General features: G+C 49.3%; 290 protein-coding genes, 2 tRNA genes, 1 other RNA gene, 3 pseudogenes and 2 riboswitches (1 of these 298 only partly in view). Of the genes and pseudogenes, 46 read left to right on the forward strand and 250 right to left on the reverse strand.

Annotated elements, in window-relative coordinates; all coding sequences use genetic code 11:
- From H8S75_RS09065 to H8S75_RS09080, 4 genes are all read right to left on the reverse strand, one after another.
- Positions 1-584, reverse strand: partial view of an ABC transporter ATP-binding protein gene (locus H8S75_RS09065; RefSeq protein ID WP_187020916.1) — the beginning only. The gene continues 1,291 nt to the left of window position 1, outside the view; only the first 584 of its 1,875 coding nucleotides appear in the window; the start codon lies at positions 582-584; its stop codon lies off the left edge, out of view.
- Entirely contained in the window at positions 584-2,323 is a 1,740-nt protein-coding gene (locus H8S75_RS09070; protein WP_187020917.1) for an ABC transporter ATP-binding protein, read from the reverse strand. Before H8S75_RS09070 ends, H8S75_RS09065 begins: the two co-directional genes overlap by 1 nt.
- A gap of 1 nt (position 2,324) precedes the next feature.
- Positions 2,325-2,828 (reverse strand): MarR family winged helix-turn-helix transcriptional regulator, encoded by a 504-nt coding sequence (locus tag H8S75_RS09075; RefSeq protein WP_002600153.1) that lies wholly within the window; start codon positions 2,826-2,828, stop codon positions 2,325-2,327.
- Positions 2,829-3,043: 215 nt separating this feature from the next.
- A complete protein-coding gene (locus H8S75_RS09080; RefSeq protein ID WP_002600154.1) occupies positions 3,044-3,190 on the reverse strand; it encodes a hypothetical protein in 147 nt (48 codons plus the stop codon).
- Between the two features lie 164 nt (positions 3,191-3,354).
- Between H8S75_RS09080 and H8S75_RS09085 the strand changes: the two genes are divergently transcribed.
- Entirely contained in the window at positions 3,355-3,849 is a 495-nt protein-coding gene (locus tag H8S75_RS09085) for a hypothetical protein (protein WP_187020919.1), read from the forward strand.
- 107 nt (positions 3,850-3,956) lie between these two features.
- On the opposite strand, the gene codA is transcribed toward H8S75_RS09085, so the two are convergent.
- Together codA and codB are read right to left on the reverse strand one after the other, a co-directional pair.
- A complete protein-coding gene (codA, locus tag H8S75_RS09090) occupies positions 3,957-5,192 on the reverse strand; it encodes a cytosine deaminase (RefSeq protein ID WP_187020921.1) in 1,236 nt (411 codons plus the stop codon).
- 15 nt (positions 5,193-5,207) lie between these two features.
- Positions 5,208-6,461: a cytosine permease gene (gene codB / locus H8S75_RS09095; protein WP_187020922.1), complete on the reverse strand. Its 1,254-nt coding sequence runs from the start codon at positions 6,459-6,461 to the stop codon at positions 5,208-5,210.
- Positions 6,462-6,660: 199 nt separating this feature from the next.
- Between codB and H8S75_RS09100 the strand changes: the two genes are divergently transcribed.
- Together H8S75_RS09100 and H8S75_RS09105 are read left to right on the forward strand one after the other, a co-directional pair.
- Positions 6,661-7,242: a TetR/AcrR family transcriptional regulator gene (locus tag H8S75_RS09100; RefSeq protein WP_349768893.1), complete on the forward strand. Its 582-nt coding sequence runs from the start codon at positions 6,661-6,663 to the stop codon at positions 7,240-7,242.
- A 71-nt stretch (positions 7,243-7,313) separates the two neighbouring features.
- Complete coding sequence (locus H8S75_RS09105; protein WP_187020926.1) at positions 7,314-8,102, forward strand: SDR family NAD(P)-dependent oxidoreductase; 789 nt, start codon at positions 7,314-7,316, stop codon at positions 8,100-8,102.
- A gap of 110 nt (positions 8,103-8,212) precedes the next feature.
- Here the strand turns inward: H8S75_RS09105 and H8S75_RS09110 are convergent, their stop codons facing one another.
- The 14 genes from H8S75_RS09110 to H8S75_RS09175 form a co-directional block, all read right to left on the reverse strand.
- Positions 8,213-8,755 (reverse strand): GNAT family N-acetyltransferase, encoded by a 543-nt coding sequence (locus tag H8S75_RS09110; RefSeq protein ID WP_187020927.1) that lies wholly within the window; start codon positions 8,753-8,755, stop codon positions 8,213-8,215.
- An 18-nt stretch (positions 8,756-8,773) separates the two neighbouring features.
- Entirely contained in the window at positions 8,774-9,181 is a 408-nt protein-coding gene (locus tag H8S75_RS09115; RefSeq protein ID WP_002600162.1) for an ACT domain-containing protein, read from the reverse strand.
- 89 nt (positions 9,182-9,270) lie between these two features.
- A complete protein-coding gene (locus tag H8S75_RS09120) occupies positions 9,271-9,489 on the reverse strand; it encodes a YdbC family protein (RefSeq protein ID WP_055655111.1) in 219 nt (72 codons plus the stop codon).
- Positions 9,476-9,865, reverse strand: coding sequence for a hypothetical protein (locus H8S75_RS09125; protein ID WP_187020929.1), 390 nt, complete (start codon positions 9,863-9,865; stop codon positions 9,476-9,478). The genes H8S75_RS09120 and H8S75_RS09125 overlap by 14 nt, the downstream gene beginning before the upstream one ends.
- A gap of 190 nt (positions 9,866-10,055) precedes the next feature.
- Positions 10,056-10,398, reverse strand: a transfer-messenger RNA (tmRNA) gene (ssrA, locus tag H8S75_RS09130).
- A 96-nt stretch (positions 10,399-10,494) separates the two neighbouring features.
- Positions 10,495-11,886 (reverse strand): esterase/lipase family protein, encoded by a 1,392-nt coding sequence (locus H8S75_RS09135; RefSeq protein ID WP_187020931.1) that lies wholly within the window; start codon positions 11,884-11,886, stop codon positions 10,495-10,497.
- Between the two features lie 61 nt (positions 11,887-11,947).
- Positions 11,948-12,889, reverse strand: coding sequence for a tRNA dihydrouridine synthase (locus tag H8S75_RS09140; RefSeq protein ID WP_187021365.1), 942 nt, complete (start codon positions 12,887-12,889; stop codon positions 11,948-11,950).
- A 43-nt stretch (positions 12,890-12,932) separates the two neighbouring features.
- Positions 12,933-14,291 (reverse strand): MATE family efflux transporter, encoded by a 1,359-nt coding sequence (locus H8S75_RS09145; RefSeq protein WP_187020932.1) that lies wholly within the window; start codon positions 14,289-14,291, stop codon positions 12,933-12,935.
- A gap of 211 nt (positions 14,292-14,502) precedes the next feature.
- Complete coding sequence (locus H8S75_RS09150) at positions 14,503-16,065, reverse strand: N-acetylmuramoyl-L-alanine amidase (RefSeq protein WP_187020934.1); 1,563 nt, start codon at positions 16,063-16,065, stop codon at positions 14,503-14,505.
- A gap of 234 nt (positions 16,066-16,299) precedes the next feature.
- The gene (locus H8S75_RS09155) at positions 16,300-17,130 is read right to left on the reverse strand and encodes a hypothetical protein (protein WP_187020935.1); all 831 of its coding nucleotides are present in this window, start codon (positions 17,128-17,130) and stop codon (positions 16,300-16,302) included.
- Positions 17,127-18,575: a sensor histidine kinase gene (locus H8S75_RS09160; RefSeq protein WP_025529371.1), complete on the reverse strand. Its 1,449-nt coding sequence runs from the start codon at positions 18,573-18,575 to the stop codon at positions 17,127-17,129. Before H8S75_RS09160 ends, H8S75_RS09155 begins: the two co-directional genes overlap by 4 nt.
- Complete coding sequence (locus H8S75_RS09165) at positions 18,572-19,243, reverse strand: response regulator transcription factor (RefSeq protein ID WP_002600171.1); 672 nt, start codon at positions 19,241-19,243, stop codon at positions 18,572-18,574. Before H8S75_RS09165 ends, H8S75_RS09160 begins: the two co-directional genes overlap by 4 nt.
- A complete protein-coding gene (locus tag H8S75_RS09170; protein ID WP_349768894.1) occupies positions 19,240-20,349 on the reverse strand; it encodes an FG-GAP repeat domain-containing protein in 1,110 nt (369 codons plus the stop codon). Before H8S75_RS09170 ends, H8S75_RS09165 begins: the two co-directional genes overlap by 4 nt.
- Positions 20,350-20,398: 49 nt before the next feature.
- On the reverse strand, positions 20,399-20,890 hold the full coding sequence (locus H8S75_RS09175) for a sialate O-acetylesterase (protein ID WP_187020938.1): 492 nt from the start codon (positions 20,888-20,890) through the stop codon (positions 20,399-20,401).
- Between the two features lie 208 nt (positions 20,891-21,098).
- Here H8S75_RS09175 and H8S75_RS09180 point away from each other — a divergent pair, with 208 nt between their 5' ends.
- Positions 21,099-21,893: a YdcF family protein gene (locus tag H8S75_RS09180; protein ID WP_187020940.1), complete on the forward strand. Its 795-nt coding sequence runs from the start codon at positions 21,099-21,101 to the stop codon at positions 21,891-21,893.
- Positions 21,894-22,053: 160 nt separating this feature from the next.
- Here the strand turns inward: H8S75_RS09180 and H8S75_RS09185 are convergent, their stop codons facing one another.
- The 7 genes from H8S75_RS09185 to arfA form a co-directional block, all read right to left on the reverse strand.
- Positions 22,054-23,052 (reverse strand): PD-(D/E)XK nuclease family transposase, encoded by a 999-nt coding sequence (locus H8S75_RS09185; protein ID WP_187020942.1) that lies wholly within the window; start codon positions 23,050-23,052, stop codon positions 22,054-22,056.
- A gap of 246 nt (positions 23,053-23,298) precedes the next feature.
- On the reverse strand, positions 23,299-24,408 hold the full coding sequence (locus H8S75_RS09190; RefSeq protein WP_187020943.1) for an anaerobic sulfatase maturase: 1,110 nt from the start codon (positions 24,406-24,408) through the stop codon (positions 23,299-23,301).
- Between the two features lie 305 nt (positions 24,409-24,713).
- A complete protein-coding gene (locus tag H8S75_RS09195; protein ID WP_187020945.1) occupies positions 24,714-26,066 on the reverse strand; it encodes an MFS transporter in 1,353 nt (450 codons plus the stop codon).
- A gap of 14 nt (positions 26,067-26,080) precedes the next feature.
- Positions 26,081-27,568 (reverse strand): sulfatase family protein, encoded by a 1,488-nt coding sequence (locus tag H8S75_RS09200; protein WP_187020947.1) that lies wholly within the window; start codon positions 27,566-27,568, stop codon positions 26,081-26,083.
- Complete coding sequence (locus H8S75_RS09205; protein ID WP_187020948.1) at positions 27,565-29,079, reverse strand: sulfatase; 1,515 nt, start codon at positions 29,077-29,079, stop codon at positions 27,565-27,567. Before H8S75_RS09205 ends, H8S75_RS09200 begins: the two co-directional genes overlap by 4 nt.
- Positions 29,080-29,293: 214 nt before the next feature.
- The gene (locus H8S75_RS09210) at positions 29,294-30,322 is read right to left on the reverse strand and encodes a LacI family DNA-binding transcriptional regulator (protein WP_187020950.1); all 1,029 of its coding nucleotides are present in this window, start codon (positions 30,320-30,322) and stop codon (positions 29,294-29,296) included.
- Between the two features lie 273 nt (positions 30,323-30,595).
- Complete coding sequence (gene arfA / locus H8S75_RS09215; protein ID WP_187020951.1) at positions 30,596-32,113, reverse strand: arabinosylfuranosidase ArfA; 1,518 nt, start codon at positions 32,111-32,113, stop codon at positions 30,596-30,598.
- Between the two features lie 350 nt (positions 32,114-32,463).
- Between arfA and H8S75_RS09220 the strand changes: the two genes are divergently transcribed.
- Complete coding sequence (locus H8S75_RS09220; RefSeq protein ID WP_187020953.1) at positions 32,464-33,261, forward strand: AraC family transcriptional regulator; 798 nt, start codon at positions 32,464-32,466, stop codon at positions 33,259-33,261.
- A 35-nt stretch (positions 33,262-33,296) separates the two neighbouring features.
- Here H8S75_RS09220 and H8S75_RS09225 read toward each other — a convergent pair whose 3' ends face one another.
- Positions 33,297-34,781 (reverse strand): zinc ribbon domain-containing protein, encoded by a 1,485-nt coding sequence (locus tag H8S75_RS09225; protein ID WP_187020955.1) that lies wholly within the window; start codon positions 34,779-34,781, stop codon positions 33,297-33,299.
- Positions 34,782-35,113: 332 nt separating this feature from the next.
- Between H8S75_RS09225 and H8S75_RS09230 the strand changes: the two genes are divergently transcribed.
- The gene (locus H8S75_RS09230; RefSeq protein ID WP_025529366.1) at positions 35,114-35,956 is read left to right on the forward strand and encodes a DegV family protein; all 843 of its coding nucleotides are present in this window, start codon (positions 35,114-35,116) and stop codon (positions 35,954-35,956) included.
- A 93-nt stretch (positions 35,957-36,049) separates the two neighbouring features.
- Here the strand turns inward: H8S75_RS09230 and H8S75_RS09235 are convergent, their stop codons facing one another.
- From H8S75_RS09235 to H8S75_RS09300, 14 genes are all read right to left on the reverse strand, one after another.
- On the reverse strand, positions 36,050-36,589 hold the full coding sequence (locus H8S75_RS09235; RefSeq protein WP_187020956.1) for an FmdE family protein: 540 nt from the start codon (positions 36,587-36,589) through the stop codon (positions 36,050-36,052).
- Positions 36,590-38,233, reverse strand: a complete 1,644-nt coding sequence (locus H8S75_RS09240) for an ABC transporter ATP-binding protein (protein ID WP_187020958.1) — start codon at positions 38,231-38,233, stop codon at positions 36,590-36,592. It abuts the gene before it with no gap.
- An 18-nt stretch (positions 38,234-38,251) separates the two neighbouring features.
- A complete protein-coding gene (locus H8S75_RS09245) occupies positions 38,252-39,055 on the reverse strand; it encodes an ABC transporter permease (protein ID WP_187020959.1) in 804 nt (267 codons plus the stop codon).
- Positions 39,052-40,017 carry an ABC transporter permease gene (locus tag H8S75_RS09250; RefSeq protein WP_187020961.1) on the reverse strand — a complete coding sequence of 322 codons (966 nt, stop codon included), beginning with the start codon at positions 40,015-40,017 and terminating at the stop codon, positions 39,052-39,054. The genes H8S75_RS09245 and H8S75_RS09250 overlap by 4 nt, the downstream gene beginning before the upstream one ends.
- A 6-nt stretch (positions 40,018-40,023) precedes the next feature.
- A complete protein-coding gene (locus H8S75_RS09255) occupies positions 40,024-41,673 on the reverse strand; it encodes an ABC transporter substrate-binding protein (RefSeq protein WP_243270213.1) in 1,650 nt (549 codons plus the stop codon).
- Between the two features lie 273 nt (positions 41,674-41,946).
- Positions 41,947-43,164 (reverse strand): sensor histidine kinase, encoded by a 1,218-nt coding sequence (locus tag H8S75_RS09260; RefSeq protein WP_187020964.1) that lies wholly within the window; start codon positions 43,162-43,164, stop codon positions 41,947-41,949.
- Positions 43,161-43,850, reverse strand: a complete 690-nt coding sequence (locus H8S75_RS09265; RefSeq protein WP_187020966.1) for a response regulator transcription factor — start codon at positions 43,848-43,850, stop codon at positions 43,161-43,163. The genes H8S75_RS09260 and H8S75_RS09265 overlap by 4 nt, the downstream gene beginning before the upstream one ends.
- Before the next feature lie 115 nt (positions 43,851-43,965).
- On the reverse strand, positions 43,966-45,042 hold the full coding sequence (locus H8S75_RS09270) for an ABC transporter permease (RefSeq protein ID WP_187020967.1): 1,077 nt from the start codon (positions 45,040-45,042) through the stop codon (positions 43,966-43,968).
- Positions 44,969-46,006: an ABC transporter ATP-binding protein gene (locus H8S75_RS09275; protein WP_187020969.1), complete on the reverse strand. Its 1,038-nt coding sequence runs from the start codon at positions 46,004-46,006 to the stop codon at positions 44,969-44,971. Before H8S75_RS09275 ends, H8S75_RS09270 begins: the two co-directional genes overlap by 74 nt.
- Before the next feature lie 36 nt (positions 46,007-46,042).
- The gene (locus H8S75_RS09280; protein WP_187020971.1) at positions 46,043-47,251 is read right to left on the reverse strand and encodes a COG1470 family protein; all 1,209 of its coding nucleotides are present in this window, start codon (positions 47,249-47,251) and stop codon (positions 46,043-46,045) included.
- 198 nt (positions 47,252-47,449) lie between these two features.
- Positions 47,450-47,728, reverse strand: a complete 279-nt coding sequence (locus tag H8S75_RS09285; protein WP_187020972.1) for a type II toxin-antitoxin system HicB family antitoxin — start codon at positions 47,726-47,728, stop codon at positions 47,450-47,452.
- A gap of 121 nt (positions 47,729-47,849) precedes the next feature.
- On the reverse strand, positions 47,850-49,517 hold the full coding sequence (locus tag H8S75_RS09290; RefSeq protein ID WP_187020974.1) for a two-component system response regulator: 1,668 nt from the start codon (positions 49,515-49,517) through the stop codon (positions 47,850-47,852).
- 156 nt (positions 49,518-49,673) lie between these two features.
- On the reverse strand, positions 49,674-52,100 hold the full coding sequence (locus H8S75_RS09295; RefSeq protein ID WP_187020975.1) for a hybrid sensor histidine kinase/response regulator: 2,427 nt from the start codon (positions 52,098-52,100) through the stop codon (positions 49,674-49,676).
- Positions 52,101-52,427: 327 nt separating this feature from the next.
- A complete protein-coding gene (locus H8S75_RS09300) occupies positions 52,428-53,090 on the reverse strand; it encodes a cyclic nucleotide-binding domain-containing protein (RefSeq protein ID WP_243270214.1) in 663 nt (220 codons plus the stop codon).
- A 191-nt stretch (positions 53,091-53,281) separates the two neighbouring features.
- On the opposite strand from H8S75_RS09300, the gene H8S75_RS09305 reads away from it, so the two are divergent.
- The gene (locus tag H8S75_RS09305) at positions 53,282-54,187 is read left to right on the forward strand and encodes a DMT family transporter (protein ID WP_187020979.1); all 906 of its coding nucleotides are present in this window, start codon (positions 53,282-53,284) and stop codon (positions 54,185-54,187) included.
- A gap of 61 nt (positions 54,188-54,248) precedes the next feature.
- Here H8S75_RS09305 and H8S75_RS09310 read toward each other — a convergent pair whose 3' ends face one another.
- Together H8S75_RS09310 and H8S75_RS09315 are read right to left on the reverse strand one after the other, a co-directional pair.
- Positions 54,249-54,701, reverse strand: coding sequence for a YaiI/YqxD family protein (locus H8S75_RS09310; protein WP_187020980.1), 453 nt, complete (start codon positions 54,699-54,701; stop codon positions 54,249-54,251).
- 55 nt (positions 54,702-54,756) lie between these two features.
- Entirely contained in the window at positions 54,757-55,167 is a 411-nt protein-coding gene (locus H8S75_RS09315) for a peptide deformylase (RefSeq protein ID WP_187020982.1), read from the reverse strand.
- A gap of 338 nt (positions 55,168-55,505) precedes the next feature.
- On the opposite strand from H8S75_RS09315, the gene H8S75_RS09320 reads away from it, so the two are divergent.
- Positions 55,506-56,234, forward strand: a complete 729-nt coding sequence (locus H8S75_RS09320) for an ABC transporter ATP-binding protein (RefSeq protein WP_187020984.1) — start codon at positions 55,506-55,508, stop codon at positions 56,232-56,234.
- Positions 56,227-56,970, forward strand: a complete 744-nt coding sequence (locus H8S75_RS09325; RefSeq protein WP_187020985.1) for an ABC transporter permease — start codon at positions 56,227-56,229, stop codon at positions 56,968-56,970. The genes H8S75_RS09320 and H8S75_RS09325 overlap by 8 nt, the downstream gene beginning before the upstream one ends.
- Positions 56,971-57,073: 103 nt before the next feature.
- On the opposite strand, the gene H8S75_RS09330 is transcribed toward H8S75_RS09325, so the two are convergent.
- The 15 genes from H8S75_RS09330 to H8S75_RS09400 all read right to left on the reverse strand — a co-directional run bounded on the left by H8S75_RS09330 (position 57,074) and on the right by H8S75_RS09400 (position 75,271).
- On the reverse strand, positions 57,074-59,032 hold the full coding sequence (locus H8S75_RS09330; protein WP_187020987.1) for a beta-N-acetylhexosaminidase: 1,959 nt from the start codon (positions 59,030-59,032) through the stop codon (positions 57,074-57,076).
- Between the two features lie 3 nt (positions 59,033-59,035).
- Positions 59,036-60,553 carry a response regulator transcription factor gene (locus tag H8S75_RS09335; protein WP_187020989.1) on the reverse strand — a complete coding sequence of 506 codons (1,518 nt, stop codon included), beginning with the start codon at positions 60,551-60,553 and terminating at the stop codon, positions 59,036-59,038.
- Positions 60,550-62,364 (reverse strand): sensor histidine kinase, encoded by a 1,815-nt coding sequence (locus H8S75_RS09340; RefSeq protein WP_187020990.1) that lies wholly within the window; start codon positions 62,362-62,364, stop codon positions 60,550-60,552. Before H8S75_RS09340 ends, H8S75_RS09335 begins: the two co-directional genes overlap by 4 nt.
- Positions 62,365-62,388: 24 nt before the next feature.
- Positions 62,389-63,219, reverse strand: coding sequence for a carbohydrate ABC transporter permease (locus tag H8S75_RS09345; RefSeq protein WP_002600217.1), 831 nt, complete (start codon positions 63,217-63,219; stop codon positions 62,389-62,391).
- On the reverse strand, positions 63,219-64,100 hold the full coding sequence (locus H8S75_RS09350) for a carbohydrate ABC transporter permease (protein WP_187020992.1): 882 nt from the start codon (positions 64,098-64,100) through the stop codon (positions 63,219-63,221). Before H8S75_RS09350 ends, H8S75_RS09345 begins: the two co-directional genes overlap by 1 nt.
- Positions 64,101-64,182: 82 nt before the next feature.
- Positions 64,183-65,559 (reverse strand): ABC transporter substrate-binding protein, encoded by a 1,377-nt coding sequence (locus tag H8S75_RS09355; RefSeq protein ID WP_187020994.1) that lies wholly within the window; start codon positions 65,557-65,559, stop codon positions 64,183-64,185.
- 208 nt (positions 65,560-65,767) lie between these two features.
- The gene (locus tag H8S75_RS09360) at positions 65,768-67,483 is read right to left on the reverse strand and encodes a M56 family metallopeptidase (protein ID WP_243270215.1); all 1,716 of its coding nucleotides are present in this window, start codon (positions 67,481-67,483) and stop codon (positions 65,768-65,770) included.
- 5 nt (positions 67,484-67,488) lie between these two features.
- Entirely contained in the window at positions 67,489-67,866 is a 378-nt protein-coding gene (locus tag H8S75_RS09365; protein ID WP_002600221.1) for a BlaI/MecI/CopY family transcriptional regulator, read from the reverse strand.
- A 175-nt stretch (positions 67,867-68,041) separates the two neighbouring features.
- Entirely contained in the window at positions 68,042-68,887 is an 846-nt protein-coding gene (gene aroE, locus H8S75_RS09370; RefSeq protein ID WP_187020998.1) for a shikimate dehydrogenase, read from the reverse strand.
- Positions 68,884-70,263 carry a glycoside hydrolase family 32 protein gene (locus H8S75_RS09375; RefSeq protein ID WP_187020999.1) on the reverse strand — a complete coding sequence of 460 codons (1,380 nt, stop codon included), beginning with the start codon at positions 70,261-70,263 and terminating at the stop codon, positions 68,884-68,886. The genes aroE and H8S75_RS09375 overlap by 4 nt, the downstream gene beginning before the upstream one ends.
- Positions 70,264-70,299: 36 nt before the next feature.
- Positions 70,300-71,148 (reverse strand): carbohydrate ABC transporter permease, encoded by an 849-nt coding sequence (locus tag H8S75_RS09380; RefSeq protein WP_187021002.1) that lies wholly within the window; start codon positions 71,146-71,148, stop codon positions 70,300-70,302.
- A gap of 6 nt (positions 71,149-71,154) precedes the next feature.
- Complete coding sequence (locus H8S75_RS09385; protein ID WP_187021003.1) at positions 71,155-72,033, reverse strand: carbohydrate ABC transporter permease; 879 nt, start codon at positions 72,031-72,033, stop codon at positions 71,155-71,157.
- Between the two features lie 58 nt (positions 72,034-72,091).
- Positions 72,092-73,498, reverse strand: a complete 1,407-nt coding sequence (locus tag H8S75_RS09390; protein ID WP_187021010.1) for an ABC transporter substrate-binding protein — start codon at positions 73,496-73,498, stop codon at positions 72,092-72,094.
- 31 nt (positions 73,499-73,529) lie between these two features.
- Positions 73,530-74,525, reverse strand: a complete 996-nt coding sequence (locus H8S75_RS09395; RefSeq protein ID WP_187021012.1) for a LacI family DNA-binding transcriptional regulator — start codon at positions 74,523-74,525, stop codon at positions 73,530-73,532.
- A 434-nt stretch (positions 74,526-74,959) separates the two neighbouring features.
- Positions 74,960-75,271: a hypothetical protein gene (locus H8S75_RS09400; RefSeq protein ID WP_187021013.1), complete on the reverse strand. Its 312-nt coding sequence runs from the start codon at positions 75,269-75,271 to the stop codon at positions 74,960-74,962.
- 212 nt (positions 75,272-75,483) lie between these two features.
- On the opposite strand from H8S75_RS09400, the gene H8S75_RS09405 reads away from it, so the two are divergent.
- A complete protein-coding gene (locus H8S75_RS09405; protein WP_187021015.1) occupies positions 75,484-76,848 on the forward strand; it encodes an FAD-binding oxidoreductase in 1,365 nt (454 codons plus the stop codon).
- Positions 76,849-76,890: 42 nt separating this feature from the next.
- Here H8S75_RS09405 and H8S75_RS09410 read toward each other — a convergent pair whose 3' ends face one another.
- Entirely contained in the window at positions 76,891-77,556 is a 666-nt protein-coding gene (locus H8S75_RS09410) for a DUF3592 domain-containing protein (RefSeq protein WP_187021016.1), read from the reverse strand.
- A gap of 494 nt (positions 77,557-78,050) precedes the next feature.
- Here H8S75_RS09410 and H8S75_RS09415 point away from each other — a divergent pair, with 494 nt between their 5' ends.
- Complete coding sequence (locus H8S75_RS09415) at positions 78,051-78,302, forward strand: hypothetical protein (RefSeq protein ID WP_187021018.1); 252 nt, start codon at positions 78,051-78,053, stop codon at positions 78,300-78,302.
- On the opposite strand, the gene H8S75_RS09420 is transcribed toward H8S75_RS09415, so the two are convergent.
- Both H8S75_RS09420 and H8S75_RS09425 read right to left on the reverse strand, forming a co-directional pair.
- Entirely contained in the window at positions 78,293-78,499 is a 207-nt protein-coding gene (locus tag H8S75_RS09420; protein ID WP_187021020.1) for a hypothetical protein, read from the reverse strand. The two genes, H8S75_RS09415 and H8S75_RS09420, sit on opposite strands and share 10 nt — an antisense overlap.
- Before the next feature lie 22 nt (positions 78,500-78,521).
- Positions 78,522-78,869 carry a helix-turn-helix domain-containing protein gene (locus H8S75_RS09425; RefSeq protein WP_349768895.1) on the reverse strand — a complete coding sequence of 116 codons (348 nt, stop codon included), beginning with the start codon at positions 78,867-78,869 and terminating at the stop codon, positions 78,522-78,524.
- A 233-nt stretch (positions 78,870-79,102) separates the two neighbouring features.
- Here H8S75_RS09425 and H8S75_RS09430 point away from each other — a divergent pair, with 233 nt between their 5' ends.
- Positions 79,103-79,687 (forward strand): DUF305 domain-containing protein, encoded by a 585-nt coding sequence (locus tag H8S75_RS09430; RefSeq protein ID WP_187021021.1) that lies wholly within the window; start codon positions 79,103-79,105, stop codon positions 79,685-79,687.
- 67 nt (positions 79,688-79,754) lie between these two features.
- Here H8S75_RS09430 and H8S75_RS09435 read toward each other — a convergent pair whose 3' ends face one another.
- From H8S75_RS09435 to H8S75_RS09450, 4 genes are all read right to left on the reverse strand, one after another.
- Positions 79,755-80,804 carry an ABC transporter permease subunit gene (locus tag H8S75_RS09435; RefSeq protein ID WP_187021023.1) on the reverse strand — a complete coding sequence of 350 codons (1,050 nt, stop codon included), beginning with the start codon at positions 80,802-80,804 and terminating at the stop codon, positions 79,755-79,757.
- A 1-nt stretch (position 80,805) separates the two neighbouring features.
- Complete coding sequence (locus tag H8S75_RS09440; protein ID WP_187021025.1) at positions 80,806-81,888, reverse strand: ABC transporter permease; 1,083 nt, start codon at positions 81,886-81,888, stop codon at positions 80,806-80,808.
- Positions 81,885-83,405 carry a sugar ABC transporter ATP-binding protein gene (locus H8S75_RS09445; protein WP_187021026.1) on the reverse strand — a complete coding sequence of 507 codons (1,521 nt, stop codon included), beginning with the start codon at positions 83,403-83,405 and terminating at the stop codon, positions 81,885-81,887. Before H8S75_RS09445 ends, H8S75_RS09440 begins: the two co-directional genes overlap by 4 nt.
- A 108-nt stretch (positions 83,406-83,513) precedes the next feature.
- A complete protein-coding gene (locus tag H8S75_RS09450; protein WP_187021028.1) occupies positions 83,514-84,596 on the reverse strand; it encodes an ABC transporter substrate-binding protein in 1,083 nt (360 codons plus the stop codon).
- A 383-nt stretch (positions 84,597-84,979) separates the two neighbouring features.
- Here H8S75_RS09450 and H8S75_RS09455 point away from each other — a divergent pair, with 383 nt between their 5' ends.
- Complete coding sequence (locus H8S75_RS09455) at positions 84,980-86,062, forward strand: GntR family transcriptional regulator (protein WP_187021030.1); 1,083 nt, start codon at positions 84,980-84,982, stop codon at positions 86,060-86,062.
- Positions 86,063-86,070: 8 nt separating this feature from the next.
- On the opposite strand, the gene H8S75_RS09460 is transcribed toward H8S75_RS09455, so the two are convergent.
- The 19 genes from H8S75_RS09460 to H8S75_RS09550 form a co-directional block, all read right to left on the reverse strand.
- Positions 86,071-87,687, reverse strand: a complete 1,617-nt coding sequence (locus tag H8S75_RS09460) for a response regulator (RefSeq protein ID WP_187021031.1) — start codon at positions 87,685-87,687, stop codon at positions 86,071-86,073.
- A 36-nt stretch (positions 87,688-87,723) separates the two neighbouring features.
- Positions 87,724-88,740: an ABC transporter substrate-binding protein gene (locus tag H8S75_RS09465; protein ID WP_187021033.1), complete on the reverse strand. Its 1,017-nt coding sequence runs from the start codon at positions 88,738-88,740 to the stop codon at positions 87,724-87,726.
- A 15-nt stretch (positions 88,741-88,755) separates the two neighbouring features.
- Positions 88,756-90,264 (reverse strand): sensor histidine kinase, encoded by a 1,509-nt coding sequence (locus H8S75_RS09470; RefSeq protein WP_187021034.1) that lies wholly within the window; start codon positions 90,262-90,264, stop codon positions 88,756-88,758.
- Between the two features lie 43 nt (positions 90,265-90,307).
- The gene (locus H8S75_RS09475; RefSeq protein ID WP_187021036.1) at positions 90,308-91,672 is read right to left on the reverse strand and encodes an ATP-binding protein; all 1,365 of its coding nucleotides are present in this window, start codon (positions 91,670-91,672) and stop codon (positions 90,308-90,310) included.
- Positions 91,673-91,703: 31 nt separating this feature from the next.
- On the reverse strand, positions 91,704-92,414 hold the full coding sequence (locus tag H8S75_RS09480) for a LytR/AlgR family response regulator transcription factor (RefSeq protein ID WP_187021038.1): 711 nt from the start codon (positions 92,412-92,414) through the stop codon (positions 91,704-91,706).
- A 129-nt stretch (positions 92,415-92,543) separates the two neighbouring features.
- Positions 92,544-92,876: a nitroreductase family protein gene (locus H8S75_RS32650; RefSeq protein WP_243270216.1), complete on the reverse strand. Its 333-nt coding sequence runs from the start codon at positions 92,874-92,876 to the stop codon at positions 92,544-92,546.
- Positions 92,877-92,961: 85 nt separating this feature from the next.
- Positions 92,962-93,774, reverse strand: a complete 813-nt coding sequence (locus H8S75_RS09490) for a prepilin-type N-terminal cleavage/methylation domain-containing protein (protein WP_187021039.1) — start codon at positions 93,772-93,774, stop codon at positions 92,962-92,964.
- A gap of 27 nt (positions 93,775-93,801) precedes the next feature.
- On the reverse strand, positions 93,802-94,335 hold the full coding sequence (locus H8S75_RS09495) for a PulJ/GspJ family protein (RefSeq protein WP_187021041.1): 534 nt from the start codon (positions 94,333-94,335) through the stop codon (positions 93,802-93,804).
- The gene (locus H8S75_RS09500; RefSeq protein WP_187021043.1) at positions 94,332-94,709 is read right to left on the reverse strand and encodes a hypothetical protein; all 378 of its coding nucleotides are present in this window, start codon (positions 94,707-94,709) and stop codon (positions 94,332-94,334) included. Before H8S75_RS09500 ends, H8S75_RS09495 begins: the two co-directional genes overlap by 4 nt.
- Positions 94,706-95,491 (reverse strand): hypothetical protein, encoded by a 786-nt coding sequence (locus H8S75_RS09505; protein ID WP_187021044.1) that lies wholly within the window; start codon positions 95,489-95,491, stop codon positions 94,706-94,708. Before H8S75_RS09505 ends, H8S75_RS09500 begins: the two co-directional genes overlap by 4 nt.
- A gap of 21 nt (positions 95,492-95,512) precedes the next feature.
- Positions 95,513-103,498, reverse strand: a complete 7,986-nt coding sequence (locus H8S75_RS09510) for a type II secretion system protein (protein ID WP_187021046.1) — start codon at positions 103,496-103,498, stop codon at positions 95,513-95,515.
- Positions 103,499-103,523: 25 nt separating this feature from the next.
- Positions 103,524-104,153, reverse strand: a complete 630-nt coding sequence (locus H8S75_RS09515) for a hypothetical protein (RefSeq protein WP_187021047.1) — start codon at positions 104,151-104,153, stop codon at positions 103,524-103,526.
- Positions 104,154-104,741 (reverse strand): hypothetical protein, encoded by a 588-nt coding sequence (locus H8S75_RS09520; RefSeq protein ID WP_187021049.1) that lies wholly within the window; start codon positions 104,739-104,741, stop codon positions 104,154-104,156. It abuts the gene before it with no gap.
- 28 nt (positions 104,742-104,769) lie between these two features.
- Complete coding sequence (gene pilM / locus H8S75_RS09525; protein WP_187021051.1) at positions 104,770-105,783, reverse strand: pilus assembly protein PilM; 1,014 nt, start codon at positions 105,781-105,783, stop codon at positions 104,770-104,772.
- A 24-nt stretch (positions 105,784-105,807) separates the two neighbouring features.
- Complete coding sequence (locus tag H8S75_RS09530; protein WP_187021052.1) at positions 105,808-106,656, reverse strand: prepilin peptidase; 849 nt, start codon at positions 106,654-106,656, stop codon at positions 105,808-105,810.
- 187 nt (positions 106,657-106,843) lie between these two features.
- On the reverse strand, positions 106,844-107,302 hold the full coding sequence (locus H8S75_RS09535) for a type II secretion system protein (protein ID WP_187021054.1): 459 nt from the start codon (positions 107,300-107,302) through the stop codon (positions 106,844-106,846).
- Positions 107,303-107,372: 70 nt separating this feature from the next.
- A complete protein-coding gene (locus tag H8S75_RS09540) occupies positions 107,373-108,584 on the reverse strand; it encodes a type II secretion system F family protein (RefSeq protein WP_187021056.1) in 1,212 nt (403 codons plus the stop codon).
- Between the two features lie 29 nt (positions 108,585-108,613).
- Entirely contained in the window at positions 108,614-109,666 is a 1,053-nt protein-coding gene (locus tag H8S75_RS09545) for a type IV pilus twitching motility protein PilT (RefSeq protein WP_187021057.1), read from the reverse strand.
- A 9-nt stretch (positions 109,667-109,675) separates the two neighbouring features.
- On the reverse strand, positions 109,676-111,370 hold the full coding sequence (locus tag H8S75_RS09550; protein ID WP_187021059.1) for a GspE/PulE family protein: 1,695 nt from the start codon (positions 111,368-111,370) through the stop codon (positions 109,676-109,678).
- 518 nt (positions 111,371-111,888) lie between these two features.
- On the opposite strand from H8S75_RS09550, the gene H8S75_RS09555 reads away from it, so the two are divergent.
- Complete coding sequence (locus H8S75_RS09555; protein ID WP_187021060.1) at positions 111,889-112,263, forward strand: hypothetical protein; 375 nt, start codon at positions 111,889-111,891, stop codon at positions 112,261-112,263.
- Here the strand turns inward: H8S75_RS09555 and H8S75_RS09560 are convergent.
- From H8S75_RS09560 to H8S75_RS09640, 17 genes are all read right to left on the reverse strand, one after another.
- A complete protein-coding gene (locus H8S75_RS09560; protein ID WP_187021062.1) occupies positions 112,260-112,592 on the reverse strand; it encodes a sporulation initiation factor Spo0A C-terminal domain-containing protein in 333 nt (110 codons plus the stop codon). The genes H8S75_RS09555 and H8S75_RS09560 overlap by 4 nt on opposite strands.
- 232 nt (positions 112,593-112,824) lie before the next feature.
- Positions 112,825-115,479 carry an ABC transporter permease gene (locus tag H8S75_RS09565; RefSeq protein ID WP_187021064.1) on the reverse strand — a complete coding sequence of 885 codons (2,655 nt, stop codon included), beginning with the start codon at positions 115,477-115,479 and terminating at the stop codon, positions 112,825-112,827.
- Complete coding sequence (locus H8S75_RS09570; protein ID WP_187021065.1) at positions 115,476-116,159, reverse strand: ABC transporter ATP-binding protein; 684 nt, start codon at positions 116,157-116,159, stop codon at positions 115,476-115,478. The genes H8S75_RS09565 and H8S75_RS09570 overlap by 4 nt, the downstream gene beginning before the upstream one ends.
- Positions 116,160-116,201: 42 nt before the next feature.
- On the reverse strand, positions 116,202-117,434 hold the full coding sequence (locus tag H8S75_RS09575) for a sensor histidine kinase (RefSeq protein WP_187021067.1): 1,233 nt from the start codon (positions 117,432-117,434) through the stop codon (positions 116,202-116,204).
- The gene (locus H8S75_RS09580; protein ID WP_243270217.1) at positions 117,424-118,146 is read right to left on the reverse strand and encodes a response regulator transcription factor; all 723 of its coding nucleotides are present in this window, start codon (positions 118,144-118,146) and stop codon (positions 117,424-117,426) included. The genes H8S75_RS09575 and H8S75_RS09580 overlap by 11 nt, the downstream gene beginning before the upstream one ends.
- A gap of 34 nt (positions 118,147-118,180) precedes the next feature.
- Positions 118,181-120,958 carry a hybrid sensor histidine kinase/response regulator gene (locus H8S75_RS09585; RefSeq protein ID WP_187021068.1) on the reverse strand — a complete coding sequence of 926 codons (2,778 nt, stop codon included), beginning with the start codon at positions 120,956-120,958 and terminating at the stop codon, positions 118,181-118,183.
- A 197-nt stretch (positions 120,959-121,155) separates the two neighbouring features.
- Positions 121,156-121,488 carry a helix-turn-helix domain-containing protein gene (locus H8S75_RS09590; RefSeq protein WP_187021070.1) on the reverse strand — a complete coding sequence of 111 codons (333 nt, stop codon included), beginning with the start codon at positions 121,486-121,488 and terminating at the stop codon, positions 121,156-121,158.
- 4 nt (positions 121,489-121,492) lie between these two features.
- On the reverse strand, positions 121,493-122,146 hold the full coding sequence (locus H8S75_RS09595) for a PAS domain S-box protein (protein ID WP_187021071.1): 654 nt from the start codon (positions 122,144-122,146) through the stop codon (positions 121,493-121,495).
- A gap of 8 nt (positions 122,147-122,154) precedes the next feature.
- Entirely contained in the window at positions 122,155-122,322 is a 168-nt protein-coding gene (locus tag H8S75_RS09600; RefSeq protein ID WP_187021073.1) for a hypothetical protein, read from the reverse strand.
- A complete protein-coding gene (locus tag H8S75_RS09605) occupies positions 122,319-122,963 on the reverse strand; it encodes a tungsten formylmethanofuran dehydrogenase (RefSeq protein ID WP_187021075.1) in 645 nt (214 codons plus the stop codon). Before H8S75_RS09605 ends, H8S75_RS09600 begins: the two co-directional genes overlap by 4 nt.
- 52 nt (positions 122,964-123,015) lie before the next feature.
- Entirely contained in the window at positions 123,016-124,230 is a 1,215-nt protein-coding gene (locus H8S75_RS09610) for a hypothetical protein (RefSeq protein ID WP_187021076.1), read from the reverse strand.
- Between the two features lie 48 nt (positions 124,231-124,278).
- On the reverse strand, positions 124,279-128,667 hold the full coding sequence (locus H8S75_RS09615; RefSeq protein ID WP_187021078.1) for an N-acetylmuramoyl-L-alanine amidase family protein: 4,389 nt from the start codon (positions 128,665-128,667) through the stop codon (positions 124,279-124,281).
- A gap of 10 nt (positions 128,668-128,677) precedes the next feature.
- Positions 128,678-134,980 carry an N-acetylmuramoyl-L-alanine amidase family protein gene (locus H8S75_RS09620; protein WP_187021079.1) on the reverse strand — a complete coding sequence of 2,101 codons (6,303 nt, stop codon included), beginning with the start codon at positions 134,978-134,980 and terminating at the stop codon, positions 128,678-128,680.
- A 16-nt stretch (positions 134,981-134,996) separates the two neighbouring features.
- The gene (locus H8S75_RS09625; RefSeq protein ID WP_187021081.1) at positions 134,997-136,637 is read right to left on the reverse strand and encodes a cell surface protein; all 1,641 of its coding nucleotides are present in this window, start codon (positions 136,635-136,637) and stop codon (positions 134,997-134,999) included.
- Between the two features lie 48 nt (positions 136,638-136,685).
- Positions 136,686-137,195, reverse strand: a complete 510-nt coding sequence (locus H8S75_RS09630; protein WP_243270218.1) for a 3D domain-containing protein — start codon at positions 137,193-137,195, stop codon at positions 136,686-136,688.
- Between the two features lie 137 nt (positions 137,196-137,332).
- A complete protein-coding gene (locus tag H8S75_RS09635; RefSeq protein WP_187021083.1) occupies positions 137,333-138,124 on the reverse strand; it encodes a transglutaminase domain-containing protein in 792 nt (263 codons plus the stop codon).
- A gap of 253 nt (positions 138,125-138,377) precedes the next feature.
- Positions 138,378-139,268 carry a tyrosine-type recombinase/integrase gene (locus tag H8S75_RS09640; RefSeq protein WP_187021085.1) on the reverse strand — a complete coding sequence of 297 codons (891 nt, stop codon included), beginning with the start codon at positions 139,266-139,268 and terminating at the stop codon, positions 138,378-138,380.
- A gap of 311 nt (positions 139,269-139,579) precedes the next feature.
- On the opposite strand from H8S75_RS09640, the gene H8S75_RS09645 reads away from it, so the two are divergent.
- The gene (locus H8S75_RS09645) at positions 139,580-141,064 is read left to right on the forward strand and encodes a GntR family transcriptional regulator (protein ID WP_187021086.1); all 1,485 of its coding nucleotides are present in this window, start codon (positions 139,580-139,582) and stop codon (positions 141,062-141,064) included.
- Positions 141,065-141,103: 39 nt separating this feature from the next.
- Here the strand turns inward: H8S75_RS09645 and H8S75_RS09650 are convergent, their stop codons facing one another.
- The 3 genes from H8S75_RS09650 to H8S75_RS09660 form a co-directional block, all read right to left on the reverse strand.
- Positions 141,104-142,309, reverse strand: coding sequence for a diguanylate cyclase domain-containing protein (locus tag H8S75_RS09650; RefSeq protein ID WP_349768896.1), 1,206 nt, complete (start codon positions 142,307-142,309; stop codon positions 141,104-141,106).
- A gap of 168 nt (positions 142,310-142,477) precedes the next feature.
- On the reverse strand, positions 142,478-145,624 hold the full coding sequence (locus H8S75_RS09655) for a PAS domain-containing hybrid sensor histidine kinase/response regulator (RefSeq protein WP_187021094.1): 3,147 nt from the start codon (positions 145,622-145,624) through the stop codon (positions 142,478-142,480).
- A 3-nt stretch (positions 145,625-145,627) separates the two neighbouring features.
- On the reverse strand, positions 145,628-150,940 hold the full coding sequence (locus H8S75_RS09660) for a response regulator (protein WP_243270219.1): 5,313 nt from the start codon (positions 150,938-150,940) through the stop codon (positions 145,628-145,630).
- A 250-nt stretch (positions 150,941-151,190) separates the two neighbouring features.
- Here H8S75_RS09660 and H8S75_RS09670 point away from each other — a divergent pair, with 250 nt between their 5' ends.
- Together H8S75_RS09670 and H8S75_RS09675 are read left to right on the forward strand one after the other, a co-directional pair.
- A complete protein-coding gene (locus H8S75_RS09670) occupies positions 151,191-152,687 on the forward strand; it encodes a hypothetical protein (protein WP_187021096.1) in 1,497 nt (498 codons plus the stop codon).
- A gap of 112 nt (positions 152,688-152,799) precedes the next feature.
- Positions 152,800-154,041, forward strand: coding sequence for a DUF1266 domain-containing protein (locus H8S75_RS09675; RefSeq protein ID WP_187021098.1), 1,242 nt, complete (start codon positions 152,800-152,802; stop codon positions 154,039-154,041).
- A 175-nt stretch (positions 154,042-154,216) separates the two neighbouring features.
- Here the strand turns inward: H8S75_RS09675 and H8S75_RS09680 are convergent, their stop codons facing one another.
- A complete protein-coding gene (locus tag H8S75_RS09680; protein ID WP_187021099.1) occupies positions 154,217-154,849 on the reverse strand; it encodes a fibronectin type III-like domain-contianing protein in 633 nt (210 codons plus the stop codon).
- A 166-nt stretch (positions 154,850-155,015) separates the two neighbouring features.
- Entirely contained in the window at positions 155,016-156,518 is a 1,503-nt protein-coding gene (locus H8S75_RS09685; RefSeq protein WP_349768897.1) for a hypothetical protein, read from the reverse strand.
- Positions 156,519-156,798: 280 nt separating this feature from the next.
- On the opposite strand from H8S75_RS09685, the gene H8S75_RS09690 reads away from it, so the two are divergent.
- From H8S75_RS09690 to H8S75_RS09700, 3 genes and pseudogenes are all read left to right on the forward strand, one after another.
- Positions 156,799-159,375 carry a bifunctional diguanylate cyclase/phosphodiesterase gene (locus H8S75_RS09690; RefSeq protein ID WP_187021102.1) on the forward strand — a complete coding sequence of 859 codons (2,577 nt, stop codon included), beginning with the start codon at positions 156,799-156,801 and terminating at the stop codon, positions 159,373-159,375.
- 7 nt (positions 159,376-159,382) lie between these two features.
- A complete protein-coding gene (locus tag H8S75_RS09695) occupies positions 159,383-164,380 on the forward strand; it encodes a diguanylate cyclase domain-containing protein (RefSeq protein ID WP_243270235.1) in 4,998 nt (1,665 codons plus the stop codon).
- Positions 164,381-164,587: 207 nt separating this feature from the next.
- Positions 164,588-164,782, forward strand: a pseudogene (locus H8S75_RS09700) (response regulator); the annotation flags it as partial.
- Between the two features lie 279 nt (positions 164,783-165,061).
- On the opposite strand, the gene H8S75_RS09705 reads toward H8S75_RS09700, so the two are convergent.
- The 15 genes and pseudogenes from H8S75_RS09705 to H8S75_RS09770 form a co-directional block, all read right to left on the reverse strand.
- On the reverse strand, positions 165,062-165,700 hold the full coding sequence (locus H8S75_RS09705) for an ABC transporter ATP-binding protein (protein ID WP_187021110.1): 639 nt from the start codon (positions 165,698-165,700) through the stop codon (positions 165,062-165,064).
- 40 nt (positions 165,701-165,740) lie between these two features.
- Complete coding sequence (locus tag H8S75_RS09710; RefSeq protein ID WP_187021111.1) at positions 165,741-167,237, reverse strand: hypothetical protein; 1,497 nt, start codon at positions 167,235-167,237, stop codon at positions 165,741-165,743.
- A gap of 12 nt (positions 167,238-167,249) precedes the next feature.
- Positions 167,250-168,008, reverse strand: a complete 759-nt coding sequence (locus H8S75_RS09715; RefSeq protein WP_187021113.1) for a hypothetical protein — start codon at positions 168,006-168,008, stop codon at positions 167,250-167,252.
- Positions 168,009-168,169: 161 nt separating this feature from the next.
- On the reverse strand, positions 168,170-169,495 hold the full coding sequence (locus tag H8S75_RS09720) for a sensor histidine kinase (protein ID WP_243270220.1): 1,326 nt from the start codon (positions 169,493-169,495) through the stop codon (positions 168,170-168,172).
- 5 nt (positions 169,496-169,500) lie between these two features.
- Positions 169,501-170,211: a LytR/AlgR family response regulator transcription factor gene (locus tag H8S75_RS09725; RefSeq protein ID WP_187021116.1), complete on the reverse strand. Its 711-nt coding sequence runs from the start codon at positions 170,209-170,211 to the stop codon at positions 169,501-169,503.
- Positions 170,212-170,271: 60 nt separating this feature from the next.
- A complete protein-coding gene (locus H8S75_RS33070; protein WP_279288654.1) occupies positions 170,272-170,403 on the reverse strand; it encodes a hypothetical protein in 132 nt (43 codons plus the stop codon).
- Positions 170,404-170,959: 556 nt separating this feature from the next.
- The gene (locus H8S75_RS09730) at positions 170,960-171,706 is read right to left on the reverse strand and encodes a hypothetical protein (protein WP_187021118.1); all 747 of its coding nucleotides are present in this window, start codon (positions 171,704-171,706) and stop codon (positions 170,960-170,962) included.
- A 27-nt stretch (positions 171,707-171,733) separates the two neighbouring features.
- A complete protein-coding gene (locus tag H8S75_RS09735; protein WP_187021119.1) occupies positions 171,734-172,000 on the reverse strand; it encodes an immunity 17 family protein in 267 nt (88 codons plus the stop codon).
- Between the two features lie 83 nt (positions 172,001-172,083).
- The gene (locus H8S75_RS09740; RefSeq protein WP_187021121.1) at positions 172,084-173,265 is read right to left on the reverse strand and encodes a DUF1266 domain-containing protein; all 1,182 of its coding nucleotides are present in this window, start codon (positions 173,263-173,265) and stop codon (positions 172,084-172,086) included.
- Complete coding sequence (locus H8S75_RS09745) at positions 173,252-173,443, reverse strand: hypothetical protein (RefSeq protein ID WP_187021122.1); 192 nt, start codon at positions 173,441-173,443, stop codon at positions 173,252-173,254. Before H8S75_RS09745 ends, H8S75_RS09740 begins: the two co-directional genes overlap by 14 nt.
- Before the next feature lie 12 nt (positions 173,444-173,455).
- The gene (locus H8S75_RS09750; RefSeq protein ID WP_187021124.1) at positions 173,456-173,941 is read right to left on the reverse strand and encodes a hypothetical protein; all 486 of its coding nucleotides are present in this window, start codon (positions 173,939-173,941) and stop codon (positions 173,456-173,458) included.
- Positions 173,942-174,186: 245 nt separating this feature from the next.
- Positions 174,187-174,807, reverse strand: a complete 621-nt coding sequence (locus H8S75_RS09755) for a TetR/AcrR family transcriptional regulator (RefSeq protein ID WP_187021125.1) — start codon at positions 174,805-174,807, stop codon at positions 174,187-174,189.
- A gap of 498 nt (positions 174,808-175,305) precedes the next feature.
- Positions 175,306-175,773, reverse strand: a pseudogene (locus H8S75_RS09760) (Fic family protein); the annotation flags it as partial.
- A gap of 435 nt (positions 175,774-176,208) precedes the next feature.
- Positions 176,209-176,439 (reverse strand): hypothetical protein, encoded by a 231-nt coding sequence (locus H8S75_RS09765; protein WP_187021127.1) that lies wholly within the window; start codon positions 176,437-176,439, stop codon positions 176,209-176,211.
- Positions 176,440-176,737: 298 nt separating this feature from the next.
- Positions 176,738-177,301, reverse strand: coding sequence for a TetR/AcrR family transcriptional regulator (locus H8S75_RS09770; RefSeq protein WP_243270221.1), 564 nt, complete (start codon positions 177,299-177,301; stop codon positions 176,738-176,740).
- Between the two features lie 258 nt (positions 177,302-177,559).
- Between H8S75_RS09770 and H8S75_RS09775 the strand changes: the two genes are divergently transcribed.
- Entirely contained in the window at positions 177,560-177,790 is a 231-nt protein-coding gene (locus H8S75_RS09775; protein ID WP_187021129.1) for a Rossmann-fold NAD(P)-binding domain-containing protein, read from the forward strand.
- A 47-nt stretch (positions 177,791-177,837) separates the two neighbouring features.
- Positions 177,838-178,692, forward strand: a complete 855-nt coding sequence (locus H8S75_RS09780) for a sialate O-acetylesterase (RefSeq protein WP_187021130.1) — start codon at positions 177,838-177,840, stop codon at positions 178,690-178,692.
- Positions 178,693-178,914: 222 nt separating this feature from the next.
- Here the strand turns inward: H8S75_RS09780 and purD are convergent, their stop codons facing one another.
- From purD to purE, 4 genes are all read right to left on the reverse strand, one after another.
- Entirely contained in the window at positions 178,915-180,201 is a 1,287-nt protein-coding gene (purD, locus tag H8S75_RS09785) for a phosphoribosylamine--glycine ligase (protein WP_187021375.1), read from the reverse strand.
- A gap of 173 nt (positions 180,202-180,374) precedes the next feature.
- Complete coding sequence (purN, locus tag H8S75_RS09790; RefSeq protein ID WP_187021132.1) at positions 180,375-180,974, reverse strand: phosphoribosylglycinamide formyltransferase; 600 nt, start codon at positions 180,972-180,974, stop codon at positions 180,375-180,377.
- Complete coding sequence (purM, locus tag H8S75_RS09795; protein ID WP_187021133.1) at positions 180,968-181,993, reverse strand: phosphoribosylformylglycinamidine cyclo-ligase; 1,026 nt, start codon at positions 181,991-181,993, stop codon at positions 180,968-180,970. The genes purN and purM overlap by 7 nt, the downstream gene beginning before the upstream one ends.
- 134 nt (positions 181,994-182,127) lie before the next feature.
- Complete coding sequence (purE, locus tag H8S75_RS09800) at positions 182,128-182,646, reverse strand: 5-(carboxyamino)imidazole ribonucleotide mutase (protein WP_110324771.1); 519 nt, start codon at positions 182,644-182,646, stop codon at positions 182,128-182,130.
- Between the two features lie 273 nt (positions 182,647-182,919).
- On the opposite strand from purE, the gene H8S75_RS09805 reads away from it, so the two are divergent.
- On the forward strand, positions 182,920-183,117 hold the full coding sequence (locus tag H8S75_RS09805; RefSeq protein WP_002600271.1) for a helix-turn-helix transcriptional regulator: 198 nt from the start codon (positions 182,920-182,922) through the stop codon (positions 183,115-183,117).
- 3 nt (positions 183,118-183,120) lie between these two features.
- Positions 183,121-183,609, forward strand: a complete 489-nt coding sequence (locus H8S75_RS09810) for a hypothetical protein (RefSeq protein ID WP_002600272.1) — start codon at positions 183,121-183,123, stop codon at positions 183,607-183,609.
- A gap of 140 nt (positions 183,610-183,749) precedes the next feature.
- Here the strand turns inward: H8S75_RS09810 and H8S75_RS09815 are convergent, their stop codons facing one another.
- The 8 genes from H8S75_RS09815 to pyrF are packed head-to-tail and all read right to left on the reverse strand — an operon-like array spanning position 183,750 to position 190,120.
- Complete coding sequence (locus H8S75_RS09815) at positions 183,750-185,858, reverse strand: aminopeptidase (protein WP_187021139.1); 2,109 nt, start codon at positions 185,856-185,858, stop codon at positions 183,750-183,752.
- Positions 185,859-185,860: 2 nt separating this feature from the next.
- Complete coding sequence (locus tag H8S75_RS09820) at positions 185,861-186,181, reverse strand: DUF6142 family protein (RefSeq protein WP_002600274.1); 321 nt, start codon at positions 186,179-186,181, stop codon at positions 185,861-185,863.
- Entirely contained in the window at positions 186,150-186,641 is a 492-nt protein-coding gene (locus H8S75_RS09825) for a VanZ family protein (RefSeq protein WP_002600275.1), read from the reverse strand. The genes H8S75_RS09820 and H8S75_RS09825 overlap by 32 nt, the downstream gene beginning before the upstream one ends.
- A gap of 10 nt (positions 186,642-186,651) precedes the next feature.
- Positions 186,652-186,801, reverse strand: a complete 150-nt coding sequence (locus H8S75_RS09830) for a hypothetical protein (RefSeq protein ID WP_002600276.1) — start codon at positions 186,799-186,801, stop codon at positions 186,652-186,654.
- A 12-nt stretch (positions 186,802-186,813) separates the two neighbouring features.
- Positions 186,814-187,488: an orotate phosphoribosyltransferase gene (pyrE, locus tag H8S75_RS09835; protein WP_025529316.1), complete on the reverse strand. Its 675-nt coding sequence runs from the start codon at positions 187,486-187,488 to the stop codon at positions 186,814-186,816.
- Positions 187,489-187,515: 27 nt separating this feature from the next.
- Positions 187,516-188,418 carry a dihydroorotate dehydrogenase gene (locus H8S75_RS09840; RefSeq protein WP_055655297.1) on the reverse strand — a complete coding sequence of 301 codons (903 nt, stop codon included), beginning with the start codon at positions 188,416-188,418 and terminating at the stop codon, positions 187,516-187,518.
- The gene (locus H8S75_RS09845) at positions 188,418-189,194 is read right to left on the reverse strand and encodes a dihydroorotate dehydrogenase electron transfer subunit (protein ID WP_187021141.1); all 777 of its coding nucleotides are present in this window, start codon (positions 189,192-189,194) and stop codon (positions 188,418-188,420) included. Before H8S75_RS09845 ends, H8S75_RS09840 begins: the two co-directional genes overlap by 1 nt.
- 8 nt (positions 189,195-189,202) lie before the next feature.
- On the reverse strand, positions 189,203-190,120 hold the full coding sequence (gene pyrF / locus H8S75_RS09850; RefSeq protein ID WP_187021143.1) for an orotidine-5'-phosphate decarboxylase: 918 nt from the start codon (positions 190,118-190,120) through the stop codon (positions 189,203-189,205).
- Positions 190,121-190,360: 240 nt separating this feature from the next.
- Here pyrF and H8S75_RS09855 point away from each other — a divergent pair, with 240 nt between their 5' ends.
- Positions 190,361-190,774, forward strand: coding sequence for an Hsp20/alpha crystallin family protein (locus H8S75_RS09855; protein WP_187021145.1), 414 nt, complete (start codon positions 190,361-190,363; stop codon positions 190,772-190,774).
- 132 nt (positions 190,775-190,906) lie between these two features.
- Here the strand turns inward: H8S75_RS09855 and H8S75_RS09860 are convergent, their stop codons facing one another.
- A complete protein-coding gene (locus H8S75_RS09860) occupies positions 190,907-191,671 on the reverse strand; it encodes a nitroreductase family protein (protein ID WP_002600282.1) in 765 nt (254 codons plus the stop codon).
- A 38-nt stretch (positions 191,672-191,709) separates the two neighbouring features.
- Positions 191,710-193,491 (reverse strand): oligoendopeptidase F, encoded by a 1,782-nt coding sequence (gene pepF, locus H8S75_RS09865; protein ID WP_187021147.1) that lies wholly within the window; start codon positions 193,489-193,491, stop codon positions 191,710-191,712.
- Between the two features lie 176 nt (positions 193,492-193,667).
- On the opposite strand from pepF, the gene H8S75_RS09870 reads away from it, so the two are divergent.
- Positions 193,668-194,429 (forward strand): GNAT family N-acetyltransferase, encoded by a 762-nt coding sequence (locus tag H8S75_RS09870; RefSeq protein WP_187021149.1) that lies wholly within the window; start codon positions 193,668-193,670, stop codon positions 194,427-194,429.
- Between the two features lie 74 nt (positions 194,430-194,503).
- On the opposite strand, the gene H8S75_RS09875 is transcribed toward H8S75_RS09870, so the two are convergent.
- The 8 genes from H8S75_RS09875 to H8S75_RS09910 form a co-directional block, all read right to left on the reverse strand.
- Positions 194,504-195,136 carry a GNAT family N-acetyltransferase gene (locus H8S75_RS09875; protein WP_187021150.1) on the reverse strand — a complete coding sequence of 211 codons (633 nt, stop codon included), beginning with the start codon at positions 195,134-195,136 and terminating at the stop codon, positions 194,504-194,506.
- A complete protein-coding gene (locus H8S75_RS09880) occupies positions 195,109-197,151 on the reverse strand; it encodes a M28 family peptidase (RefSeq protein ID WP_243270222.1) in 2,043 nt (680 codons plus the stop codon). The genes H8S75_RS09875 and H8S75_RS09880 overlap by 28 nt, the downstream gene beginning before the upstream one ends.
- A 78-nt stretch (positions 197,152-197,229) precedes the next feature.
- Positions 197,230-197,958 (reverse strand): YebC/PmpR family DNA-binding transcriptional regulator, encoded by a 729-nt coding sequence (locus H8S75_RS09885; RefSeq protein ID WP_029466057.1) that lies wholly within the window; start codon positions 197,956-197,958, stop codon positions 197,230-197,232.
- Positions 197,959-198,042: 84 nt separating this feature from the next.
- Positions 198,043-199,449: a hemolysin family protein gene (locus H8S75_RS09890; RefSeq protein ID WP_187021154.1), complete on the reverse strand. Its 1,407-nt coding sequence runs from the start codon at positions 199,447-199,449 to the stop codon at positions 198,043-198,045.
- A 306-nt stretch (positions 199,450-199,755) separates the two neighbouring features.
- Positions 199,756-200,103: a type II toxin-antitoxin system PemK/MazF family toxin gene (locus tag H8S75_RS09895; protein WP_002600289.1), complete on the reverse strand. Its 348-nt coding sequence runs from the start codon at positions 200,101-200,103 to the stop codon at positions 199,756-199,758.
- A 303-nt stretch (positions 200,104-200,406) separates the two neighbouring features.
- The gene (gene alr, locus H8S75_RS09900) at positions 200,407-201,591 is read right to left on the reverse strand and encodes an alanine racemase (RefSeq protein ID WP_187021156.1); all 1,185 of its coding nucleotides are present in this window, start codon (positions 201,589-201,591) and stop codon (positions 200,407-200,409) included.
- 30 nt (positions 201,592-201,621) lie between these two features.
- Positions 201,622-203,136, reverse strand: a complete 1,515-nt coding sequence (locus tag H8S75_RS09905; protein ID WP_187021158.1) for an NAD(P)H-hydrate dehydratase — start codon at positions 203,134-203,136, stop codon at positions 201,622-201,624.
- A gap of 151 nt (positions 203,137-203,287) precedes the next feature.
- A complete protein-coding gene (locus H8S75_RS09910; protein ID WP_055655681.1) occupies positions 203,288-203,962 on the reverse strand; it encodes a redox-sensing transcriptional repressor Rex in 675 nt (224 codons plus the stop codon).
- 247 nt (positions 203,963-204,209) lie between these two features.
- On the opposite strand from H8S75_RS09910, the gene H8S75_RS09915 reads away from it, so the two are divergent.
- Positions 204,210-206,147: an ABC-F family ATP-binding cassette domain-containing protein gene (locus H8S75_RS09915; protein ID WP_187021160.1), complete on the forward strand. Its 1,938-nt coding sequence runs from the start codon at positions 204,210-204,212 to the stop codon at positions 206,145-206,147.
- An 82-nt stretch (positions 206,148-206,229) separates the two neighbouring features.
- Here the strand turns inward: H8S75_RS09915 and H8S75_RS09920 are convergent, their stop codons facing one another.
- Both H8S75_RS09920 and H8S75_RS09925 read right to left on the reverse strand, forming a co-directional pair.
- A complete protein-coding gene (locus H8S75_RS09920; RefSeq protein ID WP_055655319.1) occupies positions 206,230-206,991 on the reverse strand; it encodes an SDR family NAD(P)-dependent oxidoreductase in 762 nt (253 codons plus the stop codon).
- Between the two features lie 470 nt (positions 206,992-207,461).
- Positions 207,462-208,658, reverse strand: a complete 1,197-nt coding sequence (locus H8S75_RS09925) for a cell wall-binding protein (protein WP_187021161.1) — start codon at positions 208,656-208,658, stop codon at positions 207,462-207,464.
- A gap of 185 nt (positions 208,659-208,843) precedes the next feature.
- On the opposite strand from H8S75_RS09925, the gene H8S75_RS09930 reads away from it, so the two are divergent.
- Positions 208,844-209,059, forward strand: a complete 216-nt coding sequence (locus tag H8S75_RS09930; protein WP_002600296.1) for a hypothetical protein — start codon at positions 208,844-208,846, stop codon at positions 209,057-209,059.
- Positions 209,060-209,137: 78 nt separating this feature from the next.
- On the opposite strand, the gene H8S75_RS09935 is transcribed toward H8S75_RS09930, so the two are convergent.
- The 20 genes from H8S75_RS09935 to H8S75_RS10035 form a co-directional block, all read right to left on the reverse strand.
- The gene (locus H8S75_RS09935) at positions 209,138-210,412 is read right to left on the reverse strand and encodes an adenylosuccinate synthase (protein WP_187021163.1); all 1,275 of its coding nucleotides are present in this window, start codon (positions 210,410-210,412) and stop codon (positions 209,138-209,140) included.
- A 302-nt stretch (positions 210,413-210,714) separates the two neighbouring features.
- Positions 210,715-211,620, reverse strand: a complete 906-nt coding sequence (locus tag H8S75_RS09940; protein WP_187021165.1) for a LysR family transcriptional regulator — start codon at positions 211,618-211,620, stop codon at positions 210,715-210,717.
- 62 nt (positions 211,621-211,682) lie between these two features.
- Positions 211,683-213,113, reverse strand: a complete 1,431-nt coding sequence (gene purB / locus H8S75_RS09945) for an adenylosuccinate lyase (protein ID WP_207729101.1) — start codon at positions 213,111-213,113, stop codon at positions 211,683-211,685.
- Between the two features lie 529 nt (positions 213,114-213,642).
- Positions 213,643-215,085, reverse strand: a complete 1,443-nt coding sequence (gene purF / locus H8S75_RS09950) for an amidophosphoribosyltransferase (RefSeq protein ID WP_187021167.1) — start codon at positions 215,083-215,085, stop codon at positions 213,643-213,645.
- A gap of 23 nt (positions 215,086-215,108) precedes the next feature.
- Positions 215,109-215,816, reverse strand: coding sequence for a phosphoribosylaminoimidazolesuccinocarboxamide synthase (gene purC, locus H8S75_RS09955; protein WP_002600301.1), 708 nt, complete (start codon positions 215,814-215,816; stop codon positions 215,109-215,111).
- Positions 215,817-215,983: 167 nt separating this feature from the next.
- Complete coding sequence (locus tag H8S75_RS09960) at positions 215,984-216,370, reverse strand: hypothetical protein (protein ID WP_187021169.1); 387 nt, start codon at positions 216,368-216,370, stop codon at positions 215,984-215,986.
- Positions 216,371-216,394: 24 nt separating this feature from the next.
- Entirely contained in the window at positions 216,395-217,063 is a 669-nt protein-coding gene (locus H8S75_RS09965) for a SanA/YdcF family protein (RefSeq protein WP_187021170.1), read from the reverse strand.
- A 109-nt stretch (positions 217,064-217,172) separates the two neighbouring features.
- Complete coding sequence (locus H8S75_RS09970; RefSeq protein ID WP_187021172.1) at positions 217,173-217,505, reverse strand: hypothetical protein; 333 nt, start codon at positions 217,503-217,505, stop codon at positions 217,173-217,175.
- Positions 217,506-217,789: 284 nt separating this feature from the next.
- Positions 217,790-218,572, reverse strand: a complete 783-nt coding sequence (locus tag H8S75_RS09975; protein WP_187021174.1) for a sugar phosphate isomerase/epimerase family protein — start codon at positions 218,570-218,572, stop codon at positions 217,790-217,792.
- A gap of 558 nt (positions 218,573-219,130) precedes the next feature.
- The gene (locus tag H8S75_RS09980; RefSeq protein WP_187021177.1) at positions 219,131-219,859 is read right to left on the reverse strand and encodes a hypothetical protein; all 729 of its coding nucleotides are present in this window, start codon (positions 219,857-219,859) and stop codon (positions 219,131-219,133) included.
- Between the two features lie 43 nt (positions 219,860-219,902).
- On the reverse strand, positions 219,903-220,295 hold the full coding sequence (locus H8S75_RS09985; protein ID WP_187021179.1) for a GNAT family N-acetyltransferase: 393 nt from the start codon (positions 220,293-220,295) through the stop codon (positions 219,903-219,905).
- 38 nt (positions 220,296-220,333) lie between these two features.
- Positions 220,334-221,089, reverse strand: a complete 756-nt coding sequence (dapB, locus tag H8S75_RS09990) for a 4-hydroxy-tetrahydrodipicolinate reductase (RefSeq protein ID WP_187021181.1) — start codon at positions 221,087-221,089, stop codon at positions 220,334-220,336.
- A 112-nt stretch (positions 221,090-221,201) separates the two neighbouring features.
- The gene (gene dapA, locus H8S75_RS09995; RefSeq protein ID WP_187021182.1) at positions 221,202-222,086 is read right to left on the reverse strand and encodes a 4-hydroxy-tetrahydrodipicolinate synthase; all 885 of its coding nucleotides are present in this window, start codon (positions 222,084-222,086) and stop codon (positions 221,202-221,204) included.
- Positions 222,087-222,270: 184 nt separating this feature from the next.
- Positions 222,271-222,448, reverse strand: a riboswitch (Lysine riboswitch).
- A gap of 20 nt (positions 222,449-222,468) precedes the next feature.
- Positions 222,469-222,975: a cob(I)yrinic acid a,c-diamide adenosyltransferase gene (locus tag H8S75_RS10005; RefSeq protein ID WP_002600311.1), complete on the reverse strand. Its 507-nt coding sequence runs from the start codon at positions 222,973-222,975 to the stop codon at positions 222,469-222,471.
- A gap of 129 nt (positions 222,976-223,104) precedes the next feature.
- Positions 223,105-223,731: a single-stranded DNA-binding protein gene (locus H8S75_RS10010; protein WP_002600312.1), complete on the reverse strand. Its 627-nt coding sequence runs from the start codon at positions 223,729-223,731 to the stop codon at positions 223,105-223,107.
- 408 nt (positions 223,732-224,139) lie between these two features.
- Positions 224,140-225,981, reverse strand: coding sequence for a translational GTPase TypA (gene typA / locus H8S75_RS10015; RefSeq protein WP_187021184.1), 1,842 nt, complete (start codon positions 225,979-225,981; stop codon positions 224,140-224,142).
- A gap of 226 nt (positions 225,982-226,207) precedes the next feature.
- Positions 226,208-227,467: a glycosyltransferase gene (locus H8S75_RS10020; protein WP_187021186.1), complete on the reverse strand. Its 1,260-nt coding sequence runs from the start codon at positions 227,465-227,467 to the stop codon at positions 226,208-226,210.
- A 13-nt stretch (positions 227,468-227,480) separates the two neighbouring features.
- Positions 227,481-227,990: a DedA family protein gene (locus H8S75_RS10025; RefSeq protein ID WP_110324804.1), complete on the reverse strand. Its 510-nt coding sequence runs from the start codon at positions 227,988-227,990 to the stop codon at positions 227,481-227,483.
- A 160-nt stretch (positions 227,991-228,150) separates the two neighbouring features.
- On the reverse strand, positions 228,151-233,769 hold the full coding sequence (locus H8S75_RS10030; protein WP_349768900.1) for a polysaccharide lyase family 8 super-sandwich domain-containing protein: 5,619 nt from the start codon (positions 233,767-233,769) through the stop codon (positions 228,151-228,153).
- Positions 233,770-234,016: 247 nt separating this feature from the next.
- Positions 234,017-234,676, reverse strand: a complete 660-nt coding sequence (locus H8S75_RS10035) for a YigZ family protein (RefSeq protein WP_187021188.1) — start codon at positions 234,674-234,676, stop codon at positions 234,017-234,019.
- Between the two features lie 197 nt (positions 234,677-234,873).
- Here H8S75_RS10035 and H8S75_RS10040 point away from each other — a divergent pair, with 197 nt between their 5' ends.
- On the forward strand, positions 234,874-237,561 hold the full coding sequence (locus tag H8S75_RS10040) for a transglycosylase domain-containing protein (protein ID WP_187021190.1): 2,688 nt from the start codon (positions 234,874-234,876) through the stop codon (positions 237,559-237,561).
- A gap of 90 nt (positions 237,562-237,651) precedes the next feature.
- On the opposite strand, the gene H8S75_RS10045 is transcribed toward H8S75_RS10040, so the two are convergent.
- The 11 genes from H8S75_RS10045 to H8S75_RS10095 all read right to left on the reverse strand — a co-directional run bounded on the left by H8S75_RS10045 (position 237,652) and on the right by H8S75_RS10095 (position 249,661).
- A complete protein-coding gene (locus H8S75_RS10045; protein WP_187021192.1) occupies positions 237,652-238,758 on the reverse strand; it encodes an autoinducer 2 ABC transporter substrate-binding protein in 1,107 nt (368 codons plus the stop codon).
- A 64-nt stretch (positions 238,759-238,822) separates the two neighbouring features.
- On the reverse strand, positions 238,823-239,782 hold the full coding sequence (locus H8S75_RS10050) for an ABC transporter permease (protein ID WP_187021194.1): 960 nt from the start codon (positions 239,780-239,782) through the stop codon (positions 238,823-238,825).
- Between the two features lie 2 nt (positions 239,783-239,784).
- Positions 239,785-240,789: an ABC transporter permease gene (locus H8S75_RS10055; protein ID WP_187021196.1), complete on the reverse strand. Its 1,005-nt coding sequence runs from the start codon at positions 240,787-240,789 to the stop codon at positions 239,785-239,787.
- Positions 240,786-242,309 (reverse strand): sugar ABC transporter ATP-binding protein, encoded by a 1,524-nt coding sequence (locus H8S75_RS10060; protein ID WP_243270223.1) that lies wholly within the window; start codon positions 242,307-242,309, stop codon positions 240,786-240,788. The genes H8S75_RS10055 and H8S75_RS10060 overlap by 4 nt, the downstream gene beginning before the upstream one ends.
- A 15-nt stretch (positions 242,310-242,324) precedes the next feature.
- A complete protein-coding gene (locus H8S75_RS10065; protein ID WP_187021198.1) occupies positions 242,325-243,053 on the reverse strand; it encodes a class II aldolase/adducin family protein in 729 nt (242 codons plus the stop codon).
- On the reverse strand, positions 243,016-244,560 hold the full coding sequence (locus H8S75_RS10070; RefSeq protein ID WP_187021200.1) for a rhamnulokinase: 1,545 nt from the start codon (positions 244,558-244,560) through the stop codon (positions 243,016-243,018). Before H8S75_RS10070 ends, H8S75_RS10065 begins: the two co-directional genes overlap by 38 nt.
- 17 nt (positions 244,561-244,577) lie before the next feature.
- On the reverse strand, positions 244,578-245,405 hold the full coding sequence (locus H8S75_RS10075) for an aldo/keto reductase (protein WP_187021202.1): 828 nt from the start codon (positions 245,403-245,405) through the stop codon (positions 244,578-244,580).
- Between the two features lie 15 nt (positions 245,406-245,420).
- A complete protein-coding gene (locus tag H8S75_RS10080; RefSeq protein ID WP_187021204.1) occupies positions 245,421-246,152 on the reverse strand; it encodes a class II aldolase/adducin family protein in 732 nt (243 codons plus the stop codon).
- 255 nt (positions 246,153-246,407) lie between these two features.
- On the reverse strand, positions 246,408-247,166 hold the full coding sequence (locus tag H8S75_RS10085) for a DeoR/GlpR family DNA-binding transcription regulator (protein ID WP_172683619.1): 759 nt from the start codon (positions 247,164-247,166) through the stop codon (positions 246,408-246,410).
- A gap of 58 nt (positions 247,167-247,224) precedes the next feature.
- The gene (locus tag H8S75_RS10090) at positions 247,225-248,775 is read right to left on the reverse strand and encodes an FGGY-family carbohydrate kinase (protein ID WP_187021206.1); all 1,551 of its coding nucleotides are present in this window, start codon (positions 248,773-248,775) and stop codon (positions 247,225-247,227) included.
- 16 nt (positions 248,776-248,791) lie between these two features.
- Positions 248,792-249,661 (reverse strand): D-psicose 3-epimerase, encoded by an 870-nt coding sequence (locus tag H8S75_RS10095; RefSeq protein ID WP_187021208.1) that lies wholly within the window; start codon positions 249,659-249,661, stop codon positions 248,792-248,794.
- A gap of 167 nt (positions 249,662-249,828) precedes the next feature.
- On the opposite strand from H8S75_RS10095, the gene H8S75_RS10100 reads away from it, so the two are divergent.
- Both H8S75_RS10100 and H8S75_RS10105 read left to right on the forward strand, forming a co-directional pair.
- Positions 249,829-250,494: a class II aldolase/adducin family protein gene (locus H8S75_RS10100; protein ID WP_187021210.1), complete on the forward strand. Its 666-nt coding sequence runs from the start codon at positions 249,829-249,831 to the stop codon at positions 250,492-250,494.
- Positions 250,491-250,841: a hypothetical protein gene (locus H8S75_RS10105; protein ID WP_187021212.1), complete on the forward strand. Its 351-nt coding sequence runs from the start codon at positions 250,491-250,493 to the stop codon at positions 250,839-250,841. The genes H8S75_RS10100 and H8S75_RS10105 overlap by 4 nt, the downstream gene beginning before the upstream one ends.
- Before the next feature lie 252 nt (positions 250,842-251,093).
- Here the strand turns inward: H8S75_RS10105 and spoVAE are convergent, their stop codons facing one another.
- From spoVAE to H8S75_RS10170, 13 genes are all read right to left on the reverse strand, one after another.
- Positions 251,094-251,447, reverse strand: coding sequence for a stage V sporulation protein AE (spoVAE, locus tag H8S75_RS10110; protein ID WP_002600319.1), 354 nt, complete (start codon positions 251,445-251,447; stop codon positions 251,094-251,096).
- 29 nt (positions 251,448-251,476) lie between these two features.
- Positions 251,477-252,490 (reverse strand): stage V sporulation protein AD, encoded by a 1,014-nt coding sequence (gene spoVAD, locus H8S75_RS10115; protein ID WP_055655688.1) that lies wholly within the window; start codon positions 252,488-252,490, stop codon positions 251,477-251,479.
- A gap of 244 nt (positions 252,491-252,734) precedes the next feature.
- On the reverse strand, positions 252,735-253,187 hold the full coding sequence (locus H8S75_RS10120; protein WP_187021214.1) for a SpoVA/SpoVAEb family sporulation membrane protein: 453 nt from the start codon (positions 253,185-253,187) through the stop codon (positions 252,735-252,737).
- Positions 253,188-253,210: 23 nt separating this feature from the next.
- The gene (locus H8S75_RS10125) at positions 253,211-253,636 is read right to left on the reverse strand and encodes a stage V sporulation protein AB (protein WP_002600322.1); all 426 of its coding nucleotides are present in this window, start codon (positions 253,634-253,636) and stop codon (positions 253,211-253,213) included.
- The gene (locus H8S75_RS10130; RefSeq protein ID WP_187021216.1) at positions 253,626-254,252 is read right to left on the reverse strand and encodes a stage V sporulation protein AA; all 627 of its coding nucleotides are present in this window, start codon (positions 254,250-254,252) and stop codon (positions 253,626-253,628) included. Before H8S75_RS10130 ends, H8S75_RS10125 begins: the two co-directional genes overlap by 11 nt.
- Complete coding sequence (locus H8S75_RS10135; protein ID WP_002600324.1) at positions 254,249-254,410, reverse strand: hypothetical protein; 162 nt, start codon at positions 254,408-254,410, stop codon at positions 254,249-254,251. The genes H8S75_RS10130 and H8S75_RS10135 overlap by 4 nt, the downstream gene beginning before the upstream one ends.
- A 63-nt stretch (positions 254,411-254,473) precedes the next feature.
- Positions 254,474-255,187 carry an RNA polymerase sporulation sigma factor SigF gene (gene sigF, locus H8S75_RS10140; RefSeq protein ID WP_025530535.1) on the reverse strand — a complete coding sequence of 238 codons (714 nt, stop codon included), beginning with the start codon at positions 255,185-255,187 and terminating at the stop codon, positions 254,474-254,476.
- Positions 255,188-255,192: 5 nt separating this feature from the next.
- Positions 255,193-255,627, reverse strand: coding sequence for an anti-sigma F factor (spoIIAB, locus tag H8S75_RS10145; protein ID WP_117623357.1), 435 nt, complete (start codon positions 255,625-255,627; stop codon positions 255,193-255,195).
- 10 nt (positions 255,628-255,637) lie between these two features.
- Positions 255,638-255,979, reverse strand: coding sequence for an STAS domain-containing protein (locus tag H8S75_RS10150; protein ID WP_002600327.1), 342 nt, complete (start codon positions 255,977-255,979; stop codon positions 255,638-255,640).
- A 261-nt stretch (positions 255,980-256,240) separates the two neighbouring features.
- A complete protein-coding gene (locus tag H8S75_RS10155; protein WP_187021219.1) occupies positions 256,241-257,554 on the reverse strand; it encodes a tetratricopeptide repeat protein in 1,314 nt (437 codons plus the stop codon).
- 11 nt (positions 257,555-257,565) lie between these two features.
- Positions 257,566-257,706 (reverse strand): hypothetical protein, encoded by a 141-nt coding sequence (locus H8S75_RS10160; protein WP_002600329.1) that lies wholly within the window; start codon positions 257,704-257,706, stop codon positions 257,566-257,568.
- The gene (locus H8S75_RS10165) at positions 257,699-259,021 is read right to left on the reverse strand and encodes a bifunctional folylpolyglutamate synthase/dihydrofolate synthase (RefSeq protein WP_187021221.1); all 1,323 of its coding nucleotides are present in this window, start codon (positions 259,019-259,021) and stop codon (positions 257,699-257,701) included. Before H8S75_RS10165 ends, H8S75_RS10160 begins: the two co-directional genes overlap by 8 nt.
- A gap of 409 nt (positions 259,022-259,430) precedes the next feature.
- Entirely contained in the window at positions 259,431-259,811 is a 381-nt protein-coding gene (locus H8S75_RS10170; RefSeq protein WP_110324823.1) for a RidA family protein, read from the reverse strand.
- Between the two features lie 177 nt (positions 259,812-259,988).
- On the opposite strand from H8S75_RS10170, the gene H8S75_RS10175 reads away from it, so the two are divergent.
- Complete coding sequence (locus H8S75_RS10175) at positions 259,989-260,603, forward strand: DUF1836 domain-containing protein (RefSeq protein WP_187021223.1); 615 nt, start codon at positions 259,989-259,991, stop codon at positions 260,601-260,603.
- Between the two features lie 121 nt (positions 260,604-260,724).
- Here the strand turns inward: H8S75_RS10175 and H8S75_RS10180 are convergent, their stop codons facing one another.
- Together H8S75_RS10180 and H8S75_RS10185 are read right to left on the reverse strand one after the other, a co-directional pair.
- Positions 260,725-261,021 (reverse strand): YerC/YecD family TrpR-related protein, encoded by a 297-nt coding sequence (locus H8S75_RS10180; protein WP_187021225.1) that lies wholly within the window; start codon positions 261,019-261,021, stop codon positions 260,725-260,727.
- Between the two features lie 88 nt (positions 261,022-261,109).
- The gene (locus tag H8S75_RS10185) at positions 261,110-261,919 is read right to left on the reverse strand and encodes a Cof-type HAD-IIB family hydrolase (RefSeq protein ID WP_187021227.1); all 810 of its coding nucleotides are present in this window, start codon (positions 261,917-261,919) and stop codon (positions 261,110-261,112) included.
- 156 nt (positions 261,920-262,075) lie between these two features.
- On the opposite strand from H8S75_RS10185, the gene H8S75_RS10190 reads away from it, so the two are divergent.
- Positions 262,076-263,071: an ABC transporter substrate-binding protein gene (locus tag H8S75_RS10190; protein ID WP_055655409.1), complete on the forward strand. Its 996-nt coding sequence runs from the start codon at positions 262,076-262,078 to the stop codon at positions 263,069-263,071.
- Positions 263,072-263,158: 87 nt separating this feature from the next.
- Here H8S75_RS10190 and H8S75_RS10195 read toward each other — a convergent pair whose 3' ends face one another.
- From H8S75_RS10195 to H8S75_RS10270, 16 genes are all read right to left on the reverse strand, one after another.
- Positions 263,159-263,638, reverse strand: coding sequence for a chemotaxis protein CheW (locus H8S75_RS10195; protein ID WP_187021229.1), 480 nt, complete (start codon positions 263,636-263,638; stop codon positions 263,159-263,161).
- Positions 263,631-265,583, reverse strand: coding sequence for a chemotaxis protein CheA (locus H8S75_RS10200; protein WP_243270224.1), 1,953 nt, complete (start codon positions 265,581-265,583; stop codon positions 263,631-263,633). Before H8S75_RS10200 ends, H8S75_RS10195 begins: the two co-directional genes overlap by 8 nt.
- Positions 265,583-266,521, reverse strand: coding sequence for a GGDEF domain-containing response regulator (locus H8S75_RS10205; RefSeq protein ID WP_187021239.1), 939 nt, complete (start codon positions 266,519-266,521; stop codon positions 265,583-265,585). The genes H8S75_RS10200 and H8S75_RS10205 overlap by 1 nt, the downstream gene beginning before the upstream one ends.
- Positions 266,522-266,553: 32 nt before the next feature.
- Complete coding sequence (locus tag H8S75_RS10210; protein ID WP_187021241.1) at positions 266,554-267,036, reverse strand: chemotaxis protein CheD; 483 nt, start codon at positions 267,034-267,036, stop codon at positions 266,554-266,556.
- Positions 267,026-267,649, reverse strand: coding sequence for a chemotaxis protein CheC (locus H8S75_RS10215; RefSeq protein WP_187021243.1), 624 nt, complete (start codon positions 267,647-267,649; stop codon positions 267,026-267,028). Before H8S75_RS10215 ends, H8S75_RS10210 begins: the two co-directional genes overlap by 11 nt.
- Before the next feature lies 1 nt (position 267,650).
- On the reverse strand, positions 267,651-268,031 hold the full coding sequence (locus H8S75_RS10220) for a response regulator (RefSeq protein ID WP_187021245.1): 381 nt from the start codon (positions 268,029-268,031) through the stop codon (positions 267,651-267,653).
- Positions 268,028-269,701, reverse strand: a complete 1,674-nt coding sequence (locus tag H8S75_RS10225) for a methyl-accepting chemotaxis protein (RefSeq protein WP_187021247.1) — start codon at positions 269,699-269,701, stop codon at positions 268,028-268,030. The genes H8S75_RS10220 and H8S75_RS10225 overlap by 4 nt, the downstream gene beginning before the upstream one ends.
- 26 nt (positions 269,702-269,727) lie before the next feature.
- Positions 269,728-270,210, reverse strand: coding sequence for a chemotaxis protein CheD (locus H8S75_RS10230; protein ID WP_187021249.1), 483 nt, complete (start codon positions 270,208-270,210; stop codon positions 269,728-269,730).
- Positions 270,207-270,824 (reverse strand): chemotaxis protein CheC, encoded by a 618-nt coding sequence (locus H8S75_RS10235; RefSeq protein WP_187021251.1) that lies wholly within the window; start codon positions 270,822-270,824, stop codon positions 270,207-270,209. Before H8S75_RS10235 ends, H8S75_RS10230 begins: the two co-directional genes overlap by 4 nt.
- Before the next feature lie 9 nt (positions 270,825-270,833).
- Positions 270,834-271,196, reverse strand: coding sequence for a response regulator (locus H8S75_RS10240; RefSeq protein WP_002600345.1), 363 nt, complete (start codon positions 271,194-271,196; stop codon positions 270,834-270,836).
- A gap of 3 nt (positions 271,197-271,199) precedes the next feature.
- Positions 271,200-271,796 carry a CheB methylesterase domain-containing protein gene (locus H8S75_RS10245; protein WP_187021253.1) on the reverse strand — a complete coding sequence of 199 codons (597 nt, stop codon included), beginning with the start codon at positions 271,794-271,796 and terminating at the stop codon, positions 271,200-271,202.
- Between the two features lie 53 nt (positions 271,797-271,849).
- Positions 271,850-272,659 carry a CheR family methyltransferase gene (locus tag H8S75_RS10250; RefSeq protein ID WP_243270225.1) on the reverse strand — a complete coding sequence of 270 codons (810 nt, stop codon included), beginning with the start codon at positions 272,657-272,659 and terminating at the stop codon, positions 271,850-271,852.
- The gene (locus H8S75_RS10255; protein WP_187021258.1) at positions 272,640-272,978 is read right to left on the reverse strand and encodes a chemotaxis protein CheW; all 339 of its coding nucleotides are present in this window, start codon (positions 272,976-272,978) and stop codon (positions 272,640-272,642) included. The genes H8S75_RS10250 and H8S75_RS10255 overlap by 20 nt, the downstream gene beginning before the upstream one ends.
- Before the next feature lie 18 nt (positions 272,979-272,996).
- Complete coding sequence (locus H8S75_RS10260; protein WP_187021260.1) at positions 272,997-275,327, reverse strand: bifunctional diguanylate cyclase/phosphodiesterase; 2,331 nt, start codon at positions 275,325-275,327, stop codon at positions 272,997-272,999.
- A gap of 7 nt (positions 275,328-275,334) precedes the next feature.
- Positions 275,335-275,730, reverse strand: coding sequence for a chemotaxis protein CheW (locus H8S75_RS10265; RefSeq protein ID WP_187021262.1), 396 nt, complete (start codon positions 275,728-275,730; stop codon positions 275,335-275,337).
- A gap of 79 nt (positions 275,731-275,809) precedes the next feature.
- Positions 275,810-276,223 (reverse strand): hypothetical protein, encoded by a 414-nt coding sequence (locus H8S75_RS10270; RefSeq protein WP_187021264.1) that lies wholly within the window; start codon positions 276,221-276,223, stop codon positions 275,810-275,812.
- A gap of 155 nt (positions 276,224-276,378) precedes the next feature.
- Between H8S75_RS10270 and H8S75_RS10275 the strand changes: the two genes are divergently transcribed.
- From H8S75_RS10275 to H8S75_RS10285, 3 genes are all read left to right on the forward strand, one after another.
- Positions 276,379-277,029: a DUF3298 and DUF4163 domain-containing protein gene (locus H8S75_RS10275; protein ID WP_187021266.1), complete on the forward strand. Its 651-nt coding sequence runs from the start codon at positions 276,379-276,381 to the stop codon at positions 277,027-277,029.
- Between the two features lie 147 nt (positions 277,030-277,176).
- Positions 277,177-277,250 (forward strand) — tRNA-Pro (locus H8S75_RS10280).
- Positions 277,251-277,439: 189 nt separating this feature from the next.
- Positions 277,440-277,512: transfer RNA gene (locus H8S75_RS10285), tRNA-Ala, on the forward strand.
- Positions 277,513-277,751: 239 nt separating this feature from the next.
- Here H8S75_RS10285 and H8S75_RS10290 read toward each other — a convergent pair.
- From H8S75_RS10290 to H8S75_RS10320, 7 genes are all read right to left on the reverse strand, one after another.
- Positions 277,752-278,348, reverse strand: a complete 597-nt coding sequence (locus H8S75_RS10290) for a pyroglutamyl-peptidase I family protein (protein WP_187021268.1) — start codon at positions 278,346-278,348, stop codon at positions 277,752-277,754.
- Positions 278,349-278,354: 6 nt separating this feature from the next.
- On the reverse strand, positions 278,355-278,903 hold the full coding sequence (locus tag H8S75_RS10295; RefSeq protein WP_187021270.1) for a hypothetical protein: 549 nt from the start codon (positions 278,901-278,903) through the stop codon (positions 278,355-278,357).
- An 86-nt stretch (positions 278,904-278,989) separates the two neighbouring features.
- Positions 278,990-279,796 carry a protein-ADP-ribose hydrolase gene (locus tag H8S75_RS10300; RefSeq protein WP_187021272.1) on the reverse strand — a complete coding sequence of 269 codons (807 nt, stop codon included), beginning with the start codon at positions 279,794-279,796 and terminating at the stop codon, positions 278,990-278,992.
- A gap of 1 nt (position 279,797) precedes the next feature.
- Positions 279,798-280,637: an SIR2 family NAD-dependent protein deacylase gene (locus H8S75_RS10305; protein ID WP_187021275.1), complete on the reverse strand. Its 840-nt coding sequence runs from the start codon at positions 280,635-280,637 to the stop codon at positions 279,798-279,800.
- Positions 280,638-280,841: 204 nt separating this feature from the next.
- Positions 280,842-285,107 (reverse strand): DEAD/DEAH box helicase, encoded by a 4,266-nt coding sequence (locus tag H8S75_RS10310; RefSeq protein ID WP_187021277.1) that lies wholly within the window; start codon positions 285,105-285,107, stop codon positions 280,842-280,844.
- 242 nt (positions 285,108-285,349) lie between these two features.
- Complete coding sequence (locus H8S75_RS10315) at positions 285,350-286,033, reverse strand: DUF2461 domain-containing protein (RefSeq protein WP_187021279.1); 684 nt, start codon at positions 286,031-286,033, stop codon at positions 285,350-285,352.
- A gap of 11 nt (positions 286,034-286,044) precedes the next feature.
- Positions 286,045-286,893, reverse strand: coding sequence for an RNA polymerase sigma factor (locus tag H8S75_RS10320; protein WP_187021281.1), 849 nt, complete (start codon positions 286,891-286,893; stop codon positions 286,045-286,047).
- A gap of 257 nt (positions 286,894-287,150) precedes the next feature.
- Positions 287,151-287,271: riboswitch (FMN riboswitch) on the forward strand.
- Between the two features lie 186 nt (positions 287,272-287,457).
- Here H8S75_RS10320 and H8S75_RS10325 point away from each other — a divergent pair.
- A complete protein-coding gene (locus tag H8S75_RS10325) occupies positions 287,458-288,090 on the forward strand; it encodes an ECF transporter S component (protein ID WP_187021282.1) in 633 nt (210 codons plus the stop codon).
- Positions 288,091-288,184: 94 nt separating this feature from the next.
- Here H8S75_RS10325 and H8S75_RS10330 read toward each other — a convergent pair whose 3' ends face one another.
- The 14 genes from H8S75_RS10330 to H8S75_RS10395 all read right to left on the reverse strand — a co-directional run bounded on the left by H8S75_RS10330 (position 288,185) and on the right by H8S75_RS10395 (position 305,599).
- Positions 288,185-289,585 (reverse strand): immunoglobulin-like domain-containing protein, encoded by a 1,401-nt coding sequence (locus tag H8S75_RS10330; RefSeq protein ID WP_187021285.1) that lies wholly within the window; start codon positions 289,583-289,585, stop codon positions 288,185-288,187.
- Positions 289,586-289,682: 97 nt separating this feature from the next.
- Positions 289,683-290,654 (reverse strand): DUF4846 domain-containing protein, encoded by a 972-nt coding sequence (locus H8S75_RS10335; protein ID WP_187021287.1) that lies wholly within the window; start codon positions 290,652-290,654, stop codon positions 289,683-289,685.
- 118 nt (positions 290,655-290,772) lie between these two features.
- Positions 290,773-291,681, reverse strand: a complete 909-nt coding sequence (locus H8S75_RS10340) for an aldose 1-epimerase (RefSeq protein WP_187021289.1) — start codon at positions 291,679-291,681, stop codon at positions 290,773-290,775.
- A gap of 635 nt (positions 291,682-292,316) precedes the next feature.
- A complete protein-coding gene (locus H8S75_RS10345; RefSeq protein WP_025530515.1) occupies positions 292,317-293,795 on the reverse strand; it encodes an L-fucose/L-arabinose isomerase family protein in 1,479 nt (492 codons plus the stop codon).
- A gap of 47 nt (positions 293,796-293,842) precedes the next feature.
- Positions 293,843-294,478 (reverse strand): DUF4867 family protein, encoded by a 636-nt coding sequence (locus tag H8S75_RS10350; RefSeq protein WP_187021291.1) that lies wholly within the window; start codon positions 294,476-294,478, stop codon positions 293,843-293,845.
- A gap of 21 nt (positions 294,479-294,499) precedes the next feature.
- Entirely contained in the window at positions 294,500-296,023 is a 1,524-nt protein-coding gene (gene xylB / locus H8S75_RS10355; protein WP_187021293.1) for a xylulokinase, read from the reverse strand.
- An 87-nt stretch (positions 296,024-296,110) separates the two neighbouring features.
- Positions 296,111-296,959: an AraC family transcriptional regulator gene (locus H8S75_RS10360; RefSeq protein WP_243270226.1), complete on the reverse strand. Its 849-nt coding sequence runs from the start codon at positions 296,957-296,959 to the stop codon at positions 296,111-296,113.
- Between the two features lie 89 nt (positions 296,960-297,048).
- Positions 297,049-298,233: a PD-(D/E)XK nuclease family transposase gene (locus H8S75_RS10365; RefSeq protein ID WP_207729102.1), complete on the reverse strand. Its 1,185-nt coding sequence runs from the start codon at positions 298,231-298,233 to the stop codon at positions 297,049-297,051.
- Between the two features lie 454 nt (positions 298,234-298,687).
- Entirely contained in the window at positions 298,688-299,791 is a 1,104-nt protein-coding gene (gene rpsA / locus H8S75_RS10370) for a 30S ribosomal protein S1 (RefSeq protein WP_187021298.1), read from the reverse strand.
- On the reverse strand, positions 299,772-300,623 hold the full coding sequence (gene ispH, locus H8S75_RS10375; RefSeq protein ID WP_002600373.1) for a 4-hydroxy-3-methylbut-2-enyl diphosphate reductase: 852 nt from the start codon (positions 300,621-300,623) through the stop codon (positions 299,772-299,774). Before ispH ends, rpsA begins: the two co-directional genes overlap by 20 nt.
- 33 nt (positions 300,624-300,656) lie before the next feature.
- Positions 300,657-301,334 carry a (d)CMP kinase gene (gene cmk, locus H8S75_RS10380; RefSeq protein ID WP_187021300.1) on the reverse strand — a complete coding sequence of 226 codons (678 nt, stop codon included), beginning with the start codon at positions 301,332-301,334 and terminating at the stop codon, positions 300,657-300,659.
- A gap of 277 nt (positions 301,335-301,611) precedes the next feature.
- On the reverse strand, positions 301,612-302,865 hold the full coding sequence (locus H8S75_RS10385; protein ID WP_187021302.1) for a BaiN/RdsA family NAD(P)/FAD-dependent oxidoreductase: 1,254 nt from the start codon (positions 302,863-302,865) through the stop codon (positions 301,612-301,614).
- A 64-nt stretch (positions 302,866-302,929) separates the two neighbouring features.
- Positions 302,930-304,426 carry a polyphosphate:AMP phosphotransferase gene (gene pap, locus H8S75_RS10390; RefSeq protein WP_187021304.1) on the reverse strand — a complete coding sequence of 499 codons (1,497 nt, stop codon included), beginning with the start codon at positions 304,424-304,426 and terminating at the stop codon, positions 302,930-302,932.
- Positions 304,427-304,477: 51 nt separating this feature from the next.
- Positions 304,478-305,599 carry an aldo/keto reductase gene (locus H8S75_RS10395; protein WP_187021306.1) on the reverse strand — a complete coding sequence of 374 codons (1,122 nt, stop codon included), beginning with the start codon at positions 305,597-305,599 and terminating at the stop codon, positions 304,478-304,480.
- Between the two features lie 153 nt (positions 305,600-305,752).
- On the opposite strand from H8S75_RS10395, the gene rd reads away from it, so the two are divergent.
- Positions 305,753-305,914 (forward strand): rubredoxin, encoded by a 162-nt coding sequence (rd, locus tag H8S75_RS10400; RefSeq protein WP_055655477.1) that lies wholly within the window; start codon positions 305,753-305,755, stop codon positions 305,912-305,914.
- 87 nt (positions 305,915-306,001) lie between these two features.
- Here the strand turns inward: rd and H8S75_RS10405 are convergent, their stop codons facing one another.
- The 6 genes from H8S75_RS10405 to H8S75_RS10430 form a co-directional block, all read right to left on the reverse strand.
- On the reverse strand, positions 306,002-307,321 hold the full coding sequence (locus tag H8S75_RS10405) for an aspartate kinase (RefSeq protein ID WP_187021308.1): 1,320 nt from the start codon (positions 307,319-307,321) through the stop codon (positions 306,002-306,004).
- 68 nt (positions 307,322-307,389) lie between these two features.
- A complete protein-coding gene (locus H8S75_RS10410; RefSeq protein WP_187021310.1) occupies positions 307,390-308,775 on the reverse strand; it encodes an MATE family efflux transporter in 1,386 nt (461 codons plus the stop codon).
- Between the two features lie 10 nt (positions 308,776-308,785).
- On the reverse strand, positions 308,786-309,556 hold the full coding sequence (locus tag H8S75_RS10415; protein ID WP_187021312.1) for an arginase family protein: 771 nt from the start codon (positions 309,554-309,556) through the stop codon (positions 308,786-308,788).
- 39 nt (positions 309,557-309,595) lie between these two features.
- Positions 309,596-310,186, reverse strand: a complete 591-nt coding sequence (locus tag H8S75_RS10420) for a hydrolase (protein ID WP_117623330.1) — start codon at positions 310,184-310,186, stop codon at positions 309,596-309,598.
- 176 nt (positions 310,187-310,362) lie between these two features.
- Positions 310,363-310,863: a 2-thiouracil desulfurase family protein gene (locus H8S75_RS10425; protein WP_187021314.1), complete on the reverse strand. Its 501-nt coding sequence runs from the start codon at positions 310,861-310,863 to the stop codon at positions 310,363-310,365.
- A gap of 33 nt (positions 310,864-310,896) precedes the next feature.
- Complete coding sequence (locus H8S75_RS10430; protein ID WP_187021316.1) at positions 310,897-312,186, reverse strand: metallophosphoesterase; 1,290 nt, start codon at positions 312,184-312,186, stop codon at positions 310,897-310,899.
- A 217-nt stretch (positions 312,187-312,403) separates the two neighbouring features.
- Between H8S75_RS10430 and H8S75_RS10435 the strand changes: the two genes are divergently transcribed.
- Entirely contained in the window at positions 312,404-312,877 is a 474-nt protein-coding gene (locus tag H8S75_RS10435) for a DUF2752 domain-containing protein (RefSeq protein WP_187021318.1), read from the forward strand.
- An 85-nt stretch (positions 312,878-312,962) separates the two neighbouring features.
- Positions 312,963-313,223 (forward strand): hypothetical protein, encoded by a 261-nt coding sequence (locus H8S75_RS10440; protein WP_187021320.1) that lies wholly within the window; start codon positions 312,963-312,965, stop codon positions 313,221-313,223.
- 94 nt (positions 313,224-313,317) lie between these two features.
- On the opposite strand, the gene H8S75_RS10445 is transcribed toward H8S75_RS10440, so the two are convergent.
- Positions 313,318-313,914: an ATP-dependent Clp protease proteolytic subunit gene (locus H8S75_RS10445; RefSeq protein WP_187021322.1), complete on the reverse strand. Its 597-nt coding sequence runs from the start codon at positions 313,912-313,914 to the stop codon at positions 313,318-313,320.
- Complete coding sequence (locus H8S75_RS10450; RefSeq protein WP_187021324.1) at positions 313,911-314,333, reverse strand: helix-turn-helix domain-containing protein; 423 nt, start codon at positions 314,331-314,333, stop codon at positions 313,911-313,913. The genes H8S75_RS10445 and H8S75_RS10450 overlap by 4 nt, the downstream gene beginning before the upstream one ends.
- Before the next feature lie 274 nt (positions 314,334-314,607).
- Between H8S75_RS10450 and H8S75_RS10455 the strand changes: the two genes are divergently transcribed.
- On the forward strand, positions 314,608-315,810 hold the full coding sequence (locus H8S75_RS10455) for an FprA family A-type flavoprotein (RefSeq protein WP_002600390.1): 1,203 nt from the start codon (positions 314,608-314,610) through the stop codon (positions 315,808-315,810).
- Between the two features lie 151 nt (positions 315,811-315,961).
- Here H8S75_RS10455 and H8S75_RS10460 read toward each other — a convergent pair whose 3' ends face one another.
- The 5 genes from H8S75_RS10460 to H8S75_RS33075 form a co-directional block, all read right to left on the reverse strand.
- Positions 315,962-316,297: a DUF3221 domain-containing protein gene (locus H8S75_RS10460; RefSeq protein ID WP_187021326.1), complete on the reverse strand. Its 336-nt coding sequence runs from the start codon at positions 316,295-316,297 to the stop codon at positions 315,962-315,964.
- Positions 316,298-317,233 (reverse strand): hypothetical protein, encoded by a 936-nt coding sequence (locus H8S75_RS10465; RefSeq protein ID WP_187021328.1) that lies wholly within the window; start codon positions 317,231-317,233, stop codon positions 316,298-316,300. It abuts the gene before it with no gap.
- 33 nt (positions 317,234-317,266) lie between these two features.
- Entirely contained in the window at positions 317,267-317,632 is a 366-nt protein-coding gene (locus H8S75_RS10470) for a DUF6054 family protein (protein WP_187021330.1), read from the reverse strand.
- A complete protein-coding gene (locus H8S75_RS10475; RefSeq protein ID WP_187021332.1) occupies positions 317,619-318,305 on the reverse strand; it encodes a hypothetical protein in 687 nt (228 codons plus the stop codon). Before H8S75_RS10475 ends, H8S75_RS10470 begins: the two co-directional genes overlap by 14 nt.
- A gap of 284 nt (positions 318,306-318,589) precedes the next feature.
- Positions 318,590-318,712, reverse strand: a complete 123-nt coding sequence (locus H8S75_RS33075) for a hypothetical protein (RefSeq protein ID WP_279288655.1) — start codon at positions 318,710-318,712, stop codon at positions 318,590-318,592.
- A 581-nt stretch (positions 318,713-319,293) separates the two neighbouring features.
- Between H8S75_RS33075 and H8S75_RS10480 the strand changes: the two genes are divergently transcribed.
- The 3 genes from H8S75_RS10480 (at position 319,294) to H8S75_RS10490 (ending at position 322,548) form a co-directional block, all read left to right on the forward strand.
- Positions 319,294-319,557, forward strand: a complete 264-nt coding sequence (locus H8S75_RS10480) for a CD3324 family protein (protein WP_002600397.1) — start codon at positions 319,294-319,296, stop codon at positions 319,555-319,557.
- A gap of 185 nt (positions 319,558-319,742) precedes the next feature.
- Positions 319,743-321,059 carry a hypothetical protein gene (locus H8S75_RS10485; RefSeq protein ID WP_187021334.1) on the forward strand — a complete coding sequence of 439 codons (1,317 nt, stop codon included), beginning with the start codon at positions 319,743-319,745 and terminating at the stop codon, positions 321,057-321,059.
- Positions 321,060-321,198: 139 nt separating this feature from the next.
- Positions 321,199-322,548 (forward strand): MATE family efflux transporter, encoded by a 1,350-nt coding sequence (locus tag H8S75_RS10490; RefSeq protein ID WP_187021336.1) that lies wholly within the window; start codon positions 321,199-321,201, stop codon positions 322,546-322,548.
- A gap of 28 nt (positions 322,549-322,576) precedes the next feature.
- On the opposite strand, the gene H8S75_RS10495 is transcribed toward H8S75_RS10490, so the two are convergent.
- Both H8S75_RS10495 and H8S75_RS10500 read right to left on the reverse strand, forming a co-directional pair.
- Positions 322,577-323,125 (reverse strand): CDP-alcohol phosphatidyltransferase family protein, encoded by a 549-nt coding sequence (locus H8S75_RS10495; RefSeq protein WP_002600400.1) that lies wholly within the window; start codon positions 323,123-323,125, stop codon positions 322,577-322,579.
- Complete coding sequence (locus tag H8S75_RS10500) at positions 323,122-323,709, reverse strand: TetR/AcrR family transcriptional regulator (RefSeq protein ID WP_187021338.1); 588 nt, start codon at positions 323,707-323,709, stop codon at positions 323,122-323,124. The genes H8S75_RS10495 and H8S75_RS10500 overlap by 4 nt, the downstream gene beginning before the upstream one ends.
- Positions 323,710-323,868: 159 nt before the next feature.
- On the opposite strand from H8S75_RS10500, the gene H8S75_RS10505 reads away from it, so the two are divergent.
- On the forward strand, positions 323,869-324,843 hold the full coding sequence (locus H8S75_RS10505; RefSeq protein WP_187021340.1) for a pentapeptide repeat-containing protein: 975 nt from the start codon (positions 323,869-323,871) through the stop codon (positions 324,841-324,843).
- 26 nt (positions 324,844-324,869) lie between these two features.
- Here H8S75_RS10505 and H8S75_RS10510 read toward each other — a convergent pair.
- The 5 genes and pseudogenes from H8S75_RS10510 to H8S75_RS10530 form a co-directional block, all read right to left on the reverse strand.
- A pseudogene (locus H8S75_RS10510) lies at positions 324,870-325,346 on the reverse strand (LURP-one-related/scramblase family protein).
- Between the two features lie 57 nt (positions 325,347-325,403).
- Positions 325,404-325,664, reverse strand: a complete 261-nt coding sequence (locus tag H8S75_RS33340) for a GNAT family N-acetyltransferase (protein ID WP_349768901.1) — start codon at positions 325,662-325,664, stop codon at positions 325,404-325,406.
- 332 nt (positions 325,665-325,996) lie between these two features.
- Positions 325,997-326,446, reverse strand: a complete 450-nt coding sequence (gene def / locus H8S75_RS10520; RefSeq protein WP_022030196.1) for a peptide deformylase — start codon at positions 326,444-326,446, stop codon at positions 325,997-325,999.
- Between the two features lie 18 nt (positions 326,447-326,464).
- Complete coding sequence (locus H8S75_RS10525; protein ID WP_025531709.1) at positions 326,465-327,064, reverse strand: AAA family ATPase; 600 nt, start codon at positions 327,062-327,064, stop codon at positions 326,465-326,467.
- A 13-nt stretch (positions 327,065-327,077) separates the two neighbouring features.
- Positions 327,078-327,488 carry a hypothetical protein gene (locus H8S75_RS10530; RefSeq protein WP_187021342.1) on the reverse strand — a complete coding sequence of 137 codons (411 nt, stop codon included), beginning with the start codon at positions 327,486-327,488 and terminating at the stop codon, positions 327,078-327,080.
- Between the two features lie 84 nt (positions 327,489-327,572).
- Here H8S75_RS10530 and H8S75_RS10535 point away from each other — a divergent pair, with 84 nt between their 5' ends.
- Entirely contained in the window at positions 327,573-327,710 is a 138-nt protein-coding gene (locus H8S75_RS10535) for a hypothetical protein (protein ID WP_187021344.1), read from the forward strand.
- Positions 327,711-327,867: 157 nt separating this feature from the next.
- On the opposite strand, the gene H8S75_RS10540 is transcribed toward H8S75_RS10535, so the two are convergent.
- Positions 327,868-328,374 (reverse strand): ECF transporter S component, encoded by a 507-nt coding sequence (locus tag H8S75_RS10540; RefSeq protein WP_117630190.1) that lies wholly within the window; start codon positions 328,372-328,374, stop codon positions 327,868-327,870.
- Positions 328,375-328,713 lie beyond the last annotated feature (339 nt).

Genomic DNA, 328,713 nt, shown 5'->3' on the forward strand with positions numbered 1-328,713 from the left:
ACTATGCTTAAAGCACCTGAGAACAGCTGCACAAGCGTACTGCTCAGCATCTGTCCCACGGTATCCACGTCGTTGGTAAAACGGCTCATTAAGTCACCGTTGTTGTTCGTATCATAAAAACGTACCGGAAGCTTCTGCATCTTTGTAAAGAGCTCATCCCTGATCTTCTGCAGCGCATTCTGTGCCACCGTCAGCATGACTCTCGACTGCGCATAGTTGGCGACTACGCCGATGAAGTAGATGGCCGCCATGAATACCAGGGAAGCGGCCAGACCGCCAACGCTTCCGCGGCTTCCATCCATGGGAGCGATATATTTATTGATAATTGGTCTCAGCATATAGGAACCGGTTAAGGTCGCCACCGTATTGACGATGACACAGAAAAATGCCAGCCCCATGTGGAGCTTATATCCATTTAAGTAGGACAGCAGTCGTTTGATGGTCTCCCTGCTGTTTTTCGGCATTCCGCCCTTACCGTGCTGTCTTCCGTGGCCCGGACCGCCCATGGGGCCGCGCCTTTTTGCCGGGGCTACATTTCTGCCGTAGCGCCTTTTTAAACTCTCTACCCGTTTCTGATTATCCATTACGCGCTCGCCTCCTTCTCCCGGTCTCTCTGTGAATAATAAATCTCCTGGTAAGCTTCGCAGGATTTAATCAGTTCTTCGTGGGTTCCCATTCCCACGATCTTTCCGTCATCCATAACAATAATCTTATCCGCACTCTCTACGGAACCGATTCTCTGGGCGATAATGAACTTTGTCGTATCTTTTAATGTGGTCTGGAAGCACTCGCGGATCTTTGCCTCCGTAGCTGTATCGACAGCCGATGTGCTGTCATCCAGAATCAGGATCTTCGGCTTCTTTAACAGGGCGCGCGCAATACAGAGCCTCTGCTTCTGGCCGCCGGAGACGTTGACGCCGCCCTGGCCCAAATCCATCTCGTATCCATCCTTGAAGGATGTGACGAATCCGTCTGCCTGAGCACTCTCGGCCACTGCACGGATTTCTTCCATGGTCGCGTCCTCACTGCCCCACTGCAGGTTTTCTGCAATCGTTCCGGAGAACAGGACATTTTTCTGAAGAACCATGCCGACGCCTTCTCTTAAATTCCGGATGGAATAATCCCGGACGTCGATACCGTCCACCAGCACCTGGCCGCGATCCGCGTCATAGAGTCTGGGGATCAGCTGGACGAGGGACGTCTTTCCGCTTCCCGTGGAACCGATGATACCGATGGTCTCTCCCGGATTGGCGGTAAAATTAATATGATCCAGCACCATCTCGTCGGTGTCCTTCGCATACTGGAAACAGACATCTCTAAATTCAATCCGGCCTTCCGTCACGACGGCGTCCTTTCTTGCCGCGTGCTCATCCGTTAAGTCAATCTCCGTATCCAGGACTTCCCGGACACGCTTTAACGAAGCCATGGCACGGGAGGCCTGTAAGAACACCATGGATACCATCATGAGGGACATCAGGATCTGAACGATATATGTGGTAAATGCGGTCAAATCACCGACCGGCATGGAGCCGCCGATAATTAAATTTCCGCCGTACCAGACGACGGCCAGCGTCGTCACGTTCATAGCCAGCATCATGACAGGCATGGTCGCGATTACGATCTTCATGGCCCGCAGGCTGCCTTCCTTCAAGTCCGCGTTGGTCCGGCGGAATTTTTCTTCCTCATAGTCTTCCCGGACAAAGGATTTGATGACGCGCACATTGGTAAGCGCTTCCTGAACACCTGAATTTAACCGGTCAATCTTCTTCTGCATCACTTCGAACCGCGGAAACGCCGTCTTCAAAATGATGGCAATCGCGATCAGAAGAAGAGGAATCACGACCAGAAGAATCGTCACAAGCCTGCGGTTCATTAAGTACGCCATGATCAGGCCGCCGATCAGCATGCCGGGCGCGCGGAACATCAAACGCAAACTCATCATCAGCACGTTCTGAATCTGCTGAATGTCGTTGGTCAGCCTGGTTACAAGGGAACCGCTGCTGAAATCGTCTATGTTTTTAAAGGAAAACTGCTGTACCTTGTCAAATACGTCTTTTCTCAAATCGGAGCTGAAACAGATGGAGGCCTTTGATGAGAAATAGGCCGCTCCGATTCCGCCCGCGGCCATAACAAAGGCCGTAACCACCATCACGCCGCCCACGGCTATGATATAGCTGGTGTCCCTGTTTGCCACACCATTGTTAATAATCAGTGACATCAGCTTTGGCAGCATGATCTCACCAAATACCTCTGTCAGCATCAAAAGCGGTGCCAGCAGAAATGAGCCCCAATAGGGCTTTATATATTTCCAGTATCGCTTCACGTTATGAATCCTCCTTTTTTGTCGTTGTCTTAGTCGTTATGTCGGACAAATTCGCATAAATGCGCTCCAGATACCCTTCCATGGCCTGAAACTCTTCCTCCGTGAATCCCAGAAACATCTGATTTTCCACGTTTTTAAAAAACTGCCGGCTGTGTTCCACGACATCGAGCCCTTCCTCCGTCAGACAGAGCTTGTTGTACCGGTTGTCTTCCTGGTCCACAATTCTCGTGATATAACCGCCCTTTTCCAGTTTTTTCACCGACACCGCTATGGTTGCCGCGGTGACGTTTAAATATTCCGCGATTTCCTTCTGGGACGCGTTGGAATGTTCCGCCAGGGTTGTTAAAATCTGATGCTGGCTCCTGTAGACTCCAGTCTTATTCAGCCGCTGCTCCAGAATGCTCCGGTGCAGCTTCATAATTCTGATGTACTGCGTCAGCACGTGATGAGCCGAAGAATCCAGCCACTTGCTGTCATGGCATGGCCCGCTGCCACAAGATTTCATGTTTTTCCGCCTCCCTTCCTCATCATATGGGGAATAATTAGTTATGTGATAGTTAGCTAATTAATAATTAGGTATTATACTCTTACTCAATAAGGATTACAATAGAGTAATTATGAAATTTCTGTGAAATATAGAAAAAAGAGGCCAAAAGGCCCCTTCCTGTCACGCTCCATGCATGATTGTAAATATAAATATGTAGGATTATAAAGCTGCTGTTACATTTCCAGCGTAACCACGGTCCACCTGCTGTTCTGCATTATGAGGAAGCAGGGCCGCTTCATTTTATAGCGATAGTAGCGTTCCATACAGTTTACAAACAAACGGTATCTCATCAGGCTTGTACAAACAGGATAAATTGTCATGGTTTTCCCTCCCATATCATTCTGTTATAGTTTATGCGAAAAATGCGCCTGTTATGACCATTTTTTCGGCGTATCCATTTTATTCTGCCGATTTACACTGTATTATTGACTTTTCAGACATATGCTTTATAATTACTTTATATGCTCATTTGGGAGGAAAAAAGTTGAATAAAATATGTCCTTATTGCGGAAGAGTCGGGAAATTAGGCACATCCTGCGAAGGCTGCGGCTATGTCCTTCAGGAAAGTGATAAATCGGTAAATGCCCCCTCCGTGCAGCCCCAGGCAAGTCCACCGCCGGTTTCGCCTATACGGCCTGATACTGACAAGCTGACGAACCGTAAATCTGAACCTGTATCTGCCGGACGTCCCGTAAATTCTATTATAAGAAAAATTGTTATAATTATCGGGTGGATCATATCAGCCCCTATCTTTTTATTTGGCCTGATTGGAGCAATGACTTTGCCGGATGCATTTAAAAACAGCGCTTCCTATGGATTCCTGACTATCTTAATGGTTTATTTCATCCTTAACACCGCGCTGCTGATTTTCCATATTACACACTTTAAAACACTGAAAGGTAATCACGGGAAATATTTTAAATATTCTTACATTGCAAACGTGCTCCTGTTTCTCATTGTGGGGTTTGTATTTTTATAAATCGTAATACAATACATATGATACCTGTTGTTTATATCAATAGTGCAGTTCTAAAGTGTTCTAAAAAGGACGATCCCATACCGGGTATCGTCCTTTTCCTTTTGCATCTAAAATAACACATTTTTCTCAGCCGGCTTCGTACTGGCGATCAGCCTGCCTTCCCGGTAGCTTAAGAGTACCTCGCTCTGTTTGTTCAGCGCCTGATAGAAATCCGTCTGGTTCAGCACAATAAAGTCAGCCGGATTTCCCACCTTGATTCCATAGGTATCTCCCAGATTCAGCGTCCGCGCCGCGTTATGGGTGATTAGCTTATAGCTGTTTAAAATCTCCTCGTATCCCATCATCTGGCACACGTGAAGACCCATGTGGACCACGCTCATCATATTGCCGTCGCCCAGTGGATACCAGGGATCGAAGATATCGTCGTGGCCCATGGAAACGTTATTGCCGTTGGCCAGCAGTTCCTTCACCCGGGTTATGCCGCGGCGGCGTGGGTAATTGTCAAATCTTCCCTGTAAATGGGTGTTTACCAGAGGATTGCTGACAAAGTTAATGTCGCTCATCTTAAGCAGGCGGAACAGCTTGCTGCAGTAGGCGTTGTTATAGCTGTGCATGGCCGTGGTGTGGCTGGCGGTTACCCGGTCTTTTAATCCGCTTTCCAGAGCACGGCAGGCCAGAACCTCCAGTCCCTTGGACTGCTCATCATCGATCTCATCGCAGTGTACATCCACCAGGCGGTCGTAGCGCTCCGCCAGTTCCATACAGTAATTGACACTCTCCACGGCGTATTCCCTGGTAAATTCAAAATGGGGGATCGCACCCACACAGTCTGCTCCCATCTTTACCGCATTTTCCAGCAGCTCTTTGCCATTCGGGTAGCTTAAGATTCCCTCCTGAGGAAATGCGACGATCTGAATGGTCACATAGTCTCTCAATTCCTCCTTCAGTTCCAGCATGGCTTCCATGGCTGTCAGCGATGGGTCTGTCACATCCACATGGGTTCTTACGTACTGAACGCCACCCGCCGCCTGCATCTGCACCGCCCTCCGGGCGCGCTCCTTGACGTCCTGCCTGCTCAGCTTTTCCTTCCGCTTCGACCAGCACTCAATCCCCTCGAACAGGGTGCCCGACATATTCCACACCGGGTCCCCGGCCGTTAAGCAGGTATCTAAGTGAACGTGGCTTTCGATAAACGGTGGAAATGCAGACTTCCCGGTACCGTCGATCACTTCCTCACCCGGAAGCGGTTCCAATGCAGGCGCTATCGCTTCAAATACTCCGTTAGACACGCGGATATCAGAAGCCTCTTTTCCATTTTCAATCAAGATCTGTTTTATAAGCATAACGGTTCTCCTCTCCTATTTAGTACTGGATGAACGTTTTCCAAAAATACGGTCGATAATCACAAAAATCACAGCCGCGACCAGCAAAGAATTCAACGGCTTAATCCCCCACTGGACAAAGATTCCTACAAGCGCCCCGCCAGCCACCGCTAAAATCCCGCCCGGATTCACTGCTGTATGCGGATAGGACTCGTCCATATAATCCTTTTTGTGGAAGAAGTAATGGAGAATGATCACCGCGCCGACAGGAGGGATCATCCCGCTCAGCAGATTTAAAAAACCGACGAAATTATAGTAAAGCCAGACAGCCGTCGCCGTTCCAACCAGACCTCCCGCTAAAACCATGGGCTTCATGGGAACCTTGGTAATATTGGATACTCCGAGGCCGGCTGTGTAAAGCGCGTTATTGTTGGTCGTCCAGATGTTGAGTCCCAGCGTAATAATCGCCGGAACCGCCAGTCCCTGTAAAATCAGAATATTAAAGATATCCGCAACTCCCGTAACAGCGCCGCCAACGGCTCCAAATATCATCATGATGGAATTTCCTACGAAGAAAGCTACCACCGTCGCCGTGACCGCAGTCTTCGGCGTCCTGGAAAATCTGGTGAAGTTTGGCGTCGCCGTTCCTCCCGAGATAAAAGATCCAACCACGATGGCAATGCCAGCCGCCAGCGAAATCGGATTCTCCGGGTTCTGTGCGAAGACATTCGCAAAACCGTGAACCTCCCTGACACCCCAGCTGACAGAATAAATACCCAGAATGGCAATGAGCGGAACCGCAATGGATCCAAGAACCGCCAGCGCCTTGATACCGAAATAGGCGGTAAGCGTCATCACGATGCCCGTAATGATAATCAGAATCGCAACCGGCACATGAGTCAGCTCCGATACCGGGATCGCAAACATGGCGACACCCACGCCAAACCATCCGATCTGTGTGAAGCTGATTAAGGCTGATGGGAGAAAGGAACCGACCTCACCGAAAGATCGGTGCGCCAGTAAATCCAGTGTCAGACCCGTCTTCTGCCCGATATACCCCAATATACCACAGTAAATCCCTAAAAAGATGTTGCCGATCAGCATTGCCGCCGCAAATCCGGCTGCATTCATGCCGATTCCTAAATTTCCTCCCGCAGTCATGCTGGGCGTGAAAAATGTGAACCCCACCAGCACAACCATTGCAGCCCACAGCCCCTGACGCTTCAGCTGGGGCGGTACGGCGGTTAGTGAAAATTCGGTATCCTTTGCCGTTGCCTTTTCCTTTGTCATTGCGCACCTCGTCTTCTTATTTATTATATTGTCTCCAGAGCGCATCTGATCATTCAATCGGAATGCGTTCTTTTCCGTAGACTACTATACAAATCTTTTTATGGAATGTCAATCGAATCTATTTTTATCCAGTGAATATTATTCATTGACCTTCGTTCACTCAAGTGCTACAATGATTTCAGAGAAGAGAGGTGATACCGTGAAGGAAGAAAAAATAAGGATTTCCAAGCCGCCGGAGGAGCGAAAACAGGAAATTATGGACGCCGCCATGCGGGCATTTACAGAAAAGGGGTATGAACAAACGACTATGCGAGATATTGCCGCAGTGATCGGCGTCGTTCCCGGCCTCTGTTACCGGTATTTTAATTCGAAGCAGGAATTATTTGACAGCGCCGTCTCCCAGTACGTTCTGGACTACTGCGCCCCCATCGTTCAGGCTTTAAAGAGATACCGCGGGGACATCGACGGATTACTGGACTACATTGCGGACTTATTCCTGGACCGCGACGGCAAAGAGAAATACCATGAATTTTTCCATCAGGCTGAAAACAAAACCTTCCACAGCCTGCTGTTTCTGTCCAACTGTGATTATTTATTTCCTTATGTAAAGTCTTTTTTCGACAGCCTGAATGAAAATGGAACCGCGGCGGTCGCCGATACCGCATCCTTTTCCAAATTTGTACTTTATGGCCTGTTTCCGATTCTGAATGATGACGAACTGACTCCGGTAAGGAAAACAGAATTGGCCAGAGGCTATATTACCGGACTGCTGAAGCTGTAATAGCAAAGATATTGACAGGGGAGGCATTTCGGGCAGCGAGTGAACATTGTTCAATGAGAGGAGTCTTATCAATGAGTAAAACAGCATTAATCACCGGCGCAACCAGCGGTCTTGGGCTCAGCTATGCCAGATACTTTGCTTCCAAAGGATGCAATTTAATCATAACCGGACGGCGGGAAAACATGATCAGGGAAAATGCGGAAAGCCTGCAAAATCAATTCCATGTGAACGTGGAGGTCATAATCGCAGAGCTGTCCAGCTTAGACGGGATCAATCGGTTCCTCTCCCAAATCGGAGATCGAACCATCGATATTTTGGTGAACAACGCGGGCTTCGGGCTAAAACCGGCCTTTGTCGATACCCCGGAAACGGATGTGGAAAAGATGCTTTATCTGCAGGTCTGGTGTGTGACGAAGCTGACCCAGTTTGTACTAAAGGGCATGGTACGAAGGAATTCCGGGGCCATCATTAACATTTCATCGGACGGCGCCTTTGCCGTTCTCCCGCACAATGTTCTTTATTCGTCCACGAAGCTCTATATTATAAATTTTACCGAAGGCTTATATATGGAGCTCTCCGGTACGGACATAAGGGTACAGGCCGTCTGCCCCGGATTTATTGATTCACATTTTCATGAAAGCGCTGAAATGCATATGGATAAGAGCAGGAAGGGATTATTCGGTTTTCGCGATCCCGACGCCATCGTCGCTGACGCCATGAAAGATTTCGCTAAGAAAAAAGTCATCTCCGTACCTGACACCGGTGCAAAGATGATACGGACTCTCGTCAGGTTCTTACCCAGGAACCTGTTTTACCGGATGGCGGCCAGGTTTTCCAGCAGTCTCTCCGGCAAGAAATAAACGGCCACGGTAAACGGACACGGTCAGTTGCGTGTTCTGAAACAGAATAGAGAGTCCGGCAAGCCAGACTCTCTATTCTGCTGCATTTTTAAACAGCTCAAACCTGTCTGTTATAATCGTTTCATCATCCAATATGCGTCTGCATAAGTCCCATCCTTATACTTCATATTGTTCGGAAATGTCCCGAAGATTTCAAAACCCATCTTCTTATAGAGAGCTATCGCTCTTTGATTATCAGCTACGACTTCCAGCTCGATCTGTTCATATTGATGCTCTTTCGCAATTTCAATCAGCTTCCCGATCATCGCCTTTCCAATGCCGCGGCTGGTATACTTTTGATACAGCGCGATCCCCAGGCTGACGCGATGGTGATATCTGCCCTGTTCCATCCCCATCAGGGAACAGTTTCCGACATACTCTCCATCGACAAATCCAAGAAGCATGATATTTTGTTTCGACTCATTCTGATTATGTATGAATTTTCGCTCGTCATCCAGCGTTAAATCGATCTCTTCCGGTTCTTTCACAAGAAACCTGGTCTCGCCGCACGTTGTTTTTAAGCATTCCAGCAGCATTTCGGCCTCCTCTTCTCCGGCATTTCTAAGAAGCAGCTGATGATCGCCCAGATCGATGATTGCGTCCTCTATTCTCATAGTAATCCTCCCATATTCCTAAGAGACTACCGTAAACCCTTTTCCCGCCAGACACGCCTCGACCGCCCGGATATCATCTGCATGAAAAATCAGGATCGGCTTGTTGGAATCACGGTTAAATGACAGGTAAACGTAATCCACATTGATGTTGCTCTCCGAGAGAGCCATCAAAAGGTGATGAAGGTTTCCCACTTCATCCGCCATCTCAACGCCCACCACGTCAGTCAGTTTGCATAAATAGTCCGCCTTCTCAAGTGCCGTTACCGCCTTGTCCGGAGCAGATACAACCATACGGATAATTCCATACTCTGCACTGTCATTGGTTACGGAACCAAGAATATTGATGTTCTCCTCCTCAAGAATTCCGGTGACGTGCTTAAATGTGCCCTTTCTATTTTCTGCGTAAATCGATAATTGCTTCAGCATAACTTATCCTCCTGATTGTTTACTTTCGCCTCATGGCTCGCTGATTAACAGATTATACCATAAACCTGTCCATTCTGAAACCACCTCTGTTATAGAAGCTCTCCCAGAATCTCTTTCAGATTTTTCATCTCCTCTTCGGACAGCGTCGTTCCCTTTCCCATCTTTTCGTGATCCGGCGCCCAGTCACGGATGTCATACTTGGGGGCACCGCCGTTCCAGCTGATCAGATTCACTTCTTTTCTCCAGCCCTTGGCATTCTCGGACAGCACGCCAAACTCTTTTACAATATCATACTTAATATCCGCCATTCTCTGCTCCTCTTTCCCGTTTCTTTATTTCCTCCGCAGTCGGAAGTTCCAGATCCTCTTTTATATCGGCATCTGCCTCCATGACCGCTTTATAGTACTGATGGACCGTTTTATTGACAGAAATAATCCTGCTTTTGGGATTAATCCGTTTTACTGCCTCATCAAAATCCTGTGTCCCGCCCTTTTCCATGGCGTCTTTGATCTGCAGGTAATACATAATCAGGTGTTCCCGCTTCTCGCCCGGAATCAGTTCTTCCAGGAGCCTTCCCACCTTGTTTCTGTGCTTCGCACCGTAACGGAAATAATGGTGCAGGGCTTCCTCTTCCCGCTTTCTCTGTTCTTCCCTGCTTTCTATGGTAAATCCCATAAATTTCATATTAATCACCTCCGTATGCTGTCCGGTCATCCTGAGTATCAGCCGCGTGCTTTCAGAATATCAGCCTTTTTATGATCTGTCAATCACCGGATCAGCCGTTCATCGCTTATCCGGAGCTGTGAACCGCAGCATATTGTAACACGATATACCCATACAAAAAAGAAAAGGCCCAGTAAATACTGAGCCTTTTGAGTGGAGTAGACGGGATTTGAACCCGTGTCCAAAAACCAATTCCCTGTTCTTCTACTATCATAGTCAGTTATTTTACATTCCCTCTGTCACCCGAAAACTGACACCCTGGTGAGTTCAGTAGCTTCATCATACGCCCATATGCTCAAAGCTTTGCATAAGTCGTTTCTCACATCGTCGATGCCGGATTCTTAAGGTGTGAGTGCCCTAAGGCCGACAAGCAGCATTAAGCTGCCAGTGCTAATTCGTTATTGTTAGCGTTTATATTTAAGTTTGCCATTTAACGCATCGCATGCGGATAGCTTCACCAGCTGCATGACCCCTGTCGAAACCAGTACTACCCCGGACTGGTGCCTCTTTTGAGGTATCCTTATACTAGCACGAAACGGGAACGCTGTCAAGAGTGCTGCCCAAGATTCCGGATTTTGGATCTTCTAATTCTAAAATCCTTTTTTTACCAGTTCTGACACAATCTGGACGTAGCATTCCACCACATCGAAGCCCTTATAATCTTCCCGTTTCAAGTCGATCATATCCCCGTGGGATATCCCGCGGTGGCTGCTGCTGGCAAACACGGTACGGAACTCTCCCCAGCGGGCGGACTCTGTGCTCACCAGGCCGTCATTGTCCCCTTCCAGAGGCTTTATAAGGCAGTAGGGAATCCACAGCAGCGGATCGCTGAAACAGTCGCGCATCTTCGAAGCATAGCTCTGATAGTAAACACCGGACGCATCGGGAACCGTTTCATTAAATGCCCTGCTGGACGCTGTGGAAAACTGATGAGTCGCGGTATAGAAATCCGGGTTCTTATCCCCAAATCGGGAAAATGTCCGGTCAAAGCACTTGGCAACCAGACGGTATAAGCCTTCCGGTAAGCGGACTGCATAGTCGACAAACCGGCATCCGTGATGCGGGGTGCTGACCATGGTAAGTGATGCCGTATATGGAGCCATCCCCAGCTTGCTGATGGCGTAGCGCGCATCCAGACCACCCTTAGAGTGTGCAATAATGTTGACCTTTTCACAGCCCGTCTCCTTCACCACCTCCAGGATCTTCTTTCGAATGTCCTCTGCGTTATAGGTGATGGTCCCCAGCGCCTCCTGATTGCCATAATAGACAGTAGCCCCTAAACGAGACAGTTCCCGGGGAATTCTTCCCCAGTAGTTAAAATAACGCAGGTCGCGGAAGCCGACTCCGTGCACCATGATGAGCGGATACTTCGTCCGGCAGAGATCAGACTCCACGCGGGTCGACCGGACGGACTCCTTGTAGCAGGCAAAATCATACTCCGCCCGCACCAGTCTCATAGCGTGGAGCAGCACAGCCAGATTGACAATCGGAATCCACATGGCCAGCAGCATCAGGAGCCGCATTCTCACGCGGAGACGCGCCGACGTAAGATACATCCTCAGAATTCCATTCCACAGAAGAACCAGAAGGGCCGCTGCCGCAAATACCATATTGCCGATCAGGACTCCCATCGGCCATTCCGCTGCCTCTGCGCTGCCGCGGAGCAGACGGGGATATAGGACAAATGCAATCAGGCACTGTACCAGGATTCCGTAAATCGCCGCAAATCCAAGAGTCCGCCCGCCGCGCATGATAACGAGATGCAGCTTTGCATGGTTCTTGTCATGGTACGGTCTTATATTAAAATAGAGCCAGCAAATGCTTAAGAGAATGGCCCCAACAACTGCCGCTGCGGGCTGCGGCCGAATCGTCCCTTCCATGAGGCGTCCGGTAAATAAGCCGTACACAAGCAGCGGAAGATTCGATACCGCCGCAATCATAAGCGCCAGATACAGCTTCCTTAATAATCTTTTTGCCTTCATGAGTTTACTCCCCTCTGTCTTCTTCTGTTATCCGCCGATGATGCCCCCTGACACCTGCTCTTTAACGTTCTGCTCCGTATCCGCGTCCCTCTTGAATATCCAGATCCCGGAACAGCGAGGCGACGGCAGCTTCATACTCCGCGGCCCGCTCCGCCTTACGAATCTTCTTTCCGTATTTTTCCGATCCCGGAAACAGAAACAGCAGGTAAAACCAGAGTTCCTTCATCTTAAACAGGACGTTCCGGTCGCCGGATATGGTTTCCCGGTAGCCCTGGTAAATCATATCGTGAAATTCCTTAATCCGGCCTTTGTCCGGGAATCCGAATCCCTTGATCTCACCGGCCAGTCCGGGATTTGCGATCAGGCCCCGGCCCAGCATGATGCAGTCCACCTCCGGAAATCCGGCGTGGAACTCCTCCCAGTCCCCGGGAGTGAAGATGTCTCCATTGTACCATACCTCATTTCTGCTGGCTTTCAGAGCCTTTTGAAATGCGGCGCGGTCAGGCGTATTCTTATAGAAATCACTTCTCACCCGCGGATGGATTATCAATTCTTTTAAGGGATATTTATTGTAAATTTCAAGGAGTTCCTCAAATTCATCCGGCGATGCCATTCCCAGCCTTGTTTTTACGGAAAGACGGATATGGATACCCGCACATACCTCATCAAGAAACGCATCCAGCTCTTCCTTTTTCGCCAGAAAACCGGCTCCCTTATATTTCGTAACCACCGTTCCGGACGGACATCCCAGATTCAAATTCACCTCGTCATACCCCAGCGCCTCAAGCTCGCCCGCCATCCAGATAAAGTCCTCCGCACGGTTTGTAAGAATCTGAGGAATCAGGGTAATTCCTTTGTTATGTTCCGGAAGCACATCATTTCGCTCTCTCGAAGCGAAGCGGTGGTTCTGGTTCGGCTGTAAAAATGGAGTAAAATACCGGTCCACATGGGGAAACAGCGCATGGTGGGCGCTCCGGTATACATAGCCTGTAATCCCCTCCATCGGGGCAAAACAGCAGCATGGCTCCTTATGATCTTCTCTCTTTTCAATCACCAGACTCGTCTCCGCCTTTCAATCCTTTTATTCTCACAAAATAGCTGACGACCAGCACCACATCCGCGCCGATCCAGGCCAGGATCTCTGCATAAAAAATGCCCTCCTGCCCGAAGGCCCGCGGAAGAAGCAGCGCGGCTCCCGTTCTCATTAAAAATTCCACCACGCCGGACAGCATGGGCAGAACCGTATCTCCCATCCCCTGGATGGATGAGCGAACCACGTGAAGCAGGTAAAGGATAGGGAGACAGACGCTCATGATCGCCAGATAATGGTAGGCGATTTCCATAGTCCTGGCCGCCTCTTCCGGTGTTCCCGTAATGAAGCATCCGAGAATCGCCTGCCCGAAGACCAGCATCACGGCCGCGATCACAGCCGAGGTGAGCATGGCTAAAAGAAGCCCTGATTTCATCCCCTGCCTGATACGCCTGATCTTTCCGGCGCCCAGATTCTGGCCCACATAAGTAGTCATGGCATAGCCATAGGAGGTCGCGGCGATCTCCAGCAGTCCATACAGCTTGTTGGTCGCCGTAAATCCAGCAATGAAGAGAACTCCGAATCCATTGACTACCGACTGCACAATCATACCGCCCACAGCGATGATTCCATTCTGGAATGCCATGGGAATTCCCAGGGTCATCAGCTTTCTGCAAAGATACGGTTCCAGGTGAAAATCCTTCTTTTCAAATGAAAGAATCGATACCTTTAACAGGCTCTTTAAACAGTATAAACTGGAGCAGGCCTGCGCGATCAGCGTGGCCGCGGCCGCTCCGCCAATCCCCCAGTGAAAGACGAGTACAAACAGCAGGTCCAGGCCAATGTTGACCGCGGAGGCCACCACCATAGCGTGGAGCGGTGTTTTCCCGTCTCCCATGGCCCGAAGGATAGAGGCCAGAACATTATATGCCATCACAATGGGAATTCCCCAGAACATGATCCTTAAATACAAAAGACTCCGCCCGATGATTTCATCCGGCGTATTCAAAAGCAGCAGGACCGGCCGCGCAGCCGCCTGCATGAGAGCTAACATGACCACGGATCCAAGACAGGCCAGAATCGCCGAATTTGCGATTACCTGCCGAAGCTTTCTGTAATCTCCAGCCCCGAATTCGTAAGCCATCAGTATGGCAAATCCCTGGGATATGCCCTGAATCATCCCCAACACCATCCAGTTCAGCCAGTCCGCGGCCCCGAGCGCAGCTAACGCGCCGACGCCCAGCGCCTGACCAACCACCATGGTGTCCACCACGGTATAAAACTGCTGAAATACATTGCCAAACATCAGAGGCAGTGAAAATGCGAAAATAAGCTTCAGCGGATGCCCCTCCGTCATTGTCCTAATTTTGGCCATTTTAATTTTCTCCTGATTTCTTTTTCTTTTTATCAATACCGTATATTTCCAGAATGATTATAACCTGTCAAGGCAAAAAGTGCAATCCGATTCCGGAAAGTGTCCGGCCGGGCAGGGAGTGAATTGTAACAAGCGGACGCAAAAATACCGCCGCTCATGATGGCTGCATGGGCGGCGGTATTTAACAGAATGCAGTGGATTTCAAACACCATTATGGGTGAAACTGTACCGGAGTCACCTCCGGTGTCAGGGGTTCCATCCGGTATTCCGGAAACTGGTCGATCAGATCGTTCAAACAGAGTGCTGTGCTGTGAACAATGTCATGAGCCAGCATCACCACATGTTTTCTTCCCATCGTCGTCTCCCGGGCGTTCGCTATCAGTTCTTCCGGCTCGGATTTCTTTAATGCATCCTCCAGGCTGGCATTCCAGTCGAAATAAATGAAGCCTCTGGCTGTCATCTCTTTGATAATATCCTGATATACCGTTTTATTGTATGCATTAATGCTTCCGCCCGGAAAACGAAAGAGCGTTACTCTCACTCCGGTTACTTCAAGCACAGTTTTGTAGGCCTCGTTGAAATCTTCAAGATAGCTGGCTGTGCTTTGATAAATCTGCTCGTAATCATGGCGGTTGCAGTGGATTCCAATGGTGTGGCCTTCTGCAGCGATCCGCTTTGCCACCTCCGGATTTTTCCTCACGTTTTCGCCTACCAGGAAAAATGTCGCCTTTATGTTCCGGGCTTTCAGCACATCCAGAACGGCGGCGGTATTTTCCGCAGAAGGCCCGTCATCAAAGGTTAAATACATGGTTTTTGGGTGGAAGAAGGCGTCGATCCCTCCCGCGATTCCCTCCGCCAGCTTCTCCTGATATTCCGCCTGGGTAAGCTTTCCGCGTTCCTCCGGGCTGGACAGGAAGCCGGTCTCGATCAGGCACGCAGGCATCTTCGTCCAGCCTGTTACCACAAAATCCGCGTCACCGCGCAGTTCCCTCTCCTTGGCTCCAGTACGCTTCACCGCTTCTTCATGAATCAGGAGAGCCAGCCGTCTGCTGTCACGGGAGGGGTCCGTTCCGTCGTACCATGTCTCGATTCCGGTTGGCACTTCCTCTTCATATGTATTCTGATGAATGCTCACAAAGGCATCGGCGCTATAGCGGTTCGCCGCCTCCGCCCGCTGCTCCTTCGTCATATAGGTATCGGTTTCCCGGGTCAGAATCACCCTGTAGCCCGATTCTACCAGCTCCTCCCGAAGCTTCTTTGCAATTTCCAGATTGATGTCCTTTTCCAGTACCCCGTCTGCATAACATCCCTCATCGGTCCCTCCGTGGCCCGGATCTACTATAATAAGCGGATGTTCCGGGTCACTTTCTGTGGTTTGGAAAACTGTTTGTTTCTCCGTCCGGCTCTGTAAGCCAGTTTCCTGCCATGTGCCGCTTCTATCATGCTTGCCTGCTGCCTCCAACTGGTACTCTGCCAATTTTCTGATTCCCGACGCCGGCAGAGTCTGTAATGCTGCCGGATTCGTGGCTGCCGCCTGGCTCTCAGTTACTGCCGGATTCACCGCTGCCGCCTGGCTCCCGGTCGCCGCCTGCGCCTCAGCCGCCGCCGGGCTTACCGCCGCATTGCCTCCCGGAAACATCCCCATCGTCTCCATTGCCGTAAACAGAAACACTGCTGCAATTCCGCCAGCCGCTGCCGCAGCACAATCCTCCAGCCATCTTCTTCTCGTATTTCTCCCGTTTTTCCTGTAACGGGTTTCTCGTTCGTATCTCATTGTACAGCTCCTCCCTTGCCAGGGCATGTTTGAAAAATCATTTCTGCCGTCTGCACGCCCTGCGAAACCGATCCGGAGGGCTTTATGCAGTCAAACACCTGCCGCAGGCAGCGGCACATTAAAATGTCCCTTTCTGCTGCACAAAAGCTCCTGTGTCATCCGTCTCAATATTCATTGATTCCAGATTACACAGGAGCTGCATCAAAAGACCATCATTTTTGCATCATAGTTGCATCATCTCGATATTTTTACAAATAATTCCTGGATACCGTCGTAATAACCGACCGTCGCAGTCGTATTTCCTTTTCCGGTTCCGGGAAACACGTACTTCTTAAAATACGGCGTCATTTCCATCAGCGGATTGTTTCCCTCATAGGGCTGCGGAGCTTCCAGTCCCAAATATCCGCTCCACTTCCCGGCGATCTCATCCGGATCCATGTCAGCCCAGGTGCGTTCCGTCCGGACATAAAACTCATATAGTTTTCCATCGTCCGCGTCGATATAGGCATCGATCAGGCGGTTTCCCCGGTCGTTGTTTTTCTGAATGTTGGAAAGGCTGACCTTCCACACTGCCACGTTATTCCGAGGCTCCAGCACGTCGATTGCAGAATAGAGGACAGCGTCGTAGGCGGAGCGATCGGCTTCTCTCACGGAATCAGGAAGAATTCCCAGTTCTTTCAGCGTTTCAAGGCCCTCGTTTACGACCCGAAACAGCTCCTCCTCTTTGATCTCACGGTCGGACGGTCCTCTGTGATTGACGATAAACGCATACGTTCCCGCCGCCTCTCCATAGGCTTCACCGGAAGCCTCCTGCCTCTCCCCGGCATACGGTTCGCTCTCGGGAAGCGTCTGGCTGTTTAAAGCCTCCGCCAGGATAAACAGCTTATCACTGCGGCTTAAGGAGTATCGGTATCCCTCGCCTTCTCCCTCCCCATCTTTTACGTGGATCTCATTCAAAACCGATTTGTCGCGGTATCCGGATATGGCTTCCGGCCCCCAGATGGCCAGAGCCATAACCAGGGCGGCAAACAGAAGCAGCAAGAAATTTACAGCTGTTTTTTTCATACTTCACCACCTCCTTCACCGTCACTCCGCCAGGCGGCAGGAGCGCCGTCTTCCCACGGAAGGACAAAGCTGAAGCAGGAGCCTTTTCCCGGCTCGCTCTCGATTTCCAGCCTGCTGTGATGAAGAAGCAGTATCTCCTCACAGAGAGCCAGTCCCAGGCCGGCTCCGTTTCTGCTCCTGGAACGGGATTTATCCACCATGTAAAATGCCTTCGTTATCTTGTAAACTTCCTCCTCCGGAATCCCGACACCGTGATCCTTAACGGAGAAGCGGTACCCCTCCGAAACGGCATACCCATCCACATCGATGCGGCTGCCTGGCTCTGAGGCCTTGCAGGCGTTGTCCAGAAGATTGATGAGCACGGATTTTATCAGGCTTGCGTCACACCGGATCATCCCTTCATCGTATGTAAAATGAAAATCCATATTTTTCTTCGCCGCGTACATATCATACAGGTAGAAAAACAGCGATTCCGCAGAGACCATCTGAAGCTCGATCTCCTGGCGTTTCGTCACAATGATGTCTAACAGCCGAAGCGACATCGTCTCCAGACGCCGTCCTTCCGTGTAAATGTAATTGGCGCACATAAAACTCTTCTCCTCATCCAGCCGGTGAGACCGCAGCATATCCGCATAACCAATGATCGCGGTGAGCGGCGTCTTAAGCTCATGGGCAAAGGCACCCACGAAATCTTCCCTCGCCCGGATCTCTTCTTCCAGCTTGATGATATTATCTTCCAGCGCGTTGGCCATACGGTTGAAGTCCGCCGTCAGCTGCCCCAGCTCGTCGTCGCTTACGAGCCTGGCGCGATAGTCGTAGTCGCCCGCCGCCATCCGTTTTGTGGCCCGCGTCAGCAGCCGGATCGGCCTTGTCAGCCAGGAAGAAATGAAATGCATGAGAACCGTTCCCAGAAGCAGAATAACAACTGTCACCCTCCGGTAAACCACAAAGCCCGTAGCCCGGTCATGAAACACCTCGGTGACGTCTCTCATTGTCTCTAAATAAAGCCTCTTATCCAGCGCCTCCACCCGGGCGGCCGTCTGAATATAATAGCTGTCGTCCAGCCGGATCACCCGGTAGGTCTTCGTATTTTCGTCAAGTGCGAGAAGCAGCCCGTCATCGGCCGTGAAGCCGTCGGCTGCGTAAAGCACCTGTTTCTGATCATCGGAAATCCGCAGCATACGTCCCGTGTCCTGCCCGCCTGCCTCTAAGTTGGAGGCGATCTGACGCGTTGTGTCTTCCTGCAGCACATCATATTTGGCCGGGACATTGAGCGCGGCCGTCTCAAATGCAAACTTCAGAATGCTGCTCTCATCAAGCGCCTGCCCGGCTTCCCGGTCCAGGGCACGTTCAAACACGTAATTAACGAAATAAAACCCGCTGAATCCAAATGCAGCCGCCATGACAATCATGGTCCATAAAAGCAGTTTCAGTGAAAATTTCATCGCCCTACCTCAAGCCGGTACCCCACCTTATATACGGCCACCAGCCGTGGAAATTCGCCGTTTTCCCAGTTAAGCTTCTTCCGCAGACGCTGTACATGCAAATCCAGCGTACGGCTGTCGCCGGAGTATTCGCCCTCCCACACCTTCTCGTACAGCGTTTCCCGAAACAGCGCCACATTCCGGTTCCGCAAAAAGAGGACCAGGAGCAAAAATTCCTTATTGGTCAGCTCCACCGGCATTCCGCCCTTCATAACGGTCCTCGCCTCCACATCGACCACCACGTCGCCCGCAGACAGACGCCTCTCCGTCTTATTGTATCTGCGCAGAACCGCTTCCACTCTGGCCACCAGCTCGACCACATCAAAGGGCTTCACCAGATAATCATCGGCCCCCAGCTTAAGCCCCTTCACCCGGTCTCTCACCTCATATTTTGCGGTAATGAAAATAACGGGTATCTCCATGGGGCGTATGTATTCCATGATGTCGAAGCCGTCAATCCCCGGCAGCATGATATCCAGTAAAATGAGGTCAAATTTCTCATTTTCTATGATTCTGAGCGCCTCCGCCCCATCCTGAACCGCCGTGCAGTGGTATCCGGCCTCCGACAGGTTCAAATCGATCAGATCGCAAATCGGTTTCTCGTCGTCCACTATCAGTATTTTTATCATGATTCCTGTCGCCACCCCCAATAAGCCCTGGCCTTTTCCACCAGTTCCTCCATCGTGCTGTCGTCTTTACTCTGGTACTGTTTCTTAAATTCTGTTTCCGGATAGAATCCGCCCGTCTTCTGGTAATAGATGGAATAATCATTTTCCAGGATCGTCTCACCATCTTTTCCCTCATAGCTGTACCGCGCCAGAACCGCCAGATCCTTCATCCCGTCGCCGTCAATGTCTCGGCAGGCGACGCCCTTCAGCGCATACAGATTTTCATAGTCGCCCATAGGCTGGAAGCTCCATACGATGTAGCCCTGCTCATTGACGAGATAGACCATAAATACGGTATATTCCGCCATCCGGTACGTTCCCGGAACCACCAGTAAGTTCCCCAGCTTCTCGAACTTGCGCCAGTAACTCTGCTCGGATACCACCTTGAATCCATGTTCCTTTAATTCATCCAGCGTAGCGGCTGTATACAGGAATTCCGTTGAATATCCATCCTCTAAGAAAGAGGCGATAAACCGGATACTCTTGTTCATTCCAAACCGGTTAATCTTGTCGGAGAGGCGCCAGTCGCGGTAAAAACCAGTTTCATTCTGAAACAGCACATCTCCAACCTTATATGCCCTGCCTGCGGCGGAGTCTTCCTTTTCACAGGAAGTGATCAGCAGAATGTCTGTCTTTCCGTCTCCGTTTAAATCCTGAAAAGAGACGGCGGAAATCCCCTGATTGAGCTGATTAAGCTCCCCTCTGACCTGATTGTTTGTCTCCAGCTGATCCGTCTGATAGACCGTGTTTCCGTTTTCATCTGCAAAAAACAGGACGAGGCGGCGATACGTCCTGTCAATGGCAGGAATCATGGAGACATCCCCAAATGCTTTTACCGTCATGGTAAATACCTGGTTCTCAATAATATCGAAACCGCTTGCGGCGATATCCGCCTCTCTCTTCACACCGTCAAGGCGTTTCTGATAGGCATTGTAGGCGTAAAGCGCACTTTGCTCCTCCTCCGCCTGCACGGGAAAGCGGCCGGAACAAGCCGCAGAAAACAGGGACAAGCACAGAAGGCCTGCCGCGGTGCGGACAAATAATTTTCTGTATTTCAAAGGGATCACCTGCCTTTTTCTTCGGACTCAGACGCAATTCGTGTACATTGATATTTTATCAGACATAGCGGGAAAATGGAATGGCGAAAACCTTCTTAAACTCTTCGTATGATATTTTCCCCGAAATAAACCCTTCAAGTGCCAGATATCTCTTTTCCGCCGTTGTATTATCCCGGTTGTGACACCGGTCCACGAGCCTGTCTTCCTCAGCCAGCGGCTGTTCGATATGCTTCCGCTCACTATAAGCCTCAAAGTACCGCAAGCCAAACTTTCTCTGTGAAACGGCATTGATATGGATTCCCGCCAGTTCACTGTTCTCCACCGCAAATTTTGCTTCGCTGACCGCGTGGCGGAACAGTACTCCCTCCGTCTCCCATTCATCGATGGAGCTTACGCCTGCAACCGGCCGGTCATAGTTTATCGGCTCAGTCATCATCTGCCATCTTCCGTTGCGCAGCATCTCGATTCTTTCATTATAGATTGAGGGCACATCATGAACGAAGCCGCGCCCTGCCATGTTTGACTGTCCGATTAACAGAAATGATTTCATGGATTCCTACCTCCGTTACAACAAATTATTTTTTCCTATAAGCATCCTTCGCATTGTGAGCGAAAAAAATCAGGGCGGTAACCGGTCCTGTTGTATCCAGTATACCATGACCAGAATAAAATTTCAGCAGTTTTTGGCTTTACCGTAGTTCACAACGCTGTCTTTCTGTTTTATAATGAACCTGTAAGTACACATACGGAGGATGTCTATGAACGAACGAATCGTGGAATACATTAACATTTTAGGAGGATTTTGCGGAAAAAGAGACGTTTCCCAACTGTCTCCGGAAGAATTAAAGAAGACTTACGGAATCGATCAGGCAGACGTTATGGTGCTGTTTGGCGGCAGCATTCTGTGCGGCGGCGATGTGCTGGCCCAGGCGATACAGAACCATGCCGCGAAAAAGTACGTCATTGCAGGCGGAGCCGGCCATACCACGGAAGCGCTGCGAATCCGGGTCCATCAGGAATTCCCTGATATTGAGACGGCAGGACTGCCGGAAGCCAGGGTCTTTGCTTCCTATCTGAAGGCACGTTATGGGCTGGAGGCCGATCTTCTGGAATGCTGCTCCACCAACTGCGGCAACAATATTACGTATCTTCTGGATCTGCTGCGGGAAAATCAGATTTCCTTCCGCTCCATCATCCTGGCACAGGATGCCACCATGCAGCACCGTATGGAAGCCGGACTGCGCAAGTACGTCTCGGATGACGTCATCATCATAAATTATGCCGTCTACCAGGCAAACGTCATCATGAAGGACGGGAAGCCTGCCTATGATACAGAAATCTTCGGCATGTGGGACATCGACCGTTATCTCACGCTCCTCATGGGGGAAATCCCGCGTCTCACCGATGGTCCGGAGGGATACGGACCCCTGGGCAAAAATTATATTGCGCACGTCGACATTCCCGACAGCGTCGCCGCCGCTTTTGATGAGCTTCAGTACACCTGCCGCGGCATGGTGCGGCAGGCCAATCCGCTGTATGCCTCCCGGGATTAGTACAGCGTTGCCCTGTTTCAGGCTTTGCCAGTCCCCGCACCCGGGTCTCCGTTACGGGCCTCATAATGAAAAGCAGGATAGGATTACCGGCTTGTGATGATTCTGCCGGTCATTCTACCCTGCTTTTTTCTATCTGGATTAATCCCAAAATGAATCGTACTTACGTATTCTCCGTCCGTTTAGCAAGTTCCCGCCGAAGAAGTTCCAACTCATCGTCTTTTGCTCTCAGTTCTTCTTCCCTCTTCTGCGCCTCCTCTTCCAGCCTCCTGATCTCTTCCTGCTGCTCTTCAATCATCAGTTCCACCGTGTTCTTATCATATAATGCCAGCGTCTCATTATACATCGCTATCAACTCCTCCGGTTTTCTCTGAAACTCTGCGATCTCCCTGTATAGTTCCCGAAAAGCCGGATACGCCTCTGTCACCCGGATCATATCTTCCGGTTTGTCTGAACTCAAAAAATACAGCCAGGCATCCAACTCTTTATCTATATTGTGAGTGATTTCCTGAAAAATGTCAAGTGCTATAAAGATATACTCCTGCAGTAATTCCAACTCCAGTCCGGTGTCAAATTTCTGGCTGGAACGGTGAATATACTGGTCAGGAATCTGATGGAACTCTCTGGAACTGTGCTCTACCAGCACGATGGTATAGACCTTCTGAAGATCACGGTAGGAAAACTTTTTCTTCTTCAGACTCTTCTGCCGGTCATATTGCCGGATGATCAGATCTGAGGAGTAACAGGCACTTCGTTGTCCCGGAAAATGGTAGCCAACCTTCTGGATTTCCACATTAGCCAACGCTCCCGATTCCAGCTCCACAACAATATCCATAATGATCAGCGACGCTTCCGCCGCCAGTCGTTTGGACTGTGACGGCAAAACCTGTTTTACCGTTACTTTCTGACCGATTATTACAGTTAAAAGCCGCGACAGCCTCTCCCCGTGAATCACCGTATCAAATATGTGCTTAAAAAACGGGTCGTACGTTATCTTAAGCCCTCTCGTTCCTTTGACAAAGTCGAGGAGTTCTCTCTGCATATCCTCTGTCAGTGATAAATACTGTCCATAAGCAGGCGACTGTTCTAAAATTCCTAATGCCTCTTTTTCGGACAGCACAAGCCCGCCCATGCAATTTGATGGTTGCTTTGTGTTCCTCATACGCTTTTTCTCCTTATTCAGATATGATTGGTTGAAATAAATGGCGAAATGCCAGACAACGGCGGACTGCACGTCTTGCATACAGCATACCGTGATGATCAGACTGTACGGTCCGAATGTCCCGTTCAGAAAATGATTAGGTCTATTATATCAGATCCATCTGAAAAAAGAAACCTCTGCACCAAAAAGCCCCGTATTTTCATCATCTGAAAATACGGGGCTTCTGATTTAAATCCTCTGTATTCTTTATCCGCGTCCAATCCTCTCTGCGATCTCCACAAGACTTGGCAGACAGGCATCAAAGAACATCTTATACGACTGACAGAAGTACTGATGATTCCCGTGATCCTCCTGTCTGGTTCTCCGGCAGCCGCCGCGGCAGAGCATTGCGTATCGGCAGTCTGCACACGCCTCCTCCTTCTGAAGGGATTTCTCGATAAATTTTATCTCTTCCCGCTTCTTATCTATCATCTCCACCGTATCCGTCCGGAAATTTCCCAGACGGTACTCGTCCAGCACATAGAAATCGCATGGATACACGGTTCCATCCGCCTCTACCACGTACTGCATTCCGCAGGTCCCGCGCATGTCACAGGATTCCGGCATCTGGCCCAGCAGAATCGCGATATAATTCTCAAACTGCCGGATATACGGCTGTTTTCCCTCCTTCAGATCACGGAACCACAGCTCGAACAAATCGATCAGAAACATTCCGTACGCCTCCGGTGTCAGCGAATAATCCCGGCCACCCGGTTCTTCCATGAGCGGATCGAGACAGGCGATAAACTGCAGGTAATTTAACTGGTTTTTCCGGTAGAACTCATACGTTTTTTTAATATGAGGCGCGGTTCTCGCATGCACCACGGAAAGTATGTTGAAGTCCACTCCAGTCTTCTTAAGCATTTCAATATTTTCCATGATCCGGGTAAAACTGCCTTTTCCAGCGGGAGTTTTCCGGTAATAATCATGCTGCTTCGGTCCTCCATCCAGAGATACGCCCACAAGGAAATGATTTCTCACAAAGAATTCCGCCCACTGCTTATCCAAAAGCGAACCATTCGTCTGGATTGCATTGAAAATCTTCACGTTATTGACATTGTATTTTTCCTGAAATTCGATGGATTTTTCAAAGAACGGAAGCCCGCTGAGCGTCGGCTCGCCTCCCTGATACGCGATCGTGCAGCTTCCCTCCGAATAAGCCAGAACCTGGCGGATCACCTCCTCTAATGTCTCAACCGACATAAACCCGTAGGCCCCCTGTTCCCGTTTGGACATCGTATCATAATAAAAACAGTATTCACACCGCAGGTTGCAATTTCCTGACGATGGTTTAATCAGTACACTGATTGGCGGCATAAGCACCCTCCCTCTTTCGTACCGGCAATCATGCCGGCGGCCATTTTCATAAACACACTGATAAATATTATAATGGTTTCTTACCGTAAGTACAAGAGTAAACTTAAGCCACGCCCGGTAATTGGGGGAAGTGTTCCAGTCTCCCCGGCGGGACGGAACGGGAAGCAGGACCGCCGGGGAGAAGCAGTTCAGTTACCCTCTCTCAATCCAGAAATTCTTTCCGGAGCACAGAAGCGCCTTTTCTTCCAGAGTCATGGATTTTACCAGAGCTTTTATATGATCTTTGATTCCATTTGTCATAGTTTTCACCCCTTCTTTCTCTCGTCCAGTTCCGTGCGGATCTGGGAGTATTTCTCATTGGTAATCTCATAGAATGCCATGGAAATCAGGGAGGCTATATAACCGAGTACCGGCATTCCGAAACGCAGGAACACGATCATATTTAATACCTGCGGAGACTGCTCCTGGTTTGCCACAAAGCCGACCAGTCCCAGGAAGAAGCTGGCGATAAATCCGCCGATCGCCATGCCGAACTTGTTGATAAATGTCAGGGAGGAGGACATCAGGCCATCTGCTCTCTGACCGAATTTCCACTCGCCGTAATCAGAGCACTCCGGAAGCATCGCCCATCCAAGGTTGCTTGGAATACGGGAAATGAATCCGAATACAGCCATCATGCTCATAAGAATCGTAACCGATGCCGTAGGCTTCAGCCACATGACCACCAGCGGTACAATCGAGAACAGGCTTCCGAACCAGTACAGGCGTTTTTTCCCAAACACTTTGGAGAGTGCAGGAAGCAGCGGAAGGAGAATGATCCCGGCAAACAGAATGGCGGAGGCAACCTTGGGAACCAGATCTACCCGGTTTAACACATACTTAAAGTAATACATATTTACGGCGCTGTAGGTCGCGTTGGCCAGTACGTCCGTACCGAAAGCGATCATGAGCATCAGCATGGGTTTATTTTTCACCAGCAGCTTTAAGTCTTTTGCCATGTTCATCGGAACGCGTTCTTTTTCCATATCACAGACATCGTACTTCTTTCCGCCCCATGCGCAGATCCAGAATGCGGCAGTCGTCAAAATACCAATGAGCGCTCCATAGATGGCCCAGCCCTGTTTTCCGCCGCCAAATGCTTCTACCAGCGGAAGTGCCATGATGGTGATAATAAACTGGGATACGGTTCCCATGCCCTGCTTCCATGAAACGATAACCGTTCTCTGATACGGATCCTGAGACATAACCGGCGTCAGGGAATGATACGGGATATTTACTACGGTTGAGGCCAGTGAATATGCGATGTAGACCACATAGACGTAGACCACTTTCATATTCGGTGATAAGTCCGGCGCGGTGAAAAGAAGGAAGATGAGGAATCCAAGGACCGGAGCTCCCCAGATAATCCATGGCCTGTATTTTCCCATTTTCGAGCGGGTGTGGTCGCCCATCATTCCCATAATCGGATCGGTAAACGCATCGATAAATCTGGATATCAGCATGAGGCCGGATACCACCATGGAGCTGATTCCGAAGATATCGGTATAAAAGAATGTAAGATAAGACATTACAAGAAAGAATGCGAGGTTTGACCCCAGTCCCCCAAATGAATATTTGAACACATCCAAAAACTTTGCTTTTGCATACTTTGTTTCCATACGTTTCTTCTCCTTTATAAACAAATGTTTCGTGTAAAGTCCTTTTCCATTCTGGTGTCTTTTTGAAATGGGACGACGTCACACGTATCCTGATAAAATTCCAGAAGCTTTTCCTTCATCTCCGCGATTATAGACGCATATTCAGGGCATCCGATGCGGTTTTGGGTTTCCTTCGGGTCCAGCCTCAAATCGTAGAACTCATCTTCCTCATAGAGTCTTCTGATATATTTGTAATCCCCTGTACGGCACATCGTGGCTTTTCCGTTGTACATCTCATCGGAGGCTTGTAAAAACTGTCTCGGATAGTACTGGCCGCTTGGATCCGGTACAGCCTGGCCCCCGGTCTCCTTGCAATGCTCTTCTCCCTTTCGGAAACCGCCCTCACAGAACACCGCCTGGCGAAGCGCCTCTTCCCGCTGTTCCATATAAGGAATCAGGGATTTTCCAAAATGTGTATGCTCGGGGGGCAGCTCTGCCACCGCCTCCGCAGTTGCGTAGAAATCAACCAGCTCCGTCATTTCCTGCCTGACGCCATGGCGTTTCTGCATCGCAGCGGGCAGCTTCACAAGAAACGGGACATTGGTCAGGCAGTCCTCAAAACAGTTCTGAACCTTCTCCACCAGACCGTAATCTCCGGTATAATCTCCGTGATCACTGAAAAAGAAGACGGCAGTATCATCGTAGATGCCTTTTTCCTTCAATGCACAGACGATCTGACCCGTCAAGTCATCCACCTTGCTGCACATGCCTAAGTAAACCGCCCGCAGCTCATCGTACTCCTCTTCGCTCCAGTCCTTCATATTCTGCAGTACCGCCAGTTCTCTCTGCATTCTGGATTTTCCCCTATATCCCTCCGGAGGCAGAATCCGTTCCGGCAGCTTCTTCCGGTCAATACGGCTGAAATACGGCTCGCTGATCTGATAGGTCGGATGGGGAAGCATCAGGGGCAGAAAGATGCAGAATGGCCGTTCCTCCTCATAGTCCCGGATAAATTCCGCCGCGCCCTCCGTCCAGACCTGATCCAGGTCTTTATGCTCAGGCAGCCTGCCCCGGTAAAAGGAATAGAAATTCTTTCCTCCCGGTTCTCCCCGGAATGACTCCCTGGGCAGTGCATCCGGCTTCCGATCATTTCCGACAGTAAAATAAGTATCACAATAGCTTTTATAATACTCTGGATTCTGTGCCGGCAGCAAGTCATTTCGCTGGTTCATCCAGACATGGTACCCGTGCTCCTTCAGACGCTTTAATAGTACCGGCTCATGCTCATGCATCATGTGATTCATGGTACGGTGTCCTGCGACATGGGGATACCAGCCGCTCATAAAGCTGCACCGCGAGGGGGTGCACACCGGATTCTGGCAGAATGCATGTGCGAAGGATACCCCCTCTTTTGCCAATTCATCCAGATTTGGCGTAACCGCCGCCGGATTTCCCAGATGGAACATGGAATCCGCCCGCATCTGATCCGGATTGATAATCACTATGTTCGGGCGTTTTTTCATACCGGCCTCTCTTCCTCGAAACCCAGACGGCAAAAGAGCTCTTTCGGAGCGTCATTTTTCTCCATATATTCCCGGATATAAGCCTTCATCTGTGCGCGCACGGCCTCGTCCTCCAGGGAATGTTCCTGATCCGGATCCTCTTTTAAGTCGAACAGCAGAGAACCGAATGACGTCGTGTCTCCCATATGGTCCTTACTCTCGATCTTCATTACCCTGCAGCCCTTCGTGAAGGAAAATGGCTCCGCCAGTTCCATCCCCGTCAGTTCCTCCGGGCGGAACATATACCGCATATGGGTAGGCATCAGCGTGTACTCACAGGCAGGAATCTCGGGATGCTCCGCCGCATGCATGTACACATACCGGCCGTCTGTCACATCCACCTGACTTCCATGGTATCCAAATACCGCATATTTCCGGATAGGTTCATCCGAATCCATTACGCCGGCAAGCGGCTTTCCTTCCATGTCCTCCGGTATCTCCATTCCGAAAAATTCTAACAGCGTCGGCGCCAGATCGATGGTCTGAACAATCGCATTTCTGCGGATTCCGGCGCACTCCTTTCTGCGGGGATCGTAAATATACAGTGGTGTATGGGAAATCTCTTCGTAGATCGGCATGCTGGTCTTTCCCCACCATCCGTGCTCTCCCAGCAGAAAGCCGTGATCCGTATTGACGATAAGCATGGTATCGTCCCACAGGCGGTATTGGTCCATCATATCCAGAACCTTTCCCAGGTACCGGTCGCACTTGGAAAGCAGCGCCGCGTATTCGTAACGAACGTGCTGAACCGTATTCTCATCTTCCGCCACTGCCGCGTAAGGCGGCCAGTCGGCTTCCTCTGCCGCATCTCCCAGAAAGGTATGGGGATAGAGCGCTTTGTCCTCCTTCAGTGAATAGAACGGTTCATGGGGATCGAAGGTCTCGATCTGCAGGAACCAGTTGTCCTCCCCGTGGTTCTTCTCGATGAATTCCAGCCCCTGGTGAAATGTAACCGCCTGGGAGGTCTTCTCTTCCGTATCCATATAGCTGCGGTTGACCGCGTCCTGAGCCATCATTCGTCTGTAAGGCGGATAACTCAGCATGACCTCCTTGTTCTTAAATACGGTGCCGCGGTCATAGCGGTATGACAAATCCGCTTTCCACAGATCGCCCTCCTGCCCCCTGGAAATCTCCCAGGATGAATACCGGTTGTGGTAGGTACAGCCCCCATCCTCCCAGTAGTGCTGATGGTCGCTGACGAGATGGGTGTAGACACCTCCCTTTTTCAGAATCTCCGGCATCGAGTCGTCGAACGGCTCCATCGGCCCCCAGCTTCTGTGGAAAAAATTGATTCTGCCCGTGTGCAGTTCCCTTCTCGCCGGCATACATGGCATGCTTCCCACATAACAATTTTCAAATTGAACGCTTAAATCCGCCAGCCTTTTGAAATTCGGCGTCTTCGTCCAGTCACAACCGTATGATTCCAGTAAATCGCGTCTCAGGGAATCATACATCACCATAATTGCCTTCATGATACTCCTCCTGTCTTATCTTATTTTTCTGTAACTGCTGTACTCTTTTATCCGCTCTCTTTTTGATGAAGATTTTCAATTCGCCTTGCGAATTGGTGCGAGCACCCGTCATGCCGCATAACCAAATACCTTTGTGGCGCGCTGTACATCCATCATAGTTTTGAAAACGCTTTCAGAAAACGCTTTCAAAAAAGAGCGATCAAAAGGCTGCTCTTTAAAGCTGCCTTATTGATTCTCTGTCAAAAAACTTGGTCTCATATTCCCTGGAGGTCTCCTCCAGCGGGCAGTCTTCTATCATGTCCAGCAGCAGCTCTGCCGCTCCGCTGCCCATATCCTTCGCAGGTACAAAGAACGCTGAAATCTGGGGAAACAACCGCCGCCCTTCGCCACTCTTATGTTCAACGGACAGGATCGACACTGTCTCCGGCACAGAAAGCCGCAGTTCTCCGCATACACTCAATATAATCTGGGTCGTCTCAATGCCCGGCGAACAGATAGCGGTACAGCCGCCGCCTATTACATACTTTCTGAAATCTGCAATAAGGTCCGGCCGGATATCCGTTATATGTGAGAGTGCGATCGGAATCAGTTCCAGTTCTTCCAGTTCTTCTTCTGCCTTCTTTACAATACCAGCCAGATAATTCTCATGAGTCGTGTAAAAATAGAGGACGATCTTCCGGTGCCCGTCTGCATACAGAGTTTCAATCATCTGATGCATATAGCTTTCGTACTGGGCATAAACATTAATTCCCTTCTTGTGAAACTTTTTCCCTATGTATACCACAGGATACTCTTCATCCAGGATTTGTTTCAGTGCCTCTTCATCCATGGATTTGCCGTTTAGTCCGCTTAAGAGAAGACCGTCAATCCTTCTCTGCCTGACATACTCCATGAAACGCGGACTCCCCTTCACCCGGTTCGAATATTCCTCCGACTCACTGATCAATACCATACTGTAATTATGTCTTGTCAGAACCCTCTCGATTCCTTTTAACAATTCCAGAGTGTAGGAGGATTCAAACACCGATCCGGAGTGAAATGGAGTATAGACTCCTATCATATTGGACCTCTGCTTCACCAGTCCTCTCCCGAACTGATTCGGTTCATACTGGTAATATTCCATCGCCTCTTTTACGGCCTGTACCTTCTTATCACTTACATTGGCGCTGTTATTCAAAATCCTGGAAACGGTTGAGATCGAAACTCCCGCCCGCTTTGCTACGTCGTAAATCGATGCTGTCATGTTTTACCTCAATGCTGTCACGTTTTGCATTCATTTTTGAAAGCGTTTTCAAAGTTCCTGGACTTATAATAACAAAAAGAGAAATTGTACACAATATGATTTTTCTACAAAAAAGTATTTTTTATTTGTGCACATTCCATAATTTTTTCGACTCACTTCTCTCGACTTTCACCCTTGTTTTTCTCTTCCATGCATGCAGAAAGGAACCGGCAAATAGTTTCCGGCTCCTTCTGTTCGTGCTGTTATATCTTATTATTTCATAATTCTGTTACATTATTTCACTGTTTCATGCTTCTTTACCAGTCGTACTACGTTCCAGCTGTGCTTGCCGAAAACAGTAGAGAAAATACCGTTCTCCAGTTTAGAAGCCTCTGAATGGATCGGACTCACCGTATCCGGCGCTGCTTCTGTGTTGACTGCCTTCATGTCGTCATGGGTCAGAACGATATGCTCCTCCACCTGATACCCTTCAAACTGACGGAAATCACAGGAAACTTCTGCATCGTCCTCCAGATCTTTATTAACCGCGAAAATCGTTACGGCCTCCGCCTCTTCATCCCAGATGCATACACAGTCCAGGGTAGATACGGTACCATATGTCCGGCTCTCATATACCGGGGCCTTGATCTGAGTCATCAGTACGGTGCCTTTCCCATAGACGCTGGCGTGCATGTATGGATAGAATATAGTCTGACGCCAGGCTCCTGTATCCGATGTCATGATCGGTGCGATTACATTGACCAGCTGGGCCAGGCAGGCGACCTTCACTCTGTCCGCATGTCTCAGCATGGTGATCAGCATGCTTCCTACCAGAAGCGCGTCTTCAAAATTATAGACATCCTCCAGCTGGTGAGGCGCCTGATCCCACGCCTTGATTTCCTTATCCTGCTCGTTGCTGTGATACCACACGTTCCACTCGTCAAAGGATAAATTGATGTTCTTTCCGCCGTGTTTTTTAGCCTTTACCGCGTCACAGATTGATACGACTCCTGAGATAAAATCATCCATACCCTTGGAGCAGGCAAGAAAATCTGCCGTGTCGTCACTGCGGTTACCGTAATACTGATGCAGGGATAAATAGTCCACTTCGTCATAGCATTCGTCTAAAACCTGGTACTCCCAGTCTCCAAACGTAGGCATGGTCAGGCCGGAACTGCCGCAGGCCACTGTCTCAATCTCCGGATCGAGCCACTTCATCATACGGGCCGTCTCTGAAGCGATTCTTCCGTACTCTCCCGCTGTCTTATGACCCATCTGCCATTTTCCGTCCATCTCGTTGCCCAGGCACCACAGCTTGATATCATGAGGTTTTGCGTAGCCGTGAGATTTTCTCAAATCACTGTAATAGGTGCCGCCCTCAAAATTACAGTATTCCAGCAGATTTTTCGCGTCCTCCGGACCTCTCGTTCCGAGGTTGACTGCCATCATCATCTCACTCCCGGCCTTCTTGGACCAGTCTGCGAATTCATTCAGTCCGAACTGATTTGTCTCAATCACTCTCCATGCCAGATCGGTTCTCGCAGGTCTTAGCGCTTTCGGTCCCACGCTGTCTTCCCAGTGAAAGCCCGATACGAAATTGCCGCCCGGATAGCGCACAATCGGCACCTCCAGCTCTTTTACCAGTTCCAGTGTATCTTTCCTGAAGCCCTGTTCGTCGGAGGAGGCAAGCCCTTCCTGATAGATACCACCGTAAACGGCACGTCCCAGATGTTCGATGAAGGAACCATATATTCTCTTATCAACACTGCCTGTCAGGAAATACTTATCAATGATAATTTCTGCTTTTTTCATTCTGTCATTCTCCTTTTTTAACTGTATATTCGTAACAGTTCAGACGGCTCATCTTCTTGACCAAAAAGCCGGTCAAGAAGCAGCGGATATCCATCCGATGTAAAAATCAGTTCAAAAACGGTCTTATAAGCAAGCTTAACGCCCGCCTTTGCACTGATTTTTCCGCCGTCTGAACTGTTACGTATATTCTTTACTCATATCTTATCAGGTACAGGAGAAAAAACCAGTGACTTTTCTCCGAAGCATTTGATTTTTTCTCCGATTATGTTTATACTGTTATCATCCTATAAAGAATGAAACGAAACAACCTGACGGCAAAGGTAAGAGAATCAGAATCAGGAGGAAGGGCCATGCTCAATTTTGAAATACATTTCTGTGAATACAACCGGCAGAATCCGCCAAAAGACAGGATTTACCGACCGGGAGGCAGTGGTGACTACTTATTCCTGCTGCTGAAAACTCCGATGAAATTCTACTTGAATAAAGAACTCACACTGGCCCGGGAAAATGCCTGCATCCTGTATACGCCTCAGACTATGCAGCACTATGAGGCTGTTCAAAAATTCCGGAACAGTTATATCCATTTTTCGTGCTCCGATACGCTCATTGAGCGCTTTAAAATTCCGTTAAACTCCATTTTTTATCCTGGAAATCCGGATGAAATCGACGAGTACATCAGAGAGCTTCAGGAAGAACGGATCGCATCCCGCCCATTTGCGGACGAGAAAGAATATTTTCTGCTGAATGAGATGTTTATTGCCATAGCCCGGGCCATGGCTGGGGAGAATACTGACATTGTTGAGAACCGGGAGCTGTATGAAATCTTCTTAAGTCTCCGTCTCGATATGCTCCGTAACTATGAAAAGCCCTGGACGACAGAAGATCTGTGCCGCAGGGCAAACCTGGAGAAGAGTCAGTTTTTTGCCTGTTACCAGAAATTTTTCCAGAGTACCCCTCATGCAGACCTTCTCTCCGTCCGCCTGGAAAAAGCCAAGAATCTGCTCACAAATGAGGCGCTTCCGATTAATCTGGCGGCCCGGCAATGCGGATTTTCCGATATCACCCACTTTTCCCGGTATTTTAAAAAAGAATGCGGGTGTTCTCCTAAGGAGTACGCCCGCAGATGGAAAGAAAATTGTTTGCCATAGAATTCGTATATTTAAGAGTGCTGCGGCGAAACGGCTCAGACCCGGAGCAGCTTTCTCACCAGAGAAAGAACCGCTCCGGCAGTGCTGCCAAGAAATAGAATATCACGATGGGAATTCACGGCCTCCATGGCCGCGGCTGCGCCTTTTGCCATCCCTTTCCACGCCTCGGCTTCAGCCGGTATCTCCGGCTGGACTACTGCCGCTGCCACGACTGCCGCCATGCAGAGAAGAAACGGCACAAAGCCTCTTCCCGTATCGTATTTTTTCATGCGCACACCGCCTCCCGCTCCCGTTTTTGAGGGAATCCAGAGACACCAGATTAGCCCCATAAACAGTGTGATTCCTGCAAAGCCGGCGTAGAGAGCCATTCCGTAGTTGGACTCCGCCGCCATGAACCGGATATCGCCCAGTGCCTGGCCGTGTTCCCAGAATGACTGTGCCATAAGGAACACCATACCCGCCATCAGTAGAAAGGAGGCCAGCTGCATCACTCTGGAGATGATTACAGTGGCTGTCACCATGCTTTTTACCACCACATCGCCAAAACTGACGCCGTCCTTGTCTGTCTTTTCGATTATACGGGTTTCTGAATCCGGTATGTCGAAATCGCGGCTTACCCTGGAGTCTGTATTACCGCGCAAAGATCGGCTGCTCTGGTTCTTTCCCCGGGGCAGCCCGCTGTATGCCGAACCACTGGGTTCCCCGCCGTCCCAGTCCCAGCTCTCTTCTCTCTGTGCTTTTCGCCCCGCCATTCCGCGTGAAACCGGCCGTACCTTTTCCCGACTGTCATTCTCTTGCCTGCCGTTCTCCTGACTGCTGCGCAGGCGCTCTACCTCACCCTCCAGCTTTTTCATTCGGGTTTCCTTTTTCTGCTGCTCTTTTCGCTCACCTTTCGATTCTGCTTTTCGCCCTTCAGAGCCTTCTTTGGACTTTTTAGGCTTTGGTGTTTTCTCTTTGGGCTTCTGTTTTTCCGACTTTCTGCTCCTCGGCTGATAGCTTTCGCTATCGTCTGCCTCTGTATCGTCAAGAGAATTACGCCTGCCACGGTTGTTTAAGAGGTTGGTATCATCAGTCTGGTTCTCATAGGACTGCTGATCTTCTGCATTTAAAGAGGCTTCTGTAAAATGACGACTCTTTAGGAGGGCCAGTGCTCCGATGATTGATTTCGCCGGATTAAAAGACTGGTTGTCCGCATTCGTTCCATCGTCCACATACGCCTCGCCATCACTCTCCATTCGTTCTTTTATACATGGCGGTTCCTCTGTGTTTAACCATTCTTCCGCTAAAAGCTTTTCCTCTGATCGCTCGCTCTTAACCGTCCAATCCCCCCGGCTCTTTTGTCCTTCCATAACCGGCGGTGTGCTTGCGGCCTGTTCTTCCAGGCCCGCCAACTCCTCTGACAGCCGTTTTCTTATCTCATATTCCTCAGCCGATTCCATTAAATAACCGGTACTCAGTGGTTCTCCGCAGTTATTGCAGTAGTTTCCTGATGTTTCATGTCCACATTTCGGGCAGATCATACAATCAATCCTTTCGTATTATTCCATGTGTAATCTGAATGCTTCTATCATAATAAAGTCCTGTCTTACCGTAAGTAATAAAATCATATTTCATCATAAGCGGCGGAATATTCGCCGCCGCGGCAGCCGCCAAAAGAATGAACAGGCATGTCTGCCCGGCATTGATATTAAGTATACTATATTCGCTGGCGGGGAAGTATTAAGTTTCTCTTGCAAATTAGAGAATTATATGGACAGAAATGCAGAAAAACAGGAAGATTTTATTGACACAGCGGCATTTTTATGAGATACTAGATTATATAGTTTTGATTACTACATATGGAGGTTCCAATATGAAAACTGCTATTTTGATTGATTCCGGCTGTGACGTTTCTGACGAGCTGGTTCAAAAATATCATATGAAGGTTATGCCCCTTCACATTATTTACCCGGAGAAGGATTACGTTGACGGAGTTGATATTTTTCCGGAAACGATTTATCAGAGATTTCCAAAGGAGATCCCCTCTACCTCCACGCCAAGTCCACAGGACGTTAAAAATATGGTGGAGGAAATGAAAGCGGAGGGATATACTCATGTGCTGGCATTTTCCATTTCCAGCGGCCTTAGCGGCACGTATAATACGGTCAGCCACGTGCTCGGTGAAGAACAGGAACTGACTTCCTTTGTTCTGGATACCAGAAGTGTCTCCTTCGGCGCGGGAATTCTGGCGCTCTGGGCGGCTATGAAGCTGGAGGAAGGCATGAGTTATGATGAGCTGACCGAGGCACTGCCAAAGAAAGTGAAGGAATGCAAGATATTTTATTACATGGATACGCTGACCTATCTGCGCAAGGGTGGCCGGATCGGACTTGTCACCTCAGTCGTAGGCAGCATGCTGAATTTAAAGCCGATTATCTCCTGTAATGAAGAAGGTGTCTACTATACAGTCGCCAAAATCCGGGGTTCCAGACAGGGACTTTCCAGACTTCTGGCGGAAGTAAAGGCCTTCGCAGGCGACGGTCCCTGCCTCACAGCCCTCTTAAACGGTGACGGAAAAGAAGCCGCCGAAGAGTTGCGGCCGAAACTGCTCGCCGGTATTCCCCAGGGAACGCTGATCATGGAAAAGGCCATAACTGCCTCTCTGGCCGTGCATACCGGTCCCGGATTGGTTGGGATTGGAGCGCTTAAATTATAAAACACGCATAAGAGTAACGTCATAAAAAATGCCATGACAGCAGGCGCCGGATTATCGGTATGGCCTGTTTTCATGGCATTGTATTTTTCTGTTCTAGACCCGGAACCTGTCATACTCTTTCCAGCAGTCCAGACAAAGCTTCTTTCCGTCCTGAAGCCGCATCATATGTTCCGCGGTGGTCTCTTTGCAGCAGTCGCAGGGACAGGACCGGAACAGCCTGGCTCTTTCCGGAATATGGCATACAGCCTCTTTCACGTCAAATAATTCTTCCGGTTCCCTCTTCTGAAGATACGCAAAAGACTCTTCCTTCGACGCAAAATCCGGACGTTCTCTTAACACCAGACGGACAGACTTCCCCGTTTTCCGGTTATAAAAGGAAAACGCCTGCTTACCCCTCATATGAAACAGCAGATTCCCCTTTCCAATGCTGCATCCCAGCACAACCTGAATAGCGTCCACGCCGCAGGCGTCATTCTCGGAAATACATACCACTTCCTCGTCCTCGGAAAAGCCCAGTTCCAAAAGCTCCATTGCGTATAAGGCCGCTTTATATCCGATTGTCAGTCCACCGCACACGTGACCATGAAATTTTGCACACTGATCCCATAATTCTTGCTTCTCTTCTGCTCTCATTTAAAATTCCTCCATTTGATAAATACTGCACTCAATCCGGTCCGCAACAGGGGCAAACGGCTGCAGTCTTCCATTCTTTAACAGATAAATGCGGTCTGATACCTTCGCCGCGCAGGTTAAATCGTGAGTCACCATCAGTATGCTGAATCCTCTGCTGTTCTGAAGCCCCTTCAAAAAACGCAGCACATTAGCCTTGCTCGACGGATCCAGCATGGAAGTGGGCTCGTCCGCTATCATCAGCGCCGGTTCCATGGTCAGCGCCCTTGCGATACAGATTCTCTGTTTCTGCCCTCCGGACAGTTTCTTCACTCTGGTATTCAGGAAACGCGCATCAGCCGGCAGTCCCACATCACGAAGCGCCTGTCCGATCCGGTCCTTCACCGTGTCTGCGTCAGCCTGGCCGGACAGAGTTAAAGGCTCGCTTACCGCTTCCCGGACAGTCATGGAGGGATTCACGGATTCATTGCTGTCCTGAAATACCATCTGGACACCATGACTGCTCTTATGAAGCTGTTTATAGTCGGCGGTTTTACCGTCATACAACACATTACCTTCAAATTCGTCCATATATCCGCCGAGTATTCTGGAAAGCGTCGTCTTCCCAACGCCTGATTTTCCTACCAGGGAGATAAACTCTCCGTGTTCTATCTCCAGACTGGCGTCCCGCAGTACGTCCTGCTTCCCATACCGCTTACCAATGTGCTGCGCTTCCAGCAGAGTTACAATCCCGCCCCGGTTGCAGGCTACCTGCCTGCCATCGCCGTTTTCCGTGAGAGAAGGCCTTTTCGTCCGGCAGATATCCAGTCTCTGACAGCATCTTCCGAAAAACGGACAGCCTCCCAGCCCCTCTTCCTCTGCCGGCCTGATCCCCCAGATATCCTTCAGGAGATTTAAATCCATGGAGGCCCTTAAAAGCCCCTGGGTGTAGGGATGCTTCGGCCGCTCCAGAACCTTTTCCGTCAGTCCCGCCTCTTCCACCACGCCTCCGTACAGGATCATAATCCTGCTGCTCAGCTCCCTGGCCAGGCGCAGATCATGGGTGATGATCAGAAATGCGGTCCCGTGTTCCCGGTTAATCCTGCGGATCAGATCGATAAACGCTTTTCTGGAATTGGCATCCATGGAACTGGTCGGCTCATCTAAAATCACCATTTCAGGTGACAGTGCCATAGCATTGGCCAGTAAGAACTTCTGCGCCATCCCTCCGGATAGCTGGTCCGGGTAGCGCTCTAAGTCCGTTTCCTCCAGCCCCACCATTACCATCAGTATTTTCATGCGCTCCCGGTGCTCTCGGGCCGGATATTTTTTAATCAGTGTTTCCCGGAGCTGCTCTCTCAGCCTCATGGAGGGATTCAGCCATTCTCCCGAATTCTGAAAGACGATGGAAAACAGTTCCATCCGAATCCGGCGCACTTCCTCCTCTTTCATCTTATACAGGGAACTGCCGGCTATCGCCACCTCACCCGCCACAGCCGCTTCCTCCTCCAGCAGACGGGACAGCGCCCGGGCCAGTGTAGTCTTGCCGCTTCCCGACTCTCCGGCTGCCGCCAGGATCTCCCCTCTCTTCATGGAAAAAGAGCATGGGCCCAGCGTAAATCCGGGATATTCCACCGTCAGACCATGTACATTCAGAATTTCACTCATAATTTCTCATTCCTCCTCTCATTCCTCCCGCAGCAGCCACTCCTCCAGAGCCTGTGACAACAGCCTTAAGCAGAGAATTGTGAGCACCAGCATTGTCACCGGCGGGATCAGCCACCACGTCCAGTAATCGGTGAAATAGATTCCCGTAAAGGAGGATGCATTCTGTATCATCAGTCCCCAGGACTTCGCAAGGGGATCGGACAGTCCCAGATACGCCAGGGAAGACTCCTGGATGATGGTCCTGCCGGTAACTGCAGCCGCATTGACTAAGAGCAGCGGAAGTATTTCACCCAGCATATGCTTTCTCACAATATACCACGGACTGGCGCCGTAGCTCTTTGCCAGCACCACGTATTTCCTGTTCTTTACGGACATCACCTTGGCGCGCACCTGTTTTGCAATGGATGCCCAGGAGAAGGCCGAGACGATCAGAATGATATTCCAGATACTCTGTCCCCAGAACGCTCCGATCACAATCATAACCGGAAGCTGCGGAACAGACAGAAACACATTGGTAATAAAGGAGAGGACCGCATCAGTCCTTTTTCCGCAGTATCCCGCGCATACGCCGAACAGTCCGCCTGCGGCAAAGGAGCAGGCGGCCGCTGTCACTCCCGTCATCATGCTCAGATAAAATCCCTTTGACAGCTGGGCAAAAATATCGATTCCCAGGTTGTCCGTTCCCAGAAAGTGGATGGCCGACGGCGCTTCGAGGGAGGCGCCGGAAGACTTAACCGGGCTGTGGGGGTACAGTGTCAGGCCATACAGGCAGACAGCCGCCAGAAGAAGCAGGAGGATGAAATACCTTCTGATTCGTTTCATCTCAATTCCTCCCGGTCAATCCCTGCGTTCAGCACGTCCGCCAGAAACAGGCTGGTGAGCACCAGAACCGTTGACAGCAGAAAAAATCCCTGTATCATCGTATAGTCCCTGTACCGCACGGCTTCCCGCATCACCAGCCCCAGCCCCGGATAAGCAAATACATTTTCGATCAGCAGCGTACCGCCAACCGCGGTTCCGACATTCAGGAAAAAACGAACCACAATCGGCGTCATACCGTTTCTGAATATGTAGCTCCAGCGGATTCTTCCCGCTTTCAGCCCCTTGGCCCTGGCATTCATGAGATACGGTTTCGACATCACCTCCAGGAAGCTGGCCCTCGCCGTGAAGTAAAATCCGGGAAACATCACAATAACGAGGGACAGCACCGGCAGAAAGCCATGGGAGATAAAATCCCACGCCTTCTCCCCGCCCGTCTCGTATCTGGCAAATGCCGTCGCCCCGCCCGACAGAGGCAGCCATGAAACCTTTGCCGCCACCAGAAATAAGAGCAGCAGCCCGACTAAATAGGCGGGCACCTCCGTAAGGGCAGATAATATCCGAAAGGCCGCCCGGTCGAACCATTTTTTCTGCATTCCAAACAGCGCCAGCGCCGTACCGGTCACCAGGCTCAGAATTAACGACACGCCCATGACAGAAAGGCTCCAGGGCAGGCGTTCCTTGAGCACAGTAGTCACCGGCTTTTTGTAATGGATGCTCAATCCAAGATCTCCGGTCAGATTTTTCCTGACTGTCTGTGCCAACTGCTCAGTGAGCGGCTGATCCAGGCCGTAATACGCCCTCATCTGGTCCAGCTGCTCTTTCGAATACTCGGTATCCATGTCCTCGCCGGAAACCGATGAGGTATACAGAAGCGGATCTCCCGGCATCAGGCGGGGAATGAAAAAGTCAAACAGGTAAATCACCAGAAAGGTACAGATAAACAGTGTGATTCGTTTTCTCATAAGCGTTTATCTTTCCATATAGGACAGACGGGTCTGTTCCGTCTGCTGATACGCGTACGTCTTCATCCAGCCGTCGTAATAATCCTTGCGGTACATGGAGTAGGAGGACTGATTTGCGATGACGATCAGCGGGACTTCCTCGCTGACCAGATACTCCAGATCCTGAAACATCTGTCTGCGGGCCTCGAAATCCACTTCCCTCATCTGGTCCTCGGCCAGCTTCGTGATCTCATCGCTGCTGTAGCCGATCGGTCCCATGCTGTGCGGATTACCTCCCTTATTCTTCGAACGGTCGGAGAAAATGGTTCTCATATATTTCGGCGGATTATTGCTCCAGCCGCCATTGCCTACCAGCGCAAATTCATAGTTTCCCGCATGGACCATCTCATCACGGGAAGCCGAATCGTAGGCTGCAACCGTCACTTTTACACCGGCCGCCTCCAAATCCTGTTTGATAAGCTCTGCTATATCCACATCGGAGCCGCTGTCGGCCGCCAGAAGGGTCACTTCATAGTTTTTACTCTCCAGTGCGGACTTCGCTTTTTCCGGATCATATGGGTAGGCCACAACGTGATCGTTGTAATAAAGGCTTCCCTGCGGAACGTATCCCGCGCTACCCACGCTTCCGGCTCCGCGGAATACCTTGTCCACGACCGCCTGACGGTCCAGGGCCGCATACACAGCCTTTCTCTGGTCCAGATCGAGAAAACCGGGACATTTTTCAAAATTAATCAGGAGCTTGTATCCCATGTCATTGGCTTTTTCCACCACGCCGATCCCCGGATCGCTTAAGTATTTATCCTTTAAATCAGCCGGCATGCCGGTGATGTCGATCTCGTGATTTTCAAATGCCAGAAGGGGATCGCTGACAGGAACAAACAGCACGCGGTCGGCTGCCGGTTTTCCGCCCTTGAAGTCATCGAACGCGGTGAATTCATAGCTTCCGGTGGCCCCGTCATAGGCGGTACAACGGTATGCTCCGCTGCCCGTCAAATATCCGTCGCCCGTGTAGGTGTTCGGATCTTCCACCTTCTCCCACACGTGTCTTGGAATAATCACAAACGAACCGATGCTGCTCAGCGTATCCGCAGCGGCCTCTTTTACCGTGATGGTAATCGTGCGGTCGTCCACAACGGTGTAATGGTCGATCAGGAAGCTGTCCCCCGCTCCCAGCGAGTTGGATACCGGCGGATGTTCCCTGAAATAGTCTATGGTAAAGGCGACATCTTCTGTCGTCAGAGGCGTACCGTCGTGGAATTTTGTATCGGGAAACAGGGTAAACGTATAGTCACTGCCGTTCATTTCCCAGGACTGGGCAAGCCATGGAATATCTCCCGTCTCATCTTCGTCGATCAGGCTTGCAAACACCAGATTCATCTTGGCGCTTCCCGGGCCGCGGGATGCGTTTAAATAAGGGCTGGGAGCTCCCCAGTCCGTCCCTCCCGCCAGCTTAAGCGTCTCCACCAGATGGCCCTGTTTCGTCCGGCCTTCCGTATCCCCGTTCTCCGCCTCAGCGGTCTGTTCTGTATGATTCACTGATTCTGACGCCTGTACCGACGTCCCTGCCGCCGGCGTCCCCTGCTTTCCGCAGCCGGTTACTGCGGCCATCGCCATCATGGCTCCAAATAGAAAGCTCACTAATTTTCTTGATCTCATTGCTTCCTCCATCTCATCTCTCCTGTATTTGTACCCTTCCCAGCTGTCTTTACTGCGGCGATTATGATGAAAGGCCCGTCTCACCGGACCGTTCCGCCTGACATAAAAAAAGCCACGAAAGCAGGCACCTGCAAAGCGGTGCGATATCCTTCATGGTATTAAGCTTCATCTTCATAATGACGTTAGGAATAGTTTATCATAGATTAGTCAAACTTTCCAGAATTTTTACACAATCGTTTGCGTATAAGGAGAGAGGCGGATTTCCCTCCTCTCTCATCTTCTTCTCACGGTCAAATAGAAACAGTTCATTCCATCCCGGTATTCCATTCCAATCTTTGCTCTGTGTTTTCCAGCCGTCTCCGCGGCGATAGCCAGTCCCAGGCCGTAGCCGCTGCAGCTGCTTCTGGCGCTGTCTTCTCTGTAGAAACGCCGGAAGATCAGGGAACGTTTCTCTTCCGGTATGGGTTCTCCCTGGCTGTTCACCCAGAGCTTTGCCCGTTTTCTGCCTGCCGCCTCCAGCTTCACCACGGTTTTCCCTTTGGGAAGGGAGTATTTCACCGCGTTGTCTAAAAGCGCCTTGACCAGCTGTCCCACCTGATCCGGATCGCCCAGCATCTGCACCTCCTCGTCCAGCTGATACTCCAGCTGCTTTTCCTCCTGATAGAAAACCGGTTCGAAGGTCAGCACCTTTTCCATCACCAGATCGCTCAGGCTGAAGAGATGGAAGGTCCCCTTCTTTGGCGTGAGGGCGTCATTTTTGGCAAGCAGGAGCAGACTCTCCACCAGGAAACGCATCTCCCTGCATTCCTGAAGGATGTGCTCCAGCCATTTATCCGCCTCGGTGGATATACCCGTATACTGTTCCTGAAGCAGCTCGGTGTTAGCCGTAATCACCGTCAGAGGCGTCTTCAGTTCATGGGAGGCGTCGGCCACAAACTGCTTCTGCATCCGTATGGACTCTTCCACCGGCTTAACAGCCCATCGGGAAAAGAAGTAGGACAGTACCAGGAAACCGATCCAGATACCGGCGCAGGCCAGGCCTCCATACTGCATGACACCGTTTCGCAGGGTGTCCTCATAGGAGGTGTCGGCAAACGCAATCATATATCCGGTGGGGCGGCTGACCCGCAGATACCGAAGATGGTAGCCCTCCAGAAGCCCCATGTCCTCCTCGCCGGCCATTCCCAAAAATGCCATCTCCTCTAAGAATTCCTGTCCCGGAAATGCTTCATAGCCGCCTTCCCACGGCGTCACCATGCCATCCTCCCCTACCATAACGGAGAAATACGGCGTCTGCGCAGGCGAACGGGTGGTGAAGATCAAGGGATGCTCCTCCTGCGACACCACCTTCGCCAGCGCCAGCCTTCCCTGCGCGCTGACCCGTTTCTCCATGATAAATGCCACCGCACAGAAGGTAATCCCGATAACCGCCGTCACGATCAGCATGTTATAGCAGATAAATTTCATCCGAAGCCTGCTTATCTCCTTCATTCCCGTCCGCCTCCTCCATTCTTCTCCATGATCCGGTATCCCAGCCTGCGGATGGTCACAATCACCACATCCGCTTTCAAGAACTCCAGCTTCTTTCTCAGAAATGAAATGTATATCTCCACATTGTTATCGACCGCCTCGCCGTCGCTGCCCCAGATCTTCGACAGGAGCGTCTCCTTGGAAACTACCATGTCGCGGTTCACGAAAAGGATCCGGAGGAGGTCATACTCCTTCTTACCCAGCCGGATGCTTTTTTCCGGCCCACTTAACGTATAGTCCGCCTGGTTCAGCGATATGTTGCCCAGGCTTAAGCATTCCGGAATGACCTCTCCCCGGCGCCGTAATATCGTCTTCATCACGGCCAGCAGCTCCTGCATGTCAAAGGGCTTTGTCAGGTAATAATCGGCTCCGCTCTCCAGCCCCAGCACCCGGTCGTCGATCTCGCTCCGGGCAGTAAGAATCAGCACGGGAACGGAACAACCGCTCTTTCGGGCCTTCTTAAGCAGCGTGATCCCGTCCATTCCCGGCAGCATCAAATCCAGCACGGCCGCGTCATAACCGCCGTCCGTGAGCAAAAAGTATCCCGTATTCCCGTCACCGCAGATATCACAGTCATACCAGTGTTTCAGGATGTCACGGATGGATTCCGCCAGCCGCCTGTTGTCTTCCACGATCAGTACACGCATTTTTTCATCTCCTTATAACAGAAAAATCCATCTGTATTCTCTCTCAATTCTACGGAGAATGCAAGAGAACACCGATGGATTTTACAGATAATTCACAAAACAGCGGTTTATCGCCCTACCGTCCCCGGATTTCCTTTCTCATAAAACTGATATAGGAGACGGCAAAGACTACGGCAGTCAATGCCAGCAAGCCCGTCAGGTGCGGCCATACCAGCAGCAGACTCTGTCCCAGGGACAGATATCCGTTTATAGCGCCTGACAGCTGCTGCGGAAGTATGATGTTGGTGGAGCGCACCTGCGGATTCATGATGGTCGATACCGCCTCACTGTACAGATAGTACGGGGAGAGACGGTTTAAATTCATCTGGCAGTTATAATTGGCCAGAATCTGCGATGCGGTTGCTGTCTGCCCCATGGGGTAAAGCACGTTGGCTGCGATACTGACAACCAGCGTCATAAACAGAGCGAAAAAAATCCACAGCGCGATTACCACCATGGCCGATGTGGCCGCATGGCGGCACAGCACGGAGAACAGGATAGAGAGCGCCAGCCAGAAACAGATATAGACGGAAGTAAAGAACAGCAGGATGAGCACCCGTCCCAGTTCCTCCCCGGATGGCGGGATTCCCGTGGCCAGCAGCCCCACCGCTCCTGCGATCAGTCCCATGGAGAAGACCATCAGGAATATGATGGTGGCTCCGGCCAGAAACTTGCCGTTAATGACCGCATCCCGGTAAATCGGCTGGGCCACAAGGCGGTTTAAGGTTCCTTCCGAGCGCTCGCTGTTGATGGCGTCAAAGCCAAGCGCCAGACCGACAAAGGGGCCTAAAAGCGCAATAAACGAGGTGAACGAAGGAATGGAATTCCCGCTCAATGTAAACAGTTTTAAAAAGATGTAGCCGGAGTCAGACGTAGTCTCCGAGGAGAGGCTGGAAAGCGCTCCGTAAATGCTGGCACAGCTGGTTAAAAGGATTAAGAGCAGCACGATCAGGAACCGTTTGCTGTGAATATGGTCCGACATCTCCTTATGATATAAGGCTCCCATGCCGCTCATTCCCGAGCGGATGCCTCCACCCGAAAAGACACTTCCGCCACGGGAGACGCCTCCGCCCGCACCGTCACTCCTCTCCCTGGCGCTGTTCCCTGCCGAAAGAAAGGAAGCCTTTACTTTTCCTTTGATTGAGACTGCCATTTCCCTTCTCTCCTTTCTCAAAATACGTACGGTAGATCTCATCCAGATCATTTCCCCTCTGCCTCAAATGGCACAGGCTGTAGCCGCCCTCCAGCGCCCTTCGGTTCAGTTCACGGCTTAAGTCCGAGCTGGAATAGATCACATAGAAATCCCCGCTTCGCTCTATCTTCTCTACATTTCCCAAGTGCTCCAGAAGCTCTTTAAAGCCCCGGTCGTCCGGGACAGCCGCGGCCTCCAGCACGTAATGTCCCTCCCGGCGCATCTGCCCGGCCAGATCGTCGATCCTTCCGCAGGCGATCAACTGCCCCTCTACAAACAGGCCCACGCGGTCGCACACCTGCTGAATCTGGTAGAGCTGATGCGACGAGATCAGAATGGTCCGGCCATCCTCCTCAGCCAGGCTCCGGATTAAAAACATGAGTTCTCTCATACCCTCAGGATCGATTCCCAGCGTCGGTTCATCCATAATGACCACCTTAGGGTCCTTCATCAGTACGTCCGCGATTCCCAGACGCTGCTTCATGCCCCGGGAATACGTTCCCGTCTTCTGGTCCGCAGCCCCGGTCATGCCGACTTTCTCCAGCAGATCTCCGATCCGTTCTTCAATCACCGCCTTCGGCAGCCCGTTTAACTGCCCCGTAAACCGGAGATTTTCCCTCCCGGTCATATCGGAATAAAAGCCCACGCTGTCCGGTAAATATCCTACCATCCTTTTCACCTCGATGGCCTGTCTGGTGCAGTCCTTTCCGTCAATCGAGGCGCTCCCGGCTGTCGGCTCCGTCAGACCTAAGAGCATCAGGGTCGTGGTCGTCTTTCCGGCCCCATTGGGCCCGAGGAGCCCGAATACCTCTCCCCTGCGAATAGACAGCGTCAGGTCGCTGACCGCCTTCTTTTCCCCGTAAGCCTTGGTTAAATGGTCCGTTTTTATCATCATATCATCTTCATAATTTGCAGCAATGTCCATAACAATGACCCCTTTCCGGCGTGACAGCCCTTTCGGCTATCTTCTGCCGTATTTACGGAATACGTAGCCCAGCCCGCCTGCTGTACACAGGATGATTACGACCGCCACGATGCCCCAGATGGTGCTGGTCTTCACGGACACACGGAAATCCGCGCTGGATTCTGCCTGATCACATTTTGCCGTAAAGGTATTCACATAGTCTCCGGTAATGGCCTCGGAGCCCGGTTTTACGTGGGCGATAACTTCCGTCGTGGAACCGGCGGGAATGGACGGGATCACGTTGTTTTCCAGGTTATAGGTTACGGTCCATCCGGATGGCAGGGAGGAATTTAAGGATACGTCCTGTAAATCCACATTGCCTGTATTCGTCACATTCAAGGTTACGTCCGCTTCTTTTCCCGCATAGGCGTCAAAGCTCAGCCGTCCATCCGGCGTTCCCACCTTCAGGCCGTAGCTGCCGGTGATCACCACCTTTAAATCCGTGCTGAGAGTCTCCTCCGCGGAAACCGCGCTGCATGAAATATCGTATTCCCCGGCGGCGATTCCCTCCGGCGGTGTGACAGACACGGTCATGCCCTTGCTGGTGCTGGATTCCACCTCGATCGCCGCTACCTTTGTGGTCTCTCCCGTTGGGGTAAAGCTAACGTTCCAGCCTGCCGGCGCGTTGGAAGAGAGGCTGTAGGACTGGCTCTTCAGTCCGTTGTTAATCAGCGTGGTGCTGAAGCTGAAGTTAGTTCCGGTGGTTCCTTCCTGCTGCGGATACTCCGAGGTAAAGCTTCCCTTTCCCGCCTTCATCTCATTGACAAGGAAGGAGATGGACAGTGTGTCGGAGAGGCCGCTCGCCGAGGAGGCGCCTACCTCGACTACGTAGGTTCCCTCTGTCAGTTCCTTTGGTACGGTTACATGAAGCGTCATTTCTGCTCCGGCCTCGCCGTTCTTTACATGGATGCGGCTTACCTGGTAATTACCGCCCTGGAGGTATCCCTCCCAGCCGTCGGGCATGGCGGACACTTTAACCTCTGCATCCAGACCGGAGCCGGTATAATTATCCAGTGTGACCGGGATATTTAAGTTATCCCCGGGCTTAACGGATATTCCGGGATAATCGGTGCTCAGCTTCAGGCCCTCGGCCGCATACGCCGTATGTACATTCAGGAACAGAAACAGCACCGCCGCCATGAATGCTGCCAAAAACGCCCATCTTCTCCTTTTTCCGCTTGGTTTGGTTACAATTGCTTCCTCCATAATATCCTCCTTTTGATGCATCGTTGGCATCCGTATTTTTCTTAAGAAGATCATACCGGAGAAACCTTTAATGAACCTTTAATAAATTTGAACATCCTGTGAAACAAACAGATGGCAGCGGAACGTTTTTATGTAGAACGTTCCGCTGCCATCTGTTTTATAGGCGGCCTGGAATACTTCCAGGCTGACCGTGTCATTTTAATCGTTATCAGGCAGAAGCCTTATGGTGACCATAATATATTTAAGGAGAGCGCCCTCCTCCAGCTTTATATCCTCCGGGTGAGTCTGGTTGGGAAACTCATAGGTTCCCTCCTCCACCTCCAGATAGAGCCAGTTATATGCTGCTTCTCTCGCATGTTCCACCGCGTCCTCCAGATCCGGTCCATCTGCCTCGCAGCACTGCAAATCCGGAAATTCCACATGATAACCTTTATCATCTTTATGGGGCGTAAAAACAGCAGGGTAAGTAAATGTCATAATTATTTCCTCCAGCATTTGTCATAAGCATTATCATTATATACTTATTCTGCCCCTTTGTACAGGTTTTTATCAGAGCCTTTCTAACCTGTCTTCCTGTTATCTGCGCCTACAGGACTTTTTACTGACTCCCCTGGTCTCTCATCAGCCTTTCAAAATCTCCCACAGGCATCGGCTTTGCAAAATAGTACCCCTGCACATAATCGCATCCGGTTTCGCTCAGCCGGTCCAGCTGTTTCTTTGTCTCCACGCCCTCTGCCACCACACGCAGATGCATGCGGCGGGCAAGTTCCATAATAAACTGCAGCACGCCCTGATCCGTAGGTTTCGCAGTCTCGCTCTGGATAAACTTCATATCCAGCTTCAGGATATCGATCGGCATCTGATTCAGCATGTTCAGGGAGGAATATCCGCTTCCGAAATCATCCATTTCGATGATGAAGCCCAGTTCACGCAGATGCCCTACTGTCTCAATGATCTGACCCGGATCTTCCGTGTAGGCGCTTTCCGTGATCTCCAGATGGAGTCTGGAAGGCGTCAGGCCGTATTTGCTGACTGTGCGCATCATAATATCCGCAATATCCGCATGATAGATATCCGCACGGGATACATTGACAGAGACCGGAACGGGAGGATAACCTTCCTCGTCCCACTTGCGCAGATAAAAACAGGTCTTATCCCAGACAAACTGATCTAATTTTGTGATAAATCCATTTTTTTCAAACAACGGAATAAATTCCGCAGGCGACTGGAAGCCCCATTCCGGATGATTCCAGCGTACCAAAGCCTCGGCTCCCGCCATGGTTTCATCACATATCCTGTATTTCGGCTGGAGCCATACTAAGAACTGACCTTCCTCCAGAGCCGTTTCCATACTGTCTATAATAGCCTGCTGCCGCAGCAGCTCATCACGGAGTTTATCATCATAGGCAGCAAAATAGACGCCATACTGCCCCTTAATGCTGCGCGCAGCTAAAAGAGCACGGTCACACATCTGCTCCACTGTCACGTTCTGGTTCCCGACGGAATAAATGCCCCATTTCACCGCGACGTTTTTTGCATTCTGCAGCTGGTTAATCTCCTCATTGGCCTGGATAAACATCTGCTCCGTAAACTCGCTGTCAAATTCCAGCAGGCATGCAAAATGATCGGCAGCCAGGTGACCACAGATCCCCCGTTCCCCAGCCTTTTTCCGGTACATGTCTGCGATTCCGCATAGAAGCCTGTCTCCGGCTGCCACACCGAATACGTCGTTAATCAGCTTGAAATTCTCGATATCCGAACAGATGATCGAATAGCGCTGTCCTGGATTCTGACGCAGAGCCTCCCTCGCGCGCTGATAAAAGAATTCCTTGCTGTATAAGCCGGTCAGCCGGTCATACTGAAACTGGTTAATCATGGCGGCTGTTTCCCGTAAATGGATGATACTTGCCACCCTGTGAAGTATAATCTGAGGCTTATATGGTTTCGCTACGTAATCCGTGGCTCCATGAGATAAGGCCGCCACCTCATCCGCTTCGCTGTCACTCTGTGTCGTGACAATCACGGGAATGGACGCCAGTGAGGGATCCTCCTTGGCAATAGAAAGGAACGTATATCCGTCCATGACAGGCATGGTAATATCCAGCAGTATCACGGAAATCTCATCCTTTTCTTTATCCAGAACATCGAGAGCCTGCTGTCCGTTTTCTGCTTCCAGAACTCTGTATTCTGACGAAAGCAGTTCGCTCAGCATCATACGATTGATTTCATTATCTTCCACAATCAGAATTGTTCGTTTTGCGGGCATATATTATTTCCTCTTTTCTTCCTGGCGGCTATAGGCAATTCATTTTATTATATCAAAAGAGCTTCCCCAGTACAAGTAATCTTCTCCAACATACAAAACTTTTGTAACCGTTCAGTTACAGTTCAGCCTCTGCACCATCCGGTCAACCGGCACTTCTTATGTGTGATCAGCCCTTATATATTCTGCTGCCTTCTCATAAAGCAGCTCCGGATCAATCGGCTTTGACAGATGGCCGTTCATCCCCGCAGCCTCTGCCTTTACGATATCTTCGTGAAACGCATCCGCCGTCATGGCAATTATCGGTATTGTTTTGGCTTTTTTATGCGCGGATTTGCGGATGGCTGCCGTTGCCTGGTATCCATCCATTACCGGCATCTGAACATCCATCAGGATCAGATCATAGGAGTCCCCTTCAGCCAGGAATTTGTCTACAGCGATCCTGCCGTTTGCCGCCCAGTCAACCGTAACCCCCATCATCTGCAGCAGCTCCACCGCGATCTCGCGGTTTAACTCATTATCCTCCGCCAGCAGCACATGATGGCCTGCCAGCTCCGGCCGATGGTTCTTCTCTGCCGGCGCACGCACCACTCTGTCAATTCCGGTTACGGAGAGGAGGGCGTTGTAAAGTGTGGAGGCAAAAACCGGCTTAGTCAGGAACATATCCACTCCTGCTTTCCTCGCATTCGTTTCTATATTCGTCCAGTCATAAGCAGTAATAATAATAATGGTCGTATCCTGGCCCACCTCTTCCCTCACTCTGCGGACCACCTCCACTCCATCCATATCCGGCATGTTTAAATCCACGAGACATACATCATAGTCCGTACCGTTCTTATGTGATTGACGGATCTGGTCTATACACTCCTGGCCGGTCAGCACCCAGTCTGATAGAATTCCCATTTTCTTCAGCAGAAGTGATGCATGGATACAGCTGTCCCGGTCGTCGTCCGTAATCAGTACCTTAAGCGACTCCAGCTCATGCTGTTTCTGCGGTAACATCCTGCTTTTATCCCGTGGTATGTCAAAATCCAGTTCTACGGTAAACACGGTTCCCTTCCCCACTTCACTTTTCACTGTAATGGTGCCGCCCATCAGCGTAACCAGATTTTTGGTAATCGGCATCCCCAGTCCGGTCCCCCCGAAAGTCTGCACTGCGCGGTTATCCTCCTGCTCAAAAGGCTCAAACAGGCGTTCCATAAATGGATCGCTCATACCAATGCCGGTATCGCTGACAGTAAAACGAAGACGCGTTTTGTCTTCCGTTCTCAGGAGCTGGCGGATTTCAAGCCTTACCGTACCGCCGGCAGGTGTAAATTTAAGCGCATTGGATAAAAGATTCAAAAGGATCTGGTTCAGCCTTAAAGAATCTCCAGTCATAACCGTAGTCGATAAGTCAATCAGTGGTACATTAAATATCAGTCCCTTTGCAGCCGCCTGGGGATAAATGATGGAAGAGATTGACTCCACCACCTGTTCAAGATCAAAATTCTCATGGGCAATCCTGATCTTGCCCTCGGAGATTTTCGACATATCCAGCACATCGTTGATCAGGGCCATCAAATGCTTGGAGGAATAGCCAATCTTTTCCAGGCAGTCCTCTACCCGTCTCTGATCGTCAATGTAGGCCGCCGCGATGGTTGTCATCCCCAGTATCGCATTCATGGGGGTGCGGATCTCATGACTCATACGGGACAGAAAATCCGTCTTTGCCTGATTCGCATGTTCCGCAACTGCCAGCGCATCCTTTAATGCTTCCGTCTGTTCAGTCAGCTTCATCTGCATTTCCCGCAGTTCCGTCACATCGGTGATATCAATAAAGATAGCGAGATAAACCGGGCAGCCGTCCTGCCATTCTATACAGGTGGCATTCACCTGAAGCCGCATATTCTGGCCATTCCGGGATTCTGCGGATAACACAAAGTAGACAGGCGCTCCTTTCAGAATCTCTTCCCGTTTTCCGGAGATAATACCCATGTTATTCTCTATGTTGCGCTGATACAGTGGATTATCCTCGCCTCCTTCGCCAAAATACTCGACAAAGCGGGAATTGGCAAAAAGGAGCGTCAGGTTCATCTCCGCGTCGATGCGGTATTTTGCAACAAAACCGGGCAGACTCTCGTACGTCACGGACTGCTCCTTCTGCATCTTTACTACATTATCAATATTGGTCATGACTGAATATGCCACCTGATATCCGTTTATGTATTCATCGGCAAACTGGGTGGTCAAATGCACCCAGACATAATCGCCGTTTTTCTTTCGCATCCGCGTAACCAGCTGATACCCGCTTTCGTGTGCGTTCAGCGCCGCCATAACGGTATCCGCGAGCTCCGCCCACAGCATCTGGTCATTCTTATAATACAGGTCGGGGCGGTTATGAAAGACTGCTTCATATTCCTCTTTGGGCCAGCCAATCAGATCGTAATAAAACTCGTTGGCCCAGACCAGCGTAAAACTTTCATCCAGCAGATGTTTGCTCACACTGACCTTCAGCAGACGCATCAGTGTGTTATACTCATAATCGGCAGTCATAGTCTCCTGACTTCCGCTCTCAGCAGCACTCACTCTTTCCTGTTCTGTCATCACCAGATTCCTCCCTAATTCTCCTCATGATTGCTCCTCAGTCAGTATGCGGAATAATCCTGATTTTTGCCGCCTGGATGCATTCCCGGCAATTCGCAGGCCGGCATCCTTGTCCATAATAGCTTCTTTCATCTTAACATAAAATATATAAAAACTCAACGGACATATGAGAATACGCTGGCATTGAATGGAAGAGCTTCGGATTTCACCTTCGATACGGCTGCTGTTGACCAATCTGGAGACATCATAACATTACAAATATACAGCTATTCTTTACACAAAAAGACGAGGCCCGCTTTGCATCCATCAAAACAGGTCCCGTTTTTCTTATACTCTCTGATAAAGCTCAGCAGCCGTATGGGAACGCCGTGCCAGCTCCTCTTGATTCATAATGTAATATCCGCTCTCCCTCTTTTCCAGTATCCCCTCATCGCAGAGCTGCCCCAGCAGCCGGAACATATGACGATAGCTCATTCCTATGGAGCAGGAGACATCCATCAGCGTATCGCGGAAGAGGCCCCTGTGCGAATTCTGAAGAATGTAGGCGCAAAGCCGCTGCTCGCCAGTGCATAACGCGGTCGATGTGAAATTGTCCGAACTGGTAGTCAGCTTTTCCGCCAGCTCCGTTCCCAGTTTATTCAAGAGCACAAGATTCGTTTTCAGTTCTGCCAGGCAGTTCTGATAGGAGACCGCAATGCACTCAAAATCCGTGACCGCCTTCACGGAACAGGTGGCACTTAGCTGTCTTGTCATCAGTTCGACCTCGCCGATCAAACCACGGGAAATGTTGTAGCACAGGATCAGGCTCTTGCCGTTCGGTGCTGTGCGGCAGACCTTCGCATTTCCGTCGACGACAATCGACAGCCAGCTGATAGGCTGCCCCTCATGCAGCACCTCTTCTCCTGCCGAAAACCGCAGACAGCAGCAAGCGTTCAGCGGAATATTCTGCAGGCCGTATTCTGCCAGACAGGCAGCATGTTCTTTTCTCAATGGAAGCCTTTTCAAATCGATTACCTCGCTTAACCTAGTACAGCATTGCATAATTCACCGGAACTTATGCAACGCTGTACTAGCTATGGTCTTATTATTTATTATAACAGAAACCGGAAAAAATACCATGACAAATGTCCTACATGGTACGACGGATATTCTGTTATCCTCATATCAGGAGGTGAACTGTCATGTATCAGCTTTTAGCCCTTATCAATGGTATTATTCTGTCCGTGATGATTTCCGTAAATGGAAATCTGTCCGTTCAGTACAGTGCGTTCACGGCTGCCGCGATTATCCATGCGGTCGGTTCTTTGTTTGCGCTGCTGCTCTGCGCTTCACAGAAAAACAGAAAGCCGGTCTGGACTCACAGGCCCAAATGGATTTATCTCGGCGGTGCAATCGGTGTTTTTACAACGGTATTTCAAAATCTGGCCTTCACCTATATCAGCATCACGAGCGTGATCGCCCTGGGACTTCTGGGACAGACAGTTACGTCCCTGGTGATCGACAGTTCCGGATTGTTCGGTATGGAAAAAAGGCCGCTTCCCCGGTATGCGTTTATCGGCCTGGGGTTATCGGTGTTCGGTATCATTGTGATGCTGGATACCTCTGTCACGACGGCGGCGCTGGGGGCTGCCATCTCCTTCGCATCCGGTATTTCCATGGTGCTGTCCCGGACCGCTAACGCGCGGCTGGCCGAGAAAACCGGGGCGCTGCAGGGATCGCTGGTGAATCATCTGGTGGGACTTCCGATTACGGTAATTCTCGCCTTTTCCGTGGCCGCAGCAAGCGGAACCTCCGCAGCCGCTTCCGCGGGAGGCAGCTTCCACCCCTGGATTTACTTCGGCGGTGCTCTCGGCGTCGTGGTGGTAATGCTCTTAAATATCACGGTTCCGAAGATACCGGGATTTCAGCTGACGCTTCTCGTCTTCGTCGGCCAGGTCTTCACCGGAATCCTGTTGGATACCGTGGCCGGCAGCTATCAGACCGGCGCCACGCTCTGGGGCGGCATGATCATCGCGGCCGGAATCGCAGTCAATATGATCCTGGAGCGGGTTTTTGCGGCTTCTAAAAAGACACCGTACAGCAGCTAATATCCGGCTGCTGCGCGGTGTCTTTTCAATTCCGGCTGCGTTTTGGCCTTTCAATCCAGTCTCAACAGTTGTGCAGCACCACTTCAATCAACTTGCAGAGCGACTCCTGAAACCGCTCGTCGTCTTCTACCGTCCTCTTTGCCGGACCCTTCAGATGGTGCTTCCCCTTTCCCATACGGGCCTTCTTGGCCAGATGGCGTTCCATCAGCATCTGGTCGATGTTTTCGTTGGTATACCACTTTCCGCTTTGATGGATTCCATGTGCTCCCTTCCCCAGAATCATGGCCGCCACTCCATAGTCCTGAGTTACCACGATATCCCCTTTGCCACACTGATTCACCAGCGCGAAATCCACGGCATCCGCACCCGCTCCGATGACCTTTATCTCGCTGTAGGAAGACTGAAGCACATGGTTGGTATCGCATAAGAGCACCACCGGAATCTCATAGCGTTCCGCCGTCTGTTCCACAATTCTCACTACCGGACATGCGTCCGCATCTACTAATATTTTCATTCTTTTATCTCGCTGACTGTTTCCTAAAACATGGTTGACCGGATGCACTGTAATGCTAGATGATTATTCCATTTAAATGGTCGCACTCATGCTGAATGATCTGCGCGATCCATCCGGAATATTTCTGGCGGTGCTTACAAAAATGAATGTCCTGATACTCCACTTCGATCTCCTGGTACCGGATAGTCCTGCGGACTCCCTCCAGCGACAGACAGCCCTCTTCCGTCTCATAGGGACCTGTCTTTTTGACAATCACCGGGTTAAGCATGGCTGCGTTCACCATTCCCATCTGAACGGCAATCACATTCTTTCTGACACCGATCATGTTGGCCGCCATGCCCACGCAGTGGTCGGTATTCGCCTGCAGTGTGTCCAGTAAATCCTGTACTGTCCCCAAGTCATCCTTTGTCGCCGGCTCCGATTTCTGTGTCAGAAAAAAAACATCTCTCACAACGGTTCTTACCATATTGATTCGCTCTCCTAAGTTTTGATTACTGACATCTCTAAAAGTGTACCGCAGAATGGCATATCCGTAAAGAGGATAATACTCTTTGTAAAGATATTTCCTCTGTAAAGGTCAGAAACCACAACGGTATCGGCCTGACCGGCCGCCTGCCTGTCAACCTCCTTATGCTGTGCTGCTTCCTCGAAGCGGAGTTGTCTTAGATGGAATAACTTAGCTGGAATAAAGATGATATTTCATAAAATCAAATAAAATGAAGTAAAAAAAGAAACCCTCCATTTACCCACCAACCTGTATCTGTGTGCTATTCTCTTCTCACAACAACGAGAGGAGAAAATGGTATGAAAACAACAATTCAGGTATCCGGTCTTTCAAAGTCATACGGTGCGCTGCATGTCATCAAGAATCTTGATTTAACGGTATCCAAAGGTGAAGTTTACGGCCTTCTCGGCGCTAACGGCGCGGGAAAAAGCACGGCGATCGAGTGCATGCTGGGCACCAAAAAAGCAGATGGCGGCAGTATTTCCATTCTGGGAATGAGTCCGCAAAAGGACCGCAGGAACTTATTTCAGCAGGTTGGCGTGCAGTTTCAGGAGGCCAATTATCCTGACAAGATCAGGGTGAGCGAGCTGTGCGAGGAAACAGCCTGCCTCTACAACTGTCCGGCCGACTACACAAAACTGTTAAAGCAGTTCGGACTCCAGGAAAAAGAAAAGAATTTCGTCAGCGAGCTGTCCGGCGGCCAGAAACAGAGGCTGTTTATCGTTCTGGCATTAATCCCCGATCCCCAGGTGGTGTTCTTAGATGAACTGACCACCGGCCTTGACACCAAGGCAAGAAGGAGTGTGTGGAAGAGCCTTCAGGAGCTGAAAGACAGAGGGCTCACAATCTTCTTAACCTCGCACTTCATGGATGAGGTGGAAGAGCTCTGCGACAGAATCGGTATCTTAAAAGACGGAGCATTCGCATTCTGCGGAACAACAGCCGAAGCGGTTGCGTTAAGCCCGGGCAATACGCTGGAAGAGGCGTATCTGTGGTTTACGGGAGAGGAGGCTGACGGAGATGAATAAATTTCTTACAATGCTGAAAACCGAGTTAAAACTCTCCTTCCGTGGAATGGACATGATCATATTCGCCGTCTGCATGCCCGTGGTCGTGGTTATACTGCTCGGGATTATTTACGGCGGAAAACCGGCTTTTGACGGCGCGGACTATACTTTTCTGGAACAATCCTTCGGCGCAGTCTCCACAATCGCAGTCTGCGCGGGCGGCGTCATGGGGCTGCCTCTGGTAATCTCCGACTACCGGCAGAAGAAAATCCTCAAACGCTTTAAAATCACACCGTCCAGCCCCGTACTTTTACTGTCGGTTCAGGTGGCCATTTACATGATCTATTCCCTGATCGCACTGGTGCTGATCTATCTGGTGTCTGTGCTGTTATTCGGCATGAAGCTGCAGGGAGCCTTCCTACCGTTTATGGGCGCCTTTTTCCTTGTCATGATCTCCATGTTCAGTATTGGAATGCTGGTAGGCGGCGTATCTCCTAATACAAAAATCGCAAGCGTTCTTGCAAGCTTACTCTATTTCCCAATGCTGATCTTTTCCGGCGCCACACTTCCGTATGAGGTGATGCCCGCCATGCTGCAAAAACTCGCGGACCTGCTGCCGCTGACTCAGGGAATTAAGCTGCTGAAGGCTGCATCCCTGGGCCTGCCGGCTGAAAATGTGATAGCTTCCCTTGCCGTCATGGCGGTGATCACGGTCGTCTGCGGCGGAATTTCTATTCGATTTTTCAAATGGGAATGACAGGCGGAGTAAAAAAATGGTTGAGCGCACAGGCTCAACCATTTTTTTACTCACGAATCATTCGTACTCATTTCTTTAACCCGTGTTTCTTCTGCATCTTCCATTATATCCCTGCAATATTCCCCGCGCTGACAATATTCTGCCAGAAATTACAGCTGCACAGCGCATGGCTGCCGTCGCTCTGATCCGGCGCATAGACAAGTCTCTTCTCATCCAGCTCCGGCAGGCAGTCGGTCTCACCGGAAAGATACCGGGCCAGCCTTTTTCCGGCGTATTCCAGGCGCGCCCTCACTCCAGCCAGTCTGATATCCAGCACCTCGTATCCGAACACCTTACACTCCTCCATCCAGATTCCCTGTCTTAAGTCTGCAAGTCTCTCCGTCAGCCTGATACAGGCCGGAATGCCGTTCTGTTCCGCTTCCGCCAGATAATCCCTGTCTCCGCTGTGGTAACTGTCATGGATCCGGATCCCCAGTTCTGCTTTCTGTTCCAGAAGCCGTGCTAAAACCTCGTAGTACTCAAACAGCACATTGGCGCCCGAATGGCGGCTCCTGTACTCAGCCAGTTCCTCCGCCAGCTTCTGATAATGTTCCGTCAGTCCCAGATCACGAATCTGTTCATCGAACAGGCCCAGCATAACGTCCTGGTAGAGCAGGAACTTGGATGGATTGTCCGCGTAACGGTTATTCTTACCGGCACCGGGAACATTGTCGAACCGATCCAGAAGCCACCATGCCTCCCTGCCGTCGCCCCAGAGAAATTCCATGTAATCGCCGTCCGTCCTTTGTTCTTCGCCCTGCAAACCACTTTCTCCGGAAAAACAGGCTTCTGCAAAGGTTGTGAGAGAAAGATTTCCGGCCGTCATCGGCGTCTCCGCCCCATTGTCCTGCCAGAATGTACAGATCACCTCTGATACACCGTTCTCCCGGCATGCTTCCAGCGCGGGCATAAGCGTCGCCGCCATCCAGGAATAATTCGGTGCAACACCGTTCCATATCCACGCACCGCCTGCAAACAGCGTCTGGTCTGACAATTTTTTATGAAGCTTGATATAATTCTCATAGTGTTTTTTCTCATCGTGATAGTAATCCCAGTAGACCATCGCTACGCCTTCCGGAATTTCCGGCAGATCGGAAAAATCGGTCTCCGGCAGCAGATCGTAGTAATCGCCGCTGGGGGACTTCAACCGAAAATACATATCGCTCCAGATCATCGGCTCCATCCCGTATTTCCGGCAGATGGACAGCACCCGCTGTAAGTGGCTGTTCATGATCTCGAAACGGTTCTGATAGCCATTTTTATTTAAATAATTCCCGAGGCCCAGTTCATGCGCCTCATCCATACCGAGGTGGACACGCCTGCTGCGGAAAGCGGAGGACACACTGCTTATCATGGCATCGATCAGCCTGTAAACCTCATCGTCGCCGGCAAGTAGAATGTCCGGCGTATCGGTCAGCCCCTGCATGGTCTTCCATCGGAGCGCCGTATGCAGATGCGCCAGCGTCTGAATGCACGGTACAATCTCGATTCCAAACAGTTCCGCATAGTCATCACAGGACTTCAGTTCCTCTCTCGTGTAACGTCCGCGGAAAGCGCCAAAATACGGATACTCCGGGACCTCATACGTCTCTTCCGTATACAGCATCATAAGATTCATGCCCAGGGAGGCCATGCGTCTGATGTACTCTTTTATTTTCCCGACCTTTAATACGCCGTTTCTGGAACAGTCAAGCATTGCCCCCGACGACTGGAAGCAGGCACTTTCCCGCAGCTCAAATTCCTGCAGCTCAAATTCCGAATCTGCCCCATGCGTCTCCAGATATTCCAGCGCCTTCATAAAACCTCTGAAAAAATGGACCTTTTCCCTGCATCTGATTGTTAAGACGCCATGTTTCAAAGAGACTGAAATCTCATGTTCTCCTTCCTGTTCCCAGCAGATGACCGGCTGTTCCCTTACAGCGGTGCTCTCCCCATCTGTCCCGAGCTCATGGCCCCGCTCCTCAAGCAGCAGCTCCAGCCCTTCCCTTACATTTGCCGCACTTTGATCCAATCGAAATTTCATTTTTTAGTCCTTCCCTTTCTCTTTTTCTTCCTGATATACCGCCCGGTATTCCGACGGGTAGATTCCCGTATTTTTCTTAAATATTTTGGAAAAATACAGGGGGTCCTGATATCCTACCATCCCCGCAATATCCTTTGAAGTAATATTCGGATATGCAGTCAGCAGCTCCTTTGCATTGTTCAGACGAATATTCTGGATGTACTGCGACGGAGTCAGGCCCTTATACGCTTTAAAAAGTCTGCTGAGATACGGTGAAACCAGACCGAATCTGGCAGCCAGCATCTTCGTCGTAATCTGTGCATCCAAATGGGCCAGAATGTATTCATCTACCTCCCGCATCAGATTCTTTCCTTCCTCCGCCGATTTTCCCATGCTCATGTCTTTCACATATAAAAGAAATTCATCAAACACCTGGTCCATATCCGCAGCAGAGGAAAGAAGTTCCCCAATATCCGGAAATGTATTATTTTCCTCCGGCTCATTTCGCTCTGCGGAATGGACTGCCGCCATCAGAAACAGCTTCTGCAAAATCCGTTCCAACTCTGTCTGCGTGACTCTGAACAGTTTCATCTGGTCTCTGACATTCATCAGAATCCCCTTCAGTTCGGCAAAATCGTCTTTCTTTACGGCAAAGGAGATGGCGGATTCCGTTGACGCAGCAAGTGTGAAAGGTCTTCGTTCCGGCAGGGCGTTGGTCACAGACGATACGCCAAACATGCATTTTTCCCTTATCTCCGCCCGGAGTGCGCCAAGCCTCTCCTGCACCTGACTGATATCTGTAATGGCATTTCCATAGCAGATGGTTATCGAAATACGGGGAGGAAGCAGCGATAAAATTGATTCCGCGATTCCGGCCATATCAGGCTCGTTTAACCCCTCCAGAAGAAGAATCTGTTCATTCATCGCCTTTCCGAAAAAACAGAATATCCCTTGCTCCTGTCTGGTCACAAGGGAAACGATCTGTTTTAAGTCATGATTCTTCCAGTAGACATTCCCCGGAGTCATCTCCTCCAGACTGTTGGAATTAAACGCGCCGGCCATCAGATAGACGGGATATACCGTCTCAAATAACGCGTTCCCCGCCTCACAGGGGGTCCCTTCATACAGTATCCCTGTCAGAATCCTGCTTTTTTCCGCCCCCGCCCTCTGCCTCAGTTCTTCCTTCATCTGAGCCAGCAGCGAAGCCAGTTCTTCTCTGTCCACGGGCTTCAGCAGATAATTTTTCGCATTGTATAAGAGGGCCTTCCGTGCATAGGAAAAATCGCGGTAACCGCTAATCACTACCGCCAGCGTAGAGGGGCACGTTTCATATATGTATTTTAAAATCTCTGTCCCATCCGCCATTGGCATATTAATATCGGTAAAAACCACCTCCACCTGCTGCTCTTCCAGATATTCCATGGCCTCTCTGCCGTTTTTCGCGCATTTCACTACCGAAAATTCAGGATCAAGTCCTTCGATCATCTTTTTTATGCCGCGAAGAAGAGGTAATTCATCTTCCGCAATCAGGACCCTAATCATTCCAATTCACCTCCAAGCAGCACAACTGCCCCCTCCTCATCGTTATATAACCGGCATTCGAAATTCCTGTCATAGCATATCATCAGCCTCATATAGATATTGGGGATGCAAAGCCCGCCGATCGATATCTGTTCCAGGCTCTCCCTCACATTTTTGAAGGTTAAATTCTCTTTCATCCTTCCAAATTCTTCTAAGTACTCTTCCGCAAATCCCGTTCCGTTGTCATGAACTTTTATAAACCATTTCCCATCCTCTGCATAAACCAGAAGCCTGATTTTCCATACCGGTTCCGTGTTTTTAAAGGAATGCTTAAAACAGTTTTCACAGACAGGCTGGATCATAAGCTTTGGTATCCGGACAGCGGACAGCGCCTGGTCCATATGAACCTCATATTCGAACAGGTCTTCGTACCGTTCCTTCATCAGTTCCATATAATTGACCGCATTTTCAACTTCCCGTTCCATCGTACAGAAGCCATCTTCCATTGATGAGGTAAAACGCAGCATTTTGCAGAGCCGTGAACAGATATTTTCCACCTTCCTATTGCCGTCTGCCTGTGATTCCATGGAGATAATCGCCAATATATTATAGAGAAAATGGGGATTCATCTGAGACTGCAATGCAAATAAATGGGATTTCAGTTCATTCGTCTCCGCGGCGTACTGCTGTTCCACAGACTCCTTCATCCGGCTCAATACCGCGTTAAAAGCATTCTTGATCTGTACCAGTTCATCGCTGCTTTCATAACCTGCAATGTCCATCCGGAAATGTTCCAGTGAGATCGTTTTGATCGAACGGTTCAACTCCGTCAACGGCTTTGACAGCTTCCTCACGATCAGAATTTCCGTTACAATTGCAGTAATAAGAATCAGCAGCATTCCCAGAATCATCAGTCGGTTAAACTGAGCCAGCGGCTCCATCAGCACATTCTCCGGTTTTTCGAAGAGAATGGTAAACGGCGCGTTCCGCAGTTTTCTGCTGCACACATACCGGCCTGGTACACTTTTATCCCCGTCGGTGAGCCGTCCCTCTGACGCCATCTGTATCATTGCTTCCAGTCTGCTCTCGGCCCTGCCGCTTTCGGAGCCGAAGCTCCGGTAAACAGCCTCCCCCTCGTCCGTTAGGATTACGGAATTAATATCTTTCCCTATCCCATAAAACATTTCATCCAGCCGTTCTGCAAATTCCTGCACTTCCACATATCCACACTTTAAGCTGTTGGAAGAGTAATCCTTAATCTGTCTGACAACGGAGAAATACATTTTTTCAGATAACCCGGTATCGTTCAGCACATCGTTTTGCGGCGGAACGAAGCATACGAAGCTGTCCTCCTGCCTGAAGAAATCGCGTATCTTTGCATACTCCACTCCCGAAAAGTAAGCCTCTGTTCCGGTCGCTGTCGTAACGGTTGTCGCCGTACAGACAAAATCCTGATCATCATTATAGAGACAGATTCTGGCATACCCGTCCTTCTTAAAATTATAAGAGTTCAGCAGCTTGATAACCTCCGAAGCAATGAGAGGCTCCCGGATAAAAAAATTGCTGTCCGGCTCCTGGTCCACCTTCTGGAATACACTCACGATATTGGGATTTGCGGCTATCTGAAGCGCCGTTTTATCCATATTATAAAGGTGGTTATCCAGTCTGTCGGCAACGCTGGTGGCGATCACCTCAAAATCATCATTTGTCCGTTCCGTTATGGCATCCACCACATACCGGTAAAAGATTCCCATGAGGGCGGCCGATACAAAGAGAACAATTACTATGTGAAAAAAAATCATTTTCGATTGGAACTTTACTTTTTTCAGCATAAAAACCTTTCTTTTCGGTTCTTTCTACCCCTTCACTGCTCCGGCTGTCATCCCCTCTATTATATATTTCTGCAGGGCCAGATACAGGATAACGATGGGCAGCACTGTAATAACAAGCGCGGCAAAGACGTAATTCCAGTTTCTGGAATACAGGCCATAAAAATTGAAGATCATCATCGGAATCGTCGTTCGTTTCGAACTGCTCATCAGATACAGGGGCACCTGGAAATTGTTCCAGATTCCGATGGCTGCAATAATCAGGTTCGTGATCATGACCGGCTTTAAGATCGGCAGCAGCACCTTAAATATCAATTGAAATGTATTGCAGCCATCTATGATCGCCGCTTCGTCGATCTCCTTAGGCACACCCGTCACAAAGCTGGAAAAGGTCATGACTGCAAATGGCAGATTCACCGCAGCGAAGACGAGAATCACACCGATATAACTTCCATACAGATTCATTTTAATCATCATAAAATAGGTTGTCACCATCTGCATGGTGGCTGTCAGCCCAAATACAAAATAGTAATACAGGGCGCCGGCTTTTTTATCGTTCCGTCTGGAAATTATAATTCCCGTCATGCAGCCAAGTATAATTACAATGGCGACAGAACACACCGTAACAATCAGGCTGTTTTTATAGCCCCTTAAAATCTCCCCCGTCTGAATCACATGCAGATAATTTTCAAACTGAAAATGTGACGGCAGGCTCAAATCCATATGCAGTGCCTCTCCCTGAGTCTTAAACGATCCCAGAATCATCATAATCAGAGGGATCAGAAACACCGGACATAGAACGAGACAGATCAGGAAAGGTATTATTTTTTTTCTGTGGCGTATCCAGAATATCTTCATTATACATCAATCTCCCTTGATTTTAATAGTCTGTTTAATAAAAATGTGATTATTACAATTCCGACAGACAACAGCAACGCGCTGGCGCTGGATTTTCCGAGAAGTCCCATTCCGAACGCGCGGTACGTATAAGTGCTTAAAACCTGAGTGTCGAACCCTGGTCCTCCGCCGGTAAGGGAGTATACGAGATCAAATACCTTTAAACCACCGGTGATATTCAGCGTTGTTACAACGGTAAAGGATGGGGCCAGGAGGGGAAGCGTAATGTGACAAAACTGCTGCCACGGACTGGCTCCGTCCAACTGGGCGCTTTCATAATACTCACCGGAGATTGCATTTAAGCCTGAGATAAAAAGAAACATGCTGAATCCCGCCCACATCCAGACTTCAATGAAGATAATCCAGAACATCGCTGTTCCATAGCTGCCCAGCCAGTCTCTGGCCAACTGCCCCATCCCCGCGGCAGCCAGCAGGTTATTGACCAGACCATCCTGCTTTAAAATCCCGGTAAATAAAAGGCCCACAATCATGCAGCTCAGCACACAGGGCAGATAGAACAAGGTTCTGAATATGCTGTTGCCGCGAAAACGCTTTACCACCACAAGCGCAATCAGCAGCCCCGTTACGGTTTTAAACAGCGTGGTCGTAAACGCAAACAGCAGTGTGTTAAATATGGAACGGGCAAATACTTCATCCTGGAACAGATTGATAAAGTTGCGAAGACCTATAAACTGCGGTGAATCCATACGATCCAAATTCCAGTTCGTAAAGGAATAGAAGAATGCAATAATAATCGGCACTACAAAAAAAACGGTAAATACAAGCGCCCCCGGAAGAGCGATCCACATCGGATATATTTTTGAACGCAGCTTTCTGTTCATACATTAAAACCTCCTGATAAATGAAAGAAAGGGCGCTGCTCTGCCTTCACAGCCCGCAGCACCCGATCCTTAAACTACTTATTTAAAATCCTTCCGCTCCCTGATCCTTCATATACTGCTCATAATCCTTCTGGAATTTCTCCATAACGGCCTTTCCATCCATAGTTCCTTTGGCAGGAGCATCCACATAGTAAACGTATAAGCTGCTCTCAAACAACGGATTTAATGTCATTACGTAATAATTGAATTCTGGGATCGCTTTTCCCTCTTTAATATAGTTTTCATTAATCTCAGCCAGGTAATCCGGAACCTTGCCGCCGTCAATACCCTGGAATGCCGGGAATGCCGGGCGGTCTGCAAAGTAGAGATTTGCATATTCCGGTGTGGACCACAGATCAAAGATCTTTTTCACGACATCGAGATTCTCGGAATTTTTATATGCCACGAATCCTGCGGAAGACATATTCTCGGTGATAACGTCCGCGCCCTCCTTCATAGAGACAGGGAACATACCGATTTGGGCTTCTGGATTTGCCTCCAGGACAGACGTCGCAAAGAAGTCTCCGTTAAAGTGCATGGCTGCTGTTCCGTCCGCCACAGCCGCGATGGCATCATCGTAGGTTGCAGATGCAAAGTTGCTGTTTACGTAGCCTTTCTGATATAATTCCAGATATTTGTCCAGTACCTCGGCGAATTCCGGAACATCGCTCCACTTTGTTTCGTTTTTCAGGATCTTGTCAGCAAAATCCTTACAGCCGTCCGCTCCCAGGATTTTTGCAAAATTATCTGTCATGAGTATCTGCGGAACCCAGGTATCTTTCGGCATAAAGATCGGTGTTGTCCCGCTCTCCTTTATTTTCTCACAGGCAGCGAGAAGCTCATCCCAGGTTGCCGGCACCTCAACACCAGCTTTGTCAAACACATCTTTATTGTAGATAAATCCATGCAGTCCCGGTACGGAAAGGAACGGAAATCCATAAATCTTTCCATCCTTGGCCGTTACGTTCCCCGGTATAATCAGACGGTCTGTCCAGGCTTCGCCCGTCATATCTGCAAAATTAGATGCCGGATCAATGATATCGTACACGGCCGGGACATTATAATCAATGATATCCGGGCACTCTCCTGAATTGAGCTTCATCTTAATCATGTTCAGAGATTCATCATCCGGCACGATCTGTGCATCGATCTTAATATTCTCTTCCTCTTCCAGCTTCTGAATCATTTTCTGGAGGCCCTCGAAGTTTCGGGACTGCTGAATCAGAGCTGTCACGACCACCTTTTCTTTGCTGCCGGCTTCCTTTGCCGGTGTCTCCTGCTGTTCCTTCGAAGCCTCAGCCTTTACTGATTCTGTCTGCGTAACCTCTGCTGCTGTGTCCTTCCCCTGGCCGCCGCAGCCTGCTAAAGCTCCCACAGTCACCATACACGCTGCTGCAATTGCAAATACACTTTTTTTCATGTAACTTCCTCCTGTCTCTTTGATAGATTTATGATACCATTCCTAATCCTCTGCCGTAAATGTACAAAAGTTAAATGCGGTATGGAAAAAAATTACATGTTTATCTTCGGACAAACGTGCTGCCGGGACTAAGAACAAGAAACAGCGGCCTTGAAATTAGTCACTTTCAAGACCGCCGCCGATTGGGCAGGACAACACGAAATTCCATCTATTCTATTTTGCCGGTAATCGTAATATCTCCGCTCTTAAAAAATCCGGTACAATTATAAGCCCATCTGCCGGCTGAAAGCGCGATCGTTTTTGTCACATCACTGTCAGTGATCGTAATACGATGTTCTTCATGATTGGGTGAAAAAAGAGTGATATCTGCGGAGCCGCCCTTAATATCAGACTGAATGGTAAGAGTTAAAACCTGATCGTCTTTCGCATCAAAGCTGCCCGAGCGGGTAATACTGTCTCGCTTACCATTACTCAGATTTATGACAGTACCTTTATTGTTCTCCACTTCTGCTGCCGTTTTGTCGGGACTATCACCATTGCCATGACTGCGGGGAACTGTGCCGCGAATGGTAATGCTGCCACTCTTAAAGAATCCGGTACAATTATAAGCCCATCTGCCGGCTGAAAGCGTAATTGTTTTCGTCTCATCAGAATCGTTCATGGTAATGCGCTGTTCTTTGTTATCAGGTGAGAAAAGAAACAAATCTACGGAACCGCCTTTGATGTCAGATTGAATCGTTATGGTTAAAATCTGATCGTCTTCTGCCTCGAAGCTGTCCGATTTGGTAATGCCGTTATGTCCATTACTCGACAGATGAAAGACGACCTCCTCTTCTGTCTCTGCGTTATCCTGTCCGGAGGCATTTCCCGGCAGCGGATTCGGGGCAGCGGCGTAAGCGCCGGTAAATGCTCCGCCAAGGCAGATCGTAAGTGTCATGATAAAGGATAGTACTTTAATCATCTTTGTTTGTTTTTTATAATTCATAATAGCATCCAGCCTTTCTTTCAATAGCTCCCTGCTTTCATTCAATGTAACAGAGGCAAGTGAATTTTTGTAGTTTCCTTTGGGTCTGACCGCACCCAGCAAGGTATTCCCATAGTCCCGCATAGCGTTCTTATTCAAATGCCGGATAATAGCTTCATCGCAGGATAGTTCACACAGACGGTTGACATCGCGCGCCATCAGGTACACGAGGGGGTTAAACCAATGCAGACATACCGCCGTCTGCATAAGCCATTTATAAAACATATCTTTCCGCTTAAAATGCGTCAGCTCGTGCCTTATGGTATATTGAAAATCTAAATCCGAACAATCCGTTCCCGGCAGCACGATACAGGGATGGAAAAAACCAAGCAGCAGAGGAGATGATATGAGGCTGTTTGTATACAGTTCCACCGGGACATTGATTTTTGCGTCTTCTGCCTCTTTTCCAAACTGCTCCAAAAGATTAATATCGTCTACCGGAGCACAACCGGCTTTTACGTATTTTATAAAGCTCTGATAGATTGTAATTTTCCGTATTAACAGGATCAGAGCGGCTACCAGACAAACCAGGCCCAAATTACGTATCAGCATCAGAAGACCATATTTCATCACATTTACCGGAGAATAGTCTTCGTCCTCGGCTTTACTGTCATCTGTGATAGTATTTGGAAAGAGATCAGTTCCCTGCAGCGACGCAAAACCAGATTCAGGAAGCATTTTCTGTTCTAATTGTGAGGCTGCGTAATCATAGTTTCTAAAGAGGCTACCTACAAGATTATGTTCCGGCGCAAAGGGGAGCAGCAGTCTGGCAATTACGGCGAGCCAAATATAATACTGCCAGGCCTTGCTCATTTTTGATTGAAATAAAGGTTTGCAAAGGAACAGAATGAGAATAAGGATAGACCCGGAAAGGGATAGCGACAAAATTAGTTTTATCATTTCGTTTATTTGTGACTGCCTCCTTTTTCCCAATGGCGTTTTAAGTCCTCATAATCCTCGCAGGAAAGCAAGTCTTTTTGTAACAGCGTGGCTACAAGCCCCTTCGCATCGCATTCATAGACTTTTTCGAGAAAATCCTGCGTCTGCACCTCCTGATACTCTGCCTCGGAAACAACAGCTGTGTATTCATTCCTGCGTCCTATCTTATTCGTCTTCAAAAAGCCTTTGCTGGCCAACCTCGAGCATAAAGTAATGATCGTATTTTTTGTCCAGGGGGTGCCTCTGTCCTCTAATGCCCTGACAATCTCTGCATACAACGCCGTTCCGCCGTTGTTCCAAATGATTTTCATAAGTATCAATTCATATTCTGATATTTGCTGCATCTTTTCTCATCTCCATTTTTGATTACATGCTGTACTCTAAATTTATGATAACATTTTGTACTCCATGTGTCAAGGGATATAATAAAATCCCTGATGCATAAAAGGTGCTGAGAAATCCCGATGATATAGAGATTTTTCAGCACCTTTTGAGTTGTATTTTTATGGTAGTTCCACTCTAAGTAAAACTTTCGATCAGCGCCTTCCTCATTGCTTCCGGATCGGGCTTCCTCCCCGTCCACAATTCAACCGCCAGGGCACCCTGATAGATGAGCATGCTCTGGCCGTCGAGTATATGGGCTCCCCGTTCGCCGGCCTTCTGCAGAAATGGCGTATATGCCGGATTTGTAATGATGTCCTGTACTACCATGTTTTGATTAATGGTATCGTAGTCAATATCCGGTAGTGATTTATCTGGGTACAAGCCGATATTTGTGGCATTTACCAGAATATCACACGCCGGAATGCTGACTTTCTCCACCCACTTTATAAATTCTGCGGTGCAGCTGGTATTCTCTGTAATCAGGGCAGCCAGTTCTCTGCCTTTCTTCTCTGTCCGGTTAATAATTGTTAAGTGAACGGCCCCTGCCAGCGCACATTCCACGCTGATCGCTCTTGCGGCGCCTCCTGCCCCCAGAATGACAAGTCGTTTGCCAGCCAAAGAAATGCCATTCTCACGAAGTCCGATAACGAAACCTTTTCCATCCGTATTTTCCCCGTACAGTTTCCCTTCTTTTACCAAAATCGTATTGATTGCCCCTATGAGAGCAGCGCTTTCCGAAAGTCCCTCCATATAAGAGACCGCAGTAATCTTATGAGGTATGGTCAGGTTCAGCCCGGAAAACCCCAAAGCCCTGATGCCGTCCAGCCCATCTTGCAGGTCACAGGCCGGCACACGAAACAGCTGGTAGCGCCAGTTCAAGCCCGTGCTTCGAAAGCCGGCTTCCATCATAGCCCCTGAAGGATTCTCATCAATCGGATCGCCAAACGCACCTGTAGTAGGTATTCTGAAACATTCTTTCATCTTTGTTCCTCCCCTTGCAACCCGATTTCATAGACATGGATCTCTGCATCTGCTATAAGCCCCTTCGTTTCAACAGACATCCTGCCGCCCTCCATCTGAGGATAGATTCTAAGCGTCATGGCAGAATTTCCATTGATAAAAATCTCTGCTACAGAATTGTCAATCAGGATATCTACATGAACACTTCCATCTTTTTTCCGTCTGAAACAGCCCAAAATCGGCCTTTTATCTACGGATTTAATCAGGCTGCTATCCTCCATCGGCGCATAATAAGTACCTTCCCGTGGGTTAATGATGACATCGGTATATTCCTGTCCATCGCTGTCCGCCAGAAAACGGAATGAAAAAACATCGTCAGACTGAATGGTTCCTTCCATCTCCGCCGTGCCGGATACTGTTTTAAATTCATATCGACCGGTAAAATTCTGAAGTTGGACCTCTTCATCCGTGCGGCGCAGAATCTCGAATTCCGGCAGACGCTCCTGAACCAGTTCATTTTCCTCATTAATGGATATCACTCTTGGAATTGCCTGGACACCGGACCATTCTCCATCCGTATAAAGTCCTCTCCTGGGATCTTCCCGAAGCCATCCCCACATCAGAGTCCGTCCTTTCTCATCGAATGAGATCTGGGATGCGAAGAAATCGCCATAGTCCACACTTCCCTGATTGTAAACTTCCAGCTTCCCGTCTTCCGTAATGGTACCCACAAACCAGTGCAGGACACGAATGTCCCATATAGAATGGATAAACAACACCTTATCTCCATAAACAATCAGGTTGGGACACTCCATAACCTCCTTCGCACACGTATTGCGAAAAAACTCATTAACATAAGTCCATGACCGAAAATCATTCGTTGTGTACAGATGTACGGCACCATATTTTTCATCTACAATCCCCGCAACAAGGCAGTATATTTTTCCTTTCCACCGAAATACGAAAGGATCACGCCACTCTGTCAGCCGTTTTCCCGGAGCCCCCGGGGTTTTCATAACCGGGTTTTCGGGAATCTGCTTCCAGGTTACGCCGTCCTCTGTCGTGGCTGCCCACTGCTGGGAGCCACTGTTTTGACATCGTACTCCCTGACCAACGCTGGTATAAAGCAGTTCTATCTGACCGTTATTGATATAACTGCATCCGGAATAACAGTGTGTCTCCCCCCTGTCCAGAGCCGGATACAGAGCAATCGGTCTATGTTCCCAATGAAGCAGATCCTTACTTACGGCATGTCCATAATGAAGATTCCCCCAATGCCAGTCCGTGGGATTATATTGGTAAAACAGATGATGCTCCCCTTTAAAATAAATTGTTGCATTCGGATCATTCATCCAGTTCTTTTCGGGCAGAAAATGATAACTTGGTCTGTGTTTCATCGTAAACTCCTTTATTGTTATAAGATTTTTTTGCATTCAGCCCTTAACCGCTCCAGCAGTCAGACCTCCCACCACGTACTTTTGGAAAAATCCGTAGAATATCAGCTGAGGTACAAGGATAAGCAGAGCTCCTGCCACAAGTCCGCCATAATCAATGCTGTATTTTCCACGGAACATGGAAACACCCATGGAAATTGTACGCATGGCAGGATTCTGGATCAGGGTAACTTCCAACGGGAATTCGTTCCATACGTATAGCACATTGAATACGGTAACTGTAGCCAGGACTGGCTTGATTAAGGGAATGGTAATATACGTACAAAGCTTCATCAGGCTGCAGCCGTCAATAATGGCCGCCTCCTCTATATCCCTGGAAAATCCTTTTAAAAAACCGACAAACAACAGCGTATTAAAAGAAACGGATGAGGCCGCCAGAGGCAGTATGACAGACAGATACGTATTAACAATTTTCAGGGCAATATTTATTCTGTAAATCGGGAACAGCAAAATATAGGTGGGAATCATAAGACCCGACAACAAGAATAAATAAATTCCGTTTTGAAGCTTCCTGCTGCGAAATTTCAGTCTGGTCAATGCGAAAGAACACATAAAAGTCACCACCAGACAGAGTATCTGGGTAAAGACCACGATAATAATCGTATTCTTATACATACTTCCAAGAGGCAGAATAGCAAGTGCGTTCTTGAAATTGCCCCAGTTCATCGACTCAGGCAGCGCAAACGGCTCATTCATAATCTGAGTATTCGTCTTAAAGGCCAGCACCACCAGCCAGAGGAATGGAATCATGAGCACCGCAGTAATTAATACAGTAACCGCAGACAATGCTGCCGCTCCAATCCTTTTTTTCTTTTTTTCGTCCAACATGGCAGTTTACTCCTCCTCTCCTACCTGTTCTCTCGTGACATAGAGATAGATAACCGCAAACAGAGCAGAAATCAGAAATGTCACCGATGCTATGCTCATACCATATCCATACCGGGAGGATGTGAATGTGGAATAATACATATAAGTCACCAGCAGATCCGACATGTGGTTCGGACCGCCGCCAGTCAACTGATAGACGATCTCGAATATTTTGAAACAGCCTGTAATCACCAGAAGCATAACTATAATAATGGTCTGCCTGATCATAGGAAATGTGATATAGATCAGCTGCTGCATCTTCCCTGCACCGTCAATTTCCGACGCCTCATATAGTTCCTGCGGCACCATTTTAATACCTGCCAGAAATATGGTGGCGTTATAGCCCAGAGTCTGCCAGAGGAAAATAGCGCCTACACAGTATGGTGTCAGAGTTTTCCCTCCAATCCATTCCGGCTGGGCAGACACGCCAATATACCGTAGAAATGCGTTGATAAGTCCAATCTTGGGATCCAGAATGAACACCCAGATCAGGCCAATTAATATGGGACTGATAATATTCGGGGAAAAACAAAAGGCTTTTACCAGCTTTCCGCCCCGCATCTTCCTGGCAAACAGCAATGATAATCCAAAGGAGCAGGGAACTATGAGAAGCAGAGACATCGCCAGGACAAGTCCCGTATTTTTCAAAGCAATATAAAATATCTTATCTGAAAACAGCGTTATGTAGTTCCGTAAACCTAAAAACTCAGGCTTTCCAATTCCCGTAAAATTAGTAAATCCATAATAAAACGCCATGAAGACCGGAATAATGATATACAGCAGAAATAGAATTACTGCCGGTGCAATCATCAGTATTTTTGTCTTTTTGGTACTGAACCAATGCATACCGTCTCTCCTTTTGAGTCAGAAATGGCGCTGCCATGACTGGCAGCGCCAGAAATTGTTACTGGATTGTGCTCTGCTGTTCGTCCATATAGCTGAGGGCCTCTTCCGGTGTATAGATTCCGTTAATTACACCGATCATGCTCTCCCTGTATTGATTGATAAGCTGACCAGGGATATACATATCAGGGCACGCCGCCGGGCTTTCCCAGTCATCATTCATCTTTTCCATAACCCTTGCAAATACTGGGTATTTCTCCTTGTCGATCTCACCGTCATATTTTGTAACCGGAATACTCTGATTATCTCTCGCAATAATCCCGGTTCCCTGCTCCCCATAATAAAACTTCAGGAAATCTACGATGACCGCGTACAATTCCGGATCCTCTTTCTGTACTTTAGCGGAAACGCAGTAAGGATGAGCAGGTGCCTTCATGGATACATTCTGATTGCCAATCCCGTCACTGAACGTTGGTCCCCACCAGTAGTAGATGGATCCGGCCAGATCACTCTGATCGAATTTCTTGGTATCCCATACACCGGAGTTGAGCATAGCCGCCTTCCCCCCCATAAAGGCTTCCACAGACTGATCATAACTCATGGTAGTCACATTATCAGGGAATACGCCCTTATCGCGCATGTCTGCAAGCCTGTTGTAAAACTTTAAGTAATCATCATTCTGCCATTTATCCGTTCCTGCGATAATGTCGTCTATATGGTCGAAAAAACCGTATCTGCAATGCATATTTTCAAACGCCCATGCAGTGAAGGTATCTTTGGCGCCCTGTGCCATTGGGATAATATCGTTTGAGCGGAACACTTCAGTACAGTGGATAAAGTCCTCATAAGTCACAGGCAGTTCCAGACCGTACTGATCAAATAAAGCTTTGTTCAGCCATATGCCATTGGACTGAAGCTCACAGGGAATGCCGTAAATCTTGCCATCAATCTTCAGAGAATCCAGCATCCCCGGAAGAAAGCCATCCATGAACGCCTGATCAGAATTAATTTCTTTCGATAAATCGGCCAGATATCCCGCATTTGCCATCTCTACCGCTCCGCCCTGCTCCATCCAGAACAGTTCAGGAAGTGAACCATTCTGTGCCGCCATCTTAATATTACGTATCTGATCGTCAGAGGCGGTCCCCTGCAGTTCGATCGTTACGTTCGGATGTTCCTTCATATATGCCTGTACCACGGCATATACCTGAGGTGCCTGTTCCTCTACATTCGCTACGTGCTCAGCAAACACAAATTTATAAGCTTTCTCTGCTGCTCCATCGTTTCCGGCACTGCCTTCCTCTGTCTTGCTTTCAGGTGACGCCTCTGCAGTCGCCTGATTTGCTGCGGAAGACTGCTCCGCTGTTGTACCTGCTGCCTCATTTCCCTTTCCGCAGCCTGCAAACAACAATGCTGATGATACAGTCAACCCCAATACCATAACTTTCTTCCAATACCTCTTTTTCATAAAATACCTCCAAATAATTTGGCAGGCATAATCACAGCAGTATTTTTACCGATTTTCTCGCTACCAGCCGCGGGTCCAGCACCAGCCTTGCAGGCTGCTCTCCAGATCCGTTTTCCCTTTTGTTGAACTGGCTGTCAATCATCTCTGCTATGAGCCTGCCGATGGACTCGTAAGAATGTGCCACTGTAGTGATGCCGTAAACCGCTGTCCAGGGCAGATCATCATAAATGATGAAGCTGATATCGTCCGGTATGGACAAATTCATCTCGGAAAGCGCCTGGATGACGTTGATGCTGGTGGATTCTCCAACCGACAGAATTGCAGTGGGCTGCACCGCATGAATCTTTTCCTTGATCATCTCTTTGGCGCAGTCCGCATAGCTCATAAGGTACAGGCATTCATTATCCATTTCCAGTCTTTCCTCTGCAAATGCCCTTGCGTATCCAACCTCCCGCTTGACAAGAGCCGGATTAGTCTTACTGATCAGCATGATCTTCTTATGGCCACTTTGAAGAAGGTGCTTCACAGCCAGGTACGTTCCCAGCTCATCATCAATCAGCAGTGTGTCCAGATCGGGGTAAACTGTCCGGAACAGCTGAAGCAATGGAAACCGCTTTGCGTTCAGCTGTTTTATCAGCTCCCCGTCCCCCTCAGGAGACGGCACGAAAATAATGCCGTCATACTTATGAGCAATGGCTGCTTCAAAGTTCTCCCGTTCCACAGATGCACTGTTGCTGTTGTACATAACAGCAAGCTGGTATCCCTTATGTTCCAGTTCCTTGGAGGTCTCCCTCACCATGGCACTGTAAAACGGGTTCACAATCTCATCTAAAAACAACGCCACTGTCCTTTTACTTTCCTTTCCCCCTGTTCTGTTTACCGTCTTAGGTACGTATCCCAGTTCTTTCGCAGCTGCATATACTTTTTCCCTGATCTCAGGGCTGGTAAAATACGTATTGCTGTAGGCTTTGTAAACAGTAGGAACAGATACTCCGGCTAATGCTGCCACATCTTTAATATTACTCATAAACGCATCCTTTCCAGCAGCAGAAGTTACTCAAGAAATAATTATTATATATTATTAAATAATTATTTTTTTATATATATAATTATATTCTCATCTGCTGTATTTGTCAATATTTATATGTTTTTCATTATATTATTTGTATATATTGTACATTTTAAAGTATGTTTTTTGTAAGTAGCGTACCATTGTTTAAAATAATTATTCTTAAAACATGCGTTAAAACCAATACCTGGGGTGTTCTATGGAAATTATTGGAATAATTATATCATATATGAGAGAATTATTCAGATGTTTTTCTTAGATAAGAAAATAGAAAAGGCTGCCCTTAATCGGACAGCTTTATCTATTTTGATCCTGAGCAGTTCCATTTTTTCTGACAGCTTCCGATGTAATAACCTGGAACTGGCAGATGGTATATATAATAAGTTAACACCTCAACTGATATTGGCTAAAAACTGCCGCACCGCCTGCTCAACATTTTTACATGGCCTTCCCTGTGTCTTTATGCCGTTTTCTCCGATACAAACCACATGAAACGAATAGTTATTAATCGGAACATAGTCCATTTCTATCATGATATTGGCATCCAGATCCTGCAGCAATACCATGGTTGTCTGTGTGCTGTTAATACAGTTCTGTACTTCTGACAGGTATTCCAGACAGTCCGCCTCCTCATGAAAAGCATCTGTCAGCCTGTTCAACTTTTCGATTCTGTCCTTTGCCGTACATTTGGTATAATTCCACATAGCCCCTCCTTTTTGTGATTTTTGCTCTGCCTCAGTGTGTCAACTGGCCTTTCAGGAAATAGATATGCTGATTCCTGTATATTACTATTTTACACAATTATGGAGGTGTTTACAATAAGTTTTGCCATCAGAACCTCCACCCCTCCCCCCGCATACTGTATTATAAAACAACGTTGTCCCGAACTGCGAACAGCAGCCGGCAAAAGGATGCTATGATGAATACAGATCTATGCAGCAGAATTATTCTGCCGTTCTGTCCGTCCTACGAATCGGCGAGGCAGATCTTTAACCGTTCCATACAAAAATATCCCTCCTCCATCATCTATTGCAGGAATGATAATGAGGCGGCACGGGCAGTTTGTTATGGCGCCAGGCAGAAGCAGGAAATCCGAGTGAGATCCGGCGGACATAATTATGAGGGATACTGCATCGGTAATGGTAAGATGACGGTTGATACCAGTCCTTTAAAAGGGATTCAGCTTGACAGCACCGGAACGCTCAAAATCGGCGGCGGTGTCTCCAACAGAGAACTTTACCATTTCTTGAAACAATACGGCTATCCATTTCCCAGCGGTACTTGCCCTGCCGTAAATGCAGTCGGCCTGACTCAGGGAGGCGGCTGGGGACATTCCTCCAGAATGTATGGACTGGCCTGTGACAGCCTTGTGGAAGCAGAACTCATCGATGCCTCCGGCAGGCTGATAACTGCCAGTGAAGCGTCTCATTCCGACCTTTTCTGGGCTCTGCGGGGCGGGGGAGGCGGGAACTTCGGCGTCGTGACATCACTGAGTTACCGTCTTACACCTGTAGTCTCTCATGTCACCTATGTGGACATAGAATATTCACGGGTTGACGATATAACCGCGCTCCGATTCTTTCAGACATGGCAGGCATGGACCACAGGCGACGAGATTCGTTTCACTCCCAACAGCCGCATTTTTAATTCTGCACGGGACGGGATGGGCATATTCCTGCGTGGCTTCTTCTATGGAACACCGGACGAAGCGGAGGCCGCGGTTCAGCCATTTCTCGATATCCAGGGTGCAGAGGTTTCGTTTCGTTATGTTACTTTTTGGGAAGCCACCGAAATTGACGCTTCAATTTACCCGGCTTCTGAAACGTTTCGGTTTGCAGGACGATTCGCGTATGCGGACTTTTCAGACAGCCAGATTATATCGCTCCTCAGTCTCATCAAGACCAGAGCGCAGGGTTCCTCCTATGCTTCCGTGGCACTCTACGCCATGGGCGGCAAAGTCAGAGCTGTAAATCCCTGCGAAACCGCATTCTACTACAGAAATTCCGACTTTATAATCGGAATCGAAACGGTATGGGAAGACTGCTTCTTCGAACCGGAGAATCAGGCATGGATGGCGGCACGCTTTCCATATTTACGTTCCTTAACCACAGGTTCGTATATTAATTTCCCGTATCTGTGTACAGATCACTACATGGACGCTTACTATGGAGAGAATAAAAAGCGGTTAATTGAAATCAAGAAACGGTATGATCCGTGCAATCTCTTCCGCTTCCCTCAAAGCATCCGGGCTGCCCCTCCGCCGGGGCAGCTGCCGGAATGACCGGCCATCAATGGAGTTTTAAAACAGTTGCGGCCGGTATTGTCACTTCATCCAGTTCCTCAGGAATGGACCTGCCAATGCAATGACAGGGAAGCCAACTCCGATAAACCTGAATATCCATACGAAAAACCAGGTTCCTCTCTGTTCTTTTGGAACATAAATCTTATCCGGACGCCCGGGAATATAGTGAAGCTCTACCTCCTCCCCAACAGAGACGGAGAGAAAGCCGCTCCCAAAGCTGCTGTTAGTGCTGGATTCCGAAGTAATTCTGTGTTTAGCGCCCTCTGCATAAAACTCATATATGGGGGCGTACGTTCTGTTCTGGCTGCTGCCCCGCGGTTCTTTGTCCACCACGACGGCAGTGGTCACGGCGGTGGCGAATCTGCGTCTCTTAGCGGCCTTACGACCCATGGCTGATCCGATCACCATAAATACAACAGGTACCAGGACAAAAAGAATATCTCCCATTTCCCGGTCTGCCATACCGCGCTCATACTGAACCATCATAATCACCCCAATGGCGCAGTAAAATAAACTCCACAGAAGAAAATATCCCCATTTCTTCCCGGTATTCTTTTCTTCCCTCGGCATCCCGGTATGATCTTCCCGACTCTTGACAAGTCTATAGTAATGGATCACAACAAATGCTGAGCCTATCAGTGAAATGGCTGATACTACGATAACAAAGATCCAAAGTGATTGATTCATGGCGGTATCCTCCTGTCGGCAGCGTTCTGTCGGCAAACATTTATGCCGCAATCGGGTGTATGCTGCTTCCTGTTTTTTCTCATCGGAGTCCTCTGTGCTGCTGTCAATCTGTAATTCTGGATCCATACACGTCATGTGATGGCCTTTCTCTGCTAGCAGCCTGGAAACTCTGGCGGTTCTGCCCGATCCGACTTCTAATATCCTACACACCTTATCCGATGGCAGTAACTGAATCACATATTCTGCCAACAGCTCCTGACGCGACGGCAGATTTTTATTGATTCTATAAAACTTATATATAGATAGTTGGAGGGGAAGGATTAAAATTATATATCATTGGTGCCTGTCTAAAATTACAACTTGATAAAATCTTGAAACGGAATATCAGCATTTGACAGAATTGTTTTGAGAACGTAGAATGAAATAAAATACAAAATAATTTAATAAAAAGGAAAAACACGATACTATTGGCAAATATACAGGGAGGTGCCTCTATGAACGATAAGATTAAAACTGCTTTGAGCTCTGAGAAATCAATGACTGTTATAAATCTGCTTTTTCTTTTGTCGCTGTTCATTCGTAACCGCGGAATCATTTTTATTGCATATATCGCATGGATCGTTTTTCTGATCTGTTTTATTAAGAAAACCTCTTCCAAGGCCGTTAGGGCTGCCAACGGAATATTTCTTATCTTTGCGGTTGCGATGATTGTGATAAATCTGTATTTCATGATTAGTTATAGATAGGAAAAAAGGGACTTAAGATGTTGGTTTTTAAACGTCGTTTGGGAATGGTTTGCCTGATCGTACCAGTCTGTAAATGCCCGGCGAAGTTTCACTCTCAGTTCCGCATTCTTCGGATTCAGCACCCAGCCAAGAACATTATCTTTTCCATTGCTGCAGCTCTCTTCTATTAATTTTATTCCCTCTTCATATCTGCTCATTGTTTAACTCCTCCTGCTAAATTTATCGTTCGTGAAACTCACAAAACCGGCAACTCATCATCTCTTCGCCGATCAAGGGCACACCTTCGTCTACCATCCTGTAATTCAGGGATAGATCAGGCTTGTCATTATTCATTAGGCCTACGGGCTTGTCCCGGTATTGCGCCGGTGTAATGCCACAGGTCTCCCTGAATGCCCGTGTTAAAGTCTCGTGTCCGCCGAAGCCGTATTCCACCGCAACGTTTAGGATGCTGTTTTCTTTGTTTCTCAGAGACTCGCATGCTGGGGCCAAACGCCGCATCTGGATTTCCTCGCCAATATGTTCCTCAATATAGTTTAAAGTCCTTTGTATGGATTCCCACGCATGCATAGCAGCACCTCGCTTCTCACTATACCATAATTTTCAGACAGATGCGTGACCGTGTCTGCCCTTTTTCTATTCGGTGTTCCTTCCGGCATACTCCATTCTTGAGGACATCTGGATATCACGCTGTTTTTACCATCATACCATATCGAACGTATGTTTGCAATCAGAATATGCTCTGATTCTATATCAACCGCCTCCCCCTCTGCATACCCTATATAGAACTGGAGGCGTAAATAATGATGAGACAAGAACAGCTAGGCATCGTAACAGACAAATACTTAACCTGCTTTAACAACATACTGGACCAAATGATACAGCAGATGAACAGTGCCCAACTGAGCAACAGTATTTCCTATAATTTTATTGTTCAGATGATTCCCCACCACAAGGCAGCAATCGAGATGTCCTGTAATCTCCTGCAGTACACTACCCTGGTACCACTGCAGGAAATTGCGTTAAATATCATTGAAGAACAGACTAAAAGCATTGAGAATATGGAGGCAATCCGGAACCGCTGTCAGATGTTCTGCAACCCGCCGCAGAAAATCGAACTTTTCCTTTGTCACTATAAGCAGATTACACAGACTATGTTCGATGATATGAGAAATGCATGTTACACAAATGATATCAATGCAAATTTTATTCGCGAAATGATCCCCCATCACAGAGGCGCCATCCAAATGTCACGGAATGCCCTGCAGTTTCCAATCTGTCAGGAGCTGAAGCCGATTATCCAGTCGATTATCGTGTCGCAGCAGAATGGGATTCGGGAAATGGAGTGTCTGCTTAAATGTATTGAGAAATGTGACAGACCGTGCTGACAAAAAACTAACACACCAATCCCCGGGTCCGAACACCCGGACCGGGGGATTGGCATCCACTTCTTCCTTATACCCTTTTCTTCTTCCGCGCCATAATCATACTCTGCACCACCAAAAACAGGCACAGCATGGCGGCCACGGTAATTCCCGTCCACCACGCCTGATCGAGGCCGATGGAGGAAACGATATTTTGAATCGTGCTGAGTGACAGCACGCCGACAAACGTACCGGCGATATTGCCGACGCCGCCCGTCAGCAGCGTTCCGCCGATGATGGAAGACGCGATTGCATTCATCTCCATGCCCATGGCGTGAGAGGCCGATCCGGAGCCTACATGCAGGAAATAGACGTAACCGCCGATCCCCGCCAGAAGGCCGCAGAGCAAATGCGCCAGAAATCTGGTCTTCTTTACATCGATTCCAAGCATCAGAGCGCTCTGCCTGCTGCCGCCCACCGCGTAAAAATTCCGCCCGGCCTTCGTCCATTTCAGGATGCAGAACAGGATAATCACCACCAGAACGGCGACGATCACGCCAATCTCCACATAGGCGTTAATGTATTTTCCCAGCTTGTTTACCGTTCCGAGTCCGGGTACATTGATCCGCGTATCTTTCAAAGCTGCAAAGCCTTCATTGACCACATTAAACGGAGCCGTATGAACAATCGTCGTCATGCCTCTGGCAAAGAACATCCCCGCCAGTGAGACGATAAACGGCTGGATATCCAGATAAGCCACGAGAAAGCCCTGTACCGCGCCGAATGCCAGACCGATTCCCAGTGCAATCAGCAGGGAGGCAAAGACACTGCCTCCGTGATAATCCAGGTATACTGCACAGCTCATGCTGACCAATGCGACGACGCCTCCCACGGAGATATCGATTCCGCCGGTGATCATAACGAGGCTCATGCCGCAGGAGGTAATGATGAGCGCTGCATTCGCATTCAGAATATTAAAAAACGTCTGGGGCTTTAAAAACCCCTTTTTCAGAAATATCATGGCTCCGATATACATGACAAGGAAAACCACGATCGTAATGAGAAGCAGCAAATTCGTGTCAGTCAGCCTTTTCGGCTTATTTGGCAGCGCCTGGCTGCCTGCTTTTTTTATATTTGACATATCAGGCGACCTCCCTCTGTTTTCTTAAACTCTTTCCGAGGCTGAAAATCTTCTCTTTTACAGCCGGGGCGCTGATGACGACCAGCACAATGACGACCATGGCCTTATAGGCCGGAAGGGCATCCGAGGAGACATTAAACTTATAAAGGGTTGTCGTGAGGAACTGAATGACATAGGCTCCCAGAATCGACGCCATAATATTAAACTTACCGCCGCTTAACACATTTCCGCCGAGGGCGACCGCCAGGATGGCATCCATCTCGATATCCTTGGCAATGACCGAATAGTTGATGGTGGAGAGACGGCTCGTTTTAATCAGGGCCACAACCGCTACACACAGTCCCAGAATAACGAAGCTCAGCCATTTGATAAACGCAGGGTTTAAACCGTTCAGCCTGGAGGAACTGGCATTAATTCCGACAGCCTGGGTATATAAGCCCAGATTCGTGAACTTTAACACCAGCATGGCGATGATGACGCATACCACTGCCAGGAAAAATGGAGTGGGGATCGGAATTCCCGGAATAAATCCGCCGAAATACGTAAAAGTCTTATCCGTTACGATAGGAAGCTCATTGTTATTGATCCACGCGGCAATGGAACGGCCGGCGGTATAGAGGATCAAAGTCGCAACCATGGGCTGGATTTTAAAGATGGCTACCAGCACGCCGTTGAACGCGCCAAATATCATGGCGACCAGGCACGCGGCCAGAAATGCCACGATGATCGGAGCCCTAAGCGTCCCGTCTCCGCCCAGTCCCACGAGGACTCGCAGAATTACGGAGCCTGCGATAGCCACAGCCGCGCCGACGCTGATATCCTGTCCACCGGAAGCCGCCGTAACCAGCGTCATGCCGATAGCCAGAATGGCCACCTCGGAGCCATAGTCGAGAATCGTCATCACATATCCGGTTAAAACAGGGTCTCCGCCGCTGTTGGTTCCCAGTGTGATTTTGAAAAACGCCGGGGCAATTACCAGGTTAAATACCGTCAGCAGCAGAAGCGCCGCAATGGGGATGAAAATCTGCTTTCTGAATAAACCGGCAAACGCATTTGATATCGTTGTACTCTTCTTCCCTGTCATTCCATCTCACCTCCGGCAATGGTTTCCATAATTTTAGCCTGATTCAGCTCCTCACCCGACAGCTCTCCGACCACTCTGCGGTCACGCATGACGATCAAACGGGAGCACGTGTGAAGCATCTCATCCGTTTCAGAAGAAATAAAGGTGACGCTCATTCCCTCCGCGGCCAGCTTTAATACCAGCTTCTGTATTTCGATTTTCGTGCCAATGTCGATGCCGCGGGTCGGTTCGTCCAGAATCAGATATTCCGGATGGGTCAGCAGCCAGCGGGCAAGAATGACCTTCTGCTGGTTTCCTCCGGAAAGCGACTTAATCGGCGTATCCGCGGACGCGGTCTTAATTTCCAGCAGTTTGATGTATTCGTCTGCAAACTTATTTGCCTCCGCTCTGGAGAACGGCCGGAAAAATCCTCTCAGCACCTGTGCCGCAAGGATAATATTGTCTCTCACGGATAGGTCTCCCACGATGCCGTCGTTCTTGCGGTCCTCCGGAAGGTAGGCAATCCCATTTTTCATGGCGTCCAGAGGCTTAGTCATCTTCACCGTTTTTCCGTTCTTTTTCATCGTTCCGGCGATCACCCTGTCTGCGCTGAACATGGCGCGTACACATTCACTCCGCCCGGAGCCCAGAAGGCCGGTAAAGCCGTTGACCTCACCTTTTTTGATGTAGAAATCAAACGGCTTGATTCCCGCATCGCTCTGAAGACCCTCGGCCTCAATGACACGCTCGTCAGCGCCTTTAAAGCCTTCTGTCTTCTCCCGGATATTTTCCATATCGTTCAGTTCCTTGCCGAGCATCTTCGCAACCAGCTTCACCCTCGGAAGCTCTTCTATGACGTATTCTCCCACCAGCTGACCGTCGCGCAGAACCGTGATTTTATCGCATACCTCATAGACCTGATCCAGGAAATGGGTAACAAAGATGATGCCGACGCCCCTCTCTCTTAAATCCCTCATAAGACCGAAGAGCTTTTCCACCTCCGATTCGTCCAGGGAAGATGTCGGCTCATCTAAAATCAATACCTTGCAGTCCATGTCAACTGCGCGGGCAATTGCTACCATCTGCTGAATCGCTATGGAGCAGTCGGACAACTGCTGGGTGGCCCCTGCCGGAATCCCCAGTTTGTCAAGAATTGCGTCCGCATCCGCATTCATCTTCTTCCAGTCCATCATCTGCGATTTTCCGCGTCCGATGTACATGTTTTCAGCCACCGTAAGATTGGGGCACAAGGTAATCTCCTGATATACCGTGCTGATTCCCAGATTCTGTGCGTCACGGGGAGACTTGATAACCGCGGCCTTCTTCATGCCCTTTAAATAAATTTCGCCTTCATCCTTTTCATATACACCCGTCAGCACCTTAATCAGTGTGGACTTTCCCGCTCCGTTTTCACCCATCAGCGCGTGTATCTCCCCTTCGCACAGGGTAAAATCCACAGCCTGCAGCGCGCGTACTCCCGGAAAGCTCTTATGTATATTTCTCATTTCCAATACAGACTTCTCTTTCACCAGCGCCATTCACTCCTTTTTGTAGGGAAAGAGCGCAAAGCGTTCATACGAATATCAGTTATGCCGCGCTGCACTCTTTCCATTTTCTATCCTGTAAACATTTTATTGTCTTGTCGCCTAAATTCCGTATTTTTCAACGTCTTCTGCCGTAATGGTTGTGGCGTCGAAGCCCTTCTCATCCATGATGATAGTCTTCTCGGTAAGCGTTTCCCCATTCTGAACCTTTTTGATGATTTCATCGATGTAGGCAGCCTGGAACGGGTTGCACTGTCCGTCGTAGTTCCAGTTCTGATCCAACAGTTCCTGAAGCGCCCATTTATTACAGTCAAATCCCATGATGATTACGTCCTTGCCGACGCCGTGGGAAATATTTGCCTTGTCCAATGCGGCTACGGCGCCTTTAGCCATATCGTCGTTCTCTGCGTAGATGACATTGAATTTAGAGCCGGAATCGATGACTGACTGAACGATCTGCTGTGCTTTCTCGGAGTTCCACTCTGCGGTCTGCTGTGTAATCAGATTCCAGGAGTCGTCGGCCGCTACCTTAGCGTCGAGAGCGCCGGTACGTCCCTGCTGTGCCGCAGAACCCATAACACCCTGAATGTGAATTACGTTGTACTCGTCTAATCCCTGGTCAGCCAGCCAGTTTACTGCTGTCTCGCCTTCCTTGTTCATATCGGAAACAATGGATGCCAGATATAAGTCCTCGCTGGCGTCGATGGTACGGTCAAACAGGATTACGCCGATTCCCGCGTCCTGTGCATCTTTTAAAACGCTGTCCCAGCCTGAAGTGTCTGCCGCGGAGAGAAGTAAGTAATCCACTTCGTCCTGGATAAACTTCTGAGCCGCCGTAATCTGCTCGTCATTCTTTAAGCTGTAGGCAAAGGAGGCGTCATATCCGTTTTCCTTCGTAAACATGGCCTTCATATCTGCGTCGTTCGCGGTTCTGTATCCGGACTCGTTGGGGTCGTTGTTGATGATGCCGACCTTGATCAGTTCCCCATCCGCTGCCGCAGGAGCCGGCGCCTCTGTCTCCGCCTTTGCAGCTTCGGTTGCCGCAGGAGCCGCTGCTTCAGTTGCCGCAGGCGCCTCGGTCGCTGCTGCCGTTCCTGCTGATGATGTCTTGGAGCTGCTGCATCCGGCCAGGCTGGCCGCCACCATGGATACTGCCAACATTGTTACGAGAGTTCTCTTTTTCATTTTCTTACCTCCGCTTTTTTATAATTGATTTCCTCCTGGGATTCGTTTCTCCCTGTACCTGTATCTTACCAGCAGCGGCACTGTGATTCAATTTGTAATCCCTTGTATTTATGCGGTTTGGAAGTTATTTACAATACAAATTTATGGTGATATAATCAAAATACAATACAAGTTGTATTCTTTGGTATGATTTCTTACAAAACAGGTGGAAATTTTAAGATTCTGCCATTTTTCAGGGATCAGATGTGGGGAATTTTTGTTGTGCATATTGACTTTCAAGAAGATAAAACGTGGATTTTTTATGATATTTATACATTTTCTTACGTTTATCCGGGGAACAAATCAGGCAAATTTTTCATAAAATCGGGAAAGGGAAGGATTCTATGACTGTAAAATACAAATGGGTCGCGGAGCGTCTGGAACTCATGATAGAGAAAAACATTCAAAATGGAATTCATAAGCTGCCGTCGGAGCAGGAGCTCTGCACGAAATATCACGTAAGCCGTCAGACCATCCGCATGGCTCTGGGGCTTCTGGAGGAAAAGGGCTTCATCGTCAGAAAGCAGGGAAGCGGTTCGTTCCTTACAGGACACTCCTCCAGACCTCAGGGGAATGTCATCGGAATTCTCATTTCCAGCGATCAGGAATACATCTATCCCGGCGTAATCCATGATATCCAAAACACGCTTTCTGAACATGGTTTCAAGGGCCAGGTCTTTACAACGGGTAATTCCATCTCCAGAGAACGGGAGATCCTGCTTCAGCTTCTGAAAAACCCTCTGCGCGGAATCATCGCGGAGGGCTGTAAAAGCGCGCTTCCCAATCCCAATCTGGACCTGTACCGCAGGCTGATCAAAAAGGGCTGTCAAATCGTGTTTCTCTATAATTATTATCCGTCCCTCACCGGCTGCATCTTTATCAAAGACGATAACTATTCGGGGAGCGCCCTCTTAGTACGCCATCTGGCCGCTCAGGGCCATACGGCCATCGGCGGTATCTTTAAATCTGATGATATGCAGGGAATCGAACGATATCAGGGTTTCACGGAGACGCTGCGCGACTTGGAGCTGCCTGTCTCCGACCACAGCATCTGCTGGTACGGCTCCCATGATTTAGACCGGCTGCTTCACTTAAAAGATACACAGTTTTTAAAGGAAATGGCGGCGGAGTCCCTTTCCTCCTGCACCGCAGTCGTCTGCTATAACGACATCATCGCCTACTATCTGGTGAATGAACTCCAGTCCGCAGGCTGCCGGCTGCCCGAGGACATGGCCGTGGCCGCATTTGATCATACGTATTTCAGCAATTCCAACATTCTGGCAGTAACCACTCTCTCCCACGAGCCCCATGAGATGGGGACAAAGGCGGCGGAGGCTGTAATAAAAAAACTGAGCGGGCTTCCCGTGTCTTCACAGGAAACCCGCTGGAAACTGAACTTAAAAGAAAGTACTCAGACTGACCGGTGATGCTCCGGTCAGTGCTTCTTTTCTGCACGGTATTCTCTCGGACTGCATCCCTGCAGCTTTTTAAAGACGAAGCTGAAGTAATGGGAGTCCTTATACCCCACCTCCTTCGCTATCTCACCGGAGTTTTTGTCCGTCTGCTTTAACAGCTTTTTCGCCTTTTCAATCCGTTTTTCCGTCACGTATTCAACAAATGTTTTCTGCATGTTCTGGCTGAAGATAGCGCTTAAATAGCTGGCGCTCATGCCGATATTCTCGGCCACCAGGTTAAGGGACAGCGTGTCGCAGTCGTAATGATCGTCTATATAATCCAGTGCCTTCTTCAACATTTTCCCGCCCTGGCAGCTGTTGATCCGGTCACGAATCCCCATCGCGGTCTCCAGCATGCCTGCAAAGTATTCGAAAATCTCGCTGTCCTCGCTGCGGATCATCTGCACCGCATGCTCGATCTCTTCTAAATACTCCGCCTGATCCGCGCCAATAGACTCCAGGAAAGCAACGACGGCAAATCGGATATTCAGGATCACATAGCTGCGGAACATCCTGGATTTTAAGGCATTCTGAATGTTGTAAAGATAGGATTCCACGAAATCATGAATCTCCTTATCTTCTCCCCGTGACAGAAAGTCGCGGATAATTTCCGGATCCATCTGCATAAAATCCACCGTGCCGATATTCTTTTCGCCCTGTCCGGCCAGACAGTCCGAAAGCGTCATTTCCGACAGCACATGGAGACCCGGCTTGATAAACCGGTAGGCAAAATAGTGGTTCGCATCTTTATAGCACTGAGGCAGCATGCTCAAACGCTCCACCTCCGTTCCCACCGCAACGTACCATTCCAGGTGATCCTCCTCCGGCGCACAGACCTTTTTTAAATGGGCCAGGCTGTTCTCTGTCAGCTCCTCCATCTGGGACTGCTCCGATTTGATCAGAACGCCATAGCAGCTGACATTGAAACGGAACAGAATATACTGGGGATGCCGCAGAAAATAGTGAAATACCTCCTCCTGTTTTCTGATCAGCCGCTCCCGGGACTCCCGGGATGATACCTCGGCTTTCTCATAGATGGAGAAAAGCAGTAGATTGTAACAGGAGGCCGTAAGCTGCAGCGACTGGGCTGCCGCCTCCTCGTAGATCTCCTTCACCGAAAGCTTCCCCTCCAGAATCTTCTCAAAGAATCTCCGAAGCGAAAACTGTTCAAATTCCTGCACCTCATCCTGGTATTGGGCCTGATAATCCTTCTGCTCCATCCCCTGCTCGATTTTTTCCTTCATCTCCAGCAGGACGCCGCGGAGAGTCGTTCTCGTAATCGGTTTCAGCAGATACTGGTCCACTCCCGCTTTGATCGCCTGGCGCGCATATTCAAAATCATCATAGCCGCTGATGATAATGATCTTTATCTTGGGAAATTCCTCTTTCACGATTTCACTCAAAGAAAGGCCGTCCATAAACGGCATCTTAATATCGGTGATCAGCAGATCCGGCTTCAGTTTCCGGATCATCGGAAGCGCCATCTCCCCATCTCCGGCCTCTCCCACCAGTTGAAACCCATACTGCTCCCACGGAATTTTATCCCGAAACCCTTCCCTTATGACGCTTTCATCTTCCACCAGAAATACTTTTAACATTTGCTTCCTCTTTTCCATTCACAAATCCGTTTCCCATCAATAAGTCCTCTTCTCCAGGGCGTCCTTCACATTTTCCTTTGTAAATACTGTCTCCGGAACAAAATACAGCTTTGCCACGGCCTCATTGTTCTCCAGTTTTCTGATGACCGTTTCAACGTATTCGCCCTGATTGGGATTGCACTCGATGTCCGCGGTAACCAGCCCTTCATCCACCAGCTGCAGTCCGCTTTTCACCGCGTCAAAGGAGATGACCATGATGTCTCCGTCCTCTCCAGCCGTAAGCCCTGCATTCTGTATGGCCGTCAGAGCACCGAAGGTCATGTCGTCGTTTTGTGAGATCACCACATCGATATCTTTGTACCGGTGCAGCAGCGTTTCCATCTCTTCCTGTCCTTTTGCCGTTGTAAACTCCCCATCTGCCTGCTCCAGGATCAGCCAGTTATCGTGGGCTTCTGCGACTTCATTGAATCCGTTCGTGCGGCCGATCGTGGCCGTCGCTCCCTCGGTTCCCTGTAAAACCACGATGCGGATGCTCTCCTCCTGCCTGTGCTGCTTCGTCAGGTACTCGTCCAGTATATTTCCGGCCATTCTCCCCTCCTTGTAAAAATCGGAGCCGATCCATGTCGTATATAATGACTGATCGCTGAGATTCACTTTACGGTCGATTAAAATGACTGGAATCCCTGCCTCCTTCGCCTCCTGCAGCACAGTCTCCCAACCGTCTTCCGTAATAGGAGAAAACACAATGTAATCCACCCGCTGGGAGATAAAGCTCCGAAGTGCCTTAATCTGATTCTCCTGCTTCTGCCTCGCGTTATTGAAGATCATAAAGTATCCATTTTCTTTGGTAAGGACATTTTGAATGGAAGCCGTATTGGCAGTTCTCCACACGGATTCACTGCCTACCTGAGACACTCCCACCACGATCAGATTTTCATCGACTGTATTTTCTGTATCTTCCGTCCCGTATTCTTTTACACAGCCGGACAGAATCAGAATCAGGAACAGCAGAGGAATGAAAAAAATATGTATTTTCTTTGCCGGTATTTCCATATGTACTTACCCTTTCTATGCTTTCCGCAGCAGACTCTCATAAATTTTAATCGCCGGTATTGTAAGTTCCACAATGGTCCCCCTTCCCTTTTCAGACTGAATCGTCATTCCGTAGCCGGCACCGAAATACATGCGGATCCGCTCATTTACATTTGCCAGGCCAAATCCTTTTTCCGTCTCACGGCAGGGGCGTTCGATTTCCCTTCGCAGCTGCTCCAAGTCTTCCGCATCCATACCGATCCCATTATCACTGACCGCCAGGTGGAGGACCTCTCCGGTTTTCTCACAGCTGATATGGATGCAGCCTCTGGAGCGCTTATATTTTATGCCGTGATATAGGGCATTTTCAACCAGTGGCTGCAGCGACAGCTTCAGAATCTGATAATCGTACAGCTCCTCGTCAATCTGGATATCATACTCCAGGATGTCCCGGTACCGTCTTTCCTGAATCTTTAAGTAACTGCTGATATGCTGCTCCTCTTCCCTGAGCGTAATAATCTCTTTCCCCTTGCTGAGCACCAGCCGGAAAAAGCTGGACAGGGACACTACCATGTTCACCGCCTCATCCGCCTTCTCATCCTCGATCAGCCAGACAATCGTATCCAGGGTATTATACAGGAAATGGGGATTGATCTGTTCCTGTAAAAGGCGCAGGTCCAGCCGCCGCATCTTCTGCTCATCCTCTTTGATCTGCCCGATCAGTGTCTGCATATTGGCCGCCATATCATTAAATCCGCTGGCCAGAATCTCGATCTCATCTTTCGAACAGACGTCGGCCCTTGCTGATAAATCGCCCTCCGAGACCTGTCTGGTCGCATCATACAGCACTTTAACCGGCCTCAGAATACCGGTTGTAATCCGCCATGTCGCTATAATCGTCAAAACCACCAGAAACAGCACCAGGAGCCCGCACACGATGATAAAGCTCTGCATCTGCTGCTTCAAATTCCCTGTGACCACCTCCATGGCCTTCGTCTGGTAATAGATATAATACTGGATATCATCCTGAATCAGTTCTGTCAGGATGTAGATGTTATTATCCAGCTCCTGGATATTTTCATCATACCGCCCGCCGATTCTGATGTTCTCGAAAATATCATCCACCCTCTTTTCCAGGGTGTCGATATTCCGTAAAAGGGTCTCCAGCCACACGCGGCTCTCCGTCTCCGTGGTGATATCCTTCAGCTTCGTAAACTCCGCCCGCAGCTCTCCGATTAAGGCATAGGGATCCTTTAACGTCTCGTCCTCAGAAATATTTCCAAAGTCTACATATCCCACCACAAGCTTATAGAGGCTCTCGTCCATCTCATCTTTAAAATTCAGATTGTAATTATTGGCAATGGTCATATCGCTGACGATCTTATCGTACACCCTGCTGTACTGAATCATGGAAACCAGCAGAACGACCACCACAATGAAAAATGGCAGGACAATCGCCGCCGCAAGCATCAATATTTTTTTGTTGATTGAAAACCGGATCGGGCTCTTATTCGAACCATTTTGCCACAAAGCGTCACGTTTCATCTGCTTATCCCCTAATCTGATTTTAATACATTTTTTCTGCGTTTCAGCCGCCCGAAGCCGTAAATGAAACCGGCAGCGCCATGGTAACAACAAATTCCTCCTCTGTATACTCCACATGACTGTATCCGCCATACCGCTTCACCACCCGCTCCATGTTCTTAAGCCCGAATCCATGCTTCGATTCATCCGGCTTTGTGGTCTGAATCCTGCCATGCTTCACCCTGACCGGATTATTTTTGGTGTTCTTTATTTCCACCCAGATCAGATTCTTCTTTCTGGATATGGTCAAAGCGATCCGGCGTGCCATACTGCTGTCTGTTATCTCGCCGCAGGCCCTGACCGCATTTTCCAGCGGATTTTCAAAGATGGTGTAGATATCAGGAAATGCCATGAAAGAAAAGTCAGAGAACAGGATATTCGTATCAAATTGGATTTGCGCGGAATCACAGCAAAGCTTTGTCTGGCACAGGATCGACCGCAGAGCCGGTGAGGGGATAAAGGCGAACCGGTAACTGTCTTCGATATGATGAAGCATTTCATCCGCATAGGACCGGATATCACGCTCCACAAACTTTCCCTTCCCGCCGCCCGCGCCCTCCTGCAGCAGGTGTTTTATGCCGTCGATCTGTTTCGTATAATCGTGAGCCAGACCCTTTAACTCTTCAATAAACGCATCCTGCTGTCCGATCACCACCCGGTCCAGCCGTTCGATGCGGGACAGTCTGTCTAATTCGTGCTGAAGCTGGCAGCGTTTCCGCCAATGGTTGTCCCCTAAAATCACCGTCAGGTTCATGAATAGAAGGGCAAGAAAAAAGATCATGCTAAGGGAATCAGCTCGGCTCCCCAGCTCTGTATTCAAACTTAGAATATAGAATACATAGTATATGATAAAAATACTGACTATGGGAACTGTGATAACCGACAGATTTTCCGTAATCGTAAGTTCCACGTCCTCCTTCCTCCGTTTTGCCCAGTGGAAATAGCGGACAATCAGAAGAAGGACACAGAACATGCCGGTACCGCTGAGGTTAAAGCCTGCATTTTTTATGGTATCATCTATGACGCTCACCATATTACTCCTGATCATGGAGGCATATATCAAAACAGGGATACTTTCACAGATTACGATCAACAGAGTTTCAAGGAAAGAACAGAGCAGCCTGGCGGCGATACTGCCCTTAAACAAAATCAGATTGATGATCAGACCGCTTAATAGGGCTGTCATAGTATTCAACTCCGGTATGTACAGCAAATTTACGAAAAACTGAATTGTAGACAGGCCTAACAGCAGTCCCCAGGAGATTCGCCGTTGTTTCTCCCATCTTAACGCGAAAAACTGCATGGTGAACCAGAAAAACAAAGCAAAATCCAGTATACATTTGCCATAGGCTAAAATCGTGTCAAGCATACTCATACCACCTTTGTATCTGCGTTGTGCTTCAGATAGCTGAATTTTTAAGCAGCGTTTTCATAAACGAATCCCGGAAATGGAGGCCCAACGGCACAGCGCTGTGGTCTGTAAGCAATATTTTGCTGTCCTTGACCGTATCCACCATATCCAGATTAACGATGTAGCTTTTGTGTGAATATGCAAATTTGTCGGACGGCAGACTGTCCATGAGTTCACGGAGACTCTGCCATGTACCAATCTGTGCTACATCCTGGCACACGATATGGCGCTTGCGGAGTTTCGAATAAATATACATGATTTTATCTGTCCGGAGCAGATTAGTATGAGAGTCATTCGTAATCTTAATATAGGATACGGAGCGGTTCAGCTTATGGGCGCAGGCGTTGAGGACGGCTATGATCTCCTCCTCCGTAAACGGTTTCACAATAAACCGAAACGGTTCCGCCCGGTATCCGTCTATGGACATGGATTTCAGGGCCGTTGTCAGAACGATGATCGACGTATTTCCCCGTTTTCGCAGTTCCTCGGCAATATCGATGCCGATGCTTCTGTTCCCAAACCGGATATCCAGAAACAGGATGTCATAAGGGTTCGTCAGGTCATACAGTTTTTCGGCGGCATCCAGTTCGATGAGATCGATCTCCACGTCATATGCGAAGGAATACCGTAATATATATTTTTTCAGTTTGTCGCGTATCGGCTGTTCGTCGTCACAGATACACACCGTATATTTCTTCATGTATCAATTCTCCCCCATTTTTGTGGTATCTTTTATTATACCTTACAAACTCCGTTATGGGTAGACGCTAATTGCTTTCTGACATAAAATTGCAGATTACAAAAATGCGGAACGGATGAACTGGTATTGCTATATAAATTCTTTTGTTATAACAGCAGGATCAAACAAGCCTACCATTACACTTCCAATTTCCAACTCTCTCGCTGCCAGCATCATGTGGTCACAGACAATACCTATATCCAGATTTCCGGAACACTGGGTCACTGTATATCTCGAATTGTATGCAGCCTCCGGCCCTCTGTCATTTCGATGTGCAATACAGAATTCATACAGCGCGATATTCAGATTCGGCGCAGCTACTGTCAACCCGGAACGGGTGCGTTCGAAATATAACAGTGCAGAGAACATCTGAGACGCCATTTCCAGGATATGCTTTCCGGTCTGTTCCCCTTTGTCACCCATGTAATACTTCCTCTCATCAAAAAAGCGACTATATAGCCGCTTTTTATTATATACCTGTATTTTCCAATAGTCACCAAGCGTTTTCTCACTTAGATTCTTTATAGCCAGTCACTTCAACCCACTGGTTTTTTCCGCTTGAGTGCTTACTATTCCTGATCGCCTCATCCAGAGAAGCCGTATCCTCGTAAGATATATTGGCGGATCCTCCCGGCGAGCCATCCCATTTGGTGGCTCCATACCATTTACCATCTACAATATTATAGACATAAGGCACACTCCAGCCCGCGTCCGCATTCCCATTCGCTCTGGCGAACAGCCATACGCACTCCTCCACCGGCTTTGTCTTGTCTTTTCCCTGATAGAACGGCTGAATGGAGTAGGACTTCTTATCCACAATCAGCGTCGGCCATTTCCCGTTGTATTTCTCAAGGAATGCCTTTCTGATCTCGTCGTTGTTTTTCGTCGGATGATCCTTCAGATATTCAATCGTGAAATCTCTGTAATCATCGATAAAATTGGAAGACACCTTGATATCCTCGTCCATTCCGCTGCTGGTCGATCCGTGTTTATCACAGGTCACCTTTATATACAGCTCATCCCATTCCAGGGAATACTTACCACCGTCCGGGCAGTATGCATCCGAGTTCTCCATAACTGCAACTGCATCCGCTTCGGAGTAATCACTATCTTCCAGCCGGTCCAGAACCATCTGCCTTACCAGTATTTTTCGATTCGCCTCACACACGGTATTCTTTGTCTGATTCATCTTACCTATAAAAACCGGTACTGACACCGCTACCAGCACAGCAATGATGGCCACTACGATCAGCAGCTCCGCCAATGTAAAGCCCTGTATATGTTTATTCTCTCTCTGCTCTGTCATTTTATCTGTCCTCATTCCTTATTTCCTGCCCTACAGACCCGCCTAATGGTTCAGCAGCCTGATTTTGATATCTTCCAGAGAAACCTTTACATTTCCCCGGGAATCGCAAATATCATAGGACAACACTATACAGGAGCCATCATCTGTCAGCTGAAACAGTGGTTTGTCCTCGTTGGTCTGAATCTGGTACCCCATATACGTCTTATCCTCGAAGGGATAAGCAGCACGCTCTGTATCGTAGAGAAAAACCAGTTTCCCCACATTTTCGCCCTGCTGCTGGATTTTCATAACGGTATCGTATCCGTACATGGCGCTGTCGTAGCATATTTCACTGCCGTCCCCGTTGATATTGAGCTCCGACGCATACCGCAGTTCATCTGTCATAGCCAGCAGAATGCTGTTAGCCAGGACCCTCGATTCCGAGTATTCTTTTTCCGCCCGGTACACCTTGACGGCAGTTCCCACTCCTGCGCTCACGGCCAGAGTGAGAAAAGACATGATCAGCACAGCAACCATCATTTCTCCCAGAGTGACACCGGCGGTGCCCTTTAACCGGCGTTTTGCCTTTTCTGTCATTTTTCTTCCTCCGGCTCCCCACCTGACCGATAAGCCATCATATCATCTCCATAGTAAACAGTGACCCCGTAATCCTGAGAGATACTTCCGTCCTCACCGATCGTCACTCTTACCGTTCCGTTCTTCTTCTGTACAACGGCCCCGTCCGCTTCCATGCACTCCAATTGTGACATGGCCTTGTAAAACGTATCGTCCGCCTTCTGGGTGTTGGCATTAATATTCTGTGACACCGTCACCATGCTGAGAAAGAGGGAGCTGGCCAACGCTACAAACAGGATTCCCACCAGAACCTCCGCGAGCGTCTCCCCGCGTGTATCCCGGCATTTCTGTTTCACATTTTTATATGCGGAGCCGGTTCTTATTCCACTTTTCATTCGCTCCCGCCTCCTGTCTGCCTTTTCCCCGATAAATAAGGTTTTTCCGGGGAGAAAATCACCTGTGACGTATAGCGGTGCACCTTTCTGGACTCTCCGGTCACCGGGTCGTTCTCTGTGATCTCCTCCTCGTTCAGTGTATAATGGATAAGCCCGCCCATGGTCAGACGGATCTGATACTGCCCAAAGGCTTCATCCGCAACAGACAGATCTGCCTCCGCCGTCACATACAGCTGCTGGGTATTATGGCCGTTTAATACCATATGATCCGGCTTCACCGTCAGCGCAACTGTTACCGGCGCCATGCCGTCCCCCTCCAGTTCAAAGGTCAGACGGCTGTGTTCACTCCTATCCCGCTCTCCGGAGACCACCAGCTTATTTTGATCCAGACAGTTCAGATACGACTGGTAAAAATCATGAAGCAGTTCCTGTTTCAGCGCCATTCCATTTTCAGAGGACATAATCAGGTTCAGCATCTCCTGTTTCAATTCCATCTTCCTGTCAAGATCCGCGGCTTCGCTCTGCTCATACGTATCCGATTCCCATTCTCCGGTGCATTCCTTTAACTGGGCTTTTAACAGCTCAGCCGCAGACATAACCGCCAGATAATTGCCCTCGTTCTGTTTCTCCATCTTTACATGGCTGACATTCGCAGAGGCCGCCGCCAATACTACAGAGCCCACCATGGCGCACACGAGAAAATACAGCAGCGCGATGGCCATGGAAGCTCCTTTTTGGCTTTTTAATTTTTCTGTTGGACTCTGTCGGTTATCGCTGCACATCGGTCGGCTCCCTCCCTTGTATTAATCTGTCAGTTTATAATAGGGCTGATATCCCGCCGGCCAGAGGCCTGTATGGGTTCTCCCATCGCCCCCTGCCCCGACCCCTTCAAGCATCGGGAACGGATATCCTGTAAATCCCGGTTCCATATTTTCCGGATCCGGCTGCATACCGGTAAGCACAGCTTTCTGGCTGTCCCGGATCTCCCGCGTCATCTCCAGGCTGAACTCCTCAACGCTCCACGGTTCTATGTAATTCTCCACAGGCCCGTATTCTGCATTGATGGCGCCTGCATCCGAACCGGTGCCGCGCAGGAAGTAACAGTCTGCCACCGCAGCCTCTTCCAGGGACTGCCATACGCCCTCCAGTTCCGCCAGATAGAGATACCTCTTTCCATCGTAAGAACCATCGGTTTTCCGGCTGACCCGCACCTGCTTCGTTTCGAAGAGGCTCTGCCGCCTAGCTGTCCCGCCGTAATCCTCTGTCAGCGCAGAATCGTATGCATCCAGATTCACCCGGTAGCCGGTATAAGTCACGCCTTCCTCAGGCTTCTGTTCATTGATCCAATAGAGGTATCTTGTATTCCCACTCCTGTTGACTGCCCACATGGTCATGACCGCATTGTCCTGTGTCTTCTCAAAAAAGGTATGGTAATAGCTTTCCTCAGACCCCGGCACGGAATCTGAAACAAGCTGGTCCGCACTGTCAAATACCATTTCATAAGCCTTTCTAATCTCCTCATCGGGCGCTTTACCGTTCGTGTTCTCCCGTCCTGTTTTCAGCAGGTCAGGATACGCCGGATACCCAAGCACGTTGTAGACCAGCGCGGAAATATTGCTGTTGTCAAAGATTCCTCTTGTCTCGGAATCCATTCCCACATTCAGCTCCCATACCGTCTTCCCGTTCTGACTTGTGATCCGGTTGTGAACCTCTGCGCCCTTCATCATGCGGATCAGATTCCGGATCAGATCATCTGACACGCCAAAGACATCCCGGCCCTTTACCAGATGGCCTATAAACCCTCCGGCTTTCACGCTGGAGGAACCGCCCGTTTCTCCGCTGTTTTCCTGCTCTACCGCAACGGCTCCCACCGAATAACACTTAGTCACAATTACCTGACTGCCCCTGTTCGAGGAAAGGCTTCCGCCGAACCCGCCGAGCGCCGATCCGGAGGCGGCATTGCCGGCCTTCAGTGAGGCATTGCCGGAGGCGTAACAGCTTTCCAGTCTGCCCGAAGAACTGATATCGCCAAAGAAGCCGCCCGCCTTTAACACAGCGGTGCTCCCCTCTCCGCCGGAGGCACTCACACTTCCTGACGCATAACACCGGAGCATGCTCCCGTTCTCAATCTTTCCTGCAAAACCTCCAGCCATGGAATCTGCCGGCCAGACCACCGCCACATCCGCATAGGCACTGCACTGTTCGATGACTCCGCCTGTGACCACGCCGGCAAAGCCGCCCACATTTCCGGAACCGCGGACCTGCAAACCGTTGACAGACAGCTGTTTTACGACGTTGGAAGGGCCGCATGCAACCGTTCCTGCTATTCCTCCCACATTTCCCGATGCCTCAATCACTCCCGGCCCCGGGGCACTGCCATCCGTCAAAACACTTTCCACCGACAGCTTGTGAAATACCGTATCGTCAGAGAGTACCGCAGTCAGTCCGCCCGTATTCCGGCAGTTTTCCGTTACAATCGAATGGATTCTTACCCGGCTCACCGTCTGCCCTGCGGCCTCAATGGCCACACACCGGCCAGCTGTAACGTTCGCAACGCCGCTCACGGGAATACTTCCTCCCGCCTGCACCCGCACGCGGATGTCCGGCAGTATCGTCTCCTCCGGCAGCGTCATGGAGGCGGCTTCCAGGAATTTTCCGGTCAGGCCGGACACACCGGAATCGCTGTGATAGCCGTTAGCACCGGCCTCCGCCGTAACAGAGATACTGCTGCCTCCCAAATCCCAGGGAGAATCGGCCGCCAGAACCACCGCCTTGCTGTTCTGTCCGATTACTCCGCCGTATCCGCAATACGTATTGCTCCGTCCCGGATTCGCACTCGTAAGATTCGCTCCGTGAATTCCGATGTCCCCCAATGTGAGAGCACAGGCCACCGCGTCCCCCGATGACCGGTACAGGGATCCCACCACAAAGCTGCCGATGTGATACTGGCTGGCAGCGCTGTTTTCCACCAGGAGGGAACCGTCCGTCCCCTGCGCCCGAATCCCGTCAATTGTCACGGGATTGCCGCTGATCTCACACAACCCGGCCAGAAGTCCCACTCCATTATACAGTTTCGTATTATTGCTGGCAGTCGTCTGCCTTACGGTGATGCGCCCTGTCATACTGATGTTTCCGACAGTGACCGCGCCTTTTCCTGAATTAATCTGACCGATCAGTCCGCCGACAGCCCGGTCGCCTTCTATGACAACGGCCTCCGTGCCGTTTCCCCCCATACTCACGGACCGGATCTGGCCGCTGTCCACAAATCCTGCCGCGCCGCCCAGATGCGTCGCTTTACTGCCGCCGACCGACACTTCATCCAGAGTCAGGCCGTCAATCGTCCCGCCGTCTGTCAGATGGCCCACTGCACCTCCTATATACTTCACTGCGGCACTGCCGCATACCACGGCGGAGGCGTTGACCGTACAGTTTTTTATCGTCGAGCCTGACAGCTTACCTGCCAGAAGCCCGAAGCCCTCCGTCCCCGGCGCGAAATTCTGAAGCTCGAGGCGGGCTTTGCTGATAGTCACATGTTCGATCACCGTGCTCTTCTGAGCTTCCTGGCAGAGGATTCCTCTTAAGCTGTCACTCCGCTCAGACATAGTGGCCCCCTCGACAACCAGTTCCTTTACAGCCGCTCCGTTCAGATAACCGAACAGCGGCACATCCCGATTGGCCGTCACCCGGTCAAAGACGCTCTGGCCGGAGATACTGCTCCGGGAGTCCCAGGCCCCCAGACCTTTTATGGTATAACCGCCGCCGTCATACGTACCCTCAAACGGAGTCTGGCTGGTTCCAATGGAGCTGTTAAACCAGCGGTATCCGCTTCTGCCCCGCTCTTCACTGAAAGGGGCTGTATCCGAATAGTAGACCGCATATGGATTTTGAGGTCCTAAATTAATATCCTGTTCCTGCCTGAAGGATTTTCCATAGTAATTCTCCAGACCCTCTCCCCTGCCTCCCAGGACCTGATTCCCACTGCTCAGCGTACAGAGCTGCCTGGAAGTCCGGATGCAGAGGTACTCCGGATTTTCCGATTCTTCTGGCTTGCCGTCCGTGCTGATCCTGGATTTGGCAAAATGAGGACAGTAATAGAATTCCCGGTTCTTCTCGATGATGCCTGTGCCGATTCCGCCCATCTCATCGTAATAATTGGATTCCACATGGATCATGATCTGCTGGTAAATGCTGTCGGACGGAACGTAGGCATTAGTCACTACCGCCGCCGGCGGCAGGATCCGGAAATAATACGTGCCGGGCCGGTTGTTCAGCTTTAATTCTATGGGCTGATCGGGGTATCCGTCCCCAGCCCCCGACCGGATGGCAGACGCACCCGACTCTGTATTTTTGTAATAAGAAACGCCCTTTTCAATCTTTTTCCCGTTATTATCCTTTAAATGATAGACGCTCTTTAAATAGTTTGTGGCGTTGGCAGTGGTATTGTCATTTCCGTTCCTGTCCTCCCACGACAGATACGCCTTGTCGTTGGATGTGGAGCTGCCCTGAATCAGATTTTTCACATTGACTCCATCCATCTCCAGGTATTCCGTATTGAACAGCAGGCCATACCCATCCAGAAATATCTCTTTGCCGTCCCGCAGGGAATCAAGCCCCAGCTCTTCGTTGTAAAAGCCTACGGTATAGCCCGAGTCTTCCTTATAAATCTCGAAGTAAGCGAGCTCGGCTCCCACATATTCGTAATTCGGCCAGTCTCCGTACTGGATCATATTCTCCACCTTTGGAAATGGATAGACGCCCGGCAGCATGAGGCTGAAGGTCACGGTATCTTTGCCCGTCTGACTCGCAGGTTCCAGTCCCGGTATGGACAGCTTCTTTAAATCCCCATACGTAACCGCCATTGCATTTCCGATTTTCCCGTCTCCCCGGTTCTCCGTCCAGTCCATATAGAAACAATTGTTCTGAATGCCGGCAGAAAATGGATAAAAATTGGCGCCGTATCCCTCTGAATCCGCATACTGACAGTTCGGATAGAGAATCAGACCGCCCGTTACCGCCTGATACGCATTACTGAAGCCGTTACTGACGGCCGCGTAACAATTCGTTATGGTCTTCGCCTTATCCTTGACGGAAAATCCCGCCGCAATCCCGGACACGCTGGTCGCAGTCACCCGGCGCAGTGCGTAGCAGCTGTTAATGGAGGAGGAGCCGCTGGTTTCATATACAAATCCGGCCGCTTCCTGCCCCGCCGTATAGCAGTTGGCATAGGACTTCTCGATCAGGCCGGATCCTCTGTTCATCGATACAAACCCGGCCGCGTTCCCTGCCCTGCTGTCTGTCGCCGTTACCGTCGCAATGGCCGCACACCGTTTTATGGATCCATAATTTTGACCAACCAGCCCGGCCGCACTTCCCGAAGCCGCCACCATGGCATTGGTGTAATTGTTTCCTGTCACCTTCCCGTCGTTTCCATAGAGATGCTTATACCGAAGGGGATCCTCCGAAAGGTCATCTTCCCATCCGCCGGATTGTTCCGGAATCACATAGCAGTCCTCAATCAGGGCGCCATTGATGTTTTCATAGACCAGGCCTGCCGCACCGCATCCTTCGGAGTCGATTCCGCTGATCACCGGGCTTATCAGGGTAACCTCTGTGACACTGCCGCCATTGGTATACACCAGGCCAGCCACGGACAGCAGACTGTGGGTCACAACCTGAGGGCGGTACAGAACCATGCCGTTTAAATGGCTCTTTTCTGCCGTGTAGCCGAACAGCGCCATACCGCTGGCCGTTCCGGTTCCCATCGAGTCATCCGTAAGGATCAGGTTGCTGATTCGGTGGCCATTCCCACTGTACGATTTCTGAAACGTGCCCGTCTTACTGCTTCCAATCACGCCCTGGCTCAGAGTTTCCGGTGCGTTCTCCGTATCGGGATACGTTTCTCCTGCCTTATATTTTTCATAGTCAAGATCGCGTTCCTGGTTATAATCCCATTCCGCCTGCCAATAATAGGAGTTGCTCTTTTTTCCGCCGTTTCCCTTATCTCCCAGCTCATAGAGATGGCGCACCGTACGGATTACCGCATACTCCGGATTCGTCGCCGTCTCTTCCTCTGTGAACACGATCGTCTTGGCAAAATGAGGATTATAAAAAGCGGTGAGCGCCGCCCCATCCACGGTCAGCGCCAATGTGTCATAAAACGAATTTTTCCTGTTACCCGGAGACTTAAATGCATCGTAACGCTTTTCCGTCACATGGATCCATGGAAACGGATAGAGAACCTGGTTTTTGCCTTCCACCTGCACCGGTGAAAGCGTGATTTCGTTTTTATTCCAGTTCTCTTTCCCATGCTCCTCACTCTTGTTGGAGGCATGAGGGATGCCGTTTTGAAAGAGTTTAATGCTGCGCACCGTATCGCTCAAGTATCCGTATCCGTCGCTGATTACCGGAAGATCATCTCTTAAAGTGCCGTTTTCCTCTGCTCCCGGGTACCAGAAACCGAACGCATCCTGTCCGGAATCCGTCGTCTCGTATTTTTCATAGTATACCAGACCTGTAAAGGAGCTTTTTGCCCAGTCTCCCCGGTAAACCTCCAGCCAGATCGGGTATAAATAGGCCGCATTCGTATCTTTCCGGTAGACATCGTCGTAAGGGGAGGTGTTCTTTCGCTCCGCCTTGCGCGCGCCATTCGCCAGCGCCTCTCCCGTACTGCCGCATCCGATGGGATTCGGCTCTCCTCCGCTGCCCTTTATCAATGTGCTTCCTACACCGTAAGTCGCCTCAAACGTCACCGCCCCCGTTCCCACATCCGGTATCCCGGCAAAGGGCCCGCACTGCAGAGCGCTCACGGAGCATGCGGAAAAAGACTTCTCGATCAGGCCGCTGCCGTTTAATTCTCCGGCAAACCCTCCTGCGGCTTCTGCGGCTTCCACATTAGGCCGGTCCGCCCTGTAAGCGCCGGACTCCGTGTGCCCGCCGGAATAGCAGGTCGAAATGTTCAGACTGCCGTTCACGGTACCAATAAAACCACCGGCAATCCGCTCCGCCGACACCCTGACAGAAGCAAAGGAATCCCTTGCAGTCAGATCCCGGGCACCGCCGATCAGCCCTCCGCCGTAATCACATTCGGAAGTGATGCCGCTCTCTTTATAAAGCGCGGAAAAATCGGGTTCCGCGTCATCGCTGTCTATGTACGCCCCGCAATTGTTGATCTCCATCTGATCGGCATATCCAACCAAACTGCCGGCGTAGGAACCGCCTCCATAAGAAACGGCTGACCCGGTGAGCTTCAGACTGGGATTCACCAGCATAACGTCCTGAATAACAGGGGCAACACCTGCCGTCTCCTGATTCCCGGAACCCCTGCTGCTGTCATTACCGCCCGGCCGTCCCTCCATATAGCCAAACAGACCGGCACATCCATAGACCATACCGCCCTCGTCCGCAACCGAGGCTTCCTGTGTCACATGAATGCCCTTGATCTCATAGCTGTTCCCCTGAAAAGACTGCAGATCTGTCTTGTTGTTGCTGATTGGATAAAAATGAACCGGCCCGGACAGGGTTGAATCCCGTCGTGCTGTGCATACGTCATCATAGGACAGGCCGTCATAAACCGGTTCCATCCAGTCAATCTCCTCCAGCACTCTGGCACACGTCACCGGATAGCCTGTCTTCCGTTCGCTGGCTCCGTCCGTGCTGTATCCCAGACCGGAAACCTCGTAAGACAGGTTCTGGAGATGGCGTCCGTTCTCCAGCCAGATGTCGCTTCCAGTTCCGTCTCCGCCCCGGAGTCCGGCAAAGAGGCTGTTGATCTCGGCCGTCTTCGTCCTGGGTATATAGACCGCGTCGCTGCCGACGCAGTAGCCCATCACGGATATCCGCAGGTCGTCACCCGCCGCTATTTCGCTGAAATGATCTGCAAAATGAAGTCCCTCCTCCAGACTGTCCAGTGTCAGGACGTAGGAGGCGCTCATTTCTCCGCCAGTGGCCGGGATAACCTTCCAGATCTCGGTCATCTGGTGGAAGGGATCTTCCGGCTCCAGAACCGTGACTGCTCCGTTGTACAGCCGGTATCGATACCGAACCGGATTGGCGCTGTCCGTCTTTGACGATATGGTCACCTCAAACACTGCCTCCTCATAGAGGTAGGATGGTATGGATACCGTGGCCTTCAGACGTTCCTCATTGTAAATGGATACCTGGAAATCCACATCCTTCCAGTCCTGTGCGGCTGCCGCCGCTTCACCGCCGTAATATCCCACGGAGGGAAGCATCCGGTTATTCCGGTTTTCTTCCCCTCTGAGCGGCTTTCCGTCGTACTCATTGAAATTCTCGTGATAATAAAAGAGGCTGGCCTTCTGAAAGGCGCCTCCATTTCTCTCCCAGTAATAGACCCCATACACGACATTGGTTTGACGGTTGAACTCAATGACATAGCTGCCGCCATCCTCTTTTACGAGAGCCGGGGCAAATACGGTGTCGTTCATCCAGCTGAAGCTGCCCGCTTCCCCGTCACAGAGAGCATAAGTATCCGGCATTTCTCCATCGCCTTCCTGATAATCCGATGGAACCATATCGTCCGCCAGTTCCAAACCATCGGTTCCCCTGGGAGGCACCTCCAGCACAGCACCACTCAAGCGGCAGCCGGACAGGCAGTTCTGGGCCGTAATAAATATCTGTCTTGCCTTTTCGTCTAGCTCTGTCTGCCGTAGGGAATTTCTCATATGAATCAGGGCAGGAAAAGAAACCGCTGATAAAATTGCCATAATTCCGACAACCATCAGCAGTTCCGCCAGCGTAAAGCCGTTTCGTCCTCTCAACCTATGCTTCATTCCATCCTTCATCCTCGTCCACATGTTACTCCATCGTCTCTTCCGAATCGCCTGAGGCTGTATCCTTATCATATACCAGACCGTTAGTGTCAGAGGCGCCTACCGTTGTCTCATAGTAGGTAATCATAACGCTGACACTGACGGCGCCGGCCGAGGCCATGCCCCTCGATTCTCCCCGCCCCGAGCTTGCGGAAATGTCCATATCCTTTACGATACACCGGAACTGGCTGTTAGCCATATTCCTAAGGATCGTCCTTACCTGTTCGTAGGAACCCGCCTGAAAGGCAATGGAAATATCCCGTCTGACAATCGTTCCCGAAGCCCTGGCCTCGGAAAAACTGATATTGTACGATTCTGCCTCTTCCAGCGCCTGATACAGTTCCCGCATCTCATCATTCAGATTGTTGTATGGCTTTAACTCCCCCTGGGGCTCTCCAGCCGACTGTTCCATCTCATCCAGCATTTTTTTCTTTCTGGAGGCCTTGATTAACTCCGTGCTGATATCATCCTCCACCGGGACCTGCTGGCTGCTGCATTTGGAAATCTCCTCATTAACCGGAGACGCCACCAGAAGGTAGTAGAAAATCCCGAGAAACAGAATACTCATAAACAGGAGCAGGACCGTCTCACGCACGGTGAATTTACGCTTCAGCATCTAACTGGTTCCTCCTGTCAGTGTAATGGTTAAATCGGCAGATACGCTCTGCTGGGATTGGGCCGCCTCATTGTCCGCCCGTTTTTCCGTGCTGGCCGTAGAGACGGATATGTACTGCACCAGCGGACTCTCCTCCAGGTCCTCCACAATCGCAGAAACCTGGTAAAGCGGAAGCTCGGTGATCACCATCCGGCACACGTTGCCGCGAATGCTGATGCTCTCGATATCCGCCCGGTTCATCACCCGCTCCTCCAGCAGATTCAGCACTTCCAGCCGGTCCTGGAGCACCGCCTCATCCTCATTTAAATAATCACTGAAATACTGGCTGTAGCGCTCCCTCACTTCATCATAATCCCTGTTATACTGTATGTACCCATCGAGCTCTGACTGTACCTGACCCAGCGCCGCCTGGGCTGCATACATGCGGTCTAAGGGCACCATAACGCCAAACTTCACAAACAGGGCCAGCACCGCCAGAAATCCGAGAAAAACCGGTATGGCCCTGGTTGGGCTGCTAATGGTTTTTTCATGGATAATCAGGTTTACTGTCTTTTTGGATGGATACTCATTTTTCCTGATTCCTATCATATCCTAATGCTCCTCCATATCCTGCCGTCTATTGATACGTAATGCCTGCCGATGCAGGACTGATGCAAGCGTCCACAGGAATGTCACCCACTATGGTCATAAGCTCCGTGATCGGACGCACCTCCAGTGAGATATGGGAGGATACCGCCTCTGTCAGGGGTGTAATCAGGGAACCTCCTCCGCAGTAATACACCGTATCCAAATGGCTCTCCGGATTATTGAAGCTGTAAAAGTTAATGGCCCGCATGATCTCAACGCCGATGGACTCATAGATCCCCCGGCACTCCTCCAGGTTCCAAATATCCAGATAGTTTTTCATCACATACGACTGGGCGACGTGCTGGTCTACATTTTTGACGGCAGCGACCGTCTGAATCAGATGAGCACAGCCATAATCAATCTCACGGGTCACCTCAAACCGGGAGCCGGAAAAGATATGCAGCTTGGTGGAATGGTACCCAAAATCTACAAAACAGTATTCCCGGAGTTCCTCCAGCTCCTCGACCCGTTCATACTCGCGGACCAGATTCGAGTAGGCAAATACCTCCGGAGCCGCGATCTGCAGCTTAAAGCCCGCCTGCTTTACCATGGCCTCGTATTCTGAAATAACGTCTTTGGGAGCTGCCGCGGCCATCAAATCCATGGCAACCGGCTTCTGGTATTCATCATACTGCATATCCAGAATACAGTAATCAAACACATATTTTTCTTTTCTGTCATTGATAAAGTCATGGAATTCATAGGGCAGGTTGATCTTCAAATGATCCACGTTCATGGCCGGCATGGTCAGACGCCTTGAAAATGCTACCGAGTCCGGCAGAACAATGGCACAATTTTTATCCAGAAACCGGTATTTTTTCGCCATCTCCTTAAGGAAGATGCTCATGGCCTCCATGGACACAATCGTCCCATTATTAACATAGTTGTCAGGCAGCGGTTCAATCACCACTTTATAAAGGCAATTGTCGCAGCATTGGGTCATTTTCACCTGTTTGGAACCGATTTCAATTCCTGTATACTTTGCGGAAATACGTTTCATCATAATTCTGTCTTCCTTCACTTTTTCTTAAAAAAGGCTCATATACCACCCCGTCAGCTGTCTCCCGATCAGCACGCACAGTACGCTGGACATCGCGATGGCCGGACCGAAGGGAATCTGCCCGCTATCCCGTTTTTCCGTTCCGGGCTGCGCCTTGTTCTCTCCGTTTTCTTCGTTCTCGCTGTGATTCGCCATTCGGCTCAGCACCAGGCCCAGAAGCAGGCCCAGAAGACAGCTGACAATCAGATTCAGAAGATTGACCGCAGCTCCGAGATACAGACCAGTAACAAAGAACAGCTTAATATCTCCGCCTCCCAGAGAATCCTTCCCCAGAATCCGGTCAAATACCATCGAAATTCCCAGCAGGCCGCCACTGATAAAAACAGCGCCTGCAAGGCTGTCTGCCAGATACGGCACCAGTTCCCCTCTGTGAGTAGGAAGGAACAGGCACCACCACAGAATCAGAGCCGCCTGAAATCGGTCCGGTATACGAAAGCTCTCCAAATCCACCAATCCCACGGCCAGAAGCAGAAAAGAAAATCCCAGATAATACAGGTACGAAAGCGACACGTCAAACCGGAACAGAAGACACAGCGACACGCCCGCCATGAGCAGCTCCGCCGCCAGATAGCGCGGGGAAATCTTTCCTTTACAGTATCGGCACCTTCCTCTTAGAAATACCCAGCTGAACACCGGCACCAGATCCAGGACTCCCAGCAAATGGCCGCACCGCGTACAATGACTCCGCCCACTGGTAATTTTCTCCCTGTGGACCGTCCTCCAGGCCAGGCAGTTAATAAAGCTCCCCCCGGCAGCGCCGATAATGGCCGCAACGACTGCCAGATAGGCAGTGATCCATTGATCTATAAAAAGCATTGGGTCTTCCTTTCATCTGCAGCTGATAGTAATTCCGCAGCTTTTTGCCTGATGTTGCAGTGTGGTGTTTTGATTTCATGCACGGACCCACTTGGACAGTGGGGCTCTGCATGGAACCAAATTGGAAATTTATGCGAAGCCGCAACCCATCGGCTTCGCATAAAAATAACTTTGTTAAAAAGATGGTTTATTTGGCCGTCTTGGGATCAACCCAGCTCAATGCTACTTTTACGTCACCTTTACTGGTATCACTAGTACTTTCGGGGGTTATATCTATTTTAATAATGAAGCCCTTGGCTTTAGTGATTCCTGTATAATCTAAATACGTTGTCTTACCATCAAGTTTATCGCTTCCCTGTCCATAACCTTCTGTAGGCTTCTTATCTTCTGTTACAACAACACCATTTTCCGCATCATAATAAACAGTAGTAGTACCTTCAGGAATCTCATCATCCAAATATGCAGCTATCGCCGCAACCTTCGCCGCTCTCATATTAGCAATATCCACAGCCTCTCTTGATCTCTCCAACTTACTATTAAACACCGGCACCGACACCGCCACCAGCACTGCGATAATCGCTACAACGATCAAAAGTTCTGCCAGCGTAAAGCCTTTTTTATTTAATTTTTCTTTAAATCTTCTCATTTTAGTTACTCCTCCTCGGAACATTTATTCAAAGACTATGGGTTGTTATAGCCTGTAGAACCATAATTAATTACATAAGATCGTACATCGTAAAGACCGGCAGGTAAACAGATATTACAATAAATCCGGCCACCAGCGCCATCAACACCAAAATCGTAGGCTCCAGCTTCGATATGGCTTTCTGCGTGGCATGTTCCGCCTCATTATCAAAATATGTACCGATGGTCTTTAATGTCTCTTCCAGCTCACCGGTCTCCTCTCCGATTGCACACATTTCATTCAGGGTACGGGGATAACAGTTTCGTTCCCGCATACAATTGCCTAAACGCCGGCCTTCCTCCAGCCCGGTAACCATTTTTGCCGTCTCCATAGCCAGCATATAGTTATCCAGCGTCTTTGCCGTCACCTCCAGGGCGCGCGGAACCGAGAGCCCGGCAGCCAGCAGAGTGGACATGGTATTGGCAAACTGCCCGGAGGCATTCAGAAGGCCAATCTCGCCGAAGACGGGAATCTTCAGCTTAAAACGGTTCCAGCGAAGCCTTCCGTCCTCAGTCCGCATCGCGGCAAGAAACAGGATGACAGCCACCGCCGTTACCATTAAAATGACCAATATATTATTTTTAAAGAACTCTGACATGCTGATCAGCATCTGGGTCGGCAAAGGCATATCTCCGCCCAGATCTTTGAAGATGCCGGTCATGGTGGGAATTACCTTCACCATAATCACCATCACGACCACAATCGCCACGCCTATGACAAACAGGGGATAACTCAGAGCCGCCGAGACCTTTTGTCTCGTCTTGTACTGTTTTTCATAATAAATGCTCAGATTCTTAAAGACATTTTCCACCGTACCCGACTGCTCACCAGAACGGACCGTCTCGAGAAAGGTGGTCGGAAATGCCTCCCTATCCACATTCTCAAAGCTGTCCGCCATGCTGTGGCCTGCGGTTACATCCCTGGCGGCCTCGATCAGTATTTTTCGCAGCTTCTTGTCTGACGTCTGGTCCGCAATCAGCTCCACACATTTGGCCGCCGGCATTCCGGCCGTCAGAATAATGGCAAACTGGGAACACATCACAGAGAGGGCCTTTAGATTCACCCGCTTAGAACCGAGTTCCTTTGTGAGGATGCTGCTTTTCTCCTGTACCGGCGTAATCTTCGTCACGAGCCGGCACGTTTCCTTTATCTGGGCGACGGCCGCATATTCATCGTACGCTTCGACGATTCCGCTGACCTGCGCTCCATCTTTGGAGATTGCCTTATACTTATACGTTATCAATGGGTATCACCAGCCTTTTCTGTGGGTTATTACCCGACAATAAACTTCTTTATATAGTCCTGGTCCCAGGCCGCCTCCCTGGCAGTCTTTCCCGAGATTGCCTGGCTCTTCCACAGGCGGATCAGGGAATTGTCCATGGTGATACTGCCCTCCGCTGCCGATGTCGCCATGGAATTGGCGATCTGAGGCGTCTTGCCTTCCCGGATCAGATTCCGTATGGCTGGAGTGACCATCATCAATTCACAGGCCGCCACCCGGCCCTTTCCGGTCTTTCTCACCAGAAGCTGCTGGGAAAGCACGGCCCGCAGGCAGGTAGACAGCTGCATCCGGATCTGGTTTTGAAAGTTAGTCGGAAATACGTTTACAATCCGGTCGATCGAGTCCGCCGCCGAGTTGGTGTGCAGCGTGGAAAACACGAGATGGCCGGTCTCCGCCGCGGTCAATGCCGTCTCTATGGTATCTCGGTCCCTCATCTCTCCGATCAGAATCACGTCCGGATCTTCCCGCAGCACAGCGCGCAGGGCATCGGAATAGCTTCTCGTATCCCTTCCGATCTCCCTCTGATTGATAATACACTGGTTCGGTTCGTACACATACTCCACAGGATCTTCCAGCGTTACGATATGAGCCTCCCTCGTGCAGTTAATCGCTTCCAGAATCGCAGCCAGGGTGGTCGACTTCCCGGAACCGGTCTCACCAGTCACCAGCACGATCCCGCGATTAAACTCAGGGAACGCCATGACAGGGGGCGGAAGTCCCAGACTGTCAAGGCTGGGAATACGGCTGCTTAATATCCGCAGGGCGGCCGAAATGTGCCCCTGCTGGCGGAACAGATTGACCCGGATGCGGATTCCGTCATAGGCGGAAGCCAAATCCAGTTCTCCCATGGTCCGTATCGCTTCATACTGGTCTCCTGCCAGCTCCTTCGCATAGGCCTCACAGTCATCATCTGTGAGAATCGTATCGTCCAGACTGAACAGATGGCCATCCCGGCGGCATTTGGGCGGAAGCCCTTCTACCAGATGAATATCTGAGCAGCCATCTGTCACTGCTTTCTGTATCATTTCTCCGATTTGCAGCATTTTGCCTCCTTATTCCACCGAATTGATGGTACGCTTTGCCTCTTCCACCGTAGTGACGCCTTCCAGCACGAGGCGGCGGCAGTTGTCACGAATCGATACAAAATCCGGGCCTTCTGCTGCTTTTAACAGATTTGCCTTGCTGTCATTTTCGGAAATGCACCGTCTGGTCTCCCGGTTCATGATCAGAATCTCAAAGACGCCGGTTCTTCCCCGGTATCCCGTGTCAAAACAGTGAGGGCAGCCCTTTCCTCTGTAAAATGTGGTCCCATTTCCCGGCCTCAGCCCCAGAATCTCCAGTTCCTCATCGGTTGGCGTGTAGGCTGTCTTGCAGTTTGGACAGATACAGCGCACCAGACGCTGGGATATGATGCCGTTCAATGCGCTGGCAACCAGATACGGTTCTACGCCAATATCCTTCAGACGGTCAATGGTCGATATGGCATCATTGGTATGAATCGTTGACAGAACCAGATGGCCCGTAATTGCCGCTCTCATGGCAATCTCCGCAGTCTCCCCATCACGGATCTCTCCTACCGCTATGATGTCCGGATCCTGACGGAGTATGGAACGCAGGCCATTGGCAAATGTCATTCCCACCTTTTCGTTTATCTGAACCTGATTAATACCAGATATATTGTACTCCACCGGGTCCTCCAGCGTAACCAGATTGACTGCTTCCTGATTCAGCTCACCAATCATGGTATACATGGTGGAAGACTTGCCGCTTCCCGTAGGGCCGACGATCAGAACCACTCCGTTATGATTGGAAATCAGCCTCACATACTTCTCCAGATCCGATCCGGTCAGTCCGATTCCCGTCTTGCTTAAAAGAGAGATCGACTTGTTCAGCAGACGGATTACCACCTTTTCCCCGTAAATAGTAGGCAGCGTAGAGATACGCAGATCGATATCCTCGCTCTTAATGCGTACATTGGCGCGTCCATCCTGGGGAATCCGGTGTTCAGCTATGTTCATCTTTCCCATAACCTTGATACGGGAGATGACGGAGGCCTGCAGGTCCTTCGGTACATTTAAAATACGGTGAAGCATACCGTCTATGCGCATCCGGACTGTTAAATCTTCCTCTCTGGGTTCAATATGAATGTCGCTGACCCGCTCGGTGACGGCCCGCTCAATGATCGAATTCACCAGCCGCACTGTGGGGGCGCTGATACTGTCTTCCTCCCCGATCACCACCGGGCCGGCGCTGTCTTCCTGCTGATCCGGCAGAGTGCTGGCCTGCTGTTTCATCTCCTCGATGGCCTTGGCCACCCCCTCATTCCCATACAGGTTAAGGATTGCCCGGTCTACACTGTTGGAGGTGGAGATCATGGGGATGACCCGTTTTCTGGAAGCCGTCTTCACCTCTTCCTGAGCCACGAAGTTCATCGGGTCCTTCATCGCCAGATACAACCGGTCCTTTTCCACACGGACCGGCACGACTCCATGCTTGCGGGCGATGTTCTTAGGTACGTATGTGGACATCTGGGGATCGATCTCTGCCTTGGACAGATCTATAAACTCTATGCCCAGCTGCATCTGAAGCGCTTCAATCAGCTGATTCTCCGTGATGAAGCCGTGGCTGATCAGCAGAGTACCCAGCCGCTCCTTTGTTTCCTTCTGTAACGCCAGCGCCTCATCCAGCTGACTGCTGCTAATAAGTCCTACTGACTGAAGCAGATCTCCCAATTTTTTATATGCCATGACAGTCTTCCCATTTCTGCTATTTTTTTACAATATTCGACATACCTCAGTATAACAAATATTCATTACATTTTCAACAAATAAAGACATTTATAACTCTTTTCTGAAAATAAAAAAATTAACTTATGTAATAAACGTACTTCAGGAAATATATGGTCTATTTTATCCTGCTTCATCTGGCCAGGCAAGTCATGCTCATGGTCCCCGTATTCTGCTTTCATGACTGGGGAGGAAACTTTGAATAGAAAATGTTCATGCTGTTTTCTATAAAAGACTGCCACCGGTCAGTAAGCGCGGTCAGGTTTTCGGTCTGCAATTCCTTTTCCCTGACGGGCATGCAATGCAGCATCTCGTGTTTTTTTGAACCAATGCCATTTTCCATTAAAAAACTCTGCAAACCGGTCTGGATCACCGGTCTGCAGAGTATACGTCGTTTTTTGTCGAATTACTGTATGCTCCTTAAAAACTTTTTTAGAGTTATAATCTAACTATAAAAAAGTTTTAAAAGGAGATTTCTGATGCGCGACTTATCAGTATATTTTTGCAAAAAATGCGGGTTTTATTCTTATTATCCTTTAGCCAAATATGCGGTCTGTCCGAGATGTGATCTTGATATGGTGCTGCTGCCAATAGAATATAAAGAATTCGTCAATTTAAACTGTTATGAACGTGATGAATTACTTGCTGATCAAATGATTACTTCATCCTCTCCCATTGTTCGAAGAATCATTGCTCCGCATAAGATAAATAACACTCGTGAAATCATTGCAATTCTCACTTATAAAATCGACGAATTAAATACTGAAAATGTAAAATTACAGGGAACCGTAGACTGGATGCATCAATTCATCTGGCAGTTAGTAAAAAACAGTAAAAATATAACTCCGCCCTAGCTCTCATCACAAAGATAGGAAACCAATATAGAAATAAATGCGGCATTATTCGGTTTCTTTCTCAAAGGGGTATAGGCAATATGTTCGAGCAGTGACCGGTCACCTTTATTCCATATTAATGCAACCAGCGTTCTGATATTTCTCTCTACGCATTGTACTGATGTATGATATTTCTTTGCTACCTCTGGATATAACCATTTCGATATTAATTGTAACTTATCTCCATCTTCTATGGATAATTGTACTGCAGATATTACATAGTAAAATCCTGTATATGATCGATTCGCTCCAAGCCGTAGCAAAAGATTTTCTATCTCTCTTTCTCTCATGGCTTTTCTCCTCTCCCTATCACCTTCAATCATACTATGGAAATTTATGGCAAATCAATCGGTATATCTCGACTTTTTTCGACGTATATATAAACGTTGAGAGTTTTTATTTATAACGCCTGATGGAAGAATATAAAGAATATCACCCTTTATCAATGGAAAAGGGACACTGTCATAAACAGTATCCCTGTAGCAGCTCATACATAAGTCCAAAATTCTTACCTTACAGCCCCTATATGGTCTCATCCCGAACTGCATCAATAATCGTATCTTTCTGAATCCACCGTGAAGAAATCCAATAGGCCAGCCACATCACCGCCGTAACTGCCAACATATAGCTGCTCATCTTTCCAACAGGAAGCTGCAGCAAAAAAGGTTTCCAGGATATTTCTGTGGTTTTCAGGAGAAATGCCCACATCGCGGCAATGATTGGAATCGCCAGAAGCACTGGCGCAATGGCCATTCGCAGACCTTCTATAAGCAGCAGCTTCCTGACTGCCGCTGAATCCATTCCCGCCGACCGCAGCATGGCGAATTCCTTACGACGCTGGTGCATAGAACCGGTAACCGATGAAAAGGCATGAGATATTCCGATAAAGCCCAGCAATGCGCCGATACAGTTAATCACCGCCCCCATAGCCCGGCCTCCGGTCTCATTACTTAATCGGTCTTCCTCAAGGCTGTAAAGCGACACATCCTCAGTGGACAGATCCGTCTCACATATTTCCCGCACCCGCTGCGTAACCGCCAGGTCATCGGCTCCCGAAGTCTTCAGAAGCAGATACGTACGATAAGACGCGGCTGCGTATTCCGGCTGAAAATGTTCAGCCACAGCGTAATACGTCTCCATGGGAACACAGAATATGACCCGGTAATCCCTGGGATTATAATCGATCTGCGGCGGTCCGTCTATTACCGCGCCGACATCAAAAGAAAATGTATAATCCGAATCCATGGAATCATCCGTCTTTTCTTCCAGTTCAAGCCGCTGACCCTGCGATAACTTTAAAAAAGGAAAAAACTCTTTGGCCTTCTCATTATTATTGCTGAACGGGTGCGCCGGTGCCCAGCTCATGGCAAGCGCCCTGTGCTGACCGGTATTATAATATGGGACTGGGTCTATTCCCTGCCGGCGGCACCACGCGTCGAAATATTCCGGTTCTAACCCAATAATCTCTGCCTGGATACGATATTTGCCGTTTCTCTCCACCACGCTGAACTGTCCGCCATCGATCGATGCAAGCCCGCCTTTCTCCGAAAAAGCGTCGAGTTCCTGCGAGGGCGAAACCCAGAGAGATACCCTTTTTGCGCTGTAATATGCCATTTCCACTATACCTGGTATTGTTTTAACCTCCTCCCACAGCGCAGGATCCAGTTCCTCTGTCATCTGCAGTCTTGCCCTGATATTGTAGTGATTGGCCTGCCGATTCCGTTCTGATACCAGATCGCTGATTAAAAGCTGGCTGAAAAAAGAAAGTACCAGAACCAGACAGAGGGTCATTGCAATGATGCCGGACCGAAAAGCCCTGCGATTGGCCCTGTAGGAGGCGAAAGCCAGCTGCCCGCAGATTCCGGATATTTGGGAGAAGAAACAGCAGTGTCTGCCTGCTTTTATCCGCTGTTTTCCCTCAGGATCCCGTATAGCCTCTAATGGAGACAATCCGGCAATCCACCTCGCGGGAAGGAATGCAGACAGCAGCACAGTAGCCAGAGAAACCAGCACTGCCAATACTGCAATGCCCCAGGAAAAACGAACCGTAATCGGAAAATACAGCAAATCTCCCGCTATATCGGTATAAAGTCCATACATAAAAGATATAAACAGGTGACCCAGCCCCAGACTCAACGGAATGGGAATGGACGCCAGCAGGACTCCCTGCATCAGAATCGTCAGACGTATCTGGCCCGGAGTCGCTCCGACTGTGCGGAACATCCCCAGCTGTCTGGCCTGAGAAACGGCAGACAACGCAAAGGCGCTCTGAATAATCAGGACAAACGCCATAGCCGACAAAAAGATCAGCAGCCCATAGATTATTACATTAATATAATTTAGGGGGTTAAACGGTTCCTGCGGATCAAATATTCCAAAATACCTCAATAACACTGTATTATAGCGGAAATTATTTTTGTACTGTCCATATTCATCCTTCTCAATCCCAAGCGTTTCTGCAATTTCAGGCATTACCTTATAGATGTCCCTCATTTGATTCATTTTCAGATAAACAACGAGATCATCTTCCGGTAATATGGCAGAGCGTTCCAGATAACCCATAGAATAATAGCCAGGTACCGTGGTAGGGGTTGTCACATCAATTTTTCCCACCAGCGTCAGGGTCTCCTCATCATTTTGAACGAACGCCTCTCCATCTCTGTAGATTCCGGTGCCCAGGTTCTCATCTCCCAGCTGCCTTTTTCCTTTTGGAAGCGTCAGGGTCTCCCCCAGGCGGTACTGTGGATTTTTCTCAAAGAATGTCTTGGATACCACCACCTCTCCCGGCTTTTGCGGCACCCGTCCTTCCAGAATTCCGTTCTTCTCCCCCATCTCCTCCCAGTAATTTTTATCCGCATCCAAAAGGAACAGATAAGGAATGGAAGCGTCATCCGGCAGCTTTATGGATCGAAATGGCCCTTTCACCATAGTCTCTTTCACGTGGATATTATGATCCACCAGTTCCAGGTCCTTCTGTTTTAAATTGCCGCCCAATTCCCCATGCCAGGATCCACCATTATATTCTGCAATTTCTATTCCCCACCGCCACTGGTTATATCCATAGGAACATAAGGTGTACAGCAGTGTGGAGGCAAGAAGTATGGCAGCCATAATGGAAAGTGAAGTATACTTGTTTCGGCGGAGAGTTTCCAGCGTATAACGAAACAGCACCATCATTTTCTCACCTCCCGGTCTGAAATGATGCGGCCATCCTCTATGGTGATAATCCGGTCGGCCTCCAAAGCCAGTCGTTCATCATGCGTAATTAAAAGTATCGTCTGCTTATACCGTCGGTTTGACACCTTTAAAAGGCTTAATATTTCCTGAGAATTCTTCCGGTCCAGATTTCCAGTCGGCTCATCAGCCATTAATATGGCCGGCCGGTAGATCAGGGCCCGGCCAATTGCCGCCCTCTGCTGCTGTCCTCCTGATAGCTGGTGCGGCAGGTGGGACAGCCGATCCGCCAGGCCCAGCGTTTGAACCAGCTCCGAAAAACGGTTTTCATCCGGTTTCTGCCCATCCAGCAGCATAGGTAAAAGAATGTTCTGACGAATATCCAGTGTAGGAATCAGGTTATAAAACTGGTAGATCAGCCCTACCTTCCTGCGGCGGAAGATGGACAGCTGCTTCTCGCTCAAAGATGCAATGTCTGTATCCTCAATAAAGATATGGCCGGATGTTGGACGGTCTACCCCTCCCAGCAAGTGGAGCAGTGTAGACTTTCCAGAGCCTGAAGTGCCGACAATAGCTACAAAACTGCCCTTTTCGACGGCAAGATCCACCCCGTTTAAGGCATTTACCATGGTAGAACCCGAGCCATAAGTTTTCGTAAGATGTTCGCAGCGAAGAATATTCATAATTTTAATTACCTCCTTTGCAGACCATTTTACTAAACCAAACTAACAATTCGGTGTCAGAGACCGCATATACTCATTATTTTCTTCTGGCGCGTGTTCATAAAAACGAATTACGTATCGTGCGCTGCAGTCCTTGCTGTTCTCTGCATAGAGCTCACCTCCCTGTCGTTCGACAATGGATTTTGCCAGAGCCAGCCCGATACCGATACTTCCCCGGACTGCCTGCTTTCCCCGATAAAAACGTTCAAACAGATGGGGGATATCCTCTGGGGAAAAGCCAGGGCCTTCATCTTCTATTGTAATCTGGGTATAGATTGGATTTTGCTCAGCTGCTGCGGTGATTTGGGAACCTTCCGGACTGTGTTCACTGCAGTTTTTTATAAGATTACCAAATGCCTCCGCAGTCCAGCCGAAATCACAGAAAAGAACGGAATCGCTGTCTCCCTGAATCACCAGGTTCTGCCTTTTTTGTTTTAACAGCGGATCAACCGCCTGCACCGCACTGGAAATCACATCTTTAGCCGAAACTGGTTTCCGGTTAAGCGGCAATACTCCCGCATCCAATTTGGACAGAGTTAAAAGCGAAGACACCAGATCCGTCATTCGGCTATTCTGGCTGATGATCGTCTCTGCCGCCTGTCTCTGTTTTTTATCGGTAAGGCTGTTAAGAAGCAGCTCCCCCATCAGGGATACACCGGTCAGCGGAGTCTTTAACTGGTGGGAGATATCGGCCAGATTCACTGCTAAATTTTCTTTTCCCAGCGCAGCCATCTCCCGGCTTTCCCGCAAGGCGGATACTGTCTTATACAATTCGTCTTCCAAATGGGAGAATTTATCTTCCCCTGAACGCGGCAGCACCGGATATACACCGCTTTCCACCTGCCGAAGATACTGAACCAGATCCGCAATCCGACGGGCTTCCCTTCGTCTTCCTGCCGCCAAAGCCAGTGCCGCAATTATAAAAAAACACAGCAAATAAAGCAGAGAGACACTGATGATCTCTGCGGCTATAAACCTTGCGTCCAGCAGTTGTCCATTATAACCGTAGGCGGAAAGTATGTTACGGCCGGCCAAAAGATCGGCGGCAGATGGAATTTTTAATGCCGCCATCACATCAGAGGCTTTATCCGGAAATACAGATGCCACCGCTGCCGCCCGATCATAGAAAGCCGCTTCGCACCGCCTGACGACAGAGACAGAAACCGCCAGACAGAACAACAGACACAATCCCATCAGACCTGTGGTAACAGCAGCTCTCTGCCCTTTACTTTTCATATCCATCCTCCGCTTTATATCCGATTCCCCGCACAGTCCTGATTATCTGCTGTCCATTGGGACCGAGTTTCTCACGAAGACGTCTCATCAGAACGGTCAGGGCGTTGTCCTCCACGTAATTCCCCTGCTGATCCCACAACGCCCCCAAGATCATAGCTCTGGTTACTGTCCGGTTTTTATTTTCCATTAAGTATTCCAGGAGCCGGTATTCTCCGGCAGTCAGCTGAAGCTGCTCTCCATCAGCCGTAGCCGTAGTTCCGGACTTATATAATGTCACAGGTCCGCAGACAATCGCATCGCCGACAGCCATGCTCTCTGTTTCCTCCCGCTTTCTGCGCCTAAGAACTGCGCCAATACGCGACAGCAGTACCCCCAGTTTAAATGGCTTCGTCACGTAATCGTCCGCACCTGTATTCAGTCCACAGATAATCTCCTGCTCGTCATCCCGGGCCGTCACGATAATCACTGCAGGACCGGCAGCCCGGCATACTTCATCACAAAATTGGAGGCCATGTCCGTCCGGCAGCCCCAGATCCAACAAAATCAGATCTACCTCCTTCCACGAAACCCGCCGGACTGCCTCCATGGATTCCGCTTCCAAAGTCTGGTATCCAGCATCCTCCAAAGCATATTTTAAAGCAGTACGAATGGTGTCATCATCTTCTATCAATAAAATTTCCTGTGCCATAATCTCCCTCGATGTCCTTTCCATTTTATAAAATTCTTCCCCTCAATACCTTTTCTCTTCAGACGATCCACCTTTTCAAAATCCCCACAAGATGTTCTAAATCAATGGGCTTTGCAATATGATCATTCATTCCCGCATTATGAGCCTTGCCCAGGTCCGATGCAAAAGCATTGGCTGTCAGCGCAAGTATGGGAATATTTTTTGCATCCGCGCGCGGAAGGGCGCGTATTGCTTCCGTGGCCTGATAGCCGTCCATGACCGGCATCTGAATATCCATTAAAATGCAGTTGTATTCCTGAAGGCCGGATAAACGGAATTTTTCAACCGCCTGCTGCCCATCCTCCGCAGTCTCTACCACAAGCCCCTGCATCTGAAGCAGTTCGACCGCAATCTCACGGTTCAGTTCATTGTCTTCCGCCAGCAGGATTCGCCTGCCGGTCAGGAACGATTGTGTCTGTTCGGTCAGGACAGTAAGTTCCCCCGTGCTGCTTCTGCAAAATTTATGGAGGGTACACGCCATCCTGGATTTAAACAGAGGCTTTGCTATAAAGGCATCCGCGCCTGCAAGCAGGAACTCCTCTTCGATCTCCGAGTAATCGTAGGCGGAGATTATAATAATGGGGACATCACTGCCCAGCTTCCTGCGGATTGCCCTGACAGTATCCAGCCCATCCATATCCGGCATCTGCCAGTCCAGAATGACAAAATAGTAATCCTCTCCCTTGTCCCGGGCCTCTGCAATACGGGTGACAGCCTCACTGCCAGACTGTACCCAGTCTCCGCGCATCCCCAGCTCCTTCAGCAATTCAGAGGCACTTTCACACACTATCTGGTCATCGTCTACCACCAGTACCGGAAGACCGGCCAGTTCCCCCCTGCACAGTTCCTCATCCTCACACACTTCAAATGTAACCGCAAAAATAAACTGACTTCCCTCTCCCAGCCTGGTCTTGATCTCGATAGTTCCGTTCATCATGCGTACGATATTCTCCGTAATGGTCATTCCAAGACCTGTCCCCTGTATCTTGCTGATACGGGAATCCTCAGCCCGAATAAACGGTTCAAAGATATGTTGTACGAAATCCTCCGACATCCCAATCCCGTTATCGGTGACAATGAATTCATACTGCCCCCGCCCCTGAATGATAGAAGGCATTTCTCTGAGCCGCAGACTGATGGTTCCTCCATCCGGGGTATATTTCACCGCATTGGACAACAGATTTACCAGAACCTGCTGCAGGCGGCCCAAATCTGTTACCACCTTCTCATGATGCACATGATCCGCACTGATAAACAGTTTGTGATGCTTTTGGCTGGACATGGGTCGGCATATATCGATGACGTCCTCCATCAAATCAGGCAGGGAAACTACTTCAGAGGACAGATTAATTTTTCCGCTTTCGATTCTGGACATATCCAGCACTTCGTTAATCAGTCCCAGAAGATGCCTGCTGGAGGTACTGATCTTACTTAAACAATCCTTCAGTTTATCAGGATTCGCCAGATTGGACTGGGCAATGACGGCCATACCCATAATAGCATTCATAGGTGTGCGGATATCGTGAGACATGGCAGAGAGGAAGTTGGTCTTGGCATCGTTGGCTATACGGGATGCCTGATAGGCATCCTCTAACGCCTTCCTCTGTCGTTCCTGCTCCATCCGCTCCCTTGTCACATCAATTCCGGCGCTATAGAAGGAGGCAATGCCGTCCCAGCTGTCCTCTGCACTGACATAGGTATATGTCATGGTCAGTATTTTCACGGTTCCGTCCCGCGTGATAATACGCCCCTCCGCCACAGTCTTTTTACCGTTTTTCCTGGAGCTGTCCATGATTGCTGCCGCCCGCTCAATATCTTCTGGATGAACATAGGTGCACTGGCTGTGCAGTTCATTTTCAAACTCTTCCCTGGTATATCCGATCAGATTCAAAAATTCACCGCCATACCAGAGTACAGTCCTCATATCATGTGCATCAACCCTAGCAAATCCTCCTGGGATCGCCTGGATGATCGCATTTTTCTCCTGATCCTTTTTAGCCAGCTTGTATTCCGTACTCTGCATGTCATGTGACAATTCAATGCGCGCCCGATGGCCTTCCCAGTTAATAGTCCGGTTCTTTATTATAAATGTTTTCTTTAGAACCGGATTGTCAAACTCCCAGTCATAATCCTCTTCCTCCCGCAGTTTATCGTTGGTACAGAAGGGACAGGGCGCATTTCGCCCCTGGATAACCTCATAGCATTTGTGTCCTAATACCTGCGCCGGAATTTTTTTCAGAGTTTCACATGCATTATGGTTCAGGTACAGCAGTTCATATGTATCCATGTCGCTGATGTATATATTGCCAGGATATGTATCCATAATCCAGCGAAAATACTGCCGCTTCTGCTGATACAGCCGGGTAATTTCCTCTTTTTCGGCCATCAATACATCCACATCCGATAATTCCGACTGAAACACAAGGCTACCTGTCTGCTCCAACACCGAACCGGAAAGCTGTATCCACAGGAAACTCCCCTCCATCAAAGGCAGCCGCACGGTCAGCTTCACATGACCACTTCCTTCTGTTTCCGCCTGTAACGCGGCCTGGCTGATCTTCTGAAAATCCTCAGGATAATCTGCATAGTATTGCTTCAGGTTATGATAAAGGCGGCGATATTCCTGTTCGGAACATCCGATTCTGTTAAAAAAGCTGGTATTTCCCCATAAAAAGGTCAGCCCCTCATCCAACGCACAGCTTATTACGCCGGTGTTAAGCGTATGGAATGCCGCCGGACATGAGATGGAGGAATTATTCGTCTGGCTTTGTCCTGTATATTCTGTTTCCATAATCATGATGTTTCTCCTGTATTCTCTTCACTCTTAGCTGTAAAAACTTTTTATTCGTTCACAACCAGCATTAATAAGAGTATAGCAAAGCTTGTTATAAATAGCAATAAATCAGTGGATTTTGTGGAAACAGAAACTAGAAAAGATCCGGAACAATGCTGTACCGGATCTCCATCTCTCATCACTTTTAAAAGACTATAATTTTAACTTTCTTCCAAATTAAGATAATATTTCATTAATTCTAAGGCGCACTGCTGTTTTCGCATATTGTAATGTCTTAAAATCCGGGACACACGAACGATTATAGAACCTTCGATCCCCTCATCTCTTCCAAATAAAACATAATCGACCGATATATCCAGTACCTCGGAAAGCTGCACCAGGGTATCTATCGACATACCGCAGCTGCCTCTTTCAATATCACCATAATAATGTTCTGCTTTTCCAATTCTGGCTGCAACCTCAGCGCCTGTCAGTCCAAGTTCCTTTCTTCTGGCTCTGATTCGTTTGGACGCCTTTATACGGTTATATCCCATAAAATCAACTAGCCTCCTCATGAAAAATCCTACGGGCATCAAGTATCTTTTTTTTCAGTTTACTACTGGTTCTGCGGATATTTTTTAAACAATTTTCACATGTCGTCTGGTCGGTTAAGTACAGTTCTGCTACGTCCGCCATCCCAGTAATTATATTGACCAACGAACGAACGTCACGACTTAATTCCTCCAAAAACTCACCTGTCAATTGCTTCATTTTATCCACTTTTTGGAGTTCAGAATTCAATTTTTCCGTCTTCTGCACCAACTCTTTTTGCGCTTCAAGGGTATCTGTAATATCATAAAACACACTCCATATTATTGGAATGCCTCTGTATTTTTCATTTGAAAACATTCCATTTATCTGAACCCAGGCCACTGCCCCGCGCTTTGACTTCACAGGGCATTCAAAACGGCAGACTGTCTCTTTCCTATTATAGGAGTCCTCAATCACCTTCATAACCCTGTCAAAAGTTTCCCTGTCTTTTTTATAATATTCATCAATTTTGTTATGGTATCTATTACTAAATTCATCTTTTGTATAGCCGGTCATCTCATAGGCATATCTGTTGGCCCAAAGAATGGTAAAATGTTTATCCATTAAATGCTTACTGATACCGAAATGCATGCCTTCTATAATTGTATCGAACTCACTCATTTTCTTTATTACACGATTCCCCTTGCCGCATTTCTTTGATTATCTTCCAGTTTAATCTGTGACCTCCACTCTTCCTGAAACGCTTCCAGTTCCCACATTCTTTTTAATGCCCGGCAGATTTCACAAATATTATCCGCCTGTTTATTCCTGCACTTACAACCGGTACAGATCATCATATAGCCCTTCCTCTTTTCTCTTTTTTTCTCTTTACATCTGTGAAACCGGAGTCTGCTTCCGTAATCCTGTTGTCTTCACAGAAGCTGCTTTCCACTTCTTTCAGCATACGGAATAATTCCAGAGCGCTTCGAAAACTGACATACTTTTTACAGGATAGCTGGCAGCGCAGCCTTCCCTGCATAGTCGCATTTCCCCGAAACAGAATCTGTATTTCCAGAGCCTCTCTGGTTACTGCCATCTGTTTCTTTAAAATATCCGACATCTCCTGCCAGCCTCCCTGACCTTTTCTCCCACGCCTTTTTTGTCCGCCTTTTTCTCTTCCTTTTGAAAGTCCGGCATACTGCTCTCTCTTGTCCTCCTGCAAAAAACGGGGTTTCATAGACAGCATGGGAGTTCCCACAGATTCACATATCTCATCTATCTTTAATATCAACTGATCCAGTCCGCAAAACGGGACTGGCTGGTTAAGGCAGCGATTCACAATTACTCCGAATATCCGGTTTTCCGTCTGACCATGGATACAGATCATCATAATACCTGACCAGTCTGTTTTTTCCATTACATGAAGCTGTTCTTCCATATCCCGCCTCTTTGCCATACTTTCATCAAACTGGTCACTGGCTTTATTCTTGTTAGTCATAAACGCTCCTTTCTGGCCGACGGCACTGTTGTTCTCCCCTTCCATTTTACAGTTAGTTTAAAAATGTGCTGTATTGGGGAGTATACTCCATTTCGATTTTGCATACCTTGCTGTTGGCTTTACGGACTGCAATGGTATAGCGGTCCAGTGTATTCTCAACCGGAGTTACGGTGTAAATAACATAAAGAGTTGATGAATCGTCTTTCTCATAGCCATCTTCTGATAATATCGTTTCTAAATCGGCCTGGGACATTCCGATCGTGATCCCTTTGGCAATTGTAATCGGCACCTTTGCATCAAACTCATCTGATTTTACTTTTATGACAAAACAATTACGGATTGATGTGGCCTGCTCACTGTAATTGTTGGCAATCACCTTCAGGGTCTGATTGTCTTTCATCAAAGTCACCCAACCATAACTGCAGCCTGCAGCCTGCATATCAGAAGAGCCCTCCACAATTTTCCAGCCGTTTGCCTCAAATACGCTGACCGGGGCCGGCAGCCGATACAATGCACCGCTGTAATTGACCGTAAAATCTGCAAATTCATTGCTGACGGCGTCAGGCGCTTCATATCTGCCTACTGCTTCCGGAACTTCCGCACTGACTTCTCCCGGTATAAAATCTTCCGGTTCTGCATAATTTTGTATTTGAATCTTTGACAGCTTTTTTGACTCGCTGTCAATGGAAAATTTTATGGACTGATACATTCCTATATGGTACTCAATACTCGTAAAACCGGAATCGTCCGTATTCTCATAGCCCGGTGTTCCATACGCTGCCCTGATCTCAGCCGCCGTCGATTTTCCGATCTTAATTCCCTTTGCCGTGCCGGCACTTGCCCCGGCTTTATCCAGTTGATAGTTATCTACACTAATGCCGGCTATATAACATTCACTGCGTGGCTTTGCATTGATATCAAAATTTATTATATCAGCATAAACCTCCAGTTCTTCTTTAGCAAACACCCGGGTTCCGGCAATATAACCGGAATCCAGATGCTCTGATTCATCTCCATCGTACACCCATCCGTTTGCTGCAAATTCTGTGTACTTCATTGGAAATTGATATACTTTGCCATTAAGCTTAAGCTGGAAGCTGTAAATATCATCAGACAGAACCGGGGCCGGGGCCATTTTTGTATTTTCTTCTGCTGTATATTCCTCTGTCTCTTTGTCTGCCTCAGCCGTTTTCACCTTATTACTGCACCCATTGATAGAAAACACTGCCAGGATAGCCATAACCACAATAAAGTATGTTTTACTCAACCTTTTATTCTCCTGTTCCTTACTTTCCAGGAATACAGCCCGGCCCCCTTATGGTGTCTCCCTGATCCACCTTCCGTCTTCATCTACAGGATATCCATCCGGTGTGATTCCTCCTGTATACAATGAGCCATACGGCTGCCCCGCCAGACTTACCGGGCTTAAGAAATACCAGTCATTGCCCAGATTCTGCCAGCCTGTAAGCATTCCGCCGGTAAACTGATTCAGATAATACCACTTTGCATCTTTTGTATCAAAATACCAGCCAATTTTCAGACGGCCATGTTCTGTTCCCTGTTCAGCATTCAGATAAAACCACTGTCCGTCTGTATCCTGATACCAGCCGATATCCATAAAACCTTCTGCATCAAAATGGTAGGTATAAAGCTGAGATGAGTTTCCATACTTTACATTCGCCCATCTGTTTTTAAGCCTCTGTCCGCTGCTTAGGATAAATCCCCAGCGGCCTGCATCTGTACCAGTCTGTTCCCAGTATCCGTCTGTCCCTTCATAATATGTTCTGTAGCTGTTAAAGGTATGGCCGGGACCCACACTTCGTCCGCTGCGTCCTGACCCTGATCCGCCCCCGCTTCCTCCGCCGGAATGATCCGGTGTTTCCGGATTATCGGGTTTCCCCGGCTTGTCCGGATTATCGGGCTCCTCCGGTTCATTGGGATCTCCTCCTGAACTGATGGAGTCCACAACTGCTTTTAATGTCTGATATGCCTGCAGAAGTTCCTCCAAAGTTGGACGGTATACCCGGTTTGCTGTCTCCAGCGCCGCATCCACCGCGTCACTTAATATCTGTCTGTTTTCCTCACTTACCGAGGTATTGTTTTTCAGCGCCTGTGCGGCGGCAATCTGTTCCATCAGCTTCTGCCTTGCCGCCTGCCATTCCGTATCATCAGAGGCCTGATAAAGCACATACAGTGCCTCGGACCTCGTTACCGGAGCAGTAATATCGTATGCAGATGCTGCTGTCTCTGTCTTTCCCAGTCCCTTGTATTCATAAATCAGCCCTGTGACCGGATCTGTGTAATCTTCAAAGATATTCAGGCTTTCGAAAGCTTCCGATTCTTCCAGTGAAGTTCCTGACTTCACTTTAAGTCTGTGGACCGCAGCTCTCCTGCCATCCATGATCTTTATCTCATGGGCCTTTAAATAGGTGAGCAGATAGGTTGCACCCACGCTTGCATCAAAAGCTACAGTTCCGGTAAAAGATTCGGTGCTGTCATTCGGGTCGGGGTCCATCGGGATTTCGGTGCATACCGGCATCCCTTCAGAGTTTTCCACCTTCCAGAGCCTGTAATCCAGATATCCCAGCATGCTACTGTCTATCTCGCTGTATACTCTGATATCCGGTTTTAAATTCCCCGTCCCCGGAAGCGCCTTATTGGTTCCCCCCACTTTTCTTGCCAGTGAAGAGCTTAGTGCCCATGGTATCTTTACATACTCTTCGTCTCCCAGTTCTGCCTTCACGGCATTGGATTCCGAAGCCTTCGGTGCACGCCTGTTAAATTTAACAGTATATTCTACATCAATTCCGTCTGCCATCGCCGTCTGGTCCTCATGATTACCAGTCAGCGTCTGAATCAGAATATCCAGAGCGTTTCCGGATAAATCAAGGGCATTTTTCCCATCCTTAGGGGAATAATCTATCGTGGCATTTCCCGGAGTTGCCGTCGGAGGCGTCTGGTAGACAGCCTGCAGGATGACATTCTGTCCCGGCATAGTCAACGGCTGATTTCGTCTGACCGCGAAAATCTGCGGGCTGCCAATCAGTGTGTTCCACTGCTTAAATGCCTGTCCGTTATGATCCGTGGTCTCTGCATTGATTTTTACCGTGTCCCCCTTCTTTACTATCGCGGACACCGCATGTTCTTCCGTCTCAACTACATTGCCATCTCTGATAATTTCATCGATATAGCCGCCGTTAGTCAGAGTTACTGTATAAGTTTCTTCCTCTTCTCCATCATGGATCAGCGATACCTGGGTCCCCATAATCCTGCGTTCTTCCGGCTGCACGGTTTCTCCGACATGCTTTGCTACAACAATATATAACTGATTGGGTTCCAGATTACCAAACACAACTCCGCTTTGCCGGCTTCCGGAAGCAACCCAGCCTTCAGCATCGGCTCCGGGCACGTGAATGACCGTTCCGTCAATATCCAGAATCGCATACAGGGTATCGGGAGCCGCGGGATTCACAGTTAGCCGCATCCGGCCCTCCACAGTGTCCTCTCCCGTCTGGTAATTGCTGCCGAGCGTCGGCACGTTCACCTGGGTTGGTGGTCCGAAATCGGATGGATCTGTATGATCCGGAAGAATGGTTCCGACAGCAGGATTTGCGCCCAAAGCAAGTTCATAAAGATAGTATGATGTGCATGGATACAGTCCATTGAAATCACTGTCCTGCAGCTGCACCCCATTCTTTACTTCCAGCACGCGGTATTCTTCATCTGTCAAAGCGTATCGGCGGCCCACATTTGCACCGGCTGCCGTAATCCTGCCGCTTCCGTCTCCGGCAACGGAGCCTCTCGCGTCCGGCATGGCCAGAATTCCGTCATCTGTCATGTTGGCCGGAACAAATCTTGCCGTATAGTGCTGATTGGCCAGAATTGACTGGCTGTCCTGCACCCGGTTTCCGCCTTCATCAAACCAGCCCGCAAATGTATAATTCTGATCAGGAACCGTTGTTGGCAGCGTCAGATTCGACCAGAGCGTTCCCTTCACAGTATGGATAGAGGTCTGGCCCGAAACAATCCCGTGCGTCCCTGCCCCAAAGGTCAGATCATACCATTCATTCGGATCTTCTGTAAAGTTTGCAAACAGCTTTGTATTGCCTGAAAGCGACAGACTTCCCTCCAGCCGCTCTCCCGTCTTATCGCTTCCATTTGCATTGGCCATATACCAGCCGTCAAACAGATAATGCGGAGACGGTGAAAGTGTAATGCCTGCTGTCAATTCGTCAAGCGTATAGGTTCCATGTTTTTTAAATTTCGGTGATATCTCTCCGGATATAGTGCCGTTAGTTCCGTTATAGTATTCAATTTTGGACCAGTACGTCGTATCGGATAGATTTTCATTGTATGTAATGGTCACTGTGCCTCCCTGCATATCGCTGCTCAGCGTCAGTTTCCCAGTATTGGTATCAAAGCTTCCCTGATTCCCTGTAAAGTGCTCATCCCAGTGAATGTTTGGCGGGTAATCGTAACCGGTCTTTTCCGGCACATCTATCATAACAGGATCCGCCGGGGTAATTTCCCGTATCTCGTCATCTTCCAGAGGATTGCCGTGATTATCCACTCGTTTTACCTGAAGCATGGTACGAAAATCCGGATCAATGTTGTACGTATAGGTAATGGTGACCGGCTGATTCGCCATTTTTCCGGTAAAATGTTTCGCTTCATTGAAGTGCCCCCCTGCATCAGCTGCAGAGTAGATGCCCTGTCCTTCCAAATCCGTCGTCCCTTCAAACCCCGGCTTTAACTGCCCGCCCTGCACGGTGTATGCGTTAATCGCGGCCGGTGCTATATCGATCTCCGCCTCTGCCGGAAATGTATAGGTATCCGGAGTCTTAATCGCAACACCAAAGGCATCTACATACTCGACATTCACCGCAAATTTTTTGGTTGGATCCGGTTCATAGCGGTAAGCCACGGTCAGGTCATCATTCGGCATGCTGCCGCGGACTGCATTCGTTGTGGAGTTGATACCGGCTCCACCGTCAAGAGTTCCGTTACCGCTTGTTTCATCATACTTTCGTACTTTATTATTTTTTATCAGAACTGATTTTAAACGATAACCCGGAATATCTCTCCGGTAAGTTGCGGAGATTGGCGTATTCGCCATTACCTCTCTCATCCAGCCTTCAGATTCATAAAATTTCCAGAGATCAGATGCTGCATCTGATGGCCATGCGCTGGAATCGCTGCCGTCATTGTTATTATCCCTGGCCGTATTTAAATCTCTGTAGTGCATCACCGTAAATTTAAACGGTGTTGTCGCGTTTCCTTTCCACACGGCATTGTACGAACTTACCTCTGTATAGGGAAATGCATACGGCAGAGACAGGATCTTATTCCCCGCCTCATTATACCAGCCGTCAAACGTATATCCAGCCCACTCCACATTAAATTCCGGAAGTTCCGGGCGCTGACCTGAGCCGAAATCGTCTGTTGGAATTCCATCAAAATCACCGGAAGCAGTCAAAGGGTAACCTGCCTGGCCTGTGGCAAAGGATACTCCATTATCCCGTCTCGGCATACCGCTGTAATTGGAGTGAGATAAATTGGGTCCCGCCTGCGGATCAAATTCGATGACAGACTGTTCTCCGTAATTTACCGCATACACCGGGATACCCGGGGCAGCCATGGAAAATACCATGACTGCCGCAAGCGCCCCTGCCAGCTTAGACTTTATGTTAAACTTTCTTCTCATCAAGTTCCTCCTACTGTATCCATGCACCATCGTCACCGACTAAGCAGCCGTCCGGTGTCATTTCATTTTTATACATAGAGCCCAGCGGCTTTCCGTTTCCTCCGCCGTAGTTCCATCTTTCCTTCACCGGGTCATAGGCATATACACCCGCGCCCGCAGTCTCGAAGTAATACCATTTCTCTCCGATCTTTCTCCATCCTGTGGCCATCACTCCGTTTGTCGGTATCAGGTAGTACCAGTTTCCGTCGGCACCGTCATGGCGCCATCCAGTCTGCAGCTTTCCGAAATTACCTTCTTTTTCCGTATTGCAGTAATACCAGTTTCCGCTTTCATCACGAATCCAGCCGGTCTCCATGATTCCTTTATCGTTAAAATGATACCAGCCGGTCCGGTCTGAGATATTACCGCTTCCATCCGCCGGATACTTGATCCATGCCCACATTCCGCTTAGTCTCATACCGCCGTTCAGCATAAAGGCCATCTGGCGCTCGCCGCCTTCCGGGGCGCTCACCTCCACCCAGTTTCCATTGGTTCCTAATGTAAAGCTTTCCTGCCGCTTTGTATTAATCGGATTCTGCTTCGATCCGCTTCCGCTTCCGCCTCCGCCTTTATTCCCGCCTTTATTTCCATTATCCTGGATATCATCGTAATGGTTATAACGGTCGTCAAGGATCTCTTCATACGGCGCCGTCTTCTCTTTCAGTTTATCAAGCGCTTCTTCCAATTGACCGGCTGTCGCCTTCGGATTCTCACGGTCCAGTACCTCCAGGGCTTCCTCTACGGCTTCCTTCAGCCCCTTGCTCTCGCCCTGCTTCAGGAAGTAATCATCTCTGACACGAATTGCTTCTGTAATGGCGTCCTCCAGTTTCTTTCTGGTATCGTCCACTTCTTTTACATTATCTTTGTAATATGCATATACGTATGTTTTCCGTCTGATACTTGCTGATGGGTCAAATTCCTTATAGCGGTCCTGGCTGTAACTCCAGCCCTCATAATGGAACTCCGCCCCGTCCGGATTCACAAAGTATTCCAGCTGCTCCGCAATCTGGCTGTACTCACGGTTATAGGATTCATCCTCCGGCGCCTCATCCCGGCGTACCTTGAATGAATACCGGTACCGGTTCTCAAGCGGCAGCGCCACGTTGTTGATAAAGTACATCCGGTATGCCCGGTTATACACCATCACATAACGGCTTCCCGCATGCGCTGTAAATGCATACAGCCCTCCTGTTTCCTCCGGATTCTGTTCCATCGGCACCAGCACCGCTTCCATCTCTCCGGTTCCCGGATTCTCCGTAATCTCATACAGCTGGTAGTCCAGCATGTCAACGTCGCCTTTTCCCATCTGGATATAAGTGCGGAAAGAAGCTTCCGGTTCAATCTCTCCAGCCACCTTTCTTCCGTTTACATACCGTTCAATCAGTACATCCAGTCCCCAGGCTCCCTTATAGGCTGCTTCATGATCCATTTCATAGTTTCCGGACGCTTTCACCGCATTCGATTCCGACGCTTTCACTGCATTCTTCCTGTATACCACTTTATAGGTAACATCGGCCCGGTTTATCTCCATCAGTTCTTCATCCACCTCTGTTGTCAATTCTTCCTCCAGTCTAGGAATTTCATTTGGATCCAGGGCTGTTTCCTTCCGGTTTCCTCCCCTTACCTCATCAACTACTGCGGCGTTGCTTGGAGAGGCTTTGGGCTGCTTATAGACCGCCGTCAGCACCACATTAGTATCCGGCATGGTAAAGCTGACTTCTCTTCGCGTGGTCTTATCTCCCAGATCTCCGGCCATGCCAATCGTTGTCTCCCAGTGGGAGAATTGTTCTCCGGCATCGTTCACCTCTTCTGCTGTGATCTTTACCCTGTCTCCTTCGTGGGCTTCTTCATATCTTCCTACGCCGACAGACTCTGCTCCTACCTGGATGATTTCGCCGTTTTGTGCCTCTACAATGTAGTTTGGAAGCTCCAGTTCTCCGCCCGGATCTGTCGTTATTACACTTCCCCTGTCCTTCAGACTCTCTGCCGTGATGTCTGTCTTTCCCATTGGGCGGGCTACTGCCGTGTATTCACGGTTATAGTCCAGGCCGGCAAACGTTAAGGATGCAGGACTTCCAGCGGGTTTCTTAAAATCTCCGTTTCCTGCCCCCGGCGTCTCCACCACATGGCCGTTACGGTCCAGCACCGCGTATTCCGAATCCTGATCTGCCGGCTTTATGATCAGAACAGTCTTTCCTTCTTCATCCTCATCATAAATAATCTGGTAGTTCGTCTCCAGTACCGGAGTCAGTACTTCCGCCGGCGGGCTGAGCGCATCCGCCACATCTCCAATCTGGCCTTCCGGCTGAATCTGCGCCGCGCCGTCTGTTTCGTATACCTTATATTCAGCACCCGGATACAGGTTGTCAAACACCACACGGCCCGTCAATTCATTTCCGCGAATCGTTTCCAGAATTTTTCCTGATGAATCTGTCAGAATATACTGATATCCCGGGGTCGTATTAAATACAGTGATCCGTCCTTTTCCCCGGGTATTTAACCCGGCCGCTGTCTCTGGCTGCGCCACATCCGTCCCGAATATATCCGGATCCGGACGGAACCTGATTGTATATACCTGGCCGTTTACAAGGCCTGTTTCACTGGTCACAGGCGTCTCCCCTGCATACCACCGGTCAGCCAGATAATTCACCTCCGGTACATACTGTGGCAGGCTTCCCGTGATATCACTCCACTTTCTATCATAGGTCGTGTGGAGACTCCGTGTTTCTCCTGCAAGAATACTTCCATGAGCGCCTGCCTCAAAATGGATATCCACCCATTTCGACGGATCTTCTTCAAAGTATGCAGTCAGAACAGTCTCTCCTGTGAAACGGGTTTCTTCATCCAGAAGAGTCTCCCCGTTATCCAGAATTCCATTGTGATTCCCATCCACAAACCAGCCTCCCAAACGATAGTAGTTATCCGCACTGGTTCCCGGCATCAGATGTTTTTCCTTCATTACCCCCAGCGTATAGCCGAATTCTTCTCCCTGCTCCGAACCATTATTGATCAGGGCACTGGCCTTAAAGCTGCCATCTCCCTGCGCCCGAACGTCTGAGGACATACCCTCTCCCGCATTCAGGCTTCCATGGGTTCCTGCAAGATACGTTATATCTGCCCACAACGCCGGTATACGGCTGTGGCGGTAAACCACTGTCTCGCTGTCATTTGGCATGGTTCCTGTAAAGTCATTTCCATTCCAGCTGATCAGGGTTGTTGCCGGACTGATCGATTTCGCTGCCATCTGATAGCCGTATGGCTGCTGGTATGTGACCGGACCCTGGGCACAGGCCAGTCCCACCGCTTCCTCCGCCTGATGCAGATGCACCAGAGGCTCCCGGATATTTTTGAGTCTGTCATCCGAAGTTCCGTTGTCCTGATATTCCACAGTCAGAGGATATCCCTCCTCTGTTGGCTCATAAAGATATGTTATTGTCACCGGCTGATTCGGCATCACTCCACGGAAGACCCGGCTGTCGTCAAAATCTCCCTGAAGTCCGCTGACCAGATGACCGTCTGTATCATCTGCCGCAGATCCGGCATCAATGCGCGCATCCACACATTCATATCCATACTTTGTCACAGGCCGGGCTGTAACCGTTTCTTCCGGATAGTGTCCTGATGTCTGGTCAGCCGAAACCGTAGTGCCTCCCGCCGTCTCATGGCGTACGGTAAGCAGGGACTGAGCGGCCGCATTGCCGTAATCCACCGTATAGCGATACCGCACTGTAGCATCCTGGCCCGGCATAGTTCCCGTAAAAGTACCGTTTGAACCATTAAACTGGCCAATCGGCTGGCTGGTTCCGCTGTAATTAAACTCAGTCGGCGTGGTTCCCGAATCCGCCAGACTCCAGATGTATCCATGTATGTCTTTTTTCCGGGCCTGGATCGCCGCTTCTACGCTGTACGCATTTTCCTCCGTACCAGTCTGAAATACGATATCACCGTTCTGGTTGGAGTATTCCACCGTATAGTTAAACTTTACGCCTGGGTCCGGTTCAAAGACTGCATAGTATGTAACCGGCGTTTCCGGGTACACTGCCGGAAGTCCGGTAATAAAGTCTGGATGCTCCCAGTCATTGACAGTGCTCCAGCCGCGGAAAACGTATCCATAGCGGCTGACGCTTGGCATCAGCGCGTTGATGCTGTTGCCGGCCATTCCCGTCAGGGAAGGAGGCTGCGGAGTTCCCCCGTTTGCTTCAAAATTGATGCTGGAATCTACCTTTCGGTATTCATAGTCTATCGTCACATCCTGGTTAGGCATGGTTCCTGTCACTTTGCCATAATCACTGCCCGGCGTAAGCTGTGCCTGCAGCAGAGCCGACAATCCCTGTTCAATGGAAATGCCTGCCAGCTCATAGCCGGTCACTTCAGGCGGCACAGACAGATTCACACTTTCTCCCGACCCATACGTTACCGCCGGGATTGCAGGTGCACCGGAGATTCCGCCTCCTGTATTTGCATCTTTGATAAAAAATGTAATCTGATAGCCATTTTTCTTCAGCACCGTATTTCTGTCATGATTTGCGCCGGCTCCTGTCAGACCGGCCGTGCCGGAGGTAACATACAGTCCGGTTCCTTCACTTCCCGCCCTGTCAGCAGAAAAATTATCCACGAATGGACTTGGCGATATATCAACCGCACTGCCTGCCAAAGGTACTGCCACTTTTATCTCCTGGGAGTCCTGTGTCGATGTTCCATTCGCCGAGGCGTCCGGCAGCTGCGCGGTCGTAATGCCAATCGCCGAAGCGTCCAGATCCCCTGCAACCGTCATATACTTTCCGGCAGGCAGATATACGTTTGCCTTCTCACCGCTGCTCAGCGTATTTCCTTCAATTGTAACCAGGTTTTGTACCGTAAACTTTCCCGTACTGTCGAAATTAACCGCACCTCTGTCGCCTGATATATTACCGGTAACTGTTCCGTAGTTCATTTCCAGATTCGCGCTTCCTGATATCTGGATCGCGCTTCCTGTCCCATTTGCTTTTACCTGGTTATTCTGGAGAGCGGCTCCGCTCATGATACCGATCGTTCCGCTGTCCGCAGAAAGGATAGGGGCAGTATTGCCTGCGGCTCCTTCCCGGTTTCCATCCAGCACCAGATTGCTGAAACGCATGGTCCCCCCATTTGTACGAAACATGGGCCCCGATACCAGTCCCGCATTTCTGCGAACCGTTATAATATCATCAATGGGAGTACCCGTACGGCTGTAATCGGAACTCATAAAAGTAATATTGGCACCGGAAGGAACCGTGACGGCAGAGGTCAGTTCACCATAATCCTGTATATAGACATAACCGACATTGCTGCCAATCTTATTAATGGCCGCTTCCAGCGTCTTAAGGGGCGTATCGTAAGCGCCAATGCTGTTATCGTTTCCATAGGCTGCCGATACGTAGTAAGACGGACCTCTGGCTCCAAATGCTACCCTTCTGACTGCTGTCTCGTACGGTCTTAAGGGAATTGTCCAGGAATAGGCCAGTTCGGAATCCACCCTCGAAACACTGTGAGGCCCATCCGTAAAATAATTATTGCTCCTGGTGTTGTATTTTCCTACCCACTTTGTAGTCGGTTCTGTCAGTCCCAGACTGTCGTCATTATAAATACAGTCAAATGTCTGCTGCGTCTGTTCATTAACCATATGAAACCCGCGGCTGTTTGCAGTCAGAGTGGAGGCATCAGCCGGATCACCGGCGCCGGCGCCGCTTCTTCCACCTACCTGTACATCGGTAGCGCTGGCAATCTGAACCGGGTTATCTTTATTTGTCTTGTTATAGACGATATAATCGACCATGATCCATTTCTGATCCAGGCTGGGATATACCTTCATCTGCATTTCGACTCCCAGATCGTCGAAGGTCTGCACTCCGCCATTGGTCGGGATTCTTACCTCTTTCCTTCCTGCCGATTCGCCCAGTTTCTGTATAACCGTTTCATAGCCCCCATGACTGTACGTCGTTATAACGGAGGCCAGCCTGTCTCCCGTATAAGGGTTTTCTGCTCCAATCAGCGAGGCGTCTTCTATACCTTCAATATCAAAGCGGCCCGTACTTTTCTGATTCCATTTATAAGCAGTTGTCAGTCCGCCGCCATTGCTTTTCATCCCCTGTGCCGGTTGAAGTTCCGTTCCCGCCGCCAAGGCAGTTATGGTCAGCCCAGGTACCGGCGGCAGAAAAGCAAGGGCAACGGCAAGCAGGGATGCAGTTCCTTTTTTTATAATTCTCCGCAGCTTCAATCCCTTCACCGCAGAATTACCTTTTTGAATTTTATCCATTGTCCTAAACCTCTTTCTATTCAAAATTCAGCCGTTCCTCATCAGGCAGATTATCCAGAACCGCATCCGAATCATAATTTACGATCAGGCCGCCAGAGTACTTGTCCTCTTTGCTGCTTTGATCATAATGATAGAAACCCGGTCCTTCGTCTCCATTGTACCACCTCGGCTTATCATCATCTTCTACTCTGGCTGCGAATCTGCCGTTTAAAAGAATCAGCCACCCGCCTTCTTTGTCCTTTATGACCTTTTTATCTCCCGACATAATTTTGCCATTAGTTCCAACGACACGGTAAGTCTCTCCGTCCTCCTGAACCACACCGTAACCGTATTCCGGATCTGCTTCCAGTCTCAGACCATTAATATAAAAGGAGTTCTTCGTTTTACGAAGTTTATTCCGGCTGCCGTACGCAATGCCGTTGCTTCCAAAACCAAAGGTATAAATCCCATCATCCAGTTCCACCTTTACTTCTGCGCCGGTCTGCATGGAACCGTCATTGAGTTCATCCGGAGAAAACAGGTATAAATCTGCCTTCTCCAGACCGTAAAGATCACCATTGATAAAACTCTCCGCAGTCCAGTCATTCGTATCATAAGAGGCTACAAAAGCGTCCCTCCCGTCAAACAGCACAAATCCGGTGCGCATTCTTCCTAATCCGTCAAATGCATAATACCTGTCATAGACCTTCCTGATCTGGTTCCGGTACACCTCTCCCTTCTGGTCCGTATGCCACCAGCTGTACTCTCCATCGCTGTAATCCTGTTCATCCAGATTTTCCGAAGGACACATCCAGAACCACGCATTCTTTAAGAGCCGTCCGCCGTCATAGCTGGCAAAGTATTTAGCGGACTCCGAGCTCGTGGGATTACTTCTGTCTGCGTTGCTTACACTGGCCACCTGACTCCACCATGGAAGCATGATTCCGTATTCATCAAACCCGTAAGTATTGCCATCGATGGTCTTCTGCTTAATTCTGTCACCATTGCTTTTCAGCTTTTTGAAATTACTGTCAAAATACAGCCACACCTCTTTATACTCGCTGTAATTCCGTCCGGTAATGCTGCTCTCCAGCCCGTCGGCAGCTCCCAGCGTCACAGAACCGTAATCCATCCAGACATTACTATACAGTGCTCCATCTTCTCCCGCATAGTATAGGCCGTCAACCAGTGGATTGTCATCTTCCGTCAGAGATTCTCCTGACTCATTAATCCAGCCGGTAAGCATCTTTCCTTTCTCGTCGAATACGTATGTCTTTCCGCCAATTACACGCTTAAAACCACTGGTTCTCCGATACGCTTTTCCATTATCTCCAAAATAATACCAGCCATCTGCATATCCCTCCGGTTCCCTTCCTTCCGACCAGACCCAGTTGTTTTGAACCCTTCTTCCATCCAAATCTGCATAGTACAGTCCATTTCCCAGTTCAATGAAGCTGTCTCTCACCATTCTTCCTTCTGAATCCAGATAAAACCATGAATCCTTTGACTGTTTCCATACCTCGGTCACCGGCTGGTCACTCTTATCCAGATACATCCATTCCCCGCTGTCATTGGTCCAGCCCTCCACCGCATACACAGTTTTCATCTGAGTCTCTGACAGGAGTATTGCCGACAATACAAACACGGCAGCCGTAACTGTAAATTTCCTTTTTTTCATCCTGTTATCCTTCCAATCCAATTCAATAAATTATCTATCAAAACCCCTTTATAGGGACTGTTTTAAATATACAGTCATTTTCTGACGTCCAAACTCAATTGCCTCTTCATGAGTTGCAAAAAAAATATCAATACTTTTTCCCTTGATCGCCTGCCCCACATCTTCCACATGGTAAGTCACACCATTGATCACTATACTGCTTCCCAGGGGAATCACTTCAGGATCCGCCGCAACCGTATATTCAGGCTTTGGTACGGTTTCCATCTTTGTCAGTTTAACAGCTTTTGTTCCGCAGCAGATATCGCATCCGCAATAGCCGGTCATCTCAAATTCACCTAAATTGACCATTTCTTCCATATCAGCACGGCTCTCCGGGAGAGGTGCCTTCGCCACCTCCGTTTCAGGCAGTTCCACAAGCGCGGCGCTCTCCGCCGTTTCATCTATGCTGCCGGGAGCTTCAGCACTCTCCAGAACCTCTGTAAGCGGCGGTACCTGAATATAATCCTGTCTGGAAGCGCCTTCCGAAACGAAAGAATAAGCCTTTGCTGCTGCAAGCATCGTAAAACCGGCTACTGTCAAAATTTTAATGACTTTTCTTTGGAGCTGCCGCCGTCTTTCTGCTCTGCGGAATTCGGTCATCCGATGATACTTCCGCAATGTACCCCCGGAGCCGGTTCGGCTGCTTTTGCCGGTTCTCACAATAGCCCCCTGTGCATGGGATCTGCCTCCATTTCTTCTTCTGGCACCAGCTTCCAACGGCGTTCGCCCAGGCCCCTGTCCCACGTAATATCGCAATAGTTCCACCTCCCATCAATTTGAACCCGGTTCCATGCGTGGTTCCCTCCATAGACCGGTTCACAGATAAGCCCCGACATTCTGCACAGTGTCAGGTAAGCAGAGACATAGCCCCAGCATACGGAACGCCCTTCAATAACAGCTTCATAGACGGTTTTCTTCTTAAGCTCCGAGTCATATTCCACATTGCTGTAGACCCATTCATAAAAAAAAGACGCTTTTTCTCTTTCGCCCATTCCAGCTCCTGCTTCCGCGATTTCCCTCAGTCTTGCTTCCACCTGCCTGTGCTGTGCGGCGGCCCGGCCGGGATCATCACACTGTACATAGACAGTACTCTCATTCCCACTCTCACCTGCCGCTATATTTATCTTCTGTTTTCCCAGATAAATATAACGGTAAAAATAGCGGCCAAAGGATACGGCCTCCTCCACCGTATTGAATATAATCCCGGTGTCTTTCCAGACGGAAAAATCAGCTTCCTCTTTCATTTGGTCCAGCAGCTTCTCTCCACAGACCTCATACTCAGGTATTCTGCCGGTCATATCCTCGGCGGATTGGCCTATTTGCCCCAAGACACGCTCCGATGCCTGGGTATCTTCCATTGTGCTCATTCCACAAGCCGGCGGACTCCAGGCAGCAGTCAGACAGAACGAAAACAACAGCAGCAAACATGGTTCACGGATTCCTGTCATGTATGGTTTCCTCCTTTTACAACCGAATATCTATTTTGTTGTAAAAAAACGGGGGGAAAACGTTAGATTGGGATACTGGTGAAAATTACCGGATATGCTCTCTTAATATGCGCGTTTTTAAAGCAGGTCGAATTTTATTTTTAAAATTTGATCTGCTTTTTGTGTCGAAAAATAGAAAAAAAAGAAGAAATATATAGATTTTAAAAAAAATATGTAGTATAATCGATTTAAATTTAATTTTGATATTATATTTTTACAACAAAATAGATATTCTGTTGTATGCGGTTACCAACAGTCCCAGATTCTCCAGCTGCATCCGGTGACGGTTCCCGCTTTCTCTCGTATAAATCCGTGTCGTATTCACGTCGCTGTGTCCCAAAATATCTGCCAGCTTTGATATATCTTTTTCAGCCGCATAGTATGTTTTGGCAAAAAGATGTCTTAAGTTATGGGGAAATATCTTGTCTTTTTCCACTCCTGCCTCTGCTCCAAGAGCTTTCATTTCCCTCCAGATATTGCTGCGGTCCAGCGCATTTCCGTTTCTTGTAATAAAGATCGTCCCCTCCGTGATCCCCCGGCGTTTTGCATACTCAAGCAGCATGACACAGAGCTGCTTTGTCAAAAGTACTGTGCGCACTCTTCCTTTACAGTCAACTTCTGCTTTTCCTTTCTGTACGGCTTCAACCGTCACATATACAAGTTCGGATATACGGATTCCGCTGGAACAGATCGTCTGAATTAAAAGTGAAAGCCTTTCATTTCCTCTGTTTATCGCGGCTTCTACCAGTCTCTGATACTCTTCCTTCGACAGTTCCCGGCTCTCCTGACAGAATGGACTTACACCGATTTTTATAAATCTGACGCCGCAGTCCTCCCAATGGTAAAATTTAAAGTAACCGTTAATCGCTGATAAAGCTCCATTCACCGTGACAGGTGCAAAACGGCTTCTCAAATAATGCTTCCACATAAGAACAATTCCCTGGTCAACATTTCTTTCCCTCGTATAATTACGGAACTGCAGCAGATAATACCGGTATTTTTCTATAGTTCCTACACTTTTTTCGCAATTGGACAGCCATTCACAGTATTTGCGGATGCTCTCTTCTGTGACGATTCTCCACTTCTTTTCTTCTAATCTTCTCATGATAACCTCCTATAAACGGACATAATTTCTTTTAGTTTATCCAAATACAAACAAGGCATTCAAATATCCGCTGTACCCGGATACTTAAATGCCTTGTTCCTTTTCTGTTGCATATATTTCATAATAATCAACTCATTTATGTATATATTTAGAGTTTTTATGTTTTTAGCCACATTTATGTTATTCGCTCAGCATCACTTTTAATATGAGTATAGCAAAGCTTGATACAAATAGCAACAAATCATCGGATTTTGTAGAAAACAGGAACAGAAAATGTTATATTATAATAATACATGACAGGAGGGAACGAAATGATTGCAGACAAGGGTATGGAACTGCATCAGGCAATATACAAATTTTACCTCACACAGATTCAATTTGGTTACTACAGGTATGGAGAAAAGCTGCCTGCACTGGAGGAAGCATGCAGGCAATTTCATACATCTCTGGATACGGTGAATCCCGCATATCACCGGCTGCGGCAGGAAGGATACATCTCTCTATCCAAAAAAGCCGGGGCAAAAGTAACCGTAAAATTTGCACCGGAAGAAATCGAACAGCATATACAGACTTTCTATGCAGAACGCAGAGAATCCTTATTTGATTTGAGCAGCAGCATATGGCCACTGTTGGGACAGGCCCAATGCTATGCGTTGAAATATGGAGCACTGACTTGGAAAGACCAGGTTTACTCAGCTGACAGCGGGCATTTGCAGAGCCTGTATGGAATTTGGAAACTTCTGGACCGCAAATATGAAGTTCTGGGAAATGAACTTTTCATGCGGCTTACCAGATATCTTTATCTGTACTTTTACGGTTCTTTCTGTAATGTGATTGATAACAGGCAGCTAAAAGAAAAAACCTTCAGACAGATACAGACGGCGGCGGCCCTGTGCCTTGAAGGTAACTGGAGTGAACTTCCCGAGACCCTGCGCGTGATTCAGGCTGAATTCTCAAGAACATTACATAGTTTTTATAAAGAACGAATTTCCACGTACAGTGTCACTATCCCTGATAAACAGCCGCAAGGATTAGAAAACGCCTTTCGCTGGGATGCCTACGAAAGATCGGCACAGCTGCGCTACTCCCTTGCAATGGAACTTTTAACAGAGATCGGCCGGGGGACTTATCCGGTTGGAAGCTATCTGCCGTCAGCTGAACGCCTCTCTGCAGAAAAGAGTGTTTCCGTGAGTACGGTCCGTCGGGCAATCTGCCTGTTAAACAGCATCGGAGCAGTCAAATCCTCCAGGCCTCTTGGAGCTCGTGTGCTGCCGTTTTCCCAGGGTGCAGAAAACTGTGATTTTACACATCCGGACCTTCGTCGACGGCTTTTGGACCTTGCTGAAAGCCTTCAGATCTTTGCCTTATCCGGAAAAGCTGTATCTGATTTCACACTCGCCGCTATGGATGACACCGTACTTTGCCAGTGGCTGCAATACCTTCATGAGTTAAAACGCCGGGAACACTGTGAAAGAGTGATCTATGTTTCCCTGTTCCAGATATCCGTCCATGCCCCTTGTCAGACTCTTCGCACCATTTATTCAGAACTGCTCCGTCTCCTCTTTTGGGGATATCCCCTTGAAAGAATAATCAGAACGAAAGAGGAGGCTGATATATTTTTCACTCCGTTTATTGAACATATGATCACCTCACTGGAGCAGAAGGAGTTCCACAGTTTTTCCTCCGACCTGGAATTTCTGCTACTCCATGAGCTGCGGAAAATCGTGGACGTCCTGCCAGAGCTCGGTATTCATGAGGCTGAAAAACTCCTGATTCCTGATTTAAATGATTTTTAAAGGCACAAAATCCCGGGATTTCTAATCCCGGGATTTTGCTCACATATTTTTCATTGTATACATATTTCTGTCCGCCTCCTGAATCAATTTTTCGATATCGGACTGATCTTCCGGAAATCTTGAATAGCCGCAGCTGATACCAGGATACAGTACAATATCTGCTACTGCATAGGGCCTGGAAATCCGCTCCACAATCCGCCTGATCAGAGCGTCATAAAAATCGCCGGAATTTGTATCCATAACTACGATACAAAATTCATCTCCGCCTATGCGGAACAAGATATCTTCTTTTTTAAGGCAGTCTCCGATTCGTGCCGCTACCTCCACGAGAAGCTTATCTCCCGTATCATGTCCATACTGGTCATTGACTTCCTTAAATTTATTCAGATCCAGATAAAGAACTCCAAATGACTGTCTGCATTCGTATAACTGCTTGATTGTTGTCATAAAATACCGGACATTATATAAACCTGTGAGCGGATCTGTATTGGCCAGTTCCGTCATTTTCTTTTTCTGCTGCACGATCGTAAGCCCTCCATAGGTCAGCAATAGAAGCAGCGTATTGAGGATCAGGGCTACCATACTTTCCAAAACAATGTTTTTCCATGAAACCCATCCGATTTTAGGACGAAGACTTAAATACCAGGTTCCGTTTGGAACAGTAATCTCACCCTCTACAGCATCCCGCATATCGCTTTCTGTGTTACTGGAAATGATTTGGACTTCCTCATTTTCAGGCCTTACTCTGTATATTCGATAGGAATATCCCTGATCTGATAAGCTTTCCAGTTCTGCTTTATTAAATATTTCCGGTACGTTCAGTACAACCACACTGAACCCCCAAAAGGTACCCTCCTGATGCCTGTTCTCCAAATAAATAGGATTTCTGGCCACCAGACCAAGGCCCCCCTGGGAAAGTTCATACGGTCCTGCCAAAGTCATCTTTCCGGTATCTCTGGCATACATGGCTTCCGATCTTCTGTCCGGATGATCAAAAAGGCTGCCGAACGCACTTTCGTTGCCTTCCAATGGATAAACATAGGTCACGTTTCCATCCGGCGCCAGCTGTAAACAACGGATTGCGGGATCATTTTCATATAAACGCTCAGCTATCATTTCAAAATCTGTAACCGTACCATGGTTATTAACTATAATCATTTCAAGTATTTCTGTATTTAACAAACGGGAATCAATCGCATATTGAACCTTGCTGATTTCACTGGCCATTATATATTCTGCCTGCACAATATTTCTCTTTTTCTCAGCTTTTGACAGCATAAAAATGATAAGAACCGATAGCAGAAGAAGTATTAAAAATATGGCGATGATTGTTTGCTTTATCTTTTTGTCATTCAACACGCGGTATCTCTCCTCAAATAAATTCACCCGAAGATTTTGCATCTTTAACCACGATTATTCCAGTTCCCTGGCCAGCTTTTCATACAGAACGTTCACATCCAGAGGCTTCGCAATGTGAGCGTTCATCCCGGCTTCCATAGCCGCTTTCACATCCTGTTCAAAAGCGTTGGCAGTCATGGCGATAATGGGAATGGTTCCGGCATCTGGTCTTCGGTTCGCTCTGATGGTCCGGGCAGCCTCATAGCCGTCCATCTCAGGCATCTGAATATCCATCAGGATGGCATCGTAGGTTCCCGGTGCCGCAGCACAGAATGCTTCCACGGCCAGCGCCCCGTCACCTTTGACTTCGATTTGTGCTCCCCACATACGCAGGAGTTCGGAAATGATTTCTGCGTTGATCGCGTTGTCTTCCGCGATCAGAAAGCGGCGTCCTGAAAAAAGATCGTCCTTTACAGCTTCTGAAGGCGGTTCCGGGGCAAGCTGACTGTGGCCGGATGACACGATCTCGCCTTTGAGCTCAATGATAAATACTGTACCCTTTTCCAATTCGCTCTGAACGGTTATACTGCCTCCCATCAGGTCGACCAGCCCCTTGACAATACTCAGGCCCAGTCCTGTCCCTTCCACCCGGGATACGACACGGCTGCGGACAAAGGGTTCAAAGAGATGTGCCAGCGTCTCTTCCTCCATACCGATTCCCGTGTCGCTGATCGTGAAACGGTAAGATACCCACTGGGTATCCGACAGCGCAGAAAGTTCCTCCACTTTAAAACGCACAGTCCCTCCCCGCGGTGTGAACTTGACCGCATTGCCTAAAACATTAATGAGGATCTGGGAGAGACGCAGGGTATCGCCGTAAAAACAGGAGTTTTCTATCTCGCCAAGCTGAATCTCATAGTTCAGCCCCGCCTGTTCTGCCTGGGGAACAATAATCTCCCCAACCTGCTGTACCAATTCCGATAAGTATATCCGCTCCCGGTTCAATGTAATCTGTGACCTCTCAATTCGGTTCATGTCCAGCACATCATTAATTAAGTTCAGCAGATGAATGGAGGCGGAAGATATTTTTTGCAGGCAGTCCCGAACCTTAAGGGGATCACCGCTGTTGGCCTTTGCCAATGTGGTCATTCCCATGATCGCATTCATAGGTGTGCGGATGTCATGACTCATTGCAGACAGAAAATCACTTTTGGCGAGACTGGCTTCACGGGACAGCAGAAGGGCCCGTTCCAGCTCTGCCTTCACTTCCCGTTCTGCCGCCAGCATATCCGTCACATCTGCCCGCAGCAGGCAGACTGTCTTATGATTCTGATCCCCCCACAAAACATTGATCTGCTTATACCGCAGACTGTCTCCGCTCTGATAAGGAAGGACAAATTCGTAGCCGTCCGGCTTCTCTTTCAACTGCCGCAGCAGAGTTTCCAGACGAAAATTACTTTTCACCTCCTCATGGCCGCACGCCGTCCCATAGCTGCCTGCCAGTTTATCCAAAACCGTATTATAGTTCTGCGCGGCATGGGGCGGCAGATTTTCCAGAATCATCTCCCTGGTATACATGAGAAAGGTCCCTGCAGCAACGTCAATGAAGGCGGCCAGTTCACAGATACAGGCAACCGCCCGGAGCAGCAGCCGCTGTTCCCGGATAGAATCCGTAATATCCGTCCTGGTAAGACATACCCTGCCCAGCCGCAGGTCAATGGGGGAAACCGTGATATTCTTGGTTCGGATATCTTCGTTGTCAACCATGGAATAGGCAAATGTATAGGTCCTTCCCTGTTTCAGCCTGTTAAGCATACGTTCAGGATCAAGACCCTTCCGAAATTGTTCCCGGTCCCTTGGTACAATCCCGCACTTTAGCAGCTGGGTCACCCGGTATGAGTGAATCCCCTTTTTAAGCGGCATGCATCTGGCATTTTCATCCTGGGACAGTATCTTGTAGGTGTCACGCTTTAAGTCCACATCCGCTACAAAATCATAACCACTGACCGACAGCCGGCGAGCGATCCGGTCGGAAATAATCTGTTCTGTAATATCTGTAACCGTCAAGATACCCGTGACATCGCCGCTGTCCGGTGTAGCCACCATCTTCATTTCAAATTTTACATAACGCCCTGATTCCTCTCCTGGCAGCTGAACGTAGACCTCCTGTATTTTTACAGTTTCTCCACGCTCAAAAGCGGCCAGCGAGGGGGCGCGCAGAAAGGTGTTCCGGAAATTTTTCCGGTCTTCTTCCTCCACAATCAACCCGGACAGACCGGTAAAAAAATCCTCCCGGACAACTCCAAATCTATCTAAAAGCCCGGCTCCGGTCTGATCGCTGATCTGTATGATCCTGTCCTCAGTGATATTGCAGTGCCCCATCACCAGGGCGTTGGGGTCCGACTTCTGATGATGCTGCAGCAGCAGATCATTGTAATTCTGCCGGACACGGGCACGTTCTTCACGCTCTTTTGTCATATCGTTGAAGATGGAATATATCTTCTTTTCGCCGCCCTCATGCTCGATGAGCGAAAGGGTGTTCTTTACCCATACATAGCCTCCTGACCCTTTTAAGAGCCGGTACTCGATCTCCCATTGGCTCTTTCCACTGACAAAATATGCATCCAGCTGCTGACGCACACGTTCCAGATCGTCTGGATGTACGCCTGTCAGGGCATCCTGGCGATATAACTCCCAGGTATCCTCAAGCGGCATATCAGTGGTTACTGCAAGACCTTCCGAAATATATTCCGGGATAATGCTGCCATCCTCTTCATAGCGGACTACCACTACCCCGCCGGGAAGATTCTGCAGAGTATTTTGAAAGTACTGCTCAAGCCGCTTCTGTTCTGTCACATCGCTGTAAACCACATACAAAAACACACTGCCATCAGACGCCGCTCTTCGGGCACCTTCCATACATATCCACCGGTATTCCTCCAGTTCTTCATGAAAAAGCCTGCAGGTATGCCGCAGCATATCTCCACCTGCCAGCAGACCGGCCAGTTCTTTTTGCAAAGCGGCGCGGTCATCCTCATGAACGCCGGCGAACGATACCTGCTCCCTGACCTGGGCGTGCCTTTTTGACGGTCCTAAAACTTTAAAGAAGGCCGGGTTATGATACAGTGGATAAAGCCGTTCCTGTTCCACACGGTAGATGCACATACCGCTGGGGATACTGTCGAGGATTGCTTTCAGTTCATGATTCATCACATCTGTCATTGTTTATTCCTCCTCTCGGCCCAGAATAAAATCATACAGGACCCGAAACAGCCGTTCCGGCTCAATCGGCTTTGCCAGATGCGCATTCATCCCGGCAGCTTTACTCTTTTCAATATCCTCGTCAAAAGCATTGGCCGTCATGGCAATGATCGGGATAGTCCCGGCATCGGCGTTGGTCATATGCCGTATGTTGTTGGCAGCCGTCAGCCCATCCATTTGAGGCATCCGGATATCCATGAGGATAGCGTCATAACTGCCTGCTTCGGACTTACTGAACATCTCAATGGCCCGCAGTCCATTTTCCGCAGTATCCACAACAAATCCCCTGCTCTCAAGAATAATCACAGCTACTTCGGTATTGATCGCATTGTCCTCTACCAGAAGAACCCGGCGCCCGGTAAAGTCGTATATTACAGGATCATTCCCTGCCCCGGTCTCCTCCTTCTCGCCTAATACTCTGGTGAAAGCGGAAATCAGGGATGATTTGAACATGGGCTTGCTCATCAGAAGATTTACCCCTGCCGACTTTGCCTCATGCTCAATGGCTGCCCAGTCATACGCAGTCATGATAATAATCGTAACCTCCGGACCAACTATCGCACGGATACGCCGGGCAGTCTCGATTCCGTCCATTTCAGGCATCTTCCAGTCAACCAGAATCATATCGTAATGCCTGCCGGCCTCGTACAATTCCTGTATCTGTTTAATGGCCTTATGGCCGCTGTCTGCCCATTCAGCAGTAATCCCCATCTCCTTAAGCGTAGCTACCGCGCTTTCACACACCATTACATCGTCATCCACCACCAGCGTTTTCAAAGCAGAAAAATGGGGATTTGTCCTTTTCCTGTTACGGCGGTGCAATTCTTCATCTGTAACGCCCAACTGCACATCCACAATGAATTCTGAGCCGATACCTTTGATGGAACGCACCGTGATTTTCCCGCTCATCATGTCAACAATACTTTTCGATATGGCCAGTCCCAGTCCCGTACCTCCGTATATAGCAGTGGTTCCCATGGACTCCTGGGCGAAAGGCTCAAATATGTGGTGAAGGAAATCCTCACTGATACCGATACCGTTGTCATTGACAATAAAACGCAGTTCAGCGCCGTTTTTAATTTTTTTGCGAAGTTCAGCGGAAAAGGTTACCTTGCCGCCCTCACCTGTAAACTTGATGGCATTGGATAAGATGTTGAGCAGGACCTGCTGCAGCTTCATGGCATCCCCGATATAACAATCGTCCAGGGTTGGGGCTGCAATACACTCGTAATCCACGCCTTTTGCCTCTGCCTGACTGTAACAGATGACATTGAGGCCGTTCAGAAAATCCTCCATGGGTATTTTCTCATTCTTCAACAGCATCTTTCCGCTTTCAATCCGGCTCATATCCAGAATATCATTGATGAGCGAGAGCAGGAAACGGGAGGAGATTCCTATTTTAGAGATGCACTCTGCAATCTGCTCATCATTGCCAACAGCCTGGGCAGCAATAGCGCTCATGCCGATGATGGCATTCATAGGGGTGCGGATCTCATGGCTCATCCGGGAGAGAAAGTCCGTTTTTGCTGCATTTGCCTGCTCCGCAGCAGTCAGGGCAGCTGAAAGGATCTCTTTCTGCTGCTGTTCCTGGCGAATGATATCCGTTACATCAGTACGTGCAATGCACACGCGTCCCAGTTCCTGGCTGATGTAAAAAACCTGATACCGCTTTACATGGGAATGATTGTGTTTGTCACGGATTTCGGCCATGAAGTTATAGCTGCCGTGTTCAGCCAATGTTTTCCGCATATAACCGAAATTCAATTTTGCGAGATACTCACGCCCAATGCCTTCCTCCATAAAAGCTGCTGCGATTTTTCTGGCCTCTTCCTGAAAATGGCCTTTCACTGGCATCATACCTGCTGCTTCCGGGTGAAAAGAGACTACTTGATAGGTATCATTGCGAATATCAACGTCGGAAATAATCTCGTAATCCAGCTCAGTCACTTTATCAAGAAGCTGCGCCTGTATCTTCTGCTCTGTAACATCAATTGTATAGAAGAAAGCGATTACGTCACCGCTTTCAGGGTTCTTATGGAATTTGAAATTAGTTTTGCTCCAGAAAACACCGCCATCCGTCTGTTTCCGTAAAAACTCGAAATGAATATCTGTTTTTCCGGCGGAAAACTCTTCCAGCACGCGTGCCCTTCCGAGAGCCATGCTGATATATTCACCATAATCGGTATCTGTTGAGGAATCCGCCAGTTTTCTGATTGCCTGTTCATAGGAATCCCCAGCCTTTGCGATGGCTGCGATGTCCGTGGCCTGATAGTTCTCGACCTTATTCTGTGTGACATTGACACGCCCCTGAATGCTTCCATCCATCAAAGCTGTCTGTGTAAAATAGGCCAGTTCCTTTTCGTATAACTCCCTGATCTGGATCTGGGCCAGTTTCTGGTCCGTAACATCTACAAAGACACCGTAAAAATATAGCTCACCGTCATCTCCGGGCATCAGCTGGGCCTTCATCGATATCCACTTAACACTTCCGTCTCTGCAGACTAACCGATGTTCATCCTGTACGGTATCCCCATAGCTCCCATCTGTGAACAGTCTTTCCCGCACACCTTCCAAGTCGTCCGGATAAACCACTGCGGCCATCCCATTCCCGATTACAATAAACTCATCACGGGTATAACCCAGAAACTCATACAGTCCGTCGTTGGCATCCACAACAGTAAAATTCTCATCATACCGTACACGGAATACCGCGCCGGGAACGTTGTTATAAAGATGTATAATTTCAGCCTGAGCCTTTTTCTGCGCCGTGATATCAATACATACCGATATTATGGCCGGCCTGCCATCCTCAGCGGTAACCTCATGCCCCAGATCCTGTACCCATATGTAGGAATCGTCCCGCTTCTTCATACGGTATTCTACCATATATTCGCCCCGGACTGCCATTTGGGCAGCAACCTCCGCTTCCACCAAATCCCGGTCAGCAGGGTGCATGCAGTTGGAAACCATTCCTTTAATATCAGCGACAAATTCCGCCTCATCGGCATAGCCGAGATACTCCAGCATACGGCCGTTGACAAAATAGAAGGGAAAGCCCTTTTCGATGTATCCGCCCATCATACCGCCGGGCAGCGATGCATTGAGCAGCTCCTGACGCTGTCTGACAATGTTTTCCACCACCAGAGTGTGGGGGTAATGCTCTTCCCCCATCTGGCTGCTCCCCGGCTCTGAAAACCACAGGGTGCGAAAACGCCAATGATTTCCCTGATCTCTGACCAGAGTAAAAAAGCCTCTTAACCGCCAGCGGTACTGCGAATTTATCAGATTCATCCCTACTGACAGATTGCAGGTCCGGGAGTCAATCTCCTGTTCCTGATAGGGTATTAATTCTACAGAAAACGGCTCGGGAATCTCCAGAATATCCCTTTCCAGATACTCTTCCATTTCCCGTGGACTGTGTGCGAATTCATTCTCGCCAGTTCCCACAAAACAAAACTCCTCAGCTAAAAAGAGGTAAGTTTCCGCTGCGCAGCGTCTCTCAAACCAGGCGCTGCAAAATGCCTGCAAAGTCTCCCAGGCAGTCATTGCTGTTTTCTTTCTATAACCGGCGCTGGCCTCTGGTGCGGCGGTCTGGCCGGCCTCTATGGCTCCGATTGACGACGGTGCTGTCAGTATCTTCTCAAATGCCTCGGCAGGCATAGGTTTGGCAAAGTAATAGCCCTGGGCATAATCACAGCCGCCGTTTTGAAGTCTCTCCAGCTGCTCCCGGGTTTCCACGCCCTCTGCGACCACACTCAGCTTCATCCAACGGGCCAGACTTACAATAAAGGGCAGGATTCCCTGACTTGCCGGCCTTTTAATCTCAGTCTGGATAAACTTCATATCCAGTTTCAGCACATCAATCGGCATTTCTGTGAGCATATTCAAGGAGGAATAACCGCTGCCAAAATCATCCATTTCAATAATAAAACCCATTTTTCGCAGATTGCCCAGAGTCTCAATCAGCTGCCTGGAGGTTTCCGTGTAGGCACTTTCCGTAATCTCCAGATGCAGACGGGAAGGCGAGAGCCCGTAACGCTCAACCAGACCGGTCAGAACCGCAGCCAGATCCACATTATGGATATCCATCCGCGAAACATTAACTGAGATGCTGATGCAGGGATAGCCTTTCCGATCCCAGTCCCGCAGCAAAATGCATACACGTTCCCAGACGTACTGATCCAGCTTTGTTATAAAACCATTACGTTCAAAGACAGGGATGAACTCCGCTGGCGGCTGTAACCCCCATTCCGGGTGATTCCAGCGCACCAGCGCCTCAGCTCCTGCCAGTCGGCCATCCCGGATCTGGTACTTTGGCTGTAAATAGACCTCAAACTGTCCCGTGACAAGGGCGTTTTCCATGCCGTCTGTAATCGCCTGACGACGCAGCAGCGTCCCTCTAAGCTCGTCATCGTATAAGGCAAAATGCTTTCCGTACCGCCCCTTGATGCTCTGTGCCGCCAGAAGCGCCCGGTCACACATCTGCTCGACGGGCACCTCACGATCCTCTACCATATAGATACCATACTTCATCACTACATTCTGGTCATGAAAACCATTGTTGATCCGGTCATCGGTTTGGGTGAACATCTCATCCACATAATCTTCCCTGTGCTCCAGAAGGCAGGCGAACTGGTCCGCGCCCAGCCGTCCGCAGATCCCGCGGTCCCCCAGACTCCGGGTACACAGCTTTGCAACCTGCTTCAGCAGCCGGTCCCCTGCAGAGACGCCAAAGGAATCATTGATTAACTTAAAATTCTCAATGTCAGAGCAGAGGATATCATACTTCACATCGGGATTCCTGAAAAGGATATCTCTGACCTGCTGGTAAAAAAATTCCTTACTGTATACACCCGTTACCCGGTCATATTGAATCTGATTGAGCAATGCGGAGGTTTCACGCAGATGAATGATACTGGCTGCGCGATGCAGGATAACCTGGGCACGGTAAGGCTTGGTAATGAAGTCCGTAGCTCCGTAAGAAAGGGCAGTCACTTCGTCTTCTTCACGATCATTGGATGTGGTAACAATGACTGGAATAGAGGCAAATCGGGAATCTGCCTTAAAATGGCGAAGAAATGTGTATCCATCCATGACAGGCATCTGAATATCCAGCAGAATCAAAGAGATCCCCTCCCTGTATTTCTCCAATACAGCAAGGGCCTGGGCTCCGTTTTCCACTTCCAGGACCGTGTATTGGGAGGACAGAATCGCGCATAGCGTCATCCGGTTGATCTCATTATCCTCTACCACTAAAATTTTCTTATCTAACAGCATAGTTCTGTACCTACCTCATTTCATCGTGTGCCCTTCTCATGATAACATCCGCTATTGAATAAATGGCATTTTTTGTCATTTTTAATGACACATTTTCTAATGGCTTTAATTACTTTATTTTAAATGATGTTAAGCAATATTTCAAGCATAAGTACTCGAAATGAAAATGCCACTTTATTGTCATTTCAGATGCCATTTTCTTGTTAAATGAGAGATTATGTGCTATACTTGAAAAAAAGGAGGCTGATCGATGCAGTTCTATGAAAAATTGCTTTTTATTATGAATCTTACCCAGACACAAAATAAGGAACTCGCACAGGCGATTCAGGTTGACCCTTCCATAATAAGCCGTTTACGCAATGGAAAGAGGGGTGTCCCCCGCAATCCCGAACTCCTGCGCAGTATGGCGTTATATTTCTCAGAGCGCTGCAATACGGAATATCAGCGGCGTGCATTGGCTGAGACGGCAGGAGTCAAACGGATTATAACAGCGAAACGAAGCCAGTTGTCGGATTTTCTCTTTCACTGGTTCAGCGGAAATGCAGATGGGGTGGAACGGTTTATGCGGACCTTTGAATCTCTGAAAATAGAGGAAGCCGCATCGAATGTTAGTTCGTACTCACCACCAATCAGTTCCAAGGGAAATTTTATTTACTATGGAAATGAGGGGAAACGGGCCGCCGTTCGGGCCTTGTATCAGCAGCTGCAGACCCGGCAGGAACCATGTACGATCTGCATCCTGGCCGATGAAACAGATGACTGGCTGATGGAGGATTATGATTTTACAGCCAGTATGCAGGCCGGACTGCTGGGCTGCTTACAGAGGGGTTTTGAGATTTGCCATATTATTCCGTCTATCTATACCGGGGACCAGATATTGGAATCATTGAGCCGCTGGATGCCGCTCTACATAACCGGGAAGGTACACGCATACTTCTATCCTCATATCCGCGACCGCCTCCACCGTCATACTATTTTATTACTGCCCGGTCAGATTGCTCTTGCCTCTCATTCCATGTCCGGTCAAACTTCCAGCTATGCATCAATGCTGACCACTGACCCCAGGCTGCTCCAGGCCATAGAGGCTGAATTTCAGGACTACTTATCTCTGTGCCGGCCCATGCTGAATACCTATTCCCAACCACGGAATCTGCTCCAGTGCGTTGTTAATTTTCACGCTGCCCATGGTTTCTGCATCCAAAAGCTGCTCTCCCTTTCCGGGGTAACCGCACCGCTTGAGTTAATCGACAATACGATTGAGCAAAGGGAAGATGCCGAACTGAAAGACTTGGGCGAAATTTATTATCAGGAAATGGAAAAACAGGACCGGAGCCATTACAACATGATTGAAATCGTCCATCTGGCCAGCGCCGAACAGGTTCGAGCCGGTACTGTCCCTATTGTCTGCACGTATGGTACAGCAAAACGCCTTTACTATACGCCGGAGACTTATGCCCTGCACCTGAAGAATATCCTGCATATTATGGAGACTTGTGAGACCTATCATTTTGTTCCTTTGGAAGAGCCCCTTGAACAGGAGAGTTCCATCATGGTAAAAGAAAATAATAAAGCGCTCCTGGTACACACCTCGGAGCCCTTTACAATATTTGAAATTTCGCAGCCTGAAATTGTCGCATTATACCGCGAGTATCTGCTTCGGCTTGCGGAAAAACAGGGTTACACCGGTATACACCGGACCAGAATTAAATCCCGCCTTCGGGAACTGATCAGGGAGCTGCAAAGTTAATTTACCTCTATACCGGGTTACATATCACTCCCCACCAGGGGCACCGCTATATCCTGTATAATAAAATCAGCTGCACTTAATCAGCAGCTAAACCAAACAAAGGAGAACGAGAATGAAAAGCTTACAGAAGAATTGGAGGGTGCTCGCGGCCGCAATACTGGCAGCGGCATTATTTACCGGCTGCAAAGGCGCAGACGCAGTCAAAGAGGAGCCGTTAAACACCTACACAGCAGAGAGCGGTATGTTTTCCGTGAGCCTTCCAGGAGAATGGACAGAAGGCGACACCATGGGACTGACTGATTTGATGAACCTAAGCCGTGATGACGGTATGGAAGCCGTCATTATGGGTATGACAAAGGGACAGCTCTTAGGGCAGGGGGGAAGTAACGTAGAAAGCCTGGAAGACTTCTTTAATTATGCCGACGCTTTGTTTTTAAACGGAGCAGCGGCTACCACCGAGCTGGACAACACAGAAAGCATTGCCCTTGCCGGCATGACGGCGACAATCGCCAAGGACGGAACCATGACCCAGAAGAACGGCGCCAGCGGCAAGCTCTTTATCGAATGCGGCGAGACCGAACGCGCCTATTATCTGCTCATGTTCTCCGGCACAAAGGGATACGACAAAAAAATAGCTTCCATAAAAACAAATCTGGGATTCGAAGAGCTGGAGATCCCTGAGCCGGAGACTCTCGCCGATACACTGCGGTGGTTTAACGCCTCCTATGCTGTCATCACTTCATTAAACGGGGGAGATTTGAACATTCCGGCTGGCTATGAACCAGGCAGTATGATCGAAACCAGCATGAAGACCATGCTGGAAAGAGACTGGGGTGTAACCGATCAGGCTTCCCTGGAAGAAACCGTGGAACGGCTGGTCACGAAAGGTCATAACAGCGAAGCCCTGGATTACCTGGCCCAGTCAGGAACAGAAGGTATGACCAGAGAAGATTTGATCACAGCCATGGAAACCAACGGCTTTGACGATGAGGAGCAGACAATCATGCTTGCCGCATTTGATGCAAAGAACGCATATGGCGATCATGCCATCGCCGGCTGGGATTTAAGCCGGGCCATGTCCCTGTTAGGCTGGGGATACCTTGCAGGATTCTATACCTATGAAGAAGCCATGGACAAATCCCTGGTGACTGCACAGATGATCCAACAGGAATTTACTTCCTGGGACGACTTTATGAACAGTTATTTCTACGGCTATTCCTACTGGAGCGGCAATGCCCCCGAGGATACCGATTCCCAGGCATATAAAAGACGCCGGTTATATGAGGAAATAAAGGAGGAGGATAACAGTCCGTTTTCAGCAGACTGGAATACTTCCCTGCAAAAAGTCTGGTAAAACGATCAAAAGACTGGTCTTGGGACATACCTGCATTGGCTGATAAAGATAAACTGTCAGGAAAAAGGTGTAATTAATCAGAGGGTGCCGCCCAATCATCTGTTTTGATGATTGGGCGGCACCCTCTGATTAAAATTATCTATTTTCCGACATCCTTTTTTTACTGCAAATGCGATCAGTTCGACCTTTCACCATTCGAATTTACATAGTATCCATCCGGAGTTTCCCGGTTCGCATACATCGCTCCATACGGAATCGCGGAATCATTCGAATACACCCACGTTCCCTTTTCCTCATTAAACGTATAGGTTGCCTGATTCGCTGTTGATTCATTAAAGTAATACCAGTTTTCATTTAACTCCAGCCAGCCGGTCACCATATTGCAGTTTACCGTGTCAAAGTAGTACCACTGATTCTGGATCTGTTCCCACTTACCGGAGGCATATCCGCCCTTCGCATAGCTGTACCACCAACCGTTGGAATCCTGTTTCCAGCTGCCTGCCACCGAACCGGTAACCGCCGATGAACTGCCGGAGCTGCCCGAACTATTCGAACCATTTGAACTTTCTGCTGTTACATCTACCGTCTGCTCTAATAAAAGATTGTCCGAGGACGCTCCGACATAGACAACTCTGGTTCCCTCTGCAACCTTCCATTTGCCGGTCGTTCCGTCGCTCTGTTCCTGAAGCTCTCCGTCTGTATTCCAGTAGGACAGGCTTCTTTCATTGATGTGCACGGTTACGTCTTTCTCCTCACCAGGCTTTAACTCATCCGTTCTGTAATAACCGGCCAGAGCGTATTTTGCCATCTGCCGCTCGACATACCATCTGTTATTTACTGCTCAATTATATCTTATAAATGGAAGCAGGTAAAGAAGGACCTGATTTTCTGTTTGAAGAACAAAACACCTTTTATGGCTTTATAACAGACGGCTACATCTGTCCCGCTTGCGTTTCCGATCTGTCTGATCTGTGTCACTCTTCCAGCTCATGGATCAGTTCCCGGAGCCTGGATTTTATCTTAGAACGGTGGATACCGGTGAAGCCTGCTTTCTCCGCCAGACGAAACAGATACTCACGGTATAAGGCCACGATCTCAGGCTGGGAGATTTCAAAGACGGTAAAGGGCTCCGAGGTATGCACCAGAAGAGCTCTGTGATTTTCCTTAACCATAAGGGAGTTCTCCTGTTCAACAGGTCCTTCCAGGGGGACAAAGTGGTATTTTTCATGGGTATCCAAAATATGCAGAATCTTCTTCAAGTGCATGGTATAGGTCTCCGGGGTGTAGTAAAGGGCGCCGATTGACCAGCAGGTGGCTGTGATGGGTACTGTGCCGGCGCGGACCTGGTCAGCGCTGGCCAGGTGAACGATATCGATCAGATTGTACTGGTCCTGCTCCTCTTCCAGCCGCTTCATCTCCTGAAGGTAAAGCTCTCCCAGGCGTTTCTGCTCGGGATCTTCTCTTTTTCCGATGGAGTCCGCGACAAGTTCAAAGGGTGCGGTCACTGCAGATAAGGAAATCAGCTTTTGTATGCGGAAGCCCTGGGGGGATAAGAATTTCATAAAGCACTGGAACAGCTTTTGGGGTTCCGAGTAGGTATTCAGCATAGGCCGGCACAGAGCGAGGTAGGACTGAAACTCCGATTCCGTCGCCCGGAGCACCCCCGGGTCTGTGGTCAGCATTGTGCCATAGCTGGTGGGCTCACCCGCCATGGAATGTGATGCAATCGCGATTTGTCCGGGCACCATAATAATGGTGTGCCGGTAAAGGCGGTCGCGGATATGAGGATAAAAAAAGGCTTTTACCTTGCCGGTCATATAGAGCGGGATCCAGCGGGCCAGGGATTCCAAAATCTGATCACCCGAATAGATCGGCGGTATGATGTGGCAAATCTGACAGCCCCGCCGGATACAGTCCAGCAGCCAGGCCTGCATCTGGGAGGTGAAATCATAATCTTCCATCAGCCAATCGTCGGTCTCATCGGCAAGAATGCAGATCGTGCCAGGTTCCTGCCGGGCCAGCAGGTGTTGGTACATGGACCGCACCGCGGCACGCTTTCCCTCATTCCCAAAATGAATAAAATTCCCTTTACGGCTGATCGTTGCGGCCTCCAGGGTGGAGTTGGACGCCACCCCCTTAATAGTCAGGGATTCAAAGTTGCGCATGAAATTGTCCACTCCGTTCGCGTCACCACAAAGCCAGCAAAATAAAAATTCTGACAGCTGATCCTGCCTGTCCATGAGGACCCGTCTGACTCCCGCCATCTCTGAAAGAGCTCTTCTTTGATATTCGCCGGTACAGCGTTCGGCAAGGAAATCCGCCATGCTGCGCAGCGGCTCCAGATGGCGCGGAAGCCCTCTCTTCCCGTTGCGGAATCTGCTGATGATGGAGGGGTCTACCTGCGCTGCCAGGGCCAGCTCCCGGTTCGTCGTTTGAGTTAAATTCATGACAAAAATTAGCTTTTCATAGAACTGCACAGTCTCATCCTCCTTTTTTATACCAGTATATCGTAAAGTGATTAAGTTTGCAACAAAATTAATATTATTTGTCATCAAAAATGACATCAAAGTGTCATTGTCAATCGGGAACAATCTCTTGAAATTTGCTCTAAAAAGATGTATTCTATAATTTAAGAATATTAAAGCTCATTATTTGTCATTAAAAATGACAAATATGTGTCATTTACAATTGAAATTATATACATATATACATGAACATGCATGAGTATGCATGAATATGAAGGATTGAGTGTGAGCAATGTTATTAGAAAGAAAAATTTTAGTGGTTGAAGACAATGAGATCAACCGCGCGGCGCTGTGTGTCATCCTGTCTTCTCAATATACGGTTCTGGAGGCCGAAAACGGTGAACAGGCCCTGTCGCTGCTGGAAAAATACAGAGAGGGAATATCTCTGATCCTGCTGGATATTGTTATGCCGGTTATGGATGGCTACACCTTTTTGAAACATCTGAAAGCAGATCACAGGCTGAATTCTATCCCGGTCATTGTCACAACATCTAACAACAGTGAAGCGGATGAGGTGGCCGCGCTTTCCAGCGGGGCCACAGACTTCATCGCCAAGCCCTACAGTGCCAAGGTCATTTTACACCGGGCAGCCGGCATCATCCGCCTGCGGGAGACCTCTGCCCTCATCCATCAGATCCAGTATGACCGGGTCACCGGGGTGTACAGCAAGGAATATTTCTGCCAGCAGGTCCGGGATATCCTGTTACGGAATCCGGATGTGAAATATGATATCCTTTGTTCCGACATTGAGGACTTCAAACTGATCAACGACACCTTCGGCATGGCCGCGGGCGACCGCCTGCTGCGGCAGGTGGCGGAGCTCTGCACCCAGCGGCTGGGGGATCACGGGGTCTGCGGCCGCCTGAACGCGGATCAGTTCGCCTGTCTCCTGGAGCACCGCGACGACTATGCGGACGAGATGTTCACCCAGGCCGACAGCAGGATCAACCACGGATTTGGCGATCAGAATGTAATCATGAAATACGGCATCTACACAGTGGAGGACCGGGATGTCTCCGTAGAGCAGATGTGTGACCGGGCGCTGCTGGCGGCGCACAGCATCAAGGGAAAGTATGGCAGACACTTTGCCCTCTACGATGACAAACTGCGGGGCACGCTGCTGCGCCGGCAGGCCATCACGGACGGCATGGAGACGGCTCTGGCCACGGGTCAGTTTGAGGTCTACTTACAGCCAAAGTACCAGATCCGGGATGGCCGGCTGGCGGGGGCCGAGGCGCTGGTGCGCTGGAACCACCCGGAATGGGGCCTGCAGCCGCCTGCGGAGTTCATCCCCATATTTGAGCGCAACGGCTTTATCACTAAGCTGGATCAATATGTCTGGGAGCGGGTCTGCGCACTGATGCAGTCATGGGATGAGAAGGGCTATCCACGTATTAACATTTCCGTCAACGTCTCACGGATGGATATTTACAACACAAACCTGGTGGATCTTCTCACAGGGATCGTACAACGGCACGGACTTTCTCCCTCCCGTCTGCACCTGGAGATCACGGAGAGCGCGTACACGGATACTTCAAGACAGCTCATTGAGACCCTGGGCACTCTGCGCAGGCTGGGCTTCGTCATTGAGATGGACGATTTCGGCAGCGGCTACTCTTCGCTGAATATGCTCACTGAAATGCCTATCGACGTGCTGAAACTGGATATGAAGTTTATCCAGACTGAGATTACAAGACCCACCGGCCAGGGCATCCTGCGCTTTATCGTGGACCTGGCCCGTTGGATGAAATTGAGCGTGGTGGCTGAGGGCGTGGAGACCCGGGAACAGTTGGAGAGGCTTCAAAACGATGGGTGTGACTACGCCCAGGGCTATTATTTTGCCAAGCCTATGCCTGTGGAGAATTTTGTTTTGGTCTTGACAGCGCAGGCCCCTCCCGCAGATATAAATAACAGCCGGTCTGCCGGCTCTGCGGACCGCATGGACAGGGTTCTGCTGGTGGCCGATGAGGACAAGGAATACCGTGCCCAGATGCATAGAGCCTTCTCCGACTGCTTCAAGGTACTGGAGGCGGCCAGCTATGAGCAGGCAGTTAAAACCCTGGGAAACCATCCGCATCAGATATCGGCCGTGATTCTTAGCTTAACACTCCAAGGCGGCGCTGATATCCTGACTGCGATTCAAAAGGAGCGGGGCGCCTGGGAGACGCCGTGCGTCGCTACGGGACCGTTGGACATGGAACTGGAGCGCAGCGCCATGGAACTTGGCGCCGCCGACTATGCGGCTAAGCCCCACAATCAGGAGTCGCTGCGCAGGAGGGTCCTGCGGGCGATGAGCCTCCACACTCTTCAGGCACGAATACAGTCCTTACAGGATGAGGACTGCAGAGACACCATGACCGGCCTGCTCAACCGCCGGGGATTGTACACCATAGCCAAATCACTGCGGCATGAGTCTTCCTCCGCTGTTTATCTGTTTGAACTGGACGGATTGAAAAAGTTCAACGAGAAGTACGGTTATGTGGAGGGCGATCATTTGATCTTCCACTTCGCCTCCCTTCTGCGTGCCCACACCCGGGTGGACGATGTGCTGGTCCGGCTGGGCGGGGATGAATTTCTGATTGTGATGAGCCACATAAGCTCCATGGAAGTTGCCCATAAGAAAGAAACAGCTATTCTCCGGGCTTATTATGAAAGCCGTTACGTGGACCCGGATTCGGTGACCTGCTTTGCCGGCACAGTACTCCGGAATGCAGAGGAATCATTGGATGAAATAATACGCCGGGCCCGCGAGGCCATGTATGCTGCAAAGGCCGGCGATAAAGACGAGTACTTTTTACGGAAGGGGTGAGCATGTGATGTGTCAATATACGAATTTAGAAGTGATATATATCTCTCCGTCCAGCAAACTGCTTCGCGGAAAGGACAGCCACACCGGCAGCTGGGTGGTACTTAAGACCGGAGGCCAGGAACATATGACTCAGGAGGCGGCTGCGCGGCTGCGGCGCGAATATCAGATCATGCAGCGGATAGACAGCCCTTATGTGGTAAAGGCGCTTGGCGAGGTCACGCTGGACGAGCGCTGCTATCTGGTGGAGGAATTCTGTCCGGGGATCACGCTGAGCAGGCTGCTGAAACAGGGCGCCCTGGAGATGTCGGATTTCTACCGGATCGCAAAACAGCTGGTGATGGGCCTGCGGGACATACACGAGGCGGGCATCATCCACAAAGATATAAACCCCTCCAATATCATGTATGACGCGGAGTCCGGCCGGGTGGTAGTGCTGGACTTCGGTATCTCCTCCATGTTTATGCACGAACAGATGTCGGGGACCCGACTTGATAATATTGAGGGGACTCTCCGCTACATCGCCCCGGAGCAGACCGGGCGAATGAATGCGGAGTTGGATTATCGCGCAGATTTTTATTCCCTGGGCATAACATTGTATCAAATGCTGACAGGGCGTCATCCATTTGATGCGGAGACCCCCACAGAACTGGTTTTTTCTCATATTGCGAAGACACCGCCGAATCTTCGCGTAATTTTGCCCAATGTGCCTCCCATGCTTGCGGACGTCATAGATAAGCTCCTGTCCAAGATGGCAAAAGACCGCTATTTAAGCAGCGAGGGCCTTCTTTATGATCTGACCCGGTGCCAAAGGGAAAAGGCATTCGTGCTTGGCGAAAAGGATTTCAGCCGGCGATTTGAATTCACCCACCGGCTGTATGGGCGGGAAGAACAAATCACCCAGCTGCAGAGTGACTTCAAGGAAGTGGCGTCCGGTTCCAAGATTCTTGTCTCCATCAGCGGCTATTCCGGCATTGGAAAGACCTCGCTGGTCAATCAGCTTCAGGAGGCGGCTCAGCGGACCAGCGGTATGTTTCTGCAAGGAAAGTTTGACCAGTATCACGCCAACGTACCCTACTTTGCCTTCTTTGAAGCCATAAAACAATTTTGCAGCATGATCTTCATGGAGCCGGAGGAGAGTATCGTCAAGTGGAAACAGACACTGTCGGAGCACCTGGGCGGAGACGCGGCTTTGCTGACCGGTAAAGTGGCGGAACTGGCCCTGCTGACCGGCAATCAGCCAACCGCTAAGGACATGGGGCCGCTGGAGGAGCGGACCAGGTTCAAAGCCGTGTTGGAAAAGCTTCTGTCCCTGCTGGCTGCACCGGAGCATCCTCTGGTTCTGTTTTTGGACGATGTGCACCGGGCGGATATGGGCTCCCTGGAAATGCTGGAAGAGCTGTTCAAAAATGAGGATATCCACGATTTAATGATTATCGTCTGCTATCGCGACAATGAGGTAAGCAGCGAACATCCGCTCACCCTCAGCCTGAATAAAATCATACAGCGGGGCGGGCGGGTCACGCAGCTCAACTTAAAAGGGCTGGACCCGGAAAGCACCGCACAGATGCTGGGAGATATATTCAAAACGGAAGCGGACACGACTTCCGCGCTGGCGGAAATCCTTTATAGGAAGACCAAGGGAAATCCATTTTACATCAAGCAGTTTCTGCGGCTGTGCCATTCAAAAGGCTACCTGAAGCTGGATATGGACACCGGAAGCTGGAGCTGGAAGGAGGCGGAAATCCGGGCCTGCCCCGCTCAGGAGAATGTAGTGGACTTCCTGACGGAAAATCTGAATCAGTTTTCGGAGGAGACAATCTCTCTGCTGTCCTTTGGCGCCTGTATCGGTCAGAGCTTTTCTGTGGAGGATTTGTCCTCTGTCTGTGGCCTGCCGGAACGTGAAATCAACCGCAGGCTGATTACGGCGGTGGCACAGGAGGCGGTTTATCCCATAGAAAAGGATGGGAAAACCGGCCTGAAGACCATGTATCAGTTTGCCCACGACCGGTTTCAGCAGGTGTTCTATACGGCCCTGCCTGAAAAGGTGCGGACAAATGTCCATTACCTGCTTGGAAAGCGGTATGAGGAACGCTTGTGCGCCGCAGGCGATCTGGACGAACGGGTATTTGAAATCGCGGACCACTACGCAATAGGGCTTGGGGAGGCGGAGGATCAGGAAGAACGGCGCCGGATTCAGGAGTTCCTGCTGGATACGGCGCACCGGTGCGGGCTGGTATCCGCCTTCGATACTGCGGAGCGGTACCTTAACCTCCTTCTCTCCCAGCCGGAGTTGAAGCGCCCGGAAAACCGCCCGTTCCTCACCAAAATCTACATGGAATATCATGCGGCGCTGTGCAATCTTGTTAAAGAGGAAGAATGCGACAGGATCTACGGAATGCTCTGTAATCTGGTGACGGAGCCCACTGAGCTGGTAGACAGCTGCCGCCTGCAGATATCAAGCTTCTCCAACCGGGGCCGGTATGAGGACGCCTTTGAGATCGGACTCGCCCTGCTTAGACAGCTGGGAGTCACCTTCCCCAAAGAAAATATTAAGCTGACCCTGGAGCGGGATATCGCATCCTTTTATCAGGAGCTGGAGGCCCTTGGAGCGGAAGATATCCTGAATCTCAAAGAAGCCGAAGCCCCGGTGGAGGCTGGGATCAGTAAATTGCTCTGCCGCCTGTGCGGCCCGACCTTTTTCTTTAATCCCGATTATTCCTACTGGACGGTATTTACGGCTGTGCGGCGCATGTTCCGGCATGGCTATACTCCTCATGCCCTGCAGATGTATTCCAATGTGATGATGCCTCTGGGGGAACTGCGCAGGGATTACCGGACATCTTACGCGGCCGGAAAGTCGGCTATGCGTCTGGCCGAAAAGCACCAGTACAGGGAGGTAATCCACTCCATCTACTGTATGTTTGCTCTCCATACCGGCCATTGGTTCGAAGATGTGGTCAATGAGATCCCCTATGCAAAGGAGTCCATAAAGGGCAACGCCCAGATGGGAGACTTTGAGTACGCCTGCTACGGCTATTATGGGCTAATGATGGCGGTCATGGAAAGCGCGGCCCATGTGGATGAGCTGTGGAACGAGGTACAGGCCGGAGTTAAGTTTGCAGAGAAAACCGGCAGCGACCATGCTTTGGGCAGCTTTTTGAGTTTTCAACAGCTGTGCAGGAGTATCCGCGGGGAGCTCTCCCTCACCGGAAGCTTTGATGGAGACGGATTTTCCGAACAGGCCCATCTGGAGCGTTTTTCCCATAACCTGCAGGCAATCAGCTATTACCATGTCATTCGGGCTCTGTCGGCAGTAATCTACCGGGATTATCCCACGGCCTGCCGGCTGTGCAGAGACGCTGTGCCTCTGCTCCCGTATGTTTCCAGCTTTTACAACGTAGCGCTCCACAATTTCCTGTATTCCCTGTCCATCTGCCAGGTTCTGGAGACCGGGGATTATGAGCCGGAGACAAGGCCGATGTTTTTGCGTGTCCTGGAAGAAAACCAGGACTGGCTGAAAGAACGAAGCAGCGACGCGTTTTGCAATTATGGACATCTTTATCTTGTGATCGAGGCGGAGCGGAAAGCGGCCGAAGGCTGTATCGGAGAGGCCCTGCAGCTTTACGAAGATGCCCTGGAGGCCGCAAAAAAGCATGACCGCAGCCTTCATCATGCCATCCTCTGCGATGTGGCCGCGCTGCGCTACGAGAGGCTGGGGATCAAATCGGCGGCCAGACACTACCTGTCGGATACCTACCGGCTGTACAGCCATTGGGGTGCAGAGGGTAAGTGCGCCCGGATGCGGCAGGACTACCCGGATCTGGCGGGCCTGTGGAAGAACGATAGCCGGCAAAGCACCCTGTCTGAAGATTCTATCCGCACCACCGCTTCGCTGGATATGCGCTCTGTGCTGAAGGCGTCCCAGGCCATTTCGGAAGAACTTGAACTGGAAGGCATCCTGGAAAAGCTGATCCACAGTCTCCTGGAATGCGCGGGAGCACAGCATATCTACTATCTGAGCCAGACAGATTCCGGGTATGAGATCCAGGCGGAGGGCCATTCCGGGGCCAAGGACGTATGCATCGTATCAAAGCGGCCGGCGGAGGACCGGGATATTCCGCTGAGCATCGTATCGTATGCAGAAAGAACACTGGAGGCCGTGATCCTGGAAGACGGAGAGAACTCCAGAGTCTTCGGGAAGGACATCCATATCAAAGTGAACCACTGCAAGTCAGTCCTATGCATGCCAATCCTCAGTAAGGGGGAGCTAAAGGGCATCCTTTACCTGGAAAACAACCTGGCCGCGGGCGTTTTTGACCAGCGGAGAAAAGAAAACCTCATGCCCATTGCGGCACAGCTGGCCATTTCTCTTGAAAACGCCTATTTATATGAGCACCTGCGCTTTCTGGTAGATGAGCGGACGAAGGCACTACGGGAGGAAATCAAGGTGCGGAAGCGGGCGGAGGAAAAGTTAGCCCGTATGGCAAACTACGACGCACTCACCGGACTTCCCAACCGCAGACTGTTTCACAAAATCTTGTCCCGGCTGCTCCTGGAGGCAGAAAACAGCGGGCAGCTGCTTGCTGTCCTCTACATGGATCTGGATGGATTCAAAGAGGTCAACGACACCTATGGCCATGAAAAGGGTGACCTGGTATTGGAGGAGACAGCCAGACGGCTGATCCGTGCCGTGCGCGGCGGCGATATCGTGTCCCGTATGGGCGGCGACGAGTTCGTTCTCTTGTTGAGCCGGATCATGGCGGACGAAGAGATCCGGCACGTCTGCGAACGGATTCTCTCTGAGATTAGGCAGCCTTTCAGGCTCTCAGAGTATCTGTTTGTTGAAATGACTGCCAGTATCGGGATCAGCGTCTATCCCAGGGATGGTCAGGACGAAAAGGAACTTCTCTCCCGCGCCGACCAGGCCATGTACAGGATCAAAAAAAGTGACAAAAACTTTTACTCGTTTACAGATCCCCTTTCTGAAGCGCAGGAGAAGCCTTAAAAGAAAATACTATACCCCGCGGCGCCGGCGTGGGCAAAACCATTGCTGGTCATGGAAAGGTGGAGATCGATGGAAAAAACAATGACGGCCCAGGAGACGTTTCAGGCTTTTTGCAACGCATTGTACGATCGGAGAAGCGCCGAGGAGGTTTATAGATTTTTGCGGTGAGTTCTATTTTGTGGGCACCAGGGAACCACCCCAGTTGCTCTGAGGACTCTGGTAGTGGACTATGACGTGGCGGTATGCGAAAGCGCCGTAGCCACGCTCAATGAAATGGAAATCACCGCCGAATGGGGGGGACAGCGGACGCAGGGCCATCGAACGGGTACAATCGATGTGGGACACAGGAATTATTACGATATGATCCTCATCGACCGGAAGATGCCGGATATCGACGGCCTCGCTCTTTCCTCGATTATATCATCATACAGTCTTTTAAGTGCAATTGCATACATGCGTATACTTTACTGCGTTTATCGTTAATATCAGCCCCTCTTCTCTAATAAACCATCAGCAATACATGGATATCCTTCACAATTTTCTCATCCAACGGCTAATTCTTTGCAATACACTGTTTCACATAACGATATGCCTTCTGATGGTTGACTGTTTCGTATATCTCCCGGAGTTGGTAGACACCGGCAAATCGCTGGATAAAAATTTTGAGTATTGCCCATATTTTCATGCCGAAACAATTTTATGATCTTCAATCAGATAAATTTGGTCGCACAGCAGTTCAATATCCTGGTAATGATGGGACGTGAGAAAAATCGTTTTTCCTTCCGCTTTTAGTTCCAGCAGCATCTGCTTCATCTCCTCATAAGTCTTATAATCCAGCGCATTAAACGGTTCATCCAGAACAAGTATATCCTGGTTTTCCATAATCGCCTGTGCCAGGCCAAGCTTTTGTTTCATACCAAGAGAGTAATTATCCACTTTTGTTCTGTTGTCAGGGTCCAGCCCCACCTTCAGCATGGCCTCCCGAACTTCTTTTTCACCAATCTTACCCTGAATGGCAGCCAGAAATTTTAAGTTCTGCAGGCCGCTATAGATACCGACAAAACCAGGGGAATTGATAAATACACCGACCTGTTCAGGAAAATCCCGCCCCTTCCCCAACTGTTTACCGCGAATAAGAACCTGGCCTGAATCCGGACTTTCAAAACCGCAGAGAATTTTAAATAATACGGATTTTCCGCTCCCGTTGGCCCCCACAAGGCCCACTGCCGCTCCCTGCTTCACTGCAAAGGAGATATTTTCCAATATAACGTTTTGTCCAAAGCATTTTGTTATATTCTTAAGTTCAATATATGCGTCCATTACTTCCTCCTGATTTTATGGTTTTATCATTTCATTACTCTTAACGGAACAACCTCCGATATCCATATCTCAAGTTCCACATCCCCCAAAATAGAATCATCAAAATCTGAATGTCAAAAACAATCAGAAACGTGATTCCCTGGGACGTCCCTATTGTCCCCATCCTGACCATACTTGACAAGCCAAAAGGACAAAATGCCGCAATTCCAAACGGCAGGACGCATAAAAAATTGCCCCCGATTAACGCCAGGAATCCTGCCGTGATCTGTTTCGTGCAGAGATAGATGGTAAACATCACCATATATTGAAACAGCATATCGCAAAATTTCAGGCTGACGGAGCCGGTAAGCCATTTCCACCCATTTTTCGTAATCGGAAATCCCAAAAACTGAATTCCAAGTAATCCGCCAATTAGCCAAAACACGCAGTACAGGAAAAGAAACAGGAAACTTGCGGTCCATAGAGAGAGCACCATTCGCCGCCGCCCTTCTGCCCGGATTGAAACGAACAGCGACTGACCGCTCACCGTCTCTTCCATGAAAGCCGCCAGTAAATAGATTGGAGAACCGTTTACAATCAGCATCTCAAGGAAAGACAGAATATGCAGGTAACCGGTCCCATGTCCGGAAAACAAAAGAAAGACCCAATCTTCTGCCGTACTTTCGTTCGGATAAGTAAGTCCCTTATATCCTGCGATTACGGCAATCACAGCACACAGAACCGCCAGATTCTTTTTTGAGCATAATTTTCTCATATAATACGGAACCAGTCCCCGGTGAAAGACAGGTACATATCGAAACCGGAACCGCCATAGAAAACGTGCCGTCACCAGCATTATAATTGTCAGCAGGCTGACCGTGACGACTGTGACAGCCATACGGCCGCCTCCCAGGCTGTGATGCAGGATCAGCAGATGATTCAGTCCTGTGACAGGAAACCCCTGCAGAAGCGGTATTTTGATCCACACAGCGGCAAGCACGTAGAGAAACATAAGAATCCACACCGTCCATCTGCTTCCGGCAAAGTGGCCAAGCCACATGCAAAAGCCTGCCATAAACCAGGTTCCCGCCATCTGAAACCCAGAATACGCTGCAAACGCAGACGCTGGATTTTTAAAATACCGTTCCAGAACAGAGAATAGTTCCGAAACGGCTGTCCCCTCCAAAAGCCCCCAGTGATTGCCGCCGGCGAGTCCGGCGCCGGTCAAAAGAATCACCGCAGTTTGAACGGAGAGGATTGCAAGTGCAGCCGCTCCGGCAGCCAGCCATTTCCTGCAAAAATAGGAGAAATAGCTGCGAAAACGCAGGATGGTGATTTCGCTGTCATCTTCCATCCAGGAATAATAAGTAAGAAGTACCATTGGAATTACAAAATAAATCAGATAATAGTGGTCGGAGACAACAGACAGTAAGTACTGCTCAAAGGTCAGTCTGGTATTGATCCTGCCGCTGAGTGAAAAAACCAGACAGCCTGCGAGAAAAACAGGCAGCTTTCCGCGCATGGTAAGCCGTATATGGTTTCTTGCCAGCATCCTCAAAGCCATCTCCTCCTATCCCTCTGCCACAGAAGCCTTTTTGATTCTCGTCAAATAAAGCGCAGAAACAATAATCACGATAACCAGCAGCACAGGCCCCACTATCATAGAACCGGCCGTGATCGCATCGTCTGCCATACTCGTCGGTTCAAAAGCTGTAACAAGCCGGTATTTAGGCAGCTGCAGGATGGACAGAATAAAATTTTCCAGTATCAGATAGATAAACGGGCCAGTCAGAATCACGAAGATATTTTTTACATACATGGATAAAACAAACCCCAAGGTCATAACCAGGACCCCGATCATTCCTTTCCACATTGACAGGAGAAATGCATAGACCAGAGGCGTCTGAGTATAGGTTTCCATCAGAACATGGCTAAAGGATTCATTTTCATAAAGCACCGGCTGATTCACGTATAATGCAGCGGCGGCCGACAGCATCAGGGGGATGAACAGGATCGAAAATGCAGATAATGCATAGACCAGCCATTTTGCGGTCAGATACCTTCTCTGCCTGACACGCGGCAGCACATACAGTAAAAAGTTATTTTTCCGCTCATAATATAGATTCCAGCACACCGGTATTACCACAAATAAGGGAAACAGCAGGGCGAAAAATGCCGTTCCGATTTCCCAGGAATCCAGCCGGAACCACAGCCGGTAACTCTTATCCAGTGTACAGGTCAAAATACAGGATACCGCAGTCAAAAGCAGCGTGATCATCAATACAGGCACCCGGACCTTTTTCCATTCCGTTTTCATTAAATAAAACATTTCAATCATTCCCTTCTTGTTTTTTTTCAAGTATATCAGTATACTTTGGTTGCATCAATAAGCCGGGAACCAGTGTGGGGTTTAGGGGAACAAAATGATTTTCATTCCCTTAAACCCCACGTTTATACCTTTATTCTTCACCGATACGTTAGCGTTCTGTCCTACGGAAGAAGAATGCCAAAGACCACATAATTCTTCTGACCCACTGTTTCATTCCGTGTCACAATTTTCCCATGGCAGCGTTCCGCCAGCTTAAGCACGTTGTAGAGTCCAAAACCGTGGGAAGACCGGTCCTTTTTCGTGGTAACGCCTTTGCCAAACAGTTTCATGAATTCCGTATTGGATAAAGGCGCTGCCGGATTCCACACGGTTAATTCCAGATATCGATCCTCCTGGCGGGTTTTCAAATAAACGGTATCCCCGGCCGAAGAAGCTTCCAGCGCGTTGTCAAGCAGGATACCGATTACCTCAATCCATTCAGTCTCCGGTGTGGCGCTTTTCTTAAACAGACCTTGAAAGTCAAGTTCTATGCTGATATCTAAAAATTCAGCCTGTTTTACTTTGCCATACAGCATCCCCGCGATTATTTTACTGTCACAGACCAGTAAGTCACGATCCCTGGGAGAGAGCGATATCCCTTTCATCAGTGCCGCCACATTTTCTTTCGCCTCTTCCAGTGTTGCGGCGGAGCTTACGGCGGATTCTATGGACATAATACGGTTGTTAAATTCGTGCTGCCGTGCCCTGACCTGGGAAATCAATTCCTCTACAATCGGTACATACTGTTCTATCATCTGGATATACTTCTGCTCCTGGATTCTCCGCTGATTGTAATACAGCAGCACACCGTCAGCCAGAAGACAGAAAAGCAGGATAACGCCGATGATTCTTAAATGCCCCATAAAACGGCTGATATCGAAAGAAAAAATGGAGAGCGCCATAATCAGGATAATTCCAATATTGGCAGATACAAGCCTTGCGGTAAAGCCGCCATCTTTCATCGTATCTCTGCCCCGGTCAAAGGCGTCTGTATGGGACAGAAGGAAGATAAATAAAAGCGACAACAGCCTGCTGCCGATCAGGATTCCATTGCCCCATATGCCGCAAAGGGAGAGCAGGGCCACACTGACGGTCCGAACCAGCAGATAAAGTGAAACAACTGCCATGGTTCCGCAAAACGCCCAGCCATTATCCGGTAATTTATAATAGACGCTGTTCATCAGTAAAATCAGCAGGATCAGAATCAGCAGCAATACCACATTATTGGAGGGCGCAATTTCATACCCTTCTGCGGCAAACTGTGGTCCTGACGGACTGCTTCCAACCGACAGCTCCGCTCTCGCTGCCATAAAAAAAATCGTAATGATGGGTAACAGCAGGAAGTCTTTTTTCTCCCTGTCCTCTCTTTGTTTAAAGACGGCCTGACAGCACTGCAAAATCAGTCCCGCATCCAGCAGTATTTGCAGCAGTTTTAAGATTGTATCCATGCCGTTCACCATAGCGCAGACTGGTACTTTGTCCCCACAGGAATGATTTCGCTGTGGTTTCTAAGCACAATCTGCCTGTCCGTTTTGTTGACTTTTTCTATATAGCTCCGGTTAACAAGATAGCTTTTATGGCATTGGATGAAAGACGGATCGTTCAGCATCTCCAGCAGCCGCGCCAGGGAATACCCCGAAATGGTATCCTGCTTCTGCCCAAGCTGCGGGCTGTCGGTATGAATGACTATTTTTTTGCCATAGGCTTCCAAATATACAATACTGGACACGTCATACTCTAAAATAAACTGTTTTTGCTCAAGGCAAAGCTTTTTCCCGGCGGGGCGAAGCTGTCTGGATAAGCCAATAGCGCTGTTAAACGCCTCCCGAAATTCTGTTTCCGTAAAAGGCTTTATCAAAAATCCATAGCACTGCACATCCCGGTATGCCGTCAGCTCCTCTCCGGCCAGCGCTGTTTCAAATAGAATCGGGGTGTACTTATATGCCTCCAGCGCCCGAAGCTGCCTCGCAAGATTCGTCCCTTTGTAATCGGCCAGCTGGATATCCAAAATAAACAGGGAAACAGACTCCCTGCACGCATAGGAATAGGCCTCCCCCGCCATCGGAAAGACGATGACCTCATATCCGGGATCTATATTTTCAATGAATTTCCTGATTCGTTCTGAGGCGGCAGGGTTGTCCTCAACCAGAAGAATTTTTTCCATATTATATGCTCCGTTTTTTCTTTATTTTGCACAATGTTGATTTCTTGTATAAGCTAAAAGCTATTTTGCACTGGTACATTTCGTCAAAAAATAACCGGTTTTTCCCTCAAGGATTTCATCAATATATCTCGTTAATTTATTCAAAAACTGTGCATCGTCATCACAGGCTGCTATGCGAATCATGTCTGGCACTGCCTCGCCTCCTGTCTTCTTTTCGTTCTGGCCATACTCTTTTCCAATCTAAAATAAAATTATTTTCAGTTTTTATGATACAGGCAATAAAAAGGCTCTTTGATTTATCCAAAGCAATTCATTATCTGAAAAAATGTTTTATATATTATAATACCACACAAATCAAACGCAGAAAAGCCAATTTTCGTGAGCGGTCATTTCTGTTTCGCAAGCGGTGTTACAGAATGATATTGATAATCGGGATGATTTCGAGCTTTATGATGAACGATTTAAAGGAGAAGAAAACCAAAGTTCAGAAGTAGATATTTATCATATACCAGAATAATCTGTGTGGTGAAGTACCGGGTAATATCGCCATATGAGGTTTCCGGCTCCCCGTACATTTCAAACATCATCTCGACGTAATTCACCTCCGCGTTTTCCACCAGCTTTTTTGTTTTGATCCTGTATTTTGGCTGCCATAAGCAGCCAATCAAAAAAAAGCACGACAGCCGCAAAGGCGTCGTGCTTTTTTGTCAGCTTCGGGCCACAGTGGCCTGAAGCACTCTGTGAAAAATCACGCCAAATAATACTTGCCGGGGATCGGGGAGAGTTGAATGGTCATCTGCTTTTTCGGCTGGGCCTCCAGCAGGAACGGCACGATCCCATCCTCCGGCAGCCGGTTTCCGGGCAGAATCGTCTGCTTGTCAAATTTAAAGGTGACGCACCATGCGTCCGCACCACCAGCCAGAGAAGCTCCCAGCGGGAAGCAGAACTCGCTCTCATCGTCCCGCAGGATATCGATGAACTCCCGGCAGTCGGCGGGAACGGCGTCACTCACCTTCATTTCGCTGATGGCCTCCGCCGTGGCCGTCAGCCACTCAATATCATAAATATGGGCGCTGTCCAGGGCGAACACAAAAACAGCGGGAAGGTACTCCTCTGTACCAGGGAGCCATAGATTACTGTTGGCCTGCACCACCGCGCCGTATATCAGGGGGGCATTGGCGAATTTATTACGCCATTTGTCTTTGCCAAACAGGGGTGCTTTTCCAGCCACGTCCCGGAAAAAAACGCTTTCCGTACTGCGGGGCGTAGAGCGGTAAGGCGTTAGCTTGTTCAAATCCGTGGGGATAGCGGTGGCTTGGCGCTGTTCCGCAAAGGCTGCCTCGTCTGTCTCCTCCTGTGCAGCAATTTCCGCCTGCTTGCCACGGACAGAGGACATATCGTAGCCCTTTTTCTCCATCTTGGCAATCTCTTCCTCGGTCATAGCAGCTTCCCAGCCGCCTGCCTCTTTTACCGGGTCAAATCCAAACAATCCCATAATTAATCTCCTTTTCCAACATTAATTTTACATGAGTACCCATAGCACCACGCTGCACAGGATGATAACAATTCCGCCGAGCCCTTGCAGGATGCGATATCCCTTATCGCCAAAATGCCGATAGACGGAGGCACGAAAGCCCCACGTATTTTCACCCTGAGGATCGCAGACCCATTTCCAGCGGAAGATCGCCCCCAGCAGAAACAGCGCCCCCACCACAATGAGAAAGAGCTGCCAGTTAGCTTGCAGGAACGGCATGACCCATTTCATAAATCTTGTGTATAAATCGCTCATGGTGTTCTCCTTTCTATCTGGCGTGTATGAAAATCAGCCCGATAAACGGGAAGTTAGCTATTTACCGCTCTGGTCGTTCATCCTTAAAATCCTATCTTCCGCGCCCCAGGCCAAGGGCACTCTTTCCATTGTCCCTCGTTATCTTCCGGTTTTCCGGTAAGCAAATCAATGGCGGCATCCGTCAGATAACCCAGATAACTTTCAGCTGCACTGTCTCCGCAAAGCAGCTTCCACATCAGGCCGCCGAACAAGTAAGAACTTGCAAATTCACGCCAGCTATGCAGACTTTCTACCGCCCGTTGAGAAAGTTCCCATAAAATCCCTTCCGCTTCGCCCTCGGTGATCCAGCCGAGATAATAACCCCAGCGGGCCAGCATAGCCGCCCGCCCGACATCCCAGCCGGTCATAAAGCCGGGGATATAACGCGCTTTATAATGCTGTGCAAACCGCCAGCCACGGCTCGCAGACTCCCGATCTTCCTCGTCCATGGATTCTTCCAGCACTTGCTCCACAGTATCTGCCTCACAATAGATTTGATACCGAAGCTCATAGCCCTCCTGGCTTAAATATCGAATGGTATCCAACAATTCACTACGGCCATTGATCCCCCAGGAACGCCGCACCAGGGAAACAATCTTCTGTTCCATAACCGGGGTATGCAGCTCCACGTCCATGCCGCCCAAATCATGGCTATTCAAGCTGGAAATCATACCCGAAAGTAAAACGCCAAAATGTTTCCATTGGGGAGCGTTTTTAGGGTATGTAACAGGTTCAGCTTCCGGGAGAGTCTCGATCTGCGCTAACTTTTGATCCAAAAGTGCATAGAGCTCCCGTTCCAATGCGAGATCAAGTTCCCGTTCCTCAGACGCATCCTCTTCGTCTTCCATGGCCAGCGTTTCCAAGGCGGCAGTAATAATCCCCATATCTTCACCAAACATCTGCCTCATAAGGCCATCAACTCCAATAGCGGCAGCCTCAGTAACTTTCTGATCTACCGTTTGCTGGATCATTTCCTCGGACAAGGATATTTGTTGTATCATTTCCGGGCTAAACATTTTACCTAATATTTCGACCTGCAGTTGTGCGTCAGCGGCGGATTGAGCGGTTCCAGCCTGTGCAGCGCCGTCAGGTTCTGCGGAAACGTTCAATTTTTCCCGCATCCGCTCAATCTGCTGATTACTTTCCTCCAATGACTTTTGAAGCGATTCAGCTGCTTTCTCCTTCGCTGCCTGCGCACGTTTCCTGATTTTATCAGGATCGACCATCCTCTTTTGCCTCCCGTTCTTCCGACGGCAGGGTGTGCCATGCTGTCGGTTTTTTATTTTTGAAAAGCCATTTTTTCAGTTGGTTTAATATTGCTTCCACAAAATGAAACCACAGGTTTCCGGCGATAAATACAATTACCAGAACAGCCAGCACGGCTCCAATCTGTCCCCAGGGCATGAAAACACCTCCTTATTTCTTCTGGAACTGCTTCAAGAAGAAATCGGTAAACGCCTTTACCTCCTCATCTTGGGAAACATAGACATACAGTTTCTCGTCCTCCAGCCATTCATAAACATTGATACCGATGTAGCTCTTCCTATCCGGATAAATAATAAATTCATCCGTGGGGAATTTGTTCTGATATGCCTTCAAAATGTCGCTCCGCCGATAGAAAGTGGCGTCACCGCAGCCCGACAGATCAGGAACAGTAGGAATTACAACAATAATCTGACTGGCCTCGTTCCAGCCTATGATCAGATTGCCGATCTTGGTTTTGCTGCCGTGGACGATACCGTAATTGAAACGCCCAACATCTTCCGTGTAGCCAAAAAGGATTTTGTAGTCGTCACCGTTTTCTACCACTTGATTGAACAGAGCACGCATTTTTTTACGGTTGGCATCACTTTTTGCCATATCTACCTGAGGCCCCTTAAACAATTTTCCAAACAGTCCCATGCTAATATTCCTCCCATACTAATATTCTGAAATAATTTTATGCCTTTTGATTAAAGACACTAAAATACTTCGCACCAACACTCGCTAACTGCTTTGTCACTTCTGACCAGTGTGACCATAAGCATTTTTAATTACTATTGTTATTGCGATAGTATTTAAAATAGATTATACCTGAGCACTTGAAAAAAAGCAAGCCCCCGCGCATAGAAAAACGGCGCACCGTTTGAACGATGCGCCGTAAACTGTTATCCGCCTGTGTCAGCCAGGGAGGCCAGATACCGGGAAAGGGCAGTTGCCTGGGCCTGGGCTGTACGCTCCAATTCCTCCGGGAAAAAGAACGGGAGTGACCGGGCCGCCGAGTTGTAGATCAGGACGACGGAGAGGATCAGGTTGCCTAACTCCTTGGGAGTGCATTTTTCCTGGGGTATCTGCCAGAGGGCCAGCACCTGTTCGTAAAACCGCGCCTGCCCCTGCTGGTAAGTTTCAAACTCCTCCGGGCTTAAATGCTTATATACCCACATTTCCTCCTCTTGGGTCATCACAAAGAAATGGTGCTGGCAGCTATGTGTGACCATATCCAAAAAATGGTGGATCATTTCTTCCAGGCTCATATCCTGGTTTTCCGCGCTTTGCTGTACTTCCCGTAGCAGAAGCGTAATCTCGTAGTTGATGATGTGGATCACCAGCTCGGCCAGGGAGGAATAATAGTTTCCGTAAAAGAACGGTTTGGAGATGCCGACAGCCTGGAGGATGTCCTGGAGGGTGGTGCCTTTCAGTCCCCGCTGGGACAGCATTTCAAGACCCACCGCCAGCAAATCCCGCCCCACCTGCTCCCGTTCTTCCTTGGAATAGCCCTTCTTTGACATGGCCTCACCGCCTTTTTGTTAAGATACCAACATTTTACCACAGCGGCAGGGAAATGTCATGCGCTCTTTTGGAGAACGCTCCGGCTTTTTAATTTGCGAGTTCAACATTATCCCCCCGCCCTCCATGTTCCCTTTCGACAGTTTGCCAATTCATGCACCTTCCACTCTGGTAAGAGTAATGCTCTAAATATCCGATATCTCGTGCGTACCTTTTTCTATTGTTTCTAAATACACCGCCCGAATTCTGTGGCGTAACCATTTGTCCGTTTCTTCCATCAGGCTCTTCATGTCTGCTTTCCCATATTTCTATCCAATGCTTCAATAATTAATAGATGATTTACTATGTTACAGTCAGGAAACTGACAATGGATTTTTTAAGAGCCGTGTCGGCAGACACATATATTTACATGCTGCAAAAGCGAATCCAGAACAAACTTTGCCGGTTAACTCACGATTAAAATCACGTGAATGCACCGGCAAAATTTTTAAATAGATATTTTATTTTGGCACTTCCATCATGCTGAGATAGCGGTCTAACTGCTGTTCTACCAATTCCGCAACCATCTCAGCAAATGGCGAAAGTTTCCCTTCCACTGCATAGGACTCCAAGGTATTAAAATACTCCAGGCGATTTTCTTTTGCAATAGACACAGGAGGAAACCCATTTGCCATAAGCTGATAATTCATAATCAAACGGGAAGTTCTCCCATTGCCATCTGGAAACGGATGGATTTTCACAAACTCCGCATGAGTCCATGATGCCAGTTCAATCGGGTTCAGTTCTCTGCCCTTCCAAGTCAAATCAGCATAAAAATCCTTAATATTTCGATACAATTCGCTGGGAGATGGAGGCGTATGCTGTGCACCGGAGATGTACACATCCACGTTCCGGTAAATTCCGCCGATAAAAATATTTTCCATCAGCAATGCATGGATATTCTTCACAATTTTCTCATCCAACTGCTGATTTGAACCGTAATCATCCATTTGTCGTTATTCGAAAATCCTGAAATAAAAAAATAAGTTCCATTCCCTTATCATGGCTGCGCCGCAAAAATTACAGCCTCATTACTAACATCCACTTTTTCAAATGCATTAATAATCTTTTCTTGAGCTTCTGGGCTCCAGTATATTTTCAGCATGCTTTTCGTACGTGTAATTGCGGTATAGAATATATTATATGTAATCTTCTCGTCCACCTCTTGTCCTAACTATCGTGCGCCATTGCCAATTTTCCCTTGTATATCTGAACCAAAAGTTCCAAATTGCAGCATTTGACAACGTACCGAATGACAGAAGCATCATAAAAGGCTGTGATATTGCAAGCTGCTGATGTGAACCGCGACAGTGGCTTGAGTCCACGTTCATATGCCCGCTTTGTATTTACGCTCATACTCCGCCCTATATATCCGTTTTTTCCCCCCCAGACACGGTCTTCTCTATTGTATATTTTTTCAGCACCTCATAAGCATCTTCCATGGTAAGGCCCTGTAAAACAGAGGTTCCTTTACCAAAGTATAGATCGGCAAACTTCCCATGAAAAGTGATTCTGGCCGCTGGACGTTTATAGATTCTTGTGTAGTCATAGAAAAGATTAATCCGTTTTGCTTTTGTAATTTCCGAATTTTTCACATAATCTCCTGCCTTCATCCGATTTCAATGGAAGAATAATATCTACTTACAATGCGGCCTCTATTTTCCTGATTTATACCAACTTATCAAAATCCGACTCATATAATTGATCTTGTTCTGCACGCTCTTAATGAATTCCCTTTTTCAAGATGTTGGCCGACAATACCCATTACCCCCACAGCAATAAGATTTTCATTTTCTACAATAGTTAAATGAGGTATTTCCTTTAATACATTCACCTTAGTCCAAGAAGGCGAAAGCACAATAATTTTTCGTGCTGAAAGACACCGTCATTGCGCTATAAAAATAGCGCTTCAAACAACAATCGGTTCTCATCGATAACATCGAATTCTCCGCCTGTCATAATCCATTTGAGAAGAATCCCATTTGATAAGCAACATAATGAATCACACAGTGTCTTGGGAGATGCAATTCGCTTAATTTGCCCTTCCTGCTGGGCTCGCTCAAGTAAGTTTGTTACGATATCCGATAGCCCGCCCTGTTCCGGCAGCAAAGGGATAACCTCATCCTTAAGGTATATGCGGTACAACTCTTTTGTCAAAGCAACACCGGCCTTTGTGACATGGCGGATGCGTATTTCTATAATCCTCAAAACTTGATTCGCATAGTCATGTGCACTTAAAATAGAGGCTAATTCATCACTGCTCAGCATATTATCAGTGGAAAAATAATCACGAATCAATTCATCCTTTGATTTGTAGTAATAATAAAATGCTGTTTTCGTAACATCAATCTCATTACATATATCATCTATGGTGATGTTTTCAAAACCAAATTTCTGAAACAAGCCGATAGCGGTTGACAAAAGCGCCTCCTTCGTAGCTCTCTTTTCAGCCATCATAACACCTCCGTTCCTGTATGCCTTTCATTATAAAATACTTTACTCTAAAAATCAATAATATTACTAGGGTAATGTTATTAGTAACTTGAGTATTGATTTAATAACACAATAGGAGTATAATACTCCCAACGAAACCAAATTGGAGGTCTTACTTATGATGGAAAAAGCATCGCAGCCAATACTAATCGTTGGAGGAACAGGAGTACAGGGCGGCACGGCGGCTTTCGTCATTGGACAATTCTCCATCCGTGCAAGTTCATGGAAAGCTTTGAAGAAGTGTCCGCCAGGGAAATGGAGCCAGAGCAGAAGGACGGCGTGCTTTTCGGTATATTGAAGCCTGACACCCAGGTAAAGTGGACTTGTGGCGACAATACCGCTCAATTTGCCCGTGCCGCGTTTGAAAGCCCGGAGAAGTTCAACAGGAAAGATATCAATGTGGCCGGAGATGAACTTCCGATAACGTGCAGGCATAAAGCCAAAACATTGTAAGTTATGCCAGCTTAAGAAATATGGAACAGACAAGGAGCTTGTAAGAAATGACAAATACAGTGAAATCGTTTTTGATGATTGGTCAGTCTAATATGGCGGGGCGTGGCCATCTCCATGAAGTAAAGCCTATAGTAAATGAGAGAATTGTCATGCTGCGCAACGGAAGATGGCAGATTATGGCTGAGCCCATCAACTCCGACCGTTCAGTGGCCGGGATCGGTCTTGCGGCGTCTTTTGCAGATGCGTGGTGCGGTGCATACAAAGAAGGTCAAATTGGTCTTATACCATGTGCCGAAGGCGGTAGTGAAATAGATGAGTGGGATGTTGGTAAGGCGCTCTATGACCATGCAATCAGTGAAGCCAAGTTCGCTATGAAAAGCAGTCAATTGACAGGCATTCTGTGGCATCAGGGGGAATCTGACAGCATGGGCGGCAAGCATGAAATATATTATGAAAAACTAAATAGAATCATGAATGGGTTTAGAAAAGAACTAAAGGTGCCTAATATGCCAATTATCATTGGCGGATTGGGATGCTTTTTAGGTCAATCAGGTTTTGGAAAGAATTGTACTGAATATATGCGAATCAATGAGAAGTTAAAAAAATTTGCTTTTGAACAAGATTACTGCTACTTTGTTGATGCTGCCGGACTCACTTGTAACTCAGATGGCATTCATATAAATGCAGTTTCCCAAAGGAAGTTCGGTTTGCGGTATTTCGATGCGTTTTACCGCAAGCAGCATATATTAGAACCTTTCAGCAATGAAGATGAAAGGATCGCGGTTCTCGAATCAAGAACACATACAAAAAACGAAAAAATATTCTTATTAAGTACGCAATTGGCTTTAGGCGATATATCGTACAAAGAGTTTGAAACGCGATTGTCACAGATCCAGGAATAAATACAGAGCCATTGCCTACACCGACGGAAATCATCTTAGTAGAGAAAAGGAGCTGTAAAAAAACAGCCCCTTTTCTTAATTTTTATATACGGAGAAATTTGACACCTCCACCCCAATGGGGCGGGCGATACTCAATATCTGTATCGTGTTTGCTCAACCGGAATGGGAGACTATACAGAAGCGGGTGGCGGATGCCTATTTATCGTTGTCCGCCAACCTTATCTATTTAAACCGTTGAACCTCATCAATCGCCTTCCCAATATCATCCCTCATATACTTATTCCCAAATTCAATCCACCCCGTCGCCCTATACGCATTCTCCCGCGCCAGCTTTAGATTCTCCCCCTTTGCCGTCACGCCCAGCACACGTCCGCCGTTGGTCACGATTCTGCCTTCGTCGTCGAACTTCGTACCGGCGTGGAACACGTAGTATCCATCATGATCCTTAAAATTCTCAAATCCGCTGATCGGATATCCTTTTTCGTAGTGTTCCGGATACCCGTCGGAAGCCAGCACAACGCAGACCGCCGCGTTATCCTCAAACTCCAGTTGAATCTGATCCAACGTGCCGTCCACACAGGCCTCGAACACTTCCACGATATCATTCTTCATACGCGGCAGTACGACCTGAGTCTCCGGATCCCCGAATCTCGCATTGTATTCCAGGACCTTGGGTCCCTTCTCCGTAAGCATCAGACCGAAGAAAATGATTCCCTTAAACGGTCTTCCCTCGGCTTTCATCGCATCCACAGTGGCCTGATACACGTATTTCCGGCAGAATTCATCCACCTCTTCCGTATAGAACGGGCTCGGGGAAAAGGTTCCCATGCCGCCGGTATTAAGCCCCTGGTCTCCATTCTTCGCCCGCTTGTGGTCCTGAGCCGATGTCATGATCCTGATGGTATCTCCATCCACAAAAGACAGCACGGATACTTCGCGGCCGGTCATAAACTCCTCCACCACGATCCGGTCACCAGCGGAGCCGAACTGCTTATCCAGCATCAGCGTCTTAACGCCGTCCTTCGCCTCTTCCCTTGTATTGCAGATTAATACGCCTTTTCCGAGAGCAAGGCCATCCGCTTTCAATACAATGGGCATTTCGGCCGTTTCCAGATACAGAAGCGCCGCCTCCGGGGTATCAAAGGTCTCATAGCCTGCCGTCGGAATCTTATATTTCTTCATCAGATCCTTTGAAAATGCCTTAGAGCCTTCCAGAATCGCCGCATTCTTTCTTGGTCCAAATACGCGGAGTCCTTCCTTCTCAAATACGTCCACGATGCCGCCCACCAGCGGATCATCCATACCAATCACAGTTAAGTCCACCTGGTGTTCCTTCGCAAACGCTGCCATTTTGTCGAACTCCATGGCGCCGATCGGCACGCATTCCGCAAATTCAGCAATTCCCGCATTGCCCGGAGCACAGTAAATCTTATCCACCCTGGCGCTCTTTGCCACCTTCCACGCAATTGCGTGCTCTCTTCCACCGCTTCCTACAATCAGTACTTTCATCATCCGCCTCCTGATATTCTAGTCAAAAACCCCGCCGCAAGCAACGGGGCATCATATTTGCAACGCCGCGAGCGGCGGGATATTTGACCCTCGCGGCAGTCGCCAAATGGACGCGCCAGCGTGTCCGTTTGGCTCGTTGCCCGCGGGAATAAGTAAGTCTGCTTTTACAAATATCAATTATTTGGTTGGCCGTTTGCAATCAGCTGGATGGCCTGCGGCAGAATAACCCACTCCGCCTCTTCCATCACACGCCGCTGCAGAATCTCCGGCGTATCCCCTTCCTTCACCTCTACAGCTTTCTGTAAAAGGATGGGGCCGCTGTCCACGCCTTCGTCCACATAATGTACCGTTGCTCCGGTAACCTTTACGCCCCGCTTTAACGCCGCCTCATGAACCTTTAAACCGTAATAGCCCACGCCGCAGAAAGAGGGGATCAGAGATGGATGGATGTTAATGATACGGTTCTTATATTTCCTGGTCATAGCCTCCGGAATCGTTACGAGGAAACCGGCCAGCACGATCAGGTCCAGCTTGTACTCATCTACCTTTGCCAGAAATGCCTCATTAAACGCCTCTCTGGTTTCAAACTCCTTCGGAGAAATGGCAACAGCCCTGATTCCATGATTCCTCGCCCGTTCCAGCGCATACGCGTTACGATTGTTGCTGATTACCACTTCCACGTTTACATTGGTGAGATGGCCGTCGTCCATCCTGTCTAAGATGGCCTGAAGATTCGTGCCGCCGCCGGATACGAGAATGCCGACTCTCAGCATAAGGTCACTCCCTTTTCTCCTGCCTCCGTATAACCGATTACATACGGAATCTCGCCAGCCTCACGGATGGCCTTCATGGCTGTATCAACTTTAGAAGGATCGACCGCCAGAACCATGCCGATACCCATGTTATAGGTATTGTACATCATCTCCTCTTCAATACTGCCCTTATCAGCCAGAAGCTTAAAGATCGCAGGTACCTCGTAGCTGTCCTTTTTGATGACTGCTCTGACACCGTCCGGAAGCATACGCGGAATGTTCTCATAGAAGCCGCCGCCCGTCACGTGGCTGCATGCCTTGATCGTAACGCCGCTGTCCTTTACGCTCTTTAAGGCTTTCACATAAATCTTGGTCGGAGCGATCAGTGTCTCACCTAAAGTTCCGCCCAGTTCATCGTAATACGTATCAAGGCTCTCCTTTGTCATCTCAAATACCTTACGAACGAGAGAGAAGCCATTGCTGTGCACACCGGAAGAAGCCATGCCGATTAACACATCGCCGGCTTTTAAGTCTTTCCCTGTGATCAGGTTCTTTTCATCGACAACACCGACCGCGAAACCGGCCAGATCATACTCATCCTCCGGATAGAAGCCCGGCATCTCGGCCGTCTCGCCTCCGATTAAGGCCGCGCCGGCCTGTTTGCAGCCGTCCGCTACGCCGCCTACGATCTCAGCAATCTTTTCCGGAAAATTCTTTCCGCAGGCAATGTAATCCAGAAAGAATAAAGGTTCTCCGCCTGCGCAGGCAATGTCGTTGACACACATGGCAACACAGTCAATACCCACGGTATTGTGCTTATCCATAAGAAATGCAAGCTTCAGCTTCGTACCTACGCCATCGGTGCCGGAAACCAGAGTCGGTTTCTCCATATCCTTAAATGCGCTCATGGAAAATGCTCCTGAAAAGCCGCCGATTCCACCTAACACCTCCGGCCTCATGGTTCCCTTCACGTGTTCCTTCATCAACTCCACTGACTTATATCCAGCCTCAATATCCACACCAGCATTCTTGTAATCCATTTCTCTTCCTCCTCGCTATGAGCACTTGGCGCCTGTATTTCAGGCGCTTACGTGCGATGCATGTCATCTCCACTTAGTGAGGTCTTTCACAAACTTAGTGGAGTGGCTCGTTATGAGCACTTAGTGACTCTGTCTTATTTCTTCATCTGTGCAAGATATTCCTTATAACCGATCTGATCCAGCTTATCCGCTTTCTTCACCACATCGTTCTTTAAATTCTCAGAATACTCCTTTAATCTGCCGAGCAGAGCTTCGTCAGACGTAGAAAGAATCTTAGCCGCGAGAATTCCCGCGTTTGTTCCTCCGTTAATCGCAACTGTGGCAACCGGAATACCGGAGGGCATCTGTACGATGGAATAGAGGGAGTCCACACCGCCCAGATCGGAAGTCTTCATCGGAATTCCGATAACCGGCATCGGGAAAAGCGCTGCGCACATGCCCGGAAGATGAGCCGCCTTGCCGGCTCCCGCGATGATCACCTTCACTCCTCTTGCCTCTGCTGTCTTCGCGTAATCAAAAAATATATCAGGCTCTCTGTGAGCCGAAATAACCGTAATTTCAAAATCAACACCCAGTTTCTCAAGAACGTCCGCGGCCTGTGCCATAACAGGCATATCGGAATCACTACCCATAACAATTGCTGCCTTTGCCATAGTAAATCTCCTTTCATTATTAACGGTTATGTTTCTCATTAGTTATATTAATATATAAAGCTTATAAATCAATCTTTACTTATAATTATAATACTAGCTTTTTATGCTCCCGTCAATAATTTTCTTGAAAATCCCAGGATAAACTTGTATATAAAATAGTGTAAAACTCCCTTTACAAAAATTGTAAAATACACTTTACTTTTAATGTAAAGCGTGCTATACTCTAAATGTAAAGGGAACATTACTTTTAAAAGAAAAGGAAGGGTTGTGTAAGTGAAAACAAGAATACAGGAGTTGAGAAAGCAATCGCGAATCACGCAGGAAGAACTGGCGGATGCTCTGGGCGTAACGAGACAGACCATCATCTCCCTGGAAAACGGCAAGTATAATGCCTCTCTCCAGCTGGCCCACAAAATTGCAGTATATTTTCACATGAACATTGAAGAAATATTCTTATTCGAGGAGGAATAAACTATGTTGCTGAACAATTTATTTATTGATAATCCGATTAATTTTGAGAAGAGATGCAAGACCAGAATCATCGCCAGCTGCCTTCTTCTGGTGCTGGGCGCAGTCACGATCGCCCTGTCCTTCCTGGCAGGCGACCATATTCCTGTGCTGTACATGACCGCCGACCACTATGACTTCATCCCGGGCTTCTATATGGGAACTGGATTCGGACTGTTATTCGCCGCCATCGCGACGATCATCAAAAATGTCCGTTATTTAAAGAAACCAGACTTAAAGAAAGAGCGGGAAATCTATGAAACGGACGAGAGGAACCGTATGCTGGGGCTGCGCAGCTGGGCTTACGCCGGATACGCCATGCTGTTCATACTTTACATCGGAATCCTGGTCAGCGGTTTCATCAGTATCATTATACTTAAGACACTCCTGGTAATTCTGGCTGTCTATGTACTGGTCCTTTTTATCTTTCGAATGATACTGCAGAAAACAATGTAAGAAAAAACACAGAATACGCCGTCGGGCCTGACCCTTCGGCACATTCTGTGTTTTTATTTAAGCGCTAAAATTCATAACGCAGATTTTATCTCCCATTTTCTGCATTTCTTTTAATCCAGGCCCGGTAATTTCTTCCATGTTCAGTCCAGTGGAACATTCAGCTCCTCTACTCCCGGAAGTACGAATCTTCCGTCGGCGATAATTGAAATCCTGCTGCCATCCGCCCGCACCGCATCGATCGTATCCAGCTCGGAATAAGGAATCGTGATATCCGTATGGCAGCTGAAATACGCCTTCGATAAATCTTCCTTCCTCAGAATGGAGATCTCGTTGTCTCTGGCTATAATTTCCTTGCCGTTAGGATTATACACGGCGCTGTCCTCGGCCCAGCTGTAACACGTATCGCCGACCGCGAAATGCGGTCCCATCTTCTCCACGATCAGAATCGGAAGCTTATCGAGAATCCCATACTTTCCAGCCATGGCGTACGCCGTCGTATTCGTTCCGATAGCGAATTCTCCCATGGGAAGCGTGTCGTGATTCTTCAGAATCATCTGTTTAACCAGCGCCTTCCCCTCTTCCGGATTCTCAAAGTTATCGCAGGAGTACTCTTTTATCATTCCATCTTCAAACGTCATGGAGAGATTCTTAAACTGGAAGTCACCGATATACACCGTTCCGACAAACAGCGTTCCCTTCGTCCCGGCGAGCTTCGGCGACGTAAACACCTCGCCCAGCGGAATATTGACATCCGCCACGCAGTTCTCAAAATTCGTCTCCTTTTCCCTGTCTCCAAGTTCATGCAGGCTTACGCGCAGGTCAGTCCGGTTGTCTCCCTTTCCCTTCACCTCCACGTAATCCGCCTCATCCAGCGCATCGATGATCGTCTGCTGGATCGTCTTATACTTTTCATAATCCAGCGTATTGATCGCAATGGTCTCCTCAAATATCTTCTCGAAACGTTCTCTTGCCTGCTCGGGGCTTAAGCCGCCGCGGCTGTCGCGTCCGATCTCCGGAACCGGAAATGCGATGATTGTAAAGCTGGTCTCATCACCCGGCATATATTCGTTGGTAATCACAGCCGTCTCATTGGCTGCCCTGGCGCTCAGCTTTTCCTGTTTTGTGTCCAGGCGGTTTGCCTCCGGCTTATTGACCGGCTGGAAGCCCTCCTGTCCAAAGGTCTCGATCACAGCAGGACCCGCGTAGGCTGCGGCTTCTTTCTTATACTGCTCATAGGCCACCCGCAGAACGGAAGCCTTCCTGTCGGTAAACGCCTTGTTTAAGTAGATAGCCTCGTCGTAGCGGTGATCGTACTCATACTGGCGATTGGCCGGCCTGCCGTAATAGCCCACCTTTTTGCCCGCCTTCTGATTTACAGACCACACCGCAGAGCGGCAAAGGATCGTATCCAGCCCCATCTCACGGAAGTTTAAAATTGCCGCCTTCACCATACGCTCAAAGCCCAGCTCATACCGGATCTGCACCGCGCTCTTCTTTGACAGATCGCGCCCCATCACCTCGAAGCCCTTCCGGTACCCTTCCGTATAGGTGTCCGCCATAAGCCGCACCGTCTCCTCCGGAAGCGAATTCATAAACTGCGCCACTAACAGCTCGGATTCGGATATATAATCGCCAAACCGGTATAAATACCGCAGGTCGCTTAAATCGCTGTCCAGGATGATGTCCTTCGCAAAAGTCAGCGTGGGATCCACGCCTTCCCGGATGCGGTATGCCACCGTATAGTCACAGTAATCACTGACAAACCAGTAGAGCACATCCTTAATACTGGCGGCGGAAGGGACCGTATCCTCAAACATATTATAAATCTCAATCAGTGTTTCATTTAAAATGGTGATATCCGTCAGCCTGTTTTCCGCAGCAAAGATAATATCGCCCCGGATTTCCTTATAAAGGTAGGAAAGCAGCTGTCCATACTCTTCTCCCAGAGCGGAAACAGCGTACTGCGGATTGCCATAGCTGGTCTCGTAATTCTCCGGAAGAATGTCCTCATAAAGCCTGTGGTTCCAGTCCTCTAACTCCTTAAGCGGCGCGTTTTCCGCCAGTCCGCCTGCCACCATTTCCCGATAATCGCCGATCATGCCGATAAAGGATGCCATCTTACGGAAATAGGAGCGGTACGGTTCTTCCACCGTCTCCTCGCTCTGGATGGCCTGGAGCCGTTCCATGGAAAGCTGATACCGTTCCATCACACTTTCATTTTCTTCTTTGAATCTGTCACAAACGTTCATTGTCATCCTCCAAATCCAATGATAATCAGAACTGCCCATACAATAACCAGAAAGCCGCTGACGGCCATCCCTATTTTGGACAGTATGTACTTCTTTTCCTTTTCGAAAAAAGAAAGCGCCCCATAAATCAGAGAGACTATGGCAATCAGGAAGCTGCAGAAGCACACCGCGGCCACATTAAGCTCCGCGTTCCCTGCCGTCATGACCGAGCTCGCCACACCGATGACCGCAAGAATCAAAGCGGCGACAGCAAGCCCAAGGGCCATGAAGCTTCTCCTCGCAAATGGTTTCCTAATGTAGGATACTTTTTTCTGCTGCTGCACGCCGCTTCCTCCTCACTCTTATCGTCTGTACAATTTTGTAGAACACAAAGCCGAGTAAACCGCCAAGGGTGTTGAGTATCATATCGTCCACGTCGAAGCTGCCGACCTTCCACACCAGCTGCACCGTCTCGATGCAGAGGCTGAACAGAAAGCTTAACAGCACGGTGTTATACCAGTGACGGCTTCTGCGGCTGATAACCGGAAGAAAAAATCCGAATGGCATAAATCCAACAACATTTCCCACAATATTCAGCAAAAACGACCGGATTCCTACCACATGCCAGTACACAATAAAGCGTCTGATCTCCTTGAACGGCACCAGATTATAGGCGTACTCCTCCTGCAGATGGCTTCCCCGGCCAAAGTCCTCGGAGAAGAACAGGAAGTACGCCAAAAAAATCAGGTAAACGATAAAAATCACCCAACCCAGCTTTTGTCGTTTTGTTGTATTTTTTATCATAAATGCCCCATTAAAAAGTGATCTCGGATTTTCTCTTAAGCAGAACAGCGCCATTGATGATAGACATGATTCCAACGCTTAAGCCTGCTACTGTAATAATGATTCCGATTACAATGTTAAGCGCGCCCGCATTTCTCATGGTCTTATAAACTCTCTCCATATTCAGCTCTCCTTACTTTACGCCGTAGATTTCATAATAGGCGTCAATTGCCGCCTTTAAAGTATCATCAATAATAATCTTTCCGTTATATTCCTTATTATACAGATATTCGATTACTTCTGCCATAGTAACGATAGCTTTTGCGTTGAAACCATACTTGTCATGAATCTCGTCGAGAGCGCTCTTCTCTCCTTTTCCCTTCTCCATACGGTTTAAGGAAACCATCAGGCCAAGAATTGTCACATCGCCCTGTGCCTTGATAATAGGAAATGTCTCTTCAATCGATTTGCCGGATGTGGTTACGTCCTCGATGATCACCACGCGGTCGCCGTCCTTAATCGGGCTTCCCAGAAGAATCCCGGCGTCCCCGTGGTCCTTTGCTTCCTTCCGGTTCGAACAGTATCGGATCTCTTTCCCGTATAATTCATGGTAAGCGATGGTGGTCGCCACACTTAACGGAATTCCCTTGTACGCCGGTCCGAACAGCACATCGAAATCATCCCCAAAATTATCATGGATCGCTTTCGCATAATACTCACCCAGCTTCTTTAACTGCGCGCCCGTCACATAGGCGCCCGCATTCATAAAAAATGGAGACTTTCTTCCGCTCTTTAAGGTAAAATCTCCAAACTTCAGCACGCTGCTGTCTACCATAAACTCTATAAATTCCTGCTTATACTGCTCCATCTTATCGTCCTTCCTTTCGCCGGCCTCTTACCGTACGGCTCCGACCAAATCATTGATATCTTCTACGTTATATTTCTTCATATAGCTTTCGATTCCGCTCACAACCCCGGCTGTGGCATACGGATTATGGAAGTTGGCCGTTCCCACAGAAACTGCCGTGGCTCCCGCCAGGATAAATTCCAGCGCATCCTCCGCGTTCATAATGCCGCCCATGCCGATGATGGGGATCTTCACAGCATTTGCCGCCTGATACACCATGCGGACCGCCACCGGCTTCACAGCCGGACCGGATAATCCGCCCGTCTTATTCGCCACCGCGAAGGTTCTGCGGTTTATATCAATCTTCATGCCTGTCAGCGTATTGATCAAAGAGATCACATCGGCGCCGCCCGCCTCCGCCGCCTTCGCCATGACGGTGATATCCGTCACGTTGGGGCTCAGCTTCATGATGACCGGCTGCTTCGCATGCTTCTTTACCTCTCTGGTAATGGCCTCCACCGCTTTCGGATCCTGTCCGAAGGCAATGCCGCCCTCCTTTACATTGGGACACGAAATGTTGATCTCCAGCATATCCACCGGTTCATCCCCGAGCCGTTCCACCACTTCCACGTAGTCCTCCGTGGTTCTGCCGCAGACATTGACAATAATTTTCGTATCATACTGCTTTAAAAATGGAATATCGCGCTTTGCAAACACATCGATTCCCGGATTCTGCAGGCCGATGGCATTGATCATGCCGCCGTACGTCTCTGCGATCCTGGGAGTCGGATTGCCGGGCCACGGCACATTGGCCACGCCCTTGGTCACTACTGCGCCCAGACCGTTTAAATCCACCATCTCGCCGTATTCCGCTCCGGACCCGAAGGTACCGGAAGCCGTCATAACCGGATTTTTCAGCTCCACACCGGCTAAGTTTACTTTCATATTCATCAGAGTTCTACCTCCTCTGCCCGAAATACCGGCCCGTCTTTACAGATTCTCGCATTGTGAACCTGGGAGTGTTCGTCCACGTTTTTTGTCTTGCATACACAGGCCAGACATGCGCCGATTCCGCAGGCCATCTTCTCCTCGAGAGACAGAAAGCAGGTGATGTTCTCCTCGGCGGCATAGGCCTTTAACGCGCGCAGCATGGGAGTCGGACCACAGGCAAAGATTACGTCCGCCTTTAAACCGTGCTCTCTGATGGCATCAATGACATTGCCCTTTGTTCCGGCGCTTCCGTCCTCTGTCGCAAGAACCACTTCCCCGTAAGGAGCGAATTCTTCATTTAAAAACAGGACATCACGATATCCTAAAATCACTTCTTTATTGCAGTTTAACTGCTTCGCCAGCTCCAGCATGGGAGGAATCCCGATTCCGCCGCCGATTAAGAAGGCGGTCTTTCCCTCTGCTGCTTCCTCCAGCGGGAATCCGTTGCCGAGAGGTCCCATGATATCGACCGTATCTCCCGCCTGGTAACGGGAGAACTCCTCCGTTCCCGCTCCGACGGTCCTGTATACGATCCGCAGCATACCGGTTTCTTTATTCGTCTCACAGATGCTGATCGGGCGCGGAAGCAGTTTTGCTCCGTCCTTTGTATACACAGAAATAAACTGACCCGGCTTTGCCTGGGCAGCCATCTCCTCCTCCCGGATCCACATACTGTATACATCTTCTGTCAGCCTTTCCTGACTATCCACAAAGGCTGTTACTTTTCTCTGCGCCATGATTCCTCCTACAGTACACTGTTTATGTCGGAAACCATGTCGATCACGGCCTGTCTGGACGCTTCACCGAAATGCTCCGCGCCAAACTTCGCGTATTTCTCCTGCTTATAGGCGGCGATGATGCCTCTGGAGGAGTTGACGATGGCGCCGAGTCCGTCTTCATTGAAACAGTACTTTAAGTCCTCGGCAGTGCCGCCCTGCGCACCGTATCCCGGTACCAGGAAGTAGGTATTCGGCATCAGCTTCCTTAAGATTCTGCTCATCTCCGGGTAGGTCGCACCCACTACGGCTCCGACATTGCTGTAAGCGCCATCCATACAGTCCGCTCCCCATTCCACTACCTTGTCTGCTACCAGCTCGTACAGCGGTCTGCCGCCGATCAGCTGATCCTGGAATTCACCGCTGGAAGGATTGGAGGTCTTTACCAGCACGAAGAGGCCTCTGTCCTCCTCCCTGCAGACATCGACAAACGGTTTTACCCCGTCGGTGCCAAGATATGGATTCACAGTCAGGAAATCGGTACCGAAACCGGTAAGCACGCTGCTCCCCACCTTCACATGGCCGATATGCGCCGTGGCATACGCCGCGGAGGTGGAACCGATATCCCCTCTCTTCGCATCGCCAATCACGAGAAGTCCCTTCTCCTGACAGTAGTCGACGGTTCTCTTATATATTTTAAGTCCTTCGATCCCAAACTGCTCATACATGGCGATCTGAGGCTTTACAGATGGAATAATGTCATAGACATGGTCCACGATTTCTTTATTAAACTGCCAGATGGCCTCCGCTGCGCCTTCCAGTGTCTCACCAAACTCATCAAATGCCTTTCTTGTCACATGCTCCGGTATATAGCCAAGCATCGGATCCAGTCCAACACAGATGGGTGCCTTTGTTTTTTGAATCCTCTGAATCAACTGATTAATCATAGTCTCCTCCTTCGTTCCTCACATTTTCTCTATTCTTACCAATTCTATCATAAGTAAGGGGCTGTTTCAAGCGTCTTTCTCGCCGTACCACCGGTCTATATAAGGTAATAAAAGAAATCGCAAGGAAAATTAGCACTCACCTATTGACAGTGCTAACAATTTATGTTATATTACACCTAGAACAAATCAAACAACAACACCGCATCAAAAGCGGTGCAGATAAATAAGGAGGAAGAACCTATGTTATTATCCAGAAGAAACAACTTATTCGATGAATTTTTCAACGATCCATTTTTTAACGACTCTGTTCAGACCAGAACAACGCTTATGAGAACCGATATTGAAGATGACGGAACCAATTACATCATCGACGTGGAACTTCCGGGATACAAAAAGGAGAATGTGCGTGCCGAGTTAAAGGACGGCTATCTGACCATCTTTGCCGAGACGTCAGGCTCTTCCGAAGACAGCGAGGGCAGGAACTTCCTCCGCAAAGAGCGCTACAGCGGCTCCTGCAAGAGAAGCTTCTACGTTGGATCCCAGTTACGTCAGGAAGACATAAAGGCTGCTTTCGACAACGGCATCCTGAAGCTTACCGTTCCGAAGGAAGCTCCGAAGCAGATTGAAGAAAACCACTACATCACCATTGAATAACACATATCCCCACAGCCCCCTTTAGAATAGAAAATGAGGACAGCCCCCCGGAGCGATCCGTCTGCCGTTTCATAACGGCAGCGATTTCCGAAGGGGCTGTCCCTTTTTATCTTCATGTAACACAGTCAGACATTATTCCAGCAGAAACGCAGTTGCCACGTAGGCGCCGCTCTTATAAGACTTCTTTACCATCTGCGCTTCCACTTCGATCTTTAAATTCAGCCACAGCTCTTCCGCCGCGATGGACAGATGAGACAGCATGATTCCCATGCTCAGATCCCTCATCGCCACCATGGTCTGGGACGGGAGAAATTCCTTGCAGGAAAAAATATAGATTCTGTCATGGTAGACGATAAAACGCCAGGGCTGCGTATTCATGGCCGATGGTGCCAGACGGACGGCTTTCAGGATATTCTTCACCGGCTCGCCGATCTCATCCTTAAACACGCAGAGTTCTTTTAACGGCAGACGCTTTGCCGTAGCCGGATCGCGGTACAGCAGGGATTTGGGGTATCCAAACGCAACGGCTATGGCCGCCTTCATCCCGGCCGGTTCCGCTCCGGGGATGCGGGTGCTGCCAAGGTAACACGTTCCCAGGCCTTTTCCGGTCATATAGAGGAGGACCGGCTCCAGAACATATCCGGCATTCATCATATAGCCTTCCTTATCTTCCGAATAAAACACCAGGTAATACGGCGCTTCCACCTTCCACAGGCCTTTGACGTGAAGGTCTTTCTCTATATTCTCCTTAATCTCCATCTTTATGGAAATTTCCGGGCAGAGCGTCGCCACGCAGCCTGCAAAGGCCAGGATATCCTTTAACAGCTGCTCCGGTACCGCTTCATATTTAAATTTTCGAATGGATCTTCTCTTGAAGATCATCTGATACAGATTCATCCCTGCTCCCCTCTTTTCTATCTAAAATATAATCGCTGCTACAGCGTCTTATATTCCTCCAGCAGTTCCTTAAATACGGCCAGAGCCTCCCTGATCGGCTGGGCTGTGGACATATCCACGCCGCACAGCTTTAAAAGTTCGATCGGAGGCATGGAATTGCCGCCGCTTAAGAACTTGAAATAGCCTTCCAGGGCCTGTTCATCACCGGCCAGGATCCTGCTGCTGATCGCCATGGCCGCCGAGAAGCCCGTCGCATACTGATATACGTAAAATGGCGTATAGAAATGAGGGATTCTCGCCCACTCATAATCGATCTCGCTGTCGACCATCATCTCTGGTCCGAAGTATTTTACATTCAGCTCATGGTACAGCCTGCAGAGCAGCTCCGCCGTGAGCGGTTCACCCGCCTCGCTTCTCCTGTGGGTCTCGGCCTCAAACTCCGCAAACATGGTCTGACGGAACACCGTTCCCCGGAAACTCTCCATGAAATGGTTCAGAAGATACGCCCGCTCCTTCTTATCTTCCGTCACTGCCAGCAGATAACGGTTCAGCAGCGCCTCATTGCACGTGGACGCCACTTCCGCAACGAAAATCTTGTATCCCGCATCTACATAAGGCAGCGCCTGATCGGAAAACCAGGAGTGCAGGGAATGCCCCATCTCATGGGCCAGGGTAAACACGCTGTCCAGAGTGCCGCTGTAATTGAGCAGCACATACGGGTGGGTTCCGTAGACGCCCCAGGAGTACGCGCCGCTGCGCTTGCCTTCATTCTCATAGACATCGATCCAGCGGTTGTCAAAGCCTTCCTGTAAAAGGGACAGATACTTCTCTCCCAACGGAGCCAGACCCTTTTTCACCATCTCCCTCGCCTCATCATAGGGAATCCGGCTGTCGTCGCGGCTGACCATAGGCGTATACAAATCGTACATGTGGATCTCATCCAGCCCCAGCACTTTCTTTCTGACAGCGACGTAATCATGGAGCAGCGGTAAGCCTTCTGAAATCGCCGCCACCAGATTGTCGTAGACGCTCTCGGGCACCTCGTTCTCCGCCAGATAATAGGCGCGGCTGGAGGCGTAATTTCTGGTCTTCGCATAGAAGGAGGCCTGCTTTACGTTTGCCGCGAACGTCGCAGCCAGCGTATTGGCAAACTGGCCGTAGACGCTGTACATGGACTGAAATGCTTCTTTTCTCACACGGCGGTCCCGGTTCTCCATGAGCGGAATATACGTTCCGTGGGTGACGGGAATCTCCTTTCCCTCACTGTCTGTGATGGACGGAAATTTCACATCCGCGTTATTAAACATGTTAAAAATATCGGAAGGGCTCTGGGTCGCTTCCATGGACCTTGCCAGAAGCTCTTCCATTCCTGCAGAAAGCGTGTGCGCCTTCTTCTTCATGATGATTTCAAATGTCCGGGCATACCGGCGGAGCTCCTTCTCCGTGCGGATCAATCCGTTCAGCACAGACTCATTCATAGCCAAAATCTCCGGAACAATATAAGACGAAAGTCCTGCTGCCTTATAGGAGAGCGCCTGGGCTCTTGCCGAAAAATCCTGATACTTCGCCTTTGCCGTATCCTCATCGGATTTCTCTCTTCCGTATACAAACAGCCTCTCAATCTTCAGTGAAATGTCTTCATCGAATTTCAAACACTGAAACAGCACCTCGCCGGATTCGGCCAGATGTCCTTCAAACTCCTTATAACCGGCCAGTTCTCTCTCAGTCTCGAGAAACAGCGCTTCCCAAGCTTCATCGGACGGCAGAATGTCCGCCAGGTTCCAGGTATCACAAACCGGTATCTCATCTCTCTTTTTCAAAATAATCCCTCCACTATATCCACTGGTTTTATTCTATCACCCATATTTCAAAGAAACAATCAGCAATATGGAAAATATTTGATTGAAATCACATGGTTTCTTGTACTATACTGTATACACCAGTACTGCGCAGCGCAGTGCTTTAATTTCCTCCGGAGAAGAAAAGGGATAACACCATGAAAATCATACGCACAAAACAATTAGACCTCCATCAGCTGGAAGACTTGCACACCCTCGAAACCGCATGCCGGTCGCACGATCAGACTTCACTCACCTTTCCCACGGAAGACGGCTGTCTTTTCTTTCTATTATACGACGAAGAAACGCTCTTATCCGCATTTTCTGCAATTTTTAACGAATTTGAGACATGCAGCTGCAGCGCCTTCACGCTCCCGTCCTGCCGGAGACGCGGGCATTTTACCCGGCTGCTGGAAGAATTGCTGAAGGAGTCGGGCGAATGCGATCTCCTCTTCCTGGCCGATGATTCCTGCGCCGACGCGAAGCATACGCTGGACGCCATCGGGGCGGAGCTATTAAACCGGGAACACATGATGGAGCTGCGCCTGCCCGCGCCGTCTCCCGGCCTGGACAGCCGGGCGGTCAAATTCTCCCCCGCGCTCAGCCCCCGTGATGAGGACACGCTCTATACCATCCACGTTAATGATCAGCCTGCCGGCTCCTTCCGTCTCATTTTTCAAAATGAAACCGTTTACTTCTATGGTTTCGAGATTCAGGAACCCCTGCGGAATCAGGGAATCGGAACCCGTGCCGCCGCCGCGCTCATTGAGGAACTAAACCGGTCAGCCAGGCCGCAGCCGGAGGACCTCCCGGTCAGCCGCGTCCTGCTTCAGGTGTCCGGGGACAACGAACCGGCGCTTGCGCTTTATCGGAAACTGGGCTTTGCTTTTACAGAGACCCTGTCGTATTACGTGTATTAATGGATTGGATCAACCATAAACCAGAGCCGGCGCAGGACAGATATCTGTTCCTGCACCGGCTCCCGCCAGCTTCTCTATACTTCCCGAATCATACAATACTGCTTCAAATCAAAATGCTTCTCCACCACCCCAAACACCTTAAATCCAAAGTGCTGGTAAAACGCCACATTTTTTTCATTGTGCGTCTCCAGTGAGATCATCTGCCTGTGGCGGTCCGCATAATCGATAGCCTCATTCAAAAGCAGGGCCGAGATTCCGTGGTGCTGCATTTCAGGCTTCACAGCCAGATAAATGATATGTAACCGCTCCTCCTGGTGGAGCTGGTCCGTCCATTTGGAATTTAAATAGTCCCGTCCCATGGCAAAATTCCAGAATGTCTTCAGTGATGGGTCTTCCTTGATCAGATACCCGTCTGTCCGCAGCGTCGCGGCCGCCTCTGTCAGATAGTAATGCACCGGATTATAGGGCTCCGACTCGTCATCCACTACAATGATTCCATTAATTTCCGGGCTGTCCGCATAGATTTCACACGTCTCAAAGAATTCCTCCATATCGCATTCAAACAGCTCCGGCATCAGCCGTTTCCTCATGTCTTCATCAGGGATCAGCTTGCAGTAAAGAGGGTCCCTGGCAAAACATGCTGTCAGCAGTTCCTTAAGCTTCTCCACATCTTCTCTTTTCACTCGGTACAATCGGTCACTTTCCATGATTCGTTCTCTGTTATCTCCTTTAATTTCTGTATCATTTTTTCTATTGCGTGGTTCATATATTCAATATCATCCAAATAGCAGGCCAGCTGGTTCTCCTCCACCCGCTTAAGAATCATAAGCTCTTCCGTGAAATCCTCGTCCTCTTCCTCCAGCTTGCCCTTTAGAAGCTGTACCAGATGAAACAGATTTTCGTGGTGGACGATCCGGCCGGCTCCCCACTGCAGACGCCCCGCCTCCTGATTCATCACGTAATCCGTAAAATGGCGGAACACCTCCTCGTCAAACTGAAATGCATACCGGTTGTTGTCGATCCCGTAGATAGCCTCCAGCGCACACCGCCCATGGCCGTTTTCCAGGCAATCGACAGCGGTCCGCACCAGCTTTAAATTTCTCCGCACTGCTTCCTGCGGAAAACAGACCTCGTCGTGCCAGTCCAGCCTCACAAAGCTGTCCTGCTCCATTTTAAAGAGCTGCATCAGGACGGCTTCCAGCTCACGGTACTGTTCCCGGTATTTCCAGGGCTGCTCCTGATTCCGGCATTTCTCATTAATCCGGCGCACCTGCTCATAAACCGCTTTTCCCAGCCGGGCCGCCTCTTCTGTCAGCTCCTTCAGCCGTTCTCCGCCGGCTCCTGTCTTCTCCGAATAGTCGAGATCCAGACTGCCCTTAAGCGCCAGAAACAGCCGTTCAAAATTAAGGGGCGCCACCGCCGCCCGGTCGAATGCCATAACCAGACATCCATACAGCTCATGATGAAACCGGTATACCGCCTCGTCATAATAGTCGTCATTGTCAAACTGCGTATGGTAGTGGGTTTCCATGAACTGGCCCGACGTGAAATCGTTGACCATGGATGGAATGCCCGAGATTGCCATGGAGAAATCGTCCGACATGGTCTCGACGGGACAGAGCACAGCCACGCCTTCCGGATATACGTCCTTTCCCACACCGGTACCCTCGAGCAGGGACTCCAGAAAATCCGCATACTCGTACACCGTGCGTATAGCGTCCTTTTTTCCGTGTGCATGAGCCGGCAGTTCAAAATTAAAATCCGCCGCCACCTTCCCCCGCCATTCCGGATGGACGACGGAAACCTGCTGCCACGCACCGGTTGACCAGTCGTATTTAGAATCCGCCATCCCCCACTCCTCAGCCGCCATGGCGCAGAAGACAATGGTTTTTTCCGGTCGGTACCCGCTCTGTATGAGAGCCCTGCCGATTCCCAGCATCAGGGCCACCGCCGCGTTGTCATCCTGAAAACCCGAAAAATAGGAGTCGTAATGGGCCGTCAGCAGAATCATGGATTCCCGATCCCGTCCCGGTATCTCCCCCACAATGTTGTAGGAGACCGCCCCCTTCTTTACCGTCGAATCCGCGCAGAACCAGACCTTCTTTTCGCCTGTACCGGCCATGCTTTCCTTCAATGCGCGCGCATCCGCCCGTGACATGGAAAATGCAGGCGCATCGGCCGGGCCTCCGATATCCTGGGCATTTAAGGCGGTATCATCCACCTCCCCGTAGCCGCCGCCCTGAACGGCGATTAAGGCCGCCGCGCCCCGGATATGGGCCTCATACACGGGAAAATTGATCCACCACTCCTCCCTCTGGTTGATCTCTGCCAAAACCAGCTTGCCGGAGACATCGGCGCCCTCGTAATCCGCCGCCGTCCCCTTACCGCCGCAGACCATGGTGAACTCCTCGAATCCATTAGTGTGAAAATCCGTCTGATACGCCCCCAGCTGACACTCCTTCAGCTGACCGGAGGCGTCGTAAAATCTGAGAATGGCCTGTTTAAACTCCCAGGAATCCAGTGTGATTTCATCCTTTCTCACGCGTTCCAGCCCGATGGCCTCCATCTCCCGCCGGATCATCTCCCCGGTCTCCCATTCCGCCCTGGAACCGGCCGTCCGGTATCCCAGCGCCTCGTTGCACTTATACTGCTCCATCCGCTTTGCCAGATGGAATGAGTAATCCACATCAACGGCCCTTATGTATGCCTCTTCTTCCTTCAATTCGCATTCGCCCTCTTCTTTATGCAAAAAGCCGGCTCAGAAAGTATTATTTTCTTAAGCCGGCTTCTCATTTCAATATTATTCTTCCCAGTTGTGATAGGTGGCCTGAACGTCATCATCCTCGTCCAGAAGATCGAGAGTCCGGTTCATCTTTTTGATCGCGTCCTCATCGGTCAGTTCTACCCAGGTCTGCGGGATCATGGTTACGTCGGCCTCTGCCATCGGAATTCCGGCCGCTTCCAGCGCTTCACGCACCGCGCTGAAATCTTCCGGCGCCGTGATTACCTCGTAGCTGTCTTCCTCCTCGGAGAAATCCTCGGCTCCCGCATCCAGAGCCATCATCATCAGTTCATCCGGGTCCATCTCACACTCTTCCTTATCAATGATGATCTGGCCCTTTTTATCGAACATATAAGATACACAGCCTGGCGTTCCTACATTTCCGCCGCCCTTGGTAAAGGCGCTTCTCACATTGGCTGCCGTCCTGTTTTTGTTGTCGGTTAAGGTGTCAACAATGATCGCTACCCCGTTCGGACCATATCCTTCATATGTAATGGTCTCATAATTCACAGCATTAGCGTCGCCGGCCGCCTTCTTGATTCCACGGTCAATCGTATCGTTCGGCATATTGTTGGCTTTGGCTTTTGCAATGACATCGCGCAGCTTGCTGTTATTCGCAGGGTCCGGTCCGCCTTCTTTCACTGCCACTGCAATTTCTCTTCCGATTACAGTGAAAACTTTGCCTTTTGCAGCATCATTTCTCTCTTTTTTGTGTTTGATATTTGCGAACTTTGAATGTCCTGACATTGTTATAACACTCCTTTTCCTTTATCTTCTTCGTCCTGAAAATATTCTAAAAATCAGCATCTTTTCCATTTTAACACCATTCTGTTAATCTGGCAAGGAATTTTCGCTCTCTGCCGGGCTTTCCCCGCCATTTTCCGGCCCTGACGGGGTATCCGGCGGAGGAGCAAGCCTCTGTACGCGGATGGTGTGAATCATCTTGTTCTCCACCTGGAGAATCTTGAATCCGTATCCCTCGTATTCCACCTCTGTCTGCTCGCCTTCCTGCGGAATGCGGTCCAGTCTCGAGATGAGGAACCCGTTGATGGTGTCATAGGAGTCGTAATCATCCTCCTCAAATTCGATATCCAGGGTCTTGGCCACCTCGTCTAACGGTGTCATGCCGCTGACAATATAGGAGCCGTCCTCCGACTCGGCAATAAATTCTTCATCCACATCGTATTCATCCATGATGCTGCCGACGATCTCTTCCAGAATGTCCTCCATGGTGACGATACCGGCCGTCTGCCCGTATTCATCGACCACGATAACCATGTGAATCTTCTGGGACTGCATCTCCTTGAAGAGAGAATCGATGTTTCTCGTCTCCGGAATGAAATGGGCCTCCCGCAGAAGTCCCTCGATCTCACAGATCGGAACCGAGGCATTACCGTCGTTCTCCGCGGCAATGAGCGCATCTTTCATATGGAGGATGCCGGTAATGTCGTCAATATCCTTTTCGTAAACCGGGTACCTGGAATTATAGCCTTCCTTCAGGATGAAATTCACCGCCTCCTTTAAGGTCATGGAACCGTCCAGGGCAACCAGGTTCTTCCGGTGCGTCATGATGTCGCCGGCATCCTTGTCGTCCAGTTCGAAAATATTGGTGATCATCTCCGCCTCTCTGGCCTCTAAAACGCCCTGCTCGTGGCCTTCATTGACCATGGACATGATGTCTTCTTCTGTCACATTTTCATTGTCCGACATCATATCGATCCCGATCAGCTTCAGAAACAGAAATGCCACGGCGTTGATGAGCCAGGTAAACGGCATTAGGGGAACCATGAAAAAGGTGACGACCGGAAGCATATTATAGCCCCATTTCTCCGGGTTCTGGGCTGCACAGCGTTTCGGAATCACGATGCCGAAGCTGATAAGCAGCACGATCAGGAGAATGCCTACGATCAGAAGGCTTAAGATGGAAAGCCAGGGAGCTGACATGCTGGCCCGGCGGTCCAGAATAAGGGTTAGGCGGCCGCCCAGCTGCTCTAAAATAAAGGCACCGGTGATTATGCCTATGATATTGGTAGATACCTGTATCGTGTTTACAAACCGGGTAGGCCTGTTAACGATATGTAGCAGCTTTCTTGCCTTGTCACTGCCTTCTTCCATCTGATGCTCTAAGTCATTCGTGTTGACGTTTTGAATTGCAGCGCCAAATCCGTAAAATATGGCGTCTAACAGGATGAATAGTAAAAATATTGCCACGCTGGGAAGCGGGTTGCCATCGTCCATTGTCTTGTTTTACTCCTTTAATTGATTGTCATTGGTTGTTGTTTTTGGGGACCAGTACAGCTTTGCTGGTGCCTCCCGGCGTATTTACGCCGGGAGGCACCAGGTGTTGGGTGTTCTTTTGTCCTGCTCATAGCTATGAAAGATGATACCCTCCTCCCCCTCATTTGTCAAGTACTGAAACTGTGGTAAAATGCTCCGGTCCCGGCTCCCTGGCGGAACGAAAATCCCGAAATCCTTATGAGGAACCATAATTCTTAATAATTCTGCAGGTTTACAAGTTTATCCTGTCTCTTTCGTGTTCCTGAACTATGTATCCAGTTCCAAACTGATTTTTAACGCATAGTCCACTTTCTCCTGAAGTTCCTCATCGATGTGACAGATCTTCTCTTTCAGTCTTTGCTTGTCTATGGTCCTTAATTGCTCTAACAGGATTACGGAATCTTTTATCATATCGCATCTTCTGGTATCGAGTTCGACATGAGTGGGAAGCTTTGCCTTGTTCATCCGGGACGTGATTGCTGCGCAGATGACGGTGGGGCTGTGCTTGTTTCCGATGTCGTTCTGTATGATGAGGACCGGCCGGATCCCTCCCTGCTCGGAGCCTACTACCGGTCTTAGGTCTGCATAAAAAATGTCTCCACGTCTGATTATCACTTTCTCACACTCCGTCAATTGATTTACGTCTATTATTGACCTTTTTTGACTCGTGTATTCACTTAAGTTCTTCTGCTGAATATTTGTAACGATTCAGCCGTGCATCTTCTTGTTTCGAAAAACGCGAAACCAAGGAGCCTGGGCGTCCCGCCCTATGTCAGTTTATACAGAAAAATGCTTATACAAGCGAGCTTGTGACACATCTTTCTGTATAAACTGCCGCACTGCTGAATCGTTGCCGCATATTCTATGATATGATACGGACATGGATGACGTTATTCGTCCCTTCACTTCCTTTTCGGATTACTTTCCGAAACCTTCGTAAATATCATCAAAATAATCTTTTTTTCCGACCACTTTTCCCGCTTCTATGTAGACTCTTGGGACACGCTTGCCGATGTCGCAGAGAATTTCGTAATGGAATCCGCCGCCGATGCGCGCCAGCTCCTCTACTGTAATCTCCTCCTCTCCGTCTTTTCCGATCAGAGTGACCTCGTCGCCCTCCTCCGCCTCAGGAATATCCGTCGTATCCACCATCAGCTGGTCCATACAGACACGGCCCAGGATTCTGGCGCGGCGGCCGCGGATCAGGACATCCGCCCGGCCTGACAACGCCCGGGGATAACCGTCCCCGTACCCTACCGGGATAGTCGCAATGGAGGTCTCTCTCTCTGCCGTAAAGGTGCCGCCGTAGCTGACCGGAGTTCCCGGCGCAATAATCTTCAAATAGGTTATGGTGCTCTTTAACTCCATGGCCGGTATCAGACGAACCGGCTCCTTCTCCACCTCATCCGACGGATAGAGGCCGTAAATGGAGATTCCCGCGCGGACCGCGTTAAAGTTCGCCTTCGGAAGCTCTAAAATTCCCGCACTGTTGGAACAATGCAGAACCGGAATCGTGACGCCCCGCTCAGAAAGCATGGAAACGAACGTGGTAAACAGCTCCATCTGGCGGTCCGTGGCATCTTTGTCCTTCTCATCCGCCCTTGCGAAATGAGTGAAGAGGCCCTCGATGCGGATTCCCGGAAGACGGCTGATCCGCGCTGTCTCATCCGCCGCCGCCGCAGTCACCGGATAACCGATCCGGCTCATGCCGGTATCCAGGGCAATGTGTATGGACGCCCTTTTCCCCGCCTGTACTGCCAGTTCCGACAGGCGCGCCGCGCTTTCGTAGCGGAAGATAGCCGGGCGGAGATCGTACTCGATCAGCTGGATGAAGCTGCTCTCCGGGCTCACTCCGAGAATCAGGATAGGCTTCGTAATACCGTGTTTTCTCAATATGACAGCCTCCTCCGGGGTGGCCGTCGCGTATCCGCTTACGTAAGAGTCGATGGCACACGCCACCGGTACTGAGCCATGACCGTATCCATCCGCCTTTACCACGCCAATCATCTCAGTTCCTTCCTTTAGATTGGCCCTCATAGCTTCCATATTCTGTCTGATGGCGTCCAGATTTACCGTCTCATAAACTCTGCTGTATCGTTCCATTTCTCTATACTTCCTTCAGATTATTCTGTCTCATGATTTTATAATGTCTGCCAGTACTTCCGTCAGTTCCCGGGCCAGAAGGCCGTGCTCTCCCGACTGAAGCTTTACCAGATCCCCCGCCCGTCCGTGCAGGTACACGCCCATGGCCGCGGCGTCCGATTCCTCCATGCCAAGCGCCAGAAGTCCTGCGATAATTCCGGTCAGGACATCCCCCGCTCCCGCCTTCGCCATGGCGCTGTTGCCGCTGGTATTGATGTAGGTCCGCTGGTCCTTTAAGGCCGCCACTGTAACCGCGTCCTTCAGCACGCAGGTAATTCCATAACGGTCCGCGTATTCCCTCGCGGTGGGGATCAGATACCCTCTGATCGCCTCTACCGAACTTCCTGTCAGCCTCGCCATCTCACCGAGATGAGGCGTCACGATGATGTTCTCCGTAAAATAATTGGTCAGCTCCGGAAATGCCGCAATGGTATTGAGGCCGTCCGCATCGAGGATAATGGGGACGTAGGCATTGGCCAGCACCGTCTCCACCAGATTTCTCGTATACGGCTCCTGGCCGATTCCGGGGCCCAGGACGATGACGCTGGCCCATTCACACTGAGCCTCCAGAAGCGTCTGGAAACGCACGGTAGGCGTCTGTGCCTCCTCCGGGTCGTAGGTAGTGATGATCGCCTCAGGAAGCGAAGTCTGCAGGATCGCCCGGTTCTCCTCCACGGTAAATATCTTCACCAGACCAGCCCCCATCCGGTATGCCGCCATGGCGCTTAAATAGGCCGCTCCGCTCATATTTTTCGAACCCGCGGCAATCAGGACACGGCCGAAGGTTCCCTTATTGGAATATGCCGGCCGGGCTGGAATCATACGGATATCCTCAGCTTCATAGGTAAACAGTTCCGGGCTCAGCCTCTCTAAGCTGACCGGCGGAAAACCGATATCCGCCACAACAACGGCGCCGCTGTAAGCGCGTCCCGGATAGAGGAGCGTCCCAAGTTTTTCATAGCCAAAGGTCACCGTCACATCGGCCTTCAGGGCGATTCCCATGACCTCCCCCGTGTCAGCGTGAATTCCGGATGGAATATCCACAGCCACCACGTAAGCCGCTCCGCATCCGGGGAGCGTGGCCAGTAAGTCCCGGTACGTTCCGCCTACCTCTCTGGACAGCCCCACGCCGAACACGGCGTCGATAATAAGTTCGCAGCGCCCCGGTATAAAATCGCTGTACTCAATCAGATTCAGGCCCAGCCGCTCCGCAATGGCCAGCTGCTTCTTGTATTCATCCGTCCCGTTCTCCTTCGTCCCTGCCAGGATCACGGTCACGGTGTACCCCTTTAAATGGAGAAGCCTGGCGGCTGCAATCCCATCCGCCCCATTATTCCCAGTCCCGCAGACTGCCCAGATACGGTCCTTTTTCTCCGCCATTTTCTGCACTTCGCGCACAACGGCCGCGGCCGCCTGCTCCATAAGCACCAGTGAAGGGATTCCTATGGACTGGATGGTATAGCTGTCCACTTCCTTCATCTGGCTTCCCGATACCAGATATCTCATACCCATTCGCCTTTCCGACTAAAAACTCAGCCCTCAGTCTTAACGATCTGAAACTCATCTCTGCATTTTCTCTATTATAATACAAAACTGCCGGCAGGCAAAGAAGAATTTCTCCTTTGCCTGCCGGCACTCATTTCACAAAGGAAATGGGTCAAGATTTGCCTTTTTCCCGCTCCGCCTTTTCTTCCTCTGCCTTGTCCTGCATGCTGCAAACCTTATAGGATAAGCGCATCAGGCTCTCAGAAAGGTGTACGTTCTCCACCACCACGTCATCCGGTACCACCAGATCCGTATGGGCGAAATTCCAGATTGCCTTGATTCCGGCGCTCACAAGACGGTCCGCAATCTCCGGCGCCTTGGTCTTCGGTATCGTCAAAGCTGCAATCTGAACATCGTTATCCCTCACAAACTGCTCCAGATCATCGACACTTCTGATCTCAATCCCTCGTACGACGAGCCCGATAAGACGGGGATTAATATCGAACATTCCCTTAATCAGAAAGCCCCTCTTCTCAAAATTTGCATAATTGGCAATTGCCTGTCCCAGATTACCCGCACCGATAATCACAATATTATGCTGTCTGTCGATTCCGAGGATCTTAGCGATCTCCGTATATAAATACTTTACATTATAGCCATAGCCCTGCTGTCCAAAGCCTCCGAAATTATTCAGATCCTGGCGGATCTGAGACGCAGTAACCTTCATACGGACACTCAAGTCATTGGAGGAAATTCTTTCCACCCCATCCTCCATCAGTTCTCCAAGATATCGGTAATATCTCGGTAACCTCGCAATCACTGCTTTTGATATCTCTTTTTCTGCCACATCTTCACCTTCTTCAATAGTTTGTTTATTCCTTTTCATCCCTCTGTCTTACAGCGGCGGGGGACTTTTCGCTTGTTTTGTTAAATTAACTACTATTATACAGGCATGACAAAATAATGTCAAACAGGTTTTATTTTTCTTGCTTGGGCGTTCCTCTTAATCGTTGCAGTTGAAAAAAATTCCAACCTATATTATACTATTCGTGTTATTCAACATTTATTCGATCCATTTAAGGGGAGGAACTACCATGATTTTATCATGCAGCAACATAAGCAAGGCCTTTGGAAGCACGGAAATTATCCGCCATGCTTCCTTTCATATAGAGGATCATGAAAAGGCAGCCATCGTCGGCATCAACGGCGCCGGCAAATCCACACTGTTAAAAATCATCATCGGAGAGCTGGCCGCCGATGAAGGCGAGGTCGTCATTTCCAAGGGAAAGACACTCGGATACCTGGCGCAGCACCAGGAACTGGGCGGTGATCGGTCCATTTTCGACGAGGTACTGGAGGTAAAGCGGCCGCTGATTGAGATGGAAGCAAAAATCCGCAGACTGGAGCTGGATATGAAGCACGCTTCCGGAGATGAGCTGGAAAACATGCTTACCGTCTACAGCCGTTTAAACCATGAGTTTGAACTTCAAAACGGATACGCCTACCAGAGCGAGGTAACCGGTGTGTTAAAAGGTCTGGGCTTTACGGAGGAAGAATTCACGAAGCCGGTATCGGCCCTGTCCGGAGGCCAGAAGACCCGAGTCTCCCTGGGCAAGCTTCTTTTAACAAAGCCCGATATTATTCTTCTGGACGAGCCTACCAACCATTTAGACATGAACTCCATTGCCTGGCTGGAGGGTTATTTGACCAATTACGATGGAAGCGTCATCATCGTCGCCCATGACCGGTATTTCCTCGACCGCGTCGTCACAAAGATTATCGAGATGGACAGCGGCAATCTCGCCGTATACCAGGGCAATTACACAGCTTACAGTGAAAAGCGCGCCATGATCCGGGACGCAAAGATGAAGGCTTATTTAAACCAGCAGCAGGAAATCCGCCACCAGGAGGAGGTCATTGCGAAGCTGAAATCCTTCAACAGGGAAAAATCCATCAAACGGGCGGAAAGCCGTGAAAAGATGCTGGACAAGATCGAGGTCCTGGAAAAACCGGCGGAAGTCAATGACGAGATGCGAATCCGCTTAGAGCCTAACATCATCAGCGGTAACGATGTGCTGACCGTCCGTGACCTAAGCAAGGCCTTCGGTCCCAACCATCTGTTTGACCATGTGGATTTTGATATCAAACGGGGGGAGAGGGTTGCCATTATCGGAGGCAACGGAACTGGAAAGACCACGATTTTAAAGATATTGAACAACCTGCTGCCTGCGGATACCGGGGAAATTCGTCTCGGTTCCAAGGTGCATATCGGTTATTACGACCAGGAACATCAGGTTCTGCACATGGAAAAGACGCTCTTCGACGAGCTTTCTGATACGTATCCCAACATGAACAACACGCAGATCCGGAACATTCTTGCCGCGTTTCTGTTCACAGGAGACGATGTGTTCAAACGGGTCAAGGACTTAAGCGGCGGCGAACGGGGACGCGTCTCTCTGGCGAAGCTGATGCTGTCCGAGGCCAATTTCCTGATCCTGGATGAGCCGACGAACCATTTGGATATCACCTCCAAGGAAATTCTGGAGGATGCGCTGAACAGCTATACGGGCACAATTCTCTACGTGTCCCACGACCGTTACTTCATCAACAAAACGGCCACCCGCATTCTCGACCTGACGGGTCACACACTGGTCAATTACATCGGCAATTACGATTATTATCTGGAAAAGAAAGAGCTGATGACAGAGCTTTACGCCTCAGAGCCGTCAGGAAATCAGGAAAACGGAACGGAAGGCGGCGCATCACAGACTCCCGAGGGTTCCGAAGTCAAACAGGACTGGAAGGCATTTAAAGAGGAACAGGCCAGAATCCGCAAGCGGCAGAACGACTTAAAGAAGACCGAGGATGAGATTCATCAGCTGGAGACGAGGGACGGCGAAATCGACGGGCTTCTCACCCGGGAAGAAGTCTTCACCGATGTCTCCCGCCTCATGGAACTCAATAAAGAGAAAGAAAATATTCAGACAAGGCTGGAAGAACTCTATGAAATTTGGGAAACGCTTGCTGAATAGGAACGGTTCCACCCGACTCGCTGCTCGCGGGAATAAAAAGAATCCACCGGAAGACGTATCGTCTCCGATGGATTCTTTTCATTTATGGTCTCAATCCGCTTCCACCCTGAAGTGTAATTGTTTCACCTGTCACATAACTGGCGTCGTCTGATGCAAGAAATACGCAGACACGTCCGATATCCTTCTCCGGATCTGCAAATCGCTTGAGAGGAATGCTCTGAATCGTCTGGTCATACAGTTTGGGATACTCATCTTTCCACTTTTCCAGACCAGGTGTCATGGCCAGCGGGCAGACTACATTCACATTGATTCCAAACTCGCCCCACTCTGCCGCCGCCACACGGGACATACCACGAATTCCCTCTTTGGCTGCTGCATAGGAAGACTGGCCCAGTTTGCCGAACAGGCCCGCTCCGGAGGCGAAATTGATTACGCTGCCTTTTGTCTCCTTCAAATACGGGAATGCCTCTCTCATATAGAAAAACGTCGCATACAGACCGGAATAGATCGCAAGGTCGAAATCCTCTTTCGTGTGGTCCACCAGCATTGTGCCGGACTTGGAAACCTGTGCGTTATTGACAAGACAATCCAGCTTGCCAAAGCGGTCAACCGCCTGCTTTACCACGTTCTTCACAGCCGTCTCATCGCCGCCATCCGCAACTACGAACAGCGCTTCAATGCCGTAATCTGCTTCCAGATTCTCTCTTGCCTCGATCAGTGTACTCGCCGTACGTCCCGTAATAACGATATTGGCGCCCTCTTCCGCAAATGCCTTTGCAATACCATAACCGATCCCTCTCGCACCGCCGGTAATCAGTACGACTTTACCTTCCATCTTCTTCATGGATGCCGCCTCCTCATTAATAATAAAAACGATTTAGATTGAACTAAGATAAGCTTTTCATTTATAAGTTATTTCTATTTTGTTAAATAATTAACGTTCTATGGTTAGTATATACCTGATGCCTTCAGGAGTCAAGAGTAAATAAGTATTTTTTTATCGATTATTTTGTAATGATGTCTTTAACATCGCTTCGTTTATTCGTATCCTGTTTTCTGCGTCTATTATCTCCTGTCTTCTATCTCCCTATCCTTTCAGAAGCAATAAAAAAACAGGATTGCTCCTGCTTTTTTATCGTTCCTATTATTTTTCGTATATAGGTTTCATTCCACGCTTAGTCATTTCGCTAAGTGCCGTCTATTTTGTTGTTTCAATCCACACTCGATCATTTCACAGAGTGCGGCTACATCTTATAGATGCGCGGCTTCACTTCATGTCAGTGGGGGAATTCTCGCTTGTTTTGTTAAAGCCGCTTACCGCGCATACAAAACCTTCCTCAAAATCTCACAGACCTGAGGCGAATCCGCTTCCATAGCGGTTCTCGTATCGTTGTCGCTTAAGTATGCCTCCACCAGCTTACCGAAATAAAACTGCATGTTGTTCGTGTAATAATCGGGGACATCGACGAACTCATCCACATTCCCCTTATTCATGGCCAGATCCACAGCGAACTGGCTGTCGCTGTCAAAACAGTCGGCCGCGTATCCGATGTATTCTCCAAAGGCCTGGGTCAATCCCTCCGGCTTGCAGAACTTAATCTTCCGGTAGCTCGTATCCAGCTTATGATACACATAGTATGTACTGCCGTCGGATTCGGGTGCGGAAAAATATTCCTTATCCGGATAATAGAGAATTTCCCATCCGTGATCCACAAAATACTTGATCCAGCCTCTCGGAATATGCTCGAGGGCTGCTGTGATCTCCTCTTTCGTCTCAGATGCCACAGATGATTCCCTGCTCTTTCCTTCTATCACGATGTCATAGCGCTTATCCCTCTGGCCGTTCTCGTCCATATAGAACAGTCCAACATACTGATTGGCCGCCATCTGGCCATCCTCGAAGAAATAATACCGTTTCCCGTCGATCGACTTATAACCGGAAGAAGCCATCTCTCCTCTTGTGGAAAACCAGTACCAGCTTCCGTCTTCATCCTGAAACCAGCCCTTCTTCGCAGTGCCATCCGCATTAAAATTGTACCATTTCTCATCGTCATCATTGTAGCACCAGCCGATTGCCAGATCTCCCGTCTCCCGGAAACAATAGTTATATCCGCCGATCTTCTGCCAGCCCACAGCCATAAGACCGTCCTTGCCAAAATGGTACCAGTAACCGCCGATCTGCTCCCAGCTGTTCTTCTTATACGTTCCAGCTTCGTTATAATATCTCCAGCCGCCGTCTTCCTGCTTCCAGGTTCCCTTTACTTCATTCCCGGAGTCTGCCTCCGGCGCCTGCCCGGCTGTGTTCTCTGAGGTTCCGTTTGCCGGGTTTCCATTCTCTGCAGCTCCGTTTGCCGGGTTCCCATTCTCTGCGGTTCCATTCTCCGCGGTTCCGCTCTCTGAAGTTGTGTTCTCTGTTTGAACGGCCCCCGTCTCATCTGCCGCGGCTGCCATGACGCTTCCGAGGCTTAAGAGCATGCTCACTGCAACCGCCGCTGCCCATCTTTTCTTCAAGAATACACACTCCTTCCCTGTCTTTTCACACGTTATCTCTCTCTGATTGTACTATAATCTGGTAAAAAAGTACAGGCTGCAAATCTGAAGTTTTTGTGAACAAATCCCAAATCCTTACCTTGAGTTTCCGAAGTTTTCTGTTATAATAAAGGGAAGTACCATCCCAAAGAAAGCGAGGTGTCCCCATGAAATGGAAACGCCCTCTGGCCATGGCCGGAGTTATATTCATACTGGCCATGTATGTTATCGCCATCGTTTCGGCTTTCTCCAAAAGTCCGTCCGCAAATAACTGGCTGATGGCCGCTATCTTCTCAACCGTCGTCATACCGGTCATATTGTATGCTTTTCAACTGGTGTACAGGCTCTTAAATCCTGAGGAAAAAGACAGAAACAACGAATAGAAAAAAGACGGCCATATCCGGAGGGTTCTTTCTCGGATTTGGCCGTCTTTCATTTTCTGCCAATGAATAAGGACAGTCTTATCTGTAAATGATCTCGTCTCTCCCCGGTCCATTGGAAACCATGGTGATCGGAGTCTCAATCTCTTTCTCAATAAATTCAATATATTTCCGGCAGTTTTCCGGCAGGTCTTCGTACTTTTTGATACCACGAATTTCACATTTCCAGCCAGGAAGTGTCTCGTAGACCGGTTTTGCGCGCTCCAAACGGACTGTAGTCGGGAAATCCTTCGTAACCTCACCGTCAATCTCATAACCGACGCAGACGTGAAGCTCATCTAAATATCCCAGTACATCGAGAACGGTCAGTGCCACCTCTGTGGATCCCTGAATCCGGCATCCATACCGGCTCGCAACCGCGTCAAACCAGCCCATACGTCTCGGACGTCCTGTTGTTGCTCCATACTCACCGCCGTCGCCGCCGCGCTTTCTCAGTTCATCAGCTTCCTCGCCGAAGATCTCGCTGACAAATGCACCTGCTCCAACCGCACTGGAATATGCCTTCACAACGGTAGTGATATTCTTTATTTCATAAGGCGCGATTCCTGCGCCGATGGCCCCATAAGCCGCCAGTGTAGAGGAGGATGTAACCATCGGATAAATGCCGTGGTCCGGATCCTTTAAAGAGCCAAGCTGGCCTTCCAGCAGGATATTCTTTCCCTCTTTGATGGCATCGTATAAGTATTTAGACACATCACAGACGTAAGGAGCCACCATATCACGGTACTGAAGCATTGTCTGAAACAGCTCCTCCGGGTCGAGAACCGGCTTGTGGTATAAATGCTCCAGCATCACGTTCTTCGTCTCGCACACCTGCGCTACTTTTTCCTTTAAGGACTCACTTTCAAACAGCTCGCTGACCTGGAATCCGATCTTTGCATATTTATCTGAATAGAATGGAGCAATACCCGACTTTGTAGAGCCAAAGGACTTCTTCCCAAGACGTTCCTCTTCATACTGGTCGAACAGAATATGATACGGCATCAGAATCTGCGCGCGGTCAGAGACGAGAATGTGCGGCTTCGGAACGCCCTTCTCTACCAGCTCGTCAATTTCCTTAACCAGAAACGGGATGTTTAACGCCACGCCATTTCCAATTACGCTCGTCGTATGGCTGTAGAAAACGCCGGACGGCAGAAGGTGGAGCGCAAACTTGCCATAGTTGTTGATGATCGTATGTCCTGCATTGCTGCCTCCCTGAAAACGGATGATGATGTCGGACTCATTCGCCAGCATGTCCGTGATTTTTCCTTTTCCCTCATCGCCCCAATTGGCGCCTACTATTGCTCTTACCATTTGTTTGTTTCCTCCTTTACTTCACTACGGTTTGCGGGGGTCTCGATTTTGCTTCGTTCTACACCGCGACGGGTTTCGATTTTGCTTCGTTCTATCCCGCAGTGGACCTCGATTCCGCTCCGCTCCATCTCGGTCACGGGCTTCGCCCTATGGAATCCGGTAAGCAGCAATCTGCTTTCATGCAAGCATGACGCAGATTGCTGCTTACCGGATTCCACACTGCTCATTGCCACCGCGTATATCATAGCTCAAAGCGCATCATAAGTAAAGTCAATATTATTTATATTCTCCATAAGTTTCAGTTATATTATTGGTTTTTCCGGTTTTTCCATCAATAGTTCCAGCAGACGGCCTCCGGCGGGAGACATGGGATTTTTTCGGTCTGTGATGATGCAGAAACTCCGCTCCGGCATTCCCTGCTTAAATTCCAGTTCAAACAGATGGCCTGCTTCGATTTCCTTCTCTGCAAACTCCGACATCACGCAGCCGATTCCAAGATTCCTTATGGCAAACTGGACAATCATATCACTGGTCGCCAGCTCGAATTCCGGTTCCACGACAATACCCAGCTTCTCTAAAAAATCATCCATAAACCGTCTCGTACTCGTATTCTTTTCCAGAAAAATACAGGGAAGTTCTTTCAGAATACCGTATTCCAGCCTTTTCCCCTTTAAATGCTTAAACTGCTCTCCCGCCACAAAAATATTCCGGATCTTCTTTACCTCAGTGACAGAGACCTCCGGCCTCGCATCGACCGGGGAGCTGACCACGCCGAAATCTATGGTTCCATGACTTAAAAAGCCCAGTGTCTCCGGTGTGGGGCCGTTGGACACCGTTACCTTAACCTTCGGATATTTCTCGTGAAAACGCTCCAGAAACGGCAGTAAATAAAACTGAAGCGTCATATCGCTGGCTCCGATTCTAACCTCTCCCGTATCCAGATCCTGCATCCGCCTTAACATATTCTCCCCATACCAGATATCATCTAAACCCGATTTCACATAAGAATAGAGAAGCTCTCCCTCTCTCGTCAGCCTGACACCTTTGGAGGTCCTGATAAACAGCTTCGCATCGACGGAAAGCTCAAGCTGGCGGATCGCCTGGCTGACGGCCGGCTGGGAGATGCACAGCTTCTCCGCGGCCAGCGTGATGCTGCCTAACTGTCCTACGTAATAAAACACCTTGTAATATTCCAGATTGCTGCTCATACCGTATCCTCCTGAAAAGAGCAGAGACTATCGATCGCCTCTGCTCTGTATCTATTCTTATTTTAGACATTAATCTCAGCCGTCATCCCAAGAACATCCTGATTCGCGGAAAGCAGCGGCCGAATCACTTCATCCAGATAAATCTCCACCTGAGCCGGCGCGCATCCGACATACTTCTTCGGATCCATGTTCTGTTTAAGTTCATCAAGGCTTAAATTGAACGCAGGATCGGCGGCAATCAGCTCCAGGAGATTATTGTCCATACCGTTTTCCTTCACATTTCTTCCGGCCTCCATGGACAGCTCACGGATTTTCTCGTGAAGCTCCTGTCTGTCACCGCCTGCTTTTACGGCATCCATCATAATATTCTCGGTAGCCATAAATGGCAGTTCCGCCATCATGTGTTTCTCGATCACCTTCGGATAAACGACGAGACCGTCTACTACATTTAAGTAAAGGTCCAGAATACCGTCAATCGCCAGGAATCCCTCCGGAATGCTGAGACGCTTATTCGCGGAATCGTCCAGCGTGCGCTCGAACCACTGGGTGGAAGCCACCAGCATGGGGTTCATCACATCGGACATCACATAGTTTGACAGAGAGGCGATTCTCTCGCTTCTCATCGGATTGCGCTTGTAGGCCATGGCGGAAGAACCGATCTGGCTCTTTTCAAATGGCTCCTCGATCTCCTTCAAATGCTGAAGCAGACGGATATCATTGGAAAACTTGTGCGCGCTCTGTGCGATGCCGGCCAGTATATTTAAGACACGGCTGTCCACCTTTCTCGAATACGTCTGGCCGGAAACCGGATAGCAGCCCGGATAGCCCAGCTTCTCTGCGATCATCGGATCCAGCTTTCTTACCTTGTCCATATCGCCGTCAAACAGCTCCAGGAAGCTGGCCTGTGTGCCCGTGGTGCCTTTGGAGCCTAATAAACGGATGGAGCCTGCCACATAGTCTAAATCCTCTAAATCCATGACCAGCTCATGCATCCACAGTGTAGCGCGTTTTCCAACCGTAGTCGGCTGTGCCGGCTGAAAATGGGTAAATGCCAGCGTCGGCTGATCTTTGTACCTGTCTGCAAACTTCGCCAGCTCCGCAATCACGTTGACCAGTTTTTTCCTGACTAACGCCAGCGCTTCGGTCATAACGATAATATCCGTATTGTCGCCCACGTAGCAGGAAGTCGCTCCCAGATGGATGATTCCCTTTGCTTTCGGGCACTGTACGCCGTAAGCGTACACATGGGACATGACGTCATGACGCACTTCTTTCTCGCGCTGCTTCGCTACATCGTAATTGATCTCATCCTGATGGGCCTTCAGCTCATCGATCTGTTCCTGTGTAACCGGCAGCCCCAGTTCCATCTCCGTCTCGGCGAGAGCGATCCAGAGCTTCCTCCATGTGCGGAATTTCTTATCCGGTGAAAATATATACTGCATTTCTTTGCTGGCATAGCGCTCAGACAAAGGACTCTGATAGCGGTCGTTCATAAAAATATACCAAGGAGACTGATGGCTTTCGTCATACGTAGGAACCGGCATGTGACTGATACCGTTTCCACGTCTCCACCCTTTCTTTTGATTTTATTTCAATCCACATTTTGAGGCCAGAATACAAAACCCAGAGTGACATAGTAGCTATGCTGCCATTTTATCCAGTTACCCGGATTGTTTTGACCTCATGTCAGTGGGGGATATCTGCCCGCCACTGCCGCTAAGTTTGTTTTTGCGATTCATCTCCTACCTGTAGAGGCTGGGAGAATTCTCGTTGATTTTTGTTAAATATCATATCATAATCTGCTCACAGTTAAAAGCAAAAAATCACAAAATTTACGGTTGTGCCGGATCATGCCGAATCATACCCATCTCACTGCCGCTCTCCCTGCATAAAAGGCGCCGGGCCGGATGGTGACACAATCCGGTGCAGCGCCTCTTTTCTTCTGCGGAATCTCTGAACTACTGCACATACACGTCCGCAGATTTCAGGACTACTGCACGTACACGTTCGCAGACTTCTGAACTACTGCGCGTACTCGCCCCGGATATCCTCCTCAGGCGGCTGGATCGGATACTCACCGGAAAAGCACGCGGTACAGATTGGCAGTCCCTGTGCCATTTCCGTCAGCCGTTCCTGTCTTAAGAAGGACAGGGAATCCGCGCCGATCATGTCGCAGATCTCCTGTACCGTCCGGCCGTGAGCGATCAGCTGGTCCTCGGAAGGAATATCCGTTCCAAAGTAACACGGATGGAGAAATGGCGGAGCGCTGATCCGGACATGGACCTCCTTCGCCCCTGCTTCCCGCAGCATCCCGACGATCAGAGCGCTGGTGGTTCCTCGGACAATGGAGTCATCAATCATGATGACACGTTTGCCCGCCACAGCCTCCTTTAAGACGTTCAGTTTAATCCGAACGGCCGACTCCCGGCTGCTCTGCTTCGGCTTGATAAAGGTTCTGCCCACATAGGAGTTCTTGACAAAGGCAGTGCCATAGGGAATTTTTGACTCCATGGAATAGCCCAGCGCAGCTCCATTGCCGGATTCCGGAACTCCGACCACCAGATCGGCTTCCACCGGTGAATCTAAAGCCAGGGCACGGCCGGCAAGAATTCTGGCCTGATAGACGCTCACTCCGTCAAACACGCTGTCCGGTCTGGCAAAATAAATGTATTCAAATACACATCTCGCTTCCCTGCTCCGGTTCTGAAAGCACAGCCTCGTATCCGATGCGATACCATCCTTCGTAATGGTAACGATCTCACCCGGTCTGACGTCCCGGACGAATTCCGCTCCGATCGTATCCAGCGCACAGCTTTCCGACACCAGAATATAGGCGTTGTCCCGTTTTCCGATACAGAGGGGCTTGAATCCGAAGGGATCCCTGGCCCCAATCATTTTTCTGGGACTCATGGCAACAAGGGAATATGCTCCCACAATCTTCTTCATGGCTCCGGCAACCGCCTCTTCCACAGAAGATGTCTTCACACGCTCCCTTGCGATGTGGTAGGCAATGACTTCAGAATCAATCGTAGTCTGAAAAATCGCCCCCGAATATTCCAGCTCCCGGCGAAGATCCGGCGCATTGACAAGATTGCCGTTATGCGCCAGAGCCAGAGTGCCTTTTATATAGTTTAAAACCAGCGGCTGGGCATTTTCCCTGGTACTGCTGCCCGCCGTCGAATAACGAACATGACCCACTCCAATATTGCCGTGAAGACCTTCTAATATCTCAGGAGTAAAGACTTCGTTACACAGACCCATCCCCTTATACGCGTTTACTTTCCCCTTGGGGCCCGCCGTATCGCTGACCGCGATTCCACAGCTTTCCTGCCCCCTGTGCTGCAATGCGAATAATCCGTAATAAATGGTAGACGCCACGTCCCCGTGATCGAAATCATACATTCCGAAGACGCCGCACTCCTCATGTAACTCATCCCCCGCAGTAATATTCAAGTCATGTCTCATGTAGTAATACCTTTCTGTGCTGTTTACTGGATACCAAGACGGCGGAATACTTCTTCGTAAGCGTCTTCTACGTTGCCCATATCGCGGCGGAAACGGTCCTTATCCAGTTTTTCATGTGTTTCCTTATCCCACAGTCTGCAGGTATCCGGAGAAACCTCGTCGGCCAGAATGATCTGTCCATGGTAACGGCCAAATTCGATCTTAAAGTCGATCAGCTCGATGCCAAGGCTGTCAAAATACTCTCTCATCACTTCATTTACCTTGAAGGTATACTTTGTGATCGCGTCGATCTCCTCCTGAGTTGCCAGGTTCAATGCCAGCGCGTAGTAGCTGTTGATGAACGGATCGCCCAGATCATCATTTTTATAGCTGAATTCCAGTGTAGGACAAGCGAACTTAATGCCTTCTTCCATGCCCATCTTCTTTGCGAAGCTGCCTGCGGAGAAGTTTCTTACAATTACTTCTAAAGGAACGATCTCTACTTTCTTAACAGCGGTCTCACGGTCGCTTAATTCCTCGATGAAATGAGTCGGAACGCCTTCTGCTTCCAGCTTCTTAAAAATGTGGTTTGTCATGCGGTTGTTGATCGCGCCTTTTCCTACGATGGTACCCTTTTTTAAACCGTTGAATGCCGTAGCGTCATCTTTATAATCCACAATTAATACGTCCGGATCCTCTGTTGTATAAACCTTTTTCGCTTTTCCTTCATACAGTAATTCTTTTTTCTCCATGGTATCCACCAGTCCTTTTCCTGAATTAATTTATAAGTTTTATGAATAAAACCAAGGTATTTCAGTAGAAATTATAATACAGTGAAAATGCGATTGCAACATTTTTATATATTATAAATTCTTATGGCCGAGGGCTGTATTCGCATATAAATGCGCCGGACACCGCGTTAATCCGGTCTGTTCTCCACATTTTCACGGCGAAGCTTCTCCTCTGTCCGCCAGAATTCCACCCTGCCCTCTTTCCAGTCAATTGTAACACCGCTGTCCTTTTTGTCAGATGGGGGCACATCTTCTAAAGTCCCAAAATCCGCCGTCTCCACCGTCTCTTCCTTCACGCAGCCGATATGTAATCGACGCGCGGCCTCCGTAAAAATACCGGGATCATTTACACCTATAACGATCAGTTCCGCCAGAGCCATACAGCTTAAACAGTTTCTGAAAATGTGTATACGTCTTCCCATAGACGCCCTGAGAAAGCCGCGGCTTCTCCACGGCTTCTTACTCCGGTTATATCGTTTCATCCGTTGTTTTTCTGCAAACAGGGTATTCTTCAAAAGCCCGTCCCTTCTTTCTCCGCATTAGTCATTTGTTGCATTTCCATCGCCATTCACCGGAATCGCCTCTCCCAGGTACGTCGGCTCCGGCTTGAAGATTCCGGTCATAAAGTCTTTCCCTCTGGCCAGCAGTTCCCTCACATCACGCCGCTTCTGACCGGCGTACGTCCTCTGGTCAGAAGCCACGCCATAAGCGTCGAGTCCCAGCTGTTTCGCGGCATACAGCGCTCTGTAGAGATGGTAGCGCTGTGTCACGATGATCACCTTGTCCGCCTGAAACACATCGCGGGCCCGGTACATGCTCTCGTAGGTGGAAAAACCGGCATGATCCATAAACACATCCTCGGAAGGCACGCCGCGGGCCACGGCGAACTGCTTCATCACGTTCACCTCGTCGTAATTTTTCCGGCCGTGATCTCCGCTCATCAGCAGCTTTAAAGAAGCGCCTGCGTCGTACAGCTCGATCCCGCGAAGCAGACGGTCCTCCAGCATGTTGCTGGGGTTTCCGTCCGGATGGACGCCCGCTCCCAGGACAAGGATGCAGTCCGCTCCCAGCGCGGCCGCCTCCTCCTGTGAAAGAATCCGTTTTTCCGTAGATTTGATCATATATGTATTGACGCCCGCCAGGCAGACAATACCGGCAACGCCCAGAACGATCAGTGTAATAAATGCCTTTTTTATCAGCTTTTTCATTCTTTTATCCTCATTTCTGTTATACGCTCCATTATATAACAAGGAAAAAAAGGCTTCAAGCCTTTCCGGGCCTGAAGCCATTTTATTTTTCGTCTCTGTTCTAAAATACTTATTCTGCAGCAGAGCTCATATCAGCACTGTTGGTCGGATGGCCGTTGCTCTCGCCAGTTATATCATCGACACCTCTCTCAACATCATTGATCATGCCGTCGATGACTCCGGTGCTTTCCTCAGCGTCTTCATCAGCATTTCTTGTAGTACCCATACCTGCTGAGGTCGATTCCATTGTTGAGGAGGATTCCATAGCCGTTGTCTGCGTTGCAGCTGCGCTGCTGCCTCCAGTGGTCTCATTTGTTGTGTTCTTATTGCTGCCGCATGCGGACAGACACATCACTGTCATAATGACAAGTACTGCAAATACATATGGTTTTATTCTTTTCATAATACATTCTCCTTTCATTTTCTATGCTTAGTATGTGTTAGAGGAGAATAAATTATGGTGGGAAATTTTTCTAATTTTTTTAATTGCTTAAAGCCGGAAAACAGCTTAAAAATTCTTGCCTTAAAGTCATTTTGTCCGTTCTGCAGAATATAAAAAAAAGTTCATTTCCGTATTCCTAAAATTCTTTGCAGCTTTATCAATAATTTTCATCCCATTTCGAACAGCAACATTTTGAGAAGCTATATGTGTGTCCCGAATCATCGAGCAGACAGACAAACTGTGATTTAAATTATTCTCATTTCATCTGCTTTTTTAGCTTTTTGATATGCCAAATCCAAAAACTGCTGAATCGATAGATGTTCATAATCCCAATTCATAGGTTCCAAGGAGGTGGCACCTTGATATCCTGTAAGTGCAATTCTTTTCATCACATTAACCCAATCTATATTGCCATCAAACGGCAACTGATGTTGATTATGCTTTCCACCGTTATCCTGTAAATGTAGCGCCATTAAACGATTTCCATATAGTTTCAACAAGTCGTCATCAGGAGCGTAATTCAGGTGATGACAACTATCGTAACAATATCCTACATTTTTTGATTGGAATGCCTCTAATACCAATGCCAAATTTAAAATATTATTCAAATTTTCAAAAGCAACTTGAATATTCTTCTTTTCTGCCTCACTAATAACATTTTCCAATCTTTTAATACCTAAATCATTGACAGGATGCTCATCATCAGGTAAATGAATAACCATTGTTGTTATATTATATTGAAAGCAGTCCTTTACGCATTGCAGATAAGTGTGAAATACATTTTCTCCAGCCAAATTGTCTAATGACAAACAGTTCTGTTCATGAACTGGCGTATGAATATTTTCTATATACAATCCGGCACTTCTTGCATATTGAACATCTTTCTGATAATCAATACCCCTGCCGAACCTGTCGCTCCACCAAAGCATCACACAGTCAAAACCAGCATTTTTTATCAATTTATATCTTTCCTCAAAAGGAACATTATATCCTGCACCATACCCAAAACAATCATATATTCCTATCATATAAATCCCCCAACAGCTTCCACTTTGTTAAGTACGCCTTATTTGACTAATGCGAATTTAGCAAAATAGCCTGATTGCTCCGGCCAAAATACTATCTTCTACAGATCAACACGGCATGATTGCTCATTCCTGTGCATGATTCATAACTTGCCATTTGATCAAGCAGCGGTTTCATTATTTCAAATCTTTCATCGCTCATCGCTTCCACGATACTCACAGTTACAAAAAGTCATCTTTATTTTGCGTCAAAATAATTTCGTTGGCGTTTTCGTTCGGATAATATTCTCTCAGTTTGTCGTGTACACAGGCACCCGTATAAATACCGATTTTGCTTATATATGAAAATACAACAATTCCGTTATTTTTACAGATTCACCTGCATTCAGCAAAAACAAGCTCTACTACTTTTGTGTTTTGGTTTATGTATTCACTGATGAGCAGCTCTCTTTTCCTCACCGGCATTTTAATATTTTTCTTTAACTTTATTTTCATTGCCAGACATGTGCATTCCACGTTTTCAGTCCGTTCTCCACTTCGCGCTTCCTTCGATCATCATTCTTAATTTTCATCACGTTTTATATTCAGCCCGGACAGTTCCCCCTTTTTATCCCGGACCGCATAAATTTTAGTCGAACTGTCGTCAAAGGGGCCGAAATAGTGCCCCAGCTCCTTGTCTTCAAAATACCCTACCAATTCGCTTTCGTAGTATAAACGGTCGCTTTCCCGGTCATAAGTCAGGCCGTACTGCTGATAGACCGTATACGCCTCTTCAATGGTGTCTTTGATATACTCATTTAATTTTTCATCGTTCCCGCCGCCATTAAACGGTGCTTCCCCGTCGTCTGTATACCCGTTTATATTTTCCGTTATCTGCAATTCACAGAGAGCTGACCGCAGAGAAGGCGTTCTATCCGCAAATGCCTGATCATCAAAAAGTTCCAGGCCGGTCACACCGCCTCTTTCATCGTGCAAGGCATAAATATCCACGGTTCCATCCTGATTGGGCCATTCCTTATAGTGGTCGTCATCCACAACGTCTTCAAAATAGCGCACCAGCGCTCCATTATAGTATAACCGATTGTCCTTTTTATCGTAGCTCAGCCCATACGGCTGGTAAACCTCAAATATCTCTGCAATCTCTTCCCGCTTCTGATCAGACGGCCGCCAGGACGCTTTCGCCTTCGTATGAAACAGAAGCCCCGCCGCGCACAGCAGACATAACCCCATCACTAATATGATTATCTTTCTGCTTCCGAAACTGCTTGATCCACTGGTATTTCTGTCCATAAGAATCTCCTTTACACGAAATTATCTAAAGATGCTTTTTCCTTCAAACTGATTTGGGGGAAGCGAGCTGCAACTGCGCCTTTTGCATCAAATCACAGGAAAGATTCATCCCGTTCTCTTCCACCATAAAGGAACATATCTTCTCAAACCCGTGTGCTTCATAGAATCTGATCGCCCGGGCATTGGAGGACAGCACCTCCAGGACACAACTCCGGAACCCCTGCGCCCTCATTCGGGCCTCGATTTCACAGTAAAGCCCGTGCCCCGCGCCATGTTTTGTATATTCGGGCAGCAGATAAATCGCGTAAAGTTCGGCACAGTCCTGATTCCCGCGCCCTTCTGATCTGCCGCAGACCGCGGCTCCCACAATCGCCTCACCGTCTGATGCGACTAAGCAGATATCGCCTCTTTCCATGCTGGCCTGCAGGATCTCCACCCAGTGGTCTTCCTGAAGGGAGATCAGATACGCCTCTCTTAGCCGATCACATCCGCCATGGTATAAAGTCTCGGTTCTTTTCCCGCCAGGAACTTTGCTGCCGATACTGCGCCCTTTGCAAAAATAGCCTTGGAGTAGGCGGTATGCTGGAAGGTAATCACCTCATCCTGTCCGGCGAAGATCACGTCGTGCTCACCGACGATGGAGCCTCCGCGGATAGCCTGGATTCCGATCTCATCCTTCTGGCGCTTCTCCCTCGTCTTAGAGCGGTCATATTGATAGTGGTAGTGGTTGTCCATCGCCTCATTGATGGAGTCAGCCAGCGCCAGAGCGGTTCCGCTGGGCGCGTCCACCTTTTTATTGTGGTGTTTTTCCAGAATCTCGATGTCGAAACCGGACTCCGCCAGTACCTCTGCCGCCTCTTTCACCAGCTTTAACAGCAGATTGATCCCCAGCGACATATTGGCGGAACGAAGTACCGCCACCTGACGGGAAGTCTCTTCCACAAGCTGAATCTGTTCTTCTGAAAGTCCTGTCGTACACACTACCACAGGAATCCTCTTATCGGAACAGTAGCTGAGAAGACCGTTTACCGCCTTTGCCGATGCAAAGTCCACGATCACATCCGCCTCCACGGTACACGCCTCCAGAGAGGGAAATACCGGGTAGGAATTCTGTATGGTGTCATTTACATCAATTCCTGCAGCAATCGTGATATTCTCGTCTTCTTCAACAATTTTAGAAATCACCTGTCCCATGGCTCCATTGCAGCCGTGCATAATCATCTTTACCATAAGTATTTTTCCTCCATTTTATAATGAGTGCAGGGAAGTTTCTGAGAGTGCTCAACAGGCCGGACGCCCTGATACCGATGCGTCCGGCCCTGCATTTAATGATTAACGGGGTTTATAAAATTCCGTATTCTTCCATAGCTTTCTTTAAACGTTCCTGGTTTGCAGGCTCCATCTCAGTGAGCGGCAGACGAAGCGGGCCAACCTTCTTACCCATTAAGTTCATAGCCGCCTTAACCGGAATCGGGTTCACTTCACAGAACAGAGCATTGATCAGCGGAATCGCTTCCAGCTGAAGTCTTGCACTCTCTTTCACATCGCCGCGGAACCAGGAAGCGCAGATCTCGTGGGTCTGTGCAGGCGCTACATTGGACAGAACCGAAACGACGCCCTTTCCTCCGAGAGAGAGAAGCGGCACGATCTGATCGTCGTTGCCGGAATATACATCCACACAGCCGTCTGCCATCGCAAGCATCGTAGCGATATTCGTGAGATTTCCGCTGGCCTCCTTCACACCGACAATGTTCGGCACGTTCTTACAGAGTGTTACAATCGTCTGCGGAGCGATCGTCACGCCGGTACGTCCCGGTATATTATAGAGAATGATCGGAATCTTCACCGCATCTGCAACCGCGGTAAAATGTGCGATCAGGCCGTTCTGAGTCGCCTTGTTATAATACGGGGACACGAGAAGCAGACCGTCTGCACCGAATTTCTCCGCCTCCTTTGAAAGATAGATGGCTGTATCCGTACAGTTGGAACCGGTTCCGGCCACTACGGGTATTCTCTTATTTACCACTTCACACGTATACTTTATTACGCTTAAATGTTCCTCATGGGTCATGGTGGAAGCCTCACCTGTGGTTCCACAGATGACGATGCTGTCCGTACCGCCGGCAATCTGCTCTTCCAGCAGTTCTTCCAGCTTCTCGTAATTCACCTCTCCGTTGTCCTTAAATGGTGTAATCAGCGCTACACCCGCTCCTTCAAAAAGTGCCATAGTCTTATCCTCCTGATTCAATCTGTTCCTGTTGCCAACGCTTTCGCTACATAAAATCATGCGCCCGCCCCGTGCCATTATCCTGCTCTTATCCTTTTGCCTGCAAAACGATCATTCCTGACAGAGAAAAAGAGCTGACAGCGGGGTCAGCTCTTAAAGTTCAGAATCCGGTAAATACTTCTTATCTTCAAGCAGCGCCCCATCCATGCAGGATGACAGTCATATGATTCTTCATCATATGCCCAGAACAGATACGTCCCGGGCCGTACCGTCCTTCGGCGTCTCATCCTTTCCTCCACCCTCACATGCACCCTGATGCATCAGGCAGAATACTCATAATCAACGCAACCTCTACTTTATTATGTATGTTACCATACTACCATTATTGCTTTGTATTGTCAACTTTAAGATGATCAATTTCTCTGATACCATCCACGAGGGGATCCAGCTCCTTCGGGAATACCTTTCCAGTCAGAATCAGGTCGATTTCCTCAACCCTGGACTGAAGCAGCGTCGTCATCTCATCCATCTCGATAATCCCCTGATCCAAAAGTCCCAGCACCTCATCGAGAATAACCAGGTCACACTCACCGGTCGAAAGTACTTTTCTTGCAAAATTCATGCCGTTGCGGATATTCATCCGTTCTTCCTTCTGCTGCTCCTCCGATAATGTCTCGAAGAAAGCATCGGACTTTTCAAACCGGAAAATCTTCAGTTCCGGTTCCAGCCGCTCTAAAATCTCACAGGAGGCCAGCTCCTGACAGCCCTTTAAAAACTGTATCATGATTACCGTCTGCCCCTTTAACAGAGCGGAGATCCCCATGCCGAGCGCAGCCGTCGTCTTTCCTTTTCCTTCGCCGCATATAACCTGTATTGTACCTTTACTCATCCTTTTGCACCTCATACCAGCAAAAAAGCAATATATTGATATACTACGTTAGAACCCGCTTATCGTATCACAAAATTTAAATTTTTGCAAGTTTTCTTACCGTTTTCTTAATTGCCGCCTTATCCTTTGCTATTCCGCGCATTCCAGCTTGCTGACAGATACCTCGTAAGCGATCCGCTTCTCACACTCGGTTTCGCTGAGCTTCTTCGTATACTCTCTGCTCTGCACGCGGCCCCAGACCTTCACCCGCGCGCCGACTTCGAAGCCGGAGGCGTATCTGGCGTTTCTTCCCCACGCGATACACGGAATGTAGTCAGACTTCCCATAAGGCCGGTTTACGGCGAGCAGAAGATCCGCGATCTCTCTGCCCAGAGGAGTCTTTCTGTATATAGGGGCCTTACATATATATCCATCCAGAAAAATCTGATTTGTTTTCGTATAATCCGTAAATTCCTCCAGGAAATGGATCTCACGCACGAAGATGGACAGAACCAGGCGGTTTTTCGTCCCTTCATGCCGGTTATAGGAACGGAACTGTCCCAGGGCTTCCATGGTACAGCCTATGTAATTCGCTTCTACATCGATGAGCCGCTCCGATATCATAAGAGGTATGACATCAGCCTGCTCGCTAAGACGATTTACTGCAACGTCCACCATATAGAATCCTTCTCCGAATACCTCATGGCTGAAGGTGAAGCCGGAGATGATCTCCCCGATTACGCTTACTTTGTTGTTCTCAATCATTTTTTCCGACATTGTATTTCTCCTCTTCTTTCACTAATTTGCCGTAACGATTCAGCCGGGCGTCCTGCGTATTCTGTTTTCCTGCTTTTGAAAACAGAAAGATGCACGGATGAATGGTTACAATTTGCTTTGCAGCTAATATTAAGTGTATGAAAAGGGATTCCGTGAAATGATAAGAACACATCCAAAAATATCGACAGAAAATACCTGTCAAACCTCACAAAAAATCAGTTACCCCCATATTTCCCCGAAATACCGGATGCCGGATACCGGCGGATTCTCTTTTCCTTCCGTTTTCGACATTTATTGACAGTAAACGGATTTCACTATTTCCAGGATGCAAATATGCCCTGCGAAAGTTTCCTCCCGCAGAGCATAATCTTATATACAGCCGTTGTCGGTATAGCTAATATAATTCCATTAACCCAATGATTTCTTGTTCAGGGAAGACCTCTTCCTCATCGTCGGATCCAGGATCTTCTTTCTGATTCTCAGGGATAACGGTGTGATCTCAAGGAGCTCATCCGTATCGATAAAGTCCAGACACTGCTCCAGACTCATTTCCTTTGGCGTCGTCAGCTTCAGGGCATCATCCGCACCGGAGGAACGGGTGTTGGTCAGCTTCTTCATCTTGCAGACGTTGATCTCGATATCCTCTGCCTTCGGGTTCTGACCGATTACCATACCGGAATAAACCTTCACGCCGGCTCCGATGAACAGGATGCCTCGCTCCTGCGCATTGAACAGACCGTAGGTAATGGATTCACCTGACTCATAAGCGATCAGGGAGCCGGTCTTACGGTAGGATAAATCTCCCTTGAAAGGAGCGTAGCCGTCAAATGCCGTATTCATGATACCGTTGCCCTTTGTATCGGTCATGAACTCACCGCGGTAGCCGATCAGGCCTCTGGACGGAATCGAGAATTCAAGCCTTGTATAGCCGCCGTTAGCCGGGCTCATGCCCTGCAGTTCGCCCTTTCTGCTGGTCAGCTTCTGGATAACCGCGCCGGTAAACTCCTCCGGTACGTCGATATAGGCGATCTCCATCGGCTCCAGTTTACGGTTTCTTTCATCATACTGGTACAGAACCTCAGCCTTGCTGACTGCAAATTCAAAATTCTCTCTTCTCATGTTCTCGATCAGAACGGAAAGATGCAGCTCGCCGCGGCCAGATACCTTAAAGCAGTCAGGAGATTCGGTCTCCTCCACGCGAAGGCTGACATCGGTGTTCAGTTCGCGGAACAGACGCTCTCTGATATGACGGGAGGTGATAAATTTACCTTCCTGTCCTGCCAGCGGGCTGTCATTTACCATGAAGTTCATGGCGATAGTCGGTTCGGATATCTTCTGGAACGGAATGGCTTCCGGGTTTTCCGGAGAGCAGAGCGTATCACCGATATGAATATCCGTAATACCGGAAATGGCCACGATCGCGCCGATTCCCGCTTCCGTCACTTCCACCTTGTTCAGTCCCTCGTACTCGTACAGCTTGCCTACCTTAACCTTACGCATCTTGTCCGGGTCGTGATGGTTTACGATGACACATTCCTGATTGACACGAATCGCTCCGTTATCCACCTTGCCTACGCCGATACGGCCTACGTACTCGTTGTAATCAATGGTGCTGATCAGAAGCTGAGTCGGCGCTTCCGGGTCTCCCTCCGGAGCCGGAATATGGTCGATGATTGTCTGGAATAAGGCGCTCATGTTCTCTTCCGCGTCCTCTAAATTCTTCTTTGCAAAGCCGCCCTTTGCGGATGCGTATAAGAACGGGCAGTCTAATTGCTCTTCTGTCGCATCAAGGTCCATGAGGAGCTCTAAGACTTCCTCTTCAACCTCGTCCGGTCTCGCCTCCGGACGGTCAATCTTATTGATACAGGCTACAACGGAGAGGCCCAGTTCCAGCGCCTTGCGCAGAACAAATTTCGTCTGCGGCATAACGCCCTCGTAGGCATCCACCACCAGAATAACTCCGTTTACCATCTTTAAGACACGCTCAACCTCACCGCCGAAATCCGCATGGCCTGGCGTATCGATAATGTTGATCTTCGTACCGTTGTAGTTGACAGCGGTATTCTTGGAAAGGATGGTAATACCACGCTCTCTCTCAATATCATTGGAGTCCATAACCCGGTCAACAACTTCCTGATTCTCGCGGAAAATTCCGCTCTGTCTGAGCAGGGCATCCACCAGGGTAGTTTTGCCGTGGTCAACGTGGGCGATGATGGCTACATTTCTGACGTCTTCTCGTTTCATCTTCATAATATGTGTACTCTTCTTTCCTTTGGATAAAAACTCAATAAAAAACTAAGGACTCTATACTGTCCTTAGTTTCATTTACACTCTTCACAATAAATTAGTATAGCACCCTATATACCAGATTGCAAGGTGTTTTTCAGAATTTTGGCTATTGCCTTTCCAGTTTTTTCACTTTCGCCGGTACATTCCTACTTATCCGACGGTTCTCTCACCTACCTGGAAGGCATAGTCAGGCAGTCTTAAACAGCCGCAGGAAAGACGGCACAGGCAGCTGCCTGCCACTGTATTCCCATTCCGGAGAAGTTCTTCTTTCTATCATTTTCCGGTACTGGTGTTCCGCTTCCCTTGCCACCGTCTCCGCCTTATATAAGGAAGCAGTTTCTGCGGCTCCCGCCGATAATTTCTGATACAGCTGCGGTTCTGTCATGAGGCGTGCTGCGGCAGACGCCCATTCTTCTTCCTCTTCTCCGGTCATGAATCCGTTCTTTCCCTGGCTGACGACATCGACGACTCCGCTGGCATGCACCGCAACTACGGGACAGCCTGCGGCCATGGCTTCCAGAAGAACGATTCCCTGCGTCTCCGATTTGGAGGCGAACAAAAATCCGTCTGCCGCATGGAGATAATGGGATACCTCGGCGTTGGGAACCCGTCCGGCAAACACGATCTGACGTCCGATTCCAAGCTCCTCCGCCAGATTCTTAAGGGTCTTTTTCCTCGTCCCATCCCCAATTATCAGAATGCGGAAGCAGTCTCCCACCAGTTCCTTGAGACGGGCGGCTCCCCGCAGCAGAAAATCGAGATTCTTCTCCTTTTCCAGGCGCGCAGTCGTGGCAAACAGCCACGGTTCTCCATTTAAATACCGGGATCGGATCTCCTTCTCACGTTCAGGATCCCGTTTAAATGCCTCCTCTCCAATTCCCGTGGGAAGGACCTCCAGCGGGGTCGCAACTCCCTGTGTCACCAGACATTCCTTCATCGATGACGTCGGTACGAATACCGTGTCACACTGATCCATAAATGTATTCAGATACCCTGGCACCAGCACTTCCCTGCTGAAACGCGCTGCATTTCTCACAGGCCCCCGCCCCGCCGCCATCTTCTCATACAGTTTAAAATAGTGAAGATATTCCTCATAGCGGGTGTGGTACGTATATGCCAGCGGAATTCCGTATTTTTTGCTTAAATATACGGCCGTAAATCCGATTACCACCGGGTGATGTACATGAATAACGTCAAACTGTTCTTCGCGGAAACTCTTCTCAATGCGGCTGTCACTGAAATTGCCGATTACCAGTCCCTTGTCCCGCCACTCGTAAAGGACCCGGAATCTCACCACATCCGGTTCTTCCTCCCATCCTGCCCCCTCCGGTGCAAACACGGTCACCTGATGCCCCAGGCTCCGAAGCCCCTCTGCCAGCCTCTCAACGGAAATTGGAACACCGCCGATGAATGGTTTGTAATTGTTTGTCAGCATTGCGATCTTCATTTTGCTCCTCCTCTTATGAAAACAGACTGATCGCCCTGTCACCCAGCCAGTAACCGGCTCCTATCAGGAAAAAATTCCATACAAAAATTCCAAGCGCCGAGCTCACGCTGTATTTAATAAAATTCATGCGGATCACTCCGGCCGGAATGGAAATCACGGTCCTGACCATGGGAATCAGCTTGCTGATAAAGATTCCGATGGCCCCCCGCCTCTCCAGCATGGCAAAGTTCTTCTCTATGACCGGCCGCTGGGCCGGAAACTTCTTTAAATACCGTTCCAGCAGCACATGGCCGCCCAGCCTTCCCAGCCCGTACAGTATCCAGCTTCCCAGCAGTCCCGCAGCCAGCGCCAGCAGCAGCGCCATCCCAAGTCCGATCTGCCCTCTTGCGGCCCAGATCCCTGCCAGCGGCATGATAACACCGGCCGGAAAGCCGGGAAGATTCAAATATTCCAGCAACACAATTACAAATATAAAAACTGCCCCGTACTGCAGAAAATACTGTGTCAATGCCTGTATATCCATAAAAAAAACCTCCTTGATGATAGAATCATAAAGGAGGAATCTTAACACCGCTTGCTGATTTCAATGAAAAAAAGAAGGATAAAAAATAAATATTATCTTAACAGAAAGAGATTTCCCATGATCTGGAAACCTCTTTCTGCCATTTGTTATTTGTTATCTGTTATTTGTCTTCTCTATTCCACGCACCGTCTTCCGCGACCATATACCCATCCGGTGTCACGCATCCGCTGTACATCGCTCCGTGAGGACGATAAGACGTTTCCGGTTTTTCGTAGACCCAGCGGCCATTTACCAGACTCCATCCTGGACTTCCTTCGGTCTGGGGAGCAAAGTAATACCAGAAACCGTTAATCGGATTCCATCCTTCTGCCATGGAGCCATCCGGTTTTAAGTAATACCAGAAGCCATCGGATTCGTTAAGCATCCATCCGGTTTTCATGGCTCCGCTGGAATCCAGCCAGTACCATTTTCCATTGTCCAAAAGCCATCCTGTCGTTTTTCTTCCATTGGTGTCGTAATAGTACCATACCTCGCCTGATTTCTTCCAGCCGCTGTTGAATCCAGAAGAGGAGCCTGAACCTGAGCTGCTGCTGCCGGATCGTTTGAACACGCCAGTCAGATGTGTATCTTCCCGAAGCACAAAGGTACAGCGTCCGTCGCTGCCGGCAGTAAGCAATTTTCCATTGGCCGACAGGCTTGCCAGACGGTAACCGCTCTGGGGAACTGCCTGCACGGTTACCTTTGTGCCCTTCTTTCCGGTCATGGGAGAGGCCGTAATCCTGCCTCCTGTCAAGTCTTCTTCGATCGACACCTGGAAGATTTCTTCTGCGGCCGTTGTCTTATCTCCTGTCAGATACACCCTGGCACTGTCCGGAAGTACAAAACAGATTCTCCCGGCTTCCTCCAGGCTGACTGACAGTGACTGTACCTCTCCGCTGCCGGTGTCTGAGTATGCACGAATGGTGTCTGTCTGTACCTCGTCCTCAGAAAACTGCATCCAGACGTTCGCAGGAGCCTTCCAGGCCACAGGGCCGCTTCTCACACCATTTTCATCTTCCAGACAGAGCTGGAACTTATACGACTGGCTCCAGTCCCCGCGCGGTCTGTCCTCAGGCCAGCCTGCATCGCTGTTTTCTGTCACTGTTAATATGACGGAATGTACCGCGGCGCGCACTCCTTCCTCCTTTTTCTCTTTGGAAGAAGCCGATGCCGGGGAATCTGCCGTTGATGGAGTCGCTGTTGATGAAGTCGCTGTTGATGGAGTCGCTGTTGATACACCTGACGCTAATGCATCCGACGCTGATTGGCGTGCGGCTCCGAAAGCTTTATAACCGACATTGGAGGCCGTAGCCTTCTTCGCCTGAGACGGAGTCGCCGGCATTAAGCTGTCATCCCACGGGACACTCAGCAGAAGTCCTGCCGCCGTAACTGGGCTGTCCATAAGCTCTGGTGTCTCAACCCTGACCTCAACGCGATTGCCGTGGGCCGCCATAACCTCTCTGTACAGTTTTTCCAAAACCAGCAGATCTTTCATGCAGTACTCTGCCAGTTCTTCGTTTGATACGCTCCAGACTGCGCTGACCGCCGTCTTCACTGCCTTTACCACTTCGAAAGCTCCGTAATCACCGGCCGCCTCTGCTGTTTCCGCTGCCTGTGTAATCAGTTCCACAACGTGTTCCACGGACGGCGGTGTCACGGACGGAGTCAGCCTTACGGACGCGTAAGAACTGTTTCCATTGGTTCCTTTCGTATGTACGACGAGCCTCACTCCGTTTTCTGTCAGCTGGACGTCAACATTTTCATCGTGAGTCAGGATTTCTTCGGCCGGTCGTTTGATATCCACAGTGACCGACCCGGAATTCTTCATGGTCGGATCAGACACAGCGATCGTCAATACGCCGTCTTCATCCTCTTCTGTCATGACAGATGCCGCTCTGCTGGCCGCCACTGCCCCGATTTCCGCCTGTCCGTCTGTCCAGAAATTCATTCCTGTCAGAAGTCCGTCTGCTGTTGCAGCAGCCTGGATCTCCGGCGTATTCTTCAATATTGTAATTCCCGGTTCTTTTGAATAGGCTTCCGTCTCTTCGGCGCTCAGCCCAGGAAGGAGAACGTATTCATATGCATCATTCTCCGGATTGGCTCCGTGATCAAACCACATCTCCAGGTAAGTCTCCAAAGCCTCGCCTTTCGAAGTCCCGATCAGGGACCAGTCTCCCGCGTTTCTCCCCTTTCTGACGGATACCGTCTGGTCTCCTCCCGGGAAATAATATCCGATATCGCTTCCTTCCACATTGCCTTCCAGATGGGCCCATGACACCTCGGGAATTCTGGTTCCTGAAACGTCGATGCTGCCGGCCACAATATCTTCCAGATCAGCCTCCTGAACCGGCAGGTCCTCGGCTTCTCCGTTGACCGTCAATACATTGTCTTCCTCCGGTCTCAGTCTCCGGTTCTCAATGATGCTCTCCACCGGATATGACTCTCCGGTATTGGTGATCCCTGCTCCCAGACACACGATCTGTCCGCCGAACATGAACCAGGACTTTTTAGCCGAGAACTCCGGGGCATACAGTATGGAAGGAGATCCCTCACCCTCCTTCACCCTGACCTCTCCGGTCATGGACATACCATTGATTCCGTTCGTGCCGATCGTACTGCCGCCTACCCAGGACTCTTTCGACCGGAAATCCCCTCCCTGGGCAAAGCCGGAACTGTCAGGCTGTCCTGTGCCGATATCCTTGGAAACTACAGTCGTACCTGCCAGCCGCAGCGGATTGACTGTATTCCAGAAATTCTCTGTATACTGCAGAACGTCACGGTTGTATAAATAGGTCATACCGCTTCCCTGATGCCATCCGTAACGGTTTTCATGGTTCATGATCTCCGTGTTTTGAATTCGCTCGGAATACATAGACAGCGCCAACTGGAAATCACCCGTTCTGTGAACAGCCCGGTCCATCAGCGGCATGTTTTTATGGACAGGCTGTATACTGCTTACGATGGAATCATCATCTCTGATTTCTATGGCCTTCTCTTTTACCGCCATATTCTCCGCGCCGGTTAAAGTATCCAAAAAGCCCGGATCGAGATCAATCCACGTCTTTAAAGCGCCCTTCAGTTCTTCTTCCACCTCCGGGGAAACGGAATTCATAAGCTGAATCATCAGAACCATGGCTTCTCTTCCCGAATCACGGTCACTCGCCCCCGGTCTGGATACAGAACGGCCTTTCAGGCTGTCCATCATCAAACCGTTGTATATACCGTTTAAAAACCCTTCTTTCAGATAAAATTCCAGATTCTCCTGAACTTCCCTTGGAAAATCCCACGGTGATTTTGCAAGCAGCGGAGGAAGGCCAACACCGCCCTTTAAGAATTCGATCCCATAAGAGCCGAGATACGGCACATGGGAGTGATCGAGGTAGGAACCGTCTGCGTAGAATCCGCTGGTGTAGCCCTGATCCGCAATCTTTGTGCTGTCTTCCACCGACTGGATGACAAACGTCTCCGAGGCTGCCTTGGAAGCTAAGTAAACCAGTTCATTGTCTTCTCTTAAAACCCCCAGCCCCAGCGCGGTTCTGGAACAGTCGATGATATTGGCCCCCTGGGCTGTCCGGTAACCCTGCGCATGAGTGCTTCCGGTTCCGATCAGCCCTTCATGATAGGGATCCGGCTGGAAGAAGTAGAGTGCTTCGGTATAAAGCGCCGTTTCTTCCGGAGTCAGATCGTCATATAAGAGCACCAGTGCCGGAATCAGATCCTTCGGCAGACCGATTTCCCATGTCCACCAGTTATCGGTCTGCGTCTTCGGCGTATAACAGTTTGAACAGAGCCAGTTCAGAATATGCTTCATGTCGCTCAGTATCTGGCTGTCCTTATAATACCGGCTTCCCTTCGCCGCATAGGCGCTTGCCATGGCCAGTACCTTTTTAAATGCCGGCCTGAACTCGACCGCATCGTCCTCATACGCTATGTCAGCATTTCCCGCTGCGCCGGCATCCTCCGGCCACGGAATATCCTGGCAGGAATCCTGTCCGCGGTATGCATACGCCTCCCAGGCAGCCATGGCCCGCTCGTCGATCGTTTCCAGAATTTCAGTACCGCCGTCCACAGCTGTCAAATCGGCTCCGATGATCGATTCCTTCCAGCGTTTGCGGATTGCAGCATAATCGGCTGAGTCCGCCTCCGGCAGATTATCCGGATCCTCATAGAGAACGGTTACCTGCCATTTTGCGCTCGTTCCGTATTCATCCGTCGCTACGATCGTCACGGTTCCTTTTTCCCGTGCGGTGATCATGCCGTACCCATCTGCTGCCCCTCGAACGGAGGCAATATGGCTGCCGTCTGCATCACCGGCTTTTCTGTCCCCGTCTGTCTCTCCTTCCTTTAGTTCCCGCTTGATTTTACTGCTTCCTGCATTGCGGACAAAGCTTCCATCCGGCTTCGGAATCTTTACTTCCCACCGGATCGCCCCCTGCAGGGATTCGGGCGCTTTTATTCTTCCATCCGATCCCCGGACCAGAGTAATCTCTTCGCCCGTCAATGTATCCGGAACCTTTCCCTCAATGGTTACAGTCGCCGCATTGCCCTTCATGGCCGCGGTGTCAAACTTAAGTATTACCTTTTCTCCCATAACCGCTTCCTGCAGCGCATCCGGATTCGAATTCGCTAAAATCTGTTTACCAGCGGTCTCAAGGATCACCTCCAGAATCCCATCCTGCTGTGACGGCATAACTGCCGCTGTGAGTTCGATGTTTCCTGTGGAAGAATCCTTCTTCAGTTCCAGTGCCGCAGGGTAATCCATGGTAACAGGAACGACCTGATTGTCCACCCGGACACTTCCCGGTTCCCACTTTGTGATGGCTACTGCGCCTTCCCCCACATCGGCCGCCGCCTGGACCGCAGTCGTATTCACGAGCAGTCTGGCATCCGTCTGATACAGGCTCTTGTTGGAATAATCATCCGTCTTCCCGCCGGCAACCAGCGTATACTGGTACGTTTCCTGCGGTGCGAGGAACAGTTCTGCAAGCTGAGCGGCATCTGTTTCCTTTGTATTGAGCCTGTAATAAACGGATTCCTTCGTTAAATAGGACCCGCTCTCACCGTTGCCGAATACATAGGACCAGTCCAGACTGTTGGAAGCTCCTGATCCGGAAGACGCGCTGAGCCAGTTCCGCTGGGTATGGACCCCCTGGGTCACCGTGTCGATCAGCGATGCCCACAAACCGCCTTCTTTACTGGCTGTACGCACAAGCCGGAATCCATTATTCGGGTTTGTCAGTGCCAGCTTTGTGCTGTCGGTAACCGGAATGGTATCCACTATCGTCACGAGCCTGCCGCTTTCCTCCTTTCGCACCTTTACGCCTGCTCCTGCACAGATGATCTCATCCTCAAACAGGAACCAGGATTTCACCCCTTCTGCTTCATCTCCCAGCCTGATTCCGGTGGCTGCGCCGCTGTTTAAGCCTGCACTCATGACTGCCTCCGGTGTTATCTGCAGCTTCCTAAAACCGCTGCTGCCGTCCCACAGCATCGTCGTCCCCGGAACCAGCGCTTCGTCCATAGTGTTCCAGGCCTGATCCGGCTGGCTGCCGTTAAACAGGGCAAGACTCCCGCCGCCTGCCGATGGGTCGAGTACCGCAGCATACTGTCCCGTGTTAAACTTTGACTGCTGTTTTCCCGCCGGCAGAGTCACCGCAGCGGCCGGCGACGTCACCGCCATCTGAAATACAAGACACATACTGACGGCTTGTTTCCATTTGTTTTTACCCCTTCGTTTCACACAATCTCCTCTTTCCTTCTATAAGATAAAAAAATTATAGAAAGTTCTGATGTAAAACGAAATGGAACATTTTTATATTTCTTATAAAATTTCAGGATTTCACCCGATAATTCTATTACTATTTTCAGATTTTTATATTATTTATATAAAAATACTATTTTCAGTAGTATTGTATACTTATATTCATATTATTATCAAATTATTCCGTGTTTTTTATTTTCATTTATTTAATATTTTTTGCCGTACTTTACCTGTTATCCAACAGAATCACATGTTTATCCAGAATACCAAAAGCTACCTCGTCCTGTACCTCAATCCCGGCCTTTCCATTGGTTAAATCAGTCAGCTCCGCAAGCATCCGTTCTTTCTGCTCCTCCGGGATCAGCACCGTGAGCATCACCTGGTCTGAATACTGGCTGTCCAGAATGGTAATATTCCTCTGTCCAAGCAGATACTGAATCTTGCCGACTCCATTGTAATCGGTAGTGACAGCCGTCTTTACTGCAGGCGTCACAGAGAGAACGGTACTGTTTTTAAGCCCCTCCTGGACAGCGGAAGAATAGGCACGCACCAATCCGCCGGTTCCCAGCAGGGTTCCGCCGAAGTAACGGGTAACAACAGCACAGACGTTGCATACGCCTTCGCCTTCCAGCACATCAAGCATGGGACGGCCAGCAGTCTGGGAAGGTTCTCCGTCGTCACTGCACCGCTTCTGCTCCCCATGCTCTCCGATAATCCAGGCATAGCAGTTATGTCGCGCATCCCAATACTTTTTCCGTGTCTCTTCCAGGAACAGAAGCGCCTCATCTTCTGTCCTGACGGGGCGCAGAGACGCAATGAATCTGGATTTCTTCTCCACAATTTCGGCGGTTTGGCCCTGGTATAATATCTTATATGGATTTCTCATAGGATTCCTCGTTTCTTTTTTCCTTTTCAGCGTATTTCTTTTTACATAATTATAGGTAAAATTCCAGACTTAATCAAGCACGTTTTCCCCACTCTTTTTTCTGATCCACGTATAATCTTTGCAATTTCTTCCAAAACTGGTAAGTGTTGAATTGATTTTCAATCTCTGGTATAATGATTCGGTAAAGGAGGTTTCCTATGAACTATGGCAAACATGAGACGGAGAAAAAGATCAAATCCGTCAATTCAAAAGCGAAGAAATACACCAGCCGGGTTTTTCTTGCCTTTTTAAAGAGTCTGTTCGTGCTGTGCCTGTTCTGCCTGGTAGTCGCCGGGAGTATCGGATTTGGCATGGTTAAAGGAATCATAGACAATGCTCCTGACGTCGATATCGCAACCATTGTTCCAAACGAATACGCCACTACGGTGTATGACAGTGCCGGCAATGTGACCGAGACTCTCGTCACCGCCGGTTCCAACCGTGAGGAGGCAAGCTACGACGAACTGCCCAAGAACTTAATCAATGCGTTCGTAGCATATGAAGATGCAAGATTCTGGGAGCACAATGGAATTGATCTGCGCTCCATCATGCGTGCGGTAAAAGGCGTGCTGACAGGCGATTCCTCTGCCGGCGGCGGAAGTACCATCACCCAGCAGCTTATTAAAAACAGCGTTTTTGGCGGGGGAATGGAAAAAAGCTTCGGGGAACGGCTGGAACGGAAGATGCAGGAATGGTATCTGGCCGTCAAACTGGACAGCGCCATGTCAAAAGAGCAGATCATTACCAACTACTTAAATACGATCAACCTGGGAAAGAATTCTCTGGGCGTCAAGGTAGCGGCAAGGAGATATTTTAATAAAGAGGTGTCCGACTTAACGCTGTCCGAATGCGCCGTGCTTGCGGGCATCACCCAGAACCCGTCAAAATTCAATCCGGTTACCGGACAGAAGGCCAACTCCGACAAGCAGAAGGTTATCCTGCAGTATATGGTGGATCAGGGCTATATCTCCAAGGAAGAGCAGGAGGAAGCGCTGGCGGACGACGTCTATTCCAGAATTCAGGATGTGGAGATCGTCACTAAAGAGACTTCCACACCTTACAGCTATTTTACGGACGAGCTGGTGGAACAGGTGCAGGATGCCATGAAGGAAAAGCTTGGCTACACCAACACTCAGGCCCACAACATGCTGTATTCCGGCGGCCTCTCCATCTATACGACACAGGACCCTGCGATTCAGTCCATCGTAGATGAGGAGATCAACAACCCCGACAACTATTCGGCGGCCCGCTATTCCATCGAATACAGACTTTCCGTCACCGGGGCAGACGGCACCACCACCCATTACTCGGAAGAGAATTTAAAACGCTACCACCGTGACAACGGGGACAGCGGCTATGACGGTCTGTACGACAGTGAAGAAAAGATACAGGCCGATATAGACAATTACAAGAACAGTATTTTAAAGGAAGGCGACACTGTCATCGGTGAATCCCTTCACAAGACGCTTCAGCCTCAGGCCTCCTTCGTGATCATGGATCAGAAGACGGGGCAGGTAAAGGCCATCGCCGGAGGGCGCGGGGAAAAGACCGCGAGTCTTACCCTAAACCGTGCCAGCAATACCCTTCGTCAGCCCGGTTCCACCTTCAAGGTGCTGACTGCGTTTGCCCCCGCCATGGATACGTGCGGCGCGACGCTGGGAACCGTCTATTACGATTCGGTTTTCACGGTTGGCAAGAAGACCTTCTCCAACTGGTACAGCTCCGGTTATCAGGGCTATTCCAGCATCCGGGACGGTATCATCTATTCCATGAACGTCATTGCGGTCCGCTGTCTGATGGAGACCGTTACACCGCAGCTCGGTGTGGAATACGCGAAGAACTTCGGAATCACATCGCTGACTGATACGGACTACAACGCGGCTCTGGCCCTGGGCGGAATCACCGACGGCGTGTCCAACTTAGAGATGACGGCGGCCTATGCCACTATCGCCAACGGCGGCGTCTACACGAAGCCGGTGTTCTTTACGAAGATTATCGATCACGACGGCAAGGTGCTGATCGACAACACGCCTGAGACCCACCGCGTGTTAAAAGATTCCACGGCGTTCCTGTTGACGGATGCCATGGCGGATTCCATGGAAAGCAGCAGGAAGTTTGCCCGTCCGGGCGCCGGCCCCAGCTCCACCAGCTCGTCGGCCAACATTCCCGGCATGTCCAATGCCGGGAAGAGCGGAACGACTACTTCCAACAACGATATCTGGTTCGTTGGATATACGCCGTATTATACCGCCGGTATCTGGGGCGGATGCGACAATAACCAGAAGCTGACCAAGCAAAATGGCGGCACGTCCTTCCATAAGGCCATCTGGAAAAAGATCATGACCCGTGTCCACGAAGGAATGTCCGATCCCGGCTTTACGGTTCCGGACAGCGTGGAGACTGCGCAGATCTGCCGTAAATCCGGCAAACTCCCCGTCTCCGGTGTCTGTACCAACGACCCGAGAGGAAACGCAGTATACACGGAATATTTCGCCAAGGGAACCGTTCCCACGGACGTGTGCAACAATCACGTGCGTGCCACGGTATGTGCGGAATCCCACTGTCTGCCCACCCCATTCTGTCCTGAACGGACGACTGCCGTATTCATGGCGCTGCCGGCCGGTGAAGAAGGTGCCACAGACGATTCCGTATTTGCAATGCCGGGCTACTGCCCGATCCACACTGAGGCGTCTGTCATTATCCCGCCTGCGGATGATACCGGAATGCCGGAGACGGCAGCTCCGGGAACACTGCCTTACGGACCTGGCTATGTGTCGCCAAATGCACAGACCAGTCCTGCACCTACTATAGGATCTCCGGTGCAGGTGAGTCCGGGGGCGCAGTAAACATGAACGATAAAAGGGGTGCCACACCATATTCGTGCGGCACCCCTTATTGTTATCTTAAACAATCAGAGAGGATCATCATGTTATATGCTAGAAATTAAAATCGTCAACGTTTTCATCCGTAAAAATAGAAGGCGCTCCCATAATCACGTGATTTCCCTGAATCGTAACAGTACCAAAACCGGGCACTTCCATATCACCGTCTTTCAGTGTCTTTCCATCCAGAATTTCCTTTGCAAGATAAACCGTAATATAGCCAAGTCTTGCCGGATCCCAGAGAAGAACCGTATCGATAGAGCCATCGTGCAGGTAAGTCCTCGCATCATTCGGCATCGCTGAACCTACAAGCGCAATCGAATCCTGAAGTCCCTTTTCGGATATTGCCTGGCCTGCTCCAATGGGTGCCGGTGAACTAAATCCTATAATCCCCTTTAAGTCCGGATATGTAGTAATTAAATCCAGCGTTTTTGTATAAGCTTCCTGAACACTTTCGTTTGTACAAACCGGATCTGTAACAAGCTTGAGCCCTGGATATTTTTCCGCGGCGTAATCGGAACCGAACTTGATCCATTCATTACACGTTCCTGCAGTCAGAGTACTCGTAAGAATTGCATATTCGCCTTCCTCCCCCATCGACTCCACAAGTGCATCCCAGTTTGCCTCTGCATACGTCTTATAATCAATTTCCTTCACCGATAAATCCACCACAGACGGATCCGCAGGAGAATCCCAATCCAGAATCTTTATTCCTGCTTCCTTTGCCTGTTTAAGCACCGGGGTAAGGGAATCTGCATCATTTGCTGATACACAGATCGCATCTACTCCCTGGCTGATTAAATCCTGAATCATCTTTACCTGCTCTGCTGCATCCGCTACTGTTGGTCCCGTAAATACAGCATTGACACCATCAATCTCTTTATCTGCTTTTTCCACACCAGCTCTGGCCGCTTCGAAATACGTAAGTCCCACAGCCTTAGGCATCACCACTATATTATACTCTTTTGCTGATTGTGCGCTCTCTTCGCTTTCTGCTTTCGTTTCTTCTGCAGGAGTCTCCTCCTTATTCTCAGCAGTTGTTTCTGCTGCCGCCTTAGCAGTCCCATCCGGTGTTTTTTCCTCATTCTTTCCCGCACAGCCTGAAAGGGCGCAGACACACATTGACAGTGATAAAACCATTGCAAGTAATCTTTTTTTCATATGAATTCTCCTTCTCCTTTTATCCTCTCATGATTAAGATTCGATTTCCAATATTACGATATTTCTATCTGCTTTTTCGATATTCATTTAAAAAATTCAATGTGAGCACACCGATCAGTATCACACCATTAATTACTGTAGTCAGATTACGGTCAAGCCCGAAAATGTTAAATCCACTCGATATGATCTGCAGGATAGCAACCGCGATCACCACTCCCCCCACTTTTCCATATCCCCCCGTAATCATGGTTCCTCCCAGTACAGATGCCGCTACAGCCTGCATCAGATAAGATGACCCATAATCAACTCTGGCTGAGTTATATCTTGACATCATGATTAACATAGCCAGACTTCCTAAAAACCCGGAATACATATATACTTTCATCATGATGCGGTTCACATTAAGACCTGAGAAGGATGCCGCTTTTCTGTTGCAGCCTACCATATAAACGCTCTGTCCCCAGGCAGTTTTTTCCAGAAGAAGCCATGTGACAACAGCCACAAGACCAAACACGATCATAGGTACCGGCACACCGCAAACTGTACCATTGCCGATCCAATGAAAGGCAGCCGGAAAACCGGAAATGGAATTTCCTTTTGAAATATAGAGACCAATTCCTTCAAACAATGTTGAAGTACCAAGTGTTGCCATCATAGCGGCTGCCCCAATATACGATACCACATAGCCATTGATGATACCGCATAGAACAGAGGCCACCATCGATGTTAAAACAGCGATCATGATGATGAGTGTTTCGTTCCAGTTCTGCTTATAAAGGGAAGCCATCACAGTTGCCGATACGACACCGCCAAGAGTAGCAGCCGTAACCAGGGATAAGTTAATACCACCTGTCAGTATGGGGACCATCATTGCAAGCGTCAGAATACCAAATTCAGGCAGCTGAAACGCCATGGACCGAATGTTCGTCACTGTCAGAAATTTATCTGGAGACAGGAAGGATAAGGCGATAAATACCAGGGCGAAAACAATCAGCAATATTCTTTCTTTAGAATTCTTCTTCATCTTCACCCCTCCTCGATATCTACTTTAGCCAAATGTCTTCCGGCACGGCGTTTCCCAATCACCACAAAACAGATTGAAAATACCATAAATACGCCCAATATAACCTTCTGCCAGTAGCTTGAAACCTTCATGAGCGTCAGGCCATTATTTATGACTGCAAATAACGCAACTCCCAGCAATGTGCCGGTTATACTGCCCTCACCTCCCATAACGTTCACACCGCCCAAAATGACTGCGGCAATCACCTTCATGTCATATCCATTAAATGCGTTCGGATCGATTTGTTTTAATATAGATACATGGGTCATCGCCGCAGTCCCGCATATAAACCCCATATAGCCATATACAAATACTGTGATTTTCTTAACATGAAAGCCGAGGCGTTCAGCTGACAACCGATTTCCACCTATTGCAAAAACGCCCCTTCCTACCTTGGTGTATTTCATAATTATATGAGTAAGAACAACAACTGCCGCCAGGATAAGAATCTGTACCGGTATCCCAGTCATCCCACCTCTACCGTTCGGAATCACATTCAGTACTGTTATTCTCCCAAATGCAGGAAAATTATCAGGAATATTATTGATGTATGCTCCCTTTGTTATATACAACATGAATCCGCTTATGATACTGTACATCCCCAGGGTCTCAACGATAGGAGGCAGTTTGATAAAAGCAATCAGAAGACCATTTACGATTCCCATACATGAACCAATCACCATACCCAGAAAAAAAGAGAGTATCACATTTCCAGTATAAGAAACCATAAAATTGCCAACAAAAAGCGTTGTAGCCGCTATAATGCCCCCTACTGATACGTCGATACCACCTGTAATCATAACCAGAAGCATCCCCAGTGACACGATAGCCAAAACCACATTTCCCTTCAATATGTTCATGATATTATCTACACTTAAAAATGCCGGATTTTTAATCGTTATGATAAAGCTTACGGCCACAAGAATGATCACCAGGCCCATTTCTTTGTGCTTTAATACGTTCTTCATGAGGCTGGTCCCCCCTTCGCTTTTTCATTCTTTAAGATTGCCGCATTCATAATGGTAGTCTGACACGCTTCAGTTCCATTAAACCGCCCATTGATTCTTCCTCTCCTTACGACGAGTACACGATCGCTGATTGAGAGGATTTCAGTCAATTCAGAGGAAACCATAATAACTCCCATCCCCTGGTCGGAAAGTTTTCGGAGCAGATCATGGATTTCTGATTTTGCACCCACATCAATTCCGTTTGTGGGCTCATCCACAATAAGGATCGATGGTTCTGATGCCAGCCATTTAGCAACAACAATCTTCTGCTGATTGCCTCCGGACAGCTTTTGTGCCTCCATATCGGGATACCCTGGTTTGATATTTAATTTTTCGATCCACTCCTTTGCCAAATCTTCCTTCTTTTTCCTGCTGATCAGGCGGCTCTTTCCTCTCAAACGCTTTAATACTGTAATTGTAATATTATCTTCTACTGATTTTGTTAAGATAAGGCCCTCTGTCAAACGGCTCTCAGGTACGTAGCTGATTCCATATTTTACTGCCTCCTCCATGGAACGGATCTGTACCTTCTTTCCCTTTATGTATATCTCACCGGAATCTGCACAGGCAATTCCGCAGATGGCCTGTATTATTTCTGTTCTTCCCGCTCCCACAAGGCCGGTAATTCCAAGAATTTCTCCTTTATGAAGTACAAAAGAAATATCTTTAAAATTCCCTTCTTTGGATAAATTCTTAACCTCGAGGACTGCTTCTCCTATCTGCTTTGCACTTTGATGGTTAAATTCCACTTTTCTTCCAACCATAAGCTTAATCAATTTTTCGTTGTCCATCTCTTCTTTTGGATAGGTACCGATATACTGGCCATCGCGTATTACAGAAAAAATGCTGCACACCTTAAACAATTCTTCCAGTTTATGACTTACAAAAAGGATTGATATCCCTCTTGCCTGTAAGTTTTTTATGATAGTAAACAGAAGCTCTACCTCTCCTCCAGACAGGGTCGATGTCGGTTCATCCATAATGATAAGCTTGGCCTTGCAAGCCAGCGCTCTTGATATTGCAACGAGCTGCTGTTTGGCTATCGATAAGTTTTCCAGAACCGTATCTGTATCAATATCCACTCCAAGGGCTGAAAGAGCCTGCTTTGCAGTTTCCCTCATTTCCTTCCAGTCCACTGGTTTTCTTTTTTTCTCAAGCTGATTGCTGATAGAGATATTTTCCGCTACAGTCAAATTAGGAAATAAAGAGAAATCCTGATAGATCACAATGATCCCCCGCCGTATCGCTTCCATTGGTGTCAGTCCAGATATCTTCTCTCCCTCGATCTCGATCAGTGCGCCCTCGTCAGGCTGATAATTTCCTGCCAGAATCTTTATTAAGGTTGATTTGCCTGCACCATTTTCTCCTACCAGAGCATGTACTTCTCCATACTTTATTTCCAGTTCAATTCCGTCAAGTGCCTTCACCCCCGGAAATGTCTTACTGACATTCGACAGTTTTATGTAAGTACCTTCCATCATCTGTCTCCTCCCACATCATCGGTCAAAGGCTTCTGAAAGGGTATGGTAGCGCCCCGGAGCTCCCGGAAATTCCCATTTCAAATCCTTTATCACCCGATCCAGGCCATTCATATCTTCCTCTGTCAGACTCTTCAGTTCCCCTCCCATAAGCTTCGCAGTTAAAATCGACTCCGCCATCGACTCCATAATCTGAATATATTCAATTGTATCCCGTGCACAGGACCGGCTTACTGCCACGACTCCGTGATTTTCCAGTATAAAACCATTTGCATCAGCTACATAAGGATCAAATACGTAGCCCAGTGCCTTTGCGTTAGGCTCCGCATAAGGAATCGTAAGAATCGGGCCCAGCAGCATCATAGCCTCTGGTATCAAAGGCAGCATCATAGCTCTTTTCCCTTCTTTTGAGGTAGACATTCCTATACAGAGCGGCGGATGGGCATGCATAACAGACTTGATCTCCGGCCGTTTCTTCATAATATGAAGGTGCATGAACGCCTCCCCGGTCGGCTTCTTTCCTTCCGGCGTGTATAGAACATTTCCTTCCATATCAACTGCGCAAATCATATCTGCAGTAATCTTTCTCTTTGGGGTCTTGGTTGGGGTAATCAGAACCAGATTCTCTTCTACACGGTAAGACAAATTTCCGCCAACACTGGCTCCATATCCCAATTGACCGTCTCTAATACACACCTCAACCATTTCATCAAGTTCTCTCTTGTATTTTTGCAGAACTTCTCTCATTCCCTTCTCCCTTCACGATCGGAAGCCAGCCAAATACTGGACTCATCCTTTTATAAATCCGTTCCCAATCATTCTCCCTGGCTGCATTCGGATGGTATGTTTTACACTTCCAGGTTCTCTCTATAATCCGAAGTCCCTCCTCCATCGATTGTATCATACCGGCAGCTATCGCCTGCTGGATAAAATTACCAGTGACAGAAGCTTCCACCGGCCCGGCTGCAACCATGATCCCCAACGCATCTGCAGTCGATTGACACAAAAGCTCATTTCGGCTTCCGCCTCCTAAAAGCTGTAGTTTTCGGAACCGGCAATCCGCATATAGCTCCAGACAATCCCGGCTGTAACGGTATCTAAGCGTCAGACTTTCACAAACGTTTCTCACAATTTCACCGACCGATTCCGGAATGCTCTGTCCAGTTCTTCTGCAGTATTCCTTTATTTTTTCTACCATCCTGCCTTCCTTAAAAAAGTCCTGTGCCTCTGTATCAATAAACGAATGAAATGGTTCTGACTCATTTGCCATATTCGTCAATTCACTCCAGCTGTAATTCTGTCCCTGCAGCTCCCATTCGCGTTTACACTCCTGCAGAATCCATAATCCTGTATGGTTAAATCTTAAATTTCTTTTCCCATACAAGGAAAGATCATTGGTCAGTCCATACCGGATCAGAGACAGGTCTTCTATTGGTTCGTCAATCAGGCAGCCCATACATGACCAGGTACCGCAGCTCAAATATAGGCTTTCCTCCTTATGCTCCATATCTGCGCAAACAGATGCTGCGGCTGTATCATGACCTGCCACCGCGATAACCTGGAGACTCCCTGATATCCCTGTTTCAGATATGATCTCTTCTGTCAGATTACCTAACGGCGTACCGCTCAATATAATATCTGGAAAGCGGTCCGGAATTCCGAGCATCTCTCTGTAATAATGATTCCACCTCCCCGACCGTATATCAAGAAGCTGTGAGGTGGCGGCCATAGTAATTTCCGAAGCCTTCACTCCGGTCAGGAAGTAATTAAACAGGTCCGATATCATCAGTATCGTATCCGTCTGAGAAAGAAGTTCTGCTTTTTTCATCCCCAGATACTTTAAGAAAACAGTAGGCTGAATATCCATAGGCTTAAAAAGAGTCATCGTAAACTGTTTATCCTTAGGAATTACTTTCTGCATTGATGCAAGAATACAATGTGAATTGCAGTCCCTGTAGTGGTACGGCTGAGCCAGCAAATCTCCCTGACAGTCGAGAAGCCCTATTGTATTTCCCCAGGAATTCAGCCCCATCGTATCAATTGGCAAACCTTCCTTCGCAGCAGCTGCAAGTCCATTCTTGATCTCCTGGAAAAGCTGCAAAAAATCCCAGTAAAGAACGCCTCCCAAACGTACAGGACGATTTACAAATCGATGCAGTTCCCTGATTTTTAACGTTCCGTCTTCCAGTATGCCATATATGATTCTTCCATTACTGGCTCCCATATCACAGGCAAGCATATGAAGTGTTTTCACCCTCATCCCTCTTTTCATTACAAATAGTATTCATCCGGGTCCTGATAATAGCGGCGCCCTGTGTTGAGAGTCATCATTAATTCAATATCTTCTTTTGTTAGCTGAAAGTCAAATATATCCAGATTCTGTCTGGCATGGTCCGGATTAGAAGCCTTGACCAGCACCCTGGCTCCTAACCCGGTAAGATAACGAAGTGTTATCTGAACAGGCGTTCTGTCATAATGAGACGCTACCGCTTCAATTATCGGATTATGAAGTATCTCTGCTCCACGAAGCAGCGGGCTCCATGCTTCCACGCATATATCATTCTTCCTGCAGTAATCAAGCATCTCCCAATCAATAAAAAATGGATGCATCTCAATCTGGTTGACCATGGGAATCTCTCCCCCCAGCTTCTTAAGCTTTTCCAGATGATGAATCTTAAAATTACTTACTCCGATTGCCTTTACACGCTTTTCTGCATATAAATCCTGAAACGCTTTCCAGGTTTCTTCATAGAGTCCATTCATCGGACAGGGCCAATGGATCAGGAGTAAATCAATCGTTGTTCCCAACCGCCGTTCACTTCTTTCAAATGCTTTAATGGTCTTTTCGTAACCATGATCCTCATTCCATATCTTTGTGGTAAGAAACAGCTCTTCACGATTATAATTACAGGTACGAAGCGCTTCTCCAATTTCACTCTCATTGCCGTAATGTTCGGCAGTATCAATTCCTCTGTAACCAAGTCTCCATGCCGTATGAATGATTTCTTTCATACAACCTCCGGCTGACGCCTTATATGTACCAACCCCAATCATCTGCCGGGAGATTCCGTTTCGAAGCATTGAAATATTATCATCCATTACGAATGCCTCCATCTATGCCTTATCAAATAAATCTTTCATTCCGGTAAATTGTTTTTTTCCTCCCGGCATATGCTCTCCTCTGATCAGAAGCAGATTGTCCAGGCCTTCCATTTCTTCATTGGTAAGGGTTCTAATATCTTCCCCCATAATCCTATTTGCCAACAAGGATTTTGCCAGGCTTTCCAGAACCTGAACTGATTCAACAGTATCCAGAACACCACTGGTGCTGCATACAAGGCAGCCATGATTCGCCATAATGAATGCATTAGATTTTTGAATATATGGTTCGAAGGAATACCCCAGTTCTTCTCCATTCGGCTGAACGTAGGGAATTGTAAATACAGGTCCTAACTGTGTCATAGATTCCGGAAGTAATGGCAAAATCATCGCTTTCTGCCCTTCCGCCGTTAGAGACATGCCTATTGCGTAAGGTGGATGCGCGTGCATGATACCTGTTACATCCGGCCTCGCTTTCAGGCAGTATAAATGCATAAACATCTCTCCGGTTGGCTTTCGCCCCTCTTTCGCGTAGAGTACCTGCCCCTCCATGTTGACAATACAGATATCATCGAAAACAATGTTCCTTTTAATAATTCCGGTAGGTGTAATTAATATCACGTTCTCCGCTACCCGAAAAGACACATTACCTCCAGACGCCGCTCCAAACCCCAACTCTCCGGATCGTCTGCACACTTCGACAATTTCTTCGATCTGTTCACAATATAACATTTGCAGCTCATTCAACTAATATCCATCTCCTTTTCCACTTTATATTCTCTTGTTATTAAAATTATATATCGCATTTTTGCAAAAGTCAACATTATTTTTCTATTTTACAATTTTAAATCTTTGTTTTCCAATTTAAAAAGAGTAATATTTTGTTTTTAGATTTTCTTGTTAACTCCCGGATGATTTTATTTCATAGAACAAATTTTCTTACAAAATAAAAATAACAGGATCATCTGTTTCATACAAGATGATCCTGCTAAAGTACCATGGCTATTCTACAATTTTCAGGCAAATCCCTTTTGCCCGGAATAGATCTGCTGTCTGCGGATCAATTCCGCAGTCCGTATAAATAGCGGTAATCTTTTCAAAACCGCTGGTCGTAATATGAGCAATCTTATTAAACTTGGAGCTGTCAGCAAGCAAATATACCTCACCGGCAGCGGCAATCATACATTGCTTAATCGCTGCCTCCTCCTCATTCGTATCCATAATTCCCCGTTTGATGTCAATAGCACTGCAGGAAATAAAAGCCTTCTGTATATTATACAGCTTAATTGCATTCTTCACCATATCACCCCGGTACGACATGGATTTTGTATTAAGCTTGCCGCCTGTAGAAATTAGGGTTACGCCTGCCTTCTGTGACAGAATGACTGAAATATCCAGAGAGTTTGTAATTACGATTACTTCTGAATTCTCTGGTATACACTTTGCAAGCGCACTGGTGGTAGATCCCGCATCCATAACTATTAAGTCCGATTTTTGAATCAGATTGGAGGCCTCCGCCGCTATTGCGCTCTTCTGCGGATAATTGTAAACGTTTCTCTGCTCCAGCGAGCTTTCATTCGTCTCTTTGGCCGTCGCACCACCAAACGTTCGAATAATCAATCCTTCCCCACTCAAATACGTCAGATCTTTGCGTATCGTCTCCTCCGTCACATGAAAGTAAGCGCTCAATTCACTACTGGTTACCGCCTTTGTAGTTGTTATAATATCTAATATCTGTTTTCTACGAGCATCTTTCGTCATCTGCTGCATCCGGAAATACTGACCCCAGCATTTCTTACCTTTCCTGAATAATTTAATTTTATTCTAGCATACAATCCTTTTTATCACAAGTTTGTTTCCATCTTAGTTTCCAGCTTTTTTCCAGGCCGCGGTATGTTGCCTGAAATACCTCAAAATACTTTTCATACTCCACATGGCGTTTGATATCAGGCATATAACTCTTATTTTCATGAACTGTACATAGTGCAGCTTCCTTCAGGCTGCTGTACACTCCCTGTATCACCATGTTGGTCAAAGCAGCCCCCTTTGCTCCCAGTTCGCCGCCCTGCACCGTCACTACTTTTTTTCCCAGAACATCTGCAAACATCTGGCACCACATATCACTGGCCGAACCACCGCCGCAAACTGTTATTTTTTTAATCTCACCCGGCATATGATCATAGCAGTCACGCATTGCATATGCAACGCCCTCATAAACTGCTCTTAACAAATCTGCTTTTGTATTTCTTACCGACAAACCAGTAAAGCTCGCTCTGGCATCTGGATTCGTAAATGGAGCCCGTTCCCCACCTGCCAAAAGGTAAGGATGATAGAGAACACCAGCTGAACCGATTGGAACGCTTCCTGCGAGCTGCTGTGCGTATTCATATAAGCTCAGTCCCAATTTCTGTGCTTCCGTTTCAAATTGATTCCCAAAAAGGCCTAGAAACCATTCCAGATTTGGTGTACCCGCCAAAGATGCCATTAGTCTCAGCCACTTCTGGCTGCAGCCGTGGAATACCGTCATTCCTGCATATACGGAATCCCTGCATGGTTCATTGATGACCATTTCATGAAGCGCTGCCGTTCCCATAATACTGCAGCATTCACCAGTTTCCAGCACACCAGCGCCTATTGCGCAGGCCGCCACATCCATCGGGCCGCCAGATACGATTACCTCCTCGTTAAGACCTAAAAGCAATGCCATATCTTTTCTGATGCGCGCATAATTATCAATACACGGTTTTACTTCTGGATATTTTTCCTTATACTCCAATAGCCCGTACACCTCAAACAGTTCTCTGGAATAGGTGCCAGTTTCCATATTTAAAAATATCAGGGACTGATCCGTCACATCCGTTGTTGCCTGTCCTGTCAGTCGATAAAACAGTGCATCCTTTAAATGCATAATATACTTTGCATTCTTAAGGCTTTCGGGCTCCTGCCGATCCAGCCATTTGATAACACAGGGCTGATTGCCCGTAAAAATCCGCGTTCCTGACTGTTCAAAGACAGTCCGTGCTGTTCCGTCTGCCGACCACTGTTCAAATTCTTCATGACCTCTTCCGTCGCAGAAACAACAGCCTCTTCTGACAGGTTCTCCTTTTTCATCAATCAGCCAGGCTCCATCTCCTTGTGCTGTAATTCCGATTCCTGAGATAGAAGCACCACCGAATTTCTTTGTGATAGCCTGAATAGAGCGTACTGTTTTTTCCCATATCTCATTAAAATCTTCTTCAAACCAATTTTCCTGTTCACAAACAGCGGTTAGAGGGAATCCCTGTTTCATGATTTCCTCCCCTCTCGTATTAAAAAGAACCGCTTTAATCCCGGATGTACCAGAATCCAGCCCTATTATGTATTTTTCCATCTGTCCCTCCTTACAGTCATGATTCCATTAGACCTTTGATATAAGCGAGTCCTTCCTTCGCCATCTCATCCATTCTCTTATCATCTGCCTGATTTGTCATATCCCGCCAGATATTACTGTCTCTCGATACAGTGCCTCCTGTCCTGACTAATGGTTCCAGGGTAATGGTTTTCTGATAACCAATCTCCTTTAAGCCTTTAGCTACCTGATCCCAGGCCATCATACTCCCTCCATAAGGAACCACTCTGTTGTTTTCCCCTGCATGGAAATGACCAAGCTTTTCTCCCGCTCCTATGATCGCATCATACATCGAGGCTTCTTCTATATTCATGTGGAATGTATCAAGAAGAATGTTGACATTTGGGCTGTTCACTTCTTTGACGAGATCGACTGCCTCTGCTGATGTATTAAGCAGAAAATTTTCGAACCGGTTCGTAATCTCCAGATTATAGGAAATGCCATATTCTTCCGCTACCTTTCCAAGCTCCTTCAGGCTTTTTATACTGGATTTTGTTTTTTCTGCTTTTCTTTCATATTCCGAGAAATCCGCCCATGCACAATAATTGATGCCTGAAAAATTTTTCCCGCCTAAAAAGTGTACTTTTTCTAATATCTGTTTCAAATATTCAACACCGGCTCTGCGCACACCATCATCTTCTGATGAAATATCATGATCCTTTCCCAGTCCGATGAGAAAGCTCAATTCTATCTTTCTCTCCTCTGCCGCTGCTTTTACTTCTTCTAATTTCTTCTGTGGAAGCGTAAGAAGCAGGGGAGTAAAAATTTCCAGTACATCAAAGCCGCAATTGGCTGCCCGCTCAATTGTTTTTATATACTCCCCTTCCCAATCCTTGGACCAGTATGCATACACAATTCCATATTTCATTTACGTTTTCCTCCTTCTATTATTTGTTTTCCAATTAGTACTTTCATATTATCACACCATATTTTATTTTACAACATTTTATTTTTGTTTTCCAATTATTATTCTTGACTTTTTTTGCCTTATGATAAATAATAAAGATAAAAGAAAGAGTAGGGGGGTAAAACGAAATGGACTATTTTAAGGAAAGAAATTTGATAATTGAGACCTGTTTATGGCTGCAAGAAAAGGAGTTGGTAATCGGTACGTGGGGAAATGTAAGTCTTCGTCTTAACAATAATCTTATCTTAGTAACGCCCAGCCGTGTTGAATATGAAGAAATGGTTCCGGAAGATCTAGTCATTGTTGATATGGCAGGAAAGAAAACATCCGGATTCAGGGCTCCAACATCAGAAATGCACATTCACAGGCTAATTTATGCAGCAAGGCCCGACATTCAGGCTATTATCCACTGTCACCCCTGCTATGCTTCAGCCATGTGTGCCTCCGGCCAGTCTATTCCGCCCATCTTAGAAGAGATGACACAATTAATTGGAGGAGAAATCCCGATTACACAGAAATATATACGAGCGGGAGAACATCTTGCTCTTGCTGAAGAAACCGTTCATGCACTCGGTCAGCAAAGTGCAGTCCTGATTGCTAATCATGCCCCCGTCTGCTGCGGCAGATCCCTGTCTGAAGCAAAAATCTGCTGTCTGGTTACAGAAAAAGCTGCAAAATGTTACCTTTCGATCTTCGGTCACCATCAGGTATTTAAAATTCCTGATGATATGGTGAGAGCAGAACATCACCGATATCTTTTTGAATATGGGCATGAAGAAGGGAGTAAATCATGAAGAAAAAATGGAACCGTGTTCATGTATCTCATTCATTTATGAAGCGGCTTCATAATTTCAGAATGGCACATGAAAAGACAATACTTTTTAATCGGAAAGAAAAAATAAATCAGTTGTACCAAAAAATACATACGGAATCAGAAAGCAAGATAAAGTGCGGACTAAAAAATGAACCGGACAGCGTTACCATAAGAATTCTGACAAAGGAATTTATGGCTAATGATGATACGCCTGCCTTGTTTGAGCTCATCCATTTATCCGATACCATCTATATTAAATCAATAAAAAAATACACTTTAATTGAATTATGGTTTCGTTGTTGGGAATGGTCCGGCAACTCAATGTAAATGCGAATAACAAACAGATGGCCCCAACTAAGAGACATTTTTCACAGTTCCTTATTGGGGACCTTGAACTGTGGATATTTCCTGCCCGACGCCTCCACCAGACAGGCAATATTAAGGATATGAGCCTTTGAGAGAAGTATTCTTTTCCGGCAGATTCCGTAAAGATTTTGAGACCGCAGTCAAGTGCGGCTGCATTTCGATTTTTTTTAAGGCGGTGAGAGGGATCTTTCCTCTCGCCGCCTTTCGCGTTTTTTATTTCATCTTCGGCTTAAAAATCACCGACCCCAGATACCCAAAAATCAGTGCTCCCGAGATCCCCACCGCACTGGCGGTGAAGCCGCCTTCAAAGATTCCCAGAAGTCCGTCCTCTCCCATGCTCTTCCACACGCCCTTCCAGAGCGTGTTTCCGAAGCCGAGCAGTGGTACTGTGGCTCCGGCGCCTGCCCAGTCCGCAAACGGCTGATAGAGGCCCAGAGCACCAAGAATTGTTCCGCTCACCACCAGCAGCACCATAATCCGGCCCGGCATCAGCTTTGTGTTGTCCATCAGGATCTGAACCAGGGCGCAGATTACTCCGCCTACAAGAAATGCTTTTACAAATTCCATCGTTATCTCCTTTCTGCCAAAGGCTTGTTTTAACCGATATGCTCCAGCATAACTGCGTGTGCAATACCCGGAATCGGCTGTCCCTCGTTAAAGCTGACCGTGGAAAGCAGCGCTCCCGTCGGTACAAACAGCACCCGTTTCCAGGTTCCATCTTTAATCTTTGGAAGAATGTAGGAACACAGTGTAGCCGCCGAACAGCCGCATCCGCTTCCGCCCGCATGGGTGTCCTGGGTCTCCTGATCGTAGATTTCGATTCCGCAGTCCGTATGGATTTCCTCCAGCAAGTGGTCCTTATTCTTCATAAAATCGAGGAGAATGGTGCGTCCGATTTCTCCTAAATCCCCTGTGATGATCTTGTCATAGTACGATTCATCCACGCCAAAATCTTCAAAGTTCTGTTCAATGGTGTGGAACGCCGCCGGTGCCATCGCGGCCCCCATATTCATGGAATCCTTGCTTCCCATGTCCACCATACGGCCTGTTGTGATGCCTGTAATGGCCGCTATTCCCTCACTTTTATGCTTCGATACCACGACGGCTCCGCAGCCTGTCACCGTCCATGTAGCTGAAAATGGCCGCTGGTTCCCGTAGGCCAGTGGAAAACGGAACTGTTTTTCCGCGGTTGCAAAGTGGCTGGAGGCCATTGCGATGATTTTGTCCGCGTATCCGGCGGCTACGGTCATTGCGCCCAGGTTCAGGGCCTCTCCCATGGTGGAACACGCTCCGTAAAGTCCGAACAGCGGAATTTCCAAATCCACCGTTCCGAAGGAGGTGGCAATCAACTGTCCCAGCAAATCTCCGGCAAACAGATACCGGATATCCTTTTTCCGAATATCTCCCTTTTCAATGGCCAGATCTGCCGTCTGTTTCTGCAGCGCGCTCTCCGCCTGCTCCCAGGTGTCCGCACCAAACATGTCGTCCTGCTCCACCACGTCGAACAGCTTTCCCAGAGGACCTTCTCCCTCCTTTTTTCCTACGATGGAGGCCATGCTTTCTATGACCGGAGGTTCCTCAAATTTGATACTCGCTTTTCCTATCTGCATTCTGTCATTCACTCCATTTCTCTGTAAACCGTAAGTTTCTCTCTTCTCTGCTACTTTCTCCATTTTCCTTTTTTTCTATTCATCCGCCGCAAATCATTCACCATAAATCAATCATAACAAGCCGGCTGCCGCAGCCCTTACGCCGCAATTCAAGCTCCTCACTTCACACGCCCCAAAAGAAAATGCCCCGGCGGGACCGCCGGGACAGAGACTGCTGATAACGAAGCCGCTAACGCTTACAAGACTAAAAAATTCCCACCCACCGGCCGATCCAATAGAGGATGCCGAGGACCCAGCTGCTCAGGATTCCGTACAAGATAACAGGTCCTGCAATAGTAAATATCTTGCAGCCGATACCGAATACCTGGCCTTCCGCCTTGAATTCCACGGCAGGCGCCACCACTGAGTTGGCAAAGCCCGTGATCGGGACGAGGGCGCCTGCGCCGCCGAATTTCACGATCTTTGGGTAAATGTTAAACCCCGTTAAAATAACGCTTCCCGCAATTAAGACCAGGAGCGTCCAGGAGGCTGCGGTATCCTTGTCCATCCCGCTGTTCATGAACCAGGTGCTCACCAACTGTCCAATGGTGCAGATAGCGCCTCCCACAAGGAAAGCCTTCACAATACTCAGCCATTTGTTGTGGACCGGTGTGACCTCTTTTACATAGGCATCGTATGCCTGTTTGTTAATCTCCATATTTTACCTCCGATTCCTGTTTTCTACTGTCCGAAATTGCCCGTGAAATATACGAGTGAACCAATGAGCTTGCCAAGACCGATGGCCAGGATCACGTACTGAAGTCCCACGGCCAGATGAATTCTCCTGCTGATAACCGGCAGGGCCTTTAAAGTCTCCGCCAGAGACATGACGAGGCAGCCGACAAAGATTCCGACCGCCAGCCCGTAGATCCCCAGGAACACATTCCCGCCCATGTGAATCGGGATTTCATAGATATCGGATACGTTTCCCAGTACACCGCCTATGATAATGACCGTCTCATACAGAAAAATGTGTTTATTTGTATGGGTCTTTCCTATCAGCCGCGGAAAAACGCCGATAATTGCCAGAAATGCAAAAACGCCGGCTGCTATGACGCCGCCGGCGCTAAGCCCCAGAAACACGAGAAATAACTGCTTAAGAAACATCAATATCCTGCTCCTTTCTGCCGTCATTCTGAATCAGGGTCTTGCTGACATTGTCCTCGTAAAGACGCATTTCCACCTCCAGCGGCGTCGGATCCGTATTGATCTTAAACTTCGCAAAATGATTGAAGAATCCTACGATTCCCAGCGCCAGTCCTATGGAATAGCTCACCTCCAGAATCGTGAATCCGGTGGATTCCTTTCCCATGATGATACGGTAAATCTCGCTGAAGACATCCGTCACACTGACATCGTTGTTAAAGGTCATGATGGCAAAGGACGCGCCGCAGAAACAGATAATACAGACAAATATGGTCTTGATCCATTCCCAGGCCCAATTCGGGGACTTCGGCCGGTGGTAATCGATGATAAAATCCACTTCACCCACATTGTTGACGGTGATCGTCGGATCCATCTCTGTGATCTTCTTAATCACATCCAACGCACTCTCCACGTAACGTTTATCTCTGTCCAAATGAATCGTTTTAATGCGCAGGGCGCTGCACTTGTTTGTTACGGCGGAATCATCGCTGTAGACCGTCGCCACATCCTTTAACTGAATCTCCTTATGATGGACCTCAGTAATCTGGCTGATGTTTAGATAGACAGTCTTGCTCATATTCTCATCTGCCCCGCTTTCCGGATGAGTTCTACCAGCGTTCCATCCATTTCGCCGCCGTCCGGCACCGCGGCGATTAAGTACCATACAATGGCGGCCACAGCGATCAGGCATACGACAAGGAGTGCAATTCCCAGCTTATGTTTCATGGATTCCATACGTGCTCACATCCTTTTCTTTCACTTTTCATGAGTAGTATGAGCCGTATGAAGTATTTTATTCTATATTTTTTCGCGCATCTGCTTTAAAATCTTTTTTTCAAGACGGGAAACCTGGACCTGTGAGATACCGAGACGCGTTGCAATCTGGCTCTGGGTTTCATTATAATAATACCTCCTGACAATGATTTCCCGGTCCTTATCGGAAAGCTCTGTCAGCAGCTCCCGCAGCACCATACGGTTTAACAGCTCCTCCTGGGCAGAGTTTTCCTCCTCGATCTTGTCGATGAGAAGAATGCTGTTTTCGTCATTTTTATTGACTGTCCGGTAAAGCGATTCCACCTCCGCTCCGGCCTCTATGGACGCCGCCACTTCCTCCTTGCTGGCCCCGATCTCTCCGGCGATCTCCTCGATGGTCGGTTCCCGTCCAAGGGTAAAGTTTAATGCCTCTCTGACACATTTTACACGGGTGCCCATCTCCTTGATGGAGCGGCTGACCTTTATCATGCCGTCGTCTCTTAAAAAGCGCTTGATCTCTCCTGTTATCATGGGGACCGCATAGGTGGAGAATTTAACCTCGAAAGACATGTCGAACTTGTCGATGGCCTTCATGAGGCCGATGCTTCCTATCTGAAATAAATCCTCCGGATCATATCCCCGTCCTGTAAATCTTCGCACAATGCTCCAGATCAGTCCCATATTCTCGGTGACGAGACGGTCGCGTGCTTCTTTATCTCCTTCGTGAGCCATTTCTATTAATCTCATGGTCTCATCCATAGGACTCACCCGTTAATCTTCTTTTTCATGGTCACAACGGTACCCTTGTCCGGTTCTGACTCCACACGCACCTCGTCCATAAACGCTTCCATAAAAGAGAATCCCATGCCGGATCGTTCTCCCTCTGGATCGGTGGTAAACATCGGTTCCATCGCCTGCGAAATATTGGGAATCCCGATTCCCGTATCCCTCACAGTCACGGTCAGCTCCTGTTTCAGTATCTCCACCTCGAGATAGATGATCCCGCCATTTCCCTGATAACCATGTATCACCGCATTCGTCACAGCTTCCGACACCGCGGTCTTTACGTCGTCCAACTCCTCCAGCGTCGGATTCATCCGAGCCATAAATACGGCCACCACAACCCTTGCAAACTCTTCGTTCCGGGACAGGCTCTCAATTTCCATTCTCAAAACTTCTGGTCTGTTTTCTTCTAACATGTCTTCCTCCTCAACCTGTGACTGCATCTTCCTTTGAGTCATATAATTTCATTAATTTTAAAATGCCGCCCATTTTCAGTATTCTGAGCACCTGGGCTCCCGCTCCGTAGATCGTCACCTTTCCTCCGCTCCGGGCCATCTGCTTGTATCGGTTTAACAACACTCCAATCCCTGAAGAATCCATAAATCCGGTTCCCGAGAAATCAAACACAATGCGGTTAATATAATTTTCCGAAAGGATCAGATCGGTTTCATATTTTAAGCCGGTGCAGTTGTGGTGATCCAACTCCTCCGGCAGGTGGACAATCAGCACGTGGCCGTCCGCCTCATAGGTAAATAGTGGCTTGTTCATAGTTCTCCTTTCCAAAAAGAATCCCGCTTTCCGGACTCTTTGTTCTAACACAGAGCTCTTTTTTATGAATTAAGAGTCCGGCTCACCGGACTCTCGCGCCGGAGCGCGGTCGCTTCAGCAACCATACTTCCTTAGCACGGAGTGCGCATCCTGCCCGAAGGGCTTTTTGTGTAACAGGAGCACTTTTCTGTTACACAAAAAAGACACGGCAAAAGAGCTCTCTTTCTCTTCTGTCGTGTCTTACTTTTTACGCAAACAGGATTAGAATCCCCGTTCCGTTCTGGCCTGCGCTATCAATGTTTCATCTTTGCTGTTATTTATGATGTCCGTAAACATCTCATTCGCCTGTTCCTTCTGATTCATTCCCTTGTAAATGACGGCCGCCTTATACCTGGCAGCCCAGTAATCCGGCTTTACAGCCAGGCTCTTTAAATAGTAATCGAGAGCCGTCTGGCTGTCTCCCGCGCCCGAAGCCTCGTCTCCAAGGCTTTCCAGCACCTGATATCCCCGTTCCTCCATGTCGGCCTTAATCTCTCCGACGATGGCCAGCACATCCGGTGACGCGATGAGTTCCGTCTTCAAGTCGGCGTAAAGCTTTACCGCCGCGGTAAAATCATCCTTTTTATACGCCTGCAGAATTCCGATCACGTTCTGGTATTGAGCCAGCACGCTGTCCGAATCATTGGTAAATGTGGACAGGGAATCTTCCGCCGTTTTCTTATCTGCCTCCAGGCCGGCGATCTGCTCACTTAAGCTGTCCGCCTTCTGATTCGCCTGGCTTAAGCTCTCGCTGTACTTAAGCATCTCCTGGTTGTGTTTTTCATTGATCGCCCTCGTATTCGCCGGCATAACCAGAAAAAAGACGACCGCCGCCCCCAGAAGCAGGCCCGCTAGGATATTGACGACCGCCATATCCTTCGTATTCTCTCTGTAGCTGGGCGGAATGATGACATCGTCATCCTCCATCTGCCGGTGGGACAGGACATTTTTCAGCTTCCTCTTTTCAGGCTCACGCTCGGAGCGGCTGCCTGTATTCGCCTTGACGATCGACTTATACCAGAGCGCCTTCGGGTGATTCCTGTCTATCTGCAATACCTTGTAGACTGATTTTCCCGCCTTCTGGTAATCCTCTCTCGCAATACAGAGAATAGCCAGCAGCAGCTGGGCCTTCACGTAGTTCGGCTTCGCCTCCACCACCTTGACGAGCTGAAGGATCGCCAGGTCCTCGCTGCCGTTCTGGGCGTAGACGAGGGCCTGGTTAAACCGCCGGATCATGTGGCGCTCCGTGTCGAGACTCCCCTTTTTTCTCTGGATTTCACCCAGATAGTAGTCCGCCCGGTTCTCCTGCGGCTGCAGGTTCATGCTGATGACCCACTGAACAAGCGCATCCCCGACCTCCCCGACCTCATAGTAAATGAGGCCCAGAAGGTTCCTGGCATCCGTCTGATACTTATTAAAATGTAGGCTCTTCTTTAAACATTCGGCCGCGCCGGACAAATCCCGCAACCGCGCCCGCTCTAATCCCATGTTATAATAGCTGTTGGCAATGACACGGGTTTTTCTTACATAATCCATATCTTACCTGCCTATTCCTTACCAACTTCCTTGATCAGTTCCATCATCAAATCATTCATATCCGTCAGATCGCTTCTCACGATCGCGTCCTCTATGGCATCTACTTCCAGACTCGGTCTGTAATCGTTTATCTCGGTTTCAAAATCAATCATCTTTTATACCTCCAAGAATTGTCTTTATCTCTCCCATCAGATACAGGGATCCCACACAGAACAGCAGATGTTCCCCATCCTGCCATGTGAGCAGTTTCTCCAGTGCCTCTTCTGCCGTATCAAAACCATATATTCTGCAATCGGAAACGGCTAAAAACTCCGCCTCCAGCACTTCCTTTGCCATTCCCCGATCCGAATGGATATGGGCTACAGCAACCGAATCCAGCGGCAGACCCGCCGCGATCTCACGGATCATGGTATCGTGGGCCTTGTCCGATACCGAGGAAAACAGAAGACAGGCCCGCTTCCCGCTTTTCTCGCAGAGACGCGCGGCTGTCTTTATAAATTCTTCGATTCCGCCCGGATTGTGCGCTCCATCCAGGTAAAGCCCGGGCGCCGCCTCTTCCATGCGTGCCGGCCATCTCATGGACTCCAGTCCGGCCTTAAGCTCCTCTTCTGATAAGCATATGTCTTCCCTCTGCCGCATCAGTACTTCCACCGTCCTGAGCGCAGTCAGTGCGTTCATCACCTGATATTCCGCCTGGGAGGGAATCAGCACGCGGAGAATGCTGCCGTCAAGCCGCTTAAGTCCCGCCCGGATTCCCTGTTCTTCCCATGCCTCTATCACATAGTCCTGCCTGTCCACCGGATATACCGGGCTGTGGCTGGCAGCGGCCTCTTCCTCGATCACAGCGGCTGTCCCCTGGTCGCCTCTCTCATATATGACGGGAACGCCGGACTTTATGATACCGGCCTTCTGATAAGCGATCTTTTCCACGGTATCGCCTAAATATTCCGTATGATCCAGACTTATGGAAGTGATGGCCACTGCCAGCGGATGACGGATCACATTCGTCGTGTCCAGCCTTCCGCCAAGTCCCGTCTCCAGAACCGTGAAATCATTGTCCATCTGGTCAAACAGCTTCATACCCATGTAAAACAGGAATTCAAAATAGGATGGATGACAGTATCCCTCTTCCGTCATACATTCCGATAAATCCCTGATTTCACGAAAGCTGCTCTCAAACGGTCCATATTCGACCGGCTTACCGTCGAATAAAAACCTCTCCCGCACCTCCGTCAGATGAGGCGAGATAAATGCTCCCGTGTGGTATCCCCCTGCCATCAGCATGGAGGTTATATATGCACAGACCGAACCCTTTCCATTGGTCCCGGCCACATGAATGATCTTTCTCTTCTCGTCGGGGTTGTCCATCCGCTCCAGAAAAGCCCTGATATCTTCCAGGGAATTCTTTTTTCTGGCCCACATGGGGATATCGGCCAGATATTCTTCCGCAGTTTTTTCCAAACTCATCTTACGCCCCGGCTTTCGTTCTTTATGTAATCTTAATCCTTATGCTGCCTTACTGCGCGCCTTTTCCCGCACGCCAATTCGGGCTTTCTTATTTATTATAATATAACTCGGCCATTATGCAACCTCTTTCTTTCGCAAATACAGACGGATTTCTACATTTTTACTCTGGTTTTTTCACGGAAACGCTCCTGTAAAATGAAAAACAGGAGTATTCCGGAACCACAATCCGGGATACCCCTGTTATCATCTGTCAATTTATTCCCGCGGGCAACGAGCCAAGCGGACACGCTGGCGCGTCCATTTGGCGATTGCATGCCCCGCTTTATCGGGTACTGCCGCGAGGGTCAAAAAACCCGTTGCCCGCAGCGCTGCAAATTTGATGCCCCGTTGCTTGCAGCGGATTTTTTGACTATCCGCAGTATGCGATCGCTTCGATCTCAACAAGCGCTGCCTTTGGAAGAGCAGCTACTTCAAATGCAGCTCTGGCCGGGCATGCACCCTCGAAAAAGGTTGCGTAAACTTCGTTCATAGCGCCGAAATCGCCGATGTTCTGTAATAAGACAGTTGTCTTTACCACATTTGCCATAGATAAGCCTTCGCTCTCTAAGATCGCCTTGATATTAGTTAAGGACTGTTTCGTCTGGGAGGCGATATCCTCGCCTGCAAATGCTCCTGTTGCCGGATCGATCGGAAGCTGGCCGGATACGTATACGTAATCTCCGCCTCTCACTGCCTGGGAATATGGTCCAATCGCTGCCGGTGCTTTTTCTGTAGCCAATACTTTTTTCATTCTATGTATCTCCTTTCGTTCTTCACGTTATATATCTAGATTATCACACATTCCGCAAAAGTCAAGAAAGTTTTTTAGGTTATCTTAAAAATATTTAGTTTAACTGTTTTTCTTTTCGTATATTTACCTCTTGTCATCTAGTATTGAATACTATATAATAGGATATGAGGTGAAACTATGAAGACGAATGACGAAAGAATACAGGATATCCTAAAACGTCTGGATACCTTAAGTTATATCAGGCCTGAAGAGATTCCGGGCATTGATCTTTACATGGATCAGGTTACTACATTTATGGATGATCATCTGAAGAACACGAAGCGCTACCCCGAGGATAAGGTGCTGACGAAAACCATGATCAACAACTATGCCAAGAACAACCTGCTGCCTGCGCCCAACAAAAAGAAGTATTCCAGAGAGCATATCCTGCTTCTGATTTTTATCTATTATTTTAAGAATATTCTTTCCATCAACGACATCGAAGAATTGTTCCGGCCGATCACCGCAGGACATTTCGCATTGAAGGACGGCCTTTTGCTGGAGGACATCTACAAAGAGATTTTCGCTCTGGAAGCGGAGGAGATGAAACACTTGCGGGAAGACGTGAAAGCAAAGTATGAACGCGCGGGCGGTACATTTACGGACGAGAACCTGGCTGAGGAAGACAGGGAATACTTACGGCTCTTCGCCTTAATCTGCGAATTATCCTTTGACGTCTATTTAAAGAAGCAGATGGTGGAACAGATGATTGACGAGCTTCGGGAAGCGAACCCGTCCAAAAAGAAAAAGTAAATAAGCGAAGATAAAACGCTCCCTTTCATAGGAACAGTCCCCTGCGGAATCTGTTCCTATGAAAGGGAGCGCTGCATTTATCTCTCCATTTTGTCTGAAGCCGCGGCCTCTCCGGGCTGCACTAGGCCTCTGTATCCTCCAGACGCTTAAATACCATATCATATCCGTCGTTTCCATAATTCAGGGAACGGTTCACACGGCTGATCGTGGCTGTGGAAGCCCCGGTCTTTTCCGCAATCTCCAGATACGTGCGGCCCTCGCGAAGCATCTTGGCTACCTCATACCGCTGGGATAAGCTGAGCAGTTCGTTGACCGTGCACACATCCTCGAAGAACGTATAGCACTCTTCCGGTGTCTTCAGTGTCAGTATTGCCTGAAACAGATGGTCAACCGCATCTGTCTTAATTTTTTTATTCATGGTTTCAATCAGTCCCCTTTATTTTTGCTGTTACTTCATCTATGGAGTATTTTAACATATTAAAGTCATAAAGTCCACCCCCGGACACTTATGACAGCATAAATTTTTCAATGACATGAGCAACGCCGTCGTCGTTGTTGGAAAGCGTCACGTAATCCGCCGCATTTTTCACGGGCAGGACCGCGTTCTCCATGGCCACGCCCAGACCGGCATACTGAATCATGGACAAATCGTTGTATCCGTCACCGCAGGCGATCATCTCGTCCTTCGTCATGTTAAGGCGCGTAAGCAGCCGCTCTAAAGACGCCGCTTTATCAATTCCCCTGGGCAGAACCTCCAGAAAGTGGGGTTCTGAACGGTACACACTGTAATCACGCCCCAGTGCGGCCTTCACCTTCGGTTCCACGAGAGCCAGGTAATCCCCGTCGTCGAGAAGCAGAAACTTTACCACCGGGAAATCCACGTACTGGTCGAAATTTTCTATCCGCCGGACCTCCAGTTTATTGATGTCGGACTCCTTTTTTACATAGATATCTCCGGGGTCCGGCGTAATAATGCAGTCCCCTTCGTATGTAAGAATGTTCACGCCGTGCTCCCTGGCCAGCGCAATGATCTTTTTATTCGATGTCACAGGAAGCTCCTTTGCAAACACGGTCTCACCCGTTTTGCATTCGATAATCCGCCCTCCGTTGAAGGACAGGATATAACCGCCATCCTCTGTGAGTCCCAGTTCCTTCGCCAGCGGCATCACACCATAGGTAGGCCGTCCGGAGGCCAGCACGATGGTTCCCCCCTGGCTTTTCAGCTTCATCAGCGCTTTCTTCGTCCTCGGTGTGATCACTTTATCCCGGTTTGTAAGTGTGCCATCCAGATCCAGCACGATCATTCGATATGCCATAATTCCTTCTCCTGCTTTCGTAAAATTCTCCGTGAAAAGTATATCATACTTCGGGGTAAAATGCAAAATTTAGAAATTCGACTCATAATCCGGGAACTGCTGCCTGTCACATTTCATACAATGTCACTATGAGAAACAACAAAAAAGGAGAATTCTATGAAAAAAATCGTGAGCATCGTTCTCGCCGTATCCATGCTTGCCGTCTGCGTAACCGGCTGTAAAACGACCACAAGGAAACAGCTAAAGCCAGTGGTTCTGAATGAAGTCGCTCATTCTATCTTCTATGCTCCCCAGTATGCCGCCATTGAACTGGGGTATTTTGAGGATGAAGGGCTCGACCTGACGCTGGTCAACGGCGCCGGCGCCGACAAGGTCATGACCGCCCTGATCTCCGGAGACGCCGATATCGGTTTTATGGGGTCTGAGGCCAGCATTTACGTCTATCAGCAGGGTTCTGACGATTACGCCGTAAACTTCGCCCAGCTGACCCAGCGGGCCGGTAATTTTCTGGTCGGCAGGGAAGCCCAGGATAACTTCACCTGGGCCGATTTGAAGGGCAAGAAGGTGTTGGGCGGAAGAGCCGGCGGCATGCCGGAAATGGTATTTGAATACATTTTGAAGAAGAACGGGATCGATCCCGCCGCAGATCTGACCATCGACCAGAGCATCAACTTCGGTTTAACCGCCGCCGCCTTCACCAGCAACGACGCCGATTACACGGTAGAGTTTGAACCATTTGCCACCGGTCTGGAAAAAGAAGGAAACGGCCACGTCATCGCCTCCCTCGGCGTCGATTCCGGATACGTTCCCTATACCGCTTACAGCGTCAAGAAGAGCTATTTAGAGAAGAATCCCGAAACCATCCAGAAATTCACCAATGCGATTCAGAAAGGCCTGGAATATGTAAACACCCATTCCGCCGAAGAAATCGCCAAAGTGATCCAGCCTCAGTTTAAAGAAACCGATGAGGATACCATTGCAACCATCGTTGGCCGCTATAAAGATCAGGACACCTGGAAAGGCGACACTGTCTTCGAAAAAGAAAGTTTCGAACTTCTGGAAAACATCCTGGAGGAAGCCGGCGAACTGAATGAGCGCGTTCCTTACGACAAGCTGGTAACAACCGAATTTTCACAGGAAGCGGCAAAGTAATACCGAATGCCCACACATAACAAACAGATCCCGTTTCCGCTCTTCACCGCCGGAACCGGGATCTGTTCTTTTCACATCATGGCCGTATCAGCCAAATACCACCATGCATTTCAGAGTCTCCTCTGCATCAATCACATAGATCACTTCATTCTCCCAGGCGTACGCTGCTTTGATCTTCAGTATCTCACCAATCCGGTCTGGAGTGTCTCCGGTCAGCCGCGCGTCTGCCGGTACCCTTAAAATCTCCGGTTCCTCCCTCACCAGAAAGCCGCACTGCAGGGCCCCCGTTTCCGTTATTATGACTACCGGCTGGTCTCCGTACCCGCTCTCTTTTGTTCCTGTCATCCGGCTTAAAGAAGCGGCGGTAATAATCGTCCCTTTCCAGTTACACAGACCTTCATAGTAGTCCGGCACACAGGGGATCGGGGTGATACGGCTGTCCCATATGATCTCCCGGATATGGGGAAGTTCGAATCCGTAGACTGCATCCGTCATGCGGACGCACAGAAACTCCAGTTCCTCTCCGCCGTCCTTCTCTCTCGCCTGATCCAAGTCAAAGTCATTCATGGGTCTTTCCACCTCCCGTATTCCGCACCAGGTCTTCGATATCCAGCTGGAGGCAGATGGTTCCGTCCCCCAGCAGGCTGCACCCGGAGATTCCCGTATACTTCTTAAAATGCTTTCCTAAAATAGCCGGAAGCGATTTCTCCACAAGACTGCCCTGGTCTGCCACCCGGTCAGCCACAATGCAGAGCTCTCTCGTACTGCCCTTGATATACGCCATGATTTCGGAACCGATCCTTGGTGTTCCCGGAATATGGTAGAACTTACTCAGGGAAATGACGGGAATATACCGCCCCTCCCTGATCCAGAACTCTCTTCCTTCCTGCATCACCATTCCCGGCCCCTGCGGCTGGTAGGTGACAAACTGAACCACCTGGTGTGCCGGAACCGCGAAGAACCGGTCTCCGGTCTGAAAACGGATGCTCTCGATGATCGTAAGCGTCAGAGGCAGATGCATGATGAAATTGCTGCCTTCCCCTCTGGTACTCTCCAAATGAAGGTGGCCACCGAACGCCTCCACCATCTGACGAACCACATCGAGTCCCACGCCTCTTCCCGAGTACTCGTTAGCCGCCTCCCGCGTCGAAAAGCCGGGCAGAAGGCAGAACTCTAATATCTCCGGCTCGGAATACTCCGATTCCGGCCTCACGAACAGATTCTTTTCTCTGCCCTTTTTGCGGACCTGTTCCAAATCGATGCCGCATCCGTCGTCGCTGACACTGACCACGATCTCACCGCCAACATTGGCAAACAGCAGTGTCACCGAGCCCGCCCGCGGCTTTCCCGCCTTCTCCCGCTCTTCCGGCTGCTCGATTCCATGGTCAATGGCGTTGCGGATCAGATGGAGAAGTGGATCCAGAATACCATCCGCGATCTTCTTATCCACCTCCACATTCTGCCCCTGGACGTGGAAGGACACCTCTTTCTTTTCCTTCTTGCAGATGTCGCGGACGATCCTGCCTAACTGGGGTACCACATTGTAAAACGGCACCATCCGAATCGATATGACCAGTTCCTCCAGCTCCTTTAAAAAACGGCCAACCTGATGGTTCCTGCCGTCCTCCACGCTCCCTTTCGAGGCTTCCAGCCAGGAAGACGCCGCGATAATCAGTTCTCCCGTCAGATTCTGAAGCTCATCCAGCTTTTCCACCCGGACATTGATAAAATCAGCGCTGTTCTGCACAGGAGTCTCGGCTTCGGTCTCCGGTTCTTTTGCAGACTGACCTTCCACCGCCTGTCCCTCCGCCGTCCCGGACAGCTTCGGCATCTCCGCCAGCTCCGTACAGGACTCCACAAACAGCGCGCTCTTAAGCGTCTGTAAGACTGCGCCCGGGTCTTCCGACGTAAAGCTGATATAAAAACCATTATCATGAATATATTCCGTTGTAGAGGAATCCGTCTCTACATTTTCGGGATATATCTTTAAATCCGCACATAAATCCCGGATCTGACGTACAGCCATGTAGGCCCGGACATTCTCCATCCGGCAGTCTTTTTCAAATTTCAGGTGGACGGTAGTCTTCTTTTTTTCTTTTACCTTCTGTACGAGAACCTCTATTTTATCCCAGAACCGGTCTACCGGCTCTGGCTCGAAGCTTTCAAATTTCATTCGTTTCAGTTCTTCCCGGATGAAATCAGTGGCTTCGAAGATTAAATCAAATGTCTCCTGTTCATAACCGGAAAGCCTGGAAGGGTCTTCCCGAAACACCACAAACAAGTCTTCCAGGCGGTGGGTCAAAGTGGACAATCCCGTCAGCCCCATCATGGCGGAAGAACTCTTTATAGTATGCATCACACGAAAGATGCCGTTGATACTCTCTTTGGAGAATACCATCTCCTGCTCCGCCGAGAGCAGCATGGCATCCGACTGGTCCAGAAGCTGGTTGGTCTCCAGTAAGTAGATCTCCAGCATCTCGCCCGTGTCCTCATCAAAAAAGCCCATACCCATCACACTCCCGCCTCTTCCTCATAACCATACCAGACGGTACGATTTTTTCCTGTTTTCTTTCCGCGGTAAAGCGCCATATCTGCGTGCGTCATGTTCATCTTAAAACTCTGTTCCTTATCGAAAAGGCTGATCCCCAGCGTCACAGTGCAGTAAAATGTGGTATTGCCCTGAAGAAAAGGAAACGCCTGAATTTCTTTTCTGATCTCCTCGCAGACTTCAAAACACTCCTGTTTTGTAACTGCCATCAGAATAATCAGGAATTCCTCTCCGCCCCAGCGGACCACCTTATGGCGGCGGCAGACGCTCTCCATAATATTGGAAATACAAACGAGAACCATGTCTCCGGCGTCATGCCCGTAGCAGTCGTTTACGCGTTTGAAATCGTCCACATCGATCATGACCAGTGCATCCTGGCGATTTGGTTCCATCAAATCCTGGGCCAGCTTCTCCACCACAAACCGCCGGTTGTAAAGTCCGGTCAGCTCGTCCCGGTAGGCCACGCGGTTTAATATCTGCATGTTGGCCTTCAGCGTCTCATTTAATATCTTCAGCTCGTCTCTCTTCCGCTTGTCCTCAAGATGCGCCTTCACCCTGGATTTCAGTTCTTCCGGACGGAACGGTTTTTTAATATAATCACAAGCGCCCAGATCAAATCCCCGGATTACATCCTGTTCACTGTCTTTGGAGGTGATAAAGATCACTGGAGCGTGATTCTTATCCTTTTCTTTTATCTTTTCAAACAGTTCATATCCCTCCATATCAGGCAAAATGACATCGAGGAGAATCAGATCAGGAACCACTTCCTCCAGTAACTCCAGAGTCTCCTTCGCTGAATGGGATTTATAAACCGTATATTCCTCATTTTTTAAAACCTTTTCTATCTGCTGGCATATCAGCAGGCTGTCATCGACCGCCAGTATCTTCTGTCTGCCTGTCATGCTTTTTCTCCTTCCAACCGCCATGTTCTACCCTATATAACCGTAATGCCTGCACTCATTGACTTGACTGTCAGGCTGCCATCCGCCGAATCAAACGTGATCGTCCTGCCATAATTCTTACCGGTATCCTCCGCCGTCACACTCACCTTCAGCGCCCCTAAAACAGCTTTTACTGCCTTTACATTGCGCTCCCCTATGCTTCCGAGAGCTTCGTATTTGGAGAACATCCCCGCGCCTCCCGCCAGCTTCGCCGTGATAAAGCGGCGGTTCGCCCCCTGGCGCTCCATCTCTTTTATGAGCTGCTCACAGCCCTTATCCGCGAATTTGTAGGGATTTTCCTGAGACAGGCTCAGTCCTGCATCCGGAAGCATAATATGTGCCATTCCGGCAATACGGTGTTTCTCATCGTATAAGCAGACTCCCACACAGGAACCAAGCGCATAAGTAATGAGTTTTTCCGGCCGGGAAACTACTTTTCCCTGCGCAATTCCCACCACTACAGGATTATCCTTCATATTCCTCACCCAAAGCCTTGAAAATCCGCTCCAGAGAGTGAATCTCCGGAAGGAACAGAATGTGGCTGACCACTTCCTGATCGTCAAAATGGTATTTATCCTCGATCAGAAGCAGTTCATCGCTCAGTCTCGCAAAGTGAATCATCGGAACACTTAATATGGCTCCGGTCATATCGATACAGATGTCCGGGACAGAAACGTGAACCCTCAAATCCATCATCACCGTCATCGCGTTAATATAGGAACAGCACATGATATTGCCGATCTCGCAAATCGCGGAAAGACTCATATCATCCAGATTCCTGACATCCTCGACCTCTGTTCCCAGCAGCTTGTCAAGCATGGTCTGGGCGAACTTCGTGCTGATCAGGAACATAAACATGCCGTTCAAATCGCCTGAAAGCTCCAGGAGCACTCCCAGCTTGATCTCCTCCGGACCGCCCAGCATGGCGGGTACTTCCTCGAATTTCATGATTTTCACATTAGGACGCTCGATCTCAATCCTGTGGTTAATCATGCTGGAGAGTGCGGTAACCGCGTTTCCCGTTCCGATATTACCGATTTCCATTAAAACATCTCTCGCACTCTCACTGATGTCCGAATATTTATTCATCTCATACCTCCGCAGACGATGAAAATGCCCGGTTAAGAGCCTGGACGATCTGCTCCGCCTTAAACGGCTTGACAATAAAGTCCCTGGCTCCGCAGTCCACGGCTTCCTTCATCATGGAATCCTGGCCGATTGCGGAACACATAATCACGAAGGCATTTTCGTCGGCCTCTTTCATCTGTTTTAATGCTTCTATTCCGTTAATGCCAGGCATGGAAATATCCAGAAGCACCAGTCCCGGCCTTATTTTTTTGTACAGCGCAACCGCCTCTTCTCCGTCGGCCGCCTCATATACCTCGTAATCCCCGGATCCGGCTATAATACGTTTCTGCATGGAACGCATAAACACGGCATCATCTACAATCAGCACTTTCTTCTCACTCATGACAGCTCAAATTCCTCCACTAATTTTTTCAATACCTGTGCCTGCGCCGACAGTTCTTCGCTGGAAGCGGCGCTCTCCTCCGCCGTAGCGGAATTTCCCTGTACAATCTCAGACACCATCTCCATGCTCTGTCTGATCTGGATAATGGAATCAGCCTGGCGCACAGAGGCACCGGAGATCCGATCCACCATGGTACCGATCACTTCCGTCCCCTTCACCACCAGGTCCAGCGCTCTGGCCGTCTTATCCGCGGCCCCGGTACCGCCGTCCACTTTTTCCGCGGTCTGCGCCGCCAGACGGGCCATCATCCCGGAGGCCTCCCTCGTCTTCGCCGCAAGGTGACGCACCTCGGACGCTACTACAGAAAATCCCCGGCCCGCTTCACCGGCTCTCGCCGCCTCTACCGAAGCGTTCAGTGCCAGTATATTCGTCTGGAATGCAATATCCTCAATCTCCTTTACGATGCCTCCGATTGCGCTGGAGTTCTCCCGGATTTCAAGAATCGCCTGAACCATGGCCTTCATCTCGTCACTGCTTCTGGTAACCAGTCCAATTACCTCGTCCACCTTTTTGCTGGTCATCACAGCATCATTGGCGTTGCTCTTAACGCTGTCCGATATCTCGTTGATATTGGCCGCCAGTTCCTCCATAGAGCCTGCCTGCTCCGTGGCTCCCTGGGAAAGGATCTGGGCGCCGTTTGCAACCTGCTCGGAGCCTCCGGCTACCTGATCTGCCGTACAGGCAATCTGCATGATCGCACGGTTTAAAAGTCCTGTGATCTGCTCCATCGCATCACCCAGTGCAACGAAATCGCCTTTAAACGCAGTTTCCGGATGGTAGTTCAGCTTTCCGTTTCCAACCGCCAAAAGCCCTTCTTCCACTGCGGACACATAATCGTTCAATGCGCTTATGGTCTCGCGGAAGCTGTCCGCCAGCTCTCCCAGTTCATCCTCTGATTGATATTTCAGCTGAACCTGCAGATTCCCTTCCGCCAGGTTCTTTGCGGCCTCCCGGACCTCACTGACGGGTTTTGTAATTCCCTTTGTAATATAGAGACACAGAGCCACGGTTATCATCAGGATGAGGAACGATAACACCAGGATTACTGCTGTCATCTGCTGCCTTACCGCATGCCCCCTGTCAAGGTATTTCTCCGCATTAACCTTGGAATAAGCGGTAATCGCTTCCAGGCATTCCCTCGTCTTCTCCGCTTTCGGCTCGTAGTCACTGCCATATAAAGAAATCGCTTCCTCGTCATTACCGCTTTTCAACGCCTCAATAACGGCTTCCCTGGGCTGCTTCTGATTTTTTAAAGCTTCACGCAGCTGGTTCACCAGATCGTTATCCGGCATCTGTTCTTTCAGCATGGTTAAATTCGTATCCATATCGCCGAGGATCTCATCAATCTCATCCAACTGTACCTGCCGATCCACATTCACTCCCTCCGTAGCAATACTCAGGACCGTACGGCCAATTCTCTGAACGGATGCCCTTAGGTTACCCGCCGTATAGGACGCAGTGAACGCCTTATTGTAGAAGACATCCAGCGATTTTGATACATAGTATACTCCAAATAGAGAGACGATCACGGTTATGATATAAAAAAAGATAATGATACCATAAGAAACCATGAGCTTCTTTCCTATTTTCATATTCTTCATTTTCCTCATCAGTTTTTTTCCTTCCGTCTGTCATTCTAGATCCAGTATCTGGAACGGTTTACCGTTTCAATCTCAAGCCTTCCGCTGCCGGCCATAAAGCGAACGCTCCGTCCATAATTTTCACCTGTGTCCTCCGAGATAATCGCCAGGTCCAGTTCCTGCAACGTCTTTCTCGCACAGCTTACATTCTCCCTGCCGATATCCGGCTGCCCCGCCTGTCCGGCAAAGCAGAAAATCTTCGCCCCTCCGACCAGCTTTACCCGGATCCGTTCCGGTACCGCGCCGGCTTCCTTCATGGCCTCTAACAGCGCCCGGGTCGCTGTATCCACATACCGCAGACCATTTTTTCCATTGCCTTCCCTCCGTATATCCGGAAGCAGAGTGTGTACCAGTCCTCCAATACCGCCCTCTTCATCATACATACAGACAGCCAGACTCGATCCCAGCGCCATGGTAATGAGAACCGTTTCCCCTTCCGCTACCGCCATCTGATCAGGTTTTATCACGATCTCACTCATCCGCTCACCTCCACCGCTTTCATAATCTCTGAGATAGAGTCTTCACGCAGAACCATGAGCATACAGCTTTTCTGTTCCGCCTCTGCGGTTGAAAAGTTATTGCCAATGCAGATTCCGCCGGGAAATGTCCCTGCCGCAGTCCCGATCAGCGCCGTGATAATGGCTCCTGTCATATCCATGGAAACGGCTGAGTCGGACAGCGTGATCCTCAGGCCGACACAGGCCGAGAGCCCGGTCAGATAGGAAGAAGCCATAATATTGGCCGTCTCCTTGAGCAGATCCAGCATCTGTCCATCCATCTCCCCGGACACCTGCTCCGTGTTCAGCAGTTTCCTGAGAATTACGTCCGTCATCCCTTCTTTGTATATCTGAAGAAGCATACCGTTAATATCGCCGGTAAATGGAATCAGAACGGCCGCCACGTTTTCTTCCGCATAGCCGATCCATTCCGCCAGCCCGTCATAATCAACCGTCTTCATGACAGGAGGGGCGTAACACACCTTTTCTCCGATGATATGGGATAAAGAAGCCATGCTGCTTCCGGTTCCGATATTCCCCATTTCCAGCAATGTTTCTGCCGCCGGTCCGCCCGGCAGCTCCCTTTCGTCCTTCATTTCTCCCTCCTACAAACACGCTTTTACGATTTTCAAGATCTCCTCGTCCTTAAATGGCTTGATAATGAAGTCTGAGGCGCCGCAGCGGATCGCCTCCGCAATCACCTGCTCCTGTCCCACCGCTGAACACATGATGACCTTTGCATTCCTTTTAAACGCCAGAATATCATTCAGCACTTCCAGTCCTGATCTTCCGGGCATCGTAATGTCCAGAAGCATTAGATCCGGCTGCACCTCCTTATATTTCTCCACCGCTTCCACGCCGTCGCCCGCTTCCACAAAGTTGTCGTATCCTCCCTGGGTCAGCGCGCGCTTAATCACTCTTCTCATAAACATCGCATCATCTGCTATCATTATCAATGGCTTTTCCATGGCCTACCTCCCGGTTTTATTATTCATATTCATGCAGAACCTGGTTATCTCTCCGCTGATCAGGCCAAGTCCCATCTGTCTTTCCGCTCCGCCGTTTCGTAAGGCCGATTCCGGCATGGAATAAATCTCACTCGTCTCTTTATCCTGTGCAACAGTACAGGCTCCCGCCTGGCGCATGGCCAGCAGCCCTTTGGCACCGTCCTCCCCCATACCTGTAAGAATAATCCCCATGGCTTTCTCCTTCACCGTCTCCGCAACGGAATTCATGGTGTAACTGATGGAAGGGCAGAATCCGCCGTACCGTTTCCCCGGAACACAGCGAATCATGAAGCCGTCCTCCAGTTTTCCCAGCGACATCTGATATCCGTCCGGGGCAATATAGACCGTGCCGTCGCAGACCGGCTCACCCGACTGTGCCTCTTTCACGCGCATCTTGCACAGGGGATTTAAATACTCTGCAAATTTACCGGAAAAGCCATGGCTTAAATGCTGGATCACCAGAATCCCGCAGGTGGTCGATGGCAGCTCCTTAAGGACCGTGAGTACGGCTTTGGGACCGCCTGCCGAAGCCCCGATCACCGCTAAATATCTGCTTTTCATTTCCCTCTGACCCTCCATTGACTCCCCCTCTGCCATCAGGCGCGCAGCGGCCTCTATTTCCTGTAGACAGCCGGACACACGTATTCAAACAGTTCATGGTTTCTGGGCAATAATTCCGTATGCCCCACAAACAGATAACCGCCGGGCTTTAAAGCCCGGTACAGCTTCTCAATCAATTTCTTTCTTGACTCCTCATTAAAATAAATCATAACATTGCGGCACAGGACCAGATCATACTGTCCCAGCCCCACGCTTGGTTTTAAGAGATTCATCCGCTGAAACCGGACTTTCTCTCTTATAGCGCGGCCGATGTCAAACGAAGTTCCCGCCTCGTCCATGGATAAATATTTCTGCTGCCACAATGCCGGAATATTCTCCAGCTCCCGGACCGGGTATCTCCCCTTCTGGGCCACAGCCAGCGCCTGCTCCGAAATATCCGTTCCCACAATGGAGAAGGATGGGAGCCACCCGCCCTGATCCTTATAGTCCTGCAAAAGCATGGCCAGCGTGTAGCACTCTTCGCCGCTGGAGCAGCCAGCGCACCAGATCTGATACGATATGCGCCCCCATTCCGGCTTAATATTGGTAAGTATCTTATCCCGCAGGAAGTCGAAATGCTTCGGCTCCCTCATAAAATATGTATAGTTCGTGGTCAGTCGGTTTAACAGGATGCTCTCCAGCTGTTTAGTCCTGTCCATCTCCATCTGTCTCATGTACTCTCCCATGGAGATATTACCGCGTTTTTCCAGCTCCCCATTCATTCTGCATTCCGCCAGGATTTTCTTCTTTGACAGATCAATTCCGTACTGTCCGGACATATAGGTAATCAGCTGTGTGAACTCCTCATTCGTAAACCGTATCAATCGCGCCCCCTCCGGCAACCTCATCAGCTGCCATTCCCTTTATGCTACCGTCTTCTTTTCTTATCAGTACGATACACGCCGGAACTTCCTCCGGCGCCAGGTTCTGGTTCTTGCCTGTGATCTGGTCGTTTCCCGGCCGGAACACGGGAATCAGTCCGCCCTCTTTATAGATCATGCCTACGAGATTATCAGGCGCCCCCGGCACCCTTATGATTTCAGGGCACGGAAGAATCAGTTCCACCCGTTCCATGGCTGTCACTTCGCACTCGCCGCCATAATACAGGCGCAGCATCTCTCTTCCAAATCCTTCCTGTTCCATGTGTGCCCCTCCTTTCCTTCAGTCAGCCATCAGATCCGTAAATTCCCCGATGGGTGCAGGTCTCCCGTATCGGTAACCCTGAGCCAGATTGCATCCGATCTCCGTCAGAAACGCCTCATGCTCGGCCGTCTCGATTCCTTCAGAAATCACCTGAATATCCAGCTCATGGGCCAGATGAATCACATTGGCGATGATGATCTTCTCCCGGTCGCTTAATCGCTTCTGGAAGAATTCTTTATCCAGCTTGATAATATCGACGGGCAGATCCTTCAGGAGGCTCAGTGACGAGTAGCCCGTTCCGAAATCGTCCATGGACAGGACGAAGCCTCTCTCTTTGATCCGCCGCGCCACCTCCAGGATTTCTCCCGGATTGTTTAAAAATGCGTTCTCTGTAATCTCCAGCTCCAGATACCGGCTCTCCACACCGTATTTGCCAGCGATCTGTTCCAGTTCCTCCAAAAAGTCAGGCTTCGTCAAATGGATCCTGGATATATTCACCGCAATGGGATACGGCGTTCTGCCGCTGTCCTTCCAGCTCTTAATCAGTCTGCAAACCCGCTCAAACACATATAAATCAAGCTCTGCAATAAATCCGTTTTTTTCAAACAGCGGGATAAATTCGTCGGGCGGAATCATCTGGCCCTCCATCATCTTCCAGCGCACAAGGGCCTCGAACCCGATACAGCGCTTACGGGGCAGATCCACCTTGGGCTGGTAATAGACGACAAACTCCTCATTCTCCGCCGCGCGTTTCATGCGGAATGCAAGCTCCCGTTCCTTTGCGAATTTGCGCTCTGCCTCCCTGTTGTAGAAGCTGTAGATACTCTTATGGTAATCCTTTAACGCCTTTCTGGCCATATTAGCGTGGTCTACCAGGATAGACATCTCCGTGTCCCCCGGTTCTACGAGGCAGACGCCCATGATGCAGCTGATCGAGAAGTCCTTCTTCTCCTCCCGCGGAATCTGTTCCACCCGCCGCAGCAGCTGGTCCAGACGGTGCTGCAGGCCGTTAACAGTCTGGTATTCCAGGAGCAGCGCAAATTTATCGGCCTCAATTCTGGCAAAGCACTCCCCGCCGCCCGTAAAATTACTGAGCAGAGAACTGATGCCCACCAGAATATCGTTTCCTGTCTCATAACTGTAATTCGCGTTAATCACCTTGAAATTCTTGATATCCATGGTGACAATCGCCTGTAACAGCGGCGCGTTCTTCAGCCTCTTTCTTCCCTCGCTTAAAAAGCGGTTGTAATTCCATGCCTCTGTCAGCCGGTCGTGATCCATCAGTATCTGCGTAAAACGCTGAAAACGGCGTTCCAGAATACAGGCGGCCATAACGCGCCCAACCAGAGCGAACGTCATGCTCTCCTCCAGCGTCCAGAGCCTTTCTTTTTTATTATCATTCACACTGATATATCCGATATAGTCCCCATTTTCCATGATCGGGAACTGCATCAGGGATCTCGTTTTTCTCAGCTTCTGGCGTTCCGCTATGACCGGATCCAGAATCTCCAGTTCGCAGATTCGGTTGCAGGCCAGCACCTTCCGGTTCCGAAAAAGCTCCAGATACCGTTCTGCAATGAGGCCTGGTATCGTCTTTAAATTATCGTTACGGACCATCGGTTCCTCTTCCATCCAGGAAGAGGTAATCTCATAGTCCTTCCCTCCGGATTTGCGCTCCAGAATATAGGCCTCACCGCATCCATAATAGGCACATATCCGTTTCAATCCCATTTCGATGGGGCATTCCTGTTTTCCGGGCAGAAAATGATCCATAATTTTGCGGATAAAATCCATGTCGGCTTTTCCGCTGTCCTCTATGTACTCAGGTATGGGGCGGATCGAATACGCCGGATCGATTTCCGCGTCCCCCGTCTCTATTTTTCCGCACACTTCTGTAAAACAGAGGAACTTCTCTTCCTGCTTTGCACGCGCCAGCTCCGCCTTTGCCCTCTTTAGCAGAGAGTCGTAAGTCTGTCCCTGTCCGTCTGTCAGCGTGCCTCCCGCCGTCATGTACAGTTTCGTTTCCCGCTCCAGGCTGGTACGGACACTGTTCATGGAAGAGACCGCATCTTCACGGCTGCGGCATCCCAGAAGAAAGATGAGAAAGCAGTTTTCGCCCACTCTCGCCACAAGATCCGTCCGCCTCAGGGTACACTGCAAAAGGAAGGCCACCTGCTTCACAGAGGCCTCCGGAAGTTTCGTCCCACCGTTTGACGCCTCCAAAAGAAAAAGGCCGTCGCCTCCCCAGTTCTCCGCTTCCTTCAAGTATTCATTAATCATCACTTCAGCCGCCGCTTCTGTCCACGTATTGGTCAGACGGTCCAGCCGTTTTTCTCTGTTTGAAACCATGACCCGTTCAATTCCTCTCTTTATTAAGAAACCGTTCTATATCCATCACGAAGGACCAGCATCCGGAGGAATCAAGATACACCGCCTGCGTCAAAAAATCATTCTTCTCTCCGGTCACTTCCTCAGGAAGCTTAAATATTCTGTCGTCCGGGACTTCAAATACGCCGTCCACACGGTCAGCCAAAAGGGCCGGAAGACCGTCCTCCACCTCCAGAAGGACCGCGTACTCCCGTTCCCGGTTGTCCCCCCACGAAGCTCCAACCGAATAAATCTCAGCCTCACACCCGTTAAATGTAATCGTTTTCTCCTGTCCCGCATTCCCCTGAACAATATGGCGTACCAGTTTCAGCGGAATCAAAAAAAAAGCGCCCTCTGACTCAAAACATAAAAATGTTTCCACCATAAGGCACCTCCTTCGCATCTTTCACATTTGTATATACTATTTAATATATTAACGCATAATGCATGAAAAAGCAAGGTTATTACACCTCTTTTGCCTCCAGCATCCAACCTTCCAGACTGAGTTTGAAACGCTTACGGAACAGGTGTGAAATCCACCAGACCGAAACAGCGGCCACCGCCGCCATCACCAGCAAAAATGTCCCAAAATCCATCCATCTGCCATAGGATGTCACAAACACCAGGGAAACCAGAATCGTCAAAATACTGACCACCGCGATCTTCCGTTCCACACGCATCTTCTCCCATCGGTTCTTGACCAGACGGTCTTTCCGTTTTTCCTCCGGCTCCGGACCGGACAGTTCTTCCTTTACTCCGTTTAAGGTTTCCTCATATATCTTTCTGGCATCCTTGTCGTAGTAATCAGAACAATTTTTCTTTATCTCTCTTAATCCGTTCCATATGATTTTCATAATATCCTTTGCCGACGTAAACATGTCCACCCTCCTTTTTTTCTATCATACAACAAAATGCCATAAAAAGGAATAAAAAGTAGGTCATCTGGTAAATAATTCCATGATGTCCCAGTCATACTGCATATTTCTATTTTAGCGGCCATATTAATATAAAAATCCTGTTTTATGGAGCCAATATGCAGACCATTACCCAAAGAGTACTGTCGGACACCGTATACAGCAAAGGGACTGCCGTACTCACTTATACGATCCGTTATCCTTACTTCACCACAACCTGCTCCGAGGCAGCCGCCTTAAGTATCAATGCGTTTTATTCCACCGCCGCCCGAAAGACGGAGGAGTACTGCCGCACAGTCCTGGCTTCCCAGGCCTCCGTTCAGGCAGAATACGCAAAGAAAGACAACTATCCGTTTTTCGGATATGAGTTCATAAGCGCTTATACCGTCACCTGGAATTCCGGATGCATGACAAGCCTCTATACCGATCAGTATACCTATACAGGAGGCGCACACGGAAGCACGATACGGACCTCGGATACCTGGGATTTCAGCAGCGGCAGATACTTGACACTGGCCGATTTCTATCCCCACAATCCAGCTTACCGGGAAGGCATCTTCCGGATTCTGGATCAGCAGGTAAAGGCACGGGAGAAGGACTCTCCTTCCGCTTATTTTGACGATTACCCGACTCTGATTCGATCCACCTTCAAACCGGAGAGCTTCTTTGTAACACCCAAGGGGATTGTCATCTATTTCCAGCAATACGACATCGCCCCCTACTCAACCGGAATCCCCGAATTTTTGATTCCATTTAAAAAAAGCCGGTAATGCCCGTAATAGCAGGCAAAACGGAACTTTTTCCAGGCAGGCCTCTTCCAACTGGTTTCACTTTTTAAATTTTTCTTTCATTTTCCACTTGCAAATTCTACCAAAAAGTGTTATTATATGTTTCGTTCGCTTCTAAGCGTATCATATCGAGGCGTGGCTCAGTTTGGTAGAGCGCTGCGTTCGGGACGCAGAGGTCGCAAGTTCGAATCTTGTCGCCTCGATGATAAAAAGTGCAGGATATCTTTCATAGAAATCCTGCATTTTTTTTATTTTTACTATTCTTATTTTTATTCCATTTTAGTTTCATTCGGCTCCATTGCAGGCTAAAATTTCAAAAATCGGAAAAATCAGAAAAAAAGTGTAAATTAGTGATTGCAAATTTTTTATCTTTTTGCTATAATAGCGGACATGGGGGTATAGCTCAGCTGGGAGAGCGCTTGAATGGCATTCAAGAGGTCATGGGTTCGAATCCCACTATCTCCATGAGTCATATGCTGGAAGTCTTGATTGTACAAGATTTTCAGCATATTTTTTTGTTTAAATGCAGTATTTATTCCATTTTGTCCTGCTCTTCACCGATATATGGAGGTAACGCCAATGCCGCATCACAGAAAGAAAACCATTGCTCAAATGCTGAATGAATGCAGCTCTGAACAGGAATACGGTTCCTGCCTGGACTGCGGGGATTATGCCTGCTGCGAATACGATCAGGTCGCAAATGTCTATGTATTTTCCTGCCATAACGAGGATTGTCCGCACCACTGGCCGCCCTGTAACACGCCGCGTATCGAAGATGCTCCGGACTGGTTCGCCTGGCCCAGGCCGTAGCAAGGCCGTCTTAGGTCCTCGGTCAATCCTTTGGTCAACCCGTTCACCGTTTCAGCCAGCCGCCCAAACTCGCCTATATTCTTCAACATGGGAATGTGGAGAAATACAATTTCCACATCGATCTGTCTCTCTTTAATCTCCCTCATAACGTGGTAATACAGATGATTGCAATAACTTGTTCCTGCATGCTCAGACAACTTCACCCGGCAGGTTCCTGCACAGAGTCTCTCAATCTGCGCAACAGGGAACCGTGTGGTCAGAATATCCTCTCCTGCCCTAGCCTGCAGTTCCACAGAAATCGCATTTTTCAATCCCGGTTTTTGGCCAAATGCCAGGATCCGGTCGCCCGGTTCCATCACATCGATAATCTGTTTTACACATATCATTTTATCATTTTTTAAGTAAATCTTTTGATCCCCTGCATTAACACAGTCAAGCAGTCTCTTGGAGCTGTTATCCTCTCCCTCAAATCCCGCAAGAATTACCCGCATGTATTTCTACCTCCCGCCATCCCCGTAATGCAGCTCCGCTTCCTCCCATATTTTCCGCCACTCCTCCGATTCCGGTTCCCCGAGATTGTACGTCTCTAAGTCTTCACTTCGTGGATACGCATTCCGGAACGCCTGGGCAATGGCTTCATCCCTGCTGATCAGCAGTGTAAGCGCACTGTCCCACGCCACGATCTCAATATCAGCCATTGGATGCTGAATGGAAATCGGATTTTTCCAGAAACCGGTGTATCCGTCCGCATACGGCAGTCCATAGCTTATCACCTGGTGCAGCCGCACCTCTTTCTTAAATCCCGACAGGACGCCCCAGTACCATGGATAATCCTGCTGCCGGACAATCTCCTCCAGCCGCTCCCCCGGCACCCAAAAGAACGCTTCCCTGCCTAAGTTCCCGCCATACGGCTCCAGCGCCTCCGGATAATTTTCATACCCCGTTATCAGCCAGTTCCGTTCCACGACAGCCGGGATAATCGCAGAGAATACCCCGGAAAAATACGAGTAGGCTCTCTCTCCCTTTCTCAGAATCACACCTTTCACAGCCGCTCCTCCCGGCGGTTCACTCACCCGCCGAATTTCGTAAATATGACACGCCCAATTCCCATACACAGGATTGTCGGCAGCAGCTATCGTTCCTGTTCCAACAGCTTCTGATAAATAACCAAATCCTGATCGGTATAGACATCAAATATAACCTGACGGACCGATTCCTTCTGCATTAAGAAACTAACAGCAGTCTCCACCGCGATCTCCGCCGCCCGCTCCTGTGGGAAACAGAATACACCTGTCGAGATACAGCAAAATGCAATCGAGGTAATCTGATTTTCCACAGCCAGTTCCAGACAGGAACGGTAACAGTCCGCCAGAAGCCGGCAGTCTGCTCTTCGCAGCGGGCCGGTAATAACCGGACCGACCGTATGCAGAATCGAATCACACGGAAGATTGAAGGCAGGTGTAAGTTTCGCACGCCCCACCGGTTCCTCGTGCCCCTGGGCCTCCATAATCTCATTACAGGCGAGGCGGAGCTGAATGCCCGCATAGGAATGGATGATATTGTCGATACAGGAATGACAGGGCCGAAAGCATCCCAGCAGTGCGCTGTTGGCCGCATTTACAATCGCTCCCGTCTTCAGACGTGTGATATCCCCCTGCCAGAGACAGATCCGGCCGTTCTCCTTTACAGGAGCCAGATCCGCTCCATCCAGAATGCCGCACGCGGCAATCTCCTCCGACAGATACAAATCCTGTTCCGCCAGAAACTCCGGATCTGCCGGCATTGGAGGCCTTACGTTCATCAGGGAGCGGAGAAGCTGTTTCTGCCCCGCACTATCCTCCGGAATCACAATGCCGCGATACTGAGGCATCTCCTTCTGCATAGCCCGGATCAGATACCTGAGGCGTTCTTCCTGGGTCTTGTAACTCTCATTTTTCAAATCACATCACCTCTCTGACTGCTTCCAGAGCTTCTGCAATGTCCATGTTGACATATAAGGATTTTTCTCTGATCTCCTCCGGCCCCCAGGCTTCTCCCTGATTGATGCAGATATAAAAACCATGTTCCTCCCTGTCTGTCAGCTGCCAGAACGGATATTTAATGATTCCCGGCGTGTTCATGCCGACTCCCAGTTCCAGAAACACCAGCCTCCTGTTCCGATTCTGTCTTATAAAACCGGTATATCCGGCACAGGCGCGCTCCCATGCATCGTCCTCAACGAAGTATCTGTCGCACCGCAGATTGACCTCCATGTCACCGCCGCAGACCGGACATTTCGGCACCAGCTCCGACGGTATTTTCAGATTTTTCTGCCGGGCCACCATGGCTCTTACTTCCTTCTCGTTCTCATACAGCTTCTTATGACAGGCCTTTGCACACTGAAACATACCGTAATCACCCTGAGTCGCAAAGATCCGTTCTTCCGGAAATCCAGCCAGCTGAAACTGATGATCCACGTTCGTTGTCAGGATAAAGTAATTCCTGTCTTTCACCAGCTGATACAAATCCAGATAGGGCTTTCCAGCCTGAACATCGTAGCGGTTACAATAAATATGCCGGCTCCAGTACGCCCATTTTTCCTCCTGTGTGGGAAACGGGTAAAAACCGGCCGAATACATATCTGTCATACCGTAGTGCTCGATAAAATCACCGAATTTCTCCCGGAAGCGCCTGCCTGTATACGCTAAACCGGCGGAGGCCGACATCCCGGAGCCTGCTCCGACGACGACCGCCTCCGCTTCCTTGATAAGTCTCCTCACCGTGGACTGCCATTCGCTCATGGTATCCCCCCCTTTTTTGTGCTCTCACCAGGAATCTCTCATCCGAGAGCGTGTCTGAAAATTGATTTCCGCCACACTCCAGGACTCCTTCGTCTTCCTGTCTGAATTATAAACCGCTGCAGCATTTACAGCAATAACGCACAAAAAAGTGGGATAGTAACCGGTTCGTTTCTTAGTATCCGACAGATACTATTGCTATCTTCATTACCGGTAGAGCACATAGTCCTGCATCTCGCGGATGAAACCGGCCTTTTTTAATAATTCGCCGGCATTTTCCGGATATTCCTTCAAAATCAGGCGCTTCTGGTCAGGAAATAAAAGCTTTCTCTGAAAACAGCGGACGAACTCAGAAAGTACAGCCTCCAGCCCTTCTTCCTCAAAGAACTTAAGAACCTTTCCCTGGCGCTCCATCACTGCGGCCGTCCTCCCCTGCCGAAAGGCGACAGCTGTCCCCGGAAGATTCATAAAGTTTCTGTCCTCCGGCTGTTCCAGAGCCTTTCCCCATATCTGCGCCGGATCTGCTGCATTCAGCCAGACCACGTCATCATCCGGCTGTTTTAAAGCCGCTGTCACGCTCTCATAGTCCTCTTTCCGGATAAACTGCGCCCCCGACATACCGGATACATAGTATCCGCGTCTCACTTTTCCCGTGTACTCCCAGATCCGAAGTACATCCAGGGCCTTTCTCCAGGCCATTGTTTCCGGCTCCGCCTTAGCTTCGTCCGTACCGCCGGCTGACAGCAAATAGGCAGAATCCATGCAGGGATCGCATGCTTTGCGGTAGGTCTCTTTACAGAGGACCGCCGTTTCCTTTAAAAACAGGTCCAGCCACTCTTCCATTGTCCTTTTCTTTACTGGACGCACGATATCCCAGCGGCCTGCAGACAGCGCCATCACCCGTGCATTCACCCGCTGTCTCGCCGTTGCCTTCTTCACCTTTTCCCGATTCTGCCACTGTCTCACCGGCACAAAGCTGTCCGCACAGACAAGACCTTTTTCTGCCAGCTTAAGAAGCACCTCCTGGGCGCTGTCCTGCTTCGGTACCTCCGTAAGGAACTTGAGGAAACTGGCTCCCCGGCGCATCAGCTCCTGATACAGCAGCTTCTCATCACCCTCCAGTTCCTCCGAAAGCCCGGAAATCGGCGCATCCCAGTCGATATCTTCATACCGGTAGAAAGCCAGTGTCCCATCAGGCTTCATCTGCCAGAAATAGTCGCCCTGTGCCAAAAGCTTGTCGAGCATGGCTTCGGTGTAATTTTTTACACGCCGTGCAAAAAAGACGGATTCCCAGAATTTGACCGGATACGTCCTTCCGCAGATCTGTTCCACCGCTCTCCTCAGCTGTTCCTCTCCCGGCGCGGCAACAAAGGCCTTTTGGGCCGCCAACGCCGCATAATGCGTCGGCGGCTGAGTCATAGCCTCCAGACGCATGCCTTTGATTGACGCGCGTCTGGCCCTGTCGTAGAGCTTTGCATGGTAAAAGATCCCGTCGTCCTCCACCACGAGTGATTCTGCCGTCAGCTTTTCCAGTATGCATTCCGCCATACCTTCCGGGAAAAAGTACCGCTCACTCACCGCTTCCCTATTCTGCCCGCCGCGGTAATAGAGCATCCGCCGTACGATATGCATGGCCGCTTCCTCATTCCCCTCCTGAAGAGCCAGCTCATACTCTTCCCGGTGTTCTGCTGCAATCCATATCCCAGGCTCCATGTAGGTAACTAATTCTCTCTCCGCCAGATTCTTCAGCCACTCCACCGGCACAGGCAGTTCTCCGGCAATTAAATCGCCTTCCATCATCAAAAGGGAATGAAGCTGGTCCTCATCCTCCGGAAGCTTCTTCCGCGCCTGAACCCTGGCCAGCTCCTCCGCCTGCGGCTTTATCATATCAGTCTGCTTCAACTCCTCATAGACAGCCTCACGGATTCCCTGCGTAACCGGCGAATACTCATACATCTCCGCCGCTTCCGCCTGCCACTGGAACGGAAGAGACATGGGCGACGGCACATCCACACAGACTTCCCGTACTGTAATGAGCCCAGCCCTGATATCGCCCAGGATCTTTATTACACCGTCAATATCCCACTGGTCCTCCAGGCATTCCCGCTTCGTCTCCCGGATCAGGGGATGGCCTGGCTCGTTAATCAGGGAGGAGAGCATCTCCGTGCTCTTCAGCCGCTGCATCCAGAGCGGCTGACGGCCATTCCGTTTCATTCCCATCATAAGCGCACGGGCCGCATTATAGCGAAAGGTCATATTGAACAGAGGCGTCAGGGGAAGCGCCGCCTCCAGAACACTCCTGGCCTGTCCCTCCTCAATCTTGAACAGCAGCCCTTCCGGAAGAACGTCATCTCCGTAAGGATACAAAAGAAAGCCATCCTCCTCATCCACGCAGCCAATATCGATTCCGCATAGCTGTCTGGCCGTATGCTGCAAAAGAAGAGACAGCGGTGCATTGACCCGTCTCCCAAACAGCGCGTGCACCATGACCTGATTGCTTCCCGTATGATCTCTGAACCGTTCCACAACGATCGTCCTGTCGTCCGGAAGCCCTCCGGTTACCACTATCTGACGCCTCAAAAATGAAGCCGCATTGCAGGCCGCTGCGCCGTCGAGGCCAAGCCGGGCAAGTGTATCTGTAAGTGCATCAGGGCAGCTCGCCAGCCGGCCAGCTTCATCCGGATGCCGTCCTTCCGCCGGCTGTCTATATTCGGTCAGTTGTTCTTCCCCGGCCTCCGCCGCCTTTCCCAACTCCCGGAACAGCCTTCCGAACGCCAGACTGGTGCGAAGCGTCCTGCCTCTCGTCTCCCCCTTCCAGAACGGCAGCCTGGCTCCCTCCGCCGGAACCTGCGTCACTACCACAGTATCCCGGTCCTGGCTGACGATCTTCCATGCAAAAGATCCAAGCACAAACTTATCTCCAATCTGGGATTCATACACGAACTCCTCATCCAGTTCTCCCAGCTTCACCCCATCCTCCGTCTTCGCCGCGTAGAGCCCCTTATCCGGGATGGTACCTCCTGCCGCGACAGCCAGCATACGGCTGTAGGCGTCACCGGTCACCCGCTCATGAATCCGGTCATAGAGCACCCGCGGACGCACCGGAATCTCTCTTCCGTGTTCGTAATCACCAGCCAGCATCCGCAGCACGCCTTTTACGTCCTCTCTCGTCACATCGCGAAAGGAATAAGCCCTGCACAGAATATCCATCACATCATCCACGCTGTACCCGTCGCCTGCCGCCATGGACACCAGATGCTGGGCAAGCACATCGAGACAGAGCCTCGGCGGCTTCGTATGCTCGACTCCGCCCAGTCTGGCGATCTCGGCAGTCATGCCGCAGTAGACGCTCTCCGGTGCTGTCCTGGGATACATATACATCACGCTGACCGATCCCGGATTATGGCCCGCCCGGCCCAGCCGCTGCATCGTACTGGAAACCGTGCGCGGACAGCCGATCTGCAGGACCTGGTCTATCTCGCCCACATCGATCCCCAGTTCCATGGAGGAGGTGGCGCACAGAAGCCGGAGCCGTCCTTCTCTCAAGTCCTGCTCTACCTCCGCCCGCTGTTCCTTCGAAAGACTTCCGTGATGAACTCTGGCAAACCCGTCACCGCCCAGCAGGTTGACGTAATAGGCCAGCTTCTCCGCATACCGGCGTCCTTCCGAAAATGCAATCACGCTTCTGCAGTCCAGACACTTCTGATAGACCGCCATCCCCAGTTCTTCCCAGACCGGATCCTTTCTTCTCCCGTTGGCCGGAGTCGTTCCCACCACCTCAATTAAGACCTTCTTCTCCATGGCCGGAGCGCAGATAACTACCGGCTCGGGGGATAAGTATTCCGCAGACAGCTCCAGCGGCTCTATCGTGGCCGACAGGCCGATGCGCTGGAGATTACGGCCGCAGAGCCGGTCCAGCCTTGCGATGGAAAGCATCAGATGAGCCCCCCGCTTCGTATCGATCAGAGCGTGAAGCTCATCGATGATCACCGCCTCAGCTGTCTTCACGATCCCCTGGCCCGACCGTGAGGTCAGCATCAGGTAAAGCGATTCCGGCGTGATAATCAGAATATGGGGCGGATGCTTCACCATTCTCTGGCGGTCCTTCTGGGGCGTATCCCCAGTTCTGATCGCCACAGTAATCTCCTGCTGCCCTTCTTCCCTTTCGATTCCATCAAGCGGCCGTCTCAAGTTTTCCCGTATATCGCCAGCCAGTGATTTCAGCGGCGAAACGTAGATCAGATAGAGCTTTTCCTCCAGCCTTTCCTCCCTGGCCAGCGTACTTAAGCGGTCAATGAAAACGAGGAATGCGGACAGCGTCTTGCCGGTACCCGTAGGGGCGCTGACCAGCACCGGCTTCCCGGCTGCGATCGCCGGCCACGCCTCCTCCTGTACCTTTGTCACTTTCCCGAATGTCTCCGCAAACCAGCCGGCTGTGGGCTCTGAAAAAATCTTAAGAATATCGTCCGCCATCGTAACCTCCATGCAAAACCACCGTCAGACCGGCCGGTTCCTGTTTCTCTTATTCCAATAAAATAGTTTTTCTTATCATACCATACTTTACGCTGGATTAACAGGCGCCTTTTTCCAGCGTTCTTTAATCTCAGACTCCTTTGTCTGGGGCTTAATCCTATCACGGCAAACATGTCAACTGTGTGTCATGATTATCCGGGATTTCCGTTTATTTTTAGCACCAGTTTTCCCGCCAGCCCCTTCTATTCCCGAACCGGGTACTGGAAATCCCTGACCGCTTCATTAAAGTAATCATTGAATGGCCGCATCAGCAGAAACAGCTCCGACGCCTTTTCACAAAAATCCTCCAGATCACAAAGTTCCTCTGTCTCCAGACGGCATTCAATGTCCCAGCTTTTATACTTTAAGTATTCACTTTGGGGAAAATCAGCGTCATATCCACGGGGAACATTTTTTAAGCGCTCCCCAGTCATCGTAAAATGGTTTTGAAAATCCGGAGCGGATACAATGGTCTCCAATTCCTCTCCATGGCCGCAGATATAATCGCGGATCATTGTCACAGCGTCCTTAAACGGTGCCGCATGCACACCACCTCCTAAAAACACATTTCCCGGTGCCAGATTCAAATAATAGCCGCCCGGAATCGGCGCGCGGCCGGCAGGCGATATATGGGCGCGAAAAGCTGCATGATAAGGGGATTTGTCGCGGCTGAATCTCGTATCCCGGTTCAGCCGGTATATAAGATTCTTTGGATACAGTCCAATCACCGACGGATCTTTTTCCGCCAGGCGTTCCATCATCATCTGAAGAAGTTCTTCAAACTCTGCCGTCGCCTGTTCCTTAAATGCCTTGTGGTCTGCCATCCATTTTAAGTTATTGTTCCGCTCAAGTTCTTTTAAAAAGTCCATGATACAGTTTTCTCTCATCACACCGCCTCCTATGCATTGGAAATTATAGAATAGCAGTCGGATTTTAGAAATTCATCCAGATACTGCCTCGCTGCCTTTGTCGTCCGGTAGGCCGGCAGGGAAGAAAAGACCAGAGACCGGTCGTCGATCTCTTCCATCGCCGTCTTGCACTCCTGAAGGAACTCTGTATTTTCCTCCAGACTGGTATACTCCGGCTTCTCCGGATTCACCCTGTGAGTCGCGATCGCATAGGAAATCCGTTTACTGCAGGAACAGACCCCTTTACCGCTTAAGCCGCAGTATTCATCCAGAAATCCAGCCATCTTTTTCTTGATTCTGGACAGTCTCTGCCTGTAAGCCTCCGGAGAAATCTCCAGTATCTCGGCCGCCAGACGGCTGTCCACACGAAACATGGTACCGAGAATGTAAATACAGCGGCTGTCCGTATCCAGGCACTGAAGCATCACGTTCGTACAGGAAAGCTTTAATTCCTGCTCCAGCAGGTTCCGGTCCACCCCCATCGTTAAATCCGGTATATCCTTTTCTCTTCCGCTCACAATATCTTCGCCGTAGTATTCGAAGCTCAGCGGATGCTGCGCAAACATACTCTTTCTGTAGTTTTTCAGATGATTAACCGCAATACGGAATACCCAGGTGGTAAAAGCGCTCTCCCCACGGAAGGAGGCCAGATTGGTCATCACCCGGATCAGGATTTCCTGCGACGCGTCCTCCGCGTCATGAATGGTCCCCAACATACGCAGGGAGAGATTAAAAACCAGATCCTGCACCCCGGTGAGAAGCTGCTCCAAAGCCCCTTTGTCCCCCTCCGCTGCCAGTCTTACCAGCTCTTGTGTTTCCATTTGTTCCTTTTCGTTCATGTCTTTTTCCTCTCTTTCGCTTTTTTCATATGACGGTTCCTGTATATTTTATTCCTGCATCTAATTAGACAATTTAATATCAGATTTGTGACATAAAACATCAAATAAAAATTTACGGCTCACAGCCAGGCCAGACCGGGAAGCAGAGACCGGCAGAACTGTAAACTGTAACAATAAAAACGAAAAAAAATGAGAATAAGACAGAAAGTTCTTGAAAGCGCCGTATTTCTGTGATATCATACAGTTACAAATAAATATAAGTTCTTCGGGGCGGGGTGTAATTCCCCACCGGCGGTATAGTCCGCGACCCACTGTAACAGTGGTTGATCTGGTGTAATTCCGGAACCGACAGTATAGTCTGGATGAGAGAAGAAATTGTGTGACAGGCAGCAGTGCCTGACACGGTTTGATATGAATTATGACGCCCTGGATCAATTATCCAGGGTTTTTTGAGTTCCGCAAGCCGGACGCTCTGTTCTGTCAGCCGATCATCAGAACTGCAGGAAGCCGCATGATTCCTCTTAGAGATGAACTTACAAAACCAAATTTCAGGAGGATGCAACAATGAAAGAAAACAAACTGCTGTCAACAAAAAATGTGGTATTAATGGGCATGTTCGGCGCACTCGCCGGTGTTCTGATGATCTTCGAGATACCGCTGCCATTTATCGCACCCAGCTTCTACGGTCTCGATTTAAGCGAGGTGCCGATTCTGGTAGGTACGTTTGCGCTGGGGCCGATTGCCGGCGTCGTGATGGAACTTGTCAAGATCCTGGTTAAATTAGTTTTAAAGCCAACCAGCACCGGATTTGTAGGCGAATTTGCCAATCTGATGATCGGATGTTCCCTGATTCTGCCGGCAGGCATTATCTACCGCTTCCATAAGACAAAGAAGAGCGCGGTACTTGGCATGGCCGCAGGCGCTGTCATGATGGCTGTAATCGGTGTTGTCATAAACGTGTATATCCTGATCCCTTTCTATTCGAATTTGATGCCGCTGGATACGATTATCCAGGCAGGCGCCGCCATTAATCCGGCAATCAGCAATGTATGGACTTTCGCCCTCATCTGTGTCGGACCGTTCAATATTATTAAGGGAATTACCGTGTCCCTGATTACCTCACTCGTATATAAGAGAATCAGCGTCATTATCCACAGTGCCGGAAGATCTGAGAACCGGTCACAGGCACGCACGTAATTTCATCAGTAAAAGGAATCCTATTTTTAAAGATTGTTTAAGAAAGCGCAGCATCTGTAATCGGATGCTGCGCTTTCTTCACTCTGATACCTCTTTATTCTCTGGGACCCACGATAAAATCCGCATACAGTTCTCTTCTGCTGCTGCCGACCGGCCGCACGCCCTTGATGATCCGATATCTGCCGGACTCCAGTTCTCCATACAGGCGTTCCAGGTCCACCGTAAGCGCCTTATAGGAGCCGGAACTCACCTGATAGGTAATGCTGTTCCAGATCACGTCAGGATTCACCGGTACTTCCGACATCTCCATGCCGTCAATTCTCATGAGCCTCATCTCGTCTCCAAACAGGACCGGCGATCTGGACTGGTTATTTATCTCCAAAACCAGCTTCTTTTCAAATACCGCCTCCTCCGACCGTTTCAAATCCAGAAACAAATCAGCTTCCGGCTTAAACGGCCGGTCCGCCTCCATAGCAGCAGGATCTTCTCCGACAAAGGAGGCGTCTGTGGAAATAAGAAAGCCGTATTCTGCCCGGCTTCCGTCATCCCAGACGAGTTCCAGCTTAAACCCCCGCAGTATGCCGCCCGTCATATACGCAGACATGTCCGAACTCAGCATCGCGTTCGCATTGGGCGTGAGACAGAATCTCATCTCGTGGTTGTCATACTCCAGTTTCGTTGTTATGATTGACTTTTCATCGTAACGGGGACTCCCGTCTTCTTTCAGGATATAATCGGAGAGGATCGCCTCGTCCGGCTGCTTATCCCCAGTCAGTTCTATGGTAATCCATCGCCCCAGCGGCAGATACGGGATCTCCCGTTCCTCTTTTGCAAGCACGGTAAACGGCTCCGGTCCACAGGCCGCCGTACTGACCGTATCTCCGTCATCTCCCGGTTCATTCCACAGGATCACGCCAGATGCGCTGGGAATCTCCCTGCTCTTCCTCTCCTGAGTCACTCTGATCTGTGGAAGCGGATCACCCTTCACCACCTTAAAAAAGTACTGGTAGTGGGTGTAATTCTTCTCATCTCCCTGCGAAAATTCCAGCTGCACGTAATAGTCTTTTCCATTCACCGGGATGAGTATATCGGAGGGGTTCATCACCTTTCCACTGTCTACCGTGTCAAATCCCATACTGTAGATGATGTAATCGATGGGATTGTCCCCATTCCCCTTGACCTTTATCTTAAAGTCATCCGCATAGAAAACCTCCGGCATATGGTACTCTCCATCCGTCTCCTTCACGATCTTCTTCGGAGTAAGCCAGAGGCTGCAGGACGCTATCTCCTGCTCATTTCCATCTTTATCTGTCTCTGTTGTCAAATTATTCGTCCAGTTCTCCAAAGGCACGTAACTGATACCGTTGGATACTACCGTCACTTCCCGTTCTTCCACCGGCTGTTCCGTGGGCCTTTCGGAGGTTTCCTTCGTACATCCAGCCAAAGTAACGGCCAGAACCAGCATTGTAAAAATCATTCGGAAATATCCCGCCATCCGTATTCCCCCTGCCTGCCGCAATCTGATTTCCCCATTCTCTCTTTATCATACCATAAGAGAATAGGAATTTCTTTGCGATAACCTGACGATTTCTTTAATATCCAAATCCATACCAGCGCTTCAGACTCCCCTCGTTAAATACGTATTCCGGCGTCACAAGAGGATAGTTCAGTTCCGCTGCATAGTACCACGGATCGTCCCCGTGAAGGGGATTTTTTATGATCTGAAATTCCTGGGCCGGCATATAGCCCTGAGCCAGCAAAAAACAGCGGCTGCCGTCTCTGTTCTGCGCCACATCAGCCACCATGACGCAGTGTCCCGGACTCCCGCCCTTTATAAACATGTCTCCCGCCTGGATATCGCTCACATTTACAGGAACCGCCTCCTCGTTTAAGGAGAGTGTACCAGCGTAGATCATCACTGTTCTTAAGTATTTTAAAAACGTCTCATAGGAATCATCGGAACCGGATTTTGAAACCCAGGAAGTTTTATTTCCATCTACCACCAGTCTCTTTCCTGATTTCCAGGCCGGATAATCCATTAAAAATCCATTGGTTAAATGAAACGCAATTTTATCGTAGTCCCCCATCTTCCAGAAATACTCCGAGTAGATGCGGATAATACTGTCGGCGCACTGCTGCAGATCACCATCAAATACCGGCATGGAAAATACCGCCGCATGGGCGCTCTGATTTTGTTTCTCACTTCCGTCGTAAAGAAGGACAGGGCTCTGATCCGGTTTCATCGCATATCGCCTTAAATATCCCTGAAAGCTTCCCATTTCCTTGGGAATTCTCGTATAGCCTTCCGGTGTAAAGAAGCGTTCCTCCAGAGTCTTTCCCTCCGGATTAATCAGAGAATCCCGCTTTTCCGATGACTTCTCCGGCTCCGTCACATCATCATCGCCGATCAGATAGATGATCTCCTCCTCTTTCTGCGGTGCAGACGCAGCAGGAACCTGCTCACCGGCATAGGTAACGCTCTGGCCCCCGGTTTTGCATCCCACCGACAGAACCGCCAATATTAAACTGCCGCATATCACCGTATACCTGATGGTTCCTCTCATACTTTTCCTTTCCATCTGCACCATGAACTGCCCGCTCCGGCAGGGACTTTCGCTTCTTTTTTATTGTAGCATAAGTCTCCCGTGATTACTACACGGAAAATTGTCAGGGGTCATGCCGCTATTTCTCGAATACAAACCGGATCGCACCGGACTTCTTCTCCCCTGCCTTCACGGTCTGAAGCCCAGATTCACGGACGAATCCTTTTGCAAAAAGGTTAAAACAATCGGTCGAACAGGACTGGTTTTCGATGCAGAAGAACGGCGCCTTCGGAGTAAACACGACAATATGGCCAAATTCCTCTGTGGCTTCCAGTTTTACCTTGCAGTCGTTATAGAAGATTTCCGCATGCGCTCCCGCCTGGCAGTCCGTATATACGTGATCCAGGGAAAGGCTGTCCACCAACGCGGGTGAGCGTAAATCCGGTACCGTCTCTCCTGCCGGAATCAGCTTCCCGGTAGGAATCTTCTCCTCCGTCATTTCCATGACAGAGGCGGCCGGAACGGTGATCTTCACTTCCTGCTCTCTCTTATTGAAATACGGATGGACCGCGATGCCATAGGACATTTCTCCCTCTCCGCAGTTTTCCACCTCATAGCTCCATACCACCTCATCAGACAGCGCCTTGACTGTTATCCTTAATGTACTTGGGAATGGAAACATCGGGAAATCCGGCTGTGACTCATTCCACATCAAAACACCTGTCACCAGGGCAGTCTGTCCATCTGCCTCCGCCGCCTTCACCTCGAAGGGCAGATTCTTCACCAGACCATGCATCCTGGCATCATACAGCCTTCCAAAGGCCTGAATTTTTAAATTCTCCGAGCGGTTAGGCGTCGGATAGAGGACCGGTACTCCGTACGTCGCCTTTCTCTGATAGCGTTCCTCTTCCCAGGCGATCATCTGGCGGCCTTCCCAATCCATCTGATAGATATTCATGCCATCCTCCGGATTCACGAATACTTCCATGGATTCATTCTGAAGAAGGTACCCTTCTTTTCCATTCCAAACGGATTTCTCAACTTTCATTTTCTCTTCCTCCAGTCAAATCAGCTTGTTTTAGTATAGCACAAACCATCCTTTTTTTCCACCGCACACGTCCTTTCTGGTGATTTCTTTTCTCAGGAAATGTTACAGTTCACTCCCCACCAGTGGCACCGCAGTCCGGTTCGGCCGGGCAGGCTTCCTCAGCCTTTCCTGTGACTTTGCAGGGTATTAGAAGTTCTTAACGCGCAAAATTTTTCGTTCAGGTAAAATTCCCACTTGTCTGAGCGCAGCGAGTTTGGGAATTTCACCTGGTTTTTAGAAAAATTCTGCACGTTTAGAACTTCTTATGCCCGAAACCGGAACTGGAAAGGCTGAGGAAGCCTGCCCGGCCGAACCGGACTGCGGTGCCACTGGTGGGGAGTGAACTGTAACCAGGAAATCCCCGGCTTTTCACAATCCGCAGATCCCGCCTTACCAAATCTCATTGCACCTCTATTACGCAAAAAAACAGCCGGACAGATCACGCGGTAATCACCGCGTAATCCTCCTGCTGTCATCATTTACTCTCTATGTGCTTTTCACTTCATTATTACCTTATTTTCTGAGGCCGGAAAACGCAGAATGCCCAGGCCAGGCTGCCGCTCACATCATAACACGCTTATGCAGCGATCCCCGTCCTATGCAAATGGATTTTCAGACGGATAGAGCATACCCTTCGGCTGGTTGAATCCGATATCTTCCACGCCCAGATATTTGAATACTTCAAATAATGCCTTTCCGAAATGGCCGAATGCGACTGCCCCGTGGTGTGGATAGTTCTTCTCGATCAAAACGTGACGGTAGAATCTGCCCATCTCCGGAATTGCGAAGATTCCGATGGAACCGAAGGAACGTGTTGCAACCGGAAGAACCTCGCCCTGTGCAACGTAGGCGCGAAGCTGACAATCTGCCGTACTCTGTAAACGGAAGAATGTGATGTCGCCTGGAAGGATATCTCCCTCCAGAGTACCCTGTGTTACTTCCTCAGGAAGCGCCCTTGCCATGATCATCTGATACTTCATGGAACATGCGGAAAGCTTTCTGGAACATGTATTTCCGCAATGGAATCCCATAAAGGTATCTCTGTGTGTATAGTCGTATTTGCCCTTGATATCGCCGTCATACATATCATCCGGCACCGTATTGTTGATATCCAGAAGTGTTACCGCATCCTGGCTCACGCAGGTTCCGATAAACTCGCTCAGCGCGCCGTAAATATCTACTTCGCAGGATACCGGGATACCCATACCGGTCAGACGGCTGTTGACATAGCAGGGAACGAAACCAAACTGTGTCTGGAATGCCGGCCAGCATTTGCCTGCAATGGCAACGTATTTGCGGTAGCCTCTGTGCTCTTCGATCCAGTCAAGCAGCGTAAGCTCATACTGTGCCAGTTTCGGTAAAATCTCCGGCTTTAAGTTGCCCTCGCCCAGTTCTTTCTCCATATCTTTCATCACATCGGCGATTCTCGGATCATCCGCATGCTTGTTATATGCTTCAAATAAATCCAGCTCGGAGTTCTCTTCAATCTCCACGCCCAGGTTATAAAGCTGCTTAATCGGCGCATTGCAGGCCAGGAAATTTAACGGACGCGGTCCAAAGCTTATAATCTTTAAGCTGGATAATCCAACCAGTGTTCTGGCGATCGGAAGGAATTCCTCGATCATGTCCGCACATTCTGAAGCGGTTCCTACCGGATATTCCGGAATGTATGCCTTGATATTGCGCAGTCTTAAGTTATAGCTGGCGTTTAACATGCCGCAGTAAGCGTCACCGCGTCCCTGGGTTAAGTTGTCGCCGCTCTCCTCTGCCGCCGCGATAAACATGCTCGGTCCGTCGAAATGTTTTGCGAGCAGTGTCTCGGAGATCTCCGGACCGAAGTTGCCAAGATAAACGACCAGTGCATTACATCCTGCTGCCTTCACATCCTCCAGCGCCTGTACCATGTGAATCTCACTCTCTACGATGCAGACCGGACATTCATAGATGTTCTTTGCATCATATTTGGCAGCATACGCCTCCACAAGAGCCTTTCTTCTGTTGACAGATAATGATTCCGGGAAACAGTCTCTGCTGACCGCCACAATTCCTACTTTTACTTCTGGTATGTTGTTCATATGTATTTTCCTCCTGATTCTTTCTATTTATTGTTCTGCCTGCTGCTTCACTGTTCATTGCCTACGTGCAGGTTTTCACCCTTTAAGCCAATAAAAGCATTTGCCGGAAGACCGCCCTCCTCGTGGCCGATCAGCCATTTGTTTCTTGCAAAGAGTAATGCGTCCTCTTTGTTCTTAATCTCCAACGGTTCCATATCCGTGTTGGTTCCCTTTGGAAGGACAACCACACACCGGAAACCTCCGTCTTCTACGTGGCAGGGCGCGTAGTGAAGCGTGGTGCCGTAGACTTCGATTACCGTTCCCGCCGGTACCAGAAAGGCCTCCATCAGAGATGTGTCGTACGTGTAATCTGCCCCGATATCCTGCTGTTTTCCGATGATCAGGACTAGATCCGTCACCGCAATGTTGATCTCGGAGTTTCTGTGGTATTCTACCGCGTTTAACTTCGTATTGTGACCGTTGCAGTAGCCGATCTGAATCGGAAGCTCCCCGTACACATTGTTCTGAATGACTAAAGCCTCAGGCAGCGCCTCCAGCTCCGGAACGGATGGTACATAGATAACATCGTCCGGGAGAGGTGTATGTTCCATCTCTTTTAAGATACCGGTTACATCAAGACCGGTAATCACCTTTCCGTAGGCAGAAAACGCTTTGTCTGAAATGTCTTTGATCTGCATACCCATTTAAGTATTCCTCCTCTTCTCCTATAAAGCAGCAAGCTTCTTATAGCTGTTTTTCAAATTCCCATAAAGCTCTTTATAGAGTTCATGATACGCCTTATATTTGCCAACCACACTCGAATCCGCTCCGGTGCTCTGCGCCTCAGAAATCAGCTCGTCGCAGGCTTTCTCCACGCTTTCGTAGATTCCACAGCCGACTCCGGCCAGAATTGCCACGCCGAGTGCCGGACCTTCCGTCTGTCTCACCGTATTCACACTGCAGTCATATAAATCTGCCAGCATCTGTCTCCACACAGGGCTCTTGCCGCCTCCGCCGCAGGCCATCATACTGTCAACATCGATGCCCATCTCCTTTAAAATGTCATTGCAGTCAGAGAGAGAGTAGGAAACACCTTCCATGACGGCACGCAGCATATGAGCCTTCGTATGAATCGCAGAGAGTCCAAAGAACACGCCGCGGCAGTCCGGATCCAGATGGGGCGTTCTCTCCCCCATCAGATAGGGAAGATAAATCAGCTTATCACTGCCAGCCGGGATATTGGCAATATCACGATTGATCAGGTCATAGACGTCCACGTCCTGTCTCTCTGCCTCTTCCACATAGTCCTGACAGAAATTATCCTTAAACCATTTTAAAGAAAGTCCAGCCGCCTGCGTCACGCCCATGACATGCCATGTTCCTGGCACTGCCGCGCAGCACGTATGCACGCGTCCCTTTGGGTCGATCGTTACCTGGCTGCTGTGTGCAAACACGACCCCGGAGGTTCCGATCGTCGTAAATGCCGTTCCGTCCTTTACGACTCCGGTACCGACTGCCGCCGCCGCATTGTCACCGGCGCCGCCCACCACCTTTGTCTCTGTGGAAAGTCCCGTCTTCTCCGCGATATCCGGCAGAATCGTTCCCGTAACCTCGCAGGACTCATAGACTTTGCCGAGAAGAGCTTTATCAATGTTCAGTTTCTCCAGCACCTCATCCGACCAGCAGCGGTTCGGCACATCCAGAAGCTGCATCCCACTGGCATCAGACACTTCAGTCGCAAACACACCAGTTAATATGTAACGGATATAGTCCTTTGGAAGCAGAATATGCCTGCATCGCTCATAATTCTCCGGCTCGTGATTTCTCACCCATAAGATCTTCGCCGCTGTCCAGCCTGTCAGAGGCGGATTGGCCGTAATCTCAATCCAGCGTTCCCGGGGCATGATCTCCAGCATCTCTTCCACTTCTTCTCCGGTCCTCTGGTCACACCAGATAATGGAAGGACGGATCACATTCCCGACTTCATCGAGCATGACAAGTCCGTGCATCTGACCGGAAATACCAATTCCCTTTACCTCGTCCTTTCCCGCTCCCGCCTTTTTCACCACGTCTTCCACGGTGGCAATCACCGCGTCCCGCCAATCCTCGGGTTTCTGCTCCGCCCAGCCGTTATGCGGCTGATACAGCGGATACTCCCTCGAAGCCGATGCAATTATATTGCCTTTTTTATCAAACAGCACGGTCTTCGTCGCCGATGTCCCCACATCAATACCAATTAAATATTCCATTTGCTGCCTCCTTACCTGTTTCACGCAATTTGCCATAGTTTTATTATACCGTTTTCCGTCAGATTACGTGAGCAGGAACTTGACCACCTAATAGCACTTTCTTGCCCTTTTCCTATATTCACTGGGCAGACAGCCGTAACGTTTCGCAAAGGCCTTCGCAAACGCCCTGCTGTCCGAGAATCCGTGATTCACAGCAATATCACCCAGTTCATGGGCTGTATGCACCATCTCCTTCACCGCGTACTCCACCCTTAAATCCTGCAGATAATCGCGGTAGGTGATATTGGCGTACCGCTTAAATATTCTGGATAAATACGTAGGGGAAAAACCAAAGCGGTCCGCTACCTTTTCTAAGGACAGTGCCTCGTCGTAATGATTTTTCATATACTCCGTAATCTCCGACAGCTTCTCCAAATGGATCTTCTGCCTGATAATATCCGGAGCCTGCGCCTGATCCTTGAACTCCGTCAGAAGCAGATACTTGACAAATTCAAACAGCCCGCCCATCTTCAGCTCCCAGGCATACGTTTTCCTCTCATACGTCCGGTACATCTCCATCACAAGACCCATCAGCTTCCCATTCTGCTCCCCCGATCTCCTGGAAAATGACAGATACGGCTGCTCCTGCAAGTAAACCTCAAATGTCTGCACAGGAATCTGCAATACCAGGGTCCGGTTCGGAAGCGGCGCGTCGATCGAGTGCACTTCATTGGAATTCACTATAATAAAATCCTTCTCACCAATTGGAAAATGGTTCTCCCCCAGATAAAAATCGATCTTCCCCTCCATAACAAGAAAAATCTCGATCGACCGATGCCAGTGACTGGCCCTCTTATACTTCCCCTCTCCGCCCTCAAAGAGAAACAGTTTAAACGGCAAATTATCATTCGGTATAATCATCTCATGGCTGGAATCCATCTCTTCTCCTCTTAACATACTTAAGACAGTCTGCAACTGACTTTGACTTTGATAGAAAAAACAGGCCATCCATTGTATCCATTGGCCTGCCTTTCCGGGTTACCCAGTTATCTTTGTTCCAAAAGTTTTTTCAAACGTTCAATTTCCTTCTGCTGCTCCTTTATCTCCCGTTTATGTTCCTCTATCTCCTGCTGCTGTTCCTCCATCTCCCGTTTATGTTCCTCTATCTCCCGCTGCTGTTCTTCCATCTCCCGTTTATGTTCCTCTATCTCCCGCTGCTGTTCCACAATCTCCCGTTTACGTTCCTCTATCTCCTGCTTCTGTTCCTCTATCTCCTGCTTCTGTTCCTCAATCATATACTGCACTGTATTTCTATCCAGAATCTCCAATGCTTTCGAATACATACCCACCAACTCCTCTGGTTTTACCTGAAATTGAGCTATCTCTTCGTAAATTTCGCGAAAATCCGGGTATCTCTCTATAATCCTCATGATATCCTCCGGCCTGTCAGAACTTAAGAAGAGCAGCCATGCCTCTATTTCCTCATTTAAATTGTAAGTGATTTCCCGGAAAACATCAAGAGCCACAAAAATATATTTCTGCAGTAAATTCAGTTCCAGCCCCGTATCAAACACCTGGCTGGAGCGGTGAATATATTGTCCGGCGATTTTATGAAAATCCACGCTGCTGTTCTCAATCAGGACAATGGTATACACATTCTGAAGCTTCTTATATGTAGACCCATTCTCTTTCCTGCCTTTTATCCGGCTATACTGCCGGAGTATTAGATCTGAAGAATAGCAGGCGGCCCGCTCTCCCGGAAATGCGTAGCCAATACGCTGAATTTCAATGTTCACCAATTCTCCGCTCTCAAGTTCTGCCAGGACATCCATAATCAGCAAAGAGCCTTCCGCCGTAATCCGGTTAGATTCCGGGGATAACACCCGTTTTACCGTCACCTTCTGCTTCATAATACAGGAGAGCATCATGGATAAGCGGTCATTGTGTACATCCGGATCAAAAATCAGTTTAAAAAAGGGATCATAACTGATTTTCAGTCCGCTGCTTCCCATGGAAAATCCGATCAGCTCCTCCTGAAATTCATTCGTCAGGAGTTGAAACTTATGCCATATATCCGGATTGGATTTCAGCATATCCAATACCTGTTCTCTGCTTTTTTTCATCAGCGGGAATAATGGCTTTCCGGTCTGTGCGTTCTGTGCCTCCCGTCCCTTTAATCCTCCTTGCTTTTTCTGACTTTCTAATACCTGTTGCGGTTTCACCTGTGCCATATGCACTTTCCTCCTTAGATTCCTGCCTCTGAACTTGCGGCCGATACGGCCATGAACGGTTCTGCAAATCACGGTTCTAAATAACCATTTTCCGACAATCCAAATACCGATTAGAATTACATAGAAGTGTGTCTAAAATTCAGCAGAAGATATCTGCCTGAATGAGTTTATTATACCTGATATTAACCATATTTTCAAGTATATTCTACAATATATATGATTATTTTTTTACTAAACATCCGATTACCCGTTTTATTAGTGTCCGCAAAAATTCACAGTGCAAAGAATCTGCCTTGCCGGACTTTCGCACCGGAGCGCGTTTTCTTTAACAGCCATTCTCCCCTGACGCAGAGTACGGTTTCCGCAAAGCATACGAAACACAAAAGCCGCCCGCACAGGATCAGAAAACGATCCCATGGGGCGGCGTAACTCTTGCATTTCTATAACTCAGAAATTATTCCTCGTCAGAATAAACCGGTGCATCTTCATCCATCTGAGACATATCCTGCATCTGAAGAGCCTTCATGCTCAGGCTGATCTTTCTGTCGTCTTCGTTGAAGTCAACAACCTTAGCCTCGATCTCCTGGCCGATGGCTAATACGTCAGATGGCTTATCTACATGGTCCCTGGAAATCTGAGATACATGAAGCAATGCATCTACACCTGGTTCCAACTCAACGAATGCGCCGAAATCAGTCATACGTGCAACTCTGCCGGTTACAATATTGCCTGCTGCGTACTTCACAGCGGCATCCTTCCACGGATTGGTCTCCGGGAACTTTAAGCTTAATGCGATCTTATCACCATTGATATCCTTGATTAAGACTCTCATCTTCTCGCCAGCTTTGAAAACCTTCTTCGGGCTCTCAACTCTTCCCCAGCTCATCTCGGAAATATGAAGTAAACCATCTGCGCCGCCAAGGTCGATGAATGCACCGAAATCGGTTACGTTCTTAATCGTTCCTTCTACGACATCTCCCGGATGGATTCTCTCAAATAATTCTTTCTGCATCTCGGCTCTCTTGGCAACCATAAGCTGCTTTCTGTCACCGATAATTCTTCTTCTCTTCGGATTGAATTCGGTAATTACGAATTCGATCTCCTGGTCTGCATACTTGGATAAATCCTTCTCATATGTGTCGGATACCAGGCTTGCCGGAATAAAGACTCTCGCCCCTTCCACTACTACGCTTAAACCGCCGTCCAGAACAGCAGCTACCTTTGCGGTAAGAACCTCATGGTTCTCAAACGCTTCTTCTAATCTCTTGTTTCCTCTGTCAGCTGCCAGTCTCTTGTAAGATAACGCAACCTGGCCTTCGCCATCGTTTACCTTAACGACTTTCGCTTCCATCTCATCACCAACAGATACAACAGTTGCGAGATCTAAATTCTGGTCATCCGTGTACTCATTACGCGGGATGATGCCGTCGGATTTAAAACCTATATTCAAGACGATTTCATCTTCTTTGACGTCGATGACTTTACCTGTGACGATCTCTCCTGTACGTATTGTTTTTAATGATTCCTCTAACATTTGTTCAAAACTTAACTCTGACATTAGTATGAACCTCCTCGATAATATGATTCGGGGTTGAAGCCCCGGCTGTAATACCTACGCTGCGCACAGAACTTATACATTCAGGATCTAAATCACCTAGTGTCTGGATATAGTAAGTGTTCTTACATTCCTTTTGGCATATCTCGTACAGCTTCTGGGTATTGGAACTCGTCTTCCCACCAACCACGATCATGGCGTCCACTTCTGAAGCTATCCGTCTTGCTTCCACCTGTCTCTCCTGTGTTGCATTGCAAATCGTATTTAAAACAAGTATATCATAACGCGTTTTAGAAAATTTTTCAACTAAATCTTGAAATTTCTTGTAATTAAATGTCGTCTGGGACACGATACACAGCTTTTCACCCTCTGAAAACGGCAAATTGTCCACTTGGTCGGGTGTTTCCACCACTAAAGTATTATCATTTCCCCAGCCTTTAATACCCTGCACCTCCGGATGCGATTCATTTCCAATGATGATCAGGCGTCTTCCCGCCTGATTCTGTTCCTGTGCGATCTTATGAATCTTCTTCACAAAAGGGCAGGTGGCGTCCACAATCTCGATGCCGTTCTCTTCCAGAATATCGTAAACATGCTTTCCCACACCGTGGGAACGTATGATGACGATTCCGTCGCGGAGTGCCTTAAGCTCCTCCTCTGACTCGATGACCCGTACGCCCTTTTCCTCAAAATCCTTTACCACTTCTTCGTTGTGGATGATCGGACCGTAGGTATAAATCGGTTTTCCGGCGTGCTCTATCTGTTCATAAACCTTGTCCACGGCGCGTTTGACGCCGAAACAGAAGCCCGCGGTCTTAGCAACAATCACTTCCATAACGTTTTGTCTCCTTAATTCTTCCAGAACTGACTAACCAATCCCATATTCTGCCGCCAGCCGGAGTATCTCGCTGATCACCTCGTCGATGGTCAGGCCGGAGGTATCGACCAGAACCGCATCCTCTGCCTGTTTCAGCGGGGAGTTTTCTCTGTGCATATCGCGGTAATCTCTCTCCGCAATCTCCTTTTCAATCTCCTCCAGGCTGCACGGCTCGCCCTTTTCAGTCAACTCGTCGTAGCGGCGTTTTGCCCGCACCGCCGTGCTCGCTGTCAGATAAATCTTTAAATCCGCTTCCGGGAGCACGCACGTACCGATGTCCCTGCCGTCCATGATGACATTCTCATTTCTGGCCAGTTCCTTCTGCAGCTCCACCAGCTTCTCGCGGACTGGTAAGTATATGGAGGAGGCAGAGGCCATCTGGCTGACCTCCTCCGTCCGGATCAGACCGGACACATTCTCTCCGTTTAATATCACCTGCTGGGCGCCGTTCTCATAGGAAATGGTGACACCCACCTCTTTTACCGCCTCCGAAATCACGGCTTCCTCGTCCGGTCTGATTCCTTTTCGTAAAAAATACAGCGCCATGGCCCGGTACATGGCTCCGGTGTCCACATAGACGAAGCCGAGTTTCGCAGAAACAGCCTTTGCGATGGTACTCTTGCCTGCCCCTGCCGGGCCGTCTATTGCAATGTTATAAATCTTTGACATCCTTGACTCTCCTTTTATCTATGGGGACGCGCCCCTCTCTGTCTCTTCTGCCGCACAGGCCCGCGTCTGACTCACACACGCCTCTTCTGCCGCGCAGGCACACGTGTGACTACTAGTACAGCGTTGCGCAAATTCCTGTGATATAGCACTCGCTATCTACGCCAGGTGCATGCCCGCGAAGCTAGCCGTAGGGTCCACTGCGCCGTCGCTTCACGGACGCACACCTGACGCAGATATTAAGCACTATATCACAGTTATTTACGCAATGCTGTACTAGTCATTCAGGATCCGGCCTGGCAGCTTCGCTTCCGGCCGTCCAGGCGGTGGACCAGGCGATCTGGAGGTTAAATCCTCCTGTCACCGCATCCAAATCGAGCACCTCCCCGGCAAAGTAAAGCCCGGAAATCAGCTTCGACTCCATGGTAGAGGGATTCACCTCTTTTACAGAGACGCCGCCCTGCGTAATGATGGCCTCGTTGTAATCGCGAAGCCCCGTAATCGTCACGGTAAATGATTTTGTCGCCTGGATTATCTGTTTCCGTTCTTCCCTGGTGATCTCATTCACCTTCTTTTCCGGAGAAATCCCGCTCCGTTCCACCATGACCGGAACCAGCTTGGATGGGAATAAATGAACCAGCGCGTTCTTAAACTGCTTGTTTAAAGTCCCCTCAAATTCACGGAGCAGCCGCGCATCCAGCTGTTCCTCCGACAGCGCCGGTTTTAAGTCGATAACGAGAGAAAGCGGTCCTTTCTTCAATTCCTTTACGGCGTAGCTGCTGGCGCTTAAGAGCACCGGGCCGCTGACTCCGTAATGGGTGAAAAGCATCTCCCCGAACTCCCGGTAGATCACCTTTTTGCCGCGCATCACCGCGGCCTCAATGTTCTTTAAGGAAAGGCCCTGCAGCTCCTTCACTACCGGTTCCTTCACCACAAACGGAACCAGGGCTGGTGAAAGCTCCGTCACCGTGTGCCCGGCTGCTCCGGCAAACCGGTATCCGTCCCCGGTGGAGCCCGTAGTCGGATACGACAGGCCGCCGCAGGCCACAATCACCGCATCTCCGTACACCTTCGTCTCCGTGCCGCCCTTTTTCAAGAGAATCCCGCGGCACCGGCCGTCTTCCAGAAGAAGCTCCTTTACCTCCGAGTGAAGGTGAACCTCCGCTCCCAGTCTCCCAAGCATTCCGGACAGCGCCTTAATCACGTCCGAAGACTTGTCGGACACCGGAAATACCCGGTTTCCCCTCTCGGTCTTCAGCGGACACCCCGCCTCCTCCAAAAGTGCCATCATATCAAAATTATTAAATCCATAAAAACTGCTGTAAAGGAATTTGGAATTTGTCACCACATTCCGGAACAAATCCTCGGTGTCGCAGGCATTGGTCACGTTACAGCGTCCTTTGCCCGTGATAAAGACCTTTTTCCCCAGCTTTTCATTTTTCTCAAAAATATGGACGGTGCCGCCATTCCTAGCTGCTGCAATGCCTGCCAGCATCCCCGCGGCGCCACCGCCCACAATGATTACTGTTTTCATTTCCTGCCTCCTGCTCCCTATTAATTTACACTAAAAGACAGGAAAACACAAGCAGGACTAACTGTTATTTTTTGCCGCACGCCTTTACCCGCTCCTCCAGAGCATCGACCACAGTCCTTAAGACCTTCACGCGGGCATAGTACTTGCAGTTGCCTTCCACGACAACCCACGGCGCGTACGTTGTGGAGGTGCGCACCAGCATCTCGTTTACAGCGGTCTCGTACTGGTCCCATTTTTCCCGGTTTCTCCAGTCCTCGTCCGTAATCTTCCACTCCTTCGCCGGATTCTGCTGGCGTTCCTTGAATCGGCGTTCCTGCTCGTCCTTGTCGATATGGAGCCAGAATTTGATGACCACGGCCCCGGCATTGGCCATGTGGGCCTCCATCTCGTTGATTTCCTGATAGGCCCGCTTCCAGTCCGCCTCCGAACAGAAGCCCTCGATCCGTTCCACCATGACGCGGCCGTACCACGTCCGGTCGAAGACGGCGATATGGCCCGCCTTCGGAACGTTGTTCCAGAACCGCCACAGATAATGGTGCACCTTCTCGATATCATTGGGGGAGGCGGTCGGGTTCACACGGTATCCGCGTGGATCCAAATGACTGGTGAGCCGTTTGATAGCGCCGCCCTTTCCACCTGCGTCCCAGCCCTCAAATCCTAAAACCACCGGAATTCTCAGGCGGTAAATCTCGCTGTGCAGAAACTCCAGGCGCTTCTGGAGCCGGTCGATCTCTTTTTTATACTCTTCCTTGGTCAGCGTCTTCGTCAGATCCACACCGGAGAGCACACCGTTTTGATATCTCTCTTCCTTCACCGGAGGTTTCTCCGACACTTCCGGCTTCGGAGCCGCTTTCTCTCTCAAGGCCGCCTCGAAGCGGTCCGCTACAAGGGTCATGATCTTGGCGGCGGCGTAATCCTTGTCCGTCGCCTCGATGATGGACCACGGCGCACGCTCCGTATCGGTCTTCTGAAGCATCTCCTCGTTGATCTCCAGATAACGGCCATACTCCTTGTTCCTCCGCCAGTCATCCTTCGTCACACGCCAGGACGTCTCCTTGGAGTCCTCCAGCTTCTTGAAGCGCTTCTTCTGCTCTTCCTGGGAAATATAGAGGAACAGCTTGATGATCACCATTCCGCCGTCATCCAGCTGGCGCTCAAACGATAAAATATCCTGAAAGGCCTCCGGCAGATTCTTCTCCTTGATCTGTCCGTCGAACCGTTCGATCGTCACCTGACGGTACCAGCTCCGGTCGAAGATGGCGATCCGGCCGTCGGCCGGTGTCTTGGTCCAGAATCTCCACAGGAACGGGCGAAGCTGTTCTTCCTCGGTGGCCTTGCTGTTGGCAAAGACCTCGAATCCTCTGGGATCCATCGCCTGAATCAGCCGGTTGATCTGCGTTCCTTTTCCGGCCGCACCCATGCCTTCAAACACGATCATGACAGGGATCCCCGCCGTTCTCAGTTCCCGCTGCAAAAGGCCCAGTCTTTCGCTCTGCTCTCCGATGACATGCTTGTACGTATCTTTATCCATTTTCTTCGATAAATCAATTTTTTCCAGCATAACCCGTTCCTCCTTCAATCCTTCTTCCGTGAAAGCCTGTTTTCCTGCCAATCAGGCTTCTGTCTTCTCAAACACCTTTGCAACTTCCTTCATGACCTCGCTTACCTTGATCATCTGCGGACACTCCTTCTCGCAGCGGTGGCAGGAGCGGCAGTCGCCCGCTTTCTTTTCCAGAGCCTCGTACTCCGCCCTGGCCTCTTCCTCCCTGTGCGCCGCAGTCATGTTGTACAGCGAGAATATCTTCGGGATATCCAGGCCAAATGGACATGGCATACAGTATCTGCATCCGGTACATCCCACCAAAGCCATGGAATCAAAGACGCGCTTTGCCTCTTTTACCACCTCTTTGTCCTGCTCCGTCGCCATACCCACGCTGCTTCTTTTCGCGTACTCCAGATTCTCTTCCACCTGCTTTTCATCGCTCATTCCGCTGAGCAGCAGGCTGACCTCAGGCTGATCCCAGAGGAAATCCAGCGCGTACTCCACAGGAGACTTGTCCTCCGGAAATACCTTCTTTAAATGGGATGCCGGATTCGCCAGCCTCCCGCCCAGCAAAGGCTCCATGATCACCACCCCGAGGCCTCTCTCAGCGGCATACTTAAGCCCCTTTGTTCCAGCCTGGTGCTCGGTGTCCACGTAATTATACTGAATCTGGCAGAAATCCCATCCATCATAATAATCTATGATATCCTGAAACACGTCATATGAATCATGGAAGGAAAATCCAAGATAGCGGATCTTTCCCTCAGCCTTCGCTTTTTCCATCCGCTTAATCAGTTCAAACGGCTTTACCTTGTCCTCCATGCGTTCGCCGCTCAGAGCGTGAAGCAGATAAAAATCGATATGATCCGTGTTCAGCTTCTCCAGCTGCTCATCCAGAATAGTCTCGAAATCCTCCGCCTTCTCCAGCTTCCATACGGGACATTTGGTCGCAAGATACGTTTTCTCCCTGTATCCGTCTGCCAGCGCTTTTCCCACGATTTTCTCGCTCTCTCCCAGATGATAAGGATAAGCGGTGTCAATGTAATTCACGCCCTCATCGATGGCATGACGGATCATACCGATAGCGCGTTCCTCATCGACCACCTCATCGTGAAGCAGTGGAAATCTCATGGTTCCGAACCCCAGCGCTGACACTTTAATTCCTGTCTTTCCAAAATTGCGGTATTGCATCTTAGTCCTCCCTGATGTATAAAATTTTGATTTTATTTTACCACATATTTCCTGTATTCTAAAGTATTTTCTGGCTATATTTATCTGCACTAGTTGTAAAATAGTTACATATCTGGTAAAATAGGGTATCAACGAAAGAAAGAGGTGACTGTTATGCAAAAATACGTTTGTGAGCCATGTGGATACATATATGATCCGGCTGATGGAGATCCGGACAACGGAATCAATCCAGGCACAGCTTTTGAAGATCTTCCTGAGGATTGGGTATGTCCGCTCTGCGGAATGGGCAAAGATGTCTTTGTTCCGGAGGATTAATAAGTACTGCAGCAAAACCGGTCCGCACAGGCTTTTAAGCCTCTGTGCTGACCGGTTTTTCATTTGGATATATGGATATACCATTTATCAGATTTCGGTTGAGATAAAGATATCGTAGATCGCCTTGATGGCCGCCTCAAAATCTGCATTTTTAACGCCGATAATGATGTTTAACTCACTGGAGCCCTGGTCGATCATCTTGACGTTGACACGGGCGTGGGCCAGCGCGGAGAAGATTCTTCCGGCGGTGCCTCTCGTGGCCTTCATGCCGCGTCCCACGACGGCAACTAACGCCAGGTCAGATTCCAGTTCCACGAAATCAGGCTCGACGGCGCGGTGGATTCCCGCGATCACGGACTGTTCGTATTCCTCGAATTCGGACTGATGGACAAACACGGTCATGGTATCGATTCCCGAAGGCATATGCTCGAAGGAAATGCCGTATTTTTCAAATACCTCCAGAACCTTGCGGCCGAACCCTACCTCGGCGTTCATCATGGCTTTCTCAATGTTGATGGAGCAGAAGCCCTTCTTGCCCGCAACTCCCGTAATGGTATAGCGCGGCTTGCGGCAGGTGCTCTCCACGATCAGGGTGCCCTTCTCCTCCGGCCTGTTGGTGTTGCGGATATTGATCGGAATGCCTTCTTTTCTGACCGGGAAGATGGCGTCCTCATGCAGAACGCTGGCTCCCATGTAGGCCAGCTCACGGAGTTCTCTGTATGTAATGGTCTCAATGACCTCCGGATTATCGATGATACGCGGATCCGCTACGAGGAAGCCGGAAACATCGGTCCAGTTCTCATACATATCAGCATGGATGGCCTTCGCCACAATGGAGCCTGTGACATCGGATCCGCCTCTTGAGAACGTACGGATGCTTCCGCTGTGAGTGGCGCCGTAAAAGCCCGGAATAACCGCGCGCTCCACATGCTCTAAGCGTTCTCCCAGCTCACGGTTGGTGATATCCGCCTCGAAGCTGCCGTCTTCATCGAAGAAGATGACCTCTGCCGCGTCGATGAATTCATAGCCTAAATAGTTGGCCATGACGATGCCGTTTAAGTACTCGCCTCTGGATGCCGCGTAATCACGGCCGGCCTTCTTTATGAAATTTTCCTCGATGGTCTCGAATTCATGATCCAGATTCAGGTTTAAATCGAGTCCGTCGATGATCTCCATGTAACGGCTCTTAATCTTCTCCAGAATCTTCTTGTAGCTTTTTCCCTCTGCCGCCGCATCGTAACACTGATACAGCATATCCGTAACCTTCTCGTCCTTGTCGTTTCTCTTGCCCGGCGCAGATGGAACCACATAGCGTCTGCTCTTTTCGGAACGAATGATGTCCCCAACCTTCTTAAACTGTCTTGCACTGGCCAGAGAACTGCCGCCGAATTTCACAACCTTTTTCATGTCTTCTTTCTCCTCTGTCACATATCCAATTTATTTAACCGAAATAATATCGTACTTGCCGGGCGCTGTCAAGTGTTTTGTAAAACGGTTTTTTCAGCCTCCTGGCGCGCGGCCAGAACTTTATGATGCTTCAGCCAGCCTCCCGACGCGACACGCGCGGCGTAGACCACCGCTCTCACGGCCCAGTCCAGAACCATGGCAATCCAGACACCGATCAGCCCCATGCCAAGATACCGTCCCAGAACGAAGCTCATGGCAATCCGGCACAGAAACATGGACGCAATGGTAATGCACATGGCAAATTTCACGTCATCTGCGGCACGCAGGGCATTGGGAAGCGCAAAGGATGGCGCCCAGATCAGCACGCAGCATAATCCGTGAAGCGTGCAGATGATTCTGGCCAGCTCCGCCGTCTGTTCTGACACATGGTAGAAGCCGATAATGTGCGGCAGAAATACCAGCATCGGAAAACAGATGAGGAAGTGCGCTCCCATGATGAGGAAAATAAAGTTCTTTGCATACCGTTTCGCCTCCTGATACCGTTTCGCGCCCACGGCCTGCCCCACCACGGTTATCATGGCCAGGGAGATGGCGCTGCCCGGAATCACCTGAAAGGAACAGATGGTTCCCGCCACCGCATTGGCGGCAATGGAGGTCGTACCGAAGCTGGAGACCAGCCCCGCCACAAGAAGCTTACCGCCCTGAAAGAGGCCGTTTTCCACTCCCATGGGAACTCCGATCCCCATGATCCGCCGGATGATGGCAGGATGGAAGCCCAGATGAAAGTTTTTGTCGATGCACAGCGGAAGCTTTGGATTCCGGATCACCCACACCAGGATGACTGCCGCGGTAATTCGTGACAGCAGCGTGGAGATCCCGGCCCCGGCCACCTCCAGATGAAAGCCGTAAATCAGAATGGCATTTCCCACAATGTTGATCCCGTTCATCAGCATGGACACCTTCATGGATATCCCGGAATTGCCCATGGAGCGGCAGATAGCCGCCGACCCGTTATACACCGCCAGAAACGGAAACGACAGCGCCGTCAGGTAGTAATACGTTCTGGCGTAATTCATGACAGATGGTTCGATCTTCCCGTAAATCGTCCGCAGAATCTGGTAGTTGAACAGTAAGGACAACACCATTAAAACCGTTGAAAATATCAGAACCACAAGAATCAGCTGATTGGAGGCCTTTAACGCCTCCTCCCTGTTTTCGTCCCCCAGCTCCTGGGCCGCTATGACAGCGCCTCCGGTAGCCATGGCGGTAAACACGTTGATCAACAGAATATTAAGCGTATCCACAAGGGAAATTCCTGAGACCGCGGTCTCCCCCACTCCGGCCACCATGATCGTATCCGCCATTCCCACTAAGACGGCGAGAAACTGTTCGATGATCAGCGGCAGAATCAGCCGCCTGATGGCCGCCTTCGAAAATATCGGTGCTTCTTCCATTTCTCTCTCCCTATTGTATACTGCCCTCCGGCTTCTTATGACCGTTTCGAAGCATTCGGAGGATTCGTCTGTTTGCCGCGTCATTTTGTTTGTCTGACACGGACATCCATCCCGAAAAAGAGTCGTCCTGATTCGCCTCGCCGCAGATATCCACACCCAGAATCCGGCGGCTCTCCAGACAGCGGTACGCCCTCTCAAGCTGTTCCAGCGTCATGGTTCCCTGATCCCAGTCAGTCACCACTTCCTTTCGCCCGAACGCGTCCTTGTCTATGGACAGATACACGGCCTCCGACACCTCTGTTTCCAGAGCCTTAAGCCATGAGTCATCTGCCCCTGCCGCGTTCTCCGAAAACACCTGCACGCGGTCCGCATACTCTGATTCTACGGTATCTGCCAGCGAATCCGCGACACCGATCAGGATCACCTTTTTTAAGTATGGCTGGTCGTCCAGCGCCCGTTTGATCCAGCAGCCGCAGGACAAAATTCCAGCAAATATAGAAGGCTTCATATCCGTATGATGGTCAAATACCACCAGGGTAAACGGCTCCCGAATCTTCCTCACCATGAGATAGCTTAAATAGTGGAAATTTCCGCCGTCTATAAAGTGAATCCAGCCTGACAGCCCACTGATCCGCGCCTCAATCTCCTCCATGGATGCCTCATCACAGAATCCGTTTACCCCGGACAAATCCGAACAGTCAATCCATTCACAGTCCCCATCTTTATAGAAGCTTTCTCTCTCGTAAACTCCTGTAAAATTCAGCACTGAAACTGATATCATCGTTCTCTTCTCCCGATTGTTCTTCCCTTTCCGGCGTTCTTAAACGCCCAGCTTTTCCATCTCTTCGTTGACAGAGGCCTCGCAGGAACGCATGGCCTCAATGGTCTTTTCAAACAACTCCTCTAACGTCCAGCCGAGCCTTTCGGCTCCCTGGGCGATCACCTCGCGGGAACAGCCTGCCGCGAACCGTTTATCCTTGTATTTTTTCTTCAAACTGGAGACCTCCATATCCATGACGCTCTTCGACGGACGCATTCTGGCGGCGGCTCCGATCAGGCCTGTGAGTTCGTCTGACGCGAACAGTACCTTCTCCATATCATGCTCCGGTTCCACATCAGAGACGAGTCCATAGCCATGGCTTACGACCGCATGAACAAGCTCCGGTTCAGCCCCTGCTTCGGCCAGAAGCTCCGGCGCCTTGATGCAGTGCTCCTCCGGATAATTTTCAAAATCCACATCGTGAAGAAGGCCGGCGATTCCCCAGAAATCCTCGTCCTCACCGTATCCAAGTTCCTTTGCATACCAGCGCATGGTGCCTTCCACCGTAAGCCCGTGAAGTATATGGAAGGGCTCCTTATTATATTTCATAAGAAGGGAAAGCGCCTGGTCTCTCGTTACATTTGTTTTCATATTCCTGTCACTCCTCTGTAATTTGGTAACTATTCAGCCGTGCGGCAGTTTGTACAGAAACGTGTGTTACAAGCTCGCTTGTATAAACACTTTTCTGTGCAAACTGGCATAGGGCGGAACGCCCGGGCTTCTTGTTTTCGCTCTTTTCGAAAACAAGAAGATGCACGGTTGAGTAGTTACATAATATTTATGTTGTCATCCATCATATCACTGCTGATTTCCGATATCAAGCTTGAAATGCTGGTTTCCCCCACAACTTTGATCCCATGCTCCTTGAGAAGGCGGGCTGTCACCCCGTCTCCGGCCGTCTTAGCGCCCGAAAAGGTTCCGTCGTAGATGATTCCACTGCCGCAGGACGGGCTGCGCTCCTTCAAAATGGCGTACCGGCATCCATACAGCTTTGCGATCTTAAGCGCTTCCTCCCCGCCCTTTTCGAAATGCGCTGTCACATCCTGGCCCTTCCGGTTCATCACCTGGACACGCCCGCCGTCTCTCCGGCATTCCGACGGCTCTCTGGGGGTCTCCATCCCTCCCATCTGCTCCGGACAGACCGGGATCAGTTCATACTCCCGAAGCAGCTTCAGTACCTCGTCACGACAGCCGTTCTTTCCGTCGTAGCGGCAGTTGACACCCAGCAGACAGGCGCTGACCAGTATTCTTGTATTTTTCTTATCCATGGATAAGCCTCCTTCCAAAATCGTCTCCGGGAACTATGGCCTCAGATCCCTTACTATTTTCAGTTTGTTTTCATTACATCCCGCATCTTCCAGCATGGAATCCATGTATTTTCCGAAAAAGAGCTCTGCGCCTTTTTCTTTCCAAAGTTTCCAGCCCTCGGTATCCGTCACTTCTTTTTCCGGTTTTGTCATGCCGGCAAAGTAGTTCCTGTTCATCTCCACGGCCAGTTCCGTCATCTGCGCCAGCTCCTCCTCCGAAACTGACAGCGCTTCCAGCTCTTTCTTCATCTTTTTTCGCGTGCACGCGTCAAAATACGCCTTGGACAGCGCTTCAAAATCCCCATATTCACCGGGGATTCCAGCTTTTTCCTCAGCCCATCGATCCACATTTACCGGCTTCGTTTCATACGCGATGCTTCCATCCGGATCAACCGTCAAAACGCCGTACCGGTGCGGGGACACGGTGAGGGATCCGGTTGCGATGTCATAAAGGCCGCCGCTCTCCGCAATATGCTGGATATGAACGTGACCGCTTAGATTCAAAGCGATCCCATGAGCTTTCAGCAGCTGTTCCATCTCCTCATGATGATCCAGCAGGAAGCCCTGTGACAGAAGTTTGTTCTGAGCCAGGACATTCTGGTGAGTCACCGTGAAGATGGAGGCCCCCGCTTCCTCAGCGCGTTTCATCTGCCGCTCCGCCCACTGCATCGTGGAATCCTTAATCCGGCCGGGTGCATCCTCCGTATTCGCGTCCAGAAGCAGCAGCCAGACTCGTTCCGACAGCTCATACAGAAAGCTTAAGGATTCTTCATCCTTTCCAGTTGCGTCCTGATACCCCAGACTGCCATATATATCACGAAATTCTTCGCCGCTGACCCGTTCCGTCCTCGTCACCGTCTCTGCCTCAAATTGGGCGGCAAACGGATAAAGGATATCATGATTTCCGGGCAGCACAAGAACCGGGATTCCCTGTTCCTGCAGCTTGAACAGCTTCCCGGCCAGTTCCTCATGGCTTGTCTTCTCACCGTTAAAACTGAGATCTCCGCTTAAAATAAGCGCGTCCGGATGCAGCTTCTCTACCTCCTCTAAAAAAGCGTCCGTAATCTCCGGCGCGTACTGAGTCAGCTTTCCATCCCCATTTCCGACCATTCTCATAAATCCGGTTCCATAGTCCGTAAGCTCCGGTGATAAATAGTGCAGATCTGTGGCAGTCACGACGGTAAGAGGAGAAGTCTCTTTCTCCGCCAATGGCCTGCTGCTCCCGCAGCCTCCAAGCGCGGCACAGAGAAATGACAGAAATACAATATGTGTTTTTTTGATCATAGACGTCCCATCCTGTTTATCTTAATTTCGCAGTTTAAATTGTTACATGATATCAGACTTTGCATTTAAGACTGTTTCATGATATCAGACTTCGCATATCAAACAGCTTCATTATATCAAACCTCTATTCGAGGCACAAGCTTGTAAAAGCGGTAACACTGCCTTATAATGAAATCTGCAGTTTCACACAACCGATGAAAAGGATACTATGTAATTTATGAAAAAGAAACACAGCCCGATTTTGTGTAAAAAAAGAATAAAACATCTGATTTCCGATGTCAGACACTGCCTGCCCGGAATACTTCTGTGCGCAATTTTCCTTTCTGGCATGACTGCCGCTGCTGGCAAGGTGTGCCCGGCCCGGCTCTTATTGGGGATTCCATGCCCCGGCTGCGGACTTACCCGAGCCGCCGTCCTGTTGTTAAAAGGGGATATCCACGGCAGTCTTCTGCACAATCCATTTCTCCTGCCGCTATTGGCCGGAGGGCTTTTATTTCTGTACGAGCATTACGTCCTGGAACGAAAAGCGCGCCTGTTTTCCGTCTACATAGCCGTATGCATCTTCCTTATGGTCGTGTTCTATATCATCCGCATGAAATACTGGTTTCCTGACCGGCCGCCCATGATCTATGAGCCCCGGAACCTGCTGCACCTGCTTTTCACAGTTCTGAAATCCCCGGGGAGCCTGTAACCCGGCAAAGAAAAAATAGACAAATTACGACAGTATATGATATAATTTTAACGGTAGATAGATTAAATTACAGGAGGTACTAAGTATGGAAAACAACACAATGGCGACAGATCCTAATAAGGCTGTCATGACCATGGGGGAATGGCTGATCACGTTAATCGTTCTGGCTATCCCATGTGTCAATGTAATTATGTATTTTGTCTGGGCATTTGGCAATGGAAACGAGAACAGGAAGAATTTCTGCCGCGCCGGACTGATCGTTATGGCAGTGGGAATCGTGCTGTCCTTAATTTTATACGCTGTAGTTGGCGCAAGCCTGGCTGCTGCATTAAGTGCAGGCTATTAAGTTTCATAAAACGGCATCAGCCGATAAGGGGCGGCCGCACCGATGACTGTACAATCATCAGGGCGGCCGCCCCTTTCGTATCTTCTTTTCAGATTTATGCCTTTTCCTCTCTCTTTCTCATCACCGTATCAATAATCCCATATTCCTTCGCCTCTTCGGCGCTCATAAAATGATCCCGCTCCGTATCCCGCCAGATCTCTTCCTCCGTTCTTCCCGTATTTTCAGCCAGAATCCGATTCAGCCGTCTCTTATCCTGCTGAAGCTTCTCAGAATAGATCTGGATATCCGTCGCCTTTCCTCCGATCTTCTCCACTGCCGGCTGATGTATCATGATTTCAGAGTTGGGGAGGGCAAAACGCTTGCCCTTCGTCCCCCCGGCCAGCAGAAATGCGCCGAAACTGGCTGCAAGTCCGATACAGATCGTCGATACATTGCACCGGATATAACGCATCGTGTCGTAAATGGCCAGACCGGCCGTAATAGAACCACCCGGACTGTTAATATAGAAGGAAATGTCCTTCGCCGGGTCCTCCGCTTCCAGAAATAACAGCTGGGCCACCGCCAGCCGGGCCGTCTCATCGTTCACTTCTTCCCCCAGAAAGATATTTCTGTCCTTTAACAGACGGGAAAAGAGGTCGTAACTGCGCTCCCCCTTTGACGTCGTCTCGATCACACTCGGTACCAGACTCATGCCGCACACCTCCAGTTATTCTTTCTTCCGCAGAAGGCGGTTCCCCCTGTCTTCTTCTGCTTTGTCTGCTCACGAAGAGGCGTAAAATGCTTCCGTTCCCGGTAGGTAAACGGCGTGCATCCGTAAGCCCGCCGGAATGCCAGTGTAAACGCCTGCTGAGACTGATAATCCGCCTCGCCGGATATCTCAACGATCGTCTTGTCCGTCTCCACCAGCTTTCTGGCCGCCTCCGTCAGTCTCCGTTCCATGATATAGCGGTGAATGGTACAGCCGGTTTCCTCAGCAAAAATCCTGTTCAAATAAAAACGGGAATACCCCGTATGTGCTTCCAATGCTTCCAGGCTCAAATTTTCCCCGGTTCCCATGTTTTTCTCAACAGACTCCAGAATGTCCTTTACGATTCTGTTTTTTCCATCCATTTATTGCCACACCTCCAGTTATGTTCCAATACAAAACCATCTTCCTCATGGGAAATCAGGTCTCTTTTCTCCCATTATAACAGGCTGCCTTCACTCTGTCTTAATAAAAAATGATGTTTCCGCTAAAAATCCATCCTTCCGGTTATACTATAATGCAATGGACCGCTGAATTCATACTAAGTTCGTATAAAAATACAATGACATTTTCCCGATTTTGTAGTATACTTCTTACGAAATTATATGTGTGAGATTATGACGAAAGGATGGCTTCATTATGTACTGTGTAAAAAATATTAAAGATGACCTGTTCTGGGTCGGCGGAAGCGACCGCAGGCTCGCCCTGTTCGAGAACGCATACCCTATTCCAAACGGGATCTCCTATAATTCTTATCTTCTTTTAGATGAAAAAACCGTTCTCTTCGACACGGTCGACCGGGCAATCACCGGGCAGTTTTTCGAAAATGTGGAATCCGTTCTGGCAGGAAGAACGCTGGACTATGTGATCATTAATCATATGGAACCGGACCACTGCGCAACACTCGGCGAACTGATCAGACGATATCCGGATGTCTCCGTGGTCTGCAACGCAAAGACGATTCCGATCATCAAGCAGTTCTATGAATTTGATATCGATACCAGAGCCGTGATCGTGAAAGAAAACGACACCTTCTGTTCCGGCAGACATACCTTCACCTTCCTGATGGCCCCCATGGTACACTGGCCGGAGGTCATGGTGACGTATGACACCACGGACAAGATCCTTTTCTCCGCGGATGCCTTCGGTACCTTCGGCGCCATGAACGGCAACTTGTTTGCGGATGAACTCTATTTCGAACGTGACTGGCTGGCTGATGCCAGAAGATATTATACCAATATCGTCGGAAAGTACGGCGCATCGGTTCAGACGCTGCTTAAAAAAGCCGCCGCACTGGACATCGAAATCCTCTGCCCGCTCCACGGTCCTGTATGGAGATCCGATATCGCATGGTATGTGGACAAGTATTTAACCTGGAGCAGCTACGAACCGGAAGAGAAAGCCGTCATGATCGCATACGGTTCCATCTACGGCAACACGGAGAATGCGGCGAATATTCTGGCCTGCCGGCTGGCAGACCGCGGCGTGAAGAACATTGTCATGTATGATGTCTCCTCCACGCATCCGTCCACCATCATCTCCGAGGCCTTCCGCTGCAGCCACCTCGTATTCGCTTCCGCGACGTATAACGGCGGCATCTTCAGCTGTATGGAGCACGTACTCCTCGATTTAAAGGCTCACAATCTGCAGAACCGCACCGTGGCACTCCTGGAAAATGGTTCCTGGGGCGTAACAGCCGGACGTAAGATGGGAGAGATCATCTCCGAGATGAAGAACATGACCATACTCGATGAAACCATCACGATCAAATCCTCCTTAAAGGAAGACCAGATGGCGGAACTCGGTGCTCTGGCAAATTTAATTGTAGATTCCATGAATTAGCGGGTCCGGTACGACGGACTCTCCTGACAAACAGTAAAAAGCCCTGTCCGGAACTGCGTGGTCTGACACGCCTTCCCGGACAGGGCTTTTTCGTATCGCGTTCGTAAAGCCGCGCAGTATGGACGCCGGCGCCATGCAGTACAGTCCTTCGTCACTCGTCCGCGCGGTAAATGGCAAACACCGTACTCAAACGGGCCGGATACGATTCCATGATCTCGCCGTCATAGACGATTCGGATCTCATCTCCCACCCTCACCTCGGGCACGCCCTCTGCGGATATGACATTCGTCGGCACGGTAATGCGGTCCGCTGATTTCCGTTCTTCTTCCCCTTCATCCGGCTCCACCAGAAAATACTGGTCCGAAATCTCCAGCACCATACCGCAAAAATATCTCTGTCCTGCTTCCTCCGAAGTAAAAAGCATCCAACAAAATACACCAGCGATACAGAGAAACAGGATCCTCAAACTATTTCCACACTTTTTCATCTAGATCACCTCAGTAAAAAACATCCGTCCATCAGAGTCCGTCAACACGGCCTTTGCACCGCGGAACCGGTAACTGGAAAGTAAGAGCGGCTTCTCCCTGAAAATCACATCTGCCGGCGCCCGGCTGCCCAACTGTTCCCCTTTTATCTCATACCGGTAAAACTGGGAATGCCTGCCATATCCGCCATCCATGATAAGAGCCGTATGACTCCGGTTGATCAGGAACTCGGAACATCCTTCCGCCTTCGGGCGGTAGATGACATCCCTCTTAAAATCAGTCTTCACCAGATGAAACTCGTCGTAATAATAGAACCACAGCGCGCCCTGTTCATCCACATTCATCGCATAGCAGTCATAGATCGGATATTTTTTATTTTCCCACAACCGCTGTCCCCGGGCATCCCATACGATCAGACCGCATGCGCCCACCGGCTGGTCCCAGCCAAAATTTCCGAACACGCCCTCGTCGAAGTATCCGGTAATGATGCGGCCGTCTTCCGTCACGATACAGCTCTCGATTCCGTCACCCAGGCACATCTCTGCCAGCTTTGTGCCATCCTTTTTTAAGAGAACTCCGTTATTCTCCGCTGTCCCATCTTTATATTTCCTGCACCGGGCGCCTACCAGAAGAATATCTTCGCCCAGAGGCATGACGTGATGAAAATTCATCTCATGAAACCCCAGCGGATACATCTCTCCCCCCAGCAGCGTCCCATCCGTCCAGTTTACCCAGAGGCACAGCGCATGGTAGTCCGTATTCGCCTCAGTATCTACAAACATCCCGTTGATCCGTTCCGGCACCGAACGGGCAAACAGAAGCCATACGCTGCCGTCGTAACCGATCGTATCATTCACAAAGGTCTCATGTTCCAATCCATACTGTTTCTGCAGCGCATTTCTCTCTGTATAGCTGGTCACATATATATTTCTGTCCATCCCAAATCCCCTTCTCACACGGTTATAAATCGGTTATAAGCTGCTTATCATTCGCGTGTGTCTGCACTTATAGGCCTTCACAGCCTCTTCCAGCTTCTCTAAAAAGGCTTCCTCTCCGAATGTATTGAGCTTAAAGAACATGGCCTGGCTTCCACCGGATGTGATGGCAGTCAGCCTGAGTTCCCCTTCATATCCCAGAATCGTCACATTCAAACTGACGCGGTTGCCTCCCATATAGCTGTACCTCTCATATACCATTGTACAGCACCGCACACCGTTAATCTCCTCCTCATGCTCGTCTTCGAACGATGCGGATATACTGCCGTTTAAAATTTCATTTTTTAAGTATTTTTTAAAATGGTCCAGATTCCCAGTTAAGTCAGCTTCAAATTTTGCCATGTATCTCACTCCCTTCTGCCGCAGCCGGCGTATCATCATAGACCGCGAACGGCAGCCACTCCACCGGCTCTCCTCTGTTCTGAATGGCATCTGCAAATGCTTCCACTTCTTCTTTCGAATTCTCTAAGAGTCCAAATCTTCCCGGTTTCAATTCGAACCGTTTCATCAATTCTTCCTGAAGGGAATTGCACAGGTACGTGTGGAAACCTGAGATATCCCAGCCAAGAAGATCAAAGCCAAGGAATCGACGTTCTTCGGTTCCAGTCACTTCTTTCTTTTGGATTATCCTGTCCTCCAGAGACGGCAGGAGTGCCTCTTCCAGCGCAATCCCGATCAGGCGGTATCCCGGATCCACGCCCCTCCGATTATAAAAATAACGCCTGTATATGTCTTCTGCGTCCTGTTTGAACAGGAACCGGCTGTCTGTATCCAGCCGGTCCTCCCCGAACAGACGCAGGGTTTCTTCTGAAAAATCTATAAATTCCTGTTTCTCCATCCCAAGCCGTTTCCGGTATTTCTCTTTTTGCCTTTCATCACTGGTCATGCAGGAAAATGGCTGCGGCTCCGCATCACAGATGCAGCCGCTGGCAGTCAGAATCCATTCGGAAAAATCCTTTAGAAATTCCGGGCACCGGCAGGGACGTATGATATAATAGCCATAATTTACATACATTTCTGTGTCCTTCCTTTTCTGGCTCTATTTTACCAGATATTATTTTCCCATGTCTTTCATTTTCCTTAATATTTACGCTACAACATTTGTCATATAAGTGAAAGAAAATAAAGGTATGGAAGAAATATTCTCCATACCTTTTTACTCAGTATCCTGATAGTGTGTAGTCCTGTTTAAAGTTGATTTCCCTGTCCCGTTTACACCAGCATATAAAATGTATTTTTTCATTTAGAACCTCTTTTGAGCTATTACTTTCTTTTGCTTTCTCTGCAAAATAAAATCACTTAACATAGAAAAAAAACCTGCTCTTCTTCTGTCTCTGCATTTAAAACCAACTCCATAGTTTCGTCTATATCCATATCCTTACATTCCTCATATAATTTCTTTGCAGCTTCGGCCTTCGACATAAATTTTTCCTCCTTGTTCTAAAAAAACAGAAGTAACGCTGAAAGTCAAATTTATCGACCTTTCAGCCCTTCAATTAACACCACCAAATTTGATGGTGATATCTTCTCGGGTTCTATCTTTCACTTCATTCATACCACTGCGCAAGCAGCGAATCGGAAGTATGTCATTACATTACATGTTAATGCAACAGTAATGTTTATTATACAAGAAAAAGTGTTAAAAGAAAAGGCATAAAGTTTTTTCTTCCCCTCTATTTTCTTTGCATTTCATGCTTAATACCGCACTTCCAAGACCCATTCGCCGCTTGTATATCCCCTTTTAAAATGATATACTGGTAACACTTAGCGAAGCATCTTTAAGCTAAGCGCGCATCTTAAAATGGTCTTAAAGGTGTGTTTCGGCAGGAAACACAGCAGTTTTCTGAAAAGGGTGAGAATCATGTGCAGAAACAAAAAGAAAAACAACGATGTATTGCTCCATGCAAAGCCGGCAGAATCAGCGACATTTGCATGGAGTAGCTGCAGTCGCTGATCAAGTACGGCTTTGCTGCCTGACAATAAAAAACAGGGAGTGAAGCGCTATGAAATATATCAATGCGGCCGCGGTTCTTCCCGCCTCGCTGGTGGAAGAGCTGCAGAATTACGTTCAGTCCGGATATCTTTATGTTCCGGCCAGGGAAGACCAGCACAGGGCCTGGGGCGAACGGAACGGAGGCCGGGAGGAACTGAGGAAACGCAACAAAGATATCCTTGATGCATGGCAGAATGGAGTGTCCATGGAGACGCTGGCGGACCAGTACTGCCTCTCTATACATGCCATACGGAAAATCATTTATCAGAAATAACGATTACTCGCACGCTCTGCGCACGAGTCACCGTGACAATCATGGAAGGACTGCGGAAAACAGTCCTTCTTTTTTTGTACAAAACAGTACAGAAGCGACTGGTAGATTGAGATTTCACGGAATTTCGGGTATCCTTAACAGGAAGGATAGAAAGAAAAAAACAGAAAGAAAAGAGGTTGTTACAGATGAACACTTACGAGACTGCGCGGATGGGATATGGGGAAGCCGATATCACACCTGATACTGTTGTTGAACTGGTCGGATTTTTCCGTCCGGACAATCACTCAAAGGGCATCCGCGACCCCTTGAAGCTCCAGACAATGGTCTGGGAATACGGGGAAGAAACGGCCTGTCTTATTACCCTGGACAGCCTTGGTTTTACCGTCCATTTGGCCAATGCCCTGCGGGGCCTCATTGCGGACCTGCTTCATACGGGAACCGATCACGTCATGACTGCATTTTCTCATACACATTCCGCCCCGAACGCCGCAGAGGAGCCTGAATACTTTGATTTCGTATGCCGCAGGGCGCAGAGTGCCGTAAAAGACGCTCTGAGCAGTCTGTCTCCTGCCTTGGCTTCATGGGGCATCGGAAAAAATACTGTGGGATTGAACCGCAGAACGGATTCCACCGACTTCGACAACCGGCTTGGAATCCTGTCTGTCACCGCACCGGAAAACGAATCTCACAGGGTGCTGCTGCTGCGGGTCACTGCCCATGCCAACATTCTCTCCAGCGACAATTATCTCATATCAGCCGACTACTTTGGCATTACAAGAGAGCAGTTGGAAGCGCGCTTCGGCTGCAAAATCATGATGATGCAGGGCGCCTCCGGAGACGTACGGCCTCGGTTTCATCAGGAAAACACAGAGTATCTGGAGATTCACGGCTTCGAGGCGGCGGCGAAGGGATTTTCAGAAGAGTATCAGAAAATATACCGGCTTCAGAGCCAAAAGGCCCTGGAGCAGACGGCAGAGGCTATCTGCCAGGCCGTGTCAGCCGTTCTTCCCACAATGGAAGCGGAGCCTGTCACTCATCTGACCATGAAGTCGGTTTTCAGCCATTTTACAGCGGATGTTCCCTCCCTGGCACAGGCGGAGCGGATTGCCGATGAGGCGCTTATGGAGGCCGGCATCGATGGAACCGACTGGCTCCGGGAAGTGAAACGCCTTAACGGCGAGGGTATTTCACAACAGTTTTCAGAGGTGGAAATACAGTACTTTTCCCTCAATGACGGCTGTCTGTGCGGGATTGCCAATGAAGCCATGTGCAGGATTTCCATTGACGCCATGGAGGCTGCCGGAACGCCGCTGCTCTTTTTAAACGGCTATACCAATGGCTGTAACAGCTACTTACCGACGGCCGGGGAGTATGAGAAAGGCGGCTATGAGGTGCTCTGGTCAAATCTCGTATATTTTCCATACCACGGCCGGGTCATGCCCTTTAACCGCGATACGGCCGGACAGCTTGTTGAGGAAGTGGTTCAGAACTGGAAAGATTAGCCTGTGATTATTCTGTATGTGGATAGAAACCGCTAAAATACTGATTCCATTCCCGCTGTTTCTGTAGTAGAATAAAGGATGGCGCCCTTGCGCACTACTGATACAAAACATTGATCAATGACTACGGAGCGGATTTACTATGGAAAAAAGCACGTCTTCGACCCTGATGACAGAGGGGTCCATCTGGAAAAAAATTATCGCATTTGCTGTTCCCTTATTTCTCGGGAACCTTTTTCAACAGCTTTACAATACAGCGGATTCACTGATTGTCGGCAATTTTCTGGGGAGCAATGCCCTCGCTGCCGTCAGTTCTTCCGGCAACTTAATCTTCCTCATGGTAGGTTTCTTCAATGGGATCGCAATTGGAGCCGGTGTGGTCATCGCCCGGTATTACGGCGCCGGGCGGCACGGTGACGTGCAGAAGGCCGTTCACACCACCATTGCCTTCGGCCTTGCCGCAGGGGTTGTGCTGACCGTGATCGGTGTGGTACTGGCGCCGATTATTCTGGTGTGGATGGGAACTCCGGCCGATGTACTTCCGGAATCCACCGTCTATTTCCGAACGTATTTTGCAGGCTCACTGTCCTTCGTCATGTACAACGTGTTTGTCGGCATCCTGCAATCCGTGGGTGACAGCCGCCATCCGCTGGTCTATCTCATTATATCGTCTCTCATCAACATCGTGCTGGATCTTGTGCTGGTGGGGATCTTTCACTTTGGAGTAGGGGCAGCGGCGTTTGCCACCATTATCTCCCAGTTTGTCAGCGCGTTTCTCTGTCTGCGCCGTCTCATGAGAAGTCCGGAGGAATACCGGGTCTGCTTAAAGAAAATCCGGTTTGACACAGGACTCCTGCGGCAGATCATCGCAAACGGTCTCCCGGCCGGTTTTCAGAACTCCGTTATTTCTCTGGCTAACGTGGTAGTCCAGTCCAATATCAACCGTTTCGGGAAAATGGCGATGGCGGGATGCGGCGCCTATTCGAAGATCGAAGGCTTCGGATTCCTGCCGATCACCTGCTTTGCCATGGCCCTGACCACGTTCGTGAGCCAGAATCTCGGCGCCGGACAGTATGAGCGGGCGAAAAAGGGAGCCAGCTTTGGCATTCTCTGCTCCATCATCACTGCAGAGCTCGTCGGCATTTTCATCTATGCCTTCTCGCCCCTGCTCATCTCCGCCTTTAACAATGATCCGCAGGTTATCATAAATGGAACGGCCCAGGCCCGCACAGTGACTCTGTTCTATTTTCTTCTGGCATTTTCCCACTGTATCGCGGGAATTCTCCGCGGCGCCGGAAAATCCACGGTTCCCATGCTGGTTATGATGGTCTGCTGGTGCATCATCCGGGTGACGTACATCACCGTAACCGTTCACTTTGTTCCGGATATCCGCGTGGTATTCTGGGCCTATCCGCTGACCTGGTTCTTAAGCTCGGTCGTCTTTCTCCGTTATTTCCTGAAGGGCAGCTGGGTGCATGGCTTTGAGCACTAGTGCCTCCCGGCGCGAATACCAGAGCGTGTCACATTTTTCGAAACACGGGTATGTACAGGATAAGTGTCGCGGCCATGACCACGGCGCAGACAGCAATCAGTGCATTCGCCGCCGCGGCCGGGATATGTGGCACGAGAATGAGCACAAACATGACGACAAACAGCAGCGCCGTGCACACTTTTCCAAACCACATGGCGCCGTCAAGCTTCTTGCCCTCTCTCAGCTTCACCAAGCCCATAACTGCCATGAATCCCTCCTTGACGACAAAGAGTACCACCAGAACCGCCATATAAGGATAGCGGGTCCACAGGCATAAGAGAATGGCCCCGTGCGTCATCTTATCGGCAAACGGGTCCAGAAATTTGCCGAATTCCGTGATCATATTGAATTTTCGGGCAACCAGTCCGTCAAACATATCCGTGATGGACGATATTCCCATGACAGCCGCCGCGGCGTAATAGCCGCGGTCCGTCTCCGCATGGAGATAGAGATATACAAAGACCGGGATCATCAGAAGCCGGAAGTATCCCATAAGGTTTGGAATGGATAACAGTTCCTTTCTCGTATATTTTTTCATTTTGCATCACTCCTATCCGGCGATTTCGCATCGCCAGCCAGTAAATTTTGTAAAGACCTTCGGATCATGCGCTCCATCTCACAGGGGCTTCTCTCCGGTTCCTCAAAAAGCCATTTCATCATAATATTCCATAAGCCTCCCATGTTAAAAAACAGACAGTACTCCAGCTCTTCTCCGCTCATGGTTTCTTTCCAGTACGCTTGCATCCGGCCGTAAATTTCGGGCCAGTACGTATTGGACACCTCGATGAGACAGCAGATCTTATCATCCCTGCATACAGACTGCAGAAATGTCTTATGCTCTTTCCAGAACGAAAAATACACCTCTGTGATATGCGCCGCAAAATAGGCGGTATCCCGTTCCAGATACCGGACATATTCCCTGCACAGGCGTTCGCAGCAGCTTCGAAACAGATCTTCCTTTGAGGAATAATTTCTATAAAATGTCCGCCTTGATAAATCCGCCCGCCTGCATATTTCCACCACCGTGATCTCTTCGAATTTCTTTTCCTCCATCAGAGCCGCCAGCGCGTCCATCAGCCACGTTCGGGACTGCCAGACAACCGGATTGCTCGTCTCCTTCATCTCTCCACCTTCGTTTCTCTGATCCTTTTTACAGGATTATTTTCAGGCTGGCACACCGGCCCCCCTGATGTAGCACTTGCCCACAGGGCCTTGACGCTGTCAGTTACCCGCATTATACTATGGAATACTTTCCGTTACAAGTACAGGAGGATAAATGACATGGAACCAATCCACGAAAATTTCTCGTACCGGCACGCGGTATCCGGTGGGGCAGACCCGGTCCCGGCCCTCATTTCCCACAGGAGGGAACGTCTGGCTGCGGACTGTTCCCGCTGCTGCGGCCTGTGCTGCACGGCGCTCTATTTTTCCAAAGCGGAGGGATTCCCTGACGATAAGGAAGCCGGGATTCCCTGCGCCCATTTATGTGAAGATTTCTCCTGCGAGGTTCACAGCTCTCTGTCCGGACGCCGCCTGAAGGGATGCATCAATTACGACTGCTTCGGGGCGGGGCAGACGGCCACAGAAATCGTATTTCAGGGGAAGAGCTGGCGGCAGCTTCCTGATCCGGAGGAAATGTTCCGCGTCTTCTTCCTTGAATTAAAGCTGCACGAGGCCATGTGGTATCTGGAGGAAGCCGCAATACTGCGCCCCGCATCCGCACTGCGCCCCCGTATCCATGCGGCGCTCACCGGCTTAGAGAAGCTGGCAGACGGTTCCCGGCAGGACCTCACGGAAGACGGGATCCGCGATAGGATCACTGCGGCCAACAATCTGTTGAAGGAGACGATCCGCCTGACGCTCGATTATGCGGCTTCTCAGAAGCTTCCTTCGAAAAAGGGAGGCATTTCGCGGTCTGCCCGCAGCCACTCCGCCTCTTCCGGTAAATCTTCCCGTAAAACTTCCGGGACGAATGGCGCGGGGCCCCTGCGCTTCCTCGGATATCATTTTCAGGGGGCAGACTTAAGTGCCATGGATTTTTCTTCTTCCTTTCTCATTGCGTCCGACTTGAGGGGATGCCGTCTCTTCGGAACGTGCTTTCTGGGAACCGACCTGCGGGATGCCGATCTTAAAGGCGCCGATTTAAGAGATGCCTTTTTCCTCACGCAGATGCAGATAAATGCCGCAAAAGGCAGCCGGGATACCCGTCTGCCTTCCTGGTTAAAGATGCCTGATCACTGGGAATCCGGCAGATAAATCGTAACATTTCCTGTTACAATAAGTCAGTCCTGTCCGCCGGAACATTTCGCCGCGTCAATGGCGAGTACGATCATCAGGCAGAGGAGCGCGTCCTCTTCCCTTACAATATCGAGAACGTACGTGTCTGAAAAGTGGAGAAATTCTTTACTGGCCGTCATGATCAGACTGCCTGCGCTGTCTTTTACACGATAGTCCCATTCCAGCCAGTCTCCGTCCACTGTCCAGCCGTTGCAGTCCAGCGTGAATTTGGGCTTTAAAAAGGTCAGTTCCTTGCGGATTTCTCCGATCTCCTGTCCGTTTATGTACATCAGAAATTTAGGCAGAAAGGTGAGCACTCTCTCCTATACGGTTCCGATATGGTTATCGAAACGGTCATAGATTTCCAGCAAATGGCCCCAGCTTAATTTTCCCTTTACCGTATAGACCGTATTTCCACTCTCGTCATAGATGTCGTAACTGTCAAACCAGGAAAACAGCCGCTGTTTAAATAGTAATTGCATGATCGTTCCTCCCTGTTATGAGCACTCAGCGGTTTGGCCGCTTCGTGCAGTGCTGCTTTATGCCCCTTCATTCCGGGGGATAAATTTTGCCATGTAATACTCATCCGCGTAGGCGCCGCCGACACGCATGGAATTCTTTCTGAGCCCTTCGATTACAAAACCGCTCTTTTCATAGAGATGGACAGCGGCTTCATTGTCCTTTCTCACGGTCAGCTCCAGGCGGGTAATTTCCTGAGATACGGCCCATGCATCCAGGCGTTTGAACATCTCTGTGCCGATGCCCCGGCCGCGGTATCCGGCCCGGATTCCGACTACCACATATGCCGCATGGCGGATTCGGCGGCGGCCTCCGGGTCATTTTCCGTTCCCCCGGTTCCAGCATCATCATATCGGTCTCTAAATCCAGGGACCGCATCATTTCCACATATTCCCGGGCATCCTCCGGTCTGATCTGACGGTACTCCATCGATCCGTCCCCTCCATTTCCGCCATAAAGGCAGTTATCCAATTCCCGTCTGTTTGTTCCCACAAGCAGTCGTCAGATGGACCCGTTAGCGAGCCATCTGACTCGTTGCCTGCGGATCCATCTGACGACTGCCGCGAGGGTCAAAAAGCCCGCTGCCTGCGGCGCTTTTTTGACTTGGCACGGGTCACAGCCACTCCGTCACCTTATCGACGAAGCAGACTCCGTCTAAATGATCCAGCTCGTGGCAGAAACATTTGGCCATCTCATCGATTCCGGTCAGAGTGACCTCTTCTCCATTTTCATCCAGCGCCTTCACGATTACGGTCTGGGGCCGAATGGTCCTTCCGTATTTCTCCGGAAAGCTTAAGCAGCCTTCGATGCAGTCCTGTTCCCCTGTCTGTTCCACAATCACGGGATTTACCAGCTTCATGAGCCCGGTTCCCATATCGATGACGACAAGGCGTTTTAAAATTCCTACCTGGTTCGCTGCGATTGCAGCTCCGTTAGGCGTCGCATGAAGCGTATCTGTCATATCGTTAAGGATTTCCCGGATCCGGTCATCCACCTCTTTCACTTCTTTACATTTCTTTCTCAGTATCTCATCTCCGTCGTAACGCATGTTTAATACTGCCATGATTCCACTCTCCTGCATTTATATTTTATTCGCTGCAGCGTCTGCCCATTTCAGGACGGCTTTCCCCATCGTTTCCCGGTCCATGGTGTCCACACGCAGTACATCCGTGTCGGAACGGTTTAAGAACCACTCCCGTTTCAGGGGAAGAAGATACTCCCGGTGAAAATCAAAAAATTCTCTGGACCGGCTCTTATCTCCCTCTTTCCGCGCCTTCAGCGTCTCCTCATCTGCGTCCAGGAACAGAATCCTGTCCGGCATACAGCGTCTCACCGCCTCCAGTTCCCTGCAGAGAGGTCCTTCAATATCCCAATTTTCACCTATAGACTTCGGGTAATTCAGCGTGTAGAACTCGATCTCTTCCGCGCCAAAATCCATCAGTACCAGTTTATGCTCCTTTGCCGCTTTCCACCGCTCCACTTCATGATTCAGCCAAAGCCTCTGAATCTCCAGGTAATCCTCATAACAGTTCTTTATGAGGCCTCGGCGGTGTACCTCACTAATAACCGTTCCATTGTCCTCCCTGCTTAAAAAGATATCGGGACGGCGCTCCTTTACATACTGAACGGCCGTGGTTTTTCCCACGGCCATACAGCCCTGCAGCGATAGAATTACTGCCATATACCGTTCCTCCCTACAGCCAGATATCTCTTCCGTTCCATGTCACACTCTCTGCATCTCCGTCGTCGAGGCACCAGCCCAAAAGGCTGGCCACAAATCCAGGCGTAACAGGAAAATCTTCCATAACCGGCTCGTCGGCTTTCTCTGTATCCTGGCCTGCGTCAGGCTCCTTCCCGGCGCCCAGTTTCGGAATCCGATACCGCTGCCAGCAGCCGCTCGTCGTTCTGTTCTTAAATACTCTTCCGATGGATACCAGATACCGCCGCTCCCCATGCTGTTCCGTGGGATAGAGCACAATCAGCCCTTTATCCTCCGACGCGATATGCAGTACGGGTCTGTCATAATCATCATCCCGCTTTACCCACCAGTAATAGGTGCTGTCCCCACAGACTAATGTTCTTTTATGCTTCTTTGCAATTGCCACAAAAAACCTCCCGAAATTTCTCCGCGCTATTCCAGCCGCTTTTCCTCCTGCTCCATCTAGTGCTCCATCCGGTCAGGAACTACAGTGACAGTGCTGGATATTTTGTCAGTCTGCAAGGCGGAGGAGGGAAGCGGAGTGGTTCCTCCGCTGACTGACGACAACGCGGCAGATGGCAAAATAGGCAGTGCTGTCACTGTAGTTTCTGGCCGGATGGAGCACTAGTACTGCATTGTGTAAATAACTGTGATATAGTGCCCGATATCTGCGTCAGGTGTGCGTCCGCGAAGCGACGGCGTAGTGGACCCTACGTCTAGCTCCGTGGGCGTGCTCCTGGCGCAGATAGCGGGTGCTATATCATAGGAATTTACGCAATGCAGTACTAGCGGCGGCACACAGCCAGGACAGGATACAGAATGACGGCCAGAACAAGGCCTCCAAGGCCCTGAATCAAATTCGACGGCACGCTGGCCAGGGCCGCTGCCATTCCATAAAAACAGGTTTCATAGAGCCAGTACCCGCATGCTACAAACACCATGTCAGTCAGCCCTCCGATCACCACACCGGCGGTCCGTTTTCCGGCCGTCGCTGAAAGTCTCCGAAATACAAGGCCGCAACAAAAAGCGGTCAGCCCCTTAATCAGAAAGGTGGCCGGCACGTACAGCAGATATCCGCCCAGGAAATCCGCCAGCGCAGAACCAATTCCTGCGGCCAGGAGCCCCTGAACCGGTCCAAGAAAGATTCCCGAAAGAATCACCAGCGCATCTCCCGGATGGATATATCCGTTCGTACCCGGTGTCGGAATCCGGATCACCATCGTCGCTGTACATACCAGCGCCATAAACAGCGCCGTCATCACCATTTTTCTGGTATTATTGTTCGTTTTCATACAAAGTCTCCCTTCCGGTTTTCAATGATAATGCACTTACTATAAACCGAAAATGGACTGTTTCAAATATCCAGTTTTTAACTTTTTAGCAATGCCAGTTTTATCTTCCAGCCACACGCCTGCTCCACCACTGTTTTATTGTATCATAAACATAAAATTCGTGAAAGACCTCATTCAGTGTTTCGATGTACTTTTGCCCTGAGTTGTTACAGTTCACGGCCAATGTCATTTAGTTACCTATCCAGGTTGAATTCTAACATAGGGTCTAACTCAATTTTTTAATATATTTTCCCAAAAAAGGTTGACACAGCGGCAAAAATGTGCGGCCGCTCTCGCTGC

The organism is Hungatella hominis (genome assembly GCF_014288005.1).
Lineage (GTDB): Bacteria > Bacillota > Clostridia > Lachnospirales > Lachnospiraceae > Hungatella > Hungatella effluvii.

What these genes read in the sequence shown, in the direction of transcription:
- H8S75_RS10165 (WP_187021221.1), bottom strand. Translation starts at nt 259,021, where the DNA reads ATGAGTTTGGAAAAAACTGCGGAAGAATATCTGGCCGATATCCCCATG.
- H8S75_RS09385 (WP_187021003.1), bottom strand. Translation starts at nt 72,033, where the DNA reads ATGCATTGGTTCAGTACCAAAAAGACAAAAATACTGATGATTGCACCG.
- H8S75_RS09275 (WP_187020969.1), bottom strand. Translation starts at nt 46,006, where the DNA reads ATGGACATTGCTGCAAATTATGAAGATGATATGATGATAAAAACGGAC.
- H8S75_RS10265 (WP_187021262.1), bottom strand. Translation starts at nt 275,730, where the DNA reads ATGGTGGAAACATTTTTATGTTTTGAGTCAGAGGGCGCTTTTTTTTTG.
- H8S75_RS10240 (WP_002600345.1), bottom strand. Translation starts at nt 271,196, where the DNA reads ATGGAAAAGCCATTGATAATGATAGCAGATGATGCGATGTTTATGAGA.
- H8S75_RS09335 (WP_187020989.1), bottom strand. Translation starts at nt 60,553, where the DNA reads ATGATTAGGGTCCTGATTGCGGAAGATGAATTACCTCTTCTTCGCGGC.
- H8S75_RS09150 (WP_187020934.1), bottom strand. Translation starts at nt 16,065, where the DNA reads ATGAGATACGAACGAGAAACCCGTTACAGGAAAAACGGGAGAAATACG.
- H8S75_RS10215 (WP_187021243.1), bottom strand. Translation starts at nt 267,649, where the DNA reads ATGAATAAATATTCGGACATCAGTGAGAGTGCGAGAGATGTTTTAATG.
- H8S75_RS09620 (WP_187021079.1), bottom strand. Translation starts at nt 134,980, where the DNA reads ATGGATAAAATTCAAAAAGGTAATTCTGCGGTGAAGGGATTGAAGCTG.
- H8S75_RS10195 (WP_187021229.1), bottom strand. Translation starts at nt 263,638, where the DNA reads ATGAATGACTTTGACTTGGATCAGGCGAGAGAGAAGGACGGCGGAGAG.
- H8S75_RS09725 (WP_187021116.1), bottom strand. Translation starts at nt 170,211, where the DNA reads ATGGAAAAAATTCTTCTGGTTGAGGACAACCCTGCCGCCTCAGAACGA.
- H8S75_RS09115 (WP_002600162.1), bottom strand. Translation starts at nt 9,181, where the DNA reads ATGCTGAAGCAATTATCGATTTACGCAGAAAATAGAAAGGGCACATTT.
- H8S75_RS09770 (WP_243270221.1), bottom strand. Translation starts at nt 177,301, where the DNA reads ATGATGGCTGAAAAGAGAGCTACGAAGGAGGCGCTTTTGTCAACCGCT.
- H8S75_RS09840 (WP_055655297.1), bottom strand. Translation starts at nt 188,418, where the DNA reads ATGAATATGAAAGTAAACTTAGCCGGTGTGGAGCTGAAAAATCCGGTT.
- pap (WP_187021304.1), bottom strand. Translation starts at nt 304,426, where the DNA reads ATGCTGGAAAAAATTGATTTATCGAAGAAAATGGATAAAGATACGTAC.
- H8S75_RS10190 (WP_055655409.1), top strand. Translation starts at nt 262,076, where the DNA reads ATGAAAAAAATCGTGAGCATCGTTCTCGCCGTATCCATGCTTGCCGTC.
- H8S75_RS09400 (WP_187021013.1), bottom strand. Translation starts at nt 75,271, where the DNA reads ATGTGGAATTATACCAAATGTACGGCAAAGGACAGAATCGAAAAGTTG.
- H8S75_RS09690 (WP_187021102.1), top strand. Translation starts at nt 156,799, where the DNA reads ATGTTATTAGAAAGAAAAATTTTAGTGGTTGAAGACAATGAGATCAAC.
- H8S75_RS09715 (WP_187021113.1), bottom strand. Translation starts at nt 168,008, where the DNA reads ATGTTTTATTTAATGAAAACGGAATGGAAAAAGGTCCGGGTGCCTGTA.
- H8S75_RS09495 (WP_187021041.1), bottom strand. Translation starts at nt 94,335, where the DNA reads ATGACAGAAAAGGCAAAACGCCGGTTAAAGGGCACCGCCGGTGTCACT.
- H8S75_RS09340 (WP_187020990.1), bottom strand. Translation starts at nt 62,364, where the DNA reads ATGCTGAAAAAAGTAAAGTTCCAATCGAAAATGATTTTTTTTCACATA.
- H8S75_RS09445 (WP_187021026.1), bottom strand. Translation starts at nt 83,405, where the DNA reads ATGGCGCTGGTGAAAGAGAAGTCTGTATTGGAAATGAGAAATATACAT.
- H8S75_RS09305 (WP_187020979.1), top strand. Translation starts at nt 53,282, where the DNA reads ATGTATCAGCTTTTAGCCCTTATCAATGGTATTATTCTGTCCGTGATG.
- H8S75_RS10120 (WP_187021214.1), bottom strand. Translation starts at nt 253,187, where the DNA reads ATGGAGATTAACAAACAGGCATACGATGCCTATGTAAAAGAGGTCACA.
- H8S75_RS09550 (WP_187021059.1), bottom strand. Translation starts at nt 111,370, where the DNA reads ATGGCATATAAAAAATTGGGAGATCTGCTTCAGTCAGTAGGACTTATT.
- H8S75_RS10085 (WP_172683619.1), bottom strand. Translation starts at nt 247,166, where the DNA reads ATGACGAAAGATGCTCGTAGAAAACAGATATTAGATATTATAACAACT.
- H8S75_RS10055 (WP_187021196.1), bottom strand. Translation starts at nt 240,789, where the DNA reads ATGAAGAACGTATTAAAGCACAAAGAAATGGGCCTGGTGATCATTCTT.
- H8S75_RS10320 (WP_187021281.1), bottom strand. Translation starts at nt 286,893, where the DNA reads ATGAACGAAAAGGAACAAATGGAAACACAAGAGCTGGTAAGACTGGCA.
- H8S75_RS10475 (WP_187021332.1), bottom strand. Translation starts at nt 318,305, where the DNA reads ATGTATGTAAATTATGGCTATTATATCATACGTCCCTGCCGGTGCCCG.
- cmk (WP_187021300.1), bottom strand. Translation starts at nt 301,334, where the DNA reads ATGTCAAAGATTTATAACATTGCAATAGACGGCCCGGCAGGGGCAGGC.
- rpsA (WP_187021298.1), bottom strand. Translation starts at nt 299,791, where the DNA reads ATGTCAGAGTTAAGTTTTGAACAAATGTTAGAGGAATCATTAAAAACA.
- H8S75_RS10135 (WP_002600324.1), bottom strand. Translation starts at nt 254,410, where the DNA reads ATGGAATCCATGAAACATAAGCTGGGAATTGCACTCCTTGTCGTATGC.
- H8S75_RS09360 (WP_243270215.1), bottom strand. Translation starts at nt 67,483, where the DNA reads ATGATAAAACTAATTTTGTCGCTATCCCTTTCCGGGTCTATCCTTATT.
- H8S75_RS10450 (WP_187021324.1), bottom strand. Translation starts at nt 314,333, where the DNA reads ATGGATGGAAAAAACAGAATCGTAAAGGACATTCTGGAGTCTGTTGAG.
- H8S75_RS10175 (WP_187021223.1), top strand. Translation starts at nt 259,989, where the DNA reads ATGAAGACGAATGACGAAAGAATACAGGATATCCTAAAACGTCTGGAT.
- H8S75_RS09440 (WP_187021025.1), bottom strand. Translation starts at nt 81,888, where the DNA reads ATGACAGGGAAGAAGAGTACAACGATATCAAATGCGTTTGCCGGTTTA.
- H8S75_RS09695 (WP_243270235.1), top strand. Translation starts at nt 159,383, where the DNA reads ATGTGTCAATATACGAATTTAGAAGTGATATATATCTCTCCGTCCAGC.
- H8S75_RS09330 (WP_187020987.1), bottom strand. Translation starts at nt 59,032, where the DNA reads ATGAAATTTCGATTGGATCAAAGTGCGGCAAATGTAAGGGAAGGGCTG.
- H8S75_RS10180 (WP_187021225.1), bottom strand. Translation starts at nt 261,021, where the DNA reads ATGAATAAAAAAATTAAGACAGATGCGGTTGACCATCTGTTTCAGGCA.
- spoIIAB (WP_117623357.1), bottom strand. Translation starts at nt 255,627, where the DNA reads ATGTTAGAAGAAAACAGACCAGAAGTTTTGAGAATGGAAATTGAGAGC.
- H8S75_RS09080 (WP_002600154.1), bottom strand. Translation starts at nt 3,190, where the DNA reads ATGACAATTTATCCTGTTTGTACAAGCCTGATGAGATACCGTTTGTTT.
- H8S75_RS09160 (WP_025529371.1), bottom strand. Translation starts at nt 18,575, where the DNA reads ATGAAATTTTCACTGAAACTGCTTTTATGGACCATGATTGTCATGGCG.
- H8S75_RS09870 (WP_187021149.1), top strand. Translation starts at nt 193,668, where the DNA reads ATGAAAATCATACGCACAAAACAATTAGACCTCCATCAGCTGGAAGAC.
- H8S75_RS10270 (WP_187021264.1), bottom strand. Translation starts at nt 276,223, where the DNA reads ATGTTTACGTCGGCAAAGGATATTATGAAAATCATATGGAACGGATTA.
- H8S75_RS10500 (WP_187021338.1), bottom strand. Translation starts at nt 323,709, where the DNA reads ATGAAGGAGACGAGCAATCCGGTTGTCTGGCAGTCCCGAACGTGGCTG.
- H8S75_RS09165 (WP_002600171.1), bottom strand. Translation starts at nt 19,243, where the DNA reads ATGATAAAAATACTGATAGTGGACGACGAGAAACCGATTTGCGATCTG.
- H8S75_RS09135 (WP_187020931.1), bottom strand. Translation starts at nt 11,886, where the DNA reads ATGAAGGCAAAAAGATTATTAAGGAAGCTGTATCTGGCGCTTATGATT.
- H8S75_RS09645 (WP_187021086.1), top strand. Translation starts at nt 139,580, where the DNA reads ATGATTGCAGACAAGGGTATGGAACTGCATCAGGCAATATACAAATTT.
- alr (WP_187021156.1), bottom strand. Translation starts at nt 201,591, where the DNA reads ATGGAACGATACAGCAGAGTTTATGAGACGGTAAATCTGGACGCCATC.
- dapB (WP_187021181.1), bottom strand. Translation starts at nt 221,089, where the DNA reads ATGGTAAAGATGATTATGCACGGCTGCAATGGAGCCATGGGACAGGTG.
- pyrE (WP_025529316.1), bottom strand. Translation starts at nt 187,488, where the DNA reads ATGGAGCAGTATAAGCAGGAATTTATAGAGTTTATGGTAGACAGCAGC.
- H8S75_RS09920 (WP_055655319.1), bottom strand. Translation starts at nt 206,991, where the DNA reads ATGAAGAAGATGGAAGGTAAAGTCGTACTGATTACCGGCGGTGCGAGA.
- H8S75_RS10465 (WP_187021328.1), bottom strand. Translation starts at nt 317,233, where the DNA reads ATGGACAGAAATATATATGTGACCAGCTATACAGAGAGAAATGCGCTG.
- H8S75_RS09980 (WP_187021177.1), bottom strand. Translation starts at nt 219,859, where the DNA reads ATGGACAGAAATACCAGTGGATCAAGCAGTTTCGGAAGCAGAAAGATA.
- H8S75_RS10260 (WP_187021260.1), bottom strand. Translation starts at nt 275,327, where the DNA reads ATGGTTTCAAACAGAGAAAAACGGCTGGACCGTCTGACCAATACGTGG.
- H8S75_RS10245 (WP_187021253.1), bottom strand. Translation starts at nt 271,796, where the DNA reads ATGAAAAGCAGATATTTAGCGGTGATCGGGGCTTCGGCAGGCGGTCCC.
- H8S75_RS10460 (WP_187021326.1), bottom strand. Translation starts at nt 316,297, where the DNA reads ATGAAAAAGTGTGGAAATAGTTTGAGGATCCTGTTTCTCTGTATCGCT.
- H8S75_RS09705 (WP_187021110.1), bottom strand. Translation starts at nt 165,700, where the DNA reads ATGGACGCATATATTGAACTTAAGAATATAACAAAATGCTTTGGACAA.
- H8S75_RS10470 (WP_187021330.1), bottom strand. Translation starts at nt 317,632, where the DNA reads ATGGCAAAATTTGAAGCTGACTTAACTGGGAATCTGGACCATTTTAAA.
- H8S75_RS09740 (WP_187021121.1), bottom strand. Translation starts at nt 173,265, where the DNA reads ATGGTCGATCCTGATAAAATCAGGAAACGTGCGCAGGCAGCGAAGGAG.
- H8S75_RS09345 (WP_002600217.1), bottom strand. Translation starts at nt 63,219, where the DNA reads ATGAAGATATTCTGGATACGCCACAGAAAAAAAATAATACCTTTCCTG.
- H8S75_RS09510 (WP_187021046.1), bottom strand. Translation starts at nt 103,498, where the DNA reads ATGAAGCATAGGTTGAGAGGACGAAACGGCTTTACGCTGGCGGAACTG.
- H8S75_RS09310 (WP_187020980.1), bottom strand. Translation starts at nt 54,701, where the DNA reads ATGAAAATATTAGTAGATGCGGACGCATGTCCGGTAGTGAGAATTGTG.
- H8S75_RS09580 (WP_243270217.1), bottom strand. Translation starts at nt 118,146, where the DNA reads ATGGAAAGGACATCGAGGGAGATTATGGCACAGGAAATTTTATTGATA.
- H8S75_RS10335 (WP_187021287.1), bottom strand. Translation starts at nt 290,654, where the DNA reads ATGAGAGGAACCATCAGGTATACGGTGATATGCGGCAGTTTAATATTG.
- H8S75_RS09125 (WP_187020929.1), bottom strand. Translation starts at nt 9,865, where the DNA reads ATGAAATTTATGGGATTTACCATAGAAAGCAGGGAAGAACAGAGAAAG.
- H8S75_RS10255 (WP_187021258.1), bottom strand. Translation starts at nt 272,978, where the DNA reads ATGGAACAGGAAGGATTTGGAAGAGAGATGCTGCGCCTGTATTATGGC.
- H8S75_RS09830 (WP_002600276.1), bottom strand. Translation starts at nt 186,801, where the DNA reads ATGGAGAGAGTTTATAAGACCATGAGAAATGCGGGCGCGCTTAACATT.
- H8S75_RS09270 (WP_187020967.1), bottom strand. Translation starts at nt 45,042, where the DNA reads ATGGCAGTCTCAATCAAAGGAAAAGTAAAGGCTTCCTTTCTTTCGGCA.
- purM (WP_187021133.1), bottom strand. Translation starts at nt 181,993, where the DNA reads ATGGATTACAAGAATGCTGGTGTGGATATTGAGGCTGGATATAAGTCA.
- purC (WP_002600301.1), bottom strand. Translation starts at nt 215,816, where the DNA reads ATGGAGAAAAAAGAATTACTGTATGAAGGAAAAGCGAAAAAGGTTTAT.
- H8S75_RS32650 (WP_243270216.1), bottom strand. Translation starts at nt 92,876, where the DNA reads ATGGGTGACAAAGGGGAACAGACCGGAAAGCATATCCTGGAAATGGCG.
- H8S75_RS09780 (WP_187021130.1), top strand. Translation starts at nt 177,838, where the DNA reads ATGACAAATACAGTGAAATCGTTTTTGATGATTGGTCAGTCTAATATG.
- H8S75_RS10230 (WP_187021249.1), bottom strand. Translation starts at nt 270,210, where the DNA reads ATGAGTGAGATCGTGATAAAACCTGATCAGATGGCGGTAGCGGAAGGG.
- H8S75_RS10360 (WP_243270226.1), bottom strand. Translation starts at nt 296,959, where the DNA reads ATGTTAAGAGGAGAAGAGATGGATTCCAGCCATGAGATGATTATACCG.
- typA (WP_187021184.1), bottom strand. Translation starts at nt 225,981, where the DNA reads ATGAAGATGAAACGAGAAGACGTCAGAAATGTAGCCATCATCGCCCAC.
- H8S75_RS10010 (WP_002600312.1), bottom strand. Translation starts at nt 223,731, where the DNA reads ATGTCGGAAAAAATGATTGAGAACAACAAAGTAAGCGTAATCGGGGAG.
- def (WP_022030196.1), bottom strand. Translation starts at nt 326,446, where the DNA reads ATGGCAGTATTAAACATGCGTTACGACGGAGATGAGATACTGAGAAAG.
- H8S75_RS09475 (WP_187021036.1), bottom strand. Translation starts at nt 91,672, where the DNA reads ATGCTTGACACGATTTTAGCCTATGGCAAATGTATACTGGATTTTGCT.
- pyrF (WP_187021143.1), bottom strand. Translation starts at nt 190,120, where the DNA reads ATGATTAATCAGTTGATTCAGAGGATTCAAAAAACAAAGGCACCCATC.
- H8S75_RS10205 (WP_187021239.1), bottom strand. Translation starts at nt 266,521, where the DNA reads ATGACAGGCAGACAGAAGATACTGGCGGTCGATGACAGCCTGCTGATA.
- H8S75_RS09315 (WP_187020982.1), bottom strand. Translation starts at nt 55,167, where the DNA reads ATGGTAAGAACCGTTGTGAGAGATGTTTTTTTTCTGACACAGAAATCG.
- H8S75_RS10125 (WP_002600322.1), bottom strand. Translation starts at nt 253,636, where the DNA reads ATGTTTCTTAAGCAGTTATTTCTCGTGTTTCTGGGGCTTAGCGCCGGC.
- purE (WP_110324771.1), bottom strand. Translation starts at nt 182,646, where the DNA reads ATGGCAAAGGCAGCAATTGTTATGGGTAGTGATTCCGATATGCCTGTT.
- purB (WP_207729101.1), bottom strand. Translation starts at nt 213,113, where the DNA reads ATGAACGACCGCTATCAGAGTCCTTTGTCTGAGCGCTATGCCAGCAAA.
- H8S75_RS10005 (WP_002600311.1), bottom strand. Translation starts at nt 222,975, where the DNA reads ATGAGTAAAGGTACAATACAGGTTATATGCGGCGAAGGAAAAGGAAAG.
- H8S75_RS09145 (WP_187020932.1), bottom strand. Translation starts at nt 14,291, where the DNA reads ATGGCCAAAATTAGGACAATGACGGAGGGGCATCCGCTGAAGCTTATT.
- H8S75_RS09295 (WP_187020975.1), bottom strand. Translation starts at nt 52,100, where the DNA reads ATGACAGAACAGGAAAGAGTGAGTGCTGCTGAGAGCGGAAGTCAGGAG.
- H8S75_RS10095 (WP_187021208.1), bottom strand. Translation starts at nt 249,661, where the DNA reads ATGAAATATGGAATTGTGTATGCATACTGGTCCAAGGATTGGGAAGGG.
- H8S75_RS09155 (WP_187020935.1), bottom strand. Translation starts at nt 17,130, where the DNA reads ATGAAAAAAACAGCTGTAAATTTCTTGCTGCTTCTGTTTGCCGCCCTG.
- H8S75_RS09915 (WP_187021160.1), top strand. Translation starts at nt 204,210, where the DNA reads ATGATTTTATCATGCAGCAACATAAGCAAGGCCTTTGGAAGCACGGAA.
- H8S75_RS09965 (WP_187021170.1), bottom strand. Translation starts at nt 217,063, where the DNA reads ATGAAAAAGCTGATAAAAAAGGCATTTATTACACTGATCGTTCTGGGC.
- H8S75_RS09250 (WP_187020961.1), bottom strand. Translation starts at nt 40,017, where the DNA reads ATGAGAAAACGAATCACACTGTTTATCTGTACCTTTCTGGTGATTTAC.
- H8S75_RS09735 (WP_187021119.1), bottom strand. Translation starts at nt 172,000, where the DNA reads ATGAGCGATTTATACACAAGATTTATGAAATGGGTCATGCCGTTCCTG.
- H8S75_RS10325 (WP_187021282.1), top strand. Translation starts at nt 287,458, where the DNA reads ATGAAAGAAAACAAACTGCTGTCAACAAAAAATGTGGTATTAATGGGC.
- H8S75_RS09615 (WP_187021078.1), bottom strand. Translation starts at nt 128,667, where the DNA reads ATGAGAAGAAAGTTTAACATAAAGTCTAAGCTGGCAGGGGCGCTTGCG.
- H8S75_RS10385 (WP_187021302.1), bottom strand. Translation starts at nt 302,865, where the DNA reads ATGAAAACAGTAATCATTGTGGGCGGTGGCGCCGCGGGGATGCTGGCA.
- H8S75_RS09730 (WP_187021118.1), bottom strand. Translation starts at nt 171,706, where the DNA reads ATGGGATTGTTTGGATTTGACCCGGTAAAAGAGGCAGGCGGCTGGGAA.
- H8S75_RS09720 (WP_243270220.1), bottom strand. Translation starts at nt 169,495, where the DNA reads ATGGATACAATCTTAAAACTGCTGCAAATACTGCTGGATGCGGGACTG.
- H8S75_RS09435 (WP_187021023.1), bottom strand. Translation starts at nt 80,804, where the DNA reads ATGTCAAATATAAAAAAAGCAGGCAGCCAGGCGCTGCCAAATAAGCCG.
- H8S75_RS10220 (WP_187021245.1), bottom strand. Translation starts at nt 268,031, where the DNA reads ATGAGTGAGAAGAAAGTGCTGATTGTAGATGATGCCGTGTTTATGCGT.
- H8S75_RS10045 (WP_187021192.1), bottom strand. Translation starts at nt 238,758, where the DNA reads ATGAAAAAAAGATTACTTGCAATGGTTTTATCACTGTCAATGTGTGTC.
- H8S75_RS09325 (WP_187020985.1), top strand. Translation starts at nt 56,227, where the DNA reads ATGAATAAATTTCTTACAATGCTGAAAACCGAGTTAAAACTCTCCTTC.
- H8S75_RS09200 (WP_187020947.1), bottom strand. Translation starts at nt 27,568, where the DNA reads ATGAAAAAACGCCCGAACATAGTGATTATCAATCCGGATCAGATGCGG.
- H8S75_RS09775 (WP_187021129.1), top strand. Translation starts at nt 177,560, where the DNA reads ATGGAAAGCTTTGAAGAAGTGTCCGCCAGGGAAATGGAGCCAGAGCAG.
- H8S75_RS09530 (WP_187021052.1), bottom strand. Translation starts at nt 106,656, where the DNA reads ATGCTTTTTATAGATCAATGGATCACTGCCTATCTGGCAGTCGTTGCG.
- H8S75_RS09320 (WP_187020984.1), top strand. Translation starts at nt 55,506, where the DNA reads ATGAAAACAACAATTCAGGTATCCGGTCTTTCAAAGTCATACGGTGCG.
- H8S75_RS09240 (WP_187020958.1), bottom strand. Translation starts at nt 38,233, where the DNA reads ATGAGTGAAATTCTGAATGTACATGGTCTGACGGTGGAATATCCCGGA.
- H8S75_RS09490 (WP_187021039.1), bottom strand. Translation starts at nt 93,774, where the DNA reads ATGAGGACAGATAAAATGACAGAGCAGAGAGAGAATAAACATATACAG.
- H8S75_RS09660 (WP_243270219.1), bottom strand. Translation starts at nt 150,940, where the DNA reads ATGCTGTTAGATAAGAAAATTTTAGTGGTAGAGGATAATGAGATCAAC.
- xylB (WP_187021293.1), bottom strand. Translation starts at nt 296,023, where the DNA reads ATGGAATATTTAATTGGTATTGATGTGGGGACATCGGCGACGAAGACC.
- H8S75_RS09935 (WP_187021163.1), bottom strand. Translation starts at nt 210,412, where the DNA reads ATGGTAAGAGCAATAGTAGGCGCCAATTGGGGCGATGAGGGAAAAGGA.
- H8S75_RS33075 (WP_279288655.1), bottom strand. Translation starts at nt 318,712, where the DNA reads ATGTCGAAGGCCGAAGCTGCAAAGAAATTATATGAGGAATGTAAGGAT.
- H8S75_RS09380 (WP_187021002.1), bottom strand. Translation starts at nt 71,148, where the DNA reads ATGTTGGACGAAAAAAAGAAAAAAAGGATTGGAGCGGCAGCATTGTCT.
- rd (WP_055655477.1), top strand. Translation starts at nt 305,753, where the DNA reads ATGCAAAAATACGTTTGTGAGCCATGTGGATACATATATGATCCGGCT.
- H8S75_RS09430 (WP_187021021.1), top strand. Translation starts at nt 79,103, where the DNA reads ATGATGAGACAAGAACAGCTAGGCATCGTAACAGACAAATACTTAACC.
- H8S75_RS09455 (WP_187021030.1), top strand. Translation starts at nt 84,980, where the DNA reads ATGACTGTAAAATACAAATGGGTCGCGGAGCGTCTGGAACTCATGATA.
- H8S75_RS09410 (WP_187021016.1), bottom strand. Translation starts at nt 77,556, where the DNA reads ATGAATCAATCACTTTGGATCTTTGTTATCGTAGTATCAGCCATTTCA.
- purN (WP_187021132.1), bottom strand. Translation starts at nt 180,974, where the DNA reads ATGCTGAGAGTCGGCATTCTCGTATCCGGCGGCGGCACGAATCTTCAG.
- H8S75_RS10315 (WP_187021279.1), bottom strand. Translation starts at nt 286,033, where the DNA reads ATGAGAGAAAACTGTATCATGGACTTTTTAAAAGAACTTGAGCGGAAC.
- H8S75_RS09260 (WP_187020964.1), bottom strand. Translation starts at nt 43,164, where the DNA reads ATGAAGGAGATAAGCAGGCTTCGGATGAAATTTATCTGCTATAACATG.
- H8S75_RS10105 (WP_187021212.1), top strand. Translation starts at nt 250,491, where the DNA reads ATGAAGAAAAAATGGAACCGTGTTCATGTATCTCATTCATTTATGAAG.
- H8S75_RS09595 (WP_187021071.1), bottom strand. Translation starts at nt 122,146, where the DNA reads ATGAGTGAGTTCGATACAATTATAGAAGGCATGCATTTCGGTATCAGT.
- H8S75_RS09755 (WP_187021125.1), bottom strand. Translation starts at nt 174,807, where the DNA reads ATGTCAAAGAAGGGCTATTCCAAGGAAGAACGGGAGCAGGTGGGGCGG.
- H8S75_RS09280 (WP_187020971.1), bottom strand. Translation starts at nt 47,251, where the DNA reads ATGGAGGAAGCAATTGTAACCAAACCAAGCGGAAAAAGGAGAAGATGG.
- codB (WP_187020922.1), bottom strand. Translation starts at nt 6,461, where the DNA reads ATGACAAAGGAAAAGGCAACGGCAAAGGATACCGAATTTTCACTAACC.
- H8S75_RS09585 (WP_187021068.1), bottom strand. Translation starts at nt 120,958, where the DNA reads ATGATTATGGAAACAGAATATACAGGACAAAGCCAGACGAATAATTCC.
- H8S75_RS09565 (WP_187021064.1), bottom strand. Translation starts at nt 115,479, where the DNA reads ATGATGGTGCTGTTTCGTTATACGCTGGAAACTCTCCGCCGAAACAAG.
- H8S75_RS09375 (WP_187020999.1), bottom strand. Translation starts at nt 70,263, where the DNA reads ATGAAACACAGACCAAGTTATCATTTTCTGCCCGAAAAGAACTGGATG.
- H8S75_RS09500 (WP_187021043.1), bottom strand. Translation starts at nt 94,709, where the DNA reads ATGAAAAGTGGAATAAGAACCGGCTCCGCATATAAAAATGTGAAACAG.
- H8S75_RS10440 (WP_187021320.1), top strand. Translation starts at nt 312,963, where the DNA reads ATGGAAAACAACACAATGGCGACAGATCCTAATAAGGCTGTCATGACC.
- H8S75_RS10185 (WP_187021227.1), bottom strand. Translation starts at nt 261,919, where the DNA reads ATGGCATATCGAATGATCGTGCTGGATCTGGATGGCACACTTACAAAC.
- H8S75_RS10100 (WP_187021210.1), top strand. Translation starts at nt 249,829, where the DNA reads ATGGACTATTTTAAGGAAAGAAATTTGATAATTGAGACCTGTTTATGG.
- H8S75_RS10060 (WP_243270223.1), bottom strand. Translation starts at nt 242,309, where the DNA reads ATGATGGAAGGTACTTACATAAAACTGTCGAATGTCAGTAAGACATTT.
- H8S75_RS09185 (WP_187020942.1), bottom strand. Translation starts at nt 23,052, where the DNA reads ATGAGGAACACAAAGCAACCATCAAATTGCATGGGCGGGCTTGTGCTG.
- H8S75_RS10040 (WP_187021190.1), top strand. Translation starts at nt 234,874, where the DNA reads ATGAACTATGGCAAACATGAGACGGAGAAAAAGATCAAATCCGTCAAT.
- H8S75_RS10025 (WP_110324804.1), bottom strand. Translation starts at nt 227,990, where the DNA reads ATGGATATACAGGCATTGACACAGTATTTTCTGCAGTACGGGGCAGTT.
- H8S75_RS09905 (WP_187021158.1), bottom strand. Translation starts at nt 203,136, where the DNA reads ATGAGATATCTGGTATCGGGAAGCCAGATGAAGGAAGTGGACAGCTAT.
- H8S75_RS09940 (WP_187021165.1), bottom strand. Translation starts at nt 211,620, where the DNA reads ATGAGCAGCAATCTGGAATATTACAAGGTGTTTTATTACGTAGGACAG.
- H8S75_RS09975 (WP_187021174.1), bottom strand. Translation starts at nt 218,572, where the DNA reads ATGATAGGAATATATGATTGTTTTGGGTATGGTGCAGGATATAATGTT.
- H8S75_RS09235 (WP_187020956.1), bottom strand. Translation starts at nt 36,589, where the DNA reads ATGAGAGCAGAAGAGAAGCAAGAATTATGGGATCAGTGTGCAAAATTT.
- H8S75_RS09825 (WP_002600275.1), bottom strand. Translation starts at nt 186,641, where the DNA reads ATGATAAAAAATACAACAAAACGACAAAAGCTGGGTTGGGTGATTTTT.
- H8S75_RS09465 (WP_187021033.1), bottom strand. Translation starts at nt 88,740, where the DNA reads ATGGAAATACCGGCAAAGAAAATACATATTTTTTTCATTCCTCTGCTG.
- H8S75_RS09290 (WP_187020974.1), bottom strand. Translation starts at nt 49,517, where the DNA reads ATGCCCGCAAAACGAACAATTCTGATTGTGGAAGATAATGAAATCAAT.
- H8S75_RS10420 (WP_117623330.1), bottom strand. Translation starts at nt 310,186, where the DNA reads ATGAAAACAAATGTAACGAGAGACCAGGCGCTTTCCCTTCTTATGAAA.
- H8S75_RS09140 (WP_187021365.1), bottom strand. Translation starts at nt 12,889, where the DNA reads ATGGAGGGGATTACAGGCTATGTATACCGGAGCGCCCACCATGCGCTG.
- H8S75_RS10130 (WP_187021216.1), bottom strand. Translation starts at nt 254,252, where the DNA reads ATGAGCAAGACTGTCTATCTAAACATCAGCCAGATTACTGAGGTCCAT.
- H8S75_RS10395 (WP_187021306.1), bottom strand. Translation starts at nt 305,599, where the DNA reads ATGCAATACCGCAATTTTGGAAAGACAGGAATTAAAGTGTCAGCGCTG.
- H8S75_RS10480 (WP_002600397.1), top strand. Translation starts at nt 319,294, where the DNA reads ATGAAATATATCAATGCGGCCGCGGTTCTTCCCGCCTCGCTGGTGGAA.
- H8S75_RS09225 (WP_187020955.1), bottom strand. Translation starts at nt 34,781, where the DNA reads ATGATCTGCCCGAAATGTGGACATGAAACATCAGGAAACTACTGCAAT.
- H8S75_RS09075 (WP_002600153.1), bottom strand. Translation starts at nt 2,828, where the DNA reads ATGAAATCTTGTGGCAGCGGGCCATGCCATGACAGCAAGTGGCTGGAT.
- H8S75_RS10170 (WP_110324823.1), bottom strand. Translation starts at nt 259,811, where the DNA reads ATGAAAAAAGTATTGGCTACAGAAAAAGCACCGGCAGCGATTGGACCA.
- H8S75_RS10410 (WP_187021310.1), bottom strand. Translation starts at nt 308,775, where the DNA reads ATGGAAGAAGCACCGATATTTTCGAAGGCGGCCATCAGGCGGCTGATT.
- H8S75_RS09635 (WP_187021083.1), bottom strand. Translation starts at nt 138,124, where the DNA reads ATGACAGGAATCCGTGAACCATGTTTGCTGCTGTTGTTTTCGTTCTGT.
- H8S75_RS09205 (WP_187020948.1), bottom strand. Translation starts at nt 29,079, where the DNA reads ATGAAGGCAATTATGGTGATGTATGATTCCCTGAGACGCGATTTACTG.
- H8S75_RS10020 (WP_187021186.1), bottom strand. Translation starts at nt 227,467, where the DNA reads ATGAAGATCGCAATGCTGACAAACAATTACAAACCATTCATCGGCGGT.
- H8S75_RS10225 (WP_187021247.1), bottom strand. Translation starts at nt 269,701, where the DNA reads ATGAGGAAAATGAAGAATATGAAAATAGGAAAGAAGCTCATGGTTTCT.
- H8S75_RS09605 (WP_187021075.1), bottom strand. Translation starts at nt 122,963, where the DNA reads ATGACTAACAAGAATAAAGCCAGTGACCAGTTTGATGAAAGTATGGCA.
- H8S75_RS09285 (WP_187020972.1), bottom strand. Translation starts at nt 47,728, where the DNA reads ATGACATTTACTTACCCTGCTGTTTTTACGCCCCATAAAGATGATAAA.
- H8S75_RS09670 (WP_187021096.1), top strand. Translation starts at nt 151,191, where the DNA reads ATGCAGTTCTATGAAAAATTGCTTTTTATTATGAATCTTACCCAGACA.
- H8S75_RS10200 (WP_243270224.1), bottom strand. Translation starts at nt 265,583, where the DNA reads ATGGGTATGGGCTTTTTTGATGAGGACACGGGCGAGATGCTGGAGATC.
- H8S75_RS09890 (WP_187021154.1), bottom strand. Translation starts at nt 199,449, where the DNA reads ATGGACGATGGCAACCCGCTTCCCAGCGTGGCAATATTTTTACTATTC.
- pilM (WP_187021051.1), bottom strand. Translation starts at nt 105,783, where the DNA reads ATGATGAAACGTATTTCCGCAAAGTATACAGGAATTGAAATCGGTTCC.
- H8S75_RS09355 (WP_187020994.1), bottom strand. Translation starts at nt 65,559, where the DNA reads ATGAAAAAAAGTGTATTTGCAATTGCAGCAGCGTGTATGGTGACTGTG.
- H8S75_RS09600 (WP_187021073.1), bottom strand. Translation starts at nt 122,322, where the DNA reads ATGATGATCTGTACCGGTTGTAAGTGCAGGAATAAACAGGCGGATAAT.
- H8S75_RS10415 (WP_187021312.1), bottom strand. Translation starts at nt 309,556, where the DNA reads ATGATATCAGTTTCAGTGCTGAATTTTACAGGAGTTTACGAGAGAGAA.
- H8S75_RS09460 (WP_187021031.1), bottom strand. Translation starts at nt 87,687, where the DNA reads ATGTTAAAAGTATTTCTGGTGGAAGATGAAAGCGTCATAAGGGAAGGG.
- H8S75_RS10155 (WP_187021219.1), bottom strand. Translation starts at nt 257,554, where the DNA reads ATGGATTATGTAAGAAAAACCCGTGTCATTGCCAACAGCTATTATAAC.
- H8S75_RS09230 (WP_025529366.1), top strand. Translation starts at nt 35,114, where the DNA reads ATGAAAACTGCTATTTTGATTGATTCCGGCTGTGACGTTTCTGACGAG.
- H8S75_RS09875 (WP_187021150.1), bottom strand. Translation starts at nt 195,136, where the DNA reads ATGGAAAGTGACCGATTGTACCGAGTGAAAAGAGAAGATGTGGAGAAG.
- H8S75_RS09195 (WP_187020945.1), bottom strand. Translation starts at nt 26,066, where the DNA reads ATGGAAACAAAGTATGCAAAAGCAAAGTTTTTGGATGTGTTCAAATAT.
- H8S75_RS10065 (WP_187021198.1), bottom strand. Translation starts at nt 243,053, where the DNA reads ATGAGAGAAGTTCTGCAAAAATACAAGAGAGAACTTGATGAAATGGTT.
- H8S75_RS09390 (WP_187021010.1), bottom strand. Translation starts at nt 73,498, where the DNA reads ATGAAAAAGAGGTATTGGAAGAAAGTTATGGTATTGGGGTTGACTGTA.
- H8S75_RS10305 (WP_187021275.1), bottom strand. Translation starts at nt 280,637, where the DNA reads ATGAGCGAATGGCAGTCCACGGTGAGGAGACTTATCAAGGAAGCGGAG.
- H8S75_RS09860 (WP_002600282.1), bottom strand. Translation starts at nt 191,671, where the DNA reads ATGAATCTGTATCAGATGATCTTCAAGAGAAGATCCATTCGAAAATTT.
- H8S75_RS09655 (WP_187021094.1), bottom strand. Translation starts at nt 145,624, where the DNA reads ATGACAGATGTGATGAATCATGAACTGAAAGCAATCCTCGACAGTATC.
- H8S75_RS10310 (WP_187021277.1), bottom strand. Translation starts at nt 285,107, where the DNA reads ATGGCGGACGATATTCTTAAGATTTTTTCAGAGCCCACAGCCGGCTGG.
- H8S75_RS09970 (WP_187021172.1), bottom strand. Translation starts at nt 217,505, where the DNA reads ATGAAAAGAATAAAACCATATGTATTTGCAGTACTTGTCATTATGACA.
- H8S75_RS09855 (WP_187021145.1), top strand. Translation starts at nt 190,361, where the DNA reads ATGTTATTATCCAGAAGAAACAACTTATTCGATGAATTTTTCAACGAT.
- H8S75_RS09750 (WP_187021124.1), bottom strand. Translation starts at nt 173,941, where the DNA reads ATGGGACTGTTTGGAAAATTGTTTAAGGGGCCTCAGGTAGATATGGCA.
- H8S75_RS10495 (WP_002600400.1), bottom strand. Translation starts at nt 323,125, where the DNA reads ATGAAAAAATATACGAGAAAGGAACTGTTATCCATTCCAAACCTTATG.
- H8S75_RS10430 (WP_187021316.1), bottom strand. Translation starts at nt 312,186, where the DNA reads ATGATCAAAAAAACACATATTGTATTTCTGTCATTTCTCTGTGCCGCG.
- H8S75_RS09405 (WP_187021015.1), top strand. Translation starts at nt 75,484, where the DNA reads ATGATGAATACAGATCTATGCAGCAGAATTATTCTGCCGTTCTGTCCG.
- H8S75_RS10505 (WP_187021340.1), top strand. Translation starts at nt 323,869, where the DNA reads ATGGAACCAATCCACGAAAATTTCTCGTACCGGCACGCGGTATCCGGT.
- H8S75_RS09810 (WP_002600272.1), top strand. Translation starts at nt 183,121, where the DNA reads ATGTTGCTGAACAATTTATTTATTGATAATCCGATTAATTTTGAGAAG.
- H8S75_RS10435 (WP_187021318.1), top strand. Translation starts at nt 312,404, where the DNA reads ATGAAAAAGAAACACAGCCCGATTTTGTGTAAAAAAAGAATAAAACAT.
- H8S75_RS10490 (WP_187021336.1), top strand. Translation starts at nt 321,199, where the DNA reads ATGGAAAAAAGCACGTCTTCGACCCTGATGACAGAGGGGTCCATCTGG.
- H8S75_RS09625 (WP_187021081.1), bottom strand. Translation starts at nt 136,637, where the DNA reads ATGAAAAAAAGGAAATTTACAGTTACGGCTGCCGTGTTTGTATTGTCG.
- H8S75_RS10235 (WP_187021251.1), bottom strand. Translation starts at nt 270,824, where the DNA reads ATGAAGGACGAAAGGGAGCTGCCGGGCGGACCGGCGGCAGAAACATTG.
- H8S75_RS09545 (WP_187021057.1), bottom strand. Translation starts at nt 109,666, where the DNA reads ATGCTGCAAATCGGAGAAATGATACAGAAAGCAGTGACAGATGGCTGC.
- ispH (WP_002600373.1), bottom strand. Translation starts at nt 300,623, where the DNA reads ATGGAAGTGATTGTTGCTAAGACCGCGGGCTTCTGTTTCGGCGTCAAA.
- H8S75_RS09640 (WP_187021085.1), bottom strand. Translation starts at nt 139,268, where the DNA reads ATGAGAAGATTAGAAGAAAAGAAGTGGAGAATCGTCACAGAAGAGAGC.
- H8S75_RS09120 (WP_055655111.1), bottom strand. Translation starts at nt 9,489, where the DNA reads ATGGCGGATATTAAGTATGATATTGTAAAAGAGTTTGGCGTGCTGTCC.
- H8S75_RS09480 (WP_187021038.1), bottom strand. Translation starts at nt 92,414, where the DNA reads ATGAAGAAATATACGGTGTGTATCTGTGACGACGAACAGCCGATACGC.
- H8S75_RS10090 (WP_187021206.1), bottom strand. Translation starts at nt 248,775, where the DNA reads ATGGAAAAATACATAATAGGGCTGGATTCTGGTACATCCGGGATTAAA.
- spoVAE (WP_002600319.1), bottom strand. Translation starts at nt 251,447, where the DNA reads ATGGAATTTGTAAAAGCATTTCTTGTAGGCGGAGTAATCTGCGCCCTG.
- H8S75_RS09505 (WP_187021044.1), bottom strand. Translation starts at nt 95,491, where the DNA reads ATGTGCAGCGATAACCGACAGAGTCCAACAGAAAAATTAAAAAGCCAA.
- codA (WP_187020921.1), bottom strand. Translation starts at nt 5,192, where the DNA reads ATGCTTATAAAACAGATCTTGATTGAAAATGGAAAAGAGGCTTCTGAT.
- purF (WP_187021167.1), bottom strand. Translation starts at nt 215,085, where the DNA reads ATGAGACATGACTTGAATATTACTGCGGGGGATGAGTTACATGAGGAG.
- H8S75_RS09365 (WP_002600221.1), bottom strand. Translation starts at nt 67,866, where the DNA reads ATGCAGCAAATATCAGAATATGAATTGATACTTATGAAAATCATTTGG.
- purD (WP_187021375.1), bottom strand. Translation starts at nt 180,201, where the DNA reads ATGAAAGTACTGATTGTAGGAAGCGGTGGAAGAGAGCACGCAATTGCG.
- H8S75_RS09110 (WP_187020927.1), bottom strand. Translation starts at nt 8,755, where the DNA reads ATGAGAATAGAGGACGCAATCATCGATCTGGGCGATCATCAGCTGCTT.
- H8S75_RS10290 (WP_187021268.1), bottom strand. Translation starts at nt 278,348, where the DNA reads ATGCGGGTAATTCTTGCGGGATTTGAGGGAGAGGATAACAGCTCCAAG.
- H8S75_RS10035 (WP_187021188.1), bottom strand. Translation starts at nt 234,676, where the DNA reads ATGAGAAATCCATATAAGATATTATACCAGGGCCAAACCGCCGAAATT.
- H8S75_RS09420 (WP_187021020.1), bottom strand. Translation starts at nt 78,499, where the DNA reads ATGAGCAGATATGAAGAGGGAATAAAATTAATAGAAGAGAGCTGCAGC.
- H8S75_RS09255 (WP_243270213.1), bottom strand. Translation starts at nt 41,673, where the DNA reads ATGAGATCAAGAAAATTAGTGAGCTTTCTATTTGGAGCCATGATGGCG.
- H8S75_RS10425 (WP_187021314.1), bottom strand. Translation starts at nt 310,863, where the DNA reads ATGGATAAGAAAAATACAAGAATACTGGTCAGCGCCTGTCTGCTGGGT.
- H8S75_RS09680 (WP_187021099.1), bottom strand. Translation starts at nt 154,849, where the DNA reads ATGGCAAAATACGCTCTGGCCGGTTATTACAGAACGGATGAGTTAAAG.
- H8S75_RS09745 (WP_187021122.1), bottom strand. Translation starts at nt 173,443, where the DNA reads ATGCCCTGGGGACAGATTGGAGCCGTGCTGGCTGTTCTGGTAATTGTA.
- H8S75_RS10160 (WP_002600329.1), bottom strand. Translation starts at nt 257,706, where the DNA reads ATGATTGATTTTGAAACCGAGATAAACGATTACAGACCGAGTCTGGAA.
- H8S75_RS10345 (WP_025530515.1), bottom strand. Translation starts at nt 293,795, where the DNA reads ATGAACAACATACCAGAAGTAAAAGTAGGAATTGTGGCGGTCAGCAGA.
- H8S75_RS09930 (WP_002600296.1), top strand. Translation starts at nt 208,844, where the DNA reads ATGAAATGGAAACGCCCTCTGGCCATGGCCGGAGTTATATTCATACTG.
- H8S75_RS09570 (WP_187021065.1), bottom strand. Translation starts at nt 116,159, where the DNA reads ATGAATATTCTTCGCTGCGAACATCTTACGAAAACTTATGGCTCGGGT.
- H8S75_RS10075 (WP_187021202.1), bottom strand. Translation starts at nt 245,405, where the DNA reads ATGGATGATAATATTTCAATGCTTCGAAACGGAATCTCCCGGCAGATG.
- H8S75_RS09885 (WP_029466057.1), bottom strand. Translation starts at nt 197,958, where the DNA reads ATGTCAGGACATTCAAAGTTCGCAAATATCAAACACAAAAAAGAGAGA.
- H8S75_RS09425 (WP_349768895.1), bottom strand. Translation starts at nt 78,869, where the DNA reads ATGCATGCGTGGGAATCCATACAAAGGACTTTAAACTATATTGAGGAA.
- H8S75_RS10050 (WP_187021194.1), bottom strand. Translation starts at nt 239,782, where the DNA reads ATGAAGAAGAATTCTAAAGAAAGAATATTGCTGATTGTTTTCGCCCTG.
- H8S75_RS09555 (WP_187021060.1), top strand. Translation starts at nt 111,889, where the DNA reads ATGCGCGACTTATCAGTATATTTTTGCAAAAAATGCGGGTTTTATTCT.
- H8S75_RS10525 (WP_025531709.1), bottom strand. Translation starts at nt 327,064, where the DNA reads ATGGCAGTAATTCTATCGCTGCAGGGCTGTATGGCCGTGGGAAAAACC.
- H8S75_RS09180 (WP_187020940.1), top strand. Translation starts at nt 21,099, where the DNA reads ATGAACGAACGAATCGTGGAATACATTAACATTTTAGGAGGATTTTGC.
- H8S75_RS10405 (WP_187021308.1), bottom strand. Translation starts at nt 307,321, where the DNA reads ATGAAAAAGGTTGTGAAATTCGGCGGCAGTTCTCTGGCCAGTGCAAGA.
- H8S75_RS09265 (WP_187020966.1), bottom strand. Translation starts at nt 43,850, where the DNA reads ATGCGTGTACTGATCGTGGAAGACAACAGGCGGCTGGCGGAATCCATC.
- H8S75_RS10365 (WP_207729102.1), bottom strand. Translation starts at nt 298,233, where the DNA reads ATGGCACAGGTGAAACCGCAACAGGTATTAGAAAGTCAGAAAAAGCAA.
- H8S75_RS10330 (WP_187021285.1), bottom strand. Translation starts at nt 289,585, where the DNA reads ATGGCGGGATATTTCCGAATGATTTTTACAATGCTGGTTCTGGCCGTT.
- dapA (WP_187021182.1), bottom strand. Translation starts at nt 222,086, where the DNA reads ATGGCACTTTTTGAAGGAGCGGGTGTAGCGCTGATTACACCATTTAAG.
- H8S75_RS09630 (WP_243270218.1), bottom strand. Translation starts at nt 137,195, where the DNA reads ATGCTTGCAGCAGCAAAGGCTTATTCTTTCGTTTCGGAAGGCGCTTCC.
- H8S75_RS10445 (WP_187021322.1), bottom strand. Translation starts at nt 313,914, where the DNA reads ATGAGTCTGGTACCGAGTGTGATCGAGACGACGTCAAAGGGGGAGCGC.
- H8S75_RS10455 (WP_002600390.1), top strand. Translation starts at nt 314,608, where the DNA reads ATGTACTGTGTAAAAAATATTAAAGATGACCTGTTCTGGGTCGGCGGA.
- H8S75_RS10485 (WP_187021334.1), top strand. Translation starts at nt 319,743, where the DNA reads ATGAACACTTACGAGACTGCGCGGATGGGATATGGGGAAGCCGATATC.
- H8S75_RS09815 (WP_187021139.1), bottom strand. Translation starts at nt 185,858, where the DNA reads ATGAACGTTTGTGACAGATTCAAAGAAGAAAATGAAAGTGTGATGGAA.
- H8S75_RS09470 (WP_187021034.1), bottom strand. Translation starts at nt 90,264, where the DNA reads ATGAAACGTGACGCTTTGTGGCAAAATGGTTCGAATAAGAGCCCGATC.
- H8S75_RS09590 (WP_187021070.1), bottom strand. Translation starts at nt 121,488, where the DNA reads ATGGGATATAACCGTATAAAGGCGTCCAAACGAATCAGAGCCAGAAGA.
- sigF (WP_025530535.1), bottom strand. Translation starts at nt 255,187, where the DNA reads ATGGATGAGACCATGAGATTAATAGAAATGGCTCACGAAGGAGATAAA.
- H8S75_RS09105 (WP_187020926.1), top strand. Translation starts at nt 7,314, where the DNA reads ATGAGTAAAACAGCATTAATCACCGGCGCAACCAGCGGTCTTGGGCTC.
- H8S75_RS10350 (WP_187021291.1), bottom strand. Translation starts at nt 294,478, where the DNA reads ATGGGTATGCAGATCAAAGACATTTCAGACAAAGCGTTTTCTGCCTAC.
- spoVAD (WP_055655688.1), bottom strand. Translation starts at nt 252,490, where the DNA reads ATGCAGATAGGAAAAGCGAGTATCAAATTTGAGGAACCTCCGGTCATA.
- H8S75_RS10275 (WP_187021266.1), top strand. Translation starts at nt 276,379, where the DNA reads ATGCAGACCATTACCCAAAGAGTACTGTCGGACACCGTATACAGCAAA.
- H8S75_RS09175 (WP_187020938.1), bottom strand. Translation starts at nt 20,890, where the DNA reads ATGAAATCATTTCTGTTAATCGGACAGTCAAACATGGCAGGGCGCGGC.
- H8S75_RS09210 (WP_187020950.1), bottom strand. Translation starts at nt 30,322, where the DNA reads ATGACAGCATCGATTTACGACGTAGCAAAGCGGGCGGGAGTTTCGATC.
- H8S75_RS09245 (WP_187020959.1), bottom strand. Translation starts at nt 39,055, where the DNA reads ATGAAACGAATCAGAAGGTATTTCATCCTCCTGCTTCTTCTGGCGGCT.
- H8S75_RS10340 (WP_187021289.1), bottom strand. Translation starts at nt 291,681, where the DNA reads ATGAAAGTTGAGAAATCCGTTTGGAATGGAAAAGAAGGGTACCTTCTT.
- H8S75_RS10210 (WP_187021241.1), bottom strand. Translation starts at nt 267,036, where the DNA reads ATGAAGGATAATCCTGTAGTGGTGGGAATTGCGCAGGGAAAAGTAGTT.
- H8S75_RS09560 (WP_187021062.1), bottom strand. Translation starts at nt 112,592, where the DNA reads ATGAGAGAAAGAGAGATAGAAAATCTTTTGCTACGGCTTGGAGCGAAT.
- H8S75_RS09575 (WP_187021067.1), bottom strand. Translation starts at nt 117,434, where the DNA reads ATGAAAAGTAAAGGGCAGAGAGCTGCTGTTACCACAGGTCTGATGGGA.
- H8S75_RS09395 (WP_187021012.1), bottom strand. Translation starts at nt 74,525, where the DNA reads ATGAGTAATATTAAAGATGTGGCAGCATTAGCCGGAGTATCTGTTCCT.
- H8S75_RS09675 (WP_187021098.1), top strand. Translation starts at nt 152,800, where the DNA reads ATGAAAAGCTTACAGAAGAATTGGAGGGTGCTCGCGGCCGCAATACTG.
- H8S75_RS09415 (WP_187021018.1), top strand. Translation starts at nt 78,051, where the DNA reads ATGAACGATAAGATTAAAACTGCTTTGAGCTCTGAGAAATCAATGACT.
- H8S75_RS09350 (WP_187020992.1), bottom strand. Translation starts at nt 64,100, where the DNA reads ATGAACAGAAAGCTGCGTTCAAAAATATATCCGATGTGGATCGCTCTT.
- H8S75_RS10540 (WP_117630190.1), bottom strand. Translation starts at nt 328,374, where the DNA reads ATGAAAACGAACAATAATACCAGAAAAATGGTGATGACGGCGCTGTTT.
- arfA (WP_187020951.1), bottom strand. Translation starts at nt 32,113, where the DNA reads ATGAAAAAAGCAGAAATTATCATTGATAAGTATTTCCTGACAGGCAGT.
- H8S75_RS09845 (WP_187021141.1), bottom strand. Translation starts at nt 189,194, where the DNA reads ATGGCGCAGAGAAAAGTAACAGCCTTTGTGGATAGTCAGGAAAGGCTG.
- H8S75_RS09190 (WP_187020943.1), bottom strand. Translation starts at nt 24,408, where the DNA reads ATGCCGCCAATCAGTGTACTGATTAAACCATCGTCAGGAAATTGCAAC.
- H8S75_RS09450 (WP_187021028.1), bottom strand. Translation starts at nt 84,596, where the DNA reads ATGAAAAAGAGAACTCTCGTAACAATGTTGGCAGTATCCATGGTGGCG.
- H8S75_RS09520 (WP_187021049.1), bottom strand. Translation starts at nt 104,741, where the DNA reads ATGATAGGAATCAGGAAAAATGAGTATCCATCCAAAAAGACAGTAAAC.
- H8S75_RS10150 (WP_002600327.1), bottom strand. Translation starts at nt 255,979, where the DNA reads ATGAACAAGCCACTATTTACCTATGAGGCGGACGGCCACGTGCTGATT.
- H8S75_RS09515 (WP_187021047.1), bottom strand. Translation starts at nt 104,153, where the DNA reads ATGCTGAAGCGTAAATTCACCGTGCGTGAGACGGTCCTGCTCCTGTTT.
- H8S75_RS09220 (WP_187020953.1), top strand. Translation starts at nt 32,464, where the DNA reads ATGCTCAATTTTGAAATACATTTCTGTGAATACAACCGGCAGAATCCG.
- H8S75_RS09535 (WP_187021054.1), bottom strand. Translation starts at nt 107,302, where the DNA reads ATGAGAAGATTTAAAGAAAAATTAAATAAAAAAGGCTTTACGCTGGCA.
- aroE (WP_187020998.1), bottom strand. Translation starts at nt 68,887, where the DNA reads ATGAAAGAATGTTTCAGAATACCTACTACAGGTGCGTTTGGCGATCCG.